This is a genomic window from Streptomyces sp. NPDC104367 (assembly GCF_055583825.1).
In genome coordinates, this window is the sequence record NZ_JBVJND010000001.1 from 1 (window position 1) to 456,234 (window position 456,234).

398 protein-coding genes, 3 tRNA genes, 7 pseudogenes and 2 riboswitches (1 of these 410 only partly in view) are annotated in these 456,234 nt (G+C 72.7%); of the genes and pseudogenes, 171 read left to right on the forward strand and 237 right to left on the reverse strand.

What is annotated here, in order from left to right:
- Positions 1-751: 751 nt before the first annotated feature.
- Positions 752-1,939: an ArgE/DapE family deacylase gene (locus ACZ619_RS00005; RefSeq protein WP_469592310.1), complete on the reverse strand. Its 1,188-nt coding sequence runs from the start codon at positions 1,937-1,939 to the stop codon at positions 752-754.
- A gap of 122 nt (positions 1,940-2,061) precedes the next feature.
- Complete coding sequence (locus ACZ619_RS00010; RefSeq protein WP_469592311.1) at positions 2,062-3,183, reverse strand: diaminopropionate ammonia-lyase; 1,122 nt, start codon at positions 3,181-3,183, stop codon at positions 2,062-2,064.
- A gap of 112 nt (positions 3,184-3,295) precedes the next feature.
- On the opposite strand from ACZ619_RS00010, the gene ACZ619_RS00015 reads away from it, so the two are divergent.
- Both ACZ619_RS00015 and ACZ619_RS00020 read left to right on the forward strand, forming a co-directional pair.
- Positions 3,296-4,198: a LysR substrate-binding domain-containing protein gene (locus tag ACZ619_RS00015; RefSeq protein ID WP_469592313.1), complete on the forward strand. Its 903-nt coding sequence runs from the start codon at positions 3,296-3,298 to the stop codon at positions 4,196-4,198.
- 204 nt (positions 4,199-4,402) lie between these two features.
- A complete protein-coding gene (locus tag ACZ619_RS00020) occupies positions 4,403-5,329 on the forward strand; it encodes a hypothetical protein (RefSeq protein WP_469592315.1) in 927 nt (308 codons plus the stop codon).
- A 49-nt stretch (positions 5,330-5,378) separates the two neighbouring features.
- On the opposite strand, the gene ACZ619_RS00025 is transcribed toward ACZ619_RS00020, so the two are convergent.
- The 3 genes from ACZ619_RS00025 to ACZ619_RS00035 all read right to left on the reverse strand — a co-directional run bounded on the left by ACZ619_RS00025 (position 5,379) and on the right by ACZ619_RS00035 (position 7,526).
- On the reverse strand, positions 5,379-6,158 hold the full coding sequence (locus ACZ619_RS00025; RefSeq protein WP_469592317.1) for an SMI1/KNR4 family protein: 780 nt from the start codon (positions 6,156-6,158) through the stop codon (positions 5,379-5,381).
- Between the two features lie 82 nt (positions 6,159-6,240).
- On the reverse strand, positions 6,241-7,323 hold the full coding sequence (locus tag ACZ619_RS00030) for a glycoside hydrolase family 25 protein (RefSeq protein WP_469592319.1): 1,083 nt from the start codon (positions 7,321-7,323) through the stop codon (positions 6,241-6,243).
- Positions 7,320-7,526, reverse strand: a complete 207-nt coding sequence (locus tag ACZ619_RS00035; RefSeq protein WP_469592321.1) for a hypothetical protein — start codon at positions 7,524-7,526, stop codon at positions 7,320-7,322. Before ACZ619_RS00035 ends, ACZ619_RS00030 begins: the two co-directional genes overlap by 4 nt.
- Before the next feature lie 207 nt (positions 7,527-7,733).
- Here ACZ619_RS00035 and ACZ619_RS00040 point away from each other — a divergent pair, with 207 nt between their 5' ends.
- Entirely contained in the window at positions 7,734-8,225 is a 492-nt protein-coding gene (locus ACZ619_RS00040) for a peptidylprolyl isomerase (RefSeq protein WP_469592323.1), read from the forward strand.
- A gap of 323 nt (positions 8,226-8,548) precedes the next feature.
- On the forward strand, positions 8,549-8,686 hold the full coding sequence (locus ACZ619_RS00045) for a hypothetical protein (RefSeq protein ID WP_469592325.1): 138 nt from the start codon (positions 8,549-8,551) through the stop codon (positions 8,684-8,686).
- A gap of 106 nt (positions 8,687-8,792) precedes the next feature.
- Here ACZ619_RS00045 and ACZ619_RS00050 read toward each other — a convergent pair whose 3' ends face one another.
- Together ACZ619_RS00050 and ACZ619_RS00055 are read right to left on the reverse strand one after the other, a co-directional pair.
- On the reverse strand, positions 8,793-9,524 hold the full coding sequence (locus ACZ619_RS00050) for a dienelactone hydrolase family protein (protein WP_469592326.1): 732 nt from the start codon (positions 9,522-9,524) through the stop codon (positions 8,793-8,795).
- 194 nt (positions 9,525-9,718) lie between these two features.
- Positions 9,719-10,339, reverse strand: a complete 621-nt coding sequence (locus ACZ619_RS00055) for a DUF3566 domain-containing protein (RefSeq protein ID WP_469592327.1) — start codon at positions 10,337-10,339, stop codon at positions 9,719-9,721.
- A gap of 291 nt (positions 10,340-10,630) precedes the next feature.
- On the opposite strand from ACZ619_RS00055, the gene ACZ619_RS00060 reads away from it, so the two are divergent.
- Complete coding sequence (locus ACZ619_RS00060; RefSeq protein WP_469592329.1) at positions 10,631-11,206, forward strand: dihydrofolate reductase family protein; 576 nt, start codon at positions 10,631-10,633, stop codon at positions 11,204-11,206.
- Between the two features lie 357 nt (positions 11,207-11,563).
- Here ACZ619_RS00060 and sbnA read toward each other — a convergent pair whose 3' ends face one another.
- The 7 genes from sbnA to ACZ619_RS00095 all read right to left on the reverse strand — a co-directional run bounded on the left by sbnA (position 11,564) and on the right by ACZ619_RS00095 (position 22,257).
- On the reverse strand, positions 11,564-12,598 hold the full coding sequence (sbnA, locus tag ACZ619_RS00065) for a 2,3-diaminopropionate biosynthesis protein SbnA (protein WP_469592331.1): 1,035 nt from the start codon (positions 12,596-12,598) through the stop codon (positions 11,564-11,566).
- Positions 12,599-12,637: 39 nt separating this feature from the next.
- Complete coding sequence (sbnB, locus tag ACZ619_RS00070; protein WP_469592333.1) at positions 12,638-13,708, reverse strand: 2,3-diaminopropionate biosynthesis protein SbnB; 1,071 nt, start codon at positions 13,706-13,708, stop codon at positions 12,638-12,640.
- Positions 13,705-14,709 carry a TauD/TfdA family dioxygenase gene (locus tag ACZ619_RS00075; RefSeq protein ID WP_469592334.1) on the reverse strand — a complete coding sequence of 335 codons (1,005 nt, stop codon included), beginning with the start codon at positions 14,707-14,709 and terminating at the stop codon, positions 13,705-13,707. The genes sbnB and ACZ619_RS00075 overlap by 4 nt, the downstream gene beginning before the upstream one ends.
- Before the next feature lie 41 nt (positions 14,710-14,750).
- The gene (locus ACZ619_RS00080; RefSeq protein WP_469592336.1) at positions 14,751-18,005 is read right to left on the reverse strand and encodes a non-ribosomal peptide synthetase; all 3,255 of its coding nucleotides are present in this window, start codon (positions 18,003-18,005) and stop codon (positions 14,751-14,753) included.
- Between the two features lie 13 nt (positions 18,006-18,018).
- The gene (locus ACZ619_RS00085; protein ID WP_469592338.1) at positions 18,019-20,526 is read right to left on the reverse strand and encodes a Pls/PosA family non-ribosomal peptide synthetase; all 2,508 of its coding nucleotides are present in this window, start codon (positions 20,524-20,526) and stop codon (positions 18,019-18,021) included.
- A 296-nt stretch (positions 20,527-20,822) separates the two neighbouring features.
- Entirely contained in the window at positions 20,823-21,875 is a 1,053-nt protein-coding gene (locus ACZ619_RS00090; RefSeq protein WP_469592340.1) for a M56 family metallopeptidase, read from the reverse strand.
- Entirely contained in the window at positions 21,835-22,257 is a 423-nt protein-coding gene (locus ACZ619_RS00095; protein ID WP_469592341.1) for a BlaI/MecI/CopY family transcriptional regulator, read from the reverse strand. The genes ACZ619_RS00090 and ACZ619_RS00095 overlap by 41 nt, the downstream gene beginning before the upstream one ends.
- A gap of 177 nt (positions 22,258-22,434) precedes the next feature.
- Between ACZ619_RS00095 and ACZ619_RS00100 the strand changes: the two genes are divergently transcribed.
- The 3 genes from ACZ619_RS00100 to ACZ619_RS00110 all read left to right on the forward strand — a co-directional run bounded on the left by ACZ619_RS00100 (position 22,435) and on the right by ACZ619_RS00110 (position 25,822).
- Positions 22,435-23,811 (forward strand): glycosyltransferase, encoded by a 1,377-nt coding sequence (locus ACZ619_RS00100; protein ID WP_469592343.1) that lies wholly within the window; start codon positions 22,435-22,437, stop codon positions 23,809-23,811.
- Between the two features lie 484 nt (positions 23,812-24,295).
- Positions 24,296-25,054, forward strand: a complete 759-nt coding sequence (locus ACZ619_RS00105) for a polysaccharide deacetylase family protein (RefSeq protein ID WP_469593237.1) — start codon at positions 24,296-24,298, stop codon at positions 25,052-25,054.
- Between the two features lie 132 nt (positions 25,055-25,186).
- A complete protein-coding gene (locus ACZ619_RS00110) occupies positions 25,187-25,822 on the forward strand; it encodes a phosphatase PAP2 family protein (RefSeq protein ID WP_469592345.1) in 636 nt (211 codons plus the stop codon).
- 93 nt (positions 25,823-25,915) lie between these two features.
- Here the strand turns inward: ACZ619_RS00110 and ACZ619_RS00115 are convergent, their stop codons facing one another.
- Positions 25,916-26,707, reverse strand: coding sequence for a COG4705 family protein (locus ACZ619_RS00115; protein WP_469592347.1), 792 nt, complete (start codon positions 26,705-26,707; stop codon positions 25,916-25,918).
- Positions 26,708-27,003: 296 nt separating this feature from the next.
- On the opposite strand from ACZ619_RS00115, the gene ACZ619_RS00120 reads away from it, so the two are divergent.
- The 3 genes from ACZ619_RS00120 to ACZ619_RS00130 all read left to right on the forward strand — a co-directional run bounded on the left by ACZ619_RS00120 (position 27,004) and on the right by ACZ619_RS00130 (position 29,780).
- Positions 27,004-27,672, forward strand: coding sequence for a DedA family protein (locus tag ACZ619_RS00120; protein WP_469592349.1), 669 nt, complete (start codon positions 27,004-27,006; stop codon positions 27,670-27,672).
- A 72-nt stretch (positions 27,673-27,744) separates the two neighbouring features.
- A complete protein-coding gene (locus ACZ619_RS00125; protein ID WP_469592350.1) occupies positions 27,745-28,407 on the forward strand; it encodes a response regulator transcription factor in 663 nt (220 codons plus the stop codon).
- Positions 28,404-29,780 (forward strand): sensor histidine kinase, encoded by a 1,377-nt coding sequence (locus ACZ619_RS00130; protein WP_469592352.1) that lies wholly within the window; start codon positions 28,404-28,406, stop codon positions 29,778-29,780. The genes ACZ619_RS00125 and ACZ619_RS00130 overlap by 4 nt, the downstream gene beginning before the upstream one ends.
- Before the next feature lie 4 nt (positions 29,781-29,784).
- On the opposite strand, the gene ACZ619_RS00135 is transcribed toward ACZ619_RS00130, so the two are convergent.
- From ACZ619_RS00135 to ACZ619_RS00150, 4 genes are all read right to left on the reverse strand, one after another.
- A complete protein-coding gene (locus ACZ619_RS00135; RefSeq protein ID WP_469592354.1) occupies positions 29,785-29,913 on the reverse strand; it encodes a hypothetical protein in 129 nt (42 codons plus the stop codon).
- Positions 29,914-29,960: 47 nt separating this feature from the next.
- Entirely contained in the window at positions 29,961-30,788 is an 828-nt protein-coding gene (locus ACZ619_RS00140; RefSeq protein WP_469592356.1) for a COG4705 family protein, read from the reverse strand.
- A gap of 112 nt (positions 30,789-30,900) precedes the next feature.
- Positions 30,901-31,188: a hypothetical protein gene (locus tag ACZ619_RS00145; protein ID WP_469592358.1), complete on the reverse strand. Its 288-nt coding sequence runs from the start codon at positions 31,186-31,188 to the stop codon at positions 30,901-30,903.
- 53 nt (positions 31,189-31,241) lie between these two features.
- Positions 31,242-31,682 (reverse strand): ATP-binding protein, encoded by a 441-nt coding sequence (locus ACZ619_RS00150; RefSeq protein ID WP_469592360.1) that lies wholly within the window; start codon positions 31,680-31,682, stop codon positions 31,242-31,244.
- Between the two features lie 236 nt (positions 31,683-31,918).
- Here ACZ619_RS00150 and ACZ619_RS00155 point away from each other — a divergent pair, with 236 nt between their 5' ends.
- Genes ACZ619_RS00155 through ACZ619_RS00165 form a run of 3 tightly spaced genes read left to right on the forward strand, consistent with a single transcriptional unit; the run spans position 31,919 to position 33,890 of the window.
- Positions 31,919-32,794 (forward strand): helix-turn-helix domain-containing protein, encoded by an 876-nt coding sequence (locus ACZ619_RS00155; protein WP_469592362.1) that lies wholly within the window; start codon positions 31,919-31,921, stop codon positions 32,792-32,794.
- Positions 32,791-33,084 carry a DUF397 domain-containing protein gene (locus ACZ619_RS00160; protein ID WP_469592364.1) on the forward strand — a complete coding sequence of 98 codons (294 nt, stop codon included), beginning with the start codon at positions 32,791-32,793 and terminating at the stop codon, positions 33,082-33,084. Before ACZ619_RS00155 ends, ACZ619_RS00160 begins: the two co-directional genes overlap by 4 nt.
- Positions 33,084-33,890 (forward strand): SAM-dependent methyltransferase, encoded by an 807-nt coding sequence (locus tag ACZ619_RS00165; RefSeq protein WP_469592366.1) that lies wholly within the window; start codon positions 33,084-33,086, stop codon positions 33,888-33,890. Before ACZ619_RS00160 ends, ACZ619_RS00165 begins: the two co-directional genes overlap by 1 nt.
- Before the next feature lie 92 nt (positions 33,891-33,982).
- On the opposite strand, the gene ACZ619_RS00170 is transcribed toward ACZ619_RS00165, so the two are convergent.
- Together ACZ619_RS00170 and ACZ619_RS00175 are read right to left on the reverse strand one after the other, a co-directional pair.
- On the reverse strand, positions 33,983-34,852 hold the full coding sequence (locus ACZ619_RS00170; protein ID WP_469592367.1) for a chitosanase: 870 nt from the start codon (positions 34,850-34,852) through the stop codon (positions 33,983-33,985).
- Between the two features lie 173 nt (positions 34,853-35,025).
- Entirely contained in the window at positions 35,026-35,241 is a 216-nt protein-coding gene (locus ACZ619_RS00175) for a hypothetical protein (RefSeq protein WP_469592369.1), read from the reverse strand.
- Between the two features lie 180 nt (positions 35,242-35,421).
- Between ACZ619_RS00175 and ACZ619_RS00180 the strand changes: the two genes are divergently transcribed.
- The 6 genes from ACZ619_RS00180 to ACZ619_RS00205 all read left to right on the forward strand — a co-directional run bounded on the left by ACZ619_RS00180 (position 35,422) and on the right by ACZ619_RS00205 (position 41,364).
- Positions 35,422-36,381 carry an STM4015 family protein gene (locus tag ACZ619_RS00180; protein ID WP_469592371.1) on the forward strand — a complete coding sequence of 320 codons (960 nt, stop codon included), beginning with the start codon at positions 35,422-35,424 and terminating at the stop codon, positions 36,379-36,381.
- Between the two features lie 327 nt (positions 36,382-36,708).
- Positions 36,709-37,935, forward strand: a complete 1,227-nt coding sequence (locus tag ACZ619_RS00185; RefSeq protein ID WP_469592373.1) for an STM4014 family protein — start codon at positions 36,709-36,711, stop codon at positions 37,933-37,935.
- 22 nt (positions 37,936-37,957) lie between these two features.
- Positions 37,958-38,773 carry an STM4013/SEN3800 family hydrolase gene (locus ACZ619_RS00190; protein ID WP_469593239.1) on the forward strand — a complete coding sequence of 272 codons (816 nt, stop codon included), beginning with the start codon at positions 37,958-37,960 and terminating at the stop codon, positions 38,771-38,773.
- Entirely contained in the window at positions 38,770-40,107 is a 1,338-nt protein-coding gene (locus ACZ619_RS00195) for an STM4012 family radical SAM protein (protein ID WP_469592375.1), read from the forward strand. The genes ACZ619_RS00190 and ACZ619_RS00195 overlap by 4 nt, the downstream gene beginning before the upstream one ends.
- Before the next feature lie 10 nt (positions 40,108-40,117).
- Complete coding sequence (locus tag ACZ619_RS00200; RefSeq protein ID WP_469592376.1) at positions 40,118-40,996, forward strand: STM4011 family radical SAM protein; 879 nt, start codon at positions 40,118-40,120, stop codon at positions 40,994-40,996.
- A 20-nt stretch (positions 40,997-41,016) separates the two neighbouring features.
- Positions 41,017-41,364, forward strand: coding sequence for a tetratricopeptide repeat protein (locus tag ACZ619_RS00205; protein ID WP_469592378.1), 348 nt, complete (start codon positions 41,017-41,019; stop codon positions 41,362-41,364).
- 189 nt (positions 41,365-41,553) lie between these two features.
- Here ACZ619_RS00205 and ACZ619_RS00210 read toward each other — a convergent pair whose 3' ends face one another.
- From ACZ619_RS00210 to ACZ619_RS00230, 5 genes are all read right to left on the reverse strand, one after another.
- Positions 41,554-42,576 carry a hemolysin family protein gene (locus tag ACZ619_RS00210; RefSeq protein WP_469592380.1) on the reverse strand — a complete coding sequence of 341 codons (1,023 nt, stop codon included), beginning with the start codon at positions 42,574-42,576 and terminating at the stop codon, positions 41,554-41,556.
- Positions 42,573-43,871, reverse strand: a complete 1,299-nt coding sequence (locus tag ACZ619_RS00215) for a hemolysin family protein (protein WP_469592382.1) — start codon at positions 43,869-43,871, stop codon at positions 42,573-42,575. The genes ACZ619_RS00210 and ACZ619_RS00215 overlap by 4 nt, the downstream gene beginning before the upstream one ends.
- A gap of 216 nt (positions 43,872-44,087) precedes the next feature.
- Positions 44,088-45,008, reverse strand: coding sequence for a M56 family metallopeptidase (locus ACZ619_RS00220; RefSeq protein WP_469592384.1), 921 nt, complete (start codon positions 45,006-45,008; stop codon positions 44,088-44,090).
- A 6-nt stretch (positions 45,009-45,014) separates the two neighbouring features.
- Complete coding sequence (locus ACZ619_RS00225; protein WP_469592385.1) at positions 45,015-45,431, reverse strand: BlaI/MecI/CopY family transcriptional regulator; 417 nt, start codon at positions 45,429-45,431, stop codon at positions 45,015-45,017.
- Between the two features lie 60 nt (positions 45,432-45,491).
- Entirely contained in the window at positions 45,492-46,904 is a 1,413-nt protein-coding gene (locus ACZ619_RS00230; RefSeq protein WP_469592387.1) for a PepSY-associated TM helix domain-containing protein, read from the reverse strand.
- 124 nt (positions 46,905-47,028) lie between these two features.
- Between ACZ619_RS00230 and ACZ619_RS00235 the strand changes: the two genes are divergently transcribed.
- Positions 47,029-47,673 carry a peptide deformylase gene (locus ACZ619_RS00235; protein ID WP_469592389.1) on the forward strand — a complete coding sequence of 215 codons (645 nt, stop codon included), beginning with the start codon at positions 47,029-47,031 and terminating at the stop codon, positions 47,671-47,673.
- Positions 47,674-47,764: 91 nt separating this feature from the next.
- On the opposite strand, the gene ACZ619_RS00240 is transcribed toward ACZ619_RS00235, so the two are convergent.
- On the reverse strand, positions 47,765-49,192 hold the full coding sequence (locus tag ACZ619_RS00240) for a dihydrolipoyl dehydrogenase family protein (RefSeq protein WP_469592391.1): 1,428 nt from the start codon (positions 49,190-49,192) through the stop codon (positions 47,765-47,767).
- 129 nt (positions 49,193-49,321) lie between these two features.
- Between ACZ619_RS00240 and trxA the strand changes: the two are divergent.
- Positions 49,322-49,708 (forward strand): annotated as a pseudogene (gene trxA / locus ACZ619_RS00245) (thioredoxin); the annotation flags it as partial.
- 33 nt (positions 49,709-49,741) lie between these two features.
- On the opposite strand, the gene ACZ619_RS00250 reads toward trxA, so the two are convergent.
- The gene (locus ACZ619_RS00250) at positions 49,742-51,178 is read right to left on the reverse strand and encodes an aldehyde dehydrogenase family protein (RefSeq protein ID WP_469592392.1); all 1,437 of its coding nucleotides are present in this window, start codon (positions 51,176-51,178) and stop codon (positions 49,742-49,744) included.
- A gap of 122 nt (positions 51,179-51,300) precedes the next feature.
- Positions 51,301-52,347, reverse strand: coding sequence for a LacI family DNA-binding transcriptional regulator (locus tag ACZ619_RS00255; RefSeq protein ID WP_469592394.1), 1,047 nt, complete (start codon positions 52,345-52,347; stop codon positions 51,301-51,303).
- A gap of 136 nt (positions 52,348-52,483) precedes the next feature.
- Here ACZ619_RS00255 and ACZ619_RS00260 point away from each other — a divergent pair, with 136 nt between their 5' ends.
- Together ACZ619_RS00260 and ACZ619_RS00265 are read left to right on the forward strand one after the other, a co-directional pair.
- Entirely contained in the window at positions 52,484-53,155 is a 672-nt protein-coding gene (locus ACZ619_RS00260; RefSeq protein WP_469592396.1) for a TetR/AcrR family transcriptional regulator, read from the forward strand.
- Between the two features lie 9 nt (positions 53,156-53,164).
- Entirely contained in the window at positions 53,165-54,331 is a 1,167-nt protein-coding gene (locus tag ACZ619_RS00265; RefSeq protein ID WP_469592398.1) for an FAD-dependent oxidoreductase, read from the forward strand.
- Here the strand turns inward: ACZ619_RS00265 and ACZ619_RS00270 are convergent.
- Entirely contained in the window at positions 54,285-54,986 is a 702-nt protein-coding gene (locus ACZ619_RS00270) for a TetR/AcrR family transcriptional regulator (protein WP_469592400.1), read from the reverse strand. The two genes, ACZ619_RS00265 and ACZ619_RS00270, sit on opposite strands and share 47 nt — an antisense overlap.
- Before the next feature lie 102 nt (positions 54,987-55,088).
- Between ACZ619_RS00270 and ACZ619_RS00275 the strand changes: the two genes are divergently transcribed.
- Positions 55,089-55,646, forward strand: a complete 558-nt coding sequence (locus tag ACZ619_RS00275) for an NAD(P)H-dependent oxidoreductase (protein ID WP_469592402.1) — start codon at positions 55,089-55,091, stop codon at positions 55,644-55,646.
- Positions 55,647-56,283: 637 nt separating this feature from the next.
- On the opposite strand, the gene ACZ619_RS00280 is transcribed toward ACZ619_RS00275, so the two are convergent.
- The 7 genes from ACZ619_RS00280 to ACZ619_RS00310 all read right to left on the reverse strand — a co-directional run bounded on the left by ACZ619_RS00280 (position 56,284) and on the right by ACZ619_RS00310 (position 68,155).
- Complete coding sequence (locus ACZ619_RS00280) at positions 56,284-58,302, reverse strand: TerD family protein (protein WP_469592404.1); 2,019 nt, start codon at positions 58,300-58,302, stop codon at positions 56,284-56,286.
- Between the two features lie 255 nt (positions 58,303-58,557).
- Entirely contained in the window at positions 58,558-62,709 is a 4,152-nt protein-coding gene (locus ACZ619_RS00285; RefSeq protein WP_469592406.1) for a molybdopterin-dependent oxidoreductase, read from the reverse strand.
- A 223-nt stretch (positions 62,710-62,932) separates the two neighbouring features.
- Positions 62,933-63,958, reverse strand: coding sequence for an alcohol dehydrogenase (locus ACZ619_RS00290; RefSeq protein WP_469592408.1), 1,026 nt, complete (start codon positions 63,956-63,958; stop codon positions 62,933-62,935).
- A 158-nt stretch (positions 63,959-64,116) separates the two neighbouring features.
- On the reverse strand, positions 64,117-65,232 hold the full coding sequence (locus ACZ619_RS00295) for a hypothetical protein (RefSeq protein ID WP_469592409.1): 1,116 nt from the start codon (positions 65,230-65,232) through the stop codon (positions 64,117-64,119).
- A gap of 152 nt (positions 65,233-65,384) precedes the next feature.
- Entirely contained in the window at positions 65,385-66,803 is a 1,419-nt protein-coding gene (locus ACZ619_RS00300) for a lamin tail domain-containing protein (RefSeq protein WP_469592411.1), read from the reverse strand.
- 174 nt (positions 66,804-66,977) lie between these two features.
- Positions 66,978-67,553, reverse strand: a complete 576-nt coding sequence (locus ACZ619_RS00305; RefSeq protein WP_469592413.1) for a hypothetical protein — start codon at positions 67,551-67,553, stop codon at positions 66,978-66,980.
- A gap of 26 nt (positions 67,554-67,579) precedes the next feature.
- On the reverse strand, positions 67,580-68,155 hold the full coding sequence (locus tag ACZ619_RS00310) for a TerD family protein (RefSeq protein ID WP_469592415.1): 576 nt from the start codon (positions 68,153-68,155) through the stop codon (positions 67,580-67,582).
- Between the two features lie 115 nt (positions 68,156-68,270).
- Here ACZ619_RS00310 and ACZ619_RS00315 point away from each other — a divergent pair, with 115 nt between their 5' ends.
- The 3 genes from ACZ619_RS00315 (at position 68,271) to ACZ619_RS00325 (ending at position 70,771) form a co-directional block, all read left to right on the forward strand.
- Positions 68,271-68,657: a BlaI/MecI/CopY family transcriptional regulator gene (locus ACZ619_RS00315; protein WP_469592416.1), complete on the forward strand. Its 387-nt coding sequence runs from the start codon at positions 68,271-68,273 to the stop codon at positions 68,655-68,657.
- A gap of 8 nt (positions 68,658-68,665) precedes the next feature.
- Positions 68,666-69,598 (forward strand): M56 family metallopeptidase, encoded by a 933-nt coding sequence (locus ACZ619_RS00320; protein ID WP_469592417.1) that lies wholly within the window; start codon positions 68,666-68,668, stop codon positions 69,596-69,598.
- A gap of 180 nt (positions 69,599-69,778) precedes the next feature.
- Complete coding sequence (locus ACZ619_RS00325) at positions 69,779-70,771, forward strand: PP2C family protein-serine/threonine phosphatase (protein ID WP_469593241.1); 993 nt, start codon at positions 69,779-69,781, stop codon at positions 70,769-70,771.
- A 47-nt stretch (positions 70,772-70,818) separates the two neighbouring features.
- Here the strand turns inward: ACZ619_RS00325 and ACZ619_RS00330 are convergent, their stop codons facing one another.
- Positions 70,819-72,207: a glycoside hydrolase family 43 protein gene (locus tag ACZ619_RS00330; RefSeq protein WP_469592418.1), complete on the reverse strand. Its 1,389-nt coding sequence runs from the start codon at positions 72,205-72,207 to the stop codon at positions 70,819-70,821.
- A gap of 227 nt (positions 72,208-72,434) precedes the next feature.
- Here ACZ619_RS00330 and ACZ619_RS00335 point away from each other — a divergent pair, with 227 nt between their 5' ends.
- From ACZ619_RS00335 to ACZ619_RS00345, 3 genes are all read left to right on the forward strand, one after another.
- Positions 72,435-72,653, forward strand: a complete 219-nt coding sequence (locus ACZ619_RS00335; RefSeq protein ID WP_469592420.1) for a hypothetical protein — start codon at positions 72,435-72,437, stop codon at positions 72,651-72,653.
- Positions 72,654-72,786: 133 nt separating this feature from the next.
- Positions 72,787-74,283, forward strand: a complete 1,497-nt coding sequence (locus tag ACZ619_RS00340; RefSeq protein WP_469592422.1) for an SPFH domain-containing protein — start codon at positions 72,787-72,789, stop codon at positions 74,281-74,283.
- Positions 74,284-74,620: 337 nt separating this feature from the next.
- Positions 74,621-75,070 (forward strand): type II toxin-antitoxin system PemK/MazF family toxin, encoded by a 450-nt coding sequence (locus ACZ619_RS00345; RefSeq protein WP_469592424.1) that lies wholly within the window; start codon positions 74,621-74,623, stop codon positions 75,068-75,070.
- 88 nt (positions 75,071-75,158) lie between these two features.
- Here the strand turns inward: ACZ619_RS00345 and ACZ619_RS00350 are convergent, their stop codons facing one another.
- The gene (locus tag ACZ619_RS00350) at positions 75,159-75,995 is read right to left on the reverse strand and encodes a TIGR02452 family protein (protein ID WP_469592425.1); all 837 of its coding nucleotides are present in this window, start codon (positions 75,993-75,995) and stop codon (positions 75,159-75,161) included.
- A 287-nt stretch (positions 75,996-76,282) separates the two neighbouring features.
- On the opposite strand from ACZ619_RS00350, the gene egtA reads away from it, so the two are divergent.
- Genes egtA through egtD form a run of 4 tightly spaced genes read left to right on the forward strand, consistent with a single transcriptional unit; the run spans position 76,283 to position 80,755 of the window.
- Positions 76,283-77,611, forward strand: a complete 1,329-nt coding sequence (egtA, locus tag ACZ619_RS00355) for an ergothioneine biosynthesis glutamate--cysteine ligase EgtA (RefSeq protein WP_469592427.1) — start codon at positions 76,283-76,285, stop codon at positions 77,609-77,611.
- The gene (egtB, locus tag ACZ619_RS00360; RefSeq protein WP_469592429.1) at positions 77,608-78,993 is read left to right on the forward strand and encodes an ergothioneine biosynthesis protein EgtB; all 1,386 of its coding nucleotides are present in this window, start codon (positions 77,608-77,610) and stop codon (positions 78,991-78,993) included. Before egtA ends, egtB begins: the two co-directional genes overlap by 4 nt.
- Positions 78,993-79,796: an ergothioneine biosynthesis protein EgtC gene (egtC, locus tag ACZ619_RS00365; RefSeq protein ID WP_469592430.1), complete on the forward strand. Its 804-nt coding sequence runs from the start codon at positions 78,993-78,995 to the stop codon at positions 79,794-79,796. Before egtB ends, egtC begins: the two co-directional genes overlap by 1 nt.
- On the forward strand, positions 79,793-80,755 hold the full coding sequence (gene egtD / locus ACZ619_RS00370; RefSeq protein WP_469592432.1) for an L-histidine N(alpha)-methyltransferase: 963 nt from the start codon (positions 79,793-79,795) through the stop codon (positions 80,753-80,755). The genes egtC and egtD overlap by 4 nt, the downstream gene beginning before the upstream one ends.
- Before the next feature lie 120 nt (positions 80,756-80,875).
- Here the strand turns inward: egtD and ACZ619_RS00375 are convergent, their stop codons facing one another.
- The gene (locus ACZ619_RS00375) at positions 80,876-82,138 is read right to left on the reverse strand and encodes an extracellular solute-binding protein (RefSeq protein WP_469592434.1); all 1,263 of its coding nucleotides are present in this window, start codon (positions 82,136-82,138) and stop codon (positions 80,876-80,878) included.
- A 193-nt stretch (positions 82,139-82,331) separates the two neighbouring features.
- Here ACZ619_RS00375 and ACZ619_RS00380 point away from each other — a divergent pair, with 193 nt between their 5' ends.
- A complete protein-coding gene (locus tag ACZ619_RS00380; RefSeq protein WP_469592436.1) occupies positions 82,332-82,547 on the forward strand; it encodes a dodecin in 216 nt (71 codons plus the stop codon).
- A 9-nt stretch (positions 82,548-82,556) separates the two neighbouring features.
- Here ACZ619_RS00380 and ACZ619_RS00385 read toward each other — a convergent pair whose 3' ends face one another.
- The gene (locus tag ACZ619_RS00385; RefSeq protein WP_469592438.1) at positions 82,557-83,054 is read right to left on the reverse strand and encodes a phosphatase domain-containing protein; all 498 of its coding nucleotides are present in this window, start codon (positions 83,052-83,054) and stop codon (positions 82,557-82,559) included.
- Positions 83,055-83,147: 93 nt separating this feature from the next.
- Between ACZ619_RS00385 and rpmF the strand changes: the two genes are divergently transcribed.
- Positions 83,148-83,321, forward strand: a complete 174-nt coding sequence (rpmF, locus tag ACZ619_RS00390; protein WP_469592439.1) for a 50S ribosomal protein L32 — start codon at positions 83,148-83,150, stop codon at positions 83,319-83,321.
- A gap of 40 nt (positions 83,322-83,361) precedes the next feature.
- A pseudogene (locus ACZ619_RS00395) lies at positions 83,362-83,703 on the forward strand (LLM class flavin-dependent oxidoreductase); the annotation flags it as partial.
- Between the two features lie 28 nt (positions 83,704-83,731).
- Here the strand turns inward: ACZ619_RS00395 and ACZ619_RS00400 are convergent.
- Positions 83,732-86,203 (reverse strand): ATP-dependent Clp protease ATP-binding subunit, encoded by a 2,472-nt coding sequence (locus ACZ619_RS00400; protein ID WP_469592441.1) that lies wholly within the window; start codon positions 86,201-86,203, stop codon positions 83,732-83,734.
- A gap of 150 nt (positions 86,204-86,353) precedes the next feature.
- Between ACZ619_RS00400 and ACZ619_RS00405 the strand changes: the two genes are divergently transcribed.
- The 3 genes from ACZ619_RS00405 to ACZ619_RS00415 all read left to right on the forward strand — a co-directional run bounded on the left by ACZ619_RS00405 (position 86,354) and on the right by ACZ619_RS00415 (position 90,392).
- Entirely contained in the window at positions 86,354-86,545 is a 192-nt protein-coding gene (locus tag ACZ619_RS00405) for an antitoxin (protein WP_469592443.1), read from the forward strand.
- Positions 86,546-86,631: 86 nt separating this feature from the next.
- Positions 86,632-88,968 (forward strand): ATP-binding cassette domain-containing protein, encoded by a 2,337-nt coding sequence (locus ACZ619_RS00410; protein WP_469592445.1) that lies wholly within the window; start codon positions 86,632-86,634, stop codon positions 88,966-88,968.
- Positions 88,969-89,012: 44 nt separating this feature from the next.
- Positions 89,013-90,392: a DUF3500 domain-containing protein gene (locus ACZ619_RS00415; RefSeq protein WP_469592447.1), complete on the forward strand. Its 1,380-nt coding sequence runs from the start codon at positions 89,013-89,015 to the stop codon at positions 90,390-90,392.
- On the opposite strand, the gene ACZ619_RS00420 is transcribed toward ACZ619_RS00415, so the two are convergent.
- The 5 genes from ACZ619_RS00420 to ACZ619_RS00440 all read right to left on the reverse strand — a co-directional run bounded on the left by ACZ619_RS00420 (position 90,347) and on the right by ACZ619_RS00440 (position 95,693).
- The gene (locus ACZ619_RS00420) at positions 90,347-91,210 is read right to left on the reverse strand and encodes a lysophospholipid acyltransferase family protein (RefSeq protein ID WP_469592449.1); all 864 of its coding nucleotides are present in this window, start codon (positions 91,208-91,210) and stop codon (positions 90,347-90,349) included. The two genes, ACZ619_RS00415 and ACZ619_RS00420, sit on opposite strands and share 46 nt — an antisense overlap.
- The gene (locus ACZ619_RS00425) at positions 91,210-91,983 is read right to left on the reverse strand and encodes a GNAT family N-acetyltransferase (RefSeq protein WP_469592451.1); all 774 of its coding nucleotides are present in this window, start codon (positions 91,981-91,983) and stop codon (positions 91,210-91,212) included. Before ACZ619_RS00425 ends, ACZ619_RS00420 begins: the two co-directional genes overlap by 1 nt.
- Before the next feature lie 344 nt (positions 91,984-92,327).
- Positions 92,328-93,077 (reverse strand): succinate dehydrogenase/fumarate reductase iron-sulfur subunit, encoded by a 750-nt coding sequence (locus ACZ619_RS00430; RefSeq protein WP_469592453.1) that lies wholly within the window; start codon positions 93,075-93,077, stop codon positions 92,328-92,330.
- Positions 93,074-95,020, reverse strand: coding sequence for a fumarate reductase/succinate dehydrogenase flavoprotein subunit (locus ACZ619_RS00435; RefSeq protein ID WP_469592454.1), 1,947 nt, complete (start codon positions 95,018-95,020; stop codon positions 93,074-93,076). Before ACZ619_RS00435 ends, ACZ619_RS00430 begins: the two co-directional genes overlap by 4 nt.
- A 1-nt stretch (position 95,021) precedes the next feature.
- Positions 95,022-95,693 carry a succinate dehydrogenase gene (locus ACZ619_RS00440; protein WP_469593242.1) on the reverse strand — a complete coding sequence of 224 codons (672 nt, stop codon included), beginning with the start codon at positions 95,691-95,693 and terminating at the stop codon, positions 95,022-95,024.
- Between the two features lie 119 nt (positions 95,694-95,812).
- Here ACZ619_RS00440 and ACZ619_RS00445 point away from each other — a divergent pair, with 119 nt between their 5' ends.
- Entirely contained in the window at positions 95,813-96,697 is an 885-nt protein-coding gene (locus tag ACZ619_RS00445; RefSeq protein ID WP_469592456.1) for a LysR family transcriptional regulator, read from the forward strand.
- Positions 96,698-96,868: 171 nt separating this feature from the next.
- Here the strand turns inward: ACZ619_RS00445 and ACZ619_RS00450 are convergent, their stop codons facing one another.
- The 4 genes from ACZ619_RS00450 to ACZ619_RS00465 form a co-directional block, all read right to left on the reverse strand.
- Complete coding sequence (locus tag ACZ619_RS00450) at positions 96,869-99,013, reverse strand: putative bifunctional diguanylate cyclase/phosphodiesterase (protein ID WP_469592458.1); 2,145 nt, start codon at positions 99,011-99,013, stop codon at positions 96,869-96,871.
- Positions 99,010-99,822, reverse strand: a complete 813-nt coding sequence (locus tag ACZ619_RS00455; protein ID WP_469592460.1) for an SAM-dependent methyltransferase — start codon at positions 99,820-99,822, stop codon at positions 99,010-99,012. Before ACZ619_RS00455 ends, ACZ619_RS00450 begins: the two co-directional genes overlap by 4 nt.
- Before the next feature lie 375 nt (positions 99,823-100,197).
- Complete coding sequence (locus ACZ619_RS00460) at positions 100,198-101,163, reverse strand: SCO0930 family lipoprotein (protein ID WP_469592462.1); 966 nt, start codon at positions 101,161-101,163, stop codon at positions 100,198-100,200.
- A 384-nt stretch (positions 101,164-101,547) separates the two neighbouring features.
- Complete coding sequence (locus tag ACZ619_RS00465; protein WP_469592463.1) at positions 101,548-101,991, reverse strand: hypothetical protein; 444 nt, start codon at positions 101,989-101,991, stop codon at positions 101,548-101,550.
- Between the two features lie 93 nt (positions 101,992-102,084).
- On the opposite strand from ACZ619_RS00465, the gene ACZ619_RS00470 reads away from it, so the two are divergent.
- Positions 102,085-102,849: a bestrophin-like domain gene (locus ACZ619_RS00470; protein WP_469592465.1), complete on the forward strand. Its 765-nt coding sequence runs from the start codon at positions 102,085-102,087 to the stop codon at positions 102,847-102,849.
- Between the two features lie 226 nt (positions 102,850-103,075).
- Positions 103,076-103,738, forward strand: coding sequence for a hypothetical protein (locus ACZ619_RS00475; protein ID WP_469592467.1), 663 nt, complete (start codon positions 103,076-103,078; stop codon positions 103,736-103,738).
- A gap of 91 nt (positions 103,739-103,829) precedes the next feature.
- Here the strand turns inward: ACZ619_RS00475 and ACZ619_RS00480 are convergent, their stop codons facing one another.
- Entirely contained in the window at positions 103,830-104,720 is an 891-nt protein-coding gene (locus tag ACZ619_RS00480) for a hypothetical protein (protein WP_469592469.1), read from the reverse strand.
- Between the two features lie 336 nt (positions 104,721-105,056).
- On the opposite strand from ACZ619_RS00480, the gene ACZ619_RS00485 reads away from it, so the two are divergent.
- Positions 105,057-105,731 (forward strand): class F sortase, encoded by a 675-nt coding sequence (locus ACZ619_RS00485; protein WP_469592470.1) that lies wholly within the window; start codon positions 105,057-105,059, stop codon positions 105,729-105,731.
- 28 nt (positions 105,732-105,759) lie between these two features.
- Here ACZ619_RS00485 and ACZ619_RS00490 read toward each other — a convergent pair whose 3' ends face one another.
- Positions 105,760-106,611, reverse strand: coding sequence for a polysaccharide deacetylase family protein (locus ACZ619_RS00490; protein ID WP_469592472.1), 852 nt, complete (start codon positions 106,609-106,611; stop codon positions 105,760-105,762).
- 115 nt (positions 106,612-106,726) lie between these two features.
- Entirely contained in the window at positions 106,727-109,999 is a 3,273-nt protein-coding gene (gene lysX, locus ACZ619_RS00495) for a bifunctional lysylphosphatidylglycerol synthetase/lysine--tRNA ligase LysX (RefSeq protein WP_469592474.1), read from the reverse strand.
- 88 nt (positions 110,000-110,087) lie between these two features.
- Here lysX and ACZ619_RS00500 point away from each other — a divergent pair, with 88 nt between their 5' ends.
- Entirely contained in the window at positions 110,088-110,543 is a 456-nt protein-coding gene (locus ACZ619_RS00500; protein WP_469592476.1) for a universal stress protein, read from the forward strand.
- On the opposite strand, the gene ACZ619_RS00505 is transcribed toward ACZ619_RS00500, so the two are convergent.
- On the reverse strand, positions 110,479-111,729 hold the full coding sequence (locus tag ACZ619_RS00505) for an MFS transporter (protein WP_469592478.1): 1,251 nt from the start codon (positions 111,727-111,729) through the stop codon (positions 110,479-110,481). The genes ACZ619_RS00500 and ACZ619_RS00505 overlap by 65 nt on opposite strands.
- A 102-nt stretch (positions 111,730-111,831) precedes the next feature.
- On the opposite strand from ACZ619_RS00505, the gene ACZ619_RS00510 reads away from it, so the two are divergent.
- Both ACZ619_RS00510 and ACZ619_RS00515 read left to right on the forward strand, forming a co-directional pair.
- Positions 111,832-112,782, forward strand: a complete 951-nt coding sequence (locus tag ACZ619_RS00510) for a LysR family transcriptional regulator (RefSeq protein WP_469592479.1) — start codon at positions 111,832-111,834, stop codon at positions 112,780-112,782.
- Positions 112,783-112,842: 60 nt separating this feature from the next.
- Complete coding sequence (locus tag ACZ619_RS00515; RefSeq protein WP_469592481.1) at positions 112,843-114,285, forward strand: amino acid permease; 1,443 nt, start codon at positions 112,843-112,845, stop codon at positions 114,283-114,285.
- 16 nt (positions 114,286-114,301) lie between these two features.
- Here the strand turns inward: ACZ619_RS00515 and ACZ619_RS00520 are convergent, their stop codons facing one another.
- Complete coding sequence (locus tag ACZ619_RS00520) at positions 114,302-115,453, reverse strand: CapA family protein (protein WP_469592483.1); 1,152 nt, start codon at positions 115,451-115,453, stop codon at positions 114,302-114,304.
- 221 nt (positions 115,454-115,674) lie between these two features.
- On the opposite strand from ACZ619_RS00520, the gene ACZ619_RS00525 reads away from it, so the two are divergent.
- The 3 genes from ACZ619_RS00525 (at position 115,675) to ACZ619_RS00535 (ending at position 117,688) form a co-directional block, all read left to right on the forward strand.
- Entirely contained in the window at positions 115,675-116,223 is a 549-nt protein-coding gene (locus ACZ619_RS00525) for a sigma-70 family RNA polymerase sigma factor (protein ID WP_469592485.1), read from the forward strand.
- A 144-nt stretch (positions 116,224-116,367) separates the two neighbouring features.
- Positions 116,368-116,883: a hypothetical protein gene (locus ACZ619_RS00530; RefSeq protein ID WP_469592486.1), complete on the forward strand. Its 516-nt coding sequence runs from the start codon at positions 116,368-116,370 to the stop codon at positions 116,881-116,883.
- A gap of 148 nt (positions 116,884-117,031) precedes the next feature.
- Entirely contained in the window at positions 117,032-117,688 is a 657-nt protein-coding gene (locus ACZ619_RS00535; protein ID WP_469592488.1) for a zf-HC2 domain-containing protein, read from the forward strand.
- A gap of 7 nt (positions 117,689-117,695) precedes the next feature.
- On the opposite strand, the gene ACZ619_RS00540 is transcribed toward ACZ619_RS00535, so the two are convergent.
- Both ACZ619_RS00540 and ACZ619_RS00545 read right to left on the reverse strand, forming a co-directional pair.
- Positions 117,696-118,559 (reverse strand): Fpg/Nei family DNA glycosylase, encoded by an 864-nt coding sequence (locus tag ACZ619_RS00540; protein WP_469592490.1) that lies wholly within the window; start codon positions 118,557-118,559, stop codon positions 117,696-117,698.
- A gap of 37 nt (positions 118,560-118,596) precedes the next feature.
- Positions 118,597-120,687 carry a SpoIIE family protein phosphatase gene (locus tag ACZ619_RS00545; protein ID WP_469592492.1) on the reverse strand — a complete coding sequence of 697 codons (2,091 nt, stop codon included), beginning with the start codon at positions 120,685-120,687 and terminating at the stop codon, positions 118,597-118,599.
- Positions 120,688-120,852: 165 nt separating this feature from the next.
- On the opposite strand from ACZ619_RS00545, the gene ACZ619_RS00550 reads away from it, so the two are divergent.
- The 4 genes from ACZ619_RS00550 to ACZ619_RS00565 all read left to right on the forward strand — a co-directional run bounded on the left by ACZ619_RS00550 (position 120,853) and on the right by ACZ619_RS00565 (position 124,502).
- Positions 120,853-122,292, forward strand: a complete 1,440-nt coding sequence (locus ACZ619_RS00550; RefSeq protein WP_469592494.1) for a lipase maturation factor family protein — start codon at positions 120,853-120,855, stop codon at positions 122,290-122,292.
- A 145-nt stretch (positions 122,293-122,437) separates the two neighbouring features.
- Positions 122,438-123,058, forward strand: coding sequence for a PIG-L deacetylase family protein (locus tag ACZ619_RS00555; RefSeq protein WP_469592495.1), 621 nt, complete (start codon positions 122,438-122,440; stop codon positions 123,056-123,058).
- Between the two features lie 24 nt (positions 123,059-123,082).
- Positions 123,083-123,619: a GNAT family N-acetyltransferase gene (locus tag ACZ619_RS00560; RefSeq protein WP_469592497.1), complete on the forward strand. Its 537-nt coding sequence runs from the start codon at positions 123,083-123,085 to the stop codon at positions 123,617-123,619.
- Between the two features lie 25 nt (positions 123,620-123,644).
- Positions 123,645-124,502: a hypothetical protein gene (locus ACZ619_RS00565; protein WP_469592499.1), complete on the forward strand. Its 858-nt coding sequence runs from the start codon at positions 123,645-123,647 to the stop codon at positions 124,500-124,502.
- An 18-nt stretch (positions 124,503-124,520) separates the two neighbouring features.
- Here the strand turns inward: ACZ619_RS00565 and ACZ619_RS00570 are convergent, their stop codons facing one another.
- From ACZ619_RS00570 to ACZ619_RS00595, 6 genes are read right to left on the reverse strand one after another with little or no spacing between them, the layout of a single operon-like run.
- A complete protein-coding gene (locus ACZ619_RS00570; protein WP_469592501.1) occupies positions 124,521-125,504 on the reverse strand; it encodes an aldo/keto reductase in 984 nt (327 codons plus the stop codon).
- Positions 125,501-126,256 (reverse strand): SDR family NAD(P)-dependent oxidoreductase, encoded by a 756-nt coding sequence (locus ACZ619_RS00575; RefSeq protein WP_469592502.1) that lies wholly within the window; start codon positions 126,254-126,256, stop codon positions 125,501-125,503. The genes ACZ619_RS00570 and ACZ619_RS00575 overlap by 4 nt, the downstream gene beginning before the upstream one ends.
- Complete coding sequence (locus ACZ619_RS00580; RefSeq protein WP_469592504.1) at positions 126,253-127,593, reverse strand: L-fuconate dehydratase; 1,341 nt, start codon at positions 127,591-127,593, stop codon at positions 126,253-126,255. Before ACZ619_RS00580 ends, ACZ619_RS00575 begins: the two co-directional genes overlap by 4 nt.
- Before the next feature lie 50 nt (positions 127,594-127,643).
- Entirely contained in the window at positions 127,644-128,669 is a 1,026-nt protein-coding gene (locus tag ACZ619_RS00585; RefSeq protein WP_469592506.1) for an ABC transporter permease, read from the reverse strand.
- Positions 128,662-130,260, reverse strand: a complete 1,599-nt coding sequence (locus ACZ619_RS00590; RefSeq protein ID WP_469592508.1) for a sugar ABC transporter ATP-binding protein — start codon at positions 130,258-130,260, stop codon at positions 128,662-128,664. The genes ACZ619_RS00585 and ACZ619_RS00590 overlap by 8 nt, the downstream gene beginning before the upstream one ends.
- Entirely contained in the window at positions 130,257-131,327 is a 1,071-nt protein-coding gene (locus ACZ619_RS00595; protein WP_469592509.1) for a sugar ABC transporter substrate-binding protein, read from the reverse strand. Before ACZ619_RS00595 ends, ACZ619_RS00590 begins: the two co-directional genes overlap by 4 nt.
- Before the next feature lie 161 nt (positions 131,328-131,488).
- Between ACZ619_RS00595 and ACZ619_RS00600 the strand changes: the two genes are divergently transcribed.
- Entirely contained in the window at positions 131,489-132,193 is a 705-nt protein-coding gene (locus ACZ619_RS00600; RefSeq protein WP_469592511.1) for a FadR/GntR family transcriptional regulator, read from the forward strand.
- A 92-nt stretch (positions 132,194-132,285) separates the two neighbouring features.
- Here the strand turns inward: ACZ619_RS00600 and ACZ619_RS00605 are convergent.
- The 6 genes and pseudogenes from ACZ619_RS00605 to ACZ619_RS00630 form a co-directional block, all read right to left on the reverse strand.
- Positions 132,286-135,285 (reverse strand): annotated as a pseudogene (locus ACZ619_RS00605) (alpha-mannosidase); the annotation flags it as partial.
- A 29-nt stretch (positions 135,286-135,314) separates the two neighbouring features.
- Positions 135,315-137,333, reverse strand: coding sequence for an endo-beta-N-acetylglucosaminidase (locus ACZ619_RS00610; protein WP_469592513.1), 2,019 nt, complete (start codon positions 137,331-137,333; stop codon positions 135,315-135,317).
- Entirely contained in the window at positions 137,330-138,577 is a 1,248-nt protein-coding gene (locus ACZ619_RS00615; protein ID WP_469592515.1) for a glycoside hydrolase 5 family protein, read from the reverse strand. Before ACZ619_RS00615 ends, ACZ619_RS00610 begins: the two co-directional genes overlap by 4 nt.
- Before the next feature lie 24 nt (positions 138,578-138,601).
- A complete protein-coding gene (locus ACZ619_RS00620; RefSeq protein WP_469592517.1) occupies positions 138,602-139,468 on the reverse strand; it encodes a carbohydrate ABC transporter permease in 867 nt (288 codons plus the stop codon).
- Entirely contained in the window at positions 139,465-140,352 is an 888-nt protein-coding gene (locus tag ACZ619_RS00625) for a carbohydrate ABC transporter permease (RefSeq protein WP_469592519.1), read from the reverse strand. The genes ACZ619_RS00620 and ACZ619_RS00625 overlap by 4 nt, the downstream gene beginning before the upstream one ends.
- Positions 140,353-140,357: 5 nt before the next feature.
- On the reverse strand, positions 140,358-141,650 hold the full coding sequence (locus tag ACZ619_RS00630) for an ABC transporter substrate-binding protein (RefSeq protein WP_469592521.1): 1,293 nt from the start codon (positions 141,648-141,650) through the stop codon (positions 140,358-140,360).
- A 263-nt stretch (positions 141,651-141,913) separates the two neighbouring features.
- Between ACZ619_RS00630 and ACZ619_RS00635 the strand changes: the two genes are divergently transcribed.
- Positions 141,914-142,942 carry a LacI family DNA-binding transcriptional regulator gene (locus ACZ619_RS00635; protein WP_469593244.1) on the forward strand — a complete coding sequence of 343 codons (1,029 nt, stop codon included), beginning with the start codon at positions 141,914-141,916 and terminating at the stop codon, positions 142,940-142,942.
- 164 nt (positions 142,943-143,106) lie between these two features.
- A complete protein-coding gene (locus ACZ619_RS00640; RefSeq protein ID WP_469592523.1) occupies positions 143,107-144,450 on the forward strand; it encodes an amidase in 1,344 nt (447 codons plus the stop codon).
- A 92-nt stretch (positions 144,451-144,542) separates the two neighbouring features.
- Here the strand turns inward: ACZ619_RS00640 and ACZ619_RS00645 are convergent, their stop codons facing one another.
- The gene (locus ACZ619_RS00645; RefSeq protein WP_469592525.1) at positions 144,543-145,025 is read right to left on the reverse strand and encodes a GNAT family N-acetyltransferase; all 483 of its coding nucleotides are present in this window, start codon (positions 145,023-145,025) and stop codon (positions 144,543-144,545) included.
- A 56-nt stretch (positions 145,026-145,081) separates the two neighbouring features.
- Positions 145,082-145,255: a hypothetical protein gene (locus ACZ619_RS00650; RefSeq protein WP_109494424.1), complete on the reverse strand. Its 174-nt coding sequence runs from the start codon at positions 145,253-145,255 to the stop codon at positions 145,082-145,084.
- Between the two features lie 441 nt (positions 145,256-145,696).
- Between ACZ619_RS00650 and ACZ619_RS00655 the strand changes: the two genes are divergently transcribed.
- Positions 145,697-146,074 carry a hypothetical protein gene (locus tag ACZ619_RS00655; protein WP_469592527.1) on the forward strand — a complete coding sequence of 126 codons (378 nt, stop codon included), beginning with the start codon at positions 145,697-145,699 and terminating at the stop codon, positions 146,072-146,074.
- Between the two features lie 25 nt (positions 146,075-146,099).
- Positions 146,100-146,924, forward strand: coding sequence for an SDR family oxidoreductase (locus tag ACZ619_RS00660; protein ID WP_469592529.1), 825 nt, complete (start codon positions 146,100-146,102; stop codon positions 146,922-146,924).
- Here the strand turns inward: ACZ619_RS00660 and ACZ619_RS00665 are convergent.
- From ACZ619_RS00665 to ACZ619_RS00690, 6 genes are all read right to left on the reverse strand, one after another.
- A complete protein-coding gene (locus tag ACZ619_RS00665) occupies positions 146,903-148,405 on the reverse strand; it encodes an SDR family NAD(P)-dependent oxidoreductase (RefSeq protein ID WP_469592531.1) in 1,503 nt (500 codons plus the stop codon). The genes ACZ619_RS00660 and ACZ619_RS00665 overlap by 22 nt on opposite strands.
- Positions 148,406-148,562: 157 nt before the next feature.
- Entirely contained in the window at positions 148,563-149,894 is a 1,332-nt protein-coding gene (locus ACZ619_RS00670; protein ID WP_469592533.1) for a wax ester/triacylglycerol synthase family O-acyltransferase, read from the reverse strand.
- A gap of 149 nt (positions 149,895-150,043) precedes the next feature.
- Positions 150,044-152,365 carry a GH92 family glycosyl hydrolase gene (locus ACZ619_RS00675; protein WP_469592535.1) on the reverse strand — a complete coding sequence of 774 codons (2,322 nt, stop codon included), beginning with the start codon at positions 152,363-152,365 and terminating at the stop codon, positions 150,044-150,046.
- Between the two features lie 178 nt (positions 152,366-152,543).
- Positions 152,544-153,764, reverse strand: a complete 1,221-nt coding sequence (glgC, locus tag ACZ619_RS00680; protein ID WP_469592537.1) for a glucose-1-phosphate adenylyltransferase — start codon at positions 153,762-153,764, stop codon at positions 152,544-152,546.
- A 92-nt stretch (positions 153,765-153,856) separates the two neighbouring features.
- Entirely contained in the window at positions 153,857-155,008 is a 1,152-nt protein-coding gene (gene glgA / locus ACZ619_RS00685; protein ID WP_469592539.1) for a glycogen synthase, read from the reverse strand.
- Positions 155,009-155,046: 38 nt separating this feature from the next.
- Positions 155,047-155,814, reverse strand: a complete 768-nt coding sequence (locus ACZ619_RS00690) for a (2Fe-2S)-binding protein (RefSeq protein ID WP_469593246.1) — start codon at positions 155,812-155,814, stop codon at positions 155,047-155,049.
- 228 nt (positions 155,815-156,042) lie between these two features.
- Between ACZ619_RS00690 and ACZ619_RS00695 the strand changes: the two genes are divergently transcribed.
- The gene (locus ACZ619_RS00695; RefSeq protein ID WP_469592541.1) at positions 156,043-157,215 is read left to right on the forward strand and encodes a DMT family transporter; all 1,173 of its coding nucleotides are present in this window, start codon (positions 156,043-156,045) and stop codon (positions 157,213-157,215) included.
- Here the strand turns inward: ACZ619_RS00695 and ACZ619_RS00700 are convergent.
- Entirely contained in the window at positions 157,205-158,488 is a 1,284-nt protein-coding gene (locus tag ACZ619_RS00700; RefSeq protein ID WP_469592542.1) for a transglycosylase family protein, read from the reverse strand. The two genes, ACZ619_RS00695 and ACZ619_RS00700, sit on opposite strands and share 11 nt — an antisense overlap.
- Positions 158,489-158,815: 327 nt before the next feature.
- Here ACZ619_RS00700 and gndA point away from each other — a divergent pair, with 327 nt between their 5' ends.
- Entirely contained in the window at positions 158,816-160,255 is a 1,440-nt protein-coding gene (gene gndA / locus ACZ619_RS00705) for an NADP-dependent phosphogluconate dehydrogenase (protein WP_469592544.1), read from the forward strand.
- 499 nt (positions 160,256-160,754) lie between these two features.
- Here gndA and ACZ619_RS00710 read toward each other — a convergent pair whose 3' ends face one another.
- The 5 genes from ACZ619_RS00710 to ACZ619_RS00730 all read right to left on the reverse strand — a co-directional run bounded on the left by ACZ619_RS00710 (position 160,755) and on the right by ACZ619_RS00730 (position 164,272).
- Positions 160,755-161,435 carry an aspartate/glutamate racemase family protein gene (locus tag ACZ619_RS00710; RefSeq protein WP_469592546.1) on the reverse strand — a complete coding sequence of 227 codons (681 nt, stop codon included), beginning with the start codon at positions 161,433-161,435 and terminating at the stop codon, positions 160,755-160,757.
- Entirely contained in the window at positions 161,405-161,749 is a 345-nt protein-coding gene (locus ACZ619_RS00715; RefSeq protein WP_469592548.1) for a GNAT family N-acetyltransferase, read from the reverse strand. Before ACZ619_RS00715 ends, ACZ619_RS00710 begins: the two co-directional genes overlap by 31 nt.
- A 21-nt stretch (positions 161,750-161,770) precedes the next feature.
- Positions 161,771-162,190: an aspartate 1-decarboxylase gene (gene panD / locus ACZ619_RS00720; RefSeq protein WP_469592550.1), complete on the reverse strand. Its 420-nt coding sequence runs from the start codon at positions 162,188-162,190 to the stop codon at positions 161,771-161,773.
- 357 nt (positions 162,191-162,547) lie between these two features.
- Positions 162,548-163,156, reverse strand: coding sequence for a hypothetical protein (locus ACZ619_RS00725; protein WP_469592552.1), 609 nt, complete (start codon positions 163,154-163,156; stop codon positions 162,548-162,550).
- A 609-nt stretch (positions 163,157-163,765) separates the two neighbouring features.
- Positions 163,766-164,272, reverse strand: coding sequence for a hypothetical protein (locus ACZ619_RS00730; protein ID WP_469592554.1), 507 nt, complete (start codon positions 164,270-164,272; stop codon positions 163,766-163,768).
- Between the two features lie 200 nt (positions 164,273-164,472).
- Between ACZ619_RS00730 and ACZ619_RS00735 the strand changes: the two genes are divergently transcribed.
- Positions 164,473-164,919: a MarR family winged helix-turn-helix transcriptional regulator gene (locus tag ACZ619_RS00735; protein WP_469592556.1), complete on the forward strand. Its 447-nt coding sequence runs from the start codon at positions 164,473-164,475 to the stop codon at positions 164,917-164,919.
- 116 nt (positions 164,920-165,035) lie between these two features.
- Complete coding sequence (locus ACZ619_RS00740) at positions 165,036-166,694, forward strand: MFS transporter (protein ID WP_469593248.1); 1,659 nt, start codon at positions 165,036-165,038, stop codon at positions 166,692-166,694.
- A gap of 6 nt (positions 166,695-166,700) precedes the next feature.
- On the opposite strand, the gene ACZ619_RS00745 is transcribed toward ACZ619_RS00740, so the two are convergent.
- Together ACZ619_RS00745 and ACZ619_RS00750 are read right to left on the reverse strand one after the other, a co-directional pair.
- Positions 166,701-168,872 carry an RICIN domain-containing protein gene (locus ACZ619_RS00745; protein WP_469592558.1) on the reverse strand — a complete coding sequence of 724 codons (2,172 nt, stop codon included), beginning with the start codon at positions 168,870-168,872 and terminating at the stop codon, positions 166,701-166,703.
- Between the two features lie 157 nt (positions 168,873-169,029).
- Positions 169,030-170,895 carry an ABC transporter ATP-binding protein gene (locus ACZ619_RS00750; RefSeq protein WP_469593250.1) on the reverse strand — a complete coding sequence of 622 codons (1,866 nt, stop codon included), beginning with the start codon at positions 170,893-170,895 and terminating at the stop codon, positions 169,030-169,032.
- A gap of 228 nt (positions 170,896-171,123) precedes the next feature.
- Here ACZ619_RS00750 and ACZ619_RS00755 point away from each other — a divergent pair, with 228 nt between their 5' ends.
- Positions 171,124-172,107, forward strand: coding sequence for a lysylphosphatidylglycerol synthase transmembrane domain-containing protein (locus ACZ619_RS00755; protein ID WP_469592559.1), 984 nt, complete (start codon positions 171,124-171,126; stop codon positions 172,105-172,107).
- 207 nt (positions 172,108-172,314) lie between these two features.
- Here ACZ619_RS00755 and ACZ619_RS00760 read toward each other — a convergent pair whose 3' ends face one another.
- Positions 172,315-173,742 (reverse strand): FGGY family carbohydrate kinase, encoded by a 1,428-nt coding sequence (locus tag ACZ619_RS00760; protein WP_469592561.1) that lies wholly within the window; start codon positions 173,740-173,742, stop codon positions 172,315-172,317.
- 70 nt (positions 173,743-173,812) lie between these two features.
- A complete protein-coding gene (locus ACZ619_RS00765) occupies positions 173,813-175,666 on the reverse strand; it encodes a cytochrome P450 (RefSeq protein ID WP_469592563.1) in 1,854 nt (617 codons plus the stop codon).
- Positions 175,667-175,849: 183 nt separating this feature from the next.
- Here ACZ619_RS00765 and ACZ619_RS00770 point away from each other — a divergent pair, with 183 nt between their 5' ends.
- The 5 genes from ACZ619_RS00770 to metX all read left to right on the forward strand — a co-directional run bounded on the left by ACZ619_RS00770 (position 175,850) and on the right by metX (position 182,663).
- Positions 175,850-176,944, forward strand: coding sequence for a mechanosensitive ion channel family protein (locus ACZ619_RS00770; protein ID WP_469592565.1), 1,095 nt, complete (start codon positions 175,850-175,852; stop codon positions 176,942-176,944).
- A gap of 213 nt (positions 176,945-177,157) precedes the next feature.
- The gene (locus tag ACZ619_RS00775) at positions 177,158-179,374 is read left to right on the forward strand and encodes an NADP-dependent isocitrate dehydrogenase (protein ID WP_469592567.1); all 2,217 of its coding nucleotides are present in this window, start codon (positions 177,158-177,160) and stop codon (positions 179,372-179,374) included.
- A 119-nt stretch (positions 179,375-179,493) separates the two neighbouring features.
- A complete protein-coding gene (locus ACZ619_RS00780; protein WP_469592569.1) occupies positions 179,494-179,850 on the forward strand; it encodes a Scr1 family TA system antitoxin-like transcriptional regulator in 357 nt (118 codons plus the stop codon).
- A 303-nt stretch (positions 179,851-180,153) separates the two neighbouring features.
- On the forward strand, positions 180,154-181,518 hold the full coding sequence (locus ACZ619_RS00785; RefSeq protein ID WP_469592571.1) for a bifunctional o-acetylhomoserine/o-acetylserine sulfhydrylase: 1,365 nt from the start codon (positions 180,154-180,156) through the stop codon (positions 181,516-181,518).
- 20 nt (positions 181,519-181,538) lie between these two features.
- The gene (gene metX / locus ACZ619_RS00790; RefSeq protein WP_469592573.1) at positions 181,539-182,663 is read left to right on the forward strand and encodes a homoserine O-acetyltransferase MetX; all 1,125 of its coding nucleotides are present in this window, start codon (positions 181,539-181,541) and stop codon (positions 182,661-182,663) included.
- Between the two features lie 4 nt (positions 182,664-182,667).
- On the opposite strand, the gene ACZ619_RS00795 is transcribed toward metX, so the two are convergent.
- A complete protein-coding gene (locus ACZ619_RS00795) occupies positions 182,668-183,009 on the reverse strand; it encodes a DUF5713 family protein (protein WP_469592575.1) in 342 nt (113 codons plus the stop codon).
- A 44-nt stretch (positions 183,010-183,053) separates the two neighbouring features.
- Here ACZ619_RS00795 and ACZ619_RS00800 point away from each other — a divergent pair, with 44 nt between their 5' ends.
- Both ACZ619_RS00800 and ACZ619_RS00805 read left to right on the forward strand, forming a co-directional pair.
- Positions 183,054-183,881, forward strand: a complete 828-nt coding sequence (locus tag ACZ619_RS00800; RefSeq protein ID WP_469592577.1) for an N-formylglutamate amidohydrolase — start codon at positions 183,054-183,056, stop codon at positions 183,879-183,881.
- Positions 183,882-184,203: 322 nt separating this feature from the next.
- Positions 184,204-185,490: a cytochrome P450 gene (locus ACZ619_RS00805; protein WP_469592579.1), complete on the forward strand. Its 1,287-nt coding sequence runs from the start codon at positions 184,204-184,206 to the stop codon at positions 185,488-185,490.
- A 6-nt stretch (positions 185,491-185,496) separates the two neighbouring features.
- Here ACZ619_RS00805 and ACZ619_RS00810 read toward each other — a convergent pair whose 3' ends face one another.
- From ACZ619_RS00810 to ACZ619_RS00820, 3 genes are read right to left on the reverse strand one after another with little or no spacing between them, the layout of a single operon-like run.
- Positions 185,497-185,988: a hypothetical protein gene (locus ACZ619_RS00810; protein WP_469592581.1), complete on the reverse strand. Its 492-nt coding sequence runs from the start codon at positions 185,986-185,988 to the stop codon at positions 185,497-185,499.
- Positions 185,985-186,584 (reverse strand): RNA polymerase sigma factor, encoded by a 600-nt coding sequence (locus ACZ619_RS00815; protein WP_469592583.1) that lies wholly within the window; start codon positions 186,582-186,584, stop codon positions 185,985-185,987. The genes ACZ619_RS00810 and ACZ619_RS00815 overlap by 4 nt, the downstream gene beginning before the upstream one ends.
- 35 nt (positions 186,585-186,619) lie before the next feature.
- Positions 186,620-188,062 (reverse strand): S8/S53 family peptidase, encoded by a 1,443-nt coding sequence (locus ACZ619_RS00820; RefSeq protein WP_469592585.1) that lies wholly within the window; start codon positions 188,060-188,062, stop codon positions 186,620-186,622.
- A gap of 151 nt (positions 188,063-188,213) precedes the next feature.
- On the opposite strand from ACZ619_RS00820, the gene ACZ619_RS00825 reads away from it, so the two are divergent.
- Positions 188,214-190,787: a CHAT domain-containing protein gene (locus ACZ619_RS00825; protein ID WP_469593252.1), complete on the forward strand. Its 2,574-nt coding sequence runs from the start codon at positions 188,214-188,216 to the stop codon at positions 190,785-190,787.
- 342 nt (positions 190,788-191,129) lie between these two features.
- Here the strand turns inward: ACZ619_RS00825 and ACZ619_RS00830 are convergent, their stop codons facing one another.
- Entirely contained in the window at positions 191,130-192,860 is a 1,731-nt protein-coding gene (locus ACZ619_RS00830) for a LuxR family transcriptional regulator AbsR2 (protein WP_469592587.1), read from the reverse strand.
- A 94-nt stretch (positions 192,861-192,954) separates the two neighbouring features.
- Here ACZ619_RS00830 and absR1 point away from each other — a divergent pair, with 94 nt between their 5' ends.
- Both absR1 and ACZ619_RS00840 read left to right on the forward strand, forming a co-directional pair.
- Positions 192,955-194,034 carry a beta-glucuronidase AbsR1 gene (gene absR1 / locus ACZ619_RS00835; RefSeq protein ID WP_469592589.1) on the forward strand — a complete coding sequence of 360 codons (1,080 nt, stop codon included), beginning with the start codon at positions 192,955-192,957 and terminating at the stop codon, positions 194,032-194,034.
- 546 nt (positions 194,035-194,580) lie between these two features.
- Positions 194,581-194,793: a hypothetical protein gene (locus ACZ619_RS00840; protein ID WP_469592590.1), complete on the forward strand. Its 213-nt coding sequence runs from the start codon at positions 194,581-194,583 to the stop codon at positions 194,791-194,793.
- Positions 194,794-195,038: 245 nt separating this feature from the next.
- Here the strand turns inward: ACZ619_RS00840 and ACZ619_RS00845 are convergent, their stop codons facing one another.
- The 12 genes from ACZ619_RS00845 to ACZ619_RS00900 form a co-directional block, all read right to left on the reverse strand.
- Entirely contained in the window at positions 195,039-195,860 is an 822-nt protein-coding gene (locus ACZ619_RS00845; protein WP_469592592.1) for a TauD/TfdA dioxygenase family protein, read from the reverse strand.
- 76 nt (positions 195,861-195,936) lie between these two features.
- Positions 195,937-197,061, reverse strand: coding sequence for an LLM class flavin-dependent oxidoreductase (locus tag ACZ619_RS00850; protein ID WP_469592594.1), 1,125 nt, complete (start codon positions 197,059-197,061; stop codon positions 195,937-195,939).
- Positions 197,054-198,133, reverse strand: a complete 1,080-nt coding sequence (locus tag ACZ619_RS00855) for an LLM class flavin-dependent oxidoreductase (RefSeq protein WP_469592596.1) — start codon at positions 198,131-198,133, stop codon at positions 197,054-197,056. Before ACZ619_RS00855 ends, ACZ619_RS00850 begins: the two co-directional genes overlap by 8 nt.
- A complete protein-coding gene (locus tag ACZ619_RS00860; protein WP_469592598.1) occupies positions 198,130-199,503 on the reverse strand; it encodes an NtaA/DmoA family FMN-dependent monooxygenase in 1,374 nt (457 codons plus the stop codon). The genes ACZ619_RS00855 and ACZ619_RS00860 overlap by 4 nt, the downstream gene beginning before the upstream one ends.
- A 21-nt stretch (positions 199,504-199,524) precedes the next feature.
- Complete coding sequence (locus ACZ619_RS00865; protein ID WP_469592600.1) at positions 199,525-200,739, reverse strand: LLM class flavin-dependent oxidoreductase; 1,215 nt, start codon at positions 200,737-200,739, stop codon at positions 199,525-199,527.
- Positions 200,740-200,802: 63 nt separating this feature from the next.
- Positions 200,803-200,898 carry a putative leader peptide gene (locus tag ACZ619_RS00870; protein ID WP_469592602.1) on the reverse strand — a complete coding sequence of 32 codons (96 nt, stop codon included), beginning with the start codon at positions 200,896-200,898 and terminating at the stop codon, positions 200,803-200,805.
- Positions 200,899-200,941: 43 nt separating this feature from the next.
- Positions 200,942-201,688, reverse strand: a complete 747-nt coding sequence (locus tag ACZ619_RS00875) for a GNAT family N-acetyltransferase (RefSeq protein ID WP_469592604.1) — start codon at positions 201,686-201,688, stop codon at positions 200,942-200,944.
- A gap of 47 nt (positions 201,689-201,735) precedes the next feature.
- Positions 201,736-202,758, reverse strand: coding sequence for a transporter substrate-binding domain-containing protein (locus ACZ619_RS00880; protein WP_469592606.1), 1,023 nt, complete (start codon positions 202,756-202,758; stop codon positions 201,736-201,738).
- A 64-nt stretch (positions 202,759-202,822) separates the two neighbouring features.
- Positions 202,823-203,611: an amino acid ABC transporter ATP-binding protein gene (locus ACZ619_RS00885; RefSeq protein ID WP_469592608.1), complete on the reverse strand. Its 789-nt coding sequence runs from the start codon at positions 203,609-203,611 to the stop codon at positions 202,823-202,825.
- Positions 203,608-204,591 (reverse strand): amino acid ABC transporter permease, encoded by a 984-nt coding sequence (locus ACZ619_RS00890; protein ID WP_469592610.1) that lies wholly within the window; start codon positions 204,589-204,591, stop codon positions 203,608-203,610. Before ACZ619_RS00890 ends, ACZ619_RS00885 begins: the two co-directional genes overlap by 4 nt.
- 388 nt (positions 204,592-204,979) lie before the next feature.
- Positions 204,980-205,090, reverse strand: a riboswitch (SAM riboswitch).
- A gap of 19 nt (positions 205,091-205,109) precedes the next feature.
- The gene (locus ACZ619_RS00895) at positions 205,110-206,030 is read right to left on the reverse strand and encodes a glutathione S-transferase C-terminal domain-containing protein (protein ID WP_469592612.1); all 921 of its coding nucleotides are present in this window, start codon (positions 206,028-206,030) and stop codon (positions 205,110-205,112) included.
- A 68-nt stretch (positions 206,031-206,098) separates the two neighbouring features.
- Positions 206,099-206,227 (reverse strand): putative leader peptide, encoded by a 129-nt coding sequence (locus ACZ619_RS00900; protein ID WP_469592614.1) that lies wholly within the window; start codon positions 206,225-206,227, stop codon positions 206,099-206,101.
- A 161-nt stretch (positions 206,228-206,388) separates the two neighbouring features.
- Between ACZ619_RS00900 and ACZ619_RS00905 the strand changes: the two genes are divergently transcribed.
- Together ACZ619_RS00905 and ACZ619_RS00910 are read left to right on the forward strand one after the other, a co-directional pair.
- Entirely contained in the window at positions 206,389-206,646 is a 258-nt protein-coding gene (locus tag ACZ619_RS00905; protein ID WP_469592616.1) for a hypothetical protein, read from the forward strand.
- A gap of 137 nt (positions 206,647-206,783) precedes the next feature.
- Complete coding sequence (locus ACZ619_RS00910) at positions 206,784-207,593, forward strand: hypothetical protein (protein WP_469592617.1); 810 nt, start codon at positions 206,784-206,786, stop codon at positions 207,591-207,593.
- Positions 207,594-207,624: 31 nt separating this feature from the next.
- On the opposite strand, the gene ACZ619_RS00915 is transcribed toward ACZ619_RS00910, so the two are convergent.
- The 4 genes from ACZ619_RS00915 to ACZ619_RS00930 form a co-directional block, all read right to left on the reverse strand.
- On the reverse strand, positions 207,625-207,966 hold the full coding sequence (locus ACZ619_RS00915; RefSeq protein WP_469592619.1) for a DUF2218 domain-containing protein: 342 nt from the start codon (positions 207,964-207,966) through the stop codon (positions 207,625-207,627).
- Between the two features lie 762 nt (positions 207,967-208,728).
- Positions 208,729-210,243, reverse strand: a complete 1,515-nt coding sequence (locus ACZ619_RS00920; RefSeq protein ID WP_469592621.1) for an aminobutyraldehyde dehydrogenase — start codon at positions 210,241-210,243, stop codon at positions 208,729-208,731.
- Positions 210,244-210,263: 20 nt separating this feature from the next.
- The gene (gene dapA, locus ACZ619_RS00925) at positions 210,264-211,163 is read right to left on the reverse strand and encodes a 4-hydroxy-tetrahydrodipicolinate synthase (protein ID WP_469592623.1); all 900 of its coding nucleotides are present in this window, start codon (positions 211,161-211,163) and stop codon (positions 210,264-210,266) included.
- Positions 211,164-211,194: 31 nt separating this feature from the next.
- Positions 211,195-212,574 (reverse strand): flavin monoamine oxidase family protein, encoded by a 1,380-nt coding sequence (locus ACZ619_RS00930; protein WP_469592625.1) that lies wholly within the window; start codon positions 212,572-212,574, stop codon positions 211,195-211,197.
- Between the two features lie 231 nt (positions 212,575-212,805).
- Here ACZ619_RS00930 and ACZ619_RS00935 point away from each other — a divergent pair, with 231 nt between their 5' ends.
- Positions 212,806-213,489, forward strand: coding sequence for a GntR family transcriptional regulator (locus ACZ619_RS00935; protein ID WP_469592627.1), 684 nt, complete (start codon positions 212,806-212,808; stop codon positions 213,487-213,489).
- A gap of 83 nt (positions 213,490-213,572) precedes the next feature.
- Here ACZ619_RS00935 and ACZ619_RS00940 read toward each other — a convergent pair whose 3' ends face one another.
- From ACZ619_RS00940 to ACZ619_RS00955, 4 genes are all read right to left on the reverse strand, one after another.
- Positions 213,573-215,030, reverse strand: coding sequence for an alanine/glycine:cation symporter family protein (locus tag ACZ619_RS00940; protein ID WP_469592629.1), 1,458 nt, complete (start codon positions 215,028-215,030; stop codon positions 213,573-213,575).
- A 229-nt stretch (positions 215,031-215,259) separates the two neighbouring features.
- On the reverse strand, positions 215,260-217,713 hold the full coding sequence (locus ACZ619_RS00945) for a SpoIIE family protein phosphatase (protein WP_469592630.1): 2,454 nt from the start codon (positions 217,711-217,713) through the stop codon (positions 215,260-215,262).
- Between the two features lie 167 nt (positions 217,714-217,880).
- The gene (locus tag ACZ619_RS00950) at positions 217,881-218,423 is read right to left on the reverse strand and encodes a hypothetical protein (protein ID WP_469592632.1); all 543 of its coding nucleotides are present in this window, start codon (positions 218,421-218,423) and stop codon (positions 217,881-217,883) included.
- Between the two features lie 243 nt (positions 218,424-218,666).
- Entirely contained in the window at positions 218,667-219,320 is a 654-nt protein-coding gene (locus ACZ619_RS00955; protein WP_469592634.1) for a GntR family transcriptional regulator, read from the reverse strand.
- A gap of 100 nt (positions 219,321-219,420) precedes the next feature.
- Here ACZ619_RS00955 and glyA point away from each other — a divergent pair, with 100 nt between their 5' ends.
- From glyA to ACZ619_RS00995, 8 genes are all read left to right on the forward strand, one after another.
- Positions 219,421-220,755, forward strand: coding sequence for a serine hydroxymethyltransferase (gene glyA / locus ACZ619_RS00960; RefSeq protein WP_469592636.1), 1,335 nt, complete (start codon positions 219,421-219,423; stop codon positions 220,753-220,755).
- Entirely contained in the window at positions 220,755-221,999 is a 1,245-nt protein-coding gene (locus ACZ619_RS00965; RefSeq protein ID WP_469592638.1) for a sarcosine oxidase subunit beta family protein, read from the forward strand. The genes glyA and ACZ619_RS00965 overlap by 1 nt, the downstream gene beginning before the upstream one ends.
- A 25-nt stretch (positions 222,000-222,024) precedes the next feature.
- A complete protein-coding gene (locus ACZ619_RS00970) occupies positions 222,025-222,348 on the forward strand; it encodes a sarcosine oxidase subunit delta (protein ID WP_469592640.1) in 324 nt (107 codons plus the stop codon).
- Positions 222,348-225,209: a 2Fe-2S iron-sulfur cluster-binding protein gene (locus tag ACZ619_RS00975; protein ID WP_469592642.1), complete on the forward strand. Its 2,862-nt coding sequence runs from the start codon at positions 222,348-222,350 to the stop codon at positions 225,207-225,209. The genes ACZ619_RS00970 and ACZ619_RS00975 overlap by 1 nt, the downstream gene beginning before the upstream one ends.
- The gene (locus tag ACZ619_RS00980; RefSeq protein ID WP_469592644.1) at positions 225,199-225,792 is read left to right on the forward strand and encodes a sarcosine oxidase subunit gamma; all 594 of its coding nucleotides are present in this window, start codon (positions 225,199-225,201) and stop codon (positions 225,790-225,792) included. The genes ACZ619_RS00975 and ACZ619_RS00980 overlap by 11 nt, the downstream gene beginning before the upstream one ends.
- Positions 225,789-227,168, forward strand: a complete 1,380-nt coding sequence (locus tag ACZ619_RS00985; RefSeq protein WP_469592645.1) for an L-serine ammonia-lyase — start codon at positions 225,789-225,791, stop codon at positions 227,166-227,168. Before ACZ619_RS00980 ends, ACZ619_RS00985 begins: the two co-directional genes overlap by 4 nt.
- 10 nt (positions 227,169-227,178) lie before the next feature.
- Positions 227,179-228,033, forward strand: coding sequence for a formyltetrahydrofolate deformylase (gene purU, locus ACZ619_RS00990; RefSeq protein WP_469592647.1), 855 nt, complete (start codon positions 227,179-227,181; stop codon positions 228,031-228,033).
- A gap of 190 nt (positions 228,034-228,223) precedes the next feature.
- On the forward strand, positions 228,224-228,358 hold the full coding sequence (locus ACZ619_RS00995) for a hypothetical protein (RefSeq protein WP_469592649.1): 135 nt from the start codon (positions 228,224-228,226) through the stop codon (positions 228,356-228,358).
- Positions 228,359-228,458: 100 nt separating this feature from the next.
- Here the strand turns inward: ACZ619_RS00995 and ACZ619_RS01000 are convergent.
- Positions 228,459-228,532, reverse strand: a tRNA-Pro gene (locus tag ACZ619_RS01000).
- Between the two features lie 45 nt (positions 228,533-228,577).
- Positions 228,578-230,005: an MFS transporter gene (locus ACZ619_RS01005; RefSeq protein ID WP_469592651.1), complete on the reverse strand. Its 1,428-nt coding sequence runs from the start codon at positions 230,003-230,005 to the stop codon at positions 228,578-228,580.
- A 151-nt stretch (positions 230,006-230,156) separates the two neighbouring features.
- Between ACZ619_RS01005 and ACZ619_RS01010 the strand changes: the two genes are divergently transcribed.
- Positions 230,157-230,747 (forward strand): TetR/AcrR family transcriptional regulator, encoded by a 591-nt coding sequence (locus tag ACZ619_RS01010; RefSeq protein ID WP_469592653.1) that lies wholly within the window; start codon positions 230,157-230,159, stop codon positions 230,745-230,747.
- Between the two features lie 43 nt (positions 230,748-230,790).
- On the opposite strand, the gene ACZ619_RS01015 is transcribed toward ACZ619_RS01010, so the two are convergent.
- The 3 genes from ACZ619_RS01015 to ACZ619_RS01025 all read right to left on the reverse strand — a co-directional run bounded on the left by ACZ619_RS01015 (position 230,791) and on the right by ACZ619_RS01025 (position 233,305).
- Entirely contained in the window at positions 230,791-231,867 is a 1,077-nt protein-coding gene (locus tag ACZ619_RS01015; RefSeq protein ID WP_469592655.1) for a maleylacetate reductase, read from the reverse strand.
- The gene (locus tag ACZ619_RS01020) at positions 231,864-232,721 is read right to left on the reverse strand and encodes an intradiol ring-cleavage dioxygenase (RefSeq protein WP_469592657.1); all 858 of its coding nucleotides are present in this window, start codon (positions 232,719-232,721) and stop codon (positions 231,864-231,866) included. Before ACZ619_RS01020 ends, ACZ619_RS01015 begins: the two co-directional genes overlap by 4 nt.
- 71 nt (positions 232,722-232,792) lie before the next feature.
- Positions 232,793-233,305: a hypothetical protein gene (locus tag ACZ619_RS01025; RefSeq protein ID WP_469592659.1), complete on the reverse strand. Its 513-nt coding sequence runs from the start codon at positions 233,303-233,305 to the stop codon at positions 232,793-232,795.
- A gap of 131 nt (positions 233,306-233,436) precedes the next feature.
- On the opposite strand from ACZ619_RS01025, the gene ACZ619_RS01030 reads away from it, so the two are divergent.
- Positions 233,437-233,847, forward strand: coding sequence for a cupin domain-containing protein (locus ACZ619_RS01030; RefSeq protein WP_469592661.1), 411 nt, complete (start codon positions 233,437-233,439; stop codon positions 233,845-233,847).
- A 58-nt stretch (positions 233,848-233,905) separates the two neighbouring features.
- Here ACZ619_RS01030 and ACZ619_RS01035 read toward each other — a convergent pair whose 3' ends face one another.
- The gene (locus tag ACZ619_RS01035; RefSeq protein WP_469592662.1) at positions 233,906-234,949 is read right to left on the reverse strand and encodes a LacI family DNA-binding transcriptional regulator; all 1,044 of its coding nucleotides are present in this window, start codon (positions 234,947-234,949) and stop codon (positions 233,906-233,908) included.
- A gap of 128 nt (positions 234,950-235,077) precedes the next feature.
- Here ACZ619_RS01035 and ACZ619_RS01040 point away from each other — a divergent pair, with 128 nt between their 5' ends.
- Both ACZ619_RS01040 and ACZ619_RS01045 read left to right on the forward strand, forming a co-directional pair.
- Positions 235,078-236,244 (forward strand): phytanoyl-CoA dioxygenase family protein, encoded by a 1,167-nt coding sequence (locus tag ACZ619_RS01040; RefSeq protein ID WP_469593254.1) that lies wholly within the window; start codon positions 235,078-235,080, stop codon positions 236,242-236,244.
- A gap of 105 nt (positions 236,245-236,349) precedes the next feature.
- The gene (locus ACZ619_RS01045) at positions 236,350-237,354 is read left to right on the forward strand and encodes a Gfo/Idh/MocA family protein (protein ID WP_469592664.1); all 1,005 of its coding nucleotides are present in this window, start codon (positions 236,350-236,352) and stop codon (positions 237,352-237,354) included.
- Between the two features lie 58 nt (positions 237,355-237,412).
- On the opposite strand, the gene ACZ619_RS01050 is transcribed toward ACZ619_RS01045, so the two are convergent.
- Positions 237,413-238,006 (reverse strand): TetR/AcrR family transcriptional regulator, encoded by a 594-nt coding sequence (locus ACZ619_RS01050; protein WP_469592666.1) that lies wholly within the window; start codon positions 238,004-238,006, stop codon positions 237,413-237,415.
- 96 nt (positions 238,007-238,102) lie between these two features.
- On the opposite strand from ACZ619_RS01050, the pseudogene ACZ619_RS01055 reads away from it, so the two are divergent.
- A pseudogene (locus tag ACZ619_RS01055) lies at positions 238,103-239,135 on the forward strand (NAD-dependent epimerase/dehydratase family protein).
- On the opposite strand, the gene ACZ619_RS01060 reads toward ACZ619_RS01055, so the two are convergent.
- The 4 genes from ACZ619_RS01060 to ACZ619_RS01075 form a co-directional block, all read right to left on the reverse strand.
- A complete protein-coding gene (locus ACZ619_RS01060; RefSeq protein WP_469592667.1) occupies positions 239,132-239,326 on the reverse strand; it encodes a hypothetical protein in 195 nt (64 codons plus the stop codon). The pseudogene ACZ619_RS01055 and the gene ACZ619_RS01060 sit on opposite strands and share 4 nt — an antisense overlap.
- 306 nt (positions 239,327-239,632) lie before the next feature.
- The gene (locus ACZ619_RS01065) at positions 239,633-240,544 is read right to left on the reverse strand and encodes an ATP-binding cassette domain-containing protein (protein ID WP_469592669.1); all 912 of its coding nucleotides are present in this window, start codon (positions 240,542-240,544) and stop codon (positions 239,633-239,635) included.
- A 4-nt stretch (positions 240,545-240,548) separates the two neighbouring features.
- Positions 240,549-241,625, reverse strand: a complete 1,077-nt coding sequence (locus ACZ619_RS01070; protein ID WP_469592671.1) for an ABC transporter permease — start codon at positions 241,623-241,625, stop codon at positions 240,549-240,551.
- Entirely contained in the window at positions 241,625-242,644 is a 1,020-nt protein-coding gene (locus tag ACZ619_RS01075) for a sugar ABC transporter substrate-binding protein (RefSeq protein WP_469592673.1), read from the reverse strand. The genes ACZ619_RS01070 and ACZ619_RS01075 overlap by 1 nt, the downstream gene beginning before the upstream one ends.
- A 342-nt stretch (positions 242,645-242,986) precedes the next feature.
- On the opposite strand from ACZ619_RS01075, the gene iolD reads away from it, so the two are divergent.
- The 7 genes from iolD to ACZ619_RS01110 all read left to right on the forward strand — a co-directional run bounded on the left by iolD (position 242,987) and on the right by ACZ619_RS01110 (position 252,515).
- Complete coding sequence (gene iolD / locus ACZ619_RS01080) at positions 242,987-244,858, forward strand: 3D-(3,5/4)-trihydroxycyclohexane-1,2-dione acylhydrolase (decyclizing) (protein ID WP_469592675.1); 1,872 nt, start codon at positions 242,987-242,989, stop codon at positions 244,856-244,858.
- A 35-nt stretch (positions 244,859-244,893) separates the two neighbouring features.
- The gene (locus tag ACZ619_RS01085) at positions 244,894-245,679 is read left to right on the forward strand and encodes a GntR family transcriptional regulator (protein ID WP_469592677.1); all 786 of its coding nucleotides are present in this window, start codon (positions 244,894-244,896) and stop codon (positions 245,677-245,679) included.
- Between the two features lie 293 nt (positions 245,680-245,972).
- On the forward strand, positions 245,973-247,286 hold the full coding sequence (locus ACZ619_RS01090) for an ABC transporter substrate-binding protein (protein WP_469592679.1): 1,314 nt from the start codon (positions 245,973-245,975) through the stop codon (positions 247,284-247,286).
- A gap of 9 nt (positions 247,287-247,295) precedes the next feature.
- Entirely contained in the window at positions 247,296-248,276 is a 981-nt protein-coding gene (locus tag ACZ619_RS01095; protein WP_469592681.1) for a carbohydrate ABC transporter permease, read from the forward strand.
- A complete protein-coding gene (locus ACZ619_RS01100; protein WP_469592683.1) occupies positions 248,273-249,160 on the forward strand; it encodes a carbohydrate ABC transporter permease in 888 nt (295 codons plus the stop codon). Before ACZ619_RS01095 ends, ACZ619_RS01100 begins: the two co-directional genes overlap by 4 nt.
- Before the next feature lie 26 nt (positions 249,161-249,186).
- Positions 249,187-250,500: a glycoside hydrolase family 36 protein gene (locus tag ACZ619_RS01105; RefSeq protein ID WP_469592684.1), complete on the forward strand. Its 1,314-nt coding sequence runs from the start codon at positions 249,187-249,189 to the stop codon at positions 250,498-250,500.
- On the forward strand, positions 250,497-252,515 hold the full coding sequence (locus ACZ619_RS01110; protein WP_469592686.1) for a beta-galactosidase: 2,019 nt from the start codon (positions 250,497-250,499) through the stop codon (positions 252,513-252,515). The genes ACZ619_RS01105 and ACZ619_RS01110 overlap by 4 nt, the downstream gene beginning before the upstream one ends.
- A 63-nt stretch (positions 252,516-252,578) precedes the next feature.
- Here the strand turns inward: ACZ619_RS01110 and ACZ619_RS01115 are convergent, their stop codons facing one another.
- The 3 genes from ACZ619_RS01115 to ACZ619_RS01125 form a co-directional block, all read right to left on the reverse strand.
- Positions 252,579-253,244: an NUDIX domain-containing protein gene (locus ACZ619_RS01115; RefSeq protein WP_469592688.1), complete on the reverse strand. Its 666-nt coding sequence runs from the start codon at positions 253,242-253,244 to the stop codon at positions 252,579-252,581.
- A gap of 83 nt (positions 253,245-253,327) precedes the next feature.
- Positions 253,328-255,151, reverse strand: coding sequence for an ABC transporter ATP-binding protein (locus ACZ619_RS01120; protein WP_469592690.1), 1,824 nt, complete (start codon positions 255,149-255,151; stop codon positions 253,328-253,330).
- A 203-nt stretch (positions 255,152-255,354) separates the two neighbouring features.
- A complete protein-coding gene (locus ACZ619_RS01125) occupies positions 255,355-256,236 on the reverse strand; it encodes an alpha/beta fold hydrolase (protein WP_469592692.1) in 882 nt (293 codons plus the stop codon).
- A 97-nt stretch (positions 256,237-256,333) separates the two neighbouring features.
- Here ACZ619_RS01125 and ACZ619_RS01130 point away from each other — a divergent pair, with 97 nt between their 5' ends.
- Both ACZ619_RS01130 and ACZ619_RS01135 read left to right on the forward strand, forming a co-directional pair.
- A complete protein-coding gene (locus ACZ619_RS01130) occupies positions 256,334-256,993 on the forward strand; it encodes a helix-turn-helix domain-containing protein (protein WP_469592694.1) in 660 nt (219 codons plus the stop codon).
- Between the two features lie 171 nt (positions 256,994-257,164).
- Entirely contained in the window at positions 257,165-258,001 is an 837-nt protein-coding gene (locus tag ACZ619_RS01135) for a DUF6461 domain-containing protein (protein WP_469592696.1), read from the forward strand.
- Positions 258,002-258,371: 370 nt separating this feature from the next.
- On the opposite strand, the gene ACZ619_RS01140 is transcribed toward ACZ619_RS01135, so the two are convergent.
- Entirely contained in the window at positions 258,372-260,324 is a 1,953-nt protein-coding gene (locus ACZ619_RS01140; protein WP_469592697.1) for a glycoside hydrolase family 35 protein, read from the reverse strand.
- 50 nt (positions 260,325-260,374) lie between these two features.
- On the opposite strand from ACZ619_RS01140, the gene ACZ619_RS01145 reads away from it, so the two are divergent.
- From ACZ619_RS01145 to ACZ619_RS01180, 8 genes are all read left to right on the forward strand, one after another.
- Positions 260,375-261,388, forward strand: a complete 1,014-nt coding sequence (locus tag ACZ619_RS01145; RefSeq protein ID WP_469592699.1) for a LacI family DNA-binding transcriptional regulator — start codon at positions 260,375-260,377, stop codon at positions 261,386-261,388.
- Positions 261,389-261,751: 363 nt separating this feature from the next.
- Positions 261,752-263,071 (forward strand): carbohydrate ABC transporter substrate-binding protein, encoded by a 1,320-nt coding sequence (locus ACZ619_RS01150; protein WP_469592701.1) that lies wholly within the window; start codon positions 261,752-261,754, stop codon positions 263,069-263,071.
- Between the two features lie 107 nt (positions 263,072-263,178).
- On the forward strand, positions 263,179-264,165 hold the full coding sequence (locus tag ACZ619_RS01155) for a carbohydrate ABC transporter permease (RefSeq protein WP_469592703.1): 987 nt from the start codon (positions 263,179-263,181) through the stop codon (positions 264,163-264,165).
- A gap of 17 nt (positions 264,166-264,182) precedes the next feature.
- Complete coding sequence (locus ACZ619_RS01160) at positions 264,183-265,136, forward strand: carbohydrate ABC transporter permease (protein WP_469592705.1); 954 nt, start codon at positions 264,183-264,185, stop codon at positions 265,134-265,136.
- A 32-nt stretch (positions 265,137-265,168) separates the two neighbouring features.
- Positions 265,169-265,348, forward strand: a complete 180-nt coding sequence (locus tag ACZ619_RS01165) for a DUF6903 family protein (protein ID WP_469592706.1) — start codon at positions 265,169-265,171, stop codon at positions 265,346-265,348.
- Positions 265,345-266,838 (forward strand): alpha-L-fucosidase, encoded by a 1,494-nt coding sequence (locus tag ACZ619_RS01170; protein ID WP_469592708.1) that lies wholly within the window; start codon positions 265,345-265,347, stop codon positions 266,836-266,838. Before ACZ619_RS01165 ends, ACZ619_RS01170 begins: the two co-directional genes overlap by 4 nt.
- A complete protein-coding gene (locus ACZ619_RS01175) occupies positions 266,835-267,986 on the forward strand; it encodes a peptidylprolyl isomerase (RefSeq protein ID WP_469592710.1) in 1,152 nt (383 codons plus the stop codon). The genes ACZ619_RS01170 and ACZ619_RS01175 overlap by 4 nt, the downstream gene beginning before the upstream one ends.
- Positions 267,983-270,355 carry a discoidin domain-containing protein gene (locus ACZ619_RS01180; protein ID WP_469592712.1) on the forward strand — a complete coding sequence of 791 codons (2,373 nt, stop codon included), beginning with the start codon at positions 267,983-267,985 and terminating at the stop codon, positions 270,353-270,355. The genes ACZ619_RS01175 and ACZ619_RS01180 overlap by 4 nt, the downstream gene beginning before the upstream one ends.
- Positions 270,356-270,671: 316 nt before the next feature.
- On the opposite strand, the gene ACZ619_RS01185 is transcribed toward ACZ619_RS01180, so the two are convergent.
- Positions 270,672-271,160, reverse strand: a complete 489-nt coding sequence (locus ACZ619_RS01185) for a GNAT family N-acetyltransferase (protein ID WP_469592713.1) — start codon at positions 271,158-271,160, stop codon at positions 270,672-270,674.
- Positions 271,161-271,444: 284 nt separating this feature from the next.
- Here ACZ619_RS01185 and ACZ619_RS01190 point away from each other — a divergent pair, with 284 nt between their 5' ends.
- Positions 271,445-271,783: a helix-turn-helix domain-containing protein gene (locus ACZ619_RS01190; protein WP_469592715.1), complete on the forward strand. Its 339-nt coding sequence runs from the start codon at positions 271,445-271,447 to the stop codon at positions 271,781-271,783.
- Between the two features lie 230 nt (positions 271,784-272,013).
- On the forward strand, positions 272,014-272,220 hold the full coding sequence (locus tag ACZ619_RS01195) for a cold-shock protein (protein WP_469592717.1): 207 nt from the start codon (positions 272,014-272,016) through the stop codon (positions 272,218-272,220).
- Positions 272,221-272,708: 488 nt separating this feature from the next.
- On the opposite strand, the gene ACZ619_RS01200 is transcribed toward ACZ619_RS01195, so the two are convergent.
- The 20 genes from ACZ619_RS01200 to ACZ619_RS01295 all read right to left on the reverse strand — a co-directional run bounded on the left by ACZ619_RS01200 (position 272,709) and on the right by ACZ619_RS01295 (position 293,346).
- Positions 272,709-272,975, reverse strand: a complete 267-nt coding sequence (locus ACZ619_RS01200) for a hypothetical protein (RefSeq protein WP_469592719.1) — start codon at positions 272,973-272,975, stop codon at positions 272,709-272,711.
- 40 nt (positions 272,976-273,015) lie between these two features.
- Complete coding sequence (locus ACZ619_RS01205) at positions 273,016-273,990, reverse strand: glycoside hydrolase family 25 protein (RefSeq protein WP_469592720.1); 975 nt, start codon at positions 273,988-273,990, stop codon at positions 273,016-273,018.
- 90 nt (positions 273,991-274,080) lie between these two features.
- On the reverse strand, positions 274,081-274,893 hold the full coding sequence (locus ACZ619_RS01210; protein WP_469592722.1) for an AfsR/SARP family transcriptional regulator: 813 nt from the start codon (positions 274,891-274,893) through the stop codon (positions 274,081-274,083).
- Between the two features lie 165 nt (positions 274,894-275,058).
- Positions 275,059-276,576, reverse strand: coding sequence for a hypothetical protein (locus tag ACZ619_RS01215; protein WP_469592724.1), 1,518 nt, complete (start codon positions 276,574-276,576; stop codon positions 275,059-275,061).
- Positions 276,577-276,642: 66 nt separating this feature from the next.
- Positions 276,643-280,122, reverse strand: coding sequence for a hypothetical protein (locus tag ACZ619_RS01220; RefSeq protein ID WP_469592726.1), 3,480 nt, complete (start codon positions 280,120-280,122; stop codon positions 276,643-276,645).
- A gap of 9 nt (positions 280,123-280,131) precedes the next feature.
- On the reverse strand, positions 280,132-280,755 hold the full coding sequence (locus ACZ619_RS01225) for a hypothetical protein (RefSeq protein WP_469592728.1): 624 nt from the start codon (positions 280,753-280,755) through the stop codon (positions 280,132-280,134).
- Between the two features lie 16 nt (positions 280,756-280,771).
- Complete coding sequence (locus tag ACZ619_RS01230; protein WP_469592730.1) at positions 280,772-281,422, reverse strand: hypothetical protein; 651 nt, start codon at positions 281,420-281,422, stop codon at positions 280,772-280,774.
- Positions 281,423-281,430: 8 nt separating this feature from the next.
- On the reverse strand, positions 281,431-282,042 hold the full coding sequence (locus tag ACZ619_RS01235; RefSeq protein WP_469592732.1) for a hypothetical protein: 612 nt from the start codon (positions 282,040-282,042) through the stop codon (positions 281,431-281,433).
- Positions 282,035-285,310 (reverse strand): LamG-like jellyroll fold domain-containing protein, encoded by a 3,276-nt coding sequence (locus tag ACZ619_RS01240; RefSeq protein WP_469592734.1) that lies wholly within the window; start codon positions 285,308-285,310, stop codon positions 282,035-282,037. Before ACZ619_RS01240 ends, ACZ619_RS01235 begins: the two co-directional genes overlap by 8 nt.
- The gene (locus ACZ619_RS01245; protein ID WP_469592736.1) at positions 285,307-286,617 is read right to left on the reverse strand and encodes a baseplate J/gp47 family protein; all 1,311 of its coding nucleotides are present in this window, start codon (positions 286,615-286,617) and stop codon (positions 285,307-285,309) included. The genes ACZ619_RS01240 and ACZ619_RS01245 overlap by 4 nt, the downstream gene beginning before the upstream one ends.
- Positions 286,614-287,063: a hypothetical protein gene (locus ACZ619_RS01250; RefSeq protein WP_469592737.1), complete on the reverse strand. Its 450-nt coding sequence runs from the start codon at positions 287,061-287,063 to the stop codon at positions 286,614-286,616. The genes ACZ619_RS01245 and ACZ619_RS01250 overlap by 4 nt, the downstream gene beginning before the upstream one ends.
- Entirely contained in the window at positions 287,060-287,374 is a 315-nt protein-coding gene (locus ACZ619_RS01255) for a hypothetical protein (protein ID WP_391387814.1), read from the reverse strand. Before ACZ619_RS01255 ends, ACZ619_RS01250 begins: the two co-directional genes overlap by 4 nt.
- Entirely contained in the window at positions 287,374-289,017 is a 1,644-nt protein-coding gene (locus tag ACZ619_RS01260; RefSeq protein WP_469592739.1) for a hypothetical protein, read from the reverse strand. Before ACZ619_RS01260 ends, ACZ619_RS01255 begins: the two co-directional genes overlap by 1 nt.
- Before the next feature lie 34 nt (positions 289,018-289,051).
- Entirely contained in the window at positions 289,052-289,420 is a 369-nt protein-coding gene (locus ACZ619_RS01265; RefSeq protein WP_469592741.1) for a ubiquitin family protein, read from the reverse strand.
- A gap of 58 nt (positions 289,421-289,478) precedes the next feature.
- A complete protein-coding gene (locus ACZ619_RS01270; protein ID WP_469592743.1) occupies positions 289,479-289,988 on the reverse strand; it encodes a hypothetical protein in 510 nt (169 codons plus the stop codon).
- A gap of 49 nt (positions 289,989-290,037) precedes the next feature.
- Positions 290,038-290,364: a hypothetical protein gene (locus tag ACZ619_RS01275; protein ID WP_469592745.1), complete on the reverse strand. Its 327-nt coding sequence runs from the start codon at positions 290,362-290,364 to the stop codon at positions 290,038-290,040.
- Positions 290,365-290,367: 3 nt separating this feature from the next.
- The gene (locus ACZ619_RS01280) at positions 290,368-290,760 is read right to left on the reverse strand and encodes a hypothetical protein (RefSeq protein WP_469592747.1); all 393 of its coding nucleotides are present in this window, start codon (positions 290,758-290,760) and stop codon (positions 290,368-290,370) included.
- A 22-nt stretch (positions 290,761-290,782) separates the two neighbouring features.
- Positions 290,783-291,961, reverse strand: a complete 1,179-nt coding sequence (locus ACZ619_RS01285; RefSeq protein WP_469592749.1) for a hypothetical protein — start codon at positions 291,959-291,961, stop codon at positions 290,783-290,785.
- Between the two features lie 107 nt (positions 291,962-292,068).
- Positions 292,069-292,893 (reverse strand): hypothetical protein, encoded by an 825-nt coding sequence (locus ACZ619_RS01290; RefSeq protein WP_469592751.1) that lies wholly within the window; start codon positions 292,891-292,893, stop codon positions 292,069-292,071.
- Positions 292,894-293,272: 379 nt separating this feature from the next.
- A tRNA-Pro gene (locus ACZ619_RS01295) sits at positions 293,273-293,346 on the reverse strand.
- A 103-nt stretch (positions 293,347-293,449) separates the two neighbouring features.
- Between ACZ619_RS01295 and ACZ619_RS01300 the strand changes: the two genes are divergently transcribed.
- The 3 genes from ACZ619_RS01300 to ACZ619_RS01310 all read left to right on the forward strand — a co-directional run bounded on the left by ACZ619_RS01300 (position 293,450) and on the right by ACZ619_RS01310 (position 296,930).
- Complete coding sequence (locus tag ACZ619_RS01300; protein WP_469592753.1) at positions 293,450-293,959, forward strand: DUF309 domain-containing protein; 510 nt, start codon at positions 293,450-293,452, stop codon at positions 293,957-293,959.
- A gap of 45 nt (positions 293,960-294,004) precedes the next feature.
- Complete coding sequence (gene cobF, locus ACZ619_RS01305) at positions 294,005-294,787, forward strand: precorrin-6A synthase (deacetylating) (RefSeq protein WP_469592755.1); 783 nt, start codon at positions 294,005-294,007, stop codon at positions 294,785-294,787.
- A 61-nt stretch (positions 294,788-294,848) separates the two neighbouring features.
- Positions 294,849-296,930, forward strand: a complete 2,082-nt coding sequence (locus tag ACZ619_RS01310) for an MDR family MFS transporter (RefSeq protein ID WP_469592757.1) — start codon at positions 294,849-294,851, stop codon at positions 296,928-296,930.
- Between the two features lie 5 nt (positions 296,931-296,935).
- On the opposite strand, the gene ACZ619_RS01315 is transcribed toward ACZ619_RS01310, so the two are convergent.
- The 6 genes from ACZ619_RS01315 to ACZ619_RS01340 all read right to left on the reverse strand — a co-directional run bounded on the left by ACZ619_RS01315 (position 296,936) and on the right by ACZ619_RS01340 (position 300,280).
- Positions 296,936-297,676, reverse strand: a complete 741-nt coding sequence (locus ACZ619_RS01315) for a cobalt-precorrin-6A reductase (protein ID WP_469592759.1) — start codon at positions 297,674-297,676, stop codon at positions 296,936-296,938.
- A gap of 92 nt (positions 297,677-297,768) precedes the next feature.
- Positions 297,769-297,891 (reverse strand): type B 50S ribosomal protein L36, encoded by a 123-nt coding sequence (gene ykgO / locus ACZ619_RS01320; protein ID WP_362731191.1) that lies wholly within the window; start codon positions 297,889-297,891, stop codon positions 297,769-297,771.
- A 32-nt stretch (positions 297,892-297,923) separates the two neighbouring features.
- Positions 297,924-298,184 carry a type B 50S ribosomal protein L31 gene (locus ACZ619_RS01325; protein WP_469592761.1) on the reverse strand — a complete coding sequence of 87 codons (261 nt, stop codon included), beginning with the start codon at positions 298,182-298,184 and terminating at the stop codon, positions 297,924-297,926.
- A gap of 116 nt (positions 298,185-298,300) precedes the next feature.
- Entirely contained in the window at positions 298,301-298,465 is a 165-nt protein-coding gene (gene rpmG / locus ACZ619_RS01330; RefSeq protein WP_469592763.1) for a 50S ribosomal protein L33, read from the reverse strand.
- 95 nt (positions 298,466-298,560) lie between these two features.
- Positions 298,561-299,334, reverse strand: a complete 774-nt coding sequence (locus tag ACZ619_RS01335) for a sulfite exporter TauE/SafE family protein (protein WP_469592765.1) — start codon at positions 299,332-299,334, stop codon at positions 298,561-298,563.
- 91 nt (positions 299,335-299,425) lie between these two features.
- Positions 299,426-300,280, reverse strand: a complete 855-nt coding sequence (locus ACZ619_RS01340) for a Cof-type HAD-IIB family hydrolase (RefSeq protein WP_469592767.1) — start codon at positions 300,278-300,280, stop codon at positions 299,426-299,428.
- A gap of 149 nt (positions 300,281-300,429) precedes the next feature.
- Here ACZ619_RS01340 and ACZ619_RS01345 point away from each other — a divergent pair, with 149 nt between their 5' ends.
- The 4 genes from ACZ619_RS01345 to ACZ619_RS01360 are packed head-to-tail and all read left to right on the forward strand — an operon-like array spanning position 300,430 to position 304,392.
- Positions 300,430-301,227 (forward strand): SAM-dependent methyltransferase, encoded by a 798-nt coding sequence (locus tag ACZ619_RS01345; RefSeq protein WP_469592769.1) that lies wholly within the window; start codon positions 300,430-300,432, stop codon positions 301,225-301,227.
- Between the two features lie 43 nt (positions 301,228-301,270).
- The gene (locus tag ACZ619_RS01350) at positions 301,271-302,674 is read left to right on the forward strand and encodes a type I glutamate--ammonia ligase (protein WP_469592771.1); all 1,404 of its coding nucleotides are present in this window, start codon (positions 301,271-301,273) and stop codon (positions 302,672-302,674) included.
- A 2-nt stretch (positions 302,675-302,676) separates the two neighbouring features.
- Positions 302,677-303,822 carry an amidohydrolase family protein gene (locus ACZ619_RS01355; RefSeq protein ID WP_469592773.1) on the forward strand — a complete coding sequence of 382 codons (1,146 nt, stop codon included), beginning with the start codon at positions 302,677-302,679 and terminating at the stop codon, positions 303,820-303,822.
- Between the two features lie 42 nt (positions 303,823-303,864).
- Positions 303,865-304,392, forward strand: coding sequence for an NUDIX hydrolase family protein (locus ACZ619_RS01360; RefSeq protein WP_469593256.1), 528 nt, complete (start codon positions 303,865-303,867; stop codon positions 304,390-304,392).
- Here the strand turns inward: ACZ619_RS01360 and ACZ619_RS01365 are convergent.
- The 4 genes from ACZ619_RS01365 to ACZ619_RS01380 form a co-directional block, all read right to left on the reverse strand.
- Positions 304,389-306,536, reverse strand: coding sequence for an ATP-binding SpoIIE family protein phosphatase (locus ACZ619_RS01365; protein ID WP_469592775.1), 2,148 nt, complete (start codon positions 306,534-306,536; stop codon positions 304,389-304,391). The genes ACZ619_RS01360 and ACZ619_RS01365 overlap by 4 nt on opposite strands.
- Positions 306,537-306,654: 118 nt before the next feature.
- Positions 306,655-307,674 (reverse strand): dihydrodipicolinate synthase family protein, encoded by a 1,020-nt coding sequence (locus ACZ619_RS01370; RefSeq protein ID WP_469592776.1) that lies wholly within the window; start codon positions 307,672-307,674, stop codon positions 306,655-306,657.
- A gap of 14 nt (positions 307,675-307,688) precedes the next feature.
- Positions 307,689-309,155, reverse strand: a complete 1,467-nt coding sequence (locus tag ACZ619_RS01375) for an NAD-dependent succinate-semialdehyde dehydrogenase (RefSeq protein ID WP_469592778.1) — start codon at positions 309,153-309,155, stop codon at positions 307,689-307,691.
- Positions 309,156-309,163: 8 nt separating this feature from the next.
- Positions 309,164-310,138, reverse strand: coding sequence for an ornithine cyclodeaminase family protein (locus tag ACZ619_RS01380; protein ID WP_469592780.1), 975 nt, complete (start codon positions 310,136-310,138; stop codon positions 309,164-309,166).
- Between the two features lie 129 nt (positions 310,139-310,267).
- On the opposite strand from ACZ619_RS01380, the gene ACZ619_RS01385 reads away from it, so the two are divergent.
- The gene (locus tag ACZ619_RS01385; protein WP_469592782.1) at positions 310,268-310,972 is read left to right on the forward strand and encodes a GntR family transcriptional regulator; all 705 of its coding nucleotides are present in this window, start codon (positions 310,268-310,270) and stop codon (positions 310,970-310,972) included.
- A gap of 6 nt (positions 310,973-310,978) precedes the next feature.
- On the opposite strand, the gene ACZ619_RS01390 is transcribed toward ACZ619_RS01385, so the two are convergent.
- The 15 genes and pseudogenes from ACZ619_RS01390 to ACZ619_RS01460 form a co-directional block, all read right to left on the reverse strand.
- Positions 310,979-311,890 (reverse strand): TIGR01777 family oxidoreductase, encoded by a 912-nt coding sequence (locus tag ACZ619_RS01390; RefSeq protein ID WP_469592784.1) that lies wholly within the window; start codon positions 311,888-311,890, stop codon positions 310,979-310,981.
- A gap of 167 nt (positions 311,891-312,057) precedes the next feature.
- Positions 312,058-312,131: transfer RNA gene (locus tag ACZ619_RS01395), tRNA-Pro, on the reverse strand.
- Between the two features lie 90 nt (positions 312,132-312,221).
- Positions 312,222-312,584: an MmcQ/YjbR family DNA-binding protein gene (locus ACZ619_RS01400; protein ID WP_469592786.1), complete on the reverse strand. Its 363-nt coding sequence runs from the start codon at positions 312,582-312,584 to the stop codon at positions 312,222-312,224.
- Between the two features lie 30 nt (positions 312,585-312,614).
- Entirely contained in the window at positions 312,615-313,151 is a 537-nt protein-coding gene (locus tag ACZ619_RS01405; RefSeq protein WP_469592788.1) for a GNAT family N-acetyltransferase, read from the reverse strand.
- Positions 313,148-313,729, reverse strand: coding sequence for a helix-turn-helix domain-containing protein (locus ACZ619_RS01410; protein ID WP_469592790.1), 582 nt, complete (start codon positions 313,727-313,729; stop codon positions 313,148-313,150). The genes ACZ619_RS01405 and ACZ619_RS01410 overlap by 4 nt, the downstream gene beginning before the upstream one ends.
- Positions 313,730-313,792: 63 nt before the next feature.
- Positions 313,793-314,695 carry a LysR family transcriptional regulator gene (locus tag ACZ619_RS01415; protein WP_469592791.1) on the reverse strand — a complete coding sequence of 301 codons (903 nt, stop codon included), beginning with the start codon at positions 314,693-314,695 and terminating at the stop codon, positions 313,793-313,795.
- Positions 314,696-314,716: 21 nt separating this feature from the next.
- Entirely contained in the window at positions 314,717-315,937 is a 1,221-nt protein-coding gene (locus tag ACZ619_RS01420) for a glycine C-acetyltransferase (protein WP_469592793.1), read from the reverse strand.
- Positions 315,938-315,956: 19 nt separating this feature from the next.
- A complete protein-coding gene (tdh, locus tag ACZ619_RS01425; RefSeq protein ID WP_469592795.1) occupies positions 315,957-316,985 on the reverse strand; it encodes an L-threonine 3-dehydrogenase in 1,029 nt (342 codons plus the stop codon).
- Positions 316,986-317,249: 264 nt separating this feature from the next.
- A complete protein-coding gene (locus ACZ619_RS01430; protein WP_469592797.1) occupies positions 317,250-317,831 on the reverse strand; it encodes a GAF domain-containing protein in 582 nt (193 codons plus the stop codon).
- 63 nt (positions 317,832-317,894) lie between these two features.
- Complete coding sequence (locus ACZ619_RS01435; protein ID WP_469592798.1) at positions 317,895-318,494, reverse strand: GTP-binding protein; 600 nt, start codon at positions 318,492-318,494, stop codon at positions 317,895-317,897.
- Complete coding sequence (locus tag ACZ619_RS01440) at positions 318,472-318,843, reverse strand: DUF742 domain-containing protein (RefSeq protein WP_469592800.1); 372 nt, start codon at positions 318,841-318,843, stop codon at positions 318,472-318,474. Before ACZ619_RS01440 ends, ACZ619_RS01435 begins: the two co-directional genes overlap by 23 nt.
- Before the next feature lie 2 nt (positions 318,844-318,845).
- The gene (locus ACZ619_RS01445; RefSeq protein ID WP_469592802.1) at positions 318,846-319,280 is read right to left on the reverse strand and encodes a roadblock/LC7 domain-containing protein; all 435 of its coding nucleotides are present in this window, start codon (positions 319,278-319,280) and stop codon (positions 318,846-318,848) included.
- A 962-nt stretch (positions 319,281-320,242) separates the two neighbouring features.
- Positions 320,243-322,147 (reverse strand): annotated as a pseudogene (locus ACZ619_RS01450) (sensor histidine kinase); the annotation flags it as partial.
- Positions 322,148-322,562: 415 nt separating this feature from the next.
- Positions 322,563-323,714 carry a DUF4037 domain-containing protein gene (locus ACZ619_RS01455; protein WP_469592804.1) on the reverse strand — a complete coding sequence of 384 codons (1,152 nt, stop codon included), beginning with the start codon at positions 323,712-323,714 and terminating at the stop codon, positions 322,563-322,565.
- A gap of 87 nt (positions 323,715-323,801) precedes the next feature.
- Positions 323,802-325,088 carry an MBL fold metallo-hydrolase gene (locus ACZ619_RS01460; protein WP_469592805.1) on the reverse strand — a complete coding sequence of 429 codons (1,287 nt, stop codon included), beginning with the start codon at positions 325,086-325,088 and terminating at the stop codon, positions 323,802-323,804.
- A gap of 127 nt (positions 325,089-325,215) precedes the next feature.
- Between ACZ619_RS01460 and ACZ619_RS01465 the strand changes: the two genes are divergently transcribed.
- On the forward strand, positions 325,216-326,394 hold the full coding sequence (locus ACZ619_RS01465) for a Glu/Leu/Phe/Val dehydrogenase dimerization domain-containing protein (RefSeq protein WP_469592807.1): 1,179 nt from the start codon (positions 325,216-325,218) through the stop codon (positions 326,392-326,394).
- Between the two features lie 10 nt (positions 326,395-326,404).
- On the opposite strand, the gene ACZ619_RS01470 is transcribed toward ACZ619_RS01465, so the two are convergent.
- Both ACZ619_RS01470 and ACZ619_RS01475 read right to left on the reverse strand, forming a co-directional pair.
- Positions 326,405-327,553, reverse strand: coding sequence for an MFS transporter (locus ACZ619_RS01470; RefSeq protein ID WP_469592809.1), 1,149 nt, complete (start codon positions 327,551-327,553; stop codon positions 326,405-326,407).
- Positions 327,550-328,179, reverse strand: a complete 630-nt coding sequence (locus ACZ619_RS01475) for a helix-turn-helix domain-containing protein (protein WP_469592811.1) — start codon at positions 328,177-328,179, stop codon at positions 327,550-327,552. Before ACZ619_RS01475 ends, ACZ619_RS01470 begins: the two co-directional genes overlap by 4 nt.
- Here ACZ619_RS01475 and ACZ619_RS01480 point away from each other — a divergent pair.
- Entirely contained in the window at positions 328,178-328,702 is a 525-nt protein-coding gene (locus tag ACZ619_RS01480; RefSeq protein WP_469592813.1) for a GNAT family N-acetyltransferase, read from the forward strand. The genes ACZ619_RS01475 and ACZ619_RS01480 overlap by 2 nt on opposite strands.
- Before the next feature lie 42 nt (positions 328,703-328,744).
- Positions 328,745-329,347 carry a TetR/AcrR family transcriptional regulator gene (locus ACZ619_RS01485; protein WP_469592814.1) on the forward strand — a complete coding sequence of 201 codons (603 nt, stop codon included), beginning with the start codon at positions 328,745-328,747 and terminating at the stop codon, positions 329,345-329,347.
- Positions 329,348-329,394: 47 nt separating this feature from the next.
- Here the strand turns inward: ACZ619_RS01485 and ACZ619_RS01490 are convergent, their stop codons facing one another.
- The 4 genes from ACZ619_RS01490 to ACZ619_RS01505 form a co-directional block, all read right to left on the reverse strand.
- The gene (locus ACZ619_RS01490) at positions 329,395-330,180 is read right to left on the reverse strand and encodes an SGNH/GDSL hydrolase family protein (RefSeq protein ID WP_469592816.1); all 786 of its coding nucleotides are present in this window, start codon (positions 330,178-330,180) and stop codon (positions 329,395-329,397) included.
- Positions 330,181-330,325: 145 nt separating this feature from the next.
- Complete coding sequence (locus ACZ619_RS01495) at positions 330,326-331,042, reverse strand: DUF6250 domain-containing protein (RefSeq protein ID WP_469592818.1); 717 nt, start codon at positions 331,040-331,042, stop codon at positions 330,326-330,328.
- A gap of 199 nt (positions 331,043-331,241) precedes the next feature.
- Positions 331,242-332,168 carry a M23 family metallopeptidase gene (locus ACZ619_RS01500; protein ID WP_469592820.1) on the reverse strand — a complete coding sequence of 309 codons (927 nt, stop codon included), beginning with the start codon at positions 332,166-332,168 and terminating at the stop codon, positions 331,242-331,244.
- Positions 332,169-332,172: 4 nt separating this feature from the next.
- Positions 332,173-332,332, reverse strand: a riboswitch (cyclic di-AMP (ydaO/yuaA leader).
- Between the two features lie 305 nt (positions 332,333-332,637).
- Positions 332,638-334,722, reverse strand: a complete 2,085-nt coding sequence (locus ACZ619_RS01505; protein ID WP_469593257.1) for an alpha-galactosidase — start codon at positions 334,720-334,722, stop codon at positions 332,638-332,640.
- 174 nt (positions 334,723-334,896) lie between these two features.
- Here ACZ619_RS01505 and ACZ619_RS01510 point away from each other — a divergent pair, with 174 nt between their 5' ends.
- Positions 334,897-335,694, forward strand: coding sequence for a tyrosine-protein phosphatase (locus ACZ619_RS01510; RefSeq protein ID WP_469592821.1), 798 nt, complete (start codon positions 334,897-334,899; stop codon positions 335,692-335,694).
- 15 nt (positions 335,695-335,709) lie between these two features.
- Here the strand turns inward: ACZ619_RS01510 and ACZ619_RS01515 are convergent, their stop codons facing one another.
- The 20 genes from ACZ619_RS01515 to ACZ619_RS01610 form a co-directional block, all read right to left on the reverse strand.
- Entirely contained in the window at positions 335,710-335,832 is a 123-nt protein-coding gene (locus ACZ619_RS01515) for a DUF6126 family protein (protein ID WP_469592823.1), read from the reverse strand.
- Positions 335,829-336,452 carry a helix-turn-helix domain-containing protein gene (locus tag ACZ619_RS01520; protein ID WP_469592825.1) on the reverse strand — a complete coding sequence of 208 codons (624 nt, stop codon included), beginning with the start codon at positions 336,450-336,452 and terminating at the stop codon, positions 335,829-335,831. Before ACZ619_RS01520 ends, ACZ619_RS01515 begins: the two co-directional genes overlap by 4 nt.
- An 86-nt stretch (positions 336,453-336,538) precedes the next feature.
- Positions 336,539-337,924 (reverse strand): aspartate aminotransferase family protein, encoded by a 1,386-nt coding sequence (locus tag ACZ619_RS01525; RefSeq protein WP_469592827.1) that lies wholly within the window; start codon positions 337,922-337,924, stop codon positions 336,539-336,541.
- Entirely contained in the window at positions 337,921-339,942 is a 2,022-nt protein-coding gene (gene dxs, locus ACZ619_RS01530) for a 1-deoxy-D-xylulose-5-phosphate synthase (protein WP_469592829.1), read from the reverse strand. The genes ACZ619_RS01525 and dxs overlap by 4 nt, the downstream gene beginning before the upstream one ends.
- A 27-nt stretch (positions 339,943-339,969) precedes the next feature.
- Positions 339,970-341,127, reverse strand: coding sequence for a flavodoxin-dependent (E)-4-hydroxy-3-methylbut-2-enyl-diphosphate synthase (ispG, locus tag ACZ619_RS01535; protein WP_469592831.1), 1,158 nt, complete (start codon positions 341,125-341,127; stop codon positions 339,970-339,972).
- A gap of 4 nt (positions 341,128-341,131) precedes the next feature.
- The gene (gene hpnH, locus ACZ619_RS01540) at positions 341,132-342,154 is read right to left on the reverse strand and encodes an adenosyl-hopene transferase HpnH (RefSeq protein ID WP_469592833.1); all 1,023 of its coding nucleotides are present in this window, start codon (positions 342,152-342,154) and stop codon (positions 341,132-341,134) included.
- Between the two features lie 6 nt (positions 342,155-342,160).
- Positions 342,161-342,802, reverse strand: coding sequence for a phosphorylase family protein (locus ACZ619_RS01545; RefSeq protein WP_469592835.1), 642 nt, complete (start codon positions 342,800-342,802; stop codon positions 342,161-342,163).
- Positions 342,802-344,793, reverse strand: coding sequence for a squalene--hopene cyclase (gene shc / locus ACZ619_RS01550; protein ID WP_469592836.1), 1,992 nt, complete (start codon positions 344,791-344,793; stop codon positions 342,802-342,804). The genes ACZ619_RS01545 and shc overlap by 1 nt, the downstream gene beginning before the upstream one ends.
- Before the next feature lie 117 nt (positions 344,794-344,910).
- On the reverse strand, positions 344,911-345,978 hold the full coding sequence (locus tag ACZ619_RS01555) for a polyprenyl synthetase family protein (protein WP_469592838.1): 1,068 nt from the start codon (positions 345,976-345,978) through the stop codon (positions 344,911-344,913).
- 59 nt (positions 345,979-346,037) lie between these two features.
- Positions 346,038-347,459, reverse strand: a complete 1,422-nt coding sequence (gene hpnE / locus ACZ619_RS01560; RefSeq protein WP_469592840.1) for a hydroxysqualene dehydroxylase HpnE — start codon at positions 347,457-347,459, stop codon at positions 346,038-346,040.
- Positions 347,456-347,596, reverse strand: coding sequence for a DUF6380 family protein (locus ACZ619_RS01565; protein ID WP_469592842.1), 141 nt, complete (start codon positions 347,594-347,596; stop codon positions 347,456-347,458). Before ACZ619_RS01565 ends, hpnE begins: the two co-directional genes overlap by 4 nt.
- Complete coding sequence (gene hpnD / locus ACZ619_RS01570; protein ID WP_469592844.1) at positions 347,596-348,549, reverse strand: presqualene diphosphate synthase HpnD; 954 nt, start codon at positions 348,547-348,549, stop codon at positions 347,596-347,598. The genes ACZ619_RS01565 and hpnD overlap by 1 nt, the downstream gene beginning before the upstream one ends.
- A complete protein-coding gene (gene hpnC, locus ACZ619_RS01575) occupies positions 348,546-349,448 on the reverse strand; it encodes a squalene synthase HpnC (protein ID WP_469592846.1) in 903 nt (300 codons plus the stop codon). The genes hpnD and hpnC overlap by 4 nt, the downstream gene beginning before the upstream one ends.
- Before the next feature lie 359 nt (positions 349,449-349,807).
- On the reverse strand, positions 349,808-350,587 hold the full coding sequence (locus tag ACZ619_RS01580; RefSeq protein WP_469592848.1) for an ABC transporter ATP-binding protein: 780 nt from the start codon (positions 350,585-350,587) through the stop codon (positions 349,808-349,810).
- Entirely contained in the window at positions 350,580-351,509 is a 930-nt protein-coding gene (locus ACZ619_RS01585) for an ABC transporter permease (protein WP_469592850.1), read from the reverse strand. The genes ACZ619_RS01580 and ACZ619_RS01585 overlap by 8 nt, the downstream gene beginning before the upstream one ends.
- 139 nt (positions 351,510-351,648) lie before the next feature.
- Positions 351,649-352,533 (reverse strand): glycosyltransferase family 2 protein, encoded by an 885-nt coding sequence (locus tag ACZ619_RS01590; protein ID WP_469592852.1) that lies wholly within the window; start codon positions 352,531-352,533, stop codon positions 351,649-351,651.
- The gene (locus ACZ619_RS01595) at positions 352,530-353,273 is read right to left on the reverse strand and encodes a CDP-alcohol phosphatidyltransferase family protein (protein WP_469592853.1); all 744 of its coding nucleotides are present in this window, start codon (positions 353,271-353,273) and stop codon (positions 352,530-352,532) included. The genes ACZ619_RS01590 and ACZ619_RS01595 overlap by 4 nt, the downstream gene beginning before the upstream one ends.
- A gap of 13 nt (positions 353,274-353,286) precedes the next feature.
- Positions 353,287-354,348: an iron-containing alcohol dehydrogenase family protein gene (locus ACZ619_RS01600; RefSeq protein WP_469592855.1), complete on the reverse strand. Its 1,062-nt coding sequence runs from the start codon at positions 354,346-354,348 to the stop codon at positions 353,287-353,289.
- Entirely contained in the window at positions 354,336-355,088 is a 753-nt protein-coding gene (locus tag ACZ619_RS01605; protein ID WP_469592857.1) for a phosphocholine cytidylyltransferase family protein, read from the reverse strand. The genes ACZ619_RS01600 and ACZ619_RS01605 overlap by 13 nt, the downstream gene beginning before the upstream one ends.
- Entirely contained in the window at positions 355,085-356,860 is a 1,776-nt protein-coding gene (locus ACZ619_RS01610; RefSeq protein ID WP_469592859.1) for a DUF5941 domain-containing protein, read from the reverse strand. The genes ACZ619_RS01605 and ACZ619_RS01610 overlap by 4 nt, the downstream gene beginning before the upstream one ends.
- A gap of 411 nt (positions 356,861-357,271) precedes the next feature.
- Here ACZ619_RS01610 and ACZ619_RS01615 point away from each other — a divergent pair, with 411 nt between their 5' ends.
- Together ACZ619_RS01615 and idi are read left to right on the forward strand one after the other, a co-directional pair.
- Positions 357,272-358,213, forward strand: a complete 942-nt coding sequence (locus ACZ619_RS01615) for a cation diffusion facilitator family transporter (protein WP_469592860.1) — start codon at positions 357,272-357,274, stop codon at positions 358,211-358,213.
- 194 nt (positions 358,214-358,407) lie between these two features.
- Positions 358,408-359,001, forward strand: a complete 594-nt coding sequence (gene idi, locus ACZ619_RS01620; protein ID WP_469592862.1) for an isopentenyl-diphosphate Delta-isomerase — start codon at positions 358,408-358,410, stop codon at positions 358,999-359,001.
- A gap of 21 nt (positions 359,002-359,022) precedes the next feature.
- Here the strand turns inward: idi and ACZ619_RS01625 are convergent, their stop codons facing one another.
- A complete protein-coding gene (locus tag ACZ619_RS01625; RefSeq protein WP_469593259.1) occupies positions 359,023-359,517 on the reverse strand; it encodes an ATP-binding protein in 495 nt (164 codons plus the stop codon).
- A gap of 244 nt (positions 359,518-359,761) precedes the next feature.
- Here ACZ619_RS01625 and ACZ619_RS01630 point away from each other — a divergent pair, with 244 nt between their 5' ends.
- The 3 genes from ACZ619_RS01630 (at position 359,762) to ACZ619_RS01640 (ending at position 364,120) form a co-directional block, all read left to right on the forward strand.
- Complete coding sequence (locus ACZ619_RS01630) at positions 359,762-360,517, forward strand: enoyl-CoA hydratase/isomerase family protein (RefSeq protein ID WP_469592864.1); 756 nt, start codon at positions 359,762-359,764, stop codon at positions 360,515-360,517.
- Positions 360,518-360,627: 110 nt separating this feature from the next.
- Positions 360,628-361,497, forward strand: coding sequence for an SCO6745 family protein (locus ACZ619_RS01635; RefSeq protein ID WP_469592866.1), 870 nt, complete (start codon positions 360,628-360,630; stop codon positions 361,495-361,497).
- A gap of 166 nt (positions 361,498-361,663) precedes the next feature.
- Positions 361,664-364,120 carry a Tex family protein gene (locus ACZ619_RS01640; protein WP_469592868.1) on the forward strand — a complete coding sequence of 819 codons (2,457 nt, stop codon included), beginning with the start codon at positions 361,664-361,666 and terminating at the stop codon, positions 364,118-364,120.
- A gap of 115 nt (positions 364,121-364,235) precedes the next feature.
- Here ACZ619_RS01640 and abc-f read toward each other — a convergent pair whose 3' ends face one another.
- Complete coding sequence (abc-f, locus tag ACZ619_RS01645) at positions 364,236-365,876, reverse strand: ribosomal protection-like ABC-F family protein (RefSeq protein WP_469592869.1); 1,641 nt, start codon at positions 365,874-365,876, stop codon at positions 364,236-364,238.
- A 437-nt stretch (positions 365,877-366,313) separates the two neighbouring features.
- Between abc-f and ACZ619_RS01650 the strand changes: the two genes are divergently transcribed.
- Positions 366,314-367,261, forward strand: a complete 948-nt coding sequence (locus ACZ619_RS01650) for an FAD-dependent oxidoreductase (protein WP_469592871.1) — start codon at positions 366,314-366,316, stop codon at positions 367,259-367,261.
- A 4-nt stretch (positions 367,262-367,265) separates the two neighbouring features.
- Here ACZ619_RS01650 and ACZ619_RS01655 read toward each other — a convergent pair whose 3' ends face one another.
- Positions 367,266-369,221 carry a Xaa-Pro dipeptidyl-peptidase gene (locus ACZ619_RS01655; RefSeq protein ID WP_469592873.1) on the reverse strand — a complete coding sequence of 652 codons (1,956 nt, stop codon included), beginning with the start codon at positions 369,219-369,221 and terminating at the stop codon, positions 367,266-367,268.
- 222 nt (positions 369,222-369,443) lie between these two features.
- Between ACZ619_RS01655 and ACZ619_RS01660 the strand changes: the two genes are divergently transcribed.
- A complete protein-coding gene (locus ACZ619_RS01660; protein ID WP_469592875.1) occupies positions 369,444-370,913 on the forward strand; it encodes a M1 family metallopeptidase in 1,470 nt (489 codons plus the stop codon).
- A 71-nt stretch (positions 370,914-370,984) separates the two neighbouring features.
- Here ACZ619_RS01660 and ACZ619_RS01665 read toward each other — a convergent pair whose 3' ends face one another.
- The gene (locus ACZ619_RS01665) at positions 370,985-371,485 is read right to left on the reverse strand and encodes a macro domain-containing protein (RefSeq protein ID WP_469592877.1); all 501 of its coding nucleotides are present in this window, start codon (positions 371,483-371,485) and stop codon (positions 370,985-370,987) included.
- Between the two features lie 98 nt (positions 371,486-371,583).
- Here ACZ619_RS01665 and ACZ619_RS01670 point away from each other — a divergent pair, with 98 nt between their 5' ends.
- Positions 371,584-372,309, forward strand: coding sequence for a MerR family transcriptional regulator (locus ACZ619_RS01670; RefSeq protein ID WP_469593260.1), 726 nt, complete (start codon positions 371,584-371,586; stop codon positions 372,307-372,309).
- On the opposite strand, the gene ACZ619_RS01675 is transcribed toward ACZ619_RS01670, so the two are convergent.
- Positions 372,286-373,011, reverse strand: a complete 726-nt coding sequence (locus ACZ619_RS01675) for an SDR family NAD(P)-dependent oxidoreductase (RefSeq protein ID WP_469592879.1) — start codon at positions 373,009-373,011, stop codon at positions 372,286-372,288. The two genes, ACZ619_RS01670 and ACZ619_RS01675, sit on opposite strands and share 24 nt — an antisense overlap.
- Before the next feature lie 137 nt (positions 373,012-373,148).
- On the opposite strand from ACZ619_RS01675, the gene ACZ619_RS01680 reads away from it, so the two are divergent.
- Genes ACZ619_RS01680 through ACZ619_RS01690 form a run of 3 tightly spaced genes read left to right on the forward strand, consistent with a single transcriptional unit; the run spans position 373,149 to position 376,756 of the window.
- Entirely contained in the window at positions 373,149-374,204 is a 1,056-nt protein-coding gene (locus ACZ619_RS01680; protein WP_469592881.1) for an ABC transporter permease, read from the forward strand.
- A 25-nt stretch (positions 374,205-374,229) separates the two neighbouring features.
- Positions 374,230-375,291 carry a sugar ABC transporter substrate-binding protein gene (locus tag ACZ619_RS01685; protein ID WP_469592883.1) on the forward strand — a complete coding sequence of 354 codons (1,062 nt, stop codon included), beginning with the start codon at positions 374,230-374,232 and terminating at the stop codon, positions 375,289-375,291.
- Position 375,292: 1 nt separating this feature from the next.
- Positions 375,293-376,756, forward strand: a complete 1,464-nt coding sequence (locus ACZ619_RS01690; RefSeq protein ID WP_469592885.1) for a sugar ABC transporter ATP-binding protein — start codon at positions 375,293-375,295, stop codon at positions 376,754-376,756.
- Positions 376,757-376,778: 22 nt separating this feature from the next.
- Here the strand turns inward: ACZ619_RS01690 and ACZ619_RS01695 are convergent, their stop codons facing one another.
- From ACZ619_RS01695 to ACZ619_RS01720, 6 genes are all read right to left on the reverse strand, one after another.
- The gene (locus ACZ619_RS01695) at positions 376,779-377,519 is read right to left on the reverse strand and encodes an IclR family transcriptional regulator (RefSeq protein WP_469592887.1); all 741 of its coding nucleotides are present in this window, start codon (positions 377,517-377,519) and stop codon (positions 376,779-376,781) included.
- Positions 377,520-377,581: 62 nt separating this feature from the next.
- Positions 377,582-379,204, reverse strand: coding sequence for a thiamine pyrophosphate-binding protein (locus ACZ619_RS01700; RefSeq protein WP_469592889.1), 1,623 nt, complete (start codon positions 379,202-379,204; stop codon positions 377,582-377,584).
- A gap of 516 nt (positions 379,205-379,720) precedes the next feature.
- Positions 379,721-381,916: a 3-hydroxyacyl-CoA dehydrogenase NAD-binding domain-containing protein gene (locus ACZ619_RS01705; protein WP_469592891.1), complete on the reverse strand. Its 2,196-nt coding sequence runs from the start codon at positions 381,914-381,916 to the stop codon at positions 379,721-379,723.
- A gap of 40 nt (positions 381,917-381,956) precedes the next feature.
- On the reverse strand, positions 381,957-383,171 hold the full coding sequence (locus tag ACZ619_RS01710; RefSeq protein ID WP_469592893.1) for an acetyl-CoA C-acetyltransferase: 1,215 nt from the start codon (positions 383,169-383,171) through the stop codon (positions 381,957-381,959).
- 39 nt (positions 383,172-383,210) lie between these two features.
- Positions 383,211-384,224, reverse strand: coding sequence for an LLM class F420-dependent oxidoreductase (locus ACZ619_RS01715; RefSeq protein WP_469592895.1), 1,014 nt, complete (start codon positions 384,222-384,224; stop codon positions 383,211-383,213).
- Positions 384,224-385,375 (reverse strand): CaiB/BaiF CoA transferase family protein, encoded by a 1,152-nt coding sequence (locus ACZ619_RS01720; protein WP_469592897.1) that lies wholly within the window; start codon positions 385,373-385,375, stop codon positions 384,224-384,226. The genes ACZ619_RS01715 and ACZ619_RS01720 overlap by 1 nt, the downstream gene beginning before the upstream one ends.
- Before the next feature lie 190 nt (positions 385,376-385,565).
- Here ACZ619_RS01720 and ACZ619_RS01725 point away from each other — a divergent pair, with 190 nt between their 5' ends.
- Positions 385,566-386,744: a saccharopine dehydrogenase family protein gene (locus ACZ619_RS01725; protein WP_469592899.1), complete on the forward strand. Its 1,179-nt coding sequence runs from the start codon at positions 385,566-385,568 to the stop codon at positions 386,742-386,744.
- Between the two features lie 146 nt (positions 386,745-386,890).
- Here ACZ619_RS01725 and mmpA read toward each other — a convergent pair whose 3' ends face one another.
- The 3 genes and pseudogenes from mmpA to ACZ619_RS01740 form a co-directional block, all read right to left on the reverse strand.
- Positions 386,891-387,037: a morphogenic membrane protein MmpA gene (mmpA, locus tag ACZ619_RS01730; RefSeq protein ID WP_469592901.1), complete on the reverse strand. Its 147-nt coding sequence runs from the start codon at positions 387,035-387,037 to the stop codon at positions 386,891-386,893.
- A 113-nt stretch (positions 387,038-387,150) separates the two neighbouring features.
- Positions 387,151-387,843 (reverse strand): endonuclease V, encoded by a 693-nt coding sequence (locus tag ACZ619_RS01735; protein WP_469592903.1) that lies wholly within the window; start codon positions 387,841-387,843, stop codon positions 387,151-387,153.
- Positions 387,844-387,939: 96 nt separating this feature from the next.
- Positions 387,940-388,161, reverse strand: a pseudogene (locus ACZ619_RS01740) (plasmid stabilization protein); the annotation flags it as partial.
- A gap of 187 nt (positions 388,162-388,348) precedes the next feature.
- Here ACZ619_RS01740 and ssgD point away from each other — a divergent pair.
- The 4 genes from ssgD to ACZ619_RS01760 all read left to right on the forward strand — a co-directional run bounded on the left by ssgD (position 388,349) and on the right by ACZ619_RS01760 (position 392,753).
- A complete protein-coding gene (gene ssgD, locus ACZ619_RS01745) occupies positions 388,349-388,765 on the forward strand; it encodes a spore wall synthesis regulator SsgD (RefSeq protein WP_469592905.1) in 417 nt (138 codons plus the stop codon).
- A 276-nt stretch (positions 388,766-389,041) separates the two neighbouring features.
- Positions 389,042-390,679 carry an ABC-F family ATP-binding cassette domain-containing protein gene (locus tag ACZ619_RS01750; protein ID WP_469592906.1) on the forward strand — a complete coding sequence of 546 codons (1,638 nt, stop codon included), beginning with the start codon at positions 389,042-389,044 and terminating at the stop codon, positions 390,677-390,679.
- Positions 390,680-390,777: 98 nt separating this feature from the next.
- Positions 390,778-391,554 (forward strand): dimethylargininase, encoded by a 777-nt coding sequence (gene ddaH, locus ACZ619_RS01755; protein WP_469592908.1) that lies wholly within the window; start codon positions 390,778-390,780, stop codon positions 391,552-391,554.
- Positions 391,555-391,781: 227 nt separating this feature from the next.
- Positions 391,782-392,753 carry an acyl-ACP desaturase gene (locus ACZ619_RS01760; RefSeq protein ID WP_469592910.1) on the forward strand — a complete coding sequence of 324 codons (972 nt, stop codon included), beginning with the start codon at positions 391,782-391,784 and terminating at the stop codon, positions 392,751-392,753.
- 57 nt (positions 392,754-392,810) lie between these two features.
- On the opposite strand, the gene ACZ619_RS01765 is transcribed toward ACZ619_RS01760, so the two are convergent.
- On the reverse strand, positions 392,811-393,422 hold the full coding sequence (locus ACZ619_RS01765; protein WP_469592912.1) for a hypothetical protein: 612 nt from the start codon (positions 393,420-393,422) through the stop codon (positions 392,811-392,813).
- A gap of 142 nt (positions 393,423-393,564) precedes the next feature.
- Here ACZ619_RS01765 and ACZ619_RS01770 point away from each other — a divergent pair, with 142 nt between their 5' ends.
- A complete protein-coding gene (locus tag ACZ619_RS01770) occupies positions 393,565-394,782 on the forward strand; it encodes an alpha/beta hydrolase family protein (protein ID WP_469592914.1) in 1,218 nt (405 codons plus the stop codon).
- 1 nt (position 394,783) lies between these two features.
- Here ACZ619_RS01770 and ACZ619_RS01775 read toward each other — a convergent pair whose 3' ends face one another.
- On the reverse strand, positions 394,784-395,038 hold the full coding sequence (locus ACZ619_RS01775; RefSeq protein ID WP_469593262.1) for a WhiB family transcriptional regulator: 255 nt from the start codon (positions 395,036-395,038) through the stop codon (positions 394,784-394,786).
- A gap of 258 nt (positions 395,039-395,296) precedes the next feature.
- Here ACZ619_RS01775 and ACZ619_RS01780 point away from each other — a divergent pair, with 258 nt between their 5' ends.
- Entirely contained in the window at positions 395,297-396,085 is a 789-nt protein-coding gene (locus ACZ619_RS01780) for a VOC family protein (protein WP_469592916.1), read from the forward strand.
- A 235-nt stretch (positions 396,086-396,320) separates the two neighbouring features.
- Here the strand turns inward: ACZ619_RS01780 and ACZ619_RS01785 are convergent, their stop codons facing one another.
- Both ACZ619_RS01785 and ligD read right to left on the reverse strand, forming a co-directional pair.
- Positions 396,321-397,349 (reverse strand): LacI family DNA-binding transcriptional regulator, encoded by a 1,029-nt coding sequence (locus ACZ619_RS01785; RefSeq protein ID WP_469592918.1) that lies wholly within the window; start codon positions 397,347-397,349, stop codon positions 396,321-396,323.
- Positions 397,350-397,483: 134 nt separating this feature from the next.
- Positions 397,484-398,503 (reverse strand): non-homologous end-joining DNA ligase, encoded by a 1,020-nt coding sequence (gene ligD / locus ACZ619_RS01790; protein ID WP_469592920.1) that lies wholly within the window; start codon positions 398,501-398,503, stop codon positions 397,484-397,486.
- A 113-nt stretch (positions 398,504-398,616) separates the two neighbouring features.
- Here ligD and ACZ619_RS01795 point away from each other — a divergent pair, with 113 nt between their 5' ends.
- Together ACZ619_RS01795 and ACZ619_RS01800 are read left to right on the forward strand one after the other, a co-directional pair.
- Positions 398,617-399,681, forward strand: coding sequence for an ATP-dependent DNA ligase (locus tag ACZ619_RS01795; RefSeq protein ID WP_469592922.1), 1,065 nt, complete (start codon positions 398,617-398,619; stop codon positions 399,679-399,681).
- Positions 399,682-399,818: 137 nt separating this feature from the next.
- Positions 399,819-400,802: a DUF3048 domain-containing protein gene (locus ACZ619_RS01800; RefSeq protein ID WP_469592924.1), complete on the forward strand. Its 984-nt coding sequence runs from the start codon at positions 399,819-399,821 to the stop codon at positions 400,800-400,802.
- 36 nt (positions 400,803-400,838) lie between these two features.
- On the opposite strand, the gene ACZ619_RS01805 is transcribed toward ACZ619_RS01800, so the two are convergent.
- Positions 400,839-401,303 carry a MarR family winged helix-turn-helix transcriptional regulator gene (locus ACZ619_RS01805; protein WP_469592926.1) on the reverse strand — a complete coding sequence of 155 codons (465 nt, stop codon included), beginning with the start codon at positions 401,301-401,303 and terminating at the stop codon, positions 400,839-400,841.
- Between the two features lie 324 nt (positions 401,304-401,627).
- On the opposite strand from ACZ619_RS01805, the gene pcaH reads away from it, so the two are divergent.
- From pcaH to ACZ619_RS01830, 5 genes are all read left to right on the forward strand, one after another.
- Positions 401,628-402,401 carry a protocatechuate 3,4-dioxygenase subunit beta gene (gene pcaH / locus ACZ619_RS01810; RefSeq protein ID WP_469592928.1) on the forward strand — a complete coding sequence of 258 codons (774 nt, stop codon included), beginning with the start codon at positions 401,628-401,630 and terminating at the stop codon, positions 402,399-402,401.
- A gap of 6 nt (positions 402,402-402,407) precedes the next feature.
- Positions 402,408-403,010 (forward strand): protocatechuate 3,4-dioxygenase subunit alpha, encoded by a 603-nt coding sequence (gene pcaG / locus ACZ619_RS01815; RefSeq protein WP_469592929.1) that lies wholly within the window; start codon positions 402,408-402,410, stop codon positions 403,008-403,010.
- A gap of 5 nt (positions 403,011-403,015) precedes the next feature.
- A complete protein-coding gene (pcaB, locus tag ACZ619_RS01820; RefSeq protein ID WP_469593264.1) occupies positions 403,016-404,344 on the forward strand; it encodes a 3-carboxy-cis,cis-muconate cycloisomerase in 1,329 nt (442 codons plus the stop codon).
- Positions 404,341-405,459 carry a bifunctional 3-oxoadipate enol-lactonase/4-carboxymuconolactone decarboxylase PcaDC gene (gene pcaDC / locus ACZ619_RS01825; RefSeq protein WP_469592931.1) on the forward strand — a complete coding sequence of 373 codons (1,119 nt, stop codon included), beginning with the start codon at positions 404,341-404,343 and terminating at the stop codon, positions 405,457-405,459. Before pcaB ends, pcaDC begins: the two co-directional genes overlap by 4 nt.
- 64 nt (positions 405,460-405,523) lie before the next feature.
- Positions 405,524-406,315, forward strand: coding sequence for an SDR family NAD(P)-dependent oxidoreductase (locus tag ACZ619_RS01830; RefSeq protein ID WP_469592933.1), 792 nt, complete (start codon positions 405,524-405,526; stop codon positions 406,313-406,315).
- Positions 406,316-406,365: 50 nt separating this feature from the next.
- On the opposite strand, the gene ACZ619_RS01835 is transcribed toward ACZ619_RS01830, so the two are convergent.
- Positions 406,366-409,047 carry an ATP-binding protein gene (locus ACZ619_RS01835; RefSeq protein WP_469592935.1) on the reverse strand — a complete coding sequence of 894 codons (2,682 nt, stop codon included), beginning with the start codon at positions 409,045-409,047 and terminating at the stop codon, positions 406,366-406,368.
- A gap of 174 nt (positions 409,048-409,221) precedes the next feature.
- Between ACZ619_RS01835 and ACZ619_RS01840 the strand changes: the two genes are divergently transcribed.
- From ACZ619_RS01840 to ACZ619_RS01850, 3 genes are all read left to right on the forward strand, one after another.
- The gene (locus ACZ619_RS01840; RefSeq protein ID WP_469592937.1) at positions 409,222-410,499 is read left to right on the forward strand and encodes an MFS transporter; all 1,278 of its coding nucleotides are present in this window, start codon (positions 409,222-409,224) and stop codon (positions 410,497-410,499) included.
- Between the two features lie 4 nt (positions 410,500-410,503).
- Positions 410,504-411,646: an anhydro-N-acetylmuramic acid kinase gene (locus ACZ619_RS01845; protein WP_469592939.1), complete on the forward strand. Its 1,143-nt coding sequence runs from the start codon at positions 410,504-410,506 to the stop codon at positions 411,644-411,646.
- A 77-nt stretch (positions 411,647-411,723) separates the two neighbouring features.
- Positions 411,724-412,794 carry a DUF2510 domain-containing protein gene (locus ACZ619_RS01850; protein WP_469592941.1) on the forward strand — a complete coding sequence of 357 codons (1,071 nt, stop codon included), beginning with the start codon at positions 411,724-411,726 and terminating at the stop codon, positions 412,792-412,794.
- Positions 412,795-412,941: 147 nt separating this feature from the next.
- On the opposite strand, the gene ACZ619_RS01855 is transcribed toward ACZ619_RS01850, so the two are convergent.
- Entirely contained in the window at positions 412,942-413,556 is a 615-nt protein-coding gene (locus ACZ619_RS01855; protein WP_469592943.1) for a TetR/AcrR family transcriptional regulator, read from the reverse strand.
- 223 nt (positions 413,557-413,779) lie between these two features.
- On the opposite strand from ACZ619_RS01855, the gene ACZ619_RS01860 reads away from it, so the two are divergent.
- Together ACZ619_RS01860 and ACZ619_RS01865 are read left to right on the forward strand one after the other, a co-directional pair.
- Positions 413,780-414,613 carry a phosphatase PAP2 family protein gene (locus ACZ619_RS01860; RefSeq protein ID WP_469592945.1) on the forward strand — a complete coding sequence of 278 codons (834 nt, stop codon included), beginning with the start codon at positions 413,780-413,782 and terminating at the stop codon, positions 414,611-414,613.
- The gene (locus ACZ619_RS01865; RefSeq protein WP_469592946.1) at positions 414,610-415,563 is read left to right on the forward strand and encodes a DMT family protein; all 954 of its coding nucleotides are present in this window, start codon (positions 414,610-414,612) and stop codon (positions 415,561-415,563) included. Before ACZ619_RS01860 ends, ACZ619_RS01865 begins: the two co-directional genes overlap by 4 nt.
- A 37-nt stretch (positions 415,564-415,600) precedes the next feature.
- Here the strand turns inward: ACZ619_RS01865 and ACZ619_RS01870 are convergent, their stop codons facing one another.
- The 4 genes from ACZ619_RS01870 to ACZ619_RS01885 all read right to left on the reverse strand — a co-directional run bounded on the left by ACZ619_RS01870 (position 415,601) and on the right by ACZ619_RS01885 (position 420,195).
- Positions 415,601-416,410, reverse strand: a complete 810-nt coding sequence (locus ACZ619_RS01870) for an LURP-one-related family protein (RefSeq protein ID WP_469592948.1) — start codon at positions 416,408-416,410, stop codon at positions 415,601-415,603.
- A gap of 66 nt (positions 416,411-416,476) precedes the next feature.
- Complete coding sequence (locus tag ACZ619_RS01875) at positions 416,477-418,525, reverse strand: phosphocholine-specific phospholipase C (RefSeq protein ID WP_469592950.1); 2,049 nt, start codon at positions 418,523-418,525, stop codon at positions 416,477-416,479.
- Between the two features lie 185 nt (positions 418,526-418,710).
- A complete protein-coding gene (locus ACZ619_RS01880; protein WP_469592952.1) occupies positions 418,711-419,172 on the reverse strand; it encodes a hypothetical protein in 462 nt (153 codons plus the stop codon).
- Between the two features lie 87 nt (positions 419,173-419,259).
- On the reverse strand, positions 419,260-420,195 hold the full coding sequence (locus tag ACZ619_RS01885) for a hypothetical protein (protein WP_469592953.1): 936 nt from the start codon (positions 420,193-420,195) through the stop codon (positions 419,260-419,262).
- 397 nt (positions 420,196-420,592) lie between these two features.
- Here ACZ619_RS01885 and ACZ619_RS01890 point away from each other — a divergent pair, with 397 nt between their 5' ends.
- From ACZ619_RS01890 to ACZ619_RS01905, 4 genes are all read left to right on the forward strand, one after another.
- Positions 420,593-423,646, forward strand: coding sequence for an AfsR/SARP family transcriptional regulator (locus tag ACZ619_RS01890; RefSeq protein ID WP_469592955.1), 3,054 nt, complete (start codon positions 420,593-420,595; stop codon positions 423,644-423,646).
- A gap of 88 nt (positions 423,647-423,734) precedes the next feature.
- Positions 423,735-424,400 carry a M15 family metallopeptidase gene (locus tag ACZ619_RS01895; RefSeq protein WP_469592957.1) on the forward strand — a complete coding sequence of 222 codons (666 nt, stop codon included), beginning with the start codon at positions 423,735-423,737 and terminating at the stop codon, positions 424,398-424,400.
- A 163-nt stretch (positions 424,401-424,563) separates the two neighbouring features.
- Entirely contained in the window at positions 424,564-425,046 is a 483-nt protein-coding gene (locus tag ACZ619_RS01900) for an RNA polymerase sigma factor (protein WP_469593266.1), read from the forward strand.
- A gap of 90 nt (positions 425,047-425,136) precedes the next feature.
- Positions 425,137-426,300 (forward strand): C40 family peptidase, encoded by a 1,164-nt coding sequence (locus ACZ619_RS01905; protein ID WP_469593268.1) that lies wholly within the window; start codon positions 425,137-425,139, stop codon positions 426,298-426,300.
- A 30-nt stretch (positions 426,301-426,330) separates the two neighbouring features.
- On the opposite strand, the gene ACZ619_RS01910 is transcribed toward ACZ619_RS01905, so the two are convergent.
- Positions 426,331-426,927 carry a PadR family transcriptional regulator gene (locus ACZ619_RS01910; protein WP_469592959.1) on the reverse strand — a complete coding sequence of 199 codons (597 nt, stop codon included), beginning with the start codon at positions 426,925-426,927 and terminating at the stop codon, positions 426,331-426,333.
- A 53-nt stretch (positions 426,928-426,980) separates the two neighbouring features.
- On the opposite strand from ACZ619_RS01910, the gene ACZ619_RS01915 reads away from it, so the two are divergent.
- The 7 genes from ACZ619_RS01915 to ACZ619_RS01945 all read left to right on the forward strand — a co-directional run bounded on the left by ACZ619_RS01915 (position 426,981) and on the right by ACZ619_RS01945 (position 436,160).
- The gene (locus tag ACZ619_RS01915; protein ID WP_469592961.1) at positions 426,981-427,376 is read left to right on the forward strand and encodes a nuclear transport factor 2 family protein; all 396 of its coding nucleotides are present in this window, start codon (positions 426,981-426,983) and stop codon (positions 427,374-427,376) included.
- A gap of 662 nt (positions 427,377-428,038) precedes the next feature.
- Positions 428,039-430,930, forward strand: coding sequence for an AfsR/SARP family transcriptional regulator (locus ACZ619_RS01920; protein WP_469592963.1), 2,892 nt, complete (start codon positions 428,039-428,041; stop codon positions 430,928-430,930).
- A gap of 344 nt (positions 430,931-431,274) precedes the next feature.
- The gene (locus tag ACZ619_RS01925) at positions 431,275-432,213 is read left to right on the forward strand and encodes a chlorinating enzyme (protein ID WP_469592965.1); all 939 of its coding nucleotides are present in this window, start codon (positions 431,275-431,277) and stop codon (positions 432,211-432,213) included.
- Between the two features lie 14 nt (positions 432,214-432,227).
- Positions 432,228-433,877 carry an amino acid adenylation domain-containing protein gene (locus ACZ619_RS01930; RefSeq protein ID WP_469592967.1) on the forward strand — a complete coding sequence of 550 codons (1,650 nt, stop codon included), beginning with the start codon at positions 432,228-432,230 and terminating at the stop codon, positions 433,875-433,877.
- Between the two features lie 31 nt (positions 433,878-433,908).
- Positions 433,909-434,193, forward strand: a complete 285-nt coding sequence (locus tag ACZ619_RS01935; RefSeq protein ID WP_469592969.1) for a phosphopantetheine-binding protein — start codon at positions 433,909-433,911, stop codon at positions 434,191-434,193.
- 3 nt (positions 434,194-434,196) lie between these two features.
- Positions 434,197-434,958 carry a thioesterase II family protein gene (locus ACZ619_RS01940; protein ID WP_469592971.1) on the forward strand — a complete coding sequence of 254 codons (762 nt, stop codon included), beginning with the start codon at positions 434,197-434,199 and terminating at the stop codon, positions 434,956-434,958.
- On the forward strand, positions 434,955-436,160 hold the full coding sequence (locus tag ACZ619_RS01945) for an acyl-CoA dehydrogenase family protein (protein ID WP_469592973.1): 1,206 nt from the start codon (positions 434,955-434,957) through the stop codon (positions 436,158-436,160). The genes ACZ619_RS01940 and ACZ619_RS01945 overlap by 4 nt, the downstream gene beginning before the upstream one ends.
- Here the strand turns inward: ACZ619_RS01945 and ACZ619_RS01950 are convergent.
- Positions 436,126-437,289 carry an aromatic ring-hydroxylating oxygenase subunit alpha gene (locus ACZ619_RS01950; protein ID WP_469592974.1) on the reverse strand — a complete coding sequence of 388 codons (1,164 nt, stop codon included), beginning with the start codon at positions 437,287-437,289 and terminating at the stop codon, positions 436,126-436,128. The two genes, ACZ619_RS01945 and ACZ619_RS01950, sit on opposite strands and share 35 nt — an antisense overlap.
- A gap of 245 nt (positions 437,290-437,534) precedes the next feature.
- Here ACZ619_RS01950 and ACZ619_RS01955 point away from each other — a divergent pair, with 245 nt between their 5' ends.
- Positions 437,535-439,025: a peptide ligase PGM1-related protein gene (locus ACZ619_RS01955; RefSeq protein ID WP_469592976.1), complete on the forward strand. Its 1,491-nt coding sequence runs from the start codon at positions 437,535-437,537 to the stop codon at positions 439,023-439,025.
- Between the two features lie 230 nt (positions 439,026-439,255).
- On the opposite strand, the gene ACZ619_RS01960 is transcribed toward ACZ619_RS01955, so the two are convergent.
- Positions 439,256-441,748 carry a caspase family protein gene (locus tag ACZ619_RS01960; RefSeq protein ID WP_469592978.1) on the reverse strand — a complete coding sequence of 831 codons (2,493 nt, stop codon included), beginning with the start codon at positions 441,746-441,748 and terminating at the stop codon, positions 439,256-439,258.
- A gap of 13 nt (positions 441,749-441,761) precedes the next feature.
- Entirely contained in the window at positions 441,762-442,637 is an 876-nt protein-coding gene (locus ACZ619_RS01965; protein WP_469592980.1) for a PGAP1-like alpha/beta domain-containing protein, read from the reverse strand.
- A gap of 316 nt (positions 442,638-442,953) precedes the next feature.
- Here ACZ619_RS01965 and ACZ619_RS01970 point away from each other — a divergent pair, with 316 nt between their 5' ends.
- From ACZ619_RS01970 to ACZ619_RS01980, 3 genes are read left to right on the forward strand one after another with little or no spacing between them, the layout of a single operon-like run.
- The gene (locus ACZ619_RS01970) at positions 442,954-444,018 is read left to right on the forward strand and encodes a Rieske 2Fe-2S domain-containing protein (RefSeq protein WP_469592982.1); all 1,065 of its coding nucleotides are present in this window, start codon (positions 442,954-442,956) and stop codon (positions 444,016-444,018) included.
- Positions 444,015-444,185, forward strand: a complete 171-nt coding sequence (locus ACZ619_RS01975) for a hypothetical protein (RefSeq protein WP_469592984.1) — start codon at positions 444,015-444,017, stop codon at positions 444,183-444,185. The genes ACZ619_RS01970 and ACZ619_RS01975 overlap by 4 nt, the downstream gene beginning before the upstream one ends.
- On the forward strand, positions 444,182-445,138 hold the full coding sequence (locus tag ACZ619_RS01980; protein ID WP_469592986.1) for a PDR/VanB family oxidoreductase: 957 nt from the start codon (positions 444,182-444,184) through the stop codon (positions 445,136-445,138). Before ACZ619_RS01975 ends, ACZ619_RS01980 begins: the two co-directional genes overlap by 4 nt.
- Here ACZ619_RS01980 and ACZ619_RS01985 read toward each other — a convergent pair.
- Positions 445,089-445,835, reverse strand: coding sequence for an IclR family transcriptional regulator domain-containing protein (locus tag ACZ619_RS01985; protein WP_469592988.1), 747 nt, complete (start codon positions 445,833-445,835; stop codon positions 445,089-445,091). The genes ACZ619_RS01980 and ACZ619_RS01985 overlap by 50 nt on opposite strands.
- Positions 445,836-446,024: 189 nt before the next feature.
- Here ACZ619_RS01985 and ACZ619_RS01990 point away from each other — a divergent pair, with 189 nt between their 5' ends.
- The 4 genes from ACZ619_RS01990 to ACZ619_RS02005 all read left to right on the forward strand — a co-directional run bounded on the left by ACZ619_RS01990 (position 446,025) and on the right by ACZ619_RS02005 (position 449,455).
- Entirely contained in the window at positions 446,025-446,990 is a 966-nt protein-coding gene (locus ACZ619_RS01990; protein ID WP_469592990.1) for an ABC transporter substrate-binding protein, read from the forward strand.
- A gap of 78 nt (positions 446,991-447,068) precedes the next feature.
- A complete protein-coding gene (locus tag ACZ619_RS01995) occupies positions 447,069-447,842 on the forward strand; it encodes an ABC transporter permease (protein ID WP_469592992.1) in 774 nt (257 codons plus the stop codon).
- Positions 447,839-448,615, forward strand: coding sequence for an ABC transporter permease (locus ACZ619_RS02000; RefSeq protein ID WP_469592994.1), 777 nt, complete (start codon positions 447,839-447,841; stop codon positions 448,613-448,615). Before ACZ619_RS01995 ends, ACZ619_RS02000 begins: the two co-directional genes overlap by 4 nt.
- A 24-nt stretch (positions 448,616-448,639) precedes the next feature.
- Positions 448,640-449,455, forward strand: coding sequence for an ABC transporter ATP-binding protein (locus ACZ619_RS02005; protein ID WP_469592996.1), 816 nt, complete (start codon positions 448,640-448,642; stop codon positions 449,453-449,455).
- Here ACZ619_RS02005 and ACZ619_RS02010 read toward each other — a convergent pair.
- The 7 genes and pseudogenes from ACZ619_RS02010 to ACZ619_RS02040 all read right to left on the reverse strand — a co-directional run.
- Positions 449,424-449,690, reverse strand: a pseudogene (locus tag ACZ619_RS02010) (discoidin domain-containing protein); the annotation flags it as partial. The gene ACZ619_RS02005 and the pseudogene ACZ619_RS02010 overlap by 32 nt on opposite strands.
- 102 nt (positions 449,691-449,792) lie before the next feature.
- Complete coding sequence (locus tag ACZ619_RS02015) at positions 449,793-451,418, reverse strand: glycoside hydrolase family 13 protein (protein ID WP_469592998.1); 1,626 nt, start codon at positions 451,416-451,418, stop codon at positions 449,793-449,795.
- A gap of 30 nt (positions 451,419-451,448) precedes the next feature.
- A complete protein-coding gene (locus ACZ619_RS02020; protein ID WP_469593000.1) occupies positions 451,449-452,330 on the reverse strand; it encodes a carbohydrate ABC transporter permease in 882 nt (293 codons plus the stop codon).
- Complete coding sequence (locus tag ACZ619_RS02025) at positions 452,327-453,283, reverse strand: carbohydrate ABC transporter permease (RefSeq protein WP_469593002.1); 957 nt, start codon at positions 453,281-453,283, stop codon at positions 452,327-452,329. Before ACZ619_RS02025 ends, ACZ619_RS02020 begins: the two co-directional genes overlap by 4 nt.
- A gap of 5 nt (positions 453,284-453,288) precedes the next feature.
- Entirely contained in the window at positions 453,289-454,641 is a 1,353-nt protein-coding gene (locus tag ACZ619_RS02030) for an ABC transporter substrate-binding protein (protein ID WP_469593004.1), read from the reverse strand.
- 130 nt (positions 454,642-454,771) lie between these two features.
- The gene (locus ACZ619_RS02035) at positions 454,772-455,767 is read right to left on the reverse strand and encodes a LacI family DNA-binding transcriptional regulator (protein WP_469593005.1); all 996 of its coding nucleotides are present in this window, start codon (positions 455,765-455,767) and stop codon (positions 454,772-454,774) included.
- Between the two features lie 338 nt (positions 455,768-456,105).
- Positions 456,106-456,234, reverse strand: the 3' portion of a protein-coding gene (locus tag ACZ619_RS02040) for an ABC transporter permease (protein ID WP_469593007.1). Its footprint extends 687 nt past the window's final position; 129 of the gene's 816 nt are visible here — the last part of the coding sequence; its start codon lies beyond the right edge, outside the window; its stop codon occupies positions 456,106-456,108.

The window sequence follows — 456,234 nt, forward strand, 5'->3', positions numbered from 1 at the left end:
CCACCCCCCAGGTCATCCGTTCGACAGGGGGACACAGTCATGCCGGGCCCGGAGGCCAGCGGCCCCATTGCGGAGCCGCGAAGAACATAACGGGGACAGCGGTCCGGGGCGTCGTCGGGTGGCGGAAGGAGGTCGCCGTGGATCGGCTGTCCGGTGTGCCGGAGTCCGGCTGGTGGAGCGGCCGGCCGTCGGGTGGGGGCGGGAGGGGATCCGTCGAGGCCTCGGTGGGTGGGTGCCGGTAGGTGGTGGCCAGGGTGGCGATCGTCCGGGCCGTCCGGGTTCCCAGTTCGGTGGGCGCCATGACTTCGGCCTCCGTACCGAGTCGGAGCAGCATGCCGACGGCGTGGTCGACGGGAAGGAGTCCAGGGCAAGATCCCATCGGTCGGCCTCGCGAGGCAGTGCTGCCACCGAGCCCACGCGGAGGGACAGTTCGGCGCGACAGTGAGCGGGTTCCGGCGTCTGCACGCACAGGCTTCCCGGAACTCGCGCGCTTTGCCCGCCACCGGGTCCTTCGTGACCGTGTACGCCCTGGGCACCGCCGCCGCCCTGCGCCTCCTGCCCCGTGGCGCCCTGTCCCACCGCTGCGCGCTGCTCTCGCTCGTCGCGGTCTCGGCGCTCCTCCGTCATGACCGGCTGGTACCTGCTGTGGCCGCTGACCGTCACGGCGAGCGCGCTGTGCTACCTGCGGTGGCGCCGCGGGACACCGCCCTCCGCCCCGTCCTGACCCACCGGACGGCTCGCCTCGGCGGGCTCAGGAGCAGAAGTCGGTGATGGTGGCGGTGAGGATGTCGGTGAGGCGGTCGAGCGAGGTGAGGTCGACGTACTCGGTGGGCGCGTGGGCACCGGCGCCGTCGACGCCGAAGAGGAGGCAGGGGATGCCGGCCCGGTCCAGAAGGGAGCAGTCCGTCCAGAAGGGCTCGGCGCGTACGACGGGCGGGTGCCCGAGCGTCCGTTCGGCGTGACGGGTGAGGGTGCGGACGATCGGTGCGCGGGGGTCGGCCTCGAAGGGTTCGCGGTGCACGCCGCGGGTGAGCCGGTACGCGAAGTCGGGCACCGTGCCGACCAGGTGTTCCAGTACGGCGGTCAGTTCCCGCTCGACGTCGTCGACGCTCTCGCCGGGTACGGTGCGGCGCTCCAGGGTGACCCGGCAGTGCGCAGGGTAGGTGGAGGGTTCCTCCCCGCCCCGGATGACCGAGGCGTGCACGGTCCCGGTACCCAGGAGGGGATGTGCGGGCCCCTGGGCGAGGCGCAGCCCCAGTCGTTCCAGGGCGACCAGGAAGTGACCGGCCTTGGCGATGGCGTCGACGCCGAGTTCGGGCCGGGAGCCGTGGGCCGCCCGCCCCTCGATCTCCACGTCGAACCAGGCGAACCCCTTGTGGGCGAGGGTGACCTGAAGATGGCTCGGCTCGGTGACGATCGCCGCGTCGGCGGTGCAGGACTCCAGCACCTCCTGGGTGCCCGAGCTGCCGTACTCCTCATCGGCGACACAGGCCACGATGACGTCCCCGCGCAGCGGACCCCCGGCGGTCGCACGGGCGGCGGCGACCATCATGGCCGCGATCCCGCCCTTCATGTCGAAGGTCCCGCGGCCGTACATCCTGCCGTCGGCGACCCTGGGGTCGAGCGGGTCCCCGTCGTGGTCGGCGAGGCTGACGGTGTCGATGTGGCCGTTGAGCATGAGGGAGCGGCCACCGCCGGTGCCGCGGGCGACCGCGACGAGCGAGGGGCGGCCGGGACGCTTCTCCAGGGTGCGTACGTCGAAGCCCCGGGCGCTGAGCCAGCCGCCGCAGAAGTCGGCGACGGCTTTCTCGCCGGCCCCGCCGGGAACGAGATCGGGGTTGACGGAGTCGATGGACACGAGCCTGGCCAGCAGGCGGCGGGCGGTGTCGGGGTCCGAGGTGTCGGCGGCCGTGGGGGTCGGAGGAGACGCGGAGAGCATGAGGGACCTTCCGGAGGTGGCACCGGCTCGTGGACCGGGCGGTGGGGAGAGAGCGGTGGGGAGGCAGCGGACGCCGCGCGCCGTCGCGAGGCGGGGGCACGGGGCTCTGGGACGTCGTGTGGTCAGTGCGCGGGGGTGGAGTACGGGTTGGCGGCCCTGCCCTCGGTGCTGAGCAGTACGACCACCGAGTCCGGGCCGAGTCCCAGTGCCGTCCGGCGTTCGTCCGCGCCCGGACCGGTGAGCGCGGCCCGGACACCCGCGAGCGGAGCGGCGCCGCAGGGGCCCGAGGAGACGCCGAGGTCCGCCAGGTCGGCGGCGGCGCGGGCGCTGTCCGGGTCGCGGACGGCGACCGCGGCGTCGAGTCCCGCGCGCAGGTAGGGCCAGGCGATGCCGGACGGGGTACCGCAGTTGAGGCCTGCCATGATGGTGTCGCCGGTGTCGACGCTCACCGGCTCGCCGCGGGTGAGGCTGCGGAGCACGCAGTCCGCGGCCTCCGGCTCCACGGACAGCAGCGCCGGGGCCCGGCCGTCCGGGCGGCTGCGGTAGTGGACGACGACCGCCTGGGCGAGTGACCCCACTCCGACGGGTACGGCGACGAGATCGGGGCCGCGCTCGACACCCCCTGCCGCCAGCTGATCGTCGATCTCGGCGCAGAGCGTGGAGTAGCCCTCGACTATCCGTCCCGGAATCCGTTCGTAGCCGGGCCACGCGGTGTCCTGGACCAGGACCGAACCCGGCTCCTCGGCCGCCTCGGCCGCCGCCCTGACCGCCGCGTCGTACGTACCGGTCACCTCGGTCACCTTCGCCCCCTCGGCGACGATCGCCGCGACGGCCCCGGGGTGCACTCCCTCGGGGACGAAGACCTGGGCGGGCCGGCCGAGCAGGCGTGCGGTACGGGCCACCGCCCGGCCGTGGTTGCCGTCCGTGGCGGTCACCAGGGTCACCGGGCCGGCCCCGGCACCGTTCTCGGTCCGTTCGGCGAGCATGCGGTGGACGGCCCAGGACACGCCCAGCGCCTTGAACGCGGGCAGTCCCAGGCGGTTGGACTCGTCCTTGACGAGAACCCGGCCGACACCCAACTCACGTGCGAGCAAAGGGAGATCGGTGAGCGGCGTGGGTGCGTAGTCGGGCAGCGTCCGGTGGAACGCCGGTACGGCGGCGGGTGCCGGGGCGCACCGCCAGCTGCGGGCGCCGGATCGCGAGAACCACGGCAGGACACGGGAGGAGGATGCGTTGTCAGCCACCCCTGTAGCGTCCGACGCCTCCCCACGATCGGTCCAGCGAATGTTTTCGAACTAAACTCGTCGAGAAAACCGATCATTGGGCCCGGCGCTGCGACGAGGGGGTGTACCGGCCGTGTTCGACCTGCACCGGCTGCGTCTGCTGCGTGAGCTCAAGCACCGCGGCACGCTGGCGGCCGTCGCCGCCGCCCTGTCGTACGCCCCCTCCTCCGTCTCCCAGCAGCTCTCCCAGCTGGAGGCCGAGGTCGGTGTCCGGCTGCTGGAACCGGTCGGGCGGCGGGTGCGGCTGACCGAGCAGGCGGAGATCCTGGTCGCGCACACCGAGGCGGTCCTCGAACGCCTGGAGCGCGCCGAGGCCGACATCGCCGCCTCCCTGACCGACCTGACCGGCACCCTGCGCATCGCCGCCTTCCAGACCGCCGCGCTGGCCCTGGTGCCGACCGCGCTGGGCCTGCTCCGCGGTCGGCACCCGAACCTGCGGGTCCATCTCACGCACATGGAACCGGAGCGTTCGCTGCCCGCCCTGCAGGCCCGGGACTTCGACCTGGTCCTCGCCGAGGAGTACCCCGGCAACCCCCACCCGCGCTCCGCCGAACTCGAACAGGAGGACCTGCTGGACGACCCGCTCCGCCTCGCCCTCCCGTCCCGGACCGGCAGCGGTCCGGGCCCGACGGCGGCACTGCGGTCGCTGGCCGGGCACCCCTGGGTGATGGAGCCCGACGGGACGCCTGCCCGGCACTGGGCGGTGACGATGTGCCGCGACGCCGGCTTCGAGCCCGACGTGCGCTTCGAGACCACCGACCTCGTGCTGCATCTGCGGCTCGTCGAGGAGGGGCACGCCGCCGCGTTCCTCCCGGACCTGGTCTGGTGCGGAAGGGCGCCGACCGTCGCCCTGCGCCGGCTGCCGCGCGGCCGGCGCACACGCCGTGTCTTCACCGTCGTACGACAGGGTGCCGGCCGGCATCCCGCGGTCCTGGCCTGCCGCGACGCCCTGCGCCGGGCAGCCGCCCCGGGCTGACGGCAGGCGACGTGTCGGTCCCGGCCGTGGAGGTCGTCCGCGGAAGCGAACTCGGCTGCCTCCCGCGGCAGTTCCCTCGGGAGCGGCGGCGCGTCCACGACCGGCCGTCAGGGCATGCGGCGCCGCCCGCCGTGGTGGCCGTCGCGATGCTGCCGCTCGAATTGACCGGGCACTCGCCCCGGCGGCCGGACTAGGGTGCTCGGCATGCGACGTACGGATGTGGTCCGCGACGACGGCACGTGGACCGGCATGACCGTCGAGGTGCGCTCCCGCAGGCGTCCGGGGCTGTGCCTCCGCACCGCGGAACGCCGGATCCTCCTCACCCAGCAGACGCGCCCGGTGCTGCTCGCCGCCGTCGACGCCGATCACTGCGGGGTCGAGTTCTGGCGCACCGGCGCCTACCGCTCCGTCATCCCGCCGACCCGCGCCGCGGCGGGCCGGGACCTGGCCGGCGGGCTCGACCGCTGGGCGCACCGGTTCGCCGGGTGTTTGCTCGGGTCACCGGCCGGTCCGCTGCACGACGGAAGGTGGCTGCTGTCACGGGAGAGCCCGCTCCTGCACTGGAACCACGGCCGCCGGCCGCCCGCCGAGTACTGGGGCGAGATGATCGTGGAGGGCCACCCGGACGGATACGTCGACTGGTTCGTCCACTCCGGCTCCTGGGAGATCCTCCCGCTGCGCCCGATGCCCGGCCACCACGACGGCCGGGTCAAGGCGTACCGCAAGCAGGCCCGCGAAGGCACCCTCCCGCCCGTGCTGCTGTGGTGGGTCAGCGGACTGGACTGCCATGTGATCCTGGACGGACACGCGCGGCTTGCCGCGTCGATCGCCGAGTCGATCACTCCCCCGCTGCTGCATCTGCAGCGCGTCGCGCCGGACGACGAGGTGGCCGCGGGAACGGAACAGGCGGTGCGGCGCTACGAGGCCGAGCTGGCCCGCTTCACGGAACTCCGCGACCGCCACGGCGCCGCCGTCCCCGACGGTGCCGCGATCGCGGGCCCGTCCCTGGCCCGCCACCTCGTGGAACTGGACACCGGGGCCAGAGCCAGCTGGGCCTGGCCCCTGCCCGGCGGAACAGCCGAGTGGCACCGCATCGCACACGAGGCGACCTCGGCGAGCTGGTGCCCGTAGCCGCTTCGGTCGGTGCGTGCTCAGGAGCTTGTGCCAGGCGGCACCGGACCTAGGCGTGCCGAGGTCCGTGGGGCGGGGGCTGTTCGCCGTCGGGGGCACCCTCGGCGAGCCAGCCGATGAGGTCGTCGGTCAGCAACTCGCCCATGCCGTCGATGTCGTGGCCGATGGCGCCGAGCCCCAGGGCGTACACCGAGGTGCGGTCCTTGCCGTGGTGGCGCATGAACAGCCCCGTCCCACCGCTGTCGTCACCGACGAGCACCCAGTCCGGCGCGTACTCGCGGACCTCGTACGTCTCGTTGCGTTCGCGGATGACGTGCGGCCCGTACACCAGCACGCCGTTGGGAAGCAGGACGCCCGGCGTGGATCGCCACAGTCGCGCGATCGTGGGGTTGGGGCCGTCCCTGAGCCCGGAGAAGAGGGCGACCTGTACGGTCAGAAAGCCCGCGAAGGAGTCGGCGAACTCCTCGTAGTCCCCGGTGAGGTGATCCCGCCGGACGACGGGGCACTCCTCTCCGTCCCACCGGTCGAGCGCGAAGTGGAAGCTGTCTCCGCCGTCGGGCTCCCGGTGGAAGCAGAGCCGGTCGCCGTCGAGTTCGGCGGTGACGTCCATGGTGTCGGAGGTCCTGCACGGCGCGACGGAGGCCAGCCCGGCCTTGTTGACGGTGCCCTCGCCGTACTCGGCCAGCCACCACCGGTACGACGGCGGCAGTGGCCCCACCACGGCTTCCGCGGCGCGCAGGGCGGCCTCCGGCTTTCCACCGCCCGCCCCGGCGCCGATCAACGACGACGTTTCGATCAGCTCGCGCAGGGAGGCGACATCACGGCTCATGGACGCGAGTCTGTCACGGCACGATCGCATCGGCCGCGGATCGTGCCGGGACGGGAACCGCCCGGGGCGGGGTGGACCGGGGTCAGCCGGTGCGCCAGCTCAGCGCGGTCAGTACCGCGCTCTGCACCGTGACCGCCGTGGCGGCGTTGTTGAGGAGGCGGACGCGCATGCCGCGGTCCGCCGTCAGGTGCTTGGTGAGCGGGGTGACGTGGAAGGTGTCACCGCTGGTGCCGGTGGCCTCGTCGATGGGGTGGTCGGCGACGTGCTGGTCGCCGTTGTACTCGGACATGCGGACCTGGACCGTCTCGCCCACCGGGAGCCCGGTGATGTGCAGGCTGACCGAGCCGGTGAAGCGGCAGGCGCCGCGCACGAACACACTGCCGCCGTCGGCGTGCTCGTTCGCGCTGTCGGTCCACTCGGTGGTGAACTCGATCGAGTCCCAGGCTCCGGGTGCCAGCGTGTACGGCTGGGCGATGCCGAGGTTCACTTCGTCGGGCACGGGGTCCTCCTCGTCGGTGCTCGCCGTGGTGCCCGCGGCCCAGGCCCGCAGTGCGGCCTCGGAGCGGTAGGCGATGGATCGGTCCAGCGGGGTGCTGGTGAACTGCCACAGCAGCGGCGTCCAGCCGGACGGGGCGGGCTGTGCGGCGGCCTCCGCGCGCGGGTAGTCGGCGGCGCCCCAGGGGTAGGCCGGGTACCACAGCGGCAGGCCCTTGGGCGCGTGGCCGGCGGCGAGGTCGTCGCCGGAGGTGTAGATCCCGACCCGCTGCTCCGGGAACGCGGCCTGCACGGCCGTGGTCCAGGCGGTGGCCCAGGCCAGGATCTGTGCGGCGGAGCGGCCGGCGTAGTTCCGGCCGTCGGGGTACTCCTCCAGGTCGAGCCAGTGCAGGTACGACCGGTTGGCGGAGGCGTAGGGCCGCACGGCGCCGATGTAGTTGGCCGCCTCGGTCCTGGGGTCCTGGGTCGGCCAGCCGAAGTGGTAGGAGCCGGGCAGGAGTCCGGCGCCGATGATGCCGGTGATGTGCTGGGCGAAGCGGCTGTCCTGGGAGTGCTCGCCCTCGCTCGCCTTGGCGAAGCCGAAGGCCACCCCGGCCTTTCTGAGGGCCGGCCAGTCCTGCGCGGCCTGGTGCTCGGAGACGTCGATGCCGCGGCACGTGGAGAGGGTCATCGTGCGCCGCCTTCCGGCCCGCCGAGGGCCTGGAGCCGGATGGCGTCCGCCGCCGCCGACCAGGCGCTCCGGATCCGTTCCGGGAGGGCGTCCCGGGCCGGCAGCGGATCGTCGTCGAACGCGTGACCGACGACCGCGTCGGAGTACACGGTGTACCCGAGTGCGGCCAGGTCGCGGGCGTGGGTGGGTTGGGGCTGGGGCATGGTCGACTCCCTGTGCTCAGCCGTGGACTGCCCACACTGACAGCATCACGGCCGGTACCTGCCCGTAAGAGCGGTTTTGCACCATAATTGGATCTTGCTTTTCGGGGATCGTCCGGAAGTGATCACACCGTGCACGCCTCCCTGGGACGGAGGAGCGCGCGTGTGCCGGTGCGGTGTTTCGGAGCGGTCGTTGAATACGGTGGCCGAATGACCCAAGTGCTACTGAACACGTCGGCCGGGGACATCACCCTGGAGCTCGACGACGCGAAGGCGCCGAAGACCGTGGCGAACTTCGTCGGCTACGTCAGGGCCGGTCACTACGACGGCACCATCTTCCACCGTGTGATCTCCGGCTTCATGCTCCAGGGCGGCGGTATGACCGCGGACATGAGCCAGAAGCCGGCGCCGGACAAGGTGGAGAACGAGGCCGCCAACGGCCTGCGCAACGAGAAGTACACGGTGGCGATGGCCCGGACGTCGGACCCGCACTCGGCGAGCGCGCAGTTCTTCATCAACACCGCCGGCAACGACTTCCTGAACCATCCCGGCCAGGACGGCTGGGGGTACGCGGTGTTCGGGAGGGTGGCGGCGGGCACCGACGTCGTGGACGCCATCGAGGCGGTGGAGACCACCGCGATGGCCGGGCACCGGGACGTGCCGGTGGAGCCGGTCGTGATCGTGTCCGCGCGGCTGGCCTGATCCGCCGGTCCGCCCCGGTTCCCCCCGCCGCGCCGGTTCCGCTGCGGCAGGCACCCCGGGGCGGACGGCGCCGGGCCCGGCGGGCGCCCGGCTCGGCCTTTCCGAAGGGGCGCCGGGCCACGGTCCGAGGACCCCATCCGACGCCCTTCCCGGCGATCACGGCCCCGCATGGACGCATACGGGCGCGGCGGAACCGGACATCACCCGTTCGGGCTACAAAGCTCCCGCCCCCGGGTGCGGTGTCCCCCGTTCGGCCGCACGGTGGAGATGGCCGGCTTGCCCCCAAGTGACCGCCGTGATCACCAGCTTCGCGGGGAGGCGTCGTGATCGTGACAGCTCTGCTCGCCCCGGTGGTACCCCTACTCCTCCTGTTCGGGCTGCCCCTCCTGGAGGACCGCCTGTTCCCACCGACACCGCCCCAGCAGGAACAGACGGATCCGGAACAGGCCGAACACGACTGAGTGCCCGAGGCGGCACGGCACCGCCCGCCGCCCCCAGGCACCCCGACACCCCGACACCCGGGCACTCAGGTGCCCGGGTGCCGTGTACGCCCGGACCGTGCCGGGCCTACCGCAGGTGGCGGCCGAAGAACCGGTTCCCGTCCTCCAGCTCGAACCACGGGGTACCGGTGTGCCCGCCGAGATTGGCGTGCAGCGTCTTCTCCTTGCTGCCGAAGGCGTCGAACAGGTCGAGGGCCCGCTGCCGGGGGTTGCCCTCGTCGTCCCACTGGAGCAGGAACAGCAGCGGCACGGTGACCTGCCGGGCCTCCTCGCGCTGGGCGCGGGGCACGTATCCGCCGGCGAAGAGACCTGCGGCCGCGATGCGCGGCTCGGCCGCCGCGAGGCGGATGCCGACGGCGGCCCACCCGGAGTACCCGACCGGGCCGTCGATCCCGGGCAGCGCGAGGAGGGCGTCCAGCGCGGTCCGCCACTCCGGGACCGCGTTCTCGACCAGCGGGCCGACGAAGGACTCGAAGATCTCCTCGATCTCCTCGACCGGTTCACCGGCCCTCATCGCGCGGCGCAGGTCGGCGCGGGCCCGCTCGTCGGCGGCGGAACGGGGCCGGTCGCCGCATCCGGCGGCGTCGACGGAGGCCACCGCGTAGCCGTACGCCGCGGTCTTCCGGGCCCGGGCCACCAGCCGGGGTTCGTTCTTGGGCAGGCCGTTGTTGTGGGCCATCAGGATCAGCGGGACGGGTGCGGCGGATTCCGGTGTCCACAGGGTGCCGGGGATCTCGCCGAGGACGAATTCGCGTTCGAGGACGCCGTCGTCGAGGCGCCGTTCGGAAGTGAATCGCATGGTCGTGCCTTTCGGGAGTGCGCGTGAACGGCGCTCCCGGACGACCTATCGCCCGACCGTGACCCCGGAGGGGAGCACCCATGTCGATACTGCGTTCACGGGTACCACCTCCTCGTTCTCTCGCACGGCCGCCAGGAAAGTAGCAGTGCCGGGCGTGGTCCGCCAACGGGTTTTCGCCAAGGCCGCGTCGGCGGCTACGGCTGCTCGGTGCCCCGGCCGGGCCGGTCCGCGGCGGAGGAGTCGGCGTGGGCGGGCAGGCAGTTCTGGAGCCGCTGTCGGGCCCGGCCGTGCAGGCGGGTCATGAACTGGAGTGCCTGGGCGGCCGGTGTCGGGTCGCTGAGGTCGTCGGTGAGGGCGACCTCGACGCCGCCGCTGAACCGGGCGGTGTAGTTGTACATGAAGGCGCACAGGCAGGCCAGGGCGGTGCCCAGCAGGGTCTCCAGCGCGACGACGCCGGTGGCGACCAGCATCGTCGCCCACGGTGTCGGCCACTCGCCCGGGGCGGCGATGTCCAGGATCACCGACGCGGCGAACACGGCACCGAGGACGCAGACGCCGAGGGACCCCAGGAAGAGGAAGCTCATCACCGTGATCGACCAGGGGTTGGTCTCGGATATGCGCATACGGGCGAGCGGGCGCGGCGGGGCGTGCGGGAGGGTGCGGTCCCGGACCCGGGCCGGATGCGGCGCCTGCGCGCCGGGTGCCGTCGGGGTGGGGGCCGTGGGTGCCGCCGGTCCTGTCACGATGCGGGACGCGATCCTCGGCGACCGCTGTCGGGTCGTGCTGCGGGTCCTGCTGCGCTTGGTTCGGCTCATGTCCACTCCCTGGCTGGCCCCCGCCTGCGACGTTATGGGCATGGGTGCGGCCGCGCATCCCCGGAGGTGACGGTGGGTGAGCGAGGGCGGGCGGGAGGCGCGGCCGTTCCGCGAGGCGCCCGGTGAACTGCCGCGGGCCGCCGCCCGGTCGGGTGTCCTTGCCGGGGCTCCGCGGTGCCTCACCCGTTCGGCCGACGCGGGGCCGTCCCGCACGCGGGGAACGCTGTCCGACTGCCGCCGCCCGAGGCACTCGTGGCGGTAGGGTCGGACCGGTTCCCGAGGAGGCTTCCGATGCGCAGCGTGACGTATTCGATGGGTGCCTCGCTCGACGGCTACGTGGCCGGGCCGGACGGCGACCTGGAGTGGGGTGCGCCGGACGAGGAGGTCTTCCGTTTCGTCACCGACCAGATCCGGCAGGTGGGCGTCCATCTGATGGGGCGGCGGCTGTACGAGACGATGCTGTACTGGGAGACCGCCGACCAGGATCCGTCGCTGGACGACGCCCGACTCGCATGGGCCGCGCTCTGGAACCCGCTTCCCAAGGTGGTGTTCTCCAGGACGCTGTCGCAGGTGCGGGGCAATGCCCGCCTCGCCACCGGTGGTCTGCGGGAGGAGATCGAGCGGTTGCGGGAGGAGCCGGGAGAGGGCGACATCGCGATCGGCGGTGCGACGCTCGCCGCCGAGGCGGCCGCGGCGGGGCTGATCGACGAGTACCGCGTCAGGGTCCACCCCGTGCTGATCGGCGGCGGCACTCCGTTCTTCCCCCGGCGCGAGCAGCGGGTGGACCTCGAACTCGTCGAGACCCGCGCCGTCGGCCCCGGCGTCGTCTACCTCCGCCACCGCGTACTGCGCCGGCCACCGGACTGAGCCGCGACCGGACCGGACGGCGCCGGGGCGAGGGTCGCCGCGCCGTTCGTGGCACGGGTGAACGTCAAGGAGAGGTGTCGGCGGGGGCCGCTCCCGCGAGGGGTACGGCGCCGGCGGCGGCGAGGAGCTGACGGCGGGCCGGGTCGGACGGAGGTGGCTGTTCCGGTCGCGGTCCATGACCGTACGCACCGGTGCAGCGGTCGTCCCGGGATCGACGACGTCCCCGGCCGGCACGCGCGGCGTTCACCGGGGTGGTTGGCACACTCCCCCGGGCCCGGCCGACCGGCGCGATTCCTCGCGGCGGTCGGCCGGGCCCGGGGTGTGTGCGGTGCGGGTCGTGGCCGCCGTGCGGCGGCCTCAGGGGCTGCGGCGGCGGGCCGGGGCCCGGGAGGCGGACTTGGGTTCCTTGGGGAGGGGTTTGGGCGGTGCGGTGTCCTCGGTGTCGAGGACCCGGTCGCCGTACAGGTCCTGGAGCCAGTTGGACTGGTAGATGGTGTCGAGGTAGCGCTCGCCGAGGTCCGGTGCGATGGCGACCGCGGTGAGGTCGGGGCTGCCGTGCCGGGCCAGCCAGTCCCTGGCTCCGCTGACCACGGTTCCGGTGGAGCCGCCGAACAGGAAGCCGTGCCGGGCCATTCGGTGGCACATCCTGATGGTGTCGGGTTCCTCCACCAGGATCACCTCGTCGACATAGGACTCGTCGAGGAGCGGCGGGCGCATGCTCATGCCGAGGCCGGGGATCATCCGGCGGCCCGGTTCGCCGCCGAACGCCACCGAACCCACCGCGTCCACGGCGACGACCCGCACCGGGCGGTGCCACTGCCGGAAGAAGCGGGCGCAGCCCATCAGGGTCCCGGTGGTGCCCGCGCCGACGAAGACGACGTCGAGTTCCGGGAACTGGCGGACGATCTCGGGGGCGGTGGTGCGGTAGTGGGCCGACCAGTTGCCCTCGTTGGTGTACTGGCTGAGCCAGACGTACCGGTCGTCTGAGTCGCACAGCGAGCGGACGTACTCGATCCGGGTGCCCAGGAACCCGCCGTTGGAGTCCTGGTCGGCCACCACGTGCACCTCGCTGCCGAGCGCCTCCATCAGGAGTCTGGTGGACAGGTTGCACCGGGAGTCCGTGACGCACAGGAACCGGTAGCCCTTGCTCGCGGCGATCATGCTGAGCGCGACACCCAGGTTTCCGGAGGAGGATTCGACGATGACGGAATCGGCGGTCAGGATTCCGTCCCGCTCGGCGTTCTCCACCATCTCGTTCGCGGCCTTCAACTTGATGGAACCGGCGAAGTTGAAGGCCTCGCACTTCAGATAGAGCGGGTATCCGCAGATCGACTTCAGGTCGACGAACAGGTCGCCCTCGTTGAAGGCGTGGGGAGCGGATATGACGGGCACGGCGGGCCTCCTGGTGCTGGGCCGAGGACGACGACGGCCTCAGCCGTACCGGCGCAGTTCGTGGAAGAAGTCATCGATGAGACACAGGTCCCCCGACCGGTTCACCTCGTCGTAGACGTAGTTGCCGACGGCGAGGTCGAGGACGCCGAGTCCGAACGGTGAGAAGACCACCGGTCGGTCGGCCGGCGGCGCGGCGCGTCCGGCCATGACGTCGGCGAGGGTTCCGTTGAGGAAGTCGCGGTCGCCGGTGAGCTGTTCGGCGAGGTGGGGCGACGTGTCGGCCTTCAGGCAGTGCTCGACGTCGTCGACGAAGTTGGCCGAGTGCAGCAGGATCTCGGGGGCGAGGTCGCGCAGGGACACGTGCAGGACCAGCGGGTTGTGGGCGAACAGGCCCACGTCCATGACGTGCGGCCGGCCGGCGACGGTGGCGAAGACCACGAGGTCGCTGGCGCGGACCAGGTCGTCGGGGCTGTCGTGGACGGTGATCCGCGCGGTGGTGCCGGTCTGCCGCAGGTAGCCGCTGAAGCCTTCGGCGCTGTCGGCGGACAGGTCGTGCACGCCGATCTCGTCGAAGTCCCAGCCGGTGCCGGCCAGGAAGGTGTGGATGTAGCGGGCGATCAGACCGGTGCCGAAGAACCCGACCCGGGTGGGGCGGGGCCGGCCGCGGCTGAGCCGGTCGGCGGCCAGGGCCGCGGACGCCGCCGTCCTGGTGGCGCTGATGATCGAGCTCTCCAGGCAGGCGAACGGGTAGCCGGTGTCGTGGTCGTTGAGGACGAGCACCGCGGAGGCCCGCGGCAGCCCCGCGGACACGTTCTCCGGGAAGCTGGAGATCCACTTCAGGCCGTCCACCGGGGCCGGGCCGCCGAGGGAGGCGGGCAGCGCGATGATGCGTGAGGTGGGGCGGTCGGGGAAGCGCAGGAAGTACGACGGCGGGTTGACGGAGTCTCCGGCGTCGTGCAGCCGGTAGACGGTCTCCACCAGTTCGACGATCTCCTTCTCGCGCCCGCGCAGCGCCTGCTGCACCTGCTCGCCGGTGATCACCGCGAAGGTGGGGACGGAGGGCCGCCCGGGCCCGGCCGGCCGGGCGGCCGACGACAGCACGTCGGTCATCGCTCGCTCGCCTCCAGGGCCGGGCAGTCCTCGGCCGGCCGCAGCGGCTCGCCCATGCCGACCAGCACCCGCCGCTCCCCGGTGAACGCCTCCCGGCTGTGCGCGAAGCGGATGTTGTCCACCAGCAGCAGGTCACCGGAGTGCCAGGGCTCGCGCCGGGTGTGCGCCTCGTAGGTGCTGTTGATCAGCTGGACGACGTCCTCGCCGATCGGGGTGCCGTCGCCGTAGCGGGTGTTGAACGGCAGGCCGTCCTCGCCGTACTCGTCGACGAGGTACTCGCGGACCTCGGGGGCGAGCGTCCACTCGTTGAGGAAGGCGATCTGGTTGAACCAGCAGCGCCGGCCGGTGACCGGGTGCCGGACGACGGCGTTGCGGCGCTGCCCGGTGCGCAGCGACCCGTCGGGGAGCCAGGTGAAGTCGATGGCGTTGGCCCGGCAGTAGCGTTCGATCCCGTCGCGGTCGGCGGTGCCGAACGACTCCCTCAGGCTCGCCCCGATCTCGTCGTTGTAGGTGCGGGTCAGGAGCCAGCCCTCGCGCTCGAACCGTTCGGTGAGGCCGGCCGGCAGTGCCCGCAGCACCTCCTCGGCGTCGGCCACCGCGGTCGCCCCGCCCTCCTCGGGCGCGGTCAGGCAGGCGAACAGCATCAGGCCGGGCACCTGGAGCGGGTAGCTCAGCTCGTGGTGCATGCACATCGGCTGGTTGGCCGGCCACGGGGTGCCGGAGTAGACGCCGGGCGCGTGGGCCTCGCGGGGGGCGAAGGCCTCGCGTTCGGTCATGAGTTCACCGGCGAGCCGGGTGAGGACGGCGCCGGTCTGCGCGGTGTCCCGCAGGCCGAGGCCGCGCACGAGCAGCGCGCCGTGCTCGGCGACCCCCGCGCGCAGCGCCTCGCGGTGCTCGGCCGCCCATGTCACGGCGTCGTCGGGGGGATCGACGCGCAACAGGGCCGGCCTGTCCGGCCGCAGCTCCGCGTGGAGCGGTGATGCCAGGGAGGAGAACGGCATCTCGGGTTCCTTTCGGTCGACCGTCCGGTGTTCGGCGGTGGTCAGGAGGAGGCGAGGGGTACGACGGTGCGCAGGACGGCCCGCGCCGCCCCGTCCGGACGGGTGCGGAGGAAGTGGTGCCCCCCGTCGGCGAGTTCGTGGAGGTCGATGTGGTCGGCCAGGAGCAGCCAGTCCCGGTAGCGGTGGGCGTGGCCGGCGGTGTGCGGGTCGTCGGTGGCGACGACCACCGAGACGGGCGCGGACAGCTTCACCGGCGGCGGGTCCTCCAGCGCCGCGCGGAAGTAGTGGTGGGCCGAGACGCAGTCGTGCCGGTAGGCGGCGGCGATGCGGGCGGCGTGCCGCTCGTTGAGTTCGGCGAGTTCGGTGTGGCCGCCGTCGGCGGCGAGCCGGGCCGCGACCTCGGCGTCGCTCCGGTCGGTGAGTTCGGTGACCGCGGCGCGCCGTTCGGCGGCGGTGCCGAGCAGTTGGGCGCCGAGGAAGATCCGGGTGACGCGCACGCCCTGCCGCTGGAGCCTGCGGGCCGTCTCGACGGCCGCCGCGGTTCCCGAGGAGTGGCCCCACAGCATGACCCGGGTGAGGCCGCGCGCGGTGATCTCGGCGGTGACCTGTTCGGCCACCTCCTCGATCGACGCGAACGGCTCCGGGTGGGCCGCGAGGTTGTGTCCGGGCAGGTCCACGGCGAGGACGGTGAGGCCGCCGGCCGCCAGGGCGCTCGCCATCGGCTGGTAGTTGACCGCGTTGCCGCCCGCGTAGGGGAAGCAGACCAGGGCGGAGTCCGGGGTGCCGTGCCCGTTCGCGAGGGGCAGCAGCAGTCCGGGGCGGCGCCGGGCGGTGCCGTCGATGAGGGCGGCGAGGTCGGCGAGGACCGGGTGGCGGGTGATGTCCTTGAGGGACACCGCGCGGTCGAGCGCGAGGGAGAGCTTGACGGCGGTCAGGGAGGTGCCGCCGGAGTCGAAGAAGTGGTCCGTGCGGCCGATCCGCCGTTCGGGCACGCCGAGCAGTTCGGCCCAGGCCGCGGCCAGCCGCCGTTCGGCCGGGGTGAGCGGGCCGGCGTCGTCGCCGGCCGCGGCGGGCTCCTGCGGTGCGGCGGCCTCGGCCAGCGCGGTCAGGGCCTTCTTGTCGATCTTGCCGTTGGCGGTGAGCGGCAGGCTCTCCTGCCAGTGGAAGGCCGAGGGGACCATGTAGCCGGGCAGGTCGGCGGCGAGTGCCTCGCGCAGCGTCTCCGGGCGGGGATGTCCGCCGGAGTAGAAGGCGATCAGCTGCTTGCCGCCGTTGCGCTCGGCGACGACGACCGCGCCGTCGCGTACTTGGGCCACGCGCAGCAGGGAGTTCTCGATCTCGCCGATCTCGATGCGGAAGCCGCGGATCTTGACCTGGCTGTCGCGGCGGCCGAGGAACTCCAGCTTGCCGCCGGGGTGCCAGCGCCCCCAGTCACCGCCGAGGTAGAGCCGTTCGCCGGGCCGGTACGGGTCCGTCCGGTACGCCTCCCTGGTCCGCTCCGGGTCGTTGACGTACCCGCGGCCCACGCAGACGCCGGAGAAGGCGATCAGTCCCGGGGCGCCGAGCGGCACCAGGGCCAGCCGTTCGTCCACGACGTAGACGCGCACGTTGGTGACGGGCCGTCCGAGCAGGACCCGTTCGGGCACCTCGCGCAGCAGTTCGTGGTTGGTGTCGTCGGAGGTCTCCGTGAGGCCGTAGGCGTTGAGCAGCGCGACGTCCGGCCGGACCGCGAACCAGCGCTGGACCAGCTCCCGTCTGAGCGCCTCGCCGGTCACCGACACGCACCGCAGGTCGGGCAGGGTGCGCGGGTGGCGCTCCAGGAAGGAGACCACGACCTCCAGGTAGGACGGCACGACCTGGGCGACCGCGACCCGGCCGCGTTCCAGGGTGTCGGCGAACCGCTCGACGTCGGTGATCACGTCCTGCTCGACGATCAGGGTCCGGCCGCCGACCAGCAGCGGGGCCAGGAGCTGCCACAGGGAGATGTCGAAGCACTGCGGGGCGGTCTGCGCGACCACGGTCCCCTCGCCGATCGACAGGTCGTCGATCTTGGCGTGGAGGTGGTTGAGCATGCCGGCGTGTTCGCACATCGCGCCCTTGGGCTCGCCGGTGGAACCGGACGTGAAGTAGATGTAGGCGAGCTGGCCGGCGTCGACCCGGACGCCGGGGCCGTAGTCGGCGTGCGATTCGGCGTACGCGGTCTCGACCGGGAGCTTCGCGGTCCCGGGGAGGGCGGCCAGCGCCCGGTCCAGGTTGCCGGTGCTGCCGGACTCGGTCAGGACGAGCCGGCAGCCCGCCCGGGACAGCGTGGCCTCGATGCGGCCCGGCGGGAAGTGCGGCTCGATCGGCAGGTAGACGCCGCCCGCCTTGAAGACCGCGAGCACCGCGGCCAGCCAGTCGAGGTCGCGCTCGGTGACGACGGCGACGACGTCCTCGCGGGCGAGGCCCCGCGCCAGCAGCGCCCGGGCCAGCCGGTTGGCGCGCCGGTCGAGTTCGCCGTACGTCCACTCCCGGTCGCCGTGCACGGCGGCGACGACCTCCGGGTGCGCGCGGGCCCGCTGTTCGAAGAGTTCGTGCGCCCGGGCGTCCGGCAGCGGCCGGTCGGGGCCGGCCAGGGCTTCGAGCTGGTCCCGTTCCTCCTCGGCGGAGAGCAGGCTCCGCCCGGTGTGGTCGGCGTCCGGGTCGGCCGTCATCAGCCTGAGCGCCGTCAGGTGGTAGCCGGCGACCCGCGCGGCGGCGGCAGCGTCCAGTACGTCCGTGCGGTGGCGCAGACGGAGGGTCAGCCGTCCGTCGCGGTCGGTCCAGCGCACGTGCAGCGCACCGCCGCCGGCGTGCGTCCCGTCGCTGTCGAGGGGCCCGCACACGACGTCGTACGGCGGTTCGGTCAGGCCGAGTTCGCGTCGCAGCCGCTCCACCGGGAAGCCGCGGTGGGCCTGGGTGAGCGTCTCGGTGTGCCGGACGGCGGACAGCAGGTCGCGCCAGGAGCCGGGGGCGACGGCCTGCCGGAACGGGAGCGGTTCGCCGGGCGGGCCTGCGGTGTGGCCGGTGACCACCTCCGGCTCGCCGGAGAGCGCGGCCAGCACCTTGAGGTGCGCGGCCAGCAGCAGGGTGTCGACCGGCAGCCCCTGCCGTCCGGCGAGTTCCCGCGCCGCCCGTGTCACGTCGTCCGGTACCGGTGTCTCGTGCCCGGCCGTTCCCGGCACCGGCTCCCGGACCCATCGGGGCACCCCGGTGGCACCGCCGGCTGTGAGTGTGCGGCGCCAGAACTCCCGGTCCGCCTGCTCGCCCGTTCCCATCGAATGGCCTTCCTCAACTCACGGTCGCCGTGGCGGCGTTGGCTGTTGACGTGGCCCGGTCCGCGGCGGCGGCCCGGTCGTTGCCGATGTGCTCCGGCATGTCCACCGCGGGGTTGCCGCCCCACCGCGCGCCGCGGGGGACCTCCTCGCCCTTCATCAGGAAGGAGTCGGGGGCGAGCACCGAGCCCTCGCCGAGGGTGACGCCGTAGTGCACATGGGCGGCGACGCCCAGGGTGCAGCCGGCGCCCAGGGTGGTGCCGTCGGACTTGAAGGTGCCGTCCTCCTGCGAGTGGCACTGGATCTTGCTGCCGGCGTTGAGCGTGCACTCGTCGCCGATGGTGGTGAGGGTCCGCTCGGTCATGTAGCAGCCGTCGTCGAACACCCGGCTGCCGATGCGCACGCCCAGCAGCCGCCAGACCAGGCTCTTGTACGGGGTTCCGTTGAAGACGTTGAGGTAGTGGTCCGGTACCTTCCACACTCGTTCGTGCCACCAGAAGTACGGGTCGTAGATGGAGCACAGCCGCGGGCGCAGCGCGCGGAACGAGGTGAGGCAGCGCTCCACCAGGACGAAGTACAGGGTGGAGAAGAGGAGCGTGAGCGCCAGGTATCCGGCGATCACCACGTGTCCGACCACGCCGTACAGGTCCACGGAGGCGAGACCGAACAGGGTGAGCGCGAAGGTGTGCAGCCACCGCACGAACAGCATGACCACCATGGAGCGGAGGTTGTAGCGGTTCTTCGCGGCGAGCCGGCGCTGGAACGTCTCGCCCGTCCTGAGGTGGTCGAAGCGTACGTCGCGGTCCACCGTGCGGGGGATCTCGAAGCACGGTGAGCCGAGGAGGCCCACCCCTTCGCGGACCTCGCCGTCGAGGGGGATCATCACCTTCGTCGCCAGCAGGCAGTTCTCACCGGTCCTGCCGCCCACCGGGTAGGCGATGTTGTTGCCCAGGAAGTTGTGCGGGCCGATCGCCACCCGGGACACCCGGAAGGACGTGCCGGAGAACTCGGCGTTGACGACGGACAGACCGTCGGCCACCATCGTGCCGCTGCCGACGGACACCAGCAGCGGTGTCTCGTGCTGGACTTCGGTGCCGAAGTTCGATCCGGTCTGCTCGACCCGTGACAGGTCGTATCCGAGTCCGCGCAGATAGTGGACGATGTAGGAACTGTCGCCGAGGAGCCAGGCGAAGAACTTGATGTTCGTCATGCGGGCCGTGGCCCGGTGCAGCGCGTAGTGGAATCCGTAGAGCGGATAGACCGTGTCGGGTCTGACGACCAGGCCCACCAGGCGCGGAAGCGTGCACAGCACCAGCGGTCCCAGGACGACGAAGCCGAGGAACAGCACGAGGGAGAGCACCAGGGCGTCCGGGACGAGCTCCGAGCGGGACAGTGCGGCCGTCGCCGGGTCCAGTCGCTTGCCGATCACCGGGACCTCGGTGAACAGCATGTACATTCCGCCGACGAGCAGCGGTATGTAGAGGAGGAACAGCTGCGTCAGGGTGCCGAGGCCGAACCAGACCCTGCGGGCGGTGCCGCAGCGGGCCGGGGCCACCCTGATGTAGTCGGTCGTCGTGGGCTCCGCCGGGGAGCCGTGCCAGTGCTCGCCGTCCGGGACGGCCTGCCCGCGGTGCAGGGCGGAGGAGTGGCCGAGCTGGGCGCCGTCGCCCATGGCGGTGTCGATGTCCAGGACGGTCTTCTCGCCGACGAAGACGTTCTCGCCGAGGGTGATCCGGCCGGTCTGGATGTGTCCCGCGTGGGCCCGGTAGCCGAGGAGGAACGAGTCCTTGCGGATCACCGTGCCCGCGCCGATCGTCAGCAGGTCGGTGCAGACCGGCACGGAGTGGGACAGGATCGTCACGCCCTTGCCGATCCGGGCGCCGAGGGCCCGCAGGTACAGCACGTACAGCGGGGTCCCGGTGAGGAAGACCATCGGGTTGGCGTGCAGCAGCACCTTGACGAGCCAGAAGCGCAGGTACGTGGGGCCCCAGAGGGGGAACTCACCGGGTCGCCAGCGGCCGACGAGGACCCATTTGGCGGCGACCGGGAGCGCGCAGAGCGCTGTGAAGGCGATGCCTCCGAACAGCAGCGAGCGCAGATAGATGTCGGCCAGGCCGGTACCGGTGGCGATCCACTGGTAGCCGAGCGCGGTGACGAAACCGGAGACCAGCGAGTAGCCGAGGAAGACCAGCAACTGGGCGGTCCCGCAGAGCAGATGGGCGCGCCGGTCGACGCGTGGCGCGGGGGCCGCCGGCGGGGTGTCCGCGGGACCGGCCGGTGCGGGGGCGGCCTCGCCGAGCGCCGTCGCCAGTTCCCTGACGGTGGGGTGGCGGTAGATGTCCCTGATGGACGGGGACGGCAGGTCGGCCCGCTTGCGTATTCGTGCGCAGAACTGGGCCATGACCAGGGAGTTGGCGCCGAGGTCGGTGAAGAAGTGGCTGTCGGACGGGACGTGCTCGACGTCGAGGAGGTCGGCCAGTGCCTGGGCGAGCTGCCGCTCGACCTGGGAGGACTGCTCCACCATGCGATCTCCTGGAAACGTGGAGGTTTCTGATCACGAACCGGCGGATTCAGTTTGTCCAGGAGGCTGACCGACTGCCACTTTTATCTGTGATTTATCTATGGGCCCGAAATGATCCTTTCCTCGTTATTTCCCCGGTTTCACGGCGGGACGGGGAGCGCGCGCATCACCCGTACGGCGGCCCCTCTACCGGAGGAGGGGGCGGCCGAAGGGTCGGCTGAGGGACCGGCCGAGGGGCTGACCGAGGGGAGGCGGAGCGGGCCGGTGAAGGCCCGGAGCCCCCTCCCCCGGCGGTCCCGTCACGGCCGGCCGCGGCCGTGGCAGCAGAGGCCGGGGCCGAAGCCGGGCCGGTGGCCGTCACCGTCCGGCGCCGGCGCGTCCGGGGTTCCGGTCCGGGCCACGCACCGGGCCCGCTGGGCGGTGTCCAGCATCCGGTCGCTGTCGGAGGCGGCGTTGGCCAGGCTGGCGCAGCACACGGCGAGGAGCAGCCCGCCCAGCACGAAGGGCAGGCTCCGGCGGGCGGGCGGCGGGGCGAGCAGGGCCCGCACCCGCTGCGGTACGGCACCTCCGGTCACGGCCAGCGCGCCGGGGCGGACGGCACCGGCGGACGCCAGGGCGGCACGCCCGACGGCGTGCGCGACGACCCGGCGGTCGCCGACCCGCCGCGCGGCCTCCTCGTCGGCCCACCGTTCGAGGACGAAACCGCCGGTGCGGGCCAGGGGCCGCAGCATCGGGTTCAGCGCGGCCGTGAGCCGCCACAGCCCCTGGAAGAGGTGGTGGCGGCAGCGCAGATGGGCCCGCTCGTGGGCGAGCAGCGCCTCGCGCTCATCGTCGCCGAGGCAGCGCAGCATGCCCCGGGAGACCACGATCCGGCCCGGCGCGCCGGGCAGCGCGAAGGCCACCGGGACGTCGTCGTCGACCACGGCCAGCTCCAGGTCCCCGGCCAGCCGGGCGCACTCCGCCCGCGCCCGGGCCAGCTGCCGGAACTGCCGTAGGGCGGCCACGCCCGCCGAGAGGAGACCCGCGGCCAGCAGCAGCGCGCCGGCGGCCGCGACGACGAGGTACACCGGGTCCTCGGCGCGCAGCGCGGTCACCGACCAGCGGCCGGCCTCCGCCACCTCGGGGATCTGCGCCACGCCGGTGAAGGCCAGCAGCGCGAGCGACCCCGTCCAGCCGACCGCCGTCACCAGGGCGGCGCAGGCCAGGGCCCAGGCGGCCGGGCGCGGGGGCAGCCGGTGTGCCACGCCGGGCGCCGAGGCGGCGAGCGCGGCGGTCACCAGGAGCGGGACGTAGACGCTGATCAGCACCGGGTCACCGGTCCCCGCGGGAGCGCTCGCCGTCGGGTGCGTCATGCCCGGACAGCAGCTGGTGCAGCACATGCTCGTCCTGGCTGGACAGCTCCGAGACGAACCGGGCCAGCACCGCCTCGCGGTCGGACCCGCCGGCCAGCAGGGAGTGCATGCGCCGGGCGGTGTGGGACGCCTCGTCCCGGGTCGGCTCGTAGGCGTAGCCGCGGCCCTCGCGGTGCCGGACGAGCATGCCCTTGTCGTGCAGCCGGGACAGGATGGTCAGGACGGTGGTGTAGGCCAGGTCGCCGGGCAGCCGTTCGCGGACCTCGCGCGCGGTCAGCGGCCCGTCGGCGGCCCAGAGCGCGGCGAGCACGTCGCCCTCCAGTTCACCGCGCGCCCGCCTGCCGGATGCCCCGCCGGCTTCCTCGTCGTCTCGGTCCGCCACCGTCCGCCTTTCCCTTGTCACCGTTCCGGTCCTGGCCGCCGTTCCGGTCCTGGCCGCTGTCACGGACAGCCTACCGGCCGTACTCCTACGACTTGTAGGAGGTATGCTCCGGGCTTCGAACCGCGAACTACTACATCTCGTAGAGTTCCGTCGCTCTGTCATGCGCGGAGGAAACCCATGCCCTACGCCGGAAGCACGGCGCCCAGTCCCCCGCTCGTGGGCGCCGTGCCGCGGCCGCGTCCCGCCGGGCCCGGCGCGGGGCGGGTCGCCGTCGTGTCCGCGAGCGTCGGAGCCGGTCACGACGGCGCCGCCGCCGAACTCGCCCGCCGCCTCGGGGCGGACGGCTTCGCCGTGGACAGGTTCGACCTGCTGGACCTGCTGCCCGCCGGGCTGGGCCGGGCGGTCCAGGAGGGCTACCACCGGATGCTGGTCCGGGCGCCCTGGGCCTACCAGCGGATCTACTCCAGCACCGAGCGCGCGGGCGGCGGCGGGCCGGCGGCGCGGGCGCTGCTGCGCACGGCCGAGGAGCGGGTGCTGCGGGCCCTGGCCCCGGACACGGGCGCGGTCGTCTCCACCTACCCGGGCGCCAGCCGGGTGCTGGGGAACCTGCGGCTGCGGGGACGGCTGGCCGCGCCCGTACTGACCTATCTGACGGACTTCTCGGTGCATCCGCTGTGGGTCGCGGACGGCGTCGACGTGCACCTCGCCGCCCACGCCGTGCCCGCCGCCCAGGCGCGGGCGGCCGGGGCCGGGGACGTGCGGATCTGCGGGCCGGTGACCGATCCCCGGTTCCGTCCCTGCGACGAGCGGCGGCGCGCCGCGGCGCGGGCACGGTTCGGGCTGCCCGGGCGGGCACCGCTGGCCCTGCTGGTCGCCGGGTCCTGGGGTGTCGGGCCGGTCCGCGAGGTGGCCCTGGAGCTGCGCGACTGCGGCGCGGCGGTGCCGGTCGTGGTGTGCGGCCGGAACGCGGCGCTGGCCGAGCGGTTGCGCGCGGACGGGGTCGAGCACGCCTTCGGGTGGGTCGAGGACATGCCCGGCCTGATGCACGCGGCCGACGTCCTGGTCCAGAACGCCGGCGGGCTCACCTCGCTGGAGGCGTTCGCCTCGGGTCTGCCCGTGGCCAGCTACCGCTGCATACCGGGGCACGGGCAGACCAACGCGGCGGCCCTCGCGGAGGCCGGCGCCGCGGCGTGGATCCGTGACCCGGCCGGCCTGGAGCGGACGCTGTGCGACCTGATCGACGGCGCCCTGGGACAGCGCCAACGGGCCACGGGGCTCGCCCTCTTCGCGCCCGGCCCCGGCGCCGGCCCGGCGGCGGAGATAGCCCGGGTCCACCGGTCCGGCGCCCCCGCGCGCGACCACCGCGCGGAGCGGCGCCACCCCTCCGTGCGGCGCCGGCTGGCCGCCACCGCGGTGGCCGCCTCCGCCGTATGGGCCTGCGCGGTCGGCACGGGCATCGCGACGACGGCCGACGGCACGGCCCTGGTCCACGCCATCGACCACGGCCTGACCGACCTGGCACTCCACCACACCCCGGGAGCCCACCGCTCATGACCACACCCCACACACCCGGTACGCCCTGCCAGGCCCGCATGCCCGGCTCGGCCCGCACGTGCTGCACGCCCCGCACACCCCGCCCGGCCCACATACCCGGCTTGGCCCGCATACCCTGCACGACCCGCCCGGCCCGCCCGGCCCGCACGCCCGGCTCGGCCCGCACGCCCGGTACACCCAGCACACCCGGCTTGGCCCGCACACCCTGCACGACCTGCACGACCCGCACGACCCGCACGACCCGCACGACCCGCTCGGCCCGCACGCCCTGTACGCCCTGCACAACCCGCTCGGCCCGCACGCCCTGCACGACCCGCACACCCTGCGCACCCCGCCCGGCCCGCGCCGCGGTCGACGTCACGTTCAGCACCGCCGCTGCCCCGACCACCACCAACGGCGCCGGCACCGGCACCAGCACCGCCACCGCCACCGCCACCGCCACCGAGCCGGAGGTCCGGCGCCCGTGAACCCGAACCCCAGTCGTCTGATCCGCCCCGTGGCACTGGCGGCGGCCGGTGTCGCGGTCGCCGTGCAGGCCGGGCCCGCCGTGTCCACCTTCGGCCCGCTGCGCAAGCGCGTGATGCCCCGGCTGTCGGGCCGGGGCCGGCCGGACCACGTCGCGTTGACGTTCGACGACGGCCCCGACCCGCTGTCCACCCCGCGCTTCCTGCGGCTGCTGGCCGGGCGCGGGGTCCGGGCCACCTTCTTCCTCCTCGGCAGCGAGGCGCACCGCTCCCCCGGTCTGGTGCGGGAGATCGCGGCGGCCGGTCACGAGATCGGCGTCCACGGCTGGCTGCACCGCCCGCTCCCGCTGCGCGGCCCGCGCGCCACCTACGACGACCTCGCCCGGGCCCGCGACCGCGTCGGCGCGCTCACCGGGCAGCGGCCCGTGCTCTTCCGGCCGCCGTACGGTCTCATGTCGGGTGCCGCCCAGGTGGCCGCCCGCCGCCTCGGCCTCACCCCGGTGCTGTGGACCAGCTGGGGAGAGGACTGGCGGGCCCGGGCCACGCCGGAGTCCGTCCACCGCACGGTCACCGCCGACCTGGACGGCGGCGGCACGATCCTGCTCCACGACTCCGACTGCACCTCCGCCCCCGGCGCCTGGCGCTCGGCACTGGGCGCGCTGCCCCGCATCCTCGACACCTGCGAGGAGCGGGGCCACCACGTCGGCCCCCTGCGCCACCACGGATGGCCCGCCCGGGACAGCGGACGGCCCGGACGAGACACCGGACGGCCCGGGTGAGACACAGGACGGCCGGGAACGCGATCCCCCGCCCTGGCGTCTACAGTTACGTAGACCGTCTACTGCGGTGTAGTCGACGGCCTTCGTCCGTTCACCTTCGTTCCCCCGCCTCCGACGGAAGGGCACCACCGCATGCCGACACCACCCCCGGGCTTCGACGGAGCACCGATCGACGGCGCCACGTACAGCGACGTGGTCCGCCTCGCCCAGCACGCACCCGACTGGCTCGACGACACCGTGTCGCTCTGGTCCACCTTCGGACTCGCCCTGTTCGCCGCCCTGATGCTGGCCGGCTGGTGGCAGGCCCGCCGCACCGGTGCCGCGGACGCGCTCAGGGCGCTCGCCGTACCGGCGGTGGTGGTCGCGGCCTACGCCGCCGACATGGGCCTGAAGCTGCTGGTCCGCGAGGACCGGCCCTGCCAGAGCCTCCACCTGAGGACGCTGGAGACATGCCCCGCGCCCGGCGACTGGTCCTTCCCCAGCAACCACGCGGCGATCGCGGCCGCGGCCGCCGTCGCCCTCGTCTTCGTCTCGCGCCGGCTGGGCGCGCTCGCCTGCCTCGCGGCGCTGGCGATGGCCGCCTCCCGGGTGTGGGTCGGGGCGCACTACCCGCACGACGTCCTGGCCGGGGTCGCGGTCGGCGCCCTGGTGGCGGCGGTCGCGATGTCCGCGCTACGACCCCGGTCGCGCCCCCTCGCCGACCGGCTCGGCGCCCGGCCGCTCGGGGCCCGGCTGCTGGGGACCCCACCCCCGACGGCGGCGGCCTGAGGCACCCCCGGCGACCGTCACCGGCGCCGCCGATCCTCGGCATCGCCCCCCGGCATCACCCCCGACGCCAGCCGTCGCCGCCGCCCCGCGCCGTCACCCCGAGACCGTGCCGGACGCGTCCCGGCGGGAGACGGCGAGGTATCCGACGCAGCAGACGATGGCTGCCGTCCAGCCGAGCGTGACCGGCGCGAGGCCGAGGCCGAGTCCGCCCCGGGTGTGGCCCACCGCCATCCAGTCGGCGAGCGAGGCGCCGAGCGGGCGGGTGATGACGTAGGCCGTCCAGAACGCGGGCACGGCGCCCAGGGCGCCGCCCCGGTGGGCGACGGCGGGGACGCAGATCGCGGCGCCGAACAGGACCGCCGAGCCGAGGTAGCCGAGGCCGGCGGTGGCGGTCAGGTCGCCGGCGGCGGTGCCGAGCGCGAAGGTCGCGAGGACGGCCGCCCAGTAGAAGACCTCGCGGCGGCGGGTGCGGACGCCGTGGATGGACAGCGTCCGCTCGACGGCGTACCAGAGGGAGAAGACCGCGGCCAGGGCGACGAGGAAGAGCGGTGTGGACAGCGCGTAGGGCACGCCCAGGCCGACGTGCAGGACGTCGGCCGCCATCGTGCCGAACACGCTGACCATGACGACGGCGGTCCAGTAGATCCAGGCCACGTAGCGGCGGACGGCGAGCTGGAGGGCGAGCGAGGCCGCCAGGGCGAGTGCGCCGAGCCCGACGGCCGGCACCGGTCCGAACACATGGGCCAGCAGGTCCGACGCGGTCTCGCCCATCCCGGTGGTGAGCACCTTGACGATCCAGAAGTACGCGGTCACCTCCGGCACCTTGTTCGCCAGGGTGCGCGGTGCGGTGCGGGGACGGTCGTCGAGGAGGTGCTCTGTGGTCATGGACCGCACGATGACACGGCCCGCTCCCGGCGCCACAGATGCCTTTGCCATTGCTTTGGGTGCTCTGGTGCATGACTTTCACCGGCGGGCGGTCAACCTGAACACAACCTGACCGCCCCCACGAATCCCCTGGTCAGAGGGGTCGGGCCGGTGATAGGCAGGGGATTTTCGCGGCCCGCGGTCCAGAATTCCGTCGTCGGGGCCGCCGGGTCGCGGGAACGGACGGCGCCCCGCGATCGTCTAGAGTTCCAGATGACGTCTACACGCCTGTAGTCATTGCGAGAGGTTCCCCGTCCATGACGACACCGATCCCCGCCGCCTCCCAGCTGGCCGTGAACGTACTCGACGCCCATTCGCTGCTCGCCGCCTTCGGTGTGCTGGGCGTCGCAGTGGTGATGTTCGTGGAGACGGGACTGCTGGTCGGCTTCTTCCTGCCCGGCGACTCCCTGCTCTTCACCGCCGGACTGCTCTGCACGGGCACGGCCGCAAGCGGTGTGCACCTGTCCCTGGCGCCGCTGCTCGTGGCCGCCGCGGCGGGAGCGCTCGCCGGAGCGCAGTGCGGTTACCTGATCGGCCGGAAGGCCGGGACGAAGCTGCTGGCCCGCTCCCGTTCACCGCGCCTGCACGAGGGCATGAAGCGGGCCGAGGAACTGCTGGAGCGGTACGGGTACGCGAAGGCCATCGTCCTGGCCCGCTTCGTCCCGGTGGTGCGCACCGTGCTGAACCCGATGGCGGGCGCCCTGGAGGTGCCGGTGCGGACCTTCACCCTGTGGCAGGTCGCCGGCGGGCTCGCCTGGAGCGTCGGTCTCACCCTCGCCGGGTACGGACTGGGCTCGTCGATCCCGAACGTCGACCGCTACCTGCTGCCGCTGGTGGCGCTGATCGTCGTCGTCTCGCTGCTGCCGCTGCTGGCCGAGGTGTACCGGGGCCGGCGCGCCGCCCGGCCGGAGGGCGGCGAGGGGTGAGCCGGGCCCCGAGCGGGGCCCGTTCGTCTCACTCAGGTGCGGCCCCCGCGGCCGAAGAACCGACGGAGGACCATGCGTGCCAAGATCCTGGTCGTCGAGGACGATCACGCGCTGCGTGACGTGCTGCGCCGCGGCCTGGCCGACGAGGGCTTCGAGCCCGTGCCCGCCGCCGACGGCGCCACCGCCCTGCGGCTGACCGCCCGGGGCATCGGCGCGGTCGTGCTGGACGTCGGGCTGCCCGACGCCGACGGCAGGGACGTGTGCCAGGCGATGCGGGCCAACGGATTCACCGCCCCGATCATCTTCCTGACGGCACGGCACCATCTCACCGACCGGCTGTCCGGGTTCTCCGCCGGGGCCGACGACTACCTGCCCAAACCGTTCCACCTCGCCGAACTCGTCGCCCGGCTGCGGGCCACGCTCAAACGGGCCGCCCCGGCGGCCGTGTCCACCGCCGGGGACCTGGTGCTGGACGCGACCCGGCACAGCGCGAGCGCCGGCGGGGCCCGGGTCGAGCTGTCCCCGACGGAGTTCCGGCTGCTGGCCACCCTGGTGGCCGCCGGCGGGGCCCTCGTGAGCCGCCGCGACCTGGTCCGGGCCGCGTGGCCGGACGGTGCCCAGGTCAGCGACAACACGCTCGACCAGTACCTGACCCGGCTGCGCCGCAAGCTGCGCGAGACGGGCAGCGGGCTGAGCCTCGGGACGGCGCGCGGGATCGGCCACCGGCTGTCATGACCGGCCTCCTCCGGCTCCTGGCCCCCCGTACCCTGCGCGGCCGGCTCTCGCTGGTGGCGCTGACCACCGCGGCCCTGCTGATGACCGTGCTGACCGTGGCGTTCGACACCGTGACGGAGAGGCATCTGGAGCGCCAGGCGGACGACGAGCTGCGCAGCCGCGCGGTCGCCGTCGCCACCACCGTCGACACCAGCGGTGCCCGGGCGCGGGTCCTGGAGACCGTCAACGACCGGCTCCTGGACGCGAACGTCTGGATCTACACCGGCGGGCACCTGCTGGAGAAGCCCCCGTCGGCCGTCGGCGGCTCCGCCCTGACCCGGGCCGCCGCCCGGCTCGCGGCACGGGCCGGCGAGGCCTGTACGACGGTGGGGCCGGGGAATCCGCACGCGGTCCGGCTGTGCGCCCACGCCGTGGCCGGACACCGCGCCGCCGCCACCGTCGTCACGGCCCTGGACCTCGCCCCCTACCGCAACTCGGCGGCCACCGTGCTGCTCGGGTCGCTGGTCCTGGACGCCGTGATGCTCGCGTGCACCTACGCGCTGACCCGGCTGGCCGTCGGGCGGGCGCTGCGTCCGGTGCGCGTCATGACCGACCAGGCCACCGAGTGGAGCGCCGTCGGCTCCGACGAACGCTTCGGCGCCGACCACCAGCCGGCCGAACTCGCCCGTCTCGGCACCTCGTTGGACGCGCTGCTGGACCGGATCCGGACCGTGCTGCGGCACGAGCGGCAGCTGACCGGTGAGCTCTCCCACGAGCTGCGGACCCCGCTCACCCGGATCGTCATCGAACTCGACTGGTGGCGGGCCCGGCCGCGCTCCGCCGACGAGACCCGGGCCACCCACGAGGTGATCGCCGAGGCGGCCCGGTCGATGCGCGGCATCTGCGACACCCTGCTGGACGACGCCCGCGGCAGGACGTGGAGTGCGGGCGAGGCCCCCGGCACCGCCCGGGTGGCGCCCGTCCTGGACCGGCTGGTCGGCGGGCTCGGACCCGAGGGCCGGGTCGGCGCGGTCGTCGACGTCACGGACCCGGCGCTGGAGGTCGGTGTCGCGCCCGCGCTCCTCGAACGCATCGTCAGCCCGTTGCTGGCCAACGCGGTCCGCTACGCCCGCTCCACGGTGACCGTGTCGGCACGGCGGCTGCCCGGCGGGGTGCGGATCGACGTCACCGACGACGGGCCCGGCGTGCCCGAGACGTTCACCGGCGACCTGTTCCAGCCCGGCCGCCGCGCCGACGCGGACGACGGCCACGACGGCGCGGGCCTCGGCCTGCCGCTCGCGCGACGCCTGGCCCGCGCCGTCGGCGGCGAGGTCGCGCACGACCCCGGCCACACCCCGGGCGCCCGCTTCCTGGCGGACCTGCCCGCGGGGTGAGCGGTCACGCCCGCCCGGCGGCGGTCCGGCGCTCGCGCAGCTGTGCCCGGCTCATGAGGCCGGCCAGGACGGCCGGCAGGACGGCGGAGGAGCCGATGGTGCCGAGGTCCAGGCCGCCCTTGGCGGTCGGCAAGGTGGAGGGCTCCTCGTGAGGTCGTAGAACGTCTCCCGTGCGGGTGTTCAGGCCGGGTGCCGGGACACCGGTGCCGCGTCCTTCCGGGTGACGGACAGGAACACGACCAGGCCGAGGACGACCGTGAGGAACAGGGCGCTGGTGATGACGGTGCCCAGGCCCAGTCCGCCGTCCCCGGTGGGCTGGGAGAGGTAGTCGCCGACGGAGGCGCCGAGCGGGCGGGTGAGGACGTAGGCGATCCAGAAGCTCCACACCGCGTCCAGCCCGAGCTTGAAGTGCGCGAGCGCGACCGCGGCGATGGCCAGGCCGAACAGGACCGCCGAGAGCCGGTAGCCGAGGTCCATCCGCTCGGAGACCAGGTCGCCGGCCGCGGTGCCGAGGGCGAAGGTGAACAGCACGGCCAGCCAGTAGAAGGACTCACGGCCGGTGGTGTCGATGTGATGGATGGACAGCGTCCGTTCCCGGCGGTACCAGACCACGAACACGACGGCGAGGACGACCGCGAAGACGGTGGTGCTGGTCTCCAGCGGCACCCCCATGTTGTCCGTGAGGTTGTCGCTGATCAGCGTGCCGACGACGCTGATCAGGGCGACGGCCGACCAGTACACGCCCGCCCGGTAGGCGCCGGTGCGGAACTGCGCCACCAGGACGACCGCCAGCAGGGCGCTCATCAGCGCCGACACACCGGTCAGGCCGAGCCCGGCCTTCTCGTTCAGCAGGTCGGCGGCGGTCTCCCCGACCGTCGTGCACAGCACCTTGATGACCCAGAAGTAGACGGTGACCTCGGGCACCTTGTTCCAGCGCGGCCGGGGGCGCGGGGCCGGGCCGGAGGCGGCGGCCGGGGACGCGGGGGTCTGTGATGTCTCGTATGTCATGGGGCCCGACCGTGCCACGCCCCACCTGAACGCATCCTGACTGCCGGCCGCGGGGACGGTCGGCAGCCGGCGGGCCGGGAGGACGGCCGCGACCCGGGTCGCGGCCGCGGTCTCACACCGGTGCGGTCTCGGCGGCCTCCGCCATGACCTTCTCGTGCGCGGCGATGCCGACGAACCGGCGGATGGCCTCCACCGGCATGTCGAGCCCCTCGGAGGCGGAGCGCTCGTCGCCGAACGCCTGGACCGCCTCGGCGACGGCGAGGGCCAGTTCGGCCTCCGCCTTGCGGACCTTGACCTCGGCCTTGTCCACGGTGTCGACCACCGCGAGCTGGCGGCGCTGCTTCTCCTGGAGTCGCTGCTTACGGGAAGGCGTCGTTTTGTCAGTGTTCTGCACAGTCACGACCAAGATCATAAGCGGGGGCGGAGCGGCCGCGGTACCGCCCCGGGCCCCGGTCACGCCACCAGCGTCGCCCACACCGCGTGGCCGCTGGTGAGCCTGGAGCGGTCGACGCCCCAGGAGTCGGCGAGCTGCTCGACGAGCAGCAGTCCCCGGCCGCCCTCGTCGTCGGGGCCCGGATCGCGCCGGGGCAGGCCGCGGCCCGAGTAGTCGTGGTCGTGCACCTCCAGCCGCAGACAGCCGTCGGCGACCAGGCCGATCCCGCACAGGATGCGCACGCTCAGCGTGTGGATGACGGCGTTGGTGGCCAGCTCGGAGACGAGCAGCACCGCGTCCTCGCACAGTTCGCCGGGCAGGTCCCACTCGGCCAGCCGGGCTCTCATCGACCGGCGGGCGACCCTGATGCTGGAGCGGTGGGACGGCAGCTCGATCCAGTGCGCCCGGTCGGGGGCGGCTACGTCTAACAGGTCACGGGAGGGGATCGTGTGGGGGGACACGGTGGTTGCCTTCCGGGTGGCGGACGCGGGGGGAGCAGGCAGCGCCGAGCAACGTCCGCACTGGAGCCGGAAGTTGCCCGTGAACGTGAACGCGATTTACTCAAGTAACTATGCTCGTACGCAAGTTCAGGCTGCAACCGACTCCCTGATAATTTCAGGATGCGGCTATCGGTCTGGTCGGTTCATCAAGTGCCTGTCACACTCGTGGTGGTGACAGTCCCTCAGGAGGTAAGGGCGTGAGCGAAGGCCGTTCGAGCGCGGGCAGCAACAGCGCGCCCACCGTGCTGCGCATGATCCTGGGCCGCAGGCTCCAGGAGCGGCGCCAGGGCGCGGGGGTGTCGCTGGAGGACGCCGCTCGGGCGCTTCGGGTCACCCCGCTGACCATCCGCAGGCTGGAGAAGGCCGAGGTGGCCCTCAAGCCCCTCTACGTGGAAAAACTGCTGGAGACCTACGGCGCCGACCAACAGGAGATGGACGAGTTCGTCGCCTTCGCCGAGCGGGCCAACGAGCCCGGCTGGTGGCACACCTACCGCGATGTGCTGCCCACCTGGTTCAGCGCCTACGTGAGCCTGGAGACCGGGGCGAAGACCCTGCGCACCTACGAGCCGCACTACGTCACGGGCCTCCTGCAGACCCGCTCGTACGCGCGATCCGTGCTCGGCGGCGGCTTTCCCAACGACACCGACGAGGACCTGGACCGGCGGGTCGACCTGCGGCTGCGCCGGCAGGCCCTGCTGGAGCGGTCCGACGCGCCCACGCTGTGGGTGGTGATGGAGGAGGCCGTCCTGCACCGCGTGGTCGGCGGCCCCGAGGTGATGCGGGAGCAGATCGAACGGCTCCTGGAGGTCATGGAGCTGGAGCACGTCAGCGTCGACGTGGTGCCGTTCACCGCCGGTGCCCATGTGGGCGCCTGCGCCCCGTTCACGTATTTCCGCTTCGAGGAGCCCGAACTCCCGGACGTCGTGTACAGCGAGATCCTCTCCGGCGCGATGTACCTGGACCAGCGCTCCGACGTCGTCGCCCATCTCGAGGCGCACAACCGCATGTCCCTGCTGACCTCCGACACGCACAGCAGGGCGCTCCTGAACCGCATGCGCAAGGAGTACGCATGACCCTCATCGACGGCAGTGTCAACGACGTGTACAACGGCATGCCCGCCGCGGACCTAGGGGAGCAGGGCTGGGAGTCGCCCTGGAGCGGTCCCAACGGAGGCCAGTGCGTGCAGACGAAGCAGCTCGCCGACGGCCGGATCGCGCTGCGGCAGTCGACCGACCCCGCCGGCCCCGCGCTGATCTACACCCCGGAGGAGATCACCGCGTTCGTCGCGGGGGTCAAGCGGGGTCTCGCCGACCATCTCACCACCGGCCGTACTCCCCCACGCACTCCTCTGAAAGGTTCATGATGACCAACTCGCCCGCGGCGCGGGACATCGACACCAGCCGGCCCCACTCCGCCCGCATGTACGACTACTACCTGGGCGGCAAGGACCACTTCGAGGTCGACAAGCTGGCCGCCGAGAACGTGGCGACCGCCTACCCCGGCATCTTCGTCTGCGCCCGCGAGAACCGCGCCTTCATGCACCGGGCCACCCGGGTGCTCGCCCGGGAGCACGGCATCCGGCAGTGGCTCGACATCGGCACCGGCATCCCCACCGAGCCGAACCTGCACCAGGTGGCGCAGTCCGTGGTCCCCGAGGCGCGGGTGGTGTACGCGGACAACGACCCGCTGGTCCTCAAGTACGCCGAGCGGCTGATGCGCAGCACCACGGAGGGCCGCACCACCTACATAGAGGCGGACGTCAACGACCCGCAGTCGCTGATCGACGCCCCCGAGCTGGCGGAGGTGCTGGACCTCGGCCGTCCGGTGGCCCTGTCCCTCAACGCGCTGATGCACTTCGTCACGGACGCCCAGGACCCGTACGGGATCGTGAGCCGGCTGCTGGACATACTGCCGTCGGGCAGCGCGCTCGCCCTGAGCCACTGCACGCCCGACTTCGACCCGGGCACCTGGCAGAAGGTCACCGACATCTACAACAACGCCGGGACCCCGGTGCAGTTCCGCTCGCGCGCGGACGTGGCGCGGTTCTTCGACGGGCTCGAACTGCTCGACCCCGGCGTCTCGGTGGGCCACCGCTGGCGCCCGGACACCGAGCCGTCCGCCACGGACGCGGAGGTCAGCCTGTGGACCGGGGTGGGCATCAAGCCGTAGCGCTTTTTTCCGGGAGGGGGGAGCCCCTGGGCTGTCGTACCGCATGGGGGTGCGGTACGACAGCCCGGGGCGATCGGCCGATGGGGCAGCGGTCAGCCGATGTGATAGCTGTCGCCGTACACCTTCCAGTCCAGCGGGGTGTCCAGGCACAGGTTGCCCTTGCGCAGGAAGACCCGCTGCTCGGTGTCGACCCGGGTGGTGTCGCTGTGCGCCTCCTCCTGCTCCATGGCCCACACGCGGGCGTCGAGGAAGGCGTCGAGGTACGCCGTCTCGTCGCCGCCCCGGGCCGGCGGCCTCGCCTCGGCGAGAGCGCGCTTTCGTATGCTGCGGAAGCCGGTCGGGTCGTCGCCGTCGCCGTGCATGACGACGGCGTCGTAGTAGGCGAACTGTCCCAGCGTGCCCAGCCCGTCCGTCCTGCCCTGCCCGACCGCCGGGTCGAAGTACACGCGGTCGCGCTCGTCGTTCTGGGCCTGCTGGAACGCGGTGTCCTGGGCCGCCCTGCGCCAGGCGGCGGGGAAGTCCGGGTCGAGGCCGTCGTGGGAGTCGGTGCCGTTCACCCGGCGCAGCGCGGGCAGGTACCCGGCGAGCACGTTGCCGGGCTTGCGGTCGGTGTAGAGCCGGACGAGGTCGAGCATGTCGCCGGTGCCCGAGCAGAAGCCGATGATCCCCGCGGTGTAGCCGCGGCCGTCGCCGATGTCCTCGATGTACCCGTACTGCGCCTTCCAGTCGAGCGAGGAGTTCTCCGCGCTCGACACCAGCTTCATGGCGATCTCCTTCTTCGCCGGGTCGTCGAGCCCCGCGCAGCTCGCGGCCGGCGCGGCGGCCGAGGCGTGCGCGGGACGCAGCGGCAACACCCCGGCTCCGACGGCGGAGGCGCCGAGCAGGGCGAGCAGAGCGCGGCGCGAGGTCGGGGCCGTGGGGATCGGGGCCGTGGGGTTCGGGGGATTGTCCGGGTGCCTCACAGGGACTCCTGAAGGGGGGTGGGGGGGGTGGGGGTCGGCGTGGGCCGATGAACCGATAGGAAGGTTTCCTATCAGAGCCAGTCAGTGATGTGTACCCGTCACGCGAAAAGTTCGTAGGGTCGAACAAGGAGTGCCGTCGGAGACGGCTCAGCCGCGCCCCGCCGCGGCGCGCCTCACTCCGCCGCCGTCCAGGCCCACGGCCCCATGCCCCGCCACTCGATCAGGCCGGGGTCGTCGACGGTCGTGCTGACCTCGGGCAGATCCGCCCGGCGCAGGAACTCGACGACGTCGAGCAGGTGGTACGCGGTGCCGGCGTACTCCCCGCGGATGGTGACCCGCCGGCCGCCGTCGGGGCCCGGCGGCTGCACGATCACAGGCGCGCCTTCCATGGTTACCGCATGCCCCCCGCGGCGGCCGGTCATGCGGCGGCCGTGACTTCCGGCCGGGCCCCGCTCCGCCTCCCGTCCTCCCCCCGCTCAGTTCGCCGAACGGATGCCGCGTTGTCAGTGCGGCTTGGTAGAACTGCGATCATCACCGAGAGTCCTCATCTCCCGCACAGGAGCAGCCGCATGACCATCAACGAACACCTCAAGGCCCTCTACCGGCTGCCCGCGTACGCCTTCCCCGGTCCCGGCGCGCCGACGGACCGGCTCCCCGACGCCGAGTCGGTCGCGTGGCGGATCACCAGCGACGTGTACGACGCGGACGAGGACTGGGCGGTGGCGTTCGCCCGCTTCCTGGCCGCCGTCGACCCCACCCGGGTGCGGGCGCTCATAGTCGGCGCCTGGCAGGAGGCGTACGACAGCGACCCGTCCGACGTGATCGAGGCGCTGCTGGCCGCGCGGGACCGGCTGCCGGCGCTGCGCGCGATCTTCCTCGGCGACATGGTGATGGAGGAGTGCGAGATCTCCTGGATCAACCAGACCGACGTCACCCCGCTGCTCGAAGGCTTCCCGGAGCTGGAGGAGTTCGGGGTGCGCGGCGGTTCGGGCCTGGGCCTCACGGCGGTACGGCACACCGCGCTGCGCCGGCTGACCATGGAGAGCGGCGGGCTGCCCGCCCAGGTGGTGCGCGCGGTGGGCGAGAGCGACCTGCCCGCCCTGGAGCAGCTCGACCTGTGGCTGGGCACGTCCGACTACGGCGGCGACAGCGAGGCCGCGGACCTCGCGGGCATCCTGTCCGGTGAGCGGCTGCCGAGCCTGCGTCATCTCGCGCTGCGCAACAGCGAGGTGCAGGACGCCGTCGCGGCGGCCGTGGCCGACTCCCCCGTCCTGGACCGGCTGGAGGTGCTGGACCTGTCGATGGGCGTGCTGACCGACGAGGGGGCCACGGCGCTGCTCGACGGCCGCCCGCTCGTCCACCTCAAGAAGCTCGACCTGCACCACAACTACGTGACCGAGCCGCTCCGGAACCGCCTGCGGTCGGCCCTGGAGCCCGTCGGCGTCGAGATCGACCTCGACCGCGACGACGCCGACGAGGACAAGGAAGACGACGGCACGGTATGGCGGTACGTCGCCGTGGGCGAGTGACCGCCGTGCCCACCCGAACCCACCCCGGCCCCCCACGACCCGCTCCACCACGGAAGCGGACCGACGGAGACACCAGGGCCCGGACCGACGGCCGTACGGTCGGGGCCGGACACGCGGTCGAGGCCGGACACGCGGTCGGGGCCGTCATCCCCGTCGAAGCCGGCCGCACGCTCGACGTCGGCTGTGCGGGCACGGCCGGCGCCACCGTCGGATTCGGTCACCGCTCGGGCGGAATCGGCGACGCGGTCCGGGGCGTTCGTGCGGGCCTCGATCGCCGACCGGGCGGCGTCGTCTCGGGCGGTCGTGTGGGTGGGGGCGGGGTGGGTCGTGGGTTCGTCGACGGGTGAGGGGGGCGGTCGGTTCGCGGTGGTGGGGAATCCCGGGAACCGGCGCGTCACCCTCTTCGCCGACGCCGTCCGCGCGGCCGGGCTGCCCGCACCGCGCGTCGTCCCGTGGCTCGACGTGCTGCGGGACGGCGGCGCCCGGTTCGGCGCCGGGGAGATCGTGCGGATCGACTCCCCCGGTGAGGACCCCGAGGTCGACCGGCTGCTGCGCGGCGACCGCGAGCCGACCCGGGTCGAGGGCTCGGCGCGCTGGTACGCCGGGTTCGTCGCCGCGCTGGGCACCCTGCGCGGCGGCGTACGGCTCGCCGACCCGGACGACCTCGCCGTGCTCTTCGACAAGCGCCGCTGCCACGCCGTGCTGGACGCGGCCGGGGTACCGGTGCCCGCCTCGCCCACCTCGGGCCCGGCCGCGGCCCCGGTCCGCGGCTGGGACGACGTGCGGGCGCTGATGCGGGAGCACCGGATGCCCCGGCTCTTCGTCAAGCCCGCGCACGGCTCGTCCGCGTCCGGCGTGCTGGCGGTGGAGTCGGCGGGCGGCGGCCGGATCCGGGCGACCACCTCGGTGGAGCGCGCGGCCGACGGCGCCCTGCACAACTCCCTGCGGGTGCGCCGCTACGAGCGCGAGGCGGAGATCGCGGCGATCGTCGACGCGCTCGCACCGGACGGGCTGCATCTGGAGCGCTGGCTGCCGAAGGCCGCCCAGCACGGCCGGACCGCCGACCTGCGGGTCGTCGTGGTGGCCGGCCGGGCCACCCACGCGGTGGTGCGCACCAGCCGCTCCCCGCTGACCAACCTCCATCTCGGCGGCGGCCGGGGCGACCTCGACGCGGCCCGCGCGGCGGTGGAGGCGTCCGGCGCCGCCTGGTCCGACGTGCTCGGCGTCTGCGAGCGGGCCGCCGCCTGCTTCCCGCGCACCCTGTGCGTCGGCGTCGACCTGCTCCCGGCCGTCGGCTGGCGCCGGGCGGCCGTCGGCGAGGTGAACGCCTTCGGCGACCTGCTGCCCCGCCTCACCGGACTGCCCGGCAGCGGTGCGGAGGGCCTGGACACGTATGCGGCCCAGGTCCGCGCCGCCCTCGGCCCGCCCACCCTCCCACCGCACGAGCACCACCCGTACGACAGGCACCACACGTACGACAAGCACCACGCGTACGACAAGCACCACCCGTACCCAGAAGGAACCCCGCATGACCTCGCCCGCCCCGGCCGCTGAACCGGCCAAGACCGAGCCCGACATGAACGAGGTGGTCGGCAGTCACGACCTGCTCCTCGTCACCCTCGACACCCTGCGCCACGACGTCGCCGCGGAACTCGCCGCCGAGGGCCGCCTCCCCCACCTCTCCCGCCATCTGCCCGGCGGCGCCTGGGAGAAGCGGCACGCCCCGGGCAGCTTCACCTACGCCTCCCACCAGGCGATCTTCGCGGGCTTCCTGCCGACCCCGGCCGCCCCCGGCCCGCACCCCCGGCTCTTCGCGGCGAACTTCGCGGGCAGCGAGACCACGGCCGGCGGCACCTTCGTGTACGACACCCCGGACCTCGTCTCCGGTCTGGCCGGGGCCGGCTACCGCACCGTGTGCGTCGGCGGCGTCGGCTTCTTCAACAAGCAGGGTCCGCTGGGCTCCGTCCTGCCCGGGATGTTCCACGAGGCGCACTGGGAGCCGGAGTTCGGCGTCACCTCACCGCACTCCTTCGAGAACCAGGTGGCCCGCGCCGAGCGGATCGTGCGCGAACTCCCGCACGAACAGCGGCTGTTCCTCTTCGTCAACGTCTCGGCCCTGCACCAGCCCAACTGGTTCCACCTGCCGGGCGCGACCCGCGAGGCGGGCGACAGCCGCGCCACGCACGCGGCCGCCCTGGAGTACGTGGACCGGCACATCGGCCGCCTGTTCGCCGCCGCGAGCAGCCGGCGCCGCTGCTTCGCGATCGTCTGCTCCGACCACGGCACCGCCTACGGCGACGACGGCTACACCGGCCACCGCCTGGGCCACGAGTCCGTGTGGACCGTGCCGTACGCCCACTTCTTCCTGGACCCGGCGGAGGCCGCCCGATGACCACCGCGACCGCGGCGAGCCCGTACCAGAGCTATGTCTACGCCTACCCGCACAAGACCGCCTACCGGCGTCTGGCCGACCGCCCCGCGCTGCGCGACCTGTGGGCCGGCGAGCCGAAGGACGCGCTCTCCCTCTATCTCCACATCCCGTTCTGCGAGGTCCGCTGCGGCTTCTGCAACCTCTTCACCCGCATCGGCGCCCCCGACGGCCTGACCGGTGCCTACCTGGACGCGCTGGAGCGCCAGGCAACGGCCGTACGGGAGGCGCTCGGGGACGCGGACAAGACGCGGTTCGCCACGGCGGCCTTCGGCGGCGGCACCCCCACCTTCCTCACCGCCGCCGAGCTGACCCGGCTGTGCGACATCGCCGAGCACCGGATGGGCGCCGACCTGCGGGCCGTACCGCTGTCGGTGGAGGCCTCGCCGGCCACCGCCACCGCCGACCGGCTCGCCGTCCTCGCCGAGCGCGGCGCCACCCGGCTCAGCCTCGGGGTGCAGAGCTTCGTCGACACCGAGGCACGGGCCGCCGTACGGCCGCAGCGCCGCGCCGACGTGGAGGCGGCCCTGTCCCGGGTCCGCGAGGCCCGCATCCCCGTCCTCAACATCGACCTGATCTACGGCATCGACGGCCAGACCGAGGAGACCTGGCTGCGTTCGCTGGACGCGGCCCTCGCCTGGCACCCCGAGGAGCTGTACCTCTACCCGCTGTACGTCCGCCCCCTCACCGGGCTCGGCCGCCGCACCGCCGCCGGTTCCGACCCGGCCTGGGACGCCCAGCGCCTGCGCCTGTACCGGGCGGGCCGCGACCACCTCCTCGGCCACGGCTACGACCAGCAGTCCATGCGCATGTTCCGCCGCGCCGACGCCCCGCCGCAGGGCGCCGACGACTACGCCTGCCAGACCGACGGCATGATCGGCCTGGGCTGCGGGGCCCGCTCGTACACCGCGGGCCTGCACTACTCCTTCGACTACGCCGTGGACATGCACGAGATACGCGGGATCGTCGACGACTACGTCGCGCGTCCGGCCGGGGACTTCGCGCACGCCGAGATCGGCCGCCGTATCGACGCCGACGAGGCACGACGGCGTCATCTGCTGCAGTCCCTGCTCCAGGCGGAGGGGCTGCGCCACGACGACTACCGGAGCCGCTTCGGGGCCGCGCCCGCCGGCCACTTCGCCGCGGAACTCGGCCGCTTCGCCGACCGCGGCTGGCTCACCGACGACGGCGCCGTCCTGCGGCTCACCCCCGAGGGCCTCGCCCACTCCGACGCGATCGGCCCGGTCCTGTTCTCCCCCGCGGTCCGGTCCGCGATGGCCGCCTACGAGCGGAAGTGAGTGCCCGGCCATGGACCTGACGCTGCTCTACCGCGGCCCGCTCGCCTCCTGCGACTACGACTGCCCCTACTGCCCGTTCGCCAAGCGGCGCGACACCGGCGACCAGCTCCGCGCGGACCGGGCCGCGCTGGACCGCTTCGCCCGCTGGGCCCAAGCGCAGACCGAGGACCGTCTCTCGATCCTGTTCACGCCCTGGGGCGAGGGGCTGGTCCGCTCCTGGTACCGGCGTACCCTCGCCGAGCTGTCCCGGCTCCCGCACGTCCGCCGGGTGGCGATCCAGACCAACCTGAGCTGCCGCACCGACTGGCTGGCCGACGCCGACCCGGACACGATCGCCCTGTGGTGCACGTACCACCCGGGCCAGACCCCCTACGAGCGGTTCCTCGGCAAGTGCCGCGACCTCGCCGGCCGGGGCGTCCGCTTCAGCGTGGGGATCGTCGGCCTGCCCGAACACCTCGAAGCGGCCCGGCGGCTGCGCGCGGACCTGCCCGGGCACGTCTACCTCTGGGTCAACGCGGCCGAGGGCCGCACCTACCCGGACGCGGAGGCGGAGCTGTGGACGGCCCTCGACCCGCTCTTCCCCTACAGCCGGCATCCGCACGCCAGCGCGGGGCTGCCCTGCCGGACCGGCGAGTCGGTGATCTCCGTGGACGGCGAGGGCACGGTCCGCCGCTGCCACTTCGTCCCCGCGCCGCTCGGCAACCTCTACGACGGCTCCTACCGGGCCGCGCTGCGTCCCCGGGCCTGCCCGCTGACCAGCTGCGACTGCCACATCGGCTATGTCCATCTGGAGACGCTGCCGCTCTACGACGTGTTCGCGGGCGGGGTCCTGGAGCGCATCCCGGCCCACCCCCAGGTAGTGGAATATTCAACCAACCTGCTGGGTTGAGGGCGTCGAAGGAGGTCAGAGTGGAGACGACGTACTACGACCAGGGAACGCACTCCGAGCGCTGGGACCGCGGGCGGCTGTTCTTCGACGCCAAGGACTACGCGGGCGCCGCGCGGGTGCTCGCCGGGCTGGTCGAGGAGGTGCCGGAGCAGACCGGGCCCCGGCTGCTGCTGGCGCGCGCCTACTACCACTCGGCGCAGCTGAGCCGGGCCGAGACGGAGCTGCGGGCGATCGTCGAGCGCGATCCGGTGGAGCACTACGCCCGGCTGATGCTGGGCCGCACGCTCCAGCGGCTGTCCCGGCACGAGGAGGCGCAGCCGCACCTGCGGATCGCCTCGGCGCTGGCGGGTGACTTCCCGGAGGAGTGAGACGGCCGAAGGGCCCCGGAGCCGATGCGAACTCCGGGGCCCTTCGCCGTGCCCCGCCACGCGGGGCCGTGCCCCGCCGTACGGGGCCGTGCCCCGCCACGCTCCGCCGTGCCCGGCCGTGTCCCGCCGTGTCACACCGCGCCCGGGCGTGTCCCACCGCGCGCGACCGTGTCGCACGCTGCGGGGTCGTCAGGCGGTCGTGGGTTCCAGGAGGCGGGCCAGCAGGTCGTCGAGGCTGACCAGGCCGGTCAGGCGGCCCGTGGCGTCCCGGACCACGGCCAGCGAGGCGCGGTGCGCGCGGAGCTGCTCCACGGCGTGCGCGAGCCGGTCGTCCGCGGCGAGCGAGGGCACCGGCCGGGCCAGCTCCCCGGCCCGTACGGTACGGCCCCGGGCCCGGGCCACCAGCGCGTCGCGGGCGTGCACGGAGCCGAGCACCTCGTCGCCCTCGCCGAGCACCAGCAGCCGGGTGTGCGCGCTGGCCCGGGCTGTGTCGAGGACGGTGTCGAGATCGGCGGCCGCGGACACGGACGCGATCCGGCCGGCCGGCACCTGGAGGGCGCCGACGGGCTGCTCCGGCTCGGTCAGCGAGCTGGTGATCAGCTCCGAGTCCTCCTTGCTGATCAGACCGAGCCGCTCGGACTCGGCGACCAGGTGGGTGAGCTGCTCGCGGTTGTGCACGGAGGCCAGCTCGTCGCGCGGGGCGACCCGGCAGAGCCTCACCAGCGCGTTGCTCGCCCTGTTCAGGACGACGATCAGCGGGCGGACCGCGCGGATCAGCGCCCGGAACGGCGGGGTGAGCAACATCGCGGAGCGCTCGGGGTGGGCGATGGCCCAGGACTTGGGGGCCATCTCGCCGACGACCATGTGCAGGAAGACGACCACGATCATGGCGACGGCGAACGCGACGCCGTAGCTGACCGCGCTGGGCAGGCCCAGGCGGTGCAGCAGCGGGTCGAGTTCGTGGGAGATGGCCGGCTTGGAGACCGAGCCGAGGCCCAGGGTGCAGACCGTGATGCCGAGCTGCGCGCCGGCCAGCATCAGCGACAGCTCGCGCATGCCGGCCAGAGCCGCCCTGGCACCGCGCTGCCCGGCGGCGGCCGCCTGTTCCAGGCGGTGCCGCTTGGCGGCGACGAGGGCGAACTCGGCGGCCACGAAGAAGCCGCTGCCGATCAGCAGCAGGACGGTGACGAAGAGCGCCGTCGGGAAACTCATGCCTGCTCCTCCACCACGCGGACCCGGTCCGGCACGTGCCGGTCCAGGGTGCGGACCTCGACGGACGCCTTCGTGCCGGCGGCGAGTCCGACGGTGACGCGGTCGCCGACGACCGGGAAGCGGCCGAGCCGGTCGACGATGAGGCCGGCCACGGTGTCGTAGTCCTCCTCCTCGGGCAGTTCGACGCCGGTGGCCTCGGCCACCTCGTCCAGGCGGCGGCCGGCGTCGACGAGCCAGCCGTCGCCGTCGCGGACCGCGATCTCGGTGACGGTGTCGCTCTCGTCGGCGATGTCGCCGACCAGTTCCTCGGCGATGTCCTCGTAGGTGACGATGCCGGCGACCCCGCCGTGCTCGTCCAGGACGACCGCGAACTCGTCGCCGCGCGCCCGCATCTGCGCGACCGCGTCCGGCAGCGGCAGCGTGTCGGGGAGCAGCAGCGGGGTGCGGGCCAGGTCGCCGGCGCGTTCGTCGGGCTTGGCGCGCAGCAGTTCGCGGACGCCGAGGACACCGGCCACGTCGTCGGGGTGGTCGCCGAGGACCGGGTAGTTGGAGTGGCCGTGCGTGGCGATGAGTTCGACGGCCTCGGCGGCGCCGGCGTCCTTGCGGACGAAGACGGCGTCCACCCGCGGGACCATCACCTCGTCCAGGGTGCGGTCGGTGAACTCCAGGGCGTGGTCGAGAAGATCGGCGGTCACCCGGGGCAGTTCGCCGTGCTCGTGGGACTCGCCGATGAGGTGGCCGAGTTCCTCCAGGGTGGCGCCGTGGTGGAGTTCCTCGACGGGTTCGATGCCCACCTTGCGCAGCAGTCGGTCGGCGGCGCCGTCGAAGAGCCGGACGACGGGGCCGACCACCTTCAGATAGGCGAGGGTGGAGGCGGCCAGCGACTTGGCGAGGCGCTCCGGGACGGCCAGGGCGAGGTTCTTCGGGGCCAGTTCGCCGAGGACCATCTGCACGACGGTCGCGATGGCGAAGGCCAGCACCAGGGAGATCCCGTCGGCCGCGCCCTCGGGGACGCCGACGCCGGTCAGGGCGGGGCCGAGCAGCGCGGACACGGACGGTTCGGCGAGGAAGCCGACGACCAGGCCGGTCACGGTGATGCCGAGCTGCGCGCCGGAGAGCATGAAGGAGAGGCGCTCCAGGACCGTCAGGGCGCGGGCGGCGCGGTGGTCGCCCGCCTCTGCCTCACGGGCGAGGGCGAGCCGGTCGGCGGCGACGTACGCGAACTCCTGCGCGACGAAGTAGCCGGTACCGGCGGTCAGGACGAGGACGGCCAGCAGGCCGAGAACGGCACTCATCGAACACCATCCCGCCGGGTGCCGCGATACGAGTCATGGGGGCGGGATGGTCCGGGACTGTGGCCCGGGGGGTCCGTCGGTCTGGCGGACAAGAAGGCACTCCTTGGGTGGTGGGTTCTGTCCTGGCAACGATTGTGATCGCGCCGCGGTTCCCCCGCGACCTGGTGGGTTTCGCCGCGGCGGGGCGGACCGGGGACGGGTCAGGGGCGGTGCGGGTCAGAGCGGGGTGGCCGCGCGCAGGATCAGCACGAGGGTGACCGCCGAGCTGGCCGAGGACATCGCCGACGCGAGGGCGCCCGCGGCCGCGCCCCAGACGGCGAGGCCGGCCGTGGTGAACGCCGACGGCCAGTCCCTGGCCACCGGGGCGGGGCCGAGCAGCGCGGCGACCCGGCGCGGCACCGGTCCGGTCGCGGCCAGCGCCGCCAGGGTGGGCGCCGGGGTGCCGGTGGACAGCAGCGCCGCCTTGCCGATGGCCCGGGCGACGGTGCGCCGGTCCCCCACGGTGCGGGCCGCCTCCTCGTCCGCCCAGCGCTCGGCCGTGTAGAGGACGGCGGTGCGCAGCGGGCGCAGGAAGGGGTTGGCGCGGGCCGCGAGGTGCACGGCGAGCAGGTGGCGGTGGTGCCGGGCGGCGAGATGGGCGCGTTCGTGGGCGAACAGGGCCCGGCGCTCGCCGGGGGTGAGGCCGTCCAGGAGCGCGGTGGTGACGACGATCCGGTCGGGGAGCGCGTAGGCGTAGGGGACGCTGTCGGGCAGGACGGCGACCTCGCGGCCGGGCAGCGCGGCGAGCGCCCGGCGGGCCGGGCGGACGACCCGGCGGTGCCGGTGCAGGGTGCGCCCGCAGAGCACGGCGACCGCGCAGAGGGCGGGGATGGCGGCGCGGCCCACGATCTCGTCGTGCGGTACGGCGGCCCGCACCTCCGGGTCGGACCAGCCGTCCGGGAGCGGGTTGCCGGGCAGTTGGGCGGTGCCGACCACCATCAGCAGGGCCAGGCAGAGCGTGCTGCACACGGCCATCACCAGGGCGACCGCGGTGAGCAGCCGGGTGGCGGTGCGCGGGTGCAGCCGTCCCTCGGCGAGCCGGGCGACCGGCCACGCGGACAGCGGCAGGACCAGCGGCAGGAGGACGAAGAGCCCCATGGGCGGTCAGTCCTCCGTACCGCCGTGGTCGGTGAACGCGGTGTTCCCGGCGTTCGCCGGGCCCGGCCCCGCGGTCTCCAGGAGCGCCCGGAGCACCCGTTCGTCACCGGGCGGCAGGGCGGTGACGAAGCTGGCGAGCACCGCCTCGCGGTCCCGTTCGCCGTCGAGGAGGCGGCGCATGCGCAGGGCCGCGAGCCGGGCCACGTCGGCGGTCGGCGTCCACAGGAAGGAGCGGCCCCGGCGTTCGCGGGCGACGACGTCCTTGGCGAGCAGCCGGGTCAGGATGGTCACCACGGTGGTGTAGGCGAGGTCCCCGCCGAGCCGGTCCTGCACCCAGGCGGCCGTGACGGGGCCGTCGGCCTCCCGGAGCGCGCCGAGGACCTGCCCCTCCAGCTCGCCCTGCCCCCGCCGGGCTCGCGTCATGGTCCCGTCTCCCTCCGGCGTCCGCGTGTGGTGACACGCGCGTCGGCGTGTCTTCCCACGCTACTTCACGCCGGACCCGCTCCTGTACGTCCGCTGCCCGCGGCGGTGCGCGAGCTCCCCGAGGACGATGTCCACGGCGAGGAAGGCGGCGAGCGGGATGCCGAGCAGCGGGACGAAGTAGCCGAGCACGGCGATCGCCGCCATCGCCGGGACCAGGAGGTACGGCGGGACCTCGGCCCAGGCGCCGCGCGGGATCGGGCGGCCGAAGGCGGAGCCGCGGCCGCGCTGCCACCACATCCGGTAGCCCCACAGGATCAGCAGGATCAGCGAGAGGGCGAGCAGGGCGAGGGCGAGCTGGTTGACGATGCCGAAGAGGATGCCGGTGTGCAGGTCGATGCCCCAGCGGGTGAGCTTGGCGAGCACCGGGTGGTCGGCGAACCGCAGGACGTCGGTCACCTCGCCGGTGTTCGGGTCGACGGCCACCGCGTCCTGCTTCTCGGGCCAGCTGCGCTGGACCTGCCGGACGACGTAGGCGCTGTCGGCGTCGGCGGGCGGGACGATCTCCACGGGGTTGCCGAGCCCCTCGGCGCGGGCGGCGGCGAGGACCTTGTCGAGGCCGACGCCGTGCTCGGCGTCACCGCCGGTCCCGGCGGCCGTGCCGTGCCCGGCGTGCTCGCCGCCGCTCGCGGCAGCCGACACCGACGGGGTGGCCTGACCGAGGGAGGTGCGCAGTTCGTCGATGGTGGCGCCGGCGTAGGTGGACCAGGTCAGGCCGGTCGCCGAGAGGAAGACGAAGCCGGCCGCCGCCCAGACGCCGACGGTGCCGTGCAGGCCGAGGGTGCGGCGGCGGCCGCTGGTGCCGCGGACCTTGCGCAGCGCCCGGCGCCGGGAGAACCAGAGCACCAGGCCGCCGCCCGCGATCACCCACAGCCAGCTCGCCGCGAACTCGCTGTAGAGCCGGCCGGTTTCGCCGAGGTGCAGGTCGCGGTGGAGCTCGTCGATCCAGGTGCGCAGCGGCAGGGCGCCGGAGGAGCCGTACTGTTCGAGCGCGCCGCGGACCTTGCCGGTGTACGGGTCGACGAACACGGCGAGGGTGTGGTCCGGGTTCACGCCCTTCACGCCCGACAGCAGCACCCGGGTGGTCGCGTCCGCCTCGGGTGCGGGGCGTATCGCGGAGACGGTTCCCTCGGGGTGGGCCTTGCGGGCGGCGGCGACCTGTTCGGAGACCGGCAGCTCCGCCTTGCCCACGGGGACGGTCAGCTCGTGGGCGTAGACGAGCTTCTCGGCCTGGAAGGAGAGCGCGTAGAGCAGGCCGGTGGTGGCGGCGACGAGCAGGAAGGGGGCGACCAGGACGCCGGCGTAGAAGTGCAGGCGCAGGACGAGGGGGCGCAACGGGGCCCAGCGGCTCGGGGAGGCGGCCGGGGCGGTGGGTTGCGGGGCCTCGTCTGTGGTGGCCGGGGGAGCGGTGGACATCGGCGGGCTTCTCCGGGGACTCGTGTCTGAGCGGTGACGGTCCAGTAGTCGGGGCTCGGCCGGACCGAGTTCCCGCCAGGTGAAGTGACCCGCGTCACACCTCGCTCCATGGCATCCTGGCGCGATGGCATCTCCCCGTGATCACGCACCCCTTGCCGAGCGGATCGAGGAACTCCTCGCTCCAGGAGGCGCGTTGACCATCGTCTCGGCCGGCGACCCGGTCCTGCGGCAGTCGACCGAGCCGTACGACGGCCAGTTGTCCCCGGCCCTGCTGGCCCGGTTCGTCGAGGCGCTGCGCGTCACCATGCACGCGGCGCCGGGCGTGGGCCTGGCCGCGCCCCAGGTCGGCGTCCCGCTGCGCATCGCGGTCATCGAGGACCCGGCGACGGTGCCGGAGGAGGTGGCGGTGGTCCGCGGCCGTACCCCGCAGCCGTTCCGGGTCCTCGTCAACCCGGTCTACGAGCCCCTCGGCACCGCCCGTGCCGCGTTCTTCGAGGGCTGCCTGAGCGTGCCGGGCTGGCAGGCGGTGGTGGCCCGGCACACCGAGGTGCGCCTGCGGGCCGAGGACGAGCACGGCAAGGCCGTGGACGAGCGGTTCACGGGCTGGCCGGCCCGTATCGTCCAGCACGAGACCGACCATCTCGACGGCACGCTGTACCTGGACCGCGCGGAACTGCGTTCCCTCTCCTCCGCCGAAGCCATGACGACCCGCTGGCTCCAGCCGACCCCCAGGGAAGCAGCCGACTCCCTCGGCTTCCCACTCCCTTAGGGGAAGCGCCCGCGAAGGGGCGCGGGGAACCGCGCGACCAGCCACAGCGAACCCGCGCCAGTGAACGGTCGCGCCCCCGCCCCCCTCGGCCCTACCCCCGGTACGCCTCCAGGAGCCGCAGCCACACCTCGCTCAGCGTCGGGTACGAGGGCACCGCGTGCCACAGCCGGCTGACCGGCACCTGACCCGCGACCGCGACCGTCGCGGAGTGGATCAGCTCACCGACCCCGGGCCCGACGAACGTCACGCCCCGCAGGATCTCCGCCTCCAGGTCGACGACCATCCGGGCGCGGCCCCTGTACCCCTCGGCGTACAGCCCCGCCCCGGCGACGGAGGAGAACTCGACGTCGACCGCGCGCACCCGGTATCCGGCCTGCTCCGCCTCCGCGAGGGACAGCCCGACCGCGGCGGCCTCGGGGTCGGTGAAGACGACCTGCGGTACGGCCTCGTGGTCGGCGGTGGCGGCGTGCGCGCCCCACGCCCCGTCCAGCGGCGGCGCGTCCGCCGCCCGCGCGGCGATGACGTCGCCCGCGATCCGGGCCTGGTACTTGCCCTGGTGGGTGAGGAGCGCCCGGTGGTTGACGTCGCCGACGGCGTACAGCCAGTCCGTGTCCTCGACCAGGAGGCTGTCGTCGACCGGCAGCCAGGAGCCCGGCTCCAGCCCCACCGTGTCGAGACCGATGTCGTCGGTGTGCGGAACCCGCCCCGTGGCGAAGAGGATCTCGTCGGCCTCGATCCGGTCGCCGCCGTCGGTCACCGCCACGACGGTGCCGTTCTCCCGGGTCACCGACCGCACGGAGGTACCGGTGCGGACGTCGACGCCGGCCTCCACCAGCGCCTCGGCGACGAGTTCACCGGCGAACGGCTCCATCCGCCCCAGCAGCCCCTTGCCGCGCACCAGCAGGGTGACCCGGGAGCCCAGCGCCTGCCAGGCCGTGGCCATCTCGGTGGCGACGACACCGCCGCCGACCACGATCAGCCGGCCCGGCGCCTCCTGCGCGCTGGTGGCCTCGCGGCTGGTCCAGGGGCCGACCTCGGCAAGTCCGGGCAGGTCGGGCAGTTGGGCGCGGGTGCCGGTGGCGACGGCGACGGCGTGCCGCGCGGTGAGGGTGGTGACCGTGCCGTCGGCGCCGGTCACGGTGACCGTACGGGGGCCGGCGAGGCGGCCGTGCCCGCGGTGGAGGTCGGCGCCGATGCCGTCCAGCCAGGCGATCTGGCCGTCGTCCTGCCAGCCCGAGGTGAAGTAGTTGCGGCGGGCGAGGACCGCGGGGGTGTCGAGGGGGCCCTGGACCGCCTGGCTCAGTCCGGGCAGGCGGCGGGCGTCGGCCTGGGCGATCACCGGGCGCAGCAGGGCCTTGCTGGGCATGCACGCCCAGTACGAGCACTCGCCGCCGACGAGTTCGCTCTCCACGACCGCCGTGGTGAGACCGGCCGCGCGGGTGCGGTCGGCGACGTTCTCCCCCACGGGCCCGGCCCCGAGCACCACTACGTCGTAAGCGATGGATTCCGTTTCCGTCATGGGGTCAGTCTCGCGGGTGGTGTGCGCTCGGGCCACACGGGTACGTGCGTCGCGGAATAGCGACCGGACCGGCCGTGTTGTGCGGACGGTTCGCCCCACACCGGGACGCCCCCGCGGCAGGAAGAGGAATCACGCATGAGCAGCACCGTGGAGCTCACCAAGGAGAACTTCGACCGGACGGTCGCCGAGAACGAGTTCGTTCTCATCGACTTCTGGGCGTCCTGGTGCGGGCCCTGCCGGATGTTCGCCCCGGTCTACGAGAAGGCCGCCGAGGCCAACCCCGACCTGGTCTTCGGGAAGATCGACACCGAGGCCCAGCCCGAGCTGGCCGCGGCCTTCAACATCCAGTCGATCCCGACCCTGATGATCGTCCGCGACCAGGTCGCCGTCTTCGCCCAGCCGGGCGCCCTGCCGGAGGCCGCTCTGACGGACGTGATCGGCCAGGCCCGCAAGCTGGACATGGACGAGGTCCGCAAGAGCCTCGCCGAGCAGCAGGGCGCCGCCCGGAGCGAGTGACACCCTGTCGCGGGAGCGGAAGGGTGACGCGGTTCAGAACGGATAGGTCGCCGCGTCCGGCCGTACGGTCGTCCACCGCACGTCCGTGAACGCCTCCAGGTTGGCCTCGCCGCCGAACCGGGCTCCGGTGCCGGAGGCCGCGACTCCGCCGAACGGGGCCACGGCCTCGTCGTTCACGGTCTGGTCGTTGATGTGGACGATGCCGGTGGGGATGCGTTCGGCCAGGTCCAGGCCGCGCGCGGTGTCCCGGGTGACGATGCCGAGGGAGAGTCCGTAGGAGCTGTCGGCCGCGAGGGCGGCCGCCTCCTCGGCGTCGGCGAAGGCGCGGACCGGCGCGACCGGCCCGAAGACCTCCTCGGCGTAGGCGGGCGTGCGGTCGTCGACGCCGGCCAGGACCGTCGGCCGGTAGAAGAGGTCCTGATGGGTGCCGCCGGCGGCGAGCCGGGCGCCCTGCGCGGTGCTGGACTCCACCAGGCCGTGGATCTTGGCGAGTTGGCCGGCGTCGATGATCGGCCCGAGGTGGACCTGCTCGCGGTGCGGGTCGCCGACGGCGAGCGAGTCGGCCTTGGCGGCGAGCCGTTCGACGTACTCCTCGACGAGGGAGGCGTGCACCAGGTGCCGTCCGGTGGTCATGCAGATCTGGCCCTGGTGGAAGAAGGATCCCCAGGCGGCCGTGGAGATCACGGCGTCCAGGTCGGCGTCCTCCAGCACGATCAGGGCGGAGTTGCCGCCGAGTTCGAGATGCGCGCGCTTGAGGTGCCGGCCCGCGGCCTCGCCGACCGCACGGCCCGCGGCGGTCGACCCGGTGAAGGAGACGACCGGCACCAGCGGGTCCTCGACCAGCGCCGCGCCGGTGTCGGCGCCGCCGGGCAGGACGTGCAGCAGCCCCTCCGGGAGCCCGGCCTCGGCGAACACCGCGGCGAGGGCGAGGCCGCCGCAGACGGCGGTGCGCGGGTCCGGCTTCAGGACGACCCCGTTGCCCAGGGCGAGCGCGGGCGCGACCGAGCGGATGGAGAGGATCAGCGGCGCGTTGAACGGCGCGATCACCCCGACCACGCCGACCGGGACCCGGCGGGTGTAGGAGAGCCGGGGCGCCTCGCTGGGCAGCACCTGGCCGGCCGGGCGGGAGGCGAGGGCGGCGGCCTCGTAGCACTCCTGGGCGGCGACGTGCAGTTCGAAGTCGGCCTTGCCGGGGATGGAGCCGGACTCCCGGACCAGCCATGCGCGCAGTTCGTCGGCGTGCGCGCCGAACAGGTCGCCCGCCCGGCGCAGGACCTGGGCCCGGACGAAGTGGGGTGCGCGGGCCCACTCGCGCTGGGCGGCCCGGGCGGTCGCGGCGGCCGGGGCGACGTCGGCGGGGGCGGCGAGGACGACCGTGCCGAGCGTGTCGCCGGTGGCGGGCTCGGTGACGGCGTGCTGGGGGCCGGACAGGGGGGTGGCCTGCCAGGTCTTCGGGTCGAGCAGCGGCATGACGGCTCCGATCGATCACCGGGGTTGCGCGGCTCACGGCGCACCCATGAGCCGTTTGGTTGAGCGCGCAACATCCTAGCCAGGGGCTCCGGAAAAGCACCGCCCCCGACCAGGGTCACCCATCAGCTGGACTCGCGCCGCACCACGGAGGCGCCCAGCACCTTGTGCGTCTCCGGCGCGGTGCCGGGGTCGCGCACCGCGCGGTCGACGAGTTCGGCCAGGTCGCGCCCGGAGGGCAGCTCGATGTGGATGGTGGAGAGCCGGGGCCGCAGCAGCCTGCCGAGCATCAGGTCGTCGGCGCCGACCACGGCGGTGTCCTCGGGGATGCGCACCCCCTCGTCCTGGAGGGCGCGCATCAGCAGCATCGCGTACTCGTCGTTGTACGCGAACACCGCGTCCAGCCCCAACTCGCGCCAGCGCGAGGCGAGTTCGGCCGCCGATTGTTCGCTGTAGGCGAGCGGTAACTCGGTCACCGTGGCGTCGGTGCCGCGCAGGGCCTCGCGCACACCGGCGAGCCGGGGCCGGGAGAAGGCCTCGAGGCCGGGTTCCTCCGGAACGGCCACCCCGATCCGGCGCCGGCCCCGGGCGTGCAGATGGGCTCCGGCGCAGCGGCCCACGGCGTCGTGGTCCATCAGCAACGCGTGGGCGCCGTCGACCTGTTCGGGGCCGAGGGTGACCACGGCACGGGCGCCGGCCCGCTTGAGGACCGCGACGCCGTCCGGGGCCAGCTCGCCACCGGGCACCAGTACCGCGACCGGTCTCAACTCGGCCCAGGCACGTGCGGCTTCGTCGCCGCGCAGGCCCACGGTGCCGTACTGGACGACCGTGTAGTCGAGGCGGCCGAGCGCCCACTGGAGTTCGTTGATGAACCGCCCGTACAGGGGACCCATCGGGATCGCCGGGGCGGGCATCAGGACCATGCGGCTGTGCCCGGCGCGCAGGCTGCGGGCGGCCGCGTGGGGCACGTACCCCAGCTCCTTCGCGGCCTCGCGGACACGGCGGCGGGTGGGCTCGCTGATCCTTACGGCGCTGGTGTTGTTCAGCACGTAGGAGACGGTCGCGCGCGAGACGCCGGCCAGGCGGGCCACGTCGGCGCTCGTGGGGACCGAGCGCGGTGCCGGCGACACCGCCGAGGGCGTTTTCGGAATCTGCACCATGACGTACGGCATCTTGGCAGAAGGCCGGGGCGGCGGGAGCGGCGGGTCAAGGTGGTTCACCGTTGGACGAATTGGGTTCGGCAGACACTTTCACGAACATGTTCGTCACGTACTTGTTCGCAACGAACATGTTCGTTATCGTCGTGGCATGACAGCAACGCCCCGCTCCCGCCGCGAGCGTCCCGCCAAGCCCGCCCTGAGCAGGGAGGGCATCGTGACCGTCGCCGTGGAGGTGCTGCGCGCCGAGGGACTCCAGAAGGTCACCATGCGGCGCCTCGCGCAGGAGCTCGACACCGGCCCGGCCTCGCTCTACGTCTACGTCCGCAACACGGCCGAGCTGCACGCGGCGGTCCTGGACGAGCTGCTCGGCACCCTGACCCCGGTCCCGGCGGACGGCGACTGGCGGCAGCGGCTGGAGCGGGTGCTCCTCGGCTACACCCGGATGCTGCTGGAGTACCCGAGCCTGGCCCGCTCCGCGCTGACCGCCTGGCCGAGCGGCCCGCACTACCTGAACCTCATCGAGACCCTGCTGGGGCTGCTCGCGGAGGGCGGGGTGGAGCGCGACCGGGCCGCCTGGGGCGTCGACGTACTGCTCCAGCACGCCACCTCGACCGCCGCCGAGCACGCCGGCGGGGCCCCCGGGGAGGACTGGGACGCCCTCGGCCGCGCACTGGGCGAGGTGTCGGAGCGGACCCACCCGCACATCGCCGCCGCCTCGGGGCTGCTCCTCGCGGGGGCGCCCGAGGCCCGCGTGTCCTGGGCGTTCCAGGCCCTGATCAACGGCATCGAGCACACCGCCGTACCCGAAGCGCACCCCTAGGAGACCAGCATGTCCACTCCCCACGTCCCGATCGCGATCGTCGGCGCCGGACTCGGCGGGCTCACCCTCGCCCGGGTGCTGCGCGTGCACGGCATCGAGGCCGCCGTGTTCGACCTCGACGCCTCCCCCGCCGCCCGCACCCAGGGCGGCATGCTCGACATCCACGAGGAGTCCGGCCAGCGGGCGCTGCGCGCGGCCGGCCTGCACGACGCGTTCCTCGCCCGGGTGCACACCGGCGGCCAGGCCGTGCGGGTCCTGGACCACGACGCCCGGGTCCGCTTCGAGGAGGGCGACGACGGCACCGGCGGGCGCCCGGAGATCGACCGGGGCGATCTGCGGGCACTGCTGCTCGGCTCGCTGCCCGAGGGCGTGATCCGCTGGGGTGCCAGGGTCACCGGCGCCCGTCCGCTCGGCGGCGGCCGGCACGAGGTGTCACTGGCCGACGGCACCTCCTTCACCACCGGTCTGCTGGTCGGCGCCGACGGCGCCTGGTCGCGGGTGCGCCCGCTGGTCTCGGACGCCCGGCCCGCGTACTGCGGGGTGTCGTTCGTCGAGGCGGACCTGCCGGACGCGGACGTACGGCACCCGGTGAGCGCCGAGGTCGTCGGCGACGGCATGCTCTTCGCGCTCGGCGCGGGCCGGGGCTTCCTCGCCCACCGCGAGAGCGACGGCGGACTGCACGTGTACGCGGCGGTCGAGGCGGCCGAGGAGTGGCTGGACGGGATCGACTTCACCGACACGGAGGCGGCCGGGCGGGCCGTCCTCGACCGCTTCGACGGCTGGGACAAGAGCCTGCGGGCGCTGGTCGCCGACGCCGAGGGCGCGCTGGTCCCGCGGCGCATCCACGCGCTGCCGGCCGGGCACCGCTGGGACCGGGTGCCCGGGGTGACGCTGCTCGGCGACGCGGCCCACCTGATGTCGCCGTTCGCCGGCGAGGGCGCCAACCTGGCCCTGATCGACGGCGCCGACCTGGGCCTCGCGCTCGCCGCGCACCCGGACGACACGGAGGCCGCGCTGGCCGCCTACGAGGCGACGATGTTCCCGCGCGCCGAGCTGGCCGCCACCCAGTCCGCGCAGGCCGGGACGATGCTGTTCAGCGCCGGCTCGCCGCGGGGCCTGGTCGAGATGTTCAGCGCGGACCGGCCGCAGGCCGGCGAGGCGGCTCCGTCCGCGTGACACGGGCGACCAGGTCGCTCCAGCCCGCCTCCAGGCGCTCCATCGGCATCCCGCACTGCCGGGTCAGATGGTGGATCATCGCCGGGTCGAGATACCCGAGCAGCGTCTGGGCGAGCAGCTCGCAGTCGGCCTCCGGCTGGATCTGCCGCAGCAGCACGGTGACATGGGTGCGCAGCGCCCGGGTGGAGGGGTGGACGTAGCGCCGGGTCGGCTCGGGCTGGGCGGCGAGCTGGAGGTCGAGCTGCTCGGACGCGCGGTAGAGCACCGCGATGCCGAACGCCCGCAGCCGCTCGACCGGCGGGGCGCCGGGGCCCAGCGGGGGCGGCCCGCCGAGGAAGTCGGCCTGGAGCTGCCGCGACGAGTGGTCCAGGAGCGCCATCAGCAGGCCGGTGCGGTCGCCGAAGCGGCGGAAGACCGTCCCCTTGCCGACCTGGGCGGCGGCGGCCACCGCCTCCATGGTGACGCCCTCCACCCCCTGCTCGGCGATCAGCCGGGCGGCGGCCTCCAGCAGACGGGCACGGTTGCGGGCCGCGTCCGCGCGCAGGCACGGCTCCTCGGGGGCGGGTCCCACCTCCAGCAACTGAGGTGCGTCGAAGGGCTCCTGGTGCTGCGGGAAGGGCGGCAGGGCGCTGGACATGAAGACAGCGTAAAGCATGGGGAAGAGAACTGGACCGTGGTCCGTTTAAGGTGTTAGAAATTAACCGGACCTCGGTCCGGATTCGTAACAGCAGTGTTTCGCCCCCACTTGGAGTTCCCCATGTCTGTCCGCATCCTTGCGCTCGTCGGCAGCCTCCGTGCAGGTTCGCACAACCGCCAGCTCGCCGAGGCGGCCGTCAAGCTCGCCCCCGAGGGTGCCGAGGTCGAGCTCTTCGAGGGCCTGGCCGACATCCCGTTCTACAACGAGGACATCGACGTCGAGGGCAGCGTCCCGGCCGCCGCCGCCAAGCTGCGCGAGGCCGCCCAGGCCGCCGACGCGTTCCTGCTCTTCGCCCCCGAGTACAACGGCACCATCCCGGCCGTCCTGAAGAACGCCATCGACTGGCTGTCCCGCCCGTACGGCGCCGGCGCCTTCGGCGGCAAGCCGGTGGCCGTCGTCGGCACCGCGTTCGGCCAGTTCGGCGGCGTGTGGGCGCAGGACGAGACCCGCAAGGCCGTGGGCATCGCGGGCGGCAAGGTGCTGGACGACGTCAAGCTGTCCATCCCCGGCTCCGTGGTCCGCTTCGCCGAGACCCACCCGGCCGACGACGCCGAGGTCGCCGCGCAGCTGACCGAGGTCGTCGCCCGCCTGCACGGCAACGTGGGCGTGGCCGCCTGAGGCACCCCTCGCCGGAAGGGGCCGGAGCTGCGGCTCCGGCCCCTTCCGCGTCCCACGCCCCGCGCCCCGCGTGCTGCGTGCTGCGTGCTGCGTGCTGTGCGCTGTGTGCCTGCGCTCACTCGATCCCGGCGAGCCGTTCGACGGCCGGAGCCGCGAAGCGCTCCATCCACCCCGAGGTCTCACCACGCCTCGGGGAGAGGATCACGGTGTCGAGGCCGAGCCCGGCGCACCCCTCGATGTCCCGGGTGAAGGCGTCCAGGTCGCCCGCGGTGACCGGCTCGGCGCCGTACGCGATGGTCTTGCGGACGGTGTCGTAGTCGCGTCCGGCCGCGTCGCAGTGGCCGCGCAGTGATGTGCACGCCCACGCGCATGACCCTTCTCCGTTCCGCGATCGCTTCCGCCGGGATCGCCGTCGTCCCCTCCGACGCCAGGTCTTCGAGCGCCCTCGAAGTCAAGCCACCCACGTCGGCGCGGGACACCCCCGCATCTGGCGGTCCGGCGGCATCGCCGCACTCCGCGTCCGGCCCGGCGGCTTCCACGGCTTCGCCCGCCAGGCCCCCGGGCCGCCCTCTCCCAGGCCGCACGAGCGGCCCACCTGGACTGGCTGCACCGCGCCTGCTGTCCGCCTGAGCCGGGCTCAGCCGACGGGCACCGGCTGCTTCACCGGGGTCCGCCGGGACGCCGCGCGGTCGAGGTGGACGGCCACGGTGCCGTAGAACCGCAGGACGGCGTCGTCGACGCTGCGGATGAACCCGGTCTCGGCGCTGCCCCGGCCGCTGCCCATGCCCTTGAGGAGGGAGAGCCGAAAGCCGGTGATCCGGGCGCCGTCCGCCTTCGGCAACAGGTCGCCCGGTTCGGGCCGCAGCCGTTCGAGGGTGCCGCGCGGACCGGCCTTGTCACCCTCCACCAGGGTCTCGATGTGCAGATCGGCCGGCGCCTCCGCCAGGGACCGCACCAGCCGCTTGGCCCAGCTGAGCGGATAGCCCTGCTCGGGCGCCGGGATCTGCATGGCCGTACGGAGCCTGCCGGTGCGCAGGTCCGCGGCGACCGAGAGGACGCCCGGGGATCCCTCGATGCGCAGCTCGGCGTGGAGCCGGCCCTGGAGACAGAGCTGGTCGGCGAGGAGGGCGCGGCGCTCGCGCGGGTCCCGGCCGCCGCGGGAGCCCCGGACCGGGAGCACCTTCTGGCCCAGCTCGCCGCCCAGCCCCAGGCAGACCTGGCGGATCAGCCGCTCCCAGCTCTCCACCACGTCGAGGGCGCGCGGGTCGCCCTGGCACAGGGTCTCGTCGTCGATGCCGTTGCGCACCGGGACCCAGGCGGGGCCCATGTTCTGGAAGCCGTGGCAGCCGGAGTTCTCGTGCTGGAGGTAGTCCAGCAGTTCCTGGAGGAGCCAGGCGTGCGCCTTGTTGCCGACGCCCTCGTGCCGGATCAGCAGCTGGGCCTGATGGGCGACCTCGGCCCAGGACAGGTGCCGCAGGGCCGCCTTGTGCTTGCGCCGTCCGTCGATCTTGACGTCGACGAGCGGGCTGCCTTCGAGGGCGACGTCGTTCGACAGGGTGATCACGGCCTCGTAGCCGCGCCGGGCCGCGATGTCCATGTAGGCCTGCACCTGCTCGGACTTCAGGGCGTTGCCGTTGGTCTTCGTCTCGACCAGCGCCGTCCACAGCTTGCCGGCGCGCTCGACGCGGATGACGCCGTCGGGGCGCCGCGGGGTGTCGCCGTGCGGCAGGGACACCTCGGTGAACGTCTCCATGCGTCCGGCCGGGGCACCGAAGCCCGCGATGAGCCGCCGGCCGAACTCGGGGACCTGCGCCATCACCGAGAGCAGGACCGAGGTGGCGCGCGTCTCGCGGTCCCGGTCGCTCTTCAGGGCGGAGACCGGGAAGAGTCTGGCGTCCCGCCAGGACTCGTTCTCCGCGAGGGACTTCCCGGCCGCCTTCGGCAGGGTGACCTTCTTCTTCGCCGTGCGCGGCCGTGCGGCCGACGCCTTCGGCGGGGCCGCGTCCTGGGGCGGGCGGGGCGTCGGCACGGCGTCCAGGGCAGGTGCCGCCTGCGGTTCGACGCCCACGGCGAGCCCGCCCGGCTCGCCGGCCTCCTCCGGCGGTTCGGCGTCGTCGTCGATGTCGACGCCGAAGTCGGTGGCCAGCCCGGCCAGTCCGGCGGCGTATCCCTGGCCGACGGCCCGGAACTTCCACTCGCCGGCTCTGCGGTACAGCTCGCCGAAGATGACGGCGCTCACCGCGTCGGCGTCCTCGACGGCGAACCGGAGCAGCCGGTCACCGGCCGCGTCGGCCAGCGAGACCGTGAGGTGCTCCAGCTCGCCGAAGCGGGCGTCCTGGTACCTGCTGGCCGCCACGACCATCCGGTCGACGTCCTGCGGTACGGCGGTCAGGTCGAAGCCGATCCGGTCCTCGTCGCCGGCCTCCGTGGGCGTCTTGCCGAGCAGCTGCACACTGCCGTCGGCCGCCACCGGGTTGTTGTAGAAGTAGAAGTCGGAGTCCCCGCGCACCTTTCCGTCGGCGCCGACCAGCAGAACGGACACGTCCGCGTCGCCCTCGCCGCTCGGGCTGACCCAGCCGAGGCTGACGACCACCGAGCCGGCGTTCTCGCTCAGGGCCGACAACGTGACGTTCGACCCTTTCATCATTTCCTGCATGAATCCCCCCGGAATCCCCACCCGTCGAGCGGACCAACTGTAGTGGGCACCGACCTCAGGGGTGACTTCGATCGGAAAACGACCGATCTTTTACGATCCCGATCGTTTTCCTGCTCGCGGAGCGGCTGCCTCGGCGGCAGACCCCCTCCGGCAGCCCTTCCGGCAGCCCTTCCGGCAGCGGCTTGCCTTGCGGGCCAGGTCCCGTCGCGGTCGTTCTCTCCTGAGGGCGATGGACCTGCCGCATCTGGCAAGAAGTCAGTACACGTCCCGGACGTAGCGGCGTTCCGTGGAGAGCTGTTTGACGTAGGCGGTGGCCTCGTCCTCCGTCAGCCCGCCGTGCACCGTGGCGATGTCCTTCAGCGCCCGGTCGACGTCCTTGGCCATCCGGGAGGCGTCGCCGCAGACGTAGAAGTGGGCGCCGTCCTGGAGCCACGACCACAGCAGCGGCCCGTGTTCGCGCATCCGGTCCTGGACGTAGACCTTGGCGCGCTGGTCGCGGGAGAAGGCGGTGTCCAGACGGCTCAGGGTGCCCGCTGCACGCAGCGCGGTCAGCTCCTCCTCGTAGTAGAAGTCGGTGGCCCTGTGCTGTTCGCCGAAGAACAGCCAGTTCGGGGCGCGGTGGCCGCGGGCGCGGCGCTCCTCCAGGAAGCCGACGAAGGGCGCCACGCCGGTGCCGGGGCCGACCATCACCATGGGGGTCGCCGGGTCGGCGGGCGGCCGGAAGTGCGGGGAGCGCTGGACGTGCACCGGGACCGGGGTGCCGGCCTCCGCGTCGGCGAGGAACGGGGAGCAGACGCCCTGCCGGGGTGTGCCGCGCAGGTTCTCGTAGCGGACGACCGAGACGGTGAGGGAGACCCGGTCGGGGTCGGTGAGCGGGCTCGACGAGATCGAGTACAGACGCGGCTGCAGCTTGCCGAGGACGCCCGCCCACTCCGCCGCACCGGCGCGGATCGCGAACTCGGCGGCGACGTCGACGGCCTGCCGTCCCCAGGACCACTTGGCCAGCTCGTCCTTGTTGTCGGGGCGCAGCAGCTTGCGCAGCTCACGCGGGTCGCGGGCGCGGTCGGCGACGAACCGGAGCAGGTCCGGGGTGATCCGGGTGATGTCCAGATGGCGTGACAGGGCCTCGGAGAAGGGGACTTCGCCGACTCCGTTGACTTCCACGGCGGTTGTGGCGTCGAGGCCGGTGACGGTCAGCCATTCCTCGACCAGGGCGGCGGAGTTGAGCGGCCGGACACCGAGCGCGTCGCCCGCCTCGTAGACCAGCGGGGTGTCGCTGTCGCTGGTGTCGAAGGTGAAGCGCCGGACCTCCTTGCCCGCCCCGGGCAGGCTGAGCAGCTTGTTCCCGACCAGCCGGGCGGTGACGGGCGCGGGACGCCGGGACTTCGCCGCGACCGGAGCCGGAGTCGACGTCGAAGCCGGAGTCGCAGCCGAAGTAGCAGCCGGGGCCGGGAGCGAGGCCGGGGCCGGGACCCCGGCCTCCTCCTCCTTGAGCGCGGTCAGGACCTGGTCCAGCCAGGCCTCCGCCCGTGTCTCGTAGTCCGGTTCGCAGTCCGTGCGCGGGGCGAGCCGGACCGCGCCGAGTTCGTCCATACGGCTGTCCAGGCGCCGTCCGTGCCCGCAGAAGTCGTCGTAGCTGGAGTCGCCGAAGGCCAGCACGGCGTACCGGCGGCCGGTGAGGCGGCCGGCGTCCAGGGCGTCGAGGCCGTCCCAGAAGCCCGCGCCGTTGTCGGGGGCGTCGCCGTCGCCGAAGGTGCTGGTGATCAGCAGCAGGTCGGCGCCGGCCGGCAGGGTGGCCGGGTCGGCCTCGTCCATGGCGAGGAGGGAGGCCGCGTGGCCGCCCGCGCTGATCCGCTCGGCGGTGGCGGCGGCGAAGTCCTCGGCGTTGCCGGTCTGCGAGGCCCACAGGACCACCACCTGGCGGATGGCCGGTGCCGCGGCCGGTGCCGCGGGCGCCGCCGACCGGGAGTACATGCCGGCGAGGGTGCCGTCGACCCAGAGGGCGTGCTCGGGGCTGAAGGGGGCGTCCGGCGGCAGGACGGGGACGCCGGGGGCCCCGGCCGGGATGCCCGCGAGGAACCCGACCAGGTACTGCCGTTCGCGTTCGCTCAGGACCGGCGGCGGAGCCGGGGCGAGGCCGAACACCGAGGCGGCGGAGGGCAGTACGGCCGTGGGGGCGACGATCCCGACGGAGGGCGCGACGGCCACGGCCGGGGTCTCCGCGGCACCCGGCACCTGCACGGTCACGGGGGTGGACACCTTGGTCAGCGACACCGCGCACACCTTCAGCTCGGGCTGGAAGGAGAGCGGGTCGACCGCGTCGCTGGTCACCGCGTTGACGCTGAGGTACTCGCCGAACAGGTCGTTCCAGTGGAAGGGGGCGAAGCAGGCCCCCGGCAGCACCCGGTCCGTGACGACCGCGGGCAGCACCGCCCGGCCGCGCCGGGAGGCGACCTCGACGGAGTCGCCGTCGGCGAGACCGAGCGCGGCGGCGTCCTCGGGGTGGACCTCCACGAACGGGCCGGGGTTCAGCTTGTTGAGCTTGGCGACCTTCGCCGTCTTGGTGAGGGTGTGCCACTGGTGCTGGAGGCGGCCGGTGTTGAGTACGAACGGGTAGTCGTCGTCCGGCATCTCGGCGGGGGCCAGATGCGGCCGGGCGTGGAAGACGGCGCGTCCGGAGGCGGTGGCGAAGGTGAGCCTGCCGTCGGGACCGACGTACCGGACGGGGTTGCGGTCCGGGCCGTCGGCGGTGGCGGCCGGCCACTGGACGGGGGTCTCGCGGAGCCGGTCGTAGGTCACGCCGCGCAGGTCGTAGCCGGTCTGCGGGTTGTGGAAGCCCTTGATCTCCTCGAAGATCTGCTCGGCGCTGTCGTAGGCGAAGCCGTCCTCGTACCCCATCGCGCGGGCGACGGCGGCGATCAGGCGCCAGTCGGCGGTGGCCTCGCCGGGCGGGTCGGCGGCGGGACGGGCGAGGGTGAGGTTGCGCTCGCTGTTGATGAGGACGCCCTCGGTCTCCGTCCACAGGGCCGCGGGCAGTACGACGTCGGCGTAGGCGTTGGTCTCGGTGTCGGTGAAGACGTCCTGGGTGACGACGAACTCGGCGGCCTCCAGGCCCTCGATGACGGTCTTGCGGTTGCCGACGGAGGCGACCGGGTTGGTGCAGATGATCCAGCAGGCCCTGATCTCGCCGTCGGCCATCTTCCGGTACATCTCCACGGTGCCCCGGCCGACCCCGTCGGCGCGGATCGCGCCGGGCTCCAGCCCCCACCGCTCCTCGACGAAGGCCCGGTCCGCGTCGACCAGGACGGACCGCTGGCCGGGCAGGCCGGGCCCCATGTACCCCATCTCGCGCCCGCCCATGGCGTTGGGCTGGCCGGTGAGGGAGAACGGGCCGCTGCCCGGACGGCAGATCTTGCCGGTGGCGAGATGCAGGTTGACCAGGGCGTTGGTGTTCCAGGTGCCGTGCGTGGACTGGTTGAGGCCCATGGTCCAGCAGCTGGTCCACTCCCCCGCCTCACCGATCAGCCGGGCCGCCGTGCGCAGGTCGGCCTCCGGGATGCCGGTGATCTCGGCGACGGCGGCCGGCGCGTAGTCGGCGAGGAACTCCGGCATCGCCTCCCAGCCCTCGGTGTACGCGGCGACGAACCCGGGATCGGTGTGCCCGTTCTCGTGCAGGAGGTGCAGCAGTCCGTTGAGCAGCGCGAGGTCGGTGCCCGGCCTGACCTGGAGGAAGAGATCGGCCTTGTCGGCGGTGGCGGTGCGGCGCGGGTCGACGACGATCAGCTTCGCGCCCGCCTTCACCCGGTCCATCAGCCGCAGGAACAGGATCGGGTGGCAGTCGGCCATGTTGGCGCCGATGACCAGGAACACATCGGCCCCATCGAGGTCCTCGTAGGAACCGGGCGGGCCGTCGGCGCCCAGGGAGAGCTTGTAGCCGGTGCCGGCGCTGGCCATGCACAGCCGGGAGTTCGACTCGATGTTGTTGGTGCGCAGATATCCCTTGGTCAGCTTGTTGGCGAGGTACTGCGCCTCCAGGCTCATCTGGCCGGACACGTAGAGGGCGACCGCGTCCGGGCCGTGCTCGTCGACGATCGCGCGCAGCCGCCGCGCGGCCTCGGCGACCGCCGTGTCCACGGCCGTGGGCACGGCCTCCTCGCCCCGCTCGGGCCGCAGCAGCGCGGTGGTCAGCCGTCCGGGCGCGGCGAGCATGTCGGCGGTGGTGGCGCCCTTGGTGCACAACCGGCCGAAGTTGGCCGGGTGCTCCTTGTCACCGGAGGCCTTGAGAACGGTACGACGGCCGTCCGGGCCGCTGCCGATGTCCAGGACCATGCCGCAGCCGACTCCGCAGTACGAGCAGACGGTCCGCACCTTTCCGGTGCCGGTGCTGCGCGGGTCCGGCGCGGCCACGGGCGCCCCCTGTTCCTGCTCGGTCGGCCTGTTCGAAGCGCTCCCGACGGTACGGAGCACTCATTACGCCGGCGTCACCGAGTCTGATCATCGGGGGTTAAGGCCGCCGCACAGCCCGGAGGGGGGCGATGTGAGCGGATGCGTCCGGCATCGGCCGCCTCGGTCCCGTCCCGGGCCCGCCCGGCGGCCGCGCCCTGTCGGTGACCGGTCGCCGGTCGCCGGTTCATTCGTAGGTGAGCACCATGCGGAACCGCGCGGCTCCGTCGAGCATCTTCCGGTAGCCCTCGTCGGCCTGTTCCAGCGGCAGGGTCTCGGTCATCGGGCGGATGCCGTGCAGGGCGCTGAACTCCATGGTGTCCTGCACCTCCTGCGCGGTGCCGGACGGGTGGCCGCGGATCTCCCGTGCGCTCATGAGCAGCTGGAGCGGGCTGATCCCGAGGGGTTCGGGGTCGGCGCCGATCACGACCAGCTCGCCGCGGGGCGCCAGTCCGTCCACGGCGGCGGTGATGGCCCGGGAGCTGCCCGCGGTGGCGAGCACGGTCTTGGCGCCGCCGAGCGACTGGAGGGCCTCCGCGACGGGGGTCGCGGCGGTGGAGTCGACGTAGTGGTGGGCGCCGAGCTGCTTGGCGAAGTCGGCCTTCTCGGGGCCGCGGGCGACGGCCACCGTCTCGAAGCCCATGGCGACGGCGTACTTCACACCGAGGTGGCCGAGCCCGCCGAGGCCGACGACGGCGACCAGGTCACCGGGGCGGGCCGGGCTGCGCCTGAGTCCGTTGAAGGTGGTCACGCCGGCGCAGCCCATGGGGGCCGCGTCGGCAAAGGCCAGCCCGTCGGGGATCCGGGCCAGGGCGTCGACCGGGGCGATCACCTGTTCGCCGAATCCGCCGTCGTAGGTCCAGCCGGGCGTCTTCATGTTCTCGCAGACGATGAAGTCGCCCTGGCGGCAGGGCCGGCAGTGGCCGCAGCTGCCGCCGAACCAGCCGACCGCCACCCGGTCGCCGGTCCGCCAGCCCCAGTCCTCGATGCCCTCGCCCAGTTCCTCGACGCGGCCGGCGATCTCGTGTCCGGGCACCACCGGGAACGTGATGCCCGGCAGTCCGGCGGTCACGAAGAAGCTGTCGCTGTGGCAGATGCCGCAGGCCTCCACGGCGATCCGGACATGGCCGGGCCCCGGCCGCGGCACCTCCCGTTCGGTGATCTCGAAGGGGCCGCCCGGGGCGGTGACCTGCGCGACTCGGTACGTACTCATGCGTGTCTCCCGGATCTCCCGGATCTCCCGGGTCTCCGGTCCTGCGGATCTCCCGGAACGGGTGCGACGGGTTCGGTTCGGCACCCCTCACCCAGCACACCAGCTCCGGGCCGATCCCGCGCGTCGAGCCCCGGCCGGGCCGCCCCGGGCGCGACCGGTCAGGAGGTGATGCCGTTGTACTGGTCCCAGGTGTAGGCGAGGTCGGGCGAGGCGGGCTTGTCCGTCCAGTCGAAGTAGTCCCAGACGAGTTCGGCGGGGTTGGTGGCGAGGTAGCCGCGGCCGGGCAGGTCGTCGGCGTCGTCCCAGGCCCAGGGCGGGTTGGCCGCGTCGGTGGCGCACGCGCCGTTGGCGGGGCCGAGGACTCCGCCCTCCCCGCACTCGGCGCCGTAGGGGTTGGAGCTGTCGTCGCCCGCGAAGTTGTCGGGCGTCGCGAACAACGTTGTCAGGTTCCGGTTCTCCCACATCCCGCCCGCGGCGAAGACGTCGGTCAGCGTGTACTGCACGTCGCGGTCGTTGGAGCCGTCGGGCACCTCGGCGGTGGTGCCGGGGTAGTAGACGATGCCGTCGCCGCTCGCGTACTGGTCGCGTTCCTTGGAGAGGTAGCCCTCGGCCCACGCGGCATGGGTGTTGGGCTGCTGGGCCGTGAACGGGCGGCCGTGGCCGTCGTCGTGCGGGTCGGCCTGGAGCTTCAGCGTCCCGTCGACGCTCTCCTGGCCACTGGTGAAGTCGCTGCCCGAGGGCACCCAGGAGTAGAAGTTGCTGTGCGCGACGGTGATGGCGGCCTTCAGCGAGCCGTGCGCGGAGCCGTCGTTGGCCACGACGACGAGGACGCCCTCGGAGTCGTTCTCGTGCTCGGTGAGGTCCTCCTGGTAGTTGTCGAGGACGCCGTCCGACCAGTCGCGCGGGTGGAAGTACATGTACAGCAGGTAGGAGAAGGACGGGGTCTGCACGACCGAGTAGTAGACGTGCGCCGCGAGCGGGAACTGGCTCGTGTTCTCCCAGTTGTCGCGCCCGTTGAGGTCGCCGTCGTAGTCGTACGAGGTGATGTAGTCGGACTTGCCGCCGAGCGCGGTCTCGCCGGTGGAGTCGACGTCCTGGAAGTTGACCGGGGCCCACCACTGGGCGAGGGCGGCGCGGTCGGCGGCGGTGGCCGCTGCGGCGGGGGCGGGCACGGTGAGGGCGGCGCAGCAGACGGCGGCGACGGCGGCCGTCAGGGCGAGGGATCCGCGTCGGGTGAGCGGCACACGGAAGCGGTGCGGGCGGCTGGTTGCCACGGTTCCTCCGGGGAGCGGCGAAAGGAACCGGCACGCCGGTGAACTAGGCGTGCCGGTACGGGAGTTGACGCGTGTTCCGGTGGTGCGTGTGGTGCCGCGCGTACGATACAGCGCGGCCGGGCGCGCTGGAACGCCCGGCCGCGGCCGCGGCCTCAGCAGGTGATGGTGCCCCTGCGCAGCGCGTGACTGTTGTCGTTGCTGTCGTCGGCCCAGTAGACGGGCTTGGTGCCGGCGCTGCACGCGTCGGCGCCGGAGACGGCGAAGCCCTCGTTGTTGAAGTCGTCCATGCCGGTGGGCCGGTTGTGGACGGCGGTGGTGGCGAGGGCTCCGGACGAGTCGATCTGCATGGTGCGGTGCTGCCCGGAGCAGGTGTCGTCGCAGACCACCCAGAGGCGGGAGGCCTGCGGCTCCCACTGGAGTTCCATGACGCCGGCCATGCCGCTGCCGACGGACGCGACACGGGTGTAGGTGCCGTCGTCCTTCAGGACGTAGCCGTAGATCATGCCGGTGCCCTCGACGCCGACGAAGAACACCCCGCCGGTGTGGGAGCCGTAGGCGCCGGGGTCGTAGGCCGCTCCGGTGGAGGCGTCCTCGAAGCCGGCGGCGGTCAGGGTGGCGTCGGGGACCCAGGTGATGGCCTCCAGGCCGAGGTTGGAGCCCACGGACGGCAGGTCGGAGGTGAGGTTCCACTCCGTACCGGCGCTGATGGTGGTGCTGGTGCCGGTCACGTCGTACTTCAGGACGGACAGGCGGCTGGTGCCGGAGGAGTCCGCGTTGCGCTCGCTCGCCACGTACACGCCCCCGCCGGAGCCGGCGCCCGTCAGGGTGACGCCCTCGTCGTCGGGTATGCCGGAGCCGCCCGGGAACCTGAGGGTCTTGCCGGAGGTCCAGCCGTTGCCGGTGTCGGCCTTCCAGGCGGTGGTGCCGTCGGGGACGAGACGCCAGAGCTTGCCGCTGTTCTGCGCCGCCCACATCACGTTCCCCTCCTGGTAGAGGCCGCTCATGTCGGAGCCGAAGGCGCTCTTGGTGTCGGCGGTGGCGACGGAGCTGCCGCCGGGCCACGCCGTGGCGGAGATGCCGCCGCTGCCGCAGTCGTTGGCGGCGCCGAGGGTCAGGGCGGCCGAGCCGAAGGAGCCGGTGCCGTCGGGGCAGCGCGACCAGGAGGGGTCGGAGTGCCGGGTCCAGCCGAAGCTGTCGACGAGGGTGGTGCCGTCGGCGAGGTAGAGGCGGGCCTCGTCCGAGGAGCCCAGGCCGAAGGAGTTGTGCACGTCGAAGGCGACGAAGCCGCCGGGGGCGAGCGAGGTTCCGGAGGCTATCGCGTACTTGGAGCTGTCGTTGTCGTCCCTGAGGATCCATCCGGAGACGTCGACGGCGGCGGTGCCCTTGTTGTACAGCTCCACCGAGTCGTTGACGCTCCCGGTGGTCACCACCTCGTTGATCCGGATGTCGTCGGAGGCCGCCGCGTGGGCGGGGGACGCCGTCAGGGCGCCGACGGCGAGCGTCGGGCCGGCGACGGCGACGACGAGGAAGCGGAGGCTGCGGCGCCACCGGCGAACGCGTGATTCGATCACGGAATCCGTCCTGAGATCGTTCTGACAGGCCGCGAGGACCTTTCCGGCACGGCCCGAACTGCCGACTTCGCGCAGGCGAGGGGGGTATGAACGCTGGACGAACCGGGAGGGGCCACCTCCGCACGGCCGCGGGCGGGCGCCGCCGGAAGCGGCGCCGACCGTCGGGACGGAGCGTCAGGGGGCCAGGGACTCGGAGAGGTTGCGGCGGACGTAGGGCAGCAGGCCGCGTTCCAGCAGGGCCTTGCGCCAGGTCTCCCTGGCCCGCGCCACGTGGCCGCCGCGCCCGGGCCCGTGCAGGAGCGCCACCCGCAGCAGCGCCGACAGGGCGAGGCACCCGGCCAGCGCGCCGGTCGCGGCGAGGACCCAGCCCGCGAAGGCGACCGAGGCGGCCAACTCCGGTGCCCGACCGACCAGTCGGAGCGCGTAGCCGAGGAGCAGCAGGGCCGCGCCCGAGCCTCCGGACACCAGCGGCGTGAGCACGGCGAGCAGCGGCCACACGTCGCCGCGGCCGCCCTTCGCGGCGGGCGCCGGGGCGGCCGCGCGGGCGTCGAGGTAGTCGCGGTACTCGTCGCCGGCGGCGGCCGCTATCTCCTTCCGGGCCGCCAGCGCCCAGTCCCTCAGCCGCTCCTCGGCCCTGCCGCTGCGGTCGGCGCGCAGCGCGGACCGGACGTCGGCGGTCTCCAGCGCCAGCCGGAGCACCGCCTCGAAGTCCGCCCGGTCCTCGGGCCGGATGGCCGGCGCGTCGCTCACCCGGGTTCCTGGTGTACGTCGTCGGTTCAGACGTTGACTCCGAAGTCGGCGGCGATCCCGGCCAGGCCCGAGGCGTAACCCTGGCCGACCGCGCGGAACTTCCACTCGGCGCCGTTGCGGTACAGCTCGCCGAAGACCATCGCGGTCTCGGTGGACGCGTCCTCGGACAGGTCGTAGCGGGCGAGTTCGGCGCCGCCGGCCTGGTTGACCACGCGGATGAAGGCGTTGCGGACCTGCCCGAAGCTCTGCCCCCGGGCGTCGGCGTCGTGGATCGACACCGGGAAGACGATCCGGTCGACGTCGGCGGGTACGGCGGTGAGCTCGACCTTCAGGCTCTCGTCGTCGCCGTCGCCCTCACCGGTGAGGTTGTCGCCGGTGTGCTCGACCGAGCCGTCCGGGCTCCTGAGGTTGTTGTAGAAGACGAAGTGCTGGTCGGAGACGACCCGGCCGGAGGCGTTCAGCAGCAGCGCGGAAGCGTCCAGGTCGAAATCGGCGCCGGTGGTGGTCCGCACGTCCCAGCCCAGCCCCACGAGCACGGCGCCGAGGCCCGGGGCCTCCTTGCTCAGCGACACGTTGCCGCCCTTGGACAGCGAAACACCCATGCTGCGTACCTCCACACACCGTCGGTCCGGGCCCGCGGCGCGGACCCCGGGCTAAAATCTACAACACTGTAGAAGTTGGCGGGGCCGGGACCGCACCCGGTGGAAGGGGGACGTCGTGACCGAGCCGGATCCGCGCGGGCGACGCAGGGCGCCGCACGGCGCGTTGGAGACACAGGTGCTCGCGGCCCTGCACGGGGCCCGCGGGCCGGTGACGGCGGGCTGGGTGCGGGAGCGGCTGGCCGGCGGTCTCGCGTACACCACCGTGATGACGGTGCTGGCCCGGCTGCTGGCGAAGAACGCCGTCACCCGCGAGCGCGCGGGCCGGTCCTTCGTCTGGGTGGCGGCCGCCGACGAGGCCGGCCTCGCCGCGCTGAAGATGCGCCGGGTCCTGGACGGCGAGCAGAACCGGCGGGCCGTACTGGCCAGTTTCATCACCACGCTGCCGCAGGACGACGAGCGGATGCTGCGCGAACTCCTGCGCGACATGGGCGAGGAGGACTGAACGCACCCGTGGGTATCTTCGTCCTCCTGCCGCTCGTACTGCCGTTGACCGCCTGGCCGGTCGCGCGGCTGGCCGAGAAACGTCTGCATCCCCGCCCCGCCACCACCCTGCTCACCGGCATGGCGGCCGTCATGGCCCTGTGCAGCACCGTGTGCCTGGCCCTGCTGGTGGTCGTCGGCACCGCGCAGCTCCCCGGCAACCCGCTGCCCGACGGCTGGTCGGACCCCGAGGTGCGCGACAGCGTGCCCCACCACGAGATCGTGGGGAAGGCGGCCATCGCGGCGCTCGTCGCGGTGCTGGCCGGCTGCGGCCGCGCACTGCTGCGCCATCACCGGGTACGGCGGCGGGCGCACCGGGCGCTGCGGGGGTTACCGGAGACCGCCGTCGCGGTGCTGCCGGATCCCGAGCCGTACGCCTACGCCCTGCCCGGCGGGCCGCGCGACCGCGTCGTGGTGTCCACGGCGATGGTCGCCCGCCTCTCCTCCCGGGAGCGCCGGGCGCTGTTCGCCCATGAGCGCGCGCATCTCGCGGCCGGGCACCACCGCCATCTGCTCCTCGTCCAACTGGCCGCCCGCGCCAACCCGTTCCTGCTGCCGCTGCGCACGGCCGTCGTCTACACGGCGGAGCGCTGGGCGGACGAGGAGGCGGCGCAGACCGTGGGCAGCCGCAGGACGGTGGCCCGGGCGATCGGCACGGCGGCCCTTCTCGCGCACCGCACCCCGGCGCCCACGCTGGCCGGCCTGGCCGCGTCCGGGCCGCTGCCCCGCCGGGTCGCGGCCCTGCTCGGCCCGGCACCCGCCGTACGGACCTGGGCGTCGCTGTTCACCACCACGGGCCCGGCCCTGTGGACGGCCACCGCCGGTGCGCTCCTGTCGGCCACGTTCTCCGCCGACTCGGCGTTCACCCTGCTGCTCCTGCTGCACGCGGCCACACCTCTGTAGCACCGCCACGTACCCCGCGAGCCCGGTGGCCCTCGCGTCCGGGGTGCGCCGCCGCCTACTTACGCGGAGCAGCGGGTAGGTCTGGGATGATGCGCCGGTCACGGTGCGAGGGGAGTCAACGGGGACGTGTCCGAACAGAACCGCCGGTCGAGGGTGCTGGCCGTGCTGCCCTTCGCCGTCATGAGCGCCGTCGCTCTGGCCGACGTCGTGGCCGGACCCTCCCTCGGTCTCCTGCCCCTGGTGGCGGTGGGGCCCGCGTTCGCTCCGCTCGTCGGCGGCTGGAAGCGCACCGCCTGGGTCGGCGCGCTGTCCCTGTTGTTCTGCCTCGTGCTCGGCTGGTACGACGACCTGACCAACGTACGGCGCGGCGCCATGGCCGTCGCCTCGGTCCTGGGGGTGACCACCGCCGGGCTGGTGGCCGTCTCCCTGCGCCGCAAGCAGGAGGCCGAGCTGGAGAGCGTGCGGTCGATCGCGGAGGCCGCGCAGCGGGTCCTGCTCAAGCCCGTGCCCAAGCTCGCCGGCCGGCTGCGGGCGGCCGTCTCCTACACCTCCGCCGTGGCCGAGGCCCGTATCGGCGGAGACCTGTACGAGGTGGTGGCCGCGCCGCAGGGTGTGCGGGTGATCGTCGGGGACGTCCAGGGCAAGGGGCTGGAGGCGGTGGAGACGGCGGCGCTGGTGCTCGGGGCGTTCCGGGAAGCGGCCCTCGACGAGGCGGACCTGGTGGAGGTCGGCAGCAGGCTGGCCCGCTCGGTCGACCGGCAGCTGGACGGCGAGCGGTTCGTCACCGCCGTCCTCGCCGAGGTCAGCGCCCACCAGGTGACGTTCCTCAACTTCGGCCACCCCGCCCCGATGCTGGTCCGCGGCGACGGCACGGTCGACCTGCCGGAACCGGCGTCGTTCGCGCTGCCGCTCGGCCTGAGCGCGCACGGCACCGCCGGGCCGGAGCCGTACCGGGAGGCCTTCCTCCCGGGCGACCAGCTGCTGCTGTACACCGACGGCATCATCGAGGCCCGTGACCCCGGCGGCCGTTTCTACCCGCTCGCCGAACGCGCCCATCTGCTCAAGGAGCACGATCCGGAGACCGCTCTGGAGACGCTGCGCGAGGACCTGCTCCAGCATGTGAGCGGCCCCCTCCAGGACGACGCCGCGATGCTGCTGCTGCGCTACCGGTGAGGTGGTTCGTCCTGGAGGGCGGGTCCGCGGGCCGGGGGTGACCGGCCTCAGGCCCAGGCCGTCACCGGGACGAAGGAGCTGTCCTGGCGGAAGAGGTCCGTGCCGTCCGAGATGTCGACGCGGAGCTGGTAGTTGTAGTGGCGGAGGTAGTAACCGGGGTAGTTGTACGACTCGAAGCGGACCGATCCTGTCGTGGCGCCGGCGCGGGCGACGAAGGTGGCGTCCCTGGCGAAGGTCGTCGTGCCGTCGTCGGTGTCGAAGCGGCCGCGGAAGTTGTAGTGGCGCAGGTAGTTGCCCGCCGAGTCGCGGAAGGAGTAGCCGCCCGAGTCGGCGAGGCCCGCGACGACCGTGAAGGTGGCCGCCTGCTTGTCGGCGGTGGCGCTGGAGCTGGTGACGACCGGCAGGTTGAGGAGGGACGACACCTCCTCCCAGTAGCGGGTGGTGTAGTTCGCCGACTGGAAGGAGCGGGTCGCGTTCTTCGTCACCGAAGTGCCGCCGGACACCGTCTCCTTGATCACCGTGAAGTGGCGGGCGGTGCCCGAGAGGGTCGGCAGCGCGGTCGGGGTGCTCCAGGTGGCGAACGTGTCGTAGCTGTCGCTGTAGTAGTAGTTGCCGTCGCCGTAGCCGTCGAAGAAGATCCGCCAGCCGCCGTTGTCGAGCTGGATCACCGAGGGGCCCTCGCGGTAGCTGCCCCAGCCCGCCCAGTCGCCGGTCCTGGAGATGGTGTAGGGGCCCTTGAGGGCGGACGCCGTGCCGTACTCGATGTACTTCGCCGTCTCGTTCTTCGTGAACGCGTGGTAGGTCGAGCCGGACTTCACGATGTACGTGTCGATGTGGTTCGAGCCGATGCCGGACAGCGCGACCGGTGAACTCCACGCCGTCAGGGCCGAGCTGGTCGCCGTGAGGACGTACGGGGTGAAGATCCACTCGTCGTCCGTCGTCGAGCAGGACACGATGACGTTGACGCTGGCGTCGCTGTCCACGAACCACTCGGGCGCCCAGGCGCGGGACAGGTTCGTGATCGGGATCGTGTAGTCGTACAGGAACGTCCAGTTGACCCGGTCGGAGCTGCGGGCGAAGCCGATGGTGGTGCTCTCGTCCTGCCAGGTGTGGGTGGTGTACGTGATGTAGTAGTAGCCGTCCGTGTGCTTGAACACGCTCGCGTCGCGGATGCGGTTGCTCGGCGGGGTGTAGGCCGAGGACTGGACGAGGCGGAAGTCGGTCGCGTCGTCGGACTGGTAGACGTTCACCGTGCCGTCGTCGCTGTTGAGGAACGGGACGATCGTGTAGCGGGTGACGTAGCCGCTCGCGGGTGCGGCGGCCTCGGCCGTGCCGAGCAGTCCGGGCAGTTCGCCGAGGACGACGGCCGACGCGGGCAGGGCGGCCAGCGCGCGGAGCAGGGCGCGGCGGGACGGGGTGGCGGGACGTGAGGTCACGGGGCGGCTCTCCCTGGGGCTCGTGCAGACGTGGACACAGCGGCATGTCCGGTATTTCGAACTTGGTTCGAGGAGTCGCGCAGAAAGTAAGAGCGGCGGCAGGTTCACGTCAATGCTTTGGGCAGGACTGGGGCGCACCTGGACACCCGCTGTGCGAAACCTGTACCGCGACGGGCCTCCCCGGCCGGCCGCTTTCCTCCCGCTTGACCTGCCCGTACCCTCTGACCATGGACGATGCGTCGATGGTGGGGCTCATGGGGCGGGTCACCGGAACGATCGGGCCCGGGCTCGTCGGCGAGGTGATCGTCCGGGTCCGCGGGGGTGCCGAGCACTTCCTCGCCTACGCCTCCGACGGCACCGGCCGGTTCGAGCGGGGCACGGTGGTGATGGTGGTCGAGTACCTGCCGCCCAGGACGGTCTACGTCACCCCCGCGTACGACAGTTGAGCACGCTCAGCCCCAGGTGAGGGGCGTATGCGTCAAGATTGCAACAAGGATTCACCAGCGTCTTCACCCCGGCCTCGCACGGGCGCACACTCCCTTCGTTCGGTGCCGAAAGGGCACCATGCAAAGGGGGCGTATGCCGATGGTTGTCGGCGTCGTTGCGGGGACGGCGGTCGTCGCCGTTCTCGTGTTGATCGGTCTGTTCAAGATGATGTGGCGGGTGGCCGAGCCGAACGAGGCGCTCATCATCTCCGGTTCGAAGCACCGGACCGAGGGCCTTGAGGAAGGCATGGGTTTCCGCATCGTCACGGGGCGCGGCACGCTGGTGCTGCCGGGCGTGCAGGCGGTGCGCAAGCTCTCCCTGGACCTGAACGAGACCGAGTTGTCGGTGGACTGCGTGACCCAGCAGGGCATTCCGCTGAAGGTGCGGGGCGTGGTCATCTTCAAGGTGGGCGACGACTTCGTGTCGATCGCCAACGCGGGCCGCCGGTTCCTGGACCAGCAGAAGATGATGTCCGAGCGGGTGCACAACGTGTTCGCCGGTCATCTGCGGTCCATCGTGGGCGGGTTGACGGTCGAGGACATGATCCGCGACCGGGACAAGCTCACCGGGCAGACCCGGGCCGCCTGCGGTACGGAGATGGAGAAGCTGGGGCTCATCGTGGACTCCCTGCAGATCCACGAGATCGAGGACCCGACCGGGTACATCCAGAACCTGGCGATGCCGCACGCGGCGGCCGTGCAGCGGGACGCGCGGATCGCGCAGGCGGAGGCGAACCGTCTGGCCACCGAGGCGGAGCAGCAGTCGTTCGCCCGGATGGCGGAGGCCACCCGGGACAGCGAGATCCTCCAGGCCGGCTACCAGGCCGAGCGGGACAAGGCGGCGGCCCAGGCCCGGCAGGCCGGTCCGCTCGCCGACGCGGCCGCCCGGCAGGAGGTCGTCGTCCAGGAGACGCGGGTCGCCGAACTGGAGGCGCACCGGCGCGAGCAGCAGCTCCAGGCGGACGTCCGCAAGCCGGCGGACGCCAGGGCCTACGAGAAGCGCACACTGGCCGAGGCCGAGCGTGACGCGCGTATCTCGGCGGCCCAGGCCAAGGCGAAGGAGACGGAGCTGGCGGCCGTGGCCGAGGCGACCCGGGTCAAGACGGCCGCGGGCGCGGAGGCCGAGGCGACCAAGTCCCGGGGTGTGGCCTCCGCGGCGGCGACCCGGGCGACCGGTGAGGCCGACGCGGCCGCCGCGCAGGCCAGGGGTCTGGCGGAGGCCGAGGCGGCCAAGGCCAAGGGTCTCGCGGAGGCGGAGGCGATCAAGGCCCGCGCCGCCGCCCTGGCGGAGAACCAGGAGGCGGTCGTCGCCCAGCAACTCGCCGAGAACTGGCCGGAGATCGTCAAGGCCGGCGCGTCCGCCTTCGGCAACGTCGACAACATGGTGCTGCTCAACGGCGCCGACGGCATGGCCGACATGTTCGCCAAGGCGCTCACCATGGGCGGCACCGGACTGGGCCTCGCCCGCCAGCTGCTGGCGTCGATGAACCAGAACGGCCGGACACCGGGCGGCACTTCACCGGTGCTCGACGGGAGCGCGGCCCCGAAGTCCCAGAAGGTGACGGTGGAGGCGGAGGAGGACACCAAGTAGCCACCGCCGGTGCGCCCTCTCCCCCGGGACACGGAGGAGGGGGCGCCCTGCCGAGTTCGCGGCCGAGACGGCCCTCCGGGACACCACCGGGTGATCACCGGACCGGTCCTGACCGACGCGGTCGGCGCGGACGTGGAGGGCGAGCCGCTCACGGACTTCTGCTACGGAGCCGCCTGTGCACAGGCCTTCCCGCAGGGCCGGTTCGAGCCGGTGCCGCGGGCCGGGCACCTTCCGCGGATCGAACGCCCCGGGTTCACGGCCGAGTTGGCCGGGGCCGAACTGCGCCGTACCGGGACCCCGCGTGTTCTCGCAGGCCGAGGCCCCTTAGGGTGCCCTCGTGACTGCGTATACCGACGACGAGAACGTTCCCGGCCGTTTCGGCCCCACCGCGACCACCGAGGCCGAGCCGCGTGAGGTCGGCAAGGTGCACACCGAGTACGCGCCCGCGCACGACGGCGACCCCGATCCCGGTGAGATCGTGTGGACCTGGGTGCCCTTCGAGGAGAACGACGGGCGGGGCAAGGACCGGCCGGTCCTGGTCGTCGCCCGCGAGACGGCCGGCACCCTGCTGGCGGTGCAGCTGTCCAGCAAGCGGCACGACAACGACCGCGAGTGGGTGGCGATCGGCAGCGGCCCCTGGGACCGCTCCGGCCGCGACTCCTGGGTCGACGTGGACCGCGTCCTGCGCCTGCACGAGGACGGGATGCGCCGGGAGGCGTGCGCCCTGGACCGCGGCCGGTTCAACCTCGTACGGAACCGCCTCCACGAACGCTACGGCTGGAACTGACCCACCGCCGCGCCCCGTCGGCACCGGCGCGACCGGGGACCACCGGTCGCCGCCGGAGCCCACGGCCCGCCCGGGGACCCGGCGAGGTCTACGACGCGGGCCGCGGCCGGGCGGCGAAGGTCTCGGCGAAGGCCGACCTGACCCGTGAGCCGGGTGTGCGGTCGAGGACCCCGAAGACCACGTGCTCGAAGGTGCGGGCGAAGCGTCCGCCGGGGCCGAGGTGCGTCCGGAAGGCACCCGCGACCTGCGCGGGGTCGTTCATGAAGACGCCGCAGCCCCAGGCACCGAGCACCAGCCGCCGGTAGCCGTGCGCGGCGGCCACCTCCAGCACCCGTTCGGCGCGCGCGGCGAGCGCCTCCGGCAGTTCGCCGACCCGCTCCGGGGCCGTACGCCGGATCACGCCCGCGTTGGGCGCGGCGGCGGTGAGGAAGCCCGCGCGGTAGGGCTCGGCGAGCAGCGCGCCGCGGTCGTCGCGGAAGACCGGGACGGCCGGGGAGTGGATCACCCGGTCCGAGTAGAACGGGTCGCGGTGGGCGCGGTGGTGGTCGTAGAACTCGCGGGCCCGCAGCTGGCAGGTGTACAGCGCGGAGGCGCGGCACAGCGCCTCCTCCTGGGCCTGCGCGCCGTTCAGGTAGCCGCCGCCCGGGTTGCGGGCCGAGGCGAAGTTCAGCACGGCCACCGGAGTGCCGGCCAGCCGGCGGGCGGCCTCCAGGCTGCTCTCGCCGGTGACCTCGACGACGGTGTCCGGGACCGGCGCGGACTCCTGCGGCACCGGTACCGCCTCCGGTCCGTACATGCGCGTACCGGCCCGGGCGGCCTCGATACCGGCCGCGAGGGGGATCTCCCGGCCGTCGGGCGCGCGATAGGCCCCCGCGGCGACGATCTGTTCCGTCCGCTGTGCGATCCCGCGCAGGCGCGCGCTCATGGCGCCACCCCCGTGGACGCCATGACCGCCGCCCGCGCGGCCTCCCCCGTCGTGCTCATGCGGCCATCCTGGGCGATGCTGGTGATGCCGTGCAACGGGGTTTCCTGTGCCCGAAAGGGCAGGAAACCGCTGGAAACACTGGAGGAAACGGAGATTACCGATCCCCTACGTGCTGTTTGGCACCCTTGTGCGAATCGGCGCGGAGGTCTTGGGTGGGGTGGACGATGCCGTCCCGGCTCATCCGAGGCCGGGCCGGCGGCATGGTGGAATCTCAGGAGGATCCCTACATGTCCGACACACAGTCCGACTGCGGCGACTGTACCGACGGATCGGCCAGGACCGATTTCGCGGACGACCTCACCGCTGTCACCGAGGCCGAGGTGGAGGCCCTGGTCAAGGGCATCTGCTTCAAGACCGGACCGCCCCGAACCCTCGGGGTCGAGGTGGAATGGCTGGTCCACGAGCTGCGGCAGCCGCTGCTCCCGGTGACCACCCGACGACTCGAAGCGGCCTACGCCGCACTGCGCACGGTACCCCTGGGCTCGGCGCTCACCGTCGAACCCGGCGGCCAGCTGGAACTCAGCTCGCCGCCCGCCGCCTCCCTGACGGAGTGCATCGGCACCGTCTCCGCCGACCTGGACGCCGTCCGGGCGATCCTCGCCGAGGACGGCCTCGGCCTCGTCGGCGTCGGTCACGATCCCTGGCACGCACCCCGCCGGTTCCTGCGCGAACCGCGCTACGACGCCATGGAGACGTACCTGGACCGCACCGGCACGGCGGGCCGCCACATGATGTGCGCCTCGGCCTCCGTCCAGGTCTGCCTGGACGCCGGCTACGAGGAGCCGGGCCCGCTGGGGCACACGCGCCGCTGGTGGCTGGCCCACCAGCTGGGCCCGGTCCTGGTGGCCGCGTTCGCGAACTCCCCGCTGGTCGGCCGGGAGCCCACCGGCTGGAAGTCCACCCGGCAGCTGCTGTGGACGGAGATCGGCCCGGACCGGGCGGGCGCGCCCCCGCTGGACGGCGACCCGCGCGCCGCCTGGGCCCGGCACGTGCTGGACGCCCCCGTGATGTGCGTACGGCGGGACGGCGGCCCCTGGGAGGTGCCCGAGCGGCTGACCTTCCGGGAGTGGACCCGTAAGGGCATCCCCACCAGGGAGGATCTCCGCTACCACCTCACCACGCTGTTCCCGCCGGTCCGGCCGCGCGGCCATCTGGAGCTGCGGATGATCGACGCGCAGCCCGGTGACGACGGGTGGATCGTGCCGCTGGCGGTGACGGCGGCGCTGTTCGACGACCCGGAGGCCGCCGAGACCGCGTACCGGACGGTGAAACCGCTGGCGGAGCGCGCGGTGCCGCGGCCCGCCCCGCACAACCCGCTGTGGATCGACGCGGCCCGGCAGGGGCTCGGCGACCCGGAGCTGCACGAGGCCGCCGTCGTCTGCTTCGAGGCGGCCCTCGACGCCCTGCCCCGGCTCGGCGCCGCCTCCGAGGTGACCGACGCCGTGACGGAGTACCTGAACCGGTACGTCCGCCAGGGGCGCTGCCCGGCCGACGACCTGCTGGACCGCCTGCGCGGCGCCCCGAGCCGCGCCCACGGGAAGGACGTCCCCGCATGACCGCCCCCGAGACACGGACCGGGACCGAGCCCGGGACCGACGCCGGGCCCGGGACCGGAAGCGACGCCGGGACCGGACTCGACGCCGAGGCCCTGCGCGAGCGGGCGCTGGAGTCCCTGACCACGGCCCGGGACCGCACCACGCTGCTGACCAGCTGCGTGGAGGAGCCCGACCTCACCGCCCAGCACTCCCCGCTGATGTCCCCGCTGGTCTGGGACCTCGCGCACATCGGCAACCAGGAGGAGCTCTGGCTGCTGCGCAACGTCGGCGGCCGGGAGCCGATGCGCCCCGAGATCGACAGTCTCTACGACGCCTTCGAGCACCCGCGCGCGGAGCGGCCGTCGCTGCCGCTGCTGCCGCCGGAGGAGGCCCGGCAGTACGCGGCGGAGGTGCGCGGCCGGGCCCTGGACCTGCTGGAGGACGCGTCGTTCGGCGGCACCCGGCTGACCGAGGCGGGCTTCGCCTTCGGAATGATCGCGCAGCACGAGCAGCAGCACGACGAGACGATGCTGATCACCCATCAGCTCCGGAAGGGTCCGCAGGCCCTGACCGCGCCCGACCCGGATCCCGCGCCGCCCTTCACCGGCCCGGCCGAAGTCCTGGTCCCCGGCGGTCCGTTCACGATGGGCACCTCCACCGAGCCGTGGGCGCTGGACAACGAACGCCCCGCGCACCGGCGGGAGGTGGCCGCCTACTGGATCGACACCACCCCGGTGACCAACGGCCGGTACCTGGCGTTCATCGAGGACGGCGGCTACGAGAACGAGCGCTGGTGGACCCCGGACGGCTGGGCCCACATCCGCAGGCACTCCGTCTCCGCGCCGCTGTTCTGGCACCGGGACGGCGGCCAGTGGCTGCGCCGCCGGTTCGGGGCCACGGAGGTCGTGCCGCCCGAGGAGCCGGTGGTGCACGTGTGCTGGTACGAGGCGGACGCCTACGCGCGCTGGGCCGGGCGGCGGCTGCCGACCGAGGCCGAGTGGGAGAAGGCCGCCCGGCACCATCCCGGCGAGAACCGCTCGCGCCGCTACCCGTGGGGCGACGCCGACCCGGCGCCGGCCCACGCCAACCTGGGCCAGCGGCATCTGCGTCCCGCCCCGGCGGGCAGCTACCCCGAGGGCGAGTCGCCTCTGGGCGTACGGCAGTTGATCGGTGACGTGTGGGAGTGGACGTCGAGCGACCTGCTCCCCTACCCCGGCTTCAGCGCCTTCCCGTACAAGGAGTACTCGGAGGTGTTCTTCGGGCCCGAGTACAAGGTGCTGCGCGGCGGTTCGTTCGCCGTGGACCCGGTGGCCTGCCGGGGGACGTTCCGCAACTGGGACTACCCGATCCGGCGGCAGATCTTCTCCGGGTTCCGCACCGCCCGTTGCGCGGAGGACTCCTGATGTGCCGTCATCTGGCCTACCTGGGACCCGAGGAGCCGCTCGGCCGGCTCCTCGTGGAGCCGGGGCACTCCCTGTACCGCCAGTCGTGGGCACCGCGGCGGCAGCGGTACGGGACGGTCAACGCCGACGGTTTCGGGGTGGGCTGGTACGCCCCGGACGATCCGCAGCCCGCCCGCTACCGGCGGGCGGTGCCGATCTGGGGCGACCCGTCCTTCGCCGACCTCGCCCGGGTGGTGCGCACCGGCGCGCTGCTGGCCGCCGTACGGGACGCGACCCTGGCGGGCGCGGACGGCGAGGCCGCGGCGGCGCCGTTCGCCGCGGGGCGCTGGCTCTTCAGCCACAACGGGGCCGTCCCGGGCTGGCCGCGGTCGCTGGCGCCGCTGGTCCCCGCGCTGCCCCCGGCCGATCTGCTGGCGCTGGAGGCGCGCACCGACTCGGCGTTCGTCTGGGCGCTGGCGCTGCACCGGCTGCGCACCGGGACGGATCCGGGCCCCGCCCTGGTCGAAACGATTCTTCAGGTGGCCGAGGCGGCCCCGGCCGCACGCCTGAACCTGCTCCTCGCAGACGGCGAGACCATCGCCGCCACCGCCTGGGGCGACAGCCTCTTCTACCTCTCGGAACCCGGCCACCGCACCGTCGTCGCCTCCGAGCCGTACGACGACGACCCGCACTGGCGGGAGGTCCCCGACCGCACCCTGCTCACCGCGAGCCGCACGGGCGTCGTACTCGCCCCGATCGAGCGGGCCGAGCCCGCCCCGGTCGGGGACCCGGCATCCGCATCCCCGAAGGAGCCCTGTACGTGAGTCCCTTCCGTGTCACCCGCACCCTTCCCGAGGACGCGACGGACGCCGCGCTGCGCGCCGATGTCCGGAACGGCCTCACCGCCACCCCCAAGACGCTGCCGCCGAAGTGGTTCTACGACGCCCGGGGCAGCGAGCTGTTCGAGAAGATCACCGAGCTGCCCGAGTACTACCCGACCCGCGCCGAGCGGGAGATCCTGCTCGCCCGGTCCGGTGAGATCGCCGCGGCCAGCGGTGCCCGGACCCTGGTGGAGCTGGGCTCGGGCTCCTCCGAGAAGACCCGGCTGCTCATCGACGCGCTCACCGGGCTCCAGGTGTACGTGCCGGTCGACGTCAGCGAGAGCGCCCTCACCCAGGCCGGGCAGGCGCTCGTCGAGGAGCGGCCGGGGCTGTCCGTGCACGCCCTGATCGCCGACTTCACCGGACGGCTGGAGCTGCCCCGGACGCCGGGACCGCGGCTGCTGGCGTTCCTCGGCGGCACGATCGGCAACCTGCTGCCCGCCGAGCGCGCCCGGTTCCTGGCCGCGGTGCGGGGGCTGCTCGCGCCCGGCGACGCGCTGCTGCTCGGCACCGACCTGGTCAAGGACGAGGACGTGCTGGTCCGGGCGTACGACGACGCGGCCGGGGTGACGGCCGAGTTCAACAAGAACGTCCTGGCCGTGGTCGACCGAGAACTGGGCGCCGACTTCGACCCGGACGCCTTCGACCACGTCGCCCTGTGGGACGCGGCCGAGGAGTGGATCGAGATGCGGCTGCGGTCCCGTACCGCGCAGACCGTGAAGGTGCCGGCGCTCGACCTGGCGGTGGACTTCGCGGCCGGCGAGGAGCTGCGCACCGAGGTGTCCGCGAAGTTCCGGCGGGACGGCGTGAGCGCCGAACTCGCGGCGGCGGGCATGGAGCTGACCGACTGGTGGACCGACGACCGGGGCCGCTTCGCGCTCTCCCTGAGCATGGCCCGCTGAGCCGGCCGGCGGGCCGCCCGCCGATCCGGTCACCGGTCCGGTCACCGAAGCGATCGCCGCACAGGCCGTCGCTTCGGCCACCGCTTCGGATGGTGAAGCGGCCGCCGGAGCGCCCGGCGGTCAGCCGAGGTTCGGCGCGAGCAGCCCGGTGATCCGCCGGGAGGCGCGGCGGGCCTCGGTCGCGGGGTCTGCTCCGCCGAGCACCCTGGTCATGTAGCCCTTGATCGGGTTGTCCGCCTCGACGGCCGGCCAGTCGGGGCTGTTCGGGGTCGCCCGCCCCTGCGCGGCACCCGCCGCCATGGCGGCGACCCCGTCCTCCCCGGCGACCGCGCCCGCCAGCGTGGTCTTGTTGGGCACGTAGTCCATGGTGCGGGCCAGTTCGGTGTCCCACTTCGCGCCGGTGAGCGCGCCGACGACGGCGGTCGCGTCGTAGGGCCGGTCGGTGTTCCGCGGTACGACGAGGTCGGAGCCGCCGGTGAAGACGGCGCCGGGGCGGCCGGCCGTGAGCCCCGGTACCGCGAAGTACCCGATCTCGCCCTTGAGCCGCGGGTTCTCCTGGACGACGGACTGGACGAGGCCGGGCACCGCGATGATCTGCGCGACCCTGCCGCCTGCGAACACCCCGGCCTGGGGCGGGTGTTCCTCGTCGGCGTCCGCCGGCCCCTCGCCCAGGGCCTGGAGCCGCCGGTAGAAGTCCATCCCGCGCAGGGCGGCCGGGGTGTCCAGGGTGCCCTTCCAGATCCCGTCGTTCTCCTCGGCGAGGTCGCCGCCCTCGTCCCAGACGAACCCGGAGAGGGTGTACCAGTCCTGTCCGGCCAGGTAGATGCCCTGGTCGCCGCCGGAGTCGAGCTTCGCGGTGTCGGCCAGCCACTCCTCGCGGGTCCTCGGCGGGGAGGTGATGCCGGCCTTCCGGAAGAGGTCCTTGCGGTAGATGACGACGCGGTTGGCCGCGTACCAGGGGATGCCGTACTGGCGGGAGTCGTCCCGGCCGGGGTCGGCGAGGCCGGGCAGCCAGTGCTCCTTGCCCCAGTCGCGCATCGACTCCAGCGTGAGGTCGGTGAGCCGGCCGCCCTCGACGTACTGCGGGACCTGGGTGTTGCCGACCTCGATGACGTCGGGTCCGGCGCCGGAACCGGCCCGCAGCGCCGCCTGGACCTTGTCGGCGATCCCGGTCCACTGCTGGATCCGGATGTCGAGGCGGATGTCCTCGTGGGTGCGCTCGAAGTCCCGCGTGAAGCGGTCCAGGAACTCCTTCGACGCGCTGTTCTGCATCAGCCACACCGTGACGGTGCGCCGCTCGCCCCCGTGGCCCGGCAGCACTCCGCAGCCGCCGAGCAGCGCGGCGGTCACACAGACGAGGGCGAGCGCACGACGAGGTCTCACGAGGGGGTCCTGTTCTGTCCGGGAACAGCGAGGGGCCCGACGTGGGGGAACGAGCGCGGACGCCCGTACGGGTGTACCGGATTTTGGTATGGACCAATGCGGAGGGTCAAGGGCCGCCGGGGGACCGGAACCGACATCTCGCGCTCCGCTTCCGGATGCGGCACGGTGGAATGACGACGAGAGGAGCATCCCGATGTCGAACCACACCTACCGGGTCACCGAGATCGTCGGCACCTCGCACGAGGGCATCGACCAGGCCATCCGCAACGGCGTCGCCCGCGCCGACCAGACCCTGCGCAACCTCGACTGGTTCGAGGTGACCCAGGTCAGGGGCCAGATCGAGGACGGGCGGATCGAGCACTACCAGGTGGGCCTGAAGGTGGGCTTCCGCATCGAGGACGAGGACTGACGCGGGCGTTCAGGTCCGCCCCTCCCCCTCCTGGACCCGCTCCAGCGCGGCCGAGCGATCGGCCCAGCGCGCCCGTACGACGGTGAACCCGGCGCCTTCGGCGTCGTCGCAGACCAGCTCGTCGTCGTCGACGAGGACGCGGACCTCGCGCCGTTCGGCGAGGCGGCGCAGGATCTCCAGCTTGGTGCGGCGGGCGGGCCTGCGGTCGGCGTTGCGCCGCATGTGCACCCGGCCCTCGGGCAGCCCGTGCACGGCGAGCCAGTCGAGCGTGTCGCGCCGGCAGCGCTCGGGCCGTCCGGTGAGGTAGACGATCTCGCACTCCCCGGCGGTGGACAGCGCCAGCGCCAGCGCCACGCCTTCGGCGATCGGCGGGTCCTGCGGCGCGGCCGCGAAGAACGCGTCCCAGTCCCGGGTCCCGCCCTCCAGGAACCGCTGCCGGTGCGCGGTGTCGGCGAGGGTGTTGTCGATGTCGAAGACGGCGACGGGACGCTTGCTGCTCTCGGTCACGCGGCAACCCTAGCCGGAACCCCCGGATTGCTCATGGGAACCATTTTCATATAGCGTCCTGGGTGCCTGCCGTCCAGCACCCAGGAGGAGTCGATGGCCGTCCCCAAGCGGAAGACGTCCCGCAGCAACACCCGCCACCGCCGCGCCCGGTGGAAGGCGACCGCCCCGCGGCTCGTCCCGGTCACGGTCGACGATGTCCGCCACCTGGTGCCGCAGCACCTGGTCCGGGCCTACGAGCGCGGCCTGCTGCACCCCGGGGACCGGTGACGGGACGCGGCGGCGGGAATCCCCCGGCCGCCCCGGTGTTGAACCCTCCGTGAACGGGACCGTCGCGGTGGCGGCGACCCCGGAGGCGGCCCGCCGGCTGCTGGTGCCCGAGGCCTGGTCGATGGCCCGCTCCCGCACCCACGGCACCTTCCCGCCGCTGCCTCCGGCCGGGGCCGTCGCATCCCGGCCGATGACCCCGAAGGAACGCGGCTTCTGCGAGTCGGGCCTCACCGGGCACATCGCCGGCACCGAGGACCAGGTCGCGCACGAACTGGAGACGGTCCTGAAGGAGACCGCCGCCGACGAGGTACTGGTCACCACCAGCACCTACGACCGCACGGCCCTCCTGGACTCCTACCGCAGACTGGCCTCGATCGTGAACTCCCAGGCGCAGTGCGGCGGATCGGCCGCTAGACCGCCGCCGGCCTGTCCGAGCGGATCGCGATCTCGCCGTCGGCCGCGTCCACCACCGCCCGGTCGCCCGCCACCAGCTGGCCCGACAGCAGGAGGTCGGCGAGGCGGTCGTCCACCTCGCGCTGGATGGTGCGGCGCAGCGGGCGGGCGCCGAAGTCGGGCTGGTGGCCGAGGTCGGCGAGCAGTTCGGCGGCGGCGTCGGTGACGTCGAGGGCGACGTCCTGGGCGTGCAGCCGGCGCCGGGTGTGCTCCAGCAACAGGTCGACGATCTGGCGCAGTTGGGTGCGGTCCAGGCCCCGGAAGACGATGATCTCGTCGATGCGGTTGAGGAACTCCGGCCGGAAGTGCTGCTGGAGGGCGGGCATGACCGCCTCCCGCACCTTGGTGTAGTCCTCCGTGCCGGCGGCCAGGATGCGGTCGGCGCCGATGTTCGACGTCATGATGACGACGGTGTTCTTGAAGTCGACGGTGCGGCCCTGGGCGTCGGTGAGGCGGCCGTCGTCCAGGAGCTGGAGCAGGGTGTTGAAGACGTCCGGGTGCGCCTTCTCCACCTCGTCGAGGAGCAGCACGGCGTACGGCTGGCGGCGCACCGCCTCCGTGAGCTGCCCGGCCTCCTCGTGGCCGACGTACCCGGGCGGGGCGCCGACCAGCCGGGAGACCGTGTGGCGTTCCTGGAACTCGCTCATGTCCAGGCGGATCATGCGGGTCTCGTCACCGAACAGGGCGGCGGCCAGCGCGCGGGCCAGCTCGGTCTTGCCGACGCCGGTCGGGCCGAGGAACAGGAAGCTGCCGACGGGCCGGCCGGGGTCGCTCATGCCGGCGCGGGCGCGGCGGACCGCGCGGGCCACGGCGGTGATCGCCTCGTCCTGGCCGACGACCCGCTCGTGGAGGTGCTCCTCCAGCTTCATCAGCCGCTCCCGCTCCTCCTCGGTGAGCTGGGCGACCGGGATGCCGGTGGTGCGGGAGACGACCTCGGCGATGTCCTCGGCGGTCACCTTCGGCGCGTGTTCCTCGGCGGCGCCCGCCTGCTCCAGCTCGGCCTCGGCCTCCCTGACGCGGTCGCGGAGCTCCTTGGCGCGCTCGTACTCCTCGTCGGCGACCGCCTGGTCCTTCTCGCGGTTCAGGGCGGCGATCCGGTCCTCGACGTCCCGTGTGTCGGCCGGCGACGTCTTCGACCGCAGCCGGACCCGGGCCGCCGCCTGGTCCATCAGGTCGATCGCCTTGTCCGGCAGGAAGCGCGAGGTGATGTAGCGGTCGGACAGCTCGGCCGCCGCGACGACCGCCTCGTCGGTGATGCGGACCTGGTGGTGGGCCTCGTAGCGGTCGCGCAGTCCGCGCAGGATCTCGACGGTGTCGTCGACGGTGGGCTCGCCGACCAGGATGGGCGCGAACCGGCGCTCCAGGGCCGCGTCCTTCTCGATGTGCTTGCGGTACTCGTCGAGCGTGGTCGCGCCGATGAGGTGCAACTCGCCGCGCGCGAGGGCGGGCTTGAGGATGTTGCCGGCGTCGAGCGACCCGTCGCCGCCGCCCCCGGCGCCCACCACGGTGTGCAACTCGTCCAGGAACAGCACCAGTTCGTCGCCGTGTTCGCGGACCTCGTCGAGCAGCTTCTTCAGCCGCTCCTCGAACTCTCCGCGGTACTTGGTGCCGGCCACCATCGCGGCCAGGTCCAGGGAGACCAGCCGCTTGCCCTCCAGGGTCCTGGGCACCTCCCCGGCGACGATCCGCTGGGCGATGCCCTCGACGATGGCCGTCTTGCCGACGCCGGGGTCACCGATGAGCACCGGGTTGTTCTTGCTGCGCCGGGAGAGCACCTCGATGGTCTGCTCGACCTCCTCGTCCCGGCCGATGACCGGGTCCAGGCGGCCGGCCCGGGCGTCCTCGGTGAGGTCGCGGCCGTACTCGTCGACGGTCGGCGTGGAACTGGGCCTCCTCCGCTCCGCCGCGCCCTCGGACGGCATCCGGGCCGGCTCCCAGCCGCTGTCGCCGAGCGCCCGCCCGGCCGCCGACTCCGGGTTCGCGGCGAGTGCGCGCAGCAGGTGCTCGGGGCCGATGTAGGAGGCGTCCTCGGCACGGGAGATCCGGTAGGCGTCGAGCAGGGCGCGCTTGGCGGCCGGGGTGAGGGCGGCCGGCTCGGTCCGCCCGGCGCCGCCGGCCGCACCGGCCAGCCGCTCCCGGAGCCGGTCGGGGTCCGCGCCCGCGTCGGCGAGCAGCCTGCGGGTGGAGTCGTGGGTGGTGGCGGCGGCCAGCAGATGCCGGGCGTCCAGTTCCTCGCTGCCCTCCTCGGCGGCGATGTCCCGGGCTTCGGCGACCAGTTCCCGGGCCCGCTCGGAGAGCAGGCTGCCGATGTCGACGCGCTGCGGGCGGCGTGCCTGCGTGCCCGGTCCGGAGCCGCCGAAGAAGCGGGCCATCAGCTCGTCGAACTCCTCGAAGGGACTGCGTCCGAATCCGAAACCGGGAGTGCTCATGGGGCGGGGCCTTTCTGCGGGCGGCGGGAATCCGCGTCTCCCAACCTTGCACAGGCGGCCCGGACCCGCACGGGGACGCCCGCCGAGATGCGGACCGCGCCCCGGCCGGTGACCCTGGTGGAGGAACCTCAACCAGCGAGGAGGGCTGCCATGTCCATGCTGGACAAGCTCAAGGGGATGCTCAAGGGCCACGAGGACCAGGCCAAACAGGGCGTCGACAAGGCCGGCGACATGATCGACCAGCGGACCGGCAACAAGTACCAGTCCCAGGTCGACGCGGCCCAGAAGCAGGCCGACGACTACATCGACCGGGGCCGCGACCAGGGCAACCCTCCGCGGTGACGAAAGCGGTGGCACGGGGCCGCGCGGGCTGGGATCGCGGGGTTCGTCCCCGCCCCGCGAGTCGCCCGTGACCCAGTTCCCGCCCGATGCACAGCCCCCACGACCCGTACGTCCGCGTCCGCGGCGCCCGTGAGCACAACCTCAAGGGCGTCGACGTGGACGTACCGAGGGACGTGCTGGCCGTCTTCACCGGTGTGTCCGGCTCGGGGAAGTCGTCCCTGGCGTTCGGCACGATCTACGCCGAGGCCCAGCGGCGCTACTTCGAGTCGGTCGCGCCGTACGCGCGCCGGCTGATCCACCAGGTCGGCGCGCCGAAGGTGGCGCAGATCAGCGGGCTGCCGCCGGCGGTCTCGCTGCAGCAGCGCCGCTCGGCCCCCACCTCCCGGTCCTCGGTCGGGACGGTCACCAACCTCTCCAACTCCCTGCGGATGCTGTTCTCGCGCGCCGGGGAGTACCCGCCGGGCGCCGAGCACCTCGACTCCGACGCGTTCTCCCCCAACACGGCGGCCGGTGCCTGCCCGGAGTGCCACGGCCTGGGGCGGGTCCACCGCACGACCGAGGAGTCCCTGGTCCCCGACCCGTCGCTGTCGGTCCGCGACGGCGCGATCGCCGCCTGGCCCGGCGCCTGGCAGGGCAAGAACCTGCGGGACATCCTGGACGCGCTCGGCCACGACGTCGGCCGGCCCTGGCGCGAGCTGCCCGCCGAGGAGCGCGAGTGGATCCTGTTCACCGACGAGCAGCCGGTGGTCACCGTGCATCCGGTCCGGGACGCCGACCGCATCCAACGCCCTTACCAGGGCACGTACATGAGCGCCCGCCGGTATGTGATGAAGACCTTCTCGGACTCCAGGAGCCCGGCCCTGCGGGCGAAGGCGGAGCGGTTCCTGGTCAGTGCGCCCTGCCCGCTGTGCGGCGGCGGCCGGCTGCGCCCCGAGGCGCTGGCGGTGACCTTCGCGGGCCGTACGATCGCCGAACTCGCCGCGCTGCCGCTGACCGTACTGGCCGCGCTGCTCGGCGCGGACGGCGCGTCGGAGACCTCGCGGGTCCTCACCGAGGATCTCGTCTCCCGTATCGCGCCGGTCGTGGAACTCGGCCTCGGCTACCTCAGCCTCGACCGGGCCACCCCCACCCTGTCCGCCGGTGAGCTGCAACGCCTGCGGCTGGCCACCCAGTTGCGCTCCGGGCTGTTCGGTGTCGTCTACGTCCTGGACGAGCCGTCGGCGGGGCTGCACCCGGCGGACACCGAGGCGCTGCTCACGGTGCTGGACCGGCTGAAGGCGACCGGGAACTCGGTGTTCGTGGTGGAGCACCACCTGGACGTGGTACGCGCCGCCGACTGGCTGGTGGACGTCGGTCCGCGGGCCGGCGAGCACGGCGGCCGGGTGCTGCACAGCGGCCCGGTGGCGGAGCTGGCCGGGGTCGAGGAGTCGGCCACCGCCCGCTACCTCTTCGACCGTGCGCCCGGGCCGCCGCGGCGGCTCCGGTCCGCCAGGGGTTCCCTGCGGATCGGCCCGGTCACCCGGCACAACCTGCGCGAGGTGACCGCCGAGTTCCCGCTGGGCGTCCTCACCGCGGTCACCGGCGTGTCCGGGTCGGGCAAGTCGACGCTGATCGGCGAGATCACCGGGGAACTGGCCGGGGTCGGCCGCCTGGTCTCGGTCGACCAGCGGCCGATCGGCCGTACCCCGCGCTCCAACCTGGCCACCTGCACGGGCCTGTTCGACGTCGTACGGAAGGTGTTCGCGGCCACCGCGCAGGCGCGGGAGCGCGGGTACGGTGCGGGCCGGTTCTCCTTCAACGTGGCCAAAGGGCGCTGCGAGACCTGCCAGGGCGAGGGGTTCGTCAGCGTGGAGCTGCTGTTCCTGCCGAGCACCTACGCGCCGTGCCCGGACTGCGGCGGGGCCCGCTACAACCCGCGGACGCTCGAAGTGACGTACCGGGGACGGAACATCGCCCAGGTGCTGGACCTGACGGTGGAGGGCGCGGCGGAGTTCTTCGCGGACAACCCGGCCGTGGCGCGCAGCCTGGACACGCTGCTGGACGTGGGGCTCGGCTATCTGCGGCTGGGGCAGCCCGCCACGGAGCTGTCCGGCGGCGAGGCCCAGCGCATCAAGCTGGCCGGCGAGTTGCAGCGCGGGCGGCGCGGTCACACGCTCTACCTGCTGGACGAGCCGACGACGGGACTGCACCCGGCCGATGTCGAGGTGCTGATGCGGCAGTTGCACGGGCTGGTGGACACGGGCCACACCGTCGTGGTCGTGGAGCACGACATGTCCGTGGTGGCGGGCGCGGACTGGGTGATCGACCTGGGTCCGGGCGGCGGGGACGGGGGCGGCCGGATCGTGGCGGCGGGGACGCCGGCCGAGGTCGCCCGGACGGCGGGCAGCGTCACGGCGCCCTATCTGTCCCGGTCGCTGCCCTAGCGGTCTTCAGGAACGCTTCAGGTTGCCCCGGGAGGTTGGGGCGCATGCACGGACACCACCCCCGCACCCCCGAAGCCGAGCGCAGCCGCCGCTGGTTCATGAACAAGGCGTTGCTCACCGGCGGTGTCGCCGCCATGGCGACCATGACCGGCTGCTCCGGCGGCACCTCGAACGCCTCCGGCTCGTCCTCCGGCGCCCCCGGCGGCGGCATGCCCTCGGGCGGCCCCGGCGGTATGGGCCCCGGCCAGAGCGAGGTCAAGTACAAGGACTTCGTCGGCCTCACCACGGACGGCAAGGTCGTCGAGGACCTGTACTCGGTGCACTCCACCGACGTCTCCACGGACAAGGTCGTCAAGGCGGCGCAGGCGTTCCTGGACGGGCTCAGCCAGAAGGAGCGCAAGTCCTGCACCTTCGACGTGGCCGACGACGAGTGGCTGGCCTGGAGCAACGTCGACGGCTACGAGCGCGAGGGCGTCCGGATGGGCGACATCACGGACGCGAAGCGGGAGCTGGGCTTCGCGCTGCTCGGTGCCGCGCTGTCCGCGAAGGGGCTCACCCAGACCCGGAACATCATGAAGCTCAACCAGTTCCTGGGCGACTACAACGGCGGCGGCCGGGACACCCTCACCGAGGGCGCCTACTTCTTCACCTTCATGGGCACCCCGTCGACCGGCAAGCCGTGGGGCTTCCAGTACGAGGGCCACCACGTCGCGATCAACTACTTCGTGCTCGGCGACCAGGTCGTGATGACCCCGACCTTCATGGGCTCCGAGCCCACCTCGGCCACCTACGAGGGCGAGAAGATCACCCTGTTCAAGCCGGAGACCAGGGCCGGGCTCACCCTGATCCGCTCCCTCACCTCGGCCCAGCGCGCCAAGGTGATCGACTCCGGGGTGGGCAAGTCCGGCACGGACATGAAGGCGGGCGCGGGCGCCGACAACCTGAAGCTCGCCTACCAGGGCCTGCCCGGCTCCGAACTCACCTCGGCCCAGCGGGACAAGCTCCTGGACCTGGTCCGCGTGTACGTCGGTTACATGGACGCCGGCCACGCCGAGGTGAGGATGACGGAGGTGGAGAAGCACCTGGACGAGACGTACTTCTACTGGCTCGGCAAGACCAAGGACACCTCGGCCTTCTACTACCGGGTGCACAGCCCCGTCGTCCTCATCGAGTACGACGCCCAGTCCCCGCTCGCCTACGGCACCGAGACCGGCACCGGCGGCGGCCAGCCCTCGGGGCAGCCCACCGGGGAGATGACCGGGCAGCCCACCGGCGGTATGCCCACCGGCCAGCCGGGCGGCGGCGGGATGGGCGGTCCGGGCGGCACGCCGACCCAGCAGCACATCCACACCGTCATCCGCACGCCCAACGGCGGCGACTACGGCGTCGACCTGCTCAAGCTCCACTTGGAGACCGACCACTGAGAGCCCCGCCCGGGGCTCACCAGAGCCGCGTGCGTCCACGCCGGCTCGTGGGTCACCGGCTGGGCGGCGCGGGCGAGGGCACGGCGGTCCGGGTGGCTGCCGGGCGCTATCAGCGGCCGTACCTCCACCTCGGCCACCAGACCGCGGGCCGTCACCACTCGCCACAGGGAGGCCAGCAGCGTGTCCTCGCCGACGTAGGCGGGCACGGTGCTGGCCGTCCCGCCCTCCTGCCGGTAGCGCAGCCGCACCGGCTGCACGGGGACTCCGGCGTCCAGCGCGGCCTGGAACACGGCCCGGTGGAAGCGGCCCTGGGCCCGGCCGCACCAGGTGCTGCCCTCGGGGAAGGCGACCACGGCGGCGCCCTCCCGCAGCGCCCCGGCGATCCGGCCGACCGTGTCCGGCAGGGCGCGCAGCCGGTCCCGGTCGATGAAGAGCACCCCCGCGCCGGCCACCAGCGCGCCGGCCACCGGCCACCGGCGGATCTCCTTCTTGGCGAGCATCCGCGCGGGCCGTACGGCGGCCAGCAGCGGAATGTCCAGCCAGGAGATGTGGTTGGCGACCAGCAGCACACCACCGGTGCCCGGCGCGCCGCCGGTGATCCGGACCCGGACCCCGGCGGCCCGCACGAGCAGCCGGCAGAACCGCCGCACCCACCCGGCGGGGATCCTCCCGCCGAGCGGGACCAGCGAGATCGCGACCAGCATCAGGAACACGACCGCGGTGAAGCGCAGCACGGCCCGCGGGACGGCCGTGAGGGTCCCCGCGCGCTCCACGCACGCCCCCGGGGTGCAGGGCGCGCTGGGCAGCCAGACGCTCATCACGCCGGGACGAGCGAGAGGAAGTGCCGCAGATAGCGGGCGTTGACCCGGCGCATCGACAGCAGCACGTACATGTCGGCGACCCCGAAGTCCCGGTCGTGCGCGGGCTCCCCGCACACCCAGGCGCCGAGCCGGAGGTAGCCGCGCAGCAGGGCGGGCAGTTCGGCGCGGCCCTCGGGGGCGGGTCCGGCGGGCACCCAGGGGTTCAGGGGCCGGACCCGGAACTCCTCCGGGGCGAGGTGCTTGGCCCGGACCCGGTCCCAGGTGGCGGCGGCGAGGGCGCCGCCGTCGGCGAGCGGGACGGAGCAGCAGCCGGCCAGCCACTCGTGGCCGCGGTCGACCATGTACCGGGCTATCCCGGCCCAGATGAGACCGATGACGGCGCCGTCGCGGTGGGCGGGGTGCACACAGGAGCGGCCGACCTCGACCAGGCCGGAGCGGATCGGGGCGAGCGTGCCGAGGTCGAACTCGCCCTCGGAGTAGAGGCGGCCGGCGGCCGCGGCGCGCTCCGGGGGCAGCAGCCGGTAGGTGCCGACGACCTCGCCGGTGAGGGCCTCGCGGATGAGCAGGTGGTCGCAGTACGCGTCGAAGGCGTCCGCGTCGAGACCCGGCTCCGGCCCGTCGAGCCGGGCGCCCATCTCCCCGGCGAACACCTGGTGGCGCAGCCGCTGTGCGGCCCGGACGTCGTCCTCGTCACGGGCGAGCTGCACCAGATAGCCGGAGTCACCGGGCGGGGCGGCGAGAGCGGGGGGTGAGGCGGGCATGGCGGTCATGGAGGTCTCCTGCGCCGAGCGGAAGCTGAGGAAATCTGCACCTGCTTTCTTCCGTGGCAGGCTGGACTCGGCGTGACATGCGCGGGACCCGTGGATGTGCGACTGCTGAATGCCGGGGGGCGGGCCTCTTCCGGTCACTCAGGGAAGCCCTGGGGTAACGCTACCGTGACCCCACGGCCGTACGGAAACGCGAGACGGGGCCGGTGAGCACCACACCGGCCCCGCCCGTCCGCACAGGTCGGCGAACGACTTTCACTTCCCGGCGCCCCGGGCTGGAGCGCCCCGTCGGGGGCGCGGGGAACCGCGCGACCAGCCCCCACGCACCCGCGCTCCGCAACGGCGGGCTACCGCTTCCCCGCCTTCCGGGCGGCCCGCAGCCACTCCCGGTTCATGCTCGTGATCGACACCAGCGGAATCCCCTTCGGGCAGGCCGTCGCGCACTCCCCGGCCAGCGTGCACCCGCCGAACCCCTCCGCGTCCATCTGCCCCACCATGTCCAGCACCCGCGTCTCCCGCTCGGGCGCCCCCTGCGGCAGCACGTTCAGATGGTTGACCTTGGCGGAGGCGAACAGCATCGCCGCCCCGTTCGGGCAGGCCGCCACGCACGCCCCGCACCCGATGCACTCCGCGTGCTCGAACGCGAAGTCGGCGTCGGCCTTCGGCACCGCCGTGGCGTGCGCCTCCGGCGCGGCCCCGGTCGGCGCGGTGATGTACCCGCCGGCCTGGATGATCCGGTCGAACGCGGACCGGTCGACCACCAGGTCCTTGATCACCGGGAACGCGGACGCCCGCCACGGTTCGACGTCGATCGTGTCGCCGTCCTCGAAGGACCGCATGTGCAGCTGGCAGGTCGTCGTCCGCTCGGGTCCGTGCGCGTCCCCGTTGATCACCAGGGAGCACGCGCCGCAGATCCCCTCGCGGCAGTCGTGGTCGAAGGCGACCGGGTCCTCGCCCTTGAGGATCAGCTCCTCGTTGAGGGTGTCGAGCATCTCCAGGAACGACATGTCCGAGGAGACGCCGTCCACCTCGTACGTGGACATCGCGCCGTCGGCGTCGGCGTTCTTCTGCCGCCAGACGCGCAGGGTGAGCTTCATGCGTAGCTCCGCTGGGTGGGGTGGACGTACTCGAAGACCAGGTCTTCCTTGTGCAGGGTCGGAGCCTCGCCGGTGCCGGTGAACTCCCAGGCGGCCGCGTAGCCGAACTCGTCGTCCCTGCGGGCCGCTTCGCCGTCCGGGGTCTGGGACTCCTCGCGGAAGTGGCCGCCGCAGGACTCGGCGCGGTGCAGCGCGTCGAGGCACATCAGCTCGGCCAGCTCCAGGTAGTCGACGACGCGGTTCGCCTTCTCCAGGGACTGGTTGAACTCCTCGCCGGTGCCCGGCACCTTGATGCGGCGCCAGAACTCCTCGCGGATCTGCGGGATGCGTTCGAGCGCCTTGCGCAGCCCGGCGTCGGTCCGTGCCATGCCGCAGAACTCCCACATCAGCTCGCCGAGTTCGCGGTGGAAGGAGTCGGGCGTGCGGTCGCCGTCGACGGCCAGCAGCAGGTTCAGCCGGTCCTCCGTCTCGGCCAGCACCTCCTCGACGACGGGGTGTCCGGCCGTCACCGCCTCCTGGTGGGGGTGGCGGGCGAGGTAGTCGTTGATGGTGGCCGGGAGGACGAAGTAGCCGTCGGCCAGGCCCTGCATCAGTGCGGACGCGCCCAGGCGGTTGGCGCCGTGGTCGGAGAAGTTGGCCTCGCCGATCGCGAACAGGCCGGGCACGGTGGTCTGGAGGTCGTAGTCGACCCACAGTCCGCCCATCGTGTAGTGCACGGCGGGGTAGATCCGCATCGGCACCTCGTACGGATCCTCGTCGGTGATCCGCTGGTACATGTCGAAGAGGTTGCCGTACTTGGCCTCGACGGCTTTGCGCCCCAGCCGGGCGATGGCGTCGGCGAAGTCGAGGTAGACGCCCTGCCCGCCGGGGCCCACTCCCCTGCCCTCGTCGCAGACGTTCTTCGCGGCGCGGGAGGCGATGTCGCGCGGGACCAGGTTGCCGAAGGACGGGTAGATGCGCTCCAGGTAGTAGTCGCGCTCGTCCTCGGGGATCCGGTCGGCGGGCCGGGTGTCGCCCTTGGCCCTGGGCACCCAGATCCGTCCGTCGTTGCGCAGCGACTCGCTCATCAGGGTGAGCTTGGACTGGTGGTCGCCGGTGCGCGGGATGCAGGTGGGGTGGATCTGGGTGAAGCACGGGTTGGCGAAGTGGGCACCGCGCCGATGTGCCCGCCAGACGGCGGTGGCGTTGGAGTTCATGGCGTTCGTCGACAGGTAGAAGACGTTGCCGTAACCACCGCTCGCCAGGACGACGGCGTCGGCGAAGTACGTGTCGATCTTCCCGGTGACCAGGTCCCGGGCGACGATCCCGCGGGCCCGTCCGTCGACGACGATCACGTCCAGCATCTCGGTGCGCGGGTGCATCTCCACGTTCCCGGCGGCGATCTGCCGGCTCAGCGCCTGGTAGGCGCCGAGGAGCAGCTGCTGTCCCGTCTGGCCGCGGGCGTAGAAGGTCCGGGACACCTGGACGCCGCCGAAGGACCGGGTGTCGAGCAGACCGCCGTACTCGCGGGCGAACGGCACGCCCTGGGCCACGCACTGGTCGATGATCTCGACGGAGATCTGCGCGAGCCGGTGGACGTTGGACTCCCGGGCCCGGAAGTCGCCGCCCTTGACGGTGTCGTAGAACAGCCGGTGGACGGAGTCGCCGTCGTTGCGGTAGTTCTTCGCCGCGTTGATGCCGCCCTGGGCGGCGATGGAGTGGGCGCGGCGCGGGGAGTCCTGGTAGCAGAACTGGACGACGTGGTAGCCCTGTTCGGCGAGGGTGGCGCCGGCCGAGCCGCCGGCCAGGCCGGTGCCGACGACGATCACCGTGTGCTTGCGCCGGTTGGCGGGGTTGACCAGCTTCGCCTCGAAGCGGCGGGTGTCCCAGCGTTCGGCGATGGGGCCGGCGGGCGCCCTGCCGTCGGCGACGGGCTCACCGGTGACGTATTCGGTGTAGGTCATGTCAGCTCACCACTCCGGTCATGACGCCCACGGGGACGGCGATGAAACCGGCCGTGAGCAGCAGCGCGAGGACGTTCGCGACGGTCTTGAGAGCGCGGTCGCGGGTGCGGCTGCCGACGCCGAGGGTCTGGGCGGCGCTCCAGAAGCCGTGCCGGACGTGCAGGCCGAGCGCGAGCATCGCGACGATGTAGATCACGTTGCCGTACCAGGTGGAGAAGGTGTCCACGACGTTCTGGTACGGGTGGCCCTCCTGGAAGCCGCCGGAGTGCACGGTCCCGGTGGTCAGGTCGAGGATGTGCCAGACGATGAAGAGGCCGAGGATGATCCCGCCCCAGCGCATGGTCCGGGTCGCGTAACCGGCCCGGGCCCTGCTGTGCACGTACTTGGTGGGGCGGGCCCTGATGTCGCGGCGGCTGAGCTGGTAGGCGGAGGTCGCGTGCGCGACCACGGCGACGACCAGGACGATCCGGACGAGCCAGAGCGTCCACTCGTAGTGCATGAACGGTTCGCCGATGGTGCGCAGCCAGTGGGCGTAGTGGTTGAACTCGCCGGCCCCGAAGTAGATCTTCAGGTTGCCGATCATGTGCACCACCAGGTAGAGCAGCATGATCAGGCCGCTGACGGCCATCACCGTCTTCTTGCCGACGGAGCTGTCCCACATCGTGCGTGCCATGGACGGCCGTCGGTCCGTCCGCGTTGCCAGAGCCATGCCGATGACGGTAGGGCCGAACGGCCCCATCGGTCCAAGACATGGTCCGGCTTGATTCGATAGTCAGGGACTATCGTGTCCCCATGCAGTTCCAGCAGCTCCAGTACTTCGTGGCCGTGGCGGAGACCCGGCACTTCACCCGGGCCGCCGAGCTGGTGCACGTCGCCCAGCCGTCGCTGTCCCAGCAGATCAGGGCGCTGGAGCGGGAGCTGGGGGCGGATCTGTTCCTGCGGGCCCGCGGGAACATCACGCTCACCGACGCGGGCGAGGCGCTGCTGCCGCTGGCCCGGCGGATCCTGGCGGACGCGGACACGGCCCGGCACGAGGTGCAGGAGCTGGTGCAGCTGCGCGGTGGCCGGGTGCGGCTGGGGGCGACGCCGAGTCTGTGCACGGGGCTGCTGCCGGACGTGCTGCGGGCCTTCCACGACCGCTATCCGGGCATCCAGCTGCTGATCGAGGAGAGCGGCTCGCACGATCTCGTACGGGAGCTGGCGCGCGGGGCGCTCGACCTGGCGCTGGTCGTGCTGCCGCTGCCGCCGGGGTCGCCCGCGCTGACCACGGTGGAGCTGCTGCGGGAGGACCTGGTGGTGGTGTCCTCACCGGAGGCGACGGTGCCCGGGCAGGGGCGGGGCGGGGTGCGGATCGCCGATCTGGAGGGCGAGCGGCTGGTGATGTTCCGGCACGGGTACGACCTGCGGGAGCTGACCGTCGCCGCGTGCCGCTCGGCCGGGTTCGAGCCGGGTTTCGCGGTGGAGGGGGGCGAGATGGACGCGGTGCTGGGGTTCGTGCGGGCGGGGCTCGGGGTGGCCGTGGTGCCGCGGATGGTGGCGGCGCGGTCGGGGCGGGGGCTGCGGGTGACGCCGCTGGCCAAGCCGGGGCTGCACCGGACGATCGCGCTGGCGCACCGGAGTGACGTGGCTCCGCCGCGGGCCGCGCGGGAGTTGCAGCGGATGCTGTTGGAGAGATGACCGTGCCCGGTCGCGCCGTCGTGGTGGATCGCCGTACGGGGCGCGGGAAGGTGCGTGCCCGGTCGCGCCGTCGTGGTGGATCGCCGTGCGGGGCGCGGGGGGTGTGCGTGGCCGGTCGCGCCCACGCGGCGGAGCCGTAGGTCGGCACCGCCCCGCGCCCCTTCGGGACGCTCAGCCGGTCGCGTCCACCAAGGCGAGGTCGTGGAGCCTCTCCGGCGGGCCCGGACGGGCGTAGTACCAGCCCTGGGCCGTGTCGCAGCCCAGTATGCGGAGCTGCTCGGCCTGGGCGCCCGTCTCCACGCCCTCCACCGTGACCGCGAGGTCGAGGCTGTGGGCGAGGGAGACGATCCCTTCCACGATCTTGAGGTCGACCGGGTCCGCCGGGAACTGCTGCATGCTCTGGGTGAAGGAGCGGTCCAGCTTGAGGATGCTCACCGGCAGCCTGCGGAGGTTGGCGAGGTTCGAGTAGCCGGTGCCGAAGTCGTCCAGGGCGATGTCGACGCCCATCTCCGCGAGGCGCCGCAGCGGCTTGAGGAGGTCGTCGTCGGCGCCGATGAGCGCCGACTCGGTGACCTCCAGGCAGAGTGCCTCGGGGGTCACCCCGGTCCGCTCCAGGATCTCCACGGTGTCCTGGACCAGACCGGGATGGGTGAGCTGGCACGGGGACAGGTTGACGTTGATCCGCAGCGGGTCCGCGCCGGTGTCGTCGCCGTAGCGCTCCCGCCACTCGCGGGCCTGGCGGATCGACTCCTCCAGGACCCAGCGGCCCAGCGGGACGATGAGCCCGGTGTGTTCGGCGAGCGGGATGAACCGGTCGGGGCCGAGGACGCCGTGCTGCGGGTGCAGCCAGCGGACCAGGGCCTCGGCGCCGCGGACACTGCCGTCGCCGAGGTGGACCAGCGGCTGGTACTCGATGAAGAACTCGCCCCGGTCCAGCGCCGCGGGCAGCGCGGTGGTCAGGCCGTGCCGGGTGATGGCGCGGGCGTCGGCCTCCGGGTCGGCCAGCTCGGAGCGGTTGCCGCCCGCGGACTTGGCCCGGTACATCGTGATGTCGGCGCTGCGCAGCACCTCGGCCGGGGTGCGCTCGCCGGCCGGGCCCTCGACGATGCCGATGGAGCCGCGGACCATGAGTTCGCGGCCGTCGATGCTGATCGGGGTGACGAGGGCGTTCATGATGCGGTCGGCCAGGTCGTCGACCTCGCGCTGGGTGGCCCGTCCGGTGGTCAGCGCCACGAACTCGTCGCCGCCCAGCCGGGCGACCATCTCGCCGGGCGCGGTGGCGCAGGACTGGAGCCGGTCGGCGACCTCCACCAGCAGCCGGTCGCCGGCCGAGTGGCCGAGGCTGTCGTTGATGGTCTTGAAGCCGTCCAGGTCGAGGTAGCACAGGCCGAAGCGCTGGCCCTCGCCCGCCGAGAGGGCCTTCTCCAGACGCTCGAAGAACAGCGTGCGGTTGGGCAGGCCGGTGAGCGCGTCGTGGGTGGCCTCGTAGCGCAGCCGGAGGTTGAGCAGCCGCCGCTCGGTGGTGTCCTCCATGAGGGCCAGCTGGTACTGCGGCGCGCCGTCCGCGTCCCGGAGCAGGGAGACGGTCAGGTTGGTCCACAGGACGGTTCCGTCGGAGCGGTTGAACGCCTTTTCGACGTGGTAGTGCTCGCGGTCGCCGCGCACCAGCTCCTCGTAGAGCCGCCAGGTCTGGGGCGCGTCCTCGGGGTGCGTCCACTCCATGACCTTGCGGCCGCGCAGCATCTGCTCGGAGCCGCCGAACATGCGCAGCAGCGCGCCGTTCACCTGGAGGACGTTGCCCTCCAGGTCGGCGATGCCGATCCCTATCGCCGCGCCCTCGAAGACGGCGCGGAAGCGGGCCTCGCTGGCGTGCAGCGCCTCGGCGACCACGCCCTGGGCGCGCAACGCGGCCTGGGCGATGGCCTCCTGCTCGGCCAGGGTGCGCTCACGCAGCGCCTGGGCGAACCCGGCGGCCATCGCGTGCTGGATCCGCGAGCAGCGCATCCGCAGCTCGTCCTGGGGGCCGTCCTCGCCGCAGTAGAGCACCAGGTAGGCGTCGACGCAGTCCAGGGTGCGGGTGAGCGCCTCGGGGTCGGTGCAGTGCGCGTCGATCAGGGCGGCGCCGGCCTGCCGGGCCTCGTCGGCGTCGAAGCCGTGCGCCAGCAGGACCTCGCTCAGCCGACGGGCCAGCGGGAGGAGCTGTTCCTCGAACTCCGGGCGGGTCAGGGACGTCGAGGTCACCGGGAACACGGCCCGGCTCCAGATCGTCGCGAACCGGCGCAGTCTGTCCTCCGGGCCGTCCGGCTCCGCGATCACGCCGCGATCCCCACGCCGGCGAATCCGGAGAAGGCATACGGATCCTCGTCCTCCGGCGCCGACTCCGGCCGCCAGTGCGGCATCGGCACCAGTCCGGGTTCCACCATGTCGTACCCCTCGAAGAACCGCGCGATCTCCTCGCGCGAACGCATGATCAGCGGGTTGCGGATGTCCTTGTACACGTCCACCGCGCCCTCGGCCCGCTCTGCCGGGAGCGGGATCCCCTCGTAGGAGGCATGGGTGAGGACGAGCAGGCTGCCGGGCGCGAGTGCGTCGCGCAGCTGTGTCACCGCCTCGTACGGGTCGTCCGCGTCTTCCACGAAGTGAAGTATGGCAACGAGAAGCAGCGCCACTGGCCGATTCAGGTCGATGAGACGGCTCACCTGAGGGCTCGACAGGATCTCCTGGGGCTTGCGGAGGTCGGCGGCGACCACGTCCGCGTCCTCGTTGCCCTCCAGTACGGCGTTGCTGTGCGCCACGGCCACGGGGTCGTGGTCGACGTAGACCACGCGCGCGCCGGGGTGTGCCGTCTGGGCCACCTCGTGGACGTTCCCGAAGGTGGGGATGCCGGAGCCGATGTCCAGGAACTGGTCGATGCCCGCGCCCGCGGCGTAGCGGACGGCCCGCCGCATGAAGGCACGGTTCGCCTGCATGATCTTCGGCAGGCCGGGCAGGTGTGCCATCGCCTTGCGGGCCGCCTCCCGGTCGACCTCGAAATTGTGCGAACCGCCCAGGTAGAAGTCGTAGATACGCGAAACGCTCGGCACCGAGATGTCGATGCTGCGTGGGGCCCAGGCGGGACGCTCCATGTATCTCTCCAAGGCTGAGGCGATCCGGTGTTCGAGCTGAGGCTACTGATCGCCTGCGAACAGGGCGAGCCGAAACGGAAATTGACCGTCCGTTCCTGGTCACCGGCCCGGAACCGACCGTTCGATTTGGGGGCGTTCGGGCAGTGCGCCGGGTGCGGGCCGTTCGCCGTTTCCCGCGCCGCGGCGGCCTGGTGGCGGCGCGGTGGCGGCGGAATGCCAAGAGCCCGCCCCCTCCGTGCGGTGTGGAGGGGGCGGGCGGTCGTGCGCCGTTGTGTTGTGTCTTCGTCCGGAACTCTCGCTGACCTCTGCCCTCCCTTCCGCGATACGCGAATGTGGACTTGGGCGGGGCGATCAACCCTGGGGAGGTGATCCCTTTCAGCTCGGCGCGCCGACCAGCTTTCCTTCGGGCGAGACGGCGTACCACGTGCCGCCGACGCCCTGGCCGTTGGTGTCCCCGGCCTTCGCGTCACCGGAGAAGGTGTAGATCGGCCAGCAGTCGACGGTCATCTGCTTCTGGCCGTTGTCGGAGCGGGTGAAGCCCATCAGGCCCTTCTTCTCCACGCCCTTGGTGTCGCTGGCGTCGACCTCGGCGACCGCCGGCCACTTCTCCAGGCAGGCGCCGGTGCAGTTCGAGACGGACTTGGGCCACGCCTTGTCCTTGATGAAGCGGTAGACCGTCCGGCCGTTCTTGTCGACGACGATGTCGCCGAGCTTGGCGTCCTTGCGGACGGAGAGCCCGGGCAGGTCGGCCAGGGTGGCCTTCTTGCCGTCGGGGGCCAGCGCGAACCACTTGCCGCCCACGCCCTGGCCGTTGACGTCACCGGCGTTGACGTCCTTGGCGTAGCGGTAGACCGGCCAGCCTCCGACGGTCAGCTGCTTGGTGCCGTCGGTGCGGGTGACCTCGCCGAGCAGGGCCTTGTCGATACCCGCGCCGGCGGTGGCGTCGTCGGCGGGGACCGGCGGCCAGGTGGTGGCGCAGTCGCCGTCGCAGTTGGACTTGGGGGGATTGGCGGTGTCGGTGTCGAACCGGTAGAGGGTCAGGCCGCTGCCGTCGGTCAGCACATTGCCCAGGTCGGGGTTGCTGGCGACGGTCAGCTTGCCGGCCGGCTGGACCGCGGCCGGGGAGCTGGAGGCCTGGTTGCCGTCGGCGCCGTAGCCGTTGCCCGCGCCGGAGCTGGCGGTGGGACTGGTGATGCTGCCGATGCCGGCCGGTGCCGTGGCACCGACGTTCTGGGCCGCCGAGGACGGAGTGGTCGCGTTGTCCTGACCGCACGCCGTCGCGAACACCATCACCCCCGCGGCCGTGGCCACCAGCGAGGCGCTCCTCCACGAGGTCTTCATCGTCAACTCCCCATAATCGCCTGGATATTGCAGCGCCTCTGCGCCGCCGCACGACACCAGGTACGGACGCCGGGGGCCGAAGTGTTCAACGGGCGCACGAAATTCTTTCGGGAGGCTGTGGCCCCGGACCGCGCCCCGCACGAACGTACAGTTCGAGCCAATCGCCAGACCGTCTGATTCAAACCGGTTTACGCCGCATGTACCCCGTTCGGGCCAATCCCCCCGTACTCCGGCGCGCGACGGCGTCCGACGCCTCATGATCTTCGTCGTGCATGCACCCGATGCGACCCGACTCGCGCCCGCCTCAAGGGTGTTGGCCCTGGTGACGTTGGTGTGGACCCTGGTGGGCTGCCCGGTCGGCACGGCCTCGGCCGACGTCTGCGCCTACGCCTCCGCGGGGCCCGACGGCGTCCAGGCGGTGGCCGTCGCCGGCGATGTCCAGGCGGTGGCCGCCGTGGGCGGCCCCCGGCCCGTTCCGCCGTGCCCGGCGCCCCCGCCGCCGCCCTGCCCCACGCCCACACCGACACCCACTCCGCCCCCGCCCCCGCCGCCTCCGAAGCCCACGCCCAGACCCACCCCGAAGCCGACGCCGACACCCACCCCCAGGCCCACTCCGCCGCCGCCCGAACCGGCGCCACCGCCGCCGAGGCGGGCACCGGTCGCGAAGCCGACGCCCACGCCCACCCCGCCCCCGGCCCCGAAGCCCCGGCCGAAGCCCACGCCGACCCCGACGCCCACCCCGAAACCGACGCCGACCCCGGTGACGTATCCGCCGTACCACGTCCGGTCGACCGGCTCGGTGGCCCCGAACCACACCTCCCCGGTCACCTACGTCCTGCTCATCGCCGTACCCGCGATCATCGCCGTCGCCGCGTTCCGTGCGCGCTGACGGCCGGCCCACTCATCTTCTGGAGGCTTCCGTTGCCGGATTGGCTTGTTCTCGTCCTCGCGACCCTCGCGGCCTGTGCCGTGGTGGTCGTCATCACCCTCCTGCGGGACAAGAGAGCGCCGGAGGACGAGGATCCCTCCGAGACGCCGGACGTCATCGAGTACATGACCATGTGGATCGGCGTCATCTACGCCATCGTCCTCGGACTGGCGGTGGCCGGCGTGTGGGAGGCCCGCAGCGCCGCCCAGGACCATGTGCAGTCGGAGGCGCAGGCGCTGCACGAGATCTATGAGCGGGTCCGGGTGTACCCGCCCGACGTCCGCGACCGGATCCGGGGGGACGTCGACGCCTATGTCACCCAGGTCGTCGGGAAGGAGTGGAAGGTGATGGCCGACAAGGGCCGTCTCACCCCGCAGGGGGCCGCTCTGCTCGCGACGATCCGTCAGGACGTCACCGACTACCAGCCGAAGAGCGACTTCGAGGCGCAGGCCTACCAGCCGCTGGTGGACCAGGTCGCCGCGCTCGACCAGTCGCGCAGCGCCCGCGCCGACTCGACCGGGGCCACGATGCCGGACGTGGTGTGGGCCGGACTGCTGGCCGGGGCCGCCATCACCATCGGGATGGTCTTCGCCCTGCAGATCAGGCGCACCCGGCGCGAGCTGGTCCTGGCGGCCCTGTTCTGCGCGACGATCACCTTCATGCTGTTCCTGATCTGGGACTTCGACGAGCCCTACAGCCGGGGCATCACCGCGACGTCCCAGCCTTTCCTGGCGCTCTTCCCGCACCTCGGCGGATAGACCGCGCGCGGGGCGTGGCCCCGCCGCCCCGGGGGACACCGCGCCACACCGGCGGTGTCCCCCGGACGCAGCGGCGATGTCCTCCGGACGGCCCAGCACACTCCCCCGTTCGCGCTACTGCGTTCGCGCGGCCGCGCGGACGTTCCTAGCGTTCCGATCACCGGGGTGCATTTCCGGCGCAGGCGGAACAGGTCCGCAGCCGCTCCTCGGGGACCGGAGGAACCACATGCGCGCGATACGTGTCGCATCGGCCGCACTGCTGGGCGTCGGCGCCCTCGCCCTCTCCGTCCCGGCCGCCCTCTCCAGCGACGGCGGCGACGGGGGCCGTGACGGCGGCCGCGACGGCACGCCCTTCGGCTTCCAGGTCTCGCCGACCACCGTCACGGCGGGCGGCCGGGTCACCCTGCACCTGAACCGCGACGGCGGCTGCCGGGGCGAGGCGACGGTGACCTCGGGCGTGTTCGACACCGTCCGGATCCCGCAGGGGCGGGACTCGGTGACGGCCACGATCGACCGGGACGTGCGGACCCGGACCTCGTACCGGGTGACGTTCAACTGCGACGGGGCGAGCGCGTCGACCGATCTGAACATCTCGGAGGCCGTCTCCGCCGGCCGGACCGACGGCAACTCCGGCGTCGGCCGCGCCGACGGGAACTCCAGCGGGCGCGGCGACGACCTGAGCGGTGGGAGCACGGACGGCGGGTCCGGCGGCCGCGAGGACCTCAATCCACAGCCGCTCCCGCCCGGACACGGCGTCCAGGCCGGTGCGGGCGGCAGCGTCGCCGGGTTCGACCTGGGAGAGATCGGTCTCGGCACGGCGCTCGTCCTCGGCACGGTCGGCACGGCGTACCGCCTCTCGCGCAGACAGGCCGGGCGGGACGGCGCCTGAGCGGACCCCGGACGGACAGGGCCGTCGCCCCGGTTCCGTACGGGACCGGGGCGACGGGTCCGCCGAGGCCGTGCGGGCCTCGGCGCCGGGGTCAGATCCGCTTCTCGTGGCGGCGGCGCAGCCAGAACCCGCAGCCGGCCAGCACGGACGCGCCCACCAGGCCGCCGCCGATCGCCATGTCGGTCGGGGTGGCCCCGCTGGAGGTGCTGCCGCCGAGCCCGCCGCGCACGCCGCCGAGTACGGCGAACGCGTTCGGCCGGGTCAGGGTCCGGCCGTCGCAGCGGACGGTGAGGTCGTAGGGGCCGGGGCGGGCGTCCCGGTCGATGGTCGCGACGCCGCGCGCGCTGTTGCCTCCGAAGGGCGACAGTTCCGTCGTACGGAAGGCGCGGGAGCTCATGACGCCGCCGCGGCAGCCGCCGACGGTGACGGTCAGCCGGGCACCGCTCGCGATGGCTCTGGGCTGGGCGACGATGTTGCGCACGCCGTCGCCCCGGCCGTCGCCGCGGCCGCCGCCGAAGTCGTCGAAGCGTCCGTCGTCACCGCGGTCGCCGAACTCGTCGCCGATCCCGTTGTCACCGCGGCCGTTGTCACCGCGGCCGTTGTCGCCCCGGCCGCCGCCGAAGTCGTCGTTGCCCCGTCCGCCGAGCCCGTCGTTGCCGCGTCCGCCGAAGCCGTCCCCGCCCCGTCCGCCGCCGTTGTTGTTGTTGAAACGCCCGTCGCCGCCGATCCCGCCCACGCCGAAGCCGGGGACCACGACGCCCGGGGCGACCCCCACTCCGGGAGCGACGCCGACCCCGGGCGCGACCCCGACGCCGGGGGCCACGCCTGTTCCGGGGGCGACGCCCACGCCACCGACGACCGGGGCCTGGGTGTTGGCAGGGCCGCCGCCGTTGCCCATGCCGTCGGCGACGGCCATGGGGGCGGCGGCCCCGAGAACGGCGACCACTGTGCACGCGGCCGCCAGGGCACGTGAGTTTCGCATCTCTTCCTCCGCGGAAGGCGCCCCGGGAACGGTCCCCGGTCGAATCGGCGAGAAAGCACCTCCCGATCAGACCCTCAGATGCCTTGAACACGCCCGCATTTCGAGAATGGTCCGTCCTGGTGAGCGGACACGCCGAATGAAAAGCACACAATCGGATATTGCCGCAGGTCACGGACCGTCAGAAAAAACCTGGGAACGGCAACTCGGATGGCGCACCGCGCCGAGTGCGGGCCACCCGTTCGCCGGTCGCCCCGTCGCCGCCCGGGTGCGCGGGACTTAGCGTTTCCCCATGCGCGATACGGACGCGGCGGCGACCGCGTCGAGAGGGGATGGCGAATGTCTGCGTCCGAACTTTTCGAGCTGGCCGAAGAGGAGGAGCGACGGAGGAAGCGTGCCCCCTGGGGCGTGATAGCGCTTGTTCTGCTGACCGGTCTGGCGCTCATCCGCAACGGCTCGGGAGAGTTCGACGTCGGCCCGCCGCAGCCCGCCTCGGCCGCCGCCCCGGACAGCCGCAGCACGGTCCCGGGCACCTTCGCCACGGCGCCCGACGCGCTGCCGTTCTCGGCGGCCGACCGGATCAGGATCCCGGCGATCCGGGTCGACGCTCCCGTGATGCCGGTGGGCCTGGACACGGACGGCTGGATCGCGCCACCGCCGCCGGACGACCCCAACCTGGCCGGGTGGTTCACCGGCGGCGTCTCGCCCGGCGAGAAGGGCACCTCCGTCGTCGTCGGCCATGTCGACAACACCAAGGGCCCGGCGGTGTTCTACGGTCTCGGCTCCCTGAAGAAGGGGAACCGCATCGAGGTCGTCCGCAAGGACGCGAAGACCGCCGTCTTCGAGATCTACGGGATCGAGGTCTTCGCGAAGGCGAGCTTCCCGGGCGACCGGGTCTACGGTTCCAAGGGCACCCCGGAGCTGCGGGTCATCACCTGCGGCGGCGGTTTCTCCAAGCAGAACGGCTACGACGGCAACGTGGTGGTCTTCGCCCGCCTGGTCGAGGTCCGCTGAGACCACCACCGGGCGGGCGCGGGCCCGTTCACGTGCGGCGGCGCGGCACGGTCAGGCGGTAGCCGTTGTCCAGCAGGTAGGGCAGGTACTCGCGCAGCGCCTCGACGCTCTGCGAGCGGTCGCCCCCGGCGTCGTGGGAGAGCACCACGACACCGGGGGCGGCGCCGTTCTCGACGATGTCGACGATGGTGCGGGTGCCCGGGGTCGTCCAGTCGGTGCTGTCGACGGTCCAGGCCATCGGCTCCATGCCCATCTTGGCGCCGAGCTGGAACGCGGCCCGGTTCCAGGCGCCGTAGGGAGCGCGGAACCACTGGGGGCGCAGGCCGTAGGTGTCCTCGATGGCATCGCTGGTGCTCTCCATCTCGTCCCGGATCTCGCTGCGGTCCAGGGTGGTCAGCAGCGGGTGCGTCCAGGTGTGGTTGCCCACGACATGGCCCTCCTCGGCCATCCGCGCCACCAGTTCCCGGTTCTCCACGATGCACTCCCCGCACAGGAAGAACATGGCGCGCACGTCGTACTTGGCGAGGGTGTCCAGGATGTGCGGGGTGTAGTTCGGGTTGGGTCCGTCGTCGAAGGTGAGCATCATCCGCCTGCCCTTCCCGGAGATCTCCAGGATCGGTTCCTTGCGGACCTTGAGCTTGCGCGGGACGTCGGGCGGCGGGCCGTAGCCGGTGAGCGGCCGGAGCCGGAAGCTGGAGGACTTGAGCGCCGGGCGGGCCTGCGGTCCGGCGGCCGGGACGGCGGGGCCGCCCGCCGCGGCGCCGCCCGCCGCGTCCTGGCCGGCGCCGGCCACGATGGCTCCCGCGGTGCCCGCGGCGCCCAGAGCGGCGGCGCCGGCGAGCAGCAGCCGGCGCCGGGTGAACATCTGATCCTTCTGCATGACCCATCAGTCGCCCGGCCGGGCACCGGCGCACCGCATCGACACCGGTGCGGCGGCCGGAAAACACCCGCACGGCCCAGAGCCGGGAGGTTTCGGGCGCCCCCGGCGGCTCTCGTCAGCGGCGGCGCACCAGCGGGAACGGCAGCGTCTCACGGATCGTCAGGCCGGTGAGGAACATGACCAGCCGGTCGACACCGAGGCCGAGCCCGCCGGCGGGCGGCATCGCGTACTCCAGGGCGTCGAGGAAGTCCTCGTCGAGCTCCATCGCCTCGGGGTCCCCGCCGGCCGCGAGCAGCGACTGGGCGGTGAGCCGGCGGCGCTGTTCGAGCGGGTCGGTCAACTCCGAGTAGGCGGTGCCCAGTTCGGTGCCGAAGGCGACCAGGTCCCAGCGCTCGGCGAGCCTCGGGTCGGTGCGGTGCTGCCGGGTGAGCGGGGAGACGTCGGTCGGGAAGTCCTTGTAGAAGGTGGGCAGCCGGGTCCGCTCCTCGACCAGCCGTTCGTACATCTCCAGGACGACGTCCCCCGGTCCGTCGTCGGCGGTGTACGGCACGCCGACGCGGTCGCAGTGCCGGTGCAGGCGCAGCAGTTCGGTGCCGGGGCCGATCTCCTCCCCCAGCACCTCGGAGATCGCCCCGTACACGGTGCGGACCGGCCAGGGGCCCGAGATGTCGTACTCCTGCCCGTCCCTGCGGGCCACCGGCGCGCCGAAGGCCGCGGTGGCGGCGGACTGGATCAGTTCGCGGGCGAGGTCGAGCATCACGTCGTAGTCGGCGTACGCCTGGTAGGCCTCCAGCATCGTGAACTCGGGGTTGTGCTTGTGGGAGACGCCTTCGTTGCGGAAGGTGCGGCCGAGTTCGAAGACCTTCTCCAGGCCGCCGACGCACAGGCGCTTGAGGTAGAGCTCGGGGGCGATGCGCAGGTACAGGTCGAGGTCGTAGGCGTTGATGTGGGTGGTGAAGGGGCGGGCGTTGGCGCCGCCGTGGATCTGCTGGAGCATCGGGGTCTCGACCTCCAGGTAGCCGCGGTCGAGCAGGCCCTGGCGCACGGCCTGGACGGCGGTGGAGCGGACCCGGACGACGGCGCGGGCGGCGGGGCTGGTGGCGAGGTCGAGATAGCGGCGGCGGACCTTCGCCTCGGGGTCGGCGAGGCCCCGGTGCTTGTCGGGCAGCGGGCGCAGGCACTTGGCGGTGAGCCGCCAGTCGGTGACGAAGAGGGTCGGTTCGCCCCGGTCGGTGCGGCCGGCCCGGCCGGTGGCGGTGATCTGGTCGCCGATGTCGGTGTCGGCGGTGAACCGGTCGAGGGCCGGGCCGGACCCGTCGCGGGTGAGGGCGAGCTGGTGGTCGCCGGACCAGTCGCGCAGGACGGCGAAGACGATGCCCCCGAAGTCGCGGACCAGCATGATCCGCCCGGCGACGGTGGCCGTCTCGCCGTCGCGCAGGTCCGCGAGGGCACGGAGCGGCTCGCCCGGGGCCACCGGGTAGGGGTCGGTACCGGCCGCGCGCAGCCGGTCGAGCTTGCGGCGGCGCACCCGGAACTGGTCGGGCAGCCCGGCGTCCGGCGCGCCGGGCCCGGCCGCGTCCTCTCCGCCGGGCCCGGGCACCGGCCGGGACGGCGGCCCCTCGACGGGGCGCGGCCCGGCCCTCGGGTGCCCCTTTCCCCAGAGCTTGCGCAGGGACGGTACGGAGACGAACCCCTCGGCGATCCCGGAGGCGAGGCCGATGCGGGCGAGGGAGCCGGCGTCGGCGTAGCAGAGGAAGCGCGGGTACCACTCGGGGTGGTACTTGGCGTTGGAGCGGTACAGGGCCTCCAGCTGCCACCAGCGGGAGAAGAACAGCAGCAGGCGGCGCCACAGGCGCAGCACCGGTCCGGCGCCGATGCGGGCGCCCTCCTCGAAGACCGAGCGGAAGACGGCGAAGTTCAGCGAGACGCGGCGGACACCCAGTCTGGGGGCGGCGGCGCACAGGTCGGCGACCATGAACTCCATGACCCCGTTGGGGGCCGCGCGGTCGCGGCGCATCAGGTCGAGGGAGACGCCGTCGCCGCCCCAGGGCACGAAGGAGAGCAGGGCGAGCAGCCGGCCGTCCTCGGCGAGGGCCTCGACGAGGAGGCAGTCGCCGTCGGCGGGGTCGCCGAGCCGGTCCAGGGCCATCGAGAAGCCACGCTCGGTCTCGGTGTCGCGCCAGGCGTCGGCCTTGTCGACGACCTCCTCCATCTCGGTCTCGGTGAGGGTGGCGTGGCGGCGGATGCGGGTGGTGGCGCCGGTGCGCCGGACGCGGTTGACGGCCTGCCGGGTGACGCGCATGTCGCGGCCGCCGAGGTCGAAGCCGGCGACGTGCAGGATCGCCTCGTCGCCGAGTTGCAGGGCGCCGAGGCCGGACCGGACGTAGGCCTTGGCGCCGTCCTCGGAGGCGCCCATCACGGCGGGCACCCAGGCGTGCCGGCGGGCCGTGTCCAGCCAGCCGGCGACGGCGTGCGGCCAGGCCTCGGGGTCACCGACGGGGTCACCGCTGGCCAGGCAGACGCCGGCCTCGACCCGGTAGGTGACGGCGGCCTTGCCGCTGGGCGAGAAGACCACGGCCTTGTCGCGCCGGGTGGCGAAGTAGCCGAGCGAGTCCCGGTCGCCGTAGGCCTTCAGGAGGGCGCGGACGCGGGCCTCGTCGTCGCCGTGCAGGGCCGCTTCCAGGCGCTGTGAGCGGAACAGGGTGGCGGCGGCGTTGAGCAGGGCGAGGGCGCCGAAGAGGCCGAGGAGGAAGGCGACGAAGCGGGGCGGCCGGCCGGCGTAGTTGTACCCGGAGACCAGGCCGCCGCAGACCCGGTCGGCTGCCCAGGCGAGGTGCTGGCTCTGCGGGAGCGAGCCGGGGAACAGGGAGACCAGGCCCCAGCCGACCAGGATCGCCACCACCAGGCCGGCCAGCAGCACGGCGAGGGCGCGGCGCAGGGCGGCCCGGCGGGAGGCGGCGTAGAACTCGCGGCGGGCCACGACGAGCAGGGCCAGGGCGAGTCCGCAGACCAGCAGTGAGCTGAACGAGTACCAGTCGAAGGCGAAGGCGATCGTCAGGACGTCGGTCAGCGCCAGGAGGCCGAGGTAGACCACCACCAGCCACCAGGCGACCTTCTTGCGGGCGGCGGTGGCGCCGCCGAGCAGGAAGAGGAAGACCGCGTAGGCGAGGTTGGGGCTGACGGGCACCACGACGGCGTCGAGGAAGCGCACGACCGGGTGGAGCAGGACGCGCAGCGGGGCGATGAAGGAGAGCAGGGCGCACAGCAGGGCGAGGGCGCCGAAGAAGGTCCCGAAGGCCTCCGGCACCCAGGTCAGCCGCCCGCCGCCGGGCGGGCGCGTCGGGCCCGCCGTCTGCTTCGCCGGGGCGGGCTCCACGGCGGCACTCATGTTCCGACTGTAGGAACGGCCCGCCCGGCTCGCCCGTCGAGCGGTCCCGGGCACTGACCGGACCTGTGGATTCCGATAGCCTCGCACCGTGGCGGAACAACACCGGTTCGAGCGGGGCACGGACGGTCCCAAGGTCATCGTCGTCGGCGTGGACGGTTCGGACTCCTCATGGCGGGCGGCGTCCTACGCCGGTGGGCTGGCCCGGCGGCAGCACGCGCTGCTGGCCGTGGTCTACGTGCAGCCGGTGCTGGCGGCCGGGGCGGCGCTCGGGGCGCCGGTGACGGAGGCCACCGACGAGATCGCGGAGGACCTGATCAAGGAGATCAGGGACGCGGCCGAGCGGCTCAAGGGGATATTCGAGGTGCGCTGGGAGTTCCACACCTTCCGCGGCGACCCCTACAACGGGCTGGTGAGGGCCGCCGACGAGCTGAAGGCGGACGCGGTGGTGGTGGGCGCCTCCGAGCAGGCCGGGCACCGGATCATCGGCTCGGTGGCGATCCGTCTGGTGAAGGCAGGGCGGTGGCCGGTGACGGTGGTGCCGTGACCTCCCGGGGCTCCCTCAGCAGTGCCGGGGTCGCCAGCAGCAGGAGGCCGGCCAGGGCGATGGCGGCGCGGGGGCCGGCGAGGGTGGCCACCAGGCCCCACAGGGCGGTCAGGGCGGCCGTGGCGGCCTTGCCGGTGATCGACCAGGCGGACAGGGTGCGGGTGACCCGGTCGTCCGGGGTGCACTCCAGGCGGCGGGTGGCGAACACCGGGTTGTAGACGCCGGAGCTGGTGATCACGCCGAACTCGACGGCCATCACCAGCAGCAGTCCGGGCAGCCCGGGTCCGACGAAGGCCAGTCCCACGGGCCAGACGGCGCGCAGGGTGCCGGCGGCGCGCAGCACCCGCCGGCGTCCGTGGCGGGCGACCAGCGGGCGGGCCAGCCGGGAGCCGAGGAGGCCGCCGAGGCAGGGCACGGCGAAGGCCAGGCCGTACTGCCAGGGGGTGAAGCCGAGCCGTCCGAGCATGAGGACGGCGAGCGGCGGGGTGGCGACCATGATCAGGGCGTTGCTCGCGAGGCTGTTGAAGAACAGCGGGCGCAGGGCCGGGCTGGAGAGGATGTGCCGCCAGCCGTCGAGCAGGTCGGCGGCGCGCAGGCGGTCCGCGCCCGCCCGCACGGGGCGGGGTTCGCCGCCGCCGACGGCGCGGAGGCCGAGGGCCGACAGCAGGAAGCTGACGGCGTTCGCCACGACCGTGGTGACCGGCCCGAACACGCCGATCAGGGCGCCGCCGAGGGGTGGTCCGAGGACGAGGGCGGTCCAGTTGGTGGACTCGAACCGGGCGTTGGCGCCGAGCAGTGCGTCGGCCGGGACGAGCGACTTGAGGAAGGCGCCGGAGGCCGCGTTGAAGGTGATGTCGGCGGCCGCCACCACGACCGAGACGAGCAGCAGCTGGCCGAGGCCGAGGCCGCCGAGCGCGTAGGCGACGGGGACGGTGAGCAGCGCGGCGAACCGGAACAGGTCGGCCCCGATCATCACCGGCCGTTTGCGCCGGAACTCCACCCACGGCCCGAGCGGCACCGCCGCGACGGCGCCCACGGCGGGTCCGGTCGCGGCCAGCAGCGCCACCTCGGCGGAGTCGGCGTGCAGCGCGATGACCGCGATCACGGAGAACGCGTCGAAGGCCAGGTAGGTGCCCAGCGCACTCACCGAGCAGGCGGCCCACAGCCACCCGAACCGCCGCCCCATGCACAACCTCCCGTTGGCCCGGGACATGAAAACGCGCAGGTGGCCGACGGATCAAACAACCTCCCGGCCGCTTCCCACAACCAGCGGTTGTACGGTGACGAGGTGGACCTCAAGGCAGTGCGCACCTTCGTCGCGGTGGCCGACTCGGGACAGTTCCAGGACGCCGCGGCGGCGCTGGCGGTCACCCAGCAGGCGGTCTCCAAGCGGATCGCGGCGCTGGAGCGGGAACTGGGCGTACGGCTGTTCGTCCGGACACCCCGGGGCGCCGACCTGACCGCCGACGGCCGGGCCTTCCTGCCGCCCGCCCGTGAGCTGCTGCTCGCCGCGGAGCGGGCCGCCGCCTCCGTACGGCCGGGGCGGCGCGCCCTGCGGGTCGACGTGATCGGCCCCCGGCTCGCGCCCGCCGGGCTGCTGCGCGGCTTCCACGAGGCGCACCCGGACCTCCCGCTGGACGTGGTCACCCTCTTCGACGTGGACTCCGCGCTCACCGCTCTGCGCTCGGGCACCGTCGACGCGTCCTTCCGCGCCGTCGCGATGCCCGGCCGGCCGCTGCCCCGGGGCATCGAGGCCGTCCGGGTGTACGACGAGCCGGTCCAGCTGCTCACCGGGCCCGGGCACGCCCTGGCCGGGCTCGCCTCGGTCACCCCGGGGCGGCTGGCCGGGCACCGGATCTGGATGCCGGGGATCGTGGACGGCACCGAGTGGGCCGCCTACTACGCCTCGCTCGCCGCCGAGTTCGGGCTCACCATCGACTCCTCGGGGCCCAACTTCACCGGCGCGGTGCAGGACGCGCTGGCCGGCTCCGACACCCTGGCGACGCTGGTCGGTGAGCGGACCCGGCTGGTCTGGCCGCCCGGGCACGGTCTGCGCCGTGTCCCGCTGGTGGACCCCGTGCCGGTCTACCCGCACTCCCTGCTGTGGGCGGCCGCCAACCCGCACCCGGCGCTGGCCGCGCTGCGCGCGCATCTCACCGCCTCGCGGCCCGCGCCCGCCGCCATCCGCACCTGGACGCCCGGCTGGGCCGAGACCGTGCGTGGCGTCTTCCGTCCGTAGCGCGCCTGGGCCATCATGATCCGCCGTCAGCCGTTCGCGATCGGCGAAGAGGTGAGGCACATGGCCAAGCTCCGTATGGGTGAAGGAATTCTCCGTCGCAAACCCATCGAACACATCGAGGAGACGGAGGTCACCGAGGGACCCCGGCTCGACCGGTCGCTGGGGCTGGTCCAGCTGACCGCGATCGGCGTGGGCGGCATCATCGGCGCGGGCATCTTCACCCTCGCCGGCACGGTGGCCCACGAGACGGCCGGGCCCGCCGTCCTGGTCTCGTTCCTCATCGCCGGCCTGGCGAGCGCCTGCGCCGCGCTGTCCTACGCCGAGTTCGCCGGGCTGATCCCGAAGGCGGGGTCGGCGTACACGTACGGCTACGCGGTGCTCGGCGAGTTCGCGGGCTGGTTCATCGGCTGGGACCTGCTCCTGGAGTACACGGCGATCGTGGCGGTGGTCGCGATCGGCATCTCCGGGTACTTCAGCTTCCTGGTCGAGGAGATGGGCGCGAACCTGCCGCACTGGATGCTCGGCGCCCCGGGCACCGGGGACGGCCACCGGGTGGACCTGTTCGCCGCGCTGCTCTGCCTGCTCATCGCGTATCTGCTCAACCTCGGCATCCGCAGCGCCGCGCGCTTCGAGACGTTCGTGGTCGTGCTGAAGGTGCTGGTGGTGCTGCTGGTGATCGGTGTCGGCGTGTTCCACATCAACACGGACAACTACCACCCGTTCTTCCCGTTCGGCATCAGCGGCGCCTTCACCGGGGCGGCGACCGTCTTCTTCGCGGTCTTCGGGTACGACGCGATGTCGACGGCGGCCGAGGAGTCGAAGGACGCCCAGCGGCACATGCCGAAGGCGATCATCTACTCGCTGGCGATCTCGATGGTGCTGTACGTGGCGGCCTGCCTGGTGCTGACCGGTATGCAGAACTACAAGGACATCGACCCGGAGAGCGGCTTCTCCACGGCCTTCAAGTCGGTGGGGCTGAGCGGGCTGGCGGACGTGATCGCGATCGGCGCGATCATCGGCATCCTGACCGTCATGTTCACGTTCATGCTGGGCGTCACCCGTGTCTGGTTCTCCATGTCCCGCGACGGACTGCTGCCCGCCTGGTTCGCGAAGACCCACCCGACGCGGCACGTGCCGACCCGGGTGACCTGGATCGTCGGGGCGGCGTCGGCGCTGCTCGCCGGGTTCGTGCCGATCGGCGAGGCGGCGGAGCTGACCAACATCGGCATCCTGCTGGCGTTCGTGGTGGTGTGCGCCGCGGTGATCGTGCTGCGCTACCGGCGGCCGGACCTGCCGCGCACGTTCCGGACACCGTGGATGCCGTTCGTGCCCGCGCTGGGGGTGCTCTTCTCACTCTGGCTGATCACGTTCCTGAAGTGGCAGACCTGGGTGCGGTTCGCGCTCTGGTTCGTGATCTACTTCGGCTACTCGTACAAGAGGTCGCGGCTGGCGGTACGTCAGAGCGGGTCGGACGGCGGGCAGGAGGGCGCCGAGGGCCGGTGAGCGGGGGCGCCGCGGGCTACTCCCCCATCACCAGACCGTCCTTGGCGGCGCCCCGGCTGAACACGACGTCCCGGATGGCGTCGCGCGCGGCGGTGAAGTCGGCGCCCTGGCCGATGGCCGTGTTGAGGTCGACGACCCGGCCGGCGTCGAGGTCGTAGAGCTGCGGGATGAACTCGGCCCTGGCCACCTCCCAGCGGGCGCCGGGCCGCCGCGGCGGGGTGAAGGTGAAGCGGGCCAGGGTGGACTCGTTGCCGCGCGGGTCCTGGTGGCCCTGGCGGTCGTACATCTCCCCGGCGATCTGGTCGCCGAGGCCGTAGACCACCCAGGTGCCGTTGACCTTCTCGTACGCCTGCGGGATGTGGGCGTGGGTGCCGAGGACGAGGTCGATGTCGGGGCGGTCGCCGGTCCGTGCGCCGGTCAGCCGCTCGGCGAGGGTGAGCTGCTGCTGGTCGGGCGCGTCCTGCCCGTCGGTGCCCCAGTGCACGGAGACGACGACCACGTCGGCGCCGGCCCGGCGGGCGGCGCGGGCGTCGGCGACGATGCGGTTCTCGTCGAGGAGGCCGACGGCCCAGGGCTGTCCGGGCGGCAGCTGGTTGCCGTTGGTGTCGAAGGTGTAGGAGAGGTGGGCGACCCGGGCGCCGCCCGCGGCCATCAGGGTCAGGGTGCCCGCCTCGGCCTCGGTGCGGGCGGTGCCGGAGTGGCGCAGGCCCGCCTGGTCCAGGGCGGCGAGGGTGCGCTGGATGCCGGCGGCGCCGTCGTCGAGGGCGCGGTCGGAGGCGGTGGAGCAGCCGTCGTAGCCGGTGGCGGCGAGGCCCGCGGCGAGCTGCGGCGGGGAGGTGAGGCCAAAGCGGTCGCCGTCCGCGCCGGTCACGGTCGCCAGGTGACAGAGCGCCAGATCGGCCCGGGAGACCACCGGCTGGACGCCCGCGAGCATCGGGCGGAAGTCGTGGCCGTTGCCGCCCGCGTCGAAGCCGGCGTGCTCGACGGCGGACCTCTGCGGCACGACGTCGCCGGAGGCGACGAGGGTGAAGCCGCCGGGAGCGGCCGAGGCGGCCGCCGGACCGCCGGGCGGAGCGTCGTGCTCCTGCCGTTGGTGGTTGGTGCAGGCGGCCGCGGTGGCGAGGAGAGCGGTCAGGGCCAGGGCCGCCTGGCGTCTGCGATTGATCATCAGGAGCACCCCAGAGTCGCAAGCCTTGTCCTATTTACAGATCAATGGGTACGAAGGTGGGGCGGACCGCAAACAACTCGGGCGCCCCGATTGACCCATCCGGGTCGGGTTGGGGGGATGACGGACCGTTCGTCGCACCGTTCGCCGACGCGATCGACCGTCCGTCGCAGATCCCTGTGCGCCCCCTGTCCCCCGACCGGGCCCTGCGATGCCATACGGCCATGACGGCCGGAACCACCCTTCCCCATGGGACGACGACCGCCGAGCACGAGCTCGCAGCCCTCCAGCGCGAGCACGGCCGACCCCTCTTCGCGCTGCTGCTGCGGCTGAGCGACGGGGACCGGCAGCGGGCCGAGGACCTCGTCCAGGAGACCTTCGTACGCGCCTGGCAGCACCCGGAGGCGCTGCGCGCCGACGACTTCGACTCCGTGCGCCCCTGGCTGCTGACGGTCGGCCGGCGGCTCGCCATCGACGCGCGCCGGGCCCGGCAGGCGCGCCCGCCCGAGGTGCACGACGCGGTCCTGGAGAACACCCGGGTGATCGGCGACCACGCCGAACGCGCCGCCGCGGCGCTCGACGTCCGGGAGGCTGTGAAGACTCTCACTCCCGAGCACCGCGAAGTCCTGGTGCTGGTGTATTTCCGGGGGGCGAGTGTGGCGGAGGCCGCCGAGACCCTGGGCATCCCACCCGGTACGGTGAAGTCCCGTGCGTACTACGCGCTACGTGCCCTGCGCCGAGTGCTACCGGGTTACGCACCCGACCTGCGTTGAAACCGCGGAAAAGGTCAAACCTCGGTAAAGCGCCTTGCTGAGGACCGTGTTTGAGCAATCAGCTGTCTTCATCCGTGTTCCGCGCCGGGAGAGGGACGGACCCGGGGTCGGGGCCACGCGCCCACCGGAGGAAGGCAGGACGGGATGCTGCACAGAGGTCAAGAGAGCACGGGCGGGGCCGGCAGTGGGGAACTGGCCGTGCCGATGGCCTGGTTGTACGCCGAGTACATCGCCGACGAGCTGCTGCGCACCGGCGATCTCATGCCACCGACGTCCTTCGAGTTCCGGGCCGGGCGCGACGCGCTGGCGCTGACCATCTACCTCTCCGACACGGACGGCGAACTGTCGGGCATCCGGGTCGTGTCCCAGTTGGAGACGTGGCTTTCGCTCACGGCGTACGACCAGCCGTGGCAGGACTGGGTCGCGGAACGTATGGAAGGACTGAGCACCGAGGCGGCCGAGTCGGGCCTGCCGTCACCGGACCTCGATCTGGCCGCGGCGGCCTGGCGCTGGCTGGAGGAGACCGAGCTGCTCGCGCCCGATCTGGACGCGGTGCCGGGGGGCGGTTCGGTGTTCGGCGAGGACGACGGTCCGAAGGTGTGGACACCCGCCTGGCGGCTGGGTCTGCCCCTCGGACATCTCGCCATCCATCTTTTTTGATTCAGGACCAATCCGGGAGCCCGGCCGCTCCGAATCCTTTGGTTACGATTCTGTACGTGCCTTGAGTGAATCCTCTGCCGACTGCGTACGGGTGGAAGCAAGGAGCAACGAGTAACCCCACCCCCACCCTTCGGCACGAGGATTCGGCATGAGGTCCCTGGAACGGCATCGCGACGTCGGCGCGTACGCGCTCGGCGTGCTGGACGAGGCGGAGGCGTTCCGCTTCGAGGACCACCTCATGGAGTGCCCTCGCTGCGCGGCACACGTGACTGAATTCGGACCCGCGGCACGGCAGTTGATGCTGTACCGCCGGGCCACGCCGCGCTTCGTGCACCCCATGGCCCAGCCCGGTCCCCGGCTGCTGGACAGGCTGCTGGCCGAAGTGGCGAGCCGGCACCGCGCCAAGCGCCGCAAGCTGCTCTACGGCCTCGCCGCCTCCGTGGTGTTCGCGATCGCGGGGCCCGGCATCATGACCTACGTCGGCCAGGAGGCCGTGCCGGCCGTGCACGTCACCGCGGCCACCGACGCCCAGTCGGGGGTGTGGGCGCAGGTGAAGGAGGCGGACACGGACTCGGGCACCGAGATCGAGCTGAAGGTGAAGGACGCGGACGGGCCGCGCTCCTGCCGGCTGATCGCCATCGGCACCGACGGCTCCGAGCAGATCGTCACCACCTGGGCCGAGCGGGACCAGGACGACCGGGTGAGCACCATGTCGGGCGGCTCCTCGATGCACCCCGACGAGATCGACCACTACGAGGTGCGCGGCGCGGACGGACGGCGCCTGGTGACCCTGGACCCCAAGTGAGCGCCGGTCACTTGAGCAGCCGGGACATCCGGCGGTCCGCCAGTAGCCTGCCGCCGGTCTGGCAGGTGGGGCAGTACTGCAGCGAGGAGTCGCTGAAGGAGACCTCGCGGACGGTGTCGCCGCAGACCGGGCAGGGCTCGCCGGTGCGGCCGTGGACGCGCAGCCCGCTCTTCTTCTCCGCCTTGAGCCGGCCCGCCGCCAGGCCGTGGGAGCGCTCCACCGCGTCGGTGAGGGTGGTGCGCAGCGCCTCGTACAGCCCGTGCACCTCCTCGGGGGTCAGCGCGGCGGCCACCTTGAACGGGGACATCCTCGCCGCGTGCAGGATCTCGTCGCTGTAGGCGTTGCCCACCCCGGCGATCAGGCTCTGGTCGCGCAGCGCGCCCTTCAGCCGGCGCCGCTCGTCCCGCAGCAGGGCGGCGAGCCGGGCCTCGTCGAAGTCCCCGGCGAGCGGGTCGGGGCCGAGCCGGGCGATGCCGGGCACCTCCAGCGGATCGCGGACGATGTACACGGCCAGTCTCTTCTGGGTGCCGGCCTCGGTGAGGTCGAAGCCCGCGCCGGTCTCCAGGGCCGCCCGGAGCGCGAGAGGACCCTTGCCCGGCCGCGGGAGACCGTCCGGCAGCCGGTCCGTCCACCGGAGCCAGCCCGCGCGGGCCAGATGGGTGACGAACCGCAGCCCGCCGGCGGCCTCCAGGTCGAGGAACTTGCCGTGCCGGTGCACCGCGACGACCTCGCTGCCCTCGAAGGCCCGCACGGGCGGGTCGTACGTCTTCAGGACGCTGACGGCGACCGGCAGCACGCGCACGACCTCGTGGCCGACCAGGTTCCCGGTCAGGAACTCCTTGAGCGCTTCGACCTCGGGCAGCTCGGGCATGGGTCCAGAGTGCCACCCGGGGTCCGTGCCCGCGGGGTCAGCCTCTGCCGGGCGCCCGGAACTCGCACCAGACCGCCTTGCCGCCGCCGCGCGCCTCCACGCCCCATACGTCGGCGATCCGGTCGACGAGCAGCAGGCCGCGCCCGGAGACCCCGTTCTCGCCGGCGTCCCGGCGGCGCGGCAGGGCGCTGGAGGAGTCCTCGACCTCGACGCGGAGCCGGCGGTCGGCGCCGCCCAGGACCCTGAGCGTGACGATCGCCGAGCCCTCGGTGTGCGTCAGCGCGTTGGTGATCAGCTCGTCGGCGACCAGTTCGATCTCGTCGGCGCGGTCGCGGGCGCCCCAGGCCCGGCCGGCGGCGCGGATCATGTGCCGGGCCAGGGCGAGCGCCTCGGGGTCGCCGGAGGCCACGTGCTGCTGGAGGCGGCCGACGGCCCGCGCGGCGTCCGGGCCGCGGCGGCGCAGCAGGAGCAGCGCCACGTCGTCGTCCCCGCCGCGCTCCTCGGCCAGCTCGATCAGCCGGTCGGCGAGGCCGCGCACGTCCTCCGGTCCGGCGGCGACCTGCCGGGTCAGGGCCCGTATCCCGTCCCCGAGGTCGGTGCCGGGCTGCTCGACCAGCCCGTCGGTGCACAGCAGCAGCGTCTGTCCGGGGTCGAGCTCCAGGGTGGACACCGGGTACTCGAGGCTCTGGAACTCGGCGGACAGGCCGAGCGGCAGCCCGCCCTCGACGGGGACCCGGCGGCAGCTGCCGTCGGCGGCGCGGACCAGCGGGTCGATGTGCCCGGCGCGGACCACCTGGACGACCCCGGTGGACAGGTCGGCCTCGGCGTACAGGGCGGTGGCGAACCGGTCGGTGTCGAGTTCGTGCAGGAAGACGGAGGCGCGGGCCATCACGGTGGCCGGGGGGTGGCCCTCGGCGGCGTAGGCCTTCAGGACGATCCGCAGCTGGCCCATCACGGCCGCCGCGTGGGTGTCGTGGCCCTGGACGTCGCCGATCACCGCGCCGACCCGGCCGCCGGGCAGCGGGATCAGGTCGTACCAGTCGCCGCCGATGTCCCGGCCCAGGGCGCCGCCGACGGCCGCGGAGCGGTAGCGGACGGCGACGTCGGCGCCGCGCACGCTGGGGATGGTGCGCGGCAGCATGGCCTGCTGGAGCCCCTGGGCGAGGTCCTTCTCCTGCTCGTAGAGCATGGCCCTCTGGAGGCTCTGGGCGATGCTGCTGCCGAGGGCGACCAGGACGGCGCGCTCCTCGTCGGAGAAGCCCCGCCGGTCGTTGTAGAGCAGGCCCATGGCGCCGATCGGGCGGGCCTGGGCGATCAGCGGCAGATAGGCGGCCGAGGTGATGCGCAGGCCGGTGATGTGCGGCCACAGGACGGGGTAGCTCTCGGCGAAGTCCTCGGGCGACTCGATGAAGCGCGGGCTGAGGGTGCGCACCACCTCGCCCATCGGGTAGGGCTCCTCTATCCGGGTGATCCGGGTGCCGGGCACGAAGCTGCCCACCGGCCCCTCCGCGACCAGCCGGATGCGGCCGGCCTCCACCAGCCCCATCACCAGGCTGGTCGCGCCCAGGTTGGGGATGCCGTGGGCGTCCTTGAGGGCGTCGATGACGTCCGCGACGCTGCGGGCGTGCGCGAGGGCGGCGGTGATCACCTGGACGACGTTGCTCTGCCGCCGCAGCGCCTGGTCCTGGGCGGCCCGCACACTGCGCGCCTCGCCGTCCTCCAGCTCCTGGGTGGCGTCCCGGACGATCCCGACCACCCGGCGCGGACGGCCCGTCTCGTCGCGCCGGATGTAGCCCTGGGTGTGGGTCCAGCGCGAGGTGCCGTCGCGGCGGCGGATGCGGAAGTACGCGCCGTAGTTCTCGCTGCCGTCCTTGATGGCCTGGGAGACCACGGCGTCCAGCCGGCTGCCCTCCGTCAGGGGGACCCGGACCGCGAGGCTCTCGGGACGCCCGTCGTACTCCTCCGGGAGCAGGTCGAACACCTCGTACGCCTGGGCGTCCATGTGGAACAGACCGGCATCCAGGTCCCAGTCGAAGGTGCCCATGCGGTTGAGCGCCAGGATCGGGTGTTCCGGATGGGCGGGCCAGTCGTCCGGGAGTGACGGAGCGCTCGCTCCCCGATCAGCCATGGGGCCACCTTGCCAGGGGAACCCCGACCGGGCAATTCCTCCCGCCTTGTCCGCTTCACCCTCCCGGGTTACGCGAGCCGGGGGGCGCGGTACACAGGGTGACGGGAGCTGTCGGCGCCGGACCCCGGTGCGCCGCACACTGGAGACAGGCAGGAGCGCACGGCCGTGGACTGGTTCACCGCACCCGGGTACTGGCTGAGCCGGCTGGTCTTCCAGCGGGCTCTGGCCGGCGTGTACCTCTTCGCGTTCCTGGTGGCGGCGCTGCAGTTCCGGGCCCTGCTGGGCGAGCACGGCATGCTGCCGGTCCCGCGCCACGTCGCCCGGGTGCCCTTCCGGCGGGCGCCGAGCGTGTTCCAGCTGCACTACTCGGACCGCTTCTTCGCCGCCTGCGCCTGGACGGGGTGCGCGGTGTCGGCGGCACTGCTGGCGGGCGCGGACTCACGACTGCCGCTGTGGGCGGGCATGTTGCTGTGGCTGGTCCCCTGGGCGCTGTACCTGTCGGTCGTCAACGTCGGCCAGACCTGGTACGCGTTCGGCTGGGAGTCCCTGCTTCTGGAGGTGGGCTTCCTCGCCGTCTTCCTCGGCAACGACGAGGTCGGCCCGCCGGTCGTGGTGCTCTTCCTGCTGCGCTGGATCCTGTTCCGGGTGGAGTTCGGGGCGGGGCTGATCAAGATGCGCGGGGACGCCTGCTGGCGGAAGCTGACCTGCCTCTACTACCACCACGAGACCCAGCCGATGCCGGGCCCGCTGAGCTGGTTCTTCCACCATCTGCCGAAGCCGGTGCACCGGGCGGAGGCGGCCGCCAACCACTTCACCCAACTGGTCGTCCCCGTGCTGCTGTTCACCCCGCAGCCGATCGCGTCCGCGGCCGCCGCCCTGATGATCCTCACCCAGCTGTGGCTGGTGGTGTCCGGCAACTTCTCCTGGCTGAACTGGATCACCGTCGTCCTGGCCCTGTCGGCGCTGCGGCTGCCCGCGGACCGCACCGCCGTGCCGCCGGCCCCGCTCTGGTACGAGGTCCTCGTCCTCGCGGTGGCCGCGCTGCTCCTCTTCCTGAGCTACCGGCCGGTGCGGAACATGGTCTCCCGCGGCCAGGTCATGAACCGCTCCTTCGACCCGCTCCACCTGGTCAACACCTACGGCGCGTTCGGCAGCGTCAGCCGGGTCCGCTACGAGGTGGTCGTCGAGGGCACGCTGGACACCACCGCGCGCGAGGACTCCGACTGGCGGGAGTACGAGTTCCGGGGCAAGCCCGGCGACCCGCGGCACTGGCCGCGCCAGTTCGCCCCCTACCACCTCCGCCTGGACTGGCTGATGTGGTTCGCCGCGCTCTCCCCCGGCTACGCCGGGGACTGGTTCGGCGGCCTGGTGGAACGCCTCCTCCGGAACGACCGAGACACGCTGCGCCTGCTCCGCCGCTCCCCCTTCCCGCCCGACCGCCCCCCGCACTTCGTCCGCGCCCGCCTCTTCCGCTACCGCTACACCAGCCGACGGGAACTGCGCGAGACGGGCGCGTGCTGGAAACGCACCTACGTCAGGGAGTACCTGCCACCGACCCGGCTGGCGGAGGCGGCAAAGTCGCCCCGGCGGAGATGGGACGGTTGAGCCGAGCCGGGTTGGATGATGCAGTCCCGTGTCGTGAAATCGCCGTAGACGGCCGGTAATTGGGGTCTCCACAGGGGACAGGATCCGGCCGTCCGCTCATAGTGGGTGGCCGGGATCGGCTGCTCGGCGCTCGACGGGGGCACACATGTGGGAGCGGGTGCTGGCGGTCGGTGCGCATCCGGACGACATCGAGTTCGGCTGCGGGGGCGCCCTGCTGCGGCACGCGGCGCAGGGGGCCGAGATCAAGCTGGTCGTCGTCAGCGACGGGGCGCTGGGCGGCGACGCGGTGCAGCGGGCCGCCGAACAGACCCGCGCGGCGCAGCTCCTGGGCGCGAAGGTCGTGATGCTCGGCCTCCCGGACGGGAGGCTGGCACCGGTCGGCGAGCTCGCGGGACTCCTGGAGCGGGAGGTCGCCGACACGTCACCCGACCTGGTCTACACGCATCTGGCGGAGGACACGCACCAGGACCATGTCCGCACGCACCGCGCCATGCTGATCGCCACCCGGCGGCTGCCGCACGTGCTGCTCTTCGAGTCGCCACGCTCACCCCTGCTGTCCTCCGGCGTGTCGGTGAACATCAGTACGGTCATGGCACAGAAGGCCGACCTGCTCGCCACCCATGTCTCGCAGGTACGCACCCGTCGCGAGCTGAGCGAGGAGTCGGTGCGCGCCCGGGCACTGGTGCACGGCACCCGTTTCGGCTGCGACTACGCCGAGGTCTTCACCCCCCTGCGTCTCGGCCTGCCGGTCGGTGCGGCCGCCTGAACACACGAGAACGGAGCGACCGCCATGACGTTCACCGTGGAGGTACGGCACAACCGGGACCTGGCCCGGGAGGAACTCGACGAACTGCGCTCCATGCTGACCGAGGTGTTCGGTGCCGGCCGCTACGGCGACACCAGCTGGGAGCACTGTCAGGGCGGCATCCACTACCTGGTGCGCTACGACGGACGGCTCGCCGCCCACGGGGCCCTGGTCCCCCGGCGGTTCCGGCAGGGCGACCGGGTCCTGCACGGAATGTACGGGGAGTCCATGGCCACGGTCCCCGAGCTGCGCCACCGCGGACTGGGCAGCATCGTCGTCGCGATGGCCACCGCTGAGATCCGACTGCACCACGACATCGGCGTGTTCGCCGCGAGCAAGTACGAATTCTACGAGAGACAGGGCTGGCGAAAATGGCGTGGACCGACTTTCGTGGAACAGGACGGGGGCCGCTTCCCTGCCGCACCGGACCGCGGGGCGGTCATGTTCCGGCTCCCGGCTGGCAGCGGGGTCGACCCCGACGCGGATCTCGGCACCGACTGGCGGAGCGGAGACATCTGGTGAATCCGCCGCGTCCCGTGCGGTGCTCATGGAGGTGACGGACATCGTCGGCAACCTTGTCGCGGACCTGATCTGGTCGCTGCTGGCGCTGGTCTTCGGCTATGTCCTGCTGCGCCGGCAGACCCGCGGGCTTGCCCGGCTGCTCGGCGCGTCGGGCGACCGCCGGCTCCTGATCGTGCTGCCGGACATGGTGGTCCGGGAGGGCGGAACGGTGGGGACCTACCGACGCGAGGGATACATCGGCAACGTCGTCTCGCGCCGTGAGTTCGAGGCCGCCGTGGCGCTGCGGGACTCCCTCACCGATCCGCTGGTGCGTCTGCTGCGTCCCCGTACGCCCGTGCTGCCGTCCGGGCGGATCGGCGGGTCCGGGCCGGTGGAGGGCACCGAGTTCTGCCCGCCGAGCGACAGCCTTTCCGTCGCCACGCAGGCGCCCGACCCCTTCGAGCATCTGCCCAGCCGGATGGCGGGACGCAGCCTGGTGCTGATCGGCGGGCCCGCCTACAACCATCTGACGGCAATGGGCTTCGGTCACCCGGCGGCGCAGGCAGTCCCCGAACAGCAGGACGGCCGGGGAGAGTGGGGGCTGCGGGTGCGGACGGGTCCGCTGGCCGGGCAGTTCTTCGCCGGCCGCGGGGTCTCGCCGGACACGGAGATCGCGACCGTCCAGTCCTTCGCCACGGGCGTGTCGGGCACCCAGGTGACCATCTGCGCAGGCAGCAGTGACGTCGCCACCCAGGCCAGCGTCGCGTTCCTGCTGGCCAACTGGCGGCGCATCGCCCGCAAGTGCCGTCGGCGCCCCTACACCTTCCTCCTCCACGTCGACACGCACAGTGGGGGCGCCCGGCTCCAGACGGGCATCGTGGACGGACAGCCCTTCACTCTGTAGCCGGGCGGCGGGGTCTCGTCACCGCCCCTCCGTGGGCAGGGGGGCGGTGGGCGGGAGGAGGGTTGTGGTGCGGAGTTCCTGCCAGAAGGCGGTGGGGACCGGGGTGGTGAACCGGTGGGCCGCGTCCTCGATCTCGGTGGCCGAGCGGGCACCGACCAGGACGCTCGCGACGGCCGGGTGGGCGGCGCAGAAGGCGAGGGCGGCGGCGCGCAGCGTGGTGCCGTGACGTTCCGCGAGCGACTTGAGGCGCAGGGCGCGGGACAGCAACTCCTGGGGTGCCCGCGTGTAGTCGTAGGTCGCGTCCGGCTTCGGGTCGGCCAGCAGACCGGAGTTGAACGCGCCGCCGATCACCACCGAGGTGCCGCGTTCCTCGGCGGCCGGAAGCAGGTCGGCGAGGGCGCTCTGGTCGAGGAGGGTGTAGCGGCCCGCGCACAGCACCACGTCGACGTCGGTCTCGCGGACGAAGCGGGTGAGCAGGGCGGTCCGGTTCATGCCGGCGCCGATCGCGCCCACGACGCCCTCGGCGCGCAGCTTCTCCAGGGCCGGGTAGCCCTCGCGGAGGGCCTGTTCGGCGTGGTCGTCGGGGTCGTGGAGGTAGACGACGTCGACGCGGTCGAGGCCGAGCCGCTCCAGGCTGGCCTCCAGGGTGCGGCGGATGCCGTCGGCGGTGAAGTCCCAGACCCGGCGCAGGGTGTCGGGCACGGCGAAGCCGTTGGCCAGGTCGTCGCCGTCTCCGGGCCCCCGCTCCAGCCGGCGGCCGACCTTGGTGGAGAGGGTGTAGGCCGTGCGGTCGTACTCCCGCAGCGCCTCCCCCAGGCGCCGTTCGGACAGTCCCAGGCCGTAGTGCGGAGCGGTGTCGAAGTAGCGGATGCCCTGCCGCCAGGCGGCGGTGACCGTGTCGTGCGCCTGCCGGTCGGGGACCTCGGTGTAGAGGTTGCCGATCGCGGCGGCGCCGAGCCCCAGCGGGCTGACCCGGACCCCGCCGCGGCCCAGGGCGTTCACCGGTCCGCCGGCCTCGGGCGCAGGCCCTGCATACCGCCGTCGACGGCGAGGGAGGTGCCGGTGGTGGCGCCGGACAGGGGGCTCGCGAGATAGGCGACGGCGCCCGCGACCTCGGCGGCGGAGACCAGGCGGCCGGAGGGCTGGCGGGCCTCCAGGGCGGCGCGCTCGGCGGCCGGGTCGGGGGCCTTGTCGAGGAGCCGGCCGATCCACGGGGTGTCGGCCGTACCGGGGTTGACGCAGTTCACCCGGACGCCCTCGCGGAGGTGGTCGGCGGCCATGGCGAGGGTGAGGGAGTACACGGCGCCCTTGGTCGCGCTGTACAGGGCGCGCTGCGGCAGACCCGCGGTGGCGGCGATGGAGCAGGTGTTGACGATCGCCGCGTGGCGCGAGCGGCGCAGGTGCGGAAGGGCCGCGCGGGCGGTGCGGACCATGCCGAGGACGTTGACGTCGTAGACGCGGTGCCATTCCTCGTCGTCGTTGTCCTCGACCGTGCCCTGGGCGCCGATCCCCGCGTTGTTGACCAGCACGTCGAGGCCGCCGAGGGCCTCGACGGCGTTCGCCACGGCCGTGCGCACGGAGGCGTCGTCGGTGACGTCGGCCCGGAAGCCGAGCAGCGGTTTCTCCACCGAGGACGGGTCGAGGTCGAGGACGGCGACCCGGGCGCCGCGTGCGGCGAGGAGTTCGGCGGTGGCCCGGCCGATCCCGGAGGCCCCGCCGGTGACCAGGGCCCTCAGCCCCTCGAAGTCGCTCATACCGCCTGTCCCTTCTGCGTCTGGGCGTCGGCGGCCCAGAAGGTGCCGCCCGGATAGAGGTACCGCGCGACGGACTGCGGCCGCATGGCGGCCGAGAAGCCCGGTGCGGTGGGTGCCGTGTAGTGGCCCTCCCGGATCACCACCGGGTCGAGGAAGTGCTCGTGCAGGTGGTCGACGTACTCGATGATCCGGTCGTCGGTGGTGCCGGCGACCGCGAGGTAGTCGAACATCGAGAGGTGCTGGACGAGTTCGCACAGTCCGACGCCGCCCGCGTGCGGGCAGACCGGGACGCCGAACCTGGCGGCGAGCAGCAGGACGGCGAGGTTCTCGTTGACACCGCCGACCCGGGCCGCGTCGATCTGCACGATGTCGAGGGCGCCGGCCTGGAGCAGCTGTTTGAAGACGATGCGGTTCTGGACGTGTTCGCCGGTGGCGACCTTGACCGGGGCCACCGCGCGGCGGATCGCCGCGTGCCCGAGGATGTCGTCGGGGCTGGTGGGCTCCTCGATCCAGTACGGGTCGAACTCGGCGAGGGCCCGGGTCCAGCGGATCGCCTCGTCGACGTCCCAGCGCTGATTGGCGTCGACGGCCATCCGGATGTCCGGGCCGACGACCTGGCGGGCGACCCGGCAGCGCCGGACGTCGTCCGCCAGGTCCGCGCCGACCTTGAGCTTGATCTGCCGGAAGCCGTCGGCGACCGCCTCGGCGGCGAGCCGGGTGAGCTTCTCGTCGTCGTAGCCGAGCCAGCCGGCGGAGGTGGTGTAGGCGGGGAAGCCGTGCTCCAGCAGCCGGGCCCGGCGCTCGTCCGCGCCCTCGCGGCCCCGGCGCAGGATGCCGAGCGCGTCCTCGGGGGTGAGGACGTCGGTGAGGTAGCGGAAGTCGACCTGGCGGACGATCCACTCGGGTTCGGCGTCCGCGAGCAACTGCCACAGCGGTTTGCCCGCGCGGCGGGCGGCGAGGTCCCAGACAGCGTTGGTCACCGCGCCGATCGCCATGTGCATCACGCCCTTCTCGGGGCCGAGCCAGCGCAGCTGACTGTCGCCGATCAGGTCCCGGTGGAGGACGGCGGGGTCGTCGCAGATCTCGTCGACCGGGCGTCCGATCACATGGTTCCGCAGCGCGTCGATCGCGGCGACCTGGACGTCGTTGCCCCGCCCGATGGTGAACGTGAACCCGTGCCCCTCGTGCCCGTCGGCCGCGTCGGTGCGCAGCACGACATAGGCCGCCGAGTAGTCGGGGTCCGGGTTCATCGCGTCGGAGCCGTCGAGCTCGCGCGAGGTGGGGAAGCGGATGTCGTAGGTGTCGACCGCGGTGACGCGGGCGGGGGCCTGGGGCACTGATGTCCTTTCCGTCAGGGGTCGGTGGGGTCGGGTGGCGGCGGTGCGGGTCAGTCCTGGGCCCGTCCCGTGGTGACGCGGGCGATCATGAGGGCGACCAGGATGATGCCGCCGTAGATGGCCTGGATCCAGAACGACGGCACCTGGGCCAGGGTGAGCAGGTTCTGTACGACGCCCAGCAGGAGTACGCCGGTCAGGGCGCCGGACATGGTGCCCCTGCCGCCGTCCAGGCCGATGCCGCCGATCACGGCCGCCGCGAAGACCGTGAAGATCATGTTGTTGCCCTGGTTGGCGCTGATGGCGCCGACGTAGCCGGTCTGCATGATCCCGCCGACCGAGGCGAGCGCCCCGGCGACCACGAACACCCCGAGCATCACGCGGTCGACGCGGATGCCGGCGGCACGGGCCGCCTCGGGGTTGCCGCCGATGGCGTACAGGGCACGGCCGACCCGGTGGTACTTCAGGACGAACCCGGTGACCGCGAAGGCGACGGCGGCCAGCCACACCGAGAGGGGCACGTCGAGGAAGGTGGTGGTGGCCAGGGTGAAGAAGCTGTCGGGCATCCCGAACAGGGTCTTGCCCTTGGTCGCGCCGACCAGCACCCCGCGCAGCACGATCAGCATCGCGAGCGTCACGATGAACGCGTTCAGCCTGAACCGCACGACCAGGATGCCGTTGAAGGCGCCCACCGCCGCGCCGACGGCCAGGATCGCCGGCATGGCCAGGGCGGCGGGGAGTCCGATGCCCCAGCCGGACTCGGCCGACGGCAGCACCAGCAGGGCGCCGACGGCGGGCGCGATGCCGACGACCGACTCCAGGGAGAGGTCGAACTTTCCGGTGATCAGGACCAGCGACTCGGCGAGCACCACCATCGCGAGGGCCGCGGAGGCGCCGAGGATCGAGATCAGGTTGCGCTCGGTGAGGAACGAGTCGTTGACCACGGCGCCGAGCACCATCAGCAGCAACAGGGCAGGCAAGAGGGCGAGTTCACGCGCCCTGCGCAGCAGGACGGTGCGGGCCGCGCGCGGCTTTGGGGAGCGCGCCGGGATGAGCGGCGGGGCCTTGGTCTCAGCCATGGTCCACTCCTTCGGACGTGAATCCCGGCCCCTCGGACGTGAATCCCGGCCTCTCGGACAGGGAGCCCGGCCCTTCGGACGTGGAACCCGGTCCTTCGGGCATGGAGCCCACTCCTTCTATGGAGGCGATCAGCTCGTGGTCGTGCCAGCCGGCCGGGTGCTCGGCGACGATCCGGCCGTGGAAGAGGACGAGGACGCGGTCGCAGCGGCGCAGGTCGTCGAGTTCGTCGGAGACGACCAGTACGGCGGTGCCGTCCTCGCGGGCGCTGTCCACCCGGGCCAGCAGGGCCTCCTTGGACTTCACGTCGACGCCCGCGGTGGGGTTGACCAGGACGAGCAGCCGGGGGTCGGAGGCGAGGGCGCGGGCCATGACGACCTTCTGCGCGTTGCCGCCGGACAGGTCGGAGACGGGCTGCCCGGGTCCCTCGGTGTGGATGCCGAGGCGTTCGATCAGCCCGGTGGCGAAGCCGCGCCTGCGCGCGGTGGTGACGAACCCGGCGCGGCCGAGCCGGTCGAGCACGGTCATGGTCGCGTTGTCGCCGACGCTCATCCCGGGGACCAGCCCCTGCTCGTGCCGGTCGCGGGGCACGAAGCCGACGCCGGCGCCGAGCGCGGCGCGTACGTCGCCGAACGGCAGCGGCCTGCCGTCGACGCGGGCGGTGCCGCCGGCCGGTACCCGCAACCCCGCGACGGTCTCGGCGAGTTCGGTCTTCCCGCTGCCGCTGCTCCCGGCGAGGCCGACGACCTCGCCGCCGCGGACGGTGAGATCGACGCGGTGGAACGACTCGGAGGTGAGCCCGTTCGCGCCGAGGACGACGGGTGCCCCGGCGGGCACCGCGTCCCGGGCCGTCCGCTCCCGCCGGGTGACGGCCTCCCCCGCCATCGCCTCCACCAGGGCGGCCCTGGGCAGCTCGGCGACGGGGGCGGTGGTGATCCAGCGGGCGTCGCGGAGGACGGTGACGGTCTGGCAGACCTCGTAGACCTCCTGGAGGTGGTGCGAGATGAACAGGAAGGTCACGCCCGAGTCCTGGAGCGCCCGCATCCGGCCGAACAGCCGCTCGATCTCCCGGTTGTCGAGCCGGGCGGTCGGTTCGTCGAGGACGATGAACCGGGCGCCGAAGCTCAACGCCCTTGCGATCTCGACCATTTGGCGGTCCTCGACCTTGAGGTCGGCGGTCCGCGCCTCGGGGTCGACGCGGACGTCCCAGGTGTCGAGGAGCGCGGCCGCCTCGGCGCGCAGCCGCCGCCAGCTGATGAACCCCCGGCGCCGGGGCTGGCGGTTGATGAACAGGTTCTCGGCGACGGTCAGTTCGGGTACGACGGTGGGCTGCTGGTAGACGCAGGCGGCCCTGCGCCGCCAGGCGTCCCGGTCGGCGAGCGGGGGCGCGGGTTCGCCGTCGAAGCGGACCGTGCCCCGGTCCGGGGCCTGGAGTCCGGTGAGGACGCTGACGAGGGTGGACTTGCCGGCGCCGTTGCGGCCGACCAGGGCGTGGGACTCACCGGGCAGGACGGTGAGGCGGCCGTCGACGAGGGCGACGGTGGGGCCGTACCGCTTGACGATGCCCTCGGCTTGCACCAGTGGGGTCCTCATCCGACCGTGTTGCCCCACAGCTCGGGGTCGTCCACGTTGTCCTTGGTGACCAGGGGCGCGGGCAGCTGGTCCTCCAGGATGCCGCCGGAGAGCTCGACGATCGTCGAGCCGTGGTCGGTCGGACCCGGCCGGAACGTCTTCCCCTCCATCGCCGCCTTGATGTAGTACATGCCGTACTTGGCGTAGGCGTCGGCGGGCTGGGAGACGGTGGCGTCGATCTGGCCCTTGCGGATGGCGTCGTACTCCTGCGGGATGCCGTCGTTGGAGACGATCACGATGTGTCCGCTCCGCCCGGCCGTCCTGAGCATGCCCTTGGACTTCAGGGTCTGGAGGGTGGGGGCGAGGTAGACGCCGCCGGCCTGCATATAGATGCCCTTGATGTCGGGGTTGGCGTTGAGGAGCGTGCCCAGCTGGGAGGCCGCCGTGTCCGACTCCCACTTCGCGGGGATCTCCAGGACCTTCAGCTTCGGGTACTTCTTCCTCACGCAGTCGCGGAACGCCTCCGAGCGGTCCCGGCCGTTGACCGAGGCGAGGTCGCCCATGATCTGCACGACCTTGCCGCTGGTGACGTGCTGCCCGAGGTAGTCGCAGGCCTTGGTGCCGTAGGCGACGTTGTCGGCGCGCACCACCATCGCGACCTTGCCCTTGTCGGGGGCCACGTCCACGGCGACGACCGGTACGCCCTTGCGCTCGGCCTGGTCCAGGCCCGCCTCGATGGCGGCGCTGTCGAGCGGTGCGACGACGAGGCCCTTCACGCCCTGGTTCAGCTCGTTGTTGATGTCGGTGATCTGCTGCGAGGGGTCGCTGTTGGAGTTGACCGTCTTGAGCGCGTCCACGCCCTCGGACTTCGCCATCTTGGGCACGTAGTCGTTGTACGACTGCCAGAACGGCGAGGTGAGCAAGGGGAGGATGACGCCGACCTTGCCGGTGCCGCCACCGCCGCCGCCGGCGCTGCCGGTGTCCTTGGTGCTGCCGCACGCGGCGAGCACGAGCGAGGCTCCGACGGCCAGGGCCGTCGCGCCGATGATCCGGTACCTGTTCCGCTTCCGCTGTGTTCTGCCGCGCATCTGACAGCTCCTCATCGAGCGTGTTCGAGCAGGTGCCGCATACTTATCAGACCACTTGGCGCTCTCGACACCCCACGGACGCGATTTCCGCGCCGGTCGAGCCCAATTGGTCGGACCACCTCGCTGATTAGACTTCGGCGCACCGGCGACAGGAGAACGGTGTGGACGAGACGGCCCCGCAGAAGGGCACGGTGACGCAGCGCGCCATCGAGCGGATCAAGGCCATGATCGCGGAGGGCCGGCTGGAGCCGGGCCAGCGGCTGCCGACCGAACGGGATCTCGCCGCCCGGCTGGGCATCTCCCGCAGTTCGATGCGCGAGGCGATCCGCGCGCTGACGGTGCTGGGTGTGCTGGAGGCCCGGCACGGCTCCGGCATCTACGTCACCCGGCTGGAGGCCGGCGACCTGCTGGAGACGTTCGGCGTCGTCGCCGACCTGTCCCGGGGGCCGCGGCTGGTGGAACTGCTGGAGGTGCGACGGGTCCTGGAGTCGACGGCGACCGCGCTGGCCGCCGCGCGGATCACGGCGGACCAGCTGGCCGAGGTGGAGAAACACCTCACGGCGATGAACGCGAGCGACGACCCCGAGGAGATCCTCGCCCACGATCTCGCGTTCCACCGGGTGATCGCGGCTGCGGCGGGGAACGACACGATGGCCGCGATCCTGGAGGGTCTGTCGTCGCGGACCTTCCGGGCCCGGGTGTGGCGGGGGTACCAGGAGGAGGGCGCCTTCGCGCGCACACGCCGCGAACACGCCGCCATCCACCGGGCGTTGGTGGCCCGGGACCCGGAGGCGGCGCGTGCGGCGGCGGCCGCGCACGTCGGTGAGGTGGAGGAGTGGCTGCGGGCGCAGCGGATAGAGGGTTAGGCGGTGCCGGTGCCGGTGCCGGTGGGAGCGGCCGGGTCGTCCCCGCCCGGCGGCCGCCTGCCGGGTGCCGCCCCGCGCTCCTGACGGGGCGCCATCCGCAGCGTCACCAGTTCGAACGGCCGCAGCCGCAGGGCGACGCGGTTGCCGTCCCGGTCGACGGACCGATCCGCCAGCGGGCGCTCCAGCAGGTCCGTGACCGTGACACCGGCCACCTCGAAGCCCGCCGTCAGGGTCGCGCGCGCCCTGCCGCCGTGTGCCTCGTGGAAGCGGACCACCACGTCACCGCTGCCGTCGTCCGCGAGCTTCACGGCGGTGACCACGACCGCGTCGTCGTCGACCGTCACCAGCGGGGCCACCTCCCGCGCACCCGTCACCCGGCGCTCCGGCAGGTTGACGCGCCAGCCCTCCCGGACCGCGTCCGCGATCGCCGCGCCCGGGACCAGGGCGTGCCGGAAGCGGTGGACACCCTGGTCGGTCTCGGGGTCGGGGAAGCGGGGGGCGCGCAGCAGCGAGGCGCGGACCGTGGTCGTGGTGCCCGGGTCGCCGTCGTCGCGGACGCTGCGGGTCACGTCGTGGCCGTACGTCGAGTCGTTGACGAGGGCCACGCCCCAGCCCGGCTCCTCCAGGTGGACGAAGCGGTGGTTGCAGGCCTCGAACTTGGCGGCCTCCCATGAGGTGTTGGTGTGGGTGGGGCGGTGGAAGTGCCCGAACTGGGTCTCGGACGCGTAGCGTTCGGCGTGCAGGTCCAGCGGGAAGGCCAGCTTGAGGAACTTCTCGGTCTCGTGCCAGTCGACCTCCGTGTCGATCAGCAGACGGCGCTCACCGGCCGCCAGCGACAGCACCTGGGTGACCCGGGAGGAGCCGAAGGACCGCACGATCCGCACCGAGTCCGCGCCGGGGGTCAGCTCGTCCACGTCCGTGAGGTCGGTGACCGCGTTGCGGTAGAAGGCGTCGACGTCCCAGGCGTCCCACATGTTCGGGAAGTCCGGGTGGAGCTGGAGGAGGTTGGCGGCGGCTCCCGGGGCGACGGTCTCGCGGTCGGCGGTGAGGTCGTACGCGGACACGACGAGTCCGCGGGCGTCGATCTCGATCCGCAGGAGGCCGTTGGCGAGGACGTGACCGCCGCCCGGACGGACCGCCACCGTCACCTCACCGGGCGGCCGCTCCGCCCCGGCGCCGCCGGCGGGCACGCCGGCCAGGCCGTGCGGGGCCGCGTTGAAGAGCAGCGGCAGGTCGCCCTCCCCCGCCAGCGCGCGCTGCGCGGCCGAGACGATCCCCTCCAGTTCGGCGGCGATCCGCTCGTAGGTGGCCCGGGCCTCCCGGTGCACCCAGGCGATCGAGGAGCCCGGCAGGATGTCGTGGAACTGGTGGAGCAGAACCGTCTTCCAGATCCGGTCCAGCTCCTCGTGGGGGTAGGGGAATCCGGTGCGCACCGCGGCGGTGGCCGCCCAGAGTTCGGCCTCGCGCAGGAGGTGTTCGCTGCGCCGGTTGCCCTGCTTGGTCCTGGCCTGGCTGGTGAGGGTGGCGCGGTGGAGTTCGAGGTAGAGCTCGCCCACCCACACGGGCGGCTCGGGGTGTTCGGCCTCGGCCCGGTCGAAGAACGCGCCGGGACTCTCCCAGACGACCTTCGGGGAGCCCTCCAGGTCGCGCACCCGGGCCGCCTTCGCGATCATCTCCCGGGTGGTGCCGCCGCCCCCGTCGCCCCAGCCGGTGGGCGCGAGGGAGTGCCGGGCCCGCCCCTTGTCCTTGAAGTTGCGTTCCGCGTGGGCGAGTTCGCTGCCCTTCATGGAGCAGTTGTAGGTGTCGACGGGCGGGAAGTGGGTGAAGATCCGGGTGCCGTCGATGCCCTCCCAGCGGAAGGTGTGGTGCGGGAACCTGTTCGTCTGGGACCAGGAGATCTTCTGGGTGAGCAGCCGGGTGGAGCCGGCCGCCCTGATGATCTGCGGCAGGCCCGCGGCGAAGCCGAAGGTGTCGGGCAGCCAGGCCTCGTCGTTCTCGATGCCGAACTCGTCGAGGAAGAACCGCTTGCCGTGCACGAACTGACGGGCCATCGCCTCCGAGCCGGGCATGTTGGTGTCCGACTCCACCCACATCCCGCCGGCCGGCACGAACCGCCCGTCCGCGACCGCCTTCTTGACCCGGGCCCACACCTCGGGCCGGTGCTCCTTCACCCACGCCCACTGCTGGGCCTGGGACATGGCGAACACGAAGTCGGGCTCGTCCTCCAGCAGGGCCGTCATGTTGGACGTCGTACGGGCCACCTTGCGGACCGTCTCGCGCAGCGGCCACAGCCACGCCGAGTCGATGTGGGCGTGCCCGACCGCGCTGATCCGGTGCGCGGAGGGCACCGCGGGGACGGCGAGGACCTCGGCGAGCTGTGAACGGGCCTGTGCGGCGGTGCCGTTGACGTCCTGGAGGTCGACGGCGTCCAGGCACCGCTCGACCGCGCGGAGGATCTCGTGGCGGCGGTGTCCGTCCACCGGCAGCTCGGCCATCAGCTCGCCGAGCACCTCCAGGTCGATCACCAGCTGCCAGACGGTCTCGTCGAAGACGGCGAGGTCCATCCGGGTCAGCGTGTACTGCGGCTCGTGCCCGGCGGTGTCCTTGTCGCCGAGCGGGGTGGGCCGGAAGGGCTGGTAGTCGAGGATGACGGGGTTGGAGGCGGCCTCGATGTGCAGCCGGACCCGCTCACCGCCCTCGACGGGGGCCCCGACGCGGACCCACTGGTTGCGCGGGTTGAGGCCCTTCACCGGGGTGCCGTCGGGGCGGTAGACGAGGCCCTCGCACTGGAAGCCGGGCATGTTCTCGTCGAATCCGAGGTCGAGCAGGGCCTCCACGGTCCGCCCGGCCCACTTCTCGGGGACGGTCCCGGTCACCCGGAACCAGCTGGTGCCCCACGGAGCACCCCAGCGGGCGCCCACCGCGATCGGCACGGGCTCGGCCGCGAGCCCCTCGGCGACCGGCACGGGCTCGCCGGGCGCGTGCCAGACGGCGACGTCGAGCGGCACGGACTCGGGGTACACGGCGGGACGGACGCGCTCGTCCAGGACGCGCCGGAGGCGGGCTTCCACCAAGCTGCGGTCGTCATGCATGCGGGGTGCTCCGTTTGTTCGTTACCGGGTTACCAGGTGTGGGTGACGGTCGCGGGGTCCGACGAGGTGTACAGCTCCCCTACGGCACGCACTTCGAACCGTGCCGTGTCCTCGTCCTGCTCCGGCTGGAGTCCGGACAGGTACCAGGCCCGCTGGCCGGTGGCGCCGAGGAAGCGCCGGGTGCCGTCGGGGAGCAGCCGGTGCAGGGTGTAGTGCCGCACCTCCCCGGGGGCCGCGTCCCAGGCGAGGCGGAGGTCGCCGCCGTCGGCCGCGGTGATCCGCGGGCCGGTGGGGGCGGCGGGCGCGGTGACCGCCTCGCGTACGGCGATCGCGCCGAGCCGCCACCGCACGGTTCCGCCGGTCGCGGTGAGGCGGACGCCGAGGGCGTGGACGGTGCCGGTGAGTCCGGTGAGCGGGACGGTCGCCGTCGACCAGCCGTCGCCCGCGCCCGCCGCCGGAAGGTAGGTGTACGGGGGTGCCGCGCCGGCGCCGTCCGGCTCGGCGGTGGCGACGGCGAGCTCCACGTCCACGCCTCCGGCGTCGGTCCGGTAGGTCAGCTCGACGACCGTCGCGTCGGTGACCGGCAGCCGGGTCGTGTAGAGGTCGAGCGTCACGGGCAGACCGAGGTCGCCGGCCACCAGTACGCTGCTGCCGCCGCGCCAGGCGTCGGCGAAGTCGAAGGTCACGGCCGGCCTGGCGCCCGACGTCCGTAGCGCCCACCGCCGGGACGGCAGCCGGTCCTGGAGGCCCAGGTGGTTCCAGGCCGCGGCCGCGGCGACCTCGCCGTCCTCGTACCAGCTCAGTCCGTGACCGGTGTTGAAGGTGCTCGCGAACGGCACCTGCGAGACCGTCGAGCGGTCCGCGACCGACACCGCGGGCGCCCGCCACGGGTCGGTGGCGTCGGGGAGGGCGGGGTCCAGTGACCGTCCGGTCCAGAAGCGGTCGTCGGCGGTGTGGAAGTCGCCGGGGGTGCGGCTCGCGGGCAGGTGGTTGCGGGTCCACTCGGGGCGGTAGAAGCCGACGGACGCGATGTGCGCCGAGCCGCCGGGGACGATCGCGTCCCAGTTCACGGTGGTGTTGGAGCCGTTGGACTCGACGTCGACGCCGGCCCACAGCTCGTAGCGGCTGCGGCCGAGCTGGTCCGCCCTGGTGCCGGACGAGGCGAGGGTGGAGGCGCTCCAGCGGAAGTCCACGAACATGTCGTCGGCGGCCTGGAAGAAGGCCTGGTTCTGGCTGTTCAGCGCGCCCTGCCAGCTGACCGTGCCGTTCACGGTCATCGCGTCGTACCAGGTGACCCGCTGCCCCTGGGCCGCCGCGAGGGACTTCAGCTCGGTGACGAAGCCGAGCGTGTCGGTGCCGAGGGCGGTGTCGCCGCCGCCGGTCTCGGCGTTCACGAACCAGCCGTCGAAGCCGTGGGCCGCGGCCACGGCGACGAGCTGGGCGGCGAGCGGGTAGTGCCCGGCGGAGTCCTTCTGGACCAGGTCGCGGGTCCACTGGAGCTGGCCGCCGTAGGCGGTGGGCGGCAGGAAGATGTTGCCGAGGACGGGTACGCCGTGGCGGTGGGCGGCGTCGACGACCGGCGCGTTCGGGGCGAGGATCAGGCCCTCGCCGGCCGAGCCGCCCCAGAAGACCAGTTCGTCGAGGTAGGCCCAGTGGGTGAGGGCGTAGTAGTCGGCGGTGGCCGAGCCCTGGGAGGGGTTGGCGGAGGTGGGGCCGAAGGAGACCAGGGCCTGGACGCGGGCCTGCCCGGAGCGGGCGGTGGTGTTGGCCGGGGTGGGGGTGAAGCGGGGCGCGAGCGGCACGGAGGCGGTGTTGAAGGCGAGGTCGGCGTCGCCGGCCGCCGTCCAGGTCTTCAGGCTGCGCCAGGTGATGCCGGCGGCGGGGGTGCCGGAGGGGAGCGAGTCCGGGTACCAGTAGGACGCGTACGGCGGGGTGACGGCGGTGGCCGCGGCCACGGGCGTGGCGGCCGTCGCGGCCGTCGCGGGGAGGGAGCGGGCCAGGGCCGCGGCGGTGGCGGCGATCAGGACGGTGCGTCTGCTGGGGTTCACGAGCGGGTGCCTCCTGGTGGGGTGGGGAGTACCTGGTCGGGAGTGACGACTTCGGTGATGCCGCGCGCGGTGAGGTGGTCCCGGTCGTCCGCGCGGGTGTCGAGGACGGTGGTGGGGCGGACGCCGTCGGCGGTGAGCCGGAAGTAGGCGTCGAAGACGGGCCCGCCGGGGGCGCACGAGGACCGCCGGGCGGGGTCGGAGGGCACGACGAGCGCCGTGCCGCGCGGCACGGCCGTTCCCGGCCCGGCCGCCGCGAGGACGCGCGCGATGTCCTTGGGTTTGCGGTCGTTGGTCAACAGGCCCAGGGTGTATTCGAGTTCGGGGAAGTCGGCGAGGCCGCGGCCGACGTCGTGGGAGCACCACCAGGTGATGCCCCACAGGCCGGGGCAGTCCAGTACGGCGGCGACGGTCGCGTCGGCGAAGGCGGCCGCGTGCTCGGCGGGGATCAGGGGCGCGGGCGCGCCCACCTCCTGGAGCCAGACGGGCCGGTGGGCGTCGTCCGCCCAGGCCTTGCTCAGCTCGACCAGGTAGGCGGCGTGCTGCTCGCTCTGCGCGGAGGCGCGGCCGTAGCGCTGCGCGGTGCCGTTGAACACCCAGGAGTGCACGGCGGTGAGGTCGCCGAGCCGGGCCGAGTGGGCCGGGGTGAAGGGCTGGTCGTCCTGGTACCAGGCGGCGTCGTAGGAGGCGTGCAGGTGGAGCCGGCCGGGGGCGCCCTCGGCGCAGGCGGCCAGCAGGCGGGCGAGCCACCGTCCGGCCTGTGCCTCGGTGACGCGGTCCGGGTCCGGGTGCGGGCCGGCGGCGAACTGGTTGACCTCGTTGCCGACGGTCATCCCGATGAAGTTGGGCCGGTCCGCGAGGGCCGCGGCGAGGGTGCGCAGGTAGGCGGCTTCGGCCTCGACCACGTCCGGGTCGGTGAAGAGGCTGCGCCGGTGCCAGGTGCGGGTCCAGGCGGGCAGGAAGTCGAAGCTGCTCAAGTGTCCTTGCAGGCCGTCCACGTTGACGTCGAGGCCGCGTTCGGCGGCGGCGTCGGCGAGGGCGACGAGCTGTTCGACGGCGCGGGGGCGGATCAGGGTGCGGTTGGGCTGGAAGTAGGGCCACAGCGGGAAGACCCGGATGTGGTCCAGGCCGAGCGCGGCGATCGAGTCCAGATCGGCGCGCACGGAGTCCAGGTCGAAGTCGAGCCAGTGGTGGAACCAGCCCTCGCTGGGGGTGTAGTTCACGCCGAAGCGCACGGCAGGGGGCATGCGGTCTCCTCCTGGGGACGGGCGTCAGCCCTTGACGGCGCCTTCGCCGACCCCGCGGAAGAAGTACCGCTGGAGGCAGGCGAACAGGGCGATGAGCGGGGCCACGGCGATCACGGTGCCGGCGGCGACGAGGCGTTCGTCGTTGGCGAAGGTGCCGTGCAGGTAGTTGAGGCCGATGGTGAGCGTGAACCTCGACGGGTCGCTGAGCACGATGAGCGGCCAGAGGAAGTCGTCCCAGGCGCCCATGAAGGCGAAGATCGCGACGACGGCGACGGTGCCGCGGACCGACGGCAGGGCGATCCGCAGGAACCGCTGCCAGGCGTTGGCGCCGTCGACGTAGGCCGCCTCCTCGATCTCGTGGGGCAGGTTGCGGAAGGCGTTGCGCATCAGCAGCACGTTCATGGCGCCGACGGAGCCGGGCAGCACGACGCCGATCAGCGTGTTGTTGAGGCCGAGTTCGCGCATGGTGGTGAACTGGGCGATGATGATGCCCTCCACCGGCACCAGCATCGCGAGGACGAAGGTGAGGGTGGCGGCCCGGCGGCCCCGGTAGCGCAGCCGGGCCAGGGCGTAGCCGGCGAGTGCGGAGCCGGCGCAGTTGGTGACGACGCTCGCGCCCGCGACCTTCAGGGAGTTGAGGACGTAGTCCCACACGGGGATGGTGTCGGCGACCCGCTCGTAGTTGTGCAGGGTGGGATGTTCGGGCAGCAGGCTGGGCGGCGAGCTGAAGATGTCCTCGGTCGGTCCCTTGAGCGAGGTGGACAGCTGCCACAGGAACGGTCCGACGGCGATGGCGAGGACCAGCAGCAACAGGACGTACCGCAGGGCCAGTTCACCGATGCGGATGCGGCGCCCGTGCTCGTCGGCCAGGCGCGGGCCGGTGCCGTTCACGAGGCGTCCCTCCGGTCGGCGCGCAGGACGAGCAGCATCAGCGCGACGGTGACGGCGAACACGACGACGGACAGGGCCGAGGCGTAGCCGACGCGGCCGGTCAGGCCGGTTCCGGTGCGCTGGACGAGCATCACGAGGGTGGTGTCCTCGCCGGCCGGGCCGCCGTCGGGGCCGGCCATCAGGTAGACCTCGGAGAACACCTTGAAGGCGGCGACCGAGGACAGCGCGGCGACCAGCACCATCGTGGAGCGCACGGCGGGCACGGTGACGGTGAGGAAGCGGCGCACCGCGCCGGCGCCGTCCACGGCGGCGGCCTCGTGCAGTTCGCGCGGGACGTCGGCGAGCGCCGCCAGATAAATGATCATGTAGTAGCCGAGGCCCTTCCAGACCGTGACCGCCATGGCGCTCAGCAGGAGCAGCCACTGGTCGCTGAGGAAGCCGATCCGGCCGATCCCGACCGCCTCCAGCAGCGAGTTGACCAGTCCGCGTTCGTCGAGCAGCCAGACCCAGATCAGCCCGACGACGACGATGGAGGCGACCACGGGGGTGTAGAAGGCGGACCGGAAGAAGGTGATGCCGGGGATGTTCTTCTGCACCAGCAGGGCGAGCAGCAGCGGCAGCACGACGAGGGCCGGTACGACCCCGGCGATGTACAGGGTGCTGTTGCGCAGGCCGGTCCAGAACATGTCGTCGTGGACCAGCTCGCGGAAGTTGGCGAGGCCGACGAAGCGGCCCGGGATCAGGGTGCGGCGGTCCGTGAAGGAGTTGACCACCGTCGAGACGAACGGATAGAGCACGAAGGCACCGACGACCAGCAGCCCGGGGGCGGCGAACAGCCATGGGCTGGTGGGCAGTTGACGCCGCACTCGCGACACGCCGGCCATCCGGGTCAGCCCTGCTGCCCGAGCAGGGTGTCGCAGGCCCTGACAGCGTTGTCGAGCGCCGTCCGGGGGCTCTCCTTGCCCTGGAGCGCCTTGGCGACCTCGTTGCGCAGCGCGGTCTTCATCTGGTCGCTGAACAGGACGGGCGTGTAGTTGACCGCGCTCTTCAGCGACTTGGCGGCGGCGACCCGCACCCGGGTCACGTCGGTGCCGTCCTCCTTGGTGAAGTACGGGTCGTCCAGGGAGCCGGCGGTGCTGGGGAAGATGGCGACCTGCTTGGCGAAGGACATCTGGTTCTGCGCGTCGGTCACGAAGTGGGCGAAGGCGACGGAGGCCGCGGTGTGCTTGGTCCGGGAGTTGACCATCACGCCCATCACGTACATGTTGACGTGCCCGGTGCTGGTGATCTGGTCGGTGATGCCGATGTTCCTGTACAGGTTCGGCGCCTGCTTCTTGAAGTTGTCGAGGTCGAGCGCGCTGCCGGGGTTCATGGCGACGGCGCCGGTGAGGAACTTCTTGCCGGAGGACTCCGGGGTGGCGGTCAGCGCCTGCGGGTCGAGGGCCTTGGCGTCGAACAGCTCCTTGTACCTGGTGAGGAGTTCGACCCCCTTGGCGTCGTTGAAGGCGAAGCCGGTGCCCGCCTTGTTCATCAGCGCGACGCCGTAGCGGCCGAAGTCCTCGATGGTGGGGACGCCTGCGAGGGTGGCGACCTTGCCGTCGCTGCGCTCGGCCATCGTCAGCGCGTCGGCGAAGAGGTCGTCGTAGGTCCTCGGCGGCTGGTCGGGGTCGAGTCCGGCCTCGGTGAACAGGGACTTGTTGTAGAAGAGCGGCCCGGTGTTCAGGTACCACGGGAAGGCGTAGGTCCCGCTCATGCCCGGGATCCGGTGGCCGGCCCAGGCGCCGGCCAGGTATTCGGACCGGTACGTGCCCGCGGCCTTGTCGAGGTCGAGGGCGAGGCCCGCCTTGGCGAGCGGGGCGACGAGGTCCGGGGAGAGGTTGACGACGTCGGGCAGGGTGCCGCCGGCCGCGTCGGCGCTGATCTTGTCGGCGTAGCCCTCGGCCGGCTGGTCGATCCACTTCACGTGGGCGTCGGGGTACTTCTTCTCGAAGTCGGCGATCAGGCCCTCGAAGTACGGCTTGAAGTTCGCGCGCAGGTTCCAGGTCTGGAAGGTGATGTCGCCCTCGACCTTTCCCGAGGCGTTGGTCGCACCGCCGTCGTCGGACCCGGAGCCGCAGGCGCTCAGCGGCAGGGCGAGGACGGCGGCAGCGGCGAGGGCGAAGGCTCTGCGGGAGATACGCATGGTCCGTTGCTCCTTTGCAGCGAGGTCGGCCGAAGGTGCCGCGCCAGACCTTGCACGCCGTTTTGGCACCGCGTCAATGGATTCGGCTCAGCTAAAGTCATTAGTGGCTCAAAGCCCCTGCTCAGCAAAGCACTTGACCGGTATTGCGGCCGATCACTAATACGCTTTAGGGTGTTCGGACTCAAGCGCATTAGCTGATCACGGTCCCGACCGAATGAGGAAGTGAGTTGGCGGAGAAACGCGTCCCCGCGCGCCGGCCGACGATGAAGGACATCGCCCGCCGGTCCGGGGTCTCCGAGAGCGCGGTCTCCTTCGCGCTCAACGGCCGCCCCGGGGTGTCCGAGGCGACCAGGGCACGGGTGGAGCGGGTCGCCGAACAGCTCGGCTGGCGCCCCAGCACGGCCGCCCGCGCGCTCTCCGGGGAGGGCGCGGCGACCGTCGGCTTCGTCCTCGCCCGCCCGGCGCACTCCCTGGGCGTCGACTCCTTCTTCCTCCAACTGGTCTCCGGTATCCAGGAGGTGCTCGCCGAGCGCCATCTCGGCCTGCTCTTCCAGATGGCGGAGGACGTGGCCGACGAGTGCGCGGTCTACCGCCGCTGGTGGGCGGAGCACCGCGTCGACGGCGTCCTGGTCGTCGACCCGCGCGCCGACGACCCGCGCCCCGACCTGCTCGACGAACTCGGGCTGCCCGCGGTGGTGATCGGCGGCGCGCCCGACGAACGCCATCCGGGGCTCTCCACGGTCTGGGCGGACGACGCGGCCGCGATGGCCTCCGTGGTCGACGAGCTGACGGCCCTCGGCCACCGGCGGATCGTCCACATCGCGGGCCTGCCGGGCCTCGCCCACACCCAGCGCCGGGTCCGCACCCTGCGTGCCGAGGCCGAGCGGCGGGGGCTGACCGAGGTCCGTTCGGTCACCACCGACTACTCCGACGCCGAGGGCGCGGCCGTCACCCGCCGGGTCCTGCGCGCGGCCCCGCCGCCGACGGCCCTCATCTACGACAACGACGTGATGGCGGTCGCCGGGGTCTCCGCGGCGGCCGAGCTCGGCTACCGCGTCCCCGCCGACGTCTCCCTCGTCTCCTGGGAGGACTCGGCCCTGTGCCGCATGGTCAAGCCCTGGCTCTCCGCGCTGTCCCGCGACAGCGCGGAGTTCGGCCGCACCGCCGCCCGCGAGCTGACCACGCTCCTGGACGGCGGCTCGGCGCGGGCCGTACGGGTACCGGTGCCGCGCCTCAGGGTCCGGGGCAGTACCGCGCCCGCGGCGGTCCGCCCCGGCGAGGGGACCGGCTGAGAACCGGTGCGCACGTCCCCAACGGGGTGTGGGCGCAGGTGAGTTGATTCATCGGTCCGTTGGCGGAGGGACGGATCAGGTGGTCCGGCTCTCGACGTACCGCCGCGGACCGGGCACAGTTCTCCCTACCCGCCGCACCTACCGACGAGTACCGAGGAGCGCCCGTGACCAGCTGGGCCGGCCTGCCCGCGACCGAGACAGCCGCCGCCGTCCGCGGAAAGCGGGTGGCGCCCCGGGACGTGGTGGCCGAGCACCTGGAGCGGATCGCCCGGCTGGACGGACAGGTCGGCGCGTTCCGCAGGGTCCGGGCCGAGGCGGCGCTCGCGGAGGCGGACGAGGTCGCGGCACGCCCCGATCTCGCCGAACTCCCGCTGGCCGGTGTGCCGGTGGCCGTGAAGGACAACCTCGCGGTGCGCGGCGAGGCCCGTCGCAACGGTTCGGCGGCGACGCCGGACACGCCCGCGGACGCCGACCACGTCACCGTGGCCCGGCTGCGGGCGGCGGGCGCGGTGGTGGTGGGGCTGACGAACGTGCCGGAGCTGTGCGTCTTCGGTACGACCGAGGGCGTCCACGGCACGGCCCGCAACCCGTGGGACACCGGGCGCAGCGCCGGGGGCTCCTCGGGCGGCAGCGCCGCGGCGGTCGCGGCGGGGCTGGTGCCGATCGCCCTCGGCAACGACGGGATGGGTTCGCTGCGCATCCCGGCGGCCAACTGCGGTCTGGTCACCATCAAGCCGGGGTCCGGGGTGGTGCCGGCCGGGATCGGCAACGGCGACTGGTTCGGGATGTCGGAGAACGGCCCGCTGGCCACCACCGTCGAGGACACCCGGCTGGTGCTCTCGGTGCTGGCGGGGTCCGGGTTCGACCGCCCCGCGGAGCGGTCGTCCTACCGGATCGCCGTCTCGGTGCGCAGTCCGCTCACCGGGGTGAGCGTGGGCAGGCCGTATACGAACGCGGTCCGGGAGGCGGCCGCGCTGCTGGCGGGCGCCGGGCACGAGCCGCGGCCCGCCGAGCCGCCGTACCCGATGTCACTGGGTGTGACCTCGCTGCGGCACTGGACCGCGGGTACGGCAGTGGACGCCGAGGGGCTGGACCCGGCGCTGCTGAACCGGCGGACGCGGGTGCACGCGGCCGTCGGACGGCGGTTCGTCGGCGGGGTGCGCGGCGGCGAGACCCGGGACCGGCTGCGGGACCGGCTCACCCCGTTCTTCGCCGAGCACGACGTGCTGCTCACCCCGGCGCTGGCCCGCCGCTCCCCCAGGACCGGCCCCTGGCACGAGCGGGGCTGGCTGCGCAACGTGCTGGTCAACACCGGCTACTCGCCCCTCACCCCGCCCTGGAACCTCACCGGCTGGCCGGCCATGTCGGTCCCGTTCGGCACCCTGCCCTCGGGTGCGCCCTGCGCGGTGCAGCTGGTGGGACGGCCGGGCTCGGAGGCGGTGCTGCTGGAGGTGGCCGGACAGCTGGAGACCCTGCGGCCGTGGCAGCGGACGGCCCCGCTCGGCTGAGGGAGGGCCGCCGCCCGGGGCGGTTCACCGGGGGCGCACCCGCGGGTCACCGGGCGCGGTACCCGCGGGTCACAGGGCGCGGTGTCCGCGGCTCACAGGGCGCGGTACATGATGTGCAGGCCGACCGGTCCGTGCTTCGGGTGGTCGAAGGCGGCCGGGACCGTGCCGAGGACGGTGAAGCCCAGGGAGGTCCACAGGGCGACGGCGGGGTTGGTCTCGACGACGGCGTTGAAGACCATGGCGCGGTACCCGTGGGCCCTGGCCTCGGCGAGGACGTGCTCGGCGAGCGCGCGCCCGATGCCCCTGCCCCCTCGGTCGGGGTCGACCATGAAGCCCGCGTTGGCCACACCGGCCGCGGGTCCCCCGTAGTTGGGGGTGAGATAGGCGGAGCCGACGACGGCTCCGGTGGGGTCCTCGGCGACGTAGACGCGTTTCGCCGGGCTCATCCACAGGGCGCGGGCCGCCTGCTCCGAGGTCTCGGGGTCCCAGCCGTAGGTCTCGGCGGCGGCGACGATCCGGTGCCAGAAGGGCCAGATCTGCGGCCAGTCGGCCGCGGTGGCTTCTCTGATCAGCATGGGCGTGAGTCTCGCACGCCCATGCGCGTCGGCGATCGCGACGGCGCTGACCGGGGTCAGTCCACGCTGGGCAGGATGTGGGGCTCGGCGAGGTCCTCCTCGTAACCCGCGAGGCGGATCGGGGCGGACCGGGCCCACACGTCGAGGCTGCCGAGCTGTCCGGGCCTGCGGCCCGCGCGCTCCGTGCGTTCCTTGGGGCGCTGCTCGCGATTCGTCTTCTCCGGTGTCACCGCGCACTCCTTATGTGTCGGGTCACCCTCGGGGCGTACCGGACTGTCTGCGTACCGGTGCCGGGCGACCGCTCGGGTCTGGATGGAAGGCCAGTTCGGACGCGGTGGCGCCGGTAACTCACAAGAGAGCAGGCCGTTGTCTGCCGGCATGTCCCGGGACGGACGGTGGGTGTGGGTGGGACCCCTTGTTGCTGTCCGTCCCCTACAGATTAACCAAATGAGCACGCGCGCGCTCGATAGGGAGTGCAAACAAGGTGTAACTATCGCGAGTCACGGCGCACTTCAGCGACGGACAAATACCCCCTTTCATCACATGATGCCTTGTTTACGAATCACCCGCTCGGCCTACGCGCCGTGCAGTTCAGATCGCGTTGGCCGGGTCGAAAACTCGGCATGGTCGGGTGGCGCAGGACGAGGGCTGTCTCGCGGAAGGACTGACGCATGGAGCTGCGCAGCGTCGAGGAGCTGATGGATCTGCTGTACGCCTGCCGGCACCAGCGCGCGCTGCGCACCGCCGCGCTGCTGCGCCGCGGCCGCCCCGCCGACAAGGAGCTCCAGGTGGCGGGCCTGGTGCACGGCGCCGTGGAGCTGCCGGGTCCGGCCGGGGGCGCCGCGCGCGCGGTACGGCACCTGCTCGGGGAGCGCGTCTACCGCCTCGTCCGCGAGGACGGCACCGGCCACGGCGACGACGTGCTGCGGTTGCGGCAGGCCGAGGAGGAGAGCCGCACCGCGACCTTCGACGCGGGCGTCCTGGAGGACTGGCGAACCGTCCTGGAACTGGTCGCCGCCCGCAACTCCCGCCTCGGGGCTGTCGACTGACGGTCCGTCATGAGACGGTACGGCGATGACAGCGTCGTACGGGCTCAGCGGCAGGGCGGCCGTCGTCACCGGCGGCACGCGCGGGATCGGGCTCGCGGTCGCCGAGGCGCTCGCGGCGGCCGGGGCGCTGGTGTGCGTGAGCGCGCGGGACGCGGACGAGGTCCGGCGGACGGCCGCGGGGCTGGGCGGGATCGGCCTGGCGGGCGGTGTCGCCGAGCCGGAGCACGCCCGGGAGCTGACCCGGCTGGCACTGCGCGAGTTCGGGCGGCTCGACGTGCTGGTCAACAACGCGGCGACGAACCGGCCGTACGGTCCGCTCATGGACGTCGACCTCGGGGCGTGGCGGGAGGCGTTCACGGTCAACGTCGAGGCCCCGCTGCGGCTGACGCGGTGCGCGTGGCGGGGCTGGATGCGCGAGCACGGCGGTTCGGTGGTCAACATCTGCACGGAGGGCGCGACCCATGTCGGCCCCGACGTCGGCGCGTACGGCACCAGCAAGGCCGCGCTGCTCCATCTCACCCGGCAGCTGGCCGGGGAGCTGGCGCCCCGGGTGCGGGTGAACTCGGTCTCGCCGGGGCTGGTGCGCACGGAGATGGCGCGGTTCATGTGGGAGCCGCGGGAGGCGGAGATCGCCGACGGACTGCCGATGGGGCGGATCGGGGAGCCGGCGGACGTGGCGGCGGCGGTGCTGTGGCTGGCCTCGGACGCCGCGCAGTGGGTGACCGGCGCCGACCTGGTGGTCGACGGCGGCACCCGGGTGCGGGCGGCGCGGCCGGCCGGACCGGGGCCCGGGCCCGGCGGCCCCGGGCCCCAGGGGTCACCCGGAGGTCACCACTTGCCCGGCTCGTAGTCCTTCAGGAAGACCCCGTAGACGTCCTCGCCGTCCTCGCCGCGCACGATCGGGTCGTAGACGCGGGCCGCGCCGTCGACCAGGTCCAGCGGGGCGTGGAAACCCTCGTCGGCCAGCCGGAGCTTGTCGTAGTGCGGGCGTTCGTCGGTGATCCAGCCGGTGTCGACCGAGGTCATGAGGATGCCGTCGGCGTCGAACATCTCCTGGGCGCTGGTCCGGGTGACCATGTTCATGGCCGCCTTGGCCGCGTTGGTGTTGGGGTGGCCGGCGCCCTTGTAGCCGCGGCCGAAGACGCCCTCCATCGCGGAGACGTTCACGACGTACGACCGGCCGCGCGCGGCCTTCTTCGCGGCCGCGGCCATGGCCGGGCGCAGGGCGCTGATCAGGATGAACGGCGACGTGTAGTTGCAGAGCTGGGTCTCCAGCAGCTCCACCGGGGAGATCTGGTCGATGGTCTGCACCCAGGTGTTGCTGTCGACGACGTCCGGGACGAGGCCGCCCGCGTCGATGGCGGTGCCGTCCAGGTGGCGGGCCACACTGGCGTTGCCCGCGACGAGCGCGAGGTCGGCGACCTTCTGCGCGTCCAGGCCGCTGGTGCCGACCGGCAGCGCGGCGAGGCCGTCGACGGCGCCGGAGTTGAAGGCGCCGATGACGTGGTGGGCGGGGAGTTCGCCGGCGGGCAGCGGGGCGCTCTCGCCGCCGACCAGGGCGGCGTACGCGGAGGGCAGCCGGCGGACGGTCTGGGTCGCGTTGTTGATCAGGATGTCGAGCGGGCCCGCCGCGGCGACCTGCTCGGCCAGGGCGACGGCCTGGGCCGGGTCGCGCAGGTCGATGCCGACGATCTCCAGGCGGTGCAGCCAGTCCGCGGAGTCGTCCATCGCCGTGAAGCGGCGGATGGCGTCCTTGGGGAAGCGGGTGGTGATCGTCGTGTGGGCGCCGTCGCGGAGCAGCCGCAGCGCGATGTACATGCCGATCTTGGCCCGGCCGCCGGTGAGCAGGGCGCGCTTGCCGGTCAGGTCGGCGCGGGCGTCGCGCTTGGCGCGGTTGGTGCGGGCGCAGTCCGGACAGAGCTGGTGGTAGAAGTAGTCGACCTCGACGTAGCGGGCCTTGCAGGTGTAGCAGGAGCGCGGGCGCTGGAGTATCCCCGCGAACCGGCCGGCCTCGGTGACGGACGAGGGCAGGATGCCCTCGGTCTCGTCGTCGATGCGCTGGGCGGAGCCGGTCGCGGTGGCCTCGGTGACCGCCTTGTCGTGGGCGGTCTTGGCGGCGCGGCGCTCCTGGCGGCGGCGCTGCTTGACCGTGCGGTAGACGCCGGCCGTGGCCCGGCGCACCGCGATGGCGTCGGGGTGGTCCACCTCCAGCTCGTCGAGTTCGTCCAGCACGCTGAGGCAGACGGCGAGCCGCTCGGGGTCGATGCCGGGACCGTAGAGCACCGCGTCCACCGCGTCCTCGGCCGTCGAGCCGTCCTGTGTCACCGTCATCGCGCTGCCGCTTCCCTGGTCAACCACCGGCGCTCCGACTCGCGCCCGCTTTCGAACGGGGAATTTTACGGAGCGGCGGCCCCCATCACCAAACCCGCCCGAATACCGGATCCCGTCCGCCGGCGGTCACGGGCGGGACCGGGGCCCCGCCCCGGTGTCACGCGTCGCACAGGGTGATCAGGGAGTCGACCTCGTCGGTGACGGCGCGGGCGAGCAGGTCGAGGTCGGGGACGGCGGCGGCGTCGGCGACGAGGCCGTAGTGGACGTGGTCGCGGTAGGTGGAGACGGCGACGGCGAGGGACTGGCCGGGGGCGAGCGGGGCGAGCGGGTAGACGGCGGTGAGCGGGTGGCCGCCCAGGCGCAGGCCGAGGCCGGGCAGCGGGACGCTGGTGACCAGGATGTCGAACCAGAGCCGGGCGGCCTGGCTGACGAGCGGTCCGCCGAGCCGGTGCCCGAGCGCCGGCACGTGGTCGGCGAGCAGGGCGACGGCACCGGCGCCCCGGTTGGGGCCGGCGTCCTTGTTGCGGACCATCGCCGTACGGACGCGGTCGAGGCGGGCGAGCGGATCGGGGTCGTCGACCGGGAGCCGTATCAGGTAGCCGGAGAGCCGGTTGCCCTGGGGGGTGACGGTGCGCGGGCGCCGCCTGGAGACGGGGATGAGAGCGCGCGGGGCGACGCCCTCGGTGCCGTCGCCGCGCTCCTGGAGCCAGCGGCGCAGCGCACCGGCGACGACGGCGATCAGCACGTCGTTGACGGTGCCGCCGACGGCCTTGCGGACCCGGTGCACGTCGTCGATGTCGAGGTCGACCCCGGCGATGCTGCGGGTGCCGGTGGGCTCGGACCGCAGCGCGGCCGAGGAGCTGACCCCGAGCGCGGACAGCGCGACGGAGGCGCCGATGTCCAGGGCCCGGCCGACGTCCGCGAGGGCGCCCCGGACCAGCTCGGGCACCTTGCGCACGTCGGCCAGGGCCGGCAGGGACCGCGGCGGCTCGATGGCGCGGGGCGCGCGCTCGGGCAGGTCCAGCGGGTCCATGACACCCGCGGCCAGTTTGAGGGCGCGCAGCCCGTCGGCGAGGGCGTGGTGGAACTTGAACAGCACGGCGAAGGAGACGCCGTCCTCGCCGGGCAGGACATGGGCCTCCCAGGGCGGTCGGCCGCGCTCCAGCGGGCGTTCCATCAGCCGGCCGGCGGCGGCCTGGAAGTCGGCCGTGGGGGCGTGCAGCCGGACGTGGTCGAGGGGGTCGAAGTCCGGGTCGGTCTCGCGGGCCGCGCCGCCGAACGCGAGCGGCTGCCAGACGTCGCGGATCCGCATGCGCAGGCCGGGTACGGCCGCGGCGCGGGCCGCGAGCAGGTCGGCGGCGTGCGCGCCGGCGGTCGGCGAGTGCGCCGAGAACACGCCGAGCGCGCCGAGGTGCATCGGGTGCCGGTCGGACTCGATGTTCCAGAACGCCAGATCGAGAGGAGCGAGCAGATCAGCAGTCTCAGTCATCTATCGGGATGCCTCGCGTAGACGGAGGGTGGATCAGCAGTCAAACGCCGGGACGTGATTACGGTCAAGTACGATCACGCTACGCTCAGTTAACAGCAGATTAAGTCCCGCCTCCTCCGAAAGAGGCGGGGCTCAAGGGGCGTCTGAGGTCACCTCAGCGCCGGTGGCGCCGCCTCGGGTGACGTACCCCACTCTGACGGGCGCGGGCCGACCGTGAACGCCAGGGAGCGCAGGGAGCGCAGCGAACCGGTCGTCAGAAACGTCCGGCCGTACTCCGTTCCGTCGGTCCTGGCCGTCTGGATGTAGCGGTCGGTGGCGGAGGTGCCGGGCGCGGTGACGGTGAAGCCGCCGCTCGGCCAGTAACGGCGGTCGAGGCCGACCCGGACCCGGTCGAAGACCGGCGTGGACAGGCCCCAGGTGCCGTAGCCCGGCTGGACCGGGAACAGGCCGATGGACGACAGCACGTTCCAGGCGGACATGGTGCCGAGGTCGTCGTTCCCGGTCATCCCGGTCGGCCCGTCGGTGAAGAGGGTGAGCGCCGCGTGGACCACGTCGGTGGTCTTCCAGGGCTGGCCGGTGGAGAGGTAGGTGTACGGGGCGATGAGGTCGGGCTCGTTCATCGGGTTGTAGACGGCCGCGTTGTAGTAGGCGTACGCGTTGCCGTGCACCCACACCTCGCGCGCGGTGCGCGCCGGGTCGGCGAGCAGCCTGTCGTACGCGAAGAACGAGTCGAGCCGCCGGTTGGCGGCCTGCTCGCCGCCGATCAGGGAGATCACGCCGGGCAGGTCCTGCGGGACCATCCACTGGTACTGCCAGGCGGTGCCCTCGTGGAAGCCGATGCCGCGGGCCGGGTCGGGGTTGCCGGTGAAGGCGCCGGAGGCGTCGCGGGCGCGGAAGAAGCCGGTGGAGGGGTCGAAGACGTTGCGGTAGTTCTGCGCCCGGGTGGCGTAGCGGGCCGCGTCCTCGTCGTGGCCGAGGTCCCGGGCCATCCGGGCGAGCATCGCGTCGGCGAGCGCGTACTCCAGGGTGACGGAGGCGCCGTGGTCGTAGTCGGAGTCGCCGACCTTGGTGTGCGGGCGGCCCTTGACGTACGGCGCGAAGCCGTTCGCGAGGTACTCGGCGTTGGCCTCGCGGCCGACCCCGGGATTGGCCGCGGGCGGCACGCCGTCGGCGTTCTTCCTGAGCACCCGGTAGGCCCGCTCCTCGTACCCCTTGAGCAGGCCCAGCTGGTAGGCGGTGGTCAGGAACGGGGTGACCGGGTCGCCGGTCATGATGTTCGTCTCGACCGGGCCGTAGCCCCACTTGGGCAGCCAGCCGCCGTCCTCGTCGATCCTCAGCACCGACAGCGCCATGTCCCGGGCCTCGCGCGGGGCGAGCAGGGCGAGCAGCTGGGCCTGGGTGCGGTAGGTGTCCCAGAGCGACCAGTTCTGGTAGTAGGTGAAGCCCTCGGCGCGGTGGATCCGCCGGTCCCAGCCGGTGTAGCGGCCGTCGGCGTCGCCGCCGACGTTGGGCGCGAGGAAGCTGCGGTACAGGGACGAGTAGAACGTCCGGCGCAGGGCCGGTGTGCCGCCCTGGACCCGCACGCCGGCCAGCCGCCGCTCCCAGGCCGCGCGGGCCCGCCGGCGCACCTCGTCGAAGGAACGTCCGCCCTCGGCGCGCAGGTTGGCCTCGGCCCCGCGCGCGTCGACGTACGACAGCGCGGTGGTCGCCTCGACGGTACGGTCCCGGGTGGTGTCGAAGCGGACGTAGGCGCCGTCGGCTCCGGTGCGGGCGCCGGGGGTGAGGGCGGAGCCGTTCCAGGTGCCGTACGCGGTGAACGGGCGGCTGAAGCGGGTGACGGTGTACACGGTGTAGGGGGCGCTGTCGCGGCAGAAGCCGTGGCCGGTGATCCTCGTGCGCACGGTGTGGTCGTCGAGGATCTCGACCTCGCTGCTCACCGGCTTGTGCAGCGACTGGGCCGCGTTGAGCAGCACGTTGGCCCGGCCGGTGGCGGGGAAGGTGTAGCGCTGGACGCCGGTGCGGGCGGTGGCCGTCAGCTCCGCCTCGACGCCGGAGTCGAGGCCGACGCGGTAGTAGCCGGGGCTCGCCCGCTCGTCCTCGTGGCGGAACCCGGCGGCGTACCGGGCGTAGTCCGTACCCGTGACGTCACCGGTGGTGGGCAGCACGGGCAGGTCGCCGCCGATCGCGCAGCCCACGCCGGAGAGGTGGACCAGGGAGAAGCCGCGGATGCGGTGCTGGGAGTAGTCGTAGCCGGTGCTGTGGCCGGTGTCCGGGGAGAGCTGCACCATGCCGAAGGGCACGGCCGCGCCGGGGAAGGTGTTGCCCTCGTCCTGGCTTCCGATGAAGGGGTTCACCAGGTCGGTGAGGTGGCCGTCGGTCGGTTCGGCGGCCCCTGCGGCGGGGGTGGCGAGCAGCGCGGACGCTGTGAGCACCCCGGCCAGGCACAGCCGGGTGCGCCGGGTCCCTCTCATGTCGGATGACCTCCGAAGTTCGACATCGTTGTCTGCATCGTGAGGGGGAAAGGGCGAAAAGCCGGGTAGGCCGGGTTTCCGGCGTCCGGCGCGTCGCACACGCCGCGGGCCCGGCGCGCGAACGGCGCCGGGCCCGGGAGGAGGCGGTGGGGTTACGGGAGCGGAGGAGGCTGCGGGGTCACGAGACCAACTGCCCCTTGCCGAGGGCGATGACCCCGCCCTTGGACATGGTGTACAGCTCCGAGTCCCGGTCCGGGTTGACGCCGATCGTGGCGCCGGGCGGGACCTCGACGTTCTTGTCGAGGACGGCACCGCGCACCACCGCGCCGCGCCCTATGCGGACGTTGTCGTGCAGCACCGACCCCTGGACCACCGCGCCCTGGTCCACCCGCACGCCCGGGGAGAGCACGGACCGGGTGACCTGGCCGCGGATCAGGCAGCCCGCGCTGATGATGGACTCGCTGGCCATGCCACCGGCGTTGAAGCGGGCCGGGGAGAGCTGGTTGGAGTGGGTGTAGATGGGCCAGTTGCGGTTGAACAGGTTGAAGGCGGGCCGCTCGGCGATCAGGTCCATGTGGGCGTCGTAGTACGCGTCGAGGGTGCCGACGTCCCGCCAGTAGCCGCGGTCGCGGGTGGTCTCGCCGGGGACGTGGTTGGTGCCGAAGTCGTAGAGCCGGGCCTCGCCGCGGGCGGTGAGCTGGGGCAGGATCGAGCCGCCCATGTCGTGCACCGACGCTTCGTCCTCGGCGTCCCGCTGGAGGGACTCGACCAGGGCCTTGGTGGTGAAGACGTAGTTGCCCATGGACGCGAACACGTGGTCCGGGTCGTCCGCGAGGCCCGGCGGGTCGGCGGGCTTCTCCAGGAAGGTCTCTATCGTCTGCCCGTCCGAGCCCGGGGTGATCACGCCGAACGCCGAGGACTCGGTGCGCGGGACGCGGATGCCCGCGACCGTGACCCCGGCACCGCCCTCGATGTGCTGCTGGAGCATCTGCCGGGGGTCCATCCGGTAGACGTGGTCGGCGCCGAACACCGCGACGTACTCCGGCTGTTCGTCGTGGACGAGGTTGAGGGACTGGAGGATGGCGTCGGCGCTGCCCAGGTACCAGCGCGGGCCGAGCCGCTGCTGGGCCGGGACCGGGGTGACGTAGTTGCCGAGCAGGCTGGACATCCGCCACGTGGTGGTGATGTGCCGGTCCAGCGAGTGGGACTTGTACTGCGTGAGCACACAGATGCGCAGCACGTCCGCGTTGACGAGGTTGGACAGGACGAAGTCGACGAGGCGGTACGTACCGCCGAAGGTCACCGCTGGTTTGGCCCGGTCGGCGGTCAACGGCATCAGGCGCTTGCCTTCCCCGCCCGCGAGCACGATCCCGAGTACCGAAGGTCCACCACGACGCACGGCCGCTCCCCTCACCCTGGTGCTCCATCCCTGCCCGAGGAGCACACCCGCTAAGCCTGTACCGGGTTCCGGTCGGACAGGCGGCCTGTTCGTCACGCCTGCTTGAGGATCTCCTCGTAGAGCCGGACGGTACGGCGGGCCACCGCGTCCCAGCCGAACTCCCCCACGGCACGCTCGCGTCCGGCCTCGCCCATCCGCCGGGCCGTCCCCCGGTCGCCGACGACCGCGTCCAGCGCCCGCGCGAGCCCCGCCTCGAAGTCGTCGTCCAGATCGACCAGCAGGCCCGTCCTGCCGTCCTCGACGACCTCCGGGATGCCGCCGACCCGGGACGCCACCACGGGCGTACCGCAGGCCATGGCCTCCAGGTTGACGATGCCGAGCGGTTCGTACACCGACGGGCAGGCGAACACGGCCGCGTGGGTGAGGAGTTGGATCACGTCCGCGCGCGGCAGCATCTGCGGGATCCAGTGCACGCCCTCCCGGACCCGGCTCAGTTCGGCGAAGAGGTCGCGGAACTCCCGGTCGATCTCCGGGGTGTCGGGCGCGCCGGCGCACAGCACGACCTGTGCCGCCGGGTCGATGTCCCGTACGGCGCGCAGCAGATGCGGGACGCCCTTCTGGCGGGTGATCCGGCCGACGAACAGCACGTACGGGCGGTCCGGGTCGACGCCGATCCGGTCGAGGACGTCGGTGGAGCGGTCGGGCCGGTACAGGGCGGTGTCGATGCCGTTGTGCACGACGTGGACCCTGTCCGGGTCCAGCGCCGGGTAGCAGCCGAGGATGTCCTCGCGCATGGCCCCGGAGACGGCGATCACGGCGTCGGCGGCCTCGACGGCGCTGCGCTCGGCCCAGCTGGACAGGGCGTACCCGCCGCCGAGTTGCTCGGCCTTCCAGGGGCGCAGCGGCTCCAGGGAGTGCGCGGTGACCACGTGCGGGATGCCGTGCAGCAGCTTGGCGACATGGCCGGCGAGGTTGGCGTACCAGGTGTGGGAGTGGACGAGTTCGCGGCCTTCGAGGCCGGCCGCCATGGCGAGGTCCACGGAGAAGGTGCGCAGCGCGTCGTTGGCGGTGTCCAGGGCGGGCCAGGAGCGGTGCCGGACGACGCCGACCCCGCGGCCCTCGCCCCAGCAGTGCACCTCCAGGTCCACGAGGGGCCGCAGCTCCCGGGCGAGGAACTCCACATGGACGCCCGCACCGCCGTACACGTCCGGAGGGTACTCCCGGGTCAGCAGTCCGACTCGCACCCGCAACCCCCTGGTTCTCACCGCCGGTTGGTCCATGGTCACCCAGATGCGGCGCGCGGGGAAGAGCCCGGTGGTTGTGTGAAACAACAGTCACCGCAGACCCCGCCGCCCGGTACCCGGTAGTAGAGGCAGCAGCTGCGGCGCCGGAAGGCGGTGCCGGTGCGGGTGCCGGTGGCGCTCAGCAGCGGGTGCGCGAAGAGGTCCGCGGTGAGGGCGCGGGACCGGGCGGCGACGTCCGCGCGTCCGTTGGCCCGCGCCCAGCGGTCCAGCTCCCGGGCCGCGCCGGCCAGCGCGGAGCCCGCGTTGCCCCGCAGCAGCCCGGTGGCGAGGCCGTGCCGGGCCCGCAGGGCGGCCCCGAGGGGTTCGAGATGGCCGTGCAGGACGGCGTCCGCGAGCAGGGCCGCGTCGGCGGCGCCGGGCAGCGGGCGCGGGTCGGTCAGCCAGAGGTCGTCGGGGGCGGTGGCGGCCGCGTCCCAGCGCAGCAGGCGGGGGGCGAGGTCGGGCAGGCGGCCGTAGACGACGGCGCAGCCCAGGGCGGCCGACCAGAGGCGCGCGGCCAGCGCCTGGTGCGCGATCGAGGCGGCGACCCGGGCCTCGGGAGCACGCAGGCGGCCCGCGACGAGCCCGACGCGGAGAGTCAGCGGATCCGGGTAGCCGTCCGGCCCCGGACGCTCGTACGCCTGCGCGAGCGTCGGCAGCCCGCCGGTCCGCGCCGCCGCCCGTTCTCCGGCCGCCGGTCGGAGCGTCCGCAGGACGGAGAAGCCGCCGAGCGGGCGGAGCGCGGCGAGATCGGGGTCCAGGTCCACGAGGAGCAGTAGTACCAGGGGCGGAGCCGGTCCGGACGTGCGGGCCTCCACCCCCCGTCACCCACCCTGGGGATGATCGGGACCCTTTCGTACTCCATCGGCAGTACGACCCATTGGGTGCTCAGGTACGACGACGGGAAGCGGCCGGCCCGGCAGAGTGTTGTTCATGGAAGCCGACCGTTCACCGCGCCGGGCCGCGGGGCCCTGCCAGACGCCGAGGAGCCGTGCATGAGCGCCCTCGCGCTGTCCGTGCTGCTGTCGTTCGTCTCCGCCGTCGCCTACGCCGGCGGGGCGATCGTGCAGGAGCAGGTCGCGGTCTCCTCCCCCGGCGAGCAGTGCGCGCCGTTGCGCCGCCCGAGCTGGTGGGGCGCCATGGCGCTCAACGGCCTCGGCGGCCTGCTGCACGTCGTGGCGCTGGCCTACGGCCCGCTGAGCCTGGTGCAGCCGCTGGGCGCGCTCACCATCGTGTTCGCCCTGCCGATGGCGGCCCTGTTCGTCGGCCGCAGGGCCGGTTCCACCGCCTGGCGGGGCGCCGTCATGGCCACCGCCGGCCTGGCCGGTCTGCTCTCCCTGGTCGGCACCTCCGACTCGCAGACCCTCGCCTCCGCCGGACGGTTCGGCGTCGCGCTGGTCACCGGCGGGGCGGTCGTCGCGCTGATGATCGCGGGCCGGGCCGCCCACCGGCATCCGGCGGTGCGCAGCATGCTGCTCGCCACCGCGTCCGGCATCGCCTTCGGCATGTCCTCGGTGTTCACCAAGGTCGTGGCGATCGACTGGGACGGCGGCGTCGCCGTCGCCGACCTGCTCTGGCTGGGCGTGATCGGCGTCTACGCGGTCGCGGGCGTCCTGCTCTCCCAGGCCTCCTACCGCAGCGGCGGCCTCGCCGCCCCGCTGGCCACCCTGACCGTGGTCAACCCGGTGCTGGCCGCGGCGGTCGGCATCACGATGTTCGGCGAGACGTTCCGCTACGGCACGACCGGCACCCTGCTGGCCCTGGGCTGCGGTGTGGTGGCGGCGGGCGGTCTCATCCTGCTGACGACCGAGCGCCTCGACAGCACGCCGGGCACGGCGGAGCGGGTGCCGGAGCCGCCGGCCGAGGTCTCCCCCGAGCCGCTGGTGGAGGCGCTGGTCGAACTCGCCGAGGCGGGACTGGCCGAGGCGGGAGCGGCCGAGGCGCCGACGGCCAGGGCCGGACGTGCGCAGGCGGGGCCGGCGGGAGTCCGGCAGGCCGAGGCCGGGCCGCTCGCCGTCGCCGCGGACCACGGGGCGGGCCCGGCGCGGATCACGATGCCGCAGCAGCGGACGGCGCCCCCGGCCGGGGTGGACGACATCCTGCTGCCCGCCGCGGACTATGTGCGGGGCCCGCTGCTGGACCGGCACCGCACCCGCGTCACATCCTGACGCCGCCGGCCCGGAGGTAGGCGAGCGGGTCGACGTCGGAGCCGAAGGCGGGCCCCGTCCGCACCTCGAAGTGCAGATGCGGGCCCGTGGTGTTGCCCGTGGAGCCCGAGCGGCCGATCCGCTGGCCGGTGGAGACGTGCTGCCCGGCCCGCACGGAGATCGCCGAGAGGTGGGCGTACTGCGTGTACCGGCCGTCGGCGTGCCGGATCACCACCTGGTAGCCGTAGGAACCGCCCCAGCCCGCCGTGACGACCTCGCCGGTCTCGACCGCCCTGACGGAGGTGCCGGTGGGCACGAGGAAGTCGACGCCGGTGTGGTAGCCCTTCGACCAGTGCGAGCCGGACGCGTGGTACGGCGTGCCGATCGGGGCGTCGACCGGCGCGACCAGCGAATGCCCGGTGTGCGTCGAGGTCTTCTTCGTCCCGGTCCTCGCCTTGGCCTTCGTACCGGACCCGGCCTTGTTCTTCGCTTCGTCCTTGCCCTTCCGGTCCGTCGTGGCCTTCGCGTCGGCCTTCGCCTGCTCCGCCGCCCGGCCCGTCAGGTTCAGACGCTGCCCCGGCAGGATCAGGTCGGGGTCGGAGCCGACGGTGGTGCGGTTGGCCGCGTAGAGCCGGTGCCAGCCGCCGTCGACGTCGTGGTCCTCGGCGATCCCGGAGAGCGTGTCGCCGTGCACCACCGTGTACATCCGGGCCTTGCCGGCCCGGGACTGCGGTGTGGTCTGGGGCTGTACGTCCCGCACGGAACCCTGCGCGGCACTCTTCGCGGAGGACTTCTCGGCGGTCTTCTCGGCGGCCGTCTCCGCGGCCTTCTCCGTGCTCTCGCCCGTGCTCTTCGCCGACTTCGTGCCGGCGGGGCGGTGGGCGGCGGTGTCGGTGTGCACGTCGGGGGTGTCGCCGCCGCGGGTGAGCCCGGCCCGTACCGAGCAGACCGGCCAGGCGCCCGGCCCCTGACCGGCGAGGACCTTCTCGGCGACGGCTATCTGCTGGTCCTTGGTGGCGAGGTCGGCGCGCGGCGCGTACCGGGTGCCGCCGTAGGCCTCCCAGGTGGACTGGGTGAACTGGAGGCCGCCGTAGAAGCCGTTGCCGGTGTCGATGCTCCAGTCGCCGCTGGACTCGCAGGCGGCGACCTTGTCCCAGGTGGACGCGGAGGCCGCGTCGGCTCCCGAGGCCGCGGCGAGCGGGATCGCCAGCCCGGCGCCGCCCGCCGTCACGGTGAGCGAGGCGCGGTTGATCCTGCTGGGCTGGTACCGGCGGTGCCGGCCGCGTTCGGCCATGTCTGAAGCCCTCTCGCCACGCGCGTCAGGAAGGCCAAAAGTAAGCGCTCCGAACAGGCCATGACAAGACGGCAATCAGCCGCCTCAAAGTTGACATCTCGTCATGTGCGGCGCGGCGGACGCTTCTTGGCTCCGGCACCCGGGCCGCGGCGGATTCGAAGCGTTTGGCGAGGCTACTGAGGCGTCGGCGCGTGTGGTCCGTATCTCCCAGTGCGGCCGGTCGGACGGCGAGTCGGGATGGCCTTTGGGCGATACTGGCGGACACGGGGGCGGCAGCACCTTTTGCACGTTGTACAAGATCGACTCGATCTTTGAGGAGCAGGCGGTATGAGCACTTCGGCGCAGATCGGCGTCACGGGCCTGGCGGTCATGGGCCGCAACCTCGCCCGGAACTTCGCGCGCAACGGCTACACGGTGGCGTTGCACAACCGCACGGCGTCGCGGACGCACGCGCTGGTGGAGGAGTTCGGGAACGAGGGCGACTTCATCGCGGCCGAGACCGCCAAGGAGTTCGTCGAGGCGCTGGAACGGCCCCGCCGACTGGTCATCATGGTCAAGGCCGGCGGCCCGACGGACGCGGTGATCGAGGAGTTCGCACCGCTCCTGGAACCCGGCGACATGATCATCGACGGCGGCAACGCCCACTTCGCGGACACCCGGCGGCGCGAGAAGGCGCTGCGCGAGCAGGGCATCCACTTCGTCGGCATGGGTGTGTCCGGCGGTGAGGAGGGCGCGCTGAACGGGCCGAGCATCATGCCGGGCGGGCCGAAGGAGTCGTACGACTCGCTGGGCCCGATGCTGGAGAAGATCTCGGCGAAGGCGGCCGACGGCGCGCCCTGCGTGACGCACGTGGGGCCGGACGGCGCCGGGCACTTCGTGAAGATGGTGCACAACGGCATCGAGTACGCCGACATGCAGCTGATCGGCGAGGCGTACCAGTTGCTGCGCGATGTGGCCGGGTACTCCCCCGCGCAGATCGCGGACATCTTCCGCACCTGGAACACGGGCCGGCTCGACTCGTACCTGATCGAGATCACGGCCGAGGTGCTGGCGCACGTGGACGCGGCGACCGGCAAGCCGTTCGTGGACGTGGTGGTGGACCAGGCCGAGCAGAAGGGCACCGGCCGCTGGACGGTCCAGATCGCGCTCGACCTGGGTGTGCCGGTGTCGGGCATCGCCGAGGCGGTCTTCGCGCGGTCGCTCTCGGGCCACGCGGGTCTGCGGGCCGCGTCCGGCGACCTGGCCGGGCCGAAGCCGAAGGCGCTGTCGGAGACGGAGGCGGCGGCGTTCGCCGACCGCGTGGAGCAGGCGCTGTACGCGTCGAAGATCGTGTCGTACACGCAGGGCTTCCACGAGATCCAGGCGGGCAGCGAGGAGTACGACTGGGACATCGACCTCGGTGCGGTGTCCTCGATCTGGCGGGGCGGCTGCATCATCCGGGCCGCGTTCCTGGACCGGATCCGTGCCGCGTACGACGCGCGGGCGGACCTGCCGAGCCTGCTGTCCGACGAGACGTTCGCCGGGGAGATCGCGGCGGCGCAGGACGACTGGCGCGAGGTGATCATCGCGGCGACCCGGGAGGGGGTGGCGGTGCCCGGGTTCTCGGCGGCGCTGGCGTACTACGACGCGCTGCGTGCGGAGCGGCTGCCTGCGGCGCTCACGCAGGGGCAGCGGGACTTCTTCGGGGCGCACACGTACCGGAGGGTGGACCGGGAGGGCGCGTTCCACACGCTGTGGGGCGGCGACCGGAGCGAGGTCACGGCGTGACGGACGGTTCGGCCGGCTGGTGACGGACGGATCGGCCGGCTGGTGACGGACGGTTCGGCCGGCTGAAGGGGCGCGGGTGAGCTGCGGTTTCGCGCGGCTGCCCGCGCCCCTGGTCGTTTCAGGTGAGCGGCGGGCCCGGCTCAGGGGCGGGCACGGGTTCCGGTCCGGGCGGGATCGGGGACGGCGCGGGACCGGGTGGCGGGGTGGGGCCCGGTGGCGGGGTGGGCACGGGGCCCGGGCCGGGTGGCGGCGGGGTGGGGGCCGGGCCGGGGCCCGGAGGTGCCGGGGTGGGTTCGGGGCCCGGGGGCGGTTCGGGGGTGGGGACCGGACTGGGGTAGGGGTCCGGGGGCTCCGGGGCCGGGCCGGGCGGCGGGCCCGGGGACGCGGGGTCGGGGTACGGGTTCGTCATGGTGTCCTCCGGCCAGTGGCTCGACTTCACCTCTGGGGGTCTACTGCCCACGTACCCGACCGGCGCCCGCGCACTCACCCGGGTGGCCCCTCAGCCCGTGCGCACCGCCTCCGCGCCGGCCGCCAGGGCCGGGCGCGGGCTGGACAGGACCGGGACCGCCGTCGTGGTCAGCCGCTGGGCGGGGGCCATGGAGCCCTGGGCCAGCAGGATGACGTCGGCGCCGGTGACCGCGTCGGCGGCCGCGGCCACCAGCCGGGCGCAGCCGTCGAGGTCACCGGCCTCGAAGCGGTCCCAGGCGCCCTCGACGACCCGGGCCCGCGCGGTGACCGGGCGGCCGGCCCGGCGGGCCTCGTCCTCGACCAGCGCCAGGGTGGGGGCGAGGGTGCTCTCGACGGTGGCCAGTACGGCGATCCGGGCACCGGCCGCCACGGCCGCCGCCGCCATCGGGCGGTCGCCGCGGACGACGGGCACGCCCACCTCTGCGGCGGCGCGTTCCGCGACCTCGCCGATCGTCGAGCAGGTGCAGAGCACGGCGCGTACGCCGTCGGAGGCGGCCCGGCGCAGTGCCGCGGTGACGTCCGCCCGTACCGCCTCGGGTCCCTCCGCGCGGGCCCTGGCCAGCAGTTCCGGCGCCACGACGTGCCGTAGTTCCAGGCCCGGCCAGTCCTCGTCGCGCAGGGCGTCGAAGACGGGGACGTGCAGGGCGGAGGTGTGCAGGAGAGCGAGGGTCACCGGTGTCCTCAGAAGCGGCCGGGGTGGGCGATCAGCCATTCCTTCGCCGCGCGCAGCAGCTCGGGGTCGGGCGTCGGGGCCACGTCGGGGTGGCGCTCGGCCCACCGGACGACGTACGGGCAGAGCGGGGCGACGGGGACCTCCTCGCGCTCGGAGACGGCGTAGAGCTCGCGGGCGAGGGAGCCCGCGATGCCCTTCCCCTCGTGCGCCGGTTCCACGATGGTGTGGACGGGGACGAGGGCCGGGGAGGGCGACTCCAGCACGAAGTACTCGATGTGGCCGACGACCTCGCCGTCGGCGACGGCTTCCAGACGGCCCGCCGCCCGGTCGTCGCGGATCTCGATGTCGCTCATGTCGCCCTCCTGGTCGGCCGGTCAGGCCGGGACGGCCTGCGGGCTGCGCTCCTGGTCCGAACCGGGTACCGGCTCGGACGGGTCGGCGCCGAGAGCCACGGCACGGTTGCGCCGGTCGACGTGCACGACCCGTGGCCGGAGCGTACGCGCCTCGGCGTCGGTCACCTGAGCGTAGCTGATGATGATCACGAGGTCGCCGGGGTGCACCAGGTGGGCGGCGGCCCCGTTGATCCCGACGACCCCCGAGCCCCGCTCCCCCTCGATGACGTACGTCTCCAGCCGGGCGCCGTTGGTGATGTCGACGATATGGACCAGCTCACCGGGAAGCAGGTCGGCCGCATCGAGCAACTCGGCGTCGATCGTCACCGATCCCACGTAGTGCAGGTCGGCCTGGGTGACGGTGGCCCGATGAATCTTGGACTTGAACATGGTGCGCAGCATGTCGGTCTCCTGAAGGACGGCTCCCTGCCTGCTTTCTGCAGGTCAAGGGCGCCCAGAACTGTACATGGGCACCCCTTCGGCTCGAAGACCTGGAGGGAGACCGGGTGCTGCCGCGCCCGGACGGGCCGCTCACCCCATGCACGTGCACCGTCGGCCGGCTCCACCCGACGGTGCACGGAGACGCAGGCCACCGAAGCACGAGGGAAAGGTGGCAGGAACCGTCCGCTCGCGCTTCCTTCACCGCGAGCGGCCATGAAACGGACTCCCGCCGACTACGCCGAAGCTCTGCCGAATCGACGCATGTGTTCTCGGCGTTCTCGGCGTTCTCCCAGGCCGGCAAAGAGAGGTGACGCGACCTCAGATGGTCGGGGTGTCGTCCACGACCGGCCTGTGTATCTCGACGACCGGCTTCCACCCCGCGGAGAACTCTATGAAGTCCGCACGGGTGGGGTAGGTGTCGATCGCGCGACGGTCACGCTTGACGGCGTCGCCCCCCTTGCGCCCGCGGGGAATCTGCTCCTCGAAGATGTCGACCTTCACGTCGGGAACCTCCTTGAGGCCCTGGCGCCAGATCTGCACGATGTCGGCGCCGAAGGCCTGCCGGGCCGCAGCGTAAAGGGCCGTGAGGGCCCCCTTGTCCCCACCAGGGACGAAAAGCGCCAGGTCCAGCACGACACCCGCGGACTGGAGGACCTCGATGGTCACCGAGCCGTTCTCGTCGGCCAGGTAGATTCCGGCTTCATTCTCGTCGCCGGGAAGGCAGGAGACCTCTTCCTGGAATACGGTCCTGGCCGTGATCGAGCCGCCCTCGAAATCCTCACCGGACCTGGTCAGAAAAGCAGGGACATAGCAGTCGGGAAGCTTGAGTTCTGCCGTGTCGGCGGAAATGAAGATCCTGTCCTTCACACCGAGCTTCGTCACCTCTTCCAGCGAGAGGCGGCGAGCAGCGATTTTCTCCGTGTTCACGATTTCCCTTTCAGGTTGCACTGTCCCTCCGAACAGGGACGCTATCACGAAACCACGAGGTCAACTCCCCAGTAATCTGCGGGTAAATGGCCTTCGCAGACCTGCGCGAGAGGACACCGAAGCGAGTGCCACTCGACCGGTTTGGGCAGCACGAAGGAACTAAGGGACAGTTTAGGGAGATATCGCCCATATCACCTGCGGGGAGGTTGCGGTGAGGTAAGGCGATTCATTCGCCGTGCGCATCTCGAAGAGCGCAGCGAAAACCAACCGGACAGCCCGGCAACGCAACAGCAGAGACCCCACCGGCGACATCCGGACGGAGCGCGAACAAGAAGTCGCTCACTTCCGCGCCCCTTCGGCCAGGGCTTCGGCGCAGCCGACCGACGCCAGGCCGCCGGCGTCGCGTCGTGTCGGGCGGGGTTCGGTCACCCCGAAGATCCTCACGGCGGGAGTCGCCCGCGACCGGCCTCGGATCGGCCGCGGCACCGCTGTGGCCTGTCGCCGGGAAAGCCAAGGGGGGCGGTCGGCAGTTGCCGACCGCCCCCCTTGGAGAATGCGGACCTGTCGCCCCCCGGGATCGACGCGCGTCCGTCGCGCCGTCGGCTTCGGTCAGCGGCTGCCGCGGTAGTAGGTGACGTCCCAGTGCGAGCCCTCCCGGGCGTAGACGTTCCCCGCGGCCGACTTGTACTGCTTCGCACCGTCACCGCGCACACCGGCGTAGCGGAACTTGTGGGTGATGTACGAGTCCACGCACGAGGTCAGCTTGATGTCGACCTTGTAGCCGTTCCAGTGGCTGTAGGTCCCGGCGGCGTGCCCCTTCTCCGTGCCGGCGGTGAGTGTCACGACACACCTGCTGGCCTTCTTGAAGTCGCTCACCCCGGCGACGGTGCTCTTGTTGATCTGCTCGAAGGAGGTGCACTTGCGGTTGTTGCGGTTGCTGCACCTGCCCGAGGACACCCACGTGACCCCCGCCCGCGTCAGCTGCCGTTCGGCGGCCGACTGCGAGTACTTCGCGGGCGCGGCGGTGGCGGCGGGCACGGCTGCTGCCAGCAGCCCGGCGCTCAGCAGTGCGACTGAAGCGGCGAGTGCGGCCGGACGGGCCATGAAGCGACTCATGGGGCGTCGTTCCTCTCCTGAGGGATTGAGTGACGACTGATTCACTGCCCGCGGGAAATGTGCCGCATACCGTTGCAGGACGGCGCACAGTAGTGCAGATCGGCACCCATGATCCCCGGCGTACGCCCGGATCGGGAAGGTCCGCAATTTACTTATGAGCGGTTGAACAGTTCAGACTGATAAACCTAGTGTTAGTAGATGTGACGACAGACATAACCGTCGGCAGTGACGTCTCACGGCTCGCTGCCGGGCTCCGGGTCTCGGTGGGGCGGATGACGCGGCGGCTGCGGCAGGCGCACGCGGTGGGTGACGTCTCACTGTCCGGGGTGTCCGTGCTGGCCCGGCTCGCCACCGACGGGCCGGACACCCCGACGGCCCTCGCCGAGGCGGAGCGGGTCCGGCCGCAGGCCATGGCCAGCACGCTCGCGCAGCTCGAACGGCGCGGCCTGGTCCGCCGTACCCCCGACCCCGCGGACGGGCGGCGGAGCATCCTGGCCGTCACCGAGGACGGGCGGGCGATGCTGGCCGAGCGGCGCTCGGAGTCCGTACAGCGGCTCGCGGTCGTCCTCGGCAGGTTCTCCGCCGAGGAACGGGCGACGCTCGCGGCGGCCGTGCCGCTGCTCGACCGGCTGGCGGAGCGGCTGTGAGCCCCCGCCCGCGGCCCGGCCTGCCGCGCTCGGCCCGCCTCCGGGACACTCCGGTCGGGCCGGGGTACAAGTGGGTCGCGCTGTCGAACACCACGCTCGGCGTGCTGATCGCCACGATGGACGCGTCGATCGTGATCATCTCGCTGCCGGCGATCTTCCGGGGCATCGGCCTCGATCCGCTCGCGCCGGGCAACATCGGCTACCTGCTCTGGATGATCCTGGGCTATCTGCTGGTGTCCGCCGTGCTGGTGGTCGTGCTCGGGCGGCTCGGCGACATGTTCGGGCGGGTGCGGATCTACAACCTCGGCTTCCTGATCTTCGCGGGTGCCTCGGTCGCGCTGTCGCTCGATCCGTTCCGGGCCGGGGCGGGGGCGCTGTGGCTGATCCTGTGGCGGATCGTGCAGGCCTTCGGCGGCTCGATGCTCACCGCCAACTCGGCCGCCATCCTCACCGACGCGTTCCCGGCCCGGCAGCGCGGCATGGCCCTCGGTATCAACCAGATCACCGCGCTCGCCGGGCAGTTCCTCGGTCTGCTCGCGGGCGGTCTGCTCGCCGCGGTCGACTGGCGTGCCGTGTTCTGGGTGAGCGTCCCGGTCAGCATCACCGGGACCGTGTGGTCGTACCTGAGTCTGCGCGAGACCTCGACGGGGCGGCCGGGGCGGATCGACTGGCTGGGCAACCTCACCTTCGCGGCCGGCGCCGGCATCCTGCTGGCGGGCATCACCTACGGCATCCAGCCCTACGGCGACAGCGCCACCGGCTGGGGCAACCCGTGGGTGCTGGGCGGTCTGATCGGGGGCACCGTCCTGCTGCTGGCCTTCTGTGTCGTCGAACGGCGGGTCGCCGACCCGATGTTCGACCTGGCGCTGTTCAAGGTGCGGGCGTTCGCGGCCGGCAACCTGGCCGCGCTGCTGACCGCGATCGCGCGCGGCGGGCTCCAGTTCATGCTCATCATCTGGCTCCAGGGCATCTGGCTGCCGCTGCACGGCTACGACTTCGAGGACACCCCGCTGTGGGCCGGCATCTTCATGCTCCCGCTGACCCTCGGCTTCCTGATCGCGGGTCCCGTCTCCGGCTATCTGTCGGACCGGTTCGGCGCCCGGCTGTTCTCCACCGCCGGGCTGGTGGTCGTCGTGCTGTCCTTCCTCGGGCTGCTCGCACTGCCCGTCGACTTCGACTACGGCCTGTTCGCGGCGCTGCTGCTGCTCAACGGGCTCGGCCAGGGCATGTTCTCCGCGCCCAACACCTCCTCGATCATGGGCAGCGTGCCGGCCGAGTACCGGGGCGTCGCCTCGGGCATGCGCTCGACCTTCCAGAACTCCGGTACTGCGCTGTCCATCGGCGTCTTCTTCTCGCTGATGGTGTCCGGGCTCGCCGCCTCGCTGCCCGGGACGCTGAAGAGCGGGCTGACCGCGCACGGCGTGCCGGCCGGCGCGGCCGAGCACGCGGCGTCGCTGCCGCCGGTGAGCACGCTGTTCGCGACGTTCCTCGGGAACAACCCGATCCAGCACCTGCTGGCCTCGGAGGGTGTCCTCGGCCATGTCACCGAGGCCCAGCGGAACGTGCTGACCGGCCACACCTTCTTCCCGGAGCTGGTCTCCGGGCCGTTCCACCACGGGCTCGCCATCGTGTTCGGCGTGGCGGCGGGCATGGCCCTGGTCTCCGCGGTGGCCTCCGCCCTGCGCGGTGCCCACCGGCCGGGGAACGACCGGGCGGAGCCGAAGGACCGGCCGCCCGCGCGGACGGCGCGGTCCCGGCACGACGCGCCGTCCTGACGGCGGTCAGGGGTAGGAGGCGAGGTTCGCCACGTTGGTCGAGGAGTTGGACGGCCCTCCGGTGTTGTTGACGACGTGGGTGATGGTGCCGGTGCCGCCGAGGGAGACCGTCACCATGCTGGTGAAGCGGACGCCGGAGGTGTTCGGTGCCTCGATGGCGCGGGCGGCGACGACGCTCGGGTCGACGTTGAAGTAGCAGTAGCTGCCGAGGCCGTACGCCTGGTGGCTGGTGACGGAGTCGGCGACCTTGTAGGCCGCGTAGCCCTGGGTGGAGCCGTTCGTCCAGGCCGCCTGGCCGGGCGGGTCGTACGGCATCTCGTTCTGGTAGAAGTACGTGCGGCCGCCGTTGCCGTTCCAGACGGTCTGGTACTTCTGGAAGTGCTCGACGAACAGGCCGTACATGGTGACGTCGTCGCCGTTGACGACCAGGCCGGTGTCGGCGGTGTTGCTGGTCCAGCCGACGCCGCTGCCGTGGTCCGCGCGCCAGATCCACATGTGGTCGCCGATCACGTCGTCGCTGTTGACGACCAGGCTGGTGGTGGCCTTGCCGACGCCCGCGCCGCCGACCCGGAAGTACACGTCGTGCAGCGAGGTGGGGTCGGTCGCGTGCGAGGCGGCCGAGCCGCTGGGGCCGACCTCCACCAGGGTGGCGGAGTTGGTGGTGCCGGCGTCGAAGAGCAGGCCCGCGATCCGGACGCCGTCGACGTCGGCGACCTTCATCGCGGTGATGCCGTTGTCCGGGACGAAGGTGGCGAGGCCGAGGCCGAGGACGACGGTGTCGGCGCGGTTGACCTGCAGGGTCTGGTCGAGGTGGTAGACGCCCGGGGTGACCAGGAGGTTCTTGCCCGCGGTGAGGGCCGCGTTGATCTGGGCGGCGGTCGCGCCCGGCTTCACGACGTAGAAGCTGTCCAGGGAGAGTGAGGTGCCGGCAGCCGTTCCCGAACTCCAGCTGGTGCCGGTGGAGTTGGAGCGGGCCGACGGGACGAACACCTGGTAGGCGCCGGAGCCGTCGACGTACAGGAACGGCTTCTCGCGGGTCACCGGGCTCTGCGCGACCGTGGTGTCGGGCGGGCTGGGGAAGGTGGTGGCCGGTACGCCCGTGCTGCCGACGAAGACCATGTTCCAGTTGGCGCCGGTCCAGCTGCCCAGCTGGGAGTTGCGGGTCAGCCACTGCTGCTGGCTGCCGGAGTTCACCTGTCCGTTGATCTGGCTGTCGGCGATCAGGCCGCCGCTGGACCAGCCGCCGTCGTCCAGGGCGAGGTTGCCGCGCAGGTGCATCCGGCGGTAGGCCGCGGCCTGCGAGACGGCCCAACGGTCGCCGCCGGTCGGGTTGACGGAGAGGTTCTCGGCGCCGCGCCAGAAGTTCTGGGTGGCGTTGCCCTGGAACCAGTCCGCCTCGGTGTGCACCGCGCCGTTGACCGACACCGCGTCGGGGGTCAGGCCGAGGCCCAGCACCTGGGTGTAGAAGCCGACGTTGACGTCCGCGCTGTAGGCGCCCGGCTTGAACAGCACGGCGTAGCGCTGGGAGCCGAACTGGTTCGTCTCCTGCTGCGAGAAGACCGAGTCCAGCTTGCCCTGGATCGTCGAGGCCGACATCGACGGGTCGAGGATGACCACGTTGGAGCCGAGGTCGGGGTTGCCCGACTGCGCCACGGGGACGACCTGGAAGCGCTGGGCGTTGGTGCCGTTGCAGGTGTACTGCACGAACTGCACGCCGTCGGCGGTCGAGGCGCCGGGGTCGTCCAGGCACTTGCCGCTGTTGCGGTTGACGAAGTGGTAGGCGCCGCCGCCGTCGTCGACCGGCAGCCACTGCTGGTTGGCGCCACCGCCGTAGGCCCACAGCTGGACGGGGGCGCTGTCGGCCGTGGAGACGTCGGTGACGTCCAGGACCTGACCGGTGCTGTTGGCGTTGCCGATCCGGACGTAGCCGTCGGCGGTGGCGGTGAGACTCCACTGCTGGGCGGTGGTGCTGTTGCAGGTGTACTGCTGGACGACGGTGCCGTTCGCGGTGGCGGCGGCCTTGGCGTCCACGCACCTGCCGCTCGCCGCGTCGAGCAGCGTGACGTTGCCGGTGGGCAGCGCGGCTGCGGAGGCGGGCGCGGCGCCGGTCGCGGTCAGCAGGGAGGCGGCGAGGGACAGGGCGGCCAGGGCGACGGCCGTGGGAAGGGGTCTGGCCATGCGGGGGTGGCCTTTCACGCGGGGGGATGCACCACGGATGTGCTCGTCACCACGGTGGTCAGCGGGTGTCGAGCACATCCGTGAGGCTTTGTTTAAGGCGTGAAGCTAAGGGTGCGGACCAGTCGCGTCAAGGGTTCGCACAACACTCGCTCTCCCCTCAGGACGCCGTCGCGGCCGCGAACTGGGTGCGGTACAGCTCGGCGTACCGCCCGTCCGCCGCGAGGAGTTCGTCGTGGGTGCCGCGCTCCACGATCCGCCCTGCCTCGACCACCAGGATCCGGTCGGCGGCCCGCACGGTGGAGAGCCGGTGGGCGATCACCAGGGCCGTGCGCCCCTCCAGCGCCTCGGTCAGCGCCTCCTGGACGGCCGCCTCGGAGGTGTTGTCGAGGTGGGCGGTGGCCTCGTCGAGGATGACCACGCGCTGGCGGGCCAGCAGCAGCCGGGCGATGGTCATCCGCTGCCGCTCGCCCCCGGAGAGCCGGTAGCCGCGCTCGCCGACCACCGTGTCCAGGCCGTCGGGCAGCGACCGGACGACCTCGTCGAGGCGGGCCCGGCCGAGGGCGTCCCACAGCTCCTCGTCGGTGGCCCCGGGGCGGGCCAGCAGCAGGTTGGCGCGGACGGAGTCGTGGAAGAGGTGGCCGTCCTGGGTGACCATGCCGAGGGTGGCGCGCAGCGAGCCGGCGGTCAGGTCGCGGACGTCGACCCCGCCGACGCGGACGGCGCCCTCGTCCACGTCGTACAGGCGCGGGAGCAGCTGGGCGACGGTGGACTTGCCGGCCCCGGAGGAGCCGACGAGGGCGACGGTCTCGCCGGGTTCGGCGCGGAAGGAGATGCCGTGCAGGACCTCGGCGCCGCCGCGGCCGTCGAGGGCCGCGACCTCTTCGAGGGAGGCGAGGGAGACCTGGTCGGCGGCCGGGTAGGCGAAGCGGACGTCCTCGAACTCGACGGCGACCGGTCCCTCGGGCACCTCGCGGGCGCCGGGTTTCTCCTCGATCAGGGGCCTGAGGTCGAGCACCTCGAAGACCCGCTCGAAGCTCACCAGCGCGCTCATCACCTCGACCCGGGCCCCGGCGAGGGAGGTGAGCGGGGCGTACAGACGGGTCAGCAGCAGGGCGAGGGAGACCACGGCGCCGGGTTCGAGGCTGCCGCGCAGCGCGAACCAGCCGCCGAGGCCGTAGACCAGGGCGAGGGCCAGCGAGGAGACCAGGGTGAGCGCGGTCATGAACACCGACTGGGCGGTGGCGGTGCGCACCCCGATGTCCCGGACCCGGGCGGCGCGTTCGGTGAACTCGGCGGACTCCTCCCCGGGGCGGCCGAAGAGTTTGACCAGGGTGGCGCCCGGCGCGGAGAACCGCTCGGTCATCCGGGTGCCCATGGCCGCGTTGAGCGCGGCGGCCTCGCGCTGCATCCGGGCCATCCGGCCGCCCATCCGGCGGGCGGGCACCACGAAGACCGGCAGCAGCACCAGCGCGAGCAGGGTGATCTGCCAGGACAGGGTGAGCATGACGACGAGCGTCAGCACCAGCGTGACCAGGTTGCTGACCACGCCGGAGAGGGTGTTGGCGAAGGCGCGCTGGGCGCCGATGACGTCGTTGTTGAGACGGCTGACGAGCGCTCCCGTACGGGTGCGTGTGAAGAACGCGACGGGCATGCGCTGCACATGATCGAACACAGCCGTTCGCAGATCGAGGATGAGTCCCTCCCCGAGCGTCGCCGAGAGCCGCCGCCCGAGCACCCCGAGGGCCGCCTCCGCGACCGCGACCAGTGCGATCAGCAGCGAGAGCCGTACGACCGCCCCGGTGTCGTGTCCCGCCACGATCGCGTCGACGACATGACCGGCGAGGACGGGGGTGGCGACCGCGAGCAGGGCGGTCACCACGCCGAGCAGGACGAAGCGGACTATGCCGCTGCGGTGCGGGCGGGCGAAGGCGGCGATACGGCGCAGCGTGGCCGGGTCGAACGGACGCCGTTCCTGCTGCGCGGTCATCACACTGTGCAGCTGCGTCCAGGCGGTGGTCTCCATACTCATGGAGGAGAAGGTAGGACCTCAAGCTTCGTTGAGGTCAAGGTCCGCACACCGTCCCCCCGTACGAAGGACCCGGGAACGAAGGACCCGACGTCCCCTCCGCCGGCCCCGCCGGGGCGCCAGGAGCCCGGAACGGGCCCTCACCCCCACCCGCTTCCCGTCCGTCATCCGGTGTCTCCTGCGCCGCCACCCCCCGTTGGGGCGGCGCGGAGAACCTGTCCCGGTGTGACAGCGGTAAGAATCCCCGACCTCCGTGAGAGCCGGCTCCCCCGGCTGGTCCGCCGTGTCCCCGTGCGGCACGTCCTCACCCTGAGTCCGCTCGTGCTCGTCGTGGTCGTCGCGGTGCGGCACTGGCCGGTCCTGGTCGAGGGTTTCGGCCACCTGCGCGGCGCCTCCTGGCCCTGGCTGCTGGCGGCGGGCGGCGCCACCTGTCTGACCTGGGTGGCCGCGGCCGTCACCCGGCAGGGCGCGGTCGTCCAACGGCTGCCCCGCTGGCGGCTGCTGGCGACCCAGCTCGCGGCGGGCTCGGCCAACCACCTGCTGCCGACTGGCCTCGGCTCGGGCGCGGTCAACCTGCGGTTCATGACCGTCTGCGGGGTGCCGCTCGCCACCTCCTCGGCGGCGCTCGCGCTGTACCTGCTCGCCGAGTCGGTCGCCCGGGTGGGCCTGATGGCCGTGCTGTTCGTCGCCTTCCCCGACGCGCTCCGGCTCGACGCCCTGCTCCCCGGCGGCACCGCCGGACCGCTCCTGGCCGTCGCCGGCGCGCTGTCGGCCGTGGCGGTGGCCGTGCTGCTCCTGGTACGACGGCTGCGCGAGCCGGTGGTGCGGTTCGTGCGCAGCGCCCTGGGCGAGGCCCGCTCGGTGCACACGCGTCCGGCCAGGGCGCTGGCGCTGTGGGGCGGTTCGCTGGCCTTCCCCGCGCTCCAGGCCGCCGGGCTGGTCGCGGTCGGGCAGGCGCTCGGCCTGCGGGTGCCGCCCACGCACATGGCGCTGGCGTACCTGGCGGCCACGGTCGCCGTGGCGCTGATCCCGACGCCGGGGGGCATCGGCTCCGTCGAGGCGGCGCTGATCGTGGCGCTGGTGGCCGCGGGGGCGCCGGTGGCGGTCGCCACGGCGGTCGTGCTGGCGTACCGGATCATCACCGTGTGGGTGCCGTTGCTGCCGGGAGCCCTGACACTGGGAGCGCTGGTACGGCTGAAGGTCATCTGAGCGACGGCCCCGCGCCACCGTGCGACGGACGCCCGACGGATGCCCGACGGACGCCCGATGAAAGGAAGCGGGCGGCCTAACCGGTCGCCGCCTTCCGGGAGTTCGAGGCGGACGAGGAGGCGCGGGCGGCGGTGCCGTGGGGTGCGGGCGGCACGTCGGGCCGCCACGGCACCTTCACGGACGGCTGAGCGCCGGGCGCGCCGGGCGTCATACGGGCGTCGCCGCCAGCATCCCGGCGACGGCGGCCCGGAAGACGCCCAGCCGGTCGGCCGCCTCGTCCGCCGGGATGCGGGGCTCGTAGACGGCGGACGGTCCGCCGTCCGGCAGGATGTCGGCGGGGTCGGCTCCGAGGTGGGCCAGGGCGCCGACGCCGAGGGCGGTGGCGTCGTGCAGGGCGGACACCTCGACCGGGCGTTGCAGCAGGTCGGCCTGGGTCTGCATGAGCAGTGCCGAACGGGTCAGGGCGCCGTCGACGCGCAGCGCGGTCAGCGGGGTGCCGAGGTCGCCGGCGGCGGCCTCGGCCAGCTCCACCACCTGGGCGGCGAGGCCCTCGCACAGCGCGCGCACCAGATGCCCCGGAGCGGTGTCGAGGCCGAGCCCGGTGAGCGAGCCGCGCAGGTCGCCGCGCCACCAGGGAGCGGCGAGTCCGGCCAGTGCCGGTACGAAGGTGACGCCCCCGGCGTCGGGGACGGTGCCGCCGACCCGGTCGAGGTCGCCCGCGCCGGAGATGACACCGAGGTCGGTGAGCCAGCGGACGGCGGAGGCGGCCGTGTACACCTGGCCGTCCAGGCAGTAACTGGTCTGTCCGGCCAGCCGCCAGGCGACACAGCCGACCAGCCGGGAGACGCCGTGCCGGGGTGTGTCGCCGGCGTGGGCGAGCAGGAACGCCCCGGTGCCGTAGGTGCACTTGGCGGCGCCCGGTTCGGTGACGCGCTGGGCGAGCAGGGCGGCCTGCTGGTCGACGGCGAGGCCGGTCAGCGGCAGGTTCTTCCCGAACGCCGGTGTCGTCGCGACGAGTTGGGAGTTGTCGACGATCTCGGGAAGCCGTTCGCCCGACAGTCCCCAGATGTCGAGGGCCCGGGGTGACCATTCCACCCGGCGCAGGTCGAGCAGCTGGGTACGGCCCGCGGTGGCGGCGTCGGTGACGAAGGCGCCGGTGAGCCGGTGCACCAGCCAGGCGTCGGTGGTGGTGACCACGCCCTCGGAGGTGAGGTGCCGGCGGATCCAGGCCATCTTGGGCGCGGCGAAGCGGGGCGCGACGGGCAGGCCGGTAAGGGCCCGCAACTCCGGCTCATGGCAGGCGAGTTCCGCGCAGACGCGCTCCGCCCGGCGGCCCTGGCGGACGATCGCGTCGGTGAGCGGACGGCCGGTGCCGGGGTCCCAGGCGAGCACGGTCTCGCCCGGGTTGGCCAGGCCCAGCGCGGTCACCGGCTCACCGGCCTCGGCGAGCGCCCGGTGCCCGGCGACGAGCACCGAGCCGTACAGTTCCTCGGGGTCGGCCTCCACCAGGCCGCCGGCCAGGTGCCGGGGCTGTACGGCGGCGAATCCGGTGCCGATGACGCCCCTCTCGGGACAGATCACCAGGGCCTTCGTACCGGACGTACCCTGGTCGATCGCGAGCACCGGACCTGTCATCGAGCCTCCTTGACGATCACTGCGCGACAGCCTGCCGCCGGGCGGCAGGCTGCGTCAACAGGTCGCTTCGTCAAGGGAGTTGGAGCGGACGGGCGGGAGCCTCCGGCTGCCCCGGCGCGGCCCGGGGTCCGGTGGGTGCCCGGTCGGCGTCCCACCGGTCGAGCCAGGACAGGACGGGCACGGTCATCACCGTGGTCACCAGGGCGACCAGCACCGGTGCGGAGAACAGGGCGTCGCTGACGATCCCGGCGGCCGGGCCGACGTTCAGGGCGATGAGCTGCATCAGCCCGCGGGCGTTCATCAGCGCGCCGACCCGGACCGCCACCGACGGCGGTTCGCCCCTGAGCCGGGCCGCCGCCCAGCAGCCGCCGAACTTGCCCGCGACGGCCAGCACCACGGCGGCCACGCCGAACGCCGGCACGGCGGGGTCGGCGAACACGTCGAAGCGGGTGTTGAGGCCGGAGTAGGTGAAGAACATCGGGACGAAGACCACCTGGGTCACCGACTGGGTGGTCCGGACCAGACGTTCGGCCGTCTCGCCCCGGGGCATGGCCATGCCGACGCAGAGGGCGCCGAACACCGCGTACAGGTCGATGACGTCGGTGAACCAGGCGGCGCCGAACAGCACCGCGACCGTGCCCGGCGGCCGGGTGTCGTCGCGCAGTCCGGGCGGGTCGACGATCAGGGCCGGCCGCGGGCGTCCCGCGCCGAACAGCACCGCCCCGAACAGCAGCGCGCCGCCGACCGTGGTCAGCACCTGGGCCGGGTCGCCGGCGGCGGCGCTGAGCACCGCGGCCGGCATGGTCCAGGCGACGGCGTCGTCGGTGGCGCCCGAGGCCAGCGAGAGGGTGCCGTAGCGGGAACCGGACAGGCCGCGTTCGGTGATGATGCGGGCCGGCATCGGGAACGCGGTGATCGCCAGGGCCACGCCGACGAAGGCCGCCGTGATCCAGACCGGGACCCCGTGGACGAAGATGTCCACGTGTCCGTGGGCCATGAGCGCCAGGCCCGCGCCGAGGGCGAGGGGAACGACGATCCCGGCCCCCGACACGGCCACCGCCGTACCGGCGAGTCCGCGGCCCGCGTGCGCCCGGAACTCGTACCCGGCGTGGAACATCAGGGCCACCAGCCCGATCCGCCCGGCGACGTACAGCACCGGCTTCAGCTCGGGCGGGAGGACCGCGTCGGACGCGCCGGGGGCGACCAGCCCGAACAGGGACGGGCCGAGCAGGACGCCGGCGATCACCTCGCCGACGACCGGCGGCCGGCCGAGGCGCCCGGCGACCACCACGACCAGCCGGCAGGGGCCGCGGCCGGGGAGCGAGCGGGTGTGCTCGGCGGTGGACTCCAGCCGGAACCGCCGGAGCACCTCCTCGGCGGCCACCCGCATGGTCAGTACGGCGAAGCCGCGGGCCGGGCAGGGCCGGTTGGCGGTGACGCCGAACGGGATGGAGGCGGTGGGCCGGGCGTCCCCCGACAGCCGGTGGTCGGGGTCGAAGCGGTCCGCCCCGGACGTGCCCGGGCGCTGGTACTCGGGGTAGTTGAAGAGCAGGACCGAGCCGGCCGGGATGGCGGGGCGGCCGTCGCGCGGGATCTCGTCCGTGGTGATCCGGTGGGCGACGCCGAACAGCGGGAAGTGCTGGAGGGTCTCGTCGAGGACGTGGCCGAGGTGGTCGGGGTCCGGGTGCGCGGGGCGGCCGGGTCCGGCCGGCCGGACCCGGTCCTGCGCCTCGGGGTGGGTGGCGAGGGCGAGCAGCGGATGGGCCGTGGCCTCGGACATCTGCACCACGGCCGTGTTGAAGAAGGTGCCCTGGAGGCAGTACGCCCGCTCCCGCTCGGTGAGCAGGGCGGGCAGCGGCACGGGCGGCGGGTCGTGGGCGAGGCGCGCGCGCAGGTACGCGGTGAGGCGGGCGCGGCGGTCCATGTGCCGCAGCCGCAGTGGGCCGGCGCAGGAGCCAAGCCCTCCCGGCGGCCCAGGGGAACCCGACTCCCGCACAGTGAAAGCAAGTCGGCAGCTTGGACACAGCCGGTCCGACGGACGCCCGGTACGAACTCCTGTGCGGATACGGCAGGATGAGAGGTTGCACATTCGAATGGGAGGTAACCGGTGAACCGAGCGCTCACCGTCGATGACCTGGTCCTGGCGGGCATCGCGCTGGCGGCGGGTCTGCTGCTGGCCTTTCTGTCGCGCGGGGTGCTGCGCTGGCTGGCCAGGCACGCCAAGCGGACGCGCTGGAGCGGCGACGACGTCGTCGTGGACGCGCTGCGCACGGTGGTCCCGTGGGCGGCGATCGCGGGCGGCGCGGCGGCCGCGGCGGCGGTGCTGCCGCTGACGAGGACGGTCCAGCACCACACCAACCAGTGCCTGCGGGTGCTGCTCATCTTCGCGGTGACGGTGTCGGCGGCGCGGGTGATCGCGGGCCTGGTGCGGTCGGTCACCCAGTCCCGCTCCGGGGTCGCCGGTTCGGCCACGATCTTCGTGAACATCACCCGGGTGCTGGTCCTGGCGATCGGCTTCCTGGTGGTGCTCCAGACGCTGGGCATCTCCATCGCGCCCCTGCTCACCGCCCTCGGCGTGGGCGGTCTGGCGGTGGCGCTGGCCCTCCAGGACACCCTCGCCAACCTCTTCGCGGGCATCCACATCCTCGCCTCCAAGACCGTCCAGCCGGGCGACTACATCCGGCTCAGCAGCGGCGAGGAGGGCTATGTGGTGGACATCAACTGGCGCCAGACCACGGTCCGCCAGCTCTCCAACAACCTGGTGCTCATCCCCAACGGCCAGCTGGCCAAGACGAACATGACCAACTACACCCGTCCCGAGCAGCAGTTGACGATCCTGGTGCAGGTGGGGGTGAGCTACGACAGCGACCTGGACCACGTCGAGCGGGTCACGCAGGAGGTCATCGCCGAGACCATGAAGGAGATCACCGGCGCGGTCCCGGAGCACGAGCCGGCCATCCGCTTCCACACCTTCGGCGACTCGCGGATCGGCTTCACGGTGATCCTCGGCGTCGGCGAGTTCAGCGACCAGTTCCGCATCAAGCACGAGTTCATCAAGCGCCTGCACCGCCGCTACCGCGACGAGGGCATCCGCATCCCGGCCCCGGCCCGCACGGTGGCACTCCAGCAGGGCACCGTGGTGATCCCGCACCAGCGCACCACGGACGACCTGCCCTCCCCCGCGGCACCGGCGGACCAGTAACACCGGCGACCGGCCCGGACACGGAACGTACACACCCGGGACCGGGCCCCTCCGGCTCCAGCTCCGCTCCCGGCTCCCGGCTCCCGGTGATCGGCTGTTTGTCATGGCCTCCGGAAATCCGATCCGCCGAGTCGCCGGACCCCTGTCGAGCCCGGGGCGGTCACGAGATATCTTGATGTCGAGCAATGTTGCAGACGTGGAGCGGAGCACCCGGTGACTGACTCGACCATCATCTACACCTACACAGACGAGGCCCCGGCCCTGGCGACGCATTCGTTCCTGCCGGTGGTCCAGGCGTACGCCTCGCAGGCCGGTGTCGCCGTGGACACCCGCGACATCTCGCTGGCCGGACGCATCATCGCCCACTTCCCGGAGTACCTGAACGAGGACCAGCGCATCCCGGACGCGCTGGCCGAGCTGGGCGACCTGGCGAAGACGCCCGAGGCCAACATCGTCAAGCTGCCGAACATCTCGGCGTCGATCCCGCAGCTCAAGGCCGCCGTCGCCGAGCTCCAGGGCAAGGGCTACGCCCTCCCGGACTACCCGGACGACCCGAAGTCGGACGAGGATCGCGACATCCGCGCCCGCTACGACAAGGTCAAGGGCTCCGCCGTGAACCCGGTCCTGCGTGAGGGCAACTCGGACCGCCGCGCCCCCGCCTCGGTCAAGAACTACGCCAAGACCCACCCGCACCGCATGGGCGCCTGGACCTCCGAGTCCAAGACCAACGTGGTGACCATGGGCGAGAACGACTTCCGCTCCACCGAGAAGTCCGCGGTGATCTCCGAGGCCGGCAAGCTCAAGATCGAGCTGGTCGCCGAGGACGGCACCACCACGGTCCTCAAGGAGTCCGTACCGGTCCTCGCGGGCGAGGTCGTCGACGCCTCCGTGCTGCACGTCGCGCAGCTCAACGACTTCCTGGCCGCGCAGATCGCCCGCGCCAAGCAGGAGGACGTGCTGTTCTCCGTGCACCTGAAGGCCACGATGATGAAGGTCTCCGACCCGATCATCTTCGGTCACGTGGTGCGCGCCTTCTTCCCGAAGACGTTCGCCAAGCACGGCGAGACGCTCAAGGCGGCCGGCCTGTCCCCGAACGACGGTCTCGGTGGCATCCTCAAGGGCCTGGAGAACCTGCCCGAGGGCGCCGAGATCAAGGCCTCCTTCGACGCGGAGATCGCCGAGGGCCCGGCCCTCGCGATGGTCGACTCCGACAAGGGCATCACCAACCTGCACGTGCCCTCGGACGTCATCATCGACGCCTCGATGCCGGCCATGATCCGCACCTCCGGCCACATGTGGGGCCCCGACGGCCAGGAGGCCGACACCCTCGCGGTGATCCCGGACTCCTCCTACGCCGGTGTCTACCAGGCCGTGATCGAGGACTGCCGGGCCAACGGCGCCTTCGACCCGTCCACCATGGGCACGGTCCCGAACGTGGGCCTGATGGCGCAGAAGGCCGAGGAGTACGGCTCCCACGACAAGACCTTCGAGATCGCCACCGCCGGCACGGTCCGCCTGGTCGACGCGGCCGGCGACGTCGTGATCGAGCAGGCGGTCGCCGCCGGTGACATCTTCCGCGCCTGCCAGACCAAGGACGCGCCGATCAAGGACTGGGTGAAGCTCGCCGTCACCCGCGCCCGCGCCACCGGCGACCCGGCCGTCTTCTGGCTGGACGAGGGCCGCGCGCACGACGCGCAGCTGATCGCCAAGGTCCGGCAGTACCTGCCGGAGCACGACACCGAGGGCCTGGACATCCGGATCCTCTCCCCGATCGAGGCCACCAAGCTGTCGGCCGAGCGCATCCGCCGCGGCGAGAACACCATCTCGGTCACCGGCAACGTGCTCCGCGACTACCTGACCGACCTCTTCCCCATCCTGGAGCTGGGCACCAGCGCCAAGATGCTGTCGGTCGTCCCGCTGATGGCGGGCGGCGGCCTGTTCGAGACGGGCGCCGGCGGCTCCGCGCCGAAGCACGTCCAGCAGCTGGTCAAGGAGAACTACCTGCGCTGGGACTCGCTCGGCGAGTTCTTCGCGCTCGTCCCGTCCTTCGAGCAGTACGCCGAGTTCACCGGCAACACCCGCGCCAAGGTGCTGGCCGACACCCTCGACCGCGCCACGGCGACCTTCCTCGACGAGGACAAGTCCCCGACCCGTCGCGTCGGCGGCATCGACAACCGCGGCAGCCACTTCTACCTGTCCCTGTACTGGGCGCAGGAGCTGGCCGGGCAGACCGACGACGCCGAGCTCGCCAAGGCGTTCGTCTCGTTCGCCGAGACGCTCACGGCGAACGAGCAGACGATCGTCGACGAGCTGCTCGCCGTCCAGGGCTCGCCGGCCGACATCGGCGGCTACTACCAGCCCGAGAAGGCCAAGGCGGACGCGGTCATGCGCCCGTCGGCCACCTGGAACGCGGCCCTCACGGCCCTCTGAGCCGAAGCCCGCTCCACGCGTTCCCGCTCCGCCCCGGTCGGCACCCCCGGCCGGGGCGGACGCATGTCCCGGCGGCCGCCTCCCGGGGAACCGGGCGGGCGCTGCCGAAGATCAGCCGGGTGGAGACCGGCCGGGCCCCGATCAGGGCCCGGGACGTGCGGGATCTGCTCCAGTGGTACGGCGTCACCGATCCGGACCGGGCCGAGACGGTGATGCAGATCCACAAGGACGCCCAGCGGCAGGGCTGGTGGGCCCACTACGGCGAGGTACTGCCTTCGGGCACGGCCATCTACGCGGGCCTGGAGGCCGACGCCCGCGCCCTGCGTTCGTACGAACCGGGGACCGTGCACGGCCTGTTGCAGACCGAGGACTGCGCCCGTTCGGTGATCGCCGCGGTACGCCCCAACGAACCCGACGAAGTGCCGCCTCACCCGGCCCACCCCCCTGGTCCAGCCCTGACCGTCGGGCTTTCGTGACGGCTGTATGTCGTGGTTCGCGTATCTCTGGTGCGCGGTGACCGACTGTGGTTGCCTCCTCGTATGACCGTGCTCGTGACCCGCCGTCACATCGACTACGTGCGCGTCACCGCCATGGGGTGTCGCCGCGAGGGCTGACGTTGCGCCCCGGCCCACAGTTCCCCCGCAGTTCCCCCGCCTTTCTCCGTCTGTCTCTGCCTGTCTCTGCCTTTCCCCGTCCTTCCCTCGTCCTTCCCTCGTCTTCCGGCACGTCGGCATGCCACGCGCCCGAGCACACCCCGCACCCGCACGAGGAGCAGCACCATGAGCCAGCCCATCGACTCCGTCACCGCCGGGCACACGCCCGAGGAGGCCCCCGCCGGGGCCGACGCCCCGGCCTGGTCCTTCGAGACCCGGCAGGTCCACTCCGGGGCGGTGCCGGACCCGGCGACCGGCGCCCGGGCGACGCCGATCTACCAGACCACGTCGTTCGTGTTCCGCGACACCCAGCACGCCGCCGACCTGTTCTCGCTCGCCGAGCCCGGCAACATCTACACCCGCATCCACAACCCCACCCAGGACGTCTTCGAGCAGCGGATCGCCTCGCTGGAGGGCGGGGTCGCGGCCGTGGCGCTGGCGTCCGGGCAGGCCGCGGAGACCCTGGCGATCCTGACCCTGGCGGGCGCGGGCGACCACATCGTCTCCAGCACGTCCCTGTACGGCGGCACGTACAACCTGCTCCGGCACACCCTGCCGAGGTTCGGCATCGAGGTGTCCTTCGTGGACGACCCGGACGACGCCGAGGCCTGGCGGGCGGCGGTCCGGCCGAACACCAAGGCGCTGTTCGCGGAAACGCTCGGCAACCCGCGCGGCAACGTCCTCGACGTGCGGGCGGTCGCGGACGTGGCGCACGCGGCGGGCGTGCCGCTGATCGTGGACAACACGGTCCCGACGCCCTACCTGCTGCGGCCGCTGGAGCACGGCGCGGACATCGTGGTGCACTCGGCGACCAAGTTCCTCGGCGGGCACGGGACGGCGATCGCGGGTGTGGTCGTCGACGGCGGCAGCTTCGACTTCGGCGCGCACTCCGACCGCTTCCCCGACTTCACCGAGCCCGACCCGAGCTACCACGGCCTGCGGTACTGGCCCGCGCTCGGCCCGGGTGCCTTCGCCGTCAAGCTGCGTGTGCAGCTGCTGCGCGACCTCGGCCCGGCGCTCTCCCCGCACTCGGCGTTCCTGCTGCTCCAGGGCGTGGAGACGCTCAGCCTGCGGCTGGAGCGGCACTCGGCCAACGCCCAGGCGCTCGCCGAGTGGCTGGAGCAGCGCGACGAGGTCGCCACCGTCCACTATCCGGGCCTGCCGTCCAGCCGCTGGTACGAGGCGGGGCAGAAGTACCTGCCGAACGGTGCCGGCGCGATCGTCTCCTTCGAACTGCGCGACGGCGTCGAGGCGGGCAAGCGGTTCGTGGACGCCGTCGAGCTGTTCAGCCACCTCGCCAACATCGGTGACGTCCGCAGCCTGATCATCCACCCCGCGTCCACCACCCACAGCCAGCTGGACGAGGAGCAGCTGACGGCCACCGGGACCGCGCCGGGCCTGGTGCGGCTGTCGGTCGGCATCGAGAACCTCGCGGACCTCAAGGCCGACCTGGAGGCCGGTTTCCGCGCGGCCAAGGGCGCCGCGTCCTGAACGCCGTACCGCGGCGTCCCGTGCTCCCCCTCCCGCCGGCCGTCGGGGCCTGGCGGGAGGGGGATCCCGTGGGCCGGCGCCGGTGGTACGTCGCACAGCGGCCGCTGCCATTGGAGGCCGGCGGTGAACTGCCCGGCGTACGGCTGGCGTTCGAGACCTGGGGCCGGCTCGCCCCGGACGCCTCCAACGCCGTGCTCGTGCTGCACGCGCTCACCGGGGACAGCCATGTCGCCGGTGCCGCCGGACCGGGCCATCCGACCCCGGGCTGGTGGGACGCGGTGGTCGGGCCGGGGCTGGCGCTGGACACCGACCGCTGGTTCGTGGTCGCCCCGAACGTGCTGGGCGGCTGTCAGGGCAGCACCGGCCCTTCCTCCCCGCGGCCCGACGGGCGCGGTGCCTGGGGCGGTGCCTTCCCCCCGCTGACCCAGCGCGACCAGGCCGCCGCCGAGGCCGGGCTGGCCGACGCCCTGGGCATCGAACGGTGGGCGCTGGTCGTGGGCGGTTCGATGGGCGGGATGCGGGCCCTTGAGTGGGCGGTGTCCTACCCCGGGCGGGTCGGCGCGCTGCTGCTGCTCGCCACGACGGCGGCGGCCAGCGCCGAGCAGATCGCGTGGGCGAACACCCAGCTCACCGCGGTCCGCGCCGACCCCGACTGGCAGGGCGGCGACTACCACGGCACCGGCCGCGCCCCGCTCGCCGGTCTGGGCCTGGCCCGCCGGATCGCCCACGTCACCTACCGCAGCGAACCCGAGCTGGGCATCCGTTTCGGCCGGAGCCCGCAGGACACCGAGAACCCCCTCCGCGGCGGCCGCTACCAGGTCGAGTCGTACCTCGACCACCACGCGGCCAAGCTGGTACGGCGCTTCGACGCGGGCAGTTACGTGGCGCTGTCGGAGGCGATGAACGCCCATGACGTCGGCCGCGCCCGGGGCGGGGTGCGCGCCGCCCTGGGCCGGGTCACGGCCCGCACCCTGGTCGCGGGCGTCGACTCCGACCGGCTCTATCCCCCGGCCCAGCAGTCCGAACTGGCCGCGCTGATCCCGTCCGCGGACCGGCTCCGGCTGATCAGGTCGCCGTACGGCCACGACGGGTTCCTGATCGAGACGGGGCAGGTGGGCGCGCTGGTGCGGGAACTGCTCGGCTGACGGCTCACCACTCGCGGGGCGCGATCAGCTCCTCGGTGTCCGCGTCCGCGAAGCCGTATGCCTGGGCGACGACCCAGAAGTCACCGCCTATCTCCTCGCGGGCCACGGTCTCGATCTCGCTGCCGGCCGCCTCGAACTCGGCCTCCAGGGCGTTGAACTCCTCGGTGGCCGCGTGGGTCAGGACGTAGAGCGCGGTCAGGTCGGCGGGGCGGTCCGCCTCGATGCGCTCGCACAGCCGGACCAGGATCTCCCTGCCGCGGTCCACCACCTGGTCGGGGAAGTACCCGTCCTCGTACAGGACCGCGAGGAACTCGTGCCCGGTGATCCGGGGATTGCTGACCGGCATGGTGACGCCCCACCCTCGTCCGTGGTCGATGTGACACCTTGATCATGCACCCCGCCACTGACAACGCCCCGGAGCAGCCCGTGTCCCAGCCGTCGTACGAACTCCTCCCCGGCGCCGCCCGGTCCCCCGTGATCCTGCACGTCCCGCACGCGGCCCGGGCGGTCCCGGCCGCCGTACGGGCCGGCATCGTGCTCGACGACGCCGAGCTGGAGCGGGAACTGGACCACATCACCGACGCGTACACGGACCTGATCGCGGGCGCGGCGGCCTCGCTGGCCGGCGTCACCCCGTGGCGGTTCGTCAACCGGCTGTCGCGGCTGGTCGTCGACCCGGAGCGGTTCCCGGACGAGCGGGAGGAGATGCTCGCCGTCGGGATGGGGGCCGTCTACACGCGGACCACGCACCGCGGTGTGCTGCGGCCGGCGGGGTTCGATCCCGGGCCGCTGGTCGAGCGGTACTTCCGGCCGTACGCCGGGGCGATGACGGAGGCGGTGGCCGGACGGCTGGCCGCGACCGGCCGGGCCCTGGTGATCGACGTGCACTCCTATCCCGAGCGGGCGCTGCCCTACGAGCTGCACGGGGCGGGGCCACGGCCGCCGGTGTGCCTGGGGACGGACCGCTTCCACACGCCGGACCGGCTGGCGCGGGCGGCGCGGAAGGCGTTCGCGGAGTGCGGGGAGACGGGGCTGGACAGTCCGTTCAGCGGGACGTACGTGCCGCTGGAGTACTACGGGAGCGACGCGCGGGTCGGCGCGCTGATGGTGGAGATCCGGCGGGACACCTACATGACCGAGCCCGGCGGCCCGGCCGGACCGGGCCTGCACCGGCTCGCCACCGCGCTGGCCGCACTCGTCGACGCGGCCACCCACTGACCCCGCCACGCACCGACTCGGCCGGCAACCGACCCCACCACGCACCGACTCGGCCGGACACTGACCGAGCCGACCGCTGACCACGGCGGCCACCGGCTCCGACTCCGACTCCGACTCCGACTCCAGCTCCAGCTCCGGCTCCGGCTCCGGCTCCGGCTCCGGCTGGACACGGGCGCCGACGGCCGACCCCGCGTCGCCGCCGCCGTGCCGCCGACGCCGTGCCGCAAACGCCGTGCCGCAAACGCCGTCGGCGCCTCGTCGGCCCCATCCGGCTGGAGCATTCCCGCAGGACACCGTCGGCGGGCCGTACGACGGTGGAGGCATGACGACGGACATCACCGCGCCCACCACGACGGAGACCGGCCCGCCCCTGTGCGAGGCCGTGCCCCTGGGCGAGACCGCCTCCCTCTGCGAGGCCGCGCCGCCGGTACGGGACTGGCCCGCGCTCGATCTGGAGGGCACGGAGTTCGACCCGGTCCTCGCGGCGCTGATGGCCGAGGGTCCGGTGACGCGCATCCGGCTGCCGTTCGGCGAGGGCTGGGCGTGGCTCGCCACCCGGTACGAGGACGTCAAGGCCGTCACCAACGACCCGAGGTTCAGCCGCGCCGAGGTCACCCGGCGCCAGGTGACCCGGCTCGCCCCGCACTTCAAGCCCCGTCCGGGCTCGCTGGCCTGGGCCGACCAGCCCGACCACAACCGGCTGCGCAAGCCGCTCGCCGGTGCCTTCACGGTGGGCGCGATGAAGCGGCTGCGGCCCCGGGCGCAGGAGGTCCTGGACGGCCTGGTGGACGGGGTCGTACGGGACGGGCCGCCCGCCGATCTGATCGAGCGGGTGCTGGAGCCGTTCCCGATCACCGTGGTCAGCGAGGTGATGGGGGTGCCGGAGGCCGACCGGGCCCGGGTGCACGCCTGGACCCGGCAGATCATCTCCACCTCGGGCGGCGTCGAGGCCGCCGACGCCGCCAAGCAGGGGCTCTACGGGTGGATCACCGAGGCGGTGCGCGCGCGTGCCGGCAGCCCGGACGAGGACGTGTACTCGCTGCTCGGGGCCGCCGTGTCCCGGGGCGAGATCGGCGAGGAGGAGGCCGTGGGGCTGGCCGGCCCGCTCCAGATCGGCGGCGAGGCGGTCACCCACAACTGCGGCCAGATGCTGTTCCTGATGCTCACCCGGACCGAGCTGATGGCGCGGATGCGGGAGCGGCCGGCCGAGCGCGGCCCGGTCCTGGACGAGCTGCTGCGCTGGATCCCGCACCGCAGCACGGTCGGGCTGGCCCGGATCGCCCTGGAGGACGTCGAGCTGGGCGACGGCACGCGGATCGCGGCAGGTGATCCGGTGTACGTCTCCTATCTGGCCGCCAACCGGGACCCGGCCGCCTTCCCGGACCCGGACCGGATCGACCCCGACCGGGCCGTCAGCCCGCACCTGGCCTTCGGCAACGGCCCGCACTACTGCACCGGCGCGGTCCTCGCCCGGCTCCAGACCGAGCTGCTGGTGGACACGCTGCTGGACCGGCTGCCGGGGCTGCGGCTCACGGTGCCGGCCGAGGACGTGCGGTGGCGCCGGAAGACGATGATCCGGGGACCGCTGAGGCTGCCCGTGGTGTGGTGAGGGCGCTCAGGCCCGCAGCCACTCCGTCACGACGACATCGCCGTCGGTCCGCAGCCGCAGGGCGAACGGGCCCGTGGGCGGGGTGTCGCTGCGGAAGCGGCCCATGCCGTCGACCGCGAGCGGGCGCGCCGCCGCCGGGCCGCCGAGCACCTCGATGCGCGCGGACTGCGCGGGCAGCACCTGCCCGAACAGTCCGTCGCCCGTCACCTCGACGTCCACGGTCAGCCCGCCCGCCCGGAAGGTCAGCATCCGGGGCGGGTCCTCGGCGCCCCTGACCGGGACGGCGTCCACCAGTGAGTCGAAGGTCAGCTCGGCGACCCGGGCCTCAAAATCGTGCAACACGTAGGCGTCCATGGCCACTTGCAGCAGATCGGCGGGGAGCGGGTCGAGGACGGCGGCCGCCCGGCGCAGCTCCTCCTCCAGGGAGTCCGCGTCGAAGCCGGCGTCGTCGAAGGCGTCCGGTGCGTCCCCCTCCACCGGGAACTCGTCGTCGCTCACAGCGCTCCCCTCGCGTCGAGCCGGGCGCGCAGCCGGCGCAGACAACGCTGGCGCAGCGGGCCGATGCTGCCCACGGCGATGCCCAGCGCGACGGACACCTCCAGATAGCTGGGCGGCGGCGAGGACATCAGCACGCGCAGCAACTGCCTGCAACGGTCGCCGAGTTCCTCGAACTCCTGCCACACCAGCCGGATCCGCTCGGCCTCGGCCTCCTCGTCCTCGGCGTCGATCAGGAACTGTTCGGGTGTCCGGTCGTCGCTGACCCGGTCGAGGACCTGCGGGTCGTCGGTCGGCAGCAGCCGGTTCGTCGCCCTGATCACCTTGAGGCACTCGTTGCGGGCCGTGCTGGCCAGCCAGGAACCCGCTTTCTCGGGCTCCCGGATCCGGCTCAGGTGCTGGGCGAACCGGAACCACGCGGTCTGGTACACCTCGTGCCCGTCTGCGTCGGAGAGCCGGTGCGCGCGCACCACCGACCACACCAGCGGGCTCAGCCCTTCCACGAGCGCCTTCCAGGCCGCCGCGTCGCCGTCGACTGCGGACTGGACCAACGCGCCGACCTCTGCTCGGTCCACGGTCCCACCCCTCGGGTACGGCATGTCATCGTACGCCGTGGAGGGGAGTGTTCCGGACCTCAGGTCGCGGTGGCCGGCTGCTCGACGGGGACCGGCCGCCAGTTCGCCGGGCGCAGCGCCGGCACATGGGCGCCGCGTACCTCGGCGTACTCCGTGACGCTCTCCATGAGTCGGTCCCGTGCCGTGCGCGGGTCGGTCTCGTTGGTCGTGGTCATCCGGTCGGCGACGAGGCCGGCGGCGATGGGGGTGGCGAACGACGTTCCGCTCCACTGTGCGAACCCTTCGAACATCACTTGGTCCGGTTTGCCGGGGCTGGTCGTCCCGGTGTCGGTCAGCACGCCGGTGTGGCGTGGGTACTGGCAGGTGCAGGCGTAGGTGAAGCCGAACCGGCAGGCGTCATAGGTGGTGTGCTGGTAGACGTACGGCACGGGTGTGTCGAAGCCGGCCAGGGCGCCGGTGAGCTGCTCGCCGGGGGCGTAGACGTCGACCCAGGCGCCGTGGTTGGTGAAGCAGGCGCCGTACTCGCCGTCGCTGCGCAGGGCTCCGACCGAGAGGACGACGTTCTCGTAGCCGGGCAGGGCGGCGTAGGCGGCGGGCCAGAAGGGGGTGGCGCTGCCGTTGTTGCCGGCGGCGGCCACGAGCAGGGTGGACCGGTCGCGCAGGGCCCGCATGAAGCTCTCGACGCCGAGCAGCCCTTCGGTGCTGCCGTTGGGGGTGCCGGCGGAGAGGCTGATGACGTCCGGCCAGCCGTGCCGGTCGACCGCCTCGAAGAGCTTGGCGCCGAACTCGGACTCCAGGATGGCGCCCGCGTCGTTGAGGGTGTTGGTGACGGTGATGTCGGTGTTGGGGGCGAGGGCGGCGACGAGTCCGGCGATGAACGTGCCGTGGCCGACGTAGAGTTGGAGGTTTCCGTCGGCGTCCGTCTCGGCGATCTGCGGGTCGCCCTGGGCGTGGCCGAGGAGCGGGTAGGAGCGGTAGTCGTGCACCAGTCCGGTGTCGATGACCAGGACACCGACGGCGGTGGCGGGGTCGTGACCGCCGCTCTTGGCCTGCGGGTTGGGGGTCTGGCTGAGCAGGGCGGGCACGGGCTCGCTGGGCGCGCAGGCGTTGGCGTTCCCGGTGGTGGACACGACGTGGTTGCGGCTGACCAGGCGGCGGCCGGCGCGGCCCTCGCTGTGCCGCAGGGCGCGCAGCGCGTGGCGGACGGCGAGGTCGCCGGTGTGGTCGCCGTGGTTCGGGTCGCCCACCTGGATGCGGGTGACGCCGGTGCGGTTGGTCTCCGGGCCGGCCCTGCGTACGTCGTCGGCGAGCAGGCCGGTGGTCGTGGTGAAGTGGGCGCGCACGGTGTCCTCGACGATCCGTGCCTCCTCGCCGTCGCGCGCGAGGACGACCCCCTTCTCGTAGTAGTACTCGGCCGCGTCGTCCGGCCCGATCGCCAGCGGGACGTCCGGCATCGAGCGCTGGATCTGATCGAACTGCTCGTGGAATCGCTTGGGTGCCATGGCCTGTCTCCTCCCCCAGAAGCGGCGTTCTTCAGTCAGAGTCACCAGCCGGCCGCTTGATACAGCGTCAAACCAGTGGGGCATGTATGCCCAGGCCACTACCATCCGAGGGGTGACTGCGCGAGACGAATCGGTTGCGGAACTCCTGCCGATGGTGTTCGCCGCCCCCGGCGAGGCCCTGGCGCGGGCGGAGCGCGTCCTGGAAGCCGATCCGCCGCCGTTGCACGCGTCCGTCGCGCACCAGGTCATCGGCATCTGGCAGCGGGACTTCGGGGATCTCGGGGTGGCTCTGGACCATCTGCGGCGGGCCCGGGACTTCGCGGCGCGCGCGGACTCGGCGGACTCGGCGGAGCGGGAGGCGGACGTCCTCGGCACCCTCGGGGTCGCGTTGGTGCACGCGGGGCGCACTCGGGAGGGGCTGGCCGCCCTCGAGCGCGGAATCGCGCGGGGCAACGGGCACACGCGGGCGCGGGTGCTGTACCGGCGGGCGTACACCTGGTGGGTGCTGGGCCGGCACAAGGAGGCCCTGGAGGACGTCCGGCGGGCGATCCCGGTGCTGCGGCAGGCCGGTGACGTGATCTGGACCGCGCGGGCGCTGAGCGTGCGGGCCACCGTGCACCTGGCGCAGGGCGCGGTGGACCGGGCGGACGCGGACTTCACGGCGGCGGAGCGGCTGTGGGAGACGACGGGCCAGGAGCACGACAAGGCGGTGGCGGTGGAGAGCCGGGGTCTGGCCGCGTTCCGCGCGGGCGACATCCCGGCGGCGCTGAGCCTGCTGGCCGAGGCCGAGAAGCGCTACGCCGCGCTGGACACTCCCCCGTTCATGCTCTACATCGCGCGCTGCGAGGTGCTGATGGCGGCCGGGCTGGCGCCGGAGGCGCTGGCGGAGGCGGACGCGGCGATCGCGAACCTGGACCGGATCGGCGGTCAGTCCACCCGTAAGGCCGAGCTGCTGCTGGTGGCCGCCCGGGCGGCCCGTTCGGCGGGGGACGCGCAGACCGCGATCGCCCGTGCCGCGGTCGCCGTACGGCTGTTCTCGGGGCAGCGGCGGAGCTGGTGGGAGACGCATGCCCGGCTGGTGCTGACAGAGGCGCGGGTGGCGGGCGGGGCCGTATCGGGCCGGCTGGTGCAGGAAGCGGCGGCGGTCGCCGAGGAGTTGGCCGCGTTCGGTGCGCCGGCCGCGCCGGAGGCCTCGCTGCTGGCCGGGCGGATCGCGCTGACGCTGGGCTGGACGGCCGACGCGGAACGGCATCTGGCGGTGGCCGCGCGCAGCAGGCACGGCGGTCCGCCGCTGGCCCGGATGACCGGCTGGGCGGCGCAGGCCCTGCGGGCCCGGGCGGCCGGTTCGCGCCGGGGCGTGCTGGAGGCGTGCCGGCGGGGTCTCGACGTCCTCGACGACCACCGGATGACCCTGGGCGCCTCGGAGTTGCGGGCCCGGGCGACCGCGCAGGGCGCGGAGCTGGCCACGCTGGCCCAGCAGGCGAGCCTCGCGGACGGCGGCCCGCGCCGGCTGCTGGAGTGGAGCGAGCGGTGGCGGGCCACGGTGCTCTCCGCTCCGCCGACCCGGCCGCCCGCCGACCCGGTGCTGCTGACCTCGCTGACCGCGTTCCGTGAGATCGCCTCCCGTGCGGAGGAGGCGCGCCGGGACGGCCGTCCGGTGCCCGCCCTGGAGCGTGAACAGCGGCGTCTGGAACGGGAGATCCGCTCCCGTACCCACCACACGCGCGGTGACGCGCCGGGCGGCGGTGACCGGTTCGACCCGGCGCGGCTGCTGGACCGGCTGGGCGACGCCAGGCTGGTCGAACTCGCGGTCCTGGACGGCCGGGTGCACGTCCTGCTCTGCGGCCGGGGCCGGGTACGGCGGTTCGTGGGCGGCGAGTTGGAGGAGGCGGTGGCCGAGGCGGACCATGTGCAGGCGGGGCTGCGGCGGCTCGCGCATCCGGGGGCGGAGGGGCGGCTGGCGGTGGTCGAGGCGTCCGGGCGGCGGCTGGAGGAGCTGCTGCTGGGCGAGGCGGCGGGGCAGCTGGGCTCAGGGCCGGTGGTGATCGTGCCGCCGGGGGCGCTGCACCGGGTGCCGTGGGCGCTGCTGCCCTCGCTGCGGGAGCGGGTGCTCAGTGTGTCGCCGTCGGCGGGCAGTTGGCTGCGGGCGCGGGAGACGGAGCCGCCGCCGGGCGGCCGGCATGTGCTGGTCCGCGGGCCGGGGCTGGCGACCGGTGGTGCGGAGGTGCCCGAGCTGGCGGGCCGGTACGCCACGGCCACGGTCCTGGAGCACGACGACGTCCAGGCGCCGCGGGTGCTGGCCGAGCTGGACGGGGCGGCGCTGGCGCACATCGCGGCGCACGGCACCTTCCGCGCGGACAGCCCGCTGTTCTCGTCGCTGCGGATGGCGGACGGTCCGCTGATCGTGCACGACTTCGAGCGGCTGGACCGCAGCCCCTACCGGATCATCCTGTCGAGCTGCGACACGGCCCGCCTCGCCTCGGTCGGCGCCGACGAACTCCTGGGTCTGGTAACGGCGTTGCTGCCGCTGGGCACGGCCGGGGTGGTGGCGAGCAGCGCGCCGGTGAACGACGCGGCGGTGGTGCCGCTGATGCTGGCCCTGCACAAGGGCCTGGGCGCGGGGCTCTCCCTGGCCGAGGCCCTGCGTGACGCCCGGGCCGCGCTGCCGGGCGACTCGGTCCACCAGGCGACGGGCTGGGCCTTCGCAGCGTTCGGAGCAGCCTGACCGACCCGAGCGACCCGAGGGACCCCGGCGGCCCGAGCAACCCCAACAGCCTGAGCGACCCCGGCGGCACGAGCGATCCGGGCAGCCCGAGCAGCCCGAGCGTTCCCGACGGCCCGAGCCTTCCCGGCATGAGCGATCCCGGCATGAGCTTTCCCGGCGGCCCGAGCAGCCCCGGCAGCACACGCGATCCCAGCGGTCCGAGCGATCCCAGCGGCCCTCGCGGCCCCGGTGGCACGAGCGATCCCAGCGCCCCTGGCAACCCGGACCGCCCGAGCAGCCCGGCGGTCGGCGTCGGTCACACCTGGCTGCCCGGGCGCGCGGCAGCCCGGTCGGCGGGGTGTCTCACGCGGTCCGTTCGCCGTCGGTGCGGTCCAGCAGCCACGGCAGTGCGGTGCGGTCGTTCGCGCCGAGGCGGGTGTAGGCGCCGTAGAGGTGGTTGCCCACCGTGCGTACGGACAGGGTCAGCCGGTCGGCGATCTGGCGGTTGCTGAGGCCCGCGGCGGCGAGGGTGACGATCTGGCGCTGGCGGACGGTGAGTTCGCCGAGGACGAGGCCGGACAGGGCCGGGGTGCGGGCGCCCTGGCAGCGGCGGGCGAGGGCGACCGCGCGGGTGCGGGACGTCCGGGCGGCGCGCGGGTCGCGGTGGACGCGCACGGCCTGGGCGTGGGCCTCCGCGGCGAACAGCAGCAGCCCGCGCTCGGCCAGCGCCTCGGCGGCCCGGTCGAGGGCGGGCCCGTCCCGCCGCAGGAGGGCTTCCGCGTGGCGGGCGAGGACGGCGTACGGCTGTCCCGCGGACCGGTCGGGCTCCCCGAGCCGTACGGCGCCGTAGTGCGCGAGACCCCCGTCCCCGCGCATTACGGCGCCTTCCCCCCGCTCGGCGGCGGCGCGGGCGAGTTCGGTACGGCAGGAGGCGTCGCCCGGCGCCTCCCGCAGTCCCTCCCTCGCCCAGGCCGCCGCCTCTCGCAGCTCCCCCCGAAGCCACGAGTACCGGGCGCGCACGGCGGCGTACCCGGCCGGTACGGGCAGGTCTTGCGCAGCCAGCCACTCCCCCACCGGGGCCGGCACCTCCCGTACGTCCAACTCGGCGACGCGGTCGGCCAGTCGCGTCTCCTCCTCCTTGAGCGCGGTCTCGCACCTGCCGGGGTCGCCGGCCAGCCGGCGGGCCCGCAGCCGGCCGGTCGAGGCGCGCAGCGCGGGGCCGTGCAGGGGGTGGGCGAGGCGGACCGCGCCCAGCTCGTCCACGTGGACCAGGGCGTCCGTCTCCAGCCGTTCGAGGGCGTCGAGGTCGAGGCCGTCGTCGAGGTGGAGCGGCAACGGCTCGGCGAAGGCGAGGCGTTCGAGGGTGTCGCGCTCGCCGGGGCCCGGGCGGTCCAGGAGGGGTACGACACGGTCCCGTACGGTCGCGGTGAGCGGCAGCGGGCCGCGCCAGGCCCGTTGGCCGGTCTCCGGGTCCCGGGTCAGCGCGCCGGAGTCGCGCAGCGCGCCCAGCAGATCGCGCAGCAGCCGCAGGTCGCCCCGGCACACCCGGTGCAGCCGGCGCACGGTGAGCGGCTCCAGGCCCGCCCCGGCGACGAGCCGGTCCGTCTCGTCGTACGGCAGCGGCTCCAGGACGAGGTGGGTGAGGAGTTCACCGGTCCACAGGCGGGCGACGGCACCGGGCACGGGGGCGGTGTCCACGGCGGCCACGACGAGCCGGGTACGGCCGTGCACGGCGAGCTGGTGGACGAGGGCGGCGGAGGCCTCGTCGAGGAGGTGGGCGTCGTCGACGAGGAGGAGCCGCAGGCCGGACAGGTGCCGGACCGCGCCGGGCAGGCCGGACCGCTCCGGGAGCAGGTGCGCGAACGCGGCGAACGGGAGGCTGCTGGTCTCGGGGGTGCCGGTGACCCTGGCGCAGTCGGTGCCCCGTACGGCCTGGGTGATCAGCCGGGTCTTGCCGACGCCGGCCGGGCCGGTCACCACGATCCCCTGCCGTCCCGCCGCCGACTCCCGCCTGACCAGCTCCAGTTCGTCCTCCCGGCCGGTGAACGGCCAAGGCAGTTCGAGGGTGTTCGCGTCCCGTTCGTAAGTCGTCACGTGAGTATGAGTCCGGTTACTCAACTCTGATACAGGGGGACTTGAGTAGCTTCCGACTCACGCGCACGGCCGGGTCGAACGGCAGTCTGGGCACATGACCCGACGCTACTGCTCGCTTCCGCGGCAGGCGGCCCCGGACTTCGCTCCGGGACTTGCCGCCGAGCGGCTGAGCGCGCTGACCGGCGGGCGGCGGATGTGGGTCAACGGCACGGTGCTGCACTACTTCTTCTTCGGCTCCGACACCGACGCCTCGGTGATCCCGGTCCCGGGGACCGGGGAGCGGCGCCTGGTGCCGTGGGCCGGGGCCAAGGAGCAGCGGGACGTGGTGCGCGAGTGCTTCCGGGAGTGGGCCGGCCTGGGCATCGGGGTGCGTTTCGCCGAGGTCGCCGACCGGCGCGAGGCCGAGCTGCGGATCGGCTTCCAGCCGGGTGACGGTTCCTGGTCGACGCTGGGCCGGGACGCGCTCTCGGTCGGCCGGGGCGAGCGCACGATGAACCTGGGCTGGGACCTGACCGAGCCGGGCGGGCGCTGGACGGTGCTGCACGGGATCGGGCACGCGCTCGGCATGCGGCACGAGCACCAGAGCCCGTACGCGGGGCTGCACTGGGACGACGAGGCGGTCTACAGCGAGCTGGCCGGGCCGCCCAACTACTGGAGTCGGGACCGCACTTACCACAACATCCTGCGCAGGCTCGACCCCGCCGAGGCCAACGGCTCGGTGTGGGACCCGCAGTCCGTGATGGAGTACCCGTTCGGGCCCGGGCTGGTCCTGGAGCCGGAGCAGTACCACAACGGCCTGTACCCGCCGGGGACCCTGTCGCCGGCCGACAAGGAGTTCGTGCTCCGCTGGTATCCGCCCGCCGGACCGCCGGCCGCGCTGGTGCCGTTCCGTTCGGTGCCGCTCAGCCTGGGTCCCGGCGAGCAGGCGGACTTCACGGTGGAGCCCGCGGAGACCCGGGTGTACACCGTGGGCACCTTCGGGGAGAGCGACTCCGTCGTCGTGGTCTTCGAGGAGCGCGACGGGGAACCGCGCTTCCTCGCCGGCCACGACGACGGGGGCACCCCGCACAACGCGAGGAACAGGGTCAGGCTCGTCAAGGGCCGCCGCTACTTCGTCCGCGTCCGTCTCCATTCCACGTGGGGGTCGGGGGAGACAGCGGTCATGTGCTGGTGACACCGGCACGACCGCGCGACGCGGAGGTCGGACCACTGTCCGGCACCGGGGGAAGCGGTCGAGGCGCGTGGCCTTCGGGGGAGGGACACGCGCCTCGGCCGCACCCGCCGTTCAGGCGCCCGGCTCCAGCGGCCGAGCAGGGTGAGCGCGAGTGCCGCTCCGGCCGCCGAGATCCCGCCGCCGCGGTACAGGACGACCGGCGAGGCGCCGTTCAGCACCGCCGTCCGCTCGGCGAGCACGGCGGCGTCGGGGACGGCCAGCGGCGGGTCGTCAGGGTGGGCGGCGGGCCAGGTGTCGTCGACCAGGGGGCCGGGGAGCAGGGCCCAGGGGAGCAGGGGCCGGGGAGCAGGGTGGTCATGGCGGCCGGTCGTACGCCCGCGACCTGCGCGTCTCGTCAATCGGGCGAAGGCGTCCCACATCCCGGACGTCGCTCGCGCGGCGGCCGGGAGCAGCGGTTACGGTTTCGGCCATCTACGCGGGAGCACCTCCCCGACCGGGCTGAGAGGGCGTCTGGGCGCGCCCTGCGAGAAGCCGCTGCTGCAGAAGGTGATCCAGAACGCGGGCGGCAAGGGCGAGTTCAGGCAGGTGACCCTCAGCACCTCGGCGTACGCGGCGCTCTACGCGGGCAAGGCGGACTTCGCGATGCCGATGCCCACCGGGGAGGGGCTGGAGGCGAAGCTCAGCGGCAAGCCGCAGGTCGCGCACGCGCGCGGCGGGCGAGGCGCTGGCCCGGCTGCACCTGGCGGCGGCGGACTTTGACGCGGCACCCCGCCGGGCGCAGCCGCTGGTCGCGTCGTTCACGGTGTTCGCCTCGGGCGACCCGCTGACGGCGCTGGACCGCTACGTGGCCGCGCGCCCCGAACTCGCCCTGGCGCTGGCCGGCTTCCCCTGCGCGAGGACACCCGCCGGGTCCTGCTCCCGCTGCACGCGCGGCCGGCGCCCCACCTCGCCGGACTCGCCCCGCTGCGGACCCACAACGGACGGCAGGCGGCTCCTGGACCGGCTCAGGGAGCGGAGCGCAGCGGTTCCACGCCGATGACCTTGTTGTAGACGCGGGCACCGTCGCCGTAGTCGTCGACCGCGTAGTGCCAGGTGGCCTGGTTGTCCCAGAGCACGAAGTCACCGGGGCGCCAGCCGAAGCGGATGGTGTAGTCGGGCGAGGAGGCGTGCTGGAGCAGGTACTGGAGCAGCGCCCGGCCCTCGGCCGGGGTCACACCGGTCAGCCCCTGCGCCGAGGAGCTGATGAACAGGCCCTTGCGTCCGGTGAGGGGGTGTTCGAGGACGACCGGCTGCTCGGCGGTGTCCCCCTCGGCGGTCTTCCCGGCGCCCTGCGCGTAGTTCTGCGCGTTGCCGTCGTAGACCGCGCGCACGGACTCCAGCAGCGCCTTGAAGGGCTCGGACAGGTCGTCGTACGCGGCCTGCAGATCGGCCCACAGGGTGTGGCCGCCGAGTTCGGGAACCTCCTGGTAGGTGAGCGACTCGATGGCGAAGACCGGGGTGCGCCAGACTCCGCCGATGTGCCAGGTGCCGGCCTTGCCGGTCTGCCGGACGTTGTACGGGTAGACCAGCGGGTGCTCAGGGTGGCGGACGGCGGTCGGGTGGTCGAGGGCGGTGGCGAAGATCTCCACCGCCGCCACGTGCTGAGCGGGCGTCAGGTGCTGGCCGCGGAAGACGAGCACCTTGTGGTCCCGGAACGCGGCGCGCAGCGCGTCGGCCGTGGCGTCGTCCACGGGGCGGGTCAGGTCGACGCCGGTGATCTCGGCGCCGAAGCGGGGCCCGGCGCGGTGGACGCCGAGCGCGGGCTCGTGGCGGGTGGCGGTGGTCATGTCCATCTCCTTGGGTACGTCGTGCGGGACGGAACGCGGACGGAGGGACCGGGCGGGTGAGCGCCCGGCGGACGGGTCATCGGCGGCGCCACTCCTCGGCGAGCAGTTCGTAGGACCTCACGCGGTCGGCGTGGTCGTGGGTGATGGTCGTGATGAGCAGCTCGTCGGCGCCGGTGGCCTCCTGGAGCTGCTCCAGCTGGTCGGCGACCCGGCCGGGCGAGCCGACGAACTGGGTGTCGAGGCGGTCCTGGACCAGTTCGCGGTCCGCCTCGCTCCAGACGTGGGCGCGGGCCTGGTCCGGGGTCGGGAACGGGATCGCGCCCTCCGCGGTGCGGATGCTGCGCACCCACGGGCCGTAGCCGGTGGCGAGTTCGCGGGCGGTGGCGTCGTCCTCGGCGACGACGACGTCGGCGGAGACGCTGACGTAGGGCTTGCCGAGCGTCTCGGAGGGCTCGAAGCGGGCGCGGTAGCCGTCCACCGCCTCCAGCACGGTGGCCGGGCTGACGTGGTAGTTGGCCGCGAACCGCAGCCCCCTGGCGCCCGCGGTCTCGGCGCTCTGGCCGCCGCTGCTGCCGAGGATCCACACCTCCAGATCGGCCCCCTCGCCGGGCACGACGTGCGCCTCGACGCCCTCCGGGGAGCGGTAGGTGCCGGCCAGCAGGGCGAGGATGTCGTCGATCTGCTCGGCGTAGTCCTGGGACTGGGCGCCGGGGAGCAGCAGCAGCTTGCGCTGGAGGGCGACGCGGGGTGAGCCGAGGAGGCGTTCGAAGGAGAAGCGGGGCGGGATCAGGAGGCCGTTCGGGGCGCGGCCGTCGGTCACCGGGGTCGCCGCCGGCGCGGCGGCCCTCTCGCCCGGCGGGCGGCCGCCCGAGCGGCCCAGGCCCAGGTCGAAGCGGCCCGGGTGCACCGCGTCGAGCAGGCCGAACTCCTCGACCGTGGACAGGGCCGTGCGGTGTCCGAGCTGTACGGCGCCGGAGCCGAGGCGGATCGTGCTGGTGGCGGTGGCCGTCAGGGCGAGGACGACCGCCGGGGAGGTGCCCGCGACACCGGGGTTGAGATGGTGCTCGGCGAACCAGTAGCGGGCGTAGCCGGCCCGCTCGGCCCGCCGGGCCAGGTCGACGGAGTTGCGCAGGGCGTCGGCGGCCGTGGCACCGGAGGGGACCGGGACCAGGTCGAGGACGCCGAGGGGGATGTCAGACACGGGTCGCCTCCTCGGCGGGCAGGACGGGGCCCCAGTCGAACGGCGGGTCGGGGATGTCCGCGCGCAGGGTCGGGGCGACCGCCGACTGGAAGAGCTCCAGGGAGTCGCGGTGCTGGGTGTCGGTGAGTCCGCCCGCGTCCGCGTGCAGATGGACCACGGTGTGTCCGAACCGCTCGTGGTAGCGGTGCACCTTGTCGATGACCTGCTGCGGGCTGCCGATCAGCGCCGAGCTGCGCGTCACGAAGTCCTCCACGGTCTCGAAGACCACGGGGAGGCCTGCCGTGCGCTGGAAGGCGAGGTTGCTCTCGAAGACGGGCCGGTACGCCTCCACCGCCGCCTGGGAGGTGGGTGCCACGTGGATGCCCGCGGTGCCCGCGCCGACGGCGATGTCCGCCGGGTCGTGGCCGTGGTGCTCCCAGCGTTCGCGGTAGTAGCGGATCAGCTCGGCGTAGGGCTCGATGGGGTTGGTGACGTTCGCCGAGAACAGCGGGTCGCCGTAGCGGGCCGCGAGGTCGACGGACTCCTTGCTGGTGGCGCTGCCGTGCCAGACCCGGACCGGGCGCTGGTACGGACGCGGCCAGACCTCGGCGTCCGTGAGTTCCGGCCGGAAGCGGGTCTTGGCACTCACCCGGTCCTGCCGCCAGATCTGCCGGAACACCTCGTAGCTCTCGGCGTTGCGGTCCCACTGGTCCTCGGGGGTGACGTGGAACAGCTCGCGCTGGGCGGCGCCGTTGCCCTTGCCGACGATCAGGTCGAGGCGGCCCTCGGAGAGGTGGTCGAGGGTCGCGTAGTCCTCGTACGCCCGGACCGGGTCCAGCAGGCTCAGCGTGGTGACGGCGGTGAAGAGCCGGATGCGCCGGGTGAGCGCGGCGACATGGCTGAGCACGACCGTCGGGGAGGAGGAGATGAACGGCCGCTCGTGCCGCTCCCCCACCCCGAAGCCGTCGAAGCCCAGTTCCTCGGCGAGGACGGCGTTGTCGAGGACCTCCCGGAACCGGTCGTGGGTGGACTTCCGCCGTCCCGTGACCGGGTCCGGGCGGTGCACGATCAGGGTGATCGCGAGGAACTTCACGACGCCGCCCGTTCGGTGCGCGGCTGGTCGGGATGGGCGAGGCCGAGGTGGTCGCGGAGGGTGGTGCCCTCGTACTCGGTGCGGAACACGCCCTGCTCCTGGAGGAGGGGTACGACCGTGTCGGCGAAGCCGTCGAGGCCGCCGGGGGTGATGTGCGGGACCAGGATGAAGCCGTCGGAGACGTCCGCCTGCACGAAGTCGTTGATCGTGCGGGCGACGGTGGCCGGTGAGCCGACGAAGGTCTGCCGGTTGCCGGTGTTGATCACCAGGTCGCGGATGGACCACTTGTTGGCCTCGGCGAGCTCCCGCCACTCGCGGGCGATGGCGACCGGGTCGCGGTACATCCGGACCTGGGCGCGGCCCCGGGAGATGTGCTGCTCGCCGACCAGCGGGTCGACGTCGGGCAGCGGTCCCTCCGGGTCGTACGACGACAGGTCCCGGTTCCAGACGAACTCCAGGTGCTTGAGGGCGGTCGCCCCGCTGACCTGCAGGCGGCGCACCTGGTGGGCGATCTCCTCGGCCTCCTCGTCGGTGTCGCCGAGGACGAAGCTGGCGGCGGGCAGGATCAGCAGGTCCTCAGGGCGCCGGCCGTACTTGGCGAGGCGGGACTTCACGTCCGTGTAGAAGGCCTGGCCGGCGTCGAGGGTGGCGTACCGGCTGAAGATCGCGTCGGCGGCGGACGCGGCGAACTCGCGGCCCTCCTCGGACTCGCCGGCCTGGAAGACCACCGGGCGGCCCTGCGGGGAGCGCGGCACGTTGAACTGGCCGTGGATGTCGAACTGCGCGCCCTTGTGCACGAAGGAGCCCGCTCCGGCGTCGCGCAGGAAGGTGCCGGTGGCCTGGTCGGCGAGGATCTCGTCGCCGTGCCAGGAGTCGAACAGCTCGTTGGTGGTGGCGAGGAACTCCCTGGCGCGCGAGTAGCGTTCCTCCTGGGGCAGGAATCCGCCGCGGCGGAAGTTCTCGCCGGTGAAGCCGTCCCAGGAGGTGACCACGTTCCAGGCGGCCCGGCCGTCGGAGAGGTGGTCGAGGCTGGCGAACTGGCGGGCCACCTCGTAGGGCTCGTTGAAGGTGGAGTTGATGGTGCCGGTGAGCCCGAGGCGGTCGGTGACGGCGGCCAGCGCGGCGAGGATCGTGAAGGTGTCGGGGCGTCCGACGACGTCGAGGTCGTATATCTTGCCGCCCTGTTCGCGCAGCCGCAGGCCCTCGGCGAGGAACAGGAAGTCGAACTTGGCGCGTTCGGCGGTCCTCGCGAAGTGGGCGAAGGAGCTGAACTCGATGTGGCTGCCGGCGGCCGGGTCGCTCCACACGGTGGTGTTGTTGACGCCCGGGAAGTGGGCGGCCAGGTGGATCTGCTTCAGCGGCTTGCTCATGACGGGTGCGGTCCTTCCGGCTCAGGCGGTGGCAGCGGCGTAGCGGTTGGCGGGGCGGGCGAGCCCGAGCAGGCCGCGCAGGGTGTCGGCCTCGTAGGCGGTGCGGAAGCGGCCGCGGCGCTGGAGTTCGGGGACCAGGTCCCGGGTGATGCGCGGCAGGTCGTGGCCGAGGACGGCGGGTCGCAGCCGGAACCCGGTGAGCCCCGCTGCCGCGAACTCCTCCAGGAGGTCTGCGAGTTGGGCGGCGGTGCCGGTGAAGATCCGGGCGTCGCCGGTCAGCGCGGAGCCGTCCAGTGCGTCGAGGCGGTTCTTGCGGGCCTCGGCCGCGGCGGCGTCGTCGTCCAGGAGCACCACGAGGTCGCCGAAGACGTGCACGGTGTCCCCGGCCCGTCCGGCGGCCTGCTGCTCGGCGCGGATCTCGGCGACGATCGCGCGGGCGTCGGCGGTGTCGTGCGGGGTGACGTAGCCGACGTCGGCCTGGCGGGCGATCAGCCGGTACGGGATCGTCTGGTGGCCGAGGGCGGTGACCAGCGGCTGGCCCTGGGGCGGGCGCGGGGTGATGGAGGGGCCCTTGACGCTGAACTTCGCGCCCTCGAAGTCGATGTAGTGCAGCTTGTCGCGGTCGATGAAGCGGCCGGTGGCGGCGTCCCGGATCTCGGCGTCGTCCTCCCAGCTGTCCCAGAGGCGGCGGACCGCCTCGACGTGGTCGGCGGCCTCGTCGAAGTGCTCGGCGAGCCGCTCCTGTCCGGCCGGGGACCTCAGTCCGGCCAGGTCGACGGGCGGGAAGGTGCGCCGGCCGAAGTGGTCCGCCTCGTGCGGGCGGGCGGAGATCTGGACCCGCAGCCCGGCGCGGCCGGTGCTGACGTAGTCGAGGGTGGCGATCGCCTTGGAGATGTGGAACGGCTCGGTGTGGGTGGCGATCACCGTCGGCACCAGGCCGATGTGGCTGGACAGGGGGGCGATACGGGACGCGATCAGGACGGCGTCGAGGCGGCCGCGGACCTGGTCGGTACGGCCGTCCAGCTCGCCGTAGTGCGAGGACTGGAGGCCGAGGCCGTCCTCGATGGTGACGAAGTCGACGAGGCCGCGCTCGGCCTCGGCGACCAGGTCGGCCCAGTAGCCGGCGGTGAACAGGCCGCCGGGGCGGGCGACCGGCTCGCGCCAGGAGGCGGGGTGCCAGCCGGTGCCGTCCAGGGCGACGGCGAGGTGCAGGTGGGAAAGGGGAGTTGAGGACACAGTGGTGCCTTCCTGAGGTCCGTGCGAGGGCGCGCCGGCGAAGGGGCGCGGCGGAGGAAGCAGTCAGGAACAACAGAGCGCGCCGGCCACGCGCTGGAGGTCGATGTGCGGCCGGGAGTGCAGGACGGTACGGCGGGCGGGGCTGAGGACAGGTGTCACGTCCCGTACCTCCCGGCCTGCTCCGCGTGCATCTCGTCGTGACTCACAACAGCCCGGCCCGGCCGGTTGTTCCCGGGCTGCGGACCAGCAGGATCGGGGAGAGCTTCCGTCGGGTGAAGCCGATCGACTCGTACAGCCGGATGGCCCTCGTGTTGTCCCGGGCGGCGTGCAGGAACGGGGTGTCCCCGCGCTCGCGGATACCGGCGGCGACGGCGCGGACCAGGCGGGTGGCGAGGCCGCGGCCGCGGTGGTCCGGGTCGGTGCAGACGGCGCTGATCTCCGTCCAGCCGGGCGGTCGCAGCCTCTCCCCGGCCATGGCGACCAGCCGCCCCCGGTGCCGGATGCCCAGGTAGTCGCCCATCTCGACGGTCCGGGTGCGGAACGGGCCGGGTGCGGTGCGGGCGACGAGGTCGAGGATCTCGGGTACGTCGTCCGGTCCGAGCCGTACCGCCTCGGGGTCGGGTTCGGCCCGCAGGCCCGTGTCCACGAACTGGACGCCCGTCCCGCCGCCGGCCACCTCCCAACCGGGCGGCGCCTGTTCGACGGGCTTGATCCGTACGGTCGCCCCGGGTCCGACGAGCGTGTGCAGGTCGGCCCAGGCGCCGGGGTCTCGGGGGTCGGCGAGCGCCGCGTAGGCGTAGACGTCGTCGGGGTAGCGGGCGGCCCGGCCGAACCGCTCGGCGAGGTGGGCGTGCGGGCCGGTGAGGGCGGACCAGACGGCGTTGTCGAGGGGTGCGGTGTCGGGGGTGAGGGGGGCTCCGCCTCCGCGGATGTCGGTCTGGACGGTCACGGAGGCGCAGTCCTTTCTGGGCCGGCGGACGTGTTCTCGACGGGGAGTCAGGAGTTGTCGAGGGGCAGGCCGGGCGGGTTGACCTCGGACTTGGTGACGGCCTCGTCGGAGAGGTTGTAGGCCTTGAGCCACTTCGCGTACTGCCCGTGCTCGATCAGGTAGTTGATGGCGTCCGCGAGCGGCTTGGCGAGGCCGCTGTCCTTCTTGGCGGTGGCCGCGATCAGGCCCTGGAGGCCGGCGCCGGCGCCGGAGTAGGTGCCCGCGGTGCGGGTGGCGTTGGGCTTCCCCGCGGTCTGCCGGTTGTGGTACGCGAAGCCGGGGTTGGGCCCGAAGGAGGCGTCGATCTTGCCGCTGTCCAGCGCCAGGAAGGTGCTGGTGCTGTCCTGGAAGTACTTGACGGTGAGCTTCTTGCCCTCCTTGGCGAGCTTCGACTGCCACTCCAGGAGGATCTTCTCCTGGTTGGTGCCGGACCCGACGGCGACCGTCTTGCCGGCGAGGTTCTCGTAGTCGCCGTCGAAGTTCCAGGTGCTCTTCTTCGGCACGAGGAAGGCCAGGTTGTCCTCGCGGTAGGAGGCGAACTCGTACTTCTTCTTGCGCTCCTCGGTGATGGTGACGTTGGAGAAGGCGGCGTCGACCTTGCCGCTGTCGATGCCGACGAACATGTTCTCCCAGGTGAAGTTCTTGACCTCGGGTTCGAGCCCGAGGACCGCGGCGACCAGACGGGCGAGGTCGGGCTCGGTGCCGGTGAGGGTCTTCTGGTCGCTGCCCACGTAGGCCAGCGGCGGGAGCCCGGCGGGCAGGGCGCCCTCGCCGATGACGAGCTTGCCGCTCTTCCTCACGGAAGCCGGCAGCTCGGCGCTGATGGACTTGACCTCGGAGACCTTGATGGCCGTCCGGGTGGCGGCACCGTTGGAGACCTGTCCGACGACGACCTCGCCGGTCTTGGCGTCGGCGGTGGTGGCCGCGTCGCTGTCGCCCCCGCAGGCGGCGAGCCCGGTGGCGAGGGAGGCGACGGCGGTGGCCGCGGTGATGCCTCTGATCAGGCTGCGTCGGGTGATGTGGGTAGACATGGCCGTTCCTTGTCGCTGCGGGTGATGAGGGCGGTGGCGTGGGGGAGGTCTGGGGTACGGCGGGTCAGAGGACCTTGCTGAGGAAGTCCCTGGTCCGCTCGTGCTGCGGCTTGTCGAGGACCTCGGAGGGCGGACCCTGTTCGACGATCTTCCCGCCGTCGATGAAGACGACCCGGTCGGCGATCTCGCGGGCGAAGCCGATCTCGTGGGTGACGATGACGAGCGTGGTGCCGCTGGTGGCCAGGTCCTTGATGACGGAGAGGACCTCCCCGACGAGTTCGGGGTCCAGCGCGGAGGTCGGCTCGTCGAAGAGGATGACGCCGGGGCGCAGGGCGAGGGCGCGGGCGATGGCGACGCGCTGCTGCTGCCCGCCGGACAGCTGCCGCGGGTAGGCTCCGACGCGTTCACCGAGGCCGACGCGTTCGAGGAGGTCCTTGGCCAGCTGCTGGGCCTCGGGCTTGGTGAGCTTTCCGGTGGCGACCGGGGCGGCGGCCACGTTGTCGAGGACCGTCAGGTGCGGGAAGAGGTTGAAGTTCTGGAAGACGAAGCCGATCCGGCCGCGCTGGGCCAGGATGGCGCGCTCGCTCAGCTCCTTCAGCCGCTCGCCCTGCCGCTTCACGCCGATCGGTTCGTCGTTGACGCTGACGTAGCCGATCTCCGGCTTCTCCAGGTGGTTGATGACCCTGAGAAGGGTGGACTTGCCGGAACCGGAGGGGCCGAGGATGACGGTGACCTCGCCGGGACGGACCGTCAGGTCGACGCCGTCGAGGACGCGGTGGGCGCCGTACCACTTGTGGACGTCGTGGATCTCCAGGCCGGCGGGGGCCGTGTCCAGGGTGTCGGTGGTGCTCATACGGCGGCCTCCCGGCGGATGCGTGCGCGCAGGTCGGCGAGGCCGCCCCGCAGTTTCTGCAAGGGGGTCGGCGGCAGGGCGCGGGTGGCGCCCCGGGCGTAGTACCGCTCGACGTAGAACTGGATCACGGAGACGACGCTGGTGAGGATCAGGTACCAGACCGTCACCACCAGGAGCAGCGGCACGATGTCGCCGGGGTAGGTCGAGCCCATGCTCTGCGCGGAACCGAAGAGGTCGAGCAGCGAGACGTAGAAGACCAGCGAGGTGCTCTTGATCAGGCCGATGAGCTGGTTGACGTAGTTCGGGGTGATGGAGCGCAGCGCCTGCGGGAAGACGATCCTGCGGAACTGGTAGCCCTTGGGCAGGCCGAGGGCGGCCGCCGCCTCGTGCTGGCCCTGGTCCACGGAGAGGATGCCGCCGCGGACCACCTCGGCGGCGTAGGCCGCCTCGTTGAGGCTGAGGCCGACGACCGCGATGGCCATGTCGGTGGCGAGCTTGGACTCGTCGAAGGAGAAGAAGGCCGGTCCGAAGGGGACGCCGATGCTCAACGTCCTGTACAGGGCACTGAAGTTGTAGAGGAAGAGCAGTACCACGATGAGCGGGACGGAGCGCAGCGCCCAGACGTAGGTCCAGCTGACCGCGCGCAGCACCGGGCTCCTGGACAGCCGGGCCAGGGCCAGCAGGATGCCGCCGAGCAGTCCCAGGACCGCGCTGTAGGCGGTGACTTCGAGGGTGATGACCAGTCCGTCGAGGATGGCCGGGCGCAGGAACCAGTACGCCCAGCGGTCCCACTGGTAGAACGGGTTGGTCACCAGTCCGTGCGCGAACTGGGCGACCAGGACCAGGACGACGGCGGTGGCGATCCACCGCCCCGGCCTGCGCAGCGGCTGAACTCGCTGTGCGGTCAGCAACTTTGACGGTTCATCAGCCGTGCTCGGCGCCTCGGGGGCGGCGATGGTGGCGCCTGGGGGTTCACTCATGACGGACTCCGGCGATGTCGGAAACCCGCCTCCCACGGGCGGACGGCCGCGGCCGGGCCGTGTTCGGGCACGGCGCGGCACGGGGCGCGGGGACGCGCGGGACGCGGGGACTGGGCGGACGAGGTCACACCGGGCGGGCGGTGTGCGGCGGGGAGAGGTGCTGCTGGGTGCGGGCCGGGAGGCCGGAAGGACCGGTCAGACCCGACAGCGGGCACAGCCCGGTGCGGTACACGCGCTACACAGTGCGCTGTTGACGCGGAGCAGGTCGACGGCGCGGTCGACGACGAGCGGGCTCGCATACGGCTGTACGCAGCCCTGGGAGCGGCGCTGGGCCGTCCTGGGAGCTGCGTACATGTCCGTCACCCGTCACTGTTGTTCAGGCCCGTGGGCCTCGCGCTTACCGAAACGTCATCCGGTCGGGTCGTCACCTGGGGCACCCCACCGCGATCGGAGGGTTGCCGGTCAGCAAGCCAGGGCTTGAACGCTGACGCTCTTGACCGTTCTTGTCCGCAAGTAACTCAGTTGCCCGAAGGAATGTCAACGCCTGTCCAGTTGGCGGAACGGTTCTGACCGCTCTCACCTGCGGGACCGTCGGCGGCGTGTCCCACCCAGTCCAGGATCTGGACGGCGGCGCCGGCTGCCTCCAGCCCCTGGCAACGGGCGTGGTGGCGGCGGGCGATGCCGTCGAGGTCGAGATGGGCGCCGAAGGCCGGGTGCGCGGCCAGCCGCCGGGCGTAGGCCCACAGCACCGGGTGGTCGGCGATGCGGTGCACGGCCGAGGCGTCCAGGTGGTTGCGGTGCACGGTGTCCAGCTGCACCAGGGTGACCCACAACTCCACGTCCGCAGCCGTCAGTCGACCGCCGACCAGGAACTCCACATCGGCCAGCCGGCGCTCCAGGACGGCCAGGGTGGCGAGCAGCGTCTCCAGCGCCTCCGGGTCGCCGCCCTCGCTGCCGGCGCGCTGCGCGGCCCGCTCGATGCCCTCGGCGCAGAGCTGTTCGACGGCCTCGATCTCGGACTCGGTGCCGCACGGGTAGAGCCGGGTGACCCCGTCGCCGAAGTAGCGGTCGAGGTCGCGCAGGATGTCCGGGCCGTGGGTGCTGACGATGCGTCCGGACCAGGCGTCGCTGAACACCGGGGCCAGGGCCGGTCCCGTGTAGTGGTGGGCGCTCGCCTCGTACAGCGGACGCAGGGCCGAGTGGCTGCCGTCGGGGCGGTCCGGGACGGCGGGCAGGAAGGTGACCGGACAACAGTCGTCGAGGGCCAGCAGGCTGTGGCCGACGGCGATGCGCAGGCCGGCGGGGCAGGCGGTGGACAGGTGGAGGCGGTAGCGGCGCGGCACGGCGTAGTGGCCGCTGCGCGCGTCCCGGCCGATGCGGCCCCGGAAGCCGGGGGTGGTCCGGACGGACGGGAGGGCGGCGAGCGGAGTGATGGACATGTGTCTCCCCGGGTGCGGGCGCGCGGACGTACGCGCGGCGGAAGCGTTCGTCGGTGGGCGGCGGGAGGTCAACGTCTGCGGCCGATGGCGCTGCACACGCGCTGCAGGTCGATGTGCAGACGGGAGGTGAGCAGCAGGGCGGGGTACGGCGTACGGCTCTCCCGGCACTGACTGCCGACCGTCCGCAGGCGACCCATCTTTCCCTACCTTTTCACTAGGATTCCCATCCGGAGTGTCGATCGCCCACCGCCCCACGTCAAGAGGGCGTCCATCCCTGGGACACCGGCCCTCCGACTTGCCGCCGCGCGGACGGGGAGGTCCGCTGGAAGGACGGGGTCAGCGACGGGAGCCGGACGGGATGAGCGAGCCTGCGGGGGCCGGGGCGGTGCCGGGGGCCGTGCCCGAGACGTTCGTGTTCACCTGCCGGGACTGCGGCGAGGCGTGGCGGGCCACCTTCCAGGCGGTCTTCTTCACCGACCCGGTCGCCGACCCGGAGCTCCAGAGCACCCTGGAGTACGTCGACGAGGCCGGCCGCGCGGTGCGCTCGCCGCTCACGGACGCGGTCTGCCCGCGCTGCGGCGGCCGGCACGTGCGGATCACGGCACCGGAGCGGTGAGCCCAGCGCCGACGCTGGGCGCCGACAGCGGGACCCGACGCCGGGACGGTCACCCGAACGGCCCGCGCGGGCTGGTCGGCGCAGGTGGCGGATGGTGGCGTGGAGGGACGTACCGCGTTCCCGAGGAGGAAGTCGCGATGACCCGTCCGTCCCGACCCGTGCGTGTTCTCACCCCGGCCCTGACGGCGGGGATCCTGCTCGCCACGGCGGCCTGCGCGGACGACAGCGGCTCGCCCGAGGCCGCGGCCGTCACCCCCGCCGCCGAGCGCTCCCCGGCCCCGTCCCGCACCCCCGCCCTCACCGGCGCCGGCGCCCAGGCCGCGCTGATCACGCCCGCCGACATCGAGGACGACTGGCAGCTGGCCAACGACGCCGCCACCTGGCGCAACCAGATGCTGGTGGGCAAGGTCGACAAGGCCGAGTTCCTCAGCGGCGAGGCCGCCGCCGCCGACTGCCAGCGGCTCCTCGACGGCCTCTACTCCGACAGCCTGCTGGGCCGCGCCACCGGCGCCTCCGGGCTGCGCGGCTTCACCTCGCAGGACGCCCGGCTGCTGTACCAGGTCGGGGACTACGGCCAGCCCACGATGGAGGCCACGCTGAACTGGCTGAAGAGCCTCCCGGAGAAGTGCAACCAGTTCACGGTCACCGCCTCCGGCGGCAGCAAGCGCACGGTGCAGGTCGTCGAGTACAAGGAGCCGCCGAAGGTGGCCGACGACCTGGCGGCGCTCACCGTCACCGTCCAGGGCACCTCGAACGGGCAGCCCGCCACGACCACCCTGGACGTGGCGGCACTGCGCGTCGGCGCCTCCGGTGCGGCCGTCACCAACGGCGGCCTGTCCGGCGTCGACCACCCCAGCACCGAACTGGCCGTGCAGAACGGGGCCCAGCGCCTCAAGGACGTCCTGGCCGGCAAGACCCCGGCGCCGATGCCGAGCCAGTTCGACTAGGCCGGCACCGGTGCGGGCACGGGCGGCCGGGTCAGTGCAGGGGCTCGGGGTCCTCGGTGTTGCGCTGGGTGCTGCCCGGCTCGCCGTTGTCCCGGTGCCACTCGACGACGAGTTCGTCGCGGGTGCCGAAGCGGACCAGGTGCCGGCCGACCACTCCTTCCAGGAGGTCGAGGTTGCCGGCCTCCGTCTCCACCGCGAGCAGCAGCGCGCCCTCGGCGGCGGCCAGGGTGCCGGTGCCGTTCTGGAAGACGATGGTGCCGAGGCCGGTCTCCTCGTCCCAGGTGGTCTGCGAACGGCGGCTGAGGTGCGAGGCGAGCTGCTTGGCGTAGCGGGCGGGCCGGTCGGTGCTGACGCGGGCTTCGGAGCGGGCCATCTGGGACTCCCGGTGTCGGGCGTGCGTTGACGGCCTCACGCTACGTCGGCGGGCGGCGGACCGCGCCGGTCGGGGCAGCGCACGGGCGCACGCACAGTTTGCGGGTTCCGGGCAGGGGAAAGGGGGCCTCCGAAGAGAGCCCCTGGCCCGCGGAAACCTCCGGCATCACTGTCGGGACGACAGGATCTGCACCTGCGGCCCCTTGACCCCCAGGAGCAGAGGTCGAGGGCACTTTCTGGACATAACAGATTCAACTGGGGCAGACCATGTGCGCAACAGGCCCGCCGCGCACCATCGCGTACACCGTGTGGTCCCCAACTGGTCCCCGCGCCGCTCCCGCAGCACCTCGTAACGAGACCCGGACTTCGCCGCGCTCGCGCCGGGCTGGCACCACAGCGACATCCTTCCCACCCGCCCCACAGGGCAAGCAAGTTCAGACGTCACCCGATCGTGCGGCAGACCCGGGCGTCGACGGCGGCCTCGAAGGCGTCCTGGGCGAGCCCGTCCCGCGCGTCGGCGATCACGCACGACGGCGCGGCGCGGGACGGGTCACCTCGGGGAGGACGCCGGCCACGATCCGACCATCGCGGTAGGCGTCGAGGTAGTCGAAGAGATGTGCCAGACCGACGGCCCGCTTCCCCGCGCGCTCGGCGCCGAGGACGCTGCGGGTGAGGAAGCGGGCGGACGTCGGTGTGGCACCGGCCGCGAGCAGAGCCCGGAGAGCTCGCGCTCGGACATGCGGACGCTGCCGGTCATGGCGCGTCAGCGCCCGTGGTGGTGCATGACGTGCTTGGTGCGCGAGTAGTCCTCCAGGGCGTAGACCGAGAGGTCGCGGCCGTAGCCGGAGCCCTTGAAGCCGCCCCACGGGACCTCGTTGGCGAGCACCAGATGCGAGTTGACCCAGACGGTGCCCGCGTCGAGGCGGGCGGCGACGGCGTGACTGCGGCGTGCGTTCTCCGTCCACACGGAGGCGGCGAGTCCGGCCTCGACGTCGTTGGCGCGGCGGATCGCCTCGTCCTCGTCGGTGAAGGTCTCGATGCTGACGACCGGCCCGAAGACCTCCTCGCGGGTGATCTCGGCGCCCTCGGCCACGTCGGCCAGAACGGTGGGCGCGACGAAGTAGCCGGGCTTGTCCTCGTCGAGGGCGGCGCCGCCGACCACGGGACGGGCACCCTGGCTGATGGCCCGGCCGAGGTAGCCGCGGACGCGGTCGTAGTGCGGCTTGGAGACCAGCGGGCCGATCTCGACGTCGTCGCCCGCGCGCGGGTCGCCGACGGTGATCTGCTCGATCTCCCGGACGAGGTGCGCGGTGAACTCCTCGGCCACGGAGGCGTGGACGAGGACGCGGCAGGCGGCGCCGCACTCCTGTCCGCTGTTCCAGAAGCCGGCCGTACGGAGGCCGGCCGCGGCCGCCTTGAGGTCGGCGTCCTCGAAGACGACGAACGGGGCCTTGCCGCCCAGCTCCAGGTGGACGCGCTTGACCGTGTCGGCAGCGGCGCGCGCCACGGACTGCCCGCTGCGGGTCGAACCGGTCAGCGCGATCATGGCGATGTCGGGATGGCGCGCGAGCCGGTCGCCCACCACGGAGCCGCGGCCCGTGACGACGTTGAAGACACCGGCCGGAAGGAGGTCCGCCACGAGTTCGGCGAACTTCAGCGTGGACAGCGGGGTCTGCTCGGAGGGCTTGAGGACCAGGCAGTTGCCGGCCGCCAGAATCGGCGCGATCTTCCAGGCGCCCATCAGGAGCGGGTAGTTCCAGGGCGTGACCGCGCCGATGACGCCGAGCGGCTCGCGCAGCATCAGCGACGTGTGGTCGGTGACATATTCACCGGCCGCGAGGCTGCTTCCGGTGGCGCGCAGGGCGCCGGCCATGAAGCGGAAGCCGTCGGCGGTCATGGAGATGTCGTCGCGGGCGACGGCGAACGGCTTTCCCGTGTCGGCTGCTTCCAGGCGTACGAGGAGGTCGGCGTCGGCGTCGACCCGGTCGGCGATTGCCAGGAGGAGGTCGGCGCGCTCCTTGGGGGTGATCCGGGCCCAAGCCGGGTGGGCGGCGCGGGCCGCAGCCACGGCCCGGTCGGTCTCCTCGACCCCACCGAGCGGGACACGGGCGAGCAGTTCCTCGGTGGCCGGGTTGAGAACGTCGCTCATCTCGACACCGGGTTCGCCGGCATGTCCATCCACGAACTTGCCGTCGATGAAGTGGCCCAGCGGGGGCAGGTCTTCCGCGCTGGTCAGGGATGTGGCGGCGGCTGCGGGACGGCGGACGGTGAACGTCATGGCAGGGAATCCCCCGGGTCTCAGTCGCGGACGGACAGGTGCGGCAGGTCGGCGAGCGCGGCACGGATGCGCTCGCGGTGCGCCGTCTCAATGTCGAGCAGCGGCTCGCGCGGCACCCCGACAGGCAGACCGATCTCCTGGAGCGCGGCGCGGACCCCCTGGATGAAGGGGCCGCCGGTCATCAGCGTGTCCATGAGCGGGTAGATGCGCTTCCAGCGTGCCCGGGCCAGTTCCAGATCGCCCGCGGTCAGTGCCTGGTGCACGGCGACGAGGTCGGCGGGCATCACGTTGGCGGTGCCGGCCATGACGCCGGCGGCGCCTTCGGCGACGGCGGCGAGCAGCAGGCTGTCCCAGCCAAGGTAGGTGGTGATGACGTCGCCGTGGTGGTGGATGAGCTGACCGGCCTGCGCCATGTCGGCGCTGGTGTCCTTGATGTAGCGAATGTTGTCGACCTCGCGGGCGAGTGCGCCGACGGTGTCGGGGTCGAGGTTGACGCCGGTCGCGCTCGGGATGTTGTAAAGCATGACGGGGATGGAGACGGAGCCGGCGACCGTGCGCAGGTAGCGCAGCGTCTCGTCCATCGTCAGGGCCTCGTAGTACGGGGCGACGACCATCACGACGTCCGCGCCCGCCTGCTCGGCGTGCCGGGTGAGGGCGATGGCCTCGCGGGTGGCGACGGCGCCGGTCTGGGCGATGACCGGGACGCGGCCGGCGGCCTGGTCGACGACGGTCTCCACGAGCAGGCGGCGCTCGTCACCGGTCATGGCGGCGAACTCGCCGGTCGAGCCGCCCGCGACGACGCCGGACACGCCGCCGTCGATCGAGCGGTCGACGAGGACGCGCAGCAGCTTCTCGTCGATGTCTCCGGCCTGGTCGTACGGGGTGGCGAGGGCGGTCAGGATGCCGTTCTGCAGAGGCATGGTGTTCTCCTTGGCGAGAGGTGGTCGAGGTTCAGGAGGCGGCGATCAGACCCGTGCGGGCGGTCTGCCGGTGCGTGGCGATCAGGGCGCGTACGTCAGTGGCGGCGTTGAGGCCGGACTGGATGGCTGTCTCGGTGTAGAGGGAGCCCATGTAGTCGCCGGCGAGCAGGACGCGGCCGGTGCGGCGGGTGAGGACGGGCTGGAGCTTGCCCCGGCCGGGGAAGCAGTACGGGGCGCCCAGCGGGAGACGCCAGACGTGCGACTCGGTGACGTCGGAGGCGACGCCCGGCAGCACCTGGTCGAGGTCTTCGAGGTAGGTGGTGCGGATGCCGTCGTCGTCCAGGTCCATCAGGTTGCGGGCGAGGGTGCCCGGCGAGAACGTCATCAGGCTGGAGCCGGGGTGCCGTTCGCGGCTGTAACCGTGCTGGATGTTGGACATGTTGAGCACGACGTTGAAGGACCGCTTGGGTGTCGCGATGCCGTAGGCGTCGTCCCAGGGGCGTCGCGAGGTCTCGTTGGTGAGGAACGCGGCGCTGACGTAGGGCCCGTACTGGATCTTCGAGAGGGCTTCTCGGACGTCCTCGTCCAGATCGGGTGCGATGCGGTGGGTGACCGGGGCCGGGGTGGCGAGCACGGCGGTGCGCGCCTGGACCTCGAACTCAAGGCCGTCCTGCTGGTAGCGGACGACGACCGAGTCCTTCTTCTGCACCACTTCGCTCACCGACGCGCCGAGCTGGACACGGTCGCCGAGCGCCGCGGCGATGGTCTCGGTGAGGGTGGACGGGCCGTTCATGATGGAGTTCGACAGCCCGGCGCCGATGTTCCACACGAGGCTGAAGTAGCCGACGCCGGCACCGGCCGAGATCTGGTCGATGTCGCCGGCGGAGCGGGTGACGGTCGGCTCGAACAGGGCCTGGGCGTCGGCGGGGATGTCGCCGATGAACTCCTTGAAGCTGATGTCGTTCATGAAGTCGTAGACCCGCTGCTGGCGTTCGGCCTCGCTCTCGCCCTTGCGCCGGCCGACGATCCGGGCGTACTTGCCGACCTTGGTGAAGACCTTGGCGCCGGTGGTGAGCATGCCGACGCGGGCGGACAGCGGCATCGGGATGCGGAAGGGGTACGTCTCGACCCGGCCCTTGAGCAGCAGCTTGCCGTTCATGTGGAGGCCGGACAGCGAGCCGGGGACGGGGACGGCGTCGACGCCGGTGTTGTCCAGGAGCCACGAGGTGGCGGAGTCGCCGCCCGCGTAGACGTGGCCGCCCCAGTTCAGGAAGTAGCGGCCGCGCTTCTCGGAGCGGATGCGGCCGCCGACGCGGTGGTCCGACTCCAGGACCAGAGTGTCGAGGTGGCGCAGCCGCCAGGCGGCGGAGAGCCCGGCGATGCCACCGCCGACGATGACGACGTCTTTCATGGGAGCCCCTTGATCTCCAGCAGGCCGGATCGGCCCGCCCAGTGGGTACGGAAGCGCTGGTGGAGATGCCCGTGGACGGACAGTGGCCACTCGGCGAACTGACCACCACGATAAGATGTGATCACAGATCACACAATGGTTTGCGGTCATCGTTCACATGGATCACGCGGAAAATCGATCAAAGATCACAGAGCTGACCGCTCCCGACCCGAGGCTGCTTAGGATGCGCACGTGGATACCTCGAAACGCCTGGAACCGACCCTGTCGATGGCCGACCGCGTGTACGCGGTGCTGCACGAATCGATCATGAGCGGGGAATTCCCCGTCGGTTACCGGCTGCGGATCCGCGACCTCGCCGCGCTGGTGGGCACCAGCGAGATGCCGGTGCGCGAAGCGATCCGGCGCCTGGAGGAGGCCGGCTTCGCCGAGCGCGTCCCGCACCGGGGCTCCGTCGTGAAGGGCCTGGACCTCGCCGAGCTGGTCCACGCCTACGACGTACGACTGCTGGTCGAGGTCGAGGCGACGCGGCTCGGCGCCGCCCGTGTCACCGAGACGGACATCGCCCGCATGCGCGGGGGCCTGGACCAGATGCGGCAGGCCATCGCCGACGGCGACGTGATGGCCTACCTCGACCGCGACGAGGACCTGCTCGCCGTCCTCTACGAAGCCTCGGGCAACCCGGTGCTCGTGAACACGGTCCGCACCCTGTGGGGCCAGTGCCGCGCCTACAAGACCGTCGGCGCGCGCTCCGCCCTGGACCGGCCCGGCGACGACGCCCTGTGGCGGCATCAGGAGCGCCTGGTGAAGGCCCTCGAAGCTGGTGACTCCGAGGCCGCGACGGACGTCACTCGCGCGTCGCTGGTCAGCGCGACGGACCGCATCAAGGCGCAGCTCAAGGAACAGCGCAAGCAGTAGCCCCGCCCGGGGCGGCCTGGAGCGCGCAGGTCGGGGTGGCGATGCCGGTGAGCACCACCATCCCGGCCTTTCGCGCGGCGGCGTCAGACGCGGTCGGGCTCGGCGACCGCGCCCACGGCCGACTCCTTGACCCAGTACTCGGCGCCCTTGATGCCGAGCGGCTCCGGGTCGAAGACGGGGTCCAGTCCGTCGCGCCGCTGCCGGTCGTAGTCGCGGATGACCTTGCGGACCACGGGGGTCAGCAACAGGACGGCGCCCATGTTGAGCCAGCCGAGGATGCCGTAGCCGATGTCACCGGCCGCCCACATGGCGTCGGCGGTCACCGTGGTGCCGGTGAACGCGATGCCGAGCGTGCCGAGTTTGACGAACGCCTCCCACAGCTTGCTGCGCCGCTCCCCCAGCAGGAACATGAGGTTCGTCTGGGCCACGTAGAAAAAGAACACCATCGAGATGAAGGCGAACATCGTCACGGCCACTGCGACGAAGCCGGAGCCCCAGCCCGGCAGGCTCGAATCGATCGCCTCCTGGATGTAGTTGGGGCCCGCGACCGCGCCCGGCACGTTCTCGACGAGGTAGCCGCCCGCCGGGTCGGTGACGTTGTAGGCGCCGGTGACGACGAGGAGCAGGCCGCTCGCCGTACAGATCAGCAGGATGTCGATGTAGATGCTGAACGCCTGGATGATGCCCTGCTTGCCGGGGTGGGAGACGGTGGCGGCGGCCGCGGCGAAGGTGCCCTCGCCCAGACCGGTGGCGGAGGCGAACACCGCACGGCGCACGCCCCAGGCGACCGCGAAGCCGACGATCCCGCCGAAGACCTGGTCCTTGCCCACGGCGCTGGAGACGACGAGGACGATCGCGTCCGGCACCTTCTCCACATTGAGGGCGATGATCACCAGGGCGCTGACGACGTAGACGAGCGCCACGAACGGGACGACGGCCTCGACGACCTTCACGATCCGGCGCGTGCCGCCGACGATGACGAGTCCGAGGACGCCGGCGACCACGACTCCGACGACGGGGCCGTCCACGCCGAAGGCGAGCTTGGCGCTGGAAGCGATGTTGTTGGCCTGGACGCCGGGGAAGACGAAGCCGTAGCCGATGAGGGTCGCGACGGCGACGACGGTGGCGAGCCAGGGGGCCTTGAGCCCGTACTTGATGTAGTACGGCATGCCGCCGCGGTCCTCGTCGCGGACCCGGCGCTTGTAGACCTGCGCGAGGACGGACTCGGCGTACGCGCAGGTGGAGCCGAGCAGCGCGGTGATCACCATCCAGAGAAGGGCACCCGGGCCGCCGGCGGCGACGGCGGTGGCGACTCCGGCGATGGAGCCGACGCCGATCCGGCTGGACAGCGACAGGGCGAGGGTCTGCAGTGAGGTCAGCCCTCCTTCCCCGGCCTCGCCGGAGCGCAGGTGGCGCAGCATGTCGGGAAAGCGGCGGAACTGGACGCCCTTGGTGAGCAGCGTGAACAGCACGCCGACCCCGAGGGCGACATAGGCCAGCGGATTCCAGATCCAGCCGCTGACGGTGGACAGCATTTCCATGGGCGGTGTCTCCAGTGGCTCGGTGACACCCGTCCCCGGAAGACGGGCGGCACTCTACGCGGAGAGTCCGCCCAAGGAAACCCTTGTGTGATCTGTGATCACAGATTAACGTTCTGGCCAACCGGAGGCCGCCCCGCCATGCCTGAACCATCACCTCCGACACCCGTCCCCCACAGACCTGCACGGGCGCGCCGCCGGGAGACACCTGTGCGCTCTTCAAGCGGTGCCTTCACGCCGTAATGCTCTGCTCGGCCCAGATGACCTTGCCGTCCGTGGTGTATCGGGTGCCCCAGCGCCGTGACAATTGAGCCACCAGGAACAGCCCGCGGCCTCCCTCGTCGGTGGTCCGGGCGCGCCGCAGCCGCGGCGAGGTACTGCTGCCGTCGAAGACCTCGCAGATCAGGCCGTCCTGCCGGATCAGACGCAGCCTGATGGGTTCGCGTCCGTAACGGATGGCGTTCGTGACAAGCTCGCTGATGACCAGTTCCGTGGTGAACTGCAGTTCCTCCAGGCCCCATTCGGCGAGCTGACGGGTGGCGCGGTCACGGGCGTCGGCGACGACGACCGGGTCGGGAGCCAGATCCCATGAGACGACTTGACTCGCATCCAGGCCGTGCGTGCGGGCGAGAAGCAGGGCCGCGTCGTCGGTGGGCGGGCCAAGTGGCAGCGCGCCGATCACGTTGTCGCAGACGGCTTCGAGACTCGGAGCCGGGCGGGCGAGCGCGCTCGCGAGGCGTGCCATTCCGATGTCGGGGTCCTTGTTCCGTTCCTCGATGAGGCCGTTGGTGAACAGCGCGAGCAGCGTGCCGTCGGGCAGCTCCACGTCGGCGGCTTCGAACGGCAGGAGGCCCAGTCCCAGCGGTGGCCCCGACGGAAGATCGGGGAAGACGACCGCGCCGTCTTCGGTGACGACGGCCGGGGGCGGGTGGCCGGCCCTGGCGAGCGTGCACTGCCTGGTGACCGGATCGTAGACGGCGTACAGGCACGTGGCGCCCAGTACGGACGTGGCGACGTCCTGCGGGTCGCTCTCGCCGCCCCGGTCCGACTCTTCCTGCTCCACCAGGCTCACGACCAGGTCGTCCAGGTGGGCCAGGAGTTCGTCGGGCGGCAGGTCCAGATCGGCCAGGGTACGTACGGCGGCGCGCAGCCGGCCCATGGTGACGGCGGCGTTCGTCCCGTGTCCGACCACGTCGCCGACGACGAGCGCGACCCTGGCGCCGGAAAGCGGGATGACGTCGAACCAGTCGCCGCCCACCGCGTGCGGAGCGTTCGCCGGAAGGTAGCGGGAGGACACGTCCAGCACGGTCCCTGCCGGCAGTCCATGCGGCAACAGGCTCCGCTGCAGGGCCAGGGCAGCTCTGCGCTCCCTGGTGTAGCGGCGGGCATTGTCGACGCACACCGCTGCACGAGCGACGAGCTCCTCCGACAGACCGACGTCGTCCTCGTCGAACGGGTCCGGGCGGCGGGACCGCAGGAAAGTTGCGACGCCCAGGCGGACCCCCCGCGCATGCACCGGCGTGACCAGCACCGCGTGGACCCCGAGGGCGCGGACCTTGGCCGCCCTGGCCGGATCCTCGTCGGCCCAGGTGCTGGTGGAGTGATCCGCGAGTGACTCCACACAGGGTTTGGCGTCTGTGAGGCAGCGGGCGGCGGGGGAGGCGGGCCCGCGATGCAGGACGTCGCCGGGCCCTTCGGTCGCCTCGGGCCAGGTCGCATGGATGGACCGTTGTCCCGCGCGTCGCAGCGTGGGAGTGGCTCCGGTCGGCCTGGGAGGAGGTTCCTCGCCGTGCAGGACCGATTCGAGCAGGTCGACGGTGACGATATCGGCGAAGCGCGGCACCGCGACGTCGGCGAGTTCCTGCGCGGTCCGTGCGACATCGAGGGTGCTGCCGATCTGCGCGCTGGCGTCGGTCAGCAGGGCCAGGCGTTCCCGGGCTCGCCAGCGTTCGGTGTTGTCCATGGACATGTACCAGACGCCCAGCGCCTGGCCGGCGGAGTCTTCGATGCGGAAGATGCACTCCCACCACGCGTGCTGCCGGATCGGATCCGCCGTGCTGGGAGCGAGGTACTCGAAGTCGAGTGCCGGCACACCGGTCTCCAGCACCTGCCGGTACTGCGCCTCGGCCAGCTCGAAGGACCTGGCCGGCAGCATCTCCGTCAGCCGGCGCCCCAGCCTGCGCTCCCGCGGCACCGCCCCGCCGTACGTCATGACGTCATTGACCCAGACGTACCTCAGATCGGTGTCCAGCACCGCCACACCGACCGGAGCATGCGCGAGCAGGGGCTCGAACACCAGTCGGCTCAGCCTCTCCCCCGGCGCCCGCTCGTCCTGGGCCAGCACCGCCCACCGTCTGCTCCCGGTCGGATCCACCAGGGGAAGGACCCGCACGGCGAGCCGCAGCCGCCGACCGTCGCGGTGCCGCACGACAAGCACCCCGTTCCAGTCGTCGCCCGTAGGGCGCTTCTCGGCTGCGGCGACCGCGGCCGCCCGGTCCTCGGGCTCTGCCAGGAGGGCCAGGACGGACCGGCCCACGATCTCCTCGCCCGGATAGCCGACCAGGCGCTGCGCAGTGTCGGTCCAGCCGGTGACCAGCCCCTGCCCGTCCAGCACCGCCAGCGCCATGTCCGCCGCGCCCAGCGGCCCGCCCGCACCATGGGGCAGGGCGTCCTCCGGGACCGTCATCTTGGCAGTGTCCCTTCACCTCGGCGTCTCCCAGCGGCGAGCCGTCCGGTGCTCCCCCGCGCACTCGGCGGCGCGTCCGTGTACCTCCATGATGTGCCGCATGCCCGGTCGACGGCACACCGAGGCGGGGGCGTGATCGGCGCGCACGGCGATCACGGAGCGTGCGTTCAACGGGAGCCGGCGGGGTACTCCGCGTGCCCCTCTCGCAGGCCGTCGGCCGAGCCGGCCCCGGAAGCGGCGTCCACGGTGGTACGGGGGCCCGTGTAACTGTTCTTCACCCGGATTTCCCGGGCCGGCCAGAGCGCGACCAAGGTGCCGGCGACGACGAGCGGCGTGTAGTCGACGTACTTCCAGGAGAAGCCGGCGTTCCACGGCACACCGCCGGGGGTCGTCGGCAGGACAGCGATGACCGTGGTGAGGGCGATCTCTCCGACGGTGACGGGGGCGAGCCACTTGTAGTGACGGCCGAGGTTCCAGCTGCCGGTCCCGGACGCCGGTCCCTTCCTCCAGCGCTGGAGGATCGGGATGGCGAAGGCCAGGTACAGCCCCACGACGCCGATGGAGACCACAGCGTTGAACGCGACCGGGACGGGCGCGCCGTTGACGTCCACCTCGACCAGTGCCGGCAGCGTCAGGGCGACTGCCGGGACGGCGACCAGCAGCACGCTGTACAGCGGCCCACCGCTCCTGTTCAGACCCAGGTCCACCACGTGGACTCCGTCCGCGGCCCCGTTCAGCCGCCTGGCCGCTCCGCGACCGACCTACGACAACCCGGTGATCTGCGGCCCTGAAAACGACTCGCCCGGCACGGACAGGCGTCCGCTGAGCGCCCCCGTGGTCACGGGAGTGCCCCAGGTCACGCTCTCCGAGGAGCCGCCCGGCGCTCCCCTCACCACCGACCCGGTCATCGCCCGCAGCAGGGCGGCACGGCCGGCGTTGCGCACTGACGCCGGTCAGATGACGCTGCGGATCGCGGCCTCGAACCCTTCCACGTGACCCGCCGCCAGCGCTTCGGCCTTGTCCGCGTCGCGGTCGATGATGGCGCGCAGGAGCGGACCGTGCTCATGCACATGGCCGACGAGTCCGGGCAGCCGGTCGGTGAACAGGCCCCAGATCCGGGTGGCCAGGTTGTCGTACCTGACCAGGGTGTCCTCAAGGTAGGGATTGCGCGTCGCGGCATATATGGCGCGGTGCACAGACATGTCGAGCCGGATCAGGTCCGTGCCGCCGTGAGACGTGTCCGCCAGCTGCGTCAGCAGCCGCGCCAGTTCAGCCCGGTCGTCCTCACTGGCGCGCTCTGCGGCCAGGGCCGCGGCGAGAGGTTCCAGCTGCAGCCTCACCTCCGAGATGTGGCCGAGGTCGGCAATCTGCACTTCGGTGGCGAAGGTGCCACGCCGGGGGTAGGCGACGATGAGGCGCTCGTGTTCGAGCCTCTTCAGCGCCTCCCGGACCGGGGTGCGCCCGAAGCCGAGCTCTGCGGCGATCCGCTCGTCATTGATGGGTTCGCCGGGACGGATCTGCAAGGTGACCAGCCGGTCCGAGATGGAGCGATACGCCTGGTCAGCCAGCGTTCCGTGGCTCTGACCAGTGACGGGCGACGAAGTCACTCCGCTTCCTCCCTTGACTCGGCTCAATCGGCCCTCCTAGTGTATCGCAACAGAGAGTTAATATATCAGTTGCCTACCAGTCGGTTACGAGGGAGTTCTCATGACTCACCACGCCCCCGATCACCACGCGGCCCGGTCCACGGTTCTCAGCACCGAACTCCGTGACTTCGACCCCGAGATCGCCACGGCGATCGAGGCGGAGCTGGCCAGGCAGCGCGGCACGCTGGAGATGATCGCGAGCGAGAACTTCGCGCCTCTCGCCGTCATGCAGGCCCAGGGTTCGGTGCTGACCAACAAGTACGCCGAGGGCTACCCCGGTCGCCGCTACTACGGCGGCTGCGAGCACGTCGACGTCGTCGAGCGGCTCGCCATCGACCGCGTCAAGGAGTTGTTCGGCGCCGAGGCCGCCAACGTCCAGCCGCACTCCGGCGCCCAGGCCAACGCGGCCGTGATGGCCGCCCTGCTGCAGCCCGGCGACACGATTCTGGGCCTCGACCTGGCACACGGCGGCCACCTGACCCACGGCATGCGGCTCAACTTCTCCGGGCGGCTGTACAAGGTGGCGGCCTACCAGGTCGGCGAGCTCGACCACCGCATCGACATGGAGCAGGTCCGCAAGCTCGCCCAGGAACACCGGCCGAAGCTGATCGTGGCCGGCTGGTCCGCCTATCCCCGCCACTTGGACTTCGCGGCCTTCCGCCGCATCGCGGACGAAGTCGGCGCGTACCTGATGGTCGACATGGCGCACTTCGCCGGCCTCGTCGCCGCGGGCCTGCACCCCTCGCCCGTCCCGCACGCACACGTGGTCACCACCACCACGCACAAGACGCTCGGCGGCCCCCGCGGCGGCGTGATCCTCTCCACCGCCGAACTCGCCAAGAAGATCAACTCCTCGGTGTTCCCCGGCCAGCAGGGCGGCCCCCTCGAACACGTCATCGCGGCGAAGGCGGTGGCCTTCAAGATGGCCGCGCAGCCGGAGTTCGCCGACCGCCAGCGCCGCACGCTGGAAGGCGCCACGATCCTGGCCGAACGCCTGCTGGCCGCGGACACCGCGGCCGCCGGTGTCAGCGTGCTGACCGGGGGTACGGACGTGCACCTGGTCCTGGTGGACCTGCGCCACTCCGAGCTCGACGGCCGGCAGGCCGAGGACCGGCTGCACCAGGTCGGCATCACCGTCAACCGCAACGCGGTCCCCTTCGACCCGCGCCCGCCGATGGTCAGCTCCGGTGTCCGCATCGGCACACCCGCGCTCGCCGCCCGCGGCTTCGGGGCGGAGGAGTTCACCGAAGTCGCCGACATCATCGCCACGGCCTTCCTGCCCGGCTTCGACGACGAGGTGGCCGGCGCGCTGCGCGAACGTGTCCGGGTCCTTGCCGACCGCTTCCCGCTGTACCCCGTCCACGCGCAGCCCACGGCCCAGGAGGCTGGTCAGTGATGCACTCCCCCGACACCGCCGGCGCCCCCGAAGACGTACTGCCTGACCACCCGGACTTCCTGTGGCGCAACCCCGGCCCCAAGCCGTCGTACGACGTCGTCGTCGTCGGTGGTGGCGGGCACGGGCTGGCCACCGCCTACTACCTCGCGAAGAACCACGGCATCACGAACATCGCGGTCCTGGAGAAGGGCTGGCTCGCGGGCGGCAACATGGCCCGCAACACCACCATCATCCGCTCCAACTACCTGTGGGACGAGAGCTCCGGCATCTACGAGCACTCGCTCAAGCTGTGGGAGACCCTCGAAGAGGACCTCGACTACCCGATCCTCTTCAGCCAGCGCGGTGTCCTCAACCTTGCCCACAGTCTCCAGGACGTGCGCGACAGCAAGCGCCGCGTCTACGCAAACCAGCTCAACGGCATCGACGCCGAGTGGCTGGAGCCGGAAGAGGTCGCCAAGGTCTGCCCCATCGTCAACGTCTCGCAGGACGTGCGCTATCCGGTGCACGGCGCCACCTACCAGCCGCGCGCGGGCATCGCCAAGCACGACTACGTCGCCTGGGGCTTCGCCCGCAGGGCCGACGCCTACGGCATCGACCTGATCCAGGACTGCGAGGTCACCGGCCTCGACATCCGCGACGGCCGCATCCACGGCGTACGGACGACCCGCGGCAACATCGCCGCCGGAAAGGTCGCACTCGCCGCCGCCGGACACTCCTCCGTCCTCGCCTCCATGGCGGGCCTGCGGCTGCCCCTGCAGAGCCACCCGCTGCAAGCGCTGGTCTCGGAACTCCTCGAACCCGTGCACCCGACCGTGGTGATGTCCAACGCGGTGCACGTCTACGTCTCCCAGGCCCACAAGGGCGAGCTCGTCATGGGCGCCGGCATCGACAGCTACAACGGCTACGGGCAGCGCGGCGCCTTCCACATCATCGAGCGGCAGATGGCCGCCGCCCTGGAGCTGTTCCCGGTCTTCGCCCGCGCCCACATGCTGCGCACCTGGGCCGGCATCGTCGACGTCACGCCGGACGCCTCACCGATCGTCGGCGCCACGCCTGTCGAGGGCCTCTACCTCAACTGCGGCTGGGGCACGGGCGGTTTCAAGGCCACCCCGGGCGTCGGCTGGTGCTTCGCGCACACGATCGCGACGGGTGAGGCCCACCCGTACAACGCGCCCTTCACGCTGGACCGCTTCACCACCGGCGCCCTGGTCGACGAGCACGGCGCGGCCGGCGTCGCCCACTGACCGCCTCCACGGCAAGGAGATCGACATGCAGCTCATAGCCTGCCCCTGGTGCGGTCGGCGCGAGGAGATCGAGTTCCACTACGGCGGCCAGGCGCACGTCGCCTACCCCGAGGATCCGTTCGCCCTCGACGACGAGCAGTGGGCCCGGTTCGTGTTCTTCCGCGACAACCCCAAGGGCCGGTTCGCCGAGCGTTGGGTCCACGCGGCCGGCTGCCGGCGCTGGTTCACCGCCGTGCGCGACACCGTCACCCACGAGTTCGTCGCCGTCTACGAAATGGGTGCCGAGAACCCTCTCACCACGAGCACCGCGGCCGCCGCCCAGCAGCGGACGGGCCAGGAGGCCAGCTGATGAACAACTCATTCCGGTCCCGGGACCACGGCCGCATCGACCGCGACACCACGCTCTCGTTCACCTTCGACGGCACCACCTACGCCGGACACCCCGGCGACACTCTCGCCTCCGCCCTGCTGGCCAACGGGGTGCACCACGTGGCGGACAGCGCCAAGTACCGTCGGCCCCGCGGCATTCTGTCCGCCGGTGTGGAAGAGCCCAACGCACTCGTCCAGATCGAGGTCCCGTTCCCCGAACCCATGCTCACGGCCACCACGGTCGAACTGTACGAGGGCCTGGTCGCCCGGGGTCTGTCCGGCCAGGGCCGACTGAGCGCGGAGCCGGACGAGGCGCGCTACGACACCGTGCACGCCCACTGCGACGTCCTGGTCGTGGGCGCCGGCCCGGCCGGACTGACCGCCACGCTGGCGGCAGCCCGGTCCGGAGCCCGTGTGGTCCTCGTCGACGAACTGCCCAGCCCTGGCGGGTCGTTGCTGGGCAGCCAGGAACTCCTCGACGACGCGCCCGCGACCGAGTGGGTCGGCGAGGCCATGGCCGAACTCGACGCCTGTCCCGACGTGCGGGTGCTACAGCGCACCACCGCCTTCGGCCAGTACGACGACGGGCTCGTCCTCGCCCTGGAAAAGCGCACGGACCACCTCGGAACCGCTGCACCCGCGCACGTGTCGCGCCAGCGGATCTGGCGCATCCGCGCCCACCAGGTGATCTTCGCGACCGGCGCCTACGAGCGGCCCGTCGCCTTCGACGACAACGACCGGCCCGGCATCATGCTGGCCGGCTCGGCCCGCACCTACCTGAACCGCTTCGGCGTGCTGCCCGGACGCCGGGCCGTCGTGTTCACCACGAACGACAGCGCCTACTCTGCAGCCCTCGATCTCGCCGACGCGGGCGTGCGGATCGCCGCGGTCGTCGACGCCCGCGAGGAGGTGCCGGCGCACTGGCGCACCGCCTGCGAGGAGCGGGGCATCGAGGTGCGCGCGGGCCATGTCGTCACCGGGACCAGCGGTATCGAGCGGATCTCCCGCGCCCACGTCTCCGCGTTCGGTCAGGGGCGCCTCGGTGAACGGCAGGGCATCGACTGCGACCTCCTGCTCGTCTCCGGCGGCTGGAACCCGGCCGTGGCCCTGTTCAGCCAGGCCCGCGGTGTCCTGCGCTACGACGCGGGGATCGGCGCCTTCGTACCCGAGAGGGCCTTGGCCGACGTCCGTACGGCGGGAGCGGCCAGCGCTGCCTTCACCCTGGCCGGCGCTCTGGCGGACGGCGCGGACGCCGCGCGTCAGGCCCTGTCCGCCCTCGGCAGGACCGGCGGCACGATCTCGCTTCCGGCCACCGCCCCGCTTCCCGAGGGCGCACCAGGTCTGGTTCTGTGGCGGGTGCCGAGCCCGCAGGAGGGCTCGGACGGCTCCAGCCAGTTCGTCGACCTGCAGCGCGACGCTCACGTCGCCGACATCCTGCGGGCGACCGGGGCGGGCCTGCGATCCGTGGAGCACGTCAAGCGGTACACCACGATCGGCACCGCGCACGACCAAGGCCGCACATCCGGTGTGATGACCTCGGGGATCGTCGCCGAGGCGCTCGGTGTCGACGTCGCCGATCTCGGCACGATGCGGTTGCGGCCGCCCGCCGTGCCCGTGGCCTTCGCCGCTTTCGCCGGCCGCAACCGCGGTGACCTGTTCGACCCGGTGCGCGTGACCGGCATCCACCCGTGGCACGTCGAGCACGGCGCGCTGTTCGAGGACGTCGGCCAGTGGAAGCGCCCCTGGTACTACCCGCAGGGCGACGAGACCATGGAGGAGGCGGTGCTGCGCGAGTGCCGCGCGGCCCGTACCGGCGTCGCGCTGATGGACGGCTCCACCCTCGGCAAGATCAATGTGCAGGGTCCGGACGCCGGTGTGCTCCTCGACCGGCTCTACACGAACATGATGAGCACGCTCAAGGTGGGCCGGGTCCGCTACGGCGTGATGTGCGGCGTCGACGGCATGGCCCTCGACGACGGCACCGTGATCCGGGTGGCCGAGCAGGAGTTCCTGCTCACCACGACCACCGGCAACGCGGCAAAGATCCTCGAGTGGATGGAGGAGTGGCTGCAGACGGAGTGGCCCGACCTTCGCGTCCACCTCACCTCCGTCACCGAGCACTGGGCGACCATCCCGCTGGTCGGCCCCCGCTCCCGGGCGGTGCTGGCCCTGGCGGCTCCCGAACTGGACGTCGACAACGAGGCGTTCCCGTTCATGTCATGGCGCGACACCCCCGTCGCCGGCATCCCCGCCCGGGTGTGCCGCATCAGCTTCTCCGGTGAGCTCGCCTACGAGATCAACGTGCCCGCGTGGGACGCCATCACCGTGTGGAAGGCCCTCGTTGCCGCCGGCGACGCGTTCGGCATCACTCCCTACGGCACCGAGACGATGCACGTCCTGCGTGCCGAGAAGGCGTACCCGATCATCGGGCAGGACACCGACGGCACCATCACGCCGCAGGACCTGGGCATGTCGTGGGTCGTGTCGAAGAAGAAGCCCGACTTCGTCGGCAAGCGGTCCTTCTCCCGTGAGGAGAACCGGCGCGAGGACCGCAAGCAGTTGGTGGGCCTGCTCCCCGTCGACGAGCGGACCCTCCTGCCCGAGGGCGCCCAGATCATCGCAACCAGCACCGTCCCCGCTCCCCCGGTCCCCATGCTGGGCCACGTCACCTCCAGCTACCGCAGCGATGCCCTCCAGCGGACGTTCGCCCTGGCTCTGGTGCGCTCGGGATCACGGCGCGTCGGCGAAACCCTCTACGTGCCACTGGACGGCAGGACCGTCGCGGTGACCGTGACCGAACCCGTGCTCTTCGACAAGGAGGGAACTCGCCGTGACGGTTGAGACACCCACCCGCTTCAGTCCGCTCGCCACCTGGCAAGACGCCCTGGCGCAACTGCCCACCGGACTGAACGCGAGGGAACTGCCCTTCCTGACCCAGCTCACCGTGCGGGTGCGGCCCGGCAGTCCCGCGGCCCGCGCTGTCGAGGCCGCACTCGGCATCGCTCTGCCCGGACCCTCGCGCAGCGAGATGACGGGAGACGTCAAAGCACTGTGGCTGGGCCCCGACGAGTGGCTGCTGGTCGCGCCCGAAGGCCGGCAGGACGCCCTCGTCGCCCGGTTGCGGGAGGCAATCGGTGACGAGTTCGCCACCGTCACCGACGTGTCGGCGCAGCGCACCACGCTGGCCCTGTCCGGACATCTCGTCCGCGAGGTGCTGGCCCAGGGTTGTGCGATCGACCTGGACCCCCGGGTGACGCCCGTCGGTTCGTGTCTGACGACGGTCCTGGCGCAGGCCCCCGTCACTCTCGTGGTGCGCGGTGAGGCGGCCTCCAGCGTCTGGTTGCTGGTCCGTTCCTCGTTCGCGTCGTACCTGGCCACCTGGCTGGCCGACGCCTGCACGGAGTACGGCGGGGGCACCGGATGAGCATCAGCGTCTTCGACATGTTCAAGGTCGGCATCGGGCCCTCCAGTTCCCACACGGTGGGCCCGATGCGGGCGGCGCACACCTTCGTGTACGCCTTGGAACAGGACGGCCTGCTGGCGGAGACGAGTCACGTGCGTGTGGAGCTGTTCGGCTCGCTGGGCGCGACCGGGCACGGACACGGCAGCGTGAAGGCCGTCGTTCTGGGGCTCGAGGGCGAGGTTCCCGAGCTGGTCGACCCGGCCGTCGCCGAGCCGACGACGGCCCGCGTCGAGGCGACACGGTCCCTGCGCCTCCTCGGCAAACACACGATCGCGTTCCACCTCGACGACGACGTGATCCTGCACCGCAACAAGCGTCTCGACTTCCACTCCAACGCCATGACGTTCGAGGCCACCGCCGACGACGGGCGGTGCCTGGCAGCACGCACGTACTACTCCGTGGGCGGCGGGTTCGTGCTCGATGACAGCGCGGCCGGCGATCCGCAGATCGGCCCGGACCGCACACCGGTCCGCTATCCGTTCACCACCGGCGCCGAGCTGCTGGCCCACACCCGGGCCACCGGACTGCCCATCAGCTCGATCATGATGGCCAACGAGCTGGCGTGGCGCAGTGAGGAAGACGTATGCGCCGGCCTCCTGCACATCTGGTCCGTGATGCAGGAGTGCGTCCGCAAGGGATGCGGCATCGACGGGGTGCTGCCCGGCAGCCTGAAGGTACGCCGCCGGGCCGCCGCCCTGCACCGCAAGCTGCTCGCGGCGGACACCGAGGCCGAGACCGACTCCCTGCACGCCATGGAGTGGGTCACGCTGTACGCCCTCGCGGTCAACGAGGAGAACGCGGCAGGCGGCCGGGTGGTGACCGCCCCGACGAACGGCGCGGCCGGCATCGTCCCCGCGGTCCTGCACTACTACGACCGCTTCGTGCGCGGCGCAGGCCCGGACGGCATCGTCCGCTTCCTGCTCACCGCGGCTGCCGTCGGCGTCCTGTTCAAGGAGAACGCCTCGATCTCGGGAGCCGAGGTCGGCTGCCAGGGCGAGGTCGGCTCCGCCTGCTCGATGGCCGCGGCCGGCCTGGCCGAAGTCCTGGGCGGCACCCCCGAGCAGGTCGAGAACGCCGCCGAAATCGGGATCGAGCACAACCTCGGCCTCACCTGCGACCCGGTCGGCGGCCTCGTCCAGATCCCCTGCATCGAACGCAACGCGGTCGCCTCCCTCAAGGCCATCACCGCGGCCCGCATGGCGCTGCACGGGGACGGCACCCACCATGTCTCGCTCGACAAGGCGATCAAGACCATGCGCGAGACCGGGGCCGACATGAAGGACAAGTACAAGGAGACCGCCCGCGGCGGTCTCGCTCTCAACGTCGTCGAATGCTGAAGGACCCCTCATGAACGGCGAGTTCGTCCTCACCCTCAGCTGCCCCGAGCGCCCCGGCATCCTCCATGCCGTGACGTCCTTCCTCCTCCGGCACGGCTGCGACATCACCGAACACCAGCAGTTCGACGACACCGAGCAGAGCAGTGTCTTCCTGCGCACCAGCTTCACCGCCCCCGAGGCAGGAGTGCCCCTCGACCGCCTCCGGGACGACTTCACAGCCGTGGCGACCGCATTCCGGATGGAGTGGCAGCTCAGGGACGCCGCACTCAAGCCGCGCGTACTCGTGATGGTCTCGAAGTTCGACCACTGCCTGGCGGACCTGCTCTACCGATGGCGCAGCGGCGCCCTGGACGCCGAGATCGTCCTGGTGGTCTCCAACCATCCGGACCTGGAGCCACTGGCGGCCGCCGAAGGGGTGCCGTTCCAGCACGTTCCGGTCACCGCCGCGGCCAAGCCCGAGGCCGAGGCCCGGCTGCTCGATCTGATCGAGGAGCACCGCATCGACCTCGTCGTCCTCGCCCGCTACATGCAGGTGCTCTCGGACGACCTGTGCAAGCGGCTGGAAGGCCGGGCCATCAACATCCACCACTCCTTCCTGCCGAGCTTCGCCGGTGCCAAGCCGTACCACCAGGCCCACCGGCGCGGCGTCAAACTGGTCGGCGCCACCGCCCACTACGTCACCGCCGACCTGGACGAGGGCCCGATCATCGAGCAGGAGATCATCCGCGTCGACCACCGGGCCGGCCCCGAGCGGCTCGTCACCGTGGGCCGCGACGCCGAACGTCTGGCCCTCGCCCGCGCGGTCAACTGGCACTGCCAGGGCCGCATTCTGCTCCAGGGCAACCGGACCGTCGTCTTCAGCTGACCCGCCCCTCCCAGGAACGGATGCCGCATCCAGTGTCGGCACACCTGAGCCCGGGACCCCCGAACGGCCGCAGGCATCCTGTCGGCAGGGCGAGCAAGCGAGTGGGCGCTTGTACTTCTGGCATTCCCGCCGGCGTCACCGGCACGGCACCGCACACCGTGTCCGGCCGCCGGGCCAGCAGCCCGCCGTGGTGTCCGCGGCACCGGAGGAGGCCCACAACCCCGACACCCACAAGATCACGACCGCCGGGTCGGCACTCTCCGCGCACCTCAGCGTGCTGCGCGCCCCGCGCACACTTCCCGCAACGACCGTCCTCACCCGCTGACACCGGTCAAGGAACACTGGTCCCCACCTGGTCCCCAAAAATGATCAAGGGCCGACTTCGGATGCCTCCGAAACCGGCCCTGACCTGCGACTGTCTCCAGTCGGGACGACAGGATTTGAACCTGCGACCCCTTGACCCCCAGTCAAGTGCGCTACCAAGCTGCGCCACGTCCCGCTGCGGAGTCACGCGGTGTGTTCCGCGTGATCACGCAGGTCAACACTACCGCACGCGCACGGGTGCTGCCGCCGACCGCTCCGTGACCGGGCCGGTGACCCGGCTCGCGCGGCGGACCGGGACGAGGAGCGCGGCCCCGGCGGCGGCGAGGCAGAACACGGTCAGCATGGCCCAGGCATGGGTGTAGCCGGAGGCGTACGGCAGTCCGGAGGGCTGGAGCCGGCCGGTGACCAGGACGCTGGTGAGCGCGGCGCCGATGGAGCCGCCGATGGTGCGGATGTTGGCGTTCATGCCGGTCGCGGCGCCGGTCTGCTCGGGCGGCACGCTGCCGACCACGAGGTTGGCCATCGAGGCGAAGGCCAGCCCGATACCGAGGCCGAACAGGCCCGCCACGACGCCGATCTGCCACCGCTCGTCGTGCCAGAGGGTGAGGAAGCCGCAGGCCAGTGCGCCGAGCGCGGCGCCCATGGTGAGCTGCGCCTTGGCCCCGACCCGGGGTTCGAGGCGGCCGCCGAGGACGCCCGAGAGGAACATGGCGATCAGCATCGGCAGCATGAGCAGGCCGGACTCGGTGACGGTGGCGCCGAAGCCGTAGCCGGCCGAGCCGGGCGTCTGGACGAAGCCGGGCAGGAACGACCAGATCGCGTACATGCCGGCGCCGAAGAGCAGGGCGGCCGTGTTGGTGGTCCGGACGACGGGCAGCCGCATCACGCGCAGGTCGATGAGCGGGGAGGCCGAACGGGACTCGGTGTACATCCAGAGGGCGAACAGCACGACCGCGGTGGCGAACAGGCCGAGCACCCCGGCCGAGCCCCAGCCCCACCGGCCGGCCTGGCTCAGCGGCAGCAGCAGCGCCACCAGCCATGCGGAGAGCAGTCCGGCGCCGAGCCAACTGACGCTGCCCTCGGCCCTCTTGGGCGACTCGGGGACGTAGCGGGCGGCGATCAGGACGGTCACGGCGACGACGGCGACCGGGATCCAGAACAGCCAGCGGTAGCCCAGCGCGGAGACGACGGGACCGGCGGCCACGATGCCGACCCCTCCGCCGGCCGCGATCACCGCGGACAGGTTGCTGATGCTGCCACTGACCTCGGCCGGGGCGAACTCGTCCCGGATGATGCCGAAGGAGAGCGGGAACAGCGCGCCGCCGGCGCCCTGCACGACACGGGCGACGATCAGGACGCCGATGTTCGGGGCCAGCGCGGCCAGCAGACAGCCGGCCAGGACGGCCACCAGGACCGCGATGAGGGTGCGTTTCCTGCCTGCCAGGTCGCCGACGCGGCCGAGTATCGGGGTGAAGACCGAGGCGGACAGCAGATAGGCCGTCATCACCCAGGTCGCGGTGGACTGTGAGGTGTGCAGGGCGTGCTGGACGGTCGGCAGGGCCGGCGCGACCAGCGACTGGAGCATGGAGAACACGCCGGCACCGGTCGCGAGGACCGCGAAGGTGAGGCGGGTGGAGTTCCGGGGCATGGCGGAGCCTCTCCGAATCGGAACGGAGGGAGATGAGGGAGACGTCCACTGCTAAAGTGGAGGCACCCCTCCACTGTACTGGAGGCAACCCTCCGCTTCAACCGAAGTCGAGGAACCCCTCCGGTTCGCCCGAGTCACCCGGGAGGCAGCAGTGTCCGCCACCTCGTTCCCCGTCAGCGAGCTCGTCGCGTCCCGGCGGCCGCACCGCAAGGACGCGGCCCGCAACTACGACGCGCTGATCTCGGCCGCCCGCGAGGCGTTCGCCGAGAAGGGCTCGGACGTCTCCCTGGAGGACGTGGCCCGCCGCGCCGGGGTCGGGATCGGCACCCTGTACCGGAACTTCCCCACCCGCCGCGACCTCTTCGAGAGCGTCTACGCGGACGAGGTCAACGCGCTGTGCCGGGCGGCCGTGGAGGTGGCCGGGCTGGACCCGTGGGAGGCGCTCACCACCTGGCTGGACCGCTTCACCGGCTACATGGTCACCAAGCGGGCGGTGCGCGAGGCGCTGAACGACGAGTCGGAGATCTTCTCCGCCTGCCGGGACTCGATGTACGCGGCCGGCGGCCCGCTGCTGGAGCGGGCCCAGACGTCCGGCGCGGTCCGTGCGGACATGGAGATCGGCGACCTGCTCCGCCTGGTCTCCGGCATCACGTCGACGGCCTTCGAGGACGAGGCCCAGCGCGACCGGGTCATGTCCATCGCCCTGGACGGCGTGCGGACGGTGCGCCGGACGCCCCTCTAGCGGCGCGGGGCACCGGTACGCCGAGCCGCCACCGGCCCGCGGTTCACCACTGCCCGTTCCGTACGGCGCTGCCCTGGTGGGCCGCCCTGAGCACCCGCAACGCGTCGTCCGCCGTCACCGGCCGCGGATTCGCGTACGCCTGCCCCGCCACCTGCCCGGCGGCGACCGCCAGGTCCTCCTCCTTCAGGCCGAGTTCGGCGAGCGAACGCGGCGCCCCGAGCCGCCCCGCCAGCTCCTGGAGCGCGGCCGGCGCGTCGTCCGCCCCCAGCGCACGCGCCACCGCCGCGGCGGCCTCCGGCACGGCCGGCGCGTTGAAGGCGAGGGCGTACGGCAGGACGACCGTGTGGGTCTCGGCGTGCGGGAGCCCGAACGTGCCGCCGAGGACATGGCACAGCTTGTGGTGCAGCCCCATGGTGGTCGCGCCGAGGCACGACCCGCACAGCCACGCGCCGTACAGGGCACGGGAGCGGGCCGGCACCGAGTCCGGAGCCGCGGCGATCCCCGGGAGCGCCCCGGCCATCGCCCGCACCCCCTCCTCGGCCATCAGCCCGACCAGCGGTGAGGTGTCGGGGGCGTAGAGCGCCTCGACCGCGTGGGCGAGGGCGTTGATCCCGCTGGTCACCGAGAGCGGGACCGGCAGGGAGAGGGTGAGCTCGGGGTCGTAGACGACGCTGCGCGGCAGGACGACGGGGTCGCGGCCGGTGCGTTTGGCGCCGTGCTCGGTCAGGCCCCAGACCGGGGTCATCTCGGAGCCGGCGTAGGTGGAGGGGACGGCGATCAGCGGGAGCCCGGTGCGCAGGGCGACGGCCTTGCCGAGACCGACGGCCGAGCCGCCGCCGACGGCCACGCAGCCGTCGGCGCCCGCCGCCCGCGCCACCTCGACGGCCCGGTCGGCGACCGTCACGGGCACGTGCATCCGGGCCCCGGTGTGCAGGCCCGCGCAGGCCGCTCCGAGCGAGTCGGCGACCGCCCGCGCGGTGTCCGCGCCGTGTTCGCCGCTGAGCACCAGCAGCCGTCGCAGACCGAGGTGTTCGGCCTCCCCGGCGGTCGCCGTCAGCGCCGCGCCGGGCCGGAAGACCACGCGCGCGGGCCGGCTCTCGTGGACGAAGTCGAGGTTCACGAGCGCTCCAGCACAAGGTCGAACCGGGCGTGCCGGAACGGGTTCGGCACGCCGAACTCCCCTGCCAGGGCGGGGTCGTCGGTCGGGGTGAAGTCCTTGACGAGGCTGTCCTTCACCGCGAACACGGCGTCGGAGTCGAGGTATGCGCCGCCGGCGACGAAGATGTGCGTGGTGACCGGCTCGTGTCCCTCGGCCGAGACGATGAAGTGGATGTGGGCGGGCCGGTAGGGGTGCCGTCCGGTGGCCTTGAGGAGGGTGCCCACCGGGCCGTCGGTGGGGATGGGGTAGGCGCTGGGCACGCAGGTGCGGAACCAGAAGCGGCCCTCGTCGTCCGCCGTGAACAGGCCGCGGCCGTTGCCGGCCGGCTGGACGCCGGGCTGCTGGACGTCGTAGAAGCCGTGCGGGTCGGCCTGCCAGACGTCCAGCACCGCGCCGGGCAGCGGGGTGCCGTCGGCGGCACGGACGGTACCGCTGACCACGCAGGGTTCGCCGCCGCCGACCAGGTCGATGTCGGCGCCCAGGGCGCGGACCGGGGACTCGGTCATGTGGAACGGGCCGAGGACGGTCGACTCGGTGCTGCCGGCGTCGCTGTGCCCGTTGACGCTCTCCACGAGCATAGACAGGCCGAGGACGTCCGAGAGCAGGATGAACTCCTGGCGGGTGTCCGTGCAGGTCTGCCCGGTCGAGGTGAGGAACGCGATCGCCTCCTCCCACTCGCGCTGGGTCAGCCGGGTCTCGCGCGTGAAGGCGTGCAGATGCCGGATCAGCGCGGAGAGCAGCTCGCGCAGCCGGGGGTCGTCGGTGCCGCGCAGGCTGTCGACGGCCTGCGCGGTGACTGCGGCTTCGGTTGTCATGCCGGCTCCTTGCCCGGAGGAACAGTGACCTTGAGTGATCGTAAACCCGTTCACCCTTCAATGAACCGCATCTACTTGATGAGCGCGTTGGCCACCACCACGATCACCCCGAGCAGCGCGTCGACCATGCCGACGAGCCCGGCGGCGGGCCAACTCCGTCTGGACCACCGCGCGGTGACGAGTCCGAGGCCGAACAGGACGGCGATGTTCAGGGCGAACACCGGGTACTCGACCCCCTTGGGCGGCCACCAGCCCCAGCCCGCGCCGGCCAGCAGGAAGACCGTCGGCAGTACGGCCGTGACCAGCGGCCACTCGTCGGCGAGGGTGCGCAGCCCGTCCCAGCGCCGGTGCGGGGCCCGTTCCGCGATGTAGTGGGCGTAGCCGTGGGCCAGGGCCGAGGCGCAGGCGGTGACCAGCAGCCAGAGGGCGTCGTAGCGGCGGCTCGCGGCGGAGGTGTGGCCGTACTGGGTGAGCGCGGCGACCATCGAGCAGGCCAGCACGGCGCCGTAGACCCCGCCGAACAGGACGGCCTTGCGGGTGTCGTGCCTGTGCGGCCGGGCAGCGGTCCCCGGGGTGTCGGCCATGCTCCCCACGATCACCCGGCCGTGGTCCGCCCGCCAGTCGCGCGGGCCCGACGAAGTGTCCTCCCACCAGGCCGGATGCCCCACACCCTGTCCACGGTCCGGGCACCCGCGGGCTCGGTAGGGTCGCCCCCATGACAGCCCAGCCAGCCCAGCCAGCCCAGCCGACCCCGCCGGTCCAGCCGACCGCGTCCGTCCCGCCGACGCACAGCTTCGCCGTGCACGTCCCCGACGCCGATCTGGAGCCCGATCCGCTCGACCCGGCCCAGATCGTCTCCGGCACGCCCGAGGTCACCGGGAAGGTGGTGTGGGAGTCGGCCGACGGGAAGCAGATCCGCGGCATCTGGCAGATCACCCCGGGGGTGGTCACCGACACCGAGGCGGACGAGCTGTTCGTGGTGGTGAGCGGTTCGGCGACGATCGAGGTCGAGGGCGGGGAGACGTTCCGCGTGGGCCCCGGCGACCTGGCCGTGCTGCGCGCGGGCGACCGTACGACGTGGACGGTGCACGAGACGCTGCGCAAGGCGTACGCGATCAACCTCTGACGTATCGGACCGCTTTGGGGGCTCGGGCCGCTCCCGGGGCGTGACCGGCCCCCGGGGCTCAGCGCGGCGTCGGCCCGGACAGCTGGTGGGGCATGTTGTACGGCGTGACCACCTGGATCGCCGACGGCAGCGTCGGGCCCGCGGGGGGCAGCGCGCCCTGGGCGCGCATCACCAGGTGGCAGGCCTCGCGCATGTCCTGGCGCAGGTCGTGGTGGAGGACCGCGGACAGCCGGTGCTCGCGCAGCAGGCGGGTGTTGTCGTGGTCGAGGTCGTGGGCGATGAACACGGCGCACTCCCGGCCGAGTTCGGCGAAGGCGCGCAGGGTCGCGATGTTGCCGCCGCCGATGGAGTAGACGGCGCGGATCTCCGGGTCGCGTTCCAGGGCGGCGCGGACCAGGTCGTACTGGGTGGCGTCGAGCCCCTGCCCCTCGGTGATCTCCACCAGGGTGCGCTCGGGCCGGGTGGCCCGCATGACGCTGCGGAAGCCCATCTCGCGCTCCTCCTCGTTGCGGAAGAAGCCGCTGCTGATGCTGGTGAGGATGTTGCCGGGCCGGTCGCCGAGCCACTGGCCCATCAGATAGGCGGCGGTGGCGCCGGTGGCGCGGTTGTCGCTGCCGACATAGGCGAGCCGGCCGCTCGCGGGCAGGTCGGTGACGAGGGTGACGACCGGGATGTCCGCCGACCTGAGGCGGCCGACGGCGGCGGTGACCTCGGGGACGTCCGGCGCCTTCAGGATCACGCCCTGGGAGCCGCGGCGGGCGATCCGGTCCAGGGTGGCGGCCAGCTCCCCGGCCGGCCCGGTCTCCCGGAAGTGGAACCGGGAGCGCACCACCGCCGGGTGCAGCGCCGGCAGCTCGGCCTCCAGCGCGCCGCGCACCGCCGTGGTGAACCGCTCGGGCGCGTGCATCACGATGTCGACCATGAAGGTGCGGCCCACCAGCCGGACCTGGGTGCGCTGACGGTCCAGGTCGGCTATCGCCTGGCGCACCTCGCGCTCGGTGCTCGCCCGCACCCCGCCCCTGCCGTTCAGCACACGGTCCACCGTGGCCTCGCTGAGACCGGCCTGACGTGCGATTTCACGGATCGGGAAGGGGTGTCCCACGGTTCGGCTCCTTGAGGGGTTTTTGATGGCAGCCTGCTGGTTGTTCGAGGTGTTTGTACTGACAAGAATGGCAGAGCCGTGCCGTACCCGTGACGACGGCCGTGACCGTGACCGAAAGCAGGACATCGATGTCCCTCGCCGCCGAACAGGGCCGCCCCTGGCTCTCGCCGCAGGACTGCGACCTCGACAGCTTCCGTGCGCTCGTCGAGCGGACCACCGACCCCGCCGCCTACCCGTACGCGTCCGCGGTCGAGCACGGCGTCCTCGTCTACGACAGCGAGCGGCTGCGCGCCGCCGACGCGCCGCACGGGGTGCGGGCCGAGCTGGTGCGGGCCCTGACCGACGGCCCGGGCGTCCTCGTCTTCCGGGGCGCCTTCCCCGACCCGGAGGTCGTCGACCGGGCCACGGCGGTGTTCGAGGCACTGATCTCGGAGCAGCGCGAGTCGGGTGCGCCGGCCGGCGACCACTTCGCCCGGCCGGGTGCCGACGAACGGGTCTGGAACGCCCTGGAGAAGACGGCGATCTACGACCCGGAGGCGTTCGCCGACTACTACGCCAACGACATCGTGGCCCTGGTCTCCCGGGCCTGGCTGGGCCCCGGCTACCAGATCACCTCGCAGGTCGACGTGGTCAACCCGGGCGGCGCGGCGCAGACCGCGCACCGCGACTACCACCTGGGCCTCCTCTCCGACGAGGCCGCCGCCGACTACCCGGCCCATGTGCACCGCCTCTCCCCCGCGCTCACCCTCCAGGGCGCGGTCGCGCACTGCGACATGCCGGCGGAGTCGGGGCCGACGATGTACCTGCCGTACTCGCAGACCTACGAGCAGGGCTACCTGGCCTGGCGGCGGCCGGAGTTCCGGACCTACTTCAAGGCACGTCACGTGCAGCCGCCGCTCGCCAAGGGTGACGCGGTGTTCTTCAACCCGGCGGTGTTCCACGCGGCCGGCACCAACCGGACCGTGGACGTGCGCCGCATGGCGAACCTGCTCCAGGTGTCCTCGGCGTTCGGGCGCGCGATGGAGAGCGTGGACCGGGAGGCGGTGGCCAACGCGGTCTACCCGGTGCTTCGCCGGCGGCGCTCGGCGGGGGCGGCCGAGGCGTGGCTGGAACACGTCGTCGCCGCGAGCGCCGAGGGCTACCCCTTCCCGGCCGATCTGGACAACGACCCGCCCGTCGACGGCCTGGCCCCGCCCTCGCAGGCCGACCTGGTGCGGCGCGCGCTGCGCGAGGACCGGGTCCCGCGGGTGCTGCGGGACGAGCTCCGGGCGGCCGCCGCCCGGCGCGACAGCTGAAGAAGACGCACGGCGGCGACCAAGCCCCACCGGCGACCGGGGTCCGGGACACGGCCACGGGGCCGGACCCCGACCGCAACCACACTCAAGGAAGCAGCGAAGCACATGCGCATCGGAATCCTCGGCCTCGGCCGCATCGGCGCCTTCCACGCCGAGACCCTCTCCGGACTCGACGCCGTCGAGTCGCTCGTCGTCACCGACCCGTTCGCGGACGCGGCCAAGGCCGCCGGCGAGCGCTTCGGCGCCGAGGTCGTGGACTCGCCCGAGGCCCTGCTGGCCGCCGGGGTGGACGGCATCGTGGTGGCCGCCGCCACCGACGCGCACCCGGCGCTGATCCTGGCCGGGGTGGAGGCCGGGGTCCCGGTCTTCTGCGAGAAGCCGGTCGCCAGGACCATGGCCGAGGGCGTCGAGGTCCTCAAGGCCGTCCAGGGCAGCGCGGTGCCGATCCAGATCGGCTACAACCGCCGCTTCGACACGGGCTTCGTGGCCGCGCGGGCCGCCGTCCAGGCCGGTGAGCTGGGCAAGCTGCACACCGTGCGGTCCACCACCCTGGACCCGGCGCCGCCGCCGGCCGCGTACGTCGCCGCGTCGGGTGGCATCTTCCGGGACTGCTCGGTCCACGACTTCGACATCATCCGCTGGGTGACCGGCCGTGAGGTCACCGAGGTGTACGCGGTCGGCGGCAACCGGGGTGCCGACTACATCAAGGACGCGGGCGACGCCGACACCACGGGCGCGCTGCTGACCCTGGACGACGGCACCATCGCGGTGATCTCCAACTCCCGCCACAACGCCCGGGGTTACGACGTCCGCATGGAGCTGCACGGCTTCAAGGACTCCATCGCCGTCGGCCTGGAGGACAAGCTGCCGCTGCGCTCGGTCGAGCCCGGCGTGACCTTCCCCGCGGGCACCCCGCACGACTTCTTCATGGACCGCTTCACGGCCGCCTACCGCGCCGAACTGACCGCGTTCACCGAGGTCGTCGCCGGCGCCCGGCCCTCCCCCTGCACGGTCGAGGACGCGCTGGAGGCCGGCTGGATCGCCGAGGCCTGCACGCTCTCCCTGCACGAGCACCGTCCGGTGACGATCGCGGAGGTGCGCGGCGCCTGAGACCCGGGCGGGCGGCGGGGCGGGGACCGGATCCACGGTCCCCGCCCCGCCGTCGTCGTCAGGGCCGCAGCCCGTCCACGATCAGGCCGAGAATGCGCTCGGCGCGGGCCCGGGCGTCACCGCGCGCCGGGTCGATCCGCCACAGGACGCCGAGCTGGAGGAGGACGTCCTCCGGGTCGACGCCGGACTTCAGCGAGCCGTCCGCCGCGCCCGCGTCGAGCAGGGTGGCGATGGCCCGGACGAACGGGCCGTACATCTCGTCCTCGGCGCCGCCGCCGGTCGCCGCGTGGACCACCTCGGAGACGCCGAACTTGAGCCGCCCGTAGTGGGCGACCTCGGCGAACCAGCGGCGCAGCGCCTCCCGCGGCGGATGCGTCCCGAGCAGTTCGGGGGCCAGGTCGACGAGGTGCTGGAGGTCGTGCCGGTACAGCTCCATGATCAGCGCCTCCCGGGTCGGGAAGTGCCGGTAGAGCGTGCCGATGCCGACGCCGGCCTTGCGGGCGATCGCGGAGAGCGAGGCCGTGCCGGAGTCGGCGAGCTCCGCCCGGGCCACGGAGAGGATGCGGTCGCGGTTGTCGCGGGCGTCCCTCCGGGTCGGCTTCGAGGGCTGCGGGTTCACGGTGTCGGTCGTCCGTCCGGTGTGGATTGCCATCCGGAGACCCCTCCGGTACGTTGGCAGACGTAGCGGAGGGGTCTCCGTTTCATCTGCCGATTCTGGCACATCCCACCGCACCCGTGGAGGTCGGTCATGCCCGAACTCGTTCTGGTGACCGGCGGCACCGGTTACATCGCCGGCTGGTGCGTCGCCGAGCTGCTGCGGCGCGGCTACGACGTACGGGCGACCGTGCGTGCGCCGGGCCGGGAGCGGGCGGTCACCGACGCCGTCTCGGCGGTCGTCGACCCGGCCGACCGGCTGGGCTTCGCCGTCGCCGACCTGACCTCGGACGACGGCTGGGACGCGGCGGTGAAGGGCGTCGACCGGGTGCTGCACGTGGCGTCCCCGCTGGGCGTGAGCGCGACGTCCCCCGATCTGGTCACCCCGGCCCGGGAGGGCACCCTGCGCGTGCTGCGGGCGGCCACCGCGGCGGGGGTGCGGCGGGTGGTGATGACGTCGGCCGCGAACGCCGCGAGCCCGTCGTCGTACGCCTCGGAGGGGGTCACGGACGAGACGCTGTGGACCGATCCGGAGGATCCGGCGCTGATCCCCTACCGGCGCTCCAAGACCCTCGCCGAGCTGGCCGCCTGGGAGTTCGTGCGGGGGTACGACGGGCCGACCGAGCTGACCACGGTGCTGCCCGGCGCGGTGTTCGGGCCGGTGCTGACCGCGGACACCGCCGGTTCCGTCGGGATCGTGGCCCGGATGCTCTCCGGGGCGATGCCCGGGGTACCGCGGATCGGTCTGGAGGTCGTGGACGTCCGGGACCTGGTCGACATCCACCTCAGGGCGATGACCTCACCGGCCGCGGCGGGCGAACGCTTCCTCGCCACCGGCGGGTTCATGTGGATGGCGGACATGGCCCGGGTGCTGCGGGAGGGGCTCGGCGAGCGCGGCCGACCGGTCCCCACCCGCCGCCTCCCGGACTTCGCGGTGCGCCTCGCGGGCCCGGTTCCGCGACCCCGCGCTGCGCGAGATCACCCCGGCGCTGGGCCGCCGCAACCGGCACAGCACCGAGAAGGCGGCCCGGCTGCTGGACCGGCGTCCGCGCCCCGCCCGGGAAGCGGTGCTCGACTGCGCCGAGAGCCTGCTGGCGCACGGCGCGGTCGGGCTGCGCGCGGCCTAGAGGCCGTAGCGGACGGCGAACTGGTCCGGGTCGTAGGTGTCGCGGTCCGGGTCGTGCTCGGTGGCCGGCCTGGTCTCCACCATGTCCTGCGGGCGGATCCGCTCCGGCAGCGCGCCGAAACGCTCCTTGCGCAGTACCGCGTCGGCCGAGGTCTCCTCGTAGGTCATGCTCGCCTCCCCGTCGTCACGCACGCGACGCGTGCACCTGGTGAACGCCCGCGCCCCGGCGGGTGTTCCCGAGCCCTCCGGGGCACACGGCCCTCGGCCCGGACACCGCAGACCCACGGGAACCGCCGGACGCCCACCGCACCACCGCGCCCCCGCGCCGCCACCGGCCTCGGCACTCGAAGCGACAGCGACAGCGACAGCGACAGCGACAGCGACAGCAGCCCCGACACGGGCACCGGCACCGGCACCGGCTCCGTTACGCCGGTGGACCGTTCGCGCCTCAGTCGCGCGCCGGCCCCGCCCGGAAGCGGTCGGGCGGGGCGCCCTCGGTCAGGACTTCCCCTCGGGACCGCCCGCCACGGGCGCGGTGAGGTCCTCCTCCTCGGGAAGCTCCTCCGTGTCGACACCGCGGACCTGGGACAGTTCGTGCTTGAGGGCCGCGAGTTCGGCGCCGCCGGCCATGTGGTTGGTGAGTTCCTCCAGCGTGATCTCGCTGCGCTCGGCGGAGAGTTCGAGGGTGCCGAGCCGCAGGACGCTGAAGTGGTCGCCGACCATGTAGGCGTGGTGCGGGTTGTGGGTGATGAAGATGACGCCCAGGCCGCGCTCGCGGGCGGCCGCGATGTACTTCAGGACCACGCCGGACTGCTTGACGCCGAGCGCGGCGGTCGGCTCGTCCAGGATGAGCACACGGGCGCCGAAGTACACCGCGCGGGCGATGGCCACGCACTGGCGCTGGCCGCCGGAGAGGGTGCCGATGGGCTGCTCCAGGTCGTCCAGGACGATGCCCATGTTGCGCAGCTCGCGGTCGGCGGTCTCCTTCATCCTCGTGATGTCCAGCCGCCGCACGGGCCAGGGGCCCCTGGTCATCTCGGAGCCGAGGAAGAAGTTCCGCCAGACCGGCATCAGCGGGACGGTGGCGAGGTCCTGGTAGACGGTGGCGATGCCCTTGTCGAGGGCCTCGCGCGGGCTGGAGAAGCGCACCGGCTCCCCGTCGACCAGGAAGTCGCCCTCGGTGTGCTGGTGCAACCCCGAGATGATCTTGATCAGGGTGGACTTGCCCGCCCCGTTGTCACCGAGGACACAGGTCACCCGGTCGGGGAAGACCTTGAGGTCGACGCCGTGCAGGGCGCGGACGTTGCCGTACGACTTGCCCGTCCCGCGCAGTTCGACGATGGGGCCGCCGTCGGCGGGCGCCTGGTCCTGGAGGACGGCACCGTGGGTTCCGGTTCCGTTGTCTGTCATCGGGTCACCTCCTGGTCGCAGTGCGCTGGACCCACAGATTGATCATGACGGCGCCGAGCAGCATGACGCCGAGGAAGGCCTTGAACCAGTCGGGGTTCCAGCCCGCGTAGACGATGCCCTGCTGCACCATGCCGAACATGAAGGCGCCGAAGACCGGGCCGATCGCCGAACCGGCGCCGCCGGTCAGCAGGCAGCCGCCGATCACGGCCGCGGAGATGTAGATCAGCTCCTGCCCGACGCCCTCGCCGGACTGCACGGTGTTGAAGGAGAACAGCTGGTGCATGCCGACGAACCAGGCGCCGAAGCCGACCAGCATGAACAGCGAGATCTTGGTGAAGGTCACCGGGACGCCCACGGCCCGCGCGGAGTCCTTGTTGCCGCCCACCGCGAAGACCCAGTTGCCGTACCTGGTGCGCAGCAGCACCCAGGTGGCGAGGGCCGCGAAGACCAGCCACCAGACGATGGTGATCTTCACGTTGACGCCGCCGACGTCGAAGCTGGAGGCGAAGATGCTCTTCACCTGGTCGAAGCCGTCCATGTTGCTGATGTCGTCGGTGGCGACGTTGCCGGTCACGAGCTTGGTGACGGCGAGGTTGACGCCCTGGAGGATGAGGAAGCTGCCCAGGGTGATCAGGAAGGAGGGCAGTCCGGTGCGCACCACCAGCCAGCCGTTGAGGAACCCGATCGCCAGCGACACGACGAGGGCCGCGATCACGCCCACCCACACGTTCAGGGAGAGCTGGTAGGCCAGCATCGACGCGGTCAGCGCGGAGGTGATCACCGCGACACCGGCCGAGAGGTCGAACTCGCCGCCGATCATCAGCAGGGCGACCGGCAGGGCCATGATGCCGATGGTCGAGGACTGGTAGAGGATGTTCGCCATCGAGCTGGCCTCGCGCACCGGCGGCGCCGCGACCAGGAAGAAGACGTACACCGCGACGGCGCCGAGGAAGACGCCCACCTCGGGGCGGGCCAGCAGGCGCACCACCGGGGAGCGCTGTGCGGTGCGGCCGTCCTTCTCCTTGCCGCCGGGTGCCGGCGGTGCGGAGACCGCCGGCTCGGTGTGCTGGGTCATGCTCATCACCGGGTGCCCTTCGCGGCGAAGGCGGCGACCTTGTCGACGTTGGACTTGTCCACGAAGGCCGGACCGGTCAGCACCGGCTGCTCGCCGCCGCCCATGTAGTTGCCGTTGTTCTTGTACAGCCACAGCGAGTCGACCGCCAGGTAGCCCTGGAGGTAGGGCTGCTGGTCCACGGCGAACTCGATGGTGCCCTTGCTGATGGCTCCCGTCAGGTCCTTGTTGAGGTCGAAGGTGGCGATCTTCGCCTTGCTGCCCGCGTCGGACACCGACTGCACGGCGATCAGCGCGATCGGGGCGCCGAGCGTGATCACGTGGTCCACGGAGGTGTCCTGCTTGAGCTTGGCGGTGATCGTCGACTTCACCGAGGTCGGGGACGTGCCGTCGACGTACAGGGTCTCCGTCGTGCCCGAGAACGTCTTCTTCACTCCGTCGCAGCGCTGGGTCAGGCCGACGTTGCCCTGCTCCTGGATGACACAGACGACCTTCTTCGCGCCTTCCGTGTTCAGCCTGTTGCCGAGCGCCTCGCCCGCCACCGTCTCGTCCTGGCCGAAGAACTCCAGCAGACCGAGCTTCTTCCAGTCGCTCACCCCGGAGTTGAGCCCGACGACGGGGATGTCCGCCGAGGTGGCCTTGGCGACGACCGCCTTGAGGGCGTCCGGCTTGGCGAGGGTGACGGCGATCCCGTCGACCTTCTGGTCGATCGCGTTCTGCACCAGGTTGGCCTGGTTGCCGGCGCTCGGGTCGGAGGAGTAGACCAGCTTGATGTTGTCCTTGGCGGCCGCGGCCTCGGCGCCCTTGCGGACGATGTCCCAGAAGGTGTCACCGGGCGACTGGTGGGTGACCAGCGCGACCGTCATCCGGGGGGTGCTCGCCTTGCCCGCGGCCGCGGAGGCACCTGTCTCCTCGGACTTCTTTCCTCCGGAGCTGCTGGAGCAGCCGGCGAGGGTCAGGGCTGCCGCCGCGGCGACGGCCACGAACGGGGCCAGCCGGCGCGAACGGGAGTGGGAAGAACGGTCCATCTTTCCTGCACCTCACTGTGCTGCGGTGGAAAGGAAGGGGGTTGTGCGTTGGGACGGGATACAAGTCCCTGTGAGGCCCGGTGTCAATACTTTGTTAAGACATCATTTCACATTCAGGTCCGAATGTAAGTACAAACCATTGACAGCGCGACCCGCCCCGATCTACACCTGAGGGGCGTCCCGCCCATTCCCAGGAGCCTTGTATGACCCAGCCGGCAGCACGGGCCTTCACGTCGTCACGACGGGCCGTCTCCGAAGACTCCGAATGCGATGTCTACCCGTTCCCGCCGGACGTACCCCTGACGCCGACGGCCACCACCGACCCGTCCGAATGAGGTTGCCATGAGCCAGCCGACCACCCGCCTGACCGTCGCCCAGGCGCTGGTGCGGTTCCTGTCCGTCCAGTACACCGAGCGCGACGGCGTCCGGCACCGGCTGATCGCCGGCACCTGGGGCATCTTCGGCCACGGCAACGTCGCCGGGATCGGCCAGGCGCTCCTGGAGTACGGCGACGTCATGCCGTACCACCAGGGCCGCAACGAGCAGTCGATGGTGCACGCGGCGGTCGGCCACGCCCGCCAGCTGGACCGGCTCTCCGCGCAGGCGGTGACCACCTCCATCGGTCCGGGCGCCACCAACCTGGTGACCGGTGCCGCCCTCGCCACCGTCAACCGGCTGCCGGTGCTGCTGCTGCCCGGCGACTACTTCGCGAGCCACGCGCCCGACCCGCTGCTCCAGCAGCTGGAGCACCCCACCGAGTTCGACGTCTCGGTGAACGACACCCTGCGCCCGGTCTCCCGCTATTTCGACCGGATCACCCGCCCCGAGGCGCTGATCCCGTCCGCGCTCAACGCCATGCGGGTCCTCGCCGACCCGGCCGAGACCGGCGCGGTCACCCTCGCCCTCCCCCAGGACGTCCAGGCCCAGGCCTACGACTGGCCCGAGGAGTTCTTCGCCGAGCGCGTCTGGCGGGTGCGCCGCCCGGCCCCCGACCCCGCCGAGCTGGCGGACGCCCTGGCCGCCGTGCGGGCCGCCCGGCGTCCTCTCGTGGTGGCGGGCGGCGGGGTCCACCACAGCCGCGCCGAGGACGCCCTGAAGGCCTTCGCGGAGGCGACCGGCATCCCGGTCGCCTCGACCCAGGCGGGCAAGGGCTCGCTGCGCCACGACCATCCGGCCGACCTCGGCGGCATCGGCCACACCGGGACCGCCGTCGCCGACGAACTGGCGCGCACCGCCGACCTGGTGATCGGTGTCGGCACCCGGTACACGGACTTCACCACGGCCTCGGGCACCCTCTTCCTCGGAGCGGACGTCCGCTTCCTCAACGTCAACATCACCGGCTTCGACGCCCACAAGCTGGCCGCGCGGACGCTGGTGGCGGACGCGCGGACGGCGCTGGAGGCGCTCACGGAGGGGCTCCGGGACCACCGGGTGGACGCGGCCTACGAGGCCGAGTACCGGGCGGGCAAGGAGCGCTGGGACGCGGTCGTCGAGGCCGCCTACCGCGCGGACGACGAGGACGCCGTGCCGACCCAGACCCAGGTGCTCGGCGCCCTGGACGCCGTCGTGGGCGATGACGACGTTGTCATCAACGCGGCCGGCTCGCTCCCCGGCGACCTGCACAAGCTGTGGCGGGCCCGCTCGCCGCGCCAGTACCACCTGGAGTACGGCTACTCCTGCATGGGCTACGAGATCCCGGCCGGCATCGGCGTCCAGCAGGCCGCCCCGCACGTGGCGGTCTGGTCGCTGGTCGGCGACGGGACCTATCTGATGATGCCGACCGAGATCGTCACCGCCGTCCAGGAGGGCCTGCCCGTCAACCTGGTCCTGATCCAGAACCACGGCTACGCCTCCATCGGCGGCCTGTCCGAGACGGTGGGCGGCGAGCGGTTCGGCACCGCCTACCGCTACCGCTCGGCGGACGGCACCTTCGGCGGGGCGCCGCTGCCGGTGGACCTCGCCGCCAACGTCGCCAGCCTCGGCATGGAGGTGCTGCGCGCGAAGACCGTGCGCGAGCTGCGCGAGGCGCTCGCCGCGGCCCGCGCGAGCGACCGGCCGACGTGCGTGTACGTCGAGACCGACCCGGCGCCCACCGCTCCCCCGGCCGAGGCCTGGTGGGACGTGCCGGTCGCCGAGACCGCCTCCCGCGCGGCCGCCGTCCGGGCCCGCGAGGACTACGACCGGCAGGTCGCCGACCGCCGCCGGCACCTGTGAACCCCCCGACCCGAGCTCTGGAAGGAGGTGTCCCGGTGGCCAGAACCGGTGATTCCGCCCGCGCCGTGACCGTCTCGGCGCTCGACACCCTGGACTTCGCCCTGGACCGCGGCAGCCCGGTGCCGCTCTACTACCAGCTCGCCCAGCAGCTGGAGGAGGCCATAGAGCACGGCGTGCTCGCCCCGGGGAACCTGCTGGGCAACGAGATCGACCTGTCGGTGCGCCTGGGCCTGTCCCGGCCGACGGTCCGCCAGGCCATCCAGTCCCTGGTCGACAAGGGGCTGCTGGTGCGGCGCCGGGGCGTGGGCACCCAGGTGGTGCACAGCCAGGTCAAGCGCCCCCTGGAGCTGAGCAGCCTCTACGACGACCTGGAGTCGGCCGGGCAGGGCCCCACCACCCGGGTGCTGCGCAACGAGCGGATCCAGGCGACCGCCGAGGTCGCCGCCGCGCTCGGCATCGCGGAGGGCGCCGAGGTGGTCGTCCTGGAGCGGCTGCGCTGCACGCACGGCCAGCCGGTGGCGTTCCTCTGCAACTACCTGCCCGCCACCCTGCTCGAACTGGACACCGAGCGCCTGGAGTCGACCGGCCTGTACCGGATGATGCGCACGGCCGGCATCACCCTGCACAGCGCCCGGCAGACCGTGGGCGCCCGCAGCGCCACCGCCGAGGAGGCCGCCCGCCTCGACGAGAAGGAGGGCGCCGCCCTGCTCACCATGCGGCGCACCGCCTACGACGACACGGGCCGGCCGGTGGAGTACGGCAGCCACGTCTACCGGGCGTCCCGCTACGCCTTCGACTTCCAGCTGCTGGTGCGGCCCTGACGGGACGCAGTCGCAGGTCCGCGGCGGGAAACCAACACGCCCGCACACGAGCCCCCACGGTGTTTGTCCTGTGGGGGCTCTGTCATACCGCTTTGTTCAACAAATCGGCAGGCAACCATGTCGATTACGTTTCGGGCAAGAGACGGGCGAGAGAGACGCAGGCTATTGACGCATGAGCGGACAAGCGGCTGTTATTGCGCCCACGATGTTCGGCCGAGTTGATTTCTGATCGGTTTCGGGACCTTTCGAAGATCAGCTCTTCCCCTTGCCGAACCCTGTACTCAGGAGCCGCCATGCGCATCTCCCCGTCCGGTCTTCACGTGCCGGGTCCGAGCCGCCGTAACGTCCTGCGCGGTGCCGGTTCGGCCGCCCTTCTGGCCGGCGCCGGCATACCCCTGCTGTCGGCCTGCGGCGGCAGCGGGTCCTCCTCCGACCCGAAGACCGTCACCCTCGGCTCCAACGGCTCCGACGCCGTCCCGAAGAAGGCCTACGCGGAGATGTACGCGACCTTCAAGAAGCAGTCGGGCATCACCGTCGATGTCAACACGAAGGACCACAACACCTTCCAGGAGCAGATCAACTCCTATCTGCAGGGTACGCCGGACGACGTTTTCAACTGGTTCGCGGGCTACCGCATGCAGTTCTTCGCGAAGAAGGGCCTGGCGACCCCGATCGACGAGGTCTGGGACAAGATCGGGGACAACTTCCCCGACGCCATGAAGAAGCTCAGCAAGGGCGAGGACGGCAAGTACTACTTCGTGCCGCTGGACACCTACCCCTGGGCGATCTTCTACCGCAAGAGCGTCTTCAAGCAGTACGGCTACACCGTCCCCACCACCTGGGACGCCTTCGTGGCCCTGTGCAAGCAGATGAAGAAGGACAACCTGGTCCCGATCGCCTTCGGCGACAAGGACGCGTGGCCGGCGATGGGCACCTTCGACCAGCTGAACTTCCGCGTCAACGGCTACGACTTCCACGTCGAGCTGATGGCGGGCAAGGCGTCCTGGACCGACTCCAAGGTGAAGGCCGTCTTCGACCACTGGAGCGAGATCCTCCCCTACCACCAGGACGGCTTCATGGGCCGCACCTGGCAGGACGCCGCGCAGACCCTGGTGGCGAAGAAGGCCGGCATGTACCTGCTCGGCTCGTTCGTGGCCCAGCAGGTCACCAAGCAGGAGGACCTCGACGACCTCGACTTCTTCGCCTTCCCGGAGATCAACTCCGAGTTCGGCCAGGACACCGTCGAGGCGCCCACCGACGGCTACATGGTCAGCAAGGCTCCGAAGAACAAGTCCGGCGCCTTCAAGCTCATGGAGTACCTCGGCACCCCGGACGCCGAGCAGATCTACCTCAAGGCCGACTCCAGCGTCGTCGCCGCCTCCTCCAAGGCGGACACCTCGTCGTACACCGCCCTCCAGAAGAAGGCGTACGACATGATCAGCAACGCCAAGAGCCTGACCCAGTTCATGGACCGCGACTCCCGGCCGGACTTCACCTCCACGGTGATGCAGCCCGCCCTGCAGAAGTTCCTGCAGAACCCGAAGGGTGTCGACAGCCTGCTCTCGTCCATCGAGCGCCAGAAGAAGACGATCTTCGCGTCCGAGTGAGACTGCTGAATGACGACTGACACCACCACGAAGTCCCAGGAGGCGGCCGCCGTGCCGCCTCCTGGGCGCGCGTCCGAGAAGAAGCGGGTCCCGCAGGGGCACAAGCGCCTGCTGACCCGCCGTGACCGGATCACGCTCGCCTTCATGGCCGGCGTGCCCACGGTCCTCCATGTGGTCCTCGTCTGGGTGACCGCGCTCGCCTCGATCCTCCTCGCCTTCACGACGTGGGACGGCATCGGCTTCGACTCCATCAAGTGGGTCGGGCTGGACAACTTCAAGCAGCTCTTCAACGACAACCCGCAGTTCTGGCCCGCCGTCGAGCACAACGTCATCTGGTTCGTGGTGCTCATCCTGATTCCGACGCCGTTCGGCCTGTTCCTGGCCGTGCAGCTGGACAAGAGGATCAGGTTCACCCGGGTCTACCAGACGGCGTTCTTCCTCCCGGTCGTCATCTCGATGGCGTGCATCGGGTTCGTCTGGCAGCTGATCTACAACCCGGACACGGGTCTGATCAACAGCCTCATCGGCGCCAACAAGCCCGGCCACTACATCGACTGGATCGGCGACCCGAACCTCAACCTGTGGGCCGTGCTGATCGCCGCGTCCTGGCGGCACGCCGGCTACATGATGATCCTGTACCTGGCCGGCCTCAAGAGCGTCGACCCGTCGCTGCGGGAGGCCTCGGCCCTCGACGGCGCCAACGAGTGGCAGACGTTCAAGAACGTCATCTTCCCGACGCTGCGCCCGACCAACACGGTCGTACTGGTCGTGACCATCATCGAGGCGCTGCGCGCCTTCGACCTGGTCTTCGTCTTCAACAAGGGCGCCCAGGGCACCGAGCTGCTGTCGATCCTGGTGACCAACAACATCATCGGCGAGTCCAGCCGCATCGGCTACGGTTCCGCGATCGCCGTGGTGCTGCTGGTCATCTCGCTGATCGTGATCATTCCCTACCTGATCGCGACCTTCCGGAAGGAGCGGCGCGCATGAGCACCGTGAGCGCGCTGGCCAAGCAGCGCAACCCGATCCGCCCGGCCCGCGTCCTGCTGCACGTCTTCCTGGCGGGAACGGCCCTGGCGTGGCTCGCCCCGCTGCTGTGGGCGGTCTTCTCGGCGCTGCGTCCGTACAGCGAGACCAGCAACGACGGCTACGTGTCCTGGCCGCACACGCTGAACCTGGACAACTTCAAGAACGCGTTCACGCAGTCGGGCATGACGCACTACTTCGTGAACACGCTGCTCATCGCGGTCCCCGCGGTGCTGCTGACGCTGTTCCTGTCGTCGATGGTCGCGTTCTACGTCAGCCGCTTCGACTTCCGGGTCAACCTGGCGCTGCTGCTGGTCTTCACCGCCGGCAACCTGCTGCCGCAGCAGGTCATCATCACCCCGCTCTACCGGATGTACCTGCTGACGAACCTGCCGGGCATCACGGCGAGCGGCAAGCTGTACGACTCGGCGCTCGGCCTGGTGCTGATCCACGTGGCGTTCCAGTCCGGGTTCTGCGCGTTCGTGCTCAGCAACTACATGCGTTCGCTGCCGCACGAGCTGACGGAGGCCGCGCTGGTGGACGGCGCGTCGGTGTGGCGGCTGTACTGGCAGATCACCCTGCCGCTGTGCCGGCCGGCGATGGCGGCCCTGGCGACCCTGCTGTCGATCTGGATCTACAACGACTTCTTCTGGGCGCTGGTGCTGATCTCGACCGGTGAGAACATGCCGATCACCTCGGCGCTGAACAACCTCTCCGGCCAGTACTTCACCGACCCGAACCTGGTCGCCGCCGGTTCGCTGCTCACCGCGATCCCGACGCTGGTCGTGTACTTCGTGCTCCAGAAGCAGTTCGTCAGCGGTCTGACCCTGGGCTCCGCCAAGGGCTGATCCAGCCTCGTTCGAAAGAGAACCCCGTGCACAACCCGTTCACCCCGGTCGCCTCCGTGCCCGTGGACACACGCACCGCCCGTGTCCACGAGGAGGGCTGGCAGTCCTGGTCGCCGAGCGGCTCCTACGCCCTCGGCGCCTCCCCCCACCGTCCGACGAACGACAACTGGGCGACCGTCTGCTACCGCCCCGGCCGTACCGTGCCCGCCGGGTCCTTCCAGGGCGAGGGCCTGCTGGCGCTCGACCCGGGCGACGGTTCCCCGGCCCGGCTCTGGGCGGCGGCCGACCCGCTGCACGAGGTCCCGTCGATCCGGCTGACCGCCGCGGGCGGTGTCGCGGAGGTCGAGTCCGACGGGCCGGTCAAGGAGTGGACCGGCCCGGACATCCCGTCCGTGCTGACCGGCTGGGCCGACGCGCAGGCCCTGCCGGCGCCCCGCCCGGCACCCACCGTCTGGTGCTCCTGGTACGAGTACTTCACGGCCGTCACCGAGGACGACATCCACGAGAACCTCCGTGCGATGGACACCCTCGACCTGCCGATCGACGTGGTGCAGATCGACGACGGCTACCAGAAGGCGCTGGGCGACTGGCTCACGCTCTCCGGCCGCTTCCGCTCCCGGCGGGGCATCGCCGACGCCATCCACGCCCGCGGCCGCCGGGCGGGCATCTGGACCGCGCCCTTCCTGGTCGACCCGGCGAGCGACCTCGCCGCCGGGCACCCGGACTGGCTGGTCCGCGACGCGGGCGGCGCACCACTGCACGCGGGCCGCAACTGGGGCCACGACCTCCACGTCCTGGACACCACCCACCCGGCCGCCGCGGCCTACCTCACCGAGGTCTTCACGACGCTGCGCGCCGAGGGCTACGACTACTTCAAGACCGACTTCCTCTACGCGGGCGCCCTGGACGGCGTACGGCACTCGGGCGCGGACGCGCTCACCGCCTACCGGCTCGGCGTCGCCCTGATCCGGGAGGCGATCGGCGCGGACGCCTACCTGCTCGGCTGCGGCGCGCCGGTCCTCCCCTCGATCGGCCTGTTCGACGCGATGCGGGTCAGCCCCGACACGGCCCCGCACCGCCGCCCCGAGGCCGACGACTTCAGCCAGCCCGGCCAGGACCCGGCCGAGTTCACCGGCGTCGGCCGCCAGTGGCAGCACGGCCGCCTGTGGACCAACGACCCCGACTGCCTGATGGCCCGCCCCGCCGTGGAGAGCCGCGAGCGCTGGGCGGCCCATGTGGAGGCCGTCGGCGGTCTGGTCGCCTCCAGCGACCGCCTGCTCTCCCTCGACCAGTGGGGCGTGGAGACGACCCGCCGCCTTCTGACCGGAGCCGACCGATGAGTTCACCGCTGAGCGACCGTACCCTCGACGTCCCCGGCATCGCCTACGGCGGCGACTACAACCCCGAGCAGTGGCCCGAGGAGGTGTGGGCCGAGGACGTCCGCCTGATGCGCGAGGCGGGCGTGAACATGGTCAGCGTCGGCATCTTCTCGTGGGCGCTGATGGAACCGTCCCAGGGCGTGTACGACTTCTCCCGCATGGACCGGATCCTCGGCCTCCTGCACGAGAACGGCATCGCCGCCGACCTCGCCACCCCCACGGCCGCCCCGCCAGCCTGGTTCTTCCGCGCCCACCCCGAGGCGCTCCCGGTGGACCACGACGGCCGCACCCTGTCGTACGGCAGCCGTCAGACGTTCTGCCCGAGCAGCCCCGCCTACCGCGAGGCCGCGCTGCGCATCGCGGGCGCGATCGCCGAGCGGTACGCGGACCACCCGGCGGTGCGGATGTGGCACGTCCACAACGAGTACGGCTGCCACAACGCGGCCTGCTACTGCGACACCAGCGCGGTCTCCTTCCGGGTCTGGCTGCGCGCCCGGTACGGCGACGACCTGGCCGCCCTCAACCACGCCTGGGGCACCACCTTCTGGAGCCAGTGGTACTACGACTGGGACGAGATCCTGCCGCCCCGCGCGACCGGCGCCGTGCCCAACCCGACGCACCAGCTGGACTGGCGGCGGTTCTGCTCGGACGAACTGCTGTCGCTGTACAAGGCGGAGCGGGACGTCCTCCGGGAGGCGGCCCCCGCCATCCCCGCCACCACCAACTTCATGGTGATGCAGAACTTCGACGCCCTCGACTACTGGCGGTGGGCGCCGGAGCTGGACGTGGTGTCCAACGACCACTACCTGATCTCCACCGACCCGGAGTCGGAGATCGACGTCGCCCTCAGCGGCGATCTGACACGCTCGCTGGCGGGCGGGCCGTGGCTGCTGATGGAGCACTCCACGGGCGCGGTCAACTGGCAGCCCGTCAACCGGGCCAAGAATCCTGGAGAGTTGCGCCGCAACGCGCTCGCGCATGTGGCGCACGGCGCGGACGGCATCGCGTACTTCCAGTGGCGGGCGGCGAAGGCGGGGGCCGAGCAGTGGCACTCGGCGATGCTGCCGCACGCCGGCACCGACAGCCGGATCTGGCGTGACGTGGTCCGGCTGGGCGCGGATCTGCGGGCGTTGGCCGAGGTGCGCGGCAGCAGCGGCACCGCCGAGGTCGCCATCGTCTGGGACTGGGACGCCCGTTGGGCGGTCGAGCTGCCTTCGCAGCCCAGCGAGGCGCTGCGCTACCAGGACGTCGTGCGCACCTGGTACGAGCCGCTGTGGCGGGCCGGCGTGGCGGTGGACTTCGTCCGCCCGGACGCGGACCTGTCGGCGTACAGGGCGGTGCTGGCGCCGAGCCTGTACCTGGTCGACGACGCGGGCGCGGCCAACCTCTCGGCGTTCGCCGAGGGCGGCGGCAGCCTCGTGATCGGCTTCCACAGCGGTGCGGTGGACGAGAACTGCCATGTGCGCCTGGGCGGTTACCCGGGCGCCTTCCGCGACCTGCTGGGCGTGTACACGGACGAGCTGTTCCCGCTGCTGCCCGGACAGCGGGTGGCGCTCAGCGAGGGCGGCACCGGGTCGCTCTGGTCCGAGCGGGTGCGGCTGGAGGGCGCCGAGGCGGTCACGTCGTTCGCCGACGGCCCGCTCTCCGGCGTCCCCGCGGTGACCCGGCACGGCCACGGCTCGGGCAGCGCCTGGTACGTGGCGACGCTGCCGGACGCGGACACCCTCGCGGGGCTGCTGGACCGGGTCCGCGCGGAGGCGGGCGTGGCCGCGGGACGGGTCGCCCCGGCCGGTGTCGAGGTGGTCGTACGGCGTGGCCCGGACGCGGACTTCGTGTTCGTCATCGACCACGCGGGGCACGGGGCGCGGGTCGCGGTGGCCGGGGGTTGTGTGGAGCTGCTGTCCGGGAAGCCGGCCGACGGGAGCGTCGTCGTGGCCCCGGGCGACGTCGCCGTCGTACGGGAGCCCCGGGGCTAGCGCGCGCGTACGCGAAGTCCCGCGCCCCACGAGGCAGATCCCAGGGGGCGCGGGGCTTCCGCGTCACCTGGCGGCGAACGGGCCCTCCAGGGCCGCCCACTGGAGAAGCATGATGGTCTTGGCGTCGGCGATCTCGCCGGTGCGGATCATCTCCAGGGCGCGCCGGAAGGGGAGTTCGAGGCTCTCGATGTCCTCGCCCTCCTCGTCCAGGCCGCCGCCCTCGTGGGTGCGGGTCGAGGGGCCGTAGGACGCCGCGTAGAACGAGAGGCGTTCGGTGACCGAGCCGGGGCTCATGTAGACGTCGAAGACGTGCTGGACCTCGCCGACGGTGTGGCCGGTCTCCTCGACGACCTCGCGGCGGACCGCGTGCTCCGGGTGCTCGGCCTCGTCGTCCAGGAGGCCGGCCGGGGTCTCGACGAGCATGCCGTCGGGGTGGCCGTTGACGTAGGCCGGGAAGCGGAACTGGCGGGTGAGCAGGACGGTTTCGCGCTCCGCGTCGTAGAGGAGGAGCGTGGCGCCGTTGCCCCGGTCGTGGGTCTCGCGCTCCTCGGTGTGCCAGGTGCCGTCGGTGTGCTGGAGGTCGAAGGTGGTGGCCCGTTCGACGTACCAGTGGCTGGAGAGCAGTCTCACCTCCCGGACCTTCACACGCGGGTTGCCGGTCAGGTCCAGGCCGGTGCGGTCCAGGCCGGTGCGGCCCCGGCGGTCGGGGGTGTCGGCGCCGGCGGTCATCGGGTGCCGGCCGGGCGGGCGGGGGCGTTCAGGTGGCTCATGATCACCTGTCTACCACCCGCCCGTGTCCGGCGGGCGTCCCGTCAGTGCGCTTCGGCCCGCGCGGGGTCCTCGTCGAGGAAGCCGCCCGACTGGTGCTGCCAGAGCTTGGCGTAGGCGCCTTCCGCGGCGAGCAGTTCGTGGTGCGTGCCTTGTTCGACGATGCGGCCGCGGTCGAGGACCACCAGCCGGTCCATGGAGGCGACCGTGCTCAGCCGGTGCGCCACCACCAGGGCCGTGCGCCCCTCCATGAGCCGCCACAGCGCCTCCTGGACGAGGAGTTCGCTCTCCGAGTCCAGCGCGCTGGTCGCCTCGTCCAGGAGCAGGATCGGGGCGTCCCGGAGGATCGCGCGGGCGAGGGCGACCCGCTGGCGCTGGCCGCCGGAGAGCTTGATGCCGCGCTCCCCCACCATGGTGTCGAAGCCGTCGGGCAGCGCGTCGGCGAACTCCGTGACGTGCGCGGCCTCGGCGGCCAGCCGGATCTCGGCGTCGGTGGCGCCGGGCCGGGCGAAGGCGATGTTGTCGCGCAGGGTGCGGTGGAACATGGCCGGGTCCTGCGGGACGTAGGCGATCTGGCTGCGCAGGTCGGCCTGGCGCAGCCGGCTGATGTCCTGGCCGCCGATGGTGATCCGGCCGCCGTCGAGGTCGGTCATCCGCAGCAGCAGCCGGGTCAGGGTGGTCTTGCCACCGCCGGACCGGCCGACGAACCCGAACTTCGAGCCGCTGGGCACGTCCAGTTCGAGCCCCTCGAACAGCGGTTTCGCGCCGGCGTGGGTGAAGGAGACCTTCTCGAAGCGGACCCCGGCGGCCCGGGGGGCGAGCGGTTCCGGCAGCTCGGGGTCGAGCACGGTCGGCGGGTCGAGGAGCAGCTCGGTGAACTGGGCCGCCTCCGTCATGGAGCTCTCGATGCGCCGGTAGATCTGGTTGAACTCGAACATGATCCGGGTGGCGTTGGAGTAGTACGTGAAGGCGACCACGACCGCCTCCACGCTGTGTCCGCCGCCCGCCAGCACCACCGCGAGCAGCAGGCCCAGCGCGTTGGTGGCCACCGACATGGGCGCGACGAACGTGTCGATGCGCAGGTTGCCGTAGTCCCAGGAGCGCAACTGGCGCCGCCGTGACTCGGCGACCCGGGAGCGGTGTTCGGCGGCCTCGCGCTCCTCGGCGGCGAACGCCCGGACCGTGTCCATGTTCATCAGGCTGTCGGCGACGTGCCCCGACACCCGGGCGATGGCCTCCTCGCGCTGGGCGACCAGGCGCTGCCGGTGGCGGATCAGCGGCACCACGCACGCGCCGGTCACCGTGATCATCGCCAGCAGCCCGACGACCAGCAGCGGTTCGTAGCGCCACAGCACGACCGAGCCGAACGCCAGCGGTACGAAGCTGCCGACGATGTTGAAGGTCAGTGTGTCGGCGAACTCCTCGAAGCGGGTGGCGAAGCTCAGCACCCGCTTGGTGAGCGAGCCGGCGAAGTTGTCGTGGAAGAACGACGCGTCCTTGGCGAACAGTTCGTCCATTCCGATGACGTACAGGTGCTCGATGCCGAGGGCGTCCAGGCGGTTCAGGCAGTGCAGACCGATCCGCCAGAGCGTCTCCGCCAGCAGCAGCACAGCGCAGAAGGCGAGGACGTACGGCAGGGCGGCGGCGAGGCCCAGCCCCCGGTCGTCACCGTCGGCGATGCGGCCGACGAGCTTGGCCACCACCAGCGGGGCCAGGTAGTTGATCCCGATGTTGCCCAGCGCCGGCAGCAGCGTTCCGGGCAGCGTGAGCCACTTGAGCCGGGCCAGCTCCCGTCCGTAGTAACGAAGCGCGAGCAGGACCGCGCCCTGTCGGGGTCCGGTCGCAGGTAAATCGACAGAGGATGTCATCTCAACCCTGTGTAGTCGTCGTACGGCATGCCGAGTCGGCCGCCGCAGGTCCGCGACGGCCTGATATCGGCAGGTCAGGAACGGTCAGTGTGACGCGTCGGCACAGCCCGCGTCCAAGCGTTTTCCGGACGACCGTCGATTACTCAGAGCTACCCAGGGGCCAGAGGTGACGGGTGTGCCGCGCTCCCGGCGGCCCGCGCCCCTCAGCCGGTGTGGGCTTCCACCGCTCCGATGATCTCGGGCCAGAGTTCGCGGGGGCGGTCGTGGCCCATGTCGGGGACGAGCAGGAGCGTGGCGCCGGGGATGAGCTCCGCGGTGCGCCGGCCGCCGCTGACGTCGATGAGGGTGTCGTCCAGGCCGTGGATGACCAGGGTGGGCACCCTCAGTTCGCGCAGCGCGTCCGCGCGGGAGCCGCCGAGGATGATCGCGCCGAGCTGACGGCCGGCCCCGGCGGGGTAGTGGGCCCGGTCGTAGCTCCGGGCGGCCAGGTCGCGGACGGCCGCGGGGTCGCCGTAGCGCCGGGAGGCCCAGACCAGGTCCCGCTCCGCCGCCACGATGTACCCCTCGCGGTCGGCCGGCTTCGGGGTGAGCAGCACCACCTGGGCCTCGGGGCTCGCCTGGCCGTACTCGCTCTCGCCGGTCGAGGACATCATGGATGTCAGGGTCAGCACCCGCTCCGGCCGGATGATGGCCATCGTCTGGGCGATCATGCCGCCCATCGACGCGCCGACCACGTGCGCCCGCTCGATGCCGAGCGCGGTGAGCAGCCCGAGGCCGTCCTCGGCCATGTCCCGCAGTCCGTAGGGGACCATCGCGAGGGCGGCGGGAAGGTCGCCCGCACTCACGGCGGCGACGAACCGGCCGACGTCGACGGGGTGGTCGTCGAACCGGGTGGACAGGCCGCTGTCGCGGTTGTCGTACCGGATCACATGCCGGCCGCGGTCCGCCAGCGCCCGGCAGAAGTCCTCGTGCCAGGCGATCAGCTGGGCGCCGAAGCCCATCACCAGCAGCACCGCGGGATCCGCGGGATCGCCGAAGCTGTCGTAGGCGAGGGAGACTCCGGGGGACACTTCGACGATCGGCATATGCCGATCCTGCCAGGCCCGGCCGCCGCGGCGCACGCGGATTCCCCGCCGCCGTCTCCTGACAGGAAACTCCGGTGACTGCGGCAGAATGACCCGCATGAGCGCTGAGCCCGACGCCGACGACGTGGAACCCGCCTGGCCGAAGCGGGAGATCGACCCGGCCGCCCCGGCCCCCGTCACCGGGGAGCTGGAGGCCACCATCGCCCGCCAGGTGCGCCGGTACCGGCAGGCCGCCCGGCTCTCCGTGGCCGAGGCGGCGGCCCGGGTGGGGGTCTCCAAGGCCATGCTCTCCAAGATCGAGAACGCCCAGACCTCGTGCAGCCTCACCACCGTCGCCCGGCTGGCGGCGGGGCTGAACGTGCCGGTCACCGCGCTGTTCCGGGGCGCGGACGTCGAGCGGGACGCCGTCTTCGTGCCGGCCGGCCACGGAGCACAGATCTCCCGTCGCGGCAGCCACGTCGGACACCACTACTCGCTCCTCGGCGCGCTGCGCGGCCCGCACAAGCGGATGGAGGCGGTGCTGGTGACCCTCACCGAGTCCAGCGAGGTCTTCCCGCTCTTCCAGCACCCCGGCACTGAACTGCTGTACATGATCGAGGGGACGATGGTCTACGGCCACGGGGAGGCCCGCTACACCCTGCGCCCCGGCGACGCGCTCCAGTTCGACGGCGAGGGCACGCACGGACCGGAGGAACTCGTCGAACTCCCCATCCGCTTCCTGTCCGTCACCGCCTACGGGGACAGCCTCCCGACCTGACGGCCCCCGCCGGACGGCGACAGGATCTGAACCTGCGACTCCTTGAGCCACAGGAGCAGGGGGTGACACGATCATGCTGCCGGCACGGACCGGACGCCGCCCGAGTCCCGGCTCCAGCCGTCAGAACCGGGTCACAGGGCGCTGTCAGAGGCGGCGGGCACACTGCGCAGTATGAACTTGGTGACCGCGCACGACCACGCCTGGATCCGCGCCTCGCCGCTCTTCCGCCACATGAGGGAGAGCGGATACACCTTGACACTCGTACGGGGACGGAACCCGCAGGAGGTACTGCGTGCGATGGAGGCGGAACCGCGCGGCACCGGGGAGGGTACGGCCGGGCTGATCGAGGCGGATGAAACTCACCGTGCCGAGGCGGATGACGACTACTGGGACGAGTCCTACGTCGCGGGCGCCTTCAAGGCCCCGGGCGAGGGCGGTGACTGGACAGTCGTGCTCGGCTTTGACGGTGGTCTTGGGATGCCGTGTGCGCAGACGCTGTCGGAGGGCGGCCGGGTCGTGGCGCACTCGAGCAACGGCGGCAAGCCCATCCACCTCTTCCACTGGTTCGAGGACGGTGAGCTCCGTACGACGTTTGAGGGCCCCTCGTCGCGCGACGGCGGGAGCCCCGATGAACTGGTTCCCTTGTTGCGGGAAGTCGGCTTCCCCCTGACTTCCGAGGGAGAGCGCGACGAGGACGCCCCGGCTGTCGACGGGAAGGCGGCGGTCTTCGCTCTGGCCGAGAGACTCACAGGCGTACGCGTCACCGAATCCCTTCTTCAGGACGCCCGGTACGAACTGGGGCTCGTCCCCGAACGGCCCGCTGAGGAGTGGACCGGCCTGGTCATCGACATCACCGATGCCCATGGAGAACGTCTGTACAAGGAATGGACCTACGAGCAGATCGCGGCGGCCTCCGACCGCGCACGGGCGGAGGCGAACGCGCCTGTCGTGATCACCTGCAACAGGCCTCTCGCCATGGACCGTCCGGAACACGAGACGGGTGAGTAGCGGACGAACGCGTGGAGGGTGCCCCTGGGCACCCTCCACCCTCTCCGAGGGACATTGCCACCATCAGAGCTACCAGGGCCATGCTCCTCGTGCGGCGCCTCGCGAGATCGGCCCGCTGACAGGCTGTTCCCGGTGGACCGCGCCTTCGGCGGCGAGTACGTCGGGTTCGCCACCGCCCCTCGTGAAGCCGGCCCTCTGCAAGCGCAGCGCGCCGGCCAAGGACGTCGGCGTCGGCGTCGGCGTCGGCGTCGGCGTCGGCGTCGGCGTCGAGGGCAGCGGCTCCCACCGCCTGGTCCTCCCCTCCCCCGCCGGCCCGTTCACCGACCCGGACGGGTTCGTGGGGGAGGCGGGGGCGTGGGCGGCCGGGGACTCAGTCGAACTCCTCCACGTACTCCTCGGTCGGCCCCAGTTCGGGTTCGTCCCGCAACTCCAGCGTGTCGCCGAGCCGTTCGAGTTCGAGCACGGTGACCGTGTTGGTGCCGGCGCGCAGCAGGGGGGCCGGGCAGTACAGGGTGACCTGGGGGCCGATGTCCCAGTGGCGGCCGAGCAGGAAGCCGTTGACCCAGACCAGGCCGTGCGCGCAGCCCGGCAGCGCGAGGAAGGTGTCGGCGGGGGCGTCGGCGTGGAACTCGGCGACGGCGAAACCCGCCGCACCGGTCCCGGCCACGGCGTCCGCTGCGGTGTCCACCGCCGCGCGCAGCTCCGCCTCGCCCCACTCCGGCAGGGCGAGCGCGGTGCTCTCCCAGCCCTGGACCATCCGCCGGTCCACCAGCACCGGGCCGAGCAGTCCCTTGGAACGGCCGACGCCGGGGCCGTAGTTGACCCGGCCGAGGCTCTCGACCAGGACGTCGAGGCGGACGACCTCCCCGGCCCCGGTGACCGGCAGCTCGGGGGAGTCCGCGTCGGCCACGCCGAGGAAGGTCCCGTCGGCGAAGACATAGGCCCGGTCGCGGACGTCGGTGAAGACCAGCCGGTGTTCGCCGGCCGGGATGCGGGGGTGGGCGACACAGCGCACCAGGCCCGATTCCAGGCCGAGTTGTTCGAAGGAGGCGGGCCGGGGCGTGACCGTCGCGGTCGCTGCTCCCGCGTCCGGCGCGGCGGCGCGGGCCGCGTCCAGCCCGGTGAGCAGCCCGGCCCGGCGCACCAGCGGGACGCGCCCGGCCGGCAGGACCGGCAGCCGCTCCGGTGACCGCAACTCCCCCTCGGCGCCGAGCACTTCCCGCATCGCGTGGAACTTGGCGGTGAAGCGGCCGTCCTCGGCGATCGGCGCGTCGGAGTCGTAGCTGGTGACGATCGGCTCCAGCCGGCCTTCGGCGGACTCGTTGGCGCCCGCCCAGAGGCCGAAGTTGGTGCCGCCGTGCGCCATGTAGATGCTGACGCTGCCGTGGTCGTCGAGAATGCCGCGCAGGGTGTGGACCGCGCTGTCGACCCCGCGGACGTGGTGCCGCTTGCCCCAGTGGTCGAACCAGCCGTTCCAGAACTCGGCGACCACGAAGGGTTCGCCGGGCCTGCGCCCCGACTGCAGTTCGCGGGCCGCCTCCGGCTTGGAGCCGAGGGTGACGGCGGTGAGCGTGCCGGGCAGGGTTCCGCCGTCCAGCATCAGTTCGGTGGGGCCGTCGGCGGTGAACACCAGCTCGCGCACGCCCCGTTCGAGCAGGGCGTCGCGGTTCCAGCGCAGGTAGGCGTGGTCGTCGCCGTAGGAGCCGAACTCGTTCTCCACCTGGACCGCGACGACCGGTCCGCCCTCGCAGGCCTGGAGTGCCGCGAGACGGGGGACCAGTTCGTCGAACCAGCGGGCGACGGCCGAGGTGAAGGCCGGGTCGGAGCTGCGGATCGCCAGGTCCTTGCCGGTCAGCCAGGCGGGCAGGCCGCCGCCCGACCACTCGGCGCAGATGTAGGGGCCGGGGCGGACGACGACGTCGAGGCCCTCCTCCCCCACCGTCTCGATGAACCGCTCCAGGTCCCGCCAGCCGTCGAAGCGCGGCGCCCGGTCCTCCCGGGGCTGGTGGAAGTTCCAGGCGACATAGGTGTCGACGGTGTTGAGCCCGAGGTCGGCGATCCGGCGGACCCGGTCGCGCCAGAGGCCGGGGTGGACACGGAAGTAGTGCAGTGCGCCGGACAGGATGCTGTGGGGGACCCCGTCGCGGTACAGACGGCCGTCCCGCCAGGAGAGCAGGGGGGAGGACGGCTCCGGTCGCGCGAGCGTGCCGGGCGCGCCCGAGGGCGCCGGGGTGGCGGCGGGGGCCTCGGCCGGGCGCCGCGGCGGGGCGATGTTCGTCGTGGGCGACTCGTTCACCAGCGGAGCGTATGTTATCGATGACATCAGTAACAAGCCTGCTAAGGTCACCGAACCGATCCGGGGGAGGGAGCACCATGAACGAGGACGCCTCTCGGCCGAGACAGCCGAGCATGACCGACGTGGCCCGGATCGCCGGGGTGTCGGCCCAGACGGTCTCCCGCGCCCTGCGCGGATCGCCCAACGTCAACCCCGAGACCTACCGCCGGGTACTGGCCGCCGTGGAGCAGGTCGGCTACCGCTTCAACAGCGCGGCCAGGACCCTGTCCTCGGGCCGCAGCCACACCATCGGCCTGGTCCTGCTGGCCTCCGGCGGCTACTACTCCCGCTCGGCCGTCACGGCCGGTGTGGAGTCGGCGGCCGCCGAGGCCGGGTACGCGGTGAGCATCGCCACCATCTCCGCCCTGGACGTCGGCCTGATGGAGCGTTCGCTGGCCAAACTCGCCGATCAGGGCGTCGACGGCTTCGTGATCGCGGTGCCGCTGATCTCGGTGACCCGCAAGATGGAGGAGATCACCCGGGACATCCCGACCGTCACCCTGGACGGGTCGCGGACCGCGGGCGCCCGGGTGCTCGGCATCGACCAGCGCGAGGCCGGCCGGATCGCCACCCAGCACCTCCTGGACCTGGGACATCGTCAGGTCTGGCACGTCTCGGGCCCGGACGAGTGGATCGAGGCGAGGCAGCGCCGGGAGGGCTGGCGGGAGTGCCTGGCGAAGGCCGGGATCGAGGCCCCGCCGCCGCTGGAGGGCGACTGGTCGCCCGACTCGGGGTACCGCCAGGGACAGATCATCGCCATGATCCCCGAGGTCACGGCGGTCTTCGCGGCCAGCGACGAGATGGCCTTCGGGGTGATCAGGGCGCTGCACGAGCGGGGCCGCTCGGTGCCGGACGACGTGTCCATCGTGAGCGTCGACGACATCGCCCTGGCCGCCTACTGCACCCCGCCGCTGACCGCCGTACGCCAGGACTTCTACGGCTACGGGGCCGCCGCCGTACGGCTGCTGCTCGAAGGGGACGCGGGCGACGCGGAGTCGGTGGGCACGCCCGCCCTCTCGGTGCGCGCCTCCACGGCGCCGCCGCGCGCCTGACCGACCGCCGGACCCGGCGCCCGCGGACTCTCCCGCGGGTCCGCCGGCATCCCGGCACGCCCGCTCGCGCTCCTGCCGCCGCCCTCGCGGCGGGCACTCGCGCGGGCCCCGCACCCCCCGCCGAGTCACGTTTCGGTCATGAGCCGAACAGACCGGCATCAGACCTCTTGCGCGGTCATGTGATCGATGCCAGGGTACCCATCATGTTATCGGTGCCACCGTAACAACACCGGGTCGTTCGTCCACCGGACCCGGAGTGCGGTGGCGCGGAGTCCGCGAGGTCGCGGCCCCTGACAGGGCCGTTCCGGACCCGCACTACCACTCGCAGTCAGGTGGGCAACCGTCCACGGGAAAGGACCCCAAATGAGGAGATCGCTCGCCCTCGCCGGCACCGCGGCCATGGCGCTCTCACTGCTCGTCGGCTGTTCGTCGGGCGAGAGCACCGGCTCAGGCAAGACCACCCTCAAGGTCGCCGCCCTCGAAGGCGGTTACGGCAAGGACATGTACACCCAGGTGATCAAGGCCTACGAGGCCTCGCACCCGGACGTCGACGTCCAGCTCCAGATCTCGAAGTCCATCGAGGACGAGATCACCCCGAACATGAAGGCCGGCAAGTACCCGGACGTGGTGGTGCTCGGCCAGGGCCGCGAGGCCGGTCTCACCGAGACCCTGATCAAGGACAAGGCCCTCGAAGACCTCAGCGGGGTCCTCGACACCAAGGTCCCGGGCGAGCAGCGGACGGTCGGCGACAAGCTGACCGACGGTATCGTCGGCAACCTCAACACCAACCCGTACGGCACGGACAAGACGTACCTGATGCCGATGTACTACTCGCCGACCGGCCTCTTCTACAACCAGGGCCTGTTCAAGAAGAAGGGCTGGACCGTCCCGACCACCTGGGACGAGATGTTCGCCCTCGGCGACAAGGCGAAGAAGCAGGGCGTGGCCCTGTTCACCTACCCGACCGCCGGCTACCTCGACTCGTACTTCTACGCCCTGCTCGCCGACGTCGGCGGGGAGCAGTTCTACCAGGACGTCATGACGTACAAGAAGGACGTCTGGAAGACGGCGAAGGCCAAGAAGGTCCTGGACATCACCACCAAGCTGCTGTCCTACGCCGAGAAGTCCACCGTCGGCTACGCCAACGAGCAGGACTTCACCAAGAACCAGCAGTCGATCCTCGACAACAAGGCGCTGTTCATGCCGAACGGCACCTGGATCACCGGTGAGATGGCCGACGCGCCGCGCGCCGACGGCTTCCAGTGGGGCCTGACCCCGCTGCCCGCGGTGAACGCCGGCGACACCCGGTACCTGACCACCTCGGTCGAGTCGGTCTGGGTGCCGAGCGCCGCGAAGAACAAGGACGAGGCCAAGGACTTCATCGCCTTCCTCTACTCGGACAAGGCCGCGAAGATCTTCGCGAAGTCCAACGCGATCCAGCCGATCAAGGGCCTCTCGGACACCCTGACCGGTGACAGCGCCGAGTTCTACGGCCTCTACGACGACAAGGGCGTCTCCGCGCTGGTCGGCGGCTTCGCCTCCACCGCACCGGTCGAGGGTGTCGACATCAAGTCCACCCTCTTCGACACCGCCAACAGCATCATCAGCGGCGACACCACCGAGGCCAAGTGGCAGTCCGCGCTGAACGAGGCCAGCGAGAAGCTGCGCCAGGCGGGCGACTGACCGGCCCGGCGGCGGCCCGGTCCCCCCGGGCCGCCGCCGGCGCCACCACACCCGGGTGAACCTCCGGGTTCCCCAGCACCACTTCGTACGACCGGAGGACCGGCACGGTGACGACCCTCTCCACCCCACCCCAAGACCCGGCACGGCCCGTGCGGAAGACCACGGCGGCCTTCCGCCGCGTCCCGCGCGGCGGCGCCCCCGCCCCGGCCCGCAAGCGCGGCGACCTGCGCTTCGTGGCGGCCTGCCTGCTTCCCGCGCTGATCCTGTTCGCGGTGTTCATGATCTACCCGACCGTGAACGTGTTCCGGATGTCGCTCTACACCTGGAGCGGCTTCTCCCCGGACATGAAGTTCGTGGGGCTGGACAACTTCCGTCACCTGCTGGACGACCGCCAGTTCGTGCGGGCCTTCCAGAACACCGTCGCCCTGCTGGTGGTGGTGACCGCGGTGACCATGGGCATGGCCCTCTTCCTCGCCGCGATCATGACCCGGCAGCAGCTGCGGGCCCGCAACCTCCTGCGGTTCGTGCTCTACATCCCCAACATCCTCTCCGTGGTGGTCATCGCGGCGATCTTCTCCGCCGTCTACGACCAGAACAACGGCCTGCTGAACGGCACGCTGCGCGCCGTGTCGCTGGACACCTGGCAGCAGGTGTGGCTGGGCGACCAGAAGCTGGTGCTCTACTCGGTCGCGATGGCGATGGTCTGGCAGTCGCTGGGCTACTACATGGTCCTCTACATGTCGTCGATGGCGAGCATCCCCGAGGCGCTGTACGAGGCCAGCTCGCTCGACGGGGCCTCCCCCGCCCGCCAGTTCTTCTCCCTCACCCTGCCGCTGATCTGGCAGAACCTGCGGACGTCGCTGACCTTCTTCGTGATGAGCGCGGTGAACCTGAGCTTCGTGCTGGTGCGCGCGATGACCGGCGGCGGCCCGGACAGCTCCTCCGAGGTGCTGCTCAGCTACATGTACAAGCAGGCGTACACCAACTCGTCGTACGGCTACGGCATGGCCATCGGTGTCGTCATCTTCGCGTTCTCGTTCCTCGTGTCGCTGCTGGTGAGCCGCGCGACGCGGCGCGAGCCCCTCCAGTTCTGAGGACGGAACCCCACCCCATGAGTGCTATCGACTCCCCCAGCTCCGGCGTGCCCTCCTCCGGCTCCGCCCGTCCCGGTGCCGTGCGTCCCGGCTCCGCCCGTCCCGGTGCCGGCCGTGCCCGCGCCGGCCGTGCCCTCACCTACACGCTCGTCGTCGCCCTCGCCCTGGCGATCGCGGTGCCGGTGGCGTGGGTGCTGACGGCCTCGCTGAAGGCCAAGAGCGAGTTCTTCGGCAGCCCCTGGACCCTGCCGGAGGGCCTGCGCTGGTCGAACTACGCCGACGCGTTCACCGACGCCCACCTCGGCACGTACTTCCTGACCTCGGTGCTCGTCACCGTGCTCGGCCTGGTCCTGGTGCTCGCGGTGTCGGTGCCGGCCGCCTACGTCATCGCCCGCTACGACTTCCCCGGCAAGGGCCTGGTCGAGACCGCCCTGCTCGGCGGGCTGTTCGTGAACGTCAACTACATCGTGGTGCCGATCTTCCTGATGCTGGTCGACTGGGACAAGGCGCTGGTCGACGTCTTCCCCGACGGCTTCTTCCTCGACAACCCGGCCATGCTGTCGCTGGTCTACGCGGCCACCTCGATCCCGTTCACCGTCTACCTGCTGACCGCGTACTTCCGCTCCATCCCGGTCGAGTACGAGGAGGCGGCGTCGCTGGACGGGGCGTCCCGCTTCCGGGTCATGACGACGATCATGCTCCCGATGGCCCGCCCCGCGGTGACCACGGTGATCCTCTTCAACTTCCTCGCCTACTGGAACGACTTCATCATCTCGCTGACCCTGCTGCCCGGCGAGAACAAGACCGTCCAGGTGGGCCTGCTCAACCTGTTCACCGCGCAGAAGGCGGCGGCCGACTACGGCCGGCTCTACGCCGGCATGGTCATCGTCATCGTGCCCGTGCTGCTCGTCTACGCGCTCATCCAGAAGCGGCTCATCGAGGGCATGGCATCCGGCGGAGTCAAGGGCTGACGGCCCCGCGGCCGGCCCGGAAGGAGATCGACATGAAGGACTCGACGCGTGCCGCGCTGTACGTCGTCGTGCGCACGCTGATCGCGGCGGCCCTGGTGGCGCTCGTGGTGGTGGAGCGGGCGACGATCGGCTGGGGGCACCTCGCGGTGATGCTGCTCGCGCTCGGCGGACTGCTCGCCCTGCTCGCCTCGTACAACCGGAAGTTCCGGTGACCGCCGCCGCGTCCGCCCGGACGCAGACGGCATCCGCCCCGCAGCTGGCCGCCGTTCGGCCCAGCGAGCGTCAACTCGCCTGGCAAGAGATGGAGTTCTACGGCTTCATCCACTTCGGCATGAACACCATGACCGGCCGGGAGTGGGGCGAGGGGCACGACGACCCGGCCCTGTTCGACCCGTCCGACCTCGACGCCGACCAGTGGGTACGGGCGCTCAAGGCGGCCGGGATGACCGGTGTCATCCTCACCTGCAAGCACCACGACGGCTTCTGCATGTGGCCGAGCGACGTCACCGGTTACTCGGTCGCGGCGTCCCCGTGGCGGGACGGCAAGGGCGACGTGGTCGCCGAGGTCGCCGACGCCGCCCGCCGCCACGGCCTCAAGTTCGGTGTCTACCTCTCCCCCTGGGACCGCACCGAGTCCTCCTACGGCTCGGGCTCCGGCTACGACGACTTCTACGTCGCCCAGCTCACCGAACTCCTCACCCGCTACGGCCCGGTGTTCTCGGTCTGGCTCGACGGCGCCAACGGCGAGGGCCCCAGCGGCAAGCGGCAGACCTACGACTGGGAGCGGTACTACGCGGTGGTCCGCGAGCTCCAGCCGGACGCGGTCATCAACGTCTGCGGCCCCGACGTCCGCTGGTGCGGCAACGAGGCCGGCGAGACCCGCCCCGACGAGTGGAGCGTCGTACCGCGTGCCCTCCAGGACGCCGAACGGACCGCGTCCCGCTCCCAGCAGGCCGACGACGGCACCTTCGCCCGCCTGGTGCGCAGCGACGACCTCGACCTCGGCAGCCGCACGGCGCTGGCCGGGCACGAGGACGACCTGGTCTGGTACCCGGCCGAGGTCAACACCTCGATCCGCCCCGGCTGGTTCCACCACGACGCCGAGGACGCCGAAGTCCGTTCCGCGCAGGAGCTGTTCACGCTCTATGTGCGCACGGTCGGCGGCAACTCCTGCTTCCTGCTCAACGTCCCGCCGGCCTCCGACGGCCGCCTCCGCGGCGCCGACGTGGCCGCGCTGGAGGGCCTCGGCCGGCGGATCGCGGACTTCCGCGCCCGCGCGCTCGACGCCACCGCCACCGTCAGCTCCGGCGTGCCCGGCGACCTCGCCACCGCCTGGCCCGGCCGGGCGTCCGCGCCCTGGAGCCCCGCCGGCGACGACGAACACCCCACCGTCACGCTGGCGTTCGCCGGGACCCGTACCGTCGGGGCGGTCGTCCTCGGCGAGGACATCACCCGGGGCCAGCGCGTCGAGCGGGTCGTCGTCCGGGGCCGCCGCGACGGGACCTGGACCACGCTCGCCGAGACCGGTTCGGTGGGCTACCAGCGGATCCTGACCTTCCCGCCGGCCGAGGCCGACGCCCTCGTGTTCGAGATCACCGGCTTCCGGGACACCCCCGTCCTGGCCCGCGTGGCGGCGATCGCGGCGACCGGCACGGCGGGCGGCGACGCGTCGGCCGGCGCGGTGGACGGGGTGGCCCCGTGACCTCGGGTGCCGCCCGGCGGCCGTCCGGTTCCCGCCGCCCCACCGCGCGCAAGGCGGCCCCCGCCCGGTCCGCTCCCCCGCGGCCCTCACGGGGAGGGCGGCCGAACCGCCGCACCCTCGCCTGGTCGGCCGGGGTCGCCGTGGTCCTCGCCGCGCTGACCGTCACCGGGATGACCCTGACCGGCGGCCACGGCACCCCCGCCGGCCAGGTCGCCACCCTCGACGGGCGCACCGTCACCCGCGCCGAACTCCTCTTCCACATGAAGCGGCTGGCCCCGACCGTCCACAACGAACTGCGCGCGAAGTACCAGTTGCAGGCGAGCTTCGGCTGGAGCGCGCAGACCGGGAGGAAGACCGCGCTCCAGCGGCTGGAGACCCGGGCCCTGGCCGAGATCCGCGAGGACAGGACCGCCTTCCTGCTCGCCCGGGAACAGGGCCTCACCGACGCCGTCGACTACGCCGGCATCGAGAACGAGCGCACCGAGGAGAACGCCTCCCGCGCGGCGGCCGTCGCCTCCGGCCAGACCGTGTACGGCGTCACGGAGTACACCGCCGAGGAGTACTACACCCACCGCCTCACCGAACTCACCACCGACCTGGAGGACCGGCTGAGCAAGAAGGCCGGCGACCCCCTGCACGTCACCGACGCCGAGGTCCGCCGGGCCTACGAGGAGGACCCGGACGACTGGAGTGCCGACGTCACCACCTACACGTACTCGCAACTCGTCGTGCAGGTACCCGAGAAGGGCGCCAAGGCCTTCGCGGCCGGCCTCGACCGGAAGGTGACGAAGGCCGGGGACCTGGCGGACGTCCACGGCGTGGCGGACGCCGACCTCACCACCGCCACCTACGACGGCAGCGGGTCCACCGGGGTCAACACCCATGACCAGGACCTGATGTCGGTGCTCGGCGAACTGAAGCCGGGCCAGATCTCCGGGGCCGTCCAGGGCACCGGACAGATCACCTACTACCAGCTCGACAAGAAGAAGACCGACGAGGACAAGGCGCTCAGCACCTACCGGTCGCGGATCCGCCGGACCCTCGTCTCGAAGAAGTTCGACACATATCTCCAGCGCCGGGTGGACGACGCCGACTTGGACGTCGACGCCGGGGCGCTGGCCGCCATCGTAGCGAAGGATGTGCAATGAGACCTGTCGACGTCGGCCCGCCGACCGCCGAGGAGACGGCACCGCGCCGCCCCCGGATCACCGCCCGGACCCTCCGCGCCGGTCTGACCTCCCTGCTCGCCGCGGTGCTCGTGGGCACCCTCGCCCCGGCCGCCGCGGCCGCGGCGAGCACCCCTAAGTCGGCCAACGCCAACGCCGCCGCCAAGGCGGCCACCGCGAAGAACTGGCCCGGCAACTCCGCCAACCCCACCGGCGGCAAGGACTACTACATCGACGCCGGCGGCGGCAGCGACACCGCCAACGGCCTGTCGGCGAAGCACGCCTGGCGCACCCTGGCCAAGGCGAACGCGACCACCTTCAAGCCCGGTGACCGCATCCTGCTGAAGGCCGGCGAGCAGTGGCAGGACGAGCAGCTGTGGCCCAAGGGCTCCGGCAGCGAGGGCAAGCCGATCACCATCTCGGCGTACGGCGACAAGAACGCGGGCCGCCCGTACATCGCGACCAACGGCAACGTGCCGAGCCCGTTCAAGGCCGACGGCACCAAGAACCCCGACACGGTCGGCCTCACCGGCGCCATCGTCCTGCGCAACCAGCAGTACTGGGACATCGACAGCGTCGAGCTGTCCAACGACGACGACTTCGCGACCGACATCACCAAGGGTTCGTACGTCCGCGACGGCGTCATGGTGTCGATCAACGCCGACCTGCTGAAGTCCGGCGAAGACAACATCATGGACCACTTCCGGATCTCGGACATCTACGTCCACAACCTCGACGGTCCGAGCAGCTGGCAGAAGATCCACTACGGCGCGGTGGACTTCCAGGTCTTCGGCAGCAAGTCCTACAAGGACTACGCGACCGGCGGCTACTACTTCAAGGACGTCCGGATCGAGGACAACACCTTCGACAACGTCGAACTCCACGCCGTGCAGTTCGCGTTCAACTGGTTCGCCGCCGACGGCTCGGACTCCGGCCAGTACGACGACGCGGGCAAGTACCACGAGGGCTGGGAGCAGCTGTGGGTGCGCACCCGCGACCTGTACAGCCGTGACGTCTACATCGGTCACAACTACGCCCGTTCGATCGGGCAGGGCGCCTTCCAGCTGGCCGACACCAAGAACATGACGGTCGAGTACAACGAGGTCAACGGCTTCCTGGAGCGCTACAGCGCGGTCTCCTGCGGCCTGTACCTGTGGGCCGGCGCCGACTCCACCATGCAGTACAACGAGGTGTACGGCGGCCCCGACAACGAGTACGACGGCACGCCCTGGGACCTGGAGTACACCAACTTCAACGTCACGTACCAGTACAACTACTCGCACGACAACGCGGCGGGCTGGATGGCCTACATGGGCAACAGCTCGAACTCGGTGGCCCGTTACAACCTGAGCGTCAACGACAACGGCGTGCTGGTGAAGAACATGCTGTCGACGAACTACTCACCCACGTACTTCGTCAACAACACCTTCGTCTACGACGGTTCGGACCTCGACTACGTCCACGACGAGACGTTCCTGAGCCGCGTCTACTTCCTCAACAACATCTTCTACAACACCTCCAAGACCGACGACACCACCTGGTACCGCCGCACCGGCGCCCTGCGCCAGGCCGTGTTCTCGAACAACGACTACTACGAGGCGAGCGGCACCCACTCCACCCAGGAGCCGGCCGACCCCGACGGCCTGCGCGTGGACCCGCAGTTCAAGGGTGACCCGTCGACCTACGTCACCGGCGCGGGCGTGGACAGGATCCGCACCGCCGCGGCCCACTTCTCGCTGAGCAAGAACTCCCCGCTCATCGACGCGGGCCGCTACAACACCCACCTGGGCACCGCCGACTTCCTCGGCACCAAGCTCTACTACGGTGACGCCCCCGACATCGGCATCGCCGAGTCCCACAAGGGCAGGCGCGTCGTCCACCCGGTCGACGACGACCCGATCGAGGAGGAGACCGACAACCGCGTCGACCTCGCCCTCGGCAAGACCGTCACCGCCAGCTCCACCCACCCGGGCGCCAACGGCACCCTGGGCGCGGAGAAGCTGACCGACGGCGACCTCACCACCCGCTGGGCCGCCGCGGACGACGCGTCCTACCCGATCACCCTCGACGTGGACTTCGGCGCCTCGACCACGTTCTCCCAGGTCTACCTGGACGAGTACACCGACTCGGGCACCAACCCCCGCGTCCAGTCCTTCGACCTCCAGCGCTGGGACGACACCACCGGCACCTGGGTCACCTTCGCCACCCGCGACACCGGCATCGGCCACGACCTGACCGTCACCGGCTTCGGCACCGTCACCACCACCAAGCTCCGCGTCGCCCTCACCGGCAAGATCGCGACGGAGCAGTACACCCCGACCCTGACGGAGATCGCGGTCTACAACAGCTGACCCGCCCCTCCCCCGACACAGCGGCCCCGAGCACCTCACAGGTACCCGGGGCCGCTGCCCATGCCGACGAGAAGCCCCAGGAACCCCCGACGGCGACCGCCGGAGAAACGCGGCGCCGCACGGCGCCAACGCGACCCGGGAAACCGAAGAGCGGCGGACGAGTCGGGCCGTACGCCGGGTCTTCCTGGAGCACCTTTGTGACCTGCGCTTTCGCGGGCCGGAGCAGCGCCGGGGCGTCGCCCCGGGCTGGGCGGGACCGCCGTGGGCGATGCCGGAGTCATTGCGAAGCCGGTGCGCTGCGAATCGGCGCGCCGCGTCATTCCGAAGGAATACGGAACTCGAATTCGGGACGGTCCCACTGCACGGCCGGCGGGTTCGCGAACGCGGTCCCGTTCCGCACCGCACCCACGCGGTGGTAGAAGTCCTCGGCGGGAGGATGCGACACGACCTTGACACGGTCGAGCCCGGCGGCACGGGCCTCGGACTGCATGTGCGCCACGAGCAGCCGTCCGATACCCCGTCCCTGCACCTCGCGGACGACGAACAGCAGGTCGAGCTCCGGTGGGGCGAGGACGAGCGAGTAGAACCCGAGGACCCGGCCACCGTGCTCGTCGGCGCCGACGGCGACGAAGACGCGGTGGGCCTCGATGTAATCAGGACCGACCCGGTAGCCCGCGACGGCGGCTGCGTACTTGCCCTCGCCGGCGCCTGAACCACGCACGAGCCGCGTGAGCCGTTTGGCGTCCCGCGCGACAGCCCTCCGTATCGTGATCGGCTGGCTGACAGGGGAAGTGCGTGAACTCATCGGGAGAGTATTCCGCACCGGGGGATGCCTTGGTGCGGAGGGGTCGGCTGCTCACGTCGGGCACCTTCGTTCCGACGGCACCCGGGCATGGCGCAGGGACCTTCTGGTCGCTCCGCGAGCTGAGCGCGGCGCGCGGGCAGAGGAGGAAATCTGTCACGGCGAGCCCACATCTCCGTGCCTGCCGGAGTTAGGGTTGTCGCACGACGCGGATGGCGCCGGACCCTTCGGAGACCGGTGCCAGGCACGACCGGGTCCCTCGCCGCGTCCCCCGAAACGAAGGTGCTATGCCCGCCGAGAACGCCTCCGTCGCCGGCAACCTCGACGATGACGACTATCCCGCCTACACCATGGGGCGGGCCGCGGACGTTCTCGGCACCACCCCCGCCTTCCTCCGGGCCGTCGGTGAAGTCGGACTGATCGCTCCTCTGCGTTCGGGGGGCGGCCACCGCCGTTATTCCCGCAGCCAGTTGCGCATCGCCGCCCGCGCCCGTGAGCTTGTCGACCAGGGCACCCCCGTCGAGGCCGCGTGCCGCATCGTCTCCCTCGAGGACCAGCTCGACGACGCACTGCGCCTGAACCGGGAAATACGCCGGAAGCTGGACGAGTACGGCGCAGATACCTAGTCCCGCCACTACAGAAATACACCCCGACGCGGGAGAACAATTATCGGACGCCCCCGAAAACGCATGACCGTCTCCAACCGACCTGTGTTAACGTGAGACCAGTTGCAGTTTTGGTTGCCAGAGATTTCTCTTTGCAGAGCCTTCCGGGTCCTTCCGGAGGGGTAATAATCGCGGCGACTCGGCTCCGCAGAGTGTGGTGTCCGGCACTGCCGCGCAAAGGGAGATTCAATATGGCATCTGGCACCGTGAAGTGGTTCAACGCGGAAAAGGGCTTCGGCTTCATCGAGCAGGACGGCGGCGGCGCTGACGTCTTCGCCCACTACTCGAACATCATCAGCAACGGGGGCTTCCGCGAGCTTCAGGAAGGCCAGAAGGTCAGCTTCGACGTCGCGCAGGGCCAGAAGGGCCTGCAGGCGGAGAACATCGTCCCCGCCTGACTCTGACACGGATCTTCGCGAGTCGGTGGCTCGCGCGTCACGTGGCTGGGGCCCGCACTCCTGGAGTGCGGGCCCCAGCTCGTTGATTTCCCCATTGTCCGGACCTCTCGGACCGCCGGCCGTCCCCTGTCTCAGCACCACGGGTCCCGGCTCTTCTTTTTTCTTCGGCTCATTCTTGCGAATCCGCGTGTGGTCATCGCCGCTGGACGGAATTCCTCGATACGGCGTATCGAGGAAGTTTCTTCCACTTCCGGCACTCGCTTCGCCGCGAGCGCCGTGCGGTTCCCCACTGGACCCCACGGGAGCGGTGTCGGCGGGGCGCCGGCCTCCCGGAGACGGCCAGTACGTCCTCTCGGGCGGTGCGCGCTCGCTGGGATCGCGCAGCCCGCCGCGGTGTCCGCCTTCGCCGATTCCGACGCCGTCGTAGGTGACGGCCGGTGTGAGCCACTCCTTGCGGACGACGAGCGCGATCCCGGATCGTGGACCCGTTACGCGGCGGCCGTGTCCGGGTAGTCCGGCGGAGTCGCCCAGCCCAGCAGGATCCCGGCGACGGCCGCGAGCGCCCGGTTCCGGATCTTCACCGCGAAGGTCTCCAGGAGCCGGAACAGGGTGTAGTAGGCGCCCGTCAGGATCGCGGTGACCACGCTGGCCACCGCCGCCGAGTCGAAGGTGACACCGATACGGACCAGCAGGGTCAGTACGAGTCCGGCGACTATCGGTACGACCGTACGCATGAAGCTGACAAAGAGGTTCACCGGGAGAGTCCTTTCCGTGCCTCGCGGGTTCCGGGTACCGTCAAGGAGCGGTGTCGAGGTGTACGACGACCTTGCCCACGGCCGCCTCGATGGCCGCGGTGATGGACGAGACCAGGGCGGCGGGGTCGATGGTCTTGTTGAACTTCGCTATGACCTCGGCGAGTTGGGTGATGGCCGCGCTCTGTGCCGCCTCGGTCGCCTGGACGGCCCGCAGGCGGAGGTTGGTGTCCTTGATGTAGGACTGGAGCTCCCAGTACGGGTTGGTCCTGATGTCGGGGGCCGCCGGGGGCGCGGCGATCAGCCCGTCCATGGTGAGGACCGCCTTCGCGGAGGCGGTCGCGATCCTGTCTATGTCGTCGGCCGTGAGCGGCATGTCGGTCTCCGTTCCGGCGGCCCACGTTCGCAGCGCGGACTCGCTCAGGTAGCAGATGGATCGGTCGAGCGGGGTCGAGGTGAACTGCCAGAACAGCGGTGCACGACCGGACGGCGCGGGCGGCGCGTGCGCCTCGGCCTGTGCGTAGGTCGCGGCGCCGGACCACGGGTAGGCCGGAAACCACAGCGGCGCCCCGGTGGGCGCGTGTCCGGCGGACAGGTCGCTGCCCGAGGTGTACACCCCGACGCGCTGGCCGGGGAACGCGGCCTGCACCGCCGCGATCCACGCCTTGGCGTAGGCGAGGATCCCGGCCGCGGTGACGCCCGCGTAGTTCGCTCCGTCGGAGCGGCGTTCGAGGTCCAGCCAGTGCACGAAGCCGGGCCGGGCGTGCGGTTTCACGGCGGTCACGTAGTTGGCCGCCTCGGTGTCCGCGTTCTGGTTCGGCCAGCCGAAGTGGTAGGCGCCGGGGACGAGTCCGGCGGCGATGACGGCGGTGATGTGCTGGGCGAAGCGGGTGTCGCGGGTGTGCTCGCCCTCGCTGGCCTTGGCGAAGGCGAAGACGACGCCTTCGGCCTTGCGGGCGGTCCAGTTCTGGGCCGCCTGGTAGGCCGAGACGTCGACGCCGCGGCAGGTGGTGGCCATGTCGGCGTTCCCCTTTCGGGTCGTCTTCGTGAGCTCGGTTCGTGAGGGGAACGGTGTCAGGCGGCCCGTGATCGCGGCGTCACCGTCGCGTCAACCGCGGTCGTGCCGCTCGGGGGTGTCCGCGGACGGCGCGGCCGGCCGGGTGCCGCGCGCGATCCGGCGCGGGAGCATCGCGGCGAAGCGGGGCGAGGGTTCGATGCCCAGCTCCTCGTCGAGCAGCCGCCGGAACGCCTCGTAGTGCCGGATCGCCTCCACCACGTTGTTCTCGGCCAGATGCACGGTCACCACCGCGCAGTGGGCGCTCTCGCGGAGCGGTTCGATGGCGACGCAGGTGAGGGCGGCCTCCAGGGCGAGCGCGTGGCAGCCGCGCCGGGTGTGCCGGGCGCTCAGTGATTCGAGGGCGTGCAGGCGGAGTTGGCGCATCCGCTCCCGCTCGGAGCAGATCCACTCCTCGTCCCAGCCGGGGAGCAGTTCGCCCCGGTCCAGCAGGCCGAGCGGGGGCAGCGCGTCGCCCGGGTCGTGGGCGGAACCGGTCAGGGCGAGGGCGGCGCTGGTGAAGTCGTGGACGTCGACGGAGATCCCGTCGGCGAGGTGGAGGGTGTCGCCGTCGGTACCGACCGCCGGGTGCGGGACGCGGCGCAGCCGCCAGAGGGTGGTCCGCAGGCTGCCCTGGGCGTGCTCCTCGGTGACGTCGGGCCACAGGGTGCCGGCGACCACCGACCGGGGCGCGCGCCGGTGCAGCCCGAGATAGGCCAGCAGCCGCTGTTCGTTGGCCGGAACGGCGATGCCGCCCTCGGCGCCCTCCAGCCGGAAGGCGCCGAACAGGCGGAGCCTGGCGGGCGTCGGCGCCTGTTCCGTCGTGTGGTGTCTTCGTGCTTGCTCGGTCAGTTCGTTCCCGGCCATCGCCGTCCCCGTTTCCCCGTGTGGCGGCCGTCTTCTGCGGGGCCGCTGTTGCCCGGGCCGCCGTTCGCATATGCCCGAGGTAGTCAGCATGGGAGGCCGGAAGGGGCCTGCGACATCCGGTTCCGCTCATCGGACCGGGGACGGGCGCCCGCGCGTGACGGCATGTCACGGGCCCGGCGGCACGTTCGGGTAGGGGAGCGTGAGGCGGTCGCCGGGGGCGAGTCCGAGGTCGTAGAAGAGTTCGCGGTGGATGACCCAGGCGATGGTGTTCCGGGTGGCCTGGTCGAGGAGGGGGATGCGGTCGACGGCCGTGAGCATCTCGGCGTGGAGCGCGGCGGCGCTGACGGTGGTGTCGCCGGCCCTGCGGCGTGCCATCGCCCAGTTCTTCCAGTGCTGGTCGAAGGCGGTGTGGACCCAGGTGGGCAGGAGCACGCTGGGGGCGGCGCCGCGGCTGTAGCCGGGTACGTCGCGCAGGAAGGAGGTCGGGCCGGCGTGTGCCGACTGGACCTGTGCGCCCGTGACGCCGTAGGCGCCGCGCACCGCGGACGCGTCCGCGTGCCGCTGCACCGCGAGGTCCGCCGTGCCGGGCGCGCCCCGCGGACCGACCAGTCCGGCGGCCCGGGCGTCGGCGACGGCCGCGGCGGGACCGGTGCCGCTCGCCGCCGACGACGGCAGGGCGGCCAGTTCGCCGGAGATCTGCGCGAACACGTCCTCGGTGCTGAATGTGGTGTCCATCGGGGCCGACCGCCTCACCGGGGAGGCCGGTTGCCGGACCGTGGCGGCCGACGGCCGGGATGGGGCCGGTGGTGGGGCCGGTGGTGGGGTCCGTTCGGACGGGGCGTGCGAGGAGGCCGCCGTCCTGGGGGCCGGCACCGCCTCGTCGACGCCGGTCATCGCCCTGTTCAGACCGAAGCGGACCGCCCACGCGCGGCTCCACGCCGCGATGCCGCGCGGCGGGGCGGGCCGGACCGGTGCGGTCGTGGTGCGGGGCGGTGCGGAAGGTCCGGCGGGCTCGGGTGCCGAGCCCAGAGCGGCGATGAGGACCGGGGCCACCACGTCCCGCACGGTCGCGTGGGCCTGCGCCATGCGGAACGCCTGGGCGTTCACCTGCTCGAAGGTGACCGGGCGGTGGCGCTGTTCCTGGAGCAGGAGCCAGCCCCGGACGGTCGCCGAGAGGATGAAGGCGCACTGGTCCCGCTCGTCCACGGCCGCCTCGTACGCGGGGCCGAGTGCGGCCCGGTGGCCGTGGGCGAAGGCGTCCATGGCGTCGGTGTAGGCCTTGGCGTCCCGGTGCCAGAGCTCTTTCCTGATCTCCTCGGCGCGCCCGGTCGCACGGTTGAGGCGTGCCGTCCAGTGGTGGCGCCAGAGGTCGAACATCTCGTCGGCGGTGAGGGTGTTGTGGGGGTCGTTCGGGTCGGCGGAGCGGGCGGCGGCGGGGACGCCGACCTTCTCGCCGTCGTGGTCGTAGCTCGGTACGGCGTGGGTGTGGCGGTCGGTGCCCGTGACGCGTTCGCGGGGCTTCGGGCGGGGGGACGCCGGGGGTGCCGTGCTCTCCCCCGGCGCCGCGGTGCGCAGTGCGCGGTGGATCGCGGTCGCGACGGCCGTGCGCAGCCGTTCGCCGTCCTGGGCCGGGAGGTCGTCGGGCAGGGTGATGTCGGTGGGCGGGTGGTAGCGCCGTTGCATGGCCTTCGGCCTCCGGGTGTGATGACATCGGAACGTCGCGTTCGGGGTGGGCCCGTGGGGGGCCGCTCAGTGCACCCGCACTCCGCCGAGGAGGCGGTAGACCGCGCTGGTGTCGTCGGCGGTGATCTCGAAGACGATGTCCGGGTGGAGTGCGCTGAGCCGGCTGAGCACTCCGGTCCGGGCGCCGCCGCCCAGCCCGGCCGCGCAGATCGAGCAGACCTCCTGGTCGACGCGGATGTGCACGGTCCGCCCGTGCGCGGCCTGTCCTTCGGCGGCGGTCAGGCGGGACAGCCGGGCGTCCAGTTGCTGGCCGATGTCCTGTTCCGCGTGCCCGTGCGCCTGGGGGACGACGACGTTCTCCGGCGGTCTGATGTCGTGCGCCGGGTCGTACGCGCCGAGGGCCCGGGGCGAGCCGCCGGTGAAGCGTTCCCCTTCCAGCGCGGGGATGTCGGAGCGGGCGACGGCGACGGTTCCCTCGTACCCGGCCGCCTCCTTGGCGGTCGGCGGGACGTTGTGTGTACCCGCCGCGGTACGGCGGTCCCGCCAGCCCGCGCGCTGCGGTGCGGAGGGTTCGCGCAGGCCCGCGGCCTCCAGGCGGTGCCGTTCGGCCTCGACGGCGGCGCGGGCCTCGCGCAGGTCGGAGCGGAGCCGGTCCTGCATCGCGGGGTCGGTCGGCCGTTCGGGCCGGAAGGGGCGGCGCCGGCCGCCCCAGCGGGCGTCGAGGTACTCCCTCGCGATCGGGTCCTCGCCCTCGCGGGCGAGGAGTTGCTCCTCGGTCGCGTTCTCGTACCAGCTCCTGGCCCGTCCTGCCTCGGGGTTCGTGGCGGCGGCCTCCCGGAGTTCCTCCCGGCTGTGCCAGCGGGGCGGGGCGTCGGCGGCCTCGGCGGGGACCGGTCCGCCCGGGGCCGTCAACTCCCGTGTTTCTGGCCGCACTTGATTACCGAACGACTCCGCGGCGTTCTGCTCGGCCGCGGTCTGCCGTGGTGCGGGTGCGCGCCAGGCCCGCATCTCCGCCAGGATGTCCCCCGACTCGCCCTGGCCGGCGGCGCGTCGGGCGGCGAGCCGGTCGACGTATCCCATGAGGGTGACCTCGTCCATGTCGCTCCTCGTGCCGAGGTCGACGGCCTCGCGCACCTGCTGGAAGGCGAGTTCGAGCTGGGCGCGCTCGGCGCCGGTCAGTTCGGTCACGTCTCCGAGGAGGGCCAGGAGCCGGGCGTCCGTGCGAAGTTGGGTGAAGCGGGCCGCTCCGGCCCTGACCGCGTGGTAGAGGGTCGTGAGCACGGCAGCCGGGTCCCCGCCCCCGCTGAAGGCCCGGCCGATCGCCCGGCCTGCCGCCCGTTTGAGGTCGAGGGCCGCCGTCGCGTGGGCCCGCAGCGCGGCTTTCAGTTCCGGTCGCAGTCCCTCGACCGCGTCGATCCGCTCGGTGAGTGCCCTGAGCCGGGCGGCGGCGGTCTCCGCGTCGGTGCCGGCGGCGAACTCGCGCAGCGGCGCCTCGAGCGAGGCGAGGCCCTTCGCCGACGACTTCAGCAGGGTGGCGACCGTGGTGTGGAGGTCGAGCGCCGCCGCCGCGACGGCGATCCCGACCCAGACGAGCGACGGTTCCTCGTCGAGGAACGACAGCCGGTACCGGACGGCCTGCTGCCGGTACTCGTCGATCGCCTCGACGGCCTGGTAGGCGCTCAGCGCCGTGTTCGCGATCAGCGCCGCCGCCGCGACCCAGCCGCCGCCGGGCACGAGCGCGGCGAGGACCAGGGCGAGGATGCCGAGGACCACGGCCGAGAAGATGTGCGACGACGGCTTGTGGTCGCGGATGATCCAGGCGTAGACGGTGTCGTCCTGCACGCCCTGGGCCTTCTTCGCGGCCTCGATGAGGTTTCGCTCGCTGAAGACGCGTTCGGGGTCCTGCTCGAACTCCGCGCGGGCCTTCGCCGTGTCCGCCAGTCGCTGCTGGACCAGGTCGAGCAGGTAGCGCTGGGCGGCGGGCGCGTCGAGTCCGCTGAGCTTCCTGCGATCGGTGGCCCGGCCGAGTTTCCCGGGGTCGACGAGCGGGTCGCCGCCGGAGCCGGTGACCACCGCGTTCTCGGCGGAGGCCCAGGCGGCGTCGGCCGCCACCAGATAGCGGTCGGCCGCCGCCGCGTTGGCCGTGAGCCGCTCGACGGGCAGTACGTCGCCGCCCTCCTCCAACAGGTTGATCGCGAGGGTGCGTTGCGCGTCGGCGTTCGCGTAGTCGCCGGCCGCCGTGCTCGCCGCGATGCCGGTGACCATCCGTTCGACGTGGCGCGGGTCCTGGAGCCTGGTGCGTTCCTCGTGGAGCGTGTGGTCGTAGAAGGCGAGGATGTCGGTGCCGAGGGTGGCCGCCTCGTCACGGAACCGAAGGCGGTAGGTCTCCATCGCGTCGAGGAACGCCCCCTCGTGGGCGAAGCCGTGCCGGGCCAGGGCCGCCCTCAACCGGGCTTCGGCGTCCATCGCTTCGCCCACCAGGGCGTTGTACGCGTCGGAGGCGGCCTCGTCGGCGTACGCGGTGCTCGCTCTGAGCTCCTTCGTGCGGGCCCAGATCAGATACAGGTCCTCGCATCCGAAGAGCGTGCTCGCGGCCGTGTCGGTGGCCCGGGCCTGGGATTCGCGTTTGCGTACGACGGCGAGGTAGCGGTCGACGGAGGCGTCGAGGTCGGCCCAGCTCTCCGTCGAGCCGGTGATCCTGGCCAGGTACTCCTTGCGCTGGGCCTCGGTGAGGCCGGTCAGCCTCCGGCCGAGGCGGAGCAGTGCCTCGTAGTCCTCCGGGGCCGTCCGCCGGCCACCCGCGAAGAGGATGCGCCGGACGTCCTCGGGCAGGGCGGCGAGGTCCCGGCGCTGCTCGCGCTCGTGCAGGACGTCGGCGCGGGCCGAGAGCCAGCGGGCGCGCAGGACGGCGTCCTCGGGGCCGGTGCCGAGCTTCACGTCCGGGCCCAGGCCGTTGTCGCGGCGGAATCGGGCGTCCGCCGCCGCGTTGATCTCGGCCCGCTCGGTCTCGGAGAGCCGGTCCATCGCGGTCTGCGTGACGTCGGTGACGTTCAGCATGATGAAACCGCGGTCCTTGTCCTTCGCGGTCGCCGCCCGTCCCAGCGGGCTCCGCCAGTGCCACAGGGGCACCCGCCGGTCCACCTCCCGTTCGTCGGTGGCCCGGTAGTACTGGCGGACGAACTCGCGCAGCAGTTCCGACGACGGCATCACGCGTTCCACGGTCAGCCGGAACGGCCGTGCCCGCCGGCGGGCCGGGGCCTTGGCGCGTTCGCGCACGGGGACGGCCACCGGGTGCCCGGCGTCGTCGTAGGAGGGGACGGCGTATCCGTCGCCGCCCTCGCGGCCCGGGTCGTACGGGTCCCGGACCTCTGCCGGGGCGGCGCCGCGCCGGTCGTGGTGGCCGTGCCGGTCGACCAGCAGACGTTCGGCCTCGGCCAGCCGGGCGGTGACCGAGCGGGTCAACTCCCTTCCTGCTGACTCCAGTTGGGCGTCGGTGGGCACCCCGACGAGCCGTAGGGTGATGGGGACGTGGACGTTGATCCGCATGGCGCCGGCTCAGGCCGCGGTGCAGGCGAGCTGGACGGTGGCGAGGGTGGTGGCGGTCGCGCTCTGGAAGTCGGGCGTCGTCACGGTGGCCACCACGCAGTAGCGGTAGGTGTCCAGGTCGACCGCGGAGAGTGTGACGTCGACGGGCACCGTGATGTCGTAGGGGTTGGTCAGCGCGGACACGGCGCTGCTGACCTCGGCGAGCTTGTCGGGGGCCGCGTTCACGTCGGCGAGGCGGGCCCTGATCAGGGCGATGCTGAGGGCGGTCGGGTTGCCCGGGTAGAGGCCGACGGCACGGAACGACACCAGGTTGACGTTTCCCGGCAGGCTGAGCCCCATCACCCCGACGATGGGGCCGCCGCTGTTGAACGGGTGCGCGGCCCCGGTCTTGTCGTACTGCCAGTCGCCGTCGAGGACGAGGCCGGGGGTGAGGATCTGCTGACCGGCCGGGGCGCCGACGGGTGCGCCGAGCGCGGTGTCGATACGGCCGATCACTGCGGCGGCCTGGTGCAGGTCGCTCGCGATGGTGTCGAACCGGATGTTGAAGCCCTTGAGGCCGCCCCCGGTGATGCGGTCGACGTTGTCGACCCAGTCGATGGGGTCGAAGGCGGGCGTGTAGCTGAGGTCGGTCACAGGTGTCCCCTTCTGGTCAGGACGGTGGGGCGAGGGTGAGTTGGACCGCCTCGATCTTCATGGTGCCCTGGATGGTGCCGAAGGTCGCCGTGAGGAAGTAGCGGAAGACTCCGGTGTCGATCAGGGCGCGCGCGGCGGTGATCGGGACCGGGAGGTCGAAGGAGGTGATGCTGCCGGCGCCGAGCCCGGAGAGGGAGGCGATCGGTTCGGGGGCCGGGGGTGGGACGACGAGCCGGATCGGGGTGCGCGCCAGCGAGATGTTGCTGACGGCCAGCGGGGTGTCGACGGAGCCCACGACGCGCATCGCCGTCAGCCGGTACTGGTGGGGCAGGTTCAGGTTGGCCACTCCCACGGCGTCGTTGTCGTCGTTGGGAAAGACGCTCGCCTGGGCCGTGCCGTTCACCCCGAGCTCCCAGGACGGCCGGCCCGGCGCGGTGTCCCCCAGGTCGGGTGTGAAGGTCAGTCGTTGCTGCTGGGGCGGCGGGGGGACGTTCGTCAGGTCGATCGCCGTGCCGACCTCCTGCACCACCGCGGACAGTTGGCGCAGGTCGTCGGCGATCGCGTTGAAGCGGACGTTGAACCCGTTCGGACCGGCCGCCTCCACACGGTTCCTGCGGTCCTCCCAGAGGACGTGGTGGAACGTCGGGGTGTAACTGATGTCGGCCACGAGGGCTCCTAGCTGGTGGTGGTGTAGGTGACCTGGAGGGCGGCGATCGTGACCGGACCGGTCGTGTGCGGGGCTGTCGCGCGGATGACGTAGCGGAACGCGGCGGTGGCGGTCGTGGCGAGGGCCGGGTCGACGGAGGCGGTCACGTCGAACGGATCCGCGTCGCCGACGACCGTGGCGAGCGCCTGCGCGGTGCCACCGGGGATCGGGACCCGGGAGAGGACCACGGTCGCCGCCGACACCGGGCCGGTGCCGCCCTGGCCCAGGACGCGGAGCGAGACCAGGGTGACGTTGTCGGGCAGCGCCACCTCCATCAGCGAGTCCGTGGTCCTGGTCGCGTCCGTCGCCTGGGCCGCGCCGGTGGGGGTGATCTGCCAGGCGACGCCGATGGGGCGCAGGGCCGGGGTCAGGGTCAGCCGGTGCTCGACCGGCCCCGTCCCCCGCGTGTCCACCGCCTCGTCGATCTCCTCGACGACACCGGCCAGTTGGCGCAGATCGCTCTCGATGGCGGTGAACCGGGCGTTGAAGCCGTTGGGTTCGTCGGCGCGGACCCGGTCGCCGTCCGGTCCGTCGACGAACTCCTTGTGGCTGAAGATGGGTCGGAAGACGATGTCAGCCATCGGCGGGCCTCCTCGCTCGGAGCGGCAGTGGGCCGCGGACTCGGAACCTCGGGTACGTGTAGTCCGGGTTGGCCTGCGAGAGGTCGCCCCGGAGCTCCACCACATGGGCGCGGATCGCGGCGGTGTTGACCTCCACGCCGACCGGGTGCAACACGTTGAGGATGTTCATGATCAGGTCGTGCTGGTCCTTGGTGATGACCGTCGTCGCAAGGTCCGCCTCCGGCCGCAGACGCACCTGGAAGGTGTACGGCACCGGTTGCCCGCCGACCGGATAGGCCGCCTGCACCCAGGCCGTGCCGGCGGCGTCGGCGTGCAGGGTGACGGTCCGCAGGGTGCTGGAGACCACGGTCACCGCGGCGGCGTCGTAGGTTCCGGACGCCCAGCCCAACCGCGGTCCCTCGCCCGGGAACTGGCCGATCAGCCCGGCGGCGGCGAGGGTGTCGGGCGACGGGGCCACCGTGAGGTCCATGGCGTCGCCCTCGTCCAGTTCGATGACGGCGCCGACCTCGACGCCGGAGGGGCCGCGCACCTCGACGAGCTGGCCCGGGGACTGGCGCACCTCCAGGTCGTCGCCGCCGCGCCGGAGATACCCGAACCCGACGGCGAACACGGCCCTGGCCAGCGTTCCGGGGTCCAGCGAGCTGTGCCGGAGCAGGAGCCGGCGCCCTTCCGCGGCGGCCGGGTCCGCGGGGTCGCCGGTGTCGTCGAAACCGGCGGTCACCGTGAGCCGTCCGCCGGCCGACAGGCGCGTCAGTTCGGCGAGCAGGGCGTCCAGGAGTTCGGCCACGGCGGGCTGCATCAGGTGGGCGCCGTCGCTGCCGTAGTCGAGTCCGGGCCGGTCGTGGCGGACCAGGAACGCCCGGTCGAAGTAGGTGCCCGGGCGTTCCACGCTCGACGCGGGAACGCCGGTGGTGCCGTCCGCGGCGACCGAGGCGCCCTCGTCGAGGCCTGCCAGGCCGATCCGCAGGGTGCGGGTCGCGGACGCCGAGACGGTGTGCCTGCCCCGGGCCACATCGACCTTGACCGTCAACTGCCCGGGGTCGGTGGCGACCAGTTCCGCGGTCCGGTGCCGGGATCCGGCACCGGTGTCCGGTGCGAGCGCGCCGCGCCCGGCTCCGCCGGGCACCACGAGCCAGGTCAGGAAGGCATCCGCCGGGGGCGCGGGGCGCAGCGACAGCGTCATGGGGACGCCCGGCAGCAGATCGGTGGGGCCGGGGCCGTCCGACGCCGCGTCGAGCGGGGCGACGGCGGCCGGGGTGAGCGTGTCGGTGGCGGACGCGGCGATGTCGATCCTGAAGTAGTCGCCCTGGGCGGTCGCCGCGTACACCCCGCCTCCCGTGGCCCCCGTGCGGTGGGCGACGTAGTCGAAGCCCGCGCTGTGGGCGAGGGCCGCGAGGCGGTCCGGGGGGACCGAGCTGTGCGAGAGGAGCACCGCCCGGCCCGTTGCCCGGAGATCGGCCGCCAGGGGGTGGTAGGCGGCGTCGATCCGCAGGCGGCCGGGCGATGCGGTCTCAGCTCCGGCCAGGGTGACCAGCCGGTCGAGGCATTCGGCCACGCCGACCTGGACCAGGTGCGGGTCGGCCGGCGCGGTCCCGGGGGTGAAGTCCACCCCGGGGTTGGCGTAGCGCAGCAGGTAGGCGGGGTCGAACGTGTCCTCCTGGGCCGCCGTGCCCACCACGCTCGCCACGGTCGTCCGGCGCGCCCCGGTGGCGTCGACGGTCTCGCCGGGGAGCAGGACCCGGGGGCGGATGTGCACGAGGCGGGTGCCGCGGACCAGGGTGGCGTTCGTGTCGTCGACCACCAGCGCGTCGGGCCGCCCGGCGATGGGTCCGGCGAGCCGGTTGAGGAGGGCGGTGAGGTTCGCCGGGGTCGGCAGGGTCCAGCGGCGGAACAGTTCGAGGCGGCGCCGGTAGTGGTCGTCGTCCTCGCCGAGCGCGGGCGCGAAGTCCTTCCGGGCCGAGGAACTGATCCGTACCTCGTCGACGACCCCGCGGAAGCCGCCGCCCGCCGCGCCGATCCGCAGCGGTTCGGTGCCGGTGACCGCGCCGAGCGGGTACAGGAACCGCCAGTCGCGCAGCACTCCGTCGAGGAACAGCTCCACCCGTCCCCTGGTGCGGTCGACCACCGCCGCGACATGCGTGAACACGTCGGTCGGCAGGGTGGTGTCGGCGAACAGGGTCACGTCGTGGCCGGGATCGCCGTCGCCGATCGTGAACCGTACGTTGCGCGGGAGCCCGCGCCGGAAGTCGCCGATCGCGAACTCCCAGCCGGCGCGCGCCCTCTCACCGTGGCCGAACTTCCCGCCGGGGTCCGGGGGGCGGCGGCTGAGCACCGGCCCGTCGTACGCGCAGGGGTCGGCATCCGGGTCGGGTTCCGGATCCGGTCCGGGGTCGGGTGCCGGGTCGGGGCGTACGAAGCATTCCAGGGTCGCGTCGTCCCACTCGCCGATGTCGAACGTGGCGTCGGTGGCCGCCGTGATCACCGAGTCGGCCGACCGGAAGCCCATCGCCCGGCCGTACCGACCGGGCAGGCCGACCTGCACCGGCCCCTGGAGCACACCGTGGTGCCCGGTCCGGCCCGGGTAGGCGGCGGTCGCGTCGGCGACCTGCGGGTCGGCGCCGGGGGCGTCGTCGAGGTGGTACAGCGCCACGGCGTCGGTGTCGAAGCCGTAGGGCAGCGCGGGGAAGCGCGGAACGCCGAGGTCGGCGCCGATCAGGTCGAGGCTCAGGCCCAGGGCGGTCGGCAGGTGCCGCTGAGCGAGGGTGGTGACGGCGTGCCGGCGCAGTTGGTCGCGTTCGGCGCCGATCACCCAGAGCAGCTTGGCCGTGGTGCCGAGCAAGGCGGTCAGGGTCCAACAGTCCTGGGGCCGGTTGTCGAACGGCGAGGTCCCCATGGTGAGCAGGACCAGCCGCGCGGTCGCGGTCACCGGCCGCGCCAGCAGGAACGACGTACCGGTCACCGTCCCGGCGGGGACGGTGAGTTGGTGGTCCACGCTCGACGGCGCGCCCGGCTCCTCGTAGGTGAGGGTCACGGTGGTGTCGGCGTCGACGTCCCGGGTGGTGGCGAGGACGTAGCGCGGCTCGGCCGGTGCGCCGAAGCGGGCCTCGTGCTCGGCGAAGTCGTAACTCCCTATCTCCGCCTGCGAGCTGGTGAAGGGCAGCAGGCGCAGGTCGAGGGTGTCCGCGCCGCGGGCGAACGGTGTGGTGAGGCGGCGCGCCATCGTGGTGACGGCGAGCGTGGGCGGCGGTGTGCCGGTTTCGGTGGTCATCCGGTCACCACCGTCACGTCGAAGGCGTCGCCGTCGGCCACGAAGGTCGCCAGTTCGGTCGGGCCCATGGTGAGGTTCTCGCCCACCGCGCCCTCTGCGAGCACGCGTTGGAACGGCACGTCGCCGAAGGTGATCCGGCCGAACGCGGCCGGCACCCGGCGCAGATGCAGCCCTTGCACGTCGAGCACGCCCGGTTCCTCGACGAACGCGCTGACCACCTGCGCGTACAGGACGTCGCCGCCCAGACGCAGCGCCGCGATGTCCTTCGCGAGCCGTCGGCGCACCGAGGACAGGAGCGCGACGCCGTCGGAGCCGGGGGCGACGACGAGGGTCGCCCGTACGCCGATCTCGATGTGGTCGGCCTCGACGACGTTGGCGTGGATGCCGATCGGCCGGACCGCGTCGACCGCCGCGCCGACCCGTTCGAAGATGCCGGGCACGGGGCCGGTGGTGTGCCACGGCCAGCGGAAGTCGTGCGCCACGACGACGGTGAAGAAGTACGGCTGCCCGACGCGGCGTTCGCTGCTGAAGGCCCGCTGGTCGAAGTTGAACAGGTCGAAGTAGCTCTGCGACACGTCGACACCGCCGAGGGGGTCGGACAGGACGACGTCGAGGACCCCGCTGACGCCGAGGGCGGCCTGGGCGACGGCCTCGACGGTCCACAGGTTGCGGGCGAGGCCGAGGAGCCGGCCGCGGTAGGCGGCGTCCGGTTCCTCGTCGGTGCCGCCCTTGGTGGCGGCCGGGTTGGTCACCTCGAAGCCGGCGGACCCGAGGTCGGCGAGGTAGATCGACCGGTAGGTCGGGTCGACGGCGGTGATCGTCCCGGCGGCGACGTCCCCGTCCGGTCCCGGTTCGAACGCCACGACACCGACGTTCGCGGTGGTCTCGGTGCTGTCGAGCACGACCGGTGCCGCCGTGCCGAACGTCCGGCCCTCGGCCGTCACCAGGATCGCGCCCTGCGGCAGGACGTACTGGCGGCCCTCCACCGCGTTGTCCAGCGTGACCTTGACCGTGCCGGTGCTCGGCAGCGGCGCGCGGTCCAGGCCGGTGTCCTCGCCGAGCAGGTCGAGGGCGTCGCCGACCGCCGTGGACATGAAGTTGGCGTAGTAGAGGTCCTCCAGCCGCTTCCACAGTTCGCCGTCCTCGGCGGCGGCCGTCTCCAGGATCTTGCGCAGCGCGCTGGTACTGGTCAGGTCCGCGCCGGGGAACGCCGCCCTGGCCCGGTCGAAGGACTCGCTGAGTATCGCGTCGACGGGTTTGAGGACGAAGCCGTCGGCAGTCACCCCGTAGTCGGTCACGGTCGTCATACCTCCACGTTCACGCGCAGCGTGACCGGAACCTCGGCCACCGTCTCCAGGTCGGCCTCGACCGTCCAGACGCGGCGGAGCCGGGCGGCACGTGCCCGGGCCACGGCGCCGGGGCCGGCGGCCAGCCGTTCGGGATCGTCGTCGAAGGTCACCTGCCGGACCTCGCTGACCCGGGGGTCGGTGCCCAGGGTGCCGACGAGGTTGAGTTTCACCAGTTCCTTGACCATGCGGGCACCGTTCGGCTCGGTGAACGCCCGGGTGACGTCCAGGCCGTAGCCGGTGTTGAAGCGGTCGGAGCCGAAGGGGGTCAGGACGCGCAGGATCAGTGCCTGGGTGAGGTTGGCGGTCCCGCTCACCTCGGCCAGGTCTCCGCCGTCGAGTACGAGGTCCCCGTCGTCCACGCGCAGGCCGTGCCCGAACGGGTCCGGGGACGTCGGCGTTGTCATGTTGCCTCCAATTTCGTCTGGCCGGCCGAGACGACCCGCCAGGGCGACGCCGTCAGGGTCGATCCCTGGGCGGTCTCCAGCGCCACCGGTTCGTCCCCGATCCGCAGCTTCGTGGCGAGGCCGGAGTCGACGGACACGACCGCGCCGCACGGCGGTTGGCTCGGGCAGGCCGGGACCGTGGCGGTGAGCAGGTCGGCGCGGGTGAGGACGGGCTGTCCGTCCACGGTGAGCAGATGCCCGCCGGGCACGATCAACAGCGGTGCGCCGTGCGGGCACTGCAACGTCGACGCGGCGGTGAGGACGGCGGCCATCAGGACACCGCCACGGCGGAACCGTCGAGCGTGAGGCCGACCGCGCCGTTGGTCAGCGAGATCGGGTGGTGGTTCGTGCTGATGGTGACCGCGCCGTCGGCGGCGACGGTGATGGTCGTACCGCTCCTGTGCTCGATGGTGATCGTGTCGTCGGCCGGCGGTTTCGGCCGGGTGCCCACCTCGGGCAGCGCGTCCTTGCCGACCAGGATGTGCAGGCCGGTCGTCTGGATCACCCGGTGGCCGCCCGCGTCGGTGAGGTCGTTGGCGCCGGGGCCGGTGGGCCGTCCGTCGTCGCCGAGTCCGGTGGGCAGCGCCAGCCAGTAGTCGCCGGGCTCGTTGGCCGGGCGCCGGGTCCGCGGGTTGTCCGGCCACAGGAACCCGGCGAGTACGGCGTCGTTGACGGCGCCCCGGTTGTGCGCGAGCAGGGCGCGCATGCCGGGGTACACGGGCACGACCAGGCCCGTCCGGTCGAACGCGAACACCGACGAGATCGGCTTCTCGTGCATGCTCGCGCCGGTGTCGACCGGACTGGCCACGCTGGGGGCGACCACACCCGGCTCGGGGACCTGGGCGTAGTGCAGGGAGGCCAGGTGCCCGGCGGCACCGGGCGCGTACTCGGTGACCTCCCCGACGTCCACGGCGGGATGGTCGTCGCGGGCCCGGTCCACCATGCCGCGCCAGCGGTCCACCACCACCTGGACACCGGTGCTGATCTGCGCCCGCTCACCGGCGCCCGCCGCGATCAGGCCGAGTTCCGTGGTGTATCCGCCGGCGGTGGTGAACCGGTGCACCACCCGCGACAGCCGCAGCGTCCCGTCGGGCACCCCGGACAGTCCGCCGATCCTCACGACCTGGCCGACCCGCAGCCCCGGATGGCCGAGCACGGCCAGGTTCACGGTGGTGCGCACCGGCGGCGACAACTCGCCCGAGGTGTCCTCCCCGTAGGAGCTGTCCAGCCACACGATGTTGGTGTCGGGGTCGAGCGCCACCGGTGCCGTGTCCCTCGCCGCGCCGACCGCGTCGCCGAGGTAGATCGTGCGGTCCCGGACCACCAGCGGCGCGTTCCCCCGCTCGGCCAGGGCGCGCAGCGCGTCCAGCGTGGATCCGCTGCGGATCGTGAACCCGCTCAGGTCGCCGGGCAGCGTCGAGCCCTTCGCGAACCGCACGCCCACCTTCCCGGCGAGGGAGCCGGCGAGGTCCGCCGCGCTCGTCCCGTCGGGGGTGCCGACCTGGGCCGGTTCGTTGCGCAGCAGATAGCCGCCCTCCTCCTGGCCGTGCAGCACCGTGCGCGCGTATCCGTCCTGGCCGACGCTGCCGGAGACCCGGGTGACCCGGCCCACCAGGACCCTGCCGCCGTCGCCCTTCGTGGTGGACGGGTCGTCGAAGTAGCCGAGCCGGACGGACACGTTGACCGGTGTCCGGGCCTGGACCGAGCGGATCAGGTCGGTCACGTCCGTCGGCAGGTTGATCAGGGTGACCTCGAACGTGTCGGTGGCGGCGCCCTCCGTCATGGTGACGGTGATGTCGGCGTCGAGCGCGAAGGAGCCGGCCAGTACGTCGTTGGACACGGTCACCGGGAGTCCGAGCCCAGCGGCTTCCTCGGGTGCGGAGATCTCCACCTCGTAGCGGATGACGAAGCTCATGGCGTCAGCTCCCGCCGGGCGTCGGTGCGTCGGCTCATCGCGCGGCCACCCCTCCGACGACCTGGGAACCGAACGAGCCGGCTCCGTTGAGATTGCGCGGGTCGAGCCTCAACGTCGGGAACGTCAGGGCGAGTTCGGCCGCGTGGTACTCCACGCCGGGCACCAGCTTGCGGAGCAGGATCGTGGTCGGTCCCGCCGGGTCCTCCCGCTCGACCGACAGTACGAGGAACGCGGACCTCGCGGGCAGGTCGAGCGGGCCGTCCGGGAGGTCGTCGAGCACGTCCTCGGCGACGTTGCCGTAGAGCCGGAACCGGTAGGAGCGGCCGGCCAGGGACAGTCGGAACGCCTGCGGAAACCCCTCGGCCGGGTCGATCGGCAGGGCGAGATAGTTCAGGGCCGCCATATCCTGCCTCCTTAGGTCATGACGGGTTCACGGCGAACGCACCGTGTGTCGTGCGAACTCACAACAGAGCGCCTGGAGTTCGGGCGATGGGACTGGCCGTCGGTCCGCTCGGCACGGCCGCGGTGCCCACGGCGAGACTCAGGTCGCCGATCTCACCGAGCACCGCGGCCGTGAGCGCGGGCGGGATCTGCTGGAGCGCGATCGACACGTCCAGCACGTCCCGCTTGGCCACCCCCTGGGTGAAGCGCAGATCGGTGATCTGCATGTTCAGGCTGATGGTCAGACCCGACACCACCGGGATGCCGACGGCCGACTCCCCGCGGGCGACGGCGGCGACCAGCAGCCGCGAGGTGAGCGCGAGGGCCTCCAGGGCCTTCTTCTGCTCCTGCCGCTGCGGGCCGAGCAGTACGGCCTCGATCGCGATCGTCCTGTTCGTGGGCTGCGTGGCCTGGGAGAACCGGCTGCCCATGATCCGCTCGATGCGGTAGCCCTCGTTGACGGTCATGCTCTGCACGTACAGCAGCTGCACAGGGCCCACCAGCACAGGCAGGTTCACCGCATCAGCCATCGTGTTCGTCCCCCTTCGAATCCCCTCGGACGGCGGGCGTCCGTGTCCGTCAGATGCGGGTCGCCAGTTCCCGGTCGAGCTGGTCGAAGACGTAACCGGCCACCCGCTGGACCTCGGTGTCCGGCAGCATCCCGACGACCTCGACCTGGACCGGGAAGTAGTAGTTGACGACCGCGGACTCGCTCCGCGGCGAGATCACGGCCTCGCTGCCGTCCTGCGGGACGATGTACTCACCCTCGTGCACCAGCGCGATCCCGGTGCGTTCCACCCGGCCGCCGGTCGCGAACCCCGGTACGGGGAAAGCCGCCTGGCCGCCGGGACCGGCCTCGACTCCGTCCCGCTCCTCCTCCGGGGCACCGTCGCCGTCGCCGCCCACGGGCTAGGCCTCGACCCCGACGGACAGCGCGAGGCAGGTGAAGCTGGCCTGCGGGACGCCGTCGACCATCACGTTGCTGGGGTTGGCCGAAGTGACCACGCAGCGGGCGAACTTCATCGAGTTGAACGCCCAGTCCGTGCCCTTCTTCTCGGCCACGATGATCTGGAACTCGGTTCCCTCGGTGGCCAGTTGGGTGAGGTCGGCGACGACGGTCGCGACCGCGGGCACGCCCATCGTGAAGGTGAACGTGGCGGGCTGGCGGACGAACCCGACGTTGTCCGCCTCGATGCTGTGCAGCACGGTGTGCGGCACGTTGAAGGTCGGGGTGAACGTCGAGATCGGGGTGATGGTGGAGTCCCCGAGTTTCACTTCGAGGCGGGTGTTCCAGTCGGCCATCAGGAGTGCCTTCCTAGTCGGACTAGTCGAACTTCAGGTCGATGGAGATCCGGTGCACGGCGCCCGCGTACTCGACGGCGGCCAGCACCTGTACGAGGCGCTGCACCTCGGCGGTGTGGATCTTGCCCGCCTCCTCGGTGGTGAGCGTGGCGGGGTCCTTGTCCAGGAGCACGAGGACGGGGACGACGATCTCGAAGCTGTTGAGCACGCCGTCGTCGACGAAGGGGCTGAGGACCGCCTCCAGCTGCGCGACCAGCGCGCGCAGCCCGGACCTGCTGATCCGCACGTTGCCGATCGAGTTGATCAGCTGTGCCTTGAGCAGGAAGGACAGATGGTCGATGAAGCGGCAGATGTCGATGTACTTCTTCGGGCTGCCGGGGTTGCCGGTGTAGCCCTCGCCCATGTAGACGCCGTTGCCGGGGATGAGCGCGGGGCTGGTCAGCCAGTTGACGCCGGCCCCGGTGGGCCCGGTCCCGGAGTCCTCCGGCGGCCCGTTCAACGTGTCGATGTCGGTGGGGCCGAACGGCGTGCTGACGATGTTGACCTGCTTGAGCAGCATCGACACGAAGGGTTCGTAGCCGGCGATGGTGCCGGCCACGGCGACCGCCGCGTCCTGTTCGCTGTTGTGCGCGATGTAGACCATGCGGTCGTTCGGCAGGATCGCCTTCGGGTCGGCGCTGCCCCGCGGCAGCATCGCGACACCCATGCGTTCCATGCCGTCGGTACCCGTGTCGGACACCGTGGTGACGTGCGCCGAGAGCAGCCCGATCGGTCCGTCGGGGGTCTTCGAGTCGGCGTCGATCGGGGTGTTGGCGAGCACGACGAGCTGGACGTTCAGGCCGGCGACGACCTCCAGTGCGCCCTTCCAGTCGGGTGCGGTGGCGTCGACGGGGACGGCGTAGACGAGGGTCGGGCCGGGAGTCTGCGAGAACACCAGGCTGATGGCCCCGGCGAGTTCACCGGGGAAGTTCTCGGCCGCCTGGTCCGGGCTGGTGAGCGCCACCGGCGTGGGCGCCACGACGGTCGCCTCGGCGACGGCGGCCTTCCTGGCCGAAGCCGACGACGACGCGGCCACGGGCTCGGGAGCCGGAGCGGGGGCCGGCGCGGTCACGCGACCCACGATCGCGATCGTGCCGAAGGCGCGGACGGCCGGTGCGAACAGGTTGACGGTCGGGTCAACCCGGATATACCGAACGGGCATCAGGGTTCTCCTCCAGGGCGGGCCGGTCAGGCCGGGTCGATGGCAGAGGCAGAGGCAGAGGCGGGCGAACACGACCGCGGGCGGCGGTCGCCGTCATGACGGCTTCGTCAAGGGGCGGGCAGGAAGAGGCAGGCGACGCCCTCGGTGGCGCAGAGCCGTTCGACATCGGCGGCGGCGAGCCCGTCGGGCAGACCGTCCTCCGCCATGACGACGGCGGTCGCGTACGCCTCGGCGACCTCGGCCGGGAGCCCCGCGGGAGGCGGGCCGGTCAGTGGCCGCGCCGCCTCCCGCACGAGTCGGGTGGCGCGCAGCCCGCCGGCGAGGTCGAACGGGTCGACGACCACGGCCGCCAGGGTGACCGGCAGGGTGTGCGTGTTCGCCGGGTCGTCGGGGTCGAAGGGGGGTGGCGTGCGCAGCTGTATCTCCGCGACCACGTAGTGGAAGGCGTCCTTCAGTTCCTCCACCGTGCTGATTCCGTGCTCGGCGAGGAAGGCGTCGAGATCGAAGAAGGCGAACCTGGCCCGGAACTCGTCGAAGGTGGCGAAGTCGTCGAACGCCCGGGCCACCACGGATTCCGCGCCGGCCGGGTCGATCTCGGCGACCAGCGTGACGTCGATGGTGGCGCGCAGGTCGATCCAGACCGGCCGGGTGGGCTCGGGCACGGTCAGGGTCAGTTCCGTACGCGTGTAGGACGGTACGAGCTGCGACCACGCCCCGTCCTGGCGACCGGTCGGGAACAGCGGCCGTTGCAGGGCGATCTCCCGCACCCGTGCGTCGATGATCGTGTCGAGCCGGACGGCCGACAGGTCGTAGACCGAGGCCAGCATCGTGCGGACCCTCTGGACACCCGAACCGTCGGTGGGCGAGAGCAACGCGCCCAGAGCGACAGGGTCACTGAGCGCGAGCAGCGCCCGGTCTCCGAATGCCGACATGATTCCCCCGTCGCTAGTCCGGTCCCGGCGGGTGATCCAGGCCCCTCCGGCGATGGCTACGTTGGCAGGGGGGCCGTTACGGAGGCGTCACCGCGGCGTCAGCGAGGGGTCCGGATCGCCACCGGGCGAGCAGCCGTCGAGGGGCCGATCGGGCATCGGGGGTACGGGCCACCTCAGAGCCGCTCCCGGCGGCCCTCCCCCGTCGGCTTGACCACTGCGTCGATACGGCGGCCGGCCGGGACGGTCGTACATGTCGAAGGTGCCGTACCGCTCGTGTTCGGCCGGGTAGGACCGCTGGTCCCCGAGTGGTCCCCGAGAACGGTGAAGGGGTGGTCCCGGATTTCTCCGGAACCACCCCTTCATCTGCGACTCCATAGAGTCGGGACGACAGGATTTGAACCTGCGACCCCTTGACCCCCAGTCAAGTGCGCTACCAAGCTGCGCCACGTCCCGGTGCGCTCACCCGCGGTGGCCCGCGTGATCGCGCGAACAGCACCTTACCCCACGTTCCCGGGCGGGCCGAAAGCAGGGCGTGGGGAGGGGGACAATCAGTCGTATGGGAAACACGGGGACAGGGCCACGGGACCGGGACTCCGAGGGGCGGGCCCGCAACGCCAGGCCTCGGGACGGACTGGGACGGCCGCTGCCGTACGGCGCGCCGGGCGTCGAGCGGCAGCCGGAGGGCGTCGTGCGGACCCCGCCGGAGACGGTCGCCGAGGCGCAGGCGCTGCTGGACGCGGGGAAGCCGTTCCACGCGCACGAGGTGTTCGAGGACGCCTGGAAGTCCGGGCCCGGGGAGGAGCGCGGCCTGTGGCGGGGGCTGGCCCAGCTGGCGGTGGGGCTCACGCACGCGGCCCGGGGCAACGCGAGCGGCGGGGCGCGGCTGCTGCGGCGCGGCGCGGGCGCGGTCGAGGAGTGGGCGGCCGGGAGCGGGGTGCGGCGGCCGTACGGGGTCGACACCGAGGGGATCGCCCGGTGGGCGCGGGAGCTGGCCGGGCGGGTGGAGAGCGGCGCCGGGAGCGTGGACGCCGGGGCCGAGGCGCCCCGGCTGCGCGGTGCCGCGTAGTACCGGCGTGATCCGCCGCCGGGGGCATGGGGCAGACTCGGGGGCGTGCGAGAGATTCATGTGATCGGTATCGGCGCGGGCGACCCCGACCAGCTCACCCTCCAGGCGGTCCGGGCGCTGCGGGACACGGACGTGTTCTTCCTGCTCGACAAGGGCGAGGTCAAGAACGACCTGACCCGGCTGCGCCGGGACATGCTCGACACGCACGTACCGGACGGCGGCTACCGGCTGGTCGAGGCGCGGGACCCGGAGCGGGACCGGGCCGCGAGCGGCGGCGCCTACTCGCCGGCCGTCGGGGACTGGCGCAGCGCCCGCGCGGACATCTACGAGCGGCTGATCCGCGAGGAGCTGGGCGAGGACCAGACCGGCGCGTTCCTGGTGTGGGGCGATCCCGCGCTGTACGACAGCACGCTCGCGATCCTGGAGGAGGTGCTGGCCCGCGGCACGGTGGCGTTCGGGTACGACGTGGTGCCCGGCATCAGCAGTGTGTCGGCGCTGGTGGCCCGGCACCGCACCGGGCTCAACCGGGTGGGCAGGCCGGTGCAGATCACCACCGGCCGGCGGCTCGCCGAGGGGCTGCCGGAGGGGGTGGACGACGTGGTGGTGATGCTCGACGCGCACCAGGCGTTCCGCCGGTACGCCGACCAGGACATCGACATCTACTGGGGCGCCTACATCGGCACCCCGGACGAGCTGCTGGTCTCCGGTCCGATCGCCGAGGCCGCGCCGCGCATCGAACGGCTGCGCGCCGAGGCCCGGGAGCGCAAGGGCTGGATCATGGACACGTATCTGCTGCGCCGCAACCCGGCGGGGCCGTCCGGGGCCTGACCGCCACCCGGGCGGCCCGCGCCGGAGTGCGGGGGCGGCCCGCCGGTGTGAGGGTGACCTCGTGACCGTGACCGAGGAAGCCGTACTGCCCGAGGCCGGGCAGCCGCCCGTACTGGACTCCCGCCGGCGCAACGTCGTCTTCGTGACGATCGTGCTGGGCATCCTGCTCGCGGCCCTGGACCAGACGATCGTGGGCACCGCGCTGCCGACGATCGTGTCCGACCTGGGCGGTGCCGCGCACATGTCGTGGGTGGTCACCTCGTATCTCCTCGCGGAGACCGTGGCGACCGTCCTCGTCGGCAAGTTCGGCGACCTGTTCGGCCGCAAGGTGGTCTTCCAGGTCTCGGCGATCGTGTTCATCACGGGCTCGTTCCTGTGCGGTCTGGCCACGAACATGTCGCTGCTGATCGCCTGGCGGGCGATGCAGGGCGTCGGCGCGGGCGGGCTGATGGTGACCGCGATGGCGCTGATCGCCGACGTCATCCCGCTGCGGGAGCGCGGCAAGTACCAGGGCGCGATCGGCGCGGTGTTCGGCGTGGCGACGGTCATCGGGCCGCTGCTCGGCGGGCTGTTCACCGACCATCTGACCTGGCGCTGGGCGTTCTACGTCAACGTGCCGATCGCGGTCCTGGTCGTGGTGTCCGCCGCCCGCACCATCCCGGTGGTGAGGTCGGCGGCCAAGCCGGTCATCGACTACCTGGGCATCGCGCTGGTCGCGGTCGGCGCGAGCGCCCTGATCCTCGCGACGAGCTGGGGCGGCAACCAGTACGCGTGGGGCTCGGCCACCGTCGTCGGCCTGTTCGTGGGCGGTGCGGTGGCGCTCGCGCTGTTCTGCTGGGCGGAGACCCGGGCGAGCCAGCCGATGCTGCCGATGCGGCTGTTCGGCAACCCGGTCTTCACGGTCTGCTCGATCCTCAGCTTCGTCGTCGGCTTCGCGATGCTCGGCGCGATGACCTACCTGCCGAGCTATCTCCAGTACGTCGACGGCGACTCGGCGACGGTCTCGGGCGTGCGGACGCTTCCGATGGTGGTCGGGCTGCTCATCGCGTCGGTCTTCAGCGGCAACGTGGTGAGCAGGACCGGCCGGTACCGGATCTTCCCGATCGCCGGCTCGGCGGTGATGGGCGCCGGCCTGTACCTGATGTCCCTGATGGGGCCGGGCACCGGGGCCTGGCTGGAGTCGCTGTACATGTTCGTGCTCGGTACCGGTATCGGTCTGTCGATGCAGGTGCTGACGATCGCCGTGCAGAACACCGTCGAGTACGCCGACCTGGGCACCGCCACCTCGGGCGTCACCTTCTTCCGCACGCTGGGCAGTTCGTTCGGCACGGCCGTCTTCGGCACGATCTACACCAACACGCTGAAGCCGAACCTGGCGGACGGGATCGTCGCCGCCGCCCAGGTCGGCACGGTGAGCCCGGCGGTCGTCGCCAAGGCGGCGACCAGCCCGGAGGGCCTGCACAGACTGCCCGCGCCCGTCGCCGCGCCGATCGTCGGGGCGTACGCCGACACCATCCAGACGGTGTTCCTGTGGACGGTGCCGGTGGCGGCCGTCGGGTTCGTGGTCGCCCTCTTCCTCAAGCAGGTGCCGCTCAGGGACAGCGCGCGGCTCGGCTCCACCGACATGGGCGAGGGGTTCGCGTCACCGCACGGTCCGGACTCGCAGCGGGTCCTGGAGGCGTCCGTGGCGAAGATCATCGGCCGGGCGGACCTGGAGACCGCGCGCCGCATCATCCGGGAGTCCGGCACCCGGCTGGACGTGGCCGGTGCCTGGGCGGTGATGCAGGTCGAACTGCACACCCGGCTGGTCGGCCACGGCAACCTGGGGCTGATCGCCGCCCGCCGCCGGGTGCCCCCCGAGGTGCTGCTCCCGGTCTTCGACCGGATGGCCGAGGAGGGCTTCCTCACCCGGACCGGCTCCTACCTCTCGCTCACCGCGGCGGGCGAGCACGAGGCCCGGGTGCTCGGCGAGGCCTGGGGCGGCTGGCTGGAGGGCCGCGTCCAGGAGGACCTCGGCCGTCCCTCGGGCGCCGACCTGCGCGCGGCCGTGGACACCATGGCCAAGCGGCTGCTGGTCGAGGACCTCACCGACGGCCTTCCCGACCGCGCGGACGAGCCGGAACCGGCCGGCCGGCCCGGCTGAGCCCCTCAGCCGAGTCCCAGCCGTACCAGTACGCCCGCCACGTCGGGTACGGCCGTCACACCGGCCGGCAGCGGGGGCCTGCGGACGACGACCACGGGCAGGCCCAGGTCGCGCGCGGCGGTCAGTTTGGCGGCCGTCGCCGCTCCCCCGCTGTCCTTGGTGACGACGACGTCGATCAGGGAGTCGAGCAGCAGCGCGGTCTCGTCGGCGACGGTGAACGGCCCGCGCGCCAGCAGCACTTCGGTGTGCGGCGGCATGGGCGGCCCGGGCGGCTCCACGGAGCGTACGACGAAGTGCCGGTCCGTCAGGTGGGCGAAGGCGGACAGGCCCAGGCGGCCCGTGGTCAGCAGGACGCGGGGGCCGAAGCGCGGCAGCAGGTCCGCCGCCGCGGGCAGGGAGGCGACCGGGTGCCAGCGGTCGCCGGGGCCCGGCCGCCAGCCGGGGCGGCGCAGCACCACGGCCGGGACGCCGGTCCGTGCCGCGGCCCGCGCCGCGTTCGCGGTGATCGTCTCGGCGAAGGGGTGCGTGGCGTCGACGAGGGCGTCCACGCGCCGCTCGCGCAGCCACTCGGCGAGCCCTTCGGCCCCGCCGAAACCGCCGACGCGGACCTCCCCGGCCAGCGCGCCGGGCCGGGTGACGCGTCCCGCCAGCGAGGTGGTGACGCGGACCTCGGGGTGTGCGGTGAGGGCGGCGGCCAGTTCACGGGCCTCGGCGGTGCCGCCGAGGACGAGGACGTGCGGGGACATGGGGCGAGCGTACGGGGTCCCGTGCGGGGGTCCGGACGCGGGACGGCCGCCCGGCGGGGGTGCCGGGCGGCCGTCGTGGGGCGGGGTCCGCGTCAGCCCTGGCGGGCCTTGGAGCGGGGGTCCTTCTTGTTGATCACGTAGACCACTCCGCGGCGGCGGACCACCTGCGCGCCGGGCTTCGCCTTCAGCGAGCGCAGGGACTTGCGCACCTTCATGGTGTCCTCCTGGTGTCGGGCGCCGGGCGGGGTCAGCCGCGGGCGGACGCGGTACGGCCGTAGCGGCGCTCGAAGCGCTCCACCCGGCCGGCGCTGTCGAGCACGCGCGACCTCCCGGTGTGGAAGGGGTGCGACGCGGCCGAGATCTCCACGTCGACCAGCGGGTAGGTGTTGCCGTCCGTCCACTCGACGGTCTGTGCCGGATCGGCGGTGGAGCGGATGAGGAAGGCGGTGTCCGCGGCGCGGTCGCGGAAGACCACGAGCCGGGTGTCGGGGTGGATGCGGGACTTCATGGTGTTTCCTTTCCGGGGCCTGGGTCCTGCGGGATGTCCGGGGTTCGCCCGGCCGGTCCTCCCGGGACGCGGGGCCCTGCTGTGCGTGGCGGTCCGGCGCTCTGCGCGGAACCGGCTCAGCGCTCCTCGCGGAAGTCGGCGTGCGCGCCGGCCACCGGGTCGTACTTGCGCAGGACCAGCCGGTCGGGGTCGTTGCGGCGGTTCTTGCGCGTCACGTAGGTGACGCCGGTCCCGGCGGTCGACCTCAGTCTGACGACGGGTCGCGCGGTGCTGCGTGCCATGGGGTCCTCCTCTCGCCCACACCCGGAACTCTGACCCGGGCATGTCATTCACGACCGGTCCAACAACACCCCCCGCCGTCGCATTCCCGGTCCGGCTAGCGCAGCAGCAGCTGGAGTCCGCCGATGACCGTCGCGGCGATGACCAGCTGTTCGAACAGGCGCTGGTTGATGCGGTTCACCGCCCACCTGCCGAGCACCGCGCCGGGGACGACGAACAGCACCAGCGCGGCGTCGAGCAGCAGCGAGTCGCCGTCGATCAGGCCGAGGCCGGCGCTGAAGGGGACCTTGGTGACGTTCACGATGAGGAAGAAGAACGCCGAGGTGCCCAGGAAGCCGAGCTTGCGGAAGCCGGCCGACAGCAGGTACATCGACATCACCGGGCCGCCCGCGTTGGCGACCATCGTGGTGAAGCCGCCGAGCACGCCGTACGAGCGGGCCTTCATCCGGCCCGCCCGGGTGGTCACCGCGTCCGGGTCGTCGGGGGCCTCGGCGGTGCGCCGCCGCCACAGGGTGACCCCGGCCATCAGCAGCAGGATCGCGCCGATCGAGGTGCGTACGACGGCGTCGTCGGCCCACACCAGGAAGAGCGTGCCGACCACCACGCCGGCCGCGACCGCCGGGAACAGCCGTCCCAGCGTCGGCCAGTGGGCGTGCCTGCGGTAGGTGGCGACGGCCAGCACGTCGCCCGCGATCAGCAGCGGGAGCAGCACGCCGGTGGAGTCGCGGGCGGGGAGGACCGCGGCGAAGATCGCGAGGCTGACGGTGTTGGCCCCGCTGACAGCCGTCTTGGAGAAGCCGACCAACAGCACGGCGAGGGCCAGGGCGGCGAACTCCCAGCCGGATATGTGCCAGAGCGTCATCGTGTTCATGCGGAGACCGATGCTATGTCCGGACAAGCCGGTGGTGTAAGTACCGTCTCGCCGATTGGCCCCCGCCCGGGGCCGGCCGCGTCCGCGCGGGTCAGATGCCGATGATCCGGGCGATGGTGCGCAGCACCCCGTTGTCGTTGTTGGACGGGGCGAGATGGCGGGCCCGGCCGATGACGTCCGGGTGGGCGTTGGCCATCGCGAAGGACCAGTCGGCGGCGTCGAGCATCTCCAGGTCGTTGAGGTAGTCGCCGAAGACCATGGTCTGTGCGGGGGTGATGCCCAGCTCGCGCTGGAGGCCGCGCAGGGCGGTGCCCTTGTTCGCGGTGCGGTTCATGACGTCGACCCAGTGCTCGCCGGAGACGACGACCTGGTGGGTGCCGGCGAAGGGGGAAAGCGCGGGGGCGGTGGTGCGCTCGGCGGGGCCGAAGTCGAAGAGGGCCACCTTGATCACGTCGTCGTCCACGGCGGTGACGTCGTCGACGATGTGATGTGTGACATAGTACCGACGCACCTCCGCCAGGAACGCCTCGTCCCGCCGCTCCACGTACGCGGCCCGCTTCCCGCAGACCACCGCGCCGACGTCCACGCCGTCCGCGGCCAGCCGCCGCACCGTCCGGACGACGTCGGCGACCACGGCCGGGGCCAGGGTGTCCGAGCTGAGTTCCACGCCGTCGCGCACCACGTAGGTGCCGTTCTCCGCGATGAAGACCATGCCCTCGGCGACCTCGGCGAACTGGTGGGCCAGGGTGGCGTACTGGCGGCCGCTGGCCGGGGTGAACAGCACGCCGCGGCGGCGCAGTTCGGCGAGCATCGGCCACAGTCCCTCGGGGATGCGCTTCTCGTCGTCGAGCAGGGTGCCGTCCATGTCGGTGACGACGAGCCGTATGTCGGCGGGGCCGGAGGGGAGGTCGGAGGCGGCGAGGAGGGACGCGGGCGAGGCGGGCATGTCCTTCTTCCGGTCGGGGACGGCATTCGTACACCAGTGTCCCTCATGCGGTGGACGGCCCCCGAAACGACCTTTGCGATTCCTGTGACACGACGATCTTCCGAGGGCACAATGTCGGCCAACGGTGTCATGGGGGAAGGACGACGGACGTGAGCGGCAGGGGGCCGGCGGGACTGGTGACGTCCGTGGCGCACAGCGCGCGGGTGTGGAACTACTGGATCGGCGGCCGGGACAACTACACCGCGGACCAGCAGGTCGCCGAGCGGGTGGCCGGGATGCTCCCGGTGATCCGGGACGTGGCCCGCGCGGACCGCGCCTTCCTCGGCCGGGCGGTGCGGCTGCTGGCGGGCGAGCACGGGACACGGCAGTTTCTGGACATCGGCACCGGACTGCCGACGGACGAGAACACCCACGAGATCGCCCAGGGCGTCGCACCCGAGTCGCGGATCGTGTACGTCGACAACGACCCGATGGTGCTGATGTACGCCCGCACCCTGCTCACCAGCGCCCCGGCGGGCGTCACCCGGTACGTGGACGCCGACGTCCACGATCCCGAGACGATCGTGCGGCAGGCCGCCGAGACCCTCGACCTGGGCCGGCCGGTCGCGGTGATGATGCTGAGCATCCTCAACTTCGTCCTCGACACGGACACGGCCCGCGAGGTGGTGCGGCGCGTCATGGCCGCGGTGCCCTCGGGAAGCTTCCTGGTCCTCACCCATCCGACGGCCGACGCGGACGTCGGCGGCCGGGGCACCGCCGAGGCGATGCGGTTCTGGAACGAGCACGCCGCCCCGCCGATCAGGGCCCGTACCCGCGCGGAGATCGCCGGTCTGCTCGACGGGCTGGAACCGCTGGAGCCCGGCCTGGTGCCGTGCTCGCAGTGGCGCGCCGGTACAGACTCCCCGGCGCCGGTACCGCAGTTCGCGGCAGTCGCCGTGAAACCCTGACCGGGACGCGCGCATCCGAGCCCGTCGAGGAGGAGGACGACGAATGCCACCGCTTGTCGACCCCGTGCCCGGCGGGCGTCCCGGTGATCCCGCCCGGGCCCACGCGCTCGCCCACGAACTGTCCGCGCGGGGCGTGCGCGGGATCGTGCTGGCCCATGTGGACACCGCCGGCATCTGCCGGGTGAAGACCGTGCCCTGGCAGCAGCTCCCGGCGGCGGTGGCCCGGGGGGTCGGCATGTCCCCGGTCTTCGACACCTTCCTGGCGAACGACTCGATCGTGCGCACCGACGTCCTCGGCTCCCCCGACGGCGATCTGCGTCTCTACCCGGACCTGGACCGGCTGGTGGTGCTGGCCGGGCAGCCCGGCTGGGCCTGGGCGCCCGTCGACCGCATCACCCAGGAGGGTGACCGGCACCCCGGATGCAGCCGCACGTTCCTGCGCCGCACGGTCGCGGCCGCCGAGGAGGAGCACGGCGTCACCTTCAAGGCCGGGATCGAGGTGGAGTGGGCGGTCGGCCGGGGCACCGCGCCCAACGACGAGTTCGTCCCGGCGGTCTCCGGCCCGGCGTACGGGGCCGCCCGGCAGATCGAGCTCAGCGACTACACCGCCGACCTGCTCGCCGCCTTCGAGGCGCAGGAGGTGCCGGTCGCCCAGCTCCACCCGGAGTACGCCCCCGGCCAGTTCGAGCTCTCCACCGACGCCCTCGACCCGGTGGCCGCCGCCGACCAGAGCGTGCTGGTACGGCAGACCGTCCGCGCGGTCTCGCACCGGCACGGTCTGCGGGCCTCCTTCGCCCCGGCCGTCACCGAGCGGGGCGTGGGCAACGGCGGCCACCTCCACCTCTCCGTCTGGCGCCACGGGATCAACCTGCACGCCGGGGGCGACGCCCGGTACGGCATGACGGTCGAGGCCGAGTCCTTCGTCGCCGGGCTGCTCCGGCACCTGCCCGCGCTGACGGCGGTGACCGCGCCGAGCCCGGCCAGCTATCTGCGGCTCAAGCCCTCCCAGTGGGCCGGGGTGTTCACGGCCTGGGGCCGGGAGACCCGCGAGGCCGGCATCCGGATCGTCACCGGCACCGCCGGCTACCAGGGACAGGACGCCAACCTGGAGATCAAGCCGGTCGACCTGGCCGCCAACCCCTATCTGGCCCTCGGCTGCGCCATCGCCGCCGGCCTCGACGGACTCGCCTCGGCCGCGCCCCTGCCGGCCGAGATCACCGACGATCCGGCCCTGCTCATCCCGGACGAGGCGGTGGCCCGGGGCGTACGGCGGCTGCCGACCTCGCTGGCGCAGGCCGTCGAGGAGTTCCGCGGGGACGAGGTGCTGCGCGCGGCGCTCGGCCCGGTCCTCGCGGACGCGGTGATCGCCGTACGCGAAGGCGAGACGGCGGCCGTCGCCGGGCTCGACGACGCCTCGGTGGCGGCGGCCCACCGCTGGCGGTACTGACCGTGACCGGGCCGGTCCGCGAAGCGCTCGACGCGCTGCCGCTCGTCGACCACCACTGCCACGGCGCGGTCACCGCCGACCTCGAACCGCCGGAGTTCGGTTCGCTGCTCACCGAGGGCGAGCTCTGGCCGGACAGCTCGCCGTTCGACACCCCGGCGGGCACGGCGGTACGACGGCACTGCGCTCCCCTGCTCGGCCTGGACCGGCACGCCCCCGCCGCCGACTACCTCGCGCGCCGCGCGGAGCTGGGCTGGCGGGAGGTCAACCACCGGTTCCTGACGGCCGCGCGCACGGAGGCGTTCTGCGTGGACACCGGCTACGCCCCGCACCCGCTCACCTCCCCGGCCGAGCTGGCCGAGGCGGCGGGCGGGACCGCGTACGAGGTGGTGCGGCTGGAGGGCGTCGCCGAGGAGGTGGCCGCGCGGGGCGTGGAGGCCGGTGAGTACGCGGGCGCCTTCCGGGCGGCGGCGGAGGCGGCGGTACGGCGGCCGGGGGTGGTCGCGGTGAAGTCGGTGGCCGCCTACCGCACCGGTTTCGACCTGGACCCGGCCCGGCCGACGTACGCCGAGGTGACCCGGGCGGCCGCGCTGTGGCTGGCGGACGGCGGCGGGCGGCTCACCGACCCGGTGCTGATGCGCCATCTGCTGTGGACCGCCGTCGGCCTCGGCCGGCCGCTCCAACTCCACGCCGGTTTCGGGGACTCGGACCTGCGGCTGCACCGCGCCGACCCGGCCCTGCTCACCGACTGGCTGCGGCTGACCGCCGGCACCATCCCGGTGCTGCTGCTGCACTGCTGGCCGTTCCAGCGCCAAGCCGCCTATCTGGCCGCGGTGTTCGAGCACGTCCACCTCGATGTCGGGCTCGCCCTGCACCATGTGGGCCCGGCCAGGGCGGGCCCGGTGCTGGCGGAGGCGATGGAGATCACCCCGTTCCGCAAACTGCTGTACAGCTCGGACGCCTATGGTGTGGCCGAGTTCCACCATCTCGGCGCGCTGTCCTTCCGGCAGGGGCTGGCCGCAGTGCTCCAGGACCGGGTGGACGCCGACGAACTGAGCCTGGCCGACGCGGTGAGGATCGCCGCCTGGACGGGACGCGACAACGCCCGCCGCCTCTACGGACTGCCCGCATCGGACCCCGGCCGCGACTGACCGCGCGCCCCACCCGGAAAGTATGATCAAGCAATGTCTGACATGACCGAAACCACGCCCGGTTGGCTGTCCTCCGACGAGCTGGAGATGGCCCGCGCCCGCATGCCGATCCTCTACGTGGAGGCCGTGCCCGTGCGCGTCGACGACAGCGGCGAAGTCACCAGCATCGGGCTGCTGCTCCGCATCGGCCCGGACGGAACGGTCAGCCGGACCCTCGTCTCCGGCCGTGTCCTGCACCACGAACGGGTCCGGGACGCACTCCTGCGCCACCTGGAGAAGGACCTCGGCCCGGTGGCGCTGCCCCGGGTGCCGGCCTCCCTGCAGCCGTTCACGGTCGCCGAGTACTTCCCGACGCTGGGCGTCACGCCGTACCACGACCCGCGTCAGCACGCCGTGTCGCTGGCCTACATCGTCCCGGTGACCGGTGACTGCCGGCCCCGGCAGGACGCGCTGGACCTGGTCTGGTTCAGCCCCCAGGAGGCGGCGTCGGTGGCCGTCCAGAGCGAGATGCCCGGCGGGCACGGCGTGCTCATGAAGCAGGCCCTCGCCCACGTGGGCTTCGTGAGCTAGGGGACGGGGGCGCCCCCGTGGTCGCGGGGGCCGGGCGGGATGTCCTGTTCGGTCCAGATGCACTTGGCGTCGCTGAGGTAGCGGGCGCCCCAGCGCCGGGAGAGGGCGGCGACCAGCTGGAGGCCGCGGCCGCCCTCGTCGGTGTAGGTGGCGTGGCGGATCCGCGGGGTGCTGAGGCTGCCGTCGTAGACCTCGCAGGTCAGGATGCGGCTGCGCAGCAGGCGTAGCCGCATCGGACCCCTGGCGTGCCGGATCACGTTGCCGACCAGCTCGCTGACCAGGAGTTCGGTGGTCATGACGAGGTCGTCCAGGCCCCACCGGGCGAGCTGGTCGCGGACGTGCTCGCGGGCCTGCCCGGCCGCCCGCGGGTCGTCGGGCAGGCCGAAGGAGGCGATGTCGCCGGCGGCCGTGGCCCGGGTGTGGGCGATGAGCAGGGCCGCGTCGTCGGTGGTCGCCTCCCGGTCGGGCAGCAGGGCCGTCACGACCGTGTCGCACAGCTCCTCCAGGCCCCGTACGTCCTCCTCCTGGTCGGTGCCGGTGAACCGGGCCGGGCGGACGCCGTCCGCGGACAGCACCTCCAGCAGCCGGGTCAGTCCCTGGTCCGCGTCCTGGACGGCGGACTCGATCAGCCCGTCGGTGCACAGAACGACCAGGGTCCCGTCGGGCAGCGGCAGTTCATGGGCCGCGAAGGGCGGGGTGGCGGCGCCGAGCGGCGGATCGGGGCTCAGCACGGGGCTGTGGACGGTGCCGTCGGGATACACGAAGACGGGCGGCGGATGCCCGGCCAGCGCGTAGCAGCAGGTGCGGCCGACCGGGTCGTAGACGGCGTACAGGCAAGTCGCGTAGAAGTCCTCGCCCAGGTCGCTGACCAGGTCGTTGAGGTGGCCGAGCAGTTCGTCCGGGGCCATGTCGAGGTCGGCGAGGGTCCGTACGGCGGTGCGCAGCCGGCCCATGGTGGCGGCCTCGGCGATGCCGTGGCCCATCACGTCGCCGATCACCATGGCGACCCGGTCGCCGGACAGCGGGATCACGTCGAACCAGTCGCCGCCCACCTGTTCGCCCCGGCCCGCAGGCAGGTAGCGCGCGGCGGCGACGGCAGCCGGCAGCCGGGGCAGCACCCGGGGCAGCAGGGCGCTCTGCAGTTCCTGGGCGCGGGCGTGCTCCAGGTCGTACAGGCGGGCCCGCTCCACCGCCTGGCCGACCAGCCCGCTGAGCGTGGTCAGCAGGGTGCGCTCCTCCTCGCTGAAGGACCGCGGCTGGTTGAAGGAGAGCATCGCCACCCCGACGGCGCGTCCGGAGACGACCAGCGGCAGGAACGCCCACGCCATCTTCGGCGAGGTCCCCATGAGGATCCTGTCGGTCACGGCCGGGTAGCGCGCGTACATCTGGGCCGGCGACTCCACGAACTGCGGCTCCCGGGTCCCCAGTACGTCGGTGACGGGCATCCCGGCGTTGAGGGGGCCCTCGAACCGCCTCAGGTACGCCTTCGGGTAGCCGACCTCGCCGACCCTGGTCAGCCGGCCGTCCTCGAACACGGACACGACCAGCCCGTCGGCCCGGAACGGTGACAGCACGTGGTCGGCGACGGCCCCCACGACGTCCCGTACGGTCACCGCCTCGGCGAGCGCCGCGGTCAGCTCCGCCGTCCGTACCCTGCGCTCCTGCTCGGGCCCCGGCACCGGCGGGGTCCGCAGCCCGGCCGGACCGGCCAGGCGCTCGGCGGTCCAGGCCGCCACCGTCCGCAGGAACGACAGCTGTACCTCGTCGGGTCCGCCGTCCGCGGCCAGCAGCACGCAGAGCACGCCGAGCGGTCCGTCGGCCCCGGCCAGGGGGACCGCCACCGCGCCGGACGCGCCGGTCCCGAGGCTGTCGCCGTCCACGCTGACCGGCACCCCGCGCCGCAGGGCGCGGGACGGCGCCACGTCCTGCTCCTCACGGAGCTCCGCCCAGGCCCGCACGGCCCCGGCGGCGATCCCCTCGGCAGCCAGCAGCGTCAGCCGGCCGGTGCCCGGATCCCAGCGGTGCAGCACGGCGCCCAGTCCCCCGACGCTGGTCACGGCCTGTGTCAGGGCCAGCTCCAGCGCCTGGGCCCCCGCGGCCGGGGACGACTCGGTCTCGGCCCCTTCCAGGCGGTTCGGGCACATACCGAAAGGCTAACGCGAAAGATCGGACCGGCCACCGGACGGCGTCCGGCGGGGGTACGGGGCACCGAGCGGCCGTGGGGCGGCCCGGTGCCGTGCGCGGTCTCCCCCGGCGCGGCGGCTACGCGGGGTTGCGGCCCACGAAGAACTCCCGGAACGGGTCCATGCTCGGTTCGAGGCCCGCGTCGATCAGCCCCTTGCGCAGGGCGGTCATCTGGGCGTCGTGGATGCGCTGGGTGGGCTGGCGCAGCGGGCCGCCGTTGTAGCCCTGGAGCCAGCCCTGGAACTTCCACGCCTGCCGGTTGAGGAACGCGCCCCCGTGCAGGACCGGCGCGAGCGCGGCCTTGGTCTTGCGGGCGGGGTGCAGCCGCCAGTACAGGTCGGCGGCCTCGTCGTACCTGCCCTCCCGCAGCAGCTGGAAGGCGCGCGGGATCATCGGGCCGTAGTACTCGTGGTCGCTGGTGGCCGAGAACCGCAGCGGCATGATCTGGGAGAGCGGGATCAGCTCGCCCTCGATGGGCATGGAGATGACCACCTCGTCGCCGAAGTGCCGGTGGCACTCGATGACGCTCTGGATGCCCGGGAAGCCGCCCTCGGCCTTGATGGCGGCGATGTTGGGGCAGTCGTCGACGAGCCGTCGCAGCAGCCGCAGGGGGATGTCGGAGGGGTGGATGCGCGGGCTGAAGCCCCACAGGAACATGGGGAAGAGCATGACGGCGAGGTCCGTCGCGTCGCAGACGGCCTTGGTGTAGTCGTAGACGTCCTGCTCGGACTCCGGGTAGAAGTTCGGCGGGTACGACAGCAGCACCAGTTCGGCACCGGCCTCCTCGGCGCCCTTCACCGCCTCGATGTTCTGCTCCAGCGTGCTCCAGCTGGCGTGGTGGGTGAGCAGGAACTCCGGCCCCGCCTCGTCCTTGACGATGCTGAGGAAGTCGAGGTACTCGGGGAGCTGGATGGCGACCTCGGAGACCCCGAGGGTGCCCATGAAGCCGTGTTCGATCGCGAGCCGGGTGTCGTGCCGGACCGCCTTCTCGTTGATGTGCCTGAGGTCGCCCGTGAAGGACGGGATGGTGCAGTTGACGACGCCGACGAGGTGTTCGCGCGCCCATTCGCGGGCTTCGGCGCGGGTGTAACGGGCCATGTGCTGTGGTCCTTTCAGATCTCCGGGGAGCCGGCGCCTTCCCAGGCGAGGTACTTGAGTTCGAGGAACTCCTCGATGCCGTAGACCGAGCCCTCGCGGCCGGTCCCGGACTGCTTGACGCCGCCGAAGGGGGCGACCTCGTTCGAGATGAGTCCGGTGTTGATGCCGACCATGCCCGCCTCCAGGGCGGCGCCGATGCGCCAGACGCGTTCGGCGTCGCGGGCGAACAGATAGGCGGCGAGGCCGAATTCGGTGTCGTTGGCGGCGGCGACGACCTCCTGTTCGTCGGTGAACCGGATCAGCGGGGTGACGGGCCCGAAGGTCTCCTCGCGGGTCACGGCCATGGCGGCGGTGACGCCGGTGAGGACGGTCGGTTCGTAGAACAGCCCGCCGCGCGCGTGCCGTCGGCCGCCCCGGAGGACCTCGGCGCCCTGCCGGACCGCGTCGGCCACATGGGCCTCCACCTTGGCGACGGCGTCCTCGTCGATCAGCGGTCCCTGCCGTACGCCGTCCTCGAAGCCGTCCCCGACGGTGAGTGCGGCGACCTTCGCGGCGAGCTTCGCGGCGAAGGCGTCGTACACGCCGTCCTGGACGTAGACGCGGTTGGCGCTGATGCAGGCCTGCCCGGTGTTGCGGTACTTGGCGGCGAGCACGCCCTCGACCGCGAGGTCGAGGTCCGCGTCGTCGAAGACCAGGACGGGCGCGTTGCCGCCGAGTTCCATGGAGGTCCGCTTCACGGTGGCCGCCGACTGGGCGAGCAGCAGCCGGCCGACCTCGGTGGACCCGGTGAACGTGATCTTGCGGACGAGCGGGTTGGCGGTCAGCTCGGGGCCGATCTCGCGCGGGTCGCCGGTGAGCACGTTGAACACGCCGGCCGGGACCCCGGCGCGCTCGGCGAGTTCGGCGAGCGCGAGGGCGGTCAGCGGGGTCTGCTCGGCGGGCTTGAGGACCATGGTGCAGCCCGCGGCGAGGGCGGGCCCCGCCTTGCGGGTGATCATCGCGGCCGGGAAGTTCCAGGGCGTGATCGCCGCGCAGACGCCGACGGGCTCCTTGAGGACGACGATCCGCCGCGAGGCCTCGGGCGCCGCCATCACGTCCCCGCGCACCCGCCTGGCCTCCTCCGCGAACCACTCCAGGAAGGAGGCCGCGTAGGCGACCTCGCCGAGCGCCTCGGCGAACGGCTTGCCCTCCTCCAGGACGATCAGCCGGGCGAGGTCCTCGGCGTGCGCGGTGACCAGGTCGTACCAGCGGCGCAGGACGCGCGAGCGGTCCTTGGCGGCCAGGGCGCGCCAGGAGGGCAGCGCCCGGTGGGCCGCGTCCACCGCCGCCGCGGTCCGCGCCCGGTCCAGGAGGGGCAGCCGGGCCAGTACCTCGCCGGTGGCCGGGTTGCGGACGGCGAAGGTGTCCGGGGCCGTGACCCACTTCCCGTCGACGTAGGCGGCGTTCTTGAGCAGGGACGGGTCGTCGAGTTCGCTGCGCACGGGGGTCCTCACTTCGCGACCGGGCTGATGGTGACGGGGAGTTCGGTGCCGAGGGAGAGTTCGCCGGCCCGGCGGAGGCACATGGCGGCGACCGCGAGGTCCTGGACGGCCGAGCCGACGGACTTGTAGACGACGAGCGCGTCCGGGTCCGAACGCCCCTTTCTCCGGCCGGAGATGACGTCCGCGAGCGGCACCAGCCTCCCGGTGAGGTCGAGGCCGGCCTCCTTCGCGGCGATCAGGTCCCCGGTCTCGTGCGTCACTTCGTGGACCTGGTCGGCGACGATCAGGTCCGCGCGTGCGATCACCTCGGTGTCCAGCTCGCGCTGTTCGGGCAGCGTGGAGCCGATCGAGACGACCGTGGCGCCGGGCGGTGCCGCGCGCAGGGTCGGCCGTTCGTCCCGGGAGCGGGCCGCGCAGAGCACCAGTGCGGCGCCGTCGACCGCGGCCTCGGCGCTGTCCGCCGTGCGCAGGGGCACCCCCAGGTCGGCGAGCCGGTCCACACACCGGGCGCGGCCGGCCGGGGTGGGGCTGAAGACGGTGACCGAGGACAGCTCGCGTATCGCCGCGAGGGCGCGGACATGGTGCTGGGCCTCGAAGCCGGAGCCGATCACGCCGACCCGCAGGGGGCCGGCGGGGGCGAGCGCGTCGGCGGCGAGCGCCGAGGTGGCCGCCGTGCGGAAGCCGGTGATGGCGTTGCCGTCGAGGAGGGCGAGCAGGTCGACGGTGTCCTGGTCGAAGAGCGGGATGAGGTAGGAGGCGCGCCGGCCGCGCGGGGAGGCGGCGATCAGCTTGGCGCCCATCGGGGCGCCGTCGCCCGGTACCCCGCTGAGGGTGCGCAGCCACAGGCCTTCGCCGCGGGCCATGGTGCGCGGCGGGAAGCGGGCCTCGTCCGGTGGCGCGGCGTACGCGGCGCGCAGGGCGGCGACGGCCTCGGGCCAGCCGAAGGCGGCTCGGACGTCGGCGTCGGTGAGGAAGATCGTCACGGGCACTCCGTCGGAAGAGGGCTCAGCATCCAATGTGCTGGACATTGAACATTGGATATTCTGTACAGACAAGGCCGTGACGCTAAGTTGTCCGGAGTCGACGAGGGAAGAACGAAGGAGCGGGTGGATATGCCCAGCATCCAGCGGCGCGCCGCTGACCTGGTGTTCGAGCACCTGCAGGAGCGGATCGTGTCCGGCGAACTGGCCCCCGGGGACCGGCTCGACCCCACGGAGATCGCCGCGGGTCTCGGTGTGAGCCGGACCCCGGTCCGCGAGGCCATCCTCCAGCTGGACAGCGCCGGCCTGGTACGGCGGCTGCCCTACCGGGGCGTGGTGGTGGCCGAGGTGGACCTGGGGCTCGCGGAGGAGGTGGCCGCGCTGCGGATCCACCTGGAGACGCTGGCCGCCCGGATCGCCGTACCGAGGCTGCGGGACGAGGACCTCGCGGTGCTGCGGGAGGCGCACGAGCGGCTGGAGGCGGCCCTGGCCGGCGGGCATGCCCAGCGGGACTTCAACGAGCTGAACCGCGGCTTCCACATGGCCCTCTACCGGCGGGCCGGGTCCTCGGTGCTGCTGCGCGAGATCGAGAGCCTCGCCGACCAGGCCGAGCGCATCCGGATCCACTTCGACCTGCGGCGCAGCCCGGCGGGGCATCACCACGCGGCGATCCTGGAGGCCTGCGAGGGCCGGGACCCCGAGGCCGCGGCGGCCGCGACCCGGGACCACATCCTGACCGCGCACCGGATGGTGATGGGCGACGGCTACCGGGTCGAGCCGGGCTCGTCGCTGGCGGCGGTGCTGGCGGCCTCGGGGGCCGCCGATCCGATCGGCTAGTCCGCGTCAGCCCCTGGCCAGGGCCGTCCGGAGGGCCTCGTCGATGCCGGGCTGCCGGAAGGTGAAGCCCGAGTCCAGCAGGGCGGCGGGGACGGCCCGGCAGCTGCCGGTGACGCTCTCGGCGAACTCGCCGAGGACGGCCCTGAGTGCGAAGGCGGGGACGGCGGCGACGGTGGGCCGGTGCAGGACGCGGCCCATCGCGCGGGTGATCTCACGGTTCGTCAGCGGTTCGGGGGCGGTGAGGTTCAGGGGGCCGGCGAGGTCGTCGTGGTCGATCGCGTGGCGCAGGGCGGCGATGTGGTCGGGCAGCGAGATGAAGGGCCAGAACTGTTCGCCGGAGCCGAGCCGGCCGCCGAGGCCGAACCGGAACAACGGGAACAGCTTGCCCCAGGCGCCGCCGTCGGCGGAGACCACGAGGCCGGTGCGCGGGTGGACGACCCGAACGCCGGCCCGCTCGGCGGGCGCGGCGGCGGCCTCCCAGCCCACGCAGACGGCGGCCAGGAAGTCGTCCCCGGCCGGGTCGGCCTCGGTCACCACGCGGTCGCCGGTGTCGCCGTAGTAGCCGGTGGCCGAGGCCGAGATCAGCACCCGGGGCGGCCGGGCCGCCTCGGCACAGGCCTCGGCGACGGTACGGGTGCCCTGGAGGCGGCTGAGCCGGATCTCCTGCTTGTACGTCTCGGTCCAGCGGTGGTCGCCGACCCCGGCGCCGGCCAGGTGCACCACGGCGTCGATCCCGTCCAGGACGGCCGGGTCCAGCCGGGCACCGGGCTCCCAGGACGCGGACTCGGTGCCGTCGGCACCGCGCCGCGGCGCGGTGCGGGCGCGGGTCAGGCGCAGCACGCCGTGGCCGTCGGCGAGAAGGGAGCGGGTGAGGGCGGAACCGATGAGTCCGGTGGATCCGGTGATCGCGACGCGCATGACGTTCTCCGATGAGCGAATGTTTGAGAGTTCAAACTCTCAGGACTCAGCGTACTCCGGCCCGGTGTCCACGGGGCGTAAGCGGCCGGGCGGGCGTGCGGGCGAAATGGCCCCGGAACGCGAAAAAGGGCCTCACAGGCAACTGCCTGCGAAGACCCTTCGCACCGTCGGGACGACAGGATTTGAACCTGCGACCCCTTGACCCCCAGTCAAGTGCGCTACCAAGCTGCGCCACGTCCCGGTGCCGTTTGACCTGGGGTTTCCCTGGTCAAACGCGCAAGGAAACAATACCGCACTCGGCCTGGTGGTCGTGCACGCCTTTCCGGTGCGGTCAGTCGCGTGTGCTCGGGGCGCCCAGCTCCGGGTAGGTGTCGAGGAGGCGGGTCGGGGCCGCCTGCCTCCAGGAGTCGGCGAGGATGTCGCGCAGCTCGGCCTCGTCCTCCAGCGCGGCGAGCCGCACCCGGACCCAGGCGAACTGGGCCTCGTGGTCCGCGATCCAGAACTTGCCCGGCTCGGCCAGCACCAGTTCGTCCCGCTCCTCCTTGGGGCAGCGCACGGCGATGGAGGTCTCGTCCTCGGGCAGCGTGGCGAACATCTTCCCGGCGACCCGGAAGGTCGGCATGCTCCAGGCGATCTTCTCTGCGGTGTCCGGCAGGGACAGGGCGACACGGCGTACGTCTTCGGCTTCCGGCATGTCCCGAACCGTAGCCCCTGGCACTGACAGTCAGCCGGTCAGAGCTTGGATGCGCTTGTAGTACAGGGTGGTCGGGCGCAGCACCCCGGCCGGGTCGGCCGCGTAGTCGGGGATGACCCCGGCGCGGGTCCAGCCGGCCGAACGGTAGAGGTGCTCGGCGGGACCGTCCGTCTCGGTGTCCAGGTGCAGCAGGGTGATCCCGGCGGTGGCGGCGGCCTCCTCGGCGACGGCCAGCAGCTCCCGCGCGACGCCCCGGCCGCGGGTCCGCCGGTGGACCATCAGCTTCACCAGTTCCGCGCGGTGGCGGCTGTTGGGCTTGCCGGGGAAGGCGAACGCCAGGCTCACCGTGCCGACGACCCGGCCGGCTCCGTCCAGCGCCGCCCATACGGCGAGGTCCCCGGCGGCCACGGCGGCGGCCCGCCCCCGCCACCAGGCGACGGCCCGCTCCCGCGCGAAGGGCGCGAGGAAACCGACGGAGGCCCCGCCGTTGACCGTGTCGGCCAGCAGCTCGGCCAGCTCCCCCGCCCGGGCGGCCAGCAGGTCCGCGTCCAGCCGCAGCGCGCTCACGGCCGCACCACCGCCAGCACGTAGCGGGTCTCCCCCGGCCCCGCGCAGCGAAAGCGCGTCGGGCCCCACACCCGCAGCCGCAGGCAGTCACCGGCGTCCAGGAGGTGCTCGGCACCCTCCGCGGTCACGCCGAGCGCGCCGTCGAGCACCCAGATGTGCTGCTCCAGCCCGGGGACGGGCGGACGGTCGTAGGCGATGTCGGCGCCCGCCGCGAGCCGGCCCTCGACGAGTTCGCCGCGCAGGCCGTGGTGCGGCGGCGACACCGACCGCCGTACGAGGCCGGAGGCGCGGTCCTCCCAGACGGGCTGCTCGGACGCCCGCAGCACGGCGGCGGGTTCCGCCTCGACCTCGCTGAGCAGCTGGGACATGGTCCGGCCGTAGACACCGCAGAGCCGGTTGAGGAGCGCGGCCGTGGGGCTGGTCTCGGCGCGCTCGGCCCGGGACAGGGTGGACTTGCTCACTCCGCTGCGCTCCGCCAGCTCACCGAGCGACCAGCCCTGTTCGGCCCTGAGTGCGGCGAGCCGGCTGCCGAGGCGGGCGTCGACGGGGTCGGGGGCGACCATGTCGTCGTGTTTCATGTCCGGGACGATATCCCAGATATGAAACGCCGGTGTCAGGAAAGGCTCACGTCGAGGAAAGGCTCACGGCCCGGCCGCCTCGTCCAGGGCGTCGAGGACCGGGCGGATCAGCGGATGGCCCTCGGCTCCGCGCCGTACGGCCGCGAAGACGCGGCGGGTCGGGGCGACACCGTCGACGGGGCGTACGACCACACCCGTCAGGTCCATCCCGCGCAGCGCCGAGCGCGGGACCAGGGCCACGCCGACGTCCGCCGAGGCAAGGGCCACCACGGCGCGGAAGTCGTCGGAGGAGTGTTCGAGACGGGGCTGGAATCCGGCGTTCTCGCAGGCCATGACGACCACGTCGTGGCAGGGGTTGCCGGGGTAGGGGCCGATCCAGGAGTCCTTGGCCAGTTCGGCGAGGGGCACCTCGGGGGCCTCGGCGAGGCGGTGGTGGAGCGGGACGACCGCGTCGAAGGGCTCGGCGTACAGGGGGACGTGGGTGAGCCGGGGGTCGTCGGCGGACGGCGCGCCCCGGTACTCGACGGCGACCGCGACATCGACCTGCCGGTCCAGGACCATCGGGAGGCTGGCGTCGCCCTCGGCGTCCCGGACCCGGATGCGGATGCCGGGGGCGGTGCGGGCGAGGCGGGCCACGGCGGGGGCGACCACCTGGGCGATGCCGGTCGCGAAGGCGGCGACGGTGACCGTGCCGGCCGCACCGGAGCCGTAGGCGGCCAGCTCGGCCTCGGCACGCTCCAGTTGGGCGAGGACCGCGTTGGTGTGGGTGAGCAGGATCTCGCCGGCCGGGGTGAGCCGTACGCCCTTGGCGCTGCGCTCGACCAGGCGGTGGCCGGTCTCCTGCTCCAGCGCCGCCAGTTGCTGGGAGACGGCCGAGGGGGTCAGATAGAGCGCGGCGGCCGCCGCCGTCACCGTACGGTGGTCCGCCACCGCACGGAGGATGTGGAGCCGCCGCGCTTCGATCATGGGATTGATTATCGCAATATGTCAGGGCCTCCCGGACCGGTGGCCCTCCTCTTCCGCCAGTTCCGTGCGGGCCGCGACGAAGGCGTCGACCGCGCGGTCGACGTCGGCCGTGGAGTGGGCCGCCGAGAGCTGCACCCGGATCCGGGCCCGGCCCTGCGGGACCACCGGGTAGGAGAAGCCGATCACGTACACCCCGCGCTCCAGGAGCAGCTCGGCCATCCGGCCCGCCCGTGCCGCGTCGCCGATCATCACGGGGGCGATGGCGTGGTCGCCGGGGAGGACGTCGAAGCCCTCCTCGGTCATCCGGCGGCGGAACAGCTCCGTGTTCTCGGCGAGGCGGACGCGCAGGTCGGCGGCCGACTCCAGCAGGTCGAGAACCTTGAGCGAGGCCGCCGCGATCACCGGCGCGAGAGTGTTGGAGAAGAGATAGGGGCGGGACCGCTGCCGCAGCAGCGCGACGATCTCGGCGCGGGCCGCGACATAGCCGCCGGAGGCGCCGCCGAGGGCCTTGCCGAGGGTGCCGGTGACGATGTCGACGCGGTCCGTCACGCCGTGCAGTTCGGGGGTGCCGCGGCCGGTCGGGCCGACGAAGCCGACGGCGTGCGAGTCGTCGACCATGACCATCGCGTCGTAGCGCTCGGCGAGGTCGCAGATCTCGCCGAGCGGCGCCACGTAGCCGTCCATGGAGAACACGCCGTCGGTGACGACCAGTCTGCGCCGCGCGCCCTGCGCCTCCTTCAACTGCCGCTCCAGGTCGGCCAGGTCGCGGTTGGCGTAGCGCAGGCGGCGGGCCTTGGAGAGGCGGATGCCGTCGATGATCGAGGCGTGGTTGAGGGCGTCGGAGATCACCGCGTCCTCCTCGCCGAGGAGGGTCTCGAAGACACCGCCGTTGGCGTCGAAGCAGGAGGAGTAGAGGATCGTGTCCTCCTGGCCGAGGAACGCCGACAGACGCGCCTCCAGCTCCTTGTGGACCTCCTGGGTGCCGCAGATGAAGCGGACGGAGGCCATGCCGTAGCCCCAGCGGTCCAGCGCCTCGTGGGCCGCGGCGATCACCTCGGGGTGGTCGGCGAGGCCGAGGTAGTTGTTGGCGCAGAAGTTGAGGACCTCGCCGGGGCGGCCGCCCGCGGTCACGCCGACGGTCGCGGACTGCGGGGTGCCGATCACGCGCTCGGGCTTGTGCAGTCCGGCCGCGCGGATCTCGTCGAGGGTGGCGCGCAGGTCGTCGCGCACGGAGTCGAACATTCCAGAAGCTCCTAGTGGGTTACGCGGTCCAGTCGAGGATGACCTTGCCGCCGTGGCCGCCGGCCGCGTCGGCGAAGGCGGCCTCGAAGTCGCGGTAGCCGTAGCGGCCGGTGATCACGGGCGCGAGGTCGAGTCCGCCCTCCAGGAGGACCGACATCGCGTACCAGGTCTCGAACATCTCACGGCCGTAGATGCCCTTGATGGTGATCATCGAGGTGACGATCCGGGCCCAGTCGACGGGGAACTCCTGGGCGGGCAGGCCGAGCACGGCGATACGGCCGCCGTGCGTCATGTTGGCGATCATGTCCCGCATCGCCTCGGGGCGCCCGGACATCTCCAGGCCGACGTCGAAGCCCTCACGCAGGCCCAGCTCCCGCTGTCCGTCGGCGATCCGGGCCTGCGCCACGTTCAGCGCGAGGCTCACCCCGACCTTGCGGGCGAGGTCGAGACGCTCCTCGCTGACGTCGGTGATCATCACATGGCGGGCGCCCGCGTGCCGGGCCACCGCCGCCGCCATCAGGCCGATCGGTCCGGCGCCGGTGATCAGGACGTCCTCGCCGACCAGCGGGAAGGAGAGCGCGGTGTGCACGGCGTTCCCGAACGGGTCGAAGATCGCGGCCACGTCGAGGTCGACGGGGACGCGGTGCACCCAGACGTTGCCGGCGGGCAGCGCGACGTACTCGGCGAAGGCGCCGTCGCGGCCGACGCCGAGGCCGACCGTGGCCCGGCACAGATGGCGCCGTCCGGCCTGGCAGTTGCGGCACTTGCCGCAGACGAGGTGGCCCTCGCCGCTGACCCGGTCGCCGGCCTTGACGTCCACGACGTCGCGCCCGGTCGCCACCACCTCGCCGACGAACTCGTGCCCGAGCACCAGCGGGGTGGTGACCGCCTCCCGCGCCCAGCCGTCCCAGGCACGGATGTGCAGGTCGGTGCCGCAGATACCGGTCCGCAACACCTTGATCAGCACGTCGCCCGGTCCGACCGCGGGCTCCGGCACGTCCACGAGCCACAGCCCGGGTTCCGCCTTCTCCTTGACCAGCGCCTTCAACGCTACGGCTCCTGTGCGTGAGGTCCCCGCCACGGGTACACCGAAGCGGCCCGCGGGCGGGTGACGGGGGGTGGTATCGCACAGCAATCTGCCGCACCCCGCGCGCCGGGTCCATCGAGGTTTTCTTAAGCGCCGCCACAGCTGCGCTTCACGCCCCGCGGACCGCCTTGCGGGGCAGGCCTCTTCGGGGCGGCAGACCCGGTGGCGGCCGATGCGCCGACGCTGGTCCAGCCGGGTGACGTGAGGAGAACGGGGAGCCCGGTGTCACAGCAGCGGGAGACCGTCGGCCTCGCGCCGCTCCAGCCGGGCCACCAGTTCCGCCGCGGACGACTTGATGGTCTCCAGCCCGGTCCGGCCCCAGGGCCGCGGTTCCACGTCGACCACGCACAGTGTGCCGAGCGCCGTGCCCGTGCTGTCGATGAGCGGGGCTCCCAGGTAGGAGCGGATGCCGAACTCGTCGACGACCGGGTTGCCCGCGAACCGCGGGTAGTCGCGGACGTCCTCCAGGACCAGCGCCTTGCGCCGGACCACCACATGGGGGCAGAAGCCGTGGTCGCGGGCGAGTTCACGGCCCAGCACCGGGGTGCTGCCGTCGGGCTTCGGCACGGGCGGCGCCACGGCCGGCAGGTGCAGGCCCGCGAAGAACTGGCGGTGCTCGCCGATGAAGTTGACCATGGCGTACGGCGTCCGGGCGACCTCGGCGAGCCGGTCGGCGTAGACGTCGAGCTCGGGGTCCGGGTGTCCGCCCAGGCGCAGTTGGCCCAGGCGCCGGGTGCGCACGGGGGCCTCCTTGTCCTCCGGCGTGAGCAGCAGACGACCGGCCGGGCGCGACGGGTCGTACCTCATGGGCGGGCTCCGGCGCTGTGGACGTGGGTCATTGACGGACTCCGTGTGGGTGGTGTGCGGGGTTCACATGTGGGCGCCATGGCTCGGGGCGGAGACCGGCGCGTGGGCGATGAGATGACGGACGAGGGTGAGCAGGGTCTGGACGCCGGAGCTGGAGATCCGGGCGTCGCAGCGGACGACCGGGATCTCCGGGTCGAGGTCGATGGCCGCGCGTACCTCGTCGGGTTCGTAGCGGTAGGACCCGTCGAACTCGTTGATGGCGACGATGAAACCGAGACCGCGTTCCTCGAAGAAGTCGACGGCCGCGAAGCAGTCCTCCAGGCGGCGGGTGTCGGCGAGGATGACCGCGCCGAGCGCGCCCTCGGACAGCTCGTCCCACATGAACCAGAACCGCTCCTGCCCGGGCGTGCCGAACAGGTAGAGGACGTGCTCCGGGTCGAGGGTGATGCGGCCGAAGTCCATCGCCACGGTCGTCTCGACCTTGTTCTCGACGCCTTCGAGGTTGTCGGTCGCGGCGGAGACCGTGGTGAGGAGTTCCTCCGTGGACAGCGGCGCGATCTCGCTGACCGCGCCCACGAAGGTGGTCTTGCCGACCCCGAACCCGCCCGCCACGAGGATCTTGAGCGCGGTGGGGAAGGGGTCAGAGCTGTCGTCGTAGTCCATCGAGCACTGCCTCCAGAAGGGACCGGTCAGTGGGGTTGTGGTGGAAGACGGGGGGCTTGGCGGTCAGCACCCCGCAGTCGACGAGGTCGGAGAGCAGCACCTTGGTGACCACGGCGGGGAGCTTGAGGTGTGCGGCGATCTCGGCGACCGAGACGGGTGCGCGGCACAGGTCGAGCGCCTGGGCGTGCTCGGGGCCGAGGTAGCCGAGGGGTGTGGTGCCCGTGGCCATCACCTGCGACATCAGGTCGAGGGCGATGCTGGGCTCGGTGCGGCCGTTGCTCACCGTGAACGGGCGCACGAGCCGTCCGGCCGCGTCGTCGAGCCAGGGCCCGTCGCCGGCTGCCGCCACCCTCAAGGCCTCATCGCCGTGGATTCGACGGCGTGCTGCCGGGGTGCGGTGACGAGGTACGGCCGGACGCTCTTGACCAGCATCGCCATCTCGTAGCCGAGCACGGCGGCGTCGGCCTCGCGGCCGGCCAGCACGGCGAGGCAGCTGCCGGAACCGGCGGTGGTGACGAACAGCAGCGTCGAGTCGAGCTCGACGACGACCTGCCGGACGTCCCCGCCGTCACCGAACCGGACGCCCGCGCTGCGGCCGAGCGAGTACAGGCCGGAGGCGAGCGCGGCCATGTGGTCGGCGCTGTCCGGGTCGAGGCCGTGGACGGACTTCACCAGCCCGTCGCAGGACAGGAGCACCGCGCTGCTGGTGTGCGGTACGCGCTGCACGAGGCCGCTCATCAGCCAGTCGAGGTCGGATACCTGGGCGGTCGGCGCATCGCTCGCCATGGTGGATCGACTCCTTGAGGTACGAAGGTCCGCGGGAGCGGTGGGGGCGGGGGCGGGGGTGAGAGTGGGGGCGGGGGCGGAAGCGGTGCTGGTCATCCGGCCGGTGCGCTCCCGTCGGGCCGGGCGGTGAGTTCGGGGCCGTGCACCGGGCGCGGGAGCGGGGGGTGGGGGTACGGCTGGGGCCGGGAGCCCGAACCGGGGTCGGCCGGGTCACCGTGCGCCCGGCTCATGGGGGTCGGGGCCATGGGGTCTGCGGAGAAGCGGTCTGCGGTGAAGTGGTCTCCGGTGAAGGGGTCTGCGGAGAAGGGGTCTGCGGAGAAGGGGTCTCCGGTGAAGTGGTCCGGGCCCGGGCCCGTCAGGCCGGTGCCTGTCAGGCCGGGTTCCGTCCGGTCGGGGCCTGTCCGGTCGCGACCCGTCCGGTCCGGCCCCGGGAAGTCCAGGACCGAGTGGTCCGGGAGCGTGTGGTCCGGGAGCGTGTGCTCCGGGGCTGCGTGGTCCGGGGCCGTGAGATCCACGGCCGTGAGGTCAGGGCCCAGGTGATCCAGGCCCGGGTAGTCCGGAGCCATGTGGTCGGGGGCCGCGTGATGCGGGTCCGCGTGACCTGGGCCGATGTGGTCGAGGGCCGCGAAGTGCGGGGCCGCGTGGCCTGGGCCCACGTGGTCGAGGGTCGCGTGCCCCGGGCCCACGTGGTCGGGGGCTGCGTAGCCTGGGCCCACGTGGTCGGGGGCCGCGAGGCCGGCGTCCATGTGCCCGGCGTCCATGTGTCCGGCATTCGGGTGTCCGGCGTCCGCGTGTGTCCCCTCTCCCCGCGGTGCGCCCAGGTGCGGGGTCCCGAGGTGGATGACGTCCGCGTGGGTGGCATGGGATGTGCTGGTCTCCGGGGCGGCGGCGCCCAGGTCGGCGAAGACCGTGTCCGTCATCGCGCCGGTGTCCGTCATCGCGTCGTGGAAGGGCTCCCCGTGGGGCACGCCCACGGGTGCCGGCGCGGTGACCGTGGGCTGCGGCTGGGTGGACTCCAGGTGCTGCTGGGCCTCGGCGAGGCCGATGCCGCGCTGGAAGGCGGCCATCAGACCGGGGTCGTGTCCGGCCGGGCTGTCGTTCTCCTGGCGGGGCGCGGGGCCGCCGCGGAGCTGGGGGACGATGTGCTCCTGGGCCCGGCGGCGGGGCAGTTGGGGTTTGCCCATGGTGCCGCGGACGGCGCCGACGCGCGGTAGGGGCGGGGCGCCGGCGTGCTCGGCGACCGTGGACCGGTCCTCGGAGCGGATGCCGGGCAGCGCCTCGGCGGGGTTGGGCCGGGCCCCCTGGGCGCCGCGCACCGGCAGCGGCGCGGGCGCTCCCGTGGGCTGCGTGCGCCGACGCCGTCCGCCCCCGCCGGCAGCGTGCGGACGCCCCTGGGGCGCGGACCGCCGTCCGGCCGGACCGGCCCCCTGCCCACCGGCGCCCGTCCCCGGCCCGGCAACACCGGCTCCGGTGCCCACACCGGCTCCGGCACCGGGCGCGTGCCCCGGCACCGCCGGAATCCCCGCCACCGGCGTTCCCCCCGCGGGCGTCCCCGGTGACCCCGGTGTCCCCGGTGTCCCTTGTGCCCCCGCCACCCCCGGCGTCCCGCCCCCGGTCACCGCGTCGCGCGGCTGCGGTACGGCGGCTCCGGGGAGGCCCGGTGCCGTTCCCAACAGGCTCTGCGGGACGACGAGGACGGCCTGGACGCCGCCGTAGATGTTGCTCTGGAGGCGGACGTGGATGCCGTGGCGGCGGGCGAGCTGGGAGACGACGAAGAGACCGATGCGGCCGTCGGCCAGCAGGCTGGCGACGTTGACCTGGTCGGGGTCGGCGAGCAGGGCGTTCATCCGGGCCTGTTCGTCGGCCGGCATGCCCAGTCCGCGGTCCTCGACCTCGACCGCGAGGCCGGAGGTGACGAGGTTGGCGCGGAGCAGCACCTGGGTGTGCGGGGCGGAGAACACGGTGGCGTTCTCGACGAGTTCGGCGAGGAGGTGGATGACGTCGGCGACGGCGTGCCCGCGCAGTTCGCCGTCGATCGGGGGGACGAGTTTGACCCGGGAGTACTGCTCGACCTCGGCGATGGCGGAGCGCAGCACCTCCGTCATGGAGACGGGGTTGCTCCACTGCCGCCGGGAGACGGCGCCGCCGAGCACGGCGAGGTTCTCGGCGTGCCGCCGGATGCGGGTGGCCAGGTGGTCGACGTGGAAGAGGCCCTTGAGGAGGTCGGGGTCCTCGATCTCGTTCTCCAGCTCGTCGAGGATGGAGATCTCCCGGTGCACGAGGGACTGAAGCCGTCGTGCGAGGTTGACGAAGACCTCCAGCTTCTGTTCGCTGCCCGTCTGGCTGGAGAGCTGGGCCGCCTGCACGACGGCGGTGACGGCGCCGTCGTGCACGCGGGAGAGGTCGGCGGCGAGCAGCTCGAAGTCGTCGGCGTCCCCGGGCGGTCCGCCGCGCGGCTTGCGCTGGGGCGGGGTCTCGCCGCGGCGCAGCGCGTCGACGAGGGCGCGCAGGTCGGCCTCGCCGCGGACGGCGTTGCGGCGCAGGGCGGCGACGCGGTCGGTGACCGAGGCGGCGGCGCGGCCGGCGGCCACGGCGGCGGTCGCGATGCCCGCGGCGGTCACCGTGACCGCTCCGGCGAGGACGGCCAGCAGGGTGAGGCTGGGCCGGGCCCCGGTGGCGCGGACGGTGAACAGGACCGCCGCGCAGCCGCTGAGCGCCACCGCGACCGGCGGCAGCACGGCCAGGCGCATGAGCTGTGGCCGTATGTGGGTCTCGGTCGGCGCGGGAACGGGTCGGGCGACCGGACGTCCGTGCCGGCCGCCCTCACGGCGGTCGGCGCGGGCGGCCGGTGCGCGGAGGTGAGACATCTGCGTCCTCGTACTGGTCCGTCGGGCCCGGACGCTCGCGCGTGCCGCGCGAGGTGGGTGTGCGCCATCGCGGTGCCGGCCGAGGGGACCGCAGAAGAATTCGGCCCCGCGTCGCCCGGCGGACACTCACAGTAGTCGGCAACGCATCATGTGCGGTGGGCAGTTGACAAAGTCCCGCGGCAAGGGTCCCGCTCTGGTATGAGCCGTCGCACGACAGACCGATAACCCTCTCGACGCATCGCCCCCGAACCGTCGGCGACCGATCCGACCTGCTCAAAAACGGTCACACGCAGACTCGGGGAACCGGGGCGCCCGACGCCCCGCGCTCCGCGCCGTCCACCGGTACGCGCGCCCCGCCCGCCCCGCCGCGACGTGTGCGCGGCCGTCCGCGCCCTCGTCGCCGCCTTCGAAAACATCACGCACGGTGACCTCTTGGGCTTGGCTTGCCGCTCGGCCCGGCCCGGGAGCCGGCGTCGCGGATCCCGATTCCGGTCACCGCGTCGGCCGCCGCCCGGCTCAGCTCCGGGCGGCTCAGGACGTCCGCGCTGTCGACGAACTGGTCCACCGCGCCGACGGCCGGCAGTTCCCGGATGTCCGGGTCCTTGATGCGGTCGGCCAGGGCGCGGACGAAGCGGTCGGCGCGCAGCACCCGGAAGGGCCTGGCGTGGTAGGGGCGGGTGGCCGGGTCGACCCGGTCGGTGAGGTCCAGCTCGTTGTGCAGATGGGCGACGATCTCGTAGGCGTGCGCCAGATGACGCTCGCGGGCATGCCGGTCCGTGGCGGCGAGGACGGCGGTGAGCACGGCGGTGAGCCGGGGCGCGGCCGGGGTGCGGGCGAAGGCGCTGCCGAGCCATTTGCCGTACGGCGGGTAGCGCCGGTCCATCAGCAGGCACAGCCGCATCAGGTCGCGGGCCAGCCGGGCGGCCTGGACGGCGGAGCCCAGTTCGTCGCCGACCTCGCCGCAGCGGCCGACGAACGCCTCCTCCTGGGCGATGCGGTGCCACTGGGAGGCGAGGACGTGCAGCCAGAGGTCGTGGGGGTACCAGCGCAGGGCGGCCCGGGCCGGGAAGAGGGTGCGCAGGCCGTCGTGGAAGACGGCACCGGCGGTGGCCTCGGCGAGGAGCTGGGTCGGGGTGGCGAGCCAGTCCGCCGGGGTGACCCCCGAGGCCGGGTCGAAGCCCAGGGCGGCGCGGAACCAGGAGGAGACGCCGGTCACTTCGACGCGGTGGTGCACGGGGCCGTCGGTGACCCGGACGTCCCGGTCCCCGGTGGCGGCGAAGTGGGTGGGCCGGCCGTGGAAGGTCTTGGGGAGGTGTTCGGCGAGCACATGTCTGATGCGGGGCGCGTGGCGCGGCACGTCGTGGGGGTGCAGGAAGAGCTGGAGGCGCGGACCCCACTCGTGGTCGGCGGAGCGCTCGGTGTCGTGGCCGAGGACCTCGGAGCCCGGGCCGAGCCGGGCCGCCGAGTGCGGGACCCCCGGGGCGGCCTCCTCCAGGAGTGCGCGCACGGCCTCGGTGTAGAAGCGGCGGGACAGTTCAAGTCCGGGTAAGAAGCCGGGCGTTGGCATATGTGCGGGGCTCATTCCCATGCCCCTGCCCAGGTTGTGCAGGGGCATGCACGCCGCTTTCACGTCACCGCCACACCGGTGGCGCGCCTACTTCACGAGATCGTCCGCGTCCGGTGCCGCCGCTCCGCCGGCCAGGCCGGGAGCCTCGTCCCCGGTGCCGCCGGCCCCGTCCCCGGACTCGTCCCCGGTGCTCCCGGCCTCCGGCCGGCCGGCGTGCCGCCAGGGCCGGGCGACCGGGGCGGACGCCTCACGCCACCACGGGTCGGCGGGCAGTTTCCCGGACGGCTCGAAGGGCTCGCCGGGGCGCGGCAGCGCGACCGCCTGTCCGGCCTCGTCGCCCGCGTCCTTCGTCCACTCCCCCGGCTCGGCCCAGGCGTGCGGGGCGAGGTTGAAGGTGCCCCAGTGGATCGGCAGCAGCACCCCGTGCGGCCGGCCGCCCTGGAGGTCGAGGTGGGCGCGCAGGCCCTCCTCGGGCGTCATGTGTATGTCGGGCCAGAACTCGCTGTACGCGCCGATCTGGATCATCGTCGCGTCGAACGGGCCGTGGGCGGCGCCGATGTCCTTGAAGCCGTCGAAGTAGCCGGTGTCGCCGCTGTGGTAGATCCGGTGCTCCTCGCCGGCCACGACCCAGGACGCCCACAGAGTGTGCTGGGTGTTGCGCAGGCCCCGGCCGCAGAAGTGGCGGGCGGGGGTGGCCGTCAGGGTGAGTCCGCCGACCTTCGTCTCCTCGTGCCAGTCCAGCTCGCGCAGCCGGTCGGCGGAGACGCCCCAGTGTTCGAGGTGGGCGCCGACGCCGAGCGGTACGGCGAAGAGGGTGTCCGTGCCCGCGAGCGCCTTGATGGTGGGCAGGTCGAGGTGGTCGTAGTGGTCGTGGGAGATGACCACCACGTCGACCGGGCCGAGCGCGGCCAGCGGAACCGGCACCGGGTGCAGCCGCCGGGGACCGGCGAACGGGAACGGGGAGCAGCGCTCGCCCCAGACGGGGTCGAACAGGACGCGGTGGCCGTCGATCTCCGCGAGCACGCTGGAGTGGCCCGTCCAGGTCAGCCGCAGGCCGCCGGCGGCGGGCCGGGCGAGGTCGGCGACGGTGGTGGGGTGCACCGGCACGGTGCCCGCGGGGGCCCGGCGCAGGCGCTGCTCCTTCTCGAAGTAGAGCCTGGCGAAGGACAGCATCGAACCGGAGGGCCGCATCCGGGTGGTGCCGCCGGGATTCCGGAAGACACCGTCCTTGAAGTGCGGCGAGCCCTGGATGCGGGCCAGGCGCTCGCCGGCGGGGTCCGCGCCGAAGGCGGCGGGCCGCAGTGCGCGGAGCCCGGTGCTCAGGGAACTCGAACCGGTCACGGTACCTCCAGAGGTGTCGCCGAGGTCCTCCATTATGGTCGGCCCCTGCGGCGATCGGCGTTGACACCCGGCCACCCACCTCCAGATACTGACCCACTGTTCAGTAAGACGCGCCCTGTCCGGCACGCCGCCGCTCAGCGCCCTCCTGCGAGGAGACCGCATGACCAGCCCCCTGATGTCCCTCGTGTGGACCGACCACGTCACCGGCCGCCGGGGCTTCCTGGTCGTCGACCGGCTGGTGCGGGGCGTGGCCAGCGGGGGGCTGCGGATGCGGCCGGGCTGCACCCTGGAGGAGGTCGCAGGACTCGCCCGCGGGATGACTATGAAGGAGGCCCTGCACTACAACCCCGGGGGCCGGTACGTCCCGCTGGGCGGCGCCAAGGGCGGCATCGACTGCGATCCGCAGGACCCGGGGTCGTACCCGCTGCTGGTCCGCTACCTGCGCGCCATGCGGCCGTACATCGAGAGCTTCTGGACCACCGGCGAGGATCTGGGGCTCACCCAGGACCTGGTGGACCGGGCGGCGGCCGAGGCGGGGCTGGTCTCGTCGATCCAGGCGGTGTATCCGCTGCTGGACGACGAGACGGCGGCCCGGCGGCGGCTGGCGGAGGCCTTCGCGGCCGACGTCGACGGCATCGGGCTGGACGGGCTGGTCGGCGGCTGCGGGGTCGCCGAGGCGGCGCTGACCGCGCTGGACCGGGCGGGCGTGCCCTACCCGGGGACGCGGGTGGCCGTGCAGGGGCTGGGCACGATGGGCGGGGCCACGGCGCGGTTCCTGGCCCGCGCGGGGCTCACCGTGGTGGCCGTCGCCGACGTCAAGGGGACGGTCGCCAACCCGGCGGGCCTGGACGTCGAGGCGCTGCTGCGGTCGCGGGACGCCTACGGCACCGTCGACCGCGCGGTACTGCGCCCCGGTGACCGGGAACTGCCGGGCGAGGCCTGGCTGTCGGCCGGCGCGGAGGTGCTGGTGCCGGCCGCGGTGTCGTACGCGCTGGACACCGGGAACGAGCACCTGGTGACGGCCCGCTGGGTCGTGGAGGCGGCCAACATGCCCGTGCTGCCCGAGGCGGAGGAGCGGCTCGCCGCGCGCGGGGTGACGGTGCTGCCGGACGTGGTGGTCAACTCGGGGACCAACGCCTGGTGGTGGTGGACCCTGTTCGGCGACATCGGCCCGGACCCGGCCGAGGCGTTCGCCCACACCCGGCGTTCCATGCGGGCCCTGGTGGAGCTGATGCTCGACCGCGCGGCGGCGGACGGCACGACGCCGCGGGCCGCCGCGCACGCCCTGGTGACCGACCGGCTGCCGGTGATCGCGGACCGGTTCGGCTGGTACCGGTGAGGCCGGGCGCTCAGCGGCGCCCGAGCACGAGGGCGAGCAGCAGGGCGGGCAGCGCGGCGAGGGCGGCGCCGGACCAGCCGAGGGTGTCGAGCAGCGGCGCGGCCACGGCGCTGCCGACGGCGCCGACGGTGAAGTAGACGACGAGGTAGACACTGCTCAGGCTGCCGGAGCGGGCCGGGTCGAGGGCGATGACGCGGCTCTGGTTGGCGGCCTGGGCGGCGAAGCAGCCGGCGTCGAAGACGGCGAGACCGAGGGCGGTGACCGGCGGGCTGTCCAGGCCGGTGGCGAGCAGGGCCGTACCGGCCGCGGCGGCGAGCAGGGCGGCGGTGATCACGGTGGCCGGGCCGTACCGGTCGGTGAGGCGTCCGGTGAGCGGGAGCACGGCGAAGCCGAGCAGCCCGGCCAGGCTGTAGAGGCCGATGGCGGTGGGGCCCAGGGAGTGCGGCGGCTGGGCCAGGGCCAGGGTGAGAGCGATCCAGACGAGGTTGAAGGCGAAGTACCACAGGGCGCCGGTGGCCACCGCGCGGCGCAGCCGTGCGTGCCGGCACAGCAGCCGGGGCAGCTCGGCGAGGGTCCGCAGGTAGCCGGTCCGGGCCCGCGGCCGCTGCCGGGGCAGCAGGGCGGCGGCCGCGAGCGCGCCGAGCAGGGCGACGGCGGCGAAGACCAGCAGCATCCGCCGCCAGCCGAGGGCGTCGGTGAGCGCGCCTCCCACGAGTCTGCTGAGCAGGATGCCGGCCGACATGCCGGCGGCCACGACGGCGACCCCGGTTCCGGCGCGTCCGGGCGGGGCGTGGCGGCCCGCGATGTTGCTCGCCTGGGCCGCGACGCCCGCGGCGGCGCCGATCAGCAGGTAGGCGGCCAGCAGCGCGGCGGGGCCGGGCACGGCGGCGGCCAGGGCGAGGGCGGCGGCCAGGGCGGTCAGCTGCGCGGCGACCAGGCGGTTGGGGGCGATGTGGTCGGCGAGCGGGAGCAGCAGCGCGAAGCCGGTCGTGCAGCCGGCGAGCGCCGCGGTCGGCACCAGGCCGATCAGCGAGAGCGGGACGTCCAGGTCGGCGGCGACCGCGGTGAGCGCGGGCTGCACGGCGTAGTTGTTCGCGATCGCCGTACCGGCGATCAGGGCCAGCAGGAACGTGCCGCCTCGGGACAGCGGCCGGCTCACGGCCGTATGTCGCGGGTGAGGACGACGGCGTAACGGCACTCGGAATCGCCCGCGTTGACGAAGACGCGCTCGGCGGGCGCGCCGAGTTCGATGGTGTCGCCGGCGTCGAGTTCGTGGACGGTGTCGCCGTCGTGGAAGGTCAGCCGGCCGTCGAGGACCCAGACGATCTGGCGTACGAAGGCGAAGGCGGCGGCCGGATACGGCACCCGGGCGCCGGCCGGCAGCCGGATCTCGGCGATCTCCGCCGGGAAGCGCGGGCCGGTGATCTGGCGGCGCCGGTAGCCGGTGCCGGGGTCGCGCCACTCGGCCGCGTCGGCGGCGCGCCGCACCCCCGGGGCGGCGGCCGGGTCGGGGGCGCCGGCCGGGTCCGCCGGGTCCTCGGGGGCGCCCTCCGCCAGGGCGAGCAGGGAGGCGACGCTCAGCTGGAAGGCGGCGGACAGCTTGCCGAGGACGACGGCGGTGGGGCTGCTCTCGCCGCGCTCGATCCGGCTGATCATCGCCGGGGAGACACCGGAGGCGTCCGCGAGCTGCGCCAGGGTCCAGCGGCGGCACTCGCGTTCGACACGGACACGGGCGGCGATCCGCCGCACCAGCGGGTCCGCCGGTGGTTCTACTATGTTGGACATGAATCCAATATACGAGAGACGCGTGGTGGCCGTGCGCCCGGCCCGGCCCGGCGACGGGGAGGCGGTCCGCGCGATCCGCAACCACGCGATCGAGCACTCGACGGCCCTGTGGACCGAGACCCCGCAGTCCCCCGCCGAGGGGGCGGCCTGGTTCGCCGCGCACCTAGCGCGCGGCTCGGCGCTCGTGGCCGAACTGGCCGACGCGCCGGGCGAGGTGGCCGGGTTCGCCGCCTGGGGGCCCTGGCGCGAGCTGGACGGCTACCGGCACACGGTGGAGAACTCGGTCTACGTACGCGAGGACAGGCAGGGGCTCGGCATCGGCTCCGCGCTGCTGGGCGCCCTCGTGACCGCGGCGCGCGAGGCCGGCCACCATGTGATGATCGCCGGCATCGAGTCCGGGAACGCCTCGTCGATCCGGCTGCACGAGCGGTTCGGCTTCGAGCACGCCGGCACGGTCCGGGAGGTGGGCATCAAGTTCGGGCGCTGGCTTGATCTGACGATCATGCGGCTGCCGCTGGCCTGAGACGCCGGCGCGGGTGCTCTGGCGACCGATTAGGGTGACCGCGTGGCGAGAGTGCGGTTGAGCGTGGCCGAGCGGCGGGAGGAACTGCTGCGGGCCGCCATCGAACAGATCGAGGCGCGGGGCGTGGCGGCGGTGCGGATCGCCGACGTGGCCTCGGCCCTCGGGGTGAGCAACGCACTGGTGCTGTACCACTTCTCGACGAAGGAGAAGCTGGTCTCCGCCGCCTTCGCGTATGCCGCCGAGGACGACCTGGCGCATCTGCGCAAGCTGCTGGGCCGCCGGACGACCGCGTTGCGCAGGCTGCGGGCGGCGGTGCGCTGGTACGCGCCGACCGGGCAGGCCAAGGGCTGGCGCCTGTGGATCGAGGGCTGGGCGGTGTCGCTGCGCGAACCCGCGCTGCGGGACGTCACCAGGGAGCTGGACCAGCAGTGGAAGGCGGCGCTCGCCGAGGTCGTCGCCGAAGGGGTGGCGGCGGGCGAGTTCCGGTGCCCCGACCCGGCGGCCGCGGCCCTGCGGCTGACCGCCCTGCTGGACGGGCTGGCCGTCCAGCTCACCTCGTACCCGGGGTCCGTGGCGCGCTCGCGGGCGCAGGAGTGGGTCGACGAGGCGCTGGCCCGCGAACTGGGCCTGCCCGAGGAGCGTTGAGGGGCGGCCCGCGGTGAGGCCACCCCTCGCACCGTGCCCCGCGCGCCTCAGGCCACGGAGGCGATCCGCATCTTGATGTCGTCCGGGGAGAGCGCCCCCTTGGCCGTCACATGGTCGCCGGACGACTCGCCGCGCAGCCGCCGGCCGATCCACGGGACCAGGTACTCGCGGGCCCAGTGCACGTCGTCGCGGCGGACCTCCAGGGTGCCGCGCGGCGGCAGCGGCGGCCAGGGCTGGTCCGGGTCGGCCGGTACGTCGACGCCGAGCACCTGACCGGCGCGCAGCGCCACGCGCGTGTGCCCCTCGGGGGACAGGTGCAGCCGGTCGCCGTCCCAGGCCCGCCGGTCCTGCACCGTCTTCAGCGACCACAGGTCCAGGACCGGGCAGTCGTACCGGTCGGCGATGGCCCGCACATGTCCGTTGTACGTGGCGATCTTGCCGCGCAGATGCTTGAGGACGGGCACGCCCCGGGTGTCGAAGCCGGTGGTCACCATCACCGTGCCGACGGCCTCGGTGAGTCGGGCGACGGTCCGCTCGAACCGCTCGGCCACCTCGTCGGGGTCGGTGCCGGGCCGGATGATGTCGTTGCCGCCCGCGCAGAAGGAGATCAGGTCCGGGGCGAGCGCCAGGGCCTGGGGCACCTGGTCCGCCACGACCTGGTCGAGCAGCTTCCCGCGCACGGCGAGGTTGGTGTAGTCGAAGTCGCCCTCGGGCCGTCGGTCCGACAGCAGTACCGCGAACCGGTCGGCCCAGCCGACGAAGGCCCCGTCCGGGCCGGGGTCGCCGACGCCCTCGGTGAAGCTGTCCCCCACCGCCACGTACGACCCGATCACTGATGCATTGTCACTCTTCGAATCGTCTGCCACATCGGAACATGATTCACCTTCGACTGTGACCTACGCGACCGTAATAAGGGGTTGACGAACGGTGAGATAAGACACTTCTAAATACTTTGCCAAGCTTGGAATAAGGGTCTGATCAGGGGCGTTGAAGGGGCAATCCCCAGACCCGGAAGTCGCTGATCCGGAAGTGGCTCCAGGTGGTGCGGAACGCGAAGTGCCCACCCGTGTAAGGCTCCGGGTCGGTGTAGTCGAACACCAGCCGGCCGTTGTTCCACCAGCGGACCACCGGGCCGTCGGAGACGATCCGGACCCGGTTGGGTTCGTTCGCGACGAGCAGGGGCTCGGTGTAGTCGTAGATCAGCGGCCGCACGCCGGGTTCGCCGACGTAGCGGCGCAGCCGGGTGGTGGTGTTGTAGTTGGCGCCGTAGCCGGCGTAGTACGTGGTGAGGTAGTCGTAGTCGGCGAGCGCGCCGCTGCGCGGGGTGGCGAACAGGTCGTTGGGGGAGCGGACGTCGGTGGCGTTCCAGAAGTTGTTGAGGTCCGAGACGCGGTCGTAGGCGCCGCCCGCCGACACCGGGGTCGCGGTGTACTCCAGGACGTACGGCCCTTCGAGGCGGCGCCGGAACCAGACGGTCGCGCCGGCGGGCACGTCGACCTCCAGGACTCCGCGGGACGCGGTGACCGTGCCGCCCCGCTCCAGTTCCACGAACCACTGGCCGAGGCCGTGGCGGAAGTCGTCCCGGGCGATCGGGCGGCGGTGCCGGGGGGCGGCGCTCGCGGCCGCGGCGGGGGCCAGGGCCGCGAGGGCGGCTCCGGCGGCCAGGGCTCCGAGGGCACGGCGGGTGGTCGTCATGGGGCGGGTTCCTCCGGTACGGCGGGGCGTGAGAAAGCGCTTGCGCCTGACGGGGATCACTGTGCCGCCGCACCGGCCCGGCTGTCGATGCCCCGGGGGTGCCCGCCACAGGAAAGCAACACGCCGAAGGCCGGACCCGGGGATCGGGGGTCCGGCCTTCGCGTGTGTGCCCGGCCAGGGGGCCGGGGAGCTCCTCGGGTCAGCCGACGGCGAGGCCCTTCGAGCGGAGGTAGGCGACCGGGTCCACGTCCGAGCCGTAGTCGGGGGTGGTCCGGATCTCGAAGTGGAGGTGCGGGCCGGTCACGTTGCCGGTGGCGCCGGAGAGGCCGACCCGCTGTCCCGCCGTCACGGTCTGGCCGGCCGAGACGGAGAGGGCGGAGAGGTGGCCGTACTGGGCGTAGTGGCCGTCCGCGAGCCGGATGACGACCTGGTTGCCGTAGGCGCCGCCCCAGCCGGCCGTGACGACCGTGCCGGAGCCGACGGCCTTGACCGGGGTGCCGGTCGGGACGACGAAGTCGACGCCGGTGTGGTAGCCGCTGGACCACATGCCGCCGGACACGTGGTAGCCGGTGCCGACGGTGGCGCCGCCGACCGGGAGGGTGAAGCCGGAGGCGGTCGCCGCCGAAGCGGCCGGGGAGGAGGCGGTGTTCGAGGAGGACGCGGCGCCGGAGTCCGCGGCGCCGCTCGACTCCTCGGTGGCGTTCGACTTCGCGGCGTCCGGGGCCGTGGTGGCGCGGCCGCCGAGCGAGAGCTTGAGGCCGGGGTGGATCAGCGAGGGGTTGTCGCCGACGGCCTGCCGGTTGTCGGCGTAGATCCGCTGCCAGCCGCCGCGCACGTCGTGGTCGCGGGCGATCTTCGACAGGTAGTCGCCGGGCACCACGGTGTACGTGCGGTGCACGGAGCCCGCGGCGGCGGACCCCTCGGCGGCCGCCTGGGTCACGGCCGTCGTCCCGGCGGTCGCGAGCGCTCGCGCCGCCGTTCCGGAGACGGACTGCGAAGTGGCCGCGTGGGCGCCGGTGGCCCCCATGAGCGGCAGGGCCAGCGCGGCACCACCGGTTCCGGCGACGGCCATCGAGCGGGTGAGACGCTGGGACTTGGGGCGGCGGTGCTTACCCTTCGCGGGCATGACGCATTCCTCTCCGGCGCCTGCGAGGTGAGCTGTCGGGTTCGGGCTGGAGCTGCCCGGCCACGCGCGAGGCATGGCTGCACCCCTGGCCGTCCCGGGAACCGGAACAGGCGGTCGTACCTGGTGGGTCCCCCGCTCCTGCCGGGCACGGGTGAGTGTGTGGGGACTCCGGACGGCGGCAGGATTCGGCGTTCCGTCCGGATGCGTGGCGAACGTAAGCGAGCGGGACGCGCCCGGACAAGCGGCCGCTTCCCTGCGTCCGGGTTTCGCTTGATCCGTTACCGGAATTCCCGGTCACCCTCCGTGAATTCGATCGACGCCGGCCTTTCAATCCCCCTGAAAAGCATCCGAATTACGTGAGCGTGACGCGCGACGGACGGTCACGAATATGACGCTCCTCACGCACGTCACGCCACGTCCCCCTATTCCAGAGCGAGTTGTAACCAAGCAGCCAATTCGGGCAGAAGGTTCAGATGCGGCACAGTCGGAGAACCGTCGCATCCAGGTCGCCATGCAGTCCGGTGCGCAGTCCGTGGTGCAACAGAACCGCCCCTCGGTGCACTTCGCCCGTTTCGCGGCATTCGTACGACGCCGCCGGGTCGAGCCCCCGCAGCCGCAGCGCCGGGGCCGGCTCGCCGTAGCTCTGCGCCTGGAGCCAGGCGAGGACGACGCTCTCGTCGCCGAGTGTGTACTGCACCGCGCTGAGCCCACCGGTCGGCGGCCGCAGCCGGTACTGGTCGCCGCGCTGCACCAGCGGCCGGATCTCCTTGTAGAGCTCCACCCAGCGGCCGGCCTCGGCGAGCTCCTCCTCGGTCCACCGCGAGAGGTCGCCGCCGACGCCGAGCGCCCCGGCCATGGAGCTGACGAAACGGAAACGCAGGCTGCTGACCCGGCCGTTGAGCTGGTGGTTCGGGCTGTCGGTGACCCAGGCGGACATCACCCGGGCGGGGTGGATCTGGCTGAAGCCGTGCTGGATGGCGAGCCGGTCCAGCGGGTCGGTGTTGTCGGAGGTCCACACCTCGTCGGTGCGGCTCATGATCCCGAGGTCGATACGGCCGCCGCCGCCCGAACAGGACTCGACGGCCACGCCCGGGTGGGCCGCGCGGAGCCGGTCGAGCAGGGCGTACAGCCCGCGGACGTGGTCGACCCACAGGCGCTGCGGGTAGGGCTCGCCGGGCCAGCCCGCGTCGGTGAAGCAGCGGTTGAAGTCCCACTTGAGGTAGTCGATCGGGGCGCCGGACAGGAGGCCGTCGAGCTGCTCCCAGAGGTACTCCCGGACGTCCTCGCGGGCGAGGTTGAGGACGAGCTGGTTGCGCAGCTCCGTCCGCCTGCGGCCCTGCTGGTACTGGACCCAGTCGGGGTGCGCGCGGTACAGCTCGCTGTCCGGGTTGACCATCTCCGGCTCGACCCAGACGCCGAACCGCATGCCGAGGTCGTGCACATGGTCGGCGAGGGGCTTGAGGCCGTTCGGGAAGCGGTCGGGGTTGGGGGTCCAGTCTCCGAGGCCCGCGCGGTCGCTGGTGCGGGCGCCGAACCAGCCGTCGTCGACCACGAACAGCTCGACGCCGATGGCGGCGGCCCGCCGGGCGAGAACGCTCTGCTGCTCCTCGGAGATGTCGAAGGTGGTGGCCTCCCAGGAGTTGAACAGCACCGGCCGGTCCCGGTCGGCGTCCGGGACGACGTACGCGCGCTGGTAGGCGTGCCAGGTGCGGCTGGCGCCGCCGAAGCCGCCGTCGCTCCACAACCCGGCGAAGACCGGGCTGGTGTACGACTCGCCCTCGGCCAGCGTCAGCAGGCCGGAGTCGTCGTAGCCGGCGCCGCCGGTTATCTGCACGCGCGCGTCCGGGAGTTGGGCGACGGCGATGCGCCAGGAGCCGGACCAGCCGAGGGCGCAGCCCCAGACCTCGCCGCGCTCCTCGGTGGCGTCGGTGTCGAGGGCGACCCAGGGCAGGTGCTGGTGGCCGGTGTGGCCGCGGCGGCTGCCGATGACCTTCTCGCCGTAGGTGAGCGGGGCGCTGGTGAGCCGGGACTCGGCGGCCCAGCGGCCGTGCAGCTGGGACAGCCGCCAGCCCTCGCGGTCGGGCAGCGTCCAGGCGGCCGGGTCGGCGCGCAGCAGTTCCACGGGCGCGTGCCCCTGGTTGCCGACGGTCACCCAGCGCTCGACGACGTCGCCGCGCATCCGGTAGTGCAGGGTGATCGCGATCCCGTCGTCCCTGAAGCGCAGCCGCAGCTCCTCCTCGCCCGCGCCGCCCGCCGTCTCGTACGACTCGAAGGTCCACTCGGTGCCGCGGCGCTGCTCGGTGCGCACCGACAGGGCGGGGCGGACGAAGCGGGGGCCGCCCTCGACGGGGTACTCCTCGCGGCCGTCCAGCGGGGACTCGAAGGGCCAGTAGCCGGGCAGGGCGTACGCGGTGAGCGCCTCGGCGTCGGCGAGCCGGATCCTGGGGCCCCAGTGCAGGTGGAGCAGCTCGTCGGCGGCCGTGAGGTGCAGCGCGTAGCTGCTGCCGGGGCCGGAAAGGAGCCAGGTACGACCGTCTTCGGCGATGTCCACCATCGAGAACCTCACACAGGTGCCAACAGATCCGCTCAATCGCCAACATCATCAAGGGCCGCGGGCCCCGAGGCAACGCCTGTGGACAACTCATTGCCTGCGGAAACCGATGTCGTATGGTCGGTTCAGTGCCCGTCGACGAGCAGCGCCGGCGGGGCCGACCGGGAGGAGCCCCCCGTGACGCAGCAGGTCCCGTCGACCGAGCCCGAGCTGGCCGGTGTGCGCAACTTCCGTGACGTGGGCGGCCTGCCGACCGTGGACGGGCGACGGGTGCGGCCGGGCGTGCTGTTCCGCAGCGGGCACCTCGCCCATGCCACGGAGCAGGACGCGGAGTTCCTCGCCTCCCTGGGCCTGCACACGATCTTCGACTTCCGCAACGCGGCCGACCAGAAGCTGGAGGGCCCGGACGTCGAACTGCCCGGCGTGCGGAACATGAACCTGCCGCTGAGCGACCCGGCGGACGGCGCCGAGTTCTGGAAGCTGGTCCGCGAGGGGAACACCGAGCAGCTGCGCGGGCTGCTGGGCGAGGGCCGGGCCGCGGGGCGGATGGTCAGCTCGTACCGCGCGATCGTCGAGGAGCGCACCGGCGAGCACTCGCGCGTGCTGCACGCGATCGCCGAGGACAGCGTCCCGGCGCTGATGCACTGCGCGGCCGGCAAGGACCGGGCGGGCATCTCCATAGCCGTGACGCTGCTCGCGGTGGGCGTGGAGCGGGACGCGATCCTCGCCGACTACCTGGAGTCCAACGCCAAGCACCGCCGTTACAAGGTGCGGCGCAACGGCGGCGGCGAGAGCGCCTACAGCCCCGAGGTGATGGAGCTGCTCAGCCCCCTCTTCGACGCCCGCGCGGAGTACCTGACGGCCGCCTTCGAGACCATCGACGCGACCTGGGGCGGTGTCGAGGCGTATCTGGAGCAGGGTCTGAAGCTCACCGCGGGGACCCGGGAGCGGCTGCGCGAGCGCCTGCTCGACTGAGGCCGGGCCCCGGGCTCAGCCCTTGCCCCCGACCTCGAACAGCAGGTAGAGGAAGGCCGCGAAGACGTGCCCGACGGCGATGTAGATGATCAGCCGGACCCACAGAGCCCGGGGGAACTTCTCCTCGAAGTTGCTCACGGCAGCTCTCCAGTGATCGGCCCCAGGCACAGCGTGGCCGTGGGGCTCTGCAGCAGGGTGTGGACGAACAGGAGCTCGACCCCGTCGTGGTCCTCGGCGGCGAGCCGGTGCGGGGTCAGCGAGTCGAAGTGCGCGCTGTCGCCCGGCGCGAGGACGTGCGCGGTGTCGCCGAGGCGCAGCCGCAGCCGGCCGCGCAGGACGTACAGCCACTCCTCGCCGGGGTGCACCCGCACGATGTCGCCCTGCGAGCCGTAGGGCACCCGGACGCGCAGCGCCTGCATGCCCCGGCCGGACGCCCCGGACTGCCAGTACGTCCAGCCGCCCGCGCGGGTCGGTTCCATGTCACCGGAGCGCACGATCGCGTCCCGGTCGGCGGCGGTCTCCCCCAGCAGCTCCGAGACCGTCGTACCGTAGACACGGGCGAGAGCGAGCAGCATCGGCAGCGAGGGCTGCCGCTGCCCGGTCTCCAGCCGGGACAGATGGGCGGGCGACAGCCCGGCGTCCCGCGCCGCGGCCTCCAGGGTGAGACCGGCGCGGCGGCGCAGGGAGCGCAGCTGCGGGGCGACGGCGGGCAGGTCCCCGGCCGGTCCGCCCGGGTGCTCTGTCTCGGAGGAGCTCATGCCTCCATTGAGCCGCATTCTTGCCTCTGGGGCAATTTTCTTGCCTCAGAGGCAAAAAGCCGGAGGCGGGGCCGCCCGGGACGGGGTCAGCGGTTGGCCACCGCCTGCTTGATGAGCGTCCTGCCGAAGTCCCACATCAGCCCGCCGCCGTTGTGCGCGTCGTCCATGACCTCGGTGAAGGCGTCCACGAACCGGTCCACATCGGCCTCGTCGACGATCAGCGGCGGGATGAGCTTGATCACTTCCAGGTGGTCGCCGGAGACCTGGGTGAGGATGCGGTGCCGTTGCAGCAGCGGTACGACGACCATCTGGGCGAACAGTCCCTTGCGGGCGGCCTGGAGCATGGTCCAGCGGCCGCGCAGCTTCAGCGAGCTGGGCCGGCCGAACTCGATGCCGATCATCAGGCCCCGGCCGCGCACGTCGGCGAGCAGTTCGTAGGTGTCGGTCAGCGCGCCGAGCCGGGCGGTGAGCCGCTCCCCCATGGCACGGGCGTTGGCGACGATCTGGTCGTTCTCCATGACGGAGAGGACGGCGAGACCGGCCGCCATGGCCTGGGCGTTGGCCCCGAAGCTCGCCGAGTGGACCAGCACGCGGTCCATGGACGAGTACACCTTCTTGAAGATCCAGTCCTTGCCGAGGGTGGCTCCGACCGGGACGTATCCGCCGGACAGGGCCTTCGCCACGCACACCAGGTCCGGCTCGACACCCTCCTCGTGCTGATAGGCGTAGAAGTCGCCGGTGCGGCCGAGGCCGGTCTGCACCTCGTCGGCGATGAGCAGCGCCTTGTGCCGGTGGAGCAGTTCCTGGGCGGCGCGCAGGTATCCGGACGGGGCCTCGTGGACGCCCTTGCCCTGGATGGGCTCGACGATCAGCGCGGCGACGTCGCCCTTGCGCAGCTCCCGCGCCAGGGCGTCGAGATCGCCGAGGGGGACGGCCGTGTCGGGGAGCAGCGGGGCGAAGCCGTCACGGAAGCCGTTCTCGCCGTTGACCGACAGGGAGCCGGTGGTCAGGCCGTGGAAGGCGTGGTCGCAGTAGAGGACGCGGGGTCTGCCGGTGGCGAAACGGGCGAACTTCAGGGCCGTCTCGACCGCCTCCGTGCCGCTGTTGCCGAAGAACACCCGGTCCAGGTGCGGGCTGTGGGCGAGCAGCCGCTCGGCGAGCAGTCCGGGCAGCGGCTGGCAGTCGAAGCGGGTGAGGTCGGCCAGCCGGGCGTCCAGGACGTCGTGCAGGGCCTTTTGGACGACGGGGTGGTGACGGCCCAGCCCCATCACCCCGAACCCGGCGAGCATGTCCAGGTAGTCGTTGCCGTCCGCGTCCCAGAAGTGGGCGCCCTCGGCCCGCTCGTAGACCTTGTCGAAGCCGATGGTGTGCAGCATGCGCGGGAGCTGGTGGTTCAGGTACTTGGCATGCAGCTCGTAGCGCTCGCCGCCACGCTCGGCGAGCAGCGCACCGAGGTCGAACTCCGTACTCATTGCCTCTCCTTGTCGACACCCTCGGCATCAGCGCCCCGCAGGGGCGCGGGGCGCATCGATCTGCGGCTGCCGCCGCGGGGCGCGACCGGCCCGGGCGGCGCCGTACCCGCCGAACCGCCCCCCGCGGCACCCCCTTCGGCGCCCCCGGCCCCCCGCCCCGCGAGGCTCGCCCCGATCCGCCCCGCGATCTCCACCGGTGTCAGCCCGATGTCGGCCAGCACCTCCCCCCGCTTGGCGTGTGCCAGGAACTGCTCGGGAATCCCGAACCGCCGTACCGGCACGTCCACTTCGGCGTCGCCGAGCGCGAGCGCCACGGCCGCGCCGACGCCGGCCGCCCGGCTGTTGTCCTCGACGACGGCCACCAGCTCGTGCCCGGCGGCCAGTACGGGCAGCGCCGGGTCCACGGGCTTGACCCAACGGGGGTCCACGACCGTGCAGTCGATGCCCCGGGCGGACAGCAGCTCCGCGGTCTGGAGGCAGACCGGCGCCATCACCCCGACCGCGACCAGCAGCACCTGCGCGTCCGTGTCACGGCGGAGCACGTCGATCCCGCCGACCCGGTCGACCGCCGGGATCCGCGGCCCCACCGACTCCTTCGGGAAGCGGACCAGCGTCGGCGCGTCGTCGACGGCGACCGCCTCGCGCAGCTGGAGCCGCAGCTGCTCGGCGTCGCGCGGTGCGGCGATCCGGAGGCCGGGCACCACCTGGAGGACCGACAGGTCCCACATGCCGTTGTGGGACGCGCCGTCGACGCCGGTCACACCGGCCCGGTCCAGGACGAACGTCACCCCGCAGCGGTGCAGCGCCACGTCCATCAGCAGCTGGTCGAAGGCGCGGTTGAGGAAGGTGGCGTAGACGGCGACCACCGGGTGCAGCCCGCCCGTCGCCAGCCCGGCCGCGGAGACCGCCGCGTGCTGCTCGGCGATGCCGACGTCCCAGACCCGGTCGGGGAAGCGCTCGGCGAACCGGCCGAGGCCGACCGGGTGCAGCATGGCCGCGGTGATGGCGACGACGTCGTCCCGTTCCTCGCCGATCCGGACGATCTCGTCCCCGAAGACCGAGGTCCAGGAGGGCCCGCCCGACGGCGCGAGCGGCTCGCAGGTGAGCGGGTCCATCACGCCGACGGTGTGGAAGCGGTCCTCCTCGTGGGCGAGCGCGGGCTCGTAACCGCGCCCCTTCTCGGTCAGGCAGTGCACGAGCACCGGCCCGTGGAAGCGTTTGGCGCGCCGCAGCGCCGACTCGACCGCCTTGATGTCGTGGCCGTCGATCGGGCCGACGTACTTGAGGCCGAGGTCCTCGAACATGCCCTGCGGGGCGAAGGCGTCCTTGAAGCCCTTCTTGGCGCCGTGCAGGGACTCGTAGACGGTGTTGCCGACGATCGGGGTGCGCAGGAGCACGTCCTTGCCCCAGGCCAGCACCTTCTCGTAGCCGTCGGTGGTGCGCAGGGTGGCGAGGTGGTTGGCGAGCCCGCCGATGGTGGGCGCGTACGAGCGCTCGTTGTCGTTGACGACGATGATCAGCGGCCGGTCCTTGGCGGCGGCGATGTTGTTCAGCGCCTCCCAGGCCATCCCGCCGGTCAGCGCCCCGTCGCCGATCACGGCGACGACGTGTCCCTTCTCCCCCTGCACCTGGCGGGCCTTGGCGAGACCGTCGGCCCAGCCGAGCGCGGTGGAGGCGTGGCTGTTCTCGATGACGTCGTGCTCGGACTCCTCACGCGAGGGGTACCCGGACAGGCCTCCCTTGCCGCGCAGCTTGGAGAAGTCCTGACGGCCTGTCAGCAGCTTGTGCACATAGCTCTGGTGGCCGGTGTCCCAGAGGATGCGGTCGACCGGGGACTCGAAGACCCGGTGCAGTGCCACGGTCAGCTCGACGACCCCCAGGTTGGGCCCGAGGTGGCCGCCGGTCCTGGCGACCGCGTGCACCAGGAACTCGCGTATTTCTTCGGACAGTTCACCGAGTTCCGCCTCGGACAGCGCCTTCAGGTCGCGTGGTCCCCGGATCTTCTCCAGAATCGGCACGCTCGGCCCCCTCTCGGTCCGTGCTGATCAGCTCACGGTGACGGCGGGTGCTCCGGACCCGGCGCCGTCCTTCTCCATCTGCTCGGCGATCTTCATCGCCTCCTCGATGAGGGTCTCCACGATCCTCGACTCCGGCACGGTCTTGACGACCTCGCCCCTGACGAAGATCTGCCCCTTGCCGTTGCCGGAGGCGACCCCGAGGTCGGCCTCCCGCGCCTCGCCGGGGCCGTTGACCACGCAGCCCATGACGGCGACGCGGAGCGGTACCTCCATGCCCTCCAGGCCGGCCGTCACCTCGTCCGCCAGCTTGTAGACGTCGACCTGGGCGCGGCCGCAGGACGGGCAGGAGACGATCTCCAGGCGCCGCTGCCGCAGGTTCAGCGACTCCAGGATCTGGATGCCGACCTTGACCTCCTCGGCGGGCGGCGCGCTCAGCGAGACGCGGATCGTGTCGCCGATGCCCTCGCTCAGCAGGGCGCCGAACGCCACCGCCGACTTGACGGTGCCCTGGAAGGCCGGGCCCGCCTCGGTGACGCCGAGGTGCAGCGGGTAGTCGCAGCGGGCGGCGAGCTGCCGGTACGCCTCGATCATCACGACCGGGTCGTTGTGCTTGACGGAGATCTTGAGGTCCCGGAAGCCGTGCTCCTCGAAGAGCGAGGCCTCCCACAGGGCGCTCTCCACGAGCGCCTCCGGGGTCGCCCTGCCGTGCTTCTCCAGCAGACGCCGGTCCAGCGAACCGGCGTTGACCCCGATCCGGACGGGCGTGCCGTGGTCCTTGGCGGCGCGCGCGATCTCCCGCACCTGGTCGTCGAACTTCTTGATGTTGCCGGGGTTCACGCGCACCGCCGCGCACCCGGCCTCGATCGCGGCGAACACGTACTTCGGCTGGAAGTGGATGTCCGCGATCACCGGGATCTGCGACTTCGCCGCGATGGTCGCCAGGGCGTCCGCGTCGTCCTGCGTGGGGCAGGCGACGCGGACGATCTGGCAGCCGGACGCGGTGAGTTCGGCGATCTGCTGGAGGGTGGCGCCGATGTCCGAGGTGCGGGTGGTGGTCATCGACTGCACCGACACCGGGGCTCCGCCGCCGACCGCGACCGGCCCGACCTGGATCCGCCGGGACACCCGGCGTTCGGCGACCGGCCGGGCCGGGACCTCGGGGAGGCCCAGGGGGATGGCGGTCACCGGGTCACTCCCGGTTCCCGGAGACAGTCTCGCGCATCGCGCGCAGCGACTCCTTCAGGGACCCCATGGTGGCGAGGACGGCGGTGGGCTCGTAGCCGCAGTGCGCCATGCAGTTGGCGCAGCGCGGGTCCTTGCCCCGGCCGTACTTGTCCCAGTCGGTCTTCTCGATGAGTTCGCGGTACGTCGGCACGTACCCGTCGCTCATCAGGTAGCAGGGGCGCTGCCAGCCGAAGAGCGAGTAGTTCGGGATCGCCCAGGCGGTGCACGGGAAGTCGACCTTGCCCTCCAGGAAGTCCAGGAAGAGCGGGGAGTGGTTGAGCCGCCACTTCTTCCGGTTGCCGCCGGAGAAGGCCTTCTTGAACAGCTCCCTGGTCTGCTCCACGCCCAGGAAGTGCTCCTGGTCGGGGGCCTTCTCGTAGGCGTAGGCGGGCGAGATCATCATCTCGTCGACCTTGAGGTCGTCGTTGAGGAAGTTGAGCACCTCGACGATGGTCTGCGGGGTGTCGGTGTTGAAGAAGGTGGAGTTGGTGGTCACCCGGAAGCCGCGGTGCTTGGCCTCCTTGATGGCCGCCACCGCCTCGTCGAACACGCCCTCTTTCGCGACCGACTCGTCGTGCCGCTCGCGCAGCCCGTCGATGTGCACCGCGAAGGCGAAGTAGGGCGAGGGCGTGAACCTGTCCATCTTCTTGCGCAGCAGCATGGCGTTGGTGCACAGGAACACGTACTTGCGCTTCGCCACCAACTGGCGCACGATCTCGTCGATCTGAGGGTGCATCAGGGGCTCGCCGCCCGCGATGGACACCATCGGCGCACCGGACTCCAGCACCGCCCCGACGGCCTGCGCGACCGGCATGCGCTGCTTGAGCACGCCCGCCGGATGCTGGATCTTGCCGCAGCCCTCGCACTTCAGGTTGCACGCGAAGAGCGGTTCCAGCTCCACGATCAGCGGGAACTTGTCCCGCTTGCGGAGCTTCTGTTCAGCCAAGTAAGTAGCGACCTTGATCGACTGGCGCAGCGGCATGGCCATCTGGGCTCACCTCCGAGGGAGCAGCAAAGAACGGTGCCATTCGAAGAAAGCTGGGAGAACGGATCGAAGAACGCGGAAAGCCGATATTCCACCGCGCACCGTGCCGATCCGGACGAGTTCATGTTCAGGAGCGTCCACGACCACCCGTACGGCCGCAACCGGGCGTTCGCCCGTGCGCACGGCGCTCAGCAGGGTGGCCGCCGACTCCATGTCGACCGCGATCGCGCCGGTCGCGAGCAGGTCCGACCGCTCGTGGCCGCGGACGACGTGATCGGAGCCGGTGAGGGGGCCGGTGTGGACGGTGCGTCCGGGCACCGTCCGCGCGAGCTCCTTCACCAGCAGTTCGGTGCCGACGCAGGGGACGCTGCCGCGCGGGTCCCGGGTCTCCTCGGCGACGACCAGGTCGCCGGGGTGCATGCCGGGCGCGAGTCCCGCGCAGAAGCCCGTGGCCAGCACGGCGGCACCGGCGAGCGCGGGATCGGCCAGGAGCCGGGTGACGGACCGTTCCGCCGCCCTGGGGCCCATGCCGGTGCGCACCACGGTGACCGGCCCGTCCGCGCCTCCGCGTTCGCCCGCGCGCAGGGCGAGGTGCTCGATGCCGAGCGCGCAGGCGATCAGCAGCGGGGCGGGGGCGGGCGTGGTGCTCATCAGCTCCCCTCTGCCTCGGGGGTGGGCTCGCCGTGGACGTAGCGGCCGAGCGCGGTGAGCGGGAAGACCTGCCGGTAGAGGTGGTAGTTGATGGAGAAGTCCCAGGGGAAGCCGGTGCCGGTGAAGTACGGCTCGTCCCAGGAGCCGTCCTCCCGCTGGGTCTCGGCGAGCCAGCGCACGCCCCGCTCGACCGGCTTGGCGTCCTTCTCGCCGGCCGCGAGCAGCGCCATCAGCGCCCACGCGGTCTGGGAGGCGGTGGAGGCGCCGCGCCCGCTCCACTCGCCGACGTGCTTGTAGGAGCGCAGGTTCTCGCCCCAGCCGCCGTCGTCGTTCTGGGCGTTCTCCAGCCAGGTCACCGCGCGCCGGATCGCCGGGTGCGCGGCGGGCAGCCCGGCGGCGGTCAGGGCGGGCACCACGGAGCCGGTGCCGTAGACGTAGTTGACGCCCCAGCGGCCGAACCACGAGCCGTCCGGCTCCTGTTCGGCCAGCAGCCACTCGATGCCGCGCCGGGTGCGCGGGTCGTGGGCCAGTCCCTCGAAGGCGAGCATCTCCACGACGTGCGCGGTGACGTCGGCCGAGGGCGGGTCGATCACCTCGCCGAAGTCGCAGAACGGCATCCGGTTGGGGAAGGGGCTGGTGTTGTCGACGTCGAAGGCGCCCCAGGCCCCGTTCTTGGACTGCATGCCGAGGTTCCAGCGGACCCCGCGCCCGATGGCCTTCTCCATGCGCTCGGGGTCGTGGTGTCTGACCCGGCGCAGCGCGAGGACGACCTCGGCGGTGTCGTCGATGTCGGGGTAGTTGTCGTTGTGGAACTCGAACGCCCAGCCGCCCGGCGGGAGCTGGGGGCGTTTGACGGACCAGTCGCCGGGCCGCACGATCTGCTCACCGAGCATCCAGTCGGCGGCCTTGACCAGTTGGGGGTGGTCGGCCGGCACCCCGGCGTCGGCGAGCGCGATGGTGGCCAGGCAGGTGTCCCAGACCGGGGACTGGCAGGCCTCGATCATCCGGGCGCCGTCCTCGCGCCAGACGGCGTAACGATCCAGCGACTCCAGCCCGGCGCGCATCACGGGGTGTTCGAGGTCGTAGCCGAGCAGGTGCAGGGCGATCACCGAGTACACGGCCGGGGGCTGGATGCCGCCCCAGGCGCCGTCGTTCTCCTGCCGCTCGACGATCCAGCGGGCGGCGGAGTTCAGGGCCGAGCCGCGCAGCCGGCGCACGGCGACCTTGCGGTAGCCGCGGACGACCTTGTCGAGCCGCTGGAACAGGCCCTCCCAGCTGATCGCCGGGGCCAGGGGCCTGGGCGGGTTGGGGTCGGCCGGGTCGGTGTGCAGTTCGTCCAGCGGGAAGGGCGCGGGGCGCACCGGGCGCTTGGCCGAGACGACGGTGAGCGGCACGATGGTCTGCCGGGCCCACTGGCCGAAGTTGTAGATGCTGAGCGGGAACCACTTGGGGAAGTAGAGGAGTTCCGGCGGGAGTTCGGGCAGGTCCTCCCATTTCCACCAGCCGAACAGGGCCAGCCAGATGCGGGTGAACACCCGGGAGGCGGCGATCCCGCCGCGCTCGCGGATCCAGGCCGACGCCTTCGCCATGTGCGGCGCGCCGGGCTCGTCGCCGGCCAGCCGCAGGGCGACGTACGCCTCGATGGTGGTGGAGAGTTCACCAGGGCCGCCGTAGAACGTGGCCCAGGTGCCGTCCTCGCGTTGCTCGCCCCGGATGAACAGGGCGGCGGCGGTCGTGGTCGACTCGTCTCGGATGCCCAGGAACTGACGGAGCAGCAGATCCTCGGCGTCCATGGTGACGTTGGTCTCCAGGTCGCCCTTCCACCAGCCCTGCGCGTCCTGGAGGGCGAGCAGCTGGTCGGTGGCGCGCCGCACGGCGCGTTCGGCGGCTTCTTGTACCCCGGCCGCCACGGGGGTGGTGTCGGTGTCGCTGGCCGAGGCAGCGCGGGGCGGAACTGTGGCCCCGGTGCTTCCGTCGGTCGTCGCTGTCATGGCTTCCCCTTCGTGCAGTCGTACGAAATCGTTCTGCTGTGGGTCCGCCGTCGGCCGGTGCTGGCTGCGCGCTCGCACCGGCCGGCGACTACGCGAGGGCTATTCGACCGATAGTGATCATCTCTTTCGTACGACGACGAAGTCGGCCAGCGCCGCGAACCGGTCCCGTACCCGGTCGGGCATGTCCACGGCGTGCAGGGCCTCGATGGCGATGGTGTGCTGACGACGCGCCTCTTCGGCGGTCCACTCGCGGCCGCCGGCCTCCTCGATGAGGGCGGCGCGGGCGGCGAACTCCTCCTCGGAGAAGTTCTCGAAGTCGCTGCTCTTGGCGTCGGCGGCGAGGATCTCGCCGAGCCGCTCGGAGGCGGAGCCGCCCGCCGCGAGCGCGGCGACCACCGGCAGGGACTTCTTGCGCTGGCGCAGGTCGCTCCAGGTCTGCTTGCCGGTGGAGTCCGGGTCGCCCCAGATGCCGAGCAGGTCGTCGACGGCCTGGAAGGCGAGGCCCAGGTGGTAGCCGTACCTCTCCAGGGTGTCGGCGGTGCGGTCGTCGGCGCCGCCGAGCACCGCGCCGATGGAGCTGGAGGCGGCGAGCAGGGCACCGGTCTTGTTGCCCTCCATCTCCAGGCACTCCTCGACGCTGACGCGGTCGCGGTGCTCGTAGGAGATGTCCTGCGCCTGGCCGTCGATGAGGGCGCGGGTGGCGGTGGTGATCCGGCGGGTGGCGCGGCCGGCCTCGACGGTGCCCAGCTCCAGCAGGATCTCGTTGGCGAGGGCGAACAGGGCGTCGCCGACCAGGATGGCCTGGGCGGGGCCGTGCACCTTCCAGACGGTGTCGCGGTGGCGGCGCTGCTCGTCGCCGTCCATCAGGTCGTCGTGCAGCAGCGAGAAGTTGTGGACGAGTTCGACGGCGACGGCGCCGGGGATGCCGACCTCGGGGGCGGCTCCGGTGACCTCGGCGGACAGGACCGCGAGCGCGGGGCGCACGGCCTTGCCGCCGTCGCCGTCGGCGGGGTTGCCCTCCGCGTCGATCCAGCCGAAGTGGTAGGCGGCCACGGTGTCCATGGGAGATGCCAGACGGTCCACGGCCGCGCGCAGAACCGGTGTGGCAAGGGTCCGGCCGCGCTCCAGGAGCGCGGTCACGTCCACCGCGTCGGCAGCCGTCTCGGCCGGGGGCACAGTGGGCACAGTTTCTCCTCTTGTTGCGGTACCGGGGGTGCGGGGGCCTGCCGCGTGCTGGTCGAGCGTCACGCCGCCTCCTCGAACTCGAAGAGGTGCCGTGGGCGGGGCCGGCCCAGGGTGCGCAACGCGGCGTCGGCCGCGCTCACTCCGCTGCGGACCGCACTCTCCATGGTCGCGGGCCACCCGGTGGCGGTCCACGCCCCGGCCAGGTAGAGGCCGGGTGACTTGGTGCGGGCGCCGGGCCGCAGCCGCCCGACGCCGGGGGTGGGGGCGAACGTCGCGGTGCGCTCCCGGGTCACGAAGAAGTCCCGCACCCCGGCGCCGCGCGCGCCGGGCAGCAGCCGTTCCAGCTCGGGCAGGTAGCGCTCGCGCAGGTCGGCCACGGGGGTGTCGATCTCGTCCTGGGCCGCCGACTGGGACAGCGCGAGGTACTGGCCCTCGCGCAGCCCGGAGGCGTGGGTGCGGTCGAACACCCACTGGACCGGGGTGCCCAGGGCCGCGAAGAACGGCCGGGCGAGCACCTTGCGGTCGTAGACCACGTGGACGTTGAGGATCGGCGCGGTGCCGATCTCCAGCAGGTTTCCGGGGGCGTCCAGGGCGCCGGCCGGCAGCAGGTCGTACGCCTCGCGCTGGGCCACGGCGAGGACGACGGCGTCCGCGGTGAGCGTCTCGCCGGGAACCTGAACGCTCCAGGCGCCGTTCTCGTTGTGGGAGACGGAGGTGACGCGTGTACGGACCTCGGTACGCACGCCCGCGGAGTCGAGCGCCTTGCGGGCCAGCCGGTCGTGCAGTTCGCCCAGCGGCACATGGGCCCAGCCGATGTCGGCCGCGCCCGGGTCGGACAGCAGACCGGTCTTGAACACCATCGCGGCGAGCCCCAGCGAGGCGTCGCCCGCGACCGCGTTGAGGGTGGCGACCCCGACCAGGTCCCACAGGGCCTCGACGGCACGCGCCGACTGGCCGTGGGCGGCCAGCCAGCTGCCGAAGTCCTGTGCGTCCAGGCCCGGATCGGCGAGGTCGAGCCCCTTGAGCGCGAGCGCGGCACGCCCCACCCCGGCCCGCTCGGCGAGCGAGAGGTGCGGATACGTGGCCAGGCTGCGCCCCAGATGCAGGGGTACGGGCAGCGGGTCGCGGCGGAGCCTGCCCAGGCGCCGCCCCTCGGGCTTGTCGAGGTCGAGCACGGGCACGTCTAGGCGGTCCTGCACCGGTGCCAGCGCCGTGCCCTCGATGCGGTCGAGGAACCAGCGGTAGGCGGTACAGCAACGCAGGTACACGTGCTGGCCGTTGTCCACGGTCAGCTCGCCGCGTTGGAAGGAGAAGGCGAGCCCGCCCAGCCTCGGCCTGCCTTCGAGCAAGGTGACGCGCACGCCCGCGTCGGCGAGCGCCAGCGCGGCCGTGACGCCGGCGAGGCCGCCGCCGATCACGACGGCGGTGCGCCCGGACGGGACGTCGTCCTGCGCCCGCTCGGTGCCCGTGCCGCCGCTCATCGCGTCCCCTCCCCTGCCCGCCCGCGGTGCGTGTGGAACGGACCGCCGCAGGCCGTCGCAGTCAGGGACGCCACGCCATGGCGGAGGGTTGCCTGCCGTTTTTCTCCGGCGGAGTCGCCTTGGCCCACCTTGTCCATCAGGCGCGCCTCCTGACGGTCAGGCGGGAGGTGTGGCGCCGGGTGTCGATCCCGGACAGGCCGCGCATGGCGACGTACGCCTTCTCGCGTCCGGGCAGCGAGACCCGGCCGCGCAGCACCGCCTCCGGTTCGCGCTCGATGCGGTCGAGCAGGCGGCGGTAGATGCCGGCCATGGCGGCGACACAGGCGCCGCTGCGCCGGTCCAGCATGGGCAGCAGCCGGTAGCCCTCGGCGAAGAGGGCGCGGGCCCGCCGGACCTCGAAGTGCACCAGGCCCGCGAAGTCGGAGCCCTCCGGCGGGGTCGGCCCGTGGAAACCGGCCGAGCAGCCGAACTTGGCGAGGTCGTCGGAGGGCAGATAGGTACGGCCGTTCCCGGCGTCCTCGCGGATGTCCCGGAGGATGTTGGTGAGCTGGAGCGCGAGCCCGAGCGTGTCGGCGTACTCCGGCGCGCGCTCGGCGCCACGCGCCCCCGGTTCGGTGCCGAACACGCCGAGCGAGAGCCGGCCGATGGCGCCGGCCACGCAGCGGCAGTAGAGCTTGAGGTCGTCCCAGGTCTCGTAGGTCTCGCCGCGGACGTCCATCAGGACCCCGTCGATCAGCTCGTCCAGACCGCCGAGCGGGATCGGGAAGACCTGGGCGGCGTGCGCGAGGGCGACCGCGACCGGGTCGGTGTCGTCCTCGCCGACCGCGCCCTCCTGGACCCGGGCGAGCAGCGCCCGGGTGTCCTCCAGGCGGGCCGCCTTCACGTCGTCCGCCAGCGCGCCGTCGCCGATGTCGTCGACACGCCGGGAGAAGGCGTAGAGCGCCGACATGGCGCGCCGCTTGGGCGCCGGCAGCAGCCTGATGCCGTACGCGAAGTTCCGTGCCTGCTGTCCGGTGACGGTCTCGCAGTAGCTGTAGGCGGCGAGTACCGGTGCGGACACGTGTGTGGGAGATTCCACGGTCCGGATCACCCCTTTCCTCGCAGAGTCACGCCCACCTCACGCAGCAACCGGCCCTTGCCGGGCTTGGGCGGGCCGGGTAGTACGTCGTATTCGGCGGCGGCGATCGCGTGGACCGCCGCCCTTCCCCCTGCCACGAACCCCGCGAGCAGCAACTTCAACCTGCCGTGGACGCTACCCACCAGGGGGGCGCCTTCATTCAGGAGGTCGCGGGCGCGTTGTGCTTCGTATGCAACCAGCGCGCGCACCGATGCGCCCGCGCTTTTCGCGGCGAGATCCGCTTCCCGGACATGAAAGCGCTTCATGTCCGCGGCGGGCAGATAGATCCGGTCGCGGCCGAGGTCCTCGGTCACGTCCTGGAGGTGTTCGACGATCTGGAGCGCCGTGCAGACCGCGTCGGAGAGGCGGATCCGCTCGGGGGTCGAGGTGCCGGTGACGGCGAGGACCAGGCGGCCGACGGGGTTGGCCGACAGCTCGCAGTAGGCGAGCAGGTCGTCGTAGGTCTCGTAGCGCTTGACCAGCTGGTCCTGGCGGTTGGCGGCGATCAGCCCGAGGAACGGCCCGGGGGTCAGCGCGCGACGGCGGACCGTGGGCTGGAGCCGGCGCAGCAGGGGGTGGCGCGGGGTGGAGTCGAAGACGCGGCGCAGGTCGGCCTCGAAGGCGTCGAGGAGGAGCAGGCGGTCCTCGGCCTCGGCCGGGCCGACCCCGAGGAGCCGGGCGTCGGCGCCGCCGGGGGCGAGGTCGCCGTCGCCGATGTCGTCGACGAGGCGGGCGAAGCCGTACACCGCCATGAGGTCGTCGCGCCAGTCCTTGGGCAGGAAGAACGGGGCCACGGGGAAGTTCTCGTCCGCCGCCTTGTCCAGGGTTCCGCGCTCCGGGTCTCCGGTGGGCGCCGGGGTGGTCGCCGTCACCGTTCGCTGCCCGGGGCGGGGACGGCGCGGCCTGCGTTGAGCTGGGGAGTTTCCGTAGCCATTGCCGTCACATCTCCCGTTCTACACTGCCGACCCAATACACACTATTTCGGACACGCCGCCCAGGAGTCCGCGGGGCGGCCCGGCGGAGGGTGTCGCGCATTATCGCCCCACTTGCCGCTTTCCGGGACCGGTACAGCTTACGTTGTACAACGCATCGAGGTTCGCCGGGGTGTCCCGCAGATCACAACAACACACCGATTGGCGTCAAGATTCCTAAGGCGGGCCGGAGTTGACGTTTCCTTTGCAGACGCCGGGCCCCGCCGGAAAGGTTGCGGCGGGGCCCGGGTCGCGACGGGCTACTTGCCCGTGAACTTCTCGTACTCCTTGAGCACCTCTTCGGTCGGGCCGTCCATGCGCAGCTCGCCGCGCTCCAGCCACAGGACGCGGTCGCAGGTGTCCCGGATCGACTTGTTGTTGTGGCTCACCAGGAAGACCGTGCCCGCGTGCTCGCGCAGCTCGCGGATGCGGTCCTCGGAGCGCCTGCGGAAGGCCGCGTCACCGGTGGCCAGCGCCTCGTCGATCATGAGGACGTCGTGGTCCTTGGCGGCGGCGATGGAGAAGCGCAGCCGGGCCGCCATGCCGGAGGAGTAGGTGCGCATGGGCAGGGTGATGAAGTCGCCCTTGTCGTTGATCCCGGAGAACTCGACGATGCCCTGGTAGCGGTCCTTGATCTGCTCGCGGCTCATGCCCATGGCGAGCCCGCCCAGGATGACGTTCCGCTCGCCCGTGAGGTCGTTCATCAGGGCCGCGTTGACGCCGAGCAGCGAGGGCTGGCCGTGGGTGTAGACCCGGCCCTCCTCGGCGGGCAGCAGGCCGGCGATGGCGCGCAGCAGGGTGGACTTGCCGGAGCCGTTGGAGCCGATCAGGCCGATGGCCTCGCCCCGGTAGGCGACGAAGGAGACCCCGCGGACCGCGTGCACCTTGCGCACGCCCCGGTCCTCGCGGCGCCGGACGATACGGCTGAGGGCCGAGGTCGCGCTGCCCTTGCCGGACTTGGCGCCGTTGACGCGGTAGACGATGTGCACGTCCTCCGCGATGACGGTGGGGACCCGGCCCCCGATGGTCTGCTCAGCCACGGCCGTACCGCTCCTCAGCCTTCCAGAAGTACACGAACCCGCCGGCGAACACGACCACGGCCCAGGACAGGGCGACGGCCCAGACGTGCGGCGGGAGGTTCGAGGCGCCGTAACCGTCGATCAGCGCGAAGCGCATCAGGTCCATGTAGACGGTGGCGGGGTTCATCTGGAGGAGCGTGCGTGCCCACTCCGGGCGGCCCTCCATCATCTTGGTGATCGAGAACATCACGCCGGACATGTACATCCAGGTGCGCAGCACGAACGGCAGCAGCTGGGCGAGGTCCGGGGTCTTGGCGCCCATCCTGGCCACGATCAGGGCCAGGCCGGTGTTGAAGAGGAAGAGCAGGAACAGGATCGGCAGGACCAGCACCCAGGACAGCCCCGGGCGGCTGCCGAAGCCGACCACCACCGCGACCATGACGATCATCGAGAACAGCAGCTGCTGGAGCTGCTGGAGCGCGAAGGAGATCGGCAGCGAGGCGCGCGGGAAGTGCAGCGCGCGCACCAGTCCGAGGTTGCCGGAGATCGCGCGCACGCCCGTCATGATCGAGCTCTGCGTGAAGGTGAAGGTGAACACCCCGGTGACCAGGAACGGGATGTAGACGTCCTGGGACATGCCGCGGCTGGCGTGCAGGATGACACCGAAGATGAAGTAGTACACCGCCGCGTTCAGCAGCGGGGTGGCCACCTGCCAGAGCTGGCCGAGCTTGGCCTGGCTGTACTGGGCCGTGAGCTTCGCCTGGGAGAAGGTCAGGATGAAGTGGCGCCGTCCCCAGAGCTGGCGTACGTACTCGACGAGCGAGGGGCGGGCGCCGCTCACCGCGAGCCCGTGCCTGGCGGCCAGCTGCGCGGCCGTGAGGCCCTCGTCGGGCGACGGCACCGCGGTCACCGCGATCCCGCCGTCATGCGTTGTCTCACTCAAGGGTGGAGGCCTTCGTCTTCAGGTTCGTCTTACGTTCGTCTTACAGAATTGTGCTACCGGGGTCGGCGGGTGTCCGCACGCGGACGCGTTCCCGGGGGCCGGGCGCGCGGCACCGCGCGTCCCGGCTCCTTCGAGCTTGTCAGATCACCGGGGGCCGGCCCAGTCGGGTCAGCCTCCAGACGGTCCGCCAGCGCATGGGCCGGCGGGGTCCGCACGGGGTGGCCCAGCCCTCCCGGAACCCGGCGAACCAGGCCCGCAGCGCCGGGCGGGAGGGGCGGCGCACCAGGGTGAGCAGCATCCACACGCCGAGGTACAGCGGGACCAGCGGGGCGGGCAGGTTGCGGCGGGCGAGCCAGACCCGGTTGCGGGCGACCATCCGGTGGTAGACCGCGTGCCGGGAGGGGGCGGTCGTGGGGTGGAACAGCACCATGTCCGACCGGTAGTCGATCATCCAGCCGGCGTCCAGGGCCCGCCAGGCCAGGTCGGTCTCCTCGTGGGCGTAGAAGAACTCGTCCGGCAGACCGCCGACCTCGGCGAAGACCTGGGTGCGGACGGCGTTGGCGCCGCCCAGGAAGGTGGTGACCCGGGAGGAGCGCATCGGGTCGGCGGCCCGCAGCCTGGGCACGTGCCGGCGCTGGGTCTCACCGCTCTCCGGGTCGGCGATGCGGAAGCTGATGATGCCGAGCTTCGGGTCGGCGGTGAACGCCCGGCGGCACAGCTCGGCGGTGTCGTGCTCGGCGAGCAGGCCGTCGTCGTCCAGGAAGAGCAATATGTCGACGTCCCGGCCGCTCGGGCCGAAGGCCTCCATACCGACGTTGCGGCCGCCGGGGATGCCCAGGTTCTCGGGCAGCTCTATGGTCCGCACGCCCGTGGGGACGTCCGGGACGGGCGAGCCGTTGCCGACGACGACCACCTCGACCCGCTCGCCGTCCTGCTTGGCGACCGAGTCGAGCAGGGCGCGCAGCTCGTCGGGGCGGTTGCCCATGGTGATGACGACCGCGCCGACCTTCAGCCCGGCGCTCACCGCAGCCTGCTCGAGGCGAGGACGGAGACCAGGTGCAGCAGGGTCTGCAGCAGGGCGATGCCGGCCAGCACGGCGGTGGCGAGCCGGGTCCAGAAGAGGTCGCCGTGGAAGTGGTCGGCGACGGCGAGGGCCAGGATCAGCAGCGAGGCCTCGATGCCGAGGATCAGCCGGTGGAACTTGAAGGCGGCGGCGGCCCGGCGGGCCAGCGCCATCCCGGAGGAGCGCATCTCGGCGGCGGCCTCCTTGACCACGGGCAGGCCGGCCTGGTGGCGGGCCACGCCGACCAGGTCGGTCTCGGCCTTGATCAGGATCGCGCCGAGCGCGGCCAGCGTGCCGAGGAACGCCCACAGCCAGTCGATACGGCCGCTGCCGAACAGGTCGGCGGCGCGCAGCCCGAGCCCGACCAGCACGGCCGCGTCGGTCAGGTACGCGCCCACCCGGTCGAGGTAGACACCGCCCAGCGAGTACTGCTGCTTCCAGCGCGCGACCTCGCCGTCGACGCAGTCCAGCAGCAGGTACATCTGGACGCACACCACGCCGAGCACGGCGCCCCAGACGCCCGGCACCAGCAGCGCCGGGCACGCGAGGACGCCGAAGACGGTCATCAGGTACGTGAGCTGGTTGGGCGTGACCCTGGTGTTCACCAGGTAGCGGTCGACCCGCAGGGACACCTCACGCATGTAGAGGCGCCCCATCCAGTGCTCACCGCTGCGCCGGTCCTTGACCCCCACGGGGTGCACGACCGGACGGAGTTCAGCTACCGATGGCCTTGACATAGTCGACGTAGAAGTCCTTGATCTGGTGGGTCTTGAGGTCGAGGTGTTCGAGGATGGTGTAGCGGCCGGGACGGGTCTCCGGAGCGAACTCCACGACCCTGACGAACTCGTCCACGGTGAAGCCGATCTCCTCCGGCAGCACCGGCAGTCCGTGCCGGCGCAGCACATCCGCCATGAACGCCGACTCCTCGTGGGCTCCGCGCAGGTACATCGCGAAGGCCGCGCCGAGTCCGCACTGCTCGCCATGGCTGGCGGCACGCCTCGGGAACAGCAGGTCGAAGGCGTGGTTGATCTCGTGACAGGCGCCGGAGGACGGGCGGGAGTCGCCCGACACCGACATGGCGATACCGCTGAGCACCAGCGCCTCGGCGAGCACCTGGAGGAAGTCGTTCCCCCCTATGCCGCCGGGGTGGCGCAGTACCGCCTCGCCGGCCTGGCGGGCCATGGCGGCCGCCAGACCGTCGATCTTCTCGCCGGTGACGCGGTGGGACAGCTCCCAGTCCGCGATCGCCGAGATGTTGGAGACGGCGTCCCCGATGCCGGAGCGCACGAAGCGCGCCGGGGCCTCGCGGATGACGTCGAGGTCGATGACGACCGCGATCGGGTTCGGCACGCCGTAGGAGCCGCGGCCCGCGTCGTTGTCGAGGGTGGCGACCGGCGAGCACAGGCCGTCGTGCGCGAGGTTGGTCGGCACGGCGACCAGCGGCAGGCCGACCCGCGCCGCGGCGAACTTGGCGCAGTCGATGATCTTGCCGCCGCCGAGGCCGACGACCGCGTCGTAGCGGCCGGCCTTGATCTCGCCGGCCAGCCGGATCGCGTCGTCGAGGGTGCCGCCGCCGACCTCGTACCAGGTGGCGCCGGGCAGGCTCGGCGAGACGCGCTCGCGCAGCCTGGCCCCGGAGCCGCCGCTGACGGCGACGGCGAGCCGGCCGGAGTGCGAGATACGCTCGTCGGCGAGCACGCCCGCGAGGTCGTCGAGGGCACCCGGGCGGATGTCCACGACGACCGGCGAGGGGATCAGCCGGGTCAGTACTGGCACGCGATCTCCCGTCCCCTGGCGAGATCGTCGTGGTTGTCGATCTCGACCCACCGGACGTCACCGATCGGCGCCACGTCGATCCGGAAACCGCGGTTGACCAGCTCCTGGTAGCCGTGCTCGTAGAACTGCTGCGGGTCGGTCTCCCAGACCGTCTTCAGCGCGTCGGCGAGCTCGGGGGCCGCGTCGCCCTCGATGAGGGTGACGCCGATGTACTCGCCGGTCGCCTCGGCCGGGTCCATCAGCTTGGTGATCTTCGTCATGCCCTTGCCGTCGCCGACGACGACCTTCATCTCCTCGTCCGCGAGGGACTTCACGGTGTCGAGGGCGAGGATGATCTTCTTGCCGTCGCCGCGGGCGGCGAGCAGCGTCTTCTCGACGGAGACCGGGTGCACGGTGTCGCCGTTGGCGAGGATCACGCCGTCCTTGAGGGCGTCACGGCCGCACCACAGGGAGTAGGCGTTGTTCCACTCCTCGGCCTTGTCGTTGTCGATGAGGGTGAGCTTGAGGCCGTACTTGGCCTCCAGGGCCGCCTTGCGCTCGTAGACGGCCTCCTTGCGGTAGCCGACGATGATCGCGACCTCGGTCAGGCCGATCTCGGCGAAGTTGCCGAGGGTCAGGTCGAGAACGGTGATCGAGTCCTCTATCCCGGCGGGCCCCACCGGCACCAGCGCCTTGGGCAGGCTGTCGGTGTAGGGGCGCAGACGCCGTCCGGCGCCGGCCGCCAGCACGAGGCCGATCATGCGGGTTCTCCTTCGTCGTGTACGGCGGGCGCCCCTGCGGACACCCAGAAGCGGATGCTCTCGAGGAGCACCAGCACGGCCACGGCCACGGCGAGGACCGTGAGCGCGACCTCGAACTGCGCGGCGGTGAGCAGCGTGGCCAGGACGGTGACGAGCAGCGTCCGTCCCTCCTGCCCCCCGATGGCGCGTACCAGCCAGGCCGGCGGCGCCCCGGCGTCGCCGCGGATGCGGTACACCGTGTCGTAGTGATGGTAGGCGACGGCGGCCACCAGGCCGAAAGCCGCCGGAAGGGCTCCGTTCACCCCGGCTTTGCCCGCGAGGACGAGGACGGTGCCGTACTCGGCGGCCCGGAACAGGGGCGGGACCAGCCAGTCGAGGGGGCCCTTGAGCGGCTTCACGACCGCTTCGGAGGAGATCAGGACGTAGACGACGGCGGCGCCGACGAGCGCGGGACCCGGTCCGTCGAGCACGGCCGCCAGCAGCAGGAGAACGGCGCCGGCGGCCGCCCACAGGACCGCCGGGCCCTTGCTCGCACGGCGCAGGACGCGGGCGCCCAGCCCGGCCAGCGGGCCGTTGTCGGCCAGGTCGGCGAGCGCCTTCGCGGCCCGGTCGGTGCGCTTCGCCCTCCGCGTCAGCGAGCGCAGCACCCGTCCGGCCGTGGTGTAGGCGGCGGCGAAGGCGCAGCCGGCCAGCAGCACGTAGAAGGTGACGCGCGGGGTGGTGGCCGCCGTGAGGACGGCTATGAGCGCCCATCGTTCGCCGATGGGCAGGACTATCATCCGGCGCACCCAGACCGTCCAGCCCACGCTGTCGAGCCGGTCGGAGAGCGCGGCGGTGGGGCTGGTGTTGGCGGTGGCGTCGTGGTTGGCCTCGTTGAAGGAGAAGTCGACCACGTGCCGGCAGGTCTGGAGGATCATCGCGCCGAGCGCCAGGGCCCACACGTCGTCGCCGCCGCGGGCGGCACCGAGGGCGAGGCCGGCGTAGTAGGCGTACTCCTTGGCCCGGTCGAAGGTGGCGTCCAGCCAGGCGCCGAGCGTGGAGTACTGGAGCGAGTAGCGGGCGAGCTGGCCGTCGGTGCAGTCCAGCACGAAGGACGCGATGAGCAGCACGCCCGCGGCGACGAACCCGTGGCGGGTGCCGGTGGCCGCGCAGCCCGCCGCGATCAGGGCGGTGAGCAGGGAGGCGGTGGTGACCTGGTTGGGGGTCAGTCCGCGCCGGGCGCACCAGCGGGCGATGTATCGGGAGTAGGGGCTGATGAAGTAGGTGGTGAAGAACCCGTCGCGGGACTTCACGGCCGACTTCAGGCGTACGGCCTCGTCGTCGACGGCGGCGACGGCCTGCCGTGCCTCGTTGCGGGCCTGCGGGTCGGTGGGGACGGCGGCGACCAGGCTGCCCAGCTCGGGGCGGTGGACGTCGGCGTCCAGGGCGGTGACGAGGCCGTCGACCGCGAGGTCGGTGGTGCCGCCGCCGGCGGCGGTCTCCCGGGCCAGCGCCCGGCTCAGGGCCTGGCGGCCCTCCGGCTGGGCGGTGACGCCGCCGGGGATCGCGGCGAGCGGGAAGCGCGGGTCGGTGAGGCCGAGGCGCAGGGCGTGCACATGGCCGACGAAGCGGGCGTCGACGACCGCCACCCGCCGGTCGGCGGGCAGGGCCGCGAGGAGGGCCTCGGTGCCGGCGGCGTCGGCGGCCGGACGCACCTCGAAGCCGAGCGCCCGCAGATCGCTCTCCAGTGACGATCCGGGGACCGGCTGACCGGTGACGATGGCGGTCGACAACCGAACTCACTCCCTGGGTGCGGCGCGCGGGCGCCGGTCTACTGCATGGTGGGGCGCCGTGTGCCTGATGGGCCCCCGGGCGGCATTCGGCAGAGGTTATCGGATGGTGAGGAAAGCTTGTTCACCGGCCGTTCACGGCACGGTCGACCCGCCCTGCCCCTTCCTTTGCCGAGATCATCATCCGCGATCCGGGCCCCGACCCACAAACCGCGCACGCAGACCGGGCATTGGGGACACGACGGGGGAGGCCGGGATGCCCGGCCGTGCGCGCCGGGTGACTGAGGGTGCCCTGACCTGGCATTCGTTTCCGCAGGTCAGAGCAGATGACAACGGTGTTCAGTGCCGCGTTGCCGGATACCCCCCACCCGTAGTTCACTGTGATCCCGGGCGGAACACGAGGAGGCGTCTCTCATGGGGGCTGGGCACGACCACGGCCATGGGCACACCCACGCGCCGCCGACCGGTACGGCCGCGGCCGCGTACCGCGGGCGGCTGCGGGTGGCGCTCGCCATCACCGTCGGGGTGATGGTGGTCGAGATCGTCGGCGGTCTGCTGGCGGACTCCCTCGCGCTGATCGCGGACGCGGCCCACATGGCGACCGACGCGCTGGGCCTCGGCATGGCCCTGCTCGCGATCCACTTCGCCAACCGCCCGCCGAGCACCAACCGCACCTTCGGCTACGCCCGCGCGGAGATCCTCGCGGCGCTGGCCAACTGTCTGCTGCTGCTGGTGGTCGGCGGCTATGTGCTGTACGAGGCGGTCCAGCGGTTCCTGACGCCCGCGGACACCGAGGCCGGCCTGATGATCGTGTTCGGTCTGATCGGCCTGGTCGCCAACATGATCTCGCTCACGCTGCTGGTGCGCGGCCAGCGGGAGAGCCTGAACGTGCGCGGTGCCTTCCTGGAGGTGGCGGCCGACGCGCTGGGCTCGCTGGCGGTGCTGATCTCGGCCACCGTGATCCTCACCACGGGCTGGCAGGCGGCCGACCCGGTCGCCTCGCTGGTGATCGGCCTGATGATCGTGCCGCGCACGCTGAAGCTGCTGCGCGAGACGCTGGACGTCCTGCTGGAGTCGGCGCCCAAGGACGTCGACATGGCGGAGGTGCGGTCGCACATCCTGGCGCTGGACGGCGTGCAGGACGTGCACGACCTGCACGCCTGGACGATCACCTCGGGGATGCCGGTGCTCTCGGCCCACGTGGTGGTCCGCTCGGACGTGCTGAGCGCCATCGGCCACGAGAAGATGCTGCACGAGCTGCAGGGCTGCCTGGGCCACCACTTCGACGTGGAGCACTGCACCTTCCAGCTGGAGCCGAGCGGCCACGCCGAGCACGAGGCCCGGCTCTGCCACTGACGGCACGTGGGTCCTGGTGTTCGAGACCCCCTCCCGTCAGGGGTACCCGTTCGTGGCTCCGGGGTTCTCGTTCGTACCCTTGGGGCACGATCAACCACCGGGTCCCCCTTCCGGCGTGCCCGCATCGGGAAGTGCCGGAAGTGTCGGTTTCGTACGGCAGACTTGGGGTGCCAAGACCGAGGCGAAGGATGGGTATGCCGATCACACCTGCCACCGCGACGCACAGGACGTCGGACGGCACCGCGGACGCGATTTTGCTCGAACTCGTCGACGAGAAGGGTGTGACCATCGGCACCGCGGAGAAGCTGGCCGCGCACCAGCCGCCCGGGCAGCTGCACCGGGCGTTCTCCGTCTTCCTCTTCGACGAGCACGGCAGGCTGCTGCTCCAGCAGCGGGCGCTGGGCAAGTACCACTCCCCCGGTGTGTGGTCCAACACCTGCTGCGGCCACCCCTACCCCGGCGAGGCCCCCTTCGCGGCGGCGGCCCGCCGGACGTTCGAGGAGCTGGGGGTCTCGCCGTCGCTGCTCGCCGAGGCGGGCACGGTGCGCTACAACCACCCCGACCCGGCCTCGGGCCTGGTGGAGCAGGAGTTCAACCACCTGTTCGTCGGGATGGTGCAGGCGCCGCTCTCGCCGGACCCGCAGGAGGTCGGCGGGACCGTGTTCGTGACGGCCGCCGAGCTGGCCGAGCGGCACGCCGAGGACCCCTTCTCGGCCTGGTTCATGACAGTGCTGGACGCGGCCCGCCCGGCGATCAGGGAGCTGACGGGCCCGTCCGCGGGCTGGTGAGCCGCCCCCGGGTGAGCCTTCTCACCCGAGCGCCGCGGGCTTGAGCGGCAGGGCGGCCCAGATCACCTTGCCGCCGCTCGACGTGTGTTCCACGTCCACGACCCCGCCCGCCTCCCGGGTCACCTCCCGGACCAGCAGCAGCCCCCGGCCGCCGGTCTGGCCGTGGTCGGCCTCCAGGGCGGTCGGACGGTAGGGGTGGTTGTCCTCCACCGACACCCGCACCCACTCGGCCCCGACGGCGACCTCGACGGCGAGCATCGGCGACAGCAGCGCCGCGTGCTTGACCGCGTTGGTGACCAGTTCGGAGACGATCAGCAGCAGCCCGTGCACCAGGTCCTCCGAGACCGGGACGCCCTGGCGCTGGAGCAGGTCCCGTACGGCGCGCCGCGCCTGCGGGACCGAGGCGTCCACGGCGGCGGCGGTGAACCGCCAGACCCCTTCGTACGGCAGCGGGTCCGGCGGCGGTGCGCCGCCCGCCTCTGGACGCGGGTCGTGCCCACGCCCGTGGTTCTCCATCGTCCGGTCGCCACCCTCGCGCTCGATTGTCACCACACGTCGAGTGTTGATAACCACCCGCTCCACCCCGGATGACTGACCAGAAGTCAGCAACTATCGAACGTTTCCGACCTGTTGATGCATGACAACGTCGATCGAGGGGTCGTTCCTGTCTCCCCGAAAGCCGATTTCGAGAACTATTCGGGTTGTACTGCAACCCGAGGGGGGCGCGGGACGGCGGGCGGGCGCGGCTACCATCCCGCACATGGAGCCCCGCCTCGACCACCAGGTCACAGACGCCGTCGCCACGATCGTCATCGGCAACCCGGCCAAGCGGAACGCGATGACCGCGGCGATGTGGGGCGCCCTGCCACCCCTGCTCGACGCGCTCGCCGCCGATCCGGCGGTCCGGGTCCTGGTCCTGACCGGCGAGGGCGGCACCTTCTGCGCCGGCGCCGACATCTCGACCCTGCGGGGCTCCCCGGCGCGGGCCCAGTCCCTCGCGGTGGCCGCCGAGGAGGCGCTCGCCGCGTTCCCCAAGCCGACCCTCGCCGCGGTCCGCGGGCACTGCGTCGGCGGCGGCTCGCAGCTCGCCGCCGCCTGCGATCTGCGGTTCGCCGAGGAGGGCGCGCTGTTCGGGGTGACACCGGCCAAGCTCGGCATCGTCTACCCGGCGTCCTCCACCCGGCGGCTGGTGTCCCTGATCGGACCGGCCGGCGCCAAGTTCCTGCTCTTCTCGGGTGAGTTGATCGGCACTGAGCGGGCGCTGCGCACCGGTCTGGTCGACGAGGTGCTGCCCGAGGGCGAACTGGACAAGCGGGTGGCCGAGTTCACCCGGACCCTGGCGGCGCGCTCGCAGCTGACGCAGGCCGCCGCCAAGGAGTTCACGGACGGCCGTACCGACCGGGACGCGCACTGGGCGGAGCAGGCGGACGGCAGCGGCGACACCGCCGAGGGCGTCGCCGCCTTCCTGGAGCGCCGCCCGCCCCGGTTCACGTGGTCGGTTCCCGGCCGGGGATGAGCCGGCCCGCCGCCGAGGAGGCCGGCGAGAGCGGTCCGGGTCACTCGCCTCTCCCGCCGTGGCGGACAGAACACTGGAGTCCGTACCGACCAGTCGGTAACGTGCTGGGCATGACCACACCCACTCTGGGACCGCGAGCCGGCCGCCGCTGCCACACGCTGCTCAACTCACTGCACGCGACGCACTACTTCAGCCCCGAACTGGGCGAGGAGCTGGGCGCGCTCGGGATCACCCACCCGCGGGCCGTCAACTTCGCGGTGCGGGCGGCCGCGCTGGGGCCGGTCGGGGCCGGCACGGTGACGGCGACGTTCTACAACTACAAGCACGAGCTGGTGGCCCGGCACGTGCCGGCCGTGTGGGAGACGGCGTCCCCGCGCGACGTCCTCGCCGCACGCGCGCGTGCCGTCGACGCCTCGCTGCGGCGGCTGCTGGGCGCGGAGGCGGTCGGCTCCGACGGGATGGCCGAGGCCGCCCGGCTGGCACTGCGCGCGACCGAGGCCTGCTCGCGCTCCGGGCGCCCGCTGTACGCGGCCCACGCGGACCTGCCGGTGCCCTCGGAGCCCCACCTGGCGTACTGGTACGCGGGCACGCTGCTGCGCGAGCACCGGGGCGACGGGCACCTCGCGGCGCTGGTCGCGGCCGGACTCGACGGGCTGGAGGCGGTGGTGACGCACACGGCGACCGGCAAGGGCATGACCCCGAAGTGGGTGCTCGCCACGCGGGGCTGGAGCGAGGAGGACTGGGACGCGGCGGTGGAGCGGCTGCGCGGGCGCGGTCTGCTCGACGCGGACGGCGAGCTGACCGAGGCCGGGGTGGCCCTGCGGGCGGCCGTCGAGGCGGAGACGGACCGGCTCGACCGGGCGCCGTACGAACACCTCGGGGCGGCCGGGGTGGCCCGGCTGACCGAGCTGGCGGCGGGGTTCACGGGTGCGGCGCTCGCGGCGGGGGCGTTCCCGGGGGATCTGATCGGGAAGGCCTGACGGTCCCGGCCCCGCGCCGTCGCGGCGGGTTCGGGGAAAGAGGCGGATTCGAATGGAAATCGGATCCGTGGGCGAGCGGGTCACGGAACGGCGCCCTGCGGCCCGGTTGTCGGTGTCACCTGCCACAATTGCCGCGCAACCTCAGTGGAGAAGGCGGTACGGGATCGTGACGACACCCGGGTCCTCAGTAGGGTCCATCGAAGGCAGGATCGCCGAGGAGCTCGGCGTACGGGAGCGGCAGGTCAAGTCCGCCGTGGAACTGCTCGACGGCGGTTCGACGGTGCCCTTCATCGCCCGCTACCGCAAGGAAGCGACCGAGATGCTCGACGACGCGCAGCTGCGCACGATCGAGGAGCGGCTGCGCTACCTGCGGGAGCTGGAGGAACGGCGGACCGCGATCCTGGAGTCGGTGCGCGAGCAGGGCAAGCTCACCGACGAACTGGCCGAGCGGATCCGGGGCGCCGAGACCAAGGCGCGCCTGGAGGACATCTACCTGCCGTACAAGCCGAAGCGGCGGACCAAGGCGCAGATCGCCCGGGAGGCCGGTCTGGAGCCGCTGGCCGAGGGGCTGCTCGGCGACCCCGCGGTGGAACCGCTCGCCGCGGCCGCCGCGTTCGTGGACGCCGACAAGGGCGTCGCCGATCCGCAGGCCGCCCTGGACGGCGCCCGCGCGATCCTCACCGAGCGCTTCTCCGAGGACGCCGACCTCGTCGGCGAGCTGCGCGAGCGCATGTGGGTGCGCGGCAGGCTCGCCGCGAAGGTGCGCGACGGCAAGGAGGAGGCGGGCGCGAAGTTCGCCGACTACTTCGACTTCTCCGAGCCGTTCGCCGCGCTGCCCTCGCACCGCGTCCTGGCGATGCTGCGCGGCGAGAAGGAGGAGGTCCTCGACCTCGTCCTGGAGCCGGAGGAGCCGACCGAGGGCCCGTCCTCGTTCGAGGGCGTCGTCGCCCACCGGTTCGGCATCACCGACCGGGGCCGCCCGGGCGACAAGTGGCTGTCGGACACGGTCCGCTGGGCCTGGCGCACCCGTCTGCTCGTCCATCTCGGCATCGACCTGCGGCTGCGGCTGCGCACGGCGGCCGAGGACGAGGCCGTCGACGTCTTCGCGGCGAACCTGCGCGACCTGCTGCTCGCCGCGCCCGCCGGCACCCGCGCGACGCTGGGTCTCGACCCCGGTTTCCGGACCGGCGTGAAGGTCGCCGTGGTCGACGCGACCGGCAAGGTCGTCGCGACCGACGTCATCTACCCGCACGTCCCGGCGAACAAGTGGGACGAGGCGATCGCCAAGCTCGCCCGCCTCGCCGAGCAGCACGCGGTCGAACTGGTCGCGATCGGCAACGGCACCGCGTCCCGCGAGACCGACAAGCTCGCCGGTGAGCTGATCACCAGGCACCCCGGGCTGAAGCTGACCAAGGTGATGGTGTCCGAGGCCGGCGCGTCCGTGTACTCGGCCTCCGCCTTCGCCTCCCAGGAGCTGCCCGACATGGACGTGTCGCTGCGCGGCGCGGTCTCCATCGCGCGGCGGCTCCAGGACCCGCTGGCCGAGCTGGTGAAGATCGACCCGAAGTCGATCGGTGTCGGCCAGTACCAGCACGACCTCTCCGAGGTGAAGCTGTCGCGCTCGCTGGACGCGGTGGTCGAGGACTGCGTGAACGGCGTGGGCGTGGACGTCAACACGGCCTCGGCCCCGCTGCTGGCCCGGGTCTCGGGCATCACCTCGGGTCTCGCCGAGAACATCGTGGCCCACCGGGACGCCAACGGCCCGTTCTCGTCCCGCGGCCAGCTCAAGAAGGTCTCCCGGCTCGGCCCGAAGGCCTACGAGCAGTGCGCGGGCTTCCTCCGCATCCGCGGCGGCGACGACCCGCTGGACGCGTCGAGCGTCCACCCGGAGGCGTACCCCGTCGTACGGCGGATGGTGAAGAACTCCGGCCAGGAGGTGGCCTCGCTCGTCGGCAACACGGGCGTGCTGCGCTCACTGCGGCCGGCGGACTTCGTGGACGAGACGTTCGGTCTGCCGACCGTCACCGACATCCTCAGGGAACTGGAGAAGCCGGGGCGCGACCCGCGTCCGGCCTTCAAGACGGCCACCTTCAAGGAGGGCATCGAGAAGATCTCCGACCTGTCGTCCGGGATGGTCCTGGAGGGCGTGGTGACGAATGTGGCGGCCTTCGGCGCGTTCATCGACGTCGGCGTCCACCAGGACGGACTGGCGCATGTCTCCGCGCTGTCGAAGACGTTCGTCAAGGACCCGCGGGACGTGGTGAAGCCGGGTGACATCGTCAAGGTGAAGGTCCTCGACGTGGACATCCCGCGCAAGCGGATCTCGCTGACGCTGCGGCTGGACGACGAGGCCGAGGCGCCGGCCGCGGGCGGTGAACGCCGGCCGCAGCGCGGCGGTGGCGGGCGTCCGCCGCAGCAGCAGCGGCGCCAGCAGCAGGGCGGCGGGCGCGGCGGCCAGGGCGGCGGGCGCGGAAGCCAGGGCGGAAGCCAGGGCGGCGGCCAGGGCGGCGGGCGTGCAAGCCAGGGCGGCGGGGCGCGTCAGGCTCCGGCGCCGTCGAACAGCGCGATGGCCGACGCGCTGCGCCGGGCCGGCCTGCTGGACGGGAAGAACGGCAAGCGCTGACGGCACGGGCACGTCCCGGAGTCCACGGGGAGCCGCGGGCCGGTCACGGCCGGCCGCGGTTCCCCGCCCCCGGGACGGCTCCCACCGGCCGCGCGTCACGCTCGGCACTCAGCACTCAGCGTTCCGTGACCTTGCCCGAGGCGACCTCCAGGCGGCGGGTGACGTGGACCGCGTCGAGCATGCGGCGGTCGTGGGTGACCAGGAGGAGGGTGCCCTCGTAGGCGTCGAGGGCGGACTCCAGCTGTTCGATGGCGGGCAGGTCGAGGTGGTTGGTGGGCTCGTCGAGGACGAGCAGGTTGACGCCCCGGCCCTGGAGGAGGGCCAGGGCGGCCCGGGTGCGCTCGCCGGGTGACATGGTGGCGGCCGGGCGCGTCACGTGGTCGGACTTCAGGCCGAACTTGGCCAGCAGGGTGCGGACCTCCACCGGCTCGGTGTCCGGGACGGCCGCGCAGAAGGCGTCCAGCAGCGACTCGGTGCCGTGGAAGAGCTTGCGGGCCTGGTCGACCTCGCCGACCTGGACGCCCGGACCGAGCGCGGCGTGCCCGGAGTCCAGCGGCACCCGGCCGAGCAGCGCGGCGAGCAGCGTCGACTTGCCGGCGCCGTTGGCGCCCGTGACCGCGACCCGGTCCGCCCAGTCGATCTGGAGCGAGACCGGTCCGAAGACGAAGTCCCCGCGCCGGACCTCGGCGTCCCGCAGGGTGGCGACCACGGCGCCGGAGCGCGGGGCGGCCGCGATCTCCATGCGCAGCTCCCACTCCTTGCGGGGCTCGTCGACGACATCGAGGCGCTCGATCATGCGCTGGGTCTGGCGGGCCTTGGCGGCCTGCTTCTCGCTGGCCTCGCTGCGGAACTTGCGGCCGATCTTGTCGTTGTCGTTGGACGCCTTGCGCCGGGCGTTCTTGACCCCCTTGTCCATCCACGAGCGCTGCATCTGCGCGCGGTCCTGGAGGGCCGCCCGCTTGTCGGCGTACTCCTCGTAGTCCTCGCGGGCGTGCCGGCGGGCCACGTCGCGTTCTTCCAGGTAGGCCTCGTAGCCGCCGCCGTAGAGGTTGATCCTGCCCTGGGCCAGGTCGAGTTCGAGGACCTTGGTGACCGTGCGGGTGAGGAACTCGCGGTCGTGGCTGACGACGACGGTGCCGGCCCGCAGACCGGTCACGAAGCGCTCCAGGCGCTCCAGGCCGTCGAGGTCGAGGTCGTTGGTGGGCTCGTCGAGCAGGAAGACGTCGTAGCGGGAGAGCAGGAGGGAGGCGAGGCCGGCCCGGGCGGCCTGGCCGCCGGAGAGGGAGGTCATCGGCTGGTCCAGGTCGACGGCCAGGCCCAGGGAGTCGGCGACCTCCTCGGAGCGCTCCTCCAGGTCGGCGCCGCCCAGGTCGAGCCAGCGCTCCAGCGCGGTGGCGTAGGCGTCGTCGGCCCCGGGTGCCCCGTCGACCAGTGCCTGGGTGGCCTCGTCCATCACGCGCTGGGCCTCGTCGACGCCGGTGCGGCGGGCGAGGAAGGCGCGCACGGTCTCCCCCGGGCGCCGTTCCGGCTCCTGGGGCAGGTGGCCGACGGTCGCGGTCGGCGGGGAGAGGCGCAGTTCGCCCTGCTCGGGTGTGGTGAGGCCGGCGAGCAGGCGGAGCAGGGTGGACTTGCCCGCGCCGTTGGCACCGACGAGACCGATCACGTCACCGGGCGCGACGACGAGGTCGAGCCCGGAGAAGAGCGAGCGGTCGCCGTGCCCGGCGGCGAGGTTCTTGGCGACGAGGGTGGCAGTCATCAGAACGCCGATCCTAGTGTCCGGGCGGCACGGGCCCACGGCCACCGCCGCGACCGGCACGCTCCCGGGGGTCCGGGCGACCAGCGAGGACCCGCTCCGGGCGGCCTCGCGGCCGAGGCGGTACGCGGTGACGCGGACCCGTCAGGACAGGGCGGTGTCGAGGCCGGCCGTGCCGTCGTCGGCGGCCGGTCGGTCGGCCCGGTCAGCCGGCGCTGCGGGAGCGGGCCGCGGTCCAGGGCGTGCTCGATCTGGGCGACGGCGAGCGGGGCGATCCGAGCGCGGGGCGATCTGGGCGCGGGGCGATCCGAGCGCGGGGCGATCTGGGCGCGGGGCGATCTGGGCGCGGGGCGATCCGAGCGCGGAACGATCCGAGCGCGGGACGATCTGGGCGCGGGACGATCTGCGTGCGGGGTGACGGGTTCCGCTAGCGTCGCGCTGTGAAGCCTGAGCTGAGTGACGAAGTGATCGTGGTCGGTGCCGGGGTCGTCGGGCTGACCACGGCCGTGGTGCTGGCCGAGAGCGGGCGCCGGGTCCGGGTGTGGGCGCGGGAGACCGGCGGGCGGACGACTTCGGCGGTCGCCGGTGCGCTGTGGTGGCCCTACCGCATCGAGCCGGAGCCGCTGGTCGGGGAGTGGGCGCTCGCCTCCCTGGTGGTGTACGAGGAACTGGCGGCGCGGCCGCGGGAGACCGGCGTACGCCTGGTCGAGGGCGTGCACGGCGGGCTGCGGCTGGACGGGCTGGGGGCGTGGGCGGCGCGGATGCCGGGGCTGGCCGAGACCGGTGAGGGCGTCACGGCCCGGCTGCCGTTGATCGACATGCCGGTCCATCTGGCCTGGCTGCGCGAGCGGTTGGCCGGGGCGGGCGGGACGGTGGAGGAGCGCGTGGTGGACGGCCTGGACGAGGTGCCCGCGTCCGTCGTGGTCAACTGCACCGGGCTCGGGGCGCGTTCGCTCGTCCCCGATCCGGGTGTGCGTCCGGTGCGCGGGCAGCTGGTCGTGGTGGAGAACCCGGGGATCACCACCTGGTACACGTCCGTCGACGAGGACGGGAGCGGTGCCTCCACGTACTTCTTCCCGCAGCCAGGCGGGCTGCTCCTCGGGGGCACGGCGCAGGAGGACGTCTGGTCCCGGGAGCCCGACCCGGCGGTCGCGGCCGGGATCGTGGCACGGTGCGCGGCGGTACGGCCGGAGATCGCCGGGGCGCGGGTGCTGGCCCACCGGGTGGGGCTGCGGCCGTACCGCGGTGCCGTCCGGCTGGAGCGTGAACTCCGGCCGGACGGCGGGGTGCTGGTGCACAACTACGGGCACGGCGGGGCCGGGGTCACGGTGGCCTGGGGCTGTGCCCGGGAGGCGGCGGGGCTCGCGGACACCGGCCCCGCCGCCTGACCGGTCAGCCGCTGGGGACGCGCCGGACGGCGTGCGGGGTGCCGACACCGCGCAGGGTGCCCGCCCGGGGTGCGGTCCAGGTGCCGTCGCCGGTGGCCCGGGCGAACGCGGCCGCGCCGCCGACCAGCGGAACCCGGGCCGCCGTACGGGACAGGTCCAGGGTGAGCGTCGGGGTGGTGGACGGCGGGTCGATGAGGTCCTTGTCGGTGCCCGCGACGATCAGCGCCAGCCGGTGTCCCGCGGGGACGACATGGTCGGTGGCCGCCAGGTCGAGGGTGATCGTGCAGGCCTTGCCGGGGGTGAGCGGGACGCCCTTGCCGGGGTCGGCGTAGGTGCCGAGGTCGGCCCAGCCGCGGCTGACGACGGTGTGGTCGACGGCCTTGGTCTTCGCGGCGGTCTCCAGGAAGCAGGCGCTGTCACCGGCCGTGCTCTCGCCCCAGCAGGTGCGGTCGGTGAGGGTGGTGATGCCCTCGTCCTCGTCGGCGTAGTCGCGGACGGTGTCCGGACCCACGTCGACGAGGACGGCGGTGAGGTGGGCCGTCGAGGTGGTGGGGGTGACGGTGACCGTGACCTCGGAGGAGCCGGCGAGCCGCAGGTCGTGGGTGAGCTGCGCGGTGAGGAAGCCGGCCTTCTCCGGGGTCGAGGTGGTGATCGCGGCCGCCCAGTCCGTCTCGCTCCGCTCCGGGTCGTCGGTGAACGTCTCGGTGCCGGTGCCCGCGCGCGGGCCGAGGGTGCCGACGCCCGCCAGGGTGCCGGCGGCGGGGCGCAGGGTGGTGGTCCGGGTGCCGGACGGCGGCCAGACGGCGGAGGTCACCCACTGGTCGGGGTGGCGTTCGACGTCGGCCATCGGCTCGCGGTCGATCCCGTTGTCGTAGCCGAGGAGTTCGTGGTCGAACCAGCGGTGCAGGGTGTCGACCCAGGCGCCGCGCCGGTAGTCGAAGGGGTCGACGTGCCCGGTCTGGGAGAGCCAGATCTTGCGCTCGACGCCGTGCCGGGCGAGGGCGTCCCACCACTGGCCGAAGTGCTTGGTGCGGACGTTGAGGTCCTGCATGCCGTGCACGAGGAACACGCTGGCCTTCACCTCGGCCGCGTTCCTGACGTAGTCGCGTTCGGTCCACAGCCCGGTCCAGTCGCCGCTGCGCGGGGCGCCGTCGACCAGCTTCTGCTGGACCGCACCGCACTTGGCGTAGGCCTCGTCGCTCTCCACCGCGCCGGCCAGCCAGTCGGGGCCGGAGTCGTACAGCGGGGCGCCCTGGGCGAAGTAGTAGTCGTACCAGGAGGAGATGGCGCTGATCGGGACGATGGTCCGCAGGCCCTCGACGCCGGTGGCGGCGACGCCGTTGGCGATGGTGCCGTCCCAGCTCTTGCCGATCATGCCGGTCCTGCCGTCGGTCCAGGTCGCCTCGACCGTGGTGCTTCCGGTGCGGCTGCTGTACGCCTTGGCGCGGCCGTTGAGCCAGTCGATCACGGCCTTCGCGGACTGGATGTCGGAGCGTCCGCCGATGTCGACACAGCCGTCGGAGCGGTTGGTGCCGGCCAGGTCGACGCCGACGAAGGCGTAGCCACGGGGCACGAAGTAGTTGTCGTAGAACAGCGGCATCCGGACGATGTCGCCGTTCGCGTCGTACGTCTTGAGCTGGCTCTCGTTGCCCCGGCCGCAGCACGAGTAGTACGGGCTGGCGTCCATGATGACCGGTACCTTGCGGCCCTCGGCCGCGGGTTCGGCGGGGCGGACGATGTCGGCGGCGACCCGGTCGGTCCGCCCGTCGCCGTCGGAGTCGAGGCCGGTGTCCACCCAGACCGCCTCGCGGACGGCGTCGGCGTACGAGTAGACGGGCCGGCTCTCCCTCGGGGCGCCGGCCGCCTGGGCCGCGGCCGGGGAGAGGAAGGCGGCGATCAGGGTTGCGACGGCCGCGACGACGAGCGGTCTCCAGGTCGTGAAGAGCGTGCGAATCGGCATGCGGCGGACGTTACCCCCGTCAACTCCTGTGCAGAAGACGGCATCTGAGGGACCGACAGAAGTGATTGCGGCCGAATGGCGATCGTGTGACAGCGGGGGCCGTGGACATGCCGGGGGCCACAGGGACTGAATAGGCTGCGAACAGTTTCGCGCTCCATCGACCTGGCGTGCCCGCCCCGGTGTGGCGGGCGCGCCTCGGCCCCCTACCGACCTGGAGTTCTCGTGCACCGCAGAATCCTCGCGCCGGGTGTCCTCGCGGCGGCCTCCCTGCTGCTGGCGATCCCGGCATCGGCCGCGAGCTACGGCCCCGGCGCACCGGGCATCGGCGACCCCTACTACCCGGACTACGGCAACGGCGGCTACGACGTCTCGCACTACGACCTGCGGCTCCAGTACCAGCCCGCGACCGACGAACTGTCGGGTACGGCGACGATCCTGGCGCGGACCACGGAGGACCTGTCCAGCTTCGACCTGGACTTCCTGCTGGACGTCAGCGAGGTGCGGGTCAACGGTGCGGTGGCCGGCTTCGCCGCCTCCGGTCAGCACGAACTGGTCGTCACACCGAAGACCCCGCTGGCGAAGGACACGGCGGTCACCGTCGTCGTCCGCTACGGCGGGGTGCCGTCGACGAAGAGCGCGTACGGCTTCACCACCTGGCACCGCACCCCCGACGGGGCGGTCGCGGCGGACGAGCCGGAGGCCGCCTGGTGGTGGTTCCCGAGCAACGACCACCCGCTGGACAAGGCGACGTACGACGTCTCGGTGGCCGTGCCGGACGGCACCCAGGTCATCTCCAACGGGCTTTTGCAGTCGACGAGTTCGAAGCTCGGCTGGACCCGCTGGAACTGGCGGCAGAACAAGCCGCAGGCGACCTATCTGGCCACTTTGGCGGTCGGGAGGTTCGACGTCACGACGAGCACCTCCGAGGGCGGGGTGCCGGTCGTCAACGCCTACAGCAAGGACCTCGGCGACAACGACGGGGCGGCGCGGGCGAGCGTGGAGCGGACCGGGGAGCTCGTCGACTGGCTGAGCGGATACTTCGGGCCGTACCCCTTCAGCTCGGCCGGCGGGTACGTGCCGAACACCACCACCGGGTACGCGCTGGAGACCCAGAGCCGCGTGTTCTACAGCCCCAAGCAGTTCGCGAACGGCTCCAACACGTCGGTGGTCGTGCACGAGCTGGCCCACCAGTGGTACGGCGACGACGTCTCCGTCAAGGGCTGGAAGGACATCTGGCTCAACGAGGGGTTCGCGCGGTACGCGCAGTGGCTGTGGTCGGAGCACGAGGGCGAGGGCACGGCGCAGGAGCTCGCCGACTACGTGTACGCCTCGCATCCGGCCGACGACGCGTTCTGGACGGTGAAGCCGGGGGATCCCGGGCCGGACGACCTGTTCGACACCCCCGTCTACGACCGGGGGGCGCTGGCGGTGCAGGCGCTGCGGAACGCGGTCGGTGACGAGGCGTTCTTCGCGATCCTGAAGGGGTGGCCGCAGGAGCACGCGTACGGGAACGCGTCCGTGGCCGACTTCGAGGCGTATGCGGAGCAGGTGTCGGGGCAGTCGCTGGGGTCGCTGTTCGACACGTGGCTGTTCGAGCCGAGCAAGCCGGCGGTGCCTGCGGTGAAGGCCGTGGGGGCCGTTGTCCAGCCGAAGTCCTGGAAGAAGATCGAGGCCACGAACGACGTGCACTGAGGGGGGGTGCCGGGTTCGGTGGGACGGGGGCTGCGGGGCCGTCGTGGCTGGTCGCGCGGTTCCCCGCGGCCCTAGGAGGGCGCTTCGGTGCCGTAGTCGTAGACGGTGACCGGTACTCCCCTGGCCACCAGCCGGTCCTTTATCAGCGGTTCGACCCTGGACCACTTGCCGCCCGCCAGTCCGCAGCCTATGCGGGGCATGTGGACCGACGCGCCCAGTTCGAGTGCCTTGTCGGCCAGGGTGGTCAGCGCGGTGTCGATCGCCTCGTAGCGGACCGGTACGCCTTTGCTGCCGGTCCGGATGCCGCGCTGGCCGATCATGTTGGCCACCCAGATGTAGCGGTCGGCGCGGACCAGTTGGACCGCGCCGAGGGCGAAGTCGTTGTGCGCGCGGTCGCGGTGCCAGGCGCGGTACGCCTTCTCCGGCTCCGGCCAGCGGCGGGAGACGGCCAGGACGAAGCCCTTTCCCCAGCCGCCCAGGTCGTTGCAGACATGGGCGATCACCTTCACGCCCTTGCCCGCCGGCGCGGTGGCGTCCCCCCGCATGTAAGCGATCTCCTCGGTCTCCGACATGACGCCAACCGTAAGCGGTGCCGCGGAACGTGTCACAAGGTCGTCCGTGCCCGGTGCCCCGGTGTCACAGTGCCGGTGTGACAGCGATACTGCTGCACATGACGACCGACACCGGCAGCGAGTCCGGGGAACCTGCGCTCACGATCGACGAGCTGGCCGCGCGGGCCGGCACCACGGTCCGCACGGTCCGGTTCTACGGCACCAGGGGGCTGCTCCCGCCGCCGGTGATCGGCGCGCGCCGGGTGGGGCACTACGGGCGGGAGCACCTGGCCCGGCTGGCGCTGATCGAGGAGCTCCAGCACCAGGGCATGACGCTGGCGGCGATCGAGCGCTATCTGCGGCAGCTGCCCGCGGGCCTGAGCGATCACGACCTGGCCATCCACCGGGCCGCGGTCGCCTCCTGGGCCCCGGACGCGGAGGAGACGGTGACCGCGGAGGAGCTGCGGCGGCGGGCCGGGCGCCCGCTGGACGCGGCGGACGTCGAGCGGCTGGTCGCCATGGACGTCGTACGGCCCGAGGGCGACGCCTACCGCGTCGACCCGGGGCTGTTCAGGCTCGCCGTGCAGCTCCTGGACGTGCCGCTGTCCGAGAAGGCGATCCTGGCCGCGCGCACGGTCCTGGTCGAGCACGCGCGCGCGGCCGCCCACGAGCTGTCCCAGCTGCTGCGGGCGGAGGTGGCGGAGCGGACCGAGGAGGACGCGAAGTCCCTCTCGGCGCACATGCAGCCGCTGGTCGTGCAGGCGCTGCTGACGGCCTTCCAGCGGTCGCTCAGGGCGGAGGTGCACCAGTGGCTGTCCGGCTCAGAGGAAGGCCGACCCTCCTGACACGTTGAGGGTCTGGCCGGTCAGGAAACCGCTGCCCTCGTCCACCACGTAGAGCAGGGTGGAGACCAGGTCGGCCGTCTCCTGGGTGCGCGGGACGATCTGCCGGTCGCGGACGGACGCGAAGCCGCCGTCCGCGCCGACCGTGCGCTCGGCGGTCGCGGTGCGCACCATGCTGGGCGCGATCGCGTTGACCGTGATGCCGTACGGGCCGAGCGCCCCGGCGAGCGCGCGTGTGAAGCCGATCAGGCCGGACTTGGAGGCGACGTAGGCGACCATGCCGGGCGGCGCGGTGAGGACGGCCGCGGAGACGATGTTGACGACCCGGCCCCACCCGGCGGCCTTCAGACAGGGCAGCGCGGCGCTCGTCACCAGGAACGGCGCCTCCAGGTTGACGCGCATGACCCGCCGCCAGTCCTCGGCGGTCGTCTCCTCGAAGGGCTTCGCCGGGTAGACGCCGGCGTTGTTGACCACGACGTGCAGGGCGCCGAAGGCGTCGGTCACCCGGCCGAGCGCCGTGCGCACCTGCTCCTCGTCGGTGACGTCGGCGACCAGCTCCAGATAGCCGGGGACCTTCCCGGCGGTCCCGGGCTGCGGGACGAGGTCGAGGCCGGCGACCCGGTAGCCGCGGCCGGCGAGCGCGACGGCGAACTCCTGTCCGAGTCCCTGTGCCGCTCCGGTCACCAGTGCCGTCCGCGTCCGCATGCGGCGAGTGTGCCGACCCGCCGGGGGCGCACGCCATGGGCCTGTTCCACTCGCCGGAACGGGCCGGTTGCCGTGCCCGGCCGGGGGGCCGACGCTGCGGGTCGACCCCAGCACCAGCCGTACGGGAGCCGTGCCCGATGACCGAGACCGAGCGTGCCGTGGACGACGCCGAGCCCGCCCGTGACCGGGCCGGCGGCCGGCGTCGTCGGCCTCCCCCCGTGCTCGGGGCCTCGGGGTACCGCCGTGCCCGCGGGCTCCTCCGGGACGAGCTGGGCGTGCTGCTGGTGCTGGGGCTGCTGGTCGCCGGCATCGGCGTGCCGTACCCGGACTTCCTGAGCAGCGGGAACCTGCTGTCCACCGCGCACAGTTCGGTCTACATCTCGCTGATGGCCTGCGGGATGGTGTTCGCGCTGGCGATGCGCGAGGTCGACCTGTCGGTGGGCGGGACCTACGCGATGGTCCTGGTGGTCGGCGCGCTGCTGGTGCGGGCCGGGGTGGAGGCCTGGCTCGCGGTGCCGGTGATGCTGCTGACCGGGATCGTGCTGGGGATGTTCAACGCCCTGGTCACCACGGTGCTCGCGCTGCCGTCGTTCATCGTGACGCTGGGCACCCTGATGCTGTACCGGGGGGTCGGGCTGGCGCTGGCCGACGGCCGGCAGATCACCGATCTGCCGCTCGACGACTCGTTCTTCACGTTCGCGGGCGGCGATCCGGGCGGGGTGCCGTTCGCGCTGTGGGTGCTGGTGGCGGTGGCCGCGGTGCTCGCCGTGGTGCTGTCGCGGACCCGGTTCGGGGCGCGGGTGCGGGCGATCGGCTCCAACCCGGACGCGGCCGCGTTCAGCGGCATCCCGGTCGTCCGCACCCGCTTCCAGGCACTGGCCCTGTCCGGCCTGACCACCGCGTGCGCGGCCGCGCTGGCGCTCGCCTTCTACGGCGCCGGCGACCCGACCCTCGGTCAGGGCTACGAGCTCCAGGCCATCGCGGCCTGCATCATCGGCGGCACCCCGCTGGCCGGCGGCCGGGGTTCGGTCGTCGGCGCGGTGGCCGGGGCGATGATCCTGTCGGTCGTGGCGGCGGGCCTGGTGTTCTTCGAAGTACCCATCAACTGGACGTCGTTCGCCACCGGCGGGGTCATCCTCGTCGCGGTCGCGGCGGACAGCGCGCTGCGCCGCACGGGGCGGCGGCGCGAATGAGCCCCGACGAGCCTGGGAGGCCGTGATGCACCCCCGATTCCGTACGGTGTCCGCCGCGCTCGGCGCGCTGCTGCTGCTCGGCGCGGCCGGCTGCGGCAGCGGCGGCCCCGGCAAGGGCGACAAGCTGCACATGGGCATCGCGGTCGCCAACATCTCGCTCAACTTCGCCCACGAGATGGTGCTCGGCGCCGAGAGCGCCGCGAGCCACGCGGGCAAGGTCGACTTCCAGGCGGTGGGCCCGCCGAACACGGACGGACCGGCCGAGGTCCAGCTCTTCCAGAACCTGACCACCCGGGCCAGGGACGGCATCGTCCTGGAGAACCTGGACCCGCCGATCTTCACCCGCCCCGCCGCCCGGGCCGTGGACCAGGGCATCCCGGTCGTCGCCCTGGACACCTCCCCCACCGACGGCAGCAAGGTGGACTTCTACGTGGGCAACGACAACTACGCCCTCGGCGCGCTGATGGCGAAGGAGGCGCTGAAGCGGCTCGGCGCCGACCCGAAGGGGGAGATCGTGATCGGGGTGCCGAACCCGGGCACACCCGTGCTGGACAACCGGGCCAAGGGGATCTCCGACACCTTCGCGAAGGAGGCGCCGGGCGTGAAGGTGCTCGGGCCCTTCCAGACGTACAGCGACCCCGGGCAGAACTACAGCTCCTGGTCGGCGCAGGTCAACGCGCACCCGGACGCGCTCGCCTTCCTGGGCGTCGGGGACGCGGACAGCTACAACCTCGCCAAGCTCAAGAAGGCGGAGCACGGGACGTGGCTGACGGCGGGCTTCGACGTGGACCCGAAGACGCTGGAGGCGGTGAAGGACGGCTCGAACTTCGTCACCGTCGACCCGCAGCACTTCCTCAAGGGCTACCTCTCCACGGCGATGCTGATCGAGGCGGTCCGCGACAAGGACGGCAAACTGCCCGAGGGCTGGTTCCTCTCCCCCGGCGCGGTGGTCGACTCCTCCAACGTCGACGCGGTCATCGCCCGGCAGAAGTCGGCGAAGGCGGCCTACGACTGGTACAAACCGACGATCGACAGGCTGCTCGGCGACGAACGGGCCGCGCTCAGGCCGCTCAAGGACGCACGCTGACATGGACGACGTCCTGGTGGCCGAGGAGATCGCCAAGTCCTACGGCGGGGTACGGGCGTTGGACGGGGTGTCGGTCGCGCTGCGCGGCGGCGAGGTGCACGCCCTGGTCGGCGAGAACGGCGCGGGCAAGTCGACGCTGGTGCGGATCCTGTCGGGGACGCTGGCGGCGGACACGGGCACGGTACGGCGGGCCGACGACGTCCGGATCGCCGTCGTCTCCCAGGAGTTGAGCCTGTTCCCCGACCTCACCGTGCGGGAGAACCTGTTCCCGGACGGCGGGCCGCGCCGGTTCGGGCTCGTCGACCGGGCCGCGGCGGACCGGGCGGCCGCACCGGTCCTGGCCGAACTGGGCCTGCGGGTCGACCCGGGCACCCGGCTCGGTGAACTCCCGCTCGCCGACCAGCAGTTGACGGAGATCGCCCGTGCCCTGCTGCGCCGCCCCCGTCTGCTCGTCCTGGACGAGCCGACGTCCGCGCTCCCCAGGGAGGCCGTGGAGCGCCTGGAGCGCGTGCTGCGCACCCTCACCGCGCGGGGCATCGCGGTCCTCTACGTCACCCACTTCCTGGACGAGGTGATGCGCTTCGCGCAGCGGGTGACGGTGCTGCGGGACGGACGGGTGGCGCTGGCCGGCGCGCGGCGGGCGGAGGTGGACGTGCCGGAGCTGGTGGCCGCGATGCTGGGCGGCGGCGGTCAGGAGCGGCCGGTGCGCCGGGCCCGGGTGCCGGCCGAGGGGCCGCCGCCGGTGGTGCTGTCCGGGGTGTGCGTGCCCGGCCGGCTCACGGACGTGACGTTCACGGTCCGGGCCGGCGAGGTCGTCGGGGTGGCCGGGCTCCAGGGGGCGGGCCATCTGGACGCGTTGGAGGTGGTGTGCGGGCGTACGGCGGTGTCCGCGGGCCGGGTCGGCGTCGGCGGCCGGGGACGGCCGCGCTCGCTGCGGGACGCGGTCCGCTCCGGGGTCGCCCTCGTGCCCGGCGACCGCAAGCGGTTCGGGCTGATGACGGACCGCGCGGTGTGGGAGAACACGACGTCGGTGACCTGGCTGGCGCTGGGCCGGGACGGGGTGATGCCGTCCCGCGCCGAACTGGTGCGCCGTACCGCCGACCTGACCGAGCGGCTGCGGCTGCGCGGCGGGCCGTACGACGTGGTGGCGCGGCTGTCCGGCGGCAACCAGCAGAAGGTCGTGTTCGCCAAGTGGCTGGCCGCCGACCCGGGGATCGTCGTCCTGGACGACCCGACGCGGGGCGTCGACATCGGCGTACGGGCCGAGATGCACCGGATCGTGGGCGAGCTGGCGGCGGGCGGCGCGGCCGTGCTGATCGCCTCGACCGACCTGGCGGAGCTGACGGAGGTGTGCGACCGGGTCCTGGTGTTCGTGCGCGGGCGGGTCACCGGGGAGCTGTCCGGGGCACGGCTGACGGAGCGGGCGCTGGCGGTGGCGGTGCAGCGGGGCGTGGGGGCGGGCTGACGGCCCGGGACGCGGCGCGGCCTCAGGCCGAGAGCCTTCGGGTCAGCGCCCGTGCCGCCGCGCAGACCGAGGCGCCGACCCGGTCCACGTCCAGGCGCCGGGTGCCGCCGGTGACGGAGAGCGCGGCGACCGGGCGTGAGTCCCGGCCGAGCGCGTACACCGGCGCCGCGACGGCCGAGATGCCGACCTCGGCCTCCTCCAGGTTGACGCCGTAGCCGCGGGCCCGGGTGAGGGCGAGGTCACGGGCGAGCTGGCCGGGCAGCACCAGGGTGCGCGGGGTCAGCCGGGGCAGGGAGCGGAACGGCGGGCTGGGGTCCTGGGCCAGGAAGACCTTGCCGGTGGCGGTGCAGTGGGCGGGCAGCCGGCCGCCGCTGCGGGAGACGATCGGGGTGGCGCGCCGACTGGTGATCTTCTCCAGGAACAGGGTGTCGGCGCCGTCCGGCACGGCCAGGTGCACGTTCTCCCGGGTCGTCTCGTGCAGATCGCCGAGGTAGGGCAGTGCCGCGTCCCGCAGCTCCCGCACGCCGGGCGCCGACTGCCCCAGCACGAAGAGCGCGAGGGCCAGCCGGTAGCTCCCCTCCGCGGTCCGCTCCACCAGCCCCAGCCGCACCAGCTCCCCCACCAGCCGGTGCACGGTGGGCTTGGGCAGCCCGCTGCGCTGCGCGAGCTCGGCGAGCGGGAGCGCGCTCTCGGACTCGCCGCAGACGCGCAGCAGGAGCGTGCCGCGGGCGAGTACGGACTTCGGGGGCTGGCGGTCCGGCATGCAGCGATCGTCGTCGTGGTGGGGGCGGGACGACAAGGTGTGCGGCGGGACGAGTTCCGGGTTCACGGGCGCAGGGGCACGTCCACCAGCAGGGGCGCTCTCAGATGGCCGGCGCCCGCGACCAGTTCGCGCAGGTGCTCGGCGCTGCGGGCCCGCACCGCCGCCACCCCGAAGAAGGCGGCGGCCCGGGTGAAGTCCAGTTCGCCCAGTTCCGTGCCCGGGCAGGTGCCCCGGCCGCCCATCGACGCGTAGGTGTCCTGGAGGGTGCGGTAGACGCCGTTGCCCAGGACGACGAAGAGGACCGGTGCCGACTCGCGGGCGGCGCTCCACAGGCCCTGGAGGCCGAAGAGGGCGCAGCCGTCGCCGAGGACCGCGACGACGGGCCGGGCGGGTTCGGCGAGGGCGCGGCCGACGGCGGCGCCGATGCCCCAGCCGAGGCCGCCGCCGACGGCGTGGGTGTAGCCGCCGGGGCGGTCGAGGCGGACCAGGCGGCGCAGCAGCAGGCCGACGGTGATGGCCTCCTCGACCACCACGGCGTCGGGCGGCAGCCCGGCGGCGACGGCGTGGGCGGCGGCCCAGGGCGCCAGGGGCGCGGCGGAGTAGGCGGCGCGGGCGGCGGAGTCGGTGTCCGCGCGCTCGGCGGTGTGCCGGGCGGCGGACTCGGTGGTCCGCGAGCGCGCCCCGGGCACCCGGTCGCCGAGGAGGTCGGCCAGCCGGCCCAGGGAGGCGGGCAGGGCGCCGACGAGGCCGGCGTCGGCCGGGAAGTTGCGGCCGATCTCGTCGGGGTCGGAGTCGATCTGGACGACGGTGAGGCCGGGCGGCAGGGCCGGGCCGGGGCTGTAGTGGTGCGGGGTGAAGGCGTGCGCGCCGGCGATCAGCACGGTGTCGTGACCGGCGAGGGTCGCGCGGATCACGTCGTGGCGCGGCGGGAGCATGCCGGCGTACAGCGGGTGGGTGGTGGGGAAGTCGAGGCAGTCGGCCATCGGCTGGTGGTGGACCGGGGCGCCGCAGGCCTCCGCCACCCGGACCAGTTCGGCGAGGGCGTGTTCCCGGCCGACCCCGTCGCCGGCCACGATCACGGGCCGGTGCGCGGCGGCCAGCAGCGCGGCCGCCCGGTCGAGTCCGGCCGCCGGCGCGGGGATCGGCGGGGCCGTGCGGGCCGGGATCTCGACCTCGGTGTCCTCCGCCAGCAGGTCCATCGGGACGGACAGGAACACCGGTCCGGCGGGCGGCCGTACGGCGAGGGCGAAGGCGCGGCGCAGGGCCAGCGGGAGGTCGCGGGCGTGCTGGATGTCGTGGGCGGCCTTGACGGCGGGGCGCGCGAGGCCGGTCAGGTCGCCGGAGAGCATCGGGTCCTGCTGGAGGTGGCGGCGGTCCTGCTGGCCGGCCATGACCACCAGCGGGGTGCGGGAGCGGCGGGCGTTGAGGAGGCCGATCAGGCCGTTCGCCAGACCGGCGGCGATGTGCAGGCTGACGAAGGCGGGGCGGCCGGTGCCGCGGGCGTAGCCGTCGGCCATCGCGACGACGGCGCCCTCGTGCACGCCGGGGACGTACGCGGGGGCGTCGGCGGCCTCCGACAGGGCTGCCAGGAACGGCAGTTCGGTCGTGCCCGGGTTGCCGAAGACCCGGTCCACGCCCTCGCCGCGCAGGATCTCCAGCAGGGCGAGGGCGGGGCGGTATCCCATGGGGGCTCCTTGGGGGTGGGCGCGGGACCGGTGACCGGTCCGGTCAGCGTCCGGTTCCGTGTCCCCCGGGAGCAAGCGCGGCGTATCGCTCAGCGACACAGCCCCAACGGCCCGGACCGACCCAGCCACGCCCCGCCGACCCAGGCGGCCCGGACCGACCCAGCCACGCCCCGCCGACCCGGGCGGCCCGGACCGACCCAGCCACGACCGTCCGACCCGGGCGGCACGAGCCGGCCCAGGCGGTGCGAACCGGCCCCGGCACGACCACCCGACCCGGGCGACACGAACCAACCCAGGCGGTGCGAACCGGCCCCGGCACGACCACCCGACCCGGGCGTGCGGACCGGCCCACGCGGCACGGACCGACCCCGGCACGACCGTCCGACCCGGGCGGCAGGACCAGCCCACGCGGCCCGGACCGACCCCGGGACGACCACCCGACCCGGGCGGTGCGGACCGGCCCGGGCGGTGCGGAGCGGCCCGGGCGGTGCGGAGCGGCCCGGGTGGTGTGTGGGTTCAGCGGCCGTCGGTGAAGGTCTCCCCCTTCTCCGCCTTCTCGACCAGCAGCGCGGGCGGCTCGAACCGCTCGCCGTAGGTCGCGGCCAGCTCCCGCGCGCGGGCCACGAAGCCCGGCAGGCCGGCGGCCGCCCCGCCGTGGGCGCCGTAGCCGTTGACGTACTGGAGCACACCGCCGGTCCAGCCGGGGAAGCCGATGCCGAGGATCGAGCCGATGTTGGCGTCGGCGACCGAGGTCAGCACGCCCTCCTCCAGGAGGCGGACGGTGTCGAGCGCCTCGGCGAAGAGCATCCGCTCCTGCATGTCCCGGAACGGGATCTCGTGGCCGGGCTCGGTGAAGTGCTCGCGCAGGCCGGGCCACAGGGCGGCGCGGCTGCCGTCCTCGGCGTAGTCGTAGAAGCCCGCTCCCCCGCTGCGGCCGGGGCGCCCGAACTCGTCGACCATGCGGTCGATGACGGCCTCGGCCGGGTGCGCCTGCCAGGTGCCGCCGGCCTCCTCCACCGCGAGCCGGGACTCGCGGCGGATCTTCTGGGGCAGGGTGAGCGTCAGTTCGTCCATGAGGGAGAGGACCTTGGCCGGGTAACCGGCCTGGGCGGCGGCCTGTTCGACCGAGGCGGGCTCGATGCCCTCGCCGACCATGGCGACACCCTCGTTGATGAAGTGGCCGATCACCCGGGAGGTGAAGAAGCCGCGCGCGTCGTTGACGACGATCGGCGTCTTGTTGATCTGCCGGACCAGGTCGAAGGCGCGGGCGAGGGCCTCGTCGCCGGTGCGCTCGCCCTTGATGATCTCGACCAGCGGCATCTTGTCGACGGGCGAGAAGAAGTGCAGTCCGATGAAGTCGGCCTGGCGCTCCACGCCTTCGGCGAGGGCGGTGATGGGCAGCGTGGAGGTGTTGGAGCAGAGCAGCGCGTCGGGGGCGACGACGGACTCGATCTCCTGGAAGACCTTGTGCTTGAGGGCGGTGTCCTCGAAGACGGCCTCGATGACGGCGTCGCAGCCGGCGAGGTCCTGCGGGTCGCCGGTGGGCGTGATGCGGGCGAGCAGCGCGTCGGCCTTCTCCTGGCTGGTACGGCCCTTGGCGACGGCCTTGGCGCACAGCTTCTCGGAGTAGCCCTTGCCCTTCTGGGCCGCCTCGGCCGAGACGTCCTTGAGGACGACGTCGATGCCCGCGCGGGCGCACGAGTAGGCGATGCCGGCGCCCATCATGCCCGCGCCGAGGACGGCGACCCTGGTGACCTTGCGGGGCTCGACGCCCTTGGGGCGGTTGGCGCCGGAGTTGACGGCCTGGAGGTCGAAGAAGAACGCCTGGATCATGTTCTTCGAGATCTGCCCTGCGGCCAGCTCCACGAAGTAGCGGGCCTCGATGACCTGGGCGGTCTCGAAGTCGACCTGGCTGCCCTCGACGGCGGCGGCGAGGATGCGGCTCGGCGCCGGGTAGGGGGCGTTGTTGGTCTGCTTGCGCAGGCTGGCCGGGAAGGCGGGCAGGTTGGCGGCGAACCTGGGGTTGGCGGGCGTGCCGCCGGGGATCCGGTAGCCGGGCTTGTCCCAGGGCTGCTGGGACTCCGGGTTGGCGTCGATGAACGCGCGGGCCTTGGCCAGCAGTTCGTCGGGGGTGGCGGCGACCTCGTGGATCAGGCCGTTCTGCAGCGCGCGCGGGGCGTTGTACTGGGTGCCCTGGAGGAGAACCTTCAGCAGGGCGTCGGCGATGCCGAGCAGGCGGACCGTGCGGACGACCCCGCCGCCGCCCGGGAGCAGGCCGAGGGTGACCTCGGGACAGCCGATCTTGGTGCCGGGGGTGTCGAGGGCGACCCGGTGGTGGCAGGCGAGGGCGAGTTCGAAACCGCCGCCGAGGGCCGCGCCGTTGATGGCGGCGACGACGGGCTTGCCGAGGGTCTCGATGCGGCGCAGGTTGCGCTTGATGGCGAGGCCGCCGTCGAAGAGGTCCTGGGCGGTCTCGGGGGTGACCCGGATGAGGTCGCGCAGGTCACCGCCGGCGAAGAAGGTCTTCTTGGCGGAGGTGAGGACGATCCCGCGGATCGAGTCCTTCTCGGCCTCCAGGCGGTCGGCGATCGCGGCGATCGACTCGACGAAGGCCGCGTTCATGGTGTTGGCGGACTGGTCGGGGTCGTCGAGGACGAGGGTGACGACGCCGGTGTCGTCCTGTTCCCAGCGGATGGTGGTGCTCTCGGTCATGGCTCGTGTCTCCGTGAAGTCTCTTGGTTCCGCGGGGATGTCAGACGCGCTCGACGATGGTGGCGATGCCCATGCCGCCGCCCACGCACAGCGTGGCGAGGCCGTAGCGCTTGTCCTGGCGCTCCAGTTCGTCGACGAGCGAGCCGAGGATCATCGCGCCGGTGGCGCCGAGGGGGTGGCCGAGCGCGATGGCGCCGCCGTTGACGTTGACCTTGTCCAGGGACAGGCCCATGTCCCGCGCGTAGCGGAGCACGACCGCGGCGAACGCCTCGTTGATCTCGACGAGGTCGATGTCGTCGATGGTGAGGCCTGCCTTGGCGAGGGCCTTGCGGGTGGCGGGGGCGGGGCCGGTGAGCATGATGGTGGGCTCGGAGCCGGAGACGGCGGCCGAGACGATCCGCGCGCGCGGGGTGAGGCCGTAGCGCTCGCCGATCTCCTTCGAGCCGATGGCGACCAGGGAGGCGCCGTCGACGATGCCGGAGGAGTTGCCCGCGTGGTGGACGTGGTCGATCTTCTCGACCCAGTGGTACTTCTGGAGGGCGACCGCGTCGAAGCCGCCCAGCTCGCCGATGTCGGCGAAGGAGGGCTTCAACTTGGCGAGGGAGTCGGCGGTGGTGCCGGGGCGCGGGTGCTCGTCGTGGTCGAGGACGGTGAGGCCCGCGCGGTCCTTCACGGGGACCACGGAGCGGTCGAAGCGGCCTTCCTTCCAGGCGGTCGCCGCCCGCTCCTGGGAGAGCGCCGCGTACTCGTCGACGTCACGCCGGGAGAAGCCCTCGATGGTGGCGATGAGGTCGGCGCCGATGCCCTGCGGCACGAAGTTGACGGCCAGGTTGGTCATCGGGTCGTTGAACCAGGCGCCGCCGTCCGAGGCCATCGGCACCCGGGACATCGACTCGACGCCACCGGCGAGGACGAGGTCCTCGAAGCCGGAACGGACCTTGGCGGCGGCCATGTTGACGGCTTCCAGGCCGGAGGCGCAGAAGCGGTTCTCCTGGACGCCGGCCACCGTGTCGGGCAGTCCGGCGGCGATCGCGGCGATCCGCGCGATGTCGGAGCCCTGGTCGCCGACCGGGCCGACGACACCGAGCACGATGTCGTCGATCGCGGCCGGGTCGAGGTCCGGGAAGCGGCGCCGGATCTCGTGGATGAGTCCGACGACCAGGTCGATGGGCTTCGTGCCGTGCAGGGCGCCGTTCGCCTTGCCGCGGCCGCGCGGGGTGCGGATCGCGTCGTACACGTACGCTTCGGTGCTCACTGACAAGCCTTTCAACGAGGGTTTGCTGCGCGGTGGGGGTCAGAGCCAGTTCTTGACGGTCTCGACCAGGCGGGCCGGGTCCGGGCCGACGGGGCTGATGTCGAGCATGGTCACGCCCGCCTCGCGGTACGCGGCGATGCGGTCGCGGACGTAGCCCTCGGGGCCGCACAGGGATATGAGCTCGCAGAACTCGTCCGGTACGGCCGCCTCGGCCTCCTTCTTGCGGCCGGCGAGGTACAGCTCCTGGATGAGCCGGGCCTCCTTCTCGTAGCCGTAGGCGACGGCGAGGTCGTTGTAGAAGTTCTTGCCGGGCGCGCCCATGCCGCCGACGTACAGGGCGATCCGGGGACGGACCAGGTCGCGGGCGGCGGCCGCGTCCGCGCCGATGGCCAGCGGGCCGCCGGCGACGACCTGGAGCGGTCCGAGGGCCGGGTCGCGGCGGGCGGCGCCCTCCGCCAGGGAGGTGCCCCAGACCTGGTGGGCCTTCTCGGGGACGAAGAGGGTCGGCAGCCAGCCGTCGGCGATCTCCGCGGTCATCCGGACGTTGGCGGGGCCGAGGGAGGCCACGTACAGCGGGACCTCGGGGCGGACCGGCCTGCTGAGGATCTTCAGGGGCTTGCCGAGGCCGCCGGGGCGGGGCATGTCGGTGATGCCGTGGTGGTCGATGACCTCGCGGCGCAGGATGCGCCGGGTCAGCTCGATCGTCTCGCGGGTACGGCCGAGGGGCCTGTCGTAGGCCTTGCCGTGCCAGCCCTCGACCACCTGCGGCCCGGAGGCGCCGAGCCCGATGATCGCGCGGCCGCCGGAGACGGCGTCCAGCCCCGCGGCCGTCTGGGCGATGAGGGCGGGGGTGCGGGAGTAGACGTTGAGGATCGCGGAGCCGATCCGCATCCGCTCGGTACGGGCGGCGAGGTAGCCCATGATCGTGGGCGAGTCGAAGCCGTAGGCCTCCGCGACCCAGACCGCGTCCAGGCCCGCCGACTCCAGCGCGGCCGCCCGGTCCGCGGCCGCGCGCGGGTCGCCCGCGTAGTCGAGGAAGGTCGAGAGCTCCATCAGGTGCCGTCCTTGTCGTGGTCGTCGAGGAGTGCGGGTACGTCCCAGTCGCGGGCCACGCCTGCGGTGTCCGCGCCCGGCCGGGCGGGGGCGGTGCGGACGGCGGCGGGGGTGGCGGAGAAGCGCGGGGCGGGGGCCGGCTGGGTGATGCCGCCGTGGTCGGTGAAGGTGCCGCGGGCCGCCAGGTGGGGGTGGTGCGGGGCCTCGCGGAGCGAGAGCACGGGCGCCACGCAGGCGTCGGAGCCCTCGAAGACGGTCGTCCACTCGTCCCGGGTGCGGGACTTGAAGCGGGCGGCGACCCGCTCGCGCAGTTCGTCCCAGCGGGTCCAGTCCTTGCGGGCGCCGGCCAGGTCGTCGAGGCCGCCGAGCAGCCGCAGGAACTCGGCGTAGAACTGCGGTTCCAGGGCGCCGACGGCCATGTGCCCGCCGTCGGCGGTCTCGTAGGTGCCGTAGTAGGGGCAGCCGCCGTCCAGCAGGTTGGCGCCGCGCCGGTCCTGCCAGCCGCCGGCGGCGAGCATGCCGTGGATCATCGCGCCGAGGTGGGCGGTGCCGTCCACGATGGCCGCGTCGACGACCTGGCCGGTGCCGCTCGCGCGCGCGTGGTGGAGCGCGGCCAGGACGCCGACGACGAGGTAGAGGGAGCCGCCCGCGTAGTCGCCGAGGAGGTTGGCGGGGACGGCCGGGGGTCCGTCGGGGCGGCCGATCATGCCGAGGGTGCCGGTGAGGGCGATGTAGGCGATGTCGTGGCCCGCGCGGTGCGCGAGCGGGCCCTCCTGGCCCCAGCCGGTCATCCGGCCGTAGACCAGACGGGGGTTGCGGGCGCGGCAGTCCTCGGGGCCGACGCCGAGGCGCTCGGCGACGCCCGGGCGGTAGCCCTCGATCAGGATGTCGGCGCGCCCGGCGAGGTCGAGGACGCGCGCGGGGCCGTCCGGGGACTTGAGGTCGACGAGCACCGAGCGCTTGTTGCGGTTGGTGACGTCGTGGGCCGGGTCGATCGCGAGGCCCGGGCCGCCGGGCCGGTCGACACGGACCACGTCGGCGCCCAGGTCGGCGAGGAGCATGGCCGCGAACGGGCCCGGTCCGATGCCGGCCAGCTCCACCACGCGCACGCCGGAGAGCGGGCCGTGTCCTGGCGTCCCTGCCGTGGTCATGCCGCCCCCAGTCATGTGACACAACTGATGTAACACCGACGATGTTAGGAACACGTCCCACCGGACACAAGGGCCGGTGGACCAGTGGAGAGCAAGCGCTTAGTCAAGATACCCGGTGGGGGTGCGTACGCACCCTTCACGCTAGCCTCGGCCACCGACAACGGCACGGGTTGCACGACCGAGAGGTGTCATGAGCAGGATGAAGACGACGGACCGTCCCTACGACGTCGTGCTCTTCGGGGCCACCGGCTTCGTCGGCACGCTCACCGCCGAGTACCTCGCCGCGCACGCCCCCGAGGGTCTGCGCTGGGCGCTCGCGGGACGGGACGAGCGCAGGCTGGAGGCGCTGCGCGAGCGGCTGCCTGGCGGCGCGGCGGCCGGGGTGCTGCGCGCCGACGTCGCGGAGCCGGCCACGGTCCGCGCCCTCGCCGGGCACGCGCGCGTGGTGGCCTCCACGGTCGGCCCGTACGGCCGGTACGGCGAGGACCTGGTCGAGGCCTGCGCGGACACCGGCACGGACTACCTGGACCTGTGCGGCGAGCCCGAGTTCGTGGACCTGATGTACGTCCGGCACGACGCACGCGCGCGTGAGACCGGCGCCCGCCTGGTGCACGCGTGCGGCTTCGACTCGGTCCCGCACGACCTGGGCGTCCACTTCACGGTCGGCCGGCTGCCGGAGGGCGTGCCGCTGACCGTGGACGGCTTCGTGACCGCCGACGCGAGCTTCTCCGGCGGCACCTTCGCCTCCGCGCTCGACCAGTTCGCACGCCCCCGGCAGCTGGCCGCCGCCGCGCGGGACCGGGCCCGGCACGAGCCCCGGCTGCTGGGACGCCGGGCGAGCGCCCCGGTGGGCGCACCGCGGTTCGCGTCCGAGGTCGGCGCCTGGGCGCTGCCGCTGCCCACCATCGACGCCCGGATCGTGTGCCGTTCGGCCCGGGCGCTGGACCGCTACGGCCCCGACTTCCGCTACCGGCACTACGCGGCCGTCCGGCATCTGCCGGTCGCCCTCGGCGGGCTCGCGGCGGTCGGCGCGGTCACCGCGGCGGCCCAGCTGCCGCCCGCCCGGCGCTGGCTGTCGGACCGGCTCAGGCCGGGGGACGGTCCGAGCGCGGAGAAGCGGGCCCGCAGCTGGTTCACGGTGCGGTTCGTCGGCGAGGGCGGCGGGCGGCGCGTGTTCACCGAGGTCTCGGGCGGCGACCCCGGTTACGGCGAGACGGCGAAGATGTTCGCCGAGGCCGCCCTGTCGCTCGCCTTCGACGACCTGCCGCCGACCGCCGGCCAGGTGACCACCGCCCAGGCGATGGGCGACACGCTGACCGGACGGCTGCGCGCGGCGGGCATCGGGTTCCGGGTGGCCGCGACCTTCTGACCGGGCCCTGGCCGCCACGTCGGGCCCGAACGGCTGGAGGCGGCCCGAACGGCTGGGGGCGGGCCCGGACGGCTGGGGGCGGGCCCGGAGCGCCGGGTCACCGGGTCAGGCCCGGGCCGCCGTGCCACGCGAGGCGGTGGGCGGCGTCAGGACTGCCATTCCAGCACGGTGTAGAGCATCCCCACGATCCAGGCGAGCCCCGCCACCGCGGCGAGGACCAGCGCCGCGGTCACGGCGCGCTCGACGGGCGGGGCGGGTTCGGCGGCGGGGCGGGGCGCACGGTGTGTCGTCATGCGGTCCAGCCTGCCGCCGGCCCGGGGCCCGCACATCCGTACGCATACTCAGAACCGCTACTCAGAACCGTCGCTCGGAGCCGTCGCTCGGAGCCGCTGCTCGGAGCCGCTGCTCAGGCCTGGGCTTCGCGGAGCGCCCTGCGGCAGAGGGCGTCCGCGCGGCGGGTGGTCTCCGGCAGGCGGTACTCCGGGGTGAGCGCGAGCGTGTGGGCACAGGCGTTGTCCAGGCTGACCCGGTGGCCGACGGAGACGAAGACCGGCTTGACGGCGTCCCGCGTGCGCAGGGCGCGGCCGACCTCCTCGGTGCCGGCGAGGAGCGGCGCGTGGCTGCCGCGCGGGGTGTCCGGGTCGTCGTGGGCGAAGGTGAAGGGGTTCTTGGCGACGCCGATGGTGGGCAGGCCGGTGAGGACGCCCAGATGGCTGGCGAGGCCGAAGCGGCGCGGGTGGGCGAGGCCGTAGCCGTCGCAGACGACCAGGCCCGGCGGGCAGGGCAGGGCGTCCAGCGCGGCCCGGACGGTGGGGATCTCGCGGAAGGCGAGCAGGCCCGGCACGTACGGGAAGGAGACCCGGCCGACGGCGGTGGCCTCGGCGACGACCTCCAGGGTCGCCGCGTCCAGGACCACGGCCGCGGCGGCGACCAGGTCGCGCTCGTCGTCGTAGGCCACGTCGACCCCGGTGACCCGTCCGGTGCCGGGGGCCGGCCCCGGCTCGCCGAGGACCACCCGCCCCCGCAGCCCGTCCTGCACGGCCAGCGCCGCTTCCTCGGTCGCGGGCCAGCCCGCGGGTACGCGTACGGTCGTCGTCATGGTGCCCACGAGGGTACGGCGCGCCACGCGCGCGTGCGGCGACGGGGCGCGGCACGGGAGCGGCGCCCGGCCCGCACGCGCGCGTGGCGTGGCGGGTCAGCTCTCCCTGGCGTCCAGGGCGCGTTGGAGCTGGGCCTTGTCCATGTCCGAACGGCCCTTGACGCCGCGCTGCCTGGCCTCCTCGTAGAGCTGGTCGTAGGTCGGGCCCCGGGCGCCGCCGTGCGACCGCTTGCCGCCCCGCCTGCCGGACGACATGTCCTGGAGCGACGCACGGCCGGCGGTCTTCGACTCGCCGGAGCGGGCGCGTTCCTTGTTGACGGCCCATCGTCCCGGCGCCGTCCAGACGGCCCGGCCGTCCCGGGGCGGGTAAGGCGAAGGTGTGAATGACCCCGGTGACAGAGGTCACTCGCGTCTCATGTGCACGGATCAGCCGTTTCCGTCGTCTCCACCATTGCCAGGCCTCATCCGCCCGGAAGCCGTCCAGCCGTCACGAGGGAGCAAGGCCTTGTCCACCGTCATCGAGCAGCCCGTAGAGGCCCGCCTGGTCGCCGCGTCGCCGCGCATGCCGAGCATTCCCGCCACCCTGCGCTACGACCGCGAGGACCCCTTCGCCGTCCGCATGACCTTCCCGGCCCCGGCCACCCTGGAGGGCGTCGACGTCTGCTGGACGTTCTCCCGCGAGCTGCTCGCGGCCGGACTGCACGCCCCGGAGGGCACCGGGGACGTCCGGGTGCGGCCGTACGGCTACGACCGGACCGTGCTGGAGTTCCACGCGCCCGAGGGCACCGCCGTCGTCCATGTGCGCACCGGTGAGATACGCCGGTTCCTGGAGGCGACCGGCGATCTGGTGCCCAGCGGCCTCGAACACCTCCAGCTGGACCTCGACCACGACCTCGCCGAGCTGATGCGGGACGCCTGCTGAGCCCGCTCCCCCGGGCCCGCCCGTAATTGCGTTGACGCCTCTCCGGACACGCTCGTACCGTGTTCCACGTCCTGTTGCCGTCGATTGGAGAAGGACGTTGCTCGTCTGAGGTTCCGAGACACCGCGTCACACCCGTGAGGTGTGTCTTCGTGGCGTTCGACCTCGGCGTGCGAGCCGTCCTCCGGCACAGGTGTCCCTCCTGGCCCCCGGCCGCTGTCCCGCGGTGTCTCGACACGCGTTTGCCATCCGACACCGCAAGCAACCGCGAGGCGCCCCATGTCCGCATCCGTCAGCTGTACCTCCCTGTCCTTCGCCTGGCCCGACGGCACCCCCGTCTTCGACGGCCTCGACCTCGCCTTCGGCCCCGGCCGCACCGGCCTGGTCGGCGTCAACGGCTCGGGGAAATCAACCCTGTTGAAGATCGTCGCCGGTGAACTCACCCCGTCCGAAGGGACCGTGAAGGTGGCCGGTGAGGTCGGCTGCCTCCCGCAGAACGTCACCCTGGACACCGCGCTGCGCGTCGACGAGGCGCTCGGCATCGCCGCCCGCCGGGCCGCGCTGCACGCCATCGAGGCGGGCGACGCGTCCGAGGAGCACTTCGAGACCGTCGGCGACGACTGGGACGTGGAGGAACGCGCCCTGGCCACCCTCGGCGAACTCGGGCTCGGCCGCATCGGCCTCGACCGCACCGTCGGCGAGGTCTCCGGCGGCGAGTCGGTGCTGCTGCGGCTGGCCGCGCTGCTCCTGCGGCGGCCGGACGTGCTGCTGCTCGACGAGCCCACCAACAACCTCGACCTGTACGCCCGCAGGCGGCTGTACTCGGCCGTCGAGTCCTGGCCCGGCGTGCTGATCGTGGTCAGTCACGACCGCGAACTCCTCGACCTGGTCGACCAGATCGCCGACCTGCGGGCCGGCGAGGTCACCTGGTACGGCGGCAACTTCTCGGCGTACGAGCAGGCTCTGGCCGTCGAACAGGAGGCGGCCGAGCGGATGGTGCGGGTCGCCGAGGCCGATGTCCGCAAGCAGAAACGCGAACTGACCGACGCCCAGGTCAAACTGGCCCGCCGCAAGCGGTACGGGCAGAAGATGTTCGAGCAGAAGCGCGAGCCGAAGATCGTCATGGGGGCGCGCCGGCGCGCGGCCCAGGAGTCCGCGGGCAAGCACCGCATCCTGCACGAGGAGCGGCTCGCCGAGGCCAGGGAACGGCTCGACGAGGCCGTGGAGGCGGTGCGGGACGACGCCGAGATCCGCGTCGAACTGCCGTACACGGCCGTGCCGCCGGGCCGGAACGTGCTCACCCTGGAGAACCTGGAGCTGGCCCACGGCTCACGGGTGAAGGGCATCCTGGAGCTGCGCGGGCCGGAGCGGATCGCGCTGATCGGACGCAACGGCGCGGGCAAGACGACGCTGCTGCGGACGATCGCCGGGGAGCTGGCGCCGGTCGCGGGCGAGGCGCGTACGCATGTGCCGACGCGCTTCCTGCCGCAGCGGCTGGACGTGCTCGACGGTGAGCTGAGCGTCGCCGAGAACGTGGCCCGGTTCGCGCCGGGCGCCACCAACAACCGGATCCGGGCGCGGCTGGCCCGCTTCCTGTTCCGGGGCGCCCGCGCCGACCAGAAGGCGGCCACGCTCTCCGGCGGCGAGCGATTCCGGGCCGCGCTCGCCGCGCTGCTGCTGGCCGACCCCGCCCCGCAGCTGCTGATGCTGGACGAGCCGACGAACAACCTGGACATGGCGAGCGTGCGGCAGCTGACCTCGGCCCTGGAGTCGTACGAGGGCGCCCTGCTCGTGGCCAGTCACGACCTGCCGTTCCTGGAGTCGATCGGCATCACGCGCCGGCTGGCGATGGCCGACGGGGAGCTGCGGGACATCACGGTGGAGGAGATGGCGCGTCTCGGGGAGGGCACAGCCTGATGTCAGGGGTTTTGTCCGCACCGGTCCGCGCTGCATGATGGCGGTCCGGCGGCCACACGAAGGACGCCGGACCGCATCCCCGAACCCGGAGACCCGACGTGCCCAGCAAGAAGGCCCTCATCCGCCGCCCCAGCCCGCGCCTCGCCGAAGGCCTGGTGACGCACGTCGAGCGGGAGAAGGTCGACGTCGAGCTCGCCCTGGAGCAGTGGGAGGCGTACGCGGAGGCGCTGCGCGCGCACGGCTGGGACACCGTCGAGGTCGACCCGGAGGACGACTGCCCGGACTCGGTCTTCGTCGAGGACGCGGTCGTCATGTACAAGAACGTCGCGCTGATCACCCGGCCCGGCGCCGAGTCCCGGCGCGCGGAGACCGCCGGCGTCGAGGAGGCGGTGGCCCGCCTCGGCTGCTCGGTGAACTGGATCTGGGATCCGGGCACCCTGGACGGCGGTGACGTCCTGAAGGTCGGCGACACCATCTACGTGGGCCGCGGCGGGCGTACCAACGCGGCCGGGGTGCAGCAGCTGCGGGCGGCGTTCGAGCCGCTGGGCGCGCGCGTGGTCGCGGTGCCGGTGAGCAAGGTGCTGCACCTGAAGTCGGCGGTCACGGCGCTGCCCGACGGGACGGTCCTCGGGCACATCCCGAACGTGGACCGGCCCTCCCTCTTCCCCGGTTTCCTGTCGGTCCCGGAGGACGCGGGCGCCCATGTGGTGCTGCTCGGCGGCAGCGGGCTGCTGATGTCGGCGAGCGCCCCGAAGACCGCGGAGCTGCTGACCGACCTCGGCCACGAGGTGGTCACCGTGGACATCTCGGAGTTCGAGAAACTCGAGGGATGTGTGACGTGCCTCTCGGTGCGGCTGCGGGAGCTGTACGCCTGACCGGGTGATCGACTCACCGCTTCGGCCCCGGGACCTGCGGGTCCCGGGGCACTTTGGCATGTCCTGATTCTCCCTGGGAACCGGGCTGATCAGCAGTCTTTACAGCGCGCTTAACCTACGGCTTCGTAACCTACGGATTCGTAGCCTACGATCACGTAGGTTCCCGGCACCGCTCGCCGGTTCTCTCCCGTACATTCGCTCGTGTTCGGCGTCCCCCTGGAGTTCTCGTGACGATCACTTCTCCCCACCTCGGCAGCTCGTCCGCCTGGACGGATGCCCGGCTGCTGTACGCCCTGGAGGAAGTGGTCGAGAAGGAGCTGAACCGCCATCTGAAGGTCGCCAAGGACTGGATGCCGCACGAGTACGTGCCGTGGAGCGACGCCCGTAACTTCCCCGGCCTCTTCGAGGACGGCCAGGCCTGGGAGAAGGAGCAGTCCAAGGTCACCGAGATCGGCCGGATCGCCCTGGTGGTCAACCTCCTCACCGAGGACAACCTGCCCAGCTACCACCACGAGATCGCCTCGCTGTTCGGCCGGGACGGCGCCTGGGGCACCTGGGTGCACCGCTGGACCGCCGAGGAGGGCCGGCACGGCATCGTGATGCGCGACTACCTGCTCGCCTCGCGCGCGGTCGACCCGGACAAGCTGGAGGCTTTCCGGATGTCGCACATGAGCGAGGGCTTCGAGTCCGACAACCGGCACTCGATGCTGCACTCGGTCGCCTACGTGGCCTTCCAGGAGCTCGCGACCCGCATCTCGCACCGCAACACCGGCCACCAGTCCGGCGACCCGGTCTGCGACCGCATGCTGGCCCGCATCGCGACCGACGAGAACCTGCACATGGTCTTCTACCGCAACCTCCTGAAGGCCGCGTTCGAACTCGCCCCCGACCTGACCATGCAGGCCGTCCGGGACGTCGTCGTGAACTTCCGGATGCCCGGCCACGGCATCCCCGGCTTCGAGCGCGCGGCCGCACAGATGGCCATCGGCGAGGTCTACAACATGCGCATCCACCACGACGACGTGCTCCAGCCGGTGCTGCGCCACCTGAAGGTCCTGGAGATCGACGGTCTCGGCCCGGAGGGCCTGCAGGCGCAGGAGGAACTCGGCCTGTTCATGGGCGGGCTGGACGCGGAGGCCCTCAAGTTCGACGCCAAGCTGGCCGCGCGCAAGGCGCGGATGGCGGCGCGCGGCGTCTGACGCCCAGGGACGGCCACCGGCGGAACGACGGAACGACAGACAGCGGGCGGGGTGTTCTCACCCCGCCCGCTGCTTGTACTGCTCCGGGTAGCGCTCGGTGAAGCGCACCGCCCAGACCAGCAGGGCGATGGGGACGATCCAGTTGAACCAGTCGCTGCCCGCCGGGACCCGGATCGCCAGCCAGGTGGAGACGGCCATCAGCGCGAAGACCACGCCCCAGGCCGCGGTCAGCACCGTGTTGACGTGCCGGAAGACCGGCGAGTCCCAGAACTCCCGCGGCACCGACTGGCGGGCGTACTGGGCGGTGAAGGGGTCGGCGAGCAGCGAGCCGAGCGCCACCACGGCCACGACGGCGTTGGAGACGACCTGGGCGTACGTCTCCAGCCAGATCAGCTCGTGGCGGTCCAGGGCGAGCGCGAGGACGCAGAGCACGGCGAAGAACACGATGCCGACCATGTCGAGCAGGTAGAAGCGGCCCCGGACCATGTCCTTGCCGGAGAGCGCGACCGCCGCGATCAGCGCGGCCAGGGCCGCGTACTCCCAGGTGCTGGGGCTGGCCACGACCCCGAAGATGATCCACGGGGCGAAGGAGAAGAAGACGTTCCCGGCGCCGGCGGTCCTCCTCACCGGGGTGCTCGTCACCGGCGGCCCCTGCCGCGTGTGTCCCATGAGGTCTCCCCTCTCGTGCCGGCACCGTCCCGCTCCTCCAGCCTGGCGCGCTCGCGTCCGGCTCGCACGCCGTCCGGTGTGCGGCGCGGTCCCGGGCCTCCTAGCGTGGGAAAGGCGCGCCACGAGGGTGCCGGGAGCCGCCATGACCCACCGCTTCAGCGAGAACGAGCAGTTCGACTACGAGATCCGGCTCGCCCTGGGTTCGGCCTGGCGGCAGGGGGCCGACGCGGGCGAGGTCCTGGCCGTCGCGGCCGAGGCGGCGGACGGCGACGGGGCGGCCTGGTTCACGGCCTGGGCCGGGCTCGCGGAGCGGGTCCGCGCGGTGGCCGAGCGGTGCGCCGCCGCCGGCCGCAGGGCCAGCGCGCGGGACGCCTGGCTGCGGGCCGCCGGGTACTACGGCACCGCGCTGGTGACCGTGGACGCGTGCGCGGACCCCGGGGCGCGGCTGCGCGAGGGGTTCGCACGGCACCGGGAGTGCCTCGACCGCTTCCTGGACGCCTGGGACCCGCCGGCGCGCCGGGTGGCGATCCCGTACGAGGGCGGCACCCTCCCGGGACACCTGGTCGCCCCCGCCGGTTCCTCCGACGCCGGCGGCCCGCTGCCCACGCTGATCGCCAACAACGGCAGCGACGGCCCGGTCAGCGCCCTGTGGACCCTGCTCGGCGCGCCCGCCGCGGCCCGCGGCTACCGTGTGCTGCTCTTCGACGGGCCGGGCCAGCAGTCCATGCTGTTCGAACGCGGGACGACGTTCCGGCCGGACTGGGAGCATGTGATCACCCCGGTCGTGGACTTCCTCCGGGCCCGTCCCGAGGTCGACGGACGGCGGATCGTGCTGGCCGGCGTCAGCCAGGCCGGCTACTGGGTGCCGCGGGCGCTGGCCTTCGAGCACCGGATCGCCGCCGCCGTCGCGGACCCGGGCGTCGTCCGGGTCGTGGACAGCTGGTGGCACCGGCTCGGCCCGGACCTGCGGGCCCTGTGGGAGTCCGGCGACCGGGCCGCCTTCGACGACGTCATGGGCCGGGCGCTCGGCGCGGACCCGGCACTGGCCGCGATGTGGCGGTGGCGGGCCAAGCCGTACGGCGTCGGCTCACCGTTCGACCTGCTCACCGAGGTGCGCGCGTACGACGTCACGCCGGTCGTCGGGCGGATCACCACCCCGCTGCTGATCACCGACCCGGACGGCGAGCACTTCTGGCCGGGCGCCTCGCACGAGCTGTACAACGCGCTCCCCGGTCCCAAGCACCTGGTCCGCTTCACCGAGGCGGAGGGCGCGCACGGCCACTGCGAGCCGATGGGCCGGGCCCTGTTCGAGCAGCGCGTCTTCGACTGGCTGGACGACCGGCTGGCGGCGGTGCCGTGACTCAGCGGGACGCGCGCCGCAGCTCCAGGCGTTCCTTCTCGGACAGGCCGCCCCAGACGCCGAACCGTTCGTCGTTGTCGAGCGCGTACTCCAGGCAGGCCGGACGCATCTCGCACATCCCGCAGATGCGCTTCGCCTCGCGCACCGAGCTGCCGGGCTCGGGGAAGAAGAAGTCCGCCCCGGTCTGCGCGCACAGCGCCTGCGCCTGCCACGCCGGGACAGTCGTGCGGGGCGGGGTGATGGTGTCGAAGTACATGGCCAGGATCGTGCCGCGCGGCGAAAAACGTTCGCTCAACGCCCGCTCAACGCGGCGCCGGCACACCTCTGCGGTCTCGATGATGCGCCCGCGCGGCGGGCCTGTGCACGGCGGCGCGCGGAACGGATCGGAAACCCGGCGGATGTGCCGGGTGACCCTCGGTGACCGGGGCGGACGGGCGTGGTCCGGCGGCGGTCGCCCGCGGGCGGTGGAAGACTCGGCAGACCACAGAACGGGACCCTTCCGAGGAGGGCGAAGATGCTCACCACCCGTTTCGTCAACGGTGCTCCCAACTGGATCGACCTCGGCACCCCCGAGATCGACGGCGCCGTCTCCTTCTACAACGGTCTGTTCGGCTGGCGGCTCCAGTCGGCGGGGCCGGACGCCGGCGGCTACGGGTTCTTCCAGCTGGACGGCCGGACCGTCGCCGGCGGGATGCAGACCACGCCGGAGCAGGGCCCGCCGTCCTGGACCGTCTACTTCCGCAGCGAGGACGCGCAGGCCACGGCCAAGGCCGCCGAGCAGGCGCACGGCAGTGTCCTGGTCCGGCCGATGGACGTGCTGGGCCAGGGCCGCATGGCGGTCCTCGCCGACCAGGCGGGCGTGCCCTTCGGGCTCTGGCAGCCCGCGCGGATCAAGGGCGTGGACGTGGCGGGCGACCCGGGGTCGCTGTGCTGGGTCGAGCTGTACACCCCGGACATCGCGGCGGCGGCCGCCTTCTACAACAGGGTCCTCGGCCTGGAGACCTCCGGGGTGCCGTTCCCCGGCGGCACCTACACCAGCCTCAACCCGGCGGAGGGCGCGGACGAGTCGGTGTTCGGCGGGGTGGTCCCGCTGAACGAGGACCCGGCCGAGGCGCAGGCCGGCGCCTACTGGCTGCCGTACTTCGAGGTCGAGGACGTGGACGCGGTGGTGGAGAAGACCCAGCAGACCGGCGGCCGGGTGCGGATGCCGGCCACCACCCTGGAGGGCGTGGGCCGCATGGCCAAACTGGCCGACCCCTACGGCGCCCGCTTCGCGGTGATCAAGGGCGAGCCACAGAACTGACCCGTCACCGGCCCGGCGAGGACGTCCGGGCGAGGACGTCTGAGCCAGGACGTCCGGGCGACGGTGGCCGGGCGAGGACGTCCGGGCGAAGACGTCGGGGCAACGGTGGTCGGGCGAGGGTGGCCGGGCCGTGGCGTCCAGACGAGGACGCCGGGGCGACGGTGGCCGGGCGAGGACGTCCGGGCGAAGACGTCGGGGCAACGGTGGTCGGGCGAGGGTGGCCGGGCCGTGGCGTCTAGGCGGTGGCGCGTCGGACCAGGGTCGTGGGCAGGACGACGCTGGACGGCGCGCCCGCCGGGGACTTGCCGCGGGTCAGGGTGCGCAGCAGCAGGCGGGCCATCAGCCGGCCGATCTCCTCGATGTCCTGACGGACCGTCGTCAGCGCCGGCTCGGTCTGCTCGGTGACGGGCAGCACGTCGTCGAAGCCGATCACCGCCACGTCCTCGGGGACCCGTCGGCCGCGCTCGCGCAGCACACGCAGGGCACCGAGCGCGGTGAGGTCGTTGGCGGCGAACACGGCGTCCACGTCCGGGCAGCGGTCCAGGAGTTCGGCCATGGCCCGCTCGCCGCCGCCCGGTGTGAAGTCGCTGGCGACGACCAGCCGCGGATCCCCCTCCCCCATGACGTCCCGGTAGCCCTGGAGGCGGTCGGCCGCCGAGGTCTGGTCCAGCGGCCCGGTGATGTGCGCGATCCGCCCGCGGCCGAGGCCCACGAGATGGCGTACGGCGTCGCGGGCGCCGCCCCGGTTGTCGCAGTCGACGTAGACGGCGCTGTCCGAGCCGTCGCTCCAGCCGGGCCGCCCGCCGAACACGGTGGGGATCCCGGCGCCCTCGATCAGGCCGGGCAGCGGGTCGTCGAGGTGGAGCGAGAAGACGAGGGCGCCGTCCACATGGCCGCCGGCGAGGTAGCGGGCGACCCGTACGTGGTCGTCCCGCCCCTCGGTGAGCAGCAGCACCAGCTGGTTGTCGTGGGCGGTCAGCTCCTTGCTGATGCCGCGCAGCTGGAGGGCGAAGAAGGGGTCGGTGAAGATCCTGGTCTCGGGCTCGGCGATGACGACGGCGACGGCGTCGTGACGTTTGGTGACGAGGCTGCGGGCGGCCTGGTTGGGCACGTAGCCGAGTTCCTCGACCGCCTGCCGGACCCGCTCGACCAGGGGCTCGCGCACCCCGTCCCCGCCGTTGACGACCCGTGACGCGGTGGCCCGGGACACCCCGGCCCGCGCGGCCACGGCCTCCAGTGTGGGGCGCGCCCCTGCCTCGGACACCCTCGGCCCTCCTCGTCGGCGGCTGGCGATCAGCATAGCCCTGGGCGTACCGGGTGGTGAGAGCGCTCCCGCCGGTCCGGCCGGGGCCGGCCGGGAGCCGTGGCGCTCCCCGGTGCGGCGCCGGACTCCCGCCGTCAGGAGGGCTGTTCCGGCCTGGCCCGGCTCGGCTGGACGCGCTTGGGCTCGCCCGGCATCTTCGGGTACTCCGGCGGATACGGCAGATCGCCCAGGCCGTGCTCGTGCTCGTCGCGGCGGGCCAGTTCGAGGAGCGTGTCGAGGGAGTAGGCGTGGTCGTCCATGTCGGCGTGCACGTCGCCGAGTTCGGCGAAGCGGGCCGGCATGGTGACGAGGTCGAAGTCCGCCGGGCGGACGTGGTCGACCTCCTCCCAGCGCAGCGGGGCGGAGACGGGCGCGCCGGGGCGGGGGCGCACGGAGTAGGCGGAGGCGATGGTGCGGTCGCGCGCGGTCTGGTTGTAGTCGACGAAGATGCGCTCGCCGCGCTCCTCCTTCCACCACTTGATCGTCACCCGGTCCGGCATCCGGCGCTCCAACTCGCGCCCTACGGCGATGGCCGCGCGCCGGACCTGGGTGAACGTCCAGCGCGGTTCGATGGGCACGAAGACGTGCAGCCCCCGGCCGCCGGAGGTCTTGGGCCAGCCGCGCAGTCCGCCGAACTCGTGGAGGACCGCGCGCAGTTCGTGGGCGGCGCGGACCGCGTCGTCGAAATCGGTGCCGGGCTGCGGGTCGAGGTCGATACGGAGTTCGTCCGGGCTGTCGACGTCGGCGCGGCGCACCGGCCAGGGGTGGAAGGTGAGGGTGCCGTACTGGGCGGCCCACACCACGGCGGCCTCCTCCGTGGGGCACATCTCGTCGGCCGTGCGGCCGCTGGGGAAGGTGATGTGGGCGGTGGGGATCCAGTCGGGCATGCCCTTGGGCGCCCGCTTCTGGTAGAACCACTCGCCCTCGACGCCGTCCGGGTACCGCTGGAGGGTGGTGGGGCGGTCGCGCAGGGCACGCAGGATGCCGGGGGCCACGGCCGCGTAGTAGCGGGCGACGTCCAGCTTGGTGAAACCGCGCTCGGGGAAGAAGACCTTGTCCGGGCTGGACAGCCGTACGGTCCGGCCGGCCACCTCCAGTTCCACCGCGTTGCCCATGCGGCCACGGTAGGCGTACCGCCCCCACCGCGCATATCGGCCCGCCGGCGGCCGCAACCGGGGCGGGGACCGGGCGACGCGCGGGTGCGCGGGTGCGCTCGTAGAGTCGGACCATGGATCTGCCGGTGATGCCGCCCGTGAAGCCGATGCTCGCCAAGTCGGTGGCGGGCATCCCGCCGGACATGCAGTACGAGGCGAAGTGGGACGGCTTCCGCGCGATCGTCTTCCGGGACGGGGACGAGGTGGAGCTGGGCAGCCGCACCGGAAAACCGCTGACCCGGTACTTCCCCGAGCTGGTGGCGGCGCTGCGGGAGCGGCTGCCCGAACGGTGCGTGCTGGACGGGGAGATCGTGATCGCGCGCGCGGGACGGCTGGACTTCGACGCGCTGACCGAGCGGATCCATCCGGCCGACTCCCGGGTGCGCACACTGGCCGAGCGGACCCCCGCCTCCTTCGTCGCCTTCGACCTGCTGGCGCTGGCCGACGAGTCGCTCCTGGACCTCCCGCTGACCGACCGCCGCGCCCTGCTCACCGCGGCGCTCGCCGACGCGGCCCCGCCGGTGCACCTGGCACCGGCGACGACCGACGTCGAGGTGGCCCGGCGGTGGTTCGAGCAGTACGAGGGCGCCGGCCTCGACGGGGTCGTCGCCAAACCCCTCACCCTGCGCTACCGCCAGGACGAGCGCGCCATGTTCAAGGTCAAGCACGAGCGGACCGCCGACGTCGTGGTGGCCGGCTACCGTCTCCACAAGAGCGGCCCGGTGGTCGGCTCGCTGCTCCTCGGCCTCTACGACGACCGGGGCGCCCTCCAGCACGTGGGCGTGTCCGCCGCGTTCCCGATGAAGCGGCGGGCCGAGCTGATCGGGGAGCTGGAGCCGCTGCGGATGGACGACGCCTCCGGGCATCCGTGGGCGGCCTGGACCGAGGAGGCCGCCCACGCGTCGGCCCGGCTGCCCGGCGCGCCGAGCCGCTGGTCCGGCAAGAAGGACCTGTCCTGGGTGCCGCTGCGGCCGGAGCGGGTCGCCGAGGTGGCGTACGACCACATGGAGAACGGGGCGCGTTTCCGCCACACGGCCCGCTTCCGCCGCTGGCGCCCGGACCGCACCCCGCGCAGCTGCACCTACGCCCAACTGGAGGAGCCCGTGCGCTACGACCTCACGGAGATCCTGGGTTCGTGACCCGCGTCCCCTCCCCCGGGGCGCGCCGTGCACCCGATCGGCCTCTTCGGCGCGCGGGACAGGGTTCGGCCGGGTATGGCCACCGATGAACCGATGAGCGGACGATCGAGGGGACGAACGGGGTGGCAACGGTGGGCATGCGACACGAGGCGCCGACGCGCCGGACCGTGCTGACGGCGGCGCTGCTGGCGGCCACCGCGACGGCCTCCCTGACCGCCGGCTGCACCCGGCCCGCCGGCTCCGACGACGGCCGCGCACCGGCCGGCACCGCGACACCGGGCGGCGGGACCGGCGCGGCGACCGGCTCCGTACTGGCCGTGAAGATCGACAACGTGGCCGCGGCCCGCCCCCAGACCGGCCTGGACTCGGCGGACGTGGTGTACGCGGAGCAGGTGGAGGGCGGCCTCAGCCGGCTGATGGCGGTGTACGCGACCGAGCTGCCCGAGGTGATCGGCCCGGTCCGCAGCGCCCGCGAGTCGGACCTGGAGCTGCTGCGCCAGTTCGACCGGCCGACGCTCGCCTTCTCCGGGGCCCAGCACAAGCTGCTCCCGCTGATCGACCGGGCACCGCTGCGGCCCAGGACGCCCGACGGGGCGCCCGGCGCCTACTTCCGGGGCAGCTCCAGGCCGGCCCCGCACAACCTGTACCTCCGCCCCGCCGCGCTGATGGGCGCGGCACCCGGCGGGTCGGCGCTCACCACGGGCTTCCGCCACGGGCCGGCCCCGGCCGGGGGCACGGTGACCGCCTCGCGCGCCGTGCGGTACCCGACGGCCCGCTTCGCCTTCACGTGGTCCGCCGCGCGGCACCGCTGGCTGGTGTCCATGGACGGCACCCCGGCCGTGACGACGGCGGGCGGGCGGCTGGCCGCCGCGACGGTGGTCGTGCAGTACGTGCGGGTGCGCACCTCCCAGTACCACGACGTGCTGGGCAACCACACGCCCTACACCGAGACCGTCGGGTCGGGGGAGGCCGAAGTGCTGCGCGACGGGCGGTCGTTCGAGGCCCGCTGGGCGCGCGCGGACGCCTCGGGCGGTACGACGTTCACCGGTGCGGACGGCGGTCCGCTGGCCTTCGCCGACGGGCAGGTGTGGGTGGTCCTCGTGAACGCCGAGTCGCGTTGACCACGGGCCGCGTCCCGGTGTGCGGCCCGGCCGCGCCTAGCCCTGCGGAACCAGCGGCTCCGCGGGGTTGCGCAGCCCCTCCGCCGCGTCCGCGACCCGGCGGATCAGCTCGAAGAACTGGACCTGTTCCCCGGCCGAGAGCGGGGCCAGGAAGACCTGGTTCATCCGCGCGGTGCGCACCGAGAGCTTGCGGTGGGTGCGCACCCCGTCGTCGGTGAGGCGCAGCAGGGACCGGCGGCCGTCCTGCGGGTCGCGCACCTTGTCGAGCAGCCCGCGCCGGCCGAGCCGGCTGATGACCTCCGCGATGGTCGACCGGTCCAGCCCCACCCGCTCCCCCACGGTCCGCTGGTCCAGCCCCGGCTCGGCGACGAGCGCGTTCAGGACGGCGAACTGCGGCGAGGTGGTCTCCTCCGAGACCATCGTGTTCCACAGCAGGTAGTGGGCCTGCTGGAGCCGCCGGGCCAGGTGCCCGGGGTGGGTGGTGAGGTCCACCGCGGCCATATGCCCTCCCATGGTCCGAATTCGTTGGTGCACTGAACGATACCCGCAGCCGCTCTTCCTGTCTGTACACCCATATGCCATCACCCCAGGTCTTGACGGGTGGCGACACCAGTGGCAGCGTGAAGGACATCTCGCGGAAATGCTCAGTGCCCTGACTAATTTCCCGATCGACTGGAAGAGAGTGGGCTTCGCGGATGGACAGGGTGGTCACCACGTCCCGGGAGGCGGTACCGGTGCGGCCACCCTCCGCATCGGCGTCGGACAAGGGCTCGCGCTGCTCCTCGGACGCCAGCCGTCTCGTTCGCACTTCACCTAGGACTCCTCATGACACTCACCCAAGCCGACATCGACCTCGAGATCGCCACCGAGCACGCCGCCTACGAGAAGCGGGTCGCGGAGGGCGCTCCGGTCGAGAACCAGCCCCGACGTGACTACGCGCCCTACCGGTCGTCCGTGCTCCGGCACCCCAGGCAGCCGCTGGTCGCCATCGACACCAGCAAGGACCCGGAGCTGGTGGAGCTGCACTCCCCCGCGTTCGGGGAGCGGGACATCACCGGGATAGACAACGACCTGACCCGGCAGCACACCGGTGAGCCCGTCGGGGAGCGGATCACCGTCTCCGGGCGGCTGCTGGACCGCGACGGACGGCCCGTGCGGGGCCAGCTGGTCGAGATCTGGCAGGCCAACTCGGCGGGCCGCTACGCCCACCAGCGCGAGCAGCACGACGCCCCGCTGGACCCGAACTTCACCGGTGTCGGCCGTACGATCACCGACGCGGACGGCGGCTACCGCTTCACCACCGTCCAGCCCGGCCCCTACCCCTGGCGCAACCACGTCAACGCCTGGCGGCCCGCCCACATCCACTTCTCGATGTTCGGCTCGGCGTTCACGCAGCGGCTGGTGACGCAGATGTACTTCCCGAGCGACCCGCTGTTCCCGTACGACCCGATCATCCAGTCGGTGACGGACGACGCGGCGCGGCAGCGGCTGGTCGCGACCTACGACCACAGCCTGTCCGTGCCCGAGTTCTCGATGGGCTACCACTGGGACATCGTGCTGGACGGACCGAACGCCACCTGGATCGAAGAAGGACGCTGACCTGCCATGACGAAGATCGACACGAGCAGCCCGGAGAACGTGCTGCCCACCCCGTCGCACACGGTCGGCCCCTTCTACGGGTACGCGCTGCCGTTCCGCGGCGGTGAGGACATCGCCCCGCTCGGCCACCCGGACACGGTCACGGTCCACGGGTACATCCTCGACGGCGAGGGCAGCCCGCTGCCCGACGCGTTCGTGGAGCTGTGGGGCGCCGACCCGGACGGGAACGTCTCCACCACGGACGGTTCGATCCGGCGCGACCCGGCGAGCGGCGACTACCTCGGCCGCAACGGCGTGGAGTTCACCGGCTGGGGCCGGATCCAGACGGACGCCGACGGGCACTGGTACGCGCGGACGCTGCGCCCCGGCGCACGCGGCGGCAGCGCCCCGTACATCAGCGCGTGTGTGTTCGCGCGCGGGCTGCTGGTGCACCTGTTCACCCGGATCTACCTGCCGGGCGACGACGCAGCGCTCGCCGCCGACCCGCTGCTCACCCGGGTGGGCGAACGGCGCGACACGCTGATCGCCGCCGACGAGGGCCGCGGGACCTACCGTTTCGACATCCGCCTTCAGGGCGAGGGCGAGACGGTCTTCCTGGAGTTCCAGTGACAGCAGTGGAGTACGGCGGTGAGGCCGGACTGCTCGCGCCCGGGTGGGCCGGTTCCCCGGCCGCGGCCGCGACGGGCGACGGTGCCTATCTGCGGGCGCTGCTCGACGCGGAGGCCGCCCTCACGCGGGCGCAGGCGTCGCTCGGGCTGGCCCCCGGCGAGGCCGCGACGGCGGTGACCGAGGCGGCCGACGCCGGCCGCTTCGACGCCGGCGGCCTCGCCGAGCGCGCCCGCGCGGGCGGCAACCCGGTGATTCCCCTGGTCGCCGATCTGACCAGGGCGGTCGGCACGGAGTACGGGCCGTACGTCCACCGGGGAGCGACCAGCCAGGACATCATGGACACGGCGACGATGCTGGTCGCCGTGCGCACCCTGGACCTGGTCCTCGCCGACCTCGGACGGACCGCGGACGCGCTGGCCCGGCTGGCCTCCGAACACCGTGACACGCCGATGCCGGGGCGCACCCTCACCCAGCACGCCGTACCGACCACGTTCGGGCTGAAGGCGGCCGGCTGGCGGTCGCTGGTCCTGGACGCGAGGGACCGCACCGCCCGGGTCCGGGAGTCGCTGCCCGCGCAACTCGGCGGCGCGGCCGGGACGCTGGCGGCCTTCGGGGCGTACGGAGCGGAGCACGCCGAGCAGCTGCCCGCGGCGTACGCGCGTGAACTCGGCCTTGCCGCACCGCGGTTGCCCTGGCACACCCTGCGCACACCGGTCGCCGACCTCGCCGGATGCCTCGCCTTCACGGCCGGGGCGCTGGGCAAGATCGCCGCGGATGTGCTGACGCTGTCCCGCACCGAGATCGGCGAGGTCTCCGAGGACGGCGGGGGCGGTTCGTCGGCGATGCCGCACAAGGCCAACCCGGTGCGGTCGACGCTGGTCGCCGCCGCGGCCCGGCGGGCCCCGCAGCTCGCGGCCGTGCTGTACGGCTCCCTGGTCGCGGAGGACGAGCGGCCGGCCGGTGCCTGGCACGCCGAGTGGGAGCCGCTGCGGGACCTGCTGCGCACCGTCGGCGGCGCCGCCCGGGACGCGGCCGTGCTGACGGAGGGGCTGCGGGTGCGTCCGGAGGTCATGCGCCGGCACCTGGACCTCACCGGCGGGCTGATCGTCTCCGAGCGGCTGTCCGCCGCGCTGGCCCCCGTCCTCGGCCGGGCCCGCGCCCGGGAACTGCTCACCGAAGTCGCCCGCCGCACCCACACCGAGCACCGTATGCTGCGTGAACTCCTCGCCGAGGAACCGGAGTTGAAGGAAGTCGATCTCGACGACCTCACCGATCCCGCCCACTACACCGGCTCCGCCGGTGTTCTCACCGACCGTGCTCTGGAGCGACGTTGACCGAGAACCTCCTCAACCACCGTGCCGAGGGTTCGGCTTCGGCGCCCCCGCTGCTCCTGGGACCGTCGCTCGGTACCTCGTTCGCGCTGTGGGACGCGGTGGCGCCCGAGCTGTCGAGCGGCCACCGGGTGGTGCGCTGGGACCTGCCGGGGCACGGCGGTTCGGCGCCCGGCCTGATCGGGGCGGGGGCGACCGTCGGGGACCTCGCCGGCCTGGTGCTGGCGCTCGCCGACTCGCTCGGCATCGACCGGTTCGCGTACGCGGGCGTCTCACTGGGCGGGGCGGTGGGCCTGCACCTGGCCGTGCACCACCCGGACCGGCTGGAGAGCCTGGCCGTGATCTGCTCCTCGGCCCACTTCAACGGGGCCGGGCCCTGGGAGGAGCGGGCCGGACGGGTGCGCCGGGAGGGCGTGGCGTGGCTCGCGGAGAGCGCGGGCAGCCGCTGGTTCACGCCCGGCTTCACCGTGCCGCGGCTCGTCGAGGACCAGCGGACGGCGGACCCGGAGGCGTACGCCGCCTGCTGCGACGCGCTGGCCGCGTTCGACCTGCGCGACCGGCTCGGCGAGATCGCGGTGCGCACCCTGCTGATCGCGGGCCGCGAGGACCCCGCGACCCCGCCCGCGCACCTGCGGGAGATCGCGGACGCGGTGCCGGCGTCGACACTGGTCGAGCTGCCGGGGGCGTCCCACCTGGCGCCCGCGCAGTGCCCCGAGGCCGTCCTCACCGCGCTGCGCTCCCACCTGGACGGGGGCGCAGGGCGCGGTATGGCGGTCCGCCGCGAGGTGCTGGGCGACGCGCACGTCGACCGGGCCCAGACCCGCCAGACGCCCTTCACGGCCCGCTTCCAGGACTTCATCTCGCGCTACGCCTGGGGCGAGATCTGGACCGATCCCACGCTCTCGCGCCGCGAACGGAGCATGATCACCCTCACCGCGCTGGTCGCGCACGGCCACTACGAGGAGCTGGCGATGCATGTGCGCGCGGCCCGGCGCAACGGCCTGACGCCCCAGGAGATCGGCGCCGTGCTGCTGCAGACGGCGGTCTACTGCGGGGTGCCCGCCGCCAACTCCGCGTTCGCGGCGGCCCAGCGGGTGCTGGCCGAGGAGGAAGGGTGACCCTGCCGGTCGTAGCCTCGGCGGCACCACCCGTGCGGCGGCCCTCCGTGCCTACGCTGGGGTCATGTCGACTGTTCTGATCACCGGCGCCACCTCCGGTCTCGGCCGGTACGTCGCCTTCGAGCTGGTCCGCTCCGGACACCTCGTCCTCGCCCACGGCCGCGACCCGGACCGCACCGGGCGTCTCGTCGGGGAGCTGCGTGCCGAGGGCGACGCGGAGGGCTTCGTCGCGGACCTGGCCTCGCTGGCCGGGGTCCGCGAGCTGGGCGCCCGGGTCGCCGACGCGCATCCCGGCCTGGACGTCCTGGTCAACAACGCGGGCGTCGGCGCCGGGGCCCCCGGCTCGGGGCGCGAACTGAGCGCCGACGGGCACGAACTGCGCCTCGCCGTGAACTACCTGGCCCCGGTGGCGCTGACCCGGGCGCTCCTTCCGGTCCTGCGCGCCCGCGGCTCCGCCCGGATCGTCAACGTCGGTTCGGCGGGCCAGGAGCCGCTCGACTTCGACGATCCCGAGTTCACCCGCGGCTACCAGGGCTTCGCCGCGTACCGCCGGGCCAAGTTCGCCCTGGCGGCGCACACGTTCGCGCTGGCGGAGGAGCTGGCGGACACGGGCGTCTCGGTGAACGTCCTGCACCCGGCGACCTTCATGGACACGGCGATGGTGCGCGAGGGCGAAGTGGCTCCCCGCACCACGGTGGCGGACGGCGCGCCGGGCGTACTGGCCCTGGTGACCCAGGACTTGGGCACGGGGCGCTACTTCGACGGTACGAGACCGGCCCGCGCGAACGAGGCGGCGTACGACCGCGAGGTGCGCAAACGCCTGTCCGCGGTGACGGACCAACTCCTCGCGCTGTAGGGCCCCTTCTTCGAGGGGCGCGGGGAACCGCGCGGCCGGCCCCGCGCCCGTCAGCGCAGCCCCCGCCCCGTGTCCAGCACCTCCCGGGCCTGGGCGACCAGCCCCTCCGCCCCGCAGGACCGGGCCAGAGCCAGCCCCCGGTTCAGCTCGGCCACGGACCGCGCGGCGATCCCGTACTCCACCCGTGCCGCCGCGTGCTCGTACTGGCAGGGCGAGGCCTCCAGGTAGGCCACCGCCTGCGAGGCGAGCCGCACCTGCCGCTGCCCGGTCTCCAGCGCGGCGGCGCACCGCAGCGCCTCGCCGATCGCCGTGTCGGTGCCGAACCGCTCCGCCTGCCGCCGCGCGTCGGTGGCCAGCTGCGCGGCCCGTGCCGGGTCCGTGCGGGCGAGCGCCCGGGCGAGGTCGAGCGTCCAGGGCACCACCACCGGGTTGAAGTGGCCGCGGGCCACGGCGGCCTTCTCCGCCGCCTCCAGCTCGTTGACCGCCTCCTGTCCGCGGCCGACCGCGAGCAGCAGCCGGCCGCGCACGGACCGCGGGTCGGGCATCACGATGGTGGAGGGGTAGGGCGGTGCGAATCCGTACTGCTCGGCGGTCTCCCAGGCCTGCGCGACATGGCCGCGGGCGAGCAGCGTGTCGACGAGGTTGCAGGTCGCGGTCCAGTACAGGGGCAGTCTGCGGCCCACCCGTTCGGCGATCCGCAGGGACTCGCGCAGGGAGGTCTCCGCGTCCCGCAGCCGGCCGCGCCTGCGGTGGCCGAGGCCGACGTAGGCATGGGCGAGGGCGAGGTGGCCGCCGCTCCAGCCGGCCGACTCGTAGGCGCGCAGGGCCTCGTTGTAGAGGGCTTCGGCCCGGTCGAGGCGGTCGGTGTAGACGTAGGAGTTGGCGAGCATCAGCAGCAGCTCGATGCCCCACTCGGTGTCGGTCCAGCCCAGTCCGGGCGCGAGCCGGCCGTTGACGAGGGCGCGGTCGCACAGTTCGACGACCTGCTCGGCGTTCCCGCCCTGGATGAGGAGGTCGAAGCCGCGCAGCATCAGCAGGGCGCGCTCGGAGTTGTCGCGGCCGGTGCAGGTGGCGGCGAGTTCGGCGAGGCGTTCGGAGCGGCGCGGGGAGACGGCCTCGCCGGCGATGCCCTCCCACATGAACTGGACGGCCTGGAGCCGGAGTCTGGCGGGACCCGCCTCGTGCCGGGCGGCCTCCGCCTCGACCGTGCGGACGGCCTCCTCCAGCTGGTCGTTGTGGAGCAGGGCCTGGGAGAGGCGGAAGACCGCGTCGACGCGTTCGGCCCCGTCGAGGCCGGGCATGCCGAGCGCGCTCTGCAGATGGTCGATGGTGACGGCGGGGTTGGTGAGCAGGGTGGCGCAGCCCAGTTCGTAGAGGACACGGGCGTGGACGTCGGGCAGGGGCGGTTCCAGCAGGGCGCGTTCCAGGCAGCGGCGGGCCGCGTCGGGGGCGCCGACGGCGAGGTGTTCGCGGGCCGCGTCGCGCAGTTGCTCGACGAGTTCCTCGTCGTCGTCCGGGTGCACCTTGAGGAGGTGGCGGGAGGCCTCGGCGACGCCGCGGCCGGACTCGGCGACGAGCTGGGCGGCGATGCCGTGCATGGCGGTGCACATCGCCGGCGGGATGGAGTTGTAGACGGCGGTGGCGATCAGCGGGTGGACGAACTCCAGGTCTCCGGCGCCGGCCCGGGAGCCCGCCGGGTCGGGCTCGGTGAGGATGCGGGCGGTGCGCAGCAGGCCGGCGCAGCGCTCGGCGTCGTCGACGGCCATGGTGGCGAGCTGGGCGACGAGGTCCACGGAGATCCCGGTGCCGAGGATGGCGGCGGCCCAGGCGAACCGGGTGGCGTCGATACCGAGTCCTTCGAGGCGGGTGACGAGGCCGCCGCCCCTGGCCGACCGGTTGAGGGCGCGCAGTTCGCCGGCCCGGGCCTCGACGGGGTCGACGTCGCTGTCCTGGACCTTGGCGAGGAGTTCGACGGTCTCGTAGGGGTTGCCGCCGGTGACGGCCCAGACCTCGCGGCAGAACGGGGCGTCGGCGTGGGCGCCGAGGGCGGCGCGGGTGAGCCCGGCGGCGGCGTCCGGGGTGAGGGCGCTGAGGGTCTGGGCGGGCCGGCCGGCCGCGGCGGCCACGGCGTCGAGGTGGCGGGCGCTGTCGCCGGTGACCTCGCCGGGCCGGCGGGCGACCAGGACCAGGACGGACAGGTCGTCGAGGCGTTCGACGAAGGCGGCGAGCCAGGCCAGGGTCTCCTGGTCGGCCCAGTGGGCGTCGTCGATCAGCAGCACCAGCGGCCAGTCGCGCTTGGCGAGTCTGCGCACGGCGGCCACCAGTCCGTCACAGACGCCCTGCGGGTCGGGCGGGCGCTCGCCGGGTTCCGCTATGCCGAGGGCGGGGCCGGCGATCTCGTACCAGTCGCCGAGGTACTCGCGGGCCTCCTCGGACAGCAGGGAGACCAGGGCGGGCTGGAGCAGCTGGCGCAGTACGTGGAAGGGGACGCTGCGCAGGGTCTCGACGCCGCGGGTGGACCAGACGGTGCAGCGGCGGCGCTCGGCGAGGCGGCGGGTTTCGGCCAGCAGCCGGGTCTTGCCGAGCCCGGCATCGCCCTGGACCACGAGCAGGTTCCCGGCGGTGGAGCGGTCGGCGCCCAGGACGTCGAGCGCCGCTGTGATGGTGGCGATCTCCGCGTCGCGTTCCCAGAGAGGGGCGGGGGCGCCCCCGGGGGAGTGTTCCTCCGTCATCCCGCTGCCTCCCCAAGTCGCCCGAACGACGTACAGACCACGAGCGTAGCCGTCCTGTTGGCTGTCCGGTGGCGGGTCCGCGCAGCCGTTGCCGTGACGGGTGAAGCGGGTGCGGCCGGGCGACGCGGGACGGCCCCGGCCCGCCGCCACGGAGCGGACCGACCGTCAACGGGCATGGGTATGAGGCTGACTTTCGAAGATCGCGCGACAACCGGGCGGAATCGGCCCCTCCGGGCGCTGGCGGCGGGCTCGGCGGGCAACTTCGTCGAGTGGTACGAGTTCGGTGTCTACGGCTACGCGGCCACGGTCGTCGCCGAGCGGTTCTTCACGCCGGAGGGCGGGAGCGCGGCCGAGGGTCTGGTGCGGGCCTACGCCTCGTTCGCCCTGGCGTTCTTCTTCCGTCCCCTGGGCGCGGTCCTGTTCGGCCGGCTGGCGGACCGGATCGGGCGGCGGCCGGTGCTGGTCCTGGCGGTCGCGCTGATGACGGGCGCCACCGCGCTGATCGGCCTGCTGCCGACGTACGCGCGGGCCGGTGCGGCGGCGCCCTGGCTGCTGACGTTCCTGAGGGTTGTTCAGGGACTGTCCACGGGCGGGGAGTTCGGTGGCGCGGTGGCGATGCTCACCGAGTGCGCGCCGCCGGGGCGACGGGGGCTGTACGGGGCGTGGCAGTCGTTCACCGTGGCACTGGGACTGCTGGGCGGGGCGGCCGTCTCGGTCGCCCTGTCCATGAGTCTGACGATTGATCAGTTCGCCGCCTGGGGCTGGCGGTTGCCGTTCCTGCTGGCACTCCCCCTGGGTGCGCTCGCGCTGTGGCTGCGGGTGGGTCTGGAGGAGACACCGGAGTTCCGGGAGCCGGACACACCGGCCCCTGGGGTGCCGGCCGGGGCGATCGCGCTGGCCGTCGGCAGGGTGATGGGGTGGTCGGCGGCCGGGTACACCTTCCTGGTCGTGCTGCCGTCCTACCTCCGAACGGCGTTGCACACCGGCCTGCGGGAGGCGCTGCTGGCGACCGTGGTGGCGAACCTCGGCTTCGCGGCGGCGATCCTCCCGGCGGGACTGCTGAGCGACCGGGTCGGGCGGCGGCCGGTGATGCTGGCGGGCGCCGGACTGGTGGTGCTGCTGGCCCTGCCGCTGCTGGACCTGCTGCGGGACGGGGGGACTCCGGCCGCGGTCAAGGGGGCGGCCGTGTGCGCCGCCGGCGCGGTGGTGGGGCTGATGGCGGGACCGGGACCGGCGCTGCTGTCGGAGATGTTCCCGGCGCGGACCCGCTGCACGGGCCTCGGACTCGCCTACGCGTTGTCCAATGCGGTGTTCTCGGGCTGTGCGGGGCTCATCATCACGGAGGCGGTGAAGCGCACGGGGAACCTCGACGTCCCCGGCCACTACGCGGCGGCGGCGTGTGCCGTGAGCATGCTGGCGCTCGCCAAAGAGCCCCGGCGGAAGGCGGGTTGAGTTCATGCTGGTGATCGGTCTGATGTCCGGAACGTCGTACGACGCGGTGGACGCCGCCGCCGCCGAGCTGCGGCTGGCCGGCGACACCCTGCTGCTGAAGCCGCTGGGGATGGTCGGCACGCCCTACGACGACGAGCTGCGGGAGGCGCTCGCGTCGGCGCTGCCCCCGGCGGCCGTACCGCTGGCGCGGGTCTGTCTGCTGGACACCAGGATCGGGCAGGCGTTCGCGGCGGCGGCCGTCCGGGCCGACCGTGAACTGTGCGGCGGGCGTGCCGAGTTGGTGGCCTCGCACGGGCAGACGGTCTACCACTGGGCGGAGCGGGGCCGGGTCCGCGGCACCCTTCAGCTGGGGCAGCCGGCCTGGATCGCGGAGGCGACCGGGCTGCCGGTGGCCGCCGACTTCCGGCCACGTGACGTGGCCGCCGGGGGCCAGGGCGCTCCGCTGGTCAGTCTGGTGGACCTGCTGTGGCTGCGCGGGCGGCCGGGCACACCGGTGGCGCTCAACATCGGCGGGATCGCCAACCTGACCGCGCCGGACGGCACGGCCTACGACACCGGGCCGGGGTGCGCGCTGCTGGACGCGGCGGCCCGGGAGTTCACGGGCGGCCGGGCCGCGTACGACGCGGACGGGGCGCTGGCGGCGCGCGGCCGGCCGGACGCGGCGCTGCTGGAGCGGCTGCTGGCGGAGCCGTACTACGCGCTGCCCGCGCCGAAGACGACGGGCAAGGAGCTGTTCCACCCCGGGTACGTGCGGGCTCCCGAGGGGATGCCGGCCGAGGACGTCCTGGCGACACTCGCCCTGCTGACGGCCCGGACGGTGGCGGACGGGGTGCGCCGGGCGGGGGCCACCGAGGTGATCGCCTCGGGCGGCGGCACCCGCAACCCGGTGCTCATGGGGATGCTCCGCGACCTGCTCCCGGGGATCGCGGTACGCGCCTCCGACGAGCTGGGCCTGCCCGCGGCGGCGAAGGAGGCGTACGCGTTCGCGGTGCTCGGCTTCCTCACCGCGCACGGCCTGCCGGGCAGCGTGCCGGCCGCCACCGGCGCCCGGCACGCCAGTGTCCTCGGCTCGCTCACCCCGGGCCGGGACGGACTGCGGCTGCCGCCGCCGGCGGCGGTTCCGCCGACGCGCCTACGGGTCGAGTGAGCCGTGGCGGAGGCCTTCATCCGAAAGTTGCCGGATCCTCTCATCCGACTTTCACCGATGCCTCATACGGTGGGGGCATGACGCAGGTGACTCCTCCCGGGTGGTACCCCGACCCCGGGCAGACAAGTGACGGTCCGGCGACCGAACGCTGGTGGGACGGCAAGGCGTGGACGGAGCAGACCCGCCCGGCCGGGTCGGGCGCCGACTGGGGTCCCCCGCCGCAGCCCCCCGCGGACGGGGCCGAGGCGGGGTTCGGGGCCGCGGGCGCCTATCCGGCGTACCCGCCCTACCCGGAGTACCCGGCGCAGCCGCCCGCCGCGAAGCGCGGGATGCGCACCGGCGTGGCCGTCGGTGTCGCGGTGGCGGTGCTCGCGGCCATCGGGGTCGGCGTGTACGCGCTCACCGACAACGGCGGCGACAGCGGCGGGCAGGCCTCGCAGCAGGGCCCGGGCGGTTTCGGCCAGGGCGGCCCCGAGGGGCAGGGCGGCGGACAGAACGGCGGGCAGGGGTTCCCGTTCGGCGGGTCCGGCGGCTCCGGCGGTACGGGCGGTTCCGACGGCTCCGGCGGTACCGACGGGGGCGCTTCGCCGTCGCCGGGCCAGTCCGAGGCGCCGAAGATCAAGAGCGGTTCGGTGACGGACGCGGTGTCCGGCTTCAGCATCCCGATCCCGGACGGCTGGTACGGCCAGCAGACCCAGGCGGGCGCGACGGTCGACTCCGGCGACACCTACAAGTGCCCGGGCGACACCACCCAGAGCTGCAGCACCGGCGGCGCCTTCTCGGCGCCCGCGATAGCGCTGGGCACCTCGGGCAGTACGGCCGAGGCGGTCGCGAAGGCCGACATCGAGACGGCCACGGAACAGCTGTACGGCGGCACGACCTACGGCTCGGTCACCTCGCACGAGGTGCTGGCCTCCAAGGCGGTGACCGTGGCCGGGCAGAAGGGCTACCTGGTCCGCTGGAAGGCCGTCACCAGCAAGGGCGCCGACGGCTACGTCGAGTCGCTCGCCTTCCCGTCGCCCGCGAACTCCGCGCAGATCGTCGTGGTCCGGTTCGGCCTGGACGTCGGCCAGAAGCAGTCGGTGCTCGACGAGATCGTCAAGGGCATGAAGGTGGCCTCGGGCAGCGGCAGCGGCCAGGACACCTGACCGGCCCCGGACGCCGGTCGGCCGGGTGGAGCGCCCCTCCGCTCAAAGGGGAACCCCACCCGGCCGGGGGGTGCGCGCCGCCCCCGTCCCCACGGTGCGGCGCGAGCAGGTCACCGTCCAGTCATCCCGTGGACGGCGGCCTGGGTCTCAGGTCAGTCCGAGTGCGGGCAGCGCGACGGCCTCCACGAAGCGGACCAGGTAGTCGGCGTCGGCGTACTCGCCGGTGAGCACGGGGCGGACCCGCAGCACGCCGAACATCATGGCGGGGACGTACTCCAGCGCGGGATGCCCCTCGGGCACCTCGCCCCGCTCCACGGCGCGGCGCAGGATCTCCTGGAGCGCGGCGATCTCGGGCTCGACAAGCGCCTCGCGCAGCGCCTTCGCCAGTTCCTGGTCCGAGGTGACAGCGTGGCCCAGGGCCTGGAGCAGCCTGGTGTCCTTGCGCGACCAGTCCCCCGCCGCCGTGGCGACCTGGCGCAGGTCCTCGGCGAGCGAACCGGTGTCGATGCCGACGAAGCGCACCTTGCGGTTGGCCCGCAGCGCGGCGGCGACGAACTGCGGCTTCGTCCGCCACTGCCGGTACAGCGTGGACTTGCTGCACCGGGTGCTGGCGGCGACGCCCTCCATGGTCACGGAGTCGTAGCCGCATTCGCGGATCTGTTCGAGCACGGCGTCGAAGAACTCCCGCTCACGCTCCGGCGTGATCTTGGAGCGGCGCGAGGCGGCGACCGTCTCCGGTCCGTCCGCGGCCTGCGACGTCATGTGCCCTTCCTCTCACTCGCTCATCACTCGCGGATCACCTGCGCACCGACGGCCGTTCGGTTTCCGCGGTGAAACCTACAACCAGTGTGGCCCACCTCTATCGATACGCCACTGTACCGGTACTCGAACGTATCGGTACAGTGTCGTATCGGTACGCTCTCGTATCGATGAGTTCGGGCCACCGCCCGGACCGCACGCACCACCGTCAGTGAGGGGGCCTGGGATGAGATCCCAGTCCGAGCCGGCAGCGGCGGAGCCGGGCGCCATAGCCCGTCCGCCGCTCGTCCGTGAGCTGCTGCTCGTCGCGGGGCTCTTCCTCGTCTACAAGTCCGGCCGGCAGCTGGCCACCGGCCACACCGCCGAGGCGCTGCACAACGCCCACCGGATCTGGGACCTGGAACGGACGCTGCACCTGCCCTCGGAGAACTCCGTGCAGTCCGCACTGCTGCACGGGGACGCCCTCGTCCATGTGGCGAACACCTACTACGCCACCGTTCATTTCCCGGCGACCCTGGGATTCCTGGTCTGGCTCTACCTGCGGCGGCCCGCGCACTACGTCTGGGCCCGCCGGGTCCTCGCCGTGGTCACGGCCGCCGCGCTGGTGCTGCCCTTCACGTTCCCGCTGGCGCCGCCGCGGATGCTGGCCGAGTCCGGCCTCGTCGACACCGCCCGGGTCTACGGGCCCTCGGTCTACGGCCCGCCCGCCAGCGACCACCTCTCCAACCAGTTCGCGGCGATGCCCTCGCTGCACTTCGGCTGGGCCGTGATGGTGGCGGTCGGCCTGATCGCGGCCACCCGCTCCCGGCTGCGCTGGCTGTGGCTGCTGCACCCGGCGGTCACCCTGCTGGTGATCGTGGGCACCGCCAACCACTACTGGCTGGACTCGGCCGTCGCCGCCGCGATGCTCGGCACGGCCCTCGCCCTGATCCGCCCCCGGACCTCGGCCGAGGACACCCCCGCCCCGCTCCGCCCGCCGCACCGCGCCGTCACCACGGCCGGCGCCGGCACCCGGGGGCTCCCCGCGGAGGAGCTCGCACCGGCGGGGGCGGGCCGATGAGCGCCGCCGCGGTGCTCGCCGTCGGCCTCTCCCTGGTCTCCGCGGTCGCCTACGCGGCCGCCGCCGTGGCCCAGGAACGGCTCGCCGCGAACTCCTCCGGCACGGGACTGGTACGGCTGCTCGGCCGCGGCGCCTGGTGGGCGGCGGTCGGCCTCAACGCGGGCGCCGCGCTCCTGCACGTCGTGGCCCTCGAGTACGGCCCGCTGACCCTCGTACAGCCCCTGGGGGCGCTCACCCTGGTCGCGGCGGTGCCGCTCGGGGCCCGGGTGGCGGGACGCCGGGTCGGCGCGACGGAGTGGCGGGGCACGGCCCTGACGCTGCTCGGCCTCGGCGCCCTGCTGGTCACGGCCTCCGGCCCCGCGCCCGACCGGGTGATGAGCCTCACCGAGGCGCTCGCGGTCGCCGGTACGACGGCGGCCCTCATCGGCGTGCTCTCCCGCCCCGGCGCCCGCCCGGGACTGCGGCACGCGACCGCGTCCGGCTTCGCCTCGGGCGTGGCCTCCGCGCTCACCCAGACGGTGACGGTGGCGGCCACCGACCGCTCCGGACCGCTCCTCGGCACCGAGATGATCGTGGTGGCCCTGCTGGTGGCCGCGTTCGCGGTCGGCGGCCTCCTGCTCTCCCAGACCGCCTACCGGGGCGGCCTCGGCGCCCCGCTGGCCGTGGTCACCCTCTCCAACCCGGTGGCGGCCGCGGTCATCGGCCTGACCCTGCTCGGGCAGGGCCTCCAGGGCGGTACGGCGGGAATCCTCCTCGCGCTGGCGGGCGCGGCCCTGGCGTCGTGGGGCGTGGTCCTCCTGACCCGCCTCGCTCCGGCCGCCCCGCTCCCCGCGCCCGACGAGGCCCACCCGGTGGCAGCGGTGCTGGCCCTGGAGGAGGCGCGAGCCGCCGCGCAGCAGGCCCTGCTCCCGCGGCGGAAGCCGGAGACGGAACAGCTCACGACGCTCTGAGCGCCCCGCCGGCCGGCGCCCGGCCGCGGACGGAACGTCAGCCGAGCCCGCGCGAGTCCTGCTTCAGCGCCGTGTCCACGGTGAGCGCCGTCGCGACCACCAGGCTCAGCAGCGGCTCCGGCAGCTGGTAGTGGATCTGCAGGACGTAGTTGTCGGCCGTCGTGAACATCGTCTTGGCCAGCCCCTCCCACGTCTTCGTGATCCGGGCCACCTCGTTGTCCGCGTGGTCGACGACCGCGAAGTTCCACGCCCGCCAGTTCTCCGCCTTGATCGCACCGACCTTCTGGCCGCCCGCGATCATCGCGAAGTTGATCTTCCCGATCATGTTCTGCTGGACGATCTCACCGACCGGGGACCCGTCCGGACGCGTCACGACGACCCGGGACTTGAGGAACTTCGCGGGCCGGGTCAGCACCAGCTGCGGCTGTCCGTGGGCGTCACGGACCTCCAGCCGGTGGGTCATGAACTGGTCGAGGCTGGAGACGAACCGGAGCACCTTCTTCAGCGCGCTCTGCCCGACCTCGACCACCGAGCCGATGTCACGGCCGTGCTGGTCCATGACCTTGTACTCGTTGGTCAGCTCGATCAGCTTGGCCTTCTGGTTCACCACCAGCACCGGCTCGGTGAACAGGGTGCCACCGCCCGCGCCGCCGCCCGCCACACCGGCCTGCTGCTGCACCTGCCGCTGCACCTTGGGGTCGGCGGCCTGCTGCGCCGGCACGGCGCCCTGCGCACCCTGCTTGTTCGTGTTGTCGGTCCACTGCGCGCCGTCCCAATAACGGAGCGTCTCGGGCGCACCGTGCGGATCGGGGTACCAGCCTGCAGGAGTGTTCGATTGCGTGGTCACCGGGGCACACTACCCCGATGTGACCGGTACCTGACCAGCCCGCACGATGCGGCCCTCATCGCCCCGTCACTCCGTCACGATCGCCGGGTCGCTGACGCCCGGACGGCCGTTCTCCACATGTCCGGCGAACCGCCGCACAAAGGTCTCGTCGGCGTCGGAGGTGACGGTCACGTCGTACCAGCGGTGGCTGTGGCGGAGGCTGACGGTGCGCTTCACGGTGGCCCCGGAGCGCACGGTGACCGTGCGGGTCCGGCCGCCGTATCCGTCGGTCAGCGTCAACCGCGCCGTGCCCGGGCCCCTGTGGGAGAGGGTGAGCTCGATGTCGTCACCGGCGGGCCGCGCGGTGACCTCGGGGCCGGCCACCTCGCCGGGGCCCCGGAAGGCGCGCAGGAAGCCGTTGGGGCCGTGCACCGTCAGGTCGTACGAGCCGTCCGGGTACGCCGAGTTCCAGGTGTCGGAGACGGACCTGCCGGCCTCGGTGGTGTAGCTCCAGGGTCCGTCGGCGCGGTTGCCGGAGGTGACCAGGAACGCGGCGCCCGCGTGCGCGCCCGAGGCGAACGTCAGCGTGATGCGGCCGGCCGCCGGGTCCAGCGAACCGTCCACCACCGGGGCGTACCTGAGCGGCCGGGTGGGCCGCGAGCCGCGCTCCTGCACGGGCAGGGCCGGGTCGGCGGGCGGGGTGGGCACGTAGTCGGGGTGGCGGTTGCCGTCCGGCGGCCGGTAGCCGTCCGTGGAGGGCAGCGCGACCGGCCCGGCGTCCTTGCGGGAGAAGTCGAACGCGGCCGTCAGGTCACCGCTGACCGCGCGCCGCCAGGGCGAGATGTTGGGCTCGTGGACGCCGAAGCGGGCCTCCATGAACCGGATGACGGAGGTGTGGTCGAGCGTCTCGGAGCAGACGTAACCGCCCTTGCTCCAGGGGGAGACGACGAGCATCGGGACGCGCTGGCCGAGGCCGTAGGCGCCCGAGGCGTGCTTGGCGTCGCCCGGGAAGAGGTCGGGGCCCGGGTCGACCGTGGACCTGCCCTGCGCGGCGGAGGCCGGCGGGAACGGCGGGATCAGGTGGTCGAAGAAGCCGTCGTTCTCGTCGTAGGTGATGAACACGGCCGTCCTCGCCCACACCTCGGGGTCCGAGGTCAGCGCGTCGAGCACCTGGGAGACGTACCAGGCGCCGTAGTTGGCGGGCCAGTTGGGGTGCTCGGTGAAGGCCTCGGGGGCGACCACCCAGGAGATCTGCGGCAGTTCGCCGGCCTGGACGTCGGCCCTGAGCCGGTCGAAGAAGCCCTCGCCCCGGGTGGCGTCGGTGCCGGTGCGGGCCTTGTCGTAGAGCGCGTCGCCGGGCTGCGCGTTCTGGTACTGCTTGAAGTAGAGCAGCGAGTTGTCGCCGTAGTTGCCCCGGTAGGCGTCCTGGATCCAGCCCCAGCCGCCGGCCGCGTCCAGGCCGTCGCCGACGTCCTGGTAGATCTTCCAGGAGACGCCCGCCTCCTCCAGGCGCTCGGGGTAGGTCGTCCAGCTGTAGCCGGCCTCGTCGTTGCCGAGGACCGGGCCGCCGCCCTGGCCGTCGTTGCCCGTGTACCCCGTCCACAGGTAGTAGCGGTTCGGGTCGGTGGAGCCCATGAACGAGCAGTGGTAGGCGTCGCAGACGGTGAAGGCGTCGGCGAGCGCGTAGTGGAACGGGATGTCGTCCCGGTTCAGGTACGCCATCGTCGTACTGCCCTTGGCCGGCACCCACTTGTCGTACCTGCCGCCGTTGACGGCGGTGTGCGTGTCGCTCCAGCCGTGCGGGAGGTCCTGGAGGAAGGCGAGACCGAGGTCGTCGGTGTCCGGGTGGAACGGCAGGATGTCCTTGGTCCCGTTCGACTGGTGCCAGACCGAGCGGCCGTTCTGGGTCACGGGACGCGGGTCGCCGAAACCGCGGACGCCCCTGAGGGTGCCGAAGTAGTGGTCGAACGACCGGTTCTCCTGCATCAGGACGACGATGTGCTCGACGTCCTCGATCGAGCCGGTGCGGTGGTTCGCGGGCAGCGCGGCGGCGCGCTGGACGCTGCCGGAGAGCGCGGTGAACGCGGTGGTGGCGCCCGCGAGTTGGAGGAATCGGCGCCGGTTTACTTCGGTCATGGGTGAGCGACCTCTCATCCTGGCGTACGGGATGGCCGGAACAGGGGGGATCGTGCGCGGGTGCGAGTGTTCCAAGGGCATCGAACGACAGGGAAGGGTCCGGTGGCGCGCGTGTGAAAGTCGGAGGTACGGGAGGTGGGCGGCCGACGCCGGTCACACCCGGGGGGCGTGACCGGCGTACCGCCTCAGCTGATGAAGGAGCCCGGGGCGCAGGCGCTGGACGCCACCCACACGTGGGACATGATGTTGTCGTTCATGTTCGCCCCGTTGGTGAAGGTGTCGCGGGTGAGGTTGTCCACGTACAGCTCGCCCGGCTTGAGGCAGCCGTAGGCGGAGGACGGGTAGCCCGGCAGGTAGTAGAAGGCCACGACGTCCTTGCCGCCGACGAAGCCGCTGTTCATCACGGAGGAGGCGGCGTTGGCGTCGGAGCCCTGGAAGGGGCCCGCGCCGTCGCTCCAGTCGGAGTCGTTGCCCGCGGTGACGCCGAGGAGTTCGCCCTGGCAGTCCGCGTCCCGCCAGGCCCGCACGTTGCCGTCCCGGCCCGGCCACTGCGCGTTGCAGCCGGAGGCGGCGTGGGCGTTGGCGGGCACGACGAGGCCGAGGGCCGCGAGGCCCAGGGTGGCGAGGGCTAGCGTCGTCTTGCGCATGGTGGTTCCCCGTTCTGCCTCTTCGGAGGCGGTCGGTGTGGGTGGAGCCGCGGCGGGTGCCGCGGGGTTCGGGGGCGCCCGCCGGGCTCAGGCGCGGGCGGGCACGATCCGCTCGGCGCGCTCCAGCGCCTGCCGCCGCACCTGCCGGTAGGCGGCGAGCCGGGCGCCGTACTCGCCGTCGAGCCGGGCCAGGTAGTACCGCTCGCGGTCCTGGCCGACGGACCTGAGGGAGACCTCGCGGACGCAGCGGGCGTCGGCGACCGCGATCCGGGTCTCGGCCGCGAAGCTCCGCGCCTCCTCCGCCCGGGTCTGCGCCGCGGGGTGCTCGCGGGTGGCCTGCCGGGCCGCGTCGGGGTCCCGGTAGGGGTGGCCGGCCCGGGCCATGCAGCGCGACCAGGCGCGTACGGCGGCGGTGAAGCGCGGGTCGTGCAGCAGCCTGCCGACGTACAGGGGCCGCAGGTTGCTCGCGGTGGTGTCGAGCCGGAACCAAATAACCGGGTCGCCGTACAGCGTCCGCTCCGCCTCCCCGTCGCAGCCGCCGGACCCCTTGGTGACCGAGCCGCCGCCGGGCAGGGCGGTGCGCAGCGGCTCGGCGCGGCGGCCGCCGTCGAGCGCGGTGTCGTAGGCGGTCCGGCGGGCGGCCGAAAGGCCCGTGCGGTAGGCCGCGTTGGGGTTGTGGAGACGGGCACGGTCCTCCTTGGCGGCGATCCGGCTGCCGTAGCCGTGGGCGCGGGCCCAGCGCACGTCGTCCTGGACGTAGCCGAGCGGCCTGCTCTCGGCCGAGGTCAGCGCGTGGTCCTCCCAGTAGCGGAAGCCGTGCCGGGCCATGCACCGGGCGACCAGCCGCTGTTCGGCGTCCGTGATCCGCAGGTCCTCGGCGTGGGTGAGGTCGCGGGCCGTGGCTCCGGCGGCGGGGGACGAGCCGTCGCCGGCCCCCCGGGAGCAGCCGGTGAGGACGAGCGCGGCCACGGCGGCGACGGCGCTCAGACGCGCGGCCCGGTGGCAAAAGGCTGGGCGCTTCATCGGGCGACTCCCTTGGGCGTACGGTGAACGGCTCGGTGCTTACAGGCCGTTGACGGCGCGGGCGGGGCGTTCGTATGACCCGGGTCCGCCGGGAGTTCCCGGTGTGCCGGATGTCGCGGCGGATCCCGGCGCGCGGTCATACGAAAGCCGCCCGCCCCCCGTCTCCCGCACAGGGACCGCTATGGCCACCCACAGAAACCGGCCAACTGCGGTGGCGGGGAGCCCGCTCCGCGGAGTCCGCCGGGTCCCGCTCCCGTTCGGCGTACCGGGCGTCACGGAGGGTTCCGTCCGACCGGTCGGACGGGCCGGATCCGGACAGGACGGCCCGGACTTCGCCCTGCCCGGACGGTGGCCGCCGATATCGTTGTCGGCATCCGCCCGGAGCGATCGGGGACCGATGTTCGAAGTACGTCTGCTCGGCCCGGTGGAGGTCTGGGAGGGCGGCCGGCGGGCCCCGCTCGGCGGCTCCAGACCCCTTGCCGTGCTGGCCGCGCTCGTCGTGCACCTGGGCGAGGTGATCTCCACCGAGCGGCTGGTGGACTTCGTCTGGGACGAGGAGGCCCCGGCCACCGCGGGCGCCCTGGTCGCCACCCATGTCTCCGCCGTACGCCGGGCTCTGTCCCGGGTCGAGGCGGCCGAGGTCATCCGCACCCGGCCCCCGGGGTACCTCGCCGATCTCGCCGCCGACCGCGTCGACGCCCGCCGCTTCGAGGAACTCCTCGCGGCGGGACGGTCCGCGGGGCGCACCGAGGAGGCGGCCGAGGCGCTGGCCGGGGCGCTGGCGCTGTGGCGGGGCCGGGAGGCGCTGGAGGGGCTCGGCCAGTCGTTCGCGCGGATCGAGGCGGCCCGGCTCGGGGAGCTGCGGCTGGTCGCCGAGGAGGAGTCCTTCGGGCTGGCCCTGGAGCTGGACCGCGCGGACGGCACGATCGCGCCGCTGCTCGCGCATGTGGCCGCGCATCCGCTGCGGGAGCGGCCGCGCGGCCAGCTGATGACCGCCCTGTTCCGCGCCGGCCGGGTCTCCGACGCGCTGCGGGTGTACCAGGAGGGGCGCGCGGCGCTCCGCGACGAGCTGGGCATCGACCCGGGGCCGGAGCTGCGGGCCGTGCACCAGGCCGTGCTCACCCACGACACCGGCGTACTGGGCGGCGGGGAGCGTGCCCGACCGGTCCCGGTGCCGGTGCCCAGAAGGGCGCGGCCGCGGCCCGCGCCCTCCCATCTCCCGCCCGACATCGCCGACTTCGTGGGCCGTACCGAACAGGTCGAGTGGGCCACGGAGCTGCTGCGGGGCGTCGACGACACCGGCAGGACCGCCCCGCCGATCGGGGTGATCTCCGGACGCTCCGGGATGGGCAAGACCGCCCTCGCCGTGCACGTCGGCCACCGTACCGCCGAACTCTTCCCGGACGGACGCCTGTTCGTGGACCTGCGGGCCGCCGACACCACGCCGCTGGAGCCCGCCGACGCGCTCGCCCGGCTGCTGCGCGCGATGGGCGTCGACCCCGACACGCTGCCCTCCGGCATCGAGGAACTGACCGGCCTGTACCGCACGCACGTCGGACACCGGCGGGTGCTGGTCGTGCTGGACAACGCGGCCGGCGAGGCGCATGTCCGGCCGCTGCTGCCGCCCGGCCCCGGCTCCGCCGTCCTGGTCACCAGCCGCCGCCGGCTGGTGGCGCTGGAGGGCGCCGCCCATCTGGACCTCGCCGTGCCGGACGAGGCCGAGGCCCTGGACCTGCTGCGCCGGGTGGCCGGCGAGGGACGGACCGGGGCGGAGCCGGAGCGCGCCGCCGAGATCGTCACCCTGTGCGGGCGGCTGCCGCTCGCGGTGCGCATCGCCGGGGCCCGGCTGGCCGCCCGCCCGCACTGGGCGCCGGGCCGGCTCGCCGGGCGGCTGCGCGACGAGCGGCGCCGGCTCAACGAACTCAGCGCCGGGGACCTGGAGCTGCGCACCAGCCTGGAGCTCGGCTACGCCGACCTCGACCGGCCGGAGCGCCGGGCGCTGCGCCGGCTGGCCCTGCTGGACCTGCCCGACTTCGCGGCCTGGGTCGCCGCCCCGCTGCTCGGCATAGGGACCGAGGAGGCCGAGGAGGCCGTCGAGCGGCTGGTGGACTGCCACTTCATCGACGTGATCGGCGTGGACGGCACCGGCCTGACCCGCTACCGCATCCAGGACCTCGCCCGGGAGCACGCCCGCGAGCGCTGTCTGTCCGAGGAGAGCGCCGACGACCGTACCACGGCGGTGCTGCGCCTGGTCGGCTGCTGGCTGGACCTGGCGCGCAAGGCCGCCGCCCGGGGTCCCGGCGGCGCGGCCCGGCGCTTCCCCGAACCGGCCGCCGTCCGCCCGCTGGACGCGGAGACCGAGCGGGCGCTGCTGGCCCGGCCCGCCGCCTGGTTCGCCGCCGAGCAGGCCGGGCTGCTGGCCGCCGTGACGCACTGCGCGGACCACGGCATGGCGCGGGCCGCCCGGGATCTGGCCGGGGCGCTGATAGCGAGTTCGGCCGCGCTGTACAACCAGTTCGACGCCTGGTCCCGCTCGCACACGGCGGCGATGGCGGCGGTGCGCCGCGGCGGGGACGCCGAGGGCGAGGCCTGGCTGCTCGTCGGGCTCGGCCAGCTCCGTTACGAACAGGACCGGTTCGAGGAGTCCTACGCCTACTTCGCCGACGCGCTGCGCCTGTTCGGGGAGCCGTTGCCGGGCGGCGCGGCCGTGGCGCTGGCCGGGATGGGCACCGCCCGCCGCGAACAGGCCCGCTACGACGAGGCGTTGGAGCTGCTGGAGGCCGCGCTCGAACGGCACGGACCGGACGGCGACCCGGGCGCCCGGGCCCGGGTGCTGTACGGCATCGGGTACGTCCACCGCGAGCAGGGCCGGGGCCCGCGGGCCCGGCGGGCGCTGGCCGGGGCCCTGGACCTGTACCGGGCCGCCGCCGACCGGCACGGCGAGGGGCTGACCCTGCGGTCGATCGCGCTGTGCGACCGGGCCGAGGGCCGTCGGCCGGACGCCGAGCGGCTGCTGCACGAGGCGCTGCGGATCTTCACCGCGCTGCACGACACCTTCGGCACGATGTACACCGAACAGTCCCTGGCCAAGGTGGAGTTGCGCACGGGCCGGACCGGGGAGGCAGCCCGGCGGCTGGCCCGCTGTCTGGCGGTGGCCCGGGAGCGGCAGGACCGGTTCGGCGAGGCACTGGTGCTGCGCACGCTCGGTGAGCTGCGGCTGGCGGCCGGGGACGACGACGGCGCCCGGGGTCCGCTGGAGCAGTCGGCGGCCCTGTGGGCGGAGTTGGGGCTGCCGCTGTGGCGGGCGCGCACGCTGTGGGACCTGGCCGGGGTGTGGGCGGCCGACGGCGACGCGGGGGCGGCGCGGGCGGCCCGGGCGCAGGCGCTGGAGGTGTTCCGGTCGGCCGGTGTCCGGGAGGCGTGGGAGCGGGCGGCCGAGGAGACGCCGTGACCGGGCCGCCGGGCCTGTAGCCGGCCTGGTGGGACGCTTGCAGGCAACCTGCAGAGCATGTGCAGGGGCGCCGGGCAGTGTGTTCCGTGTGACGGACATCATCACTCTCTCCGACTCCCGGGTCGCCGAGGTCACCGAGCTGGAGTGCGGTGAACCGCTGGCCGACCTGCGCGCGACTCCCGGTCTGCTGATGGACCACCGCCAGGCCGACGCCGACGGCAGCTACGCGTACCTGCGGGCGGGGGCGCTGCGCCGGCTGCTGCACGCGCAGTCGCTGCTGCCCGACGGGATCCGGTTCCTGGTGGTCGAGGGGTACCGGCCGCCGGACCTCCAGCGGCGCTACTTCGAGCAGTACGCGGCGACTCTGCGCGCGGCCCACCCGGACGCCGGTCCGGCCCGGATCCGCGAGCTGGCCAGCGCCTACATCTCCCCGCCGGAGGTGGCCCCGCACGTCAGCGGCGGGGCGGTGGACCTGACCCTGTGCACCGCGGACGGCACGGAGCTGCCGCTGGGCACGGAGGTCAACGCCACCCCGGAGGAGAGCGGCGGCGCCTGCCGTACCGGGGCGTCGGGCATCGGCGCCGAGGCCCGCGCCCACCGGGGGTTCATGGACCGGGCGCTGACCACGGCCGGCTTCGTCAACTACCCGACGGAGTGGTGGCACTGGTCCTACGGCGACCGGTACTGGGCCCTGCTGAGCGGCGCGCCGGCCGCCCGCTACGGGCCCGCCGCCCGACCCGTCCGGCCCGCCTGACCAGCGGCCCGGACCCTGCTTTCAGACCACGGACGACCGACGGGGGAAGACCATCATGGAGAACCACGGCGGCAGGTGCGCGCGGGGCGCGTACGGGGACGTGCCCGGGGACCCGCACGGGGACGTGCCCGGGCGGGTGAGCCCGGGGACGGGCCACGAGCGCATGAGCCCGGGCGAGTTCGACGCCTGCTTCACCGCCGACATGCCCCGACTGCGCAGACGGCTGCTGGCCCTCACCGGCAACCCGCACGACGCGGACGACCTGCTCCAGGAGACGTATCTGCGGCTGTCCCGGCGGGCCCGCGCGCGGAGCCTTTCGCACCAGCGGCACCCGTACGCCTACACCTGCACGGTCGCGCTGAACCTGCTGCGCGACTCCTGGCTGCACCCCTCCCGCCGGGAGCGCACCACCGACCGGCTGCCCGAGGCCGGCTGGGACGGCGGACTCGGTTCGTACGAGGCCTCGGCGGCCGCGCTCGCGCTGCTGAGCGTGCTGTCGCCGAAGGAGGCGGCCGCGGTGATCCTCGTCGATCTGGAGGGGCTCAGCCACGACACGGCCGGGGAGCGGCTCGGCGCCCACCGCGGCACCGTGCAGCGCAACCGGATGCGGGCGCTGGCCAAGATGCGGGCCGCGCTGGCCGGTTGAACTCCGGGTGCCGCGTTCCTACGGGGGTGGGACGCGGCGCCCGGGCAGGTCAGGCGACCCCCGCACCCGGCTCCACGACCAAGGAAGTGCATCTTGCGAATCTCCGGACTCACCACGCCCGCCCGGGCGTTCGCCGCCGTCGCGGCCCTCTCGCTGACCCCACTGCTGCCCGCCACCGCGCATGCCGCGAGCCCGGCCGCCGCGCCGCGCGCCGCCCGGGACGCGGCCTGCGGGGTGCTGGCCCCCGGTGCCTCGGCCACCGCGGAGGCCGCCGTGAACGCGGCCTGTTCGCAGATCGGCGTCTGGTACAGCTGGGGCGGCGGCCACGGCGCCACGCCCGGCGCGACGTACGGCTACTACGACGGCTCCGATCCCGACAGCCTGCACGACGGCGAGCGCAAGGGCTTCGACTGCTCGGGCCTGACCCGGTACGCGTACTACCGGGCGACCGGCCGGGACCTGCTCAACGGCACGGCCGACGACCAGTTCCACAGCCCGCAGGCGTCCGCCCGCTTCTCCGCCGCCCAGGGCAGTGCGCCGCTGGTCCCCGGTGACCTGATGTTCTGGGGCAGCGGGCACATCCACCACGTCGCCATGTACCTGGGGGCGGGGCAGATGGTGGAGGCGTACGAGTCGGGCACGCACATCCGGGTGACCCCGGTGCGCACGGGCGGCGACTACGCGGGCGCGATCCGCGTCAACCCGACGGGGACGCCGGTGCCGCCGCCCGCGAACGGCGGCTCGACGTTCGAGACCTGGGGCACGGGGGTGCGCACGCACTCCACGCCGAGCGTGCGCTCCTCGGTGGTGGACACCTTCGCCGGGCCGACCCAGGTCTCCGTGCAGTGCCAGCAGCACGCGGAGACGGTGACCGCCGAGGGCTACACCAACGACATCTGGTCGAAGCTGGCCGACGGCTCCTGGCTGACCAACATCTACATCAAGGGGCCGGCCTCGCTGCCCGGCGTCCCGGACTGCGGGGGCGACAGCGCGCCGCCGCCGAGCGGGGGCAGCACGGCGTTCCAGACCTGGGGCACGGGGGTGCGCACGCACAGCGAGCCCAACGTCAACGCCGCGGTCGTCGACTACTTCCCGCAGCCGACCACGGTCAACGTGGTCTGCCAGGCGCACGCCCAGACGGTCACGGCCGAGGGCTACACCAACGACGCCTGGTCCAGGCTGACCAACGGCGCGTGGCTGACCAACATCTACGTCAAGGGCCCGGAGTGGCTGCCCGGAGTGGCCGCCTGCTGACCGGCCGAGGCGTCCCGGACAGCAGGCCGGCTACTCACTTTGTTGACCATGTTCAGCCGGTCGGCCGTGAGTCGCCGCCCGCTGCTCCAGTCTGCGCAGCGCCAGCTCGCCCCAGCGCAGGTTCTCCCGCTCGAAGGACATCCCGCGCAGCAGGGTGAGGTAGGGGCCGACACGCTCCGCCTCCGCGAAGTACGCCTCCTCCGAGCGCCCGGCGAGCAGCCGCCGGCGCATCCGCTCGTAGCGGGCGAGCTTGGCGGTGGCCCACTCCATCCGCTCGGCGACGGCCGTGCGCACCGCCTCGATGTCACCGGCGTCCGCGCACTGCACCTTGACCAGCAGCTCGTCACGGACCACGGAGGGCCGGGACGGGGGTTCGGCGGTGTAGGCGCGGACGGCGGCACGGCCGGCCCCGGTCAGCGCGAAGAGGCGCTTGTTGGGCCGGCGTTCCTGCTCGACCACGCGCGCGGTGACCAGCCCCTCGGCCGCCATCCGCTCCAGCTCGCGGTAGAGCTGCTGGGGCGTGGCCGTCCAGAAGTTGGCCACCGTCGCGTCGAATCCCTTGGCGAGGTCGTACCCGGAGGCCTCGCCCTCCAGCAGGGCGGCCATCACCGCATTCCGCAGAGCCATGGGAGCACGCTAGCATCTGGCTACTCAACTTTTTGACTAGGTGAGGTGGACCGATGCACCCCTTCCGCAAGGCCGTGGAGAACGGCGACATGGACGCCGCGACCGCCCTGCTGGCCGACGACGTCGTCTTCACCAGCCCGGTCGCCTTCAAGCCGTACCCGGGCAAGGCGATCACCGCCGCGATCCTGCGCGCGGTGTCCCGGGTCTTCGAGGACTTCACCTACGTACGGGAGATCGCGAACCCCGACGGCCGCGACCACGCCCTCGTCTTCACCGCGACCGTCGCCGGCAAGCGGCTCCAGGGCTGCGACTTCCTGCACCTCGACGAGGAGGGGAGGATCGACGAGTTCACGGTGATGGTGCGTCCGCTGTCGGCCGCCCAGGCGCTGTCCGAAGCGATGGGCGCCCAGTTCGAACGGATCGCCCAGGAGGCCGCCGCCGGTCAGTGACCGGGGACCGGCCCCGGCCGGGGCGGGGACGCGGGCCCGGCGGGCGGACCGCGTCGGCGGCCACCGGACCGTCGCTGCCGTCGGCCGGCCCGGCCGCCGTGCCGAGACCGGCCGCCGTGCCGAGACCGGCCGCCGTGCCGAGACCGGCCGCCGCCCGGAACCCGCCGAGCGACACCCGAGCGACACCCGGGTGCCACCGCGCGGGTCCACGGCGCCCACGGCCCGCCGGCCGATCCGCACGGCGGTGATCCCGTCCGCGTGGACGACGCCGTACGGGTCGCCACTCGCGCGGGCGGCGGGCAGGACACCCGGGCCCCTCGCGCCCAGCGCACCGCTGCTCGTACACCCCGGGACGCCCGGCACCTTCCACCGGGACCCGCACCGGCCCACGCGGCACGCCCGCACGCGCTTCCGGCTCCCGCCCTCACCACCGGGGCGGTGACCGGGGCCCTCTCCCCGCACACCCGCCGACCGGCTCGGTTTGCCGTCGTCCCCCGTCCGCGGTGCGCCGCCGTGCGCGGTGGCTCCACGCCCCAGCAGACTGAAGTCCGCGCCCTCGGAGGGGGGTTCGACTGTGGCTGAGAACGTTGTCGCCGGGTTGTCGCCCGGCGCGAGAATGTGTGCGTCGAGTGAAGAACAGCTGTGCGGGGAGTGTGGACGTCGTGGTGGAATTACGCCTTCTCGGCCCCGTGGAGCTCTCGGTGCAGGGCCGGACCGCCGAGGTCGGGCCACCGCAGCGGCGGACCGTGCTGGCCGCGCTGGCGGTGGACTCCGGCCGGCCCGTCCCGGCCGACGTACTGATCCGGCGCGTGTGGGGCGCCGATCCGCCCGACGGTGCGCGACGCGCGTTGCACGCCCATGTCGCCCGGCTGCGCCGGCTGTGCGAACAGACCGAGGACCCGGACCCGGGACTGCCCCGGTTGCGGCTGGTGCGCCGCTCCGGCGGATACCTGCTGGAGGCCAGCGCGGACCATGTGGACATCCACCGGTTCCGGCAACTGGCCGCCCGGGCGAGGGAGACGGGACGTACGGACGAGGCACGGGCGGCGCTGCTGCGCGAGGCGCTCGGGCTGTGGCACGGGGAGCCGCTGGCCGGGCTCGGCGGGCAGTGGGCGACGCAGGTCCGCGAGGCCTGGCGGCGGCACCACGTGGACGCCGCGGTCGCCTGGGCCCACGTGGAGTCACGCGTCAGCGATCCGGTCGCCGTGATCGGCCCGCTGACCGAACTCCTCGACGCCCACCCGCTCGTGGAGCCGCTGACCGAGGCGCTGATGCGGGCGCTGCACGCCGCCGGCCGCAGCGCGGAGGCGCTGGACTGCTACGCCGCCGTCCGCAAGCGGCTCGCCGAGGAACTGGGCACCGACCCCGGCGCGGAGCTGCGCGGGGTGCACGAGGCGATCCTGCGGGGCGGCCCGGCCGGGCCCGTCGCACGGCCGGCCCCCGCCGCACCGGTCCGGGCCGCCGCTCCCCCGGTCCGGCCGACGGCCGCGGCGACCTCCTGGCCGGGCGCGGCCCCCGTGCAACTGCCCATGGGAGTGGCCGGGTTCATCGGGCGCGGCGCGGAACTGGCCCGGCTGGAGGACATCCTCGCCTCGGCGGCGCAGCAGCCGTCGGCGGTGGTGATCACCGCGGTGTCCGGCACCGCCGGGGTGGGCAAGACCGCGCTCGCCGTGCACTGGGCCCGGCGAGCCCAGCATGCCTTTCCCCACGGCCAGTTGTACGTGAACCTGCGCGGGTTCGGGCCCAGCGGCTCGGTGATGAGCCCGGCCGAGGCGGTACGGAGCTTCCTGGACGCCCTGGGAGTGCCGCCGGCCCGGATACCGGCGGGCCTGGAGGCACAGGTCGGCCTGTACCGCAGCCTCCTCGCGGGGCGCCGGGTCCTGGTGGTGCTGGACAACGCCCGCGACGCCGAGCAGGTCCGCCCGCTGCTGCCCGGGGCGCCCGGCTGTCTGGCGCTGATCACCAGCCGCAGATCGCTGGCCGGACTCGCCGCCACCGAGGGGGCGCAGTTGCTGACCGTCGGCATGCTCGCCGCCGGGGAGGCCCGCGAGCTGCTGATCCGCCGGCTCGGCGCGCAGCGGGTGACGGCCGACCCCGACGCCGTCCGCGAGATCGTCGGCCGGTGCGCGGGGCTGCCGCTGGCGCTCGCGATCGTCGCCGCCCGGGCCGCCGCCCAGCCCGGACTGCCGCTGGCCGTCCTCGCCGAGGAACTGCGCCTGGCCGACCGGCGGTTGGACGCCCTGGACAGCGGGGAGGAGCGCAGCGAGGTACGGGCGGTGTTCTCCTGGTCCTACCGGGCGCTCGGTCCGGAGGCGGCCCGGCTCTTCCGATTACTGGGCCTGCATCCCGGCCCGGACGCCGCGCTCCCGGCCGTCGCCGCGCTGGCCGGCGTACCGGCCGCCCGGGCCCGCGCGCTGGTGGCCGAACTGGTCCGCGGGCATCTGCTCACCGAACAGACCGCCGGCCGGTACGCCTTCCACGACCTGCTGCGCGACTACGCGGCCGAGCTGGTCGCCACGCACGACGACGAGGACACCCGGTACCGCGCGGCGCACCGCGTGTTCGACCACTACCTGCACACCGCGCACCGGGCGGACGCCCTGCTGACCCCCCGACCCAGCCCGGCCCCGCTGCCGCCCGCCCGACCGGGCTCCGGTGCCGAGGAGCTGGCGGACCACCGGCAGGCCCAGGCGTGGTTCACCGCCGAGCACCCGGTCCTGCTCGCCGCGGTCAAGCAGGCGCCCGCGGCCGGTCTGCACGGTCACACCTGGCGGCTCGCCTCGGCCCTGACCACCTATCTCGACCGGCACGGCAACCGGCGGGCGCTGATCGCCGCGCACACCACGGCGCTGGACGCCGCCCGGCTTCAGGGCGACGCCGCCGGGCAGGCGGAGGCGCACCGCGGGCTCGGGCTCGCCGAGGACCGGCTGGACCGCCCGGACGCGGCCCGCGCGCACTACCTGCGCGCGCTGGAGCTGTTCGGGGAGGTCGGCGACCATGCCGGGCAGGCCCGCATCCACCAGCACCTGTCCCGGATGTCCGAGGCCCAGGGCCTGCACCAGCAGGCGCTCGGCCACGCCCACGACAGCCTCGCCCACCACCGGGCCGCCGGCGACCGGGCCGGGCAGTCCGCCGCGCTGAACCACATCGGCTGGACGCTCGCCCAGCTCGGCGACCACCAGGAGGCCCTGGTCCACTGCCGGCAGGCGCTGGAGCTGGCGCGGGAGACCGGGGACCTCAACGGGCAGGCCCACATCCAGGACAGCCTCGGCTACATCCTGCACCGGCTCGGCGAGCACGCCGAGGCCGTGGACCGCTACCGGCAGGCGCTGGACCTCTTCCACCAGACCGGCGACCGGCACAGCGAGGCCGCCGCCCTCGTCTGCCTCGGCGACGTCCACGGCGCCACCGGCCGCCCTGGTCCCGCCCGCGCCGCGTGGACGCGGGCGCTGGCCGTCACCGCCGAAGCCGGCCTCCCGGACACCGATCCGCTGCGCGCCCGCCTCCACGAACGGCTCGGCCTCGCCCCCGGCACGCGCCAGGCACCGGCCTGAGACCGACGGGATCACCACCGGGCACCGCCCTGGGGCGCCGGGGCGTGGTCCGAGGGGTGGTCCGGGGCGTGGTCCGGGCGGGTCCGGGGCGTGGTCCGAGATGTGGTCCGTACGAAACCCCGGACACGCCCTTCGCGCGGTCCGCTCCTCGGACACTTGGGCCGAAATCGGCTGTTCATTGGCCGAGGCTCGCTTCTCAGGGGCGCTTTCCGCTGTTTACAGTCTGCTGGAGTACGTTCAGCGGGGGCACACTCGCGCCAACCGTGATTCCCCGGGTCCGGAGTACCGCGCGCCACACCATCTTCTCTGTCCGGCAGCGATGCCCGAAGGTCACGAGGTGACGCATGGTGGATTTCCAGCTCAGCCAGGAAGAGATCGAGCAGTTCCACCGCGACGGTTATATCGGTCCGTTCGACCTGTACAAGCCCGACGAGATGGAACAGCACCTGCGGGCCCTCCGCCCCAGACTCCTCAACACCAAGCGGGCGATATACGGCCAGGGGAAAGGGATCTCGGGCGTCACCAATCTCGCCAACTACGACCGCCACCTGGACGTCGACTTCCTGGCCGAGCACATCACCCGGCAGGAGATCGTCCAGCGTGTGGCCGGGATCCTCGGCCCGGACGTCCTGTGCTGGCGCACCGAGTTCTTTCCCAAGTACCCGGGTGACGAGGGAACCGACTGGCACCAGGCCGACAACTTCTCCAATGTGGCCGGATCGAAGCATCCGCAGATCGTCTGGCCGGAGGACTCCGAATTCGGCGGCACGATCACGGTCTGGTCCGCATTCACCGACGCGAGTGTGGAAATGGGCTGCCTTCAGTTCATACCGGGTTCGCACAGGACCATGAACTACGACGAGTCCAAGGTCATGGAGTACGACGCCGGCTCCATCGGCAAGGTGGAGAAGGACGGCGTGCGGCGCGGTTTCTTCGGCTACGACTACCGCCAGCTGCAAAAGGACCCGGACTGGAGCCCCGACGAGTCGAAGGCACGGTCCATGGTGCTGCGCCAGGGCCAGTTCATCGTCTTCTGGTCGACGCTGATGCACGCCTCGCACCCGCACGCGGGGCTCACCCAGGACATGCGCCTGGGCTTCGCCTCGCGGTACCTGCCGACGCAGGTGAGGGTCTACCCGTACTCCGACGCGCTCTCCGAGTTCGGCGGCGAGGCCAGCCTGGAGAAGTTCGGCTGCGTGCTGGTCTCCGGGCAGGACGGCTACGGGCACAACCGGTTCGTCGGCCACACGGTCAACGGCACGCCGTTCCGGACCGCCGGCTGAGCGGGCCGGCGCCGATGCCCCAGCCGTTACGGCCCCCCGCCCCGCCCGCCGCCACGCCGGCCGGGACCACGGGCACCGCCGGTACGGCCCGGCCGCCCCGGATCGCGGGGTCGCCCGCCGCCCTGGCCGTCCACCGTGCCCTCAACCGCACCGGGGTCGCCTACCCGCGCGAGAGCGGCGTCCCCGAGCTGTTCGAGGCCTGCGCCGCCCGGTCGCCAAAGGCGCCCGCGGTCGTCCACGGCGACCTGACGCTGAGCTACGGCGAGCTCGACCGGCGGGCGAACGGGCTCGCGGTGCGGCTGGCGGAGCGGGGCCTGGCGCCCGGGGCCGTCGTCGCCGTCTGCGTGGCGCGCTCGCCCGAACTGATCGTCACCCTGCTGGCCGTGCTCAAGTGCGGGGGCGTCTACCTGCCCGTGGACGCCGCCTGGCCCGACGAGCGGCTGCACCAGCTGCTGGCCGGCGCCGGGTGCTCCTGGCTGGTGACCGACCAGGAGCCCCGGATGAGCCGCCGGCTGCCCGCCTGCCGGGTGGTGGCGGTGAGCCGTGACGACCCCGCCGGCCTCGGCACGGGTCCCGGGGTCGCGGTGCCGGCCGACTCCCTCGCGTACGTCAACTTCACCTCGGGCTCCACGGGGCGGCCCAAGGGCGTCGCCATCCGGCACCGCAGCATCGCCCGTCTGGTGTTCGGCGCACGATACGCGCCCCTGGACCGCACGAGCCGGCTGCTCCAGCTGGCGCCGGTCACGTTCGACGCGGCCACCTTCGAGATCTGGGGCGCGCTGCTGCACGGCGGCACCTGTGTGCTCTACCCGCACGACTTCGTACGGCTGTCGCAGCTCGGCCAGGAACTGCGCCGGCACCGGGTCGGCGTCCTGTTCCTCACCACGGCCCTGTTCAACACGGTGATGGACGAGGCGCCCGACGCGCTGGCCGGGGTGGGCACCGTGCTCACCGGCGGCGAGCTGCACTCCGTACGCCGTCTCAGGGCGGCGCTGGACCGCTTCGGACCCGGGCGGCTGGTCCACGTCTACGGGCCCACCGAAGCCACCACGTTCGCCACCTACCATCCCGTGGACAGCGTCGGCGAGGACTCCGCGGTGGTCCCGATCGGCCGTCCGATCCAGAACACCCGGCTGTACGTCGTCGACGGCACCGCCCTGTGCGAGCCGGGTGCCGTCGGCGAGATCTGCCTCGCGGGCGACGGTCTCGCCGCCGGCTACCTCGGCCTGCCGGGGCCGACCGCCGAGAAGTTCGTGGACGTGGTGGTGGACTCGGTGCCCGAGCGGCTCTACCGCACCGGGGACAACGGCTACCTGCTCCCCGACGGGTCCCTGGTCTTCCAGGGCCGGGAGGACGACCAGGTCAAGATCAACGGGTTCCGTATCGAACTGGGCGAGATCATGCACCAGCTCGACCGGCATCCGGCGGTACGGCGGAGCTACGTCACCGTGACCGCCCGCGCCGACCGGACGCTGGTGGCCTTCGTGGTCACGGACGCGCCCGTCACGGAGCACGAACTGCGCGGACACCTGCGCGCCCGGCTGCCGGGCTACATGGTGCCGCACCGCGTCCACGTCTGCGGGGAACTGCCCCTGACGCCCACGGGCAAGACCGACCGTCACGCCCTGATCGCCCTGCACGAAGCGGCACCACGGCCGCGCTGACGCCTCACCACCACACTCCCAGGAGAGGACGATGACTTCCCAGGATCCCACGGCTCCGGAGCCCGGCGCCGCACAGGCCCCCGCGCTCACCAGCACGGAGAAGGCACTCGCCGACATCTGGCGCAGTCTGTTCGGCATCGACGAGGTGGGCGCGGACGACGACTTCTTCGACCTCGGCGGCAACTCCCTCACCGCCATCCGGTTCCTGGCACGCGTCGAGGAACGGTTCACCGAGGACGTCCTCCAGCCCGAGACCCTGTACGAGGACCCCCGCCTCGCGAGCCTCGCCAAGGCCATCGACCAGGCGCTGGCGTAGGACGTGCGCCTCTTCGCACCCTTCGGCGACGACACCGCCGACGGCGGCGGGCCGGGGGCCGTCGACACGCGGCTGTACTGCTTCCCGTACGCCGGGGGCGGCACCCACGTCTTCCGCGGCTGGCAGTCCCGGCTCACCTCGCGCGTGCCGGTCGTCGCGGTACGGCTGCCGGGCCGCGAGCAGCGCTTCCGGGAACCGGCCCACACCTCGTGGGCCGGTGCGCTGGACGAGCTGACCGCCGCCTTCGTACCGCTGAGCGGGCAGGGGCCGTACGCGTTCTTCGGGCACAGTCTCGGGGCCCGGCTGGCGTACGAGCTGGCGCACCGGCTGGCCGACGACGGCCATCGCCCTCCCGACCTGCTCGTCGTCTCGGCCTGCCGGGGCCCGGGCAGGCCCGCGCGCCACCCGGACATGCACCGCATGGACGGCCCGACGCTGCGGGCCCGGCTGCGCGAGATGAACGGCGTGCCGCCGGAGGTCCTGGACGACCCGGCGCTCATGGCGCTGCTGGAACCGATGCTCCGCGCCGACCTGCGGCTGGCCGAGACCTGGCAGCCCTCCCCCGGCCGGCTCCCGGTCCCGATCGTCGCGCTCTGCGGCGACCTGGACGACGTCGACCCGTACGAGGACATGCTCGACTGGCAGCACCACACCACGAAGGGGTTCGCCATCCTCTCGTTCCCGGCCGGCCACTTCTTCCTGCTGGAGCAGGAGTCCGCCGTCGTCGACGCCGTCGCCGGCCGGCTGCGGGGAGGCGTCGGATGACGACGGACCTGGCGGCGGCGACCGTCCCGTCCCCCTACCTCACCGCCGAGCACGAGGCGTTCCGGCGCTCCGTGCGCGCCTTCCTCCGGCTGCGGGTCGCCCCCGACGCGGCGGAGTGGGAACGGCAGCGGACCATGCCCCGCCGGATCTGGCACGCCCTGGGCGCGGAAGGGCTGCTCGGCCTGAACCATCCGGTGTCGGCGGGCGGTTCGGGCAAGGACTTCTTCCACTCGGTGGTCTTCCTGGAGGAGCTGGGCCGGCTCGGTTTCGGCGGGGTGCGTTTCGCCGTCGCCCTCCACTCCTACATGGCGACGAGCTATCTCGCCGCCGACGGCTCGGCCGGGCTGCGGGAGCGGTTCCTGCGGCCGGCCGTCGCGGGCGAGCTGGTGGCCGCGCTGGCGATCACCGAGCCGCAGGCGGGCTCCGACCTGTCGCGGCTGGCGTCGACGGTGCGCGAGGAGGGCGACGAGTTCGTCGTCGACGGCGAGAAGCGCTTCGTCGTCAACGGAGGGTTCGCCGACTTCTTCGTGACGGCGGTGCGGACCGCGCCCGGGGCCGCGCCGTCGGGGTCCGCCGGCCGCTCCGTCCACCAGGACCTGAGCCTGCTGGTCGTGGAGCGGGACCGGGCGGGAGTGAGCGTACGCGCCAACGACTGCGCGGCGTGGCGGGCCTCGGCCGTGGCGGACGTCGGCCTGCGCGGTGTCCGGGTCCCCCGTGCCAACCTGGTCGGCCGGCGCCACAGCGGCTTCGTGCAGATCATGAAGAACATGCAGCTGGAGCGTCTCGCGGCGGGCATCACGGCCGTCGGTGCCGCGCAGGAGTGCCTGGAGTCCACCTGGAGGCACCTGAAGCGGCGCGAGGCCTTCGAATCCACCCTCAGCGCCAAGCAGGCCGTACGGCACCGGATGGCCGACCTGCTGACCGAGCTGGAGGCGACCCGCCAGCTCGTCCATCACGCGGCCTGGAGCTACGCCCGGGACCCGCTGTCGATCACCGCGTGCTCGATGGCGAAGCTCAAGGCGACCGAGCTGTCCCGGACCGTCGCCGAGGAGTGCCAGCGCCTGCACGGCGCCGAGGGCTTCGGCGAGGACACCGCGGTGAACCGCGCCGTGCTGGACTCGCGCGCGGCCACCATCGCCGCCGGGGCCAGCGAGGTGATGCGCGACATCATCGCGCAGGGGGGATACGAGGAGTCGCGCTGAGGTACCGCTCGATCGTGTCGTTGTAGACGCGGAGGGCGAACTCCTGGGTGCCCAGGCAGTGTTCCTCGTTGACTCCGGTCGCCAGCCCCCGCTGGATCTCGCGGTATATCTCCAGGTCCTCGTACTGCACCTGATAAGTGAGCTTCCGGTTCTCCTCCCAGCGTTCGGCTTCCTCACCGGTCGCCGAACCGGGAGGCACCAGAAGACGGAGTTTCACCAGGGTCCGGGTCGGGCCGAGCGGGGCCGAGGTGATCCACAGGAAATGGTCGGACTGGTGCAGGACCGTCTCGTTGGGAAAGATCGTGTGGATGACGTTGGCCACCGACAGCAGCCGCCGCTCGCTGCGTTCCGTCCGCGCGATGAAGTTGATGGAACGTTTCGGGAGAACGGAGCGCAGGTGCGGTCCGAAGGAGTCGAAGAAGAAGGTGTTCGTCTCGAAGAGCGGATTGGCGCTCTTCGCGTGCAGGAAGGGGAAGTGGTATCCCTCCAGCGTGCCCTCGACGACAAGTTTCCAGTTTATTTCCCATTCATGGCTCTCGGCCCCGTACACCTCGAAGGCCGCGAGGTCCAGGTCTTGGATGTCGGGCCGGAACTCCCCGAGGAACGCGTCGAGATCCTCCGCCCGCGGCCGGCCCTCGGGCATGAGCCAGACGAACCCGTACGCCTCCACGGAGGGGCAGGCCCCCAGGTTCCTCTTGCCGCGCTCGACGTGGGGGAAGCAGTGCGCGCTGGGGACGGCGATCAGGGTTCCGTCCAGGTCGTAGCGCCAGGCGTGGTAACCGCAGGTGAGGTGGCGGCGCCGGCCGTGGGCTTCCGTTTCCACGCGCGCACCGCGGTGGCGGCAGGCGTTGAGGAGGACCCGGGCGACACCGTCGTGGCCACGGGTGACGATCAGCGGCCGTCCGAAGTGCTCCAGCGTGACGAAACTGCCCGGTTCCGGGATTTCCGAGGAATGAACGAGCATCGAGGGCAGGCTCGTGAAGATGCGTTCGATCTCCTGCTGGTACCACTCGGGTGACCGATAACGCTCCACGCCGACCCGGGTGTCGCTCTCGGTGAGCGGCACACGCTTGTCGCGAAGCTGCTCCAGAGCCCGGTCGAGCAGGCGGAGTTCCTCGTTCCGATCCATGCGGCGAGCTCCCTCGAAGCAACCCACACCTCAACCGGCCAGGCTTCTTTTCAGCTGGCCGTAATGAACGAGAAAAAGACTGACAGACCGGTGGAGCTCCAGACAGATGGGATTTCGGCCAGAATTCCACGGAGACCCCGAAGGCACCATCGCATGCGCCGCGTGGTTACGGTTCCGGCTACGGTGGGGAATGCCGACATCGAACTCCACGGGGAAAGGCAGGTTTCGTGGCAGGCGACGCGGACTTGAACACCGATTTCGAGGAGCTCCAGAAGAAGCTGGTCTCTCCGCTCGACGGCACGGGCCGCCCTCGGCACGTCGTGGTGCTCCCCAGTTTCACCCTGGACCAGGCCGGGATGGCGAAAGTACCGGGCATCATGCACTACGAGGAGCGGCTGCTGTCCTTCCTGCACCTGCTGCGCGACCCGGACCGGCACCTCGTCTACCTCACCAGCACGCCCCTGCCGGACACGGCGGTCGACTACGCGCTCGGCCTCGTGCGCTCGCTGCCGGCCGGGAGCGCCCGCAGCCGGCTCACCCTGCTGGACTGCGCGGACCCCGGCCCGCAGCCGCTGACGCGCAAGGTGCTGCGCCGCCCCGACCTGATCGAGCGGCTGAGGCGGACCCTCACCGACCCGGCGGACGCCTGCGTCCTCGCGTTCAACGGGACGCCCGCCGAGCGGGAGTTCGCCGTGCGGCTCGGGGTGCCGTTGTTCGCCTGCGACCCGGAGCTGGCCTCGCTGGGCTCCAAGAGCGGGGCCCGGCGGCTGTTCGCGGAGGCGGGTGTGCCGGCTCCGGCCGGGGCGGAGGACCTGCGGGACGAGGACGACCTCGTCGAGGCGCTGGCCGAACTGCACGCGTCCCGGCCCGCGTCCGGGCGCGCGCTCATCAAGCTCAACGAGAGCTTCGGAGCCGGCGGCAACGCGTTCTTCGACTTCCGGGGGGCGCCCGGGCCGGGCGGCGTCGAGGCGTGGATCCGGCAGGTGCTGCCCGACCGGGTCGAGTTCGCCACCCCGCCCGACACCTGGGACGCCTACGCGGCCAAGTTCGCCGAGATGGGCGGCGTGGTGGAGGAGTTCGTCACGGGCAGCGAGGTGGAATCGCCGTCGGCCCAGGTGGGAATCGGCCCCTCGGGCGAGGTCCGGGTGCTGTCCACCCAGGACCAGTTCTTCGTGGGCGCCGCCCGGCAGACCTACGCCGGTGCCACCGCTCCCGCCCGCGCGGACTACCGCCACGACCTGCACGGCCTCGCGCTGCGGACGGGACGCGCGCTGGCCGCCAAGGGCGTGGTCGGCATCGCGAGCGTCGACTTCCTCTCGGCGCGGCGGCCGGACGGCGGCTGGGAGCACCACGCCCTGGAGATCAACCTCCGGATGGGCGGGGGAACGGCACCGCTGAACTTCCTCCAGGGCGTGGCGGAGACACGGCTGGATCCGGCGACGGGCGGCTTCCTCACCCCGGACGGGGTGCCGCTGTGCTACGTCGCCACGGACCGGCTGCAGCACGAGCGGTACCGGACCCTGACGGCCGAGCGGGTCCTCGACCTCGTCTCCGCCGAGGGGCACCTGTACCGCGAGCAGGACCGGCACGGCGCCGTCTTCCACATGCTGGGCGCCCTGCCGGAGTTCGGCAAACTCGGCGCCGTGGTCGTCGACCACACCCCCGACACCGCCTGGACCCGCTACCGGGCCGTCACCGCCACCCTGGACAAGGCCTGCGGAGCGACACGCCCCTAGCCCTGGCCCGCGCTGTCGGTCATCGACAACGACGAAGCCTGGGCCGCTCTGCTGAACGGCCCCGAACTCCCGCTCGCGGCCGGTGCGCTGACCACCGTCTCACCGGGGGCCAACCTGCTCCTGCGGCGCGGCGCCCACAGGGCCCTGTGGGCTCTTTGCTGGTACGGCTACTGACGCTGCGGCGGCTGCCAGAGGTGCGATCCGGGCGGCTTGCTGCCGCGTCGGGACAGCTACCGCAGGTACGCCGAGTCGCTACCGCCCATGCTGCGTATTCCTCTGATCTTGTAGGACGCGCGAAAGCCTCCGGGACTCTCGGTCGTAGCGGTCAACCGCCAACCTTCTGGTTGGTCTTCTATGGAGTAGGTGACGGGCTCTTCGCAGCTGATGATCAGGTGGCTCTCCGTCGGATCGAGCGGCGGGGGCCTGAACCAGTCCGTGTGGTCGGGGAAGCGCCGCTCGGTTCGCTCCGCCAGGACATGAGCACCTGTATGACGGGCGCACCTGGCCAGTCGGCCGGCCTCGGTACGTGCTTCCAGCCCAGTGTCGAAGGCTCCGACGTAGAGGCGATACGCCTCCGCGGCGGCCTGCGCCTCGCCGGTGCGGGCCGCATCAAGGGCGTGCAGCAACCGGTCTCGATGGGCTGTCAGAACAAACAACGGATCGAGCAGTAGCGGGTCGAGGTCCCCCGAGGCGGCTGCGTGAGTGGCCAGATGATCCCGAATGTAGGGGTCGACGGCAGGCCAGTCGATCAGTCCGAGGCGCGGTTCGTCCGCGCCGTGCTCGGTGGTGTCGTCCTCCCCGTCCTTGCGATGCCGGGCCGCCGTGAGCAACAGGGAGCGGGTCATGGCCGCCCGTACGCAGGGAGGGGCCATGGCCCTCATCTGCTCCGCGAGCGACTCGTGGGAGAGGCGGTACACGGAACGGCCGTGCGGGTCGAGAGCCTCCACGACATAGGGCGAGGCAGCGTGCAGCAAACGGTCGATGTCGTCGTCGGTCACCCTGTGGTCCAGGATCTCCGTGGCGGCGCGGGACCAGAGGGAGTAGCGGGGCAGTCCTTCCCCCTCGGAGAAGGCCAATGCGGTCAAGAGGGGCAGTGCGTACGGCACTCGGCCCAGGCATTCCCACAGCACCCATCGCAAGGTGGCGGGGATTCCCACGGGATGCCCGCCGTTGGGCATGCCGTGGGAACCCGTGGCAGGGGCATGGGCGAGGGCGCGGGCGATCAACCTGGCTACGAGGAAGTTGCCGTCGGCACACTCGGCGATCTCCGCCGCGAGCGAGTCGACGGTCTCGTCCGACGACGCCGTGTAGGGGCTCGTGCCGTCCGGACCGTCCGGAGACCGGAGCAGGCGTCGGGCCAGGGGGATGAGATCCGCTGAGGTGCTCCACTCGGGTGCGGCGAGGTCCATCAGCGCGAAGCCGGGCCCGAGCGCTGCAACGAACCTCTGGGCGGTGGCTACGAGCAGCCGTACGCACGGCAGTGCCGCCAGCGGGCGCAGCAAGCCGCTCACGATACGGTACGGCTCCTCGTCCTCGTCCCTCGTCGTACCGGCTTCGTCGAGTCCGTCCACGAGGACGGACAAGGGAGCCTGTCGGTGACGAAGCCCGGCCAGCAGGGCTTCCACACCGGTGCCGGACGGGAATCCGGCGGCTCGCGCGATCTCTCCGACCAGCGACGGCAGCAGCACGTGGCGGGCGTGCAGCCTGACGTGGATGACGGGTTCGGTGGCGCCGCCGGCGGTCGGGTCCAGGTGCGAGAGCAGTGCCGACTTGCCCGCTCCGGGCGGCCCCGTGAGCACCAGCGCGCGGGCGGGTCCGGCCGGTGCATCGGTCAGCCATTGACGCAGGTGTCGCAGGGCAGCCGCCCGTCCGACGAGGCCGGGTTCCTGCGTGGAGGGGTCGGCCGTCTCCAGTCGGGCCGACGTCTCGGCCATGTCGGTGCCTTCAGGCGGGGCGTCGGGTCGGAATCGCGGGTTGGGCAGCAAGGTGAATCCCGGGCCGCCCAGCAGCGTGCCCCACGTCGCGTGTTGCTCCGGCGCGATCCTTCCCAGGGTCTCGTTCACGCGGTCCACGAGTTGCTCCAGATAGAGCCGGCGCTGCCGGATCCCGCCCAGGGCGGGGTCGTCGAAAGCCGCGCGCAACGCGTGGGCAAAGGCACCGTCCCGCGCGGTCTCCAGCGACCGGGCGGCCGCGACGACCGAGAACGCGACGATCCGATGCTGGTCGGCTCCTGGAGTCGCTGTCAGTGCCCCGGCCAGGCTGGCCGCGACCTGGCGGATCGTGTTGACGACCCCCTGGGCCGAGTAACAGGTGTCCACGATCAACAGCACCCGGCTGATGCCCGCTTGAACGACGATCCTCACGAGATCCTCGGTCGCGAGACAGGTCGCCGTCGGACGTCGGGCGTCACCATGACTGCACAGAAGGTAGTGCCGCTCGGAGTCGTCGAACTCGCCGTGGCCGCTGTAGTAGAGCACGAGCGGGACATCGGCGTTCGTCTCGTCGCGGTCCGCCCAGTCGGCCAACCCGGCGCGCAGCCCATCGGCGGTGCGTCCGAGCAGCCGTGCACCGAAGCTGTACCCGAGCTTGCCAAAGAGGTCCAGGACGGTGGCCACATCCTGCTCGACGGCGGGCAGCTGCGCTGCGCGCTCGTAGTCGACGTTGCCGGCGGCGACGACGAATCCGGCCGCGCCCTCGGCGAAATCAGGTATCACGTGGGTCATGCCCCGCCCCTCCTCAGCCGCGCAGTCCGTCGGCGATCGCCTCTCCGGTTTCCTTGGCCGTCAGGTGATGCTGGATCGCATGGGCCTGCCAGCCGTTGTGGATCAGAACGTCGCGGATCCGGGACGAACCGTCGCCGAACAGGGGTTCGAGACGTTTCACGAGGGCCACCACATCGCGCTCGTCGCAGAGATTCGTCCAGCGGGACACCCCGGCCGGCCACTGTCCTCGGCGGTTCACCGGCATGGGGTTCAGACGATCGAAAACGACCTGTGGAATGCCGAGAGGAGACCCGATGGTGACCAGGCTGCGCACAGACCAGTCGGGGCGAGGGACGCACAACGCCTCGTAGGCCACCACCGAACCCAGGGAGTGCCCCACCACCACCCTGGTCTGCGGTCCGATGACCGCGGCGATCTCGTCCTGTACCCGACGGCGCGTCTCTTCCTCGGTCAGGTAGCGCGTCACCTGCTTGAGCACACCGATGAGGAAGCGTTGGCCGGCTCTGGCAAGGAACGGCGAGCGGCTCAGCGCGTTCAGCGCCTGCTGCACGATCCTGGGCGTGGCCGCCTTGCTGTTGACCGGTCCGGCCGTGAGCGACCAGGCACCGTCCGCTCGTGTGCCACCCCACAGGGCCGTGAGCAATTCGGCCTCCGGCCCGCTGGAGACGTCACGGAAGGTGTAGGCGTCCTGGCCGCCCTTGGTTCCCTCACCGGGGGTGGAGCGGAACACGTTCCCGTAGAAGGCGACCGCCACCTCCGACGGCTCGACGTCCGGACCTCCGGCATGGCGCAGCCCGTCTCTCACGGCCGCGGCGACTCCGGCGTGGAGGCTGTTGCTCCCTGCGTACTCCTGGCCAACGCCATGGATGACCACCACTTTTGCGCCCACCCGTTCCCCCTGCAGGAGAAGCGACGATCGGCCGAGAGTACTCCGTGGGGTCACCAGGTGGCAGGGCGCGGGGCGGCCGCAGCCGGCACGCTCCGGCGTGCACCCGAAGACTTCAGCGCCCGACGTTCTTCGGCAGGACTGCTTCGGTCCCGCTCTCTTCGTGACCCCAGCCGTGGCGGGTGGCGATCGTGGTGCGGGCCTTCCTGGGCCGACCAGGTGCTTTCCGTAGCCTCTTCCGTGGGGCGGAAGACGGCTTGCGGCTGCGTGGTGGGCTTCCCGAGCATGGCGCCACGAGCCAACGACGGGAGCCGCAAAGATGCCGCACATCGCCGCCTTCGCCAGGAATCAGTGGTATGTCGCCGCCTACAGTCACGAGGTCGGGCGGGAGTTGCTCGGGCGGACGGTTCTCGGGGAGCCGCTCGTGTTCTACCGGGCCGAGGAGGACGGGACGCCCGTCGCGCTGAGCGACCGCTGTGTGCACCGGCGCTACCCGCTCTCGGAGAGCGGGCTCGACGGTGACCGGATCGTCTGCGGGTACCACGGGTTCACCTACGACCGGACCGGCACCTGCGTGTACGTGCCGGGGCAGAAACGCGTCCCGCGCACCGCCCGGGTCGCGTCCTACCCGGTCGTCGAGCAGGACTCGCTCGTGTGGGTGTGGGTCGGCGACCCGGCGCTCGCCGACGCGCGGGCCGTACCGCGCGCGGCCCACCTCGACGCGCCCGGCTGGACGACGGTCCGCGGCATGGAGCCCATCGACGCCGACTACGGCCTCCTCGTCGACAACCTGCTCGACCTCTCCCACGAGACGTACCTGCACGGCGGCTACATAGGCACCCCGGAGGTCGCGGAGACGCCCATCACCACCGAGGTCGACGAGGGCGCGGGGATCGTACGGGTGAGCCGGCACATGGACGACGCCGAGTGCCCGCCGTTCTACGCCCGTTCGACCGGGATCGAGGGCCGGATCACCCGCTGGCAGGACATCGAGTACCACGCGCCGTGCCTGTACCTGCTGCACAGCCGGATCGCGCCGGCCGGGGTGGTGCCCCGGGCCGACGGCAGTGACCCGGACGGCTTCCACACCGAGATCACCTACGCGATCACCCCGTCCTCGGACGGCAGGGTGTACGACTTCTGGATGGTCTCCCGGGACTGGGCGACCGAGGACGAGGAGGTCACCGAGTTCCTGCGGAGCAACAACCACACGGTGGTCATGCAGGACGTCGACGCCCTCAACCTCCTTCAGCGGACGCTGGGTTCGGAACGGTCCGGCTACCAGGAGCTCAGCATCAACATCGACACCGGCGGCCTCGCCGCCCGCCGTATCCTCGCCCGGCTGGTCGAGGAGGGCGACAAGCCCGTGGAGCGGGCGCTGTGAGCGCTGGGACCGGCGAGGTCTACCGCGTCGACTGGCTGCCGGGCACCGACGTGCTGCACGGCACCTGTCACTGCGGCGCCGAGCACACCGCCGAGGACCCGGTCGAGATGTGGGAGTGGATGCTCGGCCACCCCGTGGGACACCGGCCGCCGGGGAGCGGCGCATGAGCACGTACGAGGCCGAACTGGTCGTGACCGAACGGGTGCCGGCGGCCGAGGGGGTCGTCGCCCTCGCCCTTCGGCACCCGCTCGGCGAGGAGTTGCCGCGGTGGGAGCCCGGGGCGCATGTCGACCTCGTGCTCGGCGCGGAGCTGGAGCGGCAGTACTCGCTGTGCGGGGATCCCGGGGACCGTACCGTCTGGCGGGTCGCGGTGCTGCGCGAGCCTGACGGACGGGGCGGCTCCGCCCACGTCCACGGACAGCTCGGCGTCGGCGACAAGGTGCGGGTGCGCGGACCGCGCAACCGCTTCCGGCTGGAGGCGGCGCCCCGCTACCGGTTCGTCGCGGGCGGCATCGGCATCACCCCGATCCTGCCGATGCTCGCCGCCGCGGAGGCCGCCGGCGCCGAGTGGACGCTGCTGTACGGCGGCCGGACGCGGCGGTCGATGGCGTTCACCGGGGAGCTGGCGCGCTACGGCGGCGAGCGGGTCACCGTCGTCCCGCAGGACGAGGCCGGGCTGCTGGACCTCGGCCCGGTGCTGGACCGGGTCCCGGAGGGCACGCTCGTGTACTGCTGCGGTCCGGGGCCGCTGCTGGACGCGGTCGAGGAGCGCTGCCGGGCGGAGGTGCTGCGGGTCGAGCGGTTCCGGCCGAAGGAGCACCAGCCGGACGGGGAGCAACAGCCTTACGAGGAGCGGGAGTTCGAGGTGGTCCTGGCGCGCAGCGGTCGTACGCTGACCGTCGCACGGGGGGTGTCCGTGCTCGACAGCGTGCGGGCCGCCGGGGTCGAGGTGCTCTACTCCTGCGCCGAGGGCACCTGCGGGACATGCGAGACGGACGTCCTGGAAGGCGACCCGGACCACCGGGACTCGGTGCTCACCGAGGAGGAGCGGGCGGCCGGGGAGACCATGCTCATCTGCGTCTCGCGGTGCCGTGGGGGGCGTCTGGTGCTGGATCTGTGATCCGCAGGTCCGCCTCGATCCGCGCCACGGCCGCCAGCAGGTGCGGCAGCGGGTCGCGGCGGGCCGGCTCGGCGGACATCCGGGCGCAGTGCGCCATCACGGTCACCGCGGCCGTCACCAGGCCGCTCCGGTCCCGTACCGGGGCGGCCAGCGTCGTGACACCGTCCTCCGGGTCGCCCTCCCGGAGCGCACTGCCCTGACGGCATATCAACTCGTCCTCGGACGAGCGGGGTTGCGGGCCGTGGGCGAGCAGGAGCCGTCCCGCCGCCGTGTCCCGGGCCGGGAAGCGGGCGCCCACCTCGATCGTCGCCGCCATCACCCGCCGGGCCGGCACCCGGGCGACGCAGACCACCGCGGCACCGTCCAGGACGCACAGCGCCGCCGACTCCCCCACCAGCGCGACGAGTTGCTCCAGGTGGGGCCCGGCGAGGCGCGGCAGGTCGAGGCCGGAGAGATAGGCGTGGCCCAGCTCCAGGATGCGCGGGGTGAGGCGGAAGCGGCGGCCGTCCGAGGTGACGTAGCCCAGGTCGGCGAGGGTGAGCAGCAGGCGGCGGGCGGCAGCCCGGGTCAGGCCGCAGGCGCGGGCCACCTCGCTGAGGGTGCGCGCCGGATGCTCGCCGTCGAAGGCGCGGATGACGGCCAGGCCGCGCTCGAAGGACCTCACGAAGTGCGGTGCACGGGCGTCATCGCTCGACATCGGCGTCTCCCCGGTTCGACACGGAGAACACGGTGAGAGCGCGGTTCGATAACTGTCAACAATTTTGTCAGCTAAAACCATTGACCGGGTCGTCGGGCCGGTTCTACTTTCCCGCTGAGCACCATCCGAGCACCATTGTGCGCACAGCGCACAGCCTGTCGGAACACCGTTGTCTGCACAGGAGGAGCCATGCGTCGTCTGCTCGCCGGCCTGACGGTCGGTACTTTCCTGCTCACCACGGCGGCCTGCGGCTCCTCCGGGGGCTCGTCGTCCGCCTCGCCGTCGTCGGGCGGCACCACCACCGTCAAGGTGGGCATCATCCCCATCGTCGATGTCGCCCCGCTCTATCTCGGCCAGAAGGAGGGCTTCTTCGGCAAGCGCGGTCTGAAGCTGTCGATGTCGCTCGCGCAGGGCGGCGCGGCCATCGTGCCGGGTGTGACGAGCGGTCAGTTCCAGTTCGGCTTCTCGAACATGACCTCGCTGATGATCGCCGAGTCCAACAACGTGCCGGTGCAGGCGATCGCCAACGGCGTGGCCTCGACCGGCGTCCAGGGCAAGGACTTCGGCGGGCTCGTCGTGAAGAAGGGCAGCAGCATCACGTCGGCCAGGCAGCTGGAGGGCAAGAAGGTCGCCGTCAACACGCTGAAGAACATCAACGAGACCGCCGTACGCGAGACGGTGCGCAAGGCGGGCGGCGATCCGGACAAGGTGCAGTTCGTCGAGCTCGCCTTCGACCAGATGCCGGCCGCGCTCGACAAGGACCAGATCGACGCGGCGATGGCCGTCGAGCCGGCCCTCGCGACCATGAAGGGCCAGGGCGCCACGGAGATCGCCTCGCCGCTGGTGGACGTGGCGGAGAACCTCACCGTCGCCATGTACTTCACGTCGGCCTCGTACGCGAAGCGGAACCCGGCCGTCGTGAAGAAGTTCCAGGCGGCCGTCGCCGAGTCGCTGACCTACGCCGACGCGCACCCGGACGAGGTCCGGCAGATCGTCACCACGTACACCAAGACCCCGGCGGACGTGCTGGCGAAGGTGACGCTGCCCAAGTGGCCCGCGGAGGCGAACCGTTCCTCGATCGAGGCGCTGGAGAAGCTGAGCGAGCAGGACGGCCTCTTCAAGACGGCTCCCGACCTCGACAAGCTGCTGCCGTGACGGACCCGGCCCGAAGGACCCGCCCCGAAGGACCGCCCGGAGGAACTGACATGAAGGACCCGACATGAAGGACCTGGCATGAAGGGTCTGAACACCGCACTCGGTGCGGCCGGGCTCGCGGCTTTCCTCGCCCTCGGCGAGGCGGTGCCGCGGCTCGGCCTGGTCGAGGCGGACTACTTCCCGCCGACCAGCCGCATCGCCCGCTCCCTCGCCACCGAACTCGCCGACGAGGCCTTCTGGTCGGCGCTCGGCGACACCCTCGTCGGCTGGGCCGTGGGCCTGGCCGTCGCGGTCGGCGCCGGCATCGTGGCCGGCGTCGTCCTCTCGGTCGTCCCCCATCTGCGCCGGGCGACCGCCTCCACCGTCGAGTTCCTCCGCCCGATCCCCTCGGTCGCCCTGATCCCGCTCGCCGTCCTGCTCTACGGCACCGAACTGCGCTCCGTCCTCCTCCTCGTCGTGTACGCCTCCTTCTGGCAGGTGCTGGTCCAGGTGATGTACGGCGTCCAGGACGTCGACCCGGTCGCCGAGGAGACGGCGCGGTCGTACGGTCTCGGCACCTGGGCCCGGGTCCGTCATGTGCTGTGGCCGACCGCGCTGCCCTACGTCATGACCGGCGTCCGGCTGGCCGCCGCGGTGGCGCTGATCCTCACCATCACCGCCGAACTGGTGATCGGCGCACCGGGGCTGGGGCAGCAGATCGCGGTCGCCCAGGCCTCGCAGGCGGTCCCGGACATGTACGCCCTGATCGTGGTGACCGGTCTGCTGGGCCTCCTCATCAACGTGGGCGCCCGGTCGGTGGAGCGCCGGGCGCTGGCCTGGCACCAGTCGGTGCGCGGGGAGGTGGCGGTGTGAGAAGTGTCCTGCTCCGGCTGGTCCATGCCCTGGCCCTGCCCGCCGTGCTGGTCGCGCTCTGGTGGGCGGCCTCCGACGGAAGCACGGACGTCTACTGGCCGCCGCTGCGCACCATCCTGAAGACCTTCCCGGACGTCTGGACCGGCCGGCGGCTCCACGACGACCTGCTGCGCAGTGTGCTGCGGCTGCTCGCCGGCTACGCGGCGGCGGCCGTCGCCGGCGTGGCCCTGGGCACGGTCATCGGCTCGTACCGCCGGGTGCGGGCGGTGTGCGAGCCGGTCCTGGAGTTCCTGCGGGCGGTGCCGCCGCCGGTCCTGGTCCCGGTCATCATGCTGTTCGCGGGGATCGGCGACACCATGAAGATCGTGGTGATCGCCAGCGGCTGCGTCTGGCCGATCCTGCTCAACACGGTCGAGGGCGTCCGGGCGGTCGACCCGGTGATGGCGGAGACGGCCCGCTCCTACGGCATCACGGGGACGGCCCGGCTGCGTACGCTGGTGCTGCGTTCGGCGAGTCCGCAGATCTTCGCGGGCCTGCGGCAGGCGCTGTCCATCGGGATCATCCTGATGGTCATCAGCGAGATGTTCGCGGCCAGCAACGGACTCGGTTTCACCATCGTGCAGTTCCAGCGCGGGTTCGCGATCCCCGACATGTGGACCGGCATCCTGCTGCTGGGCCTGCTCGGTTTCGTGCTGTCGGTGGTCTTCCAGGTGGTCGAGCGACGGGTGCTCGGCTGGTACCACGGGCTGCGGGCGACGACCCGGCGGCCCTGAGTGAGCATCGTGGAGGGGCGGGTCATGCTCGACGTACGCGGCCTGAAGAAGGTCTACGAGGGGTCCGGGCGCCGCATCGAGGCGGTGCGGGACCTCACCTTCACCGTGGAGGCGGGTGAACTCGTCTGTCTCGTCGGCCCGTCGGGCTGCGGCAAGACCACACTGCTGAAGTGCATGGGCGGCCTGCTCGCCCCGACCGGCGGCGAGGTCCTCCTGGAGGGCCGCGCGGTGCACGGGCCGCCGCCCGGGATGGCGTTCGTCTTCCAGGAGTACGGCCGCAGCCTGTTCCCCTGGATGCGGGTCGCCGAGAACGTCGAACTCCCGCTGAAGCAGAAGCGCCTGAAGCGGGAGCGGCGCCGGGAACTGGTCGCCGACGCCTTGCGTTCGGTGGGCCTGGAGGACGCCGCGGGCGCCTACCCGTGGCAGCTGTCCGGCGGTATGCAGCAGCGGGTGGCGATCGCCCGTGCCCTGGCCTACGAGCCCCGGGTCCTGCTGATGGACGAGCCGTTCGCCGCCGTCGACGCCCAGACCAGGGCCGACCTGGAGGACCTGGTCCGGGGGCTGTGGCGGGAGCGCGGGATCACCATCCTGTTCGTCACCCACGACATCGACGAGGCGGTCTACCTGGGCCAGCGGGTGATCGTGCTGTCCGCGTCGCCGACCGTCGTCCAGGAGCAGCTGAAGGTCGATCTGCCGGACGGGCGGGACCAGTTGCACACCCGCGTCGCCCCGCGCTTCGCCGAACTGCGCACGCATGTCTACGAGCAGATCCAGGCGGCCAAGCGCGGGGGGACGCGGCAGGACGCGCTCACGAAGTCCGATACGCCTCCACCTCACTGAACTGGCCCGCGGGCCAGCCGTCGTTGGCGCTGACGGTGAGCCGCAGATAGCGCAGGTCCGCGGAGCCGGGCAGGGCGACGGTGACGGTGTTCCCGGTGGCGGGGTCGAAGCGGTAGCCGGTGGCGCCCGCCACGGTCGCGTAGCCGGAGCCGTCGGTGCTGCCCAGCACGGTGACGGTCTGGGTGCGCGCCGCCCACGCGGTGGACGGCGGCAGCTTCAGCACCAGCCGGCGGACCCCACTATTGGCATGCTCCTGACAGATCTGGCGTTGGTGCGCTGCATGGGCCGGTCCCTTCGGGTGGGGGTGAACGGGGATGGCGCGAGCGGTACCGGCGGCTCAGCCCGTCAGCCAGGCCGCCGTGTCCCGCGGAAGGCGGCCCTCGTCGTCCAGCGGGCCGCTGGTGAGCAGGGGGCGGGTGCCCGCGGGGAGAGCGGCGGGGGCCGCCGCGAGGTTCACCACGCAGGCCGGGCCCCCGGCCCGGACGAAGGCGAGGACGCCCTCGGGGGCGGGCAGCCAGGTGAGCGGGCCGTCGCCGAAGAGCGGGCGCAGCGCGATGGCGCGCCGGTAGAGGCTGAGCATGGAGCCGGGGTCGTCCTCCTGCCGGTCGACGGCGTACGACGCCCATCCGGCCGGCTGCGGCAGCCACGGCTCCTCGCGCGAGCCGAAGCCCGCGTAAGGCGCCCCGGCCGCCCAGGGCAGCGGCACCCGGCAGCCGTCCCGGCCGGGGTCGGTGCCGCCGGAGCGGAAGTACATCGGGTCCTGGATCCGGTCGGCCGGGATCTCGGCCTCCGGCAGCCCCAGCTCCTCCCCCTGGTAGAGGTAGACCGCGCCGGGCAGCGCCAGGGACAGCAGGGCGGCAGCACGGGCCCGGCGGGTCCCCAGCGCGGGGTCGGCCGGGGTGCCGAAGGCCTTCGCCGCGAAGTCGAAGGCGGTGTCCGCGCGGCCGTACCGGGTGACCGTGCGGGTCACGTCGTGGTTGCACAGCACCCAGGTGGCGGGGGCGCCGACCGGGGCGTGCTCGGCGAGCGTGGTGTCGATGGATGTACGCAGCCGGGCCGCGTCCCAGGGGCAGGACAGGAAGGCGAAGTTGAAGGCGGTGTGGAGTTCGTCGGGGCGCAGGTAGCGGGCGAAGCGTTCGGCGTCGGGGAGCCAGACCTCGCCGACGAAGACACCGCCGTACGCGTCGGCCACCGCCCGCCAGGAGCGGTAGACGTCGTGCAGGTCGTCGCGGTCGACGAAGGGGTGCGGTTCCGGGTGGGCGGCCAGGTCGGGCAGGTCCGGGTCCTTGGCGAGCAGGGCGGCGGAGTCGATGCGGACGCCGGCGACACCCCGCTCGAACCAGAACCGCAGGATGTCCTCGTGCTCCTGGCGCACGGCCGGGTGGGCCCAGTTGAGGTCGGGCTGCTCGGGGGTGAAGAGGTGGAGGTACCAGTCGCCGTCGGGCAGCCGGGTCCAGACCGGTTCGGTGGAGCCGACGAACTGCGACGGCCAGTCGTTGGGCGGGAGTCCGCCGTCCGGGCCGCGGCCCGGACGGAAGTGGAACAGCCCGCGCTCGGGGCTGCCCGGTCCGGCCGCCAACGCCGCTCGGAACCAGGGGTGTTGGTCGGAGACGTGGTTGGGGACGATGTCGACGATCGTGCGGATGCCCAGCTCCGCCGCCTCGGCGACGAGCTTCTCGGCCTCGGCGAGGGTGCCGAAGGCCGGGTCGACGGCACGGTAGTCGGCGACGTCGTAGCCGCCGTCCTTCATGGGTGACAGGTACCAGGGGTTGAACCACAGCGCGTCCACGCCCAGTTCGGCGAGGTACGGCAGCCTGGCGCGGACGCCCGCGAGATCCCCCGTGCCGTCGCCGTCGCCGTCGGCGAAACTGCGGACGTACACCTGGTAGATGACGGCCGAGCGCCACCATTCGTGGTCCTCGTGGTCCTCGTGGTCCTTGCGGGCATGGCTGGGCTGTCCCACGGTGCAGGCCTTTCTGTCGGAGGAAGGGCGTCAGCCCTTGGTGCCGCCCGCGCTGATGCCGGCGACGATGTGCCGCTGGAAGACCAGGAACAGCGCGACCATCGGGATGCTGGCGATCACCATCGCGGCGATGAGCACGGTCAGCTGGATGTTCTGCGACAGCTGGACCAGGGCCACGCCGATGGGCTGCTTGTCGGTGTCGGAGAAGACCATCAGCGGCCACAGGAAGTCCTGCCAGACGGCGACCAGCGCGAAGATCGAGACCACGCCGAGGACCGGGCGGGACATCGGCAGCACCACCGACCACAGGATGCGCAGCTTCCCCGCGCCGTCGATCTCGGCGGCCTCCAGGACGTCGCGCGGCAGCTGGTCGAAGAACCTCTTCAGGAGGTACAGGTTGAAGGCGTTGGCGACGGCCGGCAGCCAGATGCCGAGCGGGTCGTTCAGCAGGCTGGTGTGGACGAGGGGCAGATCGGCGACGGTCAGGTACTTGGGTACGACCAGGGCCTGGGCCGGAACCATCAGGGTGGCCAGGATGCCGCCGAGGACCACCTTGCCGAAGGCCGGCTTCAGCTTCGACAGGGCGTAGGCGGCGGCCGTGCAGAACACCAGCTGGAAGGCCCAGGCGCCGGCCGCCTGCACCACGGTGTTCCACAGGTGCTGCGGGAGCTGCATCAGGTCCCAGGCATCGGTGTACCCGGACAGGTGCCAGTGCTCGGGGACGACGGTGGGCGGGGTCCGGGCCACCTCGTCCGGGGACTTCATCGCACCGGTGACCATCCAGTACACGGGGAACAGGAAGGCGAGGGCGAAGAGCACGACGACACCGGTGAAGACGGTCCAGTAGAGCGCCCTGCCGCGCGGGCGGGCCAGCGCCGCCGGGGAGACGAGGGTGCGGGTGGCGCCGGTCATCCGTCCTCCCCGGATCGGGTCAGGCGCAGGTACAGGGCGGAGAAGGCACCGAGCAGCACCAGGAGCATCACGCTCAGCGCGCAGGCGCCGCCGAAGTCGTTGTAGAGGAAGGCGTACTTGTAGATCAGGTAGAGCACGGTGACCGTGGCGTTCTCCGGGCCGCCCCCCGTGATGACGAACGGTTCGGTGAACACCTGCATGGTCGCGATGATCTGAAGGAGCATCAGCATCAGTACGGCGAACCTGGTCTGGGGGATCGTCACGTGCCGGACGCGCTGGAGGAGGCCGGCGCCGTCGAGTTCGGCCGCCTCGTAGAGCTCGCCGGGGATGGACTGGAGGGCGGCCAGGTAGATGAGGACGGTGCCGCCCATGTTGGCCCAGGTGGCCACGATCACCAGGGAGACGAGCGCGGTGTCGGCGCCGTTGGACCAGTTCGAGGTGGGCAGGTGCAGGAAGCGCAGCGTCTCGTTGGCGAGGCCGGTTCCGGGGTCGTAGAACCACTTCCACAGCAGGGCGCTGACCACCGGCGGGATCATCACCGGCAGGTAGACAACGACCCGGAAGAACGCCCTGGCGTGCCGGAGTTCGTTGAGGACCAGGGCGAGGACGAAGGGGATCGCGAAGCCGATGAGCAGCGCCAGCAGGGTGAAGGCGAGGGTGTTGCGCCAGGCGGCGGTGAACTCCGGATCGTGCAGGACCCGGGTGAAGTTGGCGGTGCCGGCCCACTCGGGCGACGAGCCGGGCGTGTACTTCTGGAAGGCGATCACGACGGCGCGGAGCGCCGGGTACCAGGAGAACAGGGCGAAGCAGACGAGTCCGCCGAGCAGGAAGCCGTAGGCGCGGGCCTGGTCGACCAGCCGGCGCCGTCCCAGGTCCGCTGCCGGGGGCGGCGCCGGGATCTGTCGTACGGCGGCCGCCGCCGGGACGGGTCGTCGTGCGGCCGTCTTCGTCATCGCGGTCAGCCCCGGGCCAGGATGCCGTCGATCTTGGCGTCGGCGTCCTTGAGGAGCTGGTCGATGTCGGCGTCCTTCTTGGTGAGGACGGCGGAGACCGCGCCGTCGAGGACGGAGTAGATCTGCTGGGCGTCCGGCGGCTCGATCTTCATCCGGAGGGACTGGTTGCCGTCCAGGAACGCCTGGTAGTTCTCCACCGGCACGTTGGCGTTGGCCTTCTTGACCGCCTGGTCCCTGGTGTCGGCGGCGCCGGTGAACAGGCGGGGCTCGGGCAGGCCGACGGGCGCGTCGTTCTTCCTGGCGCGGGCGTAGTCGCCGAGGAAGCCGTCGCCCGGGGTGAGGAACATGGAGTCGAGCCACTTGAGGCCGGCCCGGATCTGGGCCGGGGTGTCCTTCTTGTCGAACATGTAGCCGTCGCCGCCGATGAGCGTGCCCTGGCCGCCGGGCATCGGGCCGAGGGCGAGGTCCTTGTAGTCGCCGCCCTTCTCCTTGACCAGGATCGGGATGTTGTCCGGCGCGGCGAGGTACATGCCGAGCCTGCCCGAACCCATCATCTGCTGGACGTCGTTGATGACGAGGAGCTGCTTGCTGCCCATCGAGTCGTCGGTCCAGCGCATGTCGTGCAGGTTCCGCAGGACCGCGTGGCCCTCGGGGGTGTCGACGGTCGCCGACCTGCCGTCGGCGGAGACGACGTCACCGCCCTGGGAGTACATCTCGGCGGTGAAGTGCCAGCCGCCCTGGTTCTGGGCGCTGTAGTCGGCGTACCCGACGGTGCCGTCGCCGAGCGCGGCGATCTTCTTGGCGTCGGCGCGGACCTCTTCCCAGGTGGTCGGCGGCCGGTCGGGGTCGAGGCCGGCCTTCTCGAAGAGCGCGCGGTTGTAGATCAGGCCCATCGAGTAGCCGGTGCGCGGGATGCCGTAGACCTTGCCGTCGACGGTGTAGATGTCGCGCAGCTGCTTCTGGATGGTGCCGTAGCTCTTCAACTCCTTGAGGTACGGGGTGAGATCGGCGGCCTGGTTGATGTCCACGACGTGCCGGGCGTCGGTGAAGTACGTGTAGAAGACGTCCTCCATCTGTCCGCCGGCGAGCTTGGCGTCGAAGGTCTTCGGGTCCTGGCAGGGGAACGCGTCGTGCGCGACGACGTCGATGTCCGGGTTCCGCTTCTCGAAGGCGGCGATGTCCTGCTCGAAGAACGACCGGTCGACCTTGGCGCTCTTCGGCGGCTCGCAGTTCACGGTGATCCTCGTCCGGCCGCTGCCCGCGTCGTCGTCACCCGACCCGCAGGCGGTGGCGGAGAGGGCGAGGGACGAACAGACGCCGAACGCGACGAGAGCACGGCGGAACCCGGTGCTGGACATCGGTGGACCCCCCAGACAGGAGCAGTGGGCGCCGCACCGGGACCGGTGGGCGCCGCACACTCAAGCACCGGCGACAATCGACCGCAAGATGTCGCGCAGGATCTGTAATTATTCGACAGTCGACCGGATCTCAGTCGCGGGGCGCTTGCGCGGTGGAACCGCGGACCACCAGTTCGGGCTCGAAGAGCAGTTCCTCCGGGGCCACGGAACTGCCGTTGACCTGTGTGTTCAGCAGCTCCACGGCCGCCCGGCCCATGGCCTCGATGGGCTGCCGGACGGTGGTCAGCGGGGGCTCGGTGCAGTTCATGAACGCGGAGTCGTCGTACCCGACCACCGACACCCTCGACGGGACGTCCAGGCCCTTGCGGCGGGCCGCCCGGATCGCCCCGAGCGCGAGGGGATCGCTGGCGCAGATGATGCCGGTGACGCCCCGGTCGATGAGCCGGGTGGCGGCCGCGTGGCCGCCCTCGATGGAGAACATCGCCCGGGCCACCCGCTCGTCCGGGACGTCGCCCACGGCCCGCGCGGCGGCGAGCTTGCGGGCCGAGGGCACGTGGTCGGCGGGGCCGAGGACGAGGCCGATCCGCTCGTGGCCGAGGGAGGCGAGGTGGCGCCAGGCCTGCTCCGTCGCCACCGCGTCGTCGCAGGACACGCCGGGGAAGCCGAGGCGGTCGATGGCCGCGTTGACCAGCACCACCGGGATGTTGCGTTCGGCGAGCAGCCGGTAGTGGCCGTGCGGGGCGTCGGCCTGGGCGTACAGGCCGCCGGCGAACACGACCCCGGAGACCTGCTGTTGCAGCAGCAGCTCCACGTAGTCCGCCTCGGAGACCCCGCCCTTGGTCTGGGTGCACAGCACCGGGGTGAGTCCGAGCTGGGCCAGCGCGCCGCCGATGACCTCGGCGAAGGCCGGGAAGATGGGGTTCTGGAGCTCGGGCAGGACCAGACCGACGAGCCGGGCGCGTTCGCCGCGCAGCTGGGTGGGGCGCTCGTAGCCGAGGACGTCGAGGGCGGAGAGCACCGCCTGCCGGGTGGGCTCGGAGACGCCGGGCTTGCCGTTGAGCACCCGGCTGACCGTGGCCTCGCTGACCCCGACCTTCTTGGCCACTTCCGCAAGTCGTCGCGTCATGCGCGCAAGAATAGCGCAAGTAACGCAAGCTGCTTGCGTAATGCTCCGGAGGCCGGGGCCGGGGCCCGGGGCTCGGGGCGGAGGCCGGGGCCCGGGGCTCGGGGCCCGGGGGCGGGGCGGAGGCCGGGGCCCGGGGGCGGGGCGGAGGCCGGGGCCCGGGGGCGGGGCGGAGGCCGGGGCCCGGGGGCGGGGCGGAGGCCGGGGCCCGGGGCTCGGGGCGGAGGCCGGGGCCCGGGGCTCGGGGCCCGGGGGCGGGGCGGAGGCCGGGGGCGGGGCGGAGGCCGGGGCCCGGGGCTCGGGGCCGGGGCTTCGGGCGGCCGGCGCGGCCCCGGGGCCGGTCAGACGCGGCTGCCTGTCGCCGTGTCCGCCGACAGCCGCTGCGCCAGGTAGATCGGGATCACCGACAGCAGGACCAGCACCGCCGCCACCACGTTCACCACCGGTGCCTGCTGGGGCCGGGTCATGTT

Coding starts and splice junctions, on each gene's coding strand:
- ACZ619_RS01400 (WP_469592786.1), bottom strand. CDS start 312,584: ATGCCGGAAGCCGAAGACGTACGCCGTGTCGCCCTGTCCCTGCCGGAC.
- ACZ619_RS00265 (WP_469592398.1), top strand. CDS start 53,165: ATGTCCACTCCCCACGTCCCGATCGCGATCGTCGGCGCCGGACTCGGC.
- ACZ619_RS01840 (WP_469592937.1), top strand. CDS start 409,222: ATGGGTATGAGGCTGACTTTCGAAGATCGCGCGACAACCGGGCGGAAT.
- ACZ619_RS00050 (WP_469592326.1), bottom strand. CDS start 9,524: ATGCGATTCACTTCCGAACGGCGCCTCGACGACGGCGTCCTCGAACGC.
- ACZ619_RS00430 (WP_469592453.1), bottom strand. CDS start 93,077: ATGAAGCTCACCCTGCGCGTCTGGCGGCAGAAGAACGCCGACGCCGAC.
- ACZ619_RS00540 (WP_469592490.1), bottom strand. CDS start 118,559: ATGCCCGAGCTGCCCGAGGTCGAAGCGCTCAAGGAGTTCCTGACCGGG.
- ACZ619_RS02005 (WP_469592996.1), top strand. CDS start 448,640: ATGCTCGACGTACGCGGCCTGAAGAAGGTCTACGAGGGGTCCGGGCGC.
- ACZ619_RS01390 (WP_469592784.1), bottom strand. CDS start 311,890: ATGCGCGTCGCGATCACCGGATCCACCGGACTCATCGGTTCCGCCCTC.
- ACZ619_RS00180 (WP_469592371.1), top strand. CDS start 35,422: ATGACCATCAACGAACACCTCAAGGCCCTCTACCGGCTGCCCGCGTAC.
- ACZ619_RS01465 (WP_469592807.1), top strand. CDS start 325,216: ATGACCAGCCCCCTGATGTCCCTCGTGTGGACCGACCACGTCACCGGC.
- ACZ619_RS01495 (WP_469592818.1), bottom strand. CDS start 331,042: ATGACGACCACCCGCCGTGCCCTCGGAGCCCTGGCCGCCGGAGCCGCC.
- ACZ619_RS00625 (WP_469592519.1), bottom strand. CDS start 140,352: ATGGCCGGCGTGTCGCGAGTGCGGCGTCAACTGCCCACCAGCCCATGG.
- ACZ619_RS00455 (WP_469592460.1), bottom strand. CDS start 99,822: ATGGAGCGTCCCGCCTGGGCCCCACGCAGCATCGACATCTCGGTGCCG.
- ACZ619_RS00915 (WP_469592619.1), bottom strand. CDS start 207,966: ATGGCCCGCTCCGAAGCCCGCGTCAGCACCGACCGGCCCGCCCGCTAC.
- ACZ619_RS01705 (WP_469592891.1), bottom strand. CDS start 381,916: ATGACCGAGAGCACCACCATCCGCTGGGAACAGGACGACACCGGCGTC.
- ACZ619_RS01625 (WP_469593259.1), bottom strand. CDS start 359,517: ATGGAGAACCACGGGCGTGGGCACGACCCGCGTCCAGAGGCGGGCGGC.
- ACZ619_RS01525 (WP_469592827.1), bottom strand. CDS start 337,924: ATGAGTACGGAGTTCGACCTCGGTGCGCTGCTCGCCGAGCGTGGCGGC.
- ACZ619_RS00800 (WP_469592577.1), top strand. CDS start 183,054: ATGCACCCCGCCACTGACAACGCCCCGGAGCAGCCCGTGTCCCAGCCG.
- ACZ619_RS00380 (WP_469592436.1), top strand. CDS start 82,332: ATGTCGAACCACACCTACCGGGTCACCGAGATCGTCGGCACCTCGCAC.
- ACZ619_RS01250 (WP_469592737.1), bottom strand. CDS start 287,063: ATGACAACGCCGACGTCCCCGGACCCGTTCGGGCACGGCCTGCGCGTG.
- ACZ619_RS01415 (WP_469592791.1), bottom strand. CDS start 314,695: ATGATCGAAGCGCGGCGGCTCCACATCCTCCGTGCGGTGGCGGACCAC.
- ACZ619_RS01140 (WP_469592697.1), bottom strand. CDS start 260,324: ATGTCATCGATAACATACGCTCCGCTGGTGAACGAGTCGCCCACGACG.
- ACZ619_RS00480 (WP_469592469.1), bottom strand. CDS start 104,720: ATGCGAAACTCACGTGCCCTGGCGGCCGCGTGCACAGTGGTCGCCGTT.
- ACZ619_RS01805 (WP_469592926.1), bottom strand. CDS start 401,303: ATGGCCGCGGTGGACCTCACCACCCACCCCGGGCACCTGGCCCGGCGG.
- ACZ619_RS00260 (WP_469592396.1), top strand. CDS start 52,484: ATGACAGCAACGCCCCGCTCCCGCCGCGAGCGTCCCGCCAAGCCCGCC.
- ACZ619_RS00190 (WP_469593239.1), top strand. CDS start 37,958: ATGAACGAGGTGGTCGGCAGTCACGACCTGCTCCTCGTCACCCTCGAC.
- ACZ619_RS00175 (WP_469592369.1), bottom strand. CDS start 35,241: ATGGAAGGCGCGCCTGTGATCGTGCAGCCGCCGGGCCCCGACGGCGGC.
- ACZ619_RS01695 (WP_469592887.1), bottom strand. CDS start 377,519: ATGCCGGACCGCCAGCCCCCGAAGTCCGTACTCGCCCGCGGCACGCTC.
- ACZ619_RS01045 (WP_469592664.1), top strand. CDS start 236,350: ATGCGCATCGGAATCCTCGGCCTCGGCCGCATCGGCGCCTTCCACGCC.
- ACZ619_RS02025 (WP_469593002.1), bottom strand. CDS start 453,283: ATGACGAAGACGGCCGCACGACGACCCGTCCCGGCGGCGGCCGCCGTA.
- ACZ619_RS01835 (WP_469592935.1), bottom strand. CDS start 409,047: ATGACGGAGGAACACTCCCCCGGGGGCGCCCCCGCCCCTCTCTGGGAA.
- ACZ619_RS01500 (WP_469592820.1), bottom strand. CDS start 332,168: ATGCCCGCGAAGGGTAAGCACCGCCGCCCCAAGTCCCAGCGTCTCACC.
- ACZ619_RS00715 (WP_469592548.1), bottom strand. CDS start 161,749: ATGAGCGACATCGAGATCCGCGACGACCGGGCGGCGGGCCGTCTGGAA.
- ACZ619_RS01180 (WP_469592712.1), top strand. CDS start 267,983: ATGAGACCTGTCGACGTCGGCCCGCCGACCGCCGAGGAGACGGCACCG.
- ACZ619_RS01890 (WP_469592955.1), top strand. CDS start 420,593: ATGTTCGAAGTACGTCTGCTCGGCCCGGTGGAGGTCTGGGAGGGCGGC.
- egtA (WP_469592427.1), top strand. CDS start 76,283: ATGTCCGACACACAGTCCGACTGCGGCGACTGTACCGACGGATCGGCC.
- ACZ619_RS00400 (WP_469592441.1), bottom strand. CDS start 86,203: ATGAGCACTCCCGGTTTCGGATTCGGACGCAGTCCCTTCGAGGAGTTC.
- ACZ619_RS00695 (WP_469592541.1), top strand. CDS start 156,043: ATGAGCGCCCTCGCGCTGTCCGTGCTGCTGTCGTTCGTCTCCGCCGTC.
- ACZ619_RS01335 (WP_469592765.1), bottom strand. CDS start 299,334: ATGAACACGATGACGCTCTGGCACATATCCGGCTGGGAGTTCGCCGCC.
- ACZ619_RS00350 (WP_469592425.1), bottom strand. CDS start 75,995: ATGAGCGCGCGCCTGCGCGGGATCGCACAGCGGACGGAACAGATCGTC.
- ACZ619_RS01520 (WP_469592825.1), bottom strand. CDS start 336,452: ATGAGCTCCTCCGAGACAGAGCACCCGGGCGGACCGGCCGGGGACCTG.
- ACZ619_RS00120 (WP_469592349.1), top strand. CDS start 27,004: ATGACGACACCGATCCCCGCCGCCTCCCAGCTGGCCGTGAACGTACTC.
- ACZ619_RS01220 (WP_469592726.1), bottom strand. CDS start 280,122: ATGCGGATCAACGTCCACGTCCCCATCACCCTACGGCTCGTCGGGGTG.
- ACZ619_RS01930 (WP_469592967.1), top strand. CDS start 432,228: ATGCCCCAGCCGTTACGGCCCCCCGCCCCGCCCGCCGCCACGCCGGCC.
- ACZ619_RS01980 (WP_469592986.1), top strand. CDS start 444,182: ATGAGCACGTACGAGGCCGAACTGGTCGTGACCGAACGGGTGCCGGCG.
- gndA (WP_469592544.1), top strand. CDS start 158,816: ATGAGCACTTCGGCGCAGATCGGCGTCACGGGCCTGGCGGTCATGGGC.
- ACZ619_RS01715 (WP_469592895.1), bottom strand. CDS start 384,224: ATGGAGCTCTCGACCTTCCTCGACTACGCGGGCGACCCGCGCGCGGCC.
- ACZ619_RS00845 (WP_469592592.1), bottom strand. CDS start 195,860: ATGACCACCGCCACCCGCCACGAGCCCGCGCTCGGCGTCCACCGCGCC.
- ACZ619_RS00905 (WP_469592616.1), top strand. CDS start 206,389: ATGAGCGAGCCTGCGGGGGCCGGGGCGGTGCCGGGGGCCGTGCCCGAG.
- ACZ619_RS00660 (WP_469592529.1), top strand. CDS start 146,100: ATGACAGCGTCGTACGGGCTCAGCGGCAGGGCGGCCGTCGTCACCGGC.
- hpnH (WP_469592833.1), bottom strand. CDS start 342,154: ATGGCCATGCCGCTGCGCCAGTCGATCAAGGTCGCTACTTACTTGGCT.
- ACZ619_RS01160 (WP_469592705.1), top strand. CDS start 264,183: ATGAGTGCTATCGACTCCCCCAGCTCCGGCGTGCCCTCCTCCGGCTCC.
- ACZ619_RS01860 (WP_469592945.1), top strand. CDS start 413,780: ATGAGATCCCAGTCCGAGCCGGCAGCGGCGGAGCCGGGCGCCATAGCC.
- ACZ619_RS01935 (WP_469592969.1), top strand. CDS start 433,909: ATGACTTCCCAGGATCCCACGGCTCCGGAGCCCGGCGCCGCACAGGCC.
- ACZ619_RS00485 (WP_469592470.1), top strand. CDS start 105,057: ATGTCTGCGTCCGAACTTTTCGAGCTGGCCGAAGAGGAGGAGCGACGG.
- ACZ619_RS00060 (WP_469592329.1), top strand. CDS start 10,631: ATGCGCAGCGTGACGTATTCGATGGGTGCCTCGCTCGACGGCTACGTG.
- ACZ619_RS00665 (WP_469592531.1), bottom strand. CDS start 148,405: ATGACGGTGACACAGGACGGCTCGACGGCCGAGGACGCGGTGGACGCG.
- ACZ619_RS00530 (WP_469592486.1), top strand. CDS start 116,368: ATGCTGCACAGAGGTCAAGAGAGCACGGGCGGGGCCGGCAGTGGGGAA.
- ACZ619_RS00210 (WP_469592380.1), bottom strand. CDS start 42,576: ATGAGTTTCCCGACGGCGCTCTTCGTCACCGTCCTGCTGCTGATCGGC.
- ACZ619_RS00125 (WP_469592350.1), top strand. CDS start 27,745: ATGCGTGCCAAGATCCTGGTCGTCGAGGACGATCACGCGCTGCGTGAC.
- ACZ619_RS00230 (WP_469592387.1), bottom strand. CDS start 46,904: ATGTCCACCGCTCCCCCGGCCACCACAGACGAGGCCCCGCAACCCACC.
- egtC (WP_469592430.1), top strand. CDS start 78,993: ATGTGCCGTCATCTGGCCTACCTGGGACCCGAGGAGCCGCTCGGCCGG.
- ACZ619_RS01020 (WP_469592657.1), bottom strand. CDS start 232,721: ATGACAACCGAAGCCGCAGTCACCGCGCAGGCCGTCGACAGCCTGCGC.
- ACZ619_RS01990 (WP_469592990.1), top strand. CDS start 446,025: ATGCGTCGTCTGCTCGCCGGCCTGACGGTCGGTACTTTCCTGCTCACC.
- ACZ619_RS00235 (WP_469592389.1), top strand. CDS start 47,029: ATGGCATCTCCCCGTGATCACGCACCCCTTGCCGAGCGGATCGAGGAA.
- ACZ619_RS00030 (WP_469592319.1), bottom strand. CDS start 7,323: ATGACCCTCTCCACGTGCCGCGGCATCGACGTCTCCGAGCACCAGGCC.
- ACZ619_RS00595 (WP_469592509.1), bottom strand. CDS start 131,327: ATGCGCGGCAGAACACAGCGGAAGCGGAACAGGTACCGGATCATCGGC.
- ACZ619_RS01605 (WP_469592857.1), bottom strand. CDS start 355,088: ATGATCGGCCTCGTGCTGGCGGCCGGCGCCGGACGGCGTCTGCGCCCC.
- ACZ619_RS01095 (WP_469592681.1), top strand. CDS start 247,296: ATGACGACTGACACCACCACGAAGTCCCAGGAGGCGGCCGCCGTGCCG.
- ACZ619_RS01435 (WP_469592798.1), bottom strand. CDS start 318,494: ATGGACTACGACGACAGCTCTGACCCCTTCCCCACCGCGCTCAAGATC.
- ACZ619_RS00985 (WP_469592645.1), top strand. CDS start 225,789: ATGAGCATCAGCGTCTTCGACATGTTCAAGGTCGGCATCGGGCCCTCC.
- ACZ619_RS01240 (WP_469592734.1), bottom strand. CDS start 285,310: ATGACCACCGAAACCGGCACACCGCCGCCCACGCTCGCCGTCACCACG.
- ACZ619_RS01615 (WP_469592860.1), top strand. CDS start 357,272: ATGGGGGCTGGGCACGACCACGGCCATGGGCACACCCACGCGCCGCCG.
- ACZ619_RS01190 (WP_469592715.1), top strand. CDS start 271,445: ATGCCCGCCGAGAACGCCTCCGTCGCCGGCAACCTCGACGATGACGAC.
- ACZ619_RS00100 (WP_469592343.1), top strand. CDS start 22,435: ATGCCCTACGCCGGAAGCACGGCGCCCAGTCCCCCGCTCGTGGGCGCC.
- ACZ619_RS00275 (WP_469592402.1), top strand. CDS start 55,089: ATGTCTGTCCGCATCCTTGCGCTCGTCGGCAGCCTCCGTGCAGGTTCG.
- ACZ619_RS01100 (WP_469592683.1), top strand. CDS start 248,273: ATGAGCACCGTGAGCGCGCTGGCCAAGCAGCGCAACCCGATCCGCCCG.
- dapA (WP_469592623.1), bottom strand. CDS start 211,163: ATGCCTCTGCAGAACGGCATCCTGACCGCCCTCGCCACCCCGTACGAC.
- ACZ619_RS00020 (WP_469592315.1), top strand. CDS start 4,403: ATGCGACGTACGGATGTGGTCCGCGACGACGGCACGTGGACCGGCATG.
- ACZ619_RS00895 (WP_469592612.1), bottom strand. CDS start 206,030: ATGTCCATCACTCCGCTCGCCGCCCTCCCGTCCGTCCGGACCACCCCC.
- ACZ619_RS01665 (WP_469592877.1), bottom strand. CDS start 371,485: ATGTCGGAGACCGAGGAGATCGCTTACATGCGGGGGGACGCCACCGCG.
- glyA (WP_469592636.1), top strand. CDS start 219,421: ATGACTCACCACGCCCCCGATCACCACGCGGCCCGGTCCACGGTTCTC.
- ACZ619_RS00615 (WP_469592515.1), bottom strand. CDS start 138,577: ATGCCCCCTGCCGTGCGCTTCGGCGTGAACTACACCCCCAGCGAGGGC.
- ACZ619_RS01120 (WP_469592690.1), bottom strand. CDS start 255,151: ATGACATCCTCTGTCGATTTACCTGCGACCGGACCCCGACAGGGCGCG.
- ACZ619_RS00415 (WP_469592447.1), top strand. CDS start 89,013: ATGCACGGACACCACCCCCGCACCCCCGAAGCCGAGCGCAGCCGCCGC.
- ACZ619_RS00140 (WP_469592356.1), bottom strand. CDS start 30,788: ATGACATACGAGACATCACAGACCCCCGCGTCCCCGGCCGCCGCCTCC.
- ACZ619_RS01285 (WP_469592749.1), bottom strand. CDS start 291,961: ATGCCCGTTCGGTATATCCGGGTTGACCCGACCGTCAACCTGTTCGCA.
- ACZ619_RS01475 (WP_469592811.1), bottom strand. CDS start 328,179: ATGTCCAACATAGTAGAACCACCGGCGGACCCGCTGGTGCGGCGGATC.
- ACZ619_RS00280 (WP_469592404.1), bottom strand. CDS start 58,302: ATGCAGGAAATGATGAAAGGGTCGAACGTCACGTTGTCGGCCCTGAGC.
- ACZ619_RS01950 (WP_469592974.1), bottom strand. CDS start 437,289: ATGGATCGGAACGAGGAACTCCGCCTGCTCGACCGGGCTCTGGAGCAG.
- ACZ619_RS00200 (WP_469592376.1), top strand. CDS start 40,118: ATGGACCTGACGCTGCTCTACCGCGGCCCGCTCGCCTCCTGCGACTAC.
- ACZ619_RS01340 (WP_469592767.1), bottom strand. CDS start 300,280: ATGCCCGCCTCGCCCGCGTCCCTCCTCGCCGCCTCCGACCTCCCCTCC.
- ACZ619_RS01795 (WP_469592922.1), top strand. CDS start 398,617: ATGGATCTGCCGGTGATGCCGCCCGTGAAGCCGATGCTCGCCAAGTCG.
- ACZ619_RS00710 (WP_469592546.1), bottom strand. CDS start 161,435: ATGGCTGATCGCCCACCCCGGCCGCTTCTGAGGACACCGGTGACCCTC.
- ACZ619_RS00270 (WP_469592400.1), bottom strand. CDS start 54,986: ATGCTTTACGCTGTCTTCATGTCCAGCGCCCTGCCGCCCTTCCCGCAG.
- ACZ619_RS00290 (WP_469592408.1), bottom strand. CDS start 63,958: ATGAGTACGTACCGAGTCGCGCAGGTCACCGCCCCGGGCGGCCCCTTC.
- ACZ619_RS01725 (WP_469592899.1), top strand. CDS start 385,566: ATGAGCAGGATGAAGACGACGGACCGTCCCTACGACGTCGTGCTCTTC.
- ACZ619_RS00975 (WP_469592642.1), top strand. CDS start 222,348: ATGAACAACTCATTCCGGTCCCGGGACCACGGCCGCATCGACCGCGAC.
- ACZ619_RS01315 (WP_469592759.1), bottom strand. CDS start 297,676: ATGTCCCCGCACGTCCTCGTCCTCGGCGGCACCGCCGAGGCCCGTGAA.
- ACZ619_RS00490 (WP_469592472.1), bottom strand. CDS start 106,611: ATGCAGAAGGATCAGATGTTCACCCGGCGCCGGCTGCTGCTCGCCGGC.
- ACZ619_RS01915 (WP_469592961.1), top strand. CDS start 426,981: ATGCACCCCTTCCGCAAGGCCGTGGAGAACGGCGACATGGACGCCGCG.
- ACZ619_RS02035 (WP_469593005.1), bottom strand. CDS start 455,767: ATGACGCGACGACTTGCGGAAGTGGCCAAGAAGGTCGGGGTCAGCGAG.
- ACZ619_RS00730 (WP_469592554.1), bottom strand. CDS start 164,272: ATGAGTCGCTTCATGGCCCGTCCGGCCGCACTCGCCGCTTCAGTCGCA.
- ACZ619_RS00410 (WP_469592445.1), top strand. CDS start 86,632: ATGCACAGCCCCCACGACCCGTACGTCCGCGTCCGCGGCGCCCGTGAG.
- ACZ619_RS01720 (WP_469592897.1), bottom strand. CDS start 385,375: ATGACCACGGCAGGGACGCCAGGACACGGCCCGCTCTCCGGCGTGCGC.
- ACZ619_RS01925 (WP_469592965.1), top strand. CDS start 431,275: ATGGTGGATTTCCAGCTCAGCCAGGAAGAGATCGAGCAGTTCCACCGC.
- ACZ619_RS00645 (WP_469592525.1), bottom strand. CDS start 145,025: ATGCTGATCAGAGAAGCCACCGCGGCCGACTGGCCGCAGATCTGGCCC.
- ykgO (WP_362731191.1), bottom strand. CDS start 297,891: ATGAAGGTGCGCAAGTCCCTGCGCTCGCTGAAGGCGAAGCCCGGCGCG.
- ACZ619_RS01865 (WP_469592946.1), top strand. CDS start 414,610: ATGAGCGCCGCCGCGGTGCTCGCCGTCGGCCTCTCCCTGGTCTCCGCG.
- ACZ619_RS00040 (WP_469592323.1), top strand. CDS start 7,734: ATGACCCAAGTGCTACTGAACACGTCGGCCGGGGACATCACCCTGGAG.
- ACZ619_RS01090 (WP_469592679.1), top strand. CDS start 245,973: ATGCGCATCTCCCCGTCCGGTCTTCACGTGCCGGGTCCGAGCCGCCGT.
- panD (WP_469592550.1), bottom strand. CDS start 162,190: ATGCTGCGCACCATGTTCAAGTCCAAGATTCATCGGGCCACCGTCACC.
- ACZ619_RS01215 (WP_469592724.1), bottom strand. CDS start 276,576: ATGCAACGGCGCTACCACCCGCCCACCGACATCACCCTGCCCGACGAC.
- shc (WP_469592836.1), bottom strand. CDS start 344,793: ATGACAGCGACGACCGACGGAAGCACCGGGGCCACAGTTCCGCCCCGC.
- ACZ619_RS00740 (WP_469593248.1), top strand. CDS start 165,036: ATGGACGCGTCGATCGTGATCATCTCGCTGCCGGCGATCTTCCGGGGC.
- ACZ619_RS01960 (WP_469592978.1), bottom strand. CDS start 441,748: ATGACCCACGTGATACCTGATTTCGCCGAGGGCGCGGCCGGATTCGTC.
- ACZ619_RS00130 (WP_469592352.1), top strand. CDS start 28,404: ATGACCGGCCTCCTCCGGCTCCTGGCCCCCCGTACCCTGCGCGGCCGG.
- lysX (WP_469592474.1), bottom strand. CDS start 109,999: ATGAGTGCCGCCGTGGAGCCCGCCCCGGCGAAGCAGACGGCGGGCCCG.
- ACZ619_RS00215 (WP_469592382.1), bottom strand. CDS start 43,871: ATGAGTGCCGTTCTCGGCCTGCTGGCCGTCCTCGTCCTGACCGCCGGT.
- ACZ619_RS01040 (WP_469593254.1), top strand. CDS start 235,078: ATGTCCCTCGCCGCCGAACAGGGCCGCCCCTGGCTCTCGCCGCAGGAC.
- ACZ619_RS00750 (WP_469593250.1), bottom strand. CDS start 170,895: ATGGAGACCACCGCCTGGACGCAGCTGCACAGTGTGATGACCGCGCAG.
- ACZ619_RS01675 (WP_469592879.1), bottom strand. CDS start 373,011: ATGCGGACGCGGACGGCACTGGTGACCGGAGCGGCACAGGGACTCGGA.
- ACZ619_RS00820 (WP_469592585.1), bottom strand. CDS start 188,062: ATGGCACCCAAGCGATTCCACGAGCAGTTCGATCAGATCCAGCGCTCG.
- ACZ619_RS01420 (WP_469592793.1), bottom strand. CDS start 315,937: ATGTTCGACTCCGTGCGCGACGACCTGCGCGCCACCCTCGACGAGATC.
- ACZ619_RS01735 (WP_469592903.1), bottom strand. CDS start 387,843: ATGACGACGACCGTACGCGTACCCGCGGGCTGGCCCGCGACCGAGGAA.
- ACZ619_RS01455 (WP_469592804.1), bottom strand. CDS start 323,714: ATGCCAACGCCCGGCTTCTTACCCGGACTTGAACTGTCCCGCCGCTTC.
- ACZ619_RS01900 (WP_469593266.1), top strand. CDS start 424,564: ATGAGCCCGGGCGAGTTCGACGCCTGCTTCACCGCCGACATGCCCCGA.
- ACZ619_RS01800 (WP_469592924.1), top strand. CDS start 399,819: ATGCGACACGAGGCGCCGACGCGCCGGACCGTGCTGACGGCGGCGCTG.
- ACZ619_RS01325 (WP_469592761.1), bottom strand. CDS start 298,184: ATGAAGTCCCGCATCCACCCCGACACCCGGCTCGTGGTCTTCCGCGAC.
- ACZ619_RS00005 (WP_469592310.1), bottom strand. CDS start 1,939: ATGCTCTCCGCGTCTCCTCCGACCCCCACGGCCGCCGACACCTCGGAC.
- ACZ619_RS01365 (WP_469592775.1), bottom strand. CDS start 306,536: ATGTGCCCGAACCGCCTGGAAGGGGCCGAGACCGAGTCGTCCCCGGCC.
- ACZ619_RS01075 (WP_469592673.1), bottom strand. CDS start 242,644: ATGGACCGTTCTTCCCACTCCCGTTCGCGCCGGCTGGCCCCGTTCGTG.
- ACZ619_RS00825 (WP_469593252.1), top strand. CDS start 188,214: ATGGTGTTCGCCGCCCCCGGCGAGGCCCTGGCGCGGGCGGAGCGCGTC.
- ACZ619_RS01300 (WP_469592753.1), top strand. CDS start 293,450: ATGGGAAACACGGGGACAGGGCCACGGGACCGGGACTCCGAGGGGCGG.
- ACZ619_RS00025 (WP_469592317.1), bottom strand. CDS start 6,158: ATGAGCCGTGATGTCGCCTCCCTGCGCGAGCTGATCGAAACGTCGTCG.
- ACZ619_RS01205 (WP_469592720.1), bottom strand. CDS start 273,990: ATGGCCACCACCTGCCGCGGCGTCGACGTCTCGGCCTACCAGGCGGCC.
- ACZ619_RS01670 (WP_469593260.1), top strand. CDS start 371,584: ATGACGACCGACACCGGCAGCGAGTCCGGGGAACCTGCGCTCACGATC.
- ACZ619_RS00255 (WP_469592394.1), bottom strand. CDS start 52,347: ATGCCGTACGTCATGGTGCAGATTCCGAAAACGCCCTCGGCGGTGTCG.
- ACZ619_RS01700 (WP_469592889.1), bottom strand. CDS start 379,204: ATGGGATACCGCCCCGCCCTCGCCCTGCTGGAGATCCTGCGCGGCGAG.
- ACZ619_RS00700 (WP_469592542.1), bottom strand. CDS start 158,488: ATGGCCGAACGCGGCCGGCACCGCCGGTACCAGCCCAGCAGGATCAAC.
- pcaG (WP_469592929.1), top strand. CDS start 402,408: ATGACGAAGATCGACACGAGCAGCCCGGAGAACGTGCTGCCCACCCCG.
- mmpA (WP_469592901.1), bottom strand. CDS start 387,037: ATGACGACACACCGTGCGCCCCGCCCCGCCGCCGAACCCGCCCCGCCC.
- ACZ619_RS01065 (WP_469592669.1), bottom strand. CDS start 240,544: ATGACAGACAACGGAACCGGAACCCACGGTGCCGTCCTCCAGGACCAG.
- ACZ619_RS00670 (WP_469592533.1), bottom strand. CDS start 149,894: ATGACTGAGACTGCTGATCTGCTCGCTCCTCTCGATCTGGCGTTCTGG.
- ACZ619_RS00165 (WP_469592366.1), top strand. CDS start 33,084: ATGACCAACTCGCCCGCGGCGCGGGACATCGACACCAGCCGGCCCCAC.
- ACZ619_RS00880 (WP_469592606.1), bottom strand. CDS start 202,758: ATGTCTACCCACATCACCCGACGCAGCCTGATCAGAGGCATCACCGCG.
- ACZ619_RS00220 (WP_469592384.1), bottom strand. CDS start 45,008: ATGGGGCTCTTCGTCCTCCTGCCGCTGGTCCTGCCGCTGTCCGCGTGG.
- rpmG (WP_469592763.1), bottom strand. CDS start 298,465: ATGGCACGCAGCACCGCGCGACCCGTCGTCAGACTGAGGTCGACCGCC.
- ACZ619_RS00765 (WP_469592563.1), bottom strand. CDS start 175,666: ATGGACCGCCGCGCCCGCCTCACCGCGTACCTGCGCGCGCGCCTCGCC.
- ACZ619_RS01545 (WP_469592835.1), bottom strand. CDS start 342,802: ATGAGCACCACGCCCGCCCCCGCCCCGCTGCTGATCGCCTGCGCGCTC.
- ACZ619_RS00575 (WP_469592502.1), bottom strand. CDS start 126,256: ATGAGCGACTTCGAGGGGCTGAGGGCCCTGGTCACCGGCGGGGCCTCC.
- ACZ619_RS00405 (WP_469592443.1), top strand. CDS start 86,354: ATGTCCATGCTGGACAAGCTCAAGGGGATGCTCAAGGGCCACGAGGAC.
- ACZ619_RS00475 (WP_469592467.1), top strand. CDS start 103,076: ATGCGCGCGATACGTGTCGCATCGGCCGCACTGCTGGGCGTCGGCGCC.
- ACZ619_RS02020 (WP_469593000.1), bottom strand. CDS start 452,330: ATGACCGGCGCCACCCGCACCCTCGTCTCCCCGGCGGCGCTGGCCCGC.
- ACZ619_RS02030 (WP_469593004.1), bottom strand. CDS start 454,641: ATGTCCAGCACCGGGTTCCGCCGTGCTCTCGTCGCGTTCGGCGTCTGT.
- ACZ619_RS00115 (WP_469592347.1), bottom strand. CDS start 26,707: ATGACCACAGAGCACCTCCTCGACGACCGTCCCCGCACCGCACCGCGC.
- ACZ619_RS00250 (WP_469592392.1), bottom strand. CDS start 51,178: ATGCCGCTGCTCGACCCGAAGACCTGGCAGGCCACCCCCCTGTCCGGC.
- ACZ619_RS01185 (WP_469592713.1), bottom strand. CDS start 271,160: ATGAGTTCACGCACTTCCCCTGTCAGCCAGCCGATCACGATACGGAGG.
- ACZ619_RS00195 (WP_469592375.1), top strand. CDS start 38,770: ATGACCACCGCGACCGCGGCGAGCCCGTACCAGAGCTATGTCTACGCC.
- ACZ619_RS01360 (WP_469593256.1), top strand. CDS start 303,865: ATGACCGAAACCACGCCCGGTTGGCTGTCCTCCGACGAGCTGGAGATG.
- ACZ619_RS01850 (WP_469592941.1), top strand. CDS start 411,724: ATGACGCAGGTGACTCCTCCCGGGTGGTACCCCGACCCCGGGCAGACA.
- ACZ619_RS01280 (WP_469592747.1), bottom strand. CDS start 290,760: ATGGCCGACTGGAACACCCGCCTCGAAGTGAAACTCGGGGACTCCACC.
- ACZ619_RS00785 (WP_469592571.1), top strand. CDS start 180,154: ATGAGCCAGCCCATCGACTCCGTCACCGCCGGGCACACGCCCGAGGAG.
- ACZ619_RS00545 (WP_469592492.1), bottom strand. CDS start 120,687: ATGGCTGATCGGGGAGCGAGCGCTCCGTCACTCCCGGACGACTGGCCC.
- ACZ619_RS00910 (WP_469592617.1), top strand. CDS start 206,784: ATGACCCGTCCGTCCCGACCCGTGCGTGTTCTCACCCCGGCCCTGACG.
- ACZ619_RS00440 (WP_469593242.1), bottom strand. CDS start 95,693: ATGGCACGCACGATGTGGGACAGCTCCGTCGGCAAGAAGACGGTGATG.
- rpmF (WP_469592439.1), top strand. CDS start 83,148: ATGGCCGTCCCCAAGCGGAAGACGTCCCGCAGCAACACCCGCCACCGC.
- ACZ619_RS00590 (WP_469592508.1), bottom strand. CDS start 130,260: ATGAGGACCCCACTGGTGCAAGCCGAGGGCATCGTCAAGCGGTACGGC.
- ACZ619_RS01845 (WP_469592939.1), top strand. CDS start 410,504: ATGCTGGTGATCGGTCTGATGTCCGGAACGTCGTACGACGCGGTGGAC.
- ACZ619_RS00970 (WP_469592640.1), top strand. CDS start 222,025: ATGCAGCTCATAGCCTGCCCCTGGTGCGGTCGGCGCGAGGAGATCGAG.
- ACZ619_RS00035 (WP_469592321.1), bottom strand. CDS start 7,526: ATGCCCCAGCCCCAACCCACCCACGCCCGCGACCTGGCCGCACTCGGG.
- ACZ619_RS01265 (WP_469592741.1), bottom strand. CDS start 289,420: ATGGCGGCCCTGAACTATCTCGCCCTGCCGATCGACCCGGCCGAGGGG.
- ACZ619_RS00565 (WP_469592499.1), top strand. CDS start 123,645: ATGGAGGTGACGGACATCGTCGGCAACCTTGTCGCGGACCTGATCTGG.
- ACZ619_RS01765 (WP_469592912.1), bottom strand. CDS start 393,422: ATGGGACACACGCGGCAGGGGCCGCCGGTGACGAGCACCCCGGTGAGG.
- ACZ619_RS00460 (WP_469592462.1), bottom strand. CDS start 101,163: ATGAAGACCTCGTGGAGGAGCGCCTCGCTGGTGGCCACGGCCGCGGGG.
- ACZ619_RS00900 (WP_469592614.1), bottom strand. CDS start 206,227: ATGGGTCGCCTGCGGACGGTCGGCAGTCAGTGCCGGGAGAGCCGTACG.
- ACZ619_RS01945 (WP_469592973.1), top strand. CDS start 434,955: ATGACGACGGACCTGGCGGCGGCGACCGTCCCGTCCCCCTACCTCACC.
- ACZ619_RS00560 (WP_469592497.1), top strand. CDS start 123,083: ATGACGTTCACCGTGGAGGTACGGCACAACCGGGACCTGGCCCGGGAG.
- ACZ619_RS01150 (WP_469592701.1), top strand. CDS start 261,752: ATGAGGAGATCGCTCGCCCTCGCCGGCACCGCGGCCATGGCGCTCTCA.
- ACZ619_RS00090 (WP_469592340.1), bottom strand. CDS start 21,875: ATGACGCACCCGACGGCGAGCGCTCCCGCGGGGACCGGTGACCCGGTG.
- ACZ619_RS00745 (WP_469592558.1), bottom strand. CDS start 168,872: ATGGCCAGACCCCTTCCCACGGCCGTCGCCCTGGCCGCCCTGTCCCTC.
- ACZ619_RS00445 (WP_469592456.1), top strand. CDS start 95,813: ATGCAGTTCCAGCAGCTCCAGTACTTCGTGGCCGTGGCGGAGACCCGG.
- ACZ619_RS01875 (WP_469592950.1), bottom strand. CDS start 418,525: ATGACCGAAGTAAACCGGCGCCGATTCCTCCAACTCGCGGGCGCCACC.
- ACZ619_RS01970 (WP_469592982.1), top strand. CDS start 442,954: ATGCCGCACATCGCCGCCTTCGCCAGGAATCAGTGGTATGTCGCCGCC.
- ACZ619_RS00555 (WP_469592495.1), top strand. CDS start 122,438: ATGTGGGAGCGGGTGCTGGCGGTCGGTGCGCATCCGGACGACATCGAG.
- hpnE (WP_469592840.1), bottom strand. CDS start 347,459: ATGAGCGGCGGCACGGGCACCGAGCGGGCGCAGGACGACGTCCCGTCC.
- ligD (WP_469592920.1), bottom strand. CDS start 398,503: ATGGGCAACGCGGTGGAACTGGAGGTGGCCGGCCGGACCGTACGGCTG.
- ACZ619_RS00160 (WP_469592364.1), top strand. CDS start 32,791: ATGACCCTCATCGACGGCAGTGTCAACGACGTGTACAACGGCATGCCC.
- ACZ619_RS01125 (WP_469592692.1), bottom strand. CDS start 256,236: ATGCCGATCGTCGAAGTGTCCCCCGGAGTCTCCCTCGCCTACGACAGC.
- ACZ619_RS01750 (WP_469592906.1), top strand. CDS start 389,042: ATGTCCGCATCCGTCAGCTGTACCTCCCTGTCCTTCGCCTGGCCCGAC.
- ACZ619_RS00930 (WP_469592625.1), bottom strand. CDS start 212,574: ATGAAAGACGTCGTCATCGTCGGCGGTGGCATCGCCGGGCTCTCCGCC.
- ACZ619_RS01245 (WP_469592736.1), bottom strand. CDS start 286,617: ATGACGACCGTGACCGACTACGGGGTGACTGCCGACGGCTTCGTCCTC.
- ACZ619_RS00435 (WP_469592454.1), bottom strand. CDS start 95,020: ATGACCTACACCGAATACGTCACCGGTGAGCCCGTCGCCGACGGCAGG.
- ACZ619_RS01110 (WP_469592686.1), top strand. CDS start 250,497: ATGAGTTCACCGCTGAGCGACCGTACCCTCGACGTCCCCGGCATCGCC.
- idi (WP_469592862.1), top strand. CDS start 358,408: ATGCCGATCACACCTGCCACCGCGACGCACAGGACGTCGGACGGCACC.
- purU (WP_469592647.1), top strand. CDS start 227,179: ATGAACGGCGAGTTCGTCCTCACCCTCAGCTGCCCCGAGCGCCCCGGC.
- ACZ619_RS00965 (WP_469592638.1), top strand. CDS start 220,755: ATGCACTCCCCCGACACCGCCGGCGCCCCCGAAGACGTACTGCCTGAC.
- ACZ619_RS00505 (WP_469592478.1), bottom strand. CDS start 111,729: ATGGGGCGGCGGTTCGGGTGGCTGTGGGCCGCCTGCTCGGTGAGTGCG.
- ACZ619_RS01880 (WP_469592952.1), bottom strand. CDS start 419,172: ATGCGCAAGACGACGCTAGCCCTCGCCACCCTGGGCCTCGCGGCCCTC.
- sbnB (WP_469592333.1), bottom strand. CDS start 13,708: ATGACCGACGTGCTGTCGTCGGCCGCCCGGCCGGCCGGGCCCGGGCGG.
- ACZ619_RS00815 (WP_469592583.1), bottom strand. CDS start 186,584: ATGCCGTACCCGAGGGGTGGGACCGTGGACCGAGCAGAGGTCGGCGCG.
- ACZ619_RS01770 (WP_469592914.1), top strand. CDS start 393,565: ATGACCCACCGCTTCAGCGAGAACGAGCAGTTCGACTACGAGATCCGG.
- ACZ619_RS01070 (WP_469592671.1), bottom strand. CDS start 241,625: ATGAGCATGACCCAGCACACCGAGCCGGCGGTCTCCGCACCGCCGGCA.
- ACZ619_RS01630 (WP_469592864.1), top strand. CDS start 359,762: ATGGAGCCCCGCCTCGACCACCAGGTCACAGACGCCGTCGCCACGATC.
- ACZ619_RS00535 (WP_469592488.1), top strand. CDS start 117,032: ATGAGGTCCCTGGAACGGCATCGCGACGTCGGCGCGTACGCGCTCGGC.
- ACZ619_RS00675 (WP_469592535.1), bottom strand. CDS start 152,365: ATGAGAGGGACCCGGCGCACCCGGCTGTGCCTGGCCGGGGTGCTCACA.
- ACZ619_RS00805 (WP_469592579.1), top strand. CDS start 184,204: ATGACGACGGACATCACCGCGCCCACCACGACGGAGACCGGCCCGCCC.
- ACZ619_RS01565 (WP_469592842.1), bottom strand. CDS start 347,596: ATGGACAAGGTGGGCCAAGGCGACTCCGCCGGAGAAAAACGGCAGGCA.
- absR1 (WP_469592589.1), top strand. CDS start 192,955: ATGACCCGACGCTACTGCTCGCTTCCGCGGCAGGCGGCCCCGGACTTC.
- ACZ619_RS00075 (WP_469592334.1), bottom strand. CDS start 14,709: ATGCCGTTCTCCTCCCTGGCATCACCGCTCCACGCGGAGCTGCGGCCG.
- ACZ619_RS00655 (WP_469592527.1), top strand. CDS start 145,697: ATGGAGCTGCGCAGCGTCGAGGAGCTGATGGATCTGCTGTACGCCTGC.
- ACZ619_RS00635 (WP_469593244.1), top strand. CDS start 141,914: ATGAAGGACATCGCCCGCCGGTCCGGGGTCTCCGAGAGCGCGGTCTCC.
- ACZ619_RS00795 (WP_469592575.1), bottom strand. CDS start 183,009: ATGCCGGTCAGCAATCCCCGGATCACCGGGCACGAGTTCCTCGCGGTC.
- ACZ619_RS01775 (WP_469593262.1), bottom strand. CDS start 395,038: ATGTACTTCGACACCATCACCCCGCCCCGCACGACTGTCCCGGCGTGG.
- ACZ619_RS00890 (WP_469592610.1), bottom strand. CDS start 204,591: ATGAGTGAACCCCCAGGCGCCACCATCGCCGCCCCCGAGGCGCCGAGC.
- ACZ619_RS00585 (WP_469592506.1), bottom strand. CDS start 128,669: ATGGCTGAGACCAAGGCCCCGCCGCTCATCCCGGCGCGCTCCCCAAAG.
- ACZ619_RS00420 (WP_469592449.1), bottom strand. CDS start 91,210: ATGAGCGTCTGGCTGCCCAGCGCGCCCTGCACCCCGGGGGCGTGCGTG.
- ACZ619_RS01135 (WP_469592696.1), top strand. CDS start 257,165: ATGAACTTGGTGACCGCGCACGACCACGCCTGGATCCGCGCCTCGCCG.
- ACZ619_RS01690 (WP_469592885.1), top strand. CDS start 375,293: ATGGACGACGTCCTGGTGGCCGAGGAGATCGCCAAGTCCTACGGCGGG.
- ACZ619_RS00085 (WP_469592338.1), bottom strand. CDS start 20,526: ATGGTGGAGCAGTCCTCCCAGGTCGAGCGGCAGCTCGCCCAGGCACTG.
- ACZ619_RS01885 (WP_469592953.1), bottom strand. CDS start 420,195: ATGAAGCGCCCAGCCTTTTGCCACCGGGCCGCGCGTCTGAGCGCCGTC.
- ACZ619_RS01480 (WP_469592813.1), top strand. CDS start 328,178: ATGAATCCAATATACGAGAGACGCGTGGTGGCCGTGCGCCCGGCCCGG.
- ACZ619_RS01430 (WP_469592797.1), bottom strand. CDS start 317,831: ATGAGGTACGACCCGTCGCGCCCGGCCGGTCGTCTGCTGCTCACGCCG.
- ACZ619_RS01050 (WP_469592666.1), bottom strand. CDS start 238,006: ATGGCAATCCACACCGGACGGACGACCGACACCGTGAACCCGCAGCCC.
- ACZ619_RS01165 (WP_469592706.1), top strand. CDS start 265,169: ATGAAGGACTCGACGCGTGCCGCGCTGTACGTCGTCGTGCGCACGCTG.
- ACZ619_RS00340 (WP_469592422.1), top strand. CDS start 72,787: ATGCCGATGGTTGTCGGCGTCGTTGCGGGGACGGCGGTCGTCGCCGTT.
- pcaH (WP_469592928.1), top strand. CDS start 401,628: ATGACACTCACCCAAGCCGACATCGACCTCGAGATCGCCACCGAGCAC.
- egtB (WP_469592429.1), top strand. CDS start 77,608: ATGACCGCCCCCGAGACACGGACCGGGACCGAGCCCGGGACCGACGCC.
- ACZ619_RS01830 (WP_469592933.1), top strand. CDS start 405,524: ATGTCGACTGTTCTGATCACCGGCGCCACCTCCGGTCTCGGCCGGTAC.
- ACZ619_RS01460 (WP_469592805.1), bottom strand. CDS start 325,088: ATGGAGGACCTCGGCGACACCTCTGGAGGTACCGTGACCGGTTCGAGT.
- iolD (WP_469592675.1), top strand. CDS start 242,987: ATGAGCCAGCCGACCACCCGCCTGACCGTCGCCCAGGCGCTGGTGCGG.
- ACZ619_RS01370 (WP_469592776.1), bottom strand. CDS start 307,674: ATGGCCCGTTACACCCGCGCCGAAGCCCGCGAATGGGCGCGCGAACAC.
- ACZ619_RS01685 (WP_469592883.1), top strand. CDS start 374,230: ATGCACCCCCGATTCCGTACGGTGTCCGCCGCGCTCGGCGCGCTGCTG.
- ACZ619_RS00940 (WP_469592629.1), bottom strand. CDS start 215,030: ATGGAAATGCTGTCCACCGTCAGCGGCTGGATCTGGAATCCGCTGGCC.
- ACZ619_RS00080 (WP_469592336.1), bottom strand. CDS start 18,005: ATGGGAACGGGCGAGCAGGCGGACCGGGAGTTCTGGCGCCGCACACTC.
- ACZ619_RS01005 (WP_469592651.1), bottom strand. CDS start 230,005: ATGCCCCGGAACTCCACCCGCCTCACCTTCGCGGTCCTCGCGACCGGT.
- ACZ619_RS01635 (WP_469592866.1), top strand. CDS start 360,628: ATGACCACACCCACTCTGGGACCGCGAGCCGGCCGCCGCTGCCACACG.
- ACZ619_RS01290 (WP_469592751.1), bottom strand. CDS start 292,893: ATGTCGGCATTCGGAGACCGGGCGCTGCTCGCGCTCAGTGACCCTGTC.
- ACZ619_RS01505 (WP_469593257.1), bottom strand. CDS start 334,722: ATGGTGGACATCGCCGAAGACGGTCGTACCTGGCTCCTTTCCGGCCCC.
- ACZ619_RS01445 (WP_469592802.1), bottom strand. CDS start 319,280: ATGGCGAGCGATGCGCCGACCGCCCAGGTATCCGACCTCGACTGGCTG.
- ACZ619_RS01115 (WP_469592688.1), bottom strand. CDS start 253,244: ATGACCGCCGGCGCCGACACCCCCGACCGCCGGGGCCGCACCGGCCTG.
- ACZ619_RS01780 (WP_469592916.1), top strand. CDS start 395,297: ATGCTCACCACCCGTTTCGTCAACGGTGCTCCCAACTGGATCGACCTC.
- ACZ619_RS01855 (WP_469592943.1), bottom strand. CDS start 413,556: ATGACGTCGCAGGCCGCGGACGGACCGGAGACGGTCGCCGCCTCGCGC.
- ACZ619_RS01995 (WP_469592992.1), top strand. CDS start 447,069: ATGAAGGGTCTGAACACCGCACTCGGTGCGGCCGGGCTCGCGGCTTTC.
- ACZ619_RS01680 (WP_469592881.1), top strand. CDS start 373,149: ATGACCGAGACCGAGCGTGCCGTGGACGACGCCGAGCCCGCCCGTGAC.
- ACZ619_RS00225 (WP_469592385.1), bottom strand. CDS start 45,431: ATGACGCGAGCCCGGCGGGGGCAGGGCGAGCTGGAGGGGCAGGTCCTC.
- ACZ619_RS00525 (WP_469592485.1), top strand. CDS start 115,675: ATGACGGCCGGAACCACCCTTCCCCATGGGACGACGACCGCCGAGCAC.
- ACZ619_RS00860 (WP_469592598.1), bottom strand. CDS start 199,503: ATGAGCAAGCCGCTGAAGCAGATCCACCTGGCCGCCCACTTCCCGGGC.
- ACZ619_RS00425 (WP_469592451.1), bottom strand. CDS start 91,983: ATGACCGCCATGCCCGCCTCACCCCCCGCTCTCGCCGCCCCGCCCGGT.
- ACZ619_RS00920 (WP_469592621.1), bottom strand. CDS start 210,243: ATGACGTTCACCGTCCGCCGTCCCGCAGCCGCCGCCACATCCCTGACC.
- ACZ619_RS01350 (WP_469592771.1), top strand. CDS start 301,271: ATGCCACCGCTTGTCGACCCCGTGCCCGGCGGGCGTCCCGGTGATCCC.
- ACZ619_RS00310 (WP_469592415.1), bottom strand. CDS start 68,155: ATGGGTGTTTCGCTGTCCAAGGGCGGCAACGTGTCGCTGAGCAAGGAG.
- ACZ619_RS00110 (WP_469592345.1), top strand. CDS start 25,187: ATGCCGACACCACCCCCGGGCTTCGACGGAGCACCGATCGACGGCGCC.
- ACZ619_RS00055 (WP_469592327.1), bottom strand. CDS start 10,339: ATGAGCCGAACCAAGCGCAGCAGGACCCGCAGCACGACCCGACAGCGG.
- ACZ619_RS01655 (WP_469592873.1), bottom strand. CDS start 369,221: ATGCCGATTCGCACGCTCTTCACGACCTGGAGACCGCTCGTCGTCGCG.
- ACZ619_RS00515 (WP_469592481.1), top strand. CDS start 112,843: ATGGCCAAGCTCCGTATGGGTGAAGGAATTCTCCGTCGCAAACCCATC.
- ACZ619_RS00885 (WP_469592608.1), bottom strand. CDS start 203,611: ATGAGCACCACCGACACCCTGGACACGGCCCCCGCCGGCCTGGAGATC.
- ACZ619_RS00520 (WP_469592483.1), bottom strand. CDS start 115,453: ATGATCAATCGCAGACGCCAGGCGGCCCTGGCCCTGACCGCTCTCCTC.
- ACZ619_RS00240 (WP_469592391.1), bottom strand. CDS start 49,192: ATGACGGAAACGGAATCCATCGCTTACGACGTAGTGGTGCTCGGGGCC.
- ACZ619_RS01385 (WP_469592782.1), top strand. CDS start 310,268: ATGCCCAGCATCCAGCGGCGCGCCGCTGACCTGGTGTTCGAGCACCTG.
- ACZ619_RS01985 (WP_469592988.1), bottom strand. CDS start 445,835: ATGTCGAGCGATGACGCCCGTGCACCGCACTTCGTGAGGTCCTTCGAG.
- ACZ619_RS01210 (WP_469592722.1), bottom strand. CDS start 274,893: ATGGCCGGGAACGAACTGACCGAGCAAGCACGAAGACACCACACGACG.
- ACZ619_RS01260 (WP_469592739.1), bottom strand. CDS start 289,017: ATGAGCTTCGTCATCCGCTACGAGGTGGAGATCTCCGCACCCGAGGAA.
- ACZ619_RS01235 (WP_469592732.1), bottom strand. CDS start 282,042: ATGGCTGACATCGTCTTCCGACCCATCTTCAGCCACAAGGAGTTCGTC.
- ACZ619_RS01145 (WP_469592699.1), top strand. CDS start 260,375: ATGAACGAGGACGCCTCTCGGCCGAGACAGCCGAGCATGACCGACGTG.
- ACZ619_RS01255 (WP_391387814.1), bottom strand. CDS start 287,374: ATGGCCGCCGTCCTCACCGCCGCGTCGACGTTGCAGTGCCCGCACGGC.
- abc-f (WP_469592869.1), bottom strand. CDS start 365,876: ATGACTGCCACCCTCGTCGCCAAGAACCTCGCCGCCGGGCACGGCGAC.
- ACZ619_RS01410 (WP_469592790.1), bottom strand. CDS start 313,729: ATGAAACACGACGACATGGTCGCCCCCGACCCCGTCGACGCCCGCCTC.
- ACZ619_RS01130 (WP_469592694.1), top strand. CDS start 256,334: ATGAGCGCTGAGCCCGACGCCGACGACGTGGAACCCGCCTGGCCGAAG.
- ACZ619_RS01910 (WP_469592959.1), bottom strand. CDS start 426,927: ATGGCTCTGCGGAATGCGGTGATGGCCGCCCTGCTGGAGGGCGAGGCC.
- ACZ619_RS00335 (WP_469592420.1), top strand. CDS start 72,435: ATGGACGATGCGTCGATGGTGGGGCTCATGGGGCGGGTCACCGGAACG.
- ACZ619_RS01025 (WP_469592659.1), bottom strand. CDS start 233,305: ATGGCCGACACCCCGGGGACCGCTGCCCGGCCGCACAGGCACGACACC.
- ACZ619_RS01270 (WP_469592743.1), bottom strand. CDS start 289,988: ATGGCTGATGCGGTGAACCTGCCTGTGCTGGTGGGCCCTGTGCAGCTG.
- ACZ619_RS00630 (WP_469592521.1), bottom strand. CDS start 141,650: ATGCGTATCTCCCGCAGAGCCTTCGCCCTCGCCGCTGCCGCCGTCCTC.
- ACZ619_RS00945 (WP_469592630.1), bottom strand. CDS start 217,713: ATGACGGTCCCGGAGGACGCCCTGCCCCATGGTGCGGGCGGGCCGCTG.
- ACZ619_RS01030 (WP_469592661.1), top strand. CDS start 233,437: ATGACAGCCCAGCCAGCCCAGCCAGCCCAGCCGACCCCGCCGGTCCAG.
- ACZ619_RS00760 (WP_469592561.1), bottom strand. CDS start 173,742: ATGACAGGTCCGGTGCTCGCGATCGACCAGGGTACGTCCGGTACGAAG.
- ACZ619_RS01195 (WP_469592717.1), top strand. CDS start 272,014: ATGGCATCTGGCACCGTGAAGTGGTTCAACGCGGAAAAGGGCTTCGGC.
- ACZ619_RS00325 (WP_469593241.1), top strand. CDS start 69,779: ATGAGCGCCGTCGCTCTGGCCGACGTCGTGGCCGGACCCTCCCTCGGT.